This is a genomic window from Mycolicibacterium aromaticivorans JS19b1 = JCM 16368, from assembly GCF_000559085.1.
In the GTDB taxonomy this organism is placed as follows: domain Bacteria; phylum Actinomycetota; class Actinomycetes; order Mycobacteriales; family Mycobacteriaceae; genus Mycobacterium; species Mycobacterium aromaticivorans.
Genome location: NZ_JALN02000001.1, coordinates 1,316,799 through 1,778,171 on the forward strand (window position 1 = coordinate 1,316,799; position 461,373 = coordinate 1,778,171).

The 461,373-nt window shown below is 67.1% G+C and carries 430 protein-coding genes, 3 tRNA genes, 5 pseudogenes and 1 riboswitch (2 of these 439 running past the window's edge); of the genes and pseudogenes, 191 read left to right on the forward strand and 247 right to left on the reverse strand.

The window, feature by feature from the left end; genetic code table 11:
- The 3 genes in view from Y900_RS06400 to Y900_RS06410 are tightly spaced (at most 42 nt apart) and all read right to left on the reverse strand, a layout consistent with a single transcriptional unit that may run on beyond the window.
- A protein-coding gene (locus Y900_RS06400) for an acyl-CoA dehydrogenase (RefSeq protein ID WP_036340304.1) crosses the window boundary here: on the reverse strand, positions 1-1,068 show its 5' portion. It extends 93 nt beyond the left edge of the window; only the first 1,068 of its 1,161 coding nucleotides appear in the window; the start codon lies at positions 1,066-1,068; the stop codon falls past the left edge of the window.
- Positions 1,069-1,110: 42 nt separating this feature from the next.
- Positions 1,111-1,617, reverse strand: coding sequence for a 5-(carboxyamino)imidazole ribonucleotide mutase (gene purE, locus Y900_RS06405; protein ID WP_036340306.1), 507 nt, complete (start codon positions 1,615-1,617; stop codon positions 1,111-1,113).
- Positions 1,610-2,785: a 5-(carboxyamino)imidazole ribonucleotide synthase gene (locus Y900_RS06410; RefSeq protein ID WP_036346017.1), complete on the reverse strand. Its 1,176-nt coding sequence runs from the start codon at positions 2,783-2,785 to the stop codon at positions 1,610-1,612. The genes purE and Y900_RS06410 overlap by 8 nt, the downstream gene beginning before the upstream one ends.
- Before the next feature lie 99 nt (positions 2,786-2,884).
- Here Y900_RS06410 and Y900_RS06415 point away from each other — a divergent pair, with 99 nt between their 5' ends.
- Positions 2,885-3,544, forward strand: coding sequence for a GtrA family protein (locus Y900_RS06415; protein ID WP_036340307.1), 660 nt, complete (start codon positions 2,885-2,887; stop codon positions 3,542-3,544).
- Here the strand turns inward: Y900_RS06415 and Y900_RS06420 are convergent.
- Genes Y900_RS06420 through Y900_RS30185 form a run of 5 tightly spaced genes read right to left on the reverse strand, consistent with a single transcriptional unit; the run spans position 3,499 to position 8,475 of the window.
- Positions 3,499-4,017, reverse strand: a complete 519-nt coding sequence (locus Y900_RS06420) for a PH domain-containing protein (protein ID WP_036340309.1) — start codon at positions 4,015-4,017, stop codon at positions 3,499-3,501. The genes Y900_RS06415 and Y900_RS06420 overlap by 46 nt on opposite strands.
- Before the next feature lie 27 nt (positions 4,018-4,044).
- Complete coding sequence (locus tag Y900_RS06425; protein WP_036340312.1) at positions 4,045-4,788, reverse strand: DUF2510 domain-containing protein; 744 nt, start codon at positions 4,786-4,788, stop codon at positions 4,045-4,047.
- Between the two features lie 18 nt (positions 4,789-4,806).
- Positions 4,807-5,001 carry a hypothetical protein gene (locus tag Y900_RS06430; RefSeq protein ID WP_036340316.1) on the reverse strand — a complete coding sequence of 65 codons (195 nt, stop codon included), beginning with the start codon at positions 4,999-5,001 and terminating at the stop codon, positions 4,807-4,809.
- A complete protein-coding gene (locus Y900_RS06435; protein WP_051659920.1) occupies positions 4,998-7,214 on the reverse strand; it encodes a hypothetical protein in 2,217 nt (738 codons plus the stop codon). Before Y900_RS06435 ends, Y900_RS06430 begins: the two co-directional genes overlap by 4 nt.
- A 40-nt stretch (positions 7,215-7,254) precedes the next feature.
- Positions 7,255-8,475 carry a carbohydrate-binding domain-containing protein gene (locus Y900_RS30185; protein ID WP_051659921.1) on the reverse strand — a complete coding sequence of 407 codons (1,221 nt, stop codon included), beginning with the start codon at positions 8,473-8,475 and terminating at the stop codon, positions 7,255-7,257.
- A gap of 503 nt (positions 8,476-8,978) precedes the next feature.
- Between Y900_RS30185 and Y900_RS06445 the strand changes: the two genes are divergently transcribed.
- Positions 8,979-9,752: a glycoside hydrolase family 16 protein gene (locus Y900_RS06445; protein WP_036340319.1), complete on the forward strand. Its 774-nt coding sequence runs from the start codon at positions 8,979-8,981 to the stop codon at positions 9,750-9,752.
- On the opposite strand, the gene Y900_RS06450 is transcribed toward Y900_RS06445, so the two are convergent.
- The 6 genes from Y900_RS06450 to Y900_RS06475 are packed head-to-tail and all read right to left on the reverse strand — an operon-like array spanning position 9,749 to position 16,201.
- Complete coding sequence (locus tag Y900_RS06450; protein WP_237752517.1) at positions 9,749-11,071, reverse strand: lipopolysaccharide biosynthesis protein; 1,323 nt, start codon at positions 11,069-11,071, stop codon at positions 9,749-9,751. The two genes, Y900_RS06445 and Y900_RS06450, sit on opposite strands and share 4 nt — an antisense overlap.
- A complete protein-coding gene (locus Y900_RS06455; protein WP_051659922.1) occupies positions 11,017-12,345 on the reverse strand; it encodes a glycosyltransferase family 2 protein in 1,329 nt (442 codons plus the stop codon). The genes Y900_RS06450 and Y900_RS06455 overlap by 55 nt, the downstream gene beginning before the upstream one ends.
- Positions 12,342-13,286, reverse strand: a complete 945-nt coding sequence (locus tag Y900_RS06460) for a glycosyltransferase family 2 protein (RefSeq protein WP_036340322.1) — start codon at positions 13,284-13,286, stop codon at positions 12,342-12,344. The genes Y900_RS06455 and Y900_RS06460 overlap by 4 nt, the downstream gene beginning before the upstream one ends.
- Entirely contained in the window at positions 13,283-14,206 is a 924-nt protein-coding gene (locus Y900_RS06465) for a glycosyltransferase family 2 protein (RefSeq protein ID WP_051659923.1), read from the reverse strand. Before Y900_RS06465 ends, Y900_RS06460 begins: the two co-directional genes overlap by 4 nt.
- Before the next feature lies 1 nt (position 14,207).
- On the reverse strand, positions 14,208-15,071 hold the full coding sequence (locus Y900_RS06470) for a glycosyltransferase family 2 protein (protein ID WP_036340325.1): 864 nt from the start codon (positions 15,069-15,071) through the stop codon (positions 14,208-14,210).
- Positions 15,068-16,201: a class I SAM-dependent methyltransferase gene (locus Y900_RS06475; RefSeq protein WP_036340328.1), complete on the reverse strand. Its 1,134-nt coding sequence runs from the start codon at positions 16,199-16,201 to the stop codon at positions 15,068-15,070. Before Y900_RS06475 ends, Y900_RS06470 begins: the two co-directional genes overlap by 4 nt.
- Positions 16,202-16,215: 14 nt before the next feature.
- Here Y900_RS06475 and rfbC point away from each other — a divergent pair, with 14 nt between their 5' ends.
- Positions 16,216-16,782, forward strand: a complete 567-nt coding sequence (rfbC, locus tag Y900_RS06480) for a dTDP-4-dehydrorhamnose 3,5-epimerase (protein WP_036340331.1) — start codon at positions 16,216-16,218, stop codon at positions 16,780-16,782.
- Here rfbC and Y900_RS06485 read toward each other — a convergent pair.
- The 4 genes from Y900_RS06485 to Y900_RS06500 are packed head-to-tail and all read right to left on the reverse strand — an operon-like array spanning position 16,754 to position 20,473.
- Positions 16,754-17,794 carry an NAD-dependent epimerase/dehydratase family protein gene (locus tag Y900_RS06485; RefSeq protein ID WP_036340334.1) on the reverse strand — a complete coding sequence of 347 codons (1,041 nt, stop codon included), beginning with the start codon at positions 17,792-17,794 and terminating at the stop codon, positions 16,754-16,756. The two genes, rfbC and Y900_RS06485, sit on opposite strands and share 29 nt — an antisense overlap.
- On the reverse strand, positions 17,795-18,445 hold the full coding sequence (locus Y900_RS06490; RefSeq protein ID WP_036340336.1) for a PIG-L deacetylase family protein: 651 nt from the start codon (positions 18,443-18,445) through the stop codon (positions 17,795-17,797).
- Entirely contained in the window at positions 18,438-19,220 is a 783-nt protein-coding gene (locus Y900_RS06495; RefSeq protein WP_036340339.1) for a sugar phosphate nucleotidyltransferase, read from the reverse strand. Before Y900_RS06495 ends, Y900_RS06490 begins: the two co-directional genes overlap by 8 nt.
- Complete coding sequence (locus Y900_RS06500) at positions 19,217-20,473, reverse strand: class I SAM-dependent methyltransferase (RefSeq protein ID WP_036340342.1); 1,257 nt, start codon at positions 20,471-20,473, stop codon at positions 19,217-19,219. Before Y900_RS06500 ends, Y900_RS06495 begins: the two co-directional genes overlap by 4 nt.
- Before the next feature lie 523 nt (positions 20,474-20,996).
- Here Y900_RS06500 and Y900_RS06505 point away from each other — a divergent pair.
- The 7 genes from Y900_RS06505 (at position 20,997) to Y900_RS06535 (ending at position 28,053) form a co-directional block, all read left to right on the forward strand.
- Positions 20,997-22,625, forward strand: coding sequence for an acyl-CoA carboxylase subunit beta (locus tag Y900_RS06505; protein ID WP_036340345.1), 1,629 nt, complete (start codon positions 20,997-20,999; stop codon positions 22,623-22,625).
- A 13-nt stretch (positions 22,626-22,638) separates the two neighbouring features.
- Positions 22,639-22,917, forward strand: a complete 279-nt coding sequence (locus tag Y900_RS06510) for an acyl-CoA carboxylase subunit epsilon (protein ID WP_036340346.1) — start codon at positions 22,639-22,641, stop codon at positions 22,915-22,917.
- A gap of 7 nt (positions 22,918-22,924) precedes the next feature.
- Positions 22,925-23,566, forward strand: a complete 642-nt coding sequence (locus Y900_RS06515; protein WP_036340349.1) for a Maf family protein — start codon at positions 22,925-22,927, stop codon at positions 23,564-23,566.
- A gap of 20 nt (positions 23,567-23,586) precedes the next feature.
- The gene (locus Y900_RS06520) at positions 23,587-24,489 is read left to right on the forward strand and encodes a sulfurtransferase (protein ID WP_036340352.1); all 903 of its coding nucleotides are present in this window, start codon (positions 23,587-23,589) and stop codon (positions 24,487-24,489) included.
- A 2-nt stretch (positions 24,490-24,491) separates the two neighbouring features.
- Positions 24,492-24,905 carry a SufE family protein gene (locus tag Y900_RS06525; protein ID WP_036340355.1) on the forward strand — a complete coding sequence of 138 codons (414 nt, stop codon included), beginning with the start codon at positions 24,492-24,494 and terminating at the stop codon, positions 24,903-24,905.
- A gap of 52 nt (positions 24,906-24,957) precedes the next feature.
- Positions 24,958-26,151 (forward strand): hypothetical protein, encoded by a 1,194-nt coding sequence (locus tag Y900_RS06530; protein WP_131536108.1) that lies wholly within the window; start codon positions 24,958-24,960, stop codon positions 26,149-26,151.
- A gap of 114 nt (positions 26,152-26,265) precedes the next feature.
- Positions 26,266-28,053 carry an acetyl/propionyl/methylcrotonyl-CoA carboxylase subunit alpha gene (locus tag Y900_RS06535; RefSeq protein WP_036340361.1) on the forward strand — a complete coding sequence of 596 codons (1,788 nt, stop codon included), beginning with the start codon at positions 26,266-26,268 and terminating at the stop codon, positions 28,051-28,053.
- Between the two features lie 6 nt (positions 28,054-28,059).
- Here Y900_RS06535 and Y900_RS06540 read toward each other — a convergent pair whose 3' ends face one another.
- Positions 28,060-29,001 carry a phosphatase PAP2 family protein gene (locus Y900_RS06540; RefSeq protein ID WP_157838235.1) on the reverse strand — a complete coding sequence of 314 codons (942 nt, stop codon included), beginning with the start codon at positions 28,999-29,001 and terminating at the stop codon, positions 28,060-28,062.
- Here Y900_RS06540 and Y900_RS32330 point away from each other — a divergent pair.
- Positions 28,988-29,137, forward strand: coding sequence for a hypothetical protein (locus Y900_RS32330; RefSeq protein ID WP_157838236.1), 150 nt, complete (start codon positions 28,988-28,990; stop codon positions 29,135-29,137). The two genes, Y900_RS06540 and Y900_RS32330, sit on opposite strands and share 14 nt — an antisense overlap.
- A 1-nt stretch (position 29,138) precedes the next feature.
- A complete protein-coding gene (locus tag Y900_RS06545; RefSeq protein ID WP_036340365.1) occupies positions 29,139-29,459 on the forward strand; it encodes a hypothetical protein in 321 nt (106 codons plus the stop codon).
- Here the strand turns inward: Y900_RS06545 and Y900_RS06550 are convergent.
- Positions 29,456-30,001 carry a nucleotidyltransferase family protein gene (locus tag Y900_RS06550; protein ID WP_036340368.1) on the reverse strand — a complete coding sequence of 182 codons (546 nt, stop codon included), beginning with the start codon at positions 29,999-30,001 and terminating at the stop codon, positions 29,456-29,458. The two genes, Y900_RS06545 and Y900_RS06550, sit on opposite strands and share 4 nt — an antisense overlap.
- Before the next feature lie 256 nt (positions 30,002-30,257).
- On the opposite strand from Y900_RS06550, the gene Y900_RS06555 reads away from it, so the two are divergent.
- Positions 30,258-30,659 (forward strand): STAS domain-containing protein, encoded by a 402-nt coding sequence (locus tag Y900_RS06555; protein ID WP_237752518.1) that lies wholly within the window; start codon positions 30,258-30,260, stop codon positions 30,657-30,659.
- Here the strand turns inward: Y900_RS06555 and Y900_RS06560 are convergent.
- The 4 genes from Y900_RS06560 to Y900_RS06575 form a co-directional block, all read right to left on the reverse strand.
- Positions 30,630-31,355, reverse strand: a complete 726-nt coding sequence (locus Y900_RS06560) for an RNA polymerase sigma factor SigF (protein ID WP_036340373.1) — start codon at positions 31,353-31,355, stop codon at positions 30,630-30,632. The two genes, Y900_RS06555 and Y900_RS06560, sit on opposite strands and share 30 nt — an antisense overlap.
- 62 nt (positions 31,356-31,417) lie before the next feature.
- Entirely contained in the window at positions 31,418-31,855 is a 438-nt protein-coding gene (locus Y900_RS06565; RefSeq protein ID WP_036340376.1) for an ATP-binding protein, read from the reverse strand.
- Positions 31,856-32,170: 315 nt separating this feature from the next.
- Positions 32,171-33,334: a glycosyltransferase gene (locus Y900_RS06570; protein WP_036340379.1), complete on the reverse strand. Its 1,164-nt coding sequence runs from the start codon at positions 33,332-33,334 to the stop codon at positions 32,171-32,173.
- A gap of 158 nt (positions 33,335-33,492) precedes the next feature.
- Positions 33,493-34,998 carry an FAD-dependent oxidoreductase gene (locus Y900_RS06575; protein ID WP_036340382.1) on the reverse strand — a complete coding sequence of 502 codons (1,506 nt, stop codon included), beginning with the start codon at positions 34,996-34,998 and terminating at the stop codon, positions 33,493-33,495.
- Between the two features lie 65 nt (positions 34,999-35,063).
- Between Y900_RS06575 and Y900_RS06580 the strand changes: the two genes are divergently transcribed.
- Positions 35,064-35,276, forward strand: coding sequence for a hypothetical protein (locus tag Y900_RS06580; protein ID WP_036340384.1), 213 nt, complete (start codon positions 35,064-35,066; stop codon positions 35,274-35,276).
- Between the two features lie 341 nt (positions 35,277-35,617).
- Here the strand turns inward: Y900_RS06580 and Y900_RS06590 are convergent, their stop codons facing one another.
- Genes Y900_RS06590 through Y900_RS06600 form a run of 3 tightly spaced genes read right to left on the reverse strand, consistent with a single transcriptional unit; the run spans position 35,618 to position 38,158 of the window.
- The gene (locus Y900_RS06590) at positions 35,618-36,292 is read right to left on the reverse strand and encodes a sensor domain-containing protein (RefSeq protein ID WP_036340387.1); all 675 of its coding nucleotides are present in this window, start codon (positions 36,290-36,292) and stop codon (positions 35,618-35,620) included.
- Between the two features lie 12 nt (positions 36,293-36,304).
- Positions 36,305-37,636, reverse strand: a complete 1,332-nt coding sequence (lat, locus tag Y900_RS06595) for an L-lysine 6-transaminase (protein ID WP_036340391.1) — start codon at positions 37,634-37,636, stop codon at positions 36,305-36,307.
- A 51-nt stretch (positions 37,637-37,687) separates the two neighbouring features.
- Positions 37,688-38,158, reverse strand: a complete 471-nt coding sequence (locus tag Y900_RS06600) for an Lrp/AsnC family transcriptional regulator (RefSeq protein ID WP_036340392.1) — start codon at positions 38,156-38,158, stop codon at positions 37,688-37,690.
- Positions 38,159-38,188: 30 nt separating this feature from the next.
- Here Y900_RS06600 and hglS point away from each other — a divergent pair, with 30 nt between their 5' ends.
- Together hglS and amaB are read left to right on the forward strand one after the other, a co-directional pair.
- On the forward strand, positions 38,189-39,427 hold the full coding sequence (gene hglS / locus Y900_RS06605; RefSeq protein ID WP_036340395.1) for a 2-oxoadipate dioxygenase/decarboxylase: 1,239 nt from the start codon (positions 38,189-38,191) through the stop codon (positions 39,425-39,427).
- Positions 39,424-40,950, forward strand: coding sequence for an L-piperidine-6-carboxylate dehydrogenase (gene amaB, locus Y900_RS06610; RefSeq protein WP_036340398.1), 1,527 nt, complete (start codon positions 39,424-39,426; stop codon positions 40,948-40,950). The genes hglS and amaB overlap by 4 nt, the downstream gene beginning before the upstream one ends.
- Here amaB and Y900_RS06615 read toward each other — a convergent pair.
- Positions 40,947-41,393: an ester cyclase gene (locus Y900_RS06615; RefSeq protein WP_036340401.1), complete on the reverse strand. Its 447-nt coding sequence runs from the start codon at positions 41,391-41,393 to the stop codon at positions 40,947-40,949. The genes amaB and Y900_RS06615 overlap by 4 nt on opposite strands.
- A gap of 50 nt (positions 41,394-41,443) precedes the next feature.
- On the opposite strand from Y900_RS06615, the gene Y900_RS06620 reads away from it, so the two are divergent.
- On the forward strand, positions 41,444-42,094 hold the full coding sequence (locus tag Y900_RS06620; protein ID WP_036340404.1) for a TetR/AcrR family transcriptional regulator: 651 nt from the start codon (positions 41,444-41,446) through the stop codon (positions 42,092-42,094).
- A 1-nt stretch (position 42,095) separates the two neighbouring features.
- On the opposite strand, the gene Y900_RS06625 is transcribed toward Y900_RS06620, so the two are convergent.
- Complete coding sequence (locus Y900_RS06625; protein ID WP_036346033.1) at positions 42,096-43,187, reverse strand: epoxide hydrolase family protein; 1,092 nt, start codon at positions 43,185-43,187, stop codon at positions 42,096-42,098.
- A gap of 83 nt (positions 43,188-43,270) precedes the next feature.
- Between Y900_RS06625 and Y900_RS06630 the strand changes: the two genes are divergently transcribed.
- The 6 genes from Y900_RS06630 to nei2 all read left to right on the forward strand — a co-directional run bounded on the left by Y900_RS06630 (position 43,271) and on the right by nei2 (position 53,114).
- Positions 43,271-43,486 carry a ferredoxin gene (locus Y900_RS06630; protein ID WP_036346035.1) on the forward strand — a complete coding sequence of 72 codons (216 nt, stop codon included), beginning with the start codon at positions 43,271-43,273 and terminating at the stop codon, positions 43,484-43,486.
- Positions 43,483-44,883: an NAD(P)/FAD-dependent oxidoreductase gene (locus Y900_RS06635; RefSeq protein ID WP_036340407.1), complete on the forward strand. Its 1,401-nt coding sequence runs from the start codon at positions 43,483-43,485 to the stop codon at positions 44,881-44,883. The genes Y900_RS06630 and Y900_RS06635 overlap by 4 nt, the downstream gene beginning before the upstream one ends.
- Before the next feature lie 10 nt (positions 44,884-44,893).
- On the forward strand, positions 44,894-46,156 hold the full coding sequence (locus tag Y900_RS06640; protein WP_036340410.1) for a cytochrome P450: 1,263 nt from the start codon (positions 44,894-44,896) through the stop codon (positions 46,154-46,156).
- 60 nt (positions 46,157-46,216) lie between these two features.
- Positions 46,217-50,755: an ATP-dependent helicase gene (locus Y900_RS06645; RefSeq protein WP_036346036.1), complete on the forward strand. Its 4,539-nt coding sequence runs from the start codon at positions 46,217-46,219 to the stop codon at positions 50,753-50,755.
- 178 nt (positions 50,756-50,933) lie between these two features.
- Positions 50,934-52,337, forward strand: a complete 1,404-nt coding sequence (locus Y900_RS06650) for an HNH endonuclease signature motif containing protein (protein ID WP_036340413.1) — start codon at positions 50,934-50,936, stop codon at positions 52,335-52,337.
- A 9-nt stretch (positions 52,338-52,346) separates the two neighbouring features.
- Positions 52,347-53,114, forward strand: a complete 768-nt coding sequence (gene nei2 / locus Y900_RS06655) for an endonuclease VIII Nei2 (RefSeq protein ID WP_036340415.1) — start codon at positions 52,347-52,349, stop codon at positions 53,112-53,114.
- On the opposite strand, the gene Y900_RS06660 is transcribed toward nei2, so the two are convergent.
- The 4 genes from Y900_RS06660 to Y900_RS06675 form a co-directional block, all read right to left on the reverse strand.
- Positions 53,083-53,640 carry a DUF1269 domain-containing protein gene (locus Y900_RS06660; protein ID WP_036340417.1) on the reverse strand — a complete coding sequence of 186 codons (558 nt, stop codon included), beginning with the start codon at positions 53,638-53,640 and terminating at the stop codon, positions 53,083-53,085. The two genes, nei2 and Y900_RS06660, sit on opposite strands and share 32 nt — an antisense overlap.
- 70 nt (positions 53,641-53,710) lie before the next feature.
- Positions 53,711-54,574: a pseudouridine synthase gene (locus Y900_RS06665; RefSeq protein WP_036340419.1), complete on the reverse strand. Its 864-nt coding sequence runs from the start codon at positions 54,572-54,574 to the stop codon at positions 53,711-53,713.
- Positions 54,575-54,581: 7 nt separating this feature from the next.
- A complete protein-coding gene (locus Y900_RS06670) occupies positions 54,582-56,327 on the reverse strand; it encodes a glycerol-3-phosphate dehydrogenase/oxidase (RefSeq protein WP_036340422.1) in 1,746 nt (581 codons plus the stop codon).
- A 9-nt stretch (positions 56,328-56,336) separates the two neighbouring features.
- On the reverse strand, positions 56,337-57,752 hold the full coding sequence (locus Y900_RS06675; protein ID WP_036340424.1) for an NAD(P)H-quinone dehydrogenase: 1,416 nt from the start codon (positions 57,750-57,752) through the stop codon (positions 56,337-56,339).
- 63 nt (positions 57,753-57,815) lie between these two features.
- Here Y900_RS06675 and Y900_RS06680 point away from each other — a divergent pair, with 63 nt between their 5' ends.
- Positions 57,816-58,298, forward strand: a complete 483-nt coding sequence (locus tag Y900_RS06680; RefSeq protein WP_036340427.1) for a gamma-glutamylcyclotransferase family protein — start codon at positions 57,816-57,818, stop codon at positions 58,296-58,298.
- Here the strand turns inward: Y900_RS06680 and galE are convergent.
- The 3 genes from galE to Y900_RS06695 are packed head-to-tail and all read right to left on the reverse strand — an operon-like array spanning position 58,295 to position 61,601.
- Positions 58,295-59,248 carry a UDP-glucose 4-epimerase GalE gene (gene galE, locus Y900_RS06685; protein ID WP_036340430.1) on the reverse strand — a complete coding sequence of 318 codons (954 nt, stop codon included), beginning with the start codon at positions 59,246-59,248 and terminating at the stop codon, positions 58,295-58,297. The genes Y900_RS06680 and galE overlap by 4 nt on opposite strands.
- Positions 59,248-60,417 (reverse strand): amidohydrolase, encoded by a 1,170-nt coding sequence (locus Y900_RS06690; RefSeq protein ID WP_036340433.1) that lies wholly within the window; start codon positions 60,415-60,417, stop codon positions 59,248-59,250. The genes galE and Y900_RS06690 overlap by 1 nt, the downstream gene beginning before the upstream one ends.
- Complete coding sequence (locus Y900_RS06695; protein WP_036340436.1) at positions 60,414-61,601, reverse strand: M20 family metallopeptidase; 1,188 nt, start codon at positions 61,599-61,601, stop codon at positions 60,414-60,416. Before Y900_RS06695 ends, Y900_RS06690 begins: the two co-directional genes overlap by 4 nt.
- A 31-nt stretch (positions 61,602-61,632) precedes the next feature.
- On the opposite strand from Y900_RS06695, the gene Y900_RS06700 reads away from it, so the two are divergent.
- On the forward strand, positions 61,633-62,424 hold the full coding sequence (locus Y900_RS06700; RefSeq protein ID WP_109751179.1) for a purine-nucleoside phosphorylase: 792 nt from the start codon (positions 61,633-61,635) through the stop codon (positions 62,422-62,424).
- Here Y900_RS06700 and Y900_RS06705 read toward each other — a convergent pair.
- Positions 62,343-63,455, reverse strand: a complete 1,113-nt coding sequence (locus Y900_RS06705) for an AbrB family protein (RefSeq protein ID WP_036340439.1) — start codon at positions 63,453-63,455, stop codon at positions 62,343-62,345. The genes Y900_RS06700 and Y900_RS06705 overlap by 82 nt on opposite strands.
- An 87-nt stretch (positions 63,456-63,542) precedes the next feature.
- Between Y900_RS06705 and Y900_RS06710 the strand changes: the two genes are divergently transcribed.
- Complete coding sequence (locus Y900_RS06710; protein ID WP_036340442.1) at positions 63,543-63,974, forward strand: MarR family winged helix-turn-helix transcriptional regulator; 432 nt, start codon at positions 63,543-63,545, stop codon at positions 63,972-63,974.
- Entirely contained in the window at positions 63,971-65,563 is a 1,593-nt protein-coding gene (locus Y900_RS06715) for a phospho-sugar mutase (protein ID WP_036340445.1), read from the forward strand. The genes Y900_RS06710 and Y900_RS06715 overlap by 4 nt, the downstream gene beginning before the upstream one ends.
- Here Y900_RS06715 and upp read toward each other — a convergent pair whose 3' ends face one another.
- Both upp and Y900_RS06725 read right to left on the reverse strand, forming a co-directional pair.
- Complete coding sequence (gene upp / locus Y900_RS06720) at positions 65,564-66,187, reverse strand: uracil phosphoribosyltransferase (RefSeq protein ID WP_036340448.1); 624 nt, start codon at positions 66,185-66,187, stop codon at positions 65,564-65,566. It lies immediately after the preceding gene.
- A 21-nt stretch (positions 66,188-66,208) separates the two neighbouring features.
- Entirely contained in the window at positions 66,209-66,781 is a 573-nt protein-coding gene (locus Y900_RS06725; protein ID WP_036340451.1) for a YdcF family protein, read from the reverse strand.
- A gap of 44 nt (positions 66,782-66,825) precedes the next feature.
- On the opposite strand from Y900_RS06725, the gene satS reads away from it, so the two are divergent.
- On the forward strand, positions 66,826-68,091 hold the full coding sequence (gene satS, locus Y900_RS06730) for a protein export chaperone SatS (RefSeq protein WP_036340454.1): 1,266 nt from the start codon (positions 66,826-66,828) through the stop codon (positions 68,089-68,091).
- Here the strand turns inward: satS and Y900_RS06735 are convergent, their stop codons facing one another.
- The gene (locus tag Y900_RS06735) at positions 68,092-69,597 is read right to left on the reverse strand and encodes a PE-PPE domain-containing protein (protein WP_051659925.1); all 1,506 of its coding nucleotides are present in this window, start codon (positions 69,595-69,597) and stop codon (positions 68,092-68,094) included.
- A 258-nt stretch (positions 69,598-69,855) separates the two neighbouring features.
- On the opposite strand from Y900_RS06735, the gene Y900_RS06740 reads away from it, so the two are divergent.
- From Y900_RS06740 to Y900_RS06750, 3 genes are all read left to right on the forward strand, one after another.
- Positions 69,856-70,458, forward strand: a complete 603-nt coding sequence (locus Y900_RS06740) for a class I SAM-dependent methyltransferase (RefSeq protein ID WP_081845011.1) — start codon at positions 69,856-69,858, stop codon at positions 70,456-70,458.
- A gap of 78 nt (positions 70,459-70,536) precedes the next feature.
- Positions 70,537-71,382 (forward strand): phytanoyl-CoA dioxygenase family protein, encoded by an 846-nt coding sequence (locus Y900_RS06745; protein WP_036340456.1) that lies wholly within the window; start codon positions 70,537-70,539, stop codon positions 71,380-71,382.
- Complete coding sequence (locus Y900_RS06750; RefSeq protein WP_036340458.1) at positions 71,379-72,380, forward strand: Gfo/Idh/MocA family oxidoreductase; 1,002 nt, start codon at positions 71,379-71,381, stop codon at positions 72,378-72,380. The genes Y900_RS06745 and Y900_RS06750 overlap by 4 nt, the downstream gene beginning before the upstream one ends.
- On the opposite strand, the gene Y900_RS06755 is transcribed toward Y900_RS06750, so the two are convergent.
- From Y900_RS06755 to Y900_RS06770, 4 genes are all read right to left on the reverse strand, one after another.
- Positions 72,377-75,532, reverse strand: a complete 3,156-nt coding sequence (locus Y900_RS06755) for an MMPL/RND family transporter (RefSeq protein WP_051659926.1) — start codon at positions 75,530-75,532, stop codon at positions 72,377-72,379. The genes Y900_RS06750 and Y900_RS06755 overlap by 4 nt on opposite strands.
- Positions 75,533-75,697: 165 nt before the next feature.
- Complete coding sequence (locus Y900_RS06760) at positions 75,698-76,786, reverse strand: adenosine deaminase (protein ID WP_036340460.1); 1,089 nt, start codon at positions 76,784-76,786, stop codon at positions 75,698-75,700.
- Positions 76,783-78,069 (reverse strand): thymidine phosphorylase, encoded by a 1,287-nt coding sequence (locus Y900_RS06765; RefSeq protein ID WP_036340462.1) that lies wholly within the window; start codon positions 78,067-78,069, stop codon positions 76,783-76,785. Before Y900_RS06765 ends, Y900_RS06760 begins: the two co-directional genes overlap by 4 nt.
- Positions 78,066-78,479, reverse strand: coding sequence for a cytidine deaminase (locus Y900_RS06770; protein ID WP_036340463.1), 414 nt, complete (start codon positions 78,477-78,479; stop codon positions 78,066-78,068). Before Y900_RS06770 ends, Y900_RS06765 begins: the two co-directional genes overlap by 4 nt.
- A 172-nt stretch (positions 78,480-78,651) precedes the next feature.
- On the opposite strand from Y900_RS06770, the gene sdhC reads away from it, so the two are divergent.
- The 5 genes from sdhC to Y900_RS06795 all read left to right on the forward strand — a co-directional run bounded on the left by sdhC (position 78,652) and on the right by Y900_RS06795 (position 84,274).
- Positions 78,652-79,074 (forward strand): succinate dehydrogenase, cytochrome b556 subunit, encoded by a 423-nt coding sequence (gene sdhC, locus Y900_RS06775; RefSeq protein ID WP_081845012.1) that lies wholly within the window; start codon positions 78,652-78,654, stop codon positions 79,072-79,074.
- 17 nt (positions 79,075-79,091) lie between these two features.
- Positions 79,092-79,532: a succinate dehydrogenase hydrophobic membrane anchor subunit gene (locus tag Y900_RS06780; RefSeq protein ID WP_192827566.1), complete on the forward strand. Its 441-nt coding sequence runs from the start codon at positions 79,092-79,094 to the stop codon at positions 79,530-79,532.
- 18 nt (positions 79,533-79,550) lie between these two features.
- The gene (sdhA, locus tag Y900_RS06785; RefSeq protein WP_036340471.1) at positions 79,551-81,305 is read left to right on the forward strand and encodes a succinate dehydrogenase flavoprotein subunit; all 1,755 of its coding nucleotides are present in this window, start codon (positions 79,551-79,553) and stop codon (positions 81,303-81,305) included.
- Complete coding sequence (locus Y900_RS06790; RefSeq protein WP_036340473.1) at positions 81,305-82,108, forward strand: succinate dehydrogenase iron-sulfur subunit; 804 nt, start codon at positions 81,305-81,307, stop codon at positions 82,106-82,108. The genes sdhA and Y900_RS06790 overlap by 1 nt, the downstream gene beginning before the upstream one ends.
- Before the next feature lie 78 nt (positions 82,109-82,186).
- The gene (locus tag Y900_RS06795) at positions 82,187-84,274 is read left to right on the forward strand and encodes a cellulase family glycosylhydrolase (protein ID WP_051659927.1); all 2,088 of its coding nucleotides are present in this window, start codon (positions 82,187-82,189) and stop codon (positions 84,272-84,274) included.
- On the opposite strand, the gene fadD1 is transcribed toward Y900_RS06795, so the two are convergent.
- From fadD1 to Y900_RS06830, 7 genes are read right to left on the reverse strand one after another with little or no spacing between them, the layout of a single operon-like run.
- Entirely contained in the window at positions 84,271-85,845 is a 1,575-nt protein-coding gene (fadD1, locus tag Y900_RS06800; protein WP_036340476.1) for a fatty-acid--CoA ligase FadD1, read from the reverse strand. The two genes, Y900_RS06795 and fadD1, sit on opposite strands and share 4 nt — an antisense overlap.
- A complete protein-coding gene (locus tag Y900_RS06805; protein WP_036340478.1) occupies positions 85,842-86,255 on the reverse strand; it encodes a Zn-ribbon domain-containing OB-fold protein in 414 nt (137 codons plus the stop codon). The genes fadD1 and Y900_RS06805 overlap by 4 nt, the downstream gene beginning before the upstream one ends.
- A complete protein-coding gene (locus tag Y900_RS06810) occupies positions 86,255-87,454 on the reverse strand; it encodes a thiolase family protein (RefSeq protein WP_036340480.1) in 1,200 nt (399 codons plus the stop codon). The genes Y900_RS06805 and Y900_RS06810 overlap by 1 nt, the downstream gene beginning before the upstream one ends.
- Positions 87,454-87,891, reverse strand: coding sequence for a hotdog family protein (locus tag Y900_RS06815; RefSeq protein ID WP_036340483.1), 438 nt, complete (start codon positions 87,889-87,891; stop codon positions 87,454-87,456). The genes Y900_RS06810 and Y900_RS06815 overlap by 1 nt, the downstream gene beginning before the upstream one ends.
- A complete protein-coding gene (locus Y900_RS06820) occupies positions 87,888-88,385 on the reverse strand; it encodes a MaoC family dehydratase (protein ID WP_036340484.1) in 498 nt (165 codons plus the stop codon). Before Y900_RS06820 ends, Y900_RS06815 begins: the two co-directional genes overlap by 4 nt.
- Complete coding sequence (locus Y900_RS06825; protein ID WP_036340486.1) at positions 88,382-89,488, reverse strand: acyl-CoA dehydrogenase family protein; 1,107 nt, start codon at positions 89,486-89,488, stop codon at positions 88,382-88,384. The genes Y900_RS06820 and Y900_RS06825 overlap by 4 nt, the downstream gene beginning before the upstream one ends.
- 1 nt (position 89,489) lies before the next feature.
- Positions 89,490-90,668, reverse strand: a complete 1,179-nt coding sequence (locus Y900_RS06830) for an acyl-CoA dehydrogenase family protein (RefSeq protein WP_036340489.1) — start codon at positions 90,666-90,668, stop codon at positions 89,490-89,492.
- Positions 90,669-90,891: 223 nt separating this feature from the next.
- Here Y900_RS06830 and Y900_RS06835 point away from each other — a divergent pair, with 223 nt between their 5' ends.
- Positions 90,892-92,631 (forward strand): APC family permease, encoded by a 1,740-nt coding sequence (locus Y900_RS06835; RefSeq protein WP_036340492.1) that lies wholly within the window; start codon positions 90,892-90,894, stop codon positions 92,629-92,631.
- Here Y900_RS06835 and Y900_RS06840 read toward each other — a convergent pair.
- The 7 genes from Y900_RS06840 to Y900_RS06870 form a co-directional block, all read right to left on the reverse strand.
- Positions 92,628-93,308 carry a YoaK family protein gene (locus Y900_RS06840; RefSeq protein ID WP_036340495.1) on the reverse strand — a complete coding sequence of 227 codons (681 nt, stop codon included), beginning with the start codon at positions 93,306-93,308 and terminating at the stop codon, positions 92,628-92,630. The two genes, Y900_RS06835 and Y900_RS06840, sit on opposite strands and share 4 nt — an antisense overlap.
- The gene (locus Y900_RS06845) at positions 93,305-94,873 is read right to left on the reverse strand and encodes a gamma-glutamyltransferase family protein (RefSeq protein WP_237752520.1); all 1,569 of its coding nucleotides are present in this window, start codon (positions 94,871-94,873) and stop codon (positions 93,305-93,307) included. Before Y900_RS06845 ends, Y900_RS06840 begins: the two co-directional genes overlap by 4 nt.
- A 15-nt stretch (positions 94,874-94,888) precedes the next feature.
- Positions 94,889-95,596, reverse strand: coding sequence for an amino acid ABC transporter ATP-binding protein (locus tag Y900_RS06850; RefSeq protein WP_081845281.1), 708 nt, complete (start codon positions 95,594-95,596; stop codon positions 94,889-94,891).
- 77 nt (positions 95,597-95,673) lie between these two features.
- Positions 95,674-96,456, reverse strand: coding sequence for an amino acid ABC transporter permease (locus tag Y900_RS06855; protein WP_036340504.1), 783 nt, complete (start codon positions 96,454-96,456; stop codon positions 95,674-95,676).
- A gap of 15 nt (positions 96,457-96,471) precedes the next feature.
- Entirely contained in the window at positions 96,472-97,335 is an 864-nt protein-coding gene (locus tag Y900_RS06860; RefSeq protein ID WP_036340506.1) for an ABC transporter substrate-binding protein, read from the reverse strand.
- Positions 97,336-97,464: 129 nt separating this feature from the next.
- A complete protein-coding gene (locus Y900_RS06865) occupies positions 97,465-98,139 on the reverse strand; it encodes a TetR/AcrR family transcriptional regulator (protein ID WP_036340509.1) in 675 nt (224 codons plus the stop codon).
- Between the two features lie 44 nt (positions 98,140-98,183).
- The gene (locus Y900_RS06870; protein ID WP_051659929.1) at positions 98,184-99,686 is read right to left on the reverse strand and encodes a gamma-aminobutyraldehyde dehydrogenase; all 1,503 of its coding nucleotides are present in this window, start codon (positions 99,684-99,686) and stop codon (positions 98,184-98,186) included.
- A gap of 206 nt (positions 99,687-99,892) precedes the next feature.
- Between Y900_RS06870 and Y900_RS06875 the strand changes: the two genes are divergently transcribed.
- From Y900_RS06875 to Y900_RS06890, 4 genes are all read left to right on the forward strand, one after another.
- Positions 99,893-100,324: an Lrp/AsnC family transcriptional regulator gene (locus tag Y900_RS06875; protein WP_109751181.1), complete on the forward strand. Its 432-nt coding sequence runs from the start codon at positions 99,893-99,895 to the stop codon at positions 100,322-100,324.
- Entirely contained in the window at positions 100,321-101,700 is a 1,380-nt protein-coding gene (locus Y900_RS06880; RefSeq protein WP_036340512.1) for an aspartate aminotransferase family protein, read from the forward strand. Before Y900_RS06875 ends, Y900_RS06880 begins: the two co-directional genes overlap by 4 nt.
- Entirely contained in the window at positions 101,697-102,689 is a 993-nt protein-coding gene (locus Y900_RS06885; protein ID WP_036340515.1) for an SMP-30/gluconolactonase/LRE family protein, read from the forward strand. Before Y900_RS06880 ends, Y900_RS06885 begins: the two co-directional genes overlap by 4 nt.
- Positions 102,690-102,756: 67 nt before the next feature.
- Positions 102,757-103,992, forward strand: a complete 1,236-nt coding sequence (locus Y900_RS06890) for a D-alanyl-D-alanine carboxypeptidase family protein (protein WP_036340517.1) — start codon at positions 102,757-102,759, stop codon at positions 103,990-103,992.
- Between the two features lie 6 nt (positions 103,993-103,998).
- On the opposite strand, the gene yhjD is transcribed toward Y900_RS06890, so the two are convergent.
- Both yhjD and trpS read right to left on the reverse strand, forming a co-directional pair.
- Entirely contained in the window at positions 103,999-105,027 is a 1,029-nt protein-coding gene (gene yhjD / locus Y900_RS06895) for an inner membrane protein YhjD (protein ID WP_036340519.1), read from the reverse strand.
- Positions 105,028-105,046: 19 nt separating this feature from the next.
- The gene (gene trpS / locus Y900_RS06900) at positions 105,047-106,063 is read right to left on the reverse strand and encodes a tryptophan--tRNA ligase (RefSeq protein ID WP_036340522.1); all 1,017 of its coding nucleotides are present in this window, start codon (positions 106,061-106,063) and stop codon (positions 105,047-105,049) included.
- A gap of 62 nt (positions 106,064-106,125) precedes the next feature.
- On the opposite strand from trpS, the gene Y900_RS06905 reads away from it, so the two are divergent.
- The 3 genes from Y900_RS06905 (at position 106,126) to Y900_RS06915 (ending at position 108,515) form a co-directional block, all read left to right on the forward strand.
- The gene (locus Y900_RS06905; protein WP_420329743.1) at positions 106,126-107,172 is read left to right on the forward strand and encodes an alpha/beta hydrolase; all 1,047 of its coding nucleotides are present in this window, start codon (positions 106,126-106,128) and stop codon (positions 107,170-107,172) included.
- On the forward strand, positions 107,172-108,197 hold the full coding sequence (locus Y900_RS06910) for a PGAP1-like alpha/beta domain-containing protein (protein WP_036340525.1): 1,026 nt from the start codon (positions 107,172-107,174) through the stop codon (positions 108,195-108,197). The genes Y900_RS06905 and Y900_RS06910 overlap by 1 nt, the downstream gene beginning before the upstream one ends.
- Positions 108,198-108,284: 87 nt before the next feature.
- A complete protein-coding gene (locus Y900_RS06915) occupies positions 108,285-108,515 on the forward strand; it encodes a hypothetical protein (protein ID WP_036340527.1) in 231 nt (76 codons plus the stop codon).
- A 62-nt stretch (positions 108,516-108,577) separates the two neighbouring features.
- Here the strand turns inward: Y900_RS06915 and Y900_RS06920 are convergent, their stop codons facing one another.
- Entirely contained in the window at positions 108,578-109,381 is an 804-nt protein-coding gene (locus Y900_RS06920; RefSeq protein WP_036340530.1) for an exodeoxyribonuclease III, read from the reverse strand.
- 51 nt (positions 109,382-109,432) lie between these two features.
- Between Y900_RS06920 and Y900_RS06925 the strand changes: the two genes are divergently transcribed.
- On the forward strand, positions 109,433-110,272 hold the full coding sequence (locus Y900_RS06925) for an epoxide hydrolase EphH (RefSeq protein WP_036346057.1): 840 nt from the start codon (positions 109,433-109,435) through the stop codon (positions 110,270-110,272).
- Position 110,273: 1 nt separating this feature from the next.
- On the opposite strand, the gene Y900_RS06930 is transcribed toward Y900_RS06925, so the two are convergent.
- Positions 110,274-112,499 (reverse strand): NADP-dependent isocitrate dehydrogenase, encoded by a 2,226-nt coding sequence (locus Y900_RS06930; RefSeq protein WP_036340533.1) that lies wholly within the window; start codon positions 112,497-112,499, stop codon positions 110,274-110,276.
- Between the two features lie 177 nt (positions 112,500-112,676).
- Positions 112,677-112,796: riboswitch (SAM riboswitch) on the forward strand.
- A 44-nt stretch (positions 112,797-112,840) separates the two neighbouring features.
- Here Y900_RS06930 and Y900_RS06935 point away from each other — a divergent pair.
- From Y900_RS06935 to Y900_RS06955, 5 genes are read left to right on the forward strand one after another with little or no spacing between them, the layout of a single operon-like run.
- The gene (locus Y900_RS06935) at positions 112,841-114,193 is read left to right on the forward strand and encodes a bifunctional o-acetylhomoserine/o-acetylserine sulfhydrylase (protein WP_051659930.1); all 1,353 of its coding nucleotides are present in this window, start codon (positions 112,841-112,843) and stop codon (positions 114,191-114,193) included.
- Positions 114,194-114,204: 11 nt separating this feature from the next.
- On the forward strand, positions 114,205-115,344 hold the full coding sequence (gene metX / locus Y900_RS06940) for a homoserine O-acetyltransferase MetX (protein ID WP_036340536.1): 1,140 nt from the start codon (positions 114,205-114,207) through the stop codon (positions 115,342-115,344).
- Positions 115,341-116,075: a class I SAM-dependent methyltransferase gene (locus Y900_RS06945; RefSeq protein WP_036340539.1), complete on the forward strand. Its 735-nt coding sequence runs from the start codon at positions 115,341-115,343 to the stop codon at positions 116,073-116,075. Before metX ends, Y900_RS06945 begins: the two co-directional genes overlap by 4 nt.
- 11 nt (positions 116,076-116,086) lie before the next feature.
- A complete protein-coding gene (locus Y900_RS30190; RefSeq protein ID WP_051659931.1) occupies positions 116,087-117,262 on the forward strand; it encodes a sensor domain-containing diguanylate cyclase in 1,176 nt (391 codons plus the stop codon).
- On the forward strand, positions 117,252-118,394 hold the full coding sequence (locus tag Y900_RS06955) for a GGDEF domain-containing protein (RefSeq protein ID WP_036340542.1): 1,143 nt from the start codon (positions 117,252-117,254) through the stop codon (positions 118,392-118,394). Before Y900_RS30190 ends, Y900_RS06955 begins: the two co-directional genes overlap by 11 nt.
- Here the strand turns inward: Y900_RS06955 and Y900_RS06960 are convergent.
- The 12 genes from Y900_RS06960 to Y900_RS07015 form a co-directional block, all read right to left on the reverse strand.
- A complete protein-coding gene (locus Y900_RS06960; protein ID WP_036340545.1) occupies positions 118,391-119,902 on the reverse strand; it encodes an FAD-dependent monooxygenase in 1,512 nt (503 codons plus the stop codon). The genes Y900_RS06955 and Y900_RS06960 overlap by 4 nt on opposite strands.
- Positions 119,899-120,510: a TetR/AcrR family transcriptional regulator gene (locus tag Y900_RS06965; RefSeq protein ID WP_036340548.1), complete on the reverse strand. Its 612-nt coding sequence runs from the start codon at positions 120,508-120,510 to the stop codon at positions 119,899-119,901. Before Y900_RS06965 ends, Y900_RS06960 begins: the two co-directional genes overlap by 4 nt.
- A gap of 82 nt (positions 120,511-120,592) precedes the next feature.
- Positions 120,593-122,929, reverse strand: a complete 2,337-nt coding sequence (locus Y900_RS06970) for a CocE/NonD family hydrolase (protein WP_081845014.1) — start codon at positions 122,927-122,929, stop codon at positions 120,593-120,595.
- Positions 122,930-123,017: 88 nt separating this feature from the next.
- Positions 123,018-124,838 carry an AMP-dependent synthetase/ligase gene (locus Y900_RS06975; protein WP_051659934.1) on the reverse strand — a complete coding sequence of 607 codons (1,821 nt, stop codon included), beginning with the start codon at positions 124,836-124,838 and terminating at the stop codon, positions 123,018-123,020.
- Positions 124,839-124,874: 36 nt separating this feature from the next.
- Complete coding sequence (locus Y900_RS06980) at positions 124,875-126,122, reverse strand: acyl-CoA dehydrogenase family protein (protein ID WP_036340552.1); 1,248 nt, start codon at positions 126,120-126,122, stop codon at positions 124,875-124,877.
- A 15-nt stretch (positions 126,123-126,137) separates the two neighbouring features.
- The gene (locus tag Y900_RS06985; protein ID WP_036340556.1) at positions 126,138-127,016 is read right to left on the reverse strand and encodes an SDR family oxidoreductase; all 879 of its coding nucleotides are present in this window, start codon (positions 127,014-127,016) and stop codon (positions 126,138-126,140) included.
- Between the two features lie 13 nt (positions 127,017-127,029).
- The gene (locus Y900_RS06990; protein WP_036340559.1) at positions 127,030-127,899 is read right to left on the reverse strand and encodes a MaoC/PaaZ C-terminal domain-containing protein; all 870 of its coding nucleotides are present in this window, start codon (positions 127,897-127,899) and stop codon (positions 127,030-127,032) included.
- Positions 127,899-128,339, reverse strand: a complete 441-nt coding sequence (locus Y900_RS06995) for a type II toxin-antitoxin system Rv0910 family toxin (protein ID WP_036340563.1) — start codon at positions 128,337-128,339, stop codon at positions 127,899-127,901. The genes Y900_RS06990 and Y900_RS06995 overlap by 1 nt, the downstream gene beginning before the upstream one ends.
- Before the next feature lie 32 nt (positions 128,340-128,371).
- Positions 128,372-129,562 (reverse strand): lipid-transfer protein, encoded by a 1,191-nt coding sequence (locus Y900_RS07000; protein ID WP_036340566.1) that lies wholly within the window; start codon positions 129,560-129,562, stop codon positions 128,372-128,374.
- 186 nt (positions 129,563-129,748) lie between these two features.
- The gene (locus Y900_RS07005; protein WP_036340569.1) at positions 129,749-130,390 is read right to left on the reverse strand and encodes a TetR/AcrR family transcriptional regulator; all 642 of its coding nucleotides are present in this window, start codon (positions 130,388-130,390) and stop codon (positions 129,749-129,751) included.
- Positions 130,391-130,570: 180 nt separating this feature from the next.
- On the reverse strand, positions 130,571-131,575 hold the full coding sequence (locus Y900_RS07010; protein WP_036346069.1) for an amidohydrolase family protein: 1,005 nt from the start codon (positions 131,573-131,575) through the stop codon (positions 130,571-130,573).
- 29 nt (positions 131,576-131,604) lie between these two features.
- Positions 131,605-132,468 carry an NAD(P)-dependent oxidoreductase gene (locus tag Y900_RS07015; protein WP_036340572.1) on the reverse strand — a complete coding sequence of 288 codons (864 nt, stop codon included), beginning with the start codon at positions 132,466-132,468 and terminating at the stop codon, positions 131,605-131,607.
- Positions 132,469-132,568: 100 nt separating this feature from the next.
- Here Y900_RS07015 and Y900_RS07020 point away from each other — a divergent pair, with 100 nt between their 5' ends.
- Positions 132,569-133,405: a helix-turn-helix domain-containing protein gene (locus Y900_RS07020; RefSeq protein ID WP_036340575.1), complete on the forward strand. Its 837-nt coding sequence runs from the start codon at positions 132,569-132,571 to the stop codon at positions 133,403-133,405.
- A 27-nt stretch (positions 133,406-133,432) separates the two neighbouring features.
- Here Y900_RS07020 and Y900_RS07025 read toward each other — a convergent pair whose 3' ends face one another.
- From Y900_RS07025 to Y900_RS07035, 3 genes are all read right to left on the reverse strand, one after another.
- Positions 133,433-134,467, reverse strand: coding sequence for an SDR family oxidoreductase (locus Y900_RS07025; RefSeq protein WP_036340578.1), 1,035 nt, complete (start codon positions 134,465-134,467; stop codon positions 133,433-133,435).
- 161 nt (positions 134,468-134,628) lie between these two features.
- Entirely contained in the window at positions 134,629-134,958 is a 330-nt protein-coding gene (locus Y900_RS07030) for a DUF3017 domain-containing protein (RefSeq protein WP_051659935.1), read from the reverse strand.
- On the reverse strand, positions 134,955-135,803 hold the full coding sequence (locus tag Y900_RS07035; RefSeq protein WP_036346073.1) for a bifunctional methylenetetrahydrofolate dehydrogenase/methenyltetrahydrofolate cyclohydrolase: 849 nt from the start codon (positions 135,801-135,803) through the stop codon (positions 134,955-134,957). The genes Y900_RS07030 and Y900_RS07035 overlap by 4 nt, the downstream gene beginning before the upstream one ends.
- 68 nt (positions 135,804-135,871) lie before the next feature.
- Between Y900_RS07035 and Y900_RS07040 the strand changes: the two genes are divergently transcribed.
- Together Y900_RS07040 and Y900_RS07045 are read left to right on the forward strand one after the other, a co-directional pair.
- A complete protein-coding gene (locus tag Y900_RS07040; RefSeq protein ID WP_036340581.1) occupies positions 135,872-137,071 on the forward strand; it encodes an NADH:flavin oxidoreductase in 1,200 nt (399 codons plus the stop codon).
- Positions 137,072-137,108: 37 nt separating this feature from the next.
- A complete protein-coding gene (locus Y900_RS07045; RefSeq protein WP_036340584.1) occupies positions 137,109-139,685 on the forward strand; it encodes an ATP-binding cassette domain-containing protein in 2,577 nt (858 codons plus the stop codon).
- Positions 139,686-139,753: 68 nt separating this feature from the next.
- On the opposite strand, the gene Y900_RS30200 is transcribed toward Y900_RS07045, so the two are convergent.
- Positions 139,754-145,324, reverse strand: a complete 5,571-nt coding sequence (locus tag Y900_RS30200) for a beta strand repeat-containing protein (RefSeq protein WP_131536110.1) — start codon at positions 145,322-145,324, stop codon at positions 139,754-139,756.
- On the opposite strand from Y900_RS30200, the gene Y900_RS32110 reads away from it, so the two are divergent.
- Both Y900_RS32110 and Y900_RS07055 read left to right on the forward strand, forming a co-directional pair.
- Positions 145,293-145,499: a hypothetical protein gene (locus tag Y900_RS32110; protein ID WP_131536112.1), complete on the forward strand. Its 207-nt coding sequence runs from the start codon at positions 145,293-145,295 to the stop codon at positions 145,497-145,499. The genes Y900_RS30200 and Y900_RS32110 overlap by 32 nt on opposite strands.
- A gap of 906 nt (positions 145,500-146,405) precedes the next feature.
- On the forward strand, positions 146,406-146,861 hold the full coding sequence (locus Y900_RS07055; protein WP_237752521.1) for a hypothetical protein: 456 nt from the start codon (positions 146,406-146,408) through the stop codon (positions 146,859-146,861).
- A 25-nt stretch (positions 146,862-146,886) separates the two neighbouring features.
- Here Y900_RS07055 and Y900_RS07060 read toward each other — a convergent pair whose 3' ends face one another.
- From Y900_RS07060 to Y900_RS07075, 4 genes are read right to left on the reverse strand one after another with little or no spacing between them, the layout of a single operon-like run.
- The gene (locus tag Y900_RS07060) at positions 146,887-147,345 is read right to left on the reverse strand and encodes a DUF5078 domain-containing protein (RefSeq protein ID WP_420329799.1); all 459 of its coding nucleotides are present in this window, start codon (positions 147,343-147,345) and stop codon (positions 146,887-146,889) included.
- A gap of 32 nt (positions 147,346-147,377) precedes the next feature.
- Complete coding sequence (locus Y900_RS07065) at positions 147,378-147,737, reverse strand: DUF732 domain-containing protein (RefSeq protein WP_036340594.1); 360 nt, start codon at positions 147,735-147,737, stop codon at positions 147,378-147,380.
- On the reverse strand, positions 147,734-150,634 hold the full coding sequence (locus tag Y900_RS07070) for an MMPL/RND family transporter (protein WP_036340596.1): 2,901 nt from the start codon (positions 150,632-150,634) through the stop codon (positions 147,734-147,736). The genes Y900_RS07065 and Y900_RS07070 overlap by 4 nt, the downstream gene beginning before the upstream one ends.
- Positions 150,631-151,056: an MmpS family transport accessory protein gene (locus Y900_RS07075; protein ID WP_036340599.1), complete on the reverse strand. Its 426-nt coding sequence runs from the start codon at positions 151,054-151,056 to the stop codon at positions 150,631-150,633. Before Y900_RS07075 ends, Y900_RS07070 begins: the two co-directional genes overlap by 4 nt.
- A gap of 194 nt (positions 151,057-151,250) precedes the next feature.
- Between Y900_RS07075 and Y900_RS07080 the strand changes: the two genes are divergently transcribed.
- Positions 151,251-151,955 (forward strand): TetR/AcrR family transcriptional regulator, encoded by a 705-nt coding sequence (locus Y900_RS07080; protein WP_420329744.1) that lies wholly within the window; start codon positions 151,251-151,253, stop codon positions 151,953-151,955.
- Here Y900_RS07080 and Y900_RS07085 read toward each other — a convergent pair.
- The 6 genes from Y900_RS07085 to Y900_RS07110 all read right to left on the reverse strand — a co-directional run bounded on the left by Y900_RS07085 (position 151,942) and on the right by Y900_RS07110 (position 157,225).
- Positions 151,942-152,502 carry a pentapeptide repeat-containing protein gene (locus Y900_RS07085; protein WP_036340605.1) on the reverse strand — a complete coding sequence of 187 codons (561 nt, stop codon included), beginning with the start codon at positions 152,500-152,502 and terminating at the stop codon, positions 151,942-151,944. The genes Y900_RS07080 and Y900_RS07085 overlap by 14 nt on opposite strands.
- Entirely contained in the window at positions 152,502-153,077 is a 576-nt protein-coding gene (locus tag Y900_RS07090) for a GTP-binding protein (protein ID WP_036340608.1), read from the reverse strand. Before Y900_RS07090 ends, Y900_RS07085 begins: the two co-directional genes overlap by 1 nt.
- Positions 153,058-153,414, reverse strand: a complete 357-nt coding sequence (locus Y900_RS07095; RefSeq protein WP_036340611.1) for a DUF742 domain-containing protein — start codon at positions 153,412-153,414, stop codon at positions 153,058-153,060. The genes Y900_RS07090 and Y900_RS07095 overlap by 20 nt, the downstream gene beginning before the upstream one ends.
- Complete coding sequence (locus Y900_RS07100) at positions 153,411-153,824, reverse strand: roadblock/LC7 domain-containing protein (protein WP_036340614.1); 414 nt, start codon at positions 153,822-153,824, stop codon at positions 153,411-153,413. The genes Y900_RS07095 and Y900_RS07100 overlap by 4 nt, the downstream gene beginning before the upstream one ends.
- Positions 153,821-156,409, reverse strand: a complete 2,589-nt coding sequence (locus tag Y900_RS07105; RefSeq protein WP_036340617.1) for a sensor histidine kinase — start codon at positions 156,407-156,409, stop codon at positions 153,821-153,823. The genes Y900_RS07100 and Y900_RS07105 overlap by 4 nt, the downstream gene beginning before the upstream one ends.
- Positions 156,410-156,619: 210 nt before the next feature.
- On the reverse strand, positions 156,620-157,225 hold the full coding sequence (locus tag Y900_RS07110; protein ID WP_036340620.1) for a class I SAM-dependent methyltransferase: 606 nt from the start codon (positions 157,223-157,225) through the stop codon (positions 156,620-156,622).
- Positions 157,226-157,257: 32 nt separating this feature from the next.
- Between Y900_RS07110 and Y900_RS07115 the strand changes: the two genes are divergently transcribed.
- A complete protein-coding gene (locus Y900_RS07115; protein ID WP_036346078.1) occupies positions 157,258-157,722 on the forward strand; it encodes a tRNA (cytidine(34)-2'-O)-methyltransferase in 465 nt (154 codons plus the stop codon).
- Positions 157,723-157,732: 10 nt separating this feature from the next.
- Here Y900_RS07115 and Y900_RS07120 read toward each other — a convergent pair whose 3' ends face one another.
- Complete coding sequence (locus Y900_RS07120; RefSeq protein ID WP_036340623.1) at positions 157,733-158,374, reverse strand: nitroreductase family protein; 642 nt, start codon at positions 158,372-158,374, stop codon at positions 157,733-157,735.
- A gap of 23 nt (positions 158,375-158,397) precedes the next feature.
- On the opposite strand from Y900_RS07120, the gene Y900_RS07125 reads away from it, so the two are divergent.
- On the forward strand, positions 158,398-158,808 hold the full coding sequence (locus tag Y900_RS07125; protein WP_036340626.1) for a TIGR03667 family PPOX class F420-dependent oxidoreductase: 411 nt from the start codon (positions 158,398-158,400) through the stop codon (positions 158,806-158,808).
- 70 nt (positions 158,809-158,878) lie between these two features.
- Here the strand turns inward: Y900_RS07125 and Y900_RS07130 are convergent, their stop codons facing one another.
- Complete coding sequence (locus Y900_RS07130; protein ID WP_036340629.1) at positions 158,879-162,175, reverse strand: error-prone DNA polymerase; 3,297 nt, start codon at positions 162,173-162,175, stop codon at positions 158,879-158,881.
- An 88-nt stretch (positions 162,176-162,263) separates the two neighbouring features.
- Between Y900_RS07130 and helR the strand changes: the two genes are divergently transcribed.
- The 3 genes from helR to Y900_RS07145 are packed head-to-tail and all read left to right on the forward strand — an operon-like array spanning position 162,264 to position 165,925.
- The gene (helR, locus tag Y900_RS07135) at positions 162,264-164,462 is read left to right on the forward strand and encodes an RNA polymerase recycling motor ATPase HelR (RefSeq protein WP_036340632.1); all 2,199 of its coding nucleotides are present in this window, start codon (positions 162,264-162,266) and stop codon (positions 164,460-164,462) included.
- Between the two features lie 57 nt (positions 164,463-164,519).
- Entirely contained in the window at positions 164,520-165,212 is a 693-nt protein-coding gene (locus tag Y900_RS07140) for a DUF899 domain-containing protein (RefSeq protein WP_036340635.1), read from the forward strand.
- Positions 165,209-165,925 carry a VIT1/CCC1 transporter family protein gene (locus tag Y900_RS07145; protein WP_036340639.1) on the forward strand — a complete coding sequence of 239 codons (717 nt, stop codon included), beginning with the start codon at positions 165,209-165,211 and terminating at the stop codon, positions 165,923-165,925. Before Y900_RS07140 ends, Y900_RS07145 begins: the two co-directional genes overlap by 4 nt.
- A 24-nt stretch (positions 165,926-165,949) precedes the next feature.
- On the opposite strand, the gene Y900_RS07150 is transcribed toward Y900_RS07145, so the two are convergent.
- Positions 165,950-166,819, reverse strand: a complete 870-nt coding sequence (locus tag Y900_RS07150) for a MaoC family dehydratase (protein WP_036340642.1) — start codon at positions 166,817-166,819, stop codon at positions 165,950-165,952.
- A gap of 93 nt (positions 166,820-166,912) precedes the next feature.
- On the opposite strand from Y900_RS07150, the gene Y900_RS07155 reads away from it, so the two are divergent.
- The 5 genes from Y900_RS07155 to Y900_RS07175 are packed head-to-tail and all read left to right on the forward strand — an operon-like array spanning position 166,913 to position 173,722.
- Positions 166,913-167,620: a histidine phosphatase family protein gene (locus tag Y900_RS07155; RefSeq protein ID WP_036340645.1), complete on the forward strand. Its 708-nt coding sequence runs from the start codon at positions 166,913-166,915 to the stop codon at positions 167,618-167,620.
- 10 nt (positions 167,621-167,630) lie between these two features.
- A complete protein-coding gene (locus tag Y900_RS07160) occupies positions 167,631-168,029 on the forward strand; it encodes an acyl-CoA thioesterase (RefSeq protein WP_202807774.1) in 399 nt (132 codons plus the stop codon).
- Positions 168,030-168,060: 31 nt separating this feature from the next.
- A complete protein-coding gene (locus tag Y900_RS07165; RefSeq protein WP_036340651.1) occupies positions 168,061-169,950 on the forward strand; it encodes an SDR family oxidoreductase in 1,890 nt (629 codons plus the stop codon).
- A 60-nt stretch (positions 169,951-170,010) separates the two neighbouring features.
- On the forward strand, positions 170,011-172,623 hold the full coding sequence (locus Y900_RS07170) for a LuxR family transcriptional regulator (protein ID WP_036340653.1): 2,613 nt from the start codon (positions 170,011-170,013) through the stop codon (positions 172,621-172,623).
- 55 nt (positions 172,624-172,678) lie between these two features.
- Entirely contained in the window at positions 172,679-173,722 is a 1,044-nt protein-coding gene (locus tag Y900_RS07175) for a nucleoside hydrolase (protein WP_051660335.1), read from the forward strand.
- Here Y900_RS07175 and Y900_RS07180 read toward each other — a convergent pair.
- Both Y900_RS07180 and Y900_RS07185 read right to left on the reverse strand, forming a co-directional pair.
- A complete protein-coding gene (locus tag Y900_RS07180; RefSeq protein WP_036340659.1) occupies positions 173,713-175,290 on the reverse strand; it encodes a DNA polymerase Y family protein in 1,578 nt (525 codons plus the stop codon). The genes Y900_RS07175 and Y900_RS07180 overlap by 10 nt on opposite strands.
- 1 nt (position 175,291) lies before the next feature.
- Entirely contained in the window at positions 175,292-175,978 is a 687-nt protein-coding gene (locus Y900_RS07185; protein ID WP_036340662.1) for a DnaE2-dependent mutagenesis accessory factor ImuA', read from the reverse strand.
- A 154-nt stretch (positions 175,979-176,132) separates the two neighbouring features.
- Between Y900_RS07185 and Y900_RS07190 the strand changes: the two genes are divergently transcribed.
- Positions 176,133-177,032 carry a fructose bisphosphate aldolase gene (locus Y900_RS07190; protein ID WP_109751185.1) on the forward strand — a complete coding sequence of 300 codons (900 nt, stop codon included), beginning with the start codon at positions 176,133-176,135 and terminating at the stop codon, positions 177,030-177,032.
- A 63-nt stretch (positions 177,033-177,095) separates the two neighbouring features.
- Here the strand turns inward: Y900_RS07190 and Y900_RS07195 are convergent, their stop codons facing one another.
- From Y900_RS07195 to guaA, 3 genes are all read right to left on the reverse strand, one after another.
- A complete protein-coding gene (locus tag Y900_RS07195) occupies positions 177,096-177,497 on the reverse strand; it encodes a PPE domain-containing protein (RefSeq protein WP_036346083.1) in 402 nt (133 codons plus the stop codon).
- Positions 177,449-177,928, reverse strand: a complete 480-nt coding sequence (locus tag Y900_RS07200) for a hypothetical protein (protein ID WP_036340665.1) — start codon at positions 177,926-177,928, stop codon at positions 177,449-177,451. Before Y900_RS07200 ends, Y900_RS07195 begins: the two co-directional genes overlap by 49 nt.
- Positions 177,929-177,994: 66 nt before the next feature.
- Positions 177,995-179,563, reverse strand: coding sequence for a glutamine-hydrolyzing GMP synthase (guaA, locus tag Y900_RS07205; protein ID WP_036340668.1), 1,569 nt, complete (start codon positions 179,561-179,563; stop codon positions 177,995-177,997).
- Positions 179,564-179,938: 375 nt separating this feature from the next.
- On the opposite strand from guaA, the gene Y900_RS07210 reads away from it, so the two are divergent.
- The gene (locus Y900_RS07210) at positions 179,939-180,682 is read left to right on the forward strand and encodes a beta-phosphoglucomutase family hydrolase (protein WP_036340671.1); all 744 of its coding nucleotides are present in this window, start codon (positions 179,939-179,941) and stop codon (positions 180,680-180,682) included.
- Positions 180,679-183,033 carry a glycoside hydrolase family 65 protein gene (locus tag Y900_RS07215; protein WP_036340674.1) on the forward strand — a complete coding sequence of 785 codons (2,355 nt, stop codon included), beginning with the start codon at positions 180,679-180,681 and terminating at the stop codon, positions 183,031-183,033. Before Y900_RS07210 ends, Y900_RS07215 begins: the two co-directional genes overlap by 4 nt.
- 4 nt (positions 183,034-183,037) lie before the next feature.
- Here the strand turns inward: Y900_RS07215 and Y900_RS07220 are convergent, their stop codons facing one another.
- The 3 genes from Y900_RS07220 to guaB form a co-directional block, all read right to left on the reverse strand.
- The gene (locus Y900_RS07220) at positions 183,038-184,774 is read right to left on the reverse strand and encodes a GMC family oxidoreductase (RefSeq protein WP_036340676.1); all 1,737 of its coding nucleotides are present in this window, start codon (positions 184,772-184,774) and stop codon (positions 183,038-183,040) included.
- A gap of 125 nt (positions 184,775-184,899) precedes the next feature.
- Positions 184,900-186,027 carry a GuaB3 family IMP dehydrogenase-related protein gene (locus Y900_RS07225; protein WP_102809340.1) on the reverse strand — a complete coding sequence of 376 codons (1,128 nt, stop codon included), beginning with the start codon at positions 186,025-186,027 and terminating at the stop codon, positions 184,900-184,902.
- 19 nt (positions 186,028-186,046) lie between these two features.
- Positions 186,047-187,636, reverse strand: a complete 1,590-nt coding sequence (gene guaB / locus Y900_RS07230; RefSeq protein ID WP_272945543.1) for an IMP dehydrogenase — start codon at positions 187,634-187,636, stop codon at positions 186,047-186,049.
- A gap of 99 nt (positions 187,637-187,735) precedes the next feature.
- Between guaB and Y900_RS07235 the strand changes: the two genes are divergently transcribed.
- On the forward strand, positions 187,736-188,140 hold the full coding sequence (locus Y900_RS07235; RefSeq protein WP_036340680.1) for a DUF5319 domain-containing protein: 405 nt from the start codon (positions 187,736-187,738) through the stop codon (positions 188,138-188,140).
- A 38-nt stretch (positions 188,141-188,178) separates the two neighbouring features.
- On the opposite strand, the gene Y900_RS07240 is transcribed toward Y900_RS07235, so the two are convergent.
- The 3 genes from Y900_RS07240 to Y900_RS07250 form a co-directional block, all read right to left on the reverse strand.
- Complete coding sequence (locus Y900_RS07240) at positions 188,179-189,471, reverse strand: anti-sigma-D factor RsdA (protein WP_051659939.1); 1,293 nt, start codon at positions 189,469-189,471, stop codon at positions 188,179-188,181.
- A complete protein-coding gene (locus tag Y900_RS07245) occupies positions 189,464-190,042 on the reverse strand; it encodes a sigma-70 family RNA polymerase sigma factor (RefSeq protein WP_036340681.1) in 579 nt (192 codons plus the stop codon). Before Y900_RS07245 ends, Y900_RS07240 begins: the two co-directional genes overlap by 8 nt.
- Before the next feature lie 87 nt (positions 190,043-190,129).
- The gene (locus tag Y900_RS07250) at positions 190,130-190,939 is read right to left on the reverse strand and encodes a hypothetical protein (RefSeq protein ID WP_036340682.1); all 810 of its coding nucleotides are present in this window, start codon (positions 190,937-190,939) and stop codon (positions 190,130-190,132) included.
- A 378-nt stretch (positions 190,940-191,317) separates the two neighbouring features.
- On the opposite strand from Y900_RS07250, the gene Y900_RS07255 reads away from it, so the two are divergent.
- On the forward strand, positions 191,318-191,608 hold the full coding sequence (locus Y900_RS07255; protein WP_036340684.1) for a WhiB family transcriptional regulator: 291 nt from the start codon (positions 191,318-191,320) through the stop codon (positions 191,606-191,608).
- 52 nt (positions 191,609-191,660) lie between these two features.
- On the opposite strand, the gene Y900_RS07260 is transcribed toward Y900_RS07255, so the two are convergent.
- The 6 genes from Y900_RS07260 to Y900_RS07285 all read right to left on the reverse strand — a co-directional run bounded on the left by Y900_RS07260 (position 191,661) and on the right by Y900_RS07285 (position 197,700).
- Entirely contained in the window at positions 191,661-192,410 is a 750-nt protein-coding gene (locus tag Y900_RS07260; protein WP_036340686.1) for an SDR family oxidoreductase, read from the reverse strand.
- A 61-nt stretch (positions 192,411-192,471) separates the two neighbouring features.
- On the reverse strand, positions 192,472-194,109 hold the full coding sequence (locus Y900_RS07265) for a CocE/NonD family hydrolase (protein ID WP_036340688.1): 1,638 nt from the start codon (positions 194,107-194,109) through the stop codon (positions 192,472-192,474).
- A gap of 25 nt (positions 194,110-194,134) precedes the next feature.
- Entirely contained in the window at positions 194,135-194,725 is a 591-nt protein-coding gene (locus tag Y900_RS07270; protein ID WP_420329800.1) for a VldE C-terminal domain-containing protein, read from the reverse strand.
- 130 nt (positions 194,726-194,855) lie between these two features.
- A complete protein-coding gene (locus tag Y900_RS07275) occupies positions 194,856-195,890 on the reverse strand; it encodes a zinc-binding dehydrogenase (RefSeq protein ID WP_036340690.1) in 1,035 nt (344 codons plus the stop codon).
- Positions 195,891-196,067: 177 nt separating this feature from the next.
- Positions 196,068-197,045, reverse strand: coding sequence for an IS481 family transposase (locus tag Y900_RS07280; RefSeq protein WP_036338172.1), 978 nt, complete (start codon positions 197,043-197,045; stop codon positions 196,068-196,070).
- Positions 197,046-197,148: 103 nt separating this feature from the next.
- Positions 197,149-197,700 (reverse strand): TetR/AcrR family transcriptional regulator, encoded by a 552-nt coding sequence (locus Y900_RS07285; protein WP_036340693.1) that lies wholly within the window; start codon positions 197,698-197,700, stop codon positions 197,149-197,151.
- A 178-nt stretch (positions 197,701-197,878) separates the two neighbouring features.
- Between Y900_RS07285 and Y900_RS07290 the strand changes: the two genes are divergently transcribed.
- The 3 genes from Y900_RS07290 to Y900_RS07300 all read left to right on the forward strand — a co-directional run bounded on the left by Y900_RS07290 (position 197,879) and on the right by Y900_RS07300 (position 199,277).
- On the forward strand, positions 197,879-198,208 hold the full coding sequence (locus Y900_RS07290) for a hypothetical protein (protein ID WP_131536114.1): 330 nt from the start codon (positions 197,879-197,881) through the stop codon (positions 198,206-198,208).
- A gap of 10 nt (positions 198,209-198,218) precedes the next feature.
- The gene (locus tag Y900_RS07295; protein ID WP_081845017.1) at positions 198,219-198,737 is read left to right on the forward strand and encodes a hypothetical protein; all 519 of its coding nucleotides are present in this window, start codon (positions 198,219-198,221) and stop codon (positions 198,735-198,737) included.
- A 78-nt stretch (positions 198,738-198,815) separates the two neighbouring features.
- The gene (locus Y900_RS07300; protein ID WP_036340697.1) at positions 198,816-199,277 is read left to right on the forward strand and encodes an OsmC family protein; all 462 of its coding nucleotides are present in this window, start codon (positions 198,816-198,818) and stop codon (positions 199,275-199,277) included.
- A gap of 52 nt (positions 199,278-199,329) precedes the next feature.
- On the opposite strand, the gene groL is transcribed toward Y900_RS07300, so the two are convergent.
- From groL to alr, 9 genes are all read right to left on the reverse strand, one after another.
- Entirely contained in the window at positions 199,330-200,955 is a 1,626-nt protein-coding gene (groL, locus tag Y900_RS07305) for a chaperonin GroEL (RefSeq protein WP_036340700.1), read from the reverse strand.
- 85 nt (positions 200,956-201,040) lie between these two features.
- On the reverse strand, positions 201,041-201,343 hold the full coding sequence (gene groES / locus Y900_RS07310) for a co-chaperone GroES (RefSeq protein WP_036346100.1): 303 nt from the start codon (positions 201,341-201,343) through the stop codon (positions 201,041-201,043).
- A 212-nt stretch (positions 201,344-201,555) separates the two neighbouring features.
- The gene (locus Y900_RS07315) at positions 201,556-202,548 is read right to left on the reverse strand and encodes an alpha/beta fold hydrolase (RefSeq protein WP_036340703.1); all 993 of its coding nucleotides are present in this window, start codon (positions 202,546-202,548) and stop codon (positions 201,556-201,558) included.
- Positions 202,548-203,591 (reverse strand): tRNA (adenosine(37)-N6)-threonylcarbamoyltransferase complex transferase subunit TsaD, encoded by a 1,044-nt coding sequence (gene tsaD, locus Y900_RS07320; RefSeq protein WP_036340706.1) that lies wholly within the window; start codon positions 203,589-203,591, stop codon positions 202,548-202,550. Before tsaD ends, Y900_RS07315 begins: the two co-directional genes overlap by 1 nt.
- Complete coding sequence (gene rimI, locus Y900_RS07325; protein ID WP_036340709.1) at positions 203,588-204,043, reverse strand: ribosomal protein S18-alanine N-acetyltransferase; 456 nt, start codon at positions 204,041-204,043, stop codon at positions 203,588-203,590. Before rimI ends, tsaD begins: the two co-directional genes overlap by 4 nt.
- A complete protein-coding gene (gene tsaB, locus Y900_RS07330) occupies positions 204,040-204,681 on the reverse strand; it encodes a tRNA (adenosine(37)-N6)-threonylcarbamoyltransferase complex dimerization subunit type 1 TsaB (protein WP_420329801.1) in 642 nt (213 codons plus the stop codon). Before tsaB ends, rimI begins: the two co-directional genes overlap by 4 nt.
- Positions 204,681-205,154 carry a tRNA (adenosine(37)-N6)-threonylcarbamoyltransferase complex ATPase subunit type 1 TsaE gene (gene tsaE, locus Y900_RS07335; RefSeq protein WP_036340711.1) on the reverse strand — a complete coding sequence of 158 codons (474 nt, stop codon included), beginning with the start codon at positions 205,152-205,154 and terminating at the stop codon, positions 204,681-204,683. The genes tsaB and tsaE overlap by 1 nt, the downstream gene beginning before the upstream one ends.
- Entirely contained in the window at positions 205,147-206,346 is a 1,200-nt protein-coding gene (locus tag Y900_RS07340; RefSeq protein ID WP_081845018.1) for an alpha/beta fold hydrolase, read from the reverse strand. Before Y900_RS07340 ends, tsaE begins: the two co-directional genes overlap by 8 nt.
- A complete protein-coding gene (gene alr, locus Y900_RS07345) occupies positions 206,339-207,517 on the reverse strand; it encodes an alanine racemase (protein ID WP_051659942.1) in 1,179 nt (392 codons plus the stop codon). Before alr ends, Y900_RS07340 begins: the two co-directional genes overlap by 8 nt.
- Positions 207,518-207,618: 101 nt before the next feature.
- On the opposite strand from alr, the gene Y900_RS07350 reads away from it, so the two are divergent.
- Both Y900_RS07350 and Y900_RS07355 read left to right on the forward strand, forming a co-directional pair.
- Positions 207,619-208,434, forward strand: a complete 816-nt coding sequence (locus Y900_RS07350; protein ID WP_051659943.1) for a GntR family transcriptional regulator — start codon at positions 207,619-207,621, stop codon at positions 208,432-208,434.
- 43 nt (positions 208,435-208,477) lie between these two features.
- On the forward strand, positions 208,478-209,704 hold the full coding sequence (locus tag Y900_RS07355) for an HNH endonuclease signature motif containing protein (protein ID WP_036340714.1): 1,227 nt from the start codon (positions 208,478-208,480) through the stop codon (positions 209,702-209,704).
- Here the strand turns inward: Y900_RS07355 and Y900_RS07360 are convergent.
- A complete protein-coding gene (locus Y900_RS07360) occupies positions 209,701-210,453 on the reverse strand; it encodes an HAD family hydrolase (protein WP_237752522.1) in 753 nt (250 codons plus the stop codon). The two genes, Y900_RS07355 and Y900_RS07360, sit on opposite strands and share 4 nt — an antisense overlap.
- Positions 210,454-210,507: 54 nt before the next feature.
- On the opposite strand from Y900_RS07360, the gene Y900_RS07365 reads away from it, so the two are divergent.
- Both Y900_RS07365 and Y900_RS07370 read left to right on the forward strand, forming a co-directional pair.
- On the forward strand, positions 210,508-211,428 hold the full coding sequence (locus Y900_RS07365) for a choline kinase family protein (protein WP_036340717.1): 921 nt from the start codon (positions 210,508-210,510) through the stop codon (positions 211,426-211,428).
- Positions 211,429-211,444: 16 nt separating this feature from the next.
- On the forward strand, positions 211,445-213,901 hold the full coding sequence (locus Y900_RS07370; protein ID WP_036340720.1) for a GcvT family protein: 2,457 nt from the start codon (positions 211,445-211,447) through the stop codon (positions 213,899-213,901).
- Here the strand turns inward: Y900_RS07370 and Y900_RS07375 are convergent.
- Genes Y900_RS07375 through Y900_RS07385 form a run of 3 tightly spaced genes read right to left on the reverse strand, consistent with a single transcriptional unit; the run spans position 213,882 to position 217,188 of the window.
- Positions 213,882-214,373, reverse strand: coding sequence for a nitroreductase/quinone reductase family protein (locus Y900_RS07375; protein ID WP_036340722.1), 492 nt, complete (start codon positions 214,371-214,373; stop codon positions 213,882-213,884). The genes Y900_RS07370 and Y900_RS07375 overlap by 20 nt on opposite strands.
- Positions 214,373-215,752: a glutamate decarboxylase gene (gene gad, locus Y900_RS07380; RefSeq protein WP_036340726.1), complete on the reverse strand. Its 1,380-nt coding sequence runs from the start codon at positions 215,750-215,752 to the stop codon at positions 214,373-214,375. Before gad ends, Y900_RS07375 begins: the two co-directional genes overlap by 1 nt.
- 11 nt (positions 215,753-215,763) lie before the next feature.
- Positions 215,764-217,188, reverse strand: a complete 1,425-nt coding sequence (locus tag Y900_RS07385) for a bifunctional ADP-dependent NAD(P)H-hydrate dehydratase/NAD(P)H-hydrate epimerase (protein WP_036340729.1) — start codon at positions 217,186-217,188, stop codon at positions 215,764-215,766.
- Between the two features lie 199 nt (positions 217,189-217,387).
- Here Y900_RS07385 and Y900_RS07390 point away from each other — a divergent pair, with 199 nt between their 5' ends.
- Both Y900_RS07390 and Y900_RS07395 read left to right on the forward strand, forming a co-directional pair.
- The gene (locus Y900_RS07390; RefSeq protein WP_237752523.1) at positions 217,388-218,059 is read left to right on the forward strand and encodes a TetR/AcrR family transcriptional regulator; all 672 of its coding nucleotides are present in this window, start codon (positions 217,388-217,390) and stop codon (positions 218,057-218,059) included.
- A gap of 65 nt (positions 218,060-218,124) precedes the next feature.
- Positions 218,125-218,793 (forward strand): peroxiredoxin-like family protein, encoded by a 669-nt coding sequence (locus tag Y900_RS07395; protein WP_036340731.1) that lies wholly within the window; start codon positions 218,125-218,127, stop codon positions 218,791-218,793.
- Between the two features lie 9 nt (positions 218,794-218,802).
- Here Y900_RS07395 and glmS read toward each other — a convergent pair whose 3' ends face one another.
- Complete coding sequence (glmS, locus tag Y900_RS07400) at positions 218,803-220,671, reverse strand: glutamine--fructose-6-phosphate transaminase (isomerizing) (protein WP_036340734.1); 1,869 nt, start codon at positions 220,669-220,671, stop codon at positions 218,803-218,805.
- A 54-nt stretch (positions 220,672-220,725) separates the two neighbouring features.
- Here glmS and Y900_RS07405 point away from each other — a divergent pair, with 54 nt between their 5' ends.
- Together Y900_RS07405 and Y900_RS07410 are read left to right on the forward strand one after the other, a co-directional pair.
- The gene (locus tag Y900_RS07405; protein ID WP_036340737.1) at positions 220,726-221,577 is read left to right on the forward strand and encodes a dienelactone hydrolase family protein; all 852 of its coding nucleotides are present in this window, start codon (positions 220,726-220,728) and stop codon (positions 221,575-221,577) included.
- A gap of 42 nt (positions 221,578-221,619) precedes the next feature.
- Positions 221,620-222,660 carry an LLM class F420-dependent oxidoreductase gene (locus Y900_RS07410; RefSeq protein WP_036340739.1) on the forward strand — a complete coding sequence of 347 codons (1,041 nt, stop codon included), beginning with the start codon at positions 221,620-221,622 and terminating at the stop codon, positions 222,658-222,660.
- Positions 222,661-222,678: 18 nt separating this feature from the next.
- Here Y900_RS07410 and Y900_RS07415 read toward each other — a convergent pair whose 3' ends face one another.
- The 7 genes from Y900_RS07415 to Y900_RS07445 all read right to left on the reverse strand — a co-directional run bounded on the left by Y900_RS07415 (position 222,679) and on the right by Y900_RS07445 (position 228,712).
- Positions 222,679-224,028: a hypothetical protein gene (locus Y900_RS07415; RefSeq protein WP_036340741.1), complete on the reverse strand. Its 1,350-nt coding sequence runs from the start codon at positions 224,026-224,028 to the stop codon at positions 222,679-222,681.
- On the reverse strand, positions 224,025-224,315 hold the full coding sequence (locus tag Y900_RS07420; protein WP_036340744.1) for a type VII secretion target: 291 nt from the start codon (positions 224,313-224,315) through the stop codon (positions 224,025-224,027). The genes Y900_RS07415 and Y900_RS07420 overlap by 4 nt, the downstream gene beginning before the upstream one ends.
- Positions 224,316-224,362: 47 nt before the next feature.
- Positions 224,363-225,700: a phosphoglucosamine mutase gene (glmM, locus tag Y900_RS07425; protein WP_036340748.1), complete on the reverse strand. Its 1,338-nt coding sequence runs from the start codon at positions 225,698-225,700 to the stop codon at positions 224,363-224,365.
- Between the two features lie 160 nt (positions 225,701-225,860).
- Entirely contained in the window at positions 225,861-226,322 is a 462-nt protein-coding gene (locus Y900_RS07430) for a hypothetical protein (RefSeq protein WP_036340751.1), read from the reverse strand.
- 335 nt (positions 226,323-226,657) lie between these two features.
- A complete protein-coding gene (gene rpsI / locus Y900_RS07435) occupies positions 226,658-227,161 on the reverse strand; it encodes a 30S ribosomal protein S9 (RefSeq protein WP_036346115.1) in 504 nt (167 codons plus the stop codon).
- Positions 227,162-227,175: 14 nt separating this feature from the next.
- Positions 227,176-227,619: a 50S ribosomal protein L13 gene (rplM, locus tag Y900_RS07440; protein WP_036340754.1), complete on the reverse strand. Its 444-nt coding sequence runs from the start codon at positions 227,617-227,619 to the stop codon at positions 227,176-227,178.
- A 190-nt stretch (positions 227,620-227,809) separates the two neighbouring features.
- A complete protein-coding gene (locus Y900_RS07445; RefSeq protein ID WP_036340757.1) occupies positions 227,810-228,712 on the reverse strand; it encodes a PaaI family thioesterase in 903 nt (300 codons plus the stop codon).
- A 62-nt stretch (positions 228,713-228,774) separates the two neighbouring features.
- Between Y900_RS07445 and Y900_RS07450 the strand changes: the two genes are divergently transcribed.
- A complete protein-coding gene (locus Y900_RS07450) occupies positions 228,775-229,419 on the forward strand; it encodes a GNAT family N-acetyltransferase (protein ID WP_036340759.1) in 645 nt (214 codons plus the stop codon).
- On the opposite strand, the gene adhP is transcribed toward Y900_RS07450, so the two are convergent.
- The 7 genes from adhP to eccCb form a co-directional block, all read right to left on the reverse strand.
- A complete protein-coding gene (gene adhP / locus Y900_RS07455; RefSeq protein WP_036340762.1) occupies positions 229,410-230,471 on the reverse strand; it encodes an alcohol dehydrogenase AdhP in 1,062 nt (353 codons plus the stop codon). The two genes, Y900_RS07450 and adhP, sit on opposite strands and share 10 nt — an antisense overlap.
- A gap of 67 nt (positions 230,472-230,538) precedes the next feature.
- Positions 230,539-232,062 (reverse strand): acetaldehyde dehydrogenase ExaC, encoded by a 1,524-nt coding sequence (gene exaC / locus Y900_RS07460; RefSeq protein WP_036340765.1) that lies wholly within the window; start codon positions 232,060-232,062, stop codon positions 230,539-230,541.
- Between the two features lie 110 nt (positions 232,063-232,172).
- The gene (locus tag Y900_RS07465; protein ID WP_036340768.1) at positions 232,173-233,468 is read right to left on the reverse strand and encodes a GAF domain-containing protein; all 1,296 of its coding nucleotides are present in this window, start codon (positions 233,466-233,468) and stop codon (positions 232,173-232,175) included.
- A gap of 163 nt (positions 233,469-233,631) precedes the next feature.
- On the reverse strand, positions 233,632-233,925 hold the full coding sequence (locus Y900_RS07470) for a WXG100 family type VII secretion target (protein ID WP_036340772.1): 294 nt from the start codon (positions 233,923-233,925) through the stop codon (positions 233,632-233,634).
- Positions 233,926-233,940: 15 nt separating this feature from the next.
- Positions 233,941-234,249, reverse strand: coding sequence for a WXG100 family type VII secretion target (locus tag Y900_RS07475; protein WP_036340775.1), 309 nt, complete (start codon positions 234,247-234,249; stop codon positions 233,941-233,943).
- 48 nt (positions 234,250-234,297) lie between these two features.
- Positions 234,298-235,464, reverse strand: coding sequence for a type VII secretion-associated protein (locus Y900_RS07480; protein ID WP_036340778.1), 1,167 nt, complete (start codon positions 235,462-235,464; stop codon positions 234,298-234,300).
- Positions 235,461-238,976, reverse strand: coding sequence for a type VII secretion protein EccCb (eccCb, locus tag Y900_RS07485; protein ID WP_237752524.1), 3,516 nt, complete (start codon positions 238,974-238,976; stop codon positions 235,461-235,463). Before eccCb ends, Y900_RS07480 begins: the two co-directional genes overlap by 4 nt.
- 91 nt (positions 238,977-239,067) lie before the next feature.
- Between eccCb and eccD the strand changes: the two genes are divergently transcribed.
- Both eccD and mycP read left to right on the forward strand, forming a co-directional pair.
- Entirely contained in the window at positions 239,068-240,393 is a 1,326-nt protein-coding gene (gene eccD / locus Y900_RS07490) for a type VII secretion integral membrane protein EccD (RefSeq protein ID WP_036340780.1), read from the forward strand.
- A gap of 50 nt (positions 240,394-240,443) precedes the next feature.
- Positions 240,444-241,700, forward strand: coding sequence for a type VII secretion-associated serine protease mycosin (gene mycP / locus Y900_RS07495; protein ID WP_051660342.1), 1,257 nt, complete (start codon positions 240,444-240,446; stop codon positions 241,698-241,700).
- Here the strand turns inward: mycP and eccB are convergent.
- Entirely contained in the window at positions 241,665-243,014 is a 1,350-nt protein-coding gene (gene eccB, locus Y900_RS07500; RefSeq protein ID WP_036340782.1) for a type VII secretion protein EccB, read from the reverse strand. The genes mycP and eccB overlap by 36 nt on opposite strands.
- A 36-nt stretch (positions 243,015-243,050) precedes the next feature.
- Positions 243,051-243,617, reverse strand: a complete 567-nt coding sequence (locus Y900_RS07505; RefSeq protein WP_036346121.1) for a CGNR zinc finger domain-containing protein — start codon at positions 243,615-243,617, stop codon at positions 243,051-243,053.
- Positions 243,618-243,691: 74 nt separating this feature from the next.
- Between Y900_RS07505 and Y900_RS07510 the strand changes: the two genes are divergently transcribed.
- The 5 genes from Y900_RS07510 (at position 243,692) to Y900_RS07530 (ending at position 247,550) form a co-directional block, all read left to right on the forward strand.
- Positions 243,692-244,687 carry an EamA family transporter gene (locus Y900_RS07510; RefSeq protein WP_036340785.1) on the forward strand — a complete coding sequence of 332 codons (996 nt, stop codon included), beginning with the start codon at positions 243,692-243,694 and terminating at the stop codon, positions 244,685-244,687.
- 124 nt (positions 244,688-244,811) lie between these two features.
- On the forward strand, positions 244,812-245,405 hold the full coding sequence (locus tag Y900_RS07515; protein WP_051659946.1) for a cutinase family protein: 594 nt from the start codon (positions 244,812-244,814) through the stop codon (positions 245,403-245,405).
- 77 nt (positions 245,406-245,482) lie between these two features.
- Entirely contained in the window at positions 245,483-246,154 is a 672-nt protein-coding gene (locus tag Y900_RS07520; protein WP_192827481.1) for a cutinase family protein, read from the forward strand.
- A 46-nt stretch (positions 246,155-246,200) separates the two neighbouring features.
- Entirely contained in the window at positions 246,201-246,863 is a 663-nt protein-coding gene (locus Y900_RS07525) for a cutinase family protein (protein WP_036340788.1), read from the forward strand.
- Positions 246,864-246,866: 3 nt separating this feature from the next.
- Entirely contained in the window at positions 246,867-247,550 is a 684-nt protein-coding gene (locus Y900_RS07530; RefSeq protein ID WP_036340791.1) for a cutinase family protein, read from the forward strand.
- On the opposite strand, the gene truA is transcribed toward Y900_RS07530, so the two are convergent.
- The 8 genes from truA to infA all read right to left on the reverse strand — a co-directional run bounded on the left by truA (position 247,547) and on the right by infA (position 252,241).
- Positions 247,547-248,533 carry a tRNA pseudouridine(38-40) synthase TruA gene (truA, locus tag Y900_RS07535; protein ID WP_081845021.1) on the reverse strand — a complete coding sequence of 329 codons (987 nt, stop codon included), beginning with the start codon at positions 248,531-248,533 and terminating at the stop codon, positions 247,547-247,549. The genes Y900_RS07530 and truA overlap by 4 nt on opposite strands.
- Positions 248,433-249,008, reverse strand: a complete 576-nt coding sequence (gene rplQ / locus Y900_RS07540) for a 50S ribosomal protein L17 (protein WP_036340797.1) — start codon at positions 249,006-249,008, stop codon at positions 248,433-248,435. Before rplQ ends, truA begins: the two co-directional genes overlap by 101 nt.
- A gap of 74 nt (positions 249,009-249,082) precedes the next feature.
- Positions 249,083-250,135 carry a DNA-directed RNA polymerase subunit alpha gene (locus Y900_RS07545; protein WP_036340799.1) on the reverse strand — a complete coding sequence of 351 codons (1,053 nt, stop codon included), beginning with the start codon at positions 250,133-250,135 and terminating at the stop codon, positions 249,083-249,085.
- 83 nt (positions 250,136-250,218) lie between these two features.
- Entirely contained in the window at positions 250,219-250,824 is a 606-nt protein-coding gene (gene rpsD, locus Y900_RS07550; RefSeq protein ID WP_036340802.1) for a 30S ribosomal protein S4, read from the reverse strand.
- A gap of 15 nt (positions 250,825-250,839) precedes the next feature.
- Entirely contained in the window at positions 250,840-251,253 is a 414-nt protein-coding gene (gene rpsK, locus Y900_RS07555; protein ID WP_036340804.1) for a 30S ribosomal protein S11, read from the reverse strand.
- Positions 251,254-251,259: 6 nt separating this feature from the next.
- Positions 251,260-251,634 (reverse strand): 30S ribosomal protein S13, encoded by a 375-nt coding sequence (gene rpsM, locus Y900_RS07560; RefSeq protein ID WP_036340806.1) that lies wholly within the window; start codon positions 251,632-251,634, stop codon positions 251,260-251,262.
- Positions 251,635-251,804: 170 nt separating this feature from the next.
- Positions 251,805-251,918, reverse strand: a complete 114-nt coding sequence (gene rpmJ, locus Y900_RS07565; protein WP_003879483.1) for a 50S ribosomal protein L36 — start codon at positions 251,916-251,918, stop codon at positions 251,805-251,807.
- A 101-nt stretch (positions 251,919-252,019) separates the two neighbouring features.
- Positions 252,020-252,241: a translation initiation factor IF-1 gene (infA, locus tag Y900_RS07570; RefSeq protein ID WP_005140011.1), complete on the reverse strand. Its 222-nt coding sequence runs from the start codon at positions 252,239-252,241 to the stop codon at positions 252,020-252,022.
- Positions 252,242-252,525: 284 nt separating this feature from the next.
- Between infA and Y900_RS07575 the strand changes: the two genes are divergently transcribed.
- The 6 genes from Y900_RS07575 to rfbB are packed head-to-tail and all read left to right on the forward strand — an operon-like array spanning position 252,526 to position 259,388.
- Positions 252,526-254,226: an NAD(P)/FAD-dependent oxidoreductase gene (locus tag Y900_RS07575; RefSeq protein ID WP_036340819.1), complete on the forward strand. Its 1,701-nt coding sequence runs from the start codon at positions 252,526-252,528 to the stop codon at positions 254,224-254,226.
- Positions 254,227-254,240: 14 nt separating this feature from the next.
- On the forward strand, positions 254,241-255,725 hold the full coding sequence (locus tag Y900_RS07580) for an ATP-binding protein (protein ID WP_036340823.1): 1,485 nt from the start codon (positions 254,241-254,243) through the stop codon (positions 255,723-255,725).
- Between the two features lie 29 nt (positions 255,726-255,754).
- On the forward strand, positions 255,755-256,588 hold the full coding sequence (locus tag Y900_RS07585; RefSeq protein ID WP_036340826.1) for an LLM class F420-dependent oxidoreductase: 834 nt from the start codon (positions 255,755-255,757) through the stop codon (positions 256,586-256,588).
- Between the two features lie 34 nt (positions 256,589-256,622).
- The gene (locus Y900_RS07590; RefSeq protein ID WP_036340828.1) at positions 256,623-257,459 is read left to right on the forward strand and encodes an LLM class F420-dependent oxidoreductase; all 837 of its coding nucleotides are present in this window, start codon (positions 256,623-256,625) and stop codon (positions 257,457-257,459) included.
- A gap of 34 nt (positions 257,460-257,493) precedes the next feature.
- Complete coding sequence (locus Y900_RS07595; protein ID WP_036340830.1) at positions 257,494-258,363, forward strand: LLM class F420-dependent oxidoreductase; 870 nt, start codon at positions 257,494-257,496, stop codon at positions 258,361-258,363.
- A gap of 29 nt (positions 258,364-258,392) precedes the next feature.
- A complete protein-coding gene (gene rfbB / locus Y900_RS07600) occupies positions 258,393-259,388 on the forward strand; it encodes a dTDP-glucose 4,6-dehydratase (RefSeq protein WP_036340833.1) in 996 nt (331 codons plus the stop codon).
- 19 nt (positions 259,389-259,407) lie between these two features.
- On the opposite strand, the gene Y900_RS07605 is transcribed toward rfbB, so the two are convergent.
- The gene (locus Y900_RS07605; RefSeq protein WP_157838238.1) at positions 259,408-260,115 is read right to left on the reverse strand and encodes a type III PLP-dependent enzyme domain-containing protein; all 708 of its coding nucleotides are present in this window, start codon (positions 260,113-260,115) and stop codon (positions 259,408-259,410) included.
- A gap of 259 nt (positions 260,116-260,374) precedes the next feature.
- Here Y900_RS07605 and Y900_RS32975 point away from each other — a divergent pair, with 259 nt between their 5' ends.
- From Y900_RS32975 to Y900_RS07635, 6 genes are all read left to right on the forward strand, one after another.
- The gene (locus Y900_RS32975) at positions 260,375-260,464 is read left to right on the forward strand and encodes a potassium-transporting ATPase subunit F (RefSeq protein ID WP_102808100.1); all 90 of its coding nucleotides are present in this window, start codon (positions 260,375-260,377) and stop codon (positions 260,462-260,464) included.
- Positions 260,464-262,134 (forward strand): potassium-transporting ATPase subunit KdpA, encoded by a 1,671-nt coding sequence (kdpA, locus tag Y900_RS07615; protein ID WP_036340835.1) that lies wholly within the window; start codon positions 260,464-260,466, stop codon positions 262,132-262,134. The genes Y900_RS32975 and kdpA overlap by 1 nt, the downstream gene beginning before the upstream one ends.
- A gap of 2 nt (positions 262,135-262,136) precedes the next feature.
- On the forward strand, positions 262,137-264,275 hold the full coding sequence (gene kdpB, locus Y900_RS07620; RefSeq protein WP_036340839.1) for a potassium-transporting ATPase subunit KdpB: 2,139 nt from the start codon (positions 262,137-262,139) through the stop codon (positions 264,273-264,275).
- A 1-nt stretch (position 264,276) separates the two neighbouring features.
- The gene (locus Y900_RS07625; protein ID WP_036340842.1) at positions 264,277-265,182 is read left to right on the forward strand and encodes a potassium-transporting ATPase subunit C; all 906 of its coding nucleotides are present in this window, start codon (positions 264,277-264,279) and stop codon (positions 265,180-265,182) included.
- Positions 265,183-265,330: 148 nt separating this feature from the next.
- Positions 265,331-267,826: a DUF4118 domain-containing protein gene (locus Y900_RS07630; protein WP_051660343.1), complete on the forward strand. Its 2,496-nt coding sequence runs from the start codon at positions 265,331-265,333 to the stop codon at positions 267,824-267,826.
- Positions 267,823-268,509 (forward strand): response regulator, encoded by a 687-nt coding sequence (locus Y900_RS07635; RefSeq protein ID WP_036340850.1) that lies wholly within the window; start codon positions 267,823-267,825, stop codon positions 268,507-268,509. The genes Y900_RS07630 and Y900_RS07635 overlap by 4 nt, the downstream gene beginning before the upstream one ends.
- A gap of 214 nt (positions 268,510-268,723) precedes the next feature.
- Here Y900_RS07635 and Y900_RS07640 read toward each other — a convergent pair whose 3' ends face one another.
- Positions 268,724-269,008 (reverse strand): hypothetical protein, encoded by a 285-nt coding sequence (locus Y900_RS07640; protein ID WP_036340853.1) that lies wholly within the window; start codon positions 269,006-269,008, stop codon positions 268,724-268,726.
- Positions 269,009-269,209: 201 nt separating this feature from the next.
- Between Y900_RS07640 and Y900_RS07645 the strand changes: the two genes are divergently transcribed.
- Together Y900_RS07645 and Y900_RS07650 are read left to right on the forward strand one after the other, a co-directional pair.
- Positions 269,210-271,204 carry an APC family permease gene (locus Y900_RS07645; protein ID WP_081845023.1) on the forward strand — a complete coding sequence of 665 codons (1,995 nt, stop codon included), beginning with the start codon at positions 269,210-269,212 and terminating at the stop codon, positions 271,202-271,204.
- Between the two features lie 38 nt (positions 271,205-271,242).
- Positions 271,243-271,737, forward strand: a complete 495-nt coding sequence (locus Y900_RS07650) for a DUF4383 domain-containing protein (protein WP_051659949.1) — start codon at positions 271,243-271,245, stop codon at positions 271,735-271,737.
- 7 nt (positions 271,738-271,744) lie between these two features.
- On the opposite strand, the gene Y900_RS07655 is transcribed toward Y900_RS07650, so the two are convergent.
- From Y900_RS07655 to Y900_RS07675, 5 genes are all read right to left on the reverse strand, one after another.
- The gene (locus Y900_RS07655; protein ID WP_081845025.1) at positions 271,745-272,713 is read right to left on the reverse strand and encodes a Ppx/GppA phosphatase family protein; all 969 of its coding nucleotides are present in this window, start codon (positions 272,711-272,713) and stop codon (positions 271,745-271,747) included.
- Positions 272,698-273,195: a DUF501 domain-containing protein gene (locus Y900_RS07660; RefSeq protein ID WP_036340859.1), complete on the reverse strand. Its 498-nt coding sequence runs from the start codon at positions 273,193-273,195 to the stop codon at positions 272,698-272,700. The genes Y900_RS07655 and Y900_RS07660 overlap by 16 nt, the downstream gene beginning before the upstream one ends.
- The gene (locus Y900_RS07665) at positions 273,188-273,883 is read right to left on the reverse strand and encodes an FtsB family cell division protein (RefSeq protein WP_036340862.1); all 696 of its coding nucleotides are present in this window, start codon (positions 273,881-273,883) and stop codon (positions 273,188-273,190) included. Before Y900_RS07665 ends, Y900_RS07660 begins: the two co-directional genes overlap by 8 nt.
- 23 nt (positions 273,884-273,906) lie before the next feature.
- Positions 273,907-275,193, reverse strand: coding sequence for a phosphopyruvate hydratase (gene eno / locus Y900_RS07670; protein WP_036340866.1), 1,287 nt, complete (start codon positions 275,191-275,193; stop codon positions 273,907-273,909).
- Between the two features lie 65 nt (positions 275,194-275,258).
- Positions 275,259-275,990, reverse strand: a complete 732-nt coding sequence (locus Y900_RS07675) for a lytic transglycosylase domain-containing protein (protein ID WP_036340868.1) — start codon at positions 275,988-275,990, stop codon at positions 275,259-275,261.
- Positions 275,991-276,168: 178 nt separating this feature from the next.
- Here Y900_RS07675 and efeU point away from each other — a divergent pair, with 178 nt between their 5' ends.
- Genes efeU through efeB form a run of 3 tightly spaced genes read left to right on the forward strand, consistent with a single transcriptional unit; the run spans position 276,169 to position 279,585 of the window.
- Complete coding sequence (efeU, locus tag Y900_RS07680; protein WP_036340871.1) at positions 276,169-277,125, forward strand: iron uptake transporter permease EfeU; 957 nt, start codon at positions 276,169-276,171, stop codon at positions 277,123-277,125.
- Positions 277,122-278,288, forward strand: coding sequence for an iron uptake system protein EfeO (efeO, locus tag Y900_RS07685; RefSeq protein WP_036340873.1), 1,167 nt, complete (start codon positions 277,122-277,124; stop codon positions 278,286-278,288). Before efeU ends, efeO begins: the two co-directional genes overlap by 4 nt.
- Before the next feature lie 46 nt (positions 278,289-278,334).
- Positions 278,335-279,585: an iron uptake transporter deferrochelatase/peroxidase subunit gene (gene efeB / locus Y900_RS07690; RefSeq protein WP_036340875.1), complete on the forward strand. Its 1,251-nt coding sequence runs from the start codon at positions 278,335-278,337 to the stop codon at positions 279,583-279,585.
- Here the strand turns inward: efeB and Y900_RS07695 are convergent.
- The 3 genes from Y900_RS07695 to Y900_RS07705 form a co-directional block, all read right to left on the reverse strand.
- Positions 279,558-280,685, reverse strand: coding sequence for a nucleoside triphosphate pyrophosphohydrolase (locus Y900_RS07695; RefSeq protein WP_036340878.1), 1,128 nt, complete (start codon positions 280,683-280,685; stop codon positions 279,558-279,560). The genes efeB and Y900_RS07695 overlap by 28 nt on opposite strands.
- Entirely contained in the window at positions 280,682-284,344 is a 3,663-nt protein-coding gene (mfd, locus tag Y900_RS07700) for a transcription-repair coupling factor (protein WP_036340882.1), read from the reverse strand. Before mfd ends, Y900_RS07695 begins: the two co-directional genes overlap by 4 nt.
- A gap of 82 nt (positions 284,345-284,426) precedes the next feature.
- Entirely contained in the window at positions 284,427-285,020 is a 594-nt protein-coding gene (locus Y900_RS07705) for a TetR/AcrR family transcriptional regulator (protein WP_199189929.1), read from the reverse strand.
- A 204-nt stretch (positions 285,021-285,224) separates the two neighbouring features.
- Here Y900_RS07705 and Y900_RS07710 point away from each other — a divergent pair.
- The 9 genes and pseudogenes from Y900_RS07710 to Y900_RS33690 all read left to right on the forward strand — a co-directional run.
- Positions 285,225-285,296, forward strand: a tRNA-Gln gene (locus Y900_RS07710).
- 7 nt (positions 285,297-285,303) lie between these two features.
- A complete protein-coding gene (glmU, locus tag Y900_RS07715) occupies positions 285,304-286,779 on the forward strand; it encodes a bifunctional UDP-N-acetylglucosamine diphosphorylase/glucosamine-1-phosphate N-acetyltransferase GlmU (protein WP_192827482.1) in 1,476 nt (491 codons plus the stop codon).
- A gap of 94 nt (positions 286,780-286,873) precedes the next feature.
- Positions 286,874-287,854: a ribose-phosphate diphosphokinase gene (locus Y900_RS07720; protein WP_036340888.1), complete on the forward strand. Its 981-nt coding sequence runs from the start codon at positions 286,874-286,876 to the stop codon at positions 287,852-287,854.
- Positions 287,855-288,196, forward strand: coding sequence for an arsenate reductase (glutaredoxin) (arsC, locus tag Y900_RS07725; RefSeq protein WP_036340891.1), 342 nt, complete (start codon positions 287,855-287,857; stop codon positions 288,194-288,196).
- Positions 288,193-288,846 (forward strand): LpqN/LpqT family lipoprotein, encoded by a 654-nt coding sequence (locus Y900_RS07730; protein WP_036340894.1) that lies wholly within the window; start codon positions 288,193-288,195, stop codon positions 288,844-288,846. Before arsC ends, Y900_RS07730 begins: the two co-directional genes overlap by 4 nt.
- Positions 288,847-288,885: 39 nt before the next feature.
- Positions 288,886-289,752, forward strand: coding sequence for an oxidoreductase (locus tag Y900_RS07735; RefSeq protein ID WP_036340896.1), 867 nt, complete (start codon positions 288,886-288,888; stop codon positions 289,750-289,752).
- A gap of 134 nt (positions 289,753-289,886) precedes the next feature.
- Entirely contained in the window at positions 289,887-290,546 is a 660-nt protein-coding gene (locus Y900_RS07740; protein WP_036340899.1) for a 50S ribosomal protein L25/general stress protein Ctc, read from the forward strand.
- Between the two features lie 9 nt (positions 290,547-290,555).
- Positions 290,556-291,131 carry an aminoacyl-tRNA hydrolase gene (gene pth / locus Y900_RS07745; RefSeq protein ID WP_036340902.1) on the forward strand — a complete coding sequence of 192 codons (576 nt, stop codon included), beginning with the start codon at positions 290,556-290,558 and terminating at the stop codon, positions 291,129-291,131.
- A gap of 83 nt (positions 291,132-291,214) precedes the next feature.
- Positions 291,215-291,616 (forward strand): annotated as a pseudogene (locus tag Y900_RS33690) (DUF6611 family protein); the annotation flags it as partial.
- On the opposite strand, the gene Y900_RS07750 reads toward Y900_RS33690, so the two are convergent.
- Positions 291,570-292,328 carry a DUF998 domain-containing protein gene (locus tag Y900_RS07750; RefSeq protein WP_081845026.1) on the reverse strand — a complete coding sequence of 253 codons (759 nt, stop codon included), beginning with the start codon at positions 292,326-292,328 and terminating at the stop codon, positions 291,570-291,572. The pseudogene Y900_RS33690 and the gene Y900_RS07750 overlap by 47 nt on opposite strands.
- A 9-nt stretch (positions 292,329-292,337) precedes the next feature.
- The gene (locus tag Y900_RS07755) at positions 292,338-293,363 is read right to left on the reverse strand and encodes an epoxyqueuosine reductase (protein ID WP_036340903.1); all 1,026 of its coding nucleotides are present in this window, start codon (positions 293,361-293,363) and stop codon (positions 292,338-292,340) included.
- Between the two features lie 177 nt (positions 293,364-293,540).
- Here Y900_RS07755 and Y900_RS07760 point away from each other — a divergent pair, with 177 nt between their 5' ends.
- Together Y900_RS07760 and Y900_RS07765 are read left to right on the forward strand one after the other, a co-directional pair.
- Positions 293,541-295,559 (forward strand): universal stress protein, encoded by a 2,019-nt coding sequence (locus Y900_RS07760; RefSeq protein WP_036340906.1) that lies wholly within the window; start codon positions 293,541-293,543, stop codon positions 295,557-295,559.
- A gap of 41 nt (positions 295,560-295,600) precedes the next feature.
- A complete protein-coding gene (locus Y900_RS07765) occupies positions 295,601-296,206 on the forward strand; it encodes an O-methyltransferase (protein WP_051660344.1) in 606 nt (201 codons plus the stop codon).
- Positions 296,207-296,212: 6 nt separating this feature from the next.
- Here Y900_RS07765 and Y900_RS07770 read toward each other — a convergent pair whose 3' ends face one another.
- Positions 296,213-297,847 (reverse strand): fatty acyl-AMP ligase, encoded by a 1,635-nt coding sequence (locus Y900_RS07770; protein ID WP_036346139.1) that lies wholly within the window; start codon positions 297,845-297,847, stop codon positions 296,213-296,215.
- 341 nt (positions 297,848-298,188) lie between these two features.
- Positions 298,189-299,142 (reverse strand): 4-(cytidine 5'-diphospho)-2-C-methyl-D-erythritol kinase, encoded by a 954-nt coding sequence (locus Y900_RS07775; RefSeq protein WP_036340912.1) that lies wholly within the window; start codon positions 299,140-299,142, stop codon positions 298,189-298,191.
- Between the two features lie 67 nt (positions 299,143-299,209).
- Here Y900_RS07775 and Y900_RS07780 point away from each other — a divergent pair, with 67 nt between their 5' ends.
- Complete coding sequence (locus tag Y900_RS07780) at positions 299,210-300,022, forward strand: serine/threonine-protein kinase (RefSeq protein WP_036340914.1); 813 nt, start codon at positions 299,210-299,212, stop codon at positions 300,020-300,022.
- On the opposite strand, the gene rsmA is transcribed toward Y900_RS07780, so the two are convergent.
- The 3 genes from rsmA to Y900_RS07795 all read right to left on the reverse strand — a co-directional run bounded on the left by rsmA (position 300,010) and on the right by Y900_RS07795 (position 303,004).
- Positions 300,010-300,924: a 16S rRNA (adenine(1518)-N(6)/adenine(1519)-N(6))-dimethyltransferase RsmA gene (gene rsmA / locus Y900_RS07785; protein WP_036340917.1), complete on the reverse strand. Its 915-nt coding sequence runs from the start codon at positions 300,922-300,924 to the stop codon at positions 300,010-300,012. The two genes, Y900_RS07780 and rsmA, sit on opposite strands and share 13 nt — an antisense overlap.
- Entirely contained in the window at positions 300,921-302,042 is a 1,122-nt protein-coding gene (locus Y900_RS07790) for a resuscitation-promoting factor (protein ID WP_036340920.1), read from the reverse strand. The genes rsmA and Y900_RS07790 overlap by 4 nt, the downstream gene beginning before the upstream one ends.
- A 125-nt stretch (positions 302,043-302,167) precedes the next feature.
- The gene (locus Y900_RS07795; protein ID WP_036340921.1) at positions 302,168-303,004 is read right to left on the reverse strand and encodes a TatD family hydrolase; all 837 of its coding nucleotides are present in this window, start codon (positions 303,002-303,004) and stop codon (positions 302,168-302,170) included.
- Positions 303,005-303,030: 26 nt separating this feature from the next.
- On the opposite strand from Y900_RS07795, the gene metG reads away from it, so the two are divergent.
- From metG to Y900_RS07815, 4 genes are all read left to right on the forward strand, one after another.
- The gene (metG, locus tag Y900_RS07800) at positions 303,031-304,641 is read left to right on the forward strand and encodes a methionine--tRNA ligase (RefSeq protein ID WP_051659950.1); all 1,611 of its coding nucleotides are present in this window, start codon (positions 303,031-303,033) and stop codon (positions 304,639-304,641) included.
- A gap of 85 nt (positions 304,642-304,726) precedes the next feature.
- On the forward strand, positions 304,727-305,899 hold the full coding sequence (locus Y900_RS07805; RefSeq protein ID WP_036340924.1) for an NAD(P)/FAD-dependent oxidoreductase: 1,173 nt from the start codon (positions 304,727-304,729) through the stop codon (positions 305,897-305,899).
- Entirely contained in the window at positions 305,896-306,789 is an 894-nt protein-coding gene (locus Y900_RS07810) for an RNA polymerase sigma-70 factor (protein WP_036340926.1), read from the forward strand. Before Y900_RS07805 ends, Y900_RS07810 begins: the two co-directional genes overlap by 4 nt.
- 39 nt (positions 306,790-306,828) lie before the next feature.
- Positions 306,829-308,064 carry an aminodeoxychorismate synthase component I gene (locus Y900_RS07815; RefSeq protein WP_036346143.1) on the forward strand — a complete coding sequence of 412 codons (1,236 nt, stop codon included), beginning with the start codon at positions 306,829-306,831 and terminating at the stop codon, positions 308,062-308,064.
- On the opposite strand, the gene rsmI is transcribed toward Y900_RS07815, so the two are convergent.
- Positions 308,031-308,870, reverse strand: a complete 840-nt coding sequence (rsmI, locus tag Y900_RS07820) for a 16S rRNA (cytidine(1402)-2'-O)-methyltransferase (protein ID WP_036340928.1) — start codon at positions 308,868-308,870, stop codon at positions 308,031-308,033. The two genes, Y900_RS07815 and rsmI, sit on opposite strands and share 34 nt — an antisense overlap.
- Before the next feature lie 25 nt (positions 308,871-308,895).
- On the opposite strand from rsmI, the gene Y900_RS07825 reads away from it, so the two are divergent.
- Entirely contained in the window at positions 308,896-310,446 is a 1,551-nt protein-coding gene (locus tag Y900_RS07825; protein ID WP_036340930.1) for a dolichyl-phosphate-mannose--protein mannosyltransferase, read from the forward strand.
- Between the two features lie 81 nt (positions 310,447-310,527).
- Here Y900_RS07825 and Y900_RS07830 read toward each other — a convergent pair whose 3' ends face one another.
- Complete coding sequence (locus Y900_RS07830; protein WP_036340933.1) at positions 310,528-311,454, reverse strand: LLM class F420-dependent oxidoreductase; 927 nt, start codon at positions 311,452-311,454, stop codon at positions 310,528-310,530.
- 90 nt (positions 311,455-311,544) lie between these two features.
- On the opposite strand from Y900_RS07830, the gene Y900_RS07835 reads away from it, so the two are divergent.
- On the forward strand, positions 311,545-312,684 hold the full coding sequence (locus Y900_RS07835; RefSeq protein ID WP_036340935.1) for an NDMA-dependent alcohol dehydrogenase: 1,140 nt from the start codon (positions 311,545-311,547) through the stop codon (positions 312,682-312,684).
- A gap of 7 nt (positions 312,685-312,691) precedes the next feature.
- A complete protein-coding gene (locus Y900_RS07840; RefSeq protein WP_036340937.1) occupies positions 312,692-314,980 on the forward strand; it encodes a CaiB/BaiF CoA-transferase family protein in 2,289 nt (762 codons plus the stop codon).
- Here the strand turns inward: Y900_RS07840 and Y900_RS07845 are convergent.
- Genes Y900_RS07845 through arcA form a run of 4 tightly spaced genes read right to left on the reverse strand, consistent with a single transcriptional unit; the run spans position 314,932 to position 320,880 of the window.
- On the reverse strand, positions 314,932-316,485 hold the full coding sequence (locus Y900_RS07845) for a flavin-containing monooxygenase (RefSeq protein ID WP_051659951.1): 1,554 nt from the start codon (positions 316,483-316,485) through the stop codon (positions 314,932-314,934). The genes Y900_RS07840 and Y900_RS07845 overlap by 49 nt on opposite strands.
- Entirely contained in the window at positions 316,482-318,227 is a 1,746-nt protein-coding gene (locus Y900_RS07850; RefSeq protein ID WP_081845027.1) for a flavin-containing monooxygenase, read from the reverse strand. Before Y900_RS07850 ends, Y900_RS07845 begins: the two co-directional genes overlap by 4 nt.
- Complete coding sequence (locus Y900_RS07855) at positions 318,224-319,711, reverse strand: aldehyde dehydrogenase (protein ID WP_036340940.1); 1,488 nt, start codon at positions 319,709-319,711, stop codon at positions 318,224-318,226. Before Y900_RS07855 ends, Y900_RS07850 begins: the two co-directional genes overlap by 4 nt.
- Positions 319,675-320,880 (reverse strand): arginine deiminase, encoded by a 1,206-nt coding sequence (arcA, locus tag Y900_RS07860; protein WP_036340942.1) that lies wholly within the window; start codon positions 320,878-320,880, stop codon positions 319,675-319,677. Before arcA ends, Y900_RS07855 begins: the two co-directional genes overlap by 37 nt.
- 47 nt (positions 320,881-320,927) lie before the next feature.
- On the opposite strand from arcA, the gene soxR reads away from it, so the two are divergent.
- A complete protein-coding gene (gene soxR / locus Y900_RS07865; RefSeq protein ID WP_036340944.1) occupies positions 320,928-321,359 on the forward strand; it encodes a redox-sensitive transcriptional activator SoxR in 432 nt (143 codons plus the stop codon).
- A gap of 45 nt (positions 321,360-321,404) precedes the next feature.
- Positions 321,405-322,001, forward strand: coding sequence for an alpha-ketoglutarate-dependent dioxygenase AlkB (locus Y900_RS07870; protein WP_036340946.1), 597 nt, complete (start codon positions 321,405-321,407; stop codon positions 321,999-322,001).
- A 2-nt stretch (positions 322,002-322,003) separates the two neighbouring features.
- Here the strand turns inward: Y900_RS07870 and Y900_RS07875 are convergent, their stop codons facing one another.
- Positions 322,004-322,663 carry a DUF5642 family protein gene (locus Y900_RS07875; RefSeq protein ID WP_036340948.1) on the reverse strand — a complete coding sequence of 220 codons (660 nt, stop codon included), beginning with the start codon at positions 322,661-322,663 and terminating at the stop codon, positions 322,004-322,006.
- A 21-nt stretch (positions 322,664-322,684) separates the two neighbouring features.
- Complete coding sequence (locus Y900_RS07880; protein ID WP_237752526.1) at positions 322,685-323,377, reverse strand: DUF5642 family protein; 693 nt, start codon at positions 323,375-323,377, stop codon at positions 322,685-322,687.
- A 62-nt stretch (positions 323,378-323,439) separates the two neighbouring features.
- Here Y900_RS07880 and Y900_RS07885 point away from each other — a divergent pair, with 62 nt between their 5' ends.
- Together Y900_RS07885 and Y900_RS07890 are read left to right on the forward strand one after the other, a co-directional pair.
- A complete protein-coding gene (locus Y900_RS07885; RefSeq protein ID WP_036340951.1) occupies positions 323,440-324,402 on the forward strand; it encodes a bile salt hydrolase in 963 nt (320 codons plus the stop codon).
- A 117-nt stretch (positions 324,403-324,519) separates the two neighbouring features.
- The gene (locus tag Y900_RS07890; protein WP_036338172.1) at positions 324,520-325,497 is read left to right on the forward strand and encodes an IS481 family transposase; all 978 of its coding nucleotides are present in this window, start codon (positions 324,520-324,522) and stop codon (positions 325,495-325,497) included.
- 10 nt (positions 325,498-325,507) lie between these two features.
- On the opposite strand, the gene Y900_RS07895 is transcribed toward Y900_RS07890, so the two are convergent.
- Positions 325,508-325,984 (reverse strand): TspO/MBR family protein, encoded by a 477-nt coding sequence (locus Y900_RS07895; protein WP_036340954.1) that lies wholly within the window; start codon positions 325,982-325,984, stop codon positions 325,508-325,510.
- Positions 325,985-326,047: 63 nt separating this feature from the next.
- On the reverse strand, positions 326,048-327,340 hold the full coding sequence (locus Y900_RS07900) for a PE-PPE domain-containing protein (RefSeq protein WP_051659952.1): 1,293 nt from the start codon (positions 327,338-327,340) through the stop codon (positions 326,048-326,050).
- A gap of 249 nt (positions 327,341-327,589) precedes the next feature.
- Here Y900_RS07900 and lpqN point away from each other — a divergent pair, with 249 nt between their 5' ends.
- Positions 327,590-328,303 (forward strand): envelope biogenesis lipoprotein LpqN, encoded by a 714-nt coding sequence (gene lpqN, locus Y900_RS07905; RefSeq protein ID WP_036340957.1) that lies wholly within the window; start codon positions 327,590-327,592, stop codon positions 328,301-328,303.
- Between the two features lie 219 nt (positions 328,304-328,522).
- On the forward strand, positions 328,523-329,845 hold the full coding sequence (locus tag Y900_RS07910; protein ID WP_036340960.1) for an HNH endonuclease signature motif containing protein: 1,323 nt from the start codon (positions 328,523-328,525) through the stop codon (positions 329,843-329,845).
- Here Y900_RS07910 and Y900_RS07915 read toward each other — a convergent pair.
- Positions 329,842-330,663 carry a shikimate 5-dehydrogenase gene (locus tag Y900_RS07915; RefSeq protein WP_036340962.1) on the reverse strand — a complete coding sequence of 274 codons (822 nt, stop codon included), beginning with the start codon at positions 330,661-330,663 and terminating at the stop codon, positions 329,842-329,844. The genes Y900_RS07910 and Y900_RS07915 overlap by 4 nt on opposite strands.
- Position 330,664: 1 nt before the next feature.
- Positions 330,665-331,711, reverse strand: a complete 1,047-nt coding sequence (locus Y900_RS07920) for an acetyltransferase Pat (RefSeq protein ID WP_081845028.1) — start codon at positions 331,709-331,711, stop codon at positions 330,665-330,667.
- A 269-nt stretch (positions 331,712-331,980) separates the two neighbouring features.
- Between Y900_RS07920 and Y900_RS32115 the strand changes: the two genes are divergently transcribed.
- Positions 331,981-332,508 carry a hypothetical protein gene (locus tag Y900_RS32115; protein WP_131536116.1) on the forward strand — a complete coding sequence of 176 codons (528 nt, stop codon included), beginning with the start codon at positions 331,981-331,983 and terminating at the stop codon, positions 332,506-332,508.
- Positions 332,509-332,726: 218 nt separating this feature from the next.
- Here Y900_RS32115 and Y900_RS07930 read toward each other — a convergent pair whose 3' ends face one another.
- The 6 genes from Y900_RS07930 to Y900_RS07955 form a co-directional block, all read right to left on the reverse strand.
- Entirely contained in the window at positions 332,727-333,581 is an 855-nt protein-coding gene (locus tag Y900_RS07930; protein ID WP_051659953.1) for an SDR family NAD(P)-dependent oxidoreductase, read from the reverse strand.
- Between the two features lie 19 nt (positions 333,582-333,600).
- Positions 333,601-334,617, reverse strand: a complete 1,017-nt coding sequence (locus Y900_RS07935; protein ID WP_036340968.1) for an NAD(P)/FAD-dependent oxidoreductase — start codon at positions 334,615-334,617, stop codon at positions 333,601-333,603.
- Positions 334,614-335,123 (reverse strand): isoprenylcysteine carboxyl methyltransferase family protein, encoded by a 510-nt coding sequence (locus Y900_RS07940; RefSeq protein ID WP_036340971.1) that lies wholly within the window; start codon positions 335,121-335,123, stop codon positions 334,614-334,616. The genes Y900_RS07935 and Y900_RS07940 overlap by 4 nt, the downstream gene beginning before the upstream one ends.
- Positions 335,123-336,181, reverse strand: a complete 1,059-nt coding sequence (locus Y900_RS07945) for a type III polyketide synthase (RefSeq protein WP_036346161.1) — start codon at positions 336,179-336,181, stop codon at positions 335,123-335,125. The genes Y900_RS07940 and Y900_RS07945 overlap by 1 nt, the downstream gene beginning before the upstream one ends.
- 76 nt (positions 336,182-336,257) lie before the next feature.
- On the reverse strand, positions 336,258-338,495 hold the full coding sequence (locus tag Y900_RS07950) for an MMPL family transporter (protein WP_036340974.1): 2,238 nt from the start codon (positions 338,493-338,495) through the stop codon (positions 336,258-336,260).
- 16 nt (positions 338,496-338,511) lie between these two features.
- Complete coding sequence (locus Y900_RS07955) at positions 338,512-339,348, reverse strand: methyltransferase family protein (RefSeq protein ID WP_051659954.1); 837 nt, start codon at positions 339,346-339,348, stop codon at positions 338,512-338,514.
- 56 nt (positions 339,349-339,404) lie between these two features.
- Between Y900_RS07955 and Y900_RS07960 the strand changes: the two genes are divergently transcribed.
- A complete protein-coding gene (locus tag Y900_RS07960; protein WP_036340977.1) occupies positions 339,405-340,157 on the forward strand; it encodes an O-methyltransferase in 753 nt (250 codons plus the stop codon).
- A gap of 18 nt (positions 340,158-340,175) precedes the next feature.
- On the opposite strand, the gene Y900_RS07965 is transcribed toward Y900_RS07960, so the two are convergent.
- Complete coding sequence (locus tag Y900_RS07965; protein WP_157838239.1) at positions 340,176-341,342, reverse strand: histidine phosphatase family protein; 1,167 nt, start codon at positions 341,340-341,342, stop codon at positions 340,176-340,178.
- Positions 341,343-341,527: 185 nt separating this feature from the next.
- On the opposite strand from Y900_RS07965, the gene Y900_RS32335 reads away from it, so the two are divergent.
- Positions 341,528-342,103 (forward strand): hypothetical protein, encoded by a 576-nt coding sequence (locus tag Y900_RS32335; RefSeq protein WP_036346166.1) that lies wholly within the window; start codon positions 341,528-341,530, stop codon positions 342,101-342,103.
- Here Y900_RS32335 and Y900_RS07975 read toward each other — a convergent pair.
- Complete coding sequence (locus tag Y900_RS07975; RefSeq protein WP_036346167.1) at positions 342,094-342,522, reverse strand: MarR family winged helix-turn-helix transcriptional regulator; 429 nt, start codon at positions 342,520-342,522, stop codon at positions 342,094-342,096. The genes Y900_RS32335 and Y900_RS07975 overlap by 10 nt on opposite strands.
- Before the next feature lie 103 nt (positions 342,523-342,625).
- On the opposite strand from Y900_RS07975, the gene Y900_RS07980 reads away from it, so the two are divergent.
- Entirely contained in the window at positions 342,626-343,003 is a 378-nt protein-coding gene (locus tag Y900_RS07980; RefSeq protein WP_237752527.1) for a DUF1398 domain-containing protein, read from the forward strand.
- On the opposite strand, the gene Y900_RS07985 is transcribed toward Y900_RS07980, so the two are convergent.
- The gene (locus Y900_RS07985; RefSeq protein WP_036340981.1) at positions 342,996-344,216 is read right to left on the reverse strand and encodes a cytochrome P450; all 1,221 of its coding nucleotides are present in this window, start codon (positions 344,214-344,216) and stop codon (positions 342,996-342,998) included. The genes Y900_RS07980 and Y900_RS07985 overlap by 8 nt on opposite strands.
- Positions 344,217-344,379: 163 nt before the next feature.
- Here Y900_RS07985 and Y900_RS07990 point away from each other — a divergent pair, with 163 nt between their 5' ends.
- On the forward strand, positions 344,380-344,943 hold the full coding sequence (locus Y900_RS07990) for a TetR/AcrR family transcriptional regulator (RefSeq protein WP_036340983.1): 564 nt from the start codon (positions 344,380-344,382) through the stop codon (positions 344,941-344,943).
- Here the strand turns inward: Y900_RS07990 and Y900_RS07995 are convergent.
- Both Y900_RS07995 and treS read right to left on the reverse strand, forming a co-directional pair.
- The gene (locus Y900_RS07995) at positions 344,927-345,715 is read right to left on the reverse strand and encodes a bestrophin-like domain (RefSeq protein ID WP_036340985.1); all 789 of its coding nucleotides are present in this window, start codon (positions 345,713-345,715) and stop codon (positions 344,927-344,929) included. The genes Y900_RS07990 and Y900_RS07995 overlap by 17 nt on opposite strands.
- A gap of 67 nt (positions 345,716-345,782) precedes the next feature.
- Complete coding sequence (gene treS, locus Y900_RS08000; protein ID WP_036340988.1) at positions 345,783-348,059, reverse strand: maltose alpha-D-glucosyltransferase; 2,277 nt, start codon at positions 348,057-348,059, stop codon at positions 345,783-345,785.
- A 122-nt stretch (positions 348,060-348,181) separates the two neighbouring features.
- Here treS and Y900_RS08005 point away from each other — a divergent pair, with 122 nt between their 5' ends.
- Positions 348,182-348,604 (forward strand): PPOX class F420-dependent oxidoreductase, encoded by a 423-nt coding sequence (locus Y900_RS08005; RefSeq protein WP_036340990.1) that lies wholly within the window; start codon positions 348,182-348,184, stop codon positions 348,602-348,604.
- On the opposite strand, the gene Y900_RS08010 is transcribed toward Y900_RS08005, so the two are convergent.
- From Y900_RS08010 to Y900_RS08040, 7 genes are all read right to left on the reverse strand, one after another.
- Positions 348,605-349,072, reverse strand: a complete 468-nt coding sequence (locus Y900_RS08010) for a DUF5313 domain-containing protein (protein ID WP_272945566.1) — start codon at positions 349,070-349,072, stop codon at positions 348,605-348,607.
- Position 349,073: 1 nt separating this feature from the next.
- The gene (locus tag Y900_RS08015) at positions 349,074-350,363 is read right to left on the reverse strand and encodes a sensor domain-containing diguanylate cyclase (RefSeq protein WP_036340993.1); all 1,290 of its coding nucleotides are present in this window, start codon (positions 350,361-350,363) and stop codon (positions 349,074-349,076) included.
- Positions 350,364-350,547: 184 nt separating this feature from the next.
- Positions 350,548-350,620 (reverse strand) — tRNA-Ala (locus Y900_RS08020).
- A gap of 51 nt (positions 350,621-350,671) precedes the next feature.
- Positions 350,672-351,742: a divisome protein SepX/GlpR gene (gene sepX, locus Y900_RS08025; protein WP_036340996.1), complete on the reverse strand. Its 1,071-nt coding sequence runs from the start codon at positions 351,740-351,742 to the stop codon at positions 350,672-350,674.
- A 146-nt stretch (positions 351,743-351,888) separates the two neighbouring features.
- On the reverse strand, positions 351,889-352,542 hold the full coding sequence (locus Y900_RS08030) for a GNAT family N-acetyltransferase (protein WP_036340998.1): 654 nt from the start codon (positions 352,540-352,542) through the stop codon (positions 351,889-351,891).
- Between the two features lie 14 nt (positions 352,543-352,556).
- The gene (gene glp / locus Y900_RS08035) at positions 352,557-353,810 is read right to left on the reverse strand and encodes a molybdotransferase-like divisome protein Glp (RefSeq protein WP_036341001.1); all 1,254 of its coding nucleotides are present in this window, start codon (positions 353,808-353,810) and stop codon (positions 352,557-352,559) included.
- Between the two features lie 49 nt (positions 353,811-353,859).
- Positions 353,860-354,780, reverse strand: coding sequence for a UTP--glucose-1-phosphate uridylyltransferase (locus tag Y900_RS08040; protein WP_036341004.1), 921 nt, complete (start codon positions 354,778-354,780; stop codon positions 353,860-353,862).
- A 45-nt stretch (positions 354,781-354,825) separates the two neighbouring features.
- Between Y900_RS08040 and Y900_RS08045 the strand changes: the two genes are divergently transcribed.
- A complete protein-coding gene (locus Y900_RS08045) occupies positions 354,826-355,449 on the forward strand; it encodes a 5-formyltetrahydrofolate cyclo-ligase (protein WP_237752528.1) in 624 nt (207 codons plus the stop codon).
- 167 nt (positions 355,450-355,616) lie between these two features.
- Entirely contained in the window at positions 355,617-355,934 is a 318-nt protein-coding gene (locus Y900_RS08050; protein ID WP_036341007.1) for an FmdB family zinc ribbon protein, read from the forward strand.
- Between the two features lie 38 nt (positions 355,935-355,972).
- Here Y900_RS08050 and Y900_RS08055 read toward each other — a convergent pair whose 3' ends face one another.
- Entirely contained in the window at positions 355,973-357,133 is a 1,161-nt protein-coding gene (locus Y900_RS08055) for an EAL domain-containing protein (protein ID WP_051659957.1), read from the reverse strand.
- A gap of 189 nt (positions 357,134-357,322) precedes the next feature.
- Between Y900_RS08055 and Y900_RS08060 the strand changes: the two genes are divergently transcribed.
- Positions 357,323-357,976, forward strand: a complete 654-nt coding sequence (locus Y900_RS08060) for an SAF domain-containing protein (protein WP_036341010.1) — start codon at positions 357,323-357,325, stop codon at positions 357,974-357,976.
- A gap of 1 nt (position 357,977) precedes the next feature.
- Here the strand turns inward: Y900_RS08060 and Y900_RS08065 are convergent, their stop codons facing one another.
- The gene (locus tag Y900_RS08065) at positions 357,978-358,181 is read right to left on the reverse strand and encodes a hypothetical protein (protein WP_036341013.1); all 204 of its coding nucleotides are present in this window, start codon (positions 358,179-358,181) and stop codon (positions 357,978-357,980) included.
- 107 nt (positions 358,182-358,288) lie between these two features.
- Between Y900_RS08065 and mscL the strand changes: the two genes are divergently transcribed.
- On the forward strand, positions 358,289-358,744 hold the full coding sequence (mscL, locus tag Y900_RS08070; protein WP_036341016.1) for a large-conductance mechanosensitive channel protein MscL: 456 nt from the start codon (positions 358,289-358,291) through the stop codon (positions 358,742-358,744).
- Between the two features lie 65 nt (positions 358,745-358,809).
- On the opposite strand, the gene Y900_RS08075 is transcribed toward mscL, so the two are convergent.
- From Y900_RS08075 to rpmF, 7 genes are all read right to left on the reverse strand, one after another.
- Positions 358,810-359,448 carry a porin MspA gene (locus Y900_RS08075; protein WP_036341019.1) on the reverse strand — a complete coding sequence of 213 codons (639 nt, stop codon included), beginning with the start codon at positions 359,446-359,448 and terminating at the stop codon, positions 358,810-358,812.
- Positions 359,449-359,817: 369 nt separating this feature from the next.
- Positions 359,818-359,976, reverse strand: a complete 159-nt coding sequence (locus tag Y900_RS32695) for a hypothetical protein (protein WP_192827485.1) — start codon at positions 359,974-359,976, stop codon at positions 359,818-359,820.
- A gap of 153 nt (positions 359,977-360,129) precedes the next feature.
- A complete protein-coding gene (locus tag Y900_RS08080) occupies positions 360,130-360,684 on the reverse strand; it encodes a MogA/MoaB family molybdenum cofactor biosynthesis protein (RefSeq protein WP_036346175.1) in 555 nt (184 codons plus the stop codon).
- Between the two features lie 23 nt (positions 360,685-360,707).
- A complete protein-coding gene (locus Y900_RS08085) occupies positions 360,708-362,153 on the reverse strand; it encodes a S1C family serine protease (RefSeq protein ID WP_036341022.1) in 1,446 nt (481 codons plus the stop codon).
- A 62-nt stretch (positions 362,154-362,215) separates the two neighbouring features.
- On the reverse strand, positions 362,216-363,763 hold the full coding sequence (locus Y900_RS08090) for a HAMP domain-containing sensor histidine kinase (protein ID WP_036341025.1): 1,548 nt from the start codon (positions 363,761-363,763) through the stop codon (positions 362,216-362,218).
- Entirely contained in the window at positions 363,763-364,449 is a 687-nt protein-coding gene (locus Y900_RS08095; RefSeq protein WP_036346178.1) for a response regulator transcription factor, read from the reverse strand. The genes Y900_RS08090 and Y900_RS08095 overlap by 1 nt, the downstream gene beginning before the upstream one ends.
- 81 nt (positions 364,450-364,530) lie before the next feature.
- Positions 364,531-364,704 carry a 50S ribosomal protein L32 gene (rpmF, locus tag Y900_RS08100; RefSeq protein WP_005139771.1) on the reverse strand — a complete coding sequence of 58 codons (174 nt, stop codon included), beginning with the start codon at positions 364,702-364,704 and terminating at the stop codon, positions 364,531-364,533.
- A 245-nt stretch (positions 364,705-364,949) separates the two neighbouring features.
- On the opposite strand from rpmF, the gene Y900_RS08105 reads away from it, so the two are divergent.
- The 7 genes and pseudogenes from Y900_RS08105 (at position 364,950) to Y900_RS08135 (ending at position 373,992) form a co-directional block, all read left to right on the forward strand.
- Positions 364,950-366,632 carry an acyclic terpene utilization AtuA family protein gene (locus Y900_RS08105; RefSeq protein WP_051660347.1) on the forward strand — a complete coding sequence of 561 codons (1,683 nt, stop codon included), beginning with the start codon at positions 364,950-364,952 and terminating at the stop codon, positions 366,630-366,632.
- The gene (locus tag Y900_RS08110) at positions 366,629-367,786 is read left to right on the forward strand and encodes an acyl-CoA dehydrogenase family protein (RefSeq protein WP_036341031.1); all 1,158 of its coding nucleotides are present in this window, start codon (positions 366,629-366,631) and stop codon (positions 367,784-367,786) included. The genes Y900_RS08105 and Y900_RS08110 overlap by 4 nt, the downstream gene beginning before the upstream one ends.
- Positions 367,783-369,378, forward strand: a complete 1,596-nt coding sequence (locus Y900_RS08115; RefSeq protein WP_036341034.1) for an acyl-CoA carboxylase subunit beta — start codon at positions 367,783-367,785, stop codon at positions 369,376-369,378. The genes Y900_RS08110 and Y900_RS08115 overlap by 4 nt, the downstream gene beginning before the upstream one ends.
- Positions 369,379-369,383: 5 nt before the next feature.
- Positions 369,384-371,351 (forward strand): acetyl/propionyl/methylcrotonyl-CoA carboxylase subunit alpha, encoded by a 1,968-nt coding sequence (locus Y900_RS08120; RefSeq protein WP_036341036.1) that lies wholly within the window; start codon positions 369,384-369,386, stop codon positions 371,349-371,351.
- Positions 371,348-372,526, forward strand: coding sequence for an acyl-CoA dehydrogenase family protein (locus Y900_RS08125; RefSeq protein ID WP_036341040.1), 1,179 nt, complete (start codon positions 371,348-371,350; stop codon positions 372,524-372,526). Before Y900_RS08120 ends, Y900_RS08125 begins: the two co-directional genes overlap by 4 nt.
- Positions 372,527-372,565: 39 nt before the next feature.
- Complete coding sequence (locus Y900_RS08130) at positions 372,566-373,333, forward strand: enoyl-CoA hydratase family protein (protein WP_036341043.1); 768 nt, start codon at positions 372,566-372,568, stop codon at positions 373,331-373,333.
- 64 nt (positions 373,334-373,397) lie between these two features.
- A pseudogene (locus Y900_RS08135) lies at positions 373,398-373,992 on the forward strand (DUF1707 SHOCT-like domain-containing protein).
- 63 nt (positions 373,993-374,055) lie between these two features.
- Here the strand turns inward: Y900_RS08135 and Y900_RS08140 are convergent.
- The 5 genes from Y900_RS08140 to purN all read right to left on the reverse strand — a co-directional run bounded on the left by Y900_RS08140 (position 374,056) and on the right by purN (position 381,329).
- Positions 374,056-375,300 carry a hypothetical protein gene (locus Y900_RS08140; protein WP_131536118.1) on the reverse strand — a complete coding sequence of 415 codons (1,245 nt, stop codon included), beginning with the start codon at positions 375,298-375,300 and terminating at the stop codon, positions 374,056-374,058.
- 375 nt (positions 375,301-375,675) lie between these two features.
- Positions 375,676-377,664, reverse strand: coding sequence for a vWA domain-containing protein (locus tag Y900_RS08145; RefSeq protein WP_036341048.1), 1,989 nt, complete (start codon positions 377,662-377,664; stop codon positions 375,676-375,678).
- Positions 377,657-379,039 carry a sigma 54-interacting transcriptional regulator gene (locus Y900_RS08150; RefSeq protein WP_036341051.1) on the reverse strand — a complete coding sequence of 461 codons (1,383 nt, stop codon included), beginning with the start codon at positions 379,037-379,039 and terminating at the stop codon, positions 377,657-377,659. The genes Y900_RS08145 and Y900_RS08150 overlap by 8 nt, the downstream gene beginning before the upstream one ends.
- An 83-nt stretch (positions 379,040-379,122) precedes the next feature.
- Complete coding sequence (gene purH, locus Y900_RS08155; RefSeq protein ID WP_036341054.1) at positions 379,123-380,703, reverse strand: bifunctional phosphoribosylaminoimidazolecarboxamide formyltransferase/IMP cyclohydrolase; 1,581 nt, start codon at positions 380,701-380,703, stop codon at positions 379,123-379,125.
- Positions 380,700-381,329 carry a phosphoribosylglycinamide formyltransferase gene (gene purN, locus Y900_RS08160; RefSeq protein WP_051659958.1) on the reverse strand — a complete coding sequence of 210 codons (630 nt, stop codon included), beginning with the start codon at positions 381,327-381,329 and terminating at the stop codon, positions 380,700-380,702. Before purN ends, purH begins: the two co-directional genes overlap by 4 nt.
- A 242-nt stretch (positions 381,330-381,571) precedes the next feature.
- Here purN and Y900_RS30210 point away from each other — a divergent pair, with 242 nt between their 5' ends.
- Positions 381,572-382,120, forward strand: a complete 549-nt coding sequence (locus Y900_RS30210) for a hypothetical protein (protein ID WP_131536120.1) — start codon at positions 381,572-381,574, stop codon at positions 382,118-382,120.
- Between the two features lie 28 nt (positions 382,121-382,148).
- Here Y900_RS30210 and Y900_RS08170 read toward each other — a convergent pair whose 3' ends face one another.
- The 3 genes from Y900_RS08170 to sfnG form a co-directional block, all read right to left on the reverse strand.
- Positions 382,149-383,540 (reverse strand): cell division protein PerM, encoded by a 1,392-nt coding sequence (locus Y900_RS08170; RefSeq protein WP_036341058.1) that lies wholly within the window; start codon positions 383,538-383,540, stop codon positions 382,149-382,151.
- Positions 383,541-383,589: 49 nt separating this feature from the next.
- Positions 383,590-384,399, reverse strand: a complete 810-nt coding sequence (locus Y900_RS08175) for a DUF5336 domain-containing protein (RefSeq protein WP_036346184.1) — start codon at positions 384,397-384,399, stop codon at positions 383,590-383,592.
- Positions 384,400-384,568: 169 nt separating this feature from the next.
- Complete coding sequence (gene sfnG / locus Y900_RS08180; RefSeq protein ID WP_036346187.1) at positions 384,569-385,699, reverse strand: dimethylsulfone monooxygenase SfnG; 1,131 nt, start codon at positions 385,697-385,699, stop codon at positions 384,569-384,571.
- A 142-nt stretch (positions 385,700-385,841) separates the two neighbouring features.
- Here sfnG and Y900_RS08185 point away from each other — a divergent pair, with 142 nt between their 5' ends.
- Positions 385,842-386,693, forward strand: a complete 852-nt coding sequence (locus Y900_RS08185; protein ID WP_036341061.1) for an LLM class F420-dependent oxidoreductase — start codon at positions 385,842-385,844, stop codon at positions 386,691-386,693.
- On the opposite strand, the gene Y900_RS08190 is transcribed toward Y900_RS08185, so the two are convergent.
- The 3 genes from Y900_RS08190 to sucC form a co-directional block, all read right to left on the reverse strand.
- Positions 386,690-388,222, reverse strand: coding sequence for an acetyl-CoA acetyltransferase (locus Y900_RS08190; protein ID WP_036341064.1), 1,533 nt, complete (start codon positions 388,220-388,222; stop codon positions 386,690-386,692). The two genes, Y900_RS08185 and Y900_RS08190, sit on opposite strands and share 4 nt — an antisense overlap.
- A 122-nt stretch (positions 388,223-388,344) precedes the next feature.
- Entirely contained in the window at positions 388,345-389,247 is a 903-nt protein-coding gene (gene sucD, locus Y900_RS08195) for a succinate--CoA ligase subunit alpha (protein ID WP_036341066.1), read from the reverse strand.
- A 13-nt stretch (positions 389,248-389,260) separates the two neighbouring features.
- Complete coding sequence (gene sucC, locus Y900_RS08200; protein WP_036341068.1) at positions 389,261-390,424, reverse strand: ADP-forming succinate--CoA ligase subunit beta; 1,164 nt, start codon at positions 390,422-390,424, stop codon at positions 389,261-389,263.
- A 261-nt stretch (positions 390,425-390,685) separates the two neighbouring features.
- On the opposite strand from sucC, the gene Y900_RS08205 reads away from it, so the two are divergent.
- Both Y900_RS08205 and Y900_RS08210 read left to right on the forward strand, forming a co-directional pair.
- Complete coding sequence (locus Y900_RS08205; RefSeq protein WP_036341070.1) at positions 390,686-391,744, forward strand: M23 family metallopeptidase; 1,059 nt, start codon at positions 390,686-390,688, stop codon at positions 391,742-391,744.
- 4 nt (positions 391,745-391,748) lie between these two features.
- On the forward strand, positions 391,749-392,360 hold the full coding sequence (locus Y900_RS08210; protein WP_051659960.1) for a CvpA family protein: 612 nt from the start codon (positions 391,749-391,751) through the stop codon (positions 392,358-392,360).
- Here the strand turns inward: Y900_RS08210 and pcrA are convergent.
- On the reverse strand, positions 392,357-394,723 hold the full coding sequence (pcrA, locus tag Y900_RS08215) for a DNA helicase PcrA (RefSeq protein ID WP_036341073.1): 2,367 nt from the start codon (positions 394,721-394,723) through the stop codon (positions 392,357-392,359). The two genes, Y900_RS08210 and pcrA, sit on opposite strands and share 4 nt — an antisense overlap.
- A gap of 209 nt (positions 394,724-394,932) precedes the next feature.
- Between pcrA and Y900_RS08220 the strand changes: the two are divergent.
- Positions 394,933-395,246, forward strand: a pseudogene (locus Y900_RS08220) (chorismate mutase).
- 6 nt (positions 395,247-395,252) lie between these two features.
- Here the strand turns inward: Y900_RS08220 and Y900_RS08225 are convergent.
- The 3 genes from Y900_RS08225 to Y900_RS08230 all read right to left on the reverse strand — a co-directional run bounded on the left by Y900_RS08225 (position 395,253) and on the right by Y900_RS08230 (position 399,221).
- The gene (locus Y900_RS08225) at positions 395,253-397,277 is read right to left on the reverse strand and encodes an SGNH/GDSL hydrolase family protein (RefSeq protein ID WP_081845033.1); all 2,025 of its coding nucleotides are present in this window, start codon (positions 397,275-397,277) and stop codon (positions 395,253-395,255) included.
- A 265-nt stretch (positions 397,278-397,542) separates the two neighbouring features.
- Positions 397,543-397,707, reverse strand: a complete 165-nt coding sequence (locus Y900_RS32340) for a hypothetical protein (protein WP_157838240.1) — start codon at positions 397,705-397,707, stop codon at positions 397,543-397,545.
- Between the two features lie 56 nt (positions 397,708-397,763).
- Positions 397,764-399,221 carry an NAD-dependent succinate-semialdehyde dehydrogenase gene (locus Y900_RS08230; RefSeq protein ID WP_036341080.1) on the reverse strand — a complete coding sequence of 486 codons (1,458 nt, stop codon included), beginning with the start codon at positions 399,219-399,221 and terminating at the stop codon, positions 397,764-397,766.
- 50 nt (positions 399,222-399,271) lie between these two features.
- On the opposite strand from Y900_RS08230, the gene pgi reads away from it, so the two are divergent.
- On the forward strand, positions 399,272-400,921 hold the full coding sequence (gene pgi, locus Y900_RS08235) for a glucose-6-phosphate isomerase (protein WP_036341083.1): 1,650 nt from the start codon (positions 399,272-399,274) through the stop codon (positions 400,919-400,921).
- Here pgi and Y900_RS08240 read toward each other — a convergent pair.
- The 5 genes from Y900_RS08240 to Y900_RS08260 are packed head-to-tail and all read right to left on the reverse strand — an operon-like array spanning position 400,918 to position 404,887.
- Positions 400,918-401,667, reverse strand: a complete 750-nt coding sequence (locus tag Y900_RS08240; RefSeq protein ID WP_036341086.1) for an SDR family oxidoreductase — start codon at positions 401,665-401,667, stop codon at positions 400,918-400,920. The genes pgi and Y900_RS08240 overlap by 4 nt on opposite strands.
- Positions 401,668-401,680: 13 nt before the next feature.
- Positions 401,681-402,544 carry an Fpg/Nei family DNA glycosylase gene (locus tag Y900_RS08245; protein ID WP_036341089.1) on the reverse strand — a complete coding sequence of 288 codons (864 nt, stop codon included), beginning with the start codon at positions 402,542-402,544 and terminating at the stop codon, positions 401,681-401,683.
- 9 nt (positions 402,545-402,553) lie between these two features.
- The gene (locus tag Y900_RS08250) at positions 402,554-402,946 is read right to left on the reverse strand and encodes a phage holin family protein (RefSeq protein ID WP_036341092.1); all 393 of its coding nucleotides are present in this window, start codon (positions 402,944-402,946) and stop codon (positions 402,554-402,556) included.
- 33 nt (positions 402,947-402,979) lie between these two features.
- A complete protein-coding gene (gene cobF, locus Y900_RS08255) occupies positions 402,980-403,714 on the reverse strand; it encodes a precorrin-6A synthase (deacetylating) (protein WP_036341094.1) in 735 nt (244 codons plus the stop codon).
- A gap of 9 nt (positions 403,715-403,723) precedes the next feature.
- Positions 403,724-404,887, reverse strand: a complete 1,164-nt coding sequence (locus Y900_RS08260) for an MFS transporter (protein WP_036341096.1) — start codon at positions 404,885-404,887, stop codon at positions 403,724-403,726.
- Positions 404,888-404,927: 40 nt separating this feature from the next.
- Between Y900_RS08260 and Y900_RS08265 the strand changes: the two genes are divergently transcribed.
- Positions 404,928-405,386, forward strand: coding sequence for a DUF2231 domain-containing protein (locus tag Y900_RS08265; protein ID WP_036341099.1), 459 nt, complete (start codon positions 404,928-404,930; stop codon positions 405,384-405,386).
- A 32-nt stretch (positions 405,387-405,418) separates the two neighbouring features.
- Here Y900_RS08265 and Y900_RS30215 read toward each other — a convergent pair whose 3' ends face one another.
- A complete protein-coding gene (locus tag Y900_RS30215; RefSeq protein WP_051659961.1) occupies positions 405,419-406,372 on the reverse strand; it encodes a helix-turn-helix transcriptional regulator in 954 nt (317 codons plus the stop codon).
- Positions 406,373-406,596: 224 nt separating this feature from the next.
- Here Y900_RS30215 and Y900_RS08275 point away from each other — a divergent pair, with 224 nt between their 5' ends.
- Positions 406,597-407,469 carry an LLM class flavin-dependent oxidoreductase gene (locus Y900_RS08275; RefSeq protein ID WP_036341102.1) on the forward strand — a complete coding sequence of 291 codons (873 nt, stop codon included), beginning with the start codon at positions 406,597-406,599 and terminating at the stop codon, positions 407,467-407,469.
- Here Y900_RS08275 and Y900_RS08280 read toward each other — a convergent pair.
- Complete coding sequence (locus tag Y900_RS08280) at positions 407,466-408,266, reverse strand: enoyl-CoA hydratase/isomerase family protein (RefSeq protein ID WP_036341105.1); 801 nt, start codon at positions 408,264-408,266, stop codon at positions 407,466-407,468. The genes Y900_RS08275 and Y900_RS08280 overlap by 4 nt on opposite strands.
- 44 nt (positions 408,267-408,310) lie before the next feature.
- Between Y900_RS08280 and Y900_RS08285 the strand changes: the two genes are divergently transcribed.
- The 3 genes and pseudogenes from Y900_RS08285 (at position 408,311) to Y900_RS08295 (ending at position 411,103) form a co-directional block, all read left to right on the forward strand.
- On the forward strand, positions 408,311-408,739 hold the full coding sequence (locus Y900_RS08285) for a type II toxin-antitoxin system Rv0910 family toxin (RefSeq protein ID WP_036341108.1): 429 nt from the start codon (positions 408,311-408,313) through the stop codon (positions 408,737-408,739).
- A gap of 109 nt (positions 408,740-408,848) precedes the next feature.
- Positions 408,849-410,723, forward strand: a pseudogene (locus Y900_RS08290) (propionyl-CoA synthetase); the annotation flags it as partial.
- A gap of 131 nt (positions 410,724-410,854) precedes the next feature.
- Positions 410,855-411,103, forward strand: a complete 249-nt coding sequence (locus tag Y900_RS08295) for a hypothetical protein (protein ID WP_237752529.1) — start codon at positions 410,855-410,857, stop codon at positions 411,101-411,103.
- A 7-nt stretch (positions 411,104-411,110) separates the two neighbouring features.
- Here Y900_RS08295 and Y900_RS08300 read toward each other — a convergent pair whose 3' ends face one another.
- Together Y900_RS08300 and Y900_RS08305 are read right to left on the reverse strand one after the other, a co-directional pair.
- On the reverse strand, positions 411,111-412,442 hold the full coding sequence (locus tag Y900_RS08300) for a HAMP domain-containing sensor histidine kinase (RefSeq protein ID WP_051659962.1): 1,332 nt from the start codon (positions 412,440-412,442) through the stop codon (positions 411,111-411,113).
- A gap of 23 nt (positions 412,443-412,465) precedes the next feature.
- Positions 412,466-413,170: a response regulator transcription factor gene (locus Y900_RS08305; RefSeq protein WP_202807775.1), complete on the reverse strand. Its 705-nt coding sequence runs from the start codon at positions 413,168-413,170 to the stop codon at positions 412,466-412,468.
- A 90-nt stretch (positions 413,171-413,260) separates the two neighbouring features.
- On the opposite strand from Y900_RS08305, the gene Y900_RS08310 reads away from it, so the two are divergent.
- The 4 genes from Y900_RS08310 to rnhA are packed head-to-tail and all read left to right on the forward strand — an operon-like array spanning position 413,261 to position 416,901.
- Entirely contained in the window at positions 413,261-414,577 is a 1,317-nt protein-coding gene (locus Y900_RS08310; protein ID WP_420329745.1) for a DUF1800 domain-containing protein, read from the forward strand.
- A gap of 11 nt (positions 414,578-414,588) precedes the next feature.
- Positions 414,589-415,782: a DUF1501 domain-containing protein gene (locus tag Y900_RS08315; protein WP_036341120.1), complete on the forward strand. Its 1,194-nt coding sequence runs from the start codon at positions 414,589-414,591 to the stop codon at positions 415,780-415,782.
- 22 nt (positions 415,783-415,804) lie between these two features.
- A complete protein-coding gene (locus Y900_RS08320) occupies positions 415,805-416,431 on the forward strand; it encodes a VOC family protein (RefSeq protein ID WP_036341123.1) in 627 nt (208 codons plus the stop codon).
- Positions 416,428-416,901 carry a ribonuclease HI gene (gene rnhA / locus Y900_RS08325; protein ID WP_036341127.1) on the forward strand — a complete coding sequence of 158 codons (474 nt, stop codon included), beginning with the start codon at positions 416,428-416,430 and terminating at the stop codon, positions 416,899-416,901. The genes Y900_RS08320 and rnhA overlap by 4 nt, the downstream gene beginning before the upstream one ends.
- Here rnhA and Y900_RS08330 read toward each other — a convergent pair.
- Entirely contained in the window at positions 416,898-417,524 is a 627-nt protein-coding gene (locus Y900_RS08330) for a maleylpyruvate isomerase family mycothiol-dependent enzyme (RefSeq protein WP_420329802.1), read from the reverse strand. The genes rnhA and Y900_RS08330 overlap by 4 nt on opposite strands.
- Positions 417,525-417,578: 54 nt before the next feature.
- On the opposite strand from Y900_RS08330, the gene Y900_RS08335 reads away from it, so the two are divergent.
- On the forward strand, positions 417,579-418,940 hold the full coding sequence (locus Y900_RS08335; protein WP_036341131.1) for an HNH endonuclease signature motif containing protein: 1,362 nt from the start codon (positions 417,579-417,581) through the stop codon (positions 418,938-418,940).
- Here the strand turns inward: Y900_RS08335 and Y900_RS08340 are convergent.
- Entirely contained in the window at positions 418,937-421,225 is a 2,289-nt protein-coding gene (locus Y900_RS08340; RefSeq protein WP_420329746.1) for an ATP-dependent DNA ligase, read from the reverse strand. The genes Y900_RS08335 and Y900_RS08340 overlap by 4 nt on opposite strands.
- Positions 421,226-421,269: 44 nt before the next feature.
- Between Y900_RS08340 and Y900_RS08345 the strand changes: the two genes are divergently transcribed.
- The 13 genes from Y900_RS08345 (at position 421,270) to Y900_RS08405 (ending at position 432,182) form a co-directional block, all read left to right on the forward strand.
- Positions 421,270-421,485, forward strand: a complete 216-nt coding sequence (locus Y900_RS08345; protein WP_036346207.1) for a hypothetical protein — start codon at positions 421,270-421,272, stop codon at positions 421,483-421,485.
- 36 nt (positions 421,486-421,521) lie between these two features.
- Positions 421,522-422,439 carry a non-homologous end joining protein Ku gene (gene ku / locus Y900_RS08350; protein WP_036341137.1) on the forward strand — a complete coding sequence of 306 codons (918 nt, stop codon included), beginning with the start codon at positions 421,522-421,524 and terminating at the stop codon, positions 422,437-422,439.
- Positions 422,440-422,577: 138 nt separating this feature from the next.
- Complete coding sequence (locus Y900_RS08355; RefSeq protein WP_036341140.1) at positions 422,578-423,369, forward strand: SDR family oxidoreductase; 792 nt, start codon at positions 422,578-422,580, stop codon at positions 423,367-423,369.
- A 37-nt stretch (positions 423,370-423,406) separates the two neighbouring features.
- Entirely contained in the window at positions 423,407-424,480 is a 1,074-nt protein-coding gene (locus Y900_RS08360) for an NAD(P)H-dependent amine dehydrogenase family protein (protein WP_036341143.1), read from the forward strand.
- 38 nt (positions 424,481-424,518) lie between these two features.
- Positions 424,519-424,845, forward strand: a complete 327-nt coding sequence (locus tag Y900_RS32700) for a hypothetical protein (RefSeq protein WP_036346210.1) — start codon at positions 424,519-424,521, stop codon at positions 424,843-424,845.
- Between the two features lie 30 nt (positions 424,846-424,875).
- On the forward strand, positions 424,876-425,118 hold the full coding sequence (locus Y900_RS08370) for a hypothetical protein (protein ID WP_036341146.1): 243 nt from the start codon (positions 424,876-424,878) through the stop codon (positions 425,116-425,118).
- Between the two features lie 59 nt (positions 425,119-425,177).
- On the forward strand, positions 425,178-426,401 hold the full coding sequence (locus tag Y900_RS08375) for an Nramp family divalent metal transporter (protein WP_036346213.1): 1,224 nt from the start codon (positions 425,178-425,180) through the stop codon (positions 426,399-426,401).
- Positions 426,402-426,403: 2 nt separating this feature from the next.
- Positions 426,404-427,456, forward strand: coding sequence for a poly-gamma-glutamate hydrolase family protein (locus Y900_RS08380; protein WP_036341148.1), 1,053 nt, complete (start codon positions 426,404-426,406; stop codon positions 427,454-427,456).
- Between the two features lie 90 nt (positions 427,457-427,546).
- Entirely contained in the window at positions 427,547-428,638 is a 1,092-nt protein-coding gene (locus tag Y900_RS08385; RefSeq protein WP_036341150.1) for an acyl-CoA synthetase family protein, read from the forward strand.
- Between the two features lie 2 nt (positions 428,639-428,640).
- Positions 428,641-430,008, forward strand: coding sequence for an aldehyde dehydrogenase family protein (locus Y900_RS08390; protein ID WP_420329747.1), 1,368 nt, complete (start codon positions 428,641-428,643; stop codon positions 430,006-430,008).
- A 49-nt stretch (positions 430,009-430,057) separates the two neighbouring features.
- Positions 430,058-430,837: a DUF1365 family protein gene (locus Y900_RS08395; RefSeq protein ID WP_109751041.1), complete on the forward strand. Its 780-nt coding sequence runs from the start codon at positions 430,058-430,060 to the stop codon at positions 430,835-430,837.
- A gap of 47 nt (positions 430,838-430,884) precedes the next feature.
- Positions 430,885-431,454 (forward strand): sigma-70 family RNA polymerase sigma factor, encoded by a 570-nt coding sequence (locus tag Y900_RS08400; protein ID WP_420329748.1) that lies wholly within the window; start codon positions 430,885-430,887, stop codon positions 431,452-431,454.
- Positions 431,451-432,182 carry an anti-sigma factor gene (locus Y900_RS08405; RefSeq protein WP_036341155.1) on the forward strand — a complete coding sequence of 244 codons (732 nt, stop codon included), beginning with the start codon at positions 431,451-431,453 and terminating at the stop codon, positions 432,180-432,182. Before Y900_RS08400 ends, Y900_RS08405 begins: the two co-directional genes overlap by 4 nt.
- On the opposite strand, the gene Y900_RS08410 is transcribed toward Y900_RS08405, so the two are convergent.
- On the reverse strand, positions 432,179-433,285 hold the full coding sequence (locus Y900_RS08410) for a glutamate--cysteine ligase 2 (RefSeq protein WP_036341158.1): 1,107 nt from the start codon (positions 433,283-433,285) through the stop codon (positions 432,179-432,181). The genes Y900_RS08405 and Y900_RS08410 overlap by 4 nt on opposite strands.
- A gap of 96 nt (positions 433,286-433,381) precedes the next feature.
- Between Y900_RS08410 and Y900_RS08415 the strand changes: the two genes are divergently transcribed.
- The 3 genes from Y900_RS08415 (at position 433,382) to Y900_RS08425 (ending at position 434,781) form a co-directional block, all read left to right on the forward strand.
- On the forward strand, positions 433,382-434,215 hold the full coding sequence (locus Y900_RS08415; RefSeq protein ID WP_036341161.1) for an LLM class F420-dependent oxidoreductase: 834 nt from the start codon (positions 433,382-433,384) through the stop codon (positions 434,213-434,215).
- A gap of 108 nt (positions 434,216-434,323) precedes the next feature.
- Positions 434,324-434,548 (forward strand): ANTAR domain-containing protein, encoded by a 225-nt coding sequence (locus Y900_RS08420; RefSeq protein ID WP_157838241.1) that lies wholly within the window; start codon positions 434,324-434,326, stop codon positions 434,546-434,548.
- A 160-nt stretch (positions 434,549-434,708) separates the two neighbouring features.
- Positions 434,709-434,781 (forward strand) — tRNA-Arg (locus Y900_RS08425).
- A gap of 8 nt (positions 434,782-434,789) precedes the next feature.
- Here Y900_RS08425 and Y900_RS08430 read toward each other — a convergent pair.
- Together Y900_RS08430 and Y900_RS08435 are read right to left on the reverse strand one after the other, a co-directional pair.
- Complete coding sequence (locus Y900_RS08430) at positions 434,790-435,815, reverse strand: GGDEF domain-containing protein (RefSeq protein WP_337588769.1); 1,026 nt, start codon at positions 435,813-435,815, stop codon at positions 434,790-434,792.
- 174 nt (positions 435,816-435,989) lie between these two features.
- The gene (locus tag Y900_RS08435; protein WP_036341167.1) at positions 435,990-436,673 is read right to left on the reverse strand and encodes a GAF and ANTAR domain-containing protein; all 684 of its coding nucleotides are present in this window, start codon (positions 436,671-436,673) and stop codon (positions 435,990-435,992) included.
- A gap of 229 nt (positions 436,674-436,902) precedes the next feature.
- Here Y900_RS08435 and Y900_RS08440 point away from each other — a divergent pair, with 229 nt between their 5' ends.
- The 3 genes from Y900_RS08440 (at position 436,903) to Y900_RS08450 (ending at position 440,595) form a co-directional block, all read left to right on the forward strand.
- The gene (locus Y900_RS08440; protein ID WP_036341170.1) at positions 436,903-438,132 is read left to right on the forward strand and encodes an acetyl-CoA acetyltransferase; all 1,230 of its coding nucleotides are present in this window, start codon (positions 436,903-436,905) and stop codon (positions 438,130-438,132) included.
- The gene (locus Y900_RS08445) at positions 438,122-439,639 is read left to right on the forward strand and encodes a carotenoid oxygenase family protein (RefSeq protein WP_036341172.1); all 1,518 of its coding nucleotides are present in this window, start codon (positions 438,122-438,124) and stop codon (positions 439,637-439,639) included. The genes Y900_RS08440 and Y900_RS08445 overlap by 11 nt, the downstream gene beginning before the upstream one ends.
- Before the next feature lie 68 nt (positions 439,640-439,707).
- A complete protein-coding gene (locus Y900_RS08450) occupies positions 439,708-440,595 on the forward strand; it encodes a winged helix-turn-helix transcriptional regulator (protein WP_081845289.1) in 888 nt (295 codons plus the stop codon).
- Here Y900_RS08450 and Y900_RS08455 read toward each other — a convergent pair.
- Positions 440,588-441,202: an LpqN/LpqT family lipoprotein gene (locus tag Y900_RS08455; protein WP_051659966.1), complete on the reverse strand. Its 615-nt coding sequence runs from the start codon at positions 441,200-441,202 to the stop codon at positions 440,588-440,590. The genes Y900_RS08450 and Y900_RS08455 overlap by 8 nt on opposite strands.
- Positions 441,203-441,358: 156 nt before the next feature.
- Here Y900_RS08455 and Y900_RS08460 point away from each other — a divergent pair, with 156 nt between their 5' ends.
- Positions 441,359-441,808, forward strand: coding sequence for an Hsp20/alpha crystallin family protein (locus tag Y900_RS08460; protein ID WP_036341177.1), 450 nt, complete (start codon positions 441,359-441,361; stop codon positions 441,806-441,808).
- Between the two features lie 88 nt (positions 441,809-441,896).
- On the opposite strand, the gene Y900_RS08465 is transcribed toward Y900_RS08460, so the two are convergent.
- Genes Y900_RS08465 through Y900_RS08480 form a run of 4 tightly spaced genes read right to left on the reverse strand, consistent with a single transcriptional unit; the run spans position 441,897 to position 445,872 of the window.
- On the reverse strand, positions 441,897-443,237 hold the full coding sequence (locus Y900_RS08465) for a sensor domain-containing phosphodiesterase (RefSeq protein WP_192827486.1): 1,341 nt from the start codon (positions 443,235-443,237) through the stop codon (positions 441,897-441,899).
- Between the two features lie 38 nt (positions 443,238-443,275).
- The gene (locus Y900_RS08470) at positions 443,276-443,869 is read right to left on the reverse strand and encodes a GNAT family N-acetyltransferase (protein ID WP_036341183.1); all 594 of its coding nucleotides are present in this window, start codon (positions 443,867-443,869) and stop codon (positions 443,276-443,278) included.
- On the reverse strand, positions 443,866-444,288 hold the full coding sequence (locus Y900_RS08475) for a hypothetical protein (RefSeq protein WP_036341186.1): 423 nt from the start codon (positions 444,286-444,288) through the stop codon (positions 443,866-443,868). The genes Y900_RS08470 and Y900_RS08475 overlap by 4 nt, the downstream gene beginning before the upstream one ends.
- Before the next feature lie 9 nt (positions 444,289-444,297).
- On the reverse strand, positions 444,298-445,872 hold the full coding sequence (locus tag Y900_RS08480) for an ABC-F family ATP-binding cassette domain-containing protein (protein WP_036341188.1): 1,575 nt from the start codon (positions 445,870-445,872) through the stop codon (positions 444,298-444,300).
- Positions 445,873-446,018: 146 nt separating this feature from the next.
- Here Y900_RS08480 and Y900_RS08485 point away from each other — a divergent pair, with 146 nt between their 5' ends.
- Positions 446,019-446,465, forward strand: coding sequence for a cupin domain-containing protein (locus Y900_RS08485; RefSeq protein WP_036346225.1), 447 nt, complete (start codon positions 446,019-446,021; stop codon positions 446,463-446,465).
- Here the strand turns inward: Y900_RS08485 and Y900_RS08490 are convergent.
- A complete protein-coding gene (locus Y900_RS08490; RefSeq protein ID WP_036341191.1) occupies positions 446,455-447,207 on the reverse strand; it encodes a 3-keto-5-aminohexanoate cleavage protein in 753 nt (250 codons plus the stop codon). The genes Y900_RS08485 and Y900_RS08490 overlap by 11 nt on opposite strands.
- A gap of 49 nt (positions 447,208-447,256) precedes the next feature.
- Here Y900_RS08490 and Y900_RS08495 point away from each other — a divergent pair, with 49 nt between their 5' ends.
- Together Y900_RS08495 and Y900_RS08500 are read left to right on the forward strand one after the other, a co-directional pair.
- The gene (locus tag Y900_RS08495; protein WP_036341194.1) at positions 447,257-448,975 is read left to right on the forward strand and encodes an NAD-binding protein; all 1,719 of its coding nucleotides are present in this window, start codon (positions 447,257-447,259) and stop codon (positions 448,973-448,975) included.
- Between the two features lie 17 nt (positions 448,976-448,992).
- A complete protein-coding gene (locus tag Y900_RS08500; protein ID WP_036346227.1) occupies positions 448,993-449,877 on the forward strand; it encodes a hypothetical protein in 885 nt (294 codons plus the stop codon).
- Here the strand turns inward: Y900_RS08500 and Y900_RS08505 are convergent.
- Positions 449,874-450,761, reverse strand: a complete 888-nt coding sequence (locus Y900_RS08505) for an amidohydrolase family protein (protein WP_036341202.1) — start codon at positions 450,759-450,761, stop codon at positions 449,874-449,876. The genes Y900_RS08500 and Y900_RS08505 overlap by 4 nt on opposite strands.
- A gap of 90 nt (positions 450,762-450,851) precedes the next feature.
- Between Y900_RS08505 and Y900_RS08510 the strand changes: the two genes are divergently transcribed.
- A complete protein-coding gene (locus Y900_RS08510; protein ID WP_036341205.1) occupies positions 450,852-451,511 on the forward strand; it encodes a response regulator in 660 nt (219 codons plus the stop codon).
- Between the two features lies 1 nt (position 451,512).
- Here the strand turns inward: Y900_RS08510 and Y900_RS08515 are convergent, their stop codons facing one another.
- On the reverse strand, positions 451,513-451,737 hold the full coding sequence (locus tag Y900_RS08515) for a three-helix bundle dimerization domain-containing protein (RefSeq protein WP_232077486.1): 225 nt from the start codon (positions 451,735-451,737) through the stop codon (positions 451,513-451,515).
- Between the two features lie 143 nt (positions 451,738-451,880).
- Here Y900_RS08515 and Y900_RS08520 point away from each other — a divergent pair, with 143 nt between their 5' ends.
- A complete protein-coding gene (locus Y900_RS08520) occupies positions 451,881-452,261 on the forward strand; it encodes a hypothetical protein (protein WP_131536122.1) in 381 nt (126 codons plus the stop codon).
- Positions 452,262-452,284: 23 nt separating this feature from the next.
- Here the strand turns inward: Y900_RS08520 and Y900_RS08525 are convergent, their stop codons facing one another.
- The 6 genes from Y900_RS08525 to Y900_RS08550 are packed head-to-tail and all read right to left on the reverse strand — an operon-like array spanning position 452,285 to position 458,819.
- Positions 452,285-452,731 (reverse strand): type II toxin-antitoxin system Rv0910 family toxin, encoded by a 447-nt coding sequence (locus tag Y900_RS08525; protein ID WP_036341212.1) that lies wholly within the window; start codon positions 452,729-452,731, stop codon positions 452,285-452,287.
- 3 nt (positions 452,732-452,734) lie between these two features.
- Positions 452,735-452,941: an antitoxin gene (locus Y900_RS08530; protein ID WP_036341213.1), complete on the reverse strand. Its 207-nt coding sequence runs from the start codon at positions 452,939-452,941 to the stop codon at positions 452,735-452,737.
- A 3-nt stretch (positions 452,942-452,944) separates the two neighbouring features.
- Positions 452,945-455,347 (reverse strand): HAD-IC family P-type ATPase, encoded by a 2,403-nt coding sequence (locus Y900_RS08535; protein ID WP_036341215.1) that lies wholly within the window; start codon positions 455,345-455,347, stop codon positions 452,945-452,947.
- A gap of 28 nt (positions 455,348-455,375) precedes the next feature.
- Positions 455,376-456,962: a serine hydrolase gene (locus Y900_RS08540; RefSeq protein WP_036341217.1), complete on the reverse strand. Its 1,587-nt coding sequence runs from the start codon at positions 456,960-456,962 to the stop codon at positions 455,376-455,378.
- A gap of 18 nt (positions 456,963-456,980) precedes the next feature.
- Positions 456,981-458,087, reverse strand: coding sequence for an MBL fold metallo-hydrolase (locus Y900_RS08545; protein ID WP_036341220.1), 1,107 nt, complete (start codon positions 458,085-458,087; stop codon positions 456,981-456,983).
- Positions 458,088-458,819, reverse strand: coding sequence for an enoyl-CoA hydratase (locus Y900_RS08550; protein ID WP_036341224.1), 732 nt, complete (start codon positions 458,817-458,819; stop codon positions 458,088-458,090).
- Between the two features lie 34 nt (positions 458,820-458,853).
- Between Y900_RS08550 and Y900_RS08555 the strand changes: the two genes are divergently transcribed.
- Positions 458,854-460,329 carry a carboxyl transferase domain-containing protein gene (locus tag Y900_RS08555; RefSeq protein ID WP_036341227.1) on the forward strand — a complete coding sequence of 492 codons (1,476 nt, stop codon included), beginning with the start codon at positions 458,854-458,856 and terminating at the stop codon, positions 460,327-460,329.
- Between the two features lie 53 nt (positions 460,330-460,382).
- Here the strand turns inward: Y900_RS08555 and Y900_RS08560 are convergent.
- Both Y900_RS08560 and Y900_RS08565 read right to left on the reverse strand, forming a co-directional pair.
- Positions 460,383-461,018, reverse strand: a pseudogene (locus Y900_RS08560) (phosphoribosyltransferase); the annotation flags it as partial.
- A 40-nt stretch (positions 461,019-461,058) separates the two neighbouring features.
- A protein-coding gene (locus Y900_RS08565; RefSeq protein ID WP_202807776.1) for an alpha/beta hydrolase crosses the window boundary here: on the reverse strand, positions 461,059-461,373 show its 3' end. 687 nt of this gene lie beyond the right edge of the window; only the last 315 of its 1,002 coding nucleotides appear in the window; its start codon lies off the right edge, out of view; its stop codon occupies positions 461,059-461,061.

Consider the following 461,373-nt stretch of genomic DNA (forward strand, 5'->3'; position numbering starts at 1 on the left):
GACCGGGAAGTCCACGGTGTAACCGGCACCGCCGAAGAGCTGGACAGCATCGGTGGTCACCTCCATGGCGACGTCGGAGGCGAAGCACTTCGACGCTGCCGAGATGAACCCGAGGTTGGGTTCACCGCGCTCGGCGCGGGCAGCAGCGGAATACACCATCAGCCTGGCCGCTTCGACCTTCATCGCCATGTCGGCCAACATGAACTGCACGCCCTGGAAATCGGAGATCGAGGTACCGAACTGCTTGCGGTCCTTGGTGTATGCGATCGCGGCGTCCAGCGCGCCCTGCGCGATTCCGACCGCCTGCGCACCGATCGTCGGGCGGGTGTGGTCAAGGGTGGCGAGCGCGGTCTTGAAGCCGGTGCCCGGCTCGCCGACCATCCGGTCGCCCGGGATACGGCAGTTCTCGAAGTACAGCTCGGTGGTCGGCGAGCCCTTGATGCCGAGCTTGCGCTCCTTGGGCCCGATCGTGAAGCCCTCGTCGTCGACGTGCACCATGAACGCCGAGATACCGTTGGCACCCTTGTCGGGGTCGGTCACCGCCATCACGGTGTACCAGGATGACTTGCCGCCGTTGGTGATCCACGCCTTGGCGCCGTTGAGGATCCAGTCGTCACCGTCAGCCTTGGCCCGGGTGCGCATCGACGCCGCGTCGCTGCCGGCCTCGCGCTCGGAGAGGGCGTAGGAGGCCATCGCCTCGCCCGAGGCGATCGACGGCAGCACCTTCTTCTTGAGCTCCTCTGACCCACGCAGGATCAGACCCATCGTGCCCAGCTTGTTGACGGCGGGAATGAGCGACGCCGATGCGTCGACCCGGGCGACCTCTTCGATGACGATGCACGCCGCCACCGAGTCCGCTCCCTGGCCGCCGTACTCCTCGGGCACGTGGACCGCGTTGAATCCCGATGCGTTCAGCGCATCCAGCGCCTCCTGCGGGAAGCGCGAGTTCTCATCGCACTCGGCCGCGTACGGCGCGATCTCTTTCTCCGCCAGCGCGCGGATCGCGGTCCGCAGCTCGTCATGCTCCTCGGGCAACTTGAATACGTCGAAATCGGGGTTCCCAGCCATCACAGCCTCCTTGCTACTCGCCGGTAACTTTAACTCGGGACCTCACTCGCCGAGTAATCGCTCCCGCAAAGCCTTGTCCTTCTCCAGAACCATGGCCTCCAGGTCGTCCTGAAAGCTCTCCATCCGCTTGCGCAGCGCCGCATCCGACGCCGCCAGAATACGTACCGCCAGCAGCCCGGCATTGCGGGCGCCGCCGATCGACACAGTGGCCACCGGCACGCCCGCCGGCATCTGCACGATCGACAGCAGCGAATCCAGGCCGTCGAGCTTGGCCAGCGGTACCGGCACGCCGATCACCGGCAGCGCGGTGGCGGAGGCCACCATCCCGGGTAGGTGAGCCGCCCCACCGGCGCCGGCGATGATCACTTTGATGTCGCGGGCCGCCGCGCCGCGCGCGTAGTCCAGCATGCGTCCCGGGGTGCGGTGCGCCGAAACGACACCGACCTCGAACGGCACCTCGAACTCGGCCAGCGCCTCGGCGGCCGCCTCCATGACGGGCCAGTCGCTGTCCGAACCCATGATCAGCCCGACCGCCGGTTTGTCAGTCATTGGCGCTGTGCCCGTCCCATCCATCCGTCCACTCCGCGTGTGACAACCAGTGTGCCGCCCGTTCCGCGCGTTCCCGTACCCGGTCCACGTCACCAGGCGCCACTCCGACGATGTTGACGTGACCCACCTTGCGACCAGGCCGTTCAGCCTTGCCGTAGAGGTGGACCTTCGCCTCCGGAATCCGGCCGAACAAGTGGTGCAGCCGCTCGTCGACGCTCATCGCCGGAGCCGCCGGCGCGCCCAACACGTTGGCCATCACCGTCACCGGCGCGATCGGCCGGGTGTCGCCAAGCGGATAGTCCAGGACCGCCCGGACGTGCTGTTCGAACTGGCTGGTCACCGCCCCGTCCATGGTCCAGTGCCCGGAGTTGTGCGGCCGCATCGCGAGCTCGTTGACCAGCAGCGTGCCATCGGTCGTCTCGAACAATTCGACGGCCAGCACCCCGACCACGCCCAGCTCACCGGCCAGCCGCAGACCCAGCTGCTCGGCTTCGGCGGCCAGGTCCTCGGACAACCCCGGCGCGGGTGCGACGACCGTGACGCAGATGCCGTCACGCTGCACGGTTTCCACGATCGGCCACGCCGCACCCTGACCGAACGGGGAGCGCGCCACCAGCGCCGCGAGCTCGCGACGCATCGACACGCGCTCCTCGAGCAGCACCGGAACGCCGTCGGCCAGGTATCCCGCGACCGCCTCCCGGGCGTGGGCACGATCACGGGCCAACACCACGCCGCGGCCGTCGTAACCCCCGCGCACGGTCTTGATCACCACCGGACCGCCCACGGCAGCGGCGAACGCGTCGACGTCGTCGACACCAGAGACTGCGGTGAATCGCGGGATTGGTGCGCCCAGATCCGCCAGCTTGCGCCGCATCACCAGCTTGTCCTGGGCGTGCACCAGGGCTTCGGGCGGCGGCGCCACGGTGACACCCTCGGCGACCAGCGTGTCCAGCAGCTCGGTGGGCACGTGCTCGTGGTCGAACGTCAGCGCCGACGCACCTGCGGCCGCGCGACGCAGCGCCTCGAGGTCGGTGTGGGCACCGATGACGACGTCGGGGGTCACCTGAGCGGCGGGGTCGTCGGGACTGACCGCCAGGACCCGCAGACTCTGTCCGAGGGCGATCGCCGCCTGGTGGGTCATCCTGGCCAGCTGCCCGCCGCCGACCATGGCGACGACAGGGGGTGTGGGACGCTTCGACACGGCCATCATGGTGTCAGACCTGCGCGAGTACGCACACCTGCGGTGACTTCCGTAGACTTGATCCTTGTGTCTTTTGCTGATGCCACCATCGCTCGGCTGCCCCGACCGATCCGGCCCTTCGCCGAGCGGCATCACGAGCTGATCAAGTTCGCGATCGTCGGCGCAACGACGTTCATCATCGACTCCGCGATCTTCTACACGCTGAAGCTCACGATCCTCGAGCCCAAGCCGGTCACCGCCAAGGTGATCGCGGGCATCGTCGCGGTGATCGCCTCGTACGTACTGAACCGCGAGTGGAGCTTCCGCCACCGCGGCGGCCGGGAGCGTCACCACGAGGCGTTGCTGTTTTTCGGGGTCAGCGGCGTCGGCGTGCTGCTGAGCATGGCCCCGTTGTGGTTCTCCAGTTACGTGCTGGAGCTGCGGGTGCCGCACGTCTCACTGACCAACGAGAACATCGCGGACTTCGTCTCCGCCTACGTGCTGGGCAACCTGCTGCAGATGGCGTTCCGGTTCTGGGCGTTCCGACGCTGGGTCTTCCCCGACGAGTTCGGCCCCAGCCACGACAAGGGACTGGAATCCACCCTCACCGGCGGCGGTTTCGCCGAGGCGATGGAGGACGAGTACGAAGCGGGCGCCACCGTCACGCCGCTGCGACGCAGGCGCGCCAGAAATCAGGAGCGTCAGCTGGGCGACTCTTCAGAGCCCAAAGTGTCGAAGACTTCGTGATACAGCAGTGAATGCACCCGCTCGACGCGGGGAATATCGTCGAACTCCAGGGGATCTTGACTCGCCGACTCGATGATCAGCGTGCCGGTGCGCAACATCCGGTCGAGCAGACCGTGGCGGAATTCCACACTGTTGATCCGCGCCAGCGGGATGTCGATACCCGACCGGGTCAGCAGCCCGTGACGGAACATCACCCGGCGGTCCGTGATCACGAAATGCGTTGTGAGCCAATTAAAGAACTTCCACAACGTCAGCCAGCCGACCAGGATCACCCAGATAGCGGCGATCACCCCGGAAAGCACTTTCTTCGCGGTGGGGTCCCAGTTGGTGTTGTTCACCAGCGCGGCCACGAAGGCCGCCAGGATCGTGGCGATCAGCAGAACCAGGATGGGGCCGACCAGCCGCTTCCAGTGCGGGTGACGGTGCAGCACGACCTGCTCGTTCGCGGCCAGCACGTTCTCGGGATATCCCACGCGGCGAAGATTACCCAGTCGGCCCGGTCACTGGGCAGGTTGGAGATATTCGACGCAGCCGGCTTCGGTGCGGCCGGTTTGGGCCATGCAGACCCCCACGGCCGGGTCGCCACCCTGCCCGACATCGGGCATCGGGATGTCGCCCGGCGACAGCGACCACAGGTAGGTGTCGGTGCCGGCGAGGCGCTCACAGTAGGTGGGTGAACCGTCGGCGGCCACGCCGCCGCCGCTGTCGGGCCGGCAGGGGCTTGCGACCGCGGCGGGCCCCGGCGCGGGCGGTGCCGGGGCGACCGACGACGTGGTTGCTGCGGATGACGTTGTTGCGGTGGACGGTGTGGTTGCGTCGCGCGACAACTGAACCCAGATGTCGGCGCCGGCACCGGCCAGCAATGCCACCGTGATGAGCCCGGCGACGAGCGCAACCCAGGACTCGGTCCGCCTGGAGCCGCGGTCCACCCCGAGGGTTCCGCCGTCGGCGACGTGCCGGGTCCAGCGCACGCCGTCCCAGTACCGGCATTGGTGCCGGCCGGTGGGATCGACTGACCAGCGGGCCGTCGACGTCGCAGGCTCGACGCCAGGCGGTGCGACCAGCGGCGCGCCGCAATCACCGCAGAACCGCCGAGTGCCGGGGTTGGCGTGCCCGGCCAGGCAGATGACCGCCGCTGTCTCCAGCCGGTCGCCGCACTCACCGCAGAAATACTGTCCGTCGGGGTTGCCATGGCCGTTGGCGCAGGTCACCGTCGCCCTGCCGGACCGCCCTTGCTCCACCACGTGCCGATGAACCTCCCCTTACGAGACAAACGTCACCATATCGACAGTGGCGACCGCGATTGCGGCGACGGCCACGCACACCGCCTCCGCCATCAGGATGGCGGTCGTGCGGTCGGGACGGCGCGTTCCGTCACCGGGCACGGCCCGTTCTCGCCGGTAGCACGCCGCCACGTACAGCAGGCCTGCGACGACGAACAACGCGATCGCGATCATCGGGATCCTCCCAGGCTGATGGCCGGCGCGTCGGGCCGTTTGAGCACCAGGACTCCCCCGGAGTCGTACACCACCTGATAGCCCTTCTCGGTTTGCAGGATCTGCACTGCGCGCCGCAGGGTGGCCTCACTCACCCCGGCGCTCAACCGGATGAAGTTCTCGTCCTGGGCACTGTCCGAGAAATACTCGACTTCGGGCCGCGCCGTGCAGTCGGCCAGCGCCTCGGCCGAGGAGAAGCAGGTGTCCTCGAGGTCGAAGGTCCGCGGCACTCCATACAGCGCACCCTGTCCCCAGTAGCCCAGTCCGGCATCGCCGATCTTCGCGACGAGCTCGTTGCCAATTGCCAACTCGTGCGGTGTCGTTCGCTCGAAGGAGATGTTGAGCCCACGGTTCGCGGTCACCAGCAGACCGGTGAGCAGCAGCGCGCAGCCCGCCGCCACCGCGGTCAGCCGGCGGACGACACGCCGGTCGGTACGCGGCCGCATCAGCGGCAGCAGGCACAGCGCCACGAGCGGCGAAAGCACCGGCGAAGCATAGAGAAACGCGCGGATCGCCACCTCGCCGCCGTAGCTCTGCAGCACCACCAGAACGAACGGCGAAAACGCCAGCGCCGCGACCAACCACGGCCTGCTGCGGGGCAAGCGCCGGAGCCGAAGCCAGCCGACGGCCGCCATCGACATCAGCAGCAGCGCCGATACGATCCGGAGCAACTGCATGTGGCGGTACGTCGGATCGCCCGTGATCTTCTGGGAGACACTGGAATTGAGGTTCTGGTCAACACCGCCGATATCGGCGATGACCTGGCCGAGGTGCCCTTGCCAATACGCGGCGGCACCGTAACGAAACCAGGCGATGAAGATCAGGAAGGCCGCCAGCCAGAGCAGCTTGTAGCGGGTCAGGCCGGCGGCCGAGATGATCATCAGCATGCCGATGGCAGCCAGCGGCGTGAGTTGGTGCGCAACGACCATCGCGGCCAGGATGACGACCAGAACGGCCTCGACCGCCAAAGTCCAAGGCGCGTCCCGGCCTGCCACCCGCCCCGGTATCCGCCGCCACGCCGTCGCGATCCTGGTGATCCGTCCACCCGCGAGCGCGGGCACCGCGGAAGTCCGCAGCTGCCAGAGCAATACGGCCAGCAGGGTGGCATAGAACTGCATCGCGACGGCCTGCGGCGCGAAGTAGTCCTGCTGATACCAGTTGAACAGGATCAGCATGGTGACGCCCAGCCAGGCGGCCCGGCGGCTGCCGGTGATGGACAGGCCGATCGCGAACACCGGCAACGTTAGGCAGATGCCGAACACCAGTGAGGCGCTGACCACAAGGATCACGCTGTCGTGCAGGCCGGTGGTGGTGATCAGATTGGCCGCGGCGGAGAAGAAACCGGCCCAGCTGATCCGGGCATCAACCGGTGGCGGCAGCGCGCCGGACTGGATCAGCCAGTTGGTGATCATCCGGTGCACGTATGCCGTCACGAACGGCGCCGTGCCCATGGACCACGCGACCGGCATGGTGATGTAGGTGATGAGGACGACGTTGGCGGTGGCGACTGCGATCCGGTCGAGAACGGCACGGCGATATTCGATGACCAGCAGCACGCACAGCAGCACCAGGCCGGCGAAGTAGTCGACCCCGAGCACACCGATCGATCCCAGGCTGCCCGCCGCCGAGACGTCCAGTCGTCGAACGGCGCTGAAGAACAAGGCGATCGCCGCCACCAGCAGGACGGCACTGAGCCTGCGGTCACCGGTCGGCGCGACCGCGCGGCGTACCCAGAGCAGCGCGTCCCGCACTGTCACCGTCTCGCGTGAGCGATGCCACTGCCGCCCGAGCACCGCGGTGGCGGCCGCGCCGAGACCCAGCACGACGAACTGCGCCGCGTACGGCTGATGCAGGTTGCCTGCGTAATTAAGTTGCGCGACAAGCACATTGACTGCCAGCGACAGCGACACCACGACCGCGCCGAATACCCCGTTGGTGGGCAGCCGCAACAATGCCGCGATCGGGAGCCCCGGGACGAGCAGCACCGCCACAACCCCAACCACCGCACGCAGCGCGGACGGCAGCGCGCCGGCCACACCGAAGGCCGACAGCACGGTGACGCCCAGCGAGGCGGCGATCAGGATGCCGGAGATGACGACTGTCGGGGGCATCCACGGCGGCAGTGGCGCGCGGTTGCCCGGCCGTGCCGGGGAACTCTCGACGCGTTGCAGCACTGAATCAGCCTACCGTTAGCTGGTATCGCTCGCGCACGCGTCAACTGCCCGCATACGACCAGATCGAAACCCAGTCGACCAGCACATGGCCGCTATTGGTGCCGTTCCCGTCGGTCTCGATCTGCAGTTGCCAGCGCATGGGCTTGCTGGGTACGTATTTGGTGCTGTCCATCACCAGCGCGTCGTCCAGATAGAACCGGACATGGCCCGGCAACCACTCGATCGTGTAGACGTGCCAATCGGTGAATGCCGTGCCGGTGTTGACGCCGTCCTGACCACCTGCCGAGCGGGCGTAGTGGGCGTACGCATTCGACGTCGACGACAACGCGCCCTCCGGGAAGTCTTCTTCACCGTCGGCGGGCCACAGCTCGGACTGCGGCCAAAGCAGGAACGCGATGTGATATTCGCTCAGCGTGGACGTGTCGGCCTTGAGCCGGACCGAGTAGCGGCCATACGTCTGGTACTGAGTTCCGTTGGGCAAGACCGGCGACGGGTTCGCCCCCGCGGGTTGGCCTGCGACGTTGTGCAGGTAATAGTCCAGGGTTCCGTTATTGACGCTGAGCACTTGGTCGGCACGGTACGGGCGGTGTTGGTAGGTGTCGGTGAAGGTCTGCGGATAGGTCAGCCACTGTTGGCCGTCGGCGCCCACGTAGACGATCTTGGCCGGGTCCGACGGGTTGGCCCAGCTGCCCAGCGCGGCGTCCTTGGTGAAGTTGTCCGCCATGATGTGTTTCCAGCCGGGAAGGTCGGCCACCGGCGCAGTGGTCAGTCCGTCTGACGGGGTGCTTGCCGTCGCGACGATGCTGACGGTGTCGATGTACAACGCGCGGACGCAGAAGAACCACTGCGGGTTGGCGAATTTGACGCCGACAGTGTGCGTGCCGGGCGCGACAGTGGCAGTCGCCGTGTAATCGGTCCACTTGCTCGCCGTGATCGGACTGCGCGCGATCACGGCGCCGTCGACGAGCACCGCAGCGACCGGAGCACCGAAACACTGCAATCCCCTGGCGCGCACGACAACTTGAATGGATTGCGGCAGCGCGAGGGTCGTCGACACCGTCACTGCTCCGGTGAGCCCTAGCGCCGTGCCGCCGGATGCCGCCGCGTCTGTGACGACTTTGGCACCGCTGGTCGTCGAGAGGGTCATCGTCTCGGCTTCGAACGAAGCCTTGTCCGCCGCTCGTGCGGGCGGCGTCACGGCCAGCACCGCACCCCAGACAACCGAGAGGGCCACCACTGCAGCCGAGCACAACCGGAACATCGTGGCTCCATCGGGTTGAAGACGCTCGGGGAGTGAGCGAAGTCACAATAATCCGCGGCGGATCACTATTCATATTGAGCTCGCCTATCACTTTGGTAACAGTTGCATGCGAAAGGAAACGATCGCCCCCCATCGGACTGGACCGTCGAATTGGACTGAGCACCAGCGACATACCGGATCACGGCCGATTACCGCCAATCCAGTTCGGTGGCTGAGAATTCTGAGCACCAGGCCGACCGAGCCGGCCAAATGAGGCCCACGCGTCCGCTGGCGGCGTATGGTTCGGGACTTATGCGAGATCGGCTGTGTAAGTGTGGACACGACCGTTCGGCACACGAGCATTACCGGCGTGGGACCGAGTGCGGATTGTGCCCATGCCCACGTTTTCGTGGACCCGGTCCGGCCAGCAAGCTGGTGCAGTGGATCACGTCACTCGGCCGGGGCGACCAGTCCTGATAGCTGGGTAGACTGGCAGTCCCGGGGTCGACGAACCAAGGGAGCACATGCCAGTCCCCATCTCGCGGGCCGCTCGCGTGGCGATTTCACTGACCAGCGTCGCGGCGGGAACCCTCGCGCTCACTGTCGGATCGGCCGCGCTCCTGCGTCCGGTCGCCGATGCCCAGTCGGGTAACGGCAATTGCCCCAACACCGCCGCCGCGGCGCACGGCTGGGGCGAACCCAACCGCGCCGACAACTTCGACGGGCCCGGATCGCTCAACCAGTGGTCGATCTATGACGGACCGGGCCACGACGGAAACGGCCGCCGGACGCGCGACGCGATCTCGGCGACGGACGGCCAACTCACGATTACCGGTGATCCGCAAGGAAACTCGGGCGGCATGGCCTTACTGCCGGGCCAGCTGCACGGCCGCTGGGAGGCCTGCGTCAAATCCTCGCCTGCCTCCCCCGACTACCACGCGCTGCTCCTACTGTGGCCCGACGCCGAAAACTGGCCGGTCGGTGGTGAAGTCGACTTCATGGAGATCGCCGATCCTGCCCGCCAGTCCGTCGAGGGCTGGCTGCACTACGGCCCCAACGACGAGCGCGAGTCGAGCGCGGTGCGGATCGACGCCACGCAGTGGCACAGCTGGGCGGTCGAATGGACCCCGCAGCGGATCGCGATGTTCGTCGACGGCGTCCAGTGGTGGGAGGCCACCGACCCGGCGCACTTTCCTCCCGGGCCGATGCATCTGTGCATTCAGCTGGACAATTTCGGCGGCGACCTCAACAACGGAGGGTCGATGGCGGTCGACTGGGTCCGCCAGTATTCGGCCTAGAGCGCGCCGAGGGCCCGGGCGCGATGCAGCCAGCGGATCGCCGGCGGCAACAAGACCACCGCCGGAATCGCTTCGGCCGCAAGATAAGCCCACCCGACGCCGATCACGCCGACGTGAGCGGTGATCAGCACGGTGCCGGCGACCACGATCGTGGTGGACACGCACCGCATGACCACCATCAGGGTCAGCTTGCGGCGCACCCGCGCGAATCCTTCATACACCGCGCTCACCGCCGACAACGGCACGAACGCCGCCGCCAGCAGAAGCAGTCCCTGTCCCTCGGCGCGATAGTCGGAGCCGATGATGCCCAGCACCCAGGGACCGATCACGACCAGCCCGAGCGAACCGACCACGGACACGACGGCCATCATCTGCACCATCCGGGTCGACAGGGCCGCGACCTTGTCGGGGTGGGCGGCCACCTCGGCCACGAACGGGCTCATCACCAGATGCACCGCGAAGTACAGGGCGTTGATGATCGCCCAGGTCACCGCGAAGTGCGCGTTGGCGGCCGCACCGAACCTGCTGACGATGATCAGCGGCACCACGAGGGGCCCGATGATCCACAGGGTGGTGATCCCGAAGGACGACCCGACATACGACAGCAACTGGGCGCGCGCGGGCAGTTCGGACGGCTGCCGGAACTGGGCATGCGTGCGCCACCGCCGGCGCATCGCCGCCAACACCAACAGTGTCCCGGCAGCAGCAGTCGCCCCCCAGGCCAGCACGATCGAGGCGCCGCTGCCGGTCCAGACCAGGGCGAACAGAACCGCCAGTTTGATGACCGCATGGACCAGGTTCTTCACCGCCGACCACTTCGTCACCCCGAGCCCGACGGCGGTCTTGTCCAACAGGGTGAACACCGCCAGCACCATGACCAGCAAGGGGTAACCCACCATCGCCCAGCGCGAGGTGAACAGTTCGTCGCGCGGGCCGAAGGCCACCAGCGCCCACCCGGCCAGCAGCGCGGTCACCGCGACGAGCAGGTAGCCGCGTGTGATCAGCGTCCCGGCCTTCTCGCCGGCCAACGGCAGGAAGCGTTCGTAGACCGTGTCGATGCTGAGCATCGACAACATCGACAACATCAGTGCCGAGGTGATCAATGCGGCGGCCACCCCGACTTCGGCTGCGGGGTAAAGCCGGCCGGCGGCTCCCCAGAACACCAGACCCAAGATCCCGGTCAGCAGGCTGGAGGCGATCAACGAAATCGAGTTGACCGTCATGTTGCGTCCCGCGGCCGGCGGCACGACGTCGGTGGTCACCATCAGCCGGATGCCCTGCGCAGCCGGTTGCGCCAGGCCGCGACCAGATACACCCACGCCCCGGCGGCGATGAATCGCCATGTGCCATTGCCGATGTCGGACGGCAAATCGGATCGCACCGTGATCGACGGAGCGGCTCGCCGTGCCGTGGACCGCAGATGGCGAACGAGCGCCGGCCTGCGCCGCACCACCGTCTTCAGCGCGAGGAACGCCATTGCCGGATCGGACGCGAGCTTGGCCAACCAGGCCCCCAAACCCAGTCCGTAGCCGCGAGTCTGCGCCCGCAGGTCATCGACTGTCGCCCGGTGCCGGTGCCACGCGATCGCGGCGGGTTCACGGACGAGTTGTCGGCCCGACCGCAGGATGCGGAAGAACATGTCGATGTCCTCGCCGCCGCTGACTCGCGTTCCCGCACCGAGTCGTTCGTCGAATCCGCCGAGGCTCAATGCGACCTGCCGGTCGACGGCGAAGTTGGCTCCCGTTCCGTAGTACCGGACTTCGAAGGGATACAGCGGAACGTCGTGCGGTGCCTGCGACCACTCGAAGATGCGGACCTCCGCCGATTCCGTCCACCCGGCCCGATTCTCGAAGTAGGCCTGCGCGGGGGTGCGCAGTTCGCCGGCCGGCACCATCCCGGAGACACATCCGACCGAGTCGCCGTAACCGAACCCCTTGACCAGGACGCTCAACCAGTCCCGGTCGACGACGACATCGTCGTCGACGAAGGCGACGATGTCCCCGGTTGCCGCCAACAGGCCGGTGTTCCGTGCCCGGGAAAGGCCGGGCACCGGCTCGGTGATCAACCGCACCCGCGAGTCGGCGAGACTCGTGACGAACTCCCGCGTCGCGTCGCTGCGGGGTGCGTTGTCGATGATCAGAACGTCGAAATCGGGATGCTCGGCGGCAAGAACGGAGGCCACCGCCGACTTCAGCAGGGCGGTGCGATCACGCGTGCACAACACCACGGTCACGTGCGCCGACCGGGCCGATGGGCGCGCGGCTGAAGCCAGTGCTGGTCGCGCCGCGCACTGTCGTTGCGCACCGACCTGATCCCGCAATTCCGTGAACGCAACCTGGCCGTCGGTGACGGCGATGTCGACAAAGCCGACCGCCCGTTGCCGATCGCGAACCAACAGCCGTGCGCGGGAGAATCCCTCCGCATTCTGCAATAGGCACTGCGCAGGTGTACCGGAGTGCGCGCTCGCCCGGTCGGCGGATTCGACTGCGTCGAGCCACACCTCACCAATCCAGACAGCCCCGCTCCAGCTCGGCCGATCCGGGTTCGGCAGCACGGGCGCCAGAGTCAGGCAGGCGGAATCGGATGCGTTCACGGCGCCCTCCGGGACAGGGTTCGGCTGACCTTGGCCCTGGCGAAGCCCAGCGTCGTTGCGGCCAGCCCCAGGCAGATGGCCGCTGCCCGGGCCAGCCCGTCGGCAGTCATCGATCTCACCTCGCGGGCAACGGCGGTCGGCAACACCCGTCGAACGTAGGACCGCTCGCTGCTCAATCCAGCAGCCGCCCCGGTCATCTCGGTGACAACCGCCTTCGACATGCCTTCGTGATAGCACCGCCGAACGAAGTACCGCAGCGTGGTCCGATCGTCGGATACATGGTGCTCGACCCGGATGTCGGGGTCGAACAGCACCTGGTTGGTGGCGTCGACCGCACGGACCCGGATGAACAACTCGGTTTCCTCACAGCCGACCGGAGTGGCGCCCACCCGTCCCACTTCGGACCGAAACCCGCCGACCGTATCGAGGACCGAACGGCGCAGCGACATGTTGCAACCGATCGGGTTACGCACCGGGGCAAGCTGTTCCGGCTGCCCGACGTAGCTGCAACCGACCACCCAGTCGAATTCGGGCGGAATCCAATTCGGTCGGCTGTCCGGCCACACCGGGCTGGCGTACCCGCCGACGCCGGCGACGGTCTGGTCCCGATAGTGATCACGCAGGTCGTCGGCCCAGCCTGGCTGCGCCACCGCATCGTCGTCGAGGAAGGCCACCACGTCGCCGCGGGCGGCGCGGACACCGGTGTTACGCGCTCCCGACAGTCCGCGGGCCTCGTCGTTCGGAATCACCCGAACCCGGGTGTCACCGTCGAAAAGTTGCCTGGCGGCGGACAGCAACTCGTCGCAGTGGTCGATCACCATGATCAGCTCGACCGGGTTGGCGCTGCCGGTCAAGACCGACTCGGCCGCATGTCGCAGCCGCTCCCAGCGGGCGGTGGTGTAGGCACAGATCACCACGGACAGGCTCAACTCGCGTGTCATCTCACCGGGTTCCGGGATCGTCGCGACGCCCGCACACTGCTGAGCTTGAACAGCATCACCCGTTTGAACAGCACGTCGTAGCGGTTCAGCTTGCCGAGCAGCTTGTCCATGTACCGAATCTCCCACCGCGGATCGTCGATGAGCTTGCGGGTGAACGTATCCTGCTGCACCAGTTGCGATCGCGCCGAGGTCAACGCGGTGAGCGACCCGCCGCGGATGCGGTAGGCCGCCAGGGTTTCGGGCATGCCGTAGAAGTGGCCGAGACCCAGCAGCCTGGCCCACAGGTCCATGTCTAGGGTGAACACGTGCGGCCCGCTGAAGCCGCCGCATCGGTCGAAGTCGCTGCGGCGGAACATGACTGATACCGGCGCGCCGACGGGGTTCTTGGCGCTGCGAACGATCTGCCGGATCACCTGTTCGCCCGTCTTATGTCCGAGGAGCCCACGCAGCCCCCTGGCCTTGAACAGCAGCGCACCCGAGTCGTCGATGAAATCGGTGCGGCTGGCCACCACTGTCACGTCCGGATTGCTCTGCAGAACGGCGGCCTGCGCGGCGACGCAGTTGTGCTTGAGTGTGTCGTCTGCACTGATCACTTTGACGAATTCACCGCGGCTGAGCTCGACCGCCAGGTTGTGGTTCTCCGCCGCCGACAGGGTGGACTCGTTGCGGACCACCCGCACGCGATCGTCGGTGATGCTGTCGAGGATCGCCGGTGTCTCGTCGGTGCTGTGATTGTCGACGACGAGGATCTCCAGGTCCGGAAAGTCCTGCGCAAGAACGCTGTCGAGCGTGTCGCGCAGGAACTCGCCCGCCTGGTAGGCGGGTATGCAGAGCGAGACTTTGGGGCGTCTGGCCCCGCCGCCTCGCCAGGTATGTCGCTCCGACGGGATGGCCTGCCGCACGGTCGCCTGCCTCGTCATCTCACGCGTGCCGCACGTCGGGAAGGGGCTGGTCGTGTGACTCCGCGTCGAGCCGGTACCGGGATGTCACCGTGACCTGGAGATCCCCGCTGCGCACGCTGCGACGCCATCCTCGTCGGCGCGCCCGGTAGAACTCGTGAAGTATCGTCCACAGAATCCGCAGACCGTCCTTCGCCGCGTTGAGATTACTGGCGCCGTGGATGCGGTCGAGTTCATAGCTGCTGACTTCGGCGATCTGCATCCCACTGGCGGCCACGCGCACATTGATCAGTGACTCGATCTCGAAACCGTCTCCCCACTGCGGATCTCGGATCTCGGTGTCGGGCAGGTCCATCACCTCGAGGCAATCCCGCCAGAAGGCGTTGTAGCCGTAGCACAGATCGGTGTACTTGGTGGCGAACAATGTGTTGACCAACGTGTTGAGGCCCCAGTTGCCGAACCGCCGCAGACGGGTGATGTCGCTGCTGCCGCCCCCCTGCACGAAGCGTGATCCTTTGGCGAAGTCCTTGCCCGAGATCAGCGCGCCGACGAAGCGCGGGATCTCCGCGGGGTCGGTGCTGCCGTCGGCGTCGATCATCACAACGATGTCGCCCGACGCGGCGGCGAAACCACACGCCAGCGCATTGCCCTTACCCTTTCGGGTCTGCTGCAGGTGCACACCGTTCGGCCAGAGCTCCCGCGCCACCAGCGCGGTGTTGTCCACGGAGTCACCGTCCACGAACACGATCTCGTCGACGTCGTGGGGCAATCGCGACGCGATGTAGGACAGGTTGCGCTCCTCGTTCAGCGCCGGGATCACCACCGAGATCGTGGGCCGGCGTGCCGAATGCGGCATCGCTTCCCAAATTCCGACGACCTTGCTCATATACGTGTCTCCTCTCGATCAAGACGGTGCACTTGGGGCGTGTTCGCCAACTCACTGGTCATGAAGCGGTCGGCACTGATCCACCGTCCTGTGAGCTGGGGGTAGGCGACCGAGACCTCGGCGAGCAGGTCCGGCAGAGTAAGCAGGACGCAGTCTGGTTGCGCCGCAACGAGTTCATCGGGCGCGATGATCGGTACATCGGTTCCCGGCATCCGCCGTCCCTGCTTGGCGCGCGACGCGTCGGCGACCGCCGCGACAAGCCGACGGGTCACTTCCGCCAGCGCGAACAGCGCAACCGCGCGCGACGCTGCACCGTAGGCGAAGACGCGGCGGTGTTGGGCTGCCTGGTCTTCGAGCCAGTCGCGCAGCGCCCGGCAGTGGGCGTCGGCCGCGCTCTGCAACGTCGCTACCGCCGCAGTCTCGGTGAAGGTCCGTTCGGCGGCGATGATGCGACGCACCGATGCGGGCGGGGCGGTATGGCCGTGCCTTGCCGCCACCAACACCGTCCCGCCGTACAGGTCGAACTCCCAGGCTTGCACCGCGCTCATCCCGGCCTGCTCCAGCAGGCCGAGCAGCGCGGTCGTCGAGTAGTACGCAAAGTGGCCGTGGCGCAGGGCGTTCCACTGCCTCTTGCCCACGATCGTCGCCAGTGAGTGGTATTGGATCAGCAGCACACCGTCGTTCGCCGTCGCCTGTGCTCGGCGGGTGAACGCGGCCAGCTGATCCGGTTCGTGCATCAGCCCGAAGCTGTCGAGCACCACGTCGGCGACCTCGGCCGTGGCGAATCCCCGCTCGGCCAGCAACGGCAGCCAGCTGCCGCCGTGCGGACTGCCGAACTCGCGGACCGTCGACCCGCGCAGCAGATGCGCGGCGGCCACCCTGGTCACGGCATCGACGGCCTGGCGCTGCAACGCAACCGGTTCCACCCCGCGTGGCTCGTCGGTCACGGTGTCGTCATCGGCCAGCTGCGCCAGACCACAGCCGGCGCACAGGACCATCGCCAACGGATGCGACGATTCCTCGGGCGCAACGGGTTCGGCGGCAGCAGGGAAAAAGTCCTGCGCGGGAACGCGGCCCAGATCCAACACGGGCAGCAGACCCCGACCGCGGCATCCTCGGCAGCTATTCATGGCAGCATGGCCTCGTGGAGATCAGGCAAACCGACATCGCCGGCCTCGTGGTGCTCGTCCCTCAACCGTTCTTCGATGACCGTGGCTTCTTCACCCGGACGTTCGACGCGGAGATCTTCGACAGCTATCTTGGCGCGCCGGGACTCAGCGCGTCCTTCATCCAGGACTCCCAGTCGCGCTCGGTGCAGGGCACCATTCGTGGGATGCACGGTCGCGCCGGGCGCGGTGAAGCCAAACTCATCCGATGCGCCAACGGCGCCGTGCACGACGTCGTCGTCGATATCCGGCCCGACTCCCCGACCTTCGGCCGCCAGGTATCGGTTGTGCTCGACGACACGGACTTTCGTCATCTTTATGTTCCGCCCGGATTTCTGCACGGGTTCCAGGCACTCACGCCGACCGCCGACGTCTGCTATCGGATCGATCGGCCGCACGACCCGAGCGAAGACCTCGCGGTCGCCTTCGACGACCCCGATCTGGGCATAGCGTGGCCGACTGCGCCCACCGTGATCTCTGCACGAGACCGCGCGGCGGGGAGCTGGCGCGATGTGGTCAGCCAACTCGGCCACCCTGGTACATAGTTTCATCGAGCACGCCCGACTCGCGAAGCTCCTTCAGGCGGGCCAGGCGGGTGAACCGGTCGTCGAACGCGTCCTGGGTCAGGTGGTGGTTGGTGTAGGTGGCGTAGAGCTCGGCGGCGCCGGCAGCCACCGACCACTGCGCCTGGAAGCCAAGCCGGTCGCGAACCTTGGCGAAATCGACTCGGTACGAACGGGGATCGGCACCGGTCTGGCCGGTGATGCGCAATTCGGTCGCCGGGACCACCTCCACGACAGCCTGGGCGATCTCGGCGACAGTGAGGTTGTTGGCCTCGGTGCCGACATTGAAGGCCTGGCACCAGATCGTCTTCACCGGAGCGGTCAGGCACAGCAGGAACGCTTCGGCGATGTCCTGGGCGTGCACCAGCGGCCGCCACGGCGTGCCGTCGGAGAGAACCTTCACAACGCCGGTGAGGACCGCGTGCCCGACCAGATTGTTCAGCACAATGTCGGCGCGAAGCCGCGGCGAGAAGCCGAATGCGGTTGCGTTCCGCAGGAATACCGGCGCGAATCCCGAGTCGGCGATCGCCGCGAGGTCATCCTCCACCCAGACTTTGCTTTCCGCGTACGGGGTCAGGGGGCGCAGCGGTGCTTCCTCGTCGACCAGGTCGTCGCCGGCCGATCCGTACACCGAGCACGTCGATGCGTACAGGAACCTCGACACCCCAGCGGCTTTGGCGGCATGCGCGAGCCGGGTGGATGCGCGGTGGTTGATCTCATAGGTGACATCGGGGGCGAGGTTGCCCAGCGGGTCATTGGACAGGGCCGCCAGGTGAACGACGGCATCCACCCCGGTCAGATCATCGGCGGTGATATCCCGCAGATCGACCGGTCCACCCGGACGGATCTGTTCGGGATCCATCGGCGTCGGGCCCAGTACGCAGTCGGCGAAATAGCCTGCGTCGAGCCCGACTACGTCGTGACCGGCCGCACGCAACACGCCGACCATGACCGTACCGAGGTAACCCTGATGTCCGGTGACGAGAACTCGCATTCAACGACCTCCGAATCCGATGGACAACTTCTCTGCCGTGAACGCCTCCGCGTGGCGGCTGTGGCACTGCACTCCGCGCAGGCGCGCCAAGCCGAGGAAAGCCTCGTCGTCGAACCAGTCGTGCGTCGCCTGCGACGGGTAGTGCTTGCCCAGCAGTCGGGCTTTCGTCTCAGCGACACCGTGCGGCAGCGGATGGAAGAGATTCGGCCGCGGAGTGTCGGTTTCCCACTTCACGATCTCGTAGCCGAGGATCAAGTGATCGCGGAACTCGGTGGGCAGCAACTCGGCGAGCAGCCGGTGGTCCTGGTGTGCGTCGTGCCGGTGCGGACCGAAAACGACGGCGGGATCGCAGGATCGACGAAATTCATGCAGCGCCGATTTGACCTGCTGCCAATGGGCGGGGGCGCGACCGTCGGGGATGTCGAGGACCGTCACCCGCACCGATGCGCCCGGACAGAACGCGTCCAGGGCAGCCCGCTCCTCAGCCTCGCGCTCACCACCACCGCCGGACAACACCAGCGCGTGCACGCGGAGCCCAGGCCGGTCGGAACACAGTGCGAGCAGGGTGCCGCCCATCCCGATGGCGATGTCGTCGCAGTGGGCACCGAGCACAGCGATCTCGTCGACTCCGCCGGTGAACAGTTCACGCATGCGCCGGCTCCCACAATGCCCAGGGTCGGACACCGTGGCGGTAGCCCTCGTCGAGCTCGGCGCGCTCCTTGAACGTGTCGGCCGGCTTCCAGAAGCCCTCGTGCCGGTACCCGAACAACCGGCCCTTCCCGGCCAGCGCCTCGCAGGCGTCGGCCACCAGGTCCCCACCCGGCGGTAGGTAGTCGAAAACCTCTTGGGAGAGAACGAAAAAGCCGCCGTTGATCCAGATCGGGAAGTTCGCGACCGGCACGATGTCCTTGACCTCGCCGGAATCCTTGACCTCGACGCAGTGGAACGACTGTTGCGGCGGGACCAGCATCATCGACACCGCGGCGCCGGAGGCGTGGAACGTGTCCACGATGTCGTCGAGGCGGGCGTCGGTGAGCACGTCGGCATAGTTGGCCAAGAAGTACTCGTCGCCGTCGAGATGATCGCGCACGCGTCGCAGGCGCTCGCCGATCGGCGACTCCAGCCCGGTGTCGACGAACGTGATCGTCCAGTCGCTGATGTCGTTGTCGAGTAAGTGGACCTCGCCGTCGCGCATGACGAAGTCGTTGGACTCCGTTTCGCGGTACTCCAGAAAGTAATCCTTGATCCGCGACGCTCCGTAACCCAGACACAGGATGAAGTCCTTGTGCCCGAAGTGCGCGTAGTACCGCATCACATGCCACAGCAGCGGCCGCGGACCGACCATCTGCATCGGTTTGGGGATGTCGTCGCCGACAGCGTTGCGCATCCGCATGCCGTATCCACCGCAGAACAAGACCACTTTCATCTGGCTTGACTCCCAACCACTTCGGGCTTCCCAAGCGCCGTGCGCAAGGTCGGCAGCGGGTAGACCAACTGACCACCCCAGTCCGTGACGTAAGACAGTTGGGCGGTGAGCTCCGCTTCCAGATTCCACGGCAGGACGAGAACCACGTCGGGACGGTCTTCGGCGATCGCCTCCGGTTCCCTGATCGGAATGCGGGTGCCGGGCGTGAACCGGCCGTGCTTGTAGGGGTTGCGGTCGACCGTGTATTCCAGGAGATCGCTGCGGATTCCGCAGTAGTTCAGCAGGGTGTTGCCCTTGCCGGGAGCGCCGTAACCCACCACTCGCCGGTTGGACGCCTTGCAGTCGAGGAGGAAACTCAGCAGCTGGTGGCGCACCGCCTCAGTGCGGGCACGCAGTCCGAGGTAGCCGCCCACGTCATGCAGTCCGGCCTGTTGCTCGGAGTCCAGGATGTCGAAGAATCGCGAAGTGGGCTCGGCGTCAACACAATCCGGTCGGGCCCAGAGCCGGAGCGATCCGCCGTGGGTGGGAATCAGTTCGGCGTCGACGACGCGCAGGCCGGCCGCAGCCAGCGCCCGGGTCGCGGTGAGGAGTGTGTAGTACTGGAAATGCTCGTGGTAGACGGTGTCGAACTGGCCGAGGGTGACCAGGTTGTACGCATGGTGCACCTCGATGCTGAGCCAGCCGTCGTCGGCGAGCAGCGTCCGCAGCGCCCGGCCGAAGCCGGCGATGTCCGGGATGTGCGCGTAGACGTTGTTGGCCACCACCAGGTCGGCGGCGCCGCGTTCGCCGACCACCGCACGAGCCAGCTCCTCGTCGAGGAAGGCTGTCCGCGTCGGGACTCCGCGGCCGCGGGCTGCCGCGCCGACGTTGTGCGACGGTTCGATGCCCAGGCAGGGGATGCCGGCGGCCACCACATGCTGGAGTAGATAGCCGTCATTGCTGGCCACCTCCACGACGAACGAGTCCGATCCGAGGTCGAGGCGTGCCGCGGCGTCGGCCACGAAGGTCTTGGCGTGCTGCACCCAGCTGTCGGAGTACGACGAGAAGTAGGCGTACTCGGTGAAGGTGTCCTCCGGCGTGATCAGCGCGGGGATCTGCAGCAGCAGGCATTCCTCGCAGACCCGCAGGTGCAACGGGAAGGTCGGCTCGGGCGCGTCGAGTTCGTCGGCACCGAGAAACCTCTCACACGGCGGCGTGGCGCCCAGGTCGAGCACACTCACGAGCCGGTTCAGTCCACACAAACGGCAAAGCACGCAACCTCGATTCAGTCCCGCACTCCGCTCCCCGCGGCGGCGGTGCATCGATTTGGTTGACTGCCTTCCGATCACGCGATGAGGTGGTCGAAGACCCGCGTAGACAGAAACTGGCAGTTGTTCGCTCGGACGAACTGTAGCTACTAATTGTCGGAACCAGCAACCGGTAGACGGGTGTTCACCGGCAGGTGTGACGGATGCCATAACCCAACTTGTGTTGCGTTAACTGCTGTTACGTCAATATGCACGAAACACGCTTTTTACCCAGTAAATGACAGATTTATGCATGTCCGGCAGATTTGCCAAAGATTCGGCACTCCGACCAAGCAATCCCTCAGCGGTCCGGCCCGCGGCAACCGAAACTTTCCCAATCTTGGGAATTCAGCATCACCACAGGGAATTAGCGGAGAACTGACCGGAGCGTGCAGATTTCGCACAGCGGCCAGTCCCGCGTCGGCACCGGACGCAGCGCGCCGGTGGGCCCCTTAGCGCCTTCTTAAGGTGACCGATACCATCGGCACCCATGACGAGCGTTACGGAACCGGCCGCGGGCCACACGATCGACATCCACACCACCGCTGGCAAGCTGGCCGATCTTCGTCAGCGCGCTGAGGAATCGCTGCACCCCGTCGGCGAGGCCGCTGTGGAGAAGGTCCACGCCAAGGGCAAGCTCACCGCTCGCGAGCGGATCCTGGCTCTGCTCGACGAGGGTTCGTTCGTTGAACTCGACGCACTCGCCCGGCATCGCAGCACCAACTTCGGGTTGCAGGAGAACCGTCCGGTCGGCGACGGCGTCGTAACCGGTTACGGCACCATCGACGGTCGCGAGGTGTGCCTCTTCAGCCAGGACGCCACGGTGTTCGGCGGCAGCCTCGGCGAGGTCTACGGCGAGAAGATCGTGAAGGTCCAGGAACTCGCCCTCAAGACCGGTCGTCCGCTGATCGGCATCAACGACGGCGCAGGCGCGCGCATCCAGGAGGGTGTGGTCTCGCTCGGCCTCTACAGCCGGATCTTCCACAACAACATCAAGGCTTCCGGCGTGATCCCGCAGATCTCGCTGATCATGGGTGCGGCAGCCGGCGGCCACGTCTACTCCCCCGCGCTCACCGACTTCGTGATCATGGTCGACCAGACCAGCCAGATGTTCATCACCGGACCTGACGTCATCAAGACCGTCACCGGCGAGGACGTCAGCATGGAGGAGCTGGGGGGCGCCCACACCCACATGGCCAAGTCCGGCACCGTGCACTACGTCGCCTCCGGCGAGCAGGACGCCTTGGACTACGTGCGCGATCTGCTGAGCTACCTGCCGCCCAACAACTACGCCGAGCCGCCGCGCTACCCGGCGCCGCCGCACCCGGGCGCGATCGAGGACAACCTCACCGACGAGGACCTCGAGCTCGACACGCTGATCCCGGACTCGCCGAACCAGCCGTACGACATGCACGAGGTGATCACTCGCATCCTCGACGACGACGAGTTCCTGGAGGTCCAGGCGGGCTACGCCCAGAACATCGTCGTCGGCTTCGGACGGATCGACGGCCGCCCGGTCGGGATCGTGGCCAATCAGCCCACCCAGTTCGCCGGTTGCCTCGACATCAACGCCTCCGAGAAGGCCGCCCGGTTCGTGCGCACCTGCGACTGCTTCAACATCCCGATCGTGATGCTGGTCGATGTCCCGGGCTTCCTGCCGGGCACCGAGCAGGAGTACAACGGCATCATCCGCCGGGGCGCCAAGCTGCTCTACGCCTACGGCGAGGCCACCGTCGCCAAGATCACCGTCATCACCCGCAAGGCCTACGGCGGCGCCTACTGCGTCATGGGCTCCAAGGACATGGGCTGCGACGTCAACGTCGCGTGGCCGACGGCTCAGATCGCGGTCATGGGCGCCTCGGGCGCGGTCGGCTTCGTCTACCGCAAGGACCTCAAGGAAGCGGCGAACGAGGGCAAGGACGTGGACGCCCTGCGCCTCGAGTTGCAGCAGACCTACGAGGACACCCTGGTGAACCCGTACATCGCCGCCGAGCGCGGCTACGTCGACGCGGTGATCCCCCCGTCGCACACCCGCGGGTACATCTCGACCGCCCTGCGGCTGCTGGAACGCAAGATCGCCCAGGTGCCGCCGAAGAAGCACGGGAACATTCCACTGTGAGTCGAGGAGCAGCGTGAGCAAGCACGAGGACATCACCGAACTCAGTGACCCGCGGGACATCACGCTCGACAACCCGGAGTCGGTGACCCCCGAGATCCGCATCGAGAAGGGCAACCCGAGCGACGAGGACATCGCCGCTCTGGTGACCGTGCTGGCCGCGGCCAGCGGCGGCAATGCCGGCCCGGGTCCGCAGGAGCTCAACCTGTGGGGCCATCCGGTCGACAAGCTGCGCTACTCGATCCACAGCTGGAACCAGGTGACCTTGCTGGAGCGGACCCACATGCGCCGATGAGCGCCCCATGACCCGAGTAGTCCTTGGCTCGGCCTCGTCCGGCCGGCTCCGGGTGCTGCGCAACGCAGGCATCGATCCGCTGGTCGTCGTCTCCGGCGTCGACGAGGACGCGATCGTGGCGAACTTGGGCGCCTACGCCGAGCCCGGTGACGTGGTCACCGCGCTGGCCCAGGCGAAAGCCGCCGCCGTGCACACGGTTCTGGATCCCGCCGTCGCGTCGGATTGCGTTGTCATCGGCTGTGATTCGATGCTGTACCTTGACGGCGAACTCCACGGCAAGCCCGGTACCGCCGAACAGGCTGCGCTGCAATGGGATTCGATGGCCGGCCGGATCGGCCTGCTCTATACCGGGCACTGCTTGATCCGGGTACTGCGCGGCGCGGCCGCGCACACCGCGACGCAGGCGGAGGTGACCCGGGTCCGGTTCGCCACCCCGACGGCGGCCGACTTGGCGGCCTATGTGGCCAGTGGTGAACCGCTCGGTGTTGCTGGCGCGTTCACGCTCGACGGCCTCGGCGGCTGGTTCGTCGACGGCATCGAGGGCGATCCGTCGAACGTGGTCGGCCTGGGCCTGTCGGTGACGCGTCGGCTGCTGAGCGACGTCGGGCTGCCGATCGGCGATCTATGGGCGGCTAATCCGGTCCGCTGATCAGCGGTAGGCTCGTCGTCGTGCCGCTTCCCGCAGATCCCAGCCCCACCCTGAAGGACTACGCCCACCCGGAGCGCCTGGTCACCGCCGACTGGCTGTCGGCGCACCTCGGCACCCCCGGGCTGGCCATCGTGGAGTCCGACGAAGACGTGTTGCTCTACGACATCGGCCATATCCCCGGCGCGGTCAAGATCGACTGGCACACCGATCTCAACGATCCGCAGGTGCGCGACTACGTCAGCGGCGCGCAATTCGCCGAGCTGATGAACCGCAAGGGCATCTCCCGCGACGACACCGTCGTCATCTACGGCGACAAGAGCAACTGGTGGGCCGCGTACGCGCTGTGGGTCTTCACTCTGTTCGGCCACCAGGACGTCCGACTGCTCAACGGCGGCCGCGACCTGTGGATCTCCGACGGTCGCGACACCACTCTCGACGTCCCGAGCAAGGCCGGATCCGGCTACCCGGTGGTCGAGCGCAACGATGCCGCGATCCGCGCCTACAAGGACGATGTGCTTGCGTCCCTGGGTCATTCGACACTGATCGATGTGCGCTCGCCCCAGGAGTACACCGGCGAACGCACCCACATGCCCGACTATCCCGAAGAGGGTGCGCTGCGCGGCGGCCACATCCCCACCGCCGTGTCGGTGCCGTGGGCCAAGGCCGCCGAGGACAGCGGCCGCTTCCGCAACCGCGCCGAACTCGAGGACGTGTATTCGTTCGCCACGGCGGCTCCGAACATCCCGATCATCGCGTACTGCCGCATCGGCGAGCGGTCCAGCCATACCTGGTTCGTGCTCACCTACCTGCTGGGCATCCCCGGCGTTCGTAATTACGACGGGTCGTGGACCGAGTGGGGCAACACGGTACGGGTGCCGATCGTGGCCGGTGCTGAACCGGGATCAGCGCCCGGGGCATCGTGAGCATGCCCGCAGCGCTCGCCGAGGTCGTGTCCGACTTCGCCGATGTGCAGGGCCAGGACAAGCTCAAGCTGCTGCTGGAGTTCGCCGACGACCTCCCTGAACTGCCTGCCGACCTCGAGGAGGCGGCCATGGAACCGGTGCCGGAGTGCCAGTCGCCGCTGTTCCTGCATGTCGACGCCTCCGACACCGAACACGTCCGGCTGTTCTTCAGCGCCCCCGCCGAGGCGCCGACCACCCGCGGCTTCGCATCGATCCTGGCGGCCGGGCTCGACGGCCAGCCCAAAGCCGACATCCTGGCCGTACCGGACGATTTCTACGCCGAGCTGGGGTTGGCCGCGTTGATCAGTCCGCTTCGACTGCGCGGTATGTCGGCGATGCTGGCCAGGATCAAACGCCGACTGCTCACGACGACGTAGCGCAGGGCCACCATTGCTTCGCCGAACTAACGCCAGTGGTCTTGATCGGTTGATGGCGGGAACTCGGTATGTGGGCTGCCTCGAGAACGTCGTGGTGCCGCCGCGCGAGTTGGTGGCACGGGCGCTGGACACCATCACGCGATGCGGACCGCACACCCGGCTCGGGCTGAGTCCCGATCCGCGGGCGCTGAGGTGGGGCTGGCGGGCCGAGTCCGCCCCCGAGATCCGCGAGCTGCCCGCCGACATCGCGGACCGTGGATCCAGCGCGGTACTCGAGTACATCAACAAGGCCGCCGGCCCGCGGGGCTCGGCGGACGTTTACCTGTCCGACCGCCACATCGCATTCGACATCGATCACGGACTCGGCGATGCCCGCCTCTACGTCGATTGCGTCACAACGATTTTCGGCTTGATCGAGGGTGTCGACACGAGCTGGCTGCGCGACCGCGACACCGCCAACCCGATCGCGCACGCGCTGCTGAACACGTTCGCCGCGAGTCCACGACGGCTGCTCGACACATGGACCGAAGCGCGGCAACGCCCCCGACCCGTCTGGCAGCGCGCGGCCCCGCCCGCGGCACCGGCCGGGCTGCCCTCCCCGGCGGTCGAGGTGATCCACGTCGACGCCACCCTCGAACGCGAAGTCGACAGCTGGCGGACAGCCGACGCCCCGGGCGCCAGCAGAGCGGTCACGTGGCTGATGATCGTCCGCACGGCACTGGCCCGAGCGGGGCTGCCGCTGACCGACGCCGCCCGGCTGGTCGTGGACTGCCGCCGGTATCTGCCGTCCGATGACCGGGTCAACGCGAACTTCATCTCCGGGCTCAGCGTCGCCACCCCCGTCGACGGGCGCCTCAGCGCGATCGACGCCGCGGTGAAGGAAGACCTGGAGGCGGCGTTACCGTTGCTGGCCCTGGCCGCCACGTCGGCGCGCACGCTCGCCGTCCCGCTGCGCGCCACCCGCGACAACCGCCCGGCGGCCCGATCAGCGGTCCAGCTGGGCTACTCCGACGTCGGCCGGCTGTCCCCGTTCGAGGCGCTGCCCTGGCTGCCGGACCGCCCCAGGTCCATCAACGCGGCACTGCAGCCGTGGGCGCCGTCGGACATCTCGGTCTTCAGCGGCAAGATCGGCCACGAGCGCAGTATCACGGTCTCGTACCACGACAACGTCCACGACCGTCGTTTACTGCGCAAAGCAGCCGAGGCGATCGGCACCGATCCGATCGGATTGCTCGCCGGATGCTGAACTTACTCATTGGTAGGGGTACCAGCTGATTCGTGTCTAAGCAGCGGCGCTTACACTGCCGTGCGAACCTATTTTTAAAGAACGTTCTTAGAGTCACGCAAAGCAGGAGGCGCGGTGCCCAGTCAGACCATCTCCAAAGTCCTCGTAGCCAACCGTGGTGAAATCGCGGTCCGGGTGATCCGAGCGGCAAGGGATGCCGGACTGGCCAGCGTGGCGGTCTACGCCGAGCCCGATGCCGACGCACCGCACGTGCGGCTCGCCGACGAGGCGTTCGCGCTGGGCGGCCAGACGTCGGCAGAGTCCTATCTCGACTTCGGCAAGATCCTCGACGCTGCGGCCAAGTCCGGTGCCAACGCCATCCACCCCGGCTACGGCTTCTTGAGTGAGAACGCCGACTTCGCCCAGGCCGTGCTCGACGCCGGTCTGATCTGGATCGGCCCGAGCCCGCAGTCCATCCGCGACCTCGGCGACAAGGTCACCGCCCGCCATATCGCGGCCCGCGCCCAGGCGCCCCTGGTGCCCGGCACCCCCGATCCGGTCAAGGACGCCGACGAGGTGGTGGCGTTCGCCAAGGAGTACGGCGTACCGGTGGCGATCAAGGCGGCATTCGGTGGCGGCGGGCGCGGCATGAAGGTGGCCCGCACCATCGAGGAGATCCCCGAGCTGTTCGAGTCGGCAACCCGCGAGGCGATCGCGGCGTTCGGCCGCGGCGAGTGTTTCGTCGAGCGCTACCTGGACAAGCCGCGCCACGTCGAGGCTCAGGTCATCGCCGACACCTACGGCAACGTCATCGTCGCCGGTACCCGCGACTGCTCGCTGCAGCGCCGCTTCCAGAAGCTCGTCGAGGAGGCCCCCGCGCCCTTCTTGACCGACGCGCAGCGCAAGGAGATCCACGAGTCGGCCAAGCGCATCTGCAAGGAGGCCGGCTACTACGGCGCCGGAACCGTCGAGTACCTGGTCGGCCAGGACGGACTGATCTCCTTCCTCGAGGTCAACACCCGCCTGCAGGTCGAACACCCGGTCACCGAGGAGACCGCAGGCATCGACCTGGTGCTGCAGCAGTTCAAGATCGCCAACGGCGAGAAGCTCGACCTCACCGAGGACCCGACTCCCCGCGGCCACGCGATCGAGTTCCGGATCAACGGCGAGGACGCCGGCCGCGGCTTCCTGCCCGCACCCGGCCCCGTCACCCGCTACGACATCCCCACCGGCCCCGGTGTGCGCCTGGATTCGGGCGTCGAGGCCGGTTCGGTGATCGGCGGCCAGTTCGACTCGATGCTGTCCAAGCTGATCGTGTACGGCGCCACCCGCGAGGAGGCGCTGGCCCGTTCCCGTCGTGCGCTGGATGAATTCCACGTCGAAGGTCTGGCCACGGTCATCCCGTTCCACCGTGCGGTCGTCAGCGATCCGGCGTTCATCGGTGACGGCAACGGATTCACCGTCCACACCCGCTGGATCGAGACCGAGTGGGACAACACCGTCGAGCCGTTCACCGGTGGCGGCCAGGTCGATGAAGAAGAGGCTCAGCAGCGCCAGAAGGTGGTCGTCGAGGTCGGTGGCCGTCGGGTCGAGGTCTCGCTGCCCGGCGACCTGGCGTTGGGCAACGGCGGCGGGCACGCCGAATCCGGCGCCATCCGCAAGAAGCCGAAGGCACGCAAGCGTGGCTCCCAGGCCGGCGCCGCCGCCTCGGGTGACGCGGTGACTGCGCCGATGCAGGGAACCGTGGTCAAGGTCGCCGTCGAAGAAGGCCAGACGGTGGCTGCCGGTGATCTCGTCGTGGTGCTCGAGGCCATGAAGATGGAGAACCCGGTGACCGCACACAAGGACGGTGTCATCACCGGTCTGGCCGTCGAGCCGGGTGCCGCGATCACCCAGGGCACCGTGCTGGCAGAGATCAAGTAAGACCGATCAGATGCGCAGGCGCCGCCGCGCCTGATTGATGTCGTGCTGTCTGGCGGGGCTGACCCGTTGCGCTCGGGTTCTCGCACGTGCGGCGCCGTCGAGCGCGACTGCTCCGATGGTGATCATGATCGCCGCCAGGAGTGCGCCGCCGATAACGTCGCTCACCCAGTGCGCATGGATGACCACGCGGCTGATCGCGACAGCCGCGGTACCGGCGATTGCGAGGGCCGCCACTGTGTTTCGCAATGTTCGGCCGCCGCGCGCAGCGATGCCCACAGCGACGATGCCCAGCAGCGTGGCGGTGCCGGCGACATGCCCCGAGGGAAAGGGGTGCGGGTCATTGCTCAGCGTCGGGCTCACTGCCATTTCTGCTTCGCTCACCGGTCGCACGATCAGGGCCGCCATCACGTTCTTGGCCAGCACAGCGGCGCCGGTGGTCATGACCACGACGACGCCGGGCAGCACCGATCGAAATCGAACAGACAGAACCGCCCCACTGACGACGCCCGCGATCGCGATGGCCCTGGGGTTGCCGATATAGGCGATCGCCGTCCCGGCACGACGGATGCGGGGAAACCGTTGTGTCCAGTGATCGATCCACGCGGTCGTCGGAGCGTCCAAGGCGGTTACCCAACCATGGGCGTGCACGCTGATCGTCAATCCGGCGAGGGCGACGACCAACCCCGAAACGATCAGCGCCGGAGCCCAGCCTCGACTGCACTTCACAGCGCCCGCTGCCAGTAGCAACCCTGACCCTATGAGCGCGCTGGTGAGAATGTCGATGCCGGCATTGTGCCATCGCCGCGTGGCCCCGACGGTATGAGGTCTGTTCGAAACCAACTCGACGAGGTTTCGGCCGATATGTCCGCTGGCCCCGAAAACGGCAATGTTCTCGCGATCCAGCATGATGGACCCTGTGGAGGAAGACGAGGGGGTGCGGATCGGCACAGCCGAGCGCCAGGAAGCGCAGGAGTTGGCCCTCACCCCGTTGGCCGCGCTGGCGTGCACCATTTTGGTGCCGCACGGCTGGCTCGCGTGGCTGGCGTTGCCCGTGCTCGGCCTGCTGCTCTTCGGTCGCCGCTGATATGGATCCCGTCGAAATCAACGCGGGCGCTTGGTATTTGCGCGCCTTGCGGGCCGACGAGAGAATCGACGACCGCCCCGCGCTCGCCGACCTCGGCGAGACCGATGCCGAGTACGTGACGAGAAGTCTCGCCGGGTGGGAACAGGACCGGGTCTACTCCTGGGCGGTCTGCGAGCCGACGACCGGTGAACTGCTCGGCGAAGTGGTCCTCGACGTACGCACCGGGATGATCCGACTGCGGGCTCGTCGCGGTCATACCGAAGCGACCCAGACCGTGGCCGACTCGGTGCGCCGCTTCGCCGAGTCGATCGGCGCCAGCTAGCGCTCGTCGACGTCGCTTCCGGTGGCCAGGTCCGCACAGTCGACCGCCACCACATCGGTGCGGGACGCCAGAAAGCGTCGCGCGCCTTCGTCGCCGTCCAGGGTGGCCCGCAGTGCCGGCCAGTGCTCGCGGGCGATGACGACCGGGTGTCCGGGGCGCCCGTCGTAGCTGGCACGGGCCAGACCGGACGACGACCCGCGGGCGGCGCCGAGTACCCGAGCGACGACGTCGGCGCCGATGTCGGGGGTGTCGACGGTCAGGATCACGGCGTAGTCGGCGTCCGATACCGCCGCCAAGCCGGTTAGCAGGGAAACTCCCATCCCGCGCCGCCAATCCTCTGCGACCACCGGACGGGCGTCTGCCGGAACGTCGACAATTGCCGCGCCCAGCACCACCACGACATCGTCGCAGCCGCCGGCGGCCAGGGCCTCGACCGCCGAGCGCAACCATTCACCTTCGGCGGCAAGCACTTTCGGCATGCCGTACCGGGTACCCGCACCGGCCGCCAACAGGACGCCAGCTGACCGGCCCGGCTTCGACATGTACACAGTGTGACCCCAACTGCAAGAGGATCATGAGAACCCGCTGTTATTGCTGTTCGCTGGTCTGACTAGTGGCGTACAGTTCAAGTCAGGTTGAGTTCACAGCCGCCCGGAAAAACGTCAAAGACGTGCGAGGCGTGCAAACTCCCGCACTACACGGGCCTACCCACTCTGGCGTGATCCACAGTACGAATATTCGTTCGCTGATGGAGTCACTATGTCTGTCTTCAGTACAGATCAACCCGAGCGTTCGGCTGTGTCGCATTCACATGATTGCCACACCGCTCGCTTCACTACTATCTGGCCCGACGAGTCCGTCGGGATCATCACCGTCCAGGGCGAGCTCGACGCCTCCAATGCCATCGCCTTCGCTGACCATGTCGACGCGTGCGCGGGCGTGGGCGACCGCCTCGTCCTGGACCTGAGCCCGCTCAGCTTTTTCGGAACCGCGGGTTTCTCGGCGCTGCACACCATCAACGTCCGCTGCGCCAACGCCTCGGCACGATGGGTGATGGTGACCGGCGACGCGGTGTCGCGGCTATTGCGGGTCTGCGATCCCGACCACACGTTGCCGGTCGCCGACTCCGTACGGGAGGCCGTCGAAATGCTCGACGGTGAACCCCGTCGGCTACTCCAACTGGTCCCGGAGCCGAGTTAGCGACTTCGCGAGCAGGCGCGAGACGTGCATCTGTGAGATGCCGACGCGCTCGGCGATCTGAGTCTGGGTGAGCGACTCGAAGAACCGGAGCAACAGGACGGTGCGTTCCCGCTCGGGCAACTGCGCGAGCAGCGGACGCAGCGCCTCCCGGTTCTCGATCTGATCCAGGCTCAAGTCGACATCACCCAGGGTGTCGACGATCGCCGGCGCGTCCTCGTCGCTGCCGCTGCCGCCGCTGTCGATCGACAGGGTGTTGTACGAACTACCCGCGACCAGGCCCTCGACGACCTCTTCGCGCTCCATGCCGAGTTCTTCGGCGAGTTCGGAAGCGGTCGGTGCGCGCCCGAGCCGTTGGGACAGTTCCGAGGTCGCCGCGCCCAGCCGCAGGTGCAGTTCCTTGAGCCGGCGCGGCACTTTGACCGACCAGCTGTTGTCCCGGAAGTGGCGCCGGACTTCACCCATGATGGTGGGAACCGCGAAGGACACGAAGTCTGAACCGGTCTCGACGTCGTAGCGGATGACCGCATTCACCAAGCCGACGCGGGCCACCTGAACGAGGTCGTCTCGGGGTTCGCCACGACCGTCGAAGCGGCGGGCGATGTGGTCGGCCAGCGGCAGGCAGCGCTCGACGATGCGGTCGCGCTGTCGCTGGAACTGGGCGGAGTCAGGATCCACCTTCGCCAACTCCCGGAACATGTCCGGAACGTCGGCGTACTCCGAGTTCGTCCGTCTGGGCGAACTATCCGTAGCTCGGGAATTCACCGCCCGGAGCCCGCCCGCCTTGTGGTCAGGGTGATACCGAAGACCTGTCCATCGCTACTGGACTCGTGACCGTTGTGGAATGTCTGCACATCGTCGGTCAGCGAACTCAGCACATGCCAGCTGAAGCTACCGGGGGTGACCACGTCGTTGGTATCGCATGTCGTCGATGCTTCCACCACCACTACGTCGTCATGCGCGTCGACGACGACGACGAGCGTCGCTTCGGGCGACGCTGAACGAATCAGCCGGGTGCAGGCCTCGTCGACGGCCAGCCGCAGATCCGCGACCGCGTCGAAATCCAGGTCCTCGAACGTGCCGACCGCGCCGACGACGGTGCGCAGTACGGCCAAGTTCTCCAACCTGGCAGCAACCCTCAATTCGACAGCGCTCTCACCCCGCTGGTGCGCGCTGCCTTGGCTTCCGCCGTCCGTCATCTGGCCTCCTGGCAATGTCGACCCGACACTACTCCAGCCCACGGGCGTGCTAACCACGGTCGTGTGATGACCGAGTTGGCCGGGTAACCGGTGCGCATGAGGCGGGAAGCGAGCGCAGCACAACCCAGGAAGTCGTCGTCATGGTGGCACCTTCGTACCCACCCGGCCTTACAGTTCAAACCTGCGCGCCGCAAATTCTTGTTCGTCCAGCGATGAGACTTCGGCGCCGTTCCGTCGACGGACCCGGTTTCCGTCGCGTTCGACGAGGCAAGGGTTTCTCCTATTACACCCCCGAGAAGGCCACCGCGACCATGATCAGGCGGGTTGCCAAGCGCCGGTGACGGCTGAGGCCAGCGGCTCGTACACGCGTGCGCTGTCGGCAGCCGCGCGGTCCCACGTGAACCGTGCACGCGCCCGGTCCCGGCCTGCCAAGCCGAGGCTGCGCCGCAGGAACGAATCGCGCAGGATCGCCGTCACCGCTTCGGCGCACTCCCTTGGCCGGCGCGGCGTCACGAGCCGCCCGGTGACGTCGTGCACGACGGCGTCCAGCATTCCCCCGACAGCGGATGCCACCACGGGCACGCCGCAGGCCATCGCTTCGAGCGACACCAGACCGAAGGCGTCGTACCACGGCGTGCAGGTCACCACGTCAGCCGACCGCAACAACGCGGGCATGTCGCTATGCGCCACGGGGCCAACGAATCTCAGCCTGTCAGACACTCCTCGATCGGCTGCCAGCTCGCGCAACCGGCGATGCTCCTCCGCGGCACCCGCCTGTCCGTCGAGACTTCCGGCCACGACGTACTCTGCGCCGGGAATGCCGGGAAGGGCGTTGATCACGGTACTGAATCCGTTGTGCGGGAGCAGCTTTCCGACAGCGACGATACGAGGGCCTGCACCGCGATCGGCAATCGGCCCCTCGGTGGAGAACGCATCGACATCCACGCCGGACGGCACCGTGGAGATCTGTCCGCGCGGTCGGCCAAGCCGCATCAGATCGACGAGCTCGTCTGCGCACGAAGCGACGACCCGGTCAGACTGTCTGGCCAGTAGCCGTTCCATCTTCGATCGCGCATCGAATGTGTTGGCGCGCATGTCATGACGGTGTTCGGCGATGGCCAGTGAGCGAAAGGTCTGCACCGTCGGCACTCCGTGGGCGCGCGCCGCCAATCGGGTGCTCAGGCCTGATCTCCAGGAAAACGCATGCGCGACGTCGGGCCGGTCGACAGCCCACTGCGCATCCAGGTATTCCGCGAACTCTCCCGGGCCGGCCGCAACGCTGACCACCGAGTAGCCCGCGGAAGCGAGTACTCGCTCGACGCTGCCGGTTTCCCCACGGCGGGTGTACACGGTGACATCGTGGCCGCCCCGCGTCAGGGCCGCCGACAGGCCCGCGATGTGGACGCCCTGGCCGTCGGCGATATCGCTGTCCGATTCCACCAGCAGACTTGCGCCCTCGGACACCACCGCGATTTTCATGAGTTTCTCCCATTCCAGATCGGGAATCGGACTGTCCGTTCCCGCTGTACCAGGAGCAAAGGGCTATTGAGGCCAGCACAGCGCGGCTGCACATCGCCGCAACCACTGTGTGTGGGGATACCCGGGGAGATGCCCGTCAAACGGTGAGCCGCAATCGGTTAGCGCGACAGATCGCGGGTGGCCGGCCCCTCCAACACGGTTCCGTCCGGTCCGAATCGCGAACCGTGCAACGGGCAATCCCACGACTTTTCCGCGTCGTTCCACGAGAGCACGCCACCGAGATGGGTGCACACCGGCGAGACGCGGCGTTCCTCCCCGCCGACCACGCTGCGGGCAGCCATGTTCCACGGCGGTCCACTAACCGAACCCGCCCCCTCGCGCAGCGGCGTATTCCGATGGGCGATCGGACTCACCCAACCGGCCGCCATATGCCAACCGACCTCGAGGTTGTTCTTCAGCGCCGTGGTCAGACCCGTGAGTTCGTGCGGGTTCCAGCTGGCGAAGGCCGGCGCCCAGCGTGCCTGCTCGCCACCGAGAAGACGCTTGGCCAACAGCAGCGCGGCAGCCACACCGTTGGTCATTCCCCACTTCGCGAACCCCGTCGCCACCAGGAAGCGGTCAACACCGGGCAGCAGCGGCCCGACATAGGGAAGTTCGTCGACGGGCACGTAATCCTGCGCCGACCAGTAGTGAGTCGGTTCCGCGCCGGGAAAGTGCCTCCGGGTCCAGCCGACGAGTTCGTCGTAGGACGTGCGTGCGCTGTCTTTGCGCCCGACGGTGTGCCCGCCGCCGCCGACGATCAGCCGCTCGCCCCCTGCCGTCGGGGCGTAGCGCACCGAGCGGGTGGGTTGGTCGACCGAGAGCATCATCGATCGCGGAAGCGACCCGGGCACATCGAAGGCCACGCAGTAGGAGCGGCTCGGATGTAGCCGGGCGAAGAAGCCGCCGCGATCCAGAATGGGTGTGCCGGTTGCCAGTACGCAGTGGTCGGCGTGGGCGATCTGCTCACGGCCCTGCGCACTGCGCAGCTTCACGCTCACCCGGCCATCCGACGTGGATGCGGCGTAGACCCGATGACCGGTCATCAGCCGACCGCCGCGCTCATGCAACTCGGTGATCAGCGCACCCAGCAAGGGCATCGGGTCGAACTGAATCTGTTCGGCCAGTCGGACGCCACCGCGGAACTCGAACGGGACGTCCATGTGATCGACCCAGTGCACTCCGAGACCCGCAGACACGGCGGCCTCGAATTCCGCACGAGCAGTGGGCAGTCCGCGCTCGAATTGCGCGTAGCTGTAGGCATCTTCGTACTGCAGCTCGATCCCGCGCTCTGTGCAGTACTGCGCCAGCCAGGCTTGGCCTTCCCGGTTGCCTTCGACATACTGCCGAACCAGGTCCATCGAGTGCCGTCGCGAGATGGCCGAGAGCCGGCTTCCTTGCAGGAGACTGACTTTGGCCGTGGTGTTGCCGGTGGCGACCGCACCCGCGCTGCGCGCCTCGACCACGAGAACCCGCTTGCCCGCCCGGGCCAGCAGCGCCGCCACCACCAATCCGGTGATACCGGCCCCGACCACGATGACCTCCACGTTCGGAGCGTCTTTTGTTGCGCTGCCGTCAATTTGGGGTTGGTGGTCGCCGGCGCCATCGAGCCACAGGGAAGTCATGGCAAGCCGATACCCGCAGTTGGCTGACCGAAACCGCAGCGGCCCAAGGGGGTAAATTGTTCCGAATGATCGAGCACGACCCCATACCTGACGACGTCCCTGTTCCCGATGCCATCGAGCAAATCCGGCCCGCGACAGAGTCCGCCGACCTGGAGAGTCTCGACATCGACGAGCGCGTGCCGGTCGACGACGGCGCTCTTCCGCTGGAGAGCAACGAATTGGATTGGCAGGAACAACGCGAGGTCGTCGAGGATCCGGACCCGGACGAGATTCGTTAGTTAGGGAAATGTTTGACCCAGCGGGGGCTCTGGGTACAAGTTTTTCCGGGGAACAGCAACCTCAGCAAAGGGGGTAGGAGATGTCGAGCGCCTCTGCGGCGAGATCGGATGTCGACGACATCCGTTTTTTTCGGCCCAGTCGGTCCTGCGCCTATGAAGGCTGGACCGTCGCTGAGCTCAAGAAAAGGGCGAAGCAACTTGGGATCTCGGGCTACTCGGGCCTGAGCAAAGAAAAGCTGATCTCGCTCATCCGCAGTTATTGACGCCGAACCTCGATAAAGGTCCAGCCGAGTTGCTGGACCTTTCTCGTTCATCAGGGAACCAATGTCCGAGCGCGCGCTTCAGTGGCCGGACAGCTCCCACACGCTCGCCGACATCCGGTCGGTCATCGTGGTCACCGCGACCTGGCCACCGTCGTCACCCTGACACGCCATCGCCTGGACGATCGCGTTGTTACGCAGTCGCGCCTCCGCGTAGCACGTCCAGTCGAACGGGATGCCGATCTGCTGCTTGCTCCACCGGACGGTGTCGGCGTTGATATCCGGCACGCTGAACTTCCACGCGGCATCTCCGCCGGTGCTCAGCGCGCGCTGACCGTCGCAGGCCTTCGCGTACTTGGTTCCGGTGGCGAACTGCGCCGCCGCCGCGGCCCCGTCGGCATAGATCGCCACCGCCTCGGCGACGACGTGGTCGTGCTTGTCGCCATCGGTGAACAACATCACATGCATTCCCAGCCACTTGTCGCCGAGGAACGCGGCCATCCCGGCCGCGTCAAGTGCCGAACACGCCGGGACGGCCGAGGATCCGGGAATGGGCCGGGTCTGGTCGGCATCGGTCTGCAATTTCACGCCAATGATGTCGTGCAGCTGCGCCGGTCCGATCAACACCTGGTCGGTGTCACCCGCACGCAGCGGCGTGATGCCTTGAGCGGGATTGGACACCGCGCTACCAGCGACGGTCTGCGCGCACCCGGCGAGCAGCACCGCCGCCGCGCCGAGAATCGCAGCCAGCCGCATACTGCGCCAATGCTAGACCGCCGCGCGCAATACCTCTCTCAGGGCGGCCAGCGCGCGGTCGATCTCGGCGCGTGACACGGTCAGTGTCGGGCGGAACCGCACACTGTCTTCGCCGCTGCCGAGCATGATCACACCGCACTTCCACAGCGCGGCCAGCACCGCATCCCGGCGCTCGGGAGTGGGAAGACTGAACGCGCACATCAATCCGCGGCCCCGCACATCGCCGACCTCCGGCAGCTGCCCGGCGAGATCCTCGAGCCCGGCAAGCAGGTAGGCACCCATGTCGGCGGCCCGCGCGAACAATCCGTCGGCTTCGATGACCTCCAGGATCCGCCGTGAACGGACCATGTCGACGAGGTTGCCGCCCCACGTCGAGTTGATCCGGGAGCTGACGGCGAAGACGTTGTCGGCTACGTCGTCGACCCGCCGGCCTGCCATGATCCCGCACACCTGTGTCTTCTTGCCGAACGCGACGACGTCCGGGGTGAAGCCGAGCTGTTGGTAGGCCCACGCGGTGCCGGTGATGCCGCATCCGGTCTGCACTTCATCGGCGATCATCAGCGCGTCGTAGGAATCACAGAGCCGGCGCATCGCAGCCAAGAACTGCCGCCGGAAGTGCCGGTCGCCGCCCTCGCCCTGGATCGGTTCGACGATGAAGCAGGCGATGTCGTGCGGATGCGCCTCGAATGCCGCGCGAGCCTGTCGCAGCGACTCTGCCTCCAGAGCATCCATATCGGCCCCCGGCCGCACGTACGGGGCGTCGATACGCGGCCAGTCGAATTTGGGGAAGCGCGCCACCTTCACCGGGTCGGTGTTCGTCAGCGACAGGGTGTAGCCGCTGCGACCGTGAAAGGCGCCCCGCAGGTGCAGGACTCGGGTGCCGAGTGCGGGATCGATACCCCGCGCCTCGTTGTGCCTGCTCTTCCAGTCGAACGCCACCTTCAGCGCGTTCTCCACGGCCAGGGCACCGCCGTCGACGAAGAACAGGTGCGGCAGCGCGGGATCGCCGAGCACCCGGCAGAAGGCGTCGACGAAGCGCGCCATCGGGACCGTGTAGACGTCGGAGTTGGACGGCTTGTTGATCGCGGTCCGCGCCAGTTCGGCACGGAACGCCGCGTCGTCGACCAGCGCGGGGTGATTCATACCCAGCGCCGACGACGCGAAAAACGTGAACATGTCGAGGTACTCGGTGCCGTCGCGGGCGTCGACCAGCCACGACCCCGACGACCGCTCCAGGTCCAGCACGAGGTCCAGCCCGTCGGCCAGGATGCTGCGGGCCAGAACAGTACGGACATTTCCAGGGTCGACGACATCGAGATCGTCACGCGACAAGAGTTCCGCCATGACGCGATACTAACGCAATTTTTACGCTTTCTCCGCGTTCAGCCGTAACTATTACGGTAGCGAGACTTGATGACTGTAAAATGTGTTTAGAATGACGGTGCTTCGAGTGCGGACGTTCGCGGCGGTGCGGATCTGTTGCAGCAGTACCTCCAGCGCGGGCGGCGACGCGACGCGCACGAACAGGACGTAGCTCTCCTCGCCGGCTACCGAATAGCACGCCTCGATTTCGGCGATGTGTTCCAGCCGCGCGGGGGCATCATCGGGTTGGGAAGGATCGAGAGGGGTGATCGCCACGAAGGCCGACAGCATGGGCCCGAACGCGTCGGGATCCACCCGCGCGCTGTATCCGGTGATCACGCCCCGGGACTCCAGACGACGCACGCGTGACTGGACCGCGGACACCGACAGCCCGGTGACCGCAGCGAGCTCGGCCAGGGTGGCTCTGCCGTCGGCGACGAGTTCACGAACCAGTGTGCGATCGACCTCGTCGAGACCGTGGGCCGCATCCGCGCTCTCCGCCATGGCCGCACACTATCGCAGCGGTGCCATCTCGTGAGTCATGTCGAAATCTGGCAGCTGCGAGCACGCTTCGCCGCGGCACTGTCAACGATGTATGGCGCCGAAGTCCCTGCCTACACAACGCTGGTCAAGGTCAGCGAGGCCGTCAACCGCGATTACGCCGCCCGGCATCCGCACGCCGGGCGGCTGGGATCCATCGAGCGCGTCACCGCGGAGCGCCACGGCGCGATCCGCGTCGGCACCCCGACTGAATTATCCGATGTGGCAGACCTTTTCGGCGCATTCGGGATGTATCCGGTGGGCTACTACGACCTACGCGAAGCAGCATCACCTGTGCCGGTGGTGTCCACGGCATTTCGGCCGCTGGATGCTTCCGAGCTGGCGCGCAACCCGTTTCGGGTGTTCACCTCGATGCTGGCGACCCGCGACGGCCGGTTCTTCGACACCGACCTGCGCCGCCGCGTCGACGAATTCCTGGACCGACGCCAACTGTTCGATCCGCAGCTGATCGCCGATGCCCGCCGCATCGCGGCCGCCGGCGGTTGCCCCGAAGCACCGGCAGAGGATTTCGTGAGACGTGCGGTCGCGGCTTTTGCGCTGTCGCGCGAGCCGGTCGACCGGGCCTGGTACGCCGAACTGACCGCCGTGTCGGCCGTCGCCGCCGACATCGCCGGGGTGCCCACCACCCACATCAATCATCTGACGCCACGGGTGCTCGACATCGACGATCTGTACGCCCGGATGCGCGAACGCGGGATCGCGATGATCGACGCCATTCAGGGACCGCCACGCTGGGACGGCCCCGCAGTGCTCTTGCGGCAGACCTCGTTTCGCGCGCTGGCCGAGCCGCGCCGGTTCCGTGAACCCGACGGCGGCGTCACCGACGGCACGCTGCGGGTGCGCTTCGGTGAGGTGGAGGCGCGCGGTGTCGCCCTGACCCGCAAGGGCCGCGAACGGTACGACGCCGCGACGTCGCACACAGACCCCGCCGCGGTGTGGGGTGACTACTTCCCCGCCTCCGACGGCGAGATGGCCTCCGCGGGCCTGGCCTACTACCACCGCGGGGACCCCGAATCGCCGGTGGTCTACGAGGACTTCCTGCCGGCCTCAGCCGCCGGGATCTTCCGGTCCAATCTCGACACCGACACCGAAGCGGCCGCGGTGGCAGACGAATCCGGTTACGACATCGACTGGATGGCCGGCACGATCGGCCGCCCCATTCACGACCCCTACGACCTTTACGACGCGACCGCCCAGGAGGCCCCCCCATGAGCACCGCCCACGACCTGCGCGCCCGAGTGCGCGCCGCCTTCGACGCCATCGGCGCACAGGTCGACCTCGCCGAGCCGGGCGGACCAGGCCTGCCTGCGAGCACACCGGTGACCGGCGAGGTCTTGTTCACTCATCCCGAGACCACACCCGAGCAGACCCGGACCGCGATCGCCGATGCGGCGCAAGCGTTTACAACGTGGCGCACCACACCCGCCCCGGTTCGCGGCCAGCTGGTGGCCCGGCTGGGCGAGCTGCTGCGCGAGCACAAGGCCGACGTGGCCACCCTGGTGACCGTCGAGGCAGGCAAGATCACCTCCGAAGCCCTCGGCGAGGTCCAGGAGATGATCGACATCTGCGACTTCGCGGTCGGGCTGTCCCGTCAGCTCTACGGACGGACCATCGCGTCCGAACGCCCGGGGCACCGGCTGATGGAGAACTGGCATCCGCTCGGCGTGGTCGGGGTGATCACGGCCTTCAACTTCCCGGTCGCGGTGTGGGCGTGGAACACCGCGGTGGCGCTGGTCTGTGGCGACACCGTGGTGTGGAAGCCCTCGGAGCTCACCCCGCTGACCGCGATCGCCTGTCAGGCGCTCATCGAGCGGGCCGCCTCGGATGTCGGAGCGCCGGCTCACCTCAGCCGCCTGGTCCTCGGTGGCCGCGAGGTCGGCGAGGCACTGGTCGACGACCCCCGGGTGGCCCTGGTGTCGGCGACCGGTTCGGTGCGGATGGGCAGGCAGGTCGGTCCGCGGGTCGCCGAACGCTTCGGCCGGGTGCTGTTGGAGCTCGGCGGCAACAACGCCGCCGTCGTAACCCCTTCCGCCGATCTGGATTTGGCGGTGCGGGGCATCGTGTTCTCCGCGGCCGGCACCGCCGGGCAACGGTGCACGACGTTGCGCAGGCTCATCGCGCACACCTCGGTGGTCGACACCCTGGTCGAGCGGATCACGGCCGCCTATCGCAGTCTTCCGATCGGGGACCCCGCCGCCGAGGGCACACTCGTCGGACCGCTGATCCACGAGACCGCCTATCGCGACATGGTCCGCGCGCTGGAGCGGGCGCGCAATGACGGTGGCGAGGTCATCGGCGGCGAACGGGTGCACGTCGGTGATGAGGCGACGGAGGCGTTCTACGTCACGCCCGCGGTGGTGCGGATGCCCGCCCAGACCGAGATCGTGCACAACGAGACGTTCGCGCCGATCCTCTACGTGCTCACCTATACCACCCTCGATGAGGCGATCGAGCTCAACAACGCTGTCCCACAGGGACTCTCGTCGGCGATCTTCACCACCGACGTTCGCGAGGCCGAACGTTTCCTGGCGGCCGACGGCTCGGACTGCGGGATCGCCAACGTCAACATCGGAACCTCCGGAGCCGAGATCGGCGGGGCGTTCGGCGGCGAGAAGCAGACCGGCGGCGGTCGCGAGTCGGGATCGGATTCGTGGAAGGCCTATATGCGCCGCGCCACCAACACCGTCAACTACTCCTCGGAGCTACCGCTGGCCCAGGGCGTGCACTTCGGCTAACCGCCCAGCAGGCTGAGCAACTCGCTGCGGCCGATCTGGTTGACCAGAGTGGCGGCGTCGAAGTAGATCCGCTCGTTGGTGATGCGATCGCCGTCGAAGGAGAACACCGCGATCACGGGCACCCGGAAGGCCTTGCCTGTCGGCGGCAGCCCGTAGAACTCTCCGAGATTCGTTCCCAGTAGGTCGAACTCCACGATCACGCCGTCGTCGGTGACGTGGAAGCTGGCGTTCTCGTGGCGCTGGTCGGGGAATGCGGTGCGCGTGGTGCGGTAATACGTCATCACTTCGTCGTCGCCGTCGAAGACCTGTTTGGTCGGGATGATCTCGTAGCGCGGGTGTCCGTTGAAGGTTGCCAGGGTGCGGTCGAACTCCTTGGTCACCTCGGTGTCCATGTGTTCTCTGATGACGTCGAGCCGACGCCGACGCATATCGTCGCTGATCATCGTGTTCCTCCGGGCGGCTGGGGCTGTTGTACTTGTGTCAGTATGTCCGCATGCCGGAATCACCCGCCCGCCGCCGTCTGTCTCCGCAAGACCGGCGCAGCGAACTGCTCGCATTGGGCGCCGAGGTGTTCGGCCAACGTCCGTACGACGAGGTCCGCATCGACGAGATCGCCGAGCGCGCCGGGGTCTCGCGCGCGCTGATGTACCACTACTTTCCCGACAAGCGCGCGTTCTTCGCCGCGGTGGTGCGGGCCGAGACCGAGCGATTGTTCGAGGCCACCAACACCTTGGTCGCCCAGGGCGAGACCCTCTTCGAGCGGTTGCGGGCCGGCGTCGTGGCCTACATCCGCTACGACGAGCAGCATCCGCACGGCGCCTGGGCGGCCTACATCGGGATGGGGCGCACCGACCCGGTCCTGCGCGGCATCGACGACACCGACAACGAGCGGCAGATGCAGCGGATCATGGCCGCGATCACCGACGTGGTCCAGGGCGACCTGGACTCCAAGGTCGAGCGTGACCTGCGGGCGATCGTCTACGCGTGGCTGGCGTTCACCTTCGAACTGTGCCGCCAGCGTGTCCTCGACCCGTCGATCGACGCCGACCATCTCGCGGATTCCGGCGCCCACGCGCTGCTCGACGCGATCGTGCGGGTGCCGGGCATCCCGGCGGCCCTGGCCGAGGCAGCCGACCGGCGCTGAGTCAGCGCACTCCTGCGAAGAACGCCCGGACGTCGTCGACGAACAGCTCGGGCTGCTCGAAGGCGCCGAAGTGACCGCCCCGCGGCATGTCGGTCCAGCGGGTGATGTTGTAGGTGTTCTCACACCAGCTGCGCGGGGGCCGCATGATCTCCTTCGGGAACCGCGCAATGCCGGTGGGCACCTCGACTCTGCCCCGCGCGCCGAAGGACCGGAAGCTCTCCCAGTACAGCCGGGCTGACGATGCGGCGGCGTTGTTCACCCAGTACAACATCACATTGTCGAGGATCTCGTCTCTGGTGAGCGCGTTCTCGGGATGGCCGTCGCAGTCGGTCCACGCCCAGAACTTCTCGACGATCCACGCCAGCTGACCGACCGGAGAGTCGGCCAATCCGTAGCCGAGCGTCTGCGGACGGGTGGACTGCTGCTTGGAGTAGCCGGAATCCCACTTGGCGTAGTACTCCCCCGCCGCCAGTGCGTCCTTCTCCTCGTCGGTGGGGTCGGTCAGCGGACCGCTCGGGAAGGCCATCGGCATGTTCGTGTGGATCGCGATGCAGTTACCGCCGTTGCGGCCGATCTGCGTGGTCACCGCCGCACCCCAGTCGCCGCCTTGCGCCACGTAGCGCTGATAGCCCAACTTCGCCATCAGCGTGTCCCACGTCGTGGCGATCTTCTCGATACCCCAGCCGGTCGTCGTCGGCTTGCCCGAAAACCCGTAGCCCGGCAGGGACGGGCACACCACGTGGAAGTCCTCGGTGAGCGGTTCGATCACCTTGGTGAATTCGACCACCGAGCCGGGCCAGCCGTGCGTGATGATCAGCGGCAGCGCATCAGGATTCGCCGACCGCTGATGGACGAAATGAAGGTTCAGCCCGTCGATCTCGGTGGTGTGGTGGTCGAACCGGTTGAGCGCGGCCTCCCGTCTGCGCCAGTCGTAGTCGTCGGCCCAATAAGTGGCCAGCTCGCTGGTGTAGGCCAGCGGGATGCCCTGGCTCCAGTCGTCGACGCATTCCTGCTCGGGCCAGCGGGTGCGCTTGAGCCGATCCCGCAGGTCCGCGAGCACGTCGTCGGGTATCGCGATGCGGAAGGGACGGATATCGGTCACTGTCACTGCCCTGTCATCTGAAGTTGGCGCAATCCTAGCCAGCCGGGGCATGTGCCGGTCTAGTGTCTGCGCTCATGCGGTTGGTGGTCGATCTCAACAAGTGCCAGGGCTACGCGCAGTGTGTGCCGCTGGCGCCTGAGGTTCTCGAATTGGTCGGGGAAGAGGCGTTGGCCTACGACCCCAACCCGGACGATTCGCAACGCCAGCGGGTGTTGCGGGCGGCGGCATCTTGCCCGGTTCAGGCGATCATCCTCGAACTAGATCCGCCCGCCGATCGCGAGACGCCATGATCGGTACCTACAACCTGGACGAGGTGGTCGCGAAGTTCCGGGCCGAGGGCCGCATCGCGATCGTGGGCGCGTCCCTGGCGGGACTGCGCGCGGCAGAGGCGTTGCGGGAGAGAGGGTTCAACGGTTCGCTGACCATCGTCGGCGACGAGCCGCACGAACCCTACGACCGGCCGCCGCTGTCGAAGCAGGTACTCAAGGGCTGGGTGCCGGCCGACCACACCAAGCTCCCGCGGCTGCGCCGAGTGGACGCCGACTGGAAGCTGGGCGTCGCGGCGATCGGCTTGGACCGGCCCAACCACGTGGTCACACTGGCCAACGGCGAGGACGTCGGCTACGACCGGCTGTTGATCGCGACCGGAACCCGGGCACGCCCCTGGCCCAACCCCGCCGAAGGGGCGCTACGGGGTGTCTTCACCGTCCGCACCGTGGAGGACGCCGCCGGTCTGGCCGCCGCCTTGAAGGACCGCCCCAAGCGGGTTCTGATCGTGGGCTCCGGATTCGTCGGATCCGAAATCGCCTCGGTCTGCCGTGATCTCGGCCTACCCGTCACGGTGGCCGAGCGAGGCAAGGGCCCGTTGCGGGGCGCGCTGGGCGGAGTCATCAGTGACATCGCCGCGGGCATGATGCGCGACGCCGGAGTAGACCTGCGCACCGGCGTCGCGGTGGAGGGCCTGTCCGGCGACAGCACCGGAAAGGTGCGCTCGGCCCACTTCTCCGACGGCACCGACCTCGACGTCGACGTGGTGGTGGCATCGCTCGGCTCGATCCGCAACGTGGAGTGGCTCGACGGCGCCGGCCTGGCCGCCGGCCAGTGGGGGCTGGCGTGCGACGCCGGTTGCCGGGCCTTCGACATCAACGGTGTGGTGACCGACCACATCTTCGTCGCAGGCGACGTCGCACGAGCCCCGCACGTGCTCTACGGCTACGAGTTCCTGTCCCAGGAGCACTGGGACAACGCCGTATTCGGCGCGGAAGTGGCCGCCAACAACATGATTCACCTCGAGGTCGGCCGCCGTCCGCACCTGCCGCTGCCGTCGTTCTGGTCGGGCCAGTTCGGGGTGAACATCAAAAGCGTCGGGGTGTGCTCATTCGGCGACGAGATCGTGTTCACCCAGGGTTCGCCGTCGGAGCGCCGATTCGCGGCCGCCTACGGCAAGCGCGGCCGGATCGTCGGCGCGGTGACCTTCAATCACGGCAAGTGGTTGCCGTATTACGCCTCGCTGATCGAAAAATCCGCACCGTTCCCTCCCCCGCCGCCCGGCTACGACCGGCCGGTGGATGCCGAACCGATGCCGGCGCGCTTCCCTGATCCGCGGGAGCCCGCGGGCAACCCCGACGTGGTGCTGACCGGACATGACCCGACCGAACGCAGCGCCCAGTTCCGTCCGCGGGCGTAAGGAGACCGTCATGGATGCCGCTACCGCCTGGGCCGAGGCGATGAAGTTCGAGAACCGCGCCAACCCCTATCCCTACTTCGAGGAGCTGCGCCAGAATCCCGTGGCCAAGGTGTCGGAGAAGACCTACGTGGTGACCGGCTATGCCGAAGCCGTTGCGCTGGCTCATGATCCGCGGGTCAGCTCCGACATCGGCCGCAGCCCGTCGGGTCTGTTCGGCGAGAAGCAGGCCCACCTCGAACCGCAGGAGGCCGCGCAGACGCGCGATTCCAGCATGCTGGTTGCCGACCCACCCCAGCACGACAGGATGCGCAGGCAGTTCATGCGCCATTTCGGGCCGCCACATACCCCGGATCTGATCCCGGGCATGGAGGCGATGGTCGCCGATCTGGCCAACGAACTGCTGGACAAAGTAAAAGCACGCGGCGGCACCCGAATGGACGTCGTCGACGACTTCTCCTACCCGATCCCGGTGTCGGTGATCTTCCGGGTGCTGGGCGTTCCGATGGCCGACGAACCCAAATTCCACGGGTGGGTCACCGATTTCATGCAGGGCGCCGACGTCGGGCCGGAGCGCGACACCGCGGAGGGCCGGGCGGCGACCGCGAAAGCCGCGGCGAGCATGGTCGAGCTGAATTCCTACATTCACGATCTGGTCGAGCGTCTGTCCCGCGAACCGGCGCCGGGACTGTTGTCGGCCGCCCTGCACGACGACGGTCCGGACGGTCCGGTGTCCACAGCCGAAGCGGAATCCAACGCGCAGCTACTCCTGGTCGCAGGCCACGACTCCACCGTCAACACCATCAGCAACTGCGTGATGACGCTGCTGCGCAATCAGGGCTCATGGGAACTGGTCCGCAACAATCCCGAGCTGATCCCGGGCACCGTCGAAGAGGTGCAACGCCTCCAGGGGGCAGTGCAGTTCTTCCCGAGCCGCTGGGCCACCGCCGACATCGAAATCGGCGGAACGCGCATCCCGGCCGGGTCAGCGGTTTTCCTGGTCTGGGCGGCCGCCAACCGCGATCCGCGCCGCTTCGCCCACCCGGACCGGTTCGATCCGATGCGCAAGGACAACGAGCACCTCGGCTTCGGCAGCGGCATCCACACGTGTTTCGGCGGACCACTGGCGCGGCTGGAGATCAACGTCGCCCTGGAGATCTTCCTCGAACGGGTGCGATCACCGCGGCTCGTCGTCGACCCGCCGCCCTACCGGCGGAACCAGGTGTTCCGCGGGCCACGGCATCTATGGGTGGATTTCGCGTCGATCGACGATTGAGGCCGGCTGATACCTGTCGGTACCCCCTGGCACCCTGGAGTCGTGAGTTCCCCCGATCCGATGAGCCGGTTCAGTCCGCTGACGCGGCGCTGGTTCACCGGCACCTTCGCCGAGCCGACCGCGGCGCAGGCGCGGGCCTGGTCAGCGATCGCCAACGGGGACAACACCCTCGTCATCGCCCCGACGGGGTCAGGTAAGACGCTGGCGGCGTTTCTGTGGGCGATCGACCAACTGGCTCACGAACCGGAGCGGGACGGAACCCGGGTGCTGTATGTCTCCCCACTCAAAGCCCTGGCCGTCGACGTCGAACGCAACCTGCGCACCCCGCTTACCGGTATCACTCGTATCGCCGAATGCGACGGTGTGCCCGCCCCGCAGATCAGCGTCGGCGTCCGCTCCGGCGACACCCCGCCCGCCCGTAGACGCGAGCTCATCACCAAGCCGCCCGACATCCTGATCACCACCCCGGAATCGCTGTTCCTGATGCTGACCTCCGCGGCACGGGAGACGCTGACCGGTATCGAGACGGTGATCATCGACGAAGTGCACGCGGTCGCCGCCACCAAACGCGGCGCGCACCTGGCGGTGTCCCTGGAGCGCCTTGATGCGCTGCTGGAGAAACCCGCCCAGCGTATCGGGCTCTCGGCGACGGTCAGTCCACCGGAGGAAGTGGCCCGGTTCCTCTCCGGTGCCAGGCCGACGACCATCGTCGCGCCGCCGGCGGCCAAGACGTTCGAGTTGACCGTCCAGGTGCCGGTGCCCGACATGGCCAACTTGGAGAACAACACCATCTGGCCCGATGTCGAGGCGCGCATCGTCGACCTCATCGAGGCACACAACTCGACGATCGTGTTCGCCAACTCCCGTCGTCTCGCCGAGCGGCTCACCGCGCGTATCAACGAAATTCATGCCGAACGCTCCGGCGTCGAACTGGATGCGCCGCCCAACCGCCAGGTGCCCGGCGGACCACCGGCGCACATCATGGGCAGCGGCCAGACCTACGGAGCCGAGCCGCTGCTGGCCCGCGCACATCACGGCTCGGTGTCCAAGGAGCAGCGCGCCGCCGTCGAGGACGACCTCAAAAGCGGGCGGCTCAAGTCCGTGGTGGCAACATCGAGCCTGGAACTCGGAATCGACATGGGCGCAGTAGATCTGGTGATCCAGGTGGAAGCTCCGCCGTCGGTGGCCAGCGGATTGCAGCGCGTCGGGCGGGCCGGGCACCAGGTCGGAGAGATCTCCCGCGGCGTGCTGTTCCCCAAGCACCGGACCGACCTGATCGGCTGCGCGGTAAGTGTGCAGCGCATGCTCGCCGGCCAGATCGAAACCATGCGGGTCCCTACCAATCCGCTCGACGTGCTGGCCCAGCACACCGTGGCAGCATGCGCCCTCGAGCCGGTCAATGCCGACGAGTGGTTCGACGTCGTCCGGCGCAGCGCACCGTTCGCGACGTTGCCGCGCAGCGCTTTCGAGGCAACCCTGGATCTACTGTCGGGGAAGTATCCATCGACGGATTTCGCCGAGCTGCGGCCGCGACTGATCTACGACCGCGACAACGGCACACTGACCGCGCGTCCCGGCGCGCAGCGGCTCGCGGTCACTTCCGGGGGCGCCATCCCCGACCGCGGCATGTTCACCGTGTATCTGGCCACCGATTCCGAAAAGCCCTCGCGGGTCGGCGAACTCGATGAAGAGATGGTGTACGAGTCGCGGCCCGGAGACGTCATCTCGCTGGGTGCGACCAGCTGGCGGATCACCGAGATCACCCACGACCGGGTGCTGGTCATCCCGGCGCCGGGGCAACCGGCAAGGCTGCCGTTCTGGCGCGGCGACGACGCGGGCCGACCCGCCGAACTCGGCCAGGCGATCGGTAAATTCACCGGCGAGCTGGCCGGGATGGGCCGCGAAGATTTCGAAACACGATGCAATGAACTCGGTTTCGCCGACTATGCCACCGACAACCTGTGGCAGCTGCTCGACGATCAGCGCAACGCGACCGCCACCGTGCCCAGCGACACCACCCTGCTGGTCGAGCGCTTCCGCGACGAGCTCGGCGACTGGCGGGTGGTCCTGCACTCCCCCTACGGACTGAAGGTGCACGGTCCGCTGGCACTTGCGGTCAGCCGTCGGCTGCTGGAGCGGTACGGCATCGACGAGAAACCCACCGCCTCCGACGACGGCATCGTGGTGCGGCTGCCGGACACCGAGGACGCCCCGCCCGGCGCCGACCTGTTCGTCTTCGCCCCCGACGAGATCGAACCGTTGGTCACCACCGAGGTGGGCGGTTCGGCGCTGTTCGCGTCCCGGTTCCGGGAGTGCGCTGCGCGCGCGCTGCTGCTCCCCCGACGCCATCCGGGTAAGCGTTCGCCGCTGTGGCACCAGCGGCAGCGAGCGGCCCAATTGCTGGATGTGGCGCGCAAATATCCTGACTTTCCGATCGTGCTCGAGGCGGTGCGTGAATGCCTGCAGGACGTCTATGACGTTCCGACGCTGACCGACCTGATGAGCCGCATCGCCCAGCGCCGGGTGCGGCTGGTCGAAGTCGAGACTCCGATGCCGTCGCCGTTCGCGGCGTCGCTGATGTTCGGCTATGTCGGCGCGTTCATGTACGAGGGCGACAGCCCGCTGGCCGAGCGCCGCGCGGCCGCACTGTCGCTGGACAGCACTCTCCTGGCGGAGTTGCTCGGCCGTGTTGAGCTCCGGGAGCTGCTCGACCCCGACGTCATTGCCGCGACATCCCGACAGCTGCAACATCTTTCCGAAGACCGCAGGGCCCGGGACGCCGAAGGCGTGGCGGACCTGCTGCGCCTGCTCGGCCCGCTGACCGAGGCCGAGATCGCCGAGCGCTGCACCGCCAGCGATGTCGGCGCGTGGCTGGACGGACTGCATGCCGCAAGGCGGGCGCTGCCGCTGTCGTACGCCGGACAGTCCTGGTGGGCAGGCATCGAGGACATCGGCCGCCTGCGCGACGCGGTCGGCGTCGCCGTGCCCGTCGGAGTGCCGACAAGTTTCACCGAGGCGGTGCCCGACCCGCTCGGTGAGTTGATGGGCCGCTTCGCCCGTACCCGTGGGCCCTTCACCACCGCCGAGGCCGCGGCACGGTTCGGATTGGGCCTGCGGGTCGCCGCCGATGTTCTGGGCCGGATGTCGGTGGACGGCAAGCTGGTTCGCGGCGAGTTCGTCGCCGCGCCAACTCCCGCCGGATTTCCCGCCTACGCGGGGGCTGACCAGTGGTGTGACGCCGAGGTGCTGCGCATCTTGCGTCGCCGCTCACTGGCGGCGCTGCGGGCGCAGGTCGAACCGGTCAGCACGGCTGCGTATGCCCGCTTCTTGCCTGCGTGGCAGCAGGTCGGCAGCTCTGCGACGTCCGGCGTGGACGGCCTGGCAAGCGTGATCGACCAGCTGGCCGGGGTGCCGATCCCCGCATCGGCGGTCGAACCGCTGGTGTTCAGTCCGCGAGTGCGCGACTACCAACCGGCAATGCTCGACGAGCTGCTGGCCTCCGGTGAGGTCACCTGGTCAGGGGCCGGATCGATCTCGGGCAGCGACGGCTGGATCACGTTCCACCACGCGGATACCGCACCGCTGACGCTCGCGACTCCCGCCGAGATCGACGTGACCGACGCACACCGCGCGATCCTCGAGGTCCTGGGCGAGCCCGGCGAGGCGCGCGGCGCGTTCTTCTTCCGACAGCTGGTCGGCGGCTCGGAGGAAGCCGCCAAAGCCGCTCTGTGGGAGCTGATCTGGGCCGGCTGGGTCACCGGCGACACGTTCGCGCCGGTACGCGCCATGCTGGCGGGCGGCCGCAAGCCCGGTACGCGTCGACCCGCCGCACCGGCGCACCGGCAGCGCCGTGCGCCGCGATTGAGCCGCTATTCGGTGGCGCACGCCCAAGCCCGCTCGGTGGACTCGACGGTCGCGGGTCGGTGGTCGGCGGTGCCGGCGCGCGAGCCGGATTCGACTGTCCGCGCACACTTCTCAGCTGAGCTGTTGCTGAACCGCCACGGCGTGCTGACCAAGGGCGCGGCAGCTGCCGAGGGGGTGCCAGGCGGGTTCGCCACGATGTACAAGGTGCTCACCGGTTTCGAGGAAGCCGGGCGGTGTCAGCGCGGTTACTTCGTCGAGTCACTCGGCGGAGCGCAGTTCGCGGTCGCGTCGACGGTCGACCGGCTGCGGACCTATCTCGACGGCGTGGATCCGGAGCGGCCCGACTACCGCGCGGTCGTGCTGGCGGCCGCCGATCCGGCCAACCCTTATGGCGCGGCGCTGCCATGGCCGGCCCGCCCGGACGCCGACGCCAGCCATCGGCCCGGGCGCAAAGCCGGCGCACTGGTCATCCTGGTGGACGGTGCGCTGGTGTGGTTCCTCGAGCGCGGCGGGCGGTCGCTGCTGAACTTCAGCACCGACGATGAAGCGCAGCGCGCCGCGGCGGGAACGCTGGCCGAACTGGTCAGCAGTGGCCGCATCAGCGGTGTGCTGGTCGAAAAGCTGGACGGTGTACCCGTTTTGGAAGCCGGTGCATACGCCGACCGGAAAGCCACCGCCGACGCACTGGTGGACGCCGGGTTCTCCCGCACACCCCGCGGGCTGCGCTTGCGCTAGTCAGCTATAGGACATACGCGCCGATGAGCTGTCCGATGGATCGGATATCGACCTGACCGTTGAAGTCCAACCGGACCGTGCCCAGGTCCTCGCTCTGGAAATCGATCACGCCAGAGCGTATCGACACTGCCAAACTGCCGATCAAAAGTTGTCGGCACCCAGGACTAGTATAGAACACATGTTCGAACAGCGAACGGATGCCGATCTCCTCGATACGATGCGCCGCGGGCAGCGCAATGAACGCGTGGCGATCGCCGAGCGAATCCTGGCAGCAGGCCGGCTCTGTCAGCGTCGGATGCGATCGGTCGAGGCAGCCGACCGCGCCCAGTGGTGCGTCGACAATTGGGAAGCAGTCGCCGCCGAAGTGGCTGCCGAACTGGGAATCAGCCAGGGCCGAGCGTCGTCACAGATGGACTACGGCTTGCAGCTGATCGAGAGGCTGCCGAAGCTCGGCGCTGCCTTCGCCTCCGGGGCAATCGAATACCGCATCATCATCGCTGCGGTGTTCCGCACCGGATTGATCACCGATCCCGAATCGCTTGCTGCTGTCGACGCCCTGGTGGCGGAACAGGCGCCCGGGTGGAACACCTTCTCGCGGGAGAAGACCAATCAGGTCATCGACTGGTCCGTCCGCGGGCTGGATCCCGACGCGGTCCGCGTCGCGCGCACAGCCGACGACGACCGCCATATCGAGATCACCGCTGGCACAGACGGATTGGCGGAAATCTGGGGGCGGGTCCGCGCCGCCGACGCGGCGGCCTTTGACCAGCGGCTGAACCAACTCGGAGCGACCGTGTGCCGGGATGACTCCCGGACCGCGCGGCAGCGTCGAGCCGATGCTCTGGGCGCGTGGTCAGCAGGCGACCCGACGATGCAGTGCGAGTGCGGATGCGGCGACTGCCCCGCGAGCGCGGACAGCGCCAGCGAGCCGACGCAGATCGTCATCCACCTACTGGCCGAGGCCAAGACCGTCGCCGGCGAAGGGGACGCCCCGGCGCTATTGCCGGGCTATGGCGGCATTCCGGCCGAGACCGTACGAACCTTGGCCAAGCGCGCCAAGCTCCGCCCGGTCGTGGGAGGCAAGGAGTTGAGCGCCGAACCACGGTATCGGCCCTCGGCCGTGCTGGCGGAGTTCATCCGCTGCCGGGATCTGACGTGCCGATTCCCCGGGTGTGACCGTCCGGCCTCGATGACGGACATCGATCACACCGTGCCGTACCCGCTCGGGCCCACACACCCGTCGAACCTGAAATTGCTGTGTCGGCTTCATCATCTGTTGAAGACTTTCTACGCCGGCGCTGGCGGCTGGGCAGACCATCAGTTGCCCGATGGCACGGTGATCTGGACATCGCCGTCAGGCCGTACCTACACCACGAAACCTGGCGGCGCGCTGTTCTTTCCACAGTTCGTCACACCAACCGGGGAGCTGAACGTGCCCCAGGCCCCGGCGCACAATCAGCCCGGACGCGATCTGATGATGCCGGCTCGCCGCCGGACCCGCGCCCAAGATCGAGCCGATCGGATCCGCCGGGAACGTGGACTCAACGAGGCGAGAGCCGCCGCCCATCCCCCGCCCTTCTAGGCTGGAACCATGCCCGAAGGCGATACCGTCTTCCGCACCGCGGCCAACCTGCGCGAGGCGCTGGTCGGTAAAACGCTGACGCGGTGCGATATCCGCGTGCCGCGCTACGCCACCGTGGACCTCGCCGGCCAGACTGTCGACGAGGTGATCAGTCGCGGCAAGCACCTGTTCATCCGGGTGGGCCCGGCCAGCATCCACTCGCACCTGAAGATGGACGGCGCGTGGCGGGTCGGCCCGAAAGGCAAACCCATCCGCAACGCCTACAAGATCCGAATCGCTTTGGAGGCCGGGGATATTCAAGCGCTGGGTATCGACTTGGGTATCCTGGAGATCCTCGACCGGGAGCACGACGAAGATGCCGTCGCCCACCTGGGCCCGGACCTCCTCGGCGACGACTGGGATCCAAAAGCGGCGGCGGCGAACCTGGCCGAAGACCCCGACCGTCCCATCGCACCGGCCCTGCTGGATCAGCGCAACCTCGCCGGCGTCGGCAACGTGTACGCCAACGAACTCTGCTTCGTGTTCGGCCGACTCCCCACCAGTCCCGTCAGCAGCCTCCCCGATCCGCTGCGGGTGGTCACCCGAGCGCGAGACATGTTGTGGGCGAACCGAACACGGGTGAATCGCACCACGACCGGAAATCGCAGAGGCGGCCAGGACCTTTGGGTCTACGGTCGGGCCGGTGAGCCGTGCCGGCGCTGCGGCACCCCGATCCGCCGCGCCGAGTCCTCCGACGACGACCGCGTCACGTACTGGTGTCCGTCGTGCCAGCGGTGACCGGGTCGGCCGGTGGGTGAGTAATCTTCGCGATCTCATCGGCGACCAGTTCGTCGAGGCTGTTGATCGTGGCGCGGTCCATCCGGATCGACCTCATCTCGGCGGCGCGGTACAGCGTCGACTCAACCGGTCCCCGGCCGTTGGGATAGACCAGCGCAACGACCACCCCGGTACCGGCATCGAGCGCGCCACCCACTTCACGTTGCAAACCGATGCGCAGCTCGTGCTCGGCGAACGCGCCCACCAGAGCGCCTGCCGCTCCCCCAACCACGACGGCCAGGCCCACTGGTGGCAGGAACAGTCCGAACAGGATCCCCAGCCCGGCGCCCATACCGAGGGCTACCCGACCGTGCCGATTGTGCGCCTCCAAGACGTGCGGCTGTCCGTCGGCGTCCTTCGTGACCAAGACCGCAGCTCGCAATTCCAAGCCGTGCTTGATCCGCTTTTCCAGCTCATGGAAGTCGGTGGCGGCCCGCTCGACGTCAGGGTATGCGGCTACCAGCACCAACTCATGATCGTCGTCCATGTTTCGAGCGTCACGCGCTTCACAGCCAACCACCAGTGACCGAAGGTCACCACCCCGAAGGCATTGGTCCCTACAACCACAGCTGCGCCGAGCTCACGAAGGACCTCGGCTCGCCGGACAGCGGATCGACGAACTCCAGCCGCTGCGCCACCAGCTGCAGCGGGGCGGAGAAGTCGTCGGCCGCCACGTCGACGATCCGCGGGTAGAGCGGGTCGTTGTCGATCGGCAGACCGAGTGACGCCATGTGCACCCTGAGCTGATGCGTGCGCCCGGTCCGCGGACTCAGCTGGTACCAACCCTCCCCCAGTGCCTCCACCAACGTCTCGGCATTCGGCTCGCCCGGCTCCTCCACAGCCTGTAACACACCCCGCCGCTTGATGATTCGGCTGCGCAGCACCACTGGGAGCTCGACGCGCGGTGGCGCCGAGGAGCGCGCCACGTACGTCTTGGACACCAGCCCGCGCGCGAACAACGTCTGATACGCCCCGCGAACCTCACGCCGCACGGTTAACAGCAACACCCCTGCGGTCAGCCGGTCCAGCCGATGCGCCGGACTCAACTCGGGCAGATCGAGCGAACGACGCAGCCGCACCAACGCCGTCTGCGCGACATGCCCGCCGCGCGGCATCGTGGCCAGAAAGTGCGGCTTGTCGACCACCACGATGTCGTCGTCGCGATAGAGCACCGGGACGTCGAACGGCACCACCACCTCGTCGGGCAGCTCCCGATAGAGGTACACGTGCGCGCCGGCCGGTAAGACCGTCGACAACGAGATCACCGCACCATCGGCGTCGACCACCTCGCCGTCGCGCACCTTCGCCAGCCCGTCCGGCCCGAACCGGCGCACGAACTCGTCGGCCACATTGCCGCCCTGCAACCGCAGCCGCGCCGGCCCGAGTCCGTCGCGCACCGGCAAGGGAGCGGGTCGCCTCAAGGCCCGGTCAATTCAAGGGCACCGGCTCGAGGATCTCGGCCCGGGCCTCGGGTGCCGACACCCGCAGGGCATCGGCGGACTCGTCGTCGGGCTGAGCCTGCGACAGGACCTCGGCCTCCACCCGCGCCAGATAGGTGTCCACCTCGCGGTCGATATCGTCCTGACTCCAGCCGAGGATCGGCGCGACCACCTCGGCGACCTCGCGGGCACAGTCCACGCCGCGGTGCGGATACTCGATCGAGATCCGCATCCGCCGGGCCAGGATGTCCTCCAGGTGCAATGCCCCTTCGGCGGCCGCCGCGTAGGCGGCCTCCACCTTCAGATAGACCGGCGCATCGGTGATCGGATCGAGCAACTCCGGCTTGTCGGCGGCCAGCGCCAGCACATCGCCGATCAGCGAGCCATACCGGTCCAGCAGGTGCCGCACCCGGTACGGATGCAGCCCGTAGCCGGCGCCCACGCTCTGGGTCTGGTTGACCAGCGCGAAGTACCCGTCGGCGCCCATCAACGGCACCTTCTCGGTGATCGACGGCGCCACTCGCGCCGGGATGTACTCGGCGGCGGCATCCACCGCGTCCTCGGCCATCACCCGATACGTGGTGTACTTGCCGCCCGCGATGGCGACCAGGCCCGGTGACGGCACCGCGACCGCGTGCTCGCGCGACAACTTGGACGTCTCTTCGCTCTCCCCGGCCAGCAGCGGCCGCAGCCCGGCATACACCCCGTCGATGTCGTCGTGCGTGAGCGGCGTGGCGAGCACCGTGTTGACGTGCCCCAGGATGTAGTCGATGTCGGCCTTCGTCGCGGCCGGGTGCGCCAGGTCGAGGTTCCAGTCGGTGTCGGTGGTGCCGATGATCCAGTGCGTGCCCCACGGGATCACGAACAGCACCGACTTCTCGGTACGCAGGATGATCGCCACCTCGGACACGATCCGGTCCCGCGGCACCACGACGTGCACGCCCTTGGATGCCCGCACCCGAAACCGGCCGCGCTCCTTGCTCAATGCCTGGATCTCGTCGGTCCACACCCCGGTGGCGTTGATCACGACATGACCGCGGACGTCCTCGACTGCACCGTCTTCGGAGTCCCGGATCGTCACCCCGACCACCCGGTCCCCCTCGCGGAGCAGCGAGACCACCTGGGTCGAGGTGCGCACCACTGCGCCGTAGTGCGCGGCGGTGCGGGCAACCGTCATGGTGTGCCGGGCGTCGTCGACGACGGTGTCGTAGTACCGGATCCCGCCGATCAGCGAGCTGCGTTTGAGGCCCGGCGCCAGTCGCAGCGCACCGGACTTCGTCAAATGCTTTTGCGCCGGAACGGATTTCGCGCCGCCGAGCTGGTCGTAGAGGAAAATGCCCGCCGCGATGTACGGCCGCTCCCAGACCCTCTTGGTCAGCGGGAACAGGAACGGCAGCGGTTTGACGAGATGCGGCGCCAGCGTGGTCAGCGACAGCTCACGCTCATGCAGAGCCTCGCGCACCAGACCGAACTCAAGTTGCTCGAGGTAGCGCAGACCGCCGTGGAACATCTTCGAACTGCGGCTCGAGGTTCCCGAGGCGAAGTCGCGCGCCTCGACAAGTGCCACCTTGAGCCCGCGGGTCGCGGCATCCAGTGCGCAGCCCGCGCCGACCACACCGCCACCGACAACGACGACGTCGAACTGTTCGCTGCCCAGCCGTTGCCAGGCGTGCGCACGCTCGGTGGGTCCGAGATAGGTCTGACCGGTGCCCGGTCGAAGGATCGGGTCGCTCATGACCTCAGGCTAGTCGAGATCGTCGTGGGCCATCAGACGGCGCGCAGCCTCGACGATCGAGCCGGACAGCGATGGGTACACCGACAGCGTCTGCGCCAGATCGGTCACCGAGATGCGGTTTTGCACCGCCAGCGCGATCGGCAGGATCAATTCGGAGGCGATCGGCGCGACCACCACACCGCCGATGACGACGCCGGTGGCCGGCCGGCAGAAAATCTTGACGAAGCCGCGCTTGAGCAGCGACATCTTGGCGCGGGCGTTGGTCGTCAGCGGCAGCATCAGGGTCCTGGCCGGGACCGATCCGTTGTCGATCGCGGTTTGCGGCACGCCGACGGCGGCGATCTCGGGTCTGGTGAACGTGGCCGAGGCGACCGTCCGCAGCCGGATCGGGGCCACCCCTTCGCCAAGCGCGTGATACATCGCGATCCGGCCCTGCATGGCCGCGACCGAGGCCAGCAGCAGCAGGCCGGTGCAGTCGCCGGCGGCGTAGATCCCGGCCGCGGAGGTCCGCGACACCCGATCCACCGGGATGTAGTTGCCGGGACCGAGCTCGATGCCGACCCGCTCCAGTCCCAGGCCCGAGGTGTTCGGCACGGATCCGACCGTCATCAGGGCGTGGCTGCCCTCGACGACCCGGCCGTCGGCCATCGTGACGGTCACCGCGGTGCCGGTGCTGACCACAGAATCGGCCCTGGCGTTCTTGACCAGCGTCACGCCGCGCTCGGCAAAGGTCTCCTCCAGCACGGCCGCGGCGTCGCTGTCCTCGTGCGGCAGGATCTGGTCGCGGCTGGCGACGACGGTGACGTCGACGCCCAGCTCGGTGTAGGCGTTGCAGAACTCGGCGCCGGTGACGCCGGAGCCGACGATCACCAGATGTTCGGGCAGTTCCGGCAGGTCGTAGAGCTGCCGCCAGGTCAGAATCCGCTCGCCGTCGGGCACCGCATTCGGCAGCACGCGGGGGCTGGCGCCGGTGGCGATCAGCACGACATCGGCCTTGAGCACGCCGACCTGGCCGGAAGTGGTGGTGACCTTCACCCGGTGGTGCGCCATGCCGGGGACCGCGTCGATCAGCTCACCGTGGCCCTGGACGACGTTGACCTTCTCGCGCAGCAACTGGGTGCCGATGTCGGCGGACTGCGAGCGGGCCAGGGTTTTGACGCGGTTGTTGATGTCGGGCAACGAGATCTTGGCGTCGTCGATGCCGATCTCGAATCCCAGGCCCGAGGCGCGGCGCAGTTCGGTGCGGACCCCGGTCGAGGCGATGAATGTCTTGGACGGCACGCAGTCGAACAGCACGCAGGCCCCGCCGATGCCGTCGGAGTCCACCACGGTGACCTCGGCGACCTCCCGGCCGCGACCCGCGGCGACCAGTGCCGCCTCGTAGCCGGCCGGCCCCCCACCGATGATCACGATCCGCGTCGTCACCCGGACAAGGCTAGTTGACCCAGTCCCTGCGCTCTCCGCGACAGGACGCTCTAGGCTTTCCCCGTGCCGCTCTACGCCGCTTACGGATCCAACATGCATCCCGAGCAGATGCTGGAGCGTGCGCCGCACTCGCCGATGGCCGGAACCGGCTGGCTGCACGGCTGGCGGCTGACCTTCGCCGGGGAGGACATCGGCTGGGAGGGCGCGTTGGCGACCCTGGTCGAGGACCCCGACTCCAAGGTGTTCGTGGTGCTCTACGACATGACCCCGGCCGACGAGGCGAACCTGGACCGCTGGGAAGGCTCCGAGCTCGGCTTCCACAAGAAGATCAGATGTCGCATCGAATGCGAATCGACGGACACCACAACCGATCCCGTGCTCGCCTGGCTCTATGTGCTGGACGCCTGGGAGGGCGGGCTACCGTCGGCGCGCTACATCGGTGTGATGGCCGACGCCGCCGAGATCGCCGGCGCGCCGGAGGAATACGTGCACGACCTTCGCACCCGGCCCGCGAGCAACGTGGGCCCAGGGCATGGTAGCGGCTAGCCCCGCACGAATTCCCAAGCATCGGAAACGATCTCGTCGATCGATGAGTGCTGCGGCTTCCAGCCGAGTTCGGTGATGGCCTTCTCACTGGAGGCGATCAGCACGGCCGGGTCGCCGGGTCTGCGCTCGACATCGCGCGCCGCAATCGAGGTGCCGGTGATCCGCTCGCAGCTGGCGATCACCTCACGGACCGAAAAGCCGGTGCCGTTGCCCAGGTTGTAGATCTGATGTTCGCCGGGCTTCGAGTTCTGCAGCGCCAGCAGGTGCGCGTCGGCCAGATCACGAACGTGGATGTAGTCGCGGATGCAGGTGCCATCCGGCGTCGGCCAGTCGTTTCCGAACACCAGGATCTCCTGGCGCTGCCCGGTGGCAACCTGCAGCACCAGGGGAATCAGGTGCGTCTCGACGGGGTGACGCTCGCCCAATCCGGCATACGCCCCGGCGATGTTGAAGTAACGCAGGCTGGTCGCGGCCAGCCCGTGCGCGATGGCGTAGGACGTGATCGCATGGTCGATCGCGAGCTTCGTGGCGCCGTAGGCACTGGTCGGGTTGGTCGGAGCGTCCTCGGTGATCGGCACCGACTCCGGCTCGCCGTAGGTGGCCGCCGTCGAGGAGAACACCAACCGCGGCACACCGGCGAGGCGGATCGCCTCCAACAAGTGCAGCGTCTTGATGACATTGCCGTCCCAGTACCGCTCCGGCGCCTCAACCGACTCGCCGACCATGATTTTCGCGGCGAAGTGCAGGACGCCATCAAACGATCCGTCGCCGAGCAGTTCCGGTGCGACATCGACCATGTCGGCCTCGACGAACCGCGCGCCGGACGGCACCGCGTCGGCGTTGCCCGTCGACAGATCGTCGACGATGACGACCTCGTGTCCCTGCTCCACCAGCACCTGGGCACACACGCTGCCGACGTAACCCGCGCCGCCAGTGACCAAAAGCTTCATCAATACCCCGCGGACTGCTCGACGATGTTGACCAGAACTCGAACCCCTACTGCAAGTGCCCGCTCGTCGAGGTCGAACGTCGGCTGGTGCAGGTCCAGCTGCGGTCCGCGCCCGCTCCACACCCCGAGCCGTGCCATCGCGCCGGGCACCTCCTCCAGATACCAGGAGAAGTCCTCGCCGCCGCCGGACTGACGGGTGTCGGCGAGCGCGTCGGGCGCCACCGCCTCGATGGCGTGCGTCATGATCTGGGTCGAGCGCTCTTCGTTGACCACCGGCGGCACGCCGCGATGGTAATGCAGCGTGTGTTCGATGCCCAGCGGGGCTAACAACCCCGAAACAATCTCCTGCACAAGGCTTTCCATGCCGACCCAGGTTTCCCGGCTGGCAGTCCGCACCGTGCCCGCGAGCGATCCGGACTGCGGGATCGCGTTGGCCGCGACACCGGCGTTGGCCGCACCCCAGACCATGACGGTCGAGTGCCGCGGGTCGACGCGCCGGGACAGCACCCCGGGCAGCCCGGTGATCAGCGTGCCCATCCCGTAGACCAGATCCGAGGTCAGGTGCGGCCGCGACGTGTGGCCGCCCGGCGACGTCAGCGTGATCTCGATCGAGTCCGCCGCAGACGTGATCGGTCCCGGGATGATCGCAACCCGGCCCACGGCGAGGCGGGGATCGCAGTGCAGCGCGAAGATTCGCGAAACGCCCACCAGCGCACCGGCGGCGATCGCGTCGATCGCGCCACCGGGCATCAGCTCCTCGGCAGCCTGGAATATCAGACGGACACCCACCGGCAGTTCGGGCACCGAGGCCAGCGCGGTCGCGGCGCCGATCAGCATCGCGGTGTGCGCGTCGTGCCCGCACGCGTGCGCGATGTTCGGCATGGTCGAGCTGTACGGCGCGCCGGTCCGCTCGGCCATCGGCAGCGCGTCCATGTCCGCGCGCAATGCGATCCTCGGCGCATGCTCGGGCCCGAAGTCACACGTCAGCCCCGTACCGCCGGGCAGCACCTTCGGGTTGAGCCCGGCCTCGACCAGCCGGTCGGCGACGAATTGCGTGGTGGCGAACTCCTGGCGACCGAGCTCGGGATACCGGTGGATGTGGCGGCGCCACTGCACCAGATCGTCGAAATGGCTGGCCAACCAGGACTCGGTCGTATCCGCGATACTCATGCCCGCACCCCCCGACGATCCCGCAGCTCCAGCACCCGATCGCGCTCGGCGGTGGTCTGCGCCAACCGAACGACGCTGCGCGCCAACATGATTGCGCCCTCGGTGACGGCACGGTCGCCGCTCGGGCCTGCCGCCGCGACGGTGAAGCCGGGCTGGTGGATCACCGCGCCGCCGGATTCGATGCCGACCACCGGGTGGATGCCCGGAAGCAGCTGCGTCACATTGCCCATATCGGTGCTCCCCAGTGGCATGGCGGCCTCCACCTCGGCGGGCACCGGTGTGCGTCCCATCGTGATCATCTCGTCGCGGAACACCTCGGCCAGCCACCGATCCGGGGTCAGCTCGGCGTACGGCGGCGCGGCTTCAGCGATCTCGTGCTCGCATCCGGTCGCGACCGCACCGGCCGCGAAACAGCCGCGCATCCTGGCCTCCAATTCCTGCAGCGATTCGGTGGCGGGCGCCCGCATCGTGTACTGCAACCGGGCCCGGCCGGGGATGATGTTCGTCGCCGACCCGCCTTCGGTGACGATGCCGTGGGTGAGCTGACCGGGCGCCATCTGCTGGCGCAGCAAGCCGATCGCCACCTGCGCGACGGTCACCGCGTCGGCGGCGTTGACACCCAGATGCGGCGCGACGGCCGCGTGCGACTCCCGGCCGGTGTAGGTGACGATCACCTCGGAGAGCGCCAGCGAGCGCGCCGCGGCGATATCGATCGGCCCCGGATGCAACATGACGGCCGCGGCGACGTCGTCGAACACCCCGGCCTCGATCAAAAGGGCCTTGCCCCCGCCGGACTCTTCGGCGGGAGTGCCGATCAGGGCGACGGTGAGCCCGAGTTCGTCGGCCACCTCGGCCAGCGCCAGGGCGGTGCCGACCGCGGACGCCGCGATGATGTTGTGGCCACACGCGTGGCCGATACCGGGCAGCGCGTCGTACTCGGCGCAGATCCCGATCACCAGTGGTCCCGACCCGAAATCGGCGCGGAACGCGGTGTCCAATCCGCCCGCCGCCGCGGTGATCTCGAACCCGCGCTCGGCCACCAGCGCCTGCGCCTTGGCGCAACTGCGGTGCTCGTCGAAGGCGAGTTCGGGCTCGGCGTGGATGGCGTGCGAGAGCGCGATCAAATCGCCACCACGAGCCGCGACCACGTCTTCGACGCGGGTCGACGCTGTGGCTGTGGGCATCAACGCAGTATCGCATTCACGACTAGGCTCGCTGGCTGTGAGTCCAGACGCCGAGCATGCCGCAGCGGTGATCGCCGAGCACAGCGGCGTACCCCGGCACGACGTCGCCGTGGTCCTCGGATCGGGGTGGGCGCCGGCAGCTGCGGCGCTGGGAACGCCCGTCGCCGAGATCCCGATGTCGACGATCCCCGGCTTCACGCCGCCGTCGGCGCTGGGCCATCGCGGCCGGGTGCTGTCGGTGCCGTCGGGTTCACACAACGTGCTGGTGCTGCTGGGCCGCATCCACGCCTACGAGGGTCATGACCTGCGCACGATCGTCCATCCCGTGCGCACGGCACGGGCGGCGGGCGCCCAGGTCGTGGTGTTGACCAACGCCGCGGGCGGGCTGCGACCCGAGTATCAGGTCGGCCAGCCGGTGCTGATCGCCGACCATCTGAACCTCACCGCCCGTTCACCGATGGTCGGGGCGCAGTTCGTCGACCTGGTGGACGCATACTCCCCGCGGCTGCGCGCGCTGGCCCGCGAGGTCGACCCGAGCCTCGCCGAGGGCGTGTACGCCGGGGTGCCCGGTCCGCATTACGAGACGCCCGCCGAGATCCGGATGCTGCGGACGCTGGGTGCCGACCTGGTCGGGATGTCGACGGTGCACGAGACGATCGCCGCACGGGCGGCCGGCGCCGAGGTGCTGGGGCTGTCGCTGGTGACGAACCTGGCCGCCGGGATGACCGGCGAGCCGCTCAGTCACGACGACGTTCTGGCCGCCGGCCGCGCGTCGGCCACCGCGATGGGCTCGCTACTGGCATCGGTGCTGGCGCGTCTGTAGGCCAGCCGCAGGAATCCGCGGGCCAGCATCGGTGCGGCGAACAGCATCAGCAGCACCCGCAGCACCTGCGCGGCGATGATGAACGTGACGTCGGAGCCGGTCTCCACCGCGGTGGCCAGCACGGCGTAGATACCACCTGGACTGGTGGCCAGATAGCCGTCGAGCAGGCTGACGCCGGTGATCGTGGACAGCGCCACGCCGAGGCCTGCGGTGGCGACGTTGAGCAGCACGATCAATCCGAGCGCCGTGGGCAGCAGGCGTTCGATCGCCCGCAGCGATTCGCGGGTGAACGCCACCCCGGCCTGCCAGCCGATCAGCATGTAGGACACCGACACCAGCACCGCCGGTACGGCCAGCCCGAAGGACACCCCACTGAGTTCGACCACGATCGTCACCGCCATCGGACCGAGCAGCCCCGACCCGGGCAGCCGGGCCAACCGGCCCGCCAGCGCTCCGACGACAACCAGCGCGACGATCATCGCCAGGCTCAGATACCAAGGTGCTGAATGGGATTGGGTGTCCTGCGCGGCGTTGGCGGAGCGCTCGGCGTGATAGACGAGGGTGACGACGACGGGCATCGACGCGGTGATCACCGCGACGCGCAGATACTGGACGACGGCGACGACACGATCGTCGCCGCCGAGTTCGCGCGCGATCGCCACAAGTCCCGACGCTCCCCCGGCGACCAGGGCCAGCGCGCCGGTCAGAGCGCTGATGTCACGGTGCAGGCCGAGTAGTGCGCCGGCGCCGATGCTGAGAAGCAGCGTGATCACGCCGACCCCCAGGACCGCAGGCCAGTTCGGCCCAAGGGCCGACAGCGCGTCGGAGTGCACCATGGTGCCGATGTAGACCCCGAGCACGCCCTGGGCGGCCAGGCCCGCGCGGCGCGGCACGCTCGTGGGAGCCAACCGGGCGATCGCCAGCACGATGCCGACCAGCAGGGCGGCGAACAGCGCGGCGGACGGCACGCCGAAGCGGTCCAATGGCACGGTGACCCCGATCGTGACGATCACCAGCAACATCCACCGCATAATGACAAGTATGCCCTTGCATATTGTCGGACACCACCAGCGTTTCACGCGATATCACTCACTAACTAGCAAGGTATAACTTGTAATATGACCGTAAGCATCGCACCGCCGGTAGCGGCCACCGAGCTGCGGGAGGCCATGATGGCGCTGGCCCGTCAGCTTCGCAGGCATCGCCCCGACAACGGGCTGACGCTCAGCCAGCTCGAGCTTCTCGGCGACGTGAGCCGCGCGGGGGTGACCACGCCCGCCGAGATCGCCGCCCGCCTGCAGGTTCGGGTGCAGTCATTGACCGACGGCATCAACGAGCTCGAGTCGCGCGGACTGCTGTCCCGCCGCCCGGACGACGCCGACCGCCGCCGACAGCTCGTCGAGCTCACCGGGGACGGATTGGAGCTGCTGTCGCGCGACCGGGCCCAGCGCGACGCGTGGCTGCAGGACATGATGCGTAGCCAGCTCTCCGAGCTGGAGTTCAATCTGTTGATGCTCACCGCACCGGTCCTGCGCAAGCTCGCCTCGTGACTGAAGAGGACTGGATCGCCCACGACCCCGATCCGGTAACGGCCGCCGAGCTGGCCGCCCTGGATCCCGGCGAACGCGCCGCCCGGTTCGCCCGGCCGCTGACGTTCGGCACCGCGGGTCTGCGCGGCCCGGTGCGCGGGGGCCCGGACTCGATGAACCTCGCCGTCGTGGTGCGCGCCACCTGGGCGGTGAGCCGCGTGCTGACCGAGCGCGGCTTCGGCGGTTCCACCGTCGTGGTGGGCCGAGACGCCCGCCACGGATCGGCGCAGTTCGCCAGTGCGACCGCTGAAGTGTTTGCCGCTCAGGGTTTTTCGGTGATCACGTGGGAGAATCCGGTGCCGACGCCGGTCGTCGCCTTCGCGGTCCGGCACCTCGGCGCTGCCGCCGGGGTGCAGATCACCGCCTCACACAATCCGCGTACCGACAACGGCTACAAGGTCTACTTCGAGGGCGGGCTGCAGATCGTCTCCCCCGCCGACCGGGAGATCGAAGCGGCGATCACCACAGCGCCGGCCGCCGACGAGATCCCGCGGCGGCCCGTGCACACTGCCGACGACACCCTGGTCGACGCGTACGTAGCCCGTGCGGCGACGGTGCGGCGGAGCGCCAACGGCAGTCCGCGAGTAGCGCTGACGGCCATGCACGGCGTCGGCGGTGAGCTCGCTCTGCGGGCCCTGCACGCAGCCGGATTCGACGATGTGCACACGGTGGCAAGCCAATTCGCCCCGGATCCGGACTTCCCGACGGTCGCTTTCCCCAACCCCGAGGAACCGGGCACGGCCGACGCGCTGCTGCAACTCGCCGGCGACGTGGGGGCCGACATCGCCATCGCGCTGGATCCCGATGCCGACCGTTGTGCCGTCGGCATTCCCGCTCCCGACGGTTGGCGAATGCTGTCCGGCGACGAAACTGGTTGGCTGCTGGGCGATTACATCCTGTCAACCCTTGACTCCGCAGATACCGCGACCAGTGTGGTGGCCAGCAGTGTGGTGTCGTCTGCGCTGCTCGGCAAGATCGCCGCCGACCACGGCGCCCGGCACGTCGTCACGCTGACCGGGTTCAAATGGCTTGCCCGTGCCGACGCCGGGCTGACCGGGTGCAGCCTGGTCTACGCCTACGAGGAAGCCATCGGTCATTGCGTCGACCCGGCCGCCGTACGGGACAAGGATGGTATCAGTGCCGCGGTGCTCGCCTGCGATCTGGTGGCACACGTTGCCGCCCAGGGCATGTCGCTCACCGACACCCTCGACCTGTTGGCCCGGCGTCATGGCGTGCACACCACCGCAGCACTGTCGCGGCGGGTGGCCGACGCCGACGAGGCGGCGGCGATGATGAACCGCCTCCGTCAAGACCCGCCCGCCGAACTCGCGGGCTTTGCGGTCAGCGCCACGGTGGACGGCGACGCGGTGTTCCTCACCGGCGGCGATCGGCAGACCACGGTGCGGGTGGTGGTCCGCCCCTCGGGGACCGAGCCGAAAGTCAAGTGCTACACCGAAGTCGGCGAAGCCGTCGGCGCCGATCTGGCCGCTGCCCGTCGGCGCGCGGCCGCCCTGCAGCAGCGGCTGCTGGCGAGCGCACGCAGCTGGTAGTCAGCGCGGGCCGAACTGGCGGTCACCGGCATCGCCGAGACCGGGCACGATGTAGGCGACATCGTTGAGGCCGTCGTCGATGGTCGCGGTGAACAGCCGCGCCGAGGGCGCGACTTTCGCCACTGCCGCAATGCCTTCCGGTGCGCAGACCACACACACCAGGGTGATGTCACGCGCGCCGCGCTGGTGCAGCAGCCCGATGGTGTGCGCCATCGAGCCGCCGGTCGCCAGCATCGGGTCGAGCACCATGACCGGTTGGGCGCTGAGGTCATCCGGCAGCGACTCCAAATACGGCGTCGGCTGATGCGTGGTCTCGTTTCGGGCCACCCCGACGAAACCCACCTTCGCTTCGGGGATCAGTGCGTGCGCCTGGTCGACCATCCCCAGCCCGGCCCGCAGCACCGGCACCAGCAGCGGCGGGGAGGCCAGCCGTGAGCCGGCCGTTTCGGCGATGGGAGTGCGGACGGTGGTCTCGGCGCACGCCGCGTCGCGGGTGGCTTCATAGACCAGCATGTGGGTCAGGTCGCGCAGCGCGGACCGGAAGGCCGCGTTGTCGGTGCGCTCATCACGCAGGGTGGTCAGCCGTGCTCTGGCCAGCGGGTGGTCGATGACGCACACATCCATGCGCAGTGACTGTATGAGGTCTCAGACCGAATCGCAGCCAACAAGCAACGCCTTGACCAACGCGCCGTACTGGTAGGCGTACTCCTTCGCCCACCGCCACAGCATGAAGTCATAGGACCGCGGCACCGGACGCATGATCACGTCGCCGTGGAAGCACTGATGAAAGACGTAGCGGGCGCGCACCATGTGGTAGTTCCACGACACCACGATCACGTGGCTCCAGTTGTGTTGCTCGGCAAGCCGAGCCACATACATTGCCTCGCCGCGAGTGGTGAACGGGTCGGGGATGAAGCACAGAACGGTGATGCTGCCGGTACTGGCCGCACACGCCTGCCGGAAGTCGGACAGCACGGCCGGCCGGTCCGAGTAGGCGTTGGACAGCAGCACCGTGCTGGCGTAACCCTGCCTGGCCAGCTGCAGGCCGTACTCCCAGCGGCCGTCGTCGTCGCCGCCGAGTACGACAATCGCGTCGGCTTTGGACAGCGGGTCCGCGTGCGGGCGGGTGAACAAGAAGTACCCCGTGACGGCCAGGATGGCGGCAATAGATACACCGGCCGTCGCCAGAATCGCCAGTGCGCGGCGCACCCTCCCCACGGGGGGCAGGCTACCCGCCAGCAAGCGTCGTTAGGCTGTGCGGCATGGCTGAGCTCGTTCCGGTGCGCGTTGGCGTGACCGCTGGTGACCTGTACACGCTGTGGGCGCCCCGCTGGCGCGACGGCGGCGACGAGTGGGAGGCGTTTCTCGGCAAGGACGATGACCTTTTCGCCTTCGAGTCAGTGGCGGACCTGGCCGCGTTCGTGCGCACCAACACCGACAACGACCTCACCGATCACCCCGCGTGGGAGGACCTGACCCAGGCCAACGCCCACAAGCTCACGCCGGCGCCGGACCGCGAAGTCGATCTGGTGGTCGTCGAGGAGCTGCTGTCGGAGAAGCCCACCGAAGAATCAGTGACCGCACTGGCCAACACGATGGCTGTCGTGTCCTCGATCGGTTCGGTGTGTGAGCTGCCCGCCGTGACGCGGTTCTTCAACGGCAACCCCAACCTCGGCCTGCTCTCGGGCGGCTACGAGCAGTTCAGCGGCAAGTCCGGGCTCAAGCGCTGGCGCGTCGTCGGCGACATCGTCGCCCGCGGCTGGGACAGCGTGCTGTCGGCGATCGACGAAGTCATCACGGTGCCCGAGGTCGACGAGCGGGCCGCAAAGCTGGCCGCCGACGAGCTCGAGGAGCCCTACGAGGAAGAGAGCGACGAGTCGGCCGACGCCGAGGTGGACGGCGAAGACTCCGGTGACGACGATTCGACGGCGGAGGAGGCCGAGGAGCGGGCACCGCAGGACGGCGTCGTGCTCGGCAGCCAGGAGGACTTCTGGGCCGAGGTCGGCATCGACCCGGTGCGCATCCAGGCCAGCTCGGGCACGTTCTACACGCTGCGCTGCTACTTCGATGACCGGCCGATCTTCCTGGGCCGCAACGGCCGGATCAGCGTTTTCACCTCCGAGCGCGCGCTGGCCCGCTACCTCGCCGACGAGCACGACCACGACCTGTCGGATTTGAGCACCTACGACGACATCCGGACCGCGGCCACCGACGGATCGCTGCGGGTCGACGTCACCGAGGACAACATCTACGTGCTGACCGGGCTATCGGACGACATCGCCGACGGTCCCGACGCAGTCGACCACGACCAGTTGGAGCTGGCGGTCGAGCTGGTGCGCGACGTCGGCGAGTACTCCGAGGAGGAGACCGTCGACAAGCTGCTGGCCGAGGACCGGCTGCTGGGCAAGCTCGTCGACTACGTGCTCGATCCCCAGGAGAACTCCCGACCGGCCGGCCCGTACACGGCCGCGGTCAAGGAGTGGGACGAGATCGAGCGCTTCGTCGAGTCGCGGTTGCGCCGCGAGTAGCTAGCTGCTGGACCCGGCGCTCGCCTTCGCGCGCTTGGAGCCGCCGACACCGTTGTTGTGGGTGGAGTTCGACGAGCTCGGGGACTGCGAGGACTGCGAGGACTTTGTCGCTGTCGACTTCGACGATGTGTCCTTGGACGACGTGTCCTTGCCTCCGGTCGCGGCCGCAGCGGCCGCGGTCTTCAGCGTCGTCTCGATCGTCGCCGTCGCCGTCGTGGTGGCCGTGGTGTGCGGTTTGAAGCCCGCCGTCGCCTTCGTCACGGTCGGCTCGGTGGCAGCCACCGCGGTCGTCTCAGTGGCTGCCGCCGCACTCGACGAGTCGGTGGTGGTATCCGGGGTGGTGTAGGTGACGTCGGGACCGCCGACGCCGTACGGCCCGGGCCGGGTCGTCCCGAACGGGCGCTTGCCGGTGAGGTCCTGAATGCCGTTGTCCCAGCCGGTGGGGATCGACACGACCAGGTTGCGGGCGAATGTCACCGGGTTGGGGAGGTACGTGACGTTCCATGACGTCGGTACACCCGGGCTGGTGGTGCGGTCGTATGACGACTCGATGATCACCCGCAGCGGAGCGTCCAAGGTGTCGGCGAACGCATGGCCCAGCGGCCCGAGCTTCTCCAGCGGCATCAGCAGCGGAAGCACCGGGGTGGAGATCAGGTAGTAGTGCGTGTCGCCGTACTGGCCCTGATCGATCACGCCCGGGTCGGTGAGGCTGGTGTCCTGGTAGATGCCGGCGAGGTGCAGGGAGTCGACGCCCATCATCGCGTTGGCGACCGCCAAAAGGTTCAACGGGTTCACCGGGAAATCCGACCAGCCGTCGTATTGGGCGGCGATGTCGGTCGTGGCGTACTGGGTGTCGGTCGGGGTGGATCCGTTGAACGTCGACCCGCCGAACGGCAGGCCGACCGGGATCGTGACGCCCTCGGGCCCGCGGGCGAGGAATCCACCGTTCGGGCGGTTGCCGTTGGCGGTCAGCACGAAGCTGACGTCGGGGCCCGTGCCGGGTGCGTATTCGGCTGCCAGCGCCCGCTTTTCGAGCGTCGAGATCGTCGAGCTCTGCGAGAAGCCGTACACGACGAACGTGTCGCCGGCAGCCGGCGCGACGGATCCCACCTGGCCGTTGTAGCTGCAGGACGTGGCCTTGATGCAGTTGTCGAGATTCTGCCTGCCCAGCGCCACCGACTGATCGAACGTCAACGTGCCGTTGTTCGGCGTGGACTGTTCCGGGGTGATGACGGCGACCGTGTTGTACGGGCCGCCGGGGACGCCGGTGCCGAGCGTCGATGCGGGCGCGACGTAGTTGCCGACCGCGCCGGCAATGTAGTCCTGTACGTACTGATCGGTGTCCTCGGCCGGAGACAACGAGTGCCCGGTTCCGCCCATCACGAGAACCGTTGCACCACTTGCGAGAAGCTTGAGGGCCGCTGTCGATGTCGACAGGAGAATCAAGGACAAGAATGCTGCCAGGGTGGCCGCCGCCACCGCCGCGCTGCGAGCTGCCAGTCGCATACGGGTCACTCCCCTTATTTTTTCGCCCACGCCCCCCGACCAGGCCTGCAAGACTCTATCAGCAAACGCCCTCTGGGGCACCAGACTCCTGCCGTACGGGCCGCCGAGATGGGCATCAGCGTGCGCACCTGCAGAGTTTGACCGGTCGGAAATTTACTTCGGCGTCGGTTCCCCCGCAAACCACATCCGGGCACCGTCCAGTGGGGTGCTAACCTTCGGAAACCTGTCACGGCACGAACAGTTGGGGTGAAACATCCAGTGAGCCGCGTCCACATCCCGAAGTTGGGGATCATCGCCGCACTGCGGCAGAAGACCGACTACAAGCGATGGGCCGACACCCGGAACCTCTACTCGGACTGGGAACCCCGCACGAAGCGGGCCGCCGAACTGATCCCGGCAGGCAGTCGGGTGATCGAATTCGGTGCCGGCACCCGAACCCTCGAGAAGCACCTCGATCCGTCGTGCAGCTACACCCCGTCGGATCTCGTCGATCGGGGCCCCGGGACGCTGGTGTGCGACCTGAACGAACGCCCACTGCCCAACTTGGGCACCGACACCTACGACGTCGCGGTGATCATGGGCGTCCTGGAGTACCTGCGCGACGTGCCGTCGGTGCTCGACTGGCTGTCCGCTTTCGTGCCGCGGGTCGTCATTTCCTACGGCTGCCCGGACAGCAATGACCAGTTCCGTCGCACCAAGCTCGGAGCGGTCGATCGGATCAGCCGCGGCTGGCTGAACAGCTACCTGGAAGAAGACATCCGCACGCTGTTCCGGGACCGCGGCTACGTCAGCTTGCACGAAGAGAACTGGGCAAACGTCGACGGGTACCAGCACCGGCTGTTCGTCTTCGCCACGCAGTAGCGCCAGCCTGACCCCTCGCAGCCAGCGCCGATACCCTGTAGCGTGGGGGCGCGGATTTCGCTGAGGGAGGTATCACTGGTGACGTCGACACTGACTGTGACGGACCTGCTGGCAAACGAGGGCATCGCCGATGTCACCGGACTGTGGCCCGTCGATATGGTCGAAGACTGGAATCGTCGCCTCGACCCGATCTTTGCTGGAACCGACGGTGAGCGACGGTCGTACGCGAGTGCCGATGCCTTGGCCGAAACCGGGATCTTCGCCGAACTGTTCAGTGCGCCGGCGCGTCAGCTCATCGCCGGGATCCACCCGTCGGCCCTGCTGTACCACTGCCACAGCTATGAGATCGCCGCCAACCAGGGTCGGCCGCACATCCACCGCGACAAGCCGCTGGGCTGGCACCGCGACACCGAGACGATTCGGTCCTACACCCCCGACTTCCCGTCTTTCATCAGCATTTTCATCCTCCTGTCGCCGGTCGGCGCCGACGACGGCGCATTCGAGTTCTATCCGCACCGGCCCAACAACGGGATGCGCGCCGGCGGTGACGCGGTACAGCTGGTCGGCCCGGTCGGCACCGCCGCGATGTGGAACCGCTCCTACTTCCACCGCGCCTCGCCGAACCGCGGTTCGGTGCGCCGCCGCGTGCTGAAGATCTCGTTCCAGCCCGCGGGCCTGCCGAACGACCGAATCGGGCTGCCCGAGTTCACCGACGCCCGCGCGCACCTGAGCGATCCGGCGCTGCTGGCCCTGATCGACGCGAACCGGGTGGGCACCACCACCCCGCTGACCGACCGCGGTGACATCCCGGCCGGCACCCCGCTGCCCCCGACGACGAAGAACGAACTGTCCCGGACCCAGGCGGCCTACATCCGCGCCCAGACCGTCGGTTTCCGGGCACTGGCCGCCGCGGGCGTTGTGTGACCCAGCCCAGTAGCCGGCTGCGGGCGCTGGTCGTCGGTTCCGGATACCGCGTTCGAAACGCTTTCCTGCCGGCGTTGAGCCTGCTCGACTCCCACATCGAGGTCGTCGGGGTCCACTCCCGCACCTATGCGAACGCGTCTCGCGCGGCCGAACTCTGGGGCGTGCCGCCGATCGAAGATCCCACGACGTTGCGCCCCGGCGACATCGACCTGGCCCTGGTGTCGGTGACGGTGACCAACAATGTCGCCGTGCTGAAGTCGCTGGCCCACCTGGCTCCCGGCGCCGCATTGGTGGTCGACACCCCCGGCGTCGGGCGTCTCGACGACCTCGCCCGGCTGGCCCAGTTCCGCCGGTGGTCGCCGATCCGGGTCGGTGAAGACTTCATGAACATGCCGCAGTATCGACTCGTCGGCGAGGCGATCCGATCGGGTGCGCTCGGTGAGGTGAGCCGAGTCGCCATGTCGCAGATGGGTTATCGCTATCACGCGTTGGCACTGGTTCGGTCATGGCTGGGACTGCTGCCGCCGACGTCGGCCCGAAGCCGCCGCGTCCCGGGCGGCGTGGACATCGAGTACCGATTCCGCGGCGGAAAGGTCGGCGAGGTCCACGAGCCCTACCGGCAGTCCGAGGGGTCGTTCTCCGTCACCGGCAGCACGACGACGCTGACCGGCGACCCGATGGGCCACCCGATCCCGGACCCCAAGGGCGCCAGCCTCCGTCGCGTCGAGGACGACAGCGGCATCACCGGGTTCACCATCGACGGGCTGGAAAAGCCGCTGCACATCGACCTTCCGTACCAGGCGGCGCTGCGCGAGATGAGGCTCGAGGACGACTCGGAGTTCAACCTGCTGCGCATAGACGGTCTGGCTCACGTGATTTCGTCGCTGTGGACCGATGACCCGGTGAACACCCGATACCGGCTCGAAGATGCGGTCGCCGACAACCTGGTGAGTTGGTCGGCGCGCGTGCTGCCCTGGGTGCTAAACCCGCGGTTCTAGTCGTCCCGCGTCGATCCGCCTTCCGCCTCCCAGGCGGATTCACCTTCGGTGTCATCGAAATCCTGCACGTCCGTCTCATGATGTTCGAGCACCGCGACCGGGGCGGTCGCCGCCTCACTCGCGGCGGCCCGCCTGGCGGCTGCGAATTTGATGCGGGGGGGCTTCGCCGGCCACCAGTTGGCGTCACCGACCAATACGGCGGCGGCGGGCACCGTCAGCGTGCGCACCAGGAAGGTGTCCAGCAGCAGCCCGACGCCGATCACGAAGCCGATCTGCGCGGCGGTGAGCACGCTGCTGACGGTGAGCGCCATCATCGACGCCGCGAAGATCAGGCCTGCTGAGGTGATGACGCCGCCGGTTGCGCCGACAGTGCGGATGACTGCTGAGCGCACACCGTATTTCGCCTCGTCGCGGATCCGGGATATCAAAAGCAGGTTGTAGTCGGCGCCGACCGCGACTAGCACCATGAACGCGATTCCCGGTACGCCCCAAGCCAATTCCTGACCCAGAATGAACTGGAACAAGACGACCCCGATGCCCAGCGCCGCGCCGTAGGACAGCACCACCGAGAGCACCAGATACAGGGGCGCGACGATCGCGCGCAGCAACACCACGAGGATGAGGAAGACCACGATCAGGGTCATGCACAGGATGTAGACGAAGTCGGAGTCGTAGAAGTCCCGGACGTTGGCGTTGATCGACGAGAAGCCGACCATCGAAATCTGGGAACCGGCGAGCTGCGTATTGGGTGTGGCCGCGTTCGCGGTGTTGACGATCTGCTTGGTCTGGTCCATCGCCTCGGTGCTGAACGGGTTGAGTGCCGTCTGGACCAGATAGCGCGCCGAGTGACCGTCCTCGGAGACGAACAGTTTGGCGGCCTTCTTGAACTCGTCCATCGTCAACACCTGCGGCGGGATGTAGAACCCCGACATCGGCGGATCGGCCGCCTCCCGCTTCATCGCCAACAGGAACGACGACGCCTGGTCCAGCCCCTGCCCCAGGTTGCGGGTCTGGTCTACCAGGGTCTGAACACCCACTGCGAGTTGACGACTCGAGTCGGCCAGCGTGTTGACGCCGGTGACCGCGTCGTTGAGTTTCTTCTCGACTCCGCCGGGCTGGCCCACGCCGAGTGAGCGCGCGGCGGAGGTCACCTTCAGGACGTTCTGGCTGAGATCGTGGACGGCCTGGTCGAGCTGTTGCGATCCGTCGGTCTTGGAGAGTTCCCGTGCGAATTCCTCGATGGACTTGACGGCCGGGGTGTTGGCAACGTCGACGATCTTCTGCAGATCCGACCGGGAGTTGACGCAGGCGGGATCCGCGTCGCACACCGGAGAAACGTTGAGCGCGTTGAGCATCGGTGCCGCCCAATCGCCGATGCCCGTGACTCGCAGAATGGTCAGCCCCAACGAGTCGCCCAGCGAGCGCATGCTGGTCACCAACGACGCGGTCTTGTCGATCTGGTCGAGTGTCTTGGCCCCGCCGTACTTCTGCGACATGGCGTCCAGAGCGCTGGTCAACCCGCGCACGCTGGCGATGGATCCCACCACCTGGGTACGGATCTGACCGAGGACGTCGGCCATCTTGCCTGCACCGCCGGAGAGCAGATTGAGGTTGTCGTCGTTGGTGTGGATCAGGTTGGACGCGTCACCGAGCTTGGTGCCGACCTCACCGGCCTGATAGGTGGTCTTGGCCTGCTCGAGCACCTCCCCGGTGGGCCGGGTGATCCCGCGCACCAGATCGATGTCGGGTAGCTGCGCGATCCGCGCGGCCATCTGCTCCATGTCGGCCAGCGCCTTGGGCGTGCGCAGGTCGTTCGGGGACTGGATGAACAGGAACTGCTGCAGCGTGCTGCTGATCGGGAAGTGTTTGTCCATCACCTCGTAGGCATGGTTGCTCGCGGAGTCCTGCGGCAAGTTCTTACGGTCGTCGTAGTTGAACTTCATCAGCGATGTCGTGGCTGCCAGCGCGCCCAGGATCACCACGCTGGTCCCCAGCAACAGCACTGGACGCCGGACGATCATCACACCGGATCGACGCCACAGCCGGCCGGTGATGTCGCGCCGCTGCTTGATCCATCCCCGCCGGCCGGCCAGCACGATGAACGCCGGCAACAGGGTGATCGAGGCCAGGAAGCCCACCAGAATCGTCACGGTCAGGGCAGGCCCGACGGTGGAGAAGATGGCCAGTTTGGTGAACGACATCCCGAGGAACGTCAGCGCGACGGTGCCCGCCGAGCCGGCGATCACCTCACCGATGGATGCCAGAGCTTCTACCAAGGCGTTGTCGGAGGCCATCCCGGTCTTGGTGAGCTCTTGATACCGGCTGTAGAGGAAGACGCCGTAGTCGATGCCGGCACCCATGATCATGCCGGTCATCAACATCATCGTCTGCGGACCGAGCCCGAGCCCGAGTTCGCCGAGGCCGGCAACGGCCTGTTGCGCGACAACGAGTGATATGCCGATGGTGATCAACGGCATCAGCATCGCGATCAGGCTTCGATACACCAGCAGCAGGATCGTGAACACCAGCCCGACCGTGGCGATCTCGATCATGTGCTGATCGCGGGCGCCGATCGCGTTCATGTCCTCGATCGTCGAGGCACCACCGACCACGTTGACCTGCAGCGAGGAACCTTTGGCCTGCTGGTTCGCGGTATCGATGACGTGGCGGTAGGCCTCCTGCCCCTCGGGGGTGCCCATGGTTCCCGTCATGCTGACCGGCAGGTTCCAGGCCTTGCCGTCCTTGCTGGTCATCACCTCTTTCAACTCCGGGGTGCGCACGAAATCCTGAAGCGACGAGACGTTCTTGGTGTCGTCCTTGAGCTTGTCGACGATCCGCCGGTAGGCGTCCTCGTCGGCCGGGGTCAGCCCGTTGTCGTTGCTGAGGATGATCGCGGCGAAATTGCCCGCGTCCGCTTCGTGGAAGGCTTCCTGCATCTTCTTGACCGAGACGAGCACCGGCGCGTCTTTGGGCAGGAAATCCGGCGGGTTGCGGGCCGCTACAACAGCCAGCGGGGTGATGAGGGCCAGCAGAGCGCCGGCCAGAACGAGCCAAGCAGCGATCACGAGCAGAGGGTGGCGAACGATCACCCGACCCAAGCCCGTGAGGAGCTTATGTGGTGACACGCCCCTCAAAACGGCGCGCTTGGACATCACACCAAGTTACATCGCACTGGTAGGCGCAGACGTATCACGAGGTGGCAGCGCAATTCGTGGCGGCCGTCGATCCGCAAATCGGATGGTACGCCCGCGTGGCCCACTGCGCCCGGCAAGTGACGCTGCGGGCGACGGCGGAGCAAACAAAGAGCAGGCTGCGCCTCAGCCGATCAGGACCGCGTAGCGCGGTTTGATCACCTCGTCGATGATGGCCAGCCGCTCGTCGAAGTGGATGAACGCCGATTTCATCGCATTGATGGTGAACCGCTCCAGATCGCTCCACCCGTAGCCGAACGCATCGACGAGGCGGGCCATCTCCTGGCTCATCGTGGTATCGCTCATCAGACGGTTGTCGGTGTTGACGGTGACCCGGAACCGCAGGCGCGCGAGCAGGTCGAAGGGATGGCTGCCAATGCTCGTCACCGCGCCGGTCTGGACGTTGGAACTCGGGCACAGCTCGAGCGGTATTCGCTTGTCGCGCAGGATCGCGGCCAGCGGGCCCAGCCGCGCCGTGCCGTCCGGCGCCACCTCGATGTCGTCGACGATGCGCACACCGTGGCCCAGCCGGTCGGCCCCACAGTAGGCCAGCGCCTCGTGGATGGACGGCAGGCCGAATGCCTCGCCGGCGTGAATCGTGAAGCGCGCGTTGTTACTTCGCATGTACTCGAATGCGTCGAGGTGGCGGGTGGGTGGATAGCCGGCCTCCGCGCCGGCGATGTCGAACCCGACCACCCCCTTGTCGCGGAACCGGATCGCCAGTGCGGCGATCTCCCGCGATCGCGCGGCATGGCGCATTGCGGTCACGAGGCAGCGCACCACGATCGGCCGGCCGTCGGCTGCGGCGGCCTTCTCCCCGTCGGCGAAGCCGGCCAGCACCGCGTCGACCACCGCGTCCAGGGACAACCCGCCGTCGATGTGCAGCTCCGGGGCGAACCGCACCTCGGCGTAGACCACGTTGTCGGCTGCCAGGTCCTCCACGCATTCGAACGCCACCCGATGCAGGGACTCGGGGGTCTGCATGACGGCGACGGTGTGGGCGAAGGGTTCGAGGTAGCGCACCAGCGACCCGCTGTGCGCGGCGGTGCGGAAGAACTCGGCCAGCCCGGCCTCGTCGGTGGAGGGCAGCCCGTCGTACCCGATCTGCCCGGCGATGTCGAGGACGGTGGCTGGGCGCAGACCACCGTCGAGGTGGTCGTGCAGCAACGCCTTGGGTGCTCGGCCGATCATCTCCGGCGTCAGCGGTGTGGTCATCGGGCGATCCGATCGATGATGAGCGGGCGTGGGTTCGGCGGCTCGTCGACCACCGAGAAGGCACCGTCCAGTTCGCCCATCGCGGCAGGGATCCGCTCCGGGGTGTCGGTATAGAGGGTGAACAGCGGCTCGCCTGCGCTCACCGGCTCACCGGGTCTGCGGTGGATGCGCACGCCGGCGCCGAATTGCACAGGCTGACCCGGGGCGGCCCGGCCCGCGCCGAGTCGCCAGACGGCAAGCCCCATCGCCAAAGCGTCGATGTCACCCATTGTGCCGCCTCGCGGCGCCGGCACGGTCTCGGAATGGGCACCGATCGGAAGCTGTGCGTGAACGTCGCCGCCCTGTGCGGTGACCAGCGCGCGGAAATGATCCATCGCGGTGCCGTCGCGCAGGGTCTCGGCCGGATCGCGACCGTCGATACCGGCCAGAGCCAGCATCTCCCCCGCCAGTCGGACCGTCAGCTCCACGACGTCATCGGGGCCGCCGCCGGCCAGCACCTCGAGTGATTCGGCGACCTCCAGGGCGTTGCCGACCGTACGGCCGAGGGGGACGTCCATATCGGTCAGGACGGCAACGGTCGGCACTCCGTGAGCCAGACCCAGCTCGACCATGGTGGCGGCCAGTTCCCTCGACTCGTCTTCCGTTTTCAGGAACGCTCCGCGGCCGACCTTCACGTCGAGCACCAGCGCGTCGGCGCCCTCGGCCAGCTTCTTGCTCATCACCGAACTGGCGATCAACGGCAGCGACTCCACCGTGCCGGTGACATCCCGCAGTGCGTAGATCTTTCGGTCTGCGGGCGCCAGCTCCCCGGCAGCGAAGATCGCCGCACCGATCTCGGACAACTGCTGGCGCACTTGGGCTTTGGAGATCTCCGCGGTGAACCCCGGAATCGACTCCAGCTTGTCCAGGGTGCCACCGGTGTGCCCGAGGCCTCGGCCTGCGGCCTGCGGAACCGCCGCACCGCACGCGGCGACGACGGGCACCAGCGGAATGGTGATCTTGTCGCCAACGCCGCCGGTGGAATGTTTGTCCACCGTCGGCCGGCCGAGATCGCTGAACTCCAAACGCTCACCCGAGGCGATCATCGCGAAAGTCCACCGGGAGATCTCGCCGCGGTCCATCCCCCGCAGGAAGATCGCCATCAGCAGCGCCGACATCTGTTCATCGGCGACCCTGCCATGGGTGTAGGCGTCGATAACCCAATCGATGGCCTCGTCGCTCAACCGGCCACCGTCACGCTTGACCCGGATGACCGTCGGCGCATCGAATGTGAACTGCGTCACGGCTTTTCCCGTTCCACTCGGGCCAGGTCATCGGGGCCGAACGCGTCGGGTAGCAGGTCGGCCAGCAGGCGCGGGCCGTCGGCGTGATCGACGAGCAGCTGCGGGCCGCCGTGCTCGAGCAGAAGTTGACGACATCGTCCGCAGGGCATCAGGGCGGCCCCGGTGGCGTCGACAACCGCAACGGCCCGCAGTCGTCCGCCGCCGCCGGAAACCAGTGCACAGACCACCGCACACTCGGCGCAGAGACCCAGGCCATATGAGACATTCTCCACATTGCAGCCGGTGACCACGCGACCGTCATCGACCAGCGCCGCAGCCCCGACCGGGAACCCCGAATACGGTGCATAGGCGCGAGCGGCGACATCAATTGCTTTGTCGCGCAGCGATTTCCATTCGATTTCAGTGACCATGCGTCGCTCACCTCACCCGTACTGAATGCATTCACCAACCGCCTCGCCGCATTTGTCACCCCCGACCGAACAGGCCGGGAGCCGCAACTTGTCCCTGCACCGTAATTCTTTCGACCGTACAAACGGAGTTAGAGTCCAATCCATAACGCAACGATGGTGTTGGAGGCGCTGAATGAGTACAGCGGCACCGGTCGTGCCGGCCCCGCGCGACAAGTCGACGAGGCGACGGCGCACCCTTTACCGCGGTGACCCCGGAATGTGGTCGTGGGTGCTGCATCGCATCACCGGCACCACGATCTTCTTCTTCCTCTTCGTCCACGTCCTGGACACCGCGCTGGTACGGGTCAGCCCGCAGGCCTATAACGAGGTCGTCGAGACCTACAAGACGCCGATCATCGGCCTGATGGAGATCGGCCTGGTGGCCGCATTGCTGTATCACGCACTCAACGGCGTGCGGATCATCCTGATCGACTTCTGGTGGAAGGGCCCCCGCTATCAACGGCAGATGCTGTGGGGTGTGGCCGCGGTCTGGCTGCTGGTCATGGTGCCTTCCCTGGTGATCATCGGCATGCACATGGCGGAGCGGTTCCTGTGAGCGCGCCCGAGAGCCGGCTGGGACCGCCCGCTCCGATTCTGGAACGCAATCACGACCGCCCGGCCGGGCTGGACAACCCGCGCACCCCGCGCCGGCGGTCCGGCATGCCGAACTTCGAGAAGTACGCCTGGCTGTTCATGCGGTTCTCCGGCGTCGTCCTGATCTTCCTGGCGCTGGGTCACCTGTTCATCGGGCTGATGTGGGACGGCGGCGTCTACCGGATCGACTTCAACTACGTCGCCCAGCGCTGGGCCTCGCCGTTCTGGCAGACCTGGGACCTGCTGCTGCTGTGGCTGGCTCAGCTGCACGGCGGCAACGGGATCCGCACGATCATCGGCGACTACGCCCGCAAGGACTCCACCAAGTTCTGGCTGAACTCCCTGCTGGTGATCTCGATGCTCATCACGTTGGTGGTGGGCACCTACGTCCTTCTCACCTTCAATCCCAACATCTCCTAGAAGCACTTCGAGGCGAAAATGATTACCGAACACCGCTACGACGTGGTCATCGTCGGGGCAGGCGGGGCAGGCATGCGCGCCGCCGTCGAGGCCGGCCCCCGGGCGCGGACCGCGGTGCTGACCAAGCTGTATCCCACCCGATCGCACACCGGCGCCGCCCAGGGCGGCATGTGCGCGGCGCTGGCCAATGTCGAAGAGGACAACTGGGAGTGGCACACCTTCGACACGGTCAAGGGCGGCGACTACCTCGCCGACCAGGACGCCGTCGAGATCATGTGCAAGGAAGCCATCGACGCGGTGCTCGATCTCGAGAAGATGGGCATGCCGTTCAACCGCACCCCGGAAGGCCGCATCGACCAGCGCCGGTTCGGCGGGCACACCCGCGATCACGGCAAGGCTCCGGTTCGCCGGGCGTGCTACGCCGCCGACCGCACCGGCCACATGATCCTGCAGACGCTGTACCAGAACTGCGTCAAGCATGACGTCGAGTTCTTCAACGAGTTCTATGCCCTCGACCTGGTGTTGACCGAGACCCCCAGCGGCCCGGTGGCCAGCGGTGTGGTGGCGTACGAATTGGCGACAGGCGATATTCATGTCTTCCACGCCAAGGCCATCGTGTTCGCCACCGGCGGCTCCGGCCGGATGTACAAGACCACCTCCAACGCCCACACGCTGACCGGCGACGGCCTGGGCATCGTCTTCCGCAAGGGACTTCCCTTGGAGGACATGGAGTTTCACCAGTTCCATCCGACGGGCCTGGCCGGCCTGGGGATCCTCATCTCCGAAGCCGTCCGCGGCGAGGGCGGCCGGTTGCTCAATGGCGAAGGCGAGCGCTTCATGGAGCGCTATGCCCCCACCATCGTCGACCTGGCGCCCCGCGACATCGTCGCCCGCTCCATGGTCCTCGAGGTCCTGGAGGGTCGCGGCGCCGGACCGCACAAGGACTACGTCTACATCGACGTCCGCCACCTCGGCGCCGATGTGCTGGAAGCCAAGCTGCCGGACATCACCGAGTTCGCCCGCACCTATCTCGGCGTGGATCCGGTCAAGGAGCTGGTGCCGGTCTACCCCACCTGCCACTACGTGATGGGCGGCATCCCGACCACGATCACCGGACAGGTGTTGCGGGACAACAACACCACGGTGCCCGGCCTCTACGCCGCAGGCGAGTGCGCGTGCGTGTCGGTGCACGGCGCCAACCGCCTTGGCACCAACTCGCTGCTGGACATCAACGTCTTCGGCCGTCGCGCCGGGATCTCGGCTGCGAACTACGCCCTCGGCCACGATTTCGTCGACATGCCCGAGCAGCCGGCCGGCATGGTGGTGAACTGGGTCTCCGACATCCTCAGCGAGCACGGCAACGAGCGGGTGGCCGACATCCGCAGTGCGCTGCAGCAGTCGATGGACAACAACGCCGCGGTGTTCCGCACCGAGGAGACCCTCAAGCAGGCACTCACCGACATCCACGCCCTCAAGGAGCGCTACGCCCGAATCAGCGTGCACGACAAGGGAAAGCGGTACAACAGCGACCTTCTCGAGGCCATCGAGCTGGGCTTCCTGCTGGAACTGGCCGAGGTCACCGTCGTGGGTGCGCTGAACCGTAAGGAATCCCGCGGCGGTCACGCCCGGGAGGACTACCCCAACCGCGACGACACCAACTACATGCGGCACACGATGGCCTACAAGGAAGGCTCGGATCTGCTCAGCGACATCCGGCTGGACTACAAGCCCGTCGTGCAGACCCGTTACGAGCCGATGGAGCGCAAGTATTAATGACGATCGCACCGGACGTTAAAGAGCCTGCCCTGCCGCCGATTCCGGACGGGGCCGTGATGGTGACACTCAAGATCGCACGGTTCAACCCCGACGATCCCGACAGCGCCGGCTACCAGAGTTTCCGGGTGCCCTGCCTACCGAGTGACCGCCTGCTGAACCTGCTGATCTATGTGAAGAGCTACTTGGACGGCACGCTGACCTTCCGCCGCTCCTGCGCCCACGGGGTGTGCGGGTCGGATGCGATGCGGATCAACGGCGTCAACCGCCTCGCGTGCAAGGTCTTGATGCGCGACCTGCTGCCAGCCCCGCCCCGTGGTCGCTCCGCGGGCTCCGCTCCAAAGGACAAGCCGCTCACCATCACCATCGAGCCCATCCGCGGCCTGGCCGTGGAGAAGGATCTGGTGGTCAACATGGAGCCGTTCTTCGACGCCTACCGCGCGGTCAAGCCGTACCTGATCACCTCGGGCAATGCGCCCACCCGGGAACGCATTCAGAGCCCGACCGACCGGGCCCGATACGACGACACCACCAAGTGCATCCTGTGCGCGTGCTGCACCACCAGCTGCCCGGTGTACTGGAGCGAAGGGTCGTACTTCGGGCCTGCCGCGATCGTGAACGCGCACCGGTTCATCTTCGACAGCCGCGACGAGGGCTCGGCCGAACGTCTGGACATCCTCAACGACGTCGACGGCGTCTGGCGCTGCCGCACCACGTTCAACTGCACCGATGCCTGCCCCCGCGGCATCGAGGTCACGAAGGCCATCCAAGAGGTCAAGCGGGCGCTGATGTTCGCGCGCTGACCCGGAGTCGGGCCAAAGCCTTGCCTGTAGCCCCGATTCGCGCGCAGAATGGCAGTCTGCTCCGAGTCGGGGGGACTCATGCCATCGGCGATCGGGTGGTGCCGCACCGGCGGCTTGGCGGTTGCCGTGGGCGCTTGCCTTGCGCTGAGCTGCCCCGCTGTCGCGGCCGCGGACTCACACGACTCCAGCAGCTCGTCGCACAGCGTCGGCCACGCCAAACCCACAAGCGGCGTCGCCTCGCCGGCCCGCAATCGCCTATCCGGTAAGGCGCCGAGCGCCGGCAGGCCTGAGCCCGCGATCGCCGTGCGCACACCGAACCCCGTCGAATCGGTTTTCTCGGCGGTCCTTGGCGCACTGACCTTCGCGCGCCGCGAGTTCGAGCACACACTGTTCAACAAGGCGCCGACGATCAACTACGACCCGACAAACAACAGCCTCGCCACCGGCGATGCCATCACCGGCAACGTCGGCGCGACGGATCCCGAGAACGACCCGCTGGCCTACAAGATCAAGCAGCAGCCGACGTCGGGGACGGTGACCATCGACGCCCACGGCACCTTCGTCTACACGCCCGCTGCGCCGATGCAGCCCGGGGACACCGCCCAGTTCGTCGTCGCCGTCATCGACCGCGGATTGGGGCTGCACGGAATCCGCTCGCTGCTCTCGCCGCAGACCGCAGGCACCACCACCGCCACCATCACGGTGGCGGCCATCGTTGCCGAGCCACCGCAGCTGAGCATCTCCGATGCCACCGCGACGGAGCCCGGGACCCGGGTCGGTGCCGGCTACTGGCACACCAGCGGCAACCAAATCCTCGATGCCGCAGGCAATCCCGTGCAGATCGCCGGCGTCAACTGGTACGGCTTCGAAGGCTACAACGGCGTCCCCGACGGGCTGTGGACACGCAATTACAAAGACATGATGGACCAGATCGCCGCCGAGGGGTTCAACACGATTCGACTGCCCTACTCCCAGGACGTCCTGCACGGCCAGATCCCGGGCAACAGCATCGATTTCACGATCAATCCCGACCTGCAAGGTCTGACGTCGATCCAGGTGATGGACAAGATCATCGACTACGCGGGCCAGATCGGGCTCAAAGTCATTCTCGACCACCATCGCAACGACGCCGGTGTCAGCACGACGGCCAACGGCCTCTGGTACGACGACAAGTACAGCGAGACCGACTGGGTCAACGACTGGGTGACGCTGGCTGCCCGCTACGCCGGGAACCCGACCGTGATAGGCGTCGACCTGCACAATGAGCCGTACAACTGCACCTGGGGCGGCGGCGGCGCCGACGACTGGGCCCGTGCTGCCGAGCGAGCGGGAAATGCGGTCCTCGCGGTCAACCCCAACCTGTTGATCATTGTTGAGGGCATCGGCGTCTACAACAACCAATACTATTGGTACGGAGGCAATTTGATGGGCGTCAAGGATCGTCCGATCGTGCTGAACGTGCCGAACCGCGTGGTCTACTCCCCGCACGACTATGGCAATTCGCTGTTCCCCCAGGCCTGGTTCGCCGGCGACAATTTCGGCGCAGGCCTGCCCGGCGTGTTCACGAACGCCTGGGGCTACATCTACAAGGACAACATCGCGCCGATCTACCTGGGCGAGTTCGGCACCAGCCTGACCGACCCGAAGGACGTCGTCTGGTTCGGTGCCCTCACCGCCTACCTGTCCGGCGATCTCGACAACAACGGAAGCATCGACATCCCCGCCGGTACCGAACCCATGAGCTGGACGTACTGGGCGTGGAATGCGAGCTTCGACGACAACGGCGGCATCCTGGGCAGCGACTGGACCACGGTCGACCCGAACAAGATGGCCTACCTCAAGCCCATTCAATTCCACTTCAGCGACCGCACCGGTACGTCGGTGGCCACGTTCACCGTGACCCTGACCGCCCCATCAGACCAGACCGTCACGGTGCACTACGCCACCGCCGGCGGCACGGCCGTCGAGGCCAGCGACTTCGTCGGCGCCGCGGGCACCGTGACATTCTTGCCCGGTGAGACCAGCAAAACCGTTGCGGTGACGGTACTCGGCGATTCGGCGGCACAGAACAACGAGACGTTCACCGTCGTGCTGTCTGCTCCGGCCAACGCCACGTTGGCTGACGCCACGGGCGTGGGCACCATCGTGGACAACCCGGTGGTCTAGCCGAGAACCCGGTAGCTGGTCTCGCGCGGTCCGCGCTCCCACAGCACGCCGTCGCCTGCGGTCACACCCTCGGCGCTCAGTTCCCGCTTGAGGATCTTGTTGGTGGCGGTCTGCGGCAGGTCATCGTTGATGCGGACGAATCTCGGCCAGGCCTTCGGCGACAGATCCGGCTGACCGGACAGGAACTCCTCGAATTCCGCGGTTGTCAATGATTCGCCCTGGCGCAGAACAAGTGCCGCCATCACCTGATCGCCCACCCGCTCGTCGGGCACGGCGTACACCGCGACCTGGCTGAGTCTCGGGAGCCGCAGCAAGATCCGCTCGATGGGCGCGGCGGCCATGTTCTCCCCGTCAACCCGCATCCAGTCCGACGTCCGGCCTGCGAGGTAGATCCAGCCGTCGGCGTCGCGGTAGGCGAGGTCACCGGTCCAGTACATACCGTGCCGGAGCCGCTCGGAGGTCGCCGCCGGGTCGTTGTAGTAGCCGGTGAACGGCCCGGAGCCGGTGGTATTGACCAACTCCCCGACCGCGTCGTCGGCATTGAGCAGGGCGCCATTGTCGTCGAAAACGGCGGTGGCACACTCGGTCAGGGTGTCGGGATCATAGATCGACACCCCACCCCAGCCCTTGCCGATCGAGCCGGGCGGGGTACCGTCCTCGCGGACCACGACGACGGCGAACTCGCTGGAGCCGAATCCGTCGATGATGCGGCAGCCGAAACGCCGTGAGAAGTCGGCGATATCGCGTTCGGTGGCCTCGTTGCCGTACATGATGCGCAGCGGGTTGTCGGCGTCGTCGGGCTGTTCGGGGGTGGCCAGCACCAGCGCCAACGGCTTACCGACGTAGTTCATGAATGTCACGCCGTAGCGACGCAGATCGGGCAGCAACCGCGACACCGAGAACTTCACCGGCACCATGGCCGCTCCGGCGGTGACCGCCACCGAGAACCCGACGGCCACCCCGTTGGAGTGGAACAGCGGCATCGCGAGATAGCACACGTCCTCGGCGGTGATGTCCATCTGGGCCACCAGGCTCAGACCACACATCACGCTCATCGTATGGACGAAGGGCACCGCCTTGGGGTTGCCGCTGGTGCCGGAGGTGAAGATCATCATGAACGGATCGGTGCCGGTGACCTCATGCGGCACAAGCGTTTTCGCGGTCGCCACGGCTTCGGTGTAGCGCGGGCCTGCCACGTTCAGCACGGTGACGCCCGAGAGGTCCAGTCCTTCGATCAGCGGAGCGTGGTCGTCGTCGACCAGTAGCAGCTGGCAATCCGAGCGCGTGATGTCCGACCTCAGGCCCTCGCCGCGGCGGGTGGTGTTGATCCCGCACAGCACATAGCCGCCGAGCGCGGCAGCGGCCATCGACCGCACGTAGGCCGGCGAATTCGTCATCAGCGCACCGACGTGTCTCGGCCGTGCCGGATCCAGCAGAGCCAGCAGTGCGGAGGCCTCCGCTGCGGCGCCGGCCAGGTACTCACGCCACGTCCAGGTGCGTTCCGGTGAGATCACCGCGACGGAGTCATCGTCCATGCGGGTGCGCAACAGCTTCTGGACGGTGTCGATCACGCGTCCGCCGGGCGGTAGCGCAGCAGGGTCATCCCGGTGCCGGGGAGGTCACAGAACACCGGGGCGACACGCATCCCGATCCGGATGTTCTCCGGGTCGACGTCGACCAACTCTGTCGAGAATCGCGGCCCGACATCCCATTGCACGACGGCGGGAAGCTGCGGCAGTGCGTCGGCCCACGGCGGACCGGTCGGGCGGCGGGCCACCGTATAGGTGTACAACGTTGCGGCGCCGTCGATCTCGCGCCACTCCAGGTCGTCGGCCAGGGTGCCCGGCGCAAGCGTCCGCGGATAGAACACGTAGCGGCCGGCCGACGGTGAGTACTGCACCAGGATCCGGTGCTGGGCCAGCGCATCCCAGAACGGCTGCGACACCGGCGTGGGTTCGGGAACGGGCATCGGCTCGGCCATCAGTCGCCCCCCAACACCAATGCCACCTGCTCACTCATGATCCCGCCGGTCCCGGCGACGAACGCGGTGTTGGCGTCGCGAACCTGCGCCGCCGCCGAGCGGCCCATCAACTGGCGGGCGGCGTCGACCACGTGGTGCATGCCCCCGGACATCCCGGCCTGCCCGTAGGACAGCTGGCCGCCTGCGGTATTGAGGGGGAAGTCGCCGCGGAAGGTCAGGTCGCGGTCCTTGATCCAGCTCATGCCCTGGCCCTTCGGGCAGAACCCGGCGTCCTCCAGGGTCATCAGCACCGTGATCGTGTAGCAGTCGTAGACCGACGCGATGTCGACGTCGGCCGGTGTGAGCCCCGCCATCGCGAAGGCCCGGCCGGCCGAGCGGGCGATGGGGGTGTCCATCGGATCCTGGGCGTACGTGGTGGTCTTGAAGGCGATGTGCTCACCGAAACCCTTGATCCACACCGGACGATGACGGCTCCTGCGGGCCACATCGGCATTGGCGATCAGTACCCCGGTGCCACCGTGGACGGGCATGACGATCTCCAGCATGCGGATCGGGTCTGCGATCATCGGGCTGGCGAGCACGTCCGCTTCGGTGATCGGCTTGCCGTGGAACACCGCGCCGGGATGCGCACAGGCATTGGTGCGTTGATCCACCACGATCTTAGCCAAGGCCGACGGATCATAGCCGTACTGCGCGCCGTAGCGTTGGGCGATCTGGGCGAACGGGGCGTTCTGCCCGACGTTGCCGTAGGGGATCTCGTATTCGGCCTGTGGCGACCCGTAGTTGTTGCTCGACGCCCCAAACCAACTCGGCGCCAACGGCTCCCGCCGAACCGATCGGGGCAGAGCCCGGGAGCCGGGCAGCACGGCCAGCACCGCGTCGCACAGCCCGAGCTCGACGGCGACGGCCGCGCGCCACACCATGGCCGCCGAGGTCGCACCGCCCAGGTCCACCCGCTCACCGAAATCGATGGGCAACCCCAGGTATTCACTCAAGGTGGCCGGCACGAACATGTCCGATTCGGCCAGTCCGTGCGAGATCAGCCCGTTGACCACGCTTGCGTCCAACCCGGCGTCGTCGAGCACCAGCTTGGTCAGCGCCGCGTACTGGTCGAGGGTGAACAGTCCCGGACCGGTCGGCTTGCGCTCGGCGGGCAGCTCCGCGATGCCGACGATCGCCGCCGCCCCGGCCAGCTTCATCAGGAATCCTCGCGGCGGCGAGGCAGTTCCACGGTGGCGGTGCCGGGCATCAGAACCTCGGCGTCTCGCCTGCCTGCGATCTCCAGGTCCACCAACGCGCGGTCCGCCTCGATCCGCTTGGCGGTGACCGTGCCGCCGAAGGTCAGTGGCTGCCCCGGGAATGCCACCCCGCGGTTCTGCACCGAGTAGTTCACCAGCTTGCCGCGGCCACCGATCCAGTCGGTGAGCGCGCGGGCCAGCAGCGCGGCCTGCAGCGGTCCCTGCACCAGGACGTCGTCGTAACCCTCTTGGTCGCGGGCCCACTGCTTGTCGTAGTGGATCCGGTGGCCGTTGTAGGTGGCGGCGCTGAAGAAGAACATCTGCGTCTCGTCGACGGTGACGGTGAGCTCCGGTATCCGCTCACCGGGTTCGACGTCGTCGAAGAACACCTGGCTCACGGGCGCGCAATCATCGACGTGGACGCCTCGGCCACCAGCTCGCCGTGCTGGTTGCGGTAGACGGTGTGCCAGGTGACCAGAACGAATCGTCCTGAGCGGCCTTCCTTTTCCACGACGGAATCGATGGTGCGGACCATCTCGATCTCGTCGCGATGATAGGCGGGCAGATGAAAGGTGGTGCTCTCGCCGCCGGCCATCCGTCGTGGCGCCTTCGGAAAGGCCAGACTGCCCGACACGGCGCCGGACGACCCGTCCTGACGAAGGCCGGCCAGCGGGCTGACCCCGAGGATCGTGTATTGCAGGTACAGCGGCGGGCAGATCACGTCGCGGTAGCCGTTGGCGCGGGCGTAATCGGGGTCGAACCACAGCGGGTTGTCATCGCCGACGGCTGCGGCCCAGCGTTGCCAATCCCGGCGGATCACCTCGCCCGTGGCGGTGGCCGCGACGGTGCCGACACGCGCCGCCGTCTCCGGGTCGATCAGACTCTCTGTCATCGGCCGTCCTTGCGCCGCAACCGTTCACCGACGGCAGCCGAGCTGACCTCGTCCTCGTCGAGCCAGCCTGCGGCGATGTCGGCACCGCCGCCCAGCGTCGAGAGCACCCTGGCCCGTTCCGACCACAGGTAGAGGTCGGTCTCCACGACGTATCCCATCCCGCCGTGCAACTGGTGGGCGTCGAGGGTGGCCCACTTGGCCGCCGTGGCGGACTGGATGCGGGCGATCGCGGTTTCCCGAACAGCGCTGCGGCCCTGGCTGATCGCCGAGATCGCGGACTGGGCGGCCAGCCGGGCCGCCGCAAGCCCGATGTGCATGTCCGCCACGATGTGCTGGGCGGCCTGGAATGAGGCGATCGGCCTGCCGAACTGGTGGCGCACGGTGGTGTAGCGCACGGTGCGTTCGAGGACCGCCTCGCCGACGCCGACGAGATCGAGCGCGGTCAGCGCCATCGCGGCATTGGCGGTGCGACGGAGGTCGTCACGGCCCAGCGCGGCGCCGTCGTTGAGGACATCGTCGACAGGCACGTCGTCGAAGCGCACCACCGAGGCGAGGTGGCCGCCCATCAGCGCCAGCGGACGTAGCGTGACCCCGTCGTTGTGCAACCGGACGACGAAGCCGACGGTGTTGCCGGACCGGTCGAATCCGGACACGACGACGATGTCGGCGGTATCGGCGTCGTTGACGAAATCGGCTGTGCCGGTGAGTCGCCACGTGCCGTCACGATCCTGGTCGGCGCGCATGGTGGCGGTCACATCGGCTGCGTCATTCGGATTCCAGAGCGCGGTGGTGGCGGCGATCCGTCCGGCGGTCAGGTCGGGCAGCCACGTGACGCACGACTTCTCACCGCCGAGGATGTGCAGCGCGTGCGCGGCGATCGCGGTGCTGTGCACGCGCATCGGGCAGAGGGCCCGGCCGGCTTCGCGGGCGAAGATTCCGAGATCCGAAAGGGATCCGCCGGACCCGCCATAGACTTCGGGCAGCCCCAGCCCCATCACGCCGGCCGTCGCGAGGTCACCCCAGAGATCGGCGCGTCCGGCGGCCAGCAGGCCGCGCAGACTGGCTTCCAGGTCGCGATCATCTTGCGAGGGAACGAGTTTCATCTCACCGTCCGTAGGAGGGCATGCTGTTGCCGCGCTGGGCGATGACGTCGCGGAGCACCTCATTGGTACCGCCGCCGAAGCGCATGAGGGGTGCGAACCGGTACAGCTTCTCGAACCGTCCGCCGGCCGGCGCCTCCGAATTGCGATGCGCCAGTAGGCCTTCCGCGCCCAGCAGGTCGATACCGAGGTCGGCGATGCGCTGCCGCAACTCGCTGCTGAAGACCTTTTCAACACTGACCTCCACAGTGGGGATCACCCCGCCCGCCAACAACGACGACGCTTCGTAGCCCATCAGCCCGGCGACCTCGACGTCAGCCTCGGCCTGGGCCAGCCTGCGGCGGAAACCGGGATTGTCGATCGGGACGGTGCCGTCGCGGCGCGGCATCCGCGCCAGCACCTGCAACTCGTCGAGTGCACGCCGCAGGTCCCCGGCGTTGGTCAGCGCACCGCGCTCCAGATCGAGGGCTCCGGTGATGTAGGACCAGCCGCGGTTCTGCTCACCGATCAGATTGGTCACCGGTACCCGCACGTCGTCGAAGAAGACCTCGTTGGTCCGGTAGCCGGACCACGCTATCAACGGGCGGATCCGGACACCCGGGCTGTCCACCGGGACGACGATCACCGAGATCCCCCGGTGCCGCTGGGCCTGCGGATCGGTGCGCACGCACAGCCATTCGTGGGTGGATCGCTGCGCGCCGCTGTTCCAGATCTTGGATCCGTTGATCACCCATTCGTCGCCGTCACGGACTGCCTTGGTCCGCAGCGACGCCAGGTCGGTGCCGGCATCGGGCTCGGAATATCCCAGCGCACAGGTCATCTCGCCGCGCGCGATCAGCGGGAGGAACTCGCGCTTGTTCTGCTCAGTGCCGTGTCGCATGATCATCGGCGCGATCGAGGTGACGGTCAGATCCGGGCCCGGCGCACCCCAGTACTCGAACTCGGTCATCAGCAGGTGCAGGTGCACGGGACCCAACCCGAGGCCGCCGTACTCCGCAGGCCAGTTCAGGCCGAACCAGCCCTTGGCGCCGAGCTTGCGGCGAAACGCCGCCACCTCGCCACCCGGGTGCTCCAGATTGTGTTCGGCGATCTCGGCACGAAGGGCGTCAGTGACGTTCTCCCGCAGGAATTCCCGCACCTCCGCCAACCACGCGCGCTGTTCGGCGTCGAGGTCGAAATCCACAAGTCAGCACCCTAGCCGAGTAGTTAGTCCGTCAACTCAATATTGCCCGGTATCGGGGTGTCACATTTCCGGCCCGGCGCTGCAGAACGCCCCGGGGCCACCTGACCACCGATTCCATTGCTGAAGTTACCTTCAGGAAAACAATTCCGCAGAATGTCCGCGTGCTGGCGACTGAAACCGTAGTCTCGTGTCGTTTCATTCAGGCGTTTGAGCAGGAGATGCCATGAGTAAAGGTGAGCTCACCCTCGAGCCCGGCGGCCCGGCCTCGTCGACCGTCGAGAGCAAAGGCCTCAAGGGCGGGGCGCTGGGGTTGGTGTCCAGCATCGTCGTCGGAATGGCCTCGACGGCGCCGGCATATTCTCTTGCGGCGACGCTCGGGCTGATCGTCGCCAGCGGCGGAGCGCTGCTGGCCGGTGTGAAGGCCCCCGCGATCGTGCTGATCGCGTTCATCCCGATGTACATGATCGCGGTCGCCTATCAGGAACTGAACAAGGCCGAACCAGACTGCGGCACCACGTTCACCTGGGCGTCGCGGGCGTTCGGGCCGCTGATCGGCTGGCTCGGCGGCTGGGGCATCATCGCCGCCGACATCATCGTGATGGCCAACCTCGCGCAGATCGCCGGCGCCTACTCGTTCACATTCGTCGGCGATCTCGGTTGGCATTCGGCGGCCGATCTGGCCAAGAGCACACTGTGGTCGACGGTGGCCGGAGTCATCTGGATCATCGTGATGACCTGCATCTGTTACCGCGGCATCGAGGTCTCGGCGCGCATCCAGTACGGCCTGCTCGGCATCGAGCTGGTGGTGCTGGTGGTGTTCTCCATCGTGGCATTGGTCAAGGTGTACGCGGGCAAGGCGGAGACCTATTCACTGCACCCGGCGCTGTCCTGGTTCTGGCCCGGCGGCCTGGACTTCGGGACGGTGATCGCCCCAGCCATCCTCACCGCGATCTTCATCTACTGGGGCTGGGATACCGCGGTGGCGTGCAACGAGGAATCCGAAGACCCCGGTACCACGCCGGGACGCGCCGCGGTCATCTCGACCTTCCTGCTGCTGGCGACGTACGCACTCGTCAGCGTCTCGGCCATCGCATTCGCGGGCACCGGAACCGACGGCATCGGCCTGGGCAACCCGGACAACGCCGCGGACGCGTTCGCCGCGATCGGCCCGGACCTGTTCGGCGACAGCGTGCTCGGACACATCGGCCTGCTGCTGCTGTCCGCGTCGATCCTGACCTCGGCGTCGGCGTCCACCCAGACGACGATCCTGCCGACTGCCCGCACCACGCTGTCGATGGGTGTCTACCGGGCGTTGCCGCAGTCGTTCGCCAAGATCCACCGCACGTACCTGACCCCCACCACCTCGACCCTCGTCATGGGTGCGGTGTCGATCGGGTTCTACGTGTTGTTCACGTTGATCAGTTCGAACCTGCTCTCCGCGCTCATCGGTTCGGTCGGCCTGATGATCGCCTTCTACTACGGCCTCACCGGTTTCGCGTGCGTGTGGTTCTACCGCAAGGACCTGACCGCCTCGGCGCGCGACTTCGTCATGCGCGGGGTGGTGCCACTGCTGGGTGGCCTGATCCTGCTGGTGGTGTTCGCCTATGGACTGATCCAGTACGCCAAGCCGGACTGGCTGACCGACGCCGACGGCAACAACGTCACGATCTTCGGGTTCGGCGCGGTGGCGGTGGTGGGTATCGGCGCGCTCGTGCTGGGCGTGATCCTGATGGGGATCTGGTGGCTGATGTCGCCCGACTTCTTCCGCGGCCGCACCCTGTCCCGGCGCTCGAGCGCCGACCTGGTGCTCGAACCGGCCACCGCTGTCGAGGCGCACTTCGGCCTTCCCGACTCCGGGGACATGCCGACGGTCATCTCCCCGGACCTGTCGAACCTCCCGCCCGGCGAGACTGCCATCAATCCGGGGACCGGCGAGGAGTTCACCCGAGGCCCGCAGGCTTAGGGCAGCTCCGTGCGGGGCCACGTCCGGTGCCCGGCGACGGCCACCGCGGCAGTCATGACGGCCGCCAGGTAGACCGGGTAGCCGGCGTCGATCCGCAACAACGAGGCGCCGCAGAATGCGCCCGCGATGATCACCACGACGGCCCACAACCGGCGGTGCGTCAGCCACAACATGCCGGGGCCGAACAGCGTCTCGCTGGCGTAGGCAGTGAGCGTGGAGGTGACCACGACGGTGGTGATGTCGGCGACGGCGAGCATCCGCGCCGTCGCGGCCTGGGCGCCCATCAGCGTCGCCAGGGTGGCGGCGATCCCGACGCCGACCGCCGACTCGCCGTGAACCCGAACGAGTGTCAGCAGCGTGGCCGCGGCGGCGAGCACCACCGCGCTGGTGGCGAACACGCCGGTGACGACCGGCCGCCAGCCGCCGGGGTGACGTTGCAGCAGGCGGCCCACCACCGCGGCACCGACCACGTAGGCGCCGAGCGCCACCAACGGTCCGGCGACGGGCAATTCGTCCTCACCGGCCATGCCCATCCCGAGGATCACCACATTGCCGGTCATGTTGCCGGTGAACACCCGGTCCAGCGCGAGATACCCCACCGCGTCCAGCAATCCGGTGACGAAGGTCAGCGCAAGCATCAGCCACAGCTGAAGGTGCGTGCGGACGAGGGCGGTCACGGCTGCGGACGCGGGTAGTGCGCCACCACCGCGGCGCCGTCCGACCGCGGATCCGACGCTGCCGTCATCGAGCCGCCGGAATCGACGAAGACCACATTGGCCTGGCCGAGGGCTTCGGTGCGCGGCGGTACCTCGGTCGCGGTGAAGCCCGCGGCACGGATCGACGCCTGCACGGCCGGGTCCAGGTCGGCCTCGACGGTCACGCTGTCCGGGCCGCCGCCGCACTGGGTGCCGACGATGGCGCGGGGCGCGGCAACCGCCTCGACCGCCGTGGCGCCGCCCAGTGCCCGCAGGAGGATCTGGCCGAGGATCTGCGGCTGGCCCTGCCCGCCCATGGTCGACAACACGTGCGCGGTCCGGCCCTGCCGCACCGTCATAGCCGGCATCAGCGTGTGCGCCGGGCGCTTTCGCGGCGCGATCACATTCGGTGATGCCGGGTCCAGGCTGAACCCACAGCCGCGATTGTGGAACAGCACACCGGTGACCGGGTCGATCAGTCCGGACCCGAACGCGTGATAGACGCTCTGGATCAGTGACACCGCGTATCCCTCGCCGTCGGCGACGGCGATACCCACGGTGTCCCCGCGGGGCACACCCGGCGGCCGGCTCACCGGCCCGGCGCGGTCCGGAATCGCGCTGACGTCGAGGTCGACGGCGGCGTACCGCGGGTCGGCGAGTTGGCTGTCGCGAATCCCGTTGCCGCGGTGGAAGGCCCGCAGCAACTGCCCCATACCGTCGCCGACCGGGTCGTCCAGGCCGCCGGCGTGCACCAGACCGAGCGCGTGCAGCAGCAGAAAGCCCTGGCTGTTGGGCGGGCTCGTCAGAACGGTCAGGTCACCGAACTCGGCCCTCAACGGCTCGACGACCTCAACCTGGAAGTCGGCGAAATCCGCTTCGGCCAAACAGGATTGGTGGGTACGCAAGTAACCGACGGATCGTTGCGCGAGGCCCCCACTGTAGAACTCGTCCGGCCCGTCGGAGCGCAAGGTCGCCAACGTGTCGGCCAGGGCCGGCTGCCGGAACAACTCACCGATCCTCATCGGTGCGCCGTGCGGGCGAAACACCCGGTCGAAGTCGACGGTTCCGATCAGATCGCGATTCTCGGGATCGTCGAGGTGGGTGGCCAGCGACGCGGGTACCGACACACCGTCGCGGGCGGCCGTCTCAGCGGCCCACAGCGTCGAACTCCAGGAGGCCCGGGAACCCAAGCGGCGCATTGCCTCCCACCCTCGTATCCCGCCCGGCACGGTCACCGCGGCCGCACCACGCGCAGGCAGCCAGTCGCCGTGCTCGGCGCGAAGGGCGTCGGCATCTACCGTGGCACCGGCCCACCCGGAGGCGTTGAGGCAGCTCACTGAGCCATCCGGGGTTCGGATCAGAGCGAACAGATCGCCGCCGAGAGCGACGTTGTGGGGGTAGACGACAGTCAGTACGGCGGCGGCGGCGATGGCGGCGTCGATGGCAGTGCCACCGCCGCGCAGGATCGCGATCCCGGCATCGGTGGCCAGGGCGTGCGGGGTAGCCAGTGCTGCCACTACTGGCTGCCCGCCAAGGGCGGCGGACACGAGAGATTCACTCCTTCAGCGGATGGTGGAAAGAAACGCCTTGGTGCGGTCGTGCTGCGGGTCGGCGAACAGTCGCTCCGGTGGCGCGTCCTCGATGACCCGGCCGCCGTCCATGACGACGATACGGTCAGCGGCGTCCCTGGCGAACCGCATCTCGTGTGTGACGACCACCATGGTCATGTGGTCGTCGGCCAGCTCACGCATCACCGCCAGAACCTCGCCGACCATCTCGACGTCCAAAGCACTGGTGGGCTCGTCGAACAGCATGACCTTGGGCCGCATGGCCAGCGCGCGGGCGATCGCCACCCGCTGTTGCTGTCCGCCGGAGAGTTGGCTGGGACGGGCATCGGCCTTGTCCGCCAGGCCCACTCGGCTCAACAACGCGATTGCGTCGCGACGCCCCTCGTCCTTGGCCACCCCGAGCACGCGTACCGGGCCGTTCCAGACGTTCTCGGCGGCGGTCATGTGCGGGAACAGGTTGAAGTGCTGGAAGACGAACCCGATCTCGCGCCGGCGGCGCGCCAACTCGTTGATGCTCACCTTCCTGGTGCCGCCGGAGTCGCGATGGCCGATGGGCGTCCCACCGATCATGATCCGGCCGCTGTCGACGGTCTCCAGGTGATTGAGCGATCGCAGCAGGGTGGTCTTGCCCGCTCCGGAAGGACCGATGAGGACGACGACCTCACCGCGCATGACGTCCAGCGAGACGTTGTCGAGAACCATGCGGCCACCGAGGGTTCGAGAGACGTTCTGCACCGAGACGATCGGAAGTTGTTCTGCCGCTTGGTTCACCGTGGACCTCACACCTGGGCTTCGGCGGGCGCGGGGCCGCGGCGGCCACCGAGGAGCCGCTGGGTGATGCGCACGCGCTGGTTGATGCCGAGCTGGCGAGCCAGCCTGTTCTCGATCTCGGCCTGGATGACCGTCCATATCGTGGTGAGCGCGAGGTAATACAGCGCGGCGACGATGAAGATCTCGAAGGTGTGGAAGGTCGCCGAGCTGATCGACTGCGTCACAAGGAACATCTCGCTGACACCGATCACCGACAGCACCGAGGTGGTCTTCATCATGCCGTTGAAGGAATTGCCCATCGGCGGAACCATGACGCGCAGCGACTGCGGGACGATGATCCAGCGCATCACTTTCGCCGGCTTCATCCCCAGGGACTCGGCGGCCTCGAATTGCCCTTTGGGTACCGAATCCAAACCGGCGCGGATGATTTCGGCGATGTATGCGCTCTCGTTGATCGTAAGCCCGACGATCGCCGCCTGGATCGCCGCCTTGACCGACAACCCGAACAGCGATACGTCGTGGAACTGGTAGAGACCGACCGCCGCCAGACCGGTGTAGATGATGACCAACTGGACCAGTAGCGGAGTTCCCCGGACTGCCCAGATGTACAGGCTCGCGCACCAACGCAACACAGCGAACCGGGACCGGCGCAGCAGCGCTAGGACCAAGCCGACGAGGATGGCCAGCACCATCGCGACCACGGAGATGACGATGGTGAGAACCAGGCCGTCGAGGAAACGCTCACTGGGAGTGAACAGCGATTTCCAGAAGAACTGCCAATCGAAGTGCACGTCGCCGGTCTCCCGTCACTTCTGGATGTCGAGATCGGTCTGGCCCCAATCGGCCAGGATTCTGGCGTACGTGCCGTTGCCCTCGAGCTCGCCGAGCGCCTTGGCGATCGCATCGTGCAGCGCGGCATCGCCTTTCAGCGTGGCGGCACCGATCTTGATGGTTCCGAACGGCTTTCCGGCGGGCTGGATCTGGGCACCGGTCTTGGTCGAGTAGTACCCCAGCGTCTCGGCGGTGTCGAGGTACGCGTCGACCTGACCGTTCTGAACTTGTTGCAGCGCAACATCGGCGTGACTGTTGCGGGTGATGTCGATCTCCGGCTTGCCCGCGGCCGTGCACTTGCCGGACTGGTCGACCACCTGCTCCTCGGCGGTGGTGGCGATCGCCACGATGACCTTCTTGCCGCACATGCTGTCATCCATGCCGGTGATCGCCGCGGGATGCTCCTTGGACACCGCAATCCCGTTGCCGGAGTAGACATATGGCACAAAGTCGACGACCTTCTCCCGCTCCGGCTTGATGTAGAGCTGCGCCATGATCACGTCGCATTGCTCGGCCTGCAGCGTCGGGATCAGCGCGGTGAACGCTGATTCCACGAAGTCCGGTTTGAGGCCCAACTGTCCTGCCAGCGCCTTGGCGAGGTCGACTTCGCTGCCGACCAGCGCGCCGGTCTCGTCGTGGTAAACACTCGGCGGGGTGCCGTCGTTGGCGGCGCACACTTTGAGGGTGCCGGCCTGCAGGATCGCCGGAGGTGCGACTGCAGCCGGGCCGGTCGGCCCGGCGGCGTCCGTGAAGTCCGACGAGCAACCGGTCAGTGCCGCGGCCATGGCCGCGGCGAGCGCGATAGCGGCGCGAGTACGGGTCGAGAAGGGTGTAGGCACGGGAGCCTCCGAAATCTGGTGGACCTGACAGTTCGACCAGCCGTTGTCGATAGCCCGCCAGCAGCGGGATCTATCGAACGATAGGGGACTATCGATTGATAGGCAACAGCTGGCGAAGAGCCGCGTTCGCTATCCTCGCCCGCGCGGAATGGCGGTCAGTCGTGCAGTCGTGGCGGCCTGCAGATCAGGAAGAATCCCGTGGTCGACCAGCAGGGCCCGCAGCACGAAGTCGGCGGCTTCAAGCGGGCGGCGCCCGCGCACCTGCCCGCCGGGTCCCCCTTGTTCGCGCAGCGTCTCGAACAGCACGCCGTTCATCGCGCGCTGGACGAACCCGGGCTCGAAGGCCACGAACTCCCCCGCCTCGCAGCCCCCGGTGACGACCCGCTCCACCAAGTCATGAAAGTCCGCGATACCGGCGCGCTCGTCGGCGAGTTCGGCAAGGCCCAGCACGGCGTCCTGATAGAGCCCGCGCGAATCAAACGGCTGATCCAGCGCCTGGCGCACGTCGCAGGCGATGGTCAGGTGCAGTTTCGCCGCCCAGCTGATGTCCTCTGCCAGGTACTGGCGGATCCGTGCCACCGAGGGTCCGAGGTCCAATTCCACCAGCGACTGGTAGATCGCGTGCTTGGCCTCGAAGTGGTGGAACAGCGAGGGCTGCCGGATCTGCACGGCGTCGGCGATGTCGCGGGTCGACGTACCGAAGAACCCGCGCTGGGCGAAAAGGCTGGCCGCGGCCAGCAGGATGCGACCTTTGGTCGACGTCCAGTCCACCTCGGGAGGCTGCCAGTCTGGCCCGTACTTCACCGCCAGATTGTGTCATCACCGCCGAGGTGGCCGGAACCGGCGGATTACCGCTTCTTGAAAATCGTCCGGTGCCAATCTTTTTCGGCGACACCGGTGATGTCACTCATCACGTGCTTGATGGTCAGGTATTCCTCGAAGGAGTAGTCGCTCATGTCCTTGCCGAACCCGGACGCGCCGACCCCGCCGTGCGGCATCTCGCTGATGATCGGGATGTGATCGTTGATCCACACGCAGCCGGCGTTGATCTCGCGCGAAGCCCGCTGGGCGCGGTAGACGTCGCGGGTCCACGCCGAGGCGGCCAGCCCGTAGTCGGTGTCGTTGGCCTGGCGCAGCGCGTCGTCGTCGCCGTCGTGGGTGCGCACGGTCAGCACCGGACCGAAGATCTCGTCGCGATAGACCTCGCAGGTTTCGGCGACGTCGGCGATCAGCGTCGGCAGGTAGAACGATCCGGGCCGGTCCGGGGCCGCACCGCCGGTGACGATGCGACCGCCCTCGCCCGGCGCCCGGGCCACCATCGCCGCGACCTTGTCGCGGTGGGCCGCCGAGATCAGCGGACCCAGGTCGGTGTCGGGATCCTCCGGATCGCCGACGACCATCGAGCCCATCAGTTCGGCGACCCCGGCCACGAAGTCGTCGTAGAGGTCGCGGGCGACGATCGCGCGGGTCGCCGCCGTGCAGTCCTGCCCGGAGTTGATCAGCGAGCCGGCCACGGCGCCGTTGATCGCGGCGTCCAGATCGGCGTCGTCGAACACCACGAACGGTGCCTTGCCGCCGAGTTCCAGCTGGGTGCGGTGGCCGTGCACGGCCGCCGCGGCCATCACCCGCCGGCCCACCGCGGTCGAGCCGGTGAACGTGACGACGTCGACATCGCGGTGACCGGCCAGGGCCGAGCCGACGTCCGCCCCGGCGCCGGTGATGACGTTGAGCACGCCGTCGGGCAGGCCGGCCTCGGTGGCCAGCCGGGCCAGCGTGAGGGTGGTCAGCGGGGTCAGCTCGGCGGGCTTGATGACCACCGAACAGCCGGCGGCCAACGCGGGCAGCACCTTCCACACCGCCATCTGAAGCGGGTAGTTCCAGGGCGTGATCGTCGCGACCACCCCGACCGCTTCGCGCCGGATGGACGATGTGTGGTCGCCGCTGTACTCCCCGGTGGCCTTGCCTTCGAGGTGGCGGGCGGCTCCGGCGAAGAACGCGATGTTGTCGATGCTGCCCGGCACGTCGAACTCGGTGGCCAGCCGCACCGGTTTGCCGGTTTGACTGACCTCTTCGGCGGCGATCTCCTCGGCGTGGGCATCGACGAGTTCGGCCAGCTTGGCCAATACCGTGGCACGCTCGACGGGGGTGGCCCGCGACCAGCCGCCGAGAGCGGCGCGGGCCGCGGCCACCGCGGTGTCGACGTCGGCGGGCTGGGCGAGCGCCAGCTCCGCGACGACGCTGCCGTCAGCGGGGTTGACGACCTGGTGGAGGCTGCCTCCGGTCACCAGCGGGGCGCCATCGATCCAGCTACCGGGCACAATTCGAGTCTTGTCAGAGGTGAGTGCGGTCACCGCCCCACGGTAACCGACCCGCTCAGCAACTGCTACGCATTCCCGCAGTATGGGCGGGTTATAGCCACCAATTTCATCGATCTTATTGCCTTAAACAACGGATTCCGTGCACAATCATGAGCATGCGTGACTCGGGTGTACCGGCCACTCGGTTTCCCGTCCGCGCCATCGGGGCGGGTGGAAACGGGCCTGTCCAGTTGGACGAGATGTCCAAGGCCATTATCGAGAAACTTCAGCAGGACGGCCGGCGTTCCTACGCCGCGATAGGCAAGGCCGTCGGGCTGTCGGAGGCGGCGGTGCGCCAGCGGGTGCAGCGCCTGGTCGACTCCGGGGTGATGCAGATCGTCGCGGTGACCGATCCTCTGCAGCTGGGATTCAGCAGGCAGGCGATGATCGGCATCCGCTGCACAGGAGATACCACCAAGGTCGCCGAGAAGCTCGCACAGATCGACGCCGTCGACTACGTGGTGCTCACCGCGGGCACCTTCGACGCGATCGCCGAGGTCGTGTGCGAGGACGACGCCGAGCTGCTGGAGCTGCTCAACACCGAGATCCGCGCTGTGCCCGGGGTGACCTCGACAGAAACCTTGGTCTATCTCAAACTCGTTAAACAACAATACAATTGGGGAACACGATGAGTACCACCACGCTCGATCTCACGGCGGAGCTGTCGGCCAAGGCCGACCGCCACCTGTGGGGCCACTTCGCCCGGCACGGTGCGGGGCTGACGCCGCCGATCATCAGCCGCGGCGAGGGCGTGTACATCTACGACAGCCACGGCAAGCGCTACTTCGACGGCCTCTCAGGTCTGTTCGTGGTGCAGGCCGGACACGGCCGCAAGGAGCTTGCCGAGGCCGCCGCCAAGCAGGCCGAGACCCTCGAATTCTTCCCGCTGTGGTCCTACGCCACCCCGCCGGCGATCGAGCTGGCCGACCGGCTGGCGAATTACGCTCCCGGTGACCTGAATCGGGTGTTCTTCACCACCGGCGGCGGTGAAGCCGTCGAGAGCGCCTGGAAACTGGCCAAGCAGTACTTCAAGCTGACCGGCAAACCCGGCAAGTACAAGGTGATCTCGCGGGCCATCGCCTACCACGGCACCCCGCAGGGTGCGCTGGCCATCACCGGCCTGCCCGACTTCAAGAAGCCGTTCGAACCGCTGACGCCCGGCGGTTTCCGGGTGCCCAACACCAACTTCTACCGCGCGCCCGCCCCCTACGACACCGATATCAAGGCGTGGGGGCAGTACTGCGCCGACCGCATCGCCGAGGCCATCGAGTTCGAGGGTCCCGAAACGGTGTGCGCGGTGTTCCTGGAGCCGGTGCAGAATGCCGGCGGTTGCTTCCCACCGCCGCCGGGATACTTCGAACGGGTCCGCGAGATCTGCGACGAGTATGACGTGCTGCTGGTCTCCGACGAGGTGATCTGCGCGTTCGGCCGGATCGGTTCGATGTTCGCCTGTGAGGACATCGGCTACCAGCCCGACATCATCACCTGCGCCAAGGGCATGACCTCGGGCTACTCGCCGATCGGCGCGATGATCGCCAGCGACCGGCTGTTCGAGCCGTTCAACGACGGCAAGACCACCTTCGGGCACGGCTACACCTTCGGTGGGCACCCGGTGTCCTCGGCGGTGGCGCTGGCCAACCTCGACATCTTCGAGCGCGAGGGCATCAACGATCACGTCAAGACCAACGCCCCGATCTTCCGGGCCACGCTGGAGAAGCTGCTCGAGCTGCCGATCGTCGGCGACGTGCGCGGCGAAGGGTTCTTCTACGGCATCGAGCTGGTGAAGGACAAGACCACCCGGGAGACCTTCAACGACGACGAGAGCGAGCGGCTGCTGCGCGGCTTCCTGTCCTCGGCGCTGTTCGAGGCCGGCCTGTACTGCCGCGCCGACGACCGTGGCGACCCAGTCGTGCAACTGGCGCCGCCGCTGATCAGCGGGCCGAAGGAATTCGACGAGATCTACGACATCTTGCACCGGGTGCTCAGCGAGGCCAGCCGCCTGCTGTGACCGGGGCCGCCAAACCCCCGATCGATCCCGTGCGGTGGCAGCCGCCTCCCCAACGGCTGCTGCCACCGCCGGATCTGTCCGGTTCGCTGCGGGTGATCGGCGTTCCGGGGCATGCTCCCGAGGACGTCGTGGTCGACGCCGACGGCACGCTCTGGACCGGAACCGACAACGGTGCGATCGTCCGGATCCGGACAGGCCACGCCCCTGAGGTGGTGGCCAACACCGGCGGCCGACCACTCGGGCTCGCGGTGGCCCGAGACGGGCGGCTGCTGATCTGCGACAGCCACCGTGGATTACTGCGCCTCGATCCGGCCACCGGCTCATTCGAGACCCTGGTGAGCGAGGTGGCCGGACGGCCGTTGACGTTCTGCAGCAATGTCGTCGAATCATCAGACGGCACAATCTTTTTCACCGAGTCGACGTCGCGCTTTCACTACGAGTACTACAAAGGCGCCGTGCTCGAGGCCCGGCCCAGCGGGTCGCTGTACCGCCGGGGCGTCGACGGCACAGTGACGACGCTGGCCAGTGGGCTGCGCTTCGCCAACGGGGTGACGCTGACGGCCGACGAGTCGGCCCTGGTGGTCGCCGAGACGACGGCCTGCCGGGTGTCGAAGTACCCGCTGACGGGTTCGGGGATCGGCGAGCCGGTGCCGCTGATCGAACACCTGCCGGGTTATCCGGACAACATCTCGACCGCCCCCGACGGACGCATCTGGGTCGCGCTGGTCAGCGAACGCAACGCGGTCGGCGAATGGCTGGCTCCGCGCGCGCCTGTGGTGCGCCGACTGCTGTGGCGACTGCCCTACAGCTGGCTGCCCGGCCCCACGGCGGTGGTGTGGGCGATATCCATCGATCTGGGCGGCACGGTGCAGTCGCAGTTGCGAACCGCGGATCCGCGGTTCGCGCTGGCCACCGGGCTCGTGGAGCATGACGGCACACTGTGGCTGGGCTGCATCGGGTCGTCGGCCGTCGCATGTCTCGATTTGTAACACCAACCACTCCTGTCACAGCGCGGCTCCCCGATTTCGGGGCCCCGATCCCCTACTCTGCGACTCGATGGCGAGCTCGAGAATCTTCACGCGGGGTGCTGCCGCGGTGGCCGCGGCGCTGTGCGTCGTCGGCACCTCGGCGACCGCGTGGGCCGACCCGGACCCCAACACCTGCCCCTACCGGGTGACCACCCCGCCGGCCGTCGACTCCTCGGAGGTGCCGCAGGCGGGCGACCCGCCGCAGCCTTTGCCCGTTCCGGCCAAGCCGGTGGGCGGTGACGCGCTGGCGGGCTGCGGCGTGATCGTCGCGGCGGGCACACCGCCGGTCCCCGACGACATCTCGGCCGAATCGTGGGTGGTGGCCGACCTCGACACCGGCGACATCATCGCGGCGCGCGATCCCCATGCCCGGCACCGGCCCGCCAGCATCATCAAGGTGCTGATCGCGATGCAGTCCATGAACGAACTGCCGCTGAACAAGATGGTCGAGGGCACTCAGGACGACGCCAATGCCGAGGGTACCCGGGTCGGCGTGGATGAAGGCGGCAAGTACACCGTCAACGATCTGCTGCACGGCCTGCTGATGCATTCGGGCAACGACGCCGCGCACGCGCTGGCCATGCAGGTCGGTGGCTGGGACACCGCGCTGCAGAAGATCAACACCCTCGCCCGCAAGCTCGGCGGTCAGGACACCCGCGCGGCGACACCGTCCGGTCTGGACGGGCCGGGCATGAGCACGTCGGCCTACGACATCGGGCTGTTCTACCGCTACGCCTGGGAGAACCCGACTTTCGCGAACATCGTCGCCACCGAGAAGTACAACTTCCCCGGCCATCCCGCCAAGCCGGGTGAGGACGGCGATCATCCGGGCTATGAACTGGAGAACGACAACCAGCTGCTCTACAACTACCCGGGCGCGCTCGGCGGCAAGACGGGTTACACCGACGACGCCGGGCAGACGTTCGTGGGCGCCGCCAACCGCGACGGCCGCCGACTGGTGGCGGTGCTGATGCGCGGCACCCGGCAGCCGATCCCGCCGTGGCAGCAGGCCGCGCACCTGCTCGACTACGGCTTCGCCACCCCGCCCGGGACCCGGGTCGGGAACCTGATCGACCCGGATCCGTCGCTGCTGCCGCCCAAGCCGGATGAAGCCGCCGCGGTCAAAGCCAGTGGCACCCAGCTGCTCCCCGAGGCCGACGCGGCGCCGGTGCGGGTCGGCGTCGGGGTGGTCGGCACGCTGGTGGTGTTCGCGCTGATCATGATGGCGCGTGCGATCAACCGCCGCCCCGTGCGCGGACGGTGACAGGCGCTAGTCGCGCCCTCTGCGCCACAGCCGCGAAACACCCAGTGCACCAACCGCACCCACCGCGACCGCGGCGACCGTCTGCCGGGTGCTCAGACCTTCGTCCGGGCCCACCCGCGGCGAGATGACCGCCGGGCCGGGCGCCGGAACCGGGTCGGGGCGCAGGTTGTCCTTCGACGTCGCGGCCCACGCGGTGGCGAACAGCACCAGCCGCGCGGTGATGTAGGCGAACACCATCAGGCCCAGCACCGGCCCGAACGTCGCACCGGCCGGACCGTGCACCACCGACCGCAGATAGATCGACCCGACCAGCTTGAAGATCTCGAACGCCACCGCGGCCATCAGCCCGGCGCGCACACTGCTGCGGAAGCTCACCGACTCCCGCGGCAACCGCGCGATCATCCAGCTGAACAACAGCCACGACACCGCCCACGACATCACCAGCGAGACGACGCGCAGCGCGCCGCCGAGGCCGGCCATGTGCGGCACACCGAACCACTCCAGCACCCTCGTCATCAGCGACGGATCCGCCAGCGCGGTCAGCGCGACGGTCACGATGATCGCGACGAAGACCGACAGCAGCACCGTCAGATCGGACAGCTTGGTGCGCAGGAAGTTCTGTTCCTCGACGCGCTGATCCCACATCTGGCTCAGCGCCTCACGCAGATTCGCGATCCAGCCCAGCCCCGCCCACGCCGCGGTGGCCAGGCCGATCACACCCACCGATGTACGGGAGTTGATCGCCGAGTCGATCAGACCGATCAGCTGCTGGCCGAAGTCGCCGGAAACTGTTGTCCTGATCCGGTTTTCGATGTCGGCGAGCAGGTGCGGCCGGCTGGCCAACACGAAACCGCCCGCTGCGAAGCCGACCATCAGCAGAGGGAACAGCGCGAAGATCGTGAAGTAGGTGATGCCCGCGGCGTAGAAGTCGCCCTTGACCTTCTGATAGCGCGTCCCCGCCCGGATCGTGTGGTCGATCCAGTGATAGCGGGCCCGCAGCCGGTCGAGGCGACCCGGTTCGGCCGGTTCTGACATGCCCAGCCCCTTGTGATGTCTACGAACTCGTCGGCAGAAACCCTAACCGGTCGTATACCCGTGCGATGGTCTTCGCAGACACCTCGCGGGCCCGGTCGGCTCCCTTGGCCAGGATCGCCTGCAGTTCGCCCTGGTCGGCGAGGAGCTCGTGGACGCGCTGCTGCAGCGGGGTGACGTAGGAGACGACGGCGTCGGCGGTGTCCTTTTTCAGGTCGCCGTAGCCGCGGCCAGAGTAACCGGCGACCAAGGTGTCGATGTCGGTGCCGGTGACCGCCGACTGGATCGACAGGAGGTTGGACACCCCGGGCTTGGCGTCGACGTCGTAGCGGATCTCCCGCTCGCTGTCGGTGACGGCCGAGCGGATCTTCTTCGCCGTCACCGTCGGATCGTCGAGCAGGCTGATCAACCCAGCCTCGGTGGCCGCGGACTTGCTCATCTTGGCGGTCGGCTCGGCCAGGTCATAGATCTTGGCGGTGGCCTTGGCGATCATCGGTTCAGGGATGACGAAGGTGTCGGGGAAGCGCGCGTTGAACCGCTGGGCGACGTCACGGGCCAGTTCCAGGTGCTGGCGCTGATCCTCACCGACCGGCACCAGATCGGTGTCGTAGAGCAGCACGTCGGCGGCCATCAGCACCGGATAGGTGAACAGGCCTACCGTCGTCGCCTCCGCGCCCTGCTTCTGCGACTTGTCCTTGAACTGCGTCATTCTCGAGGCCTGGCCGAACCCGGTGAAGCAGCCCAGCGCCCAGGCCAGCTCGGTATGGGCGGGCACGTGGCTCTGCACGAAGATCGTCGCGCGATCCGGGTCGATTCCGAGCGCCAGGTACTGGGCGGCGGTCACCAGGGTGCGGTGGCGCAGCGTGGCGGGGTCCTGCGGCACGGTGATCGCATGCAGGTCCACCACGCAGAAGAACGCGTCGTAGTCGTCCTGCAGCCCGACCCACTGCTTGATCGCGCCGAGGGCATTGCCCAGGTGCAGCGAGTCTGAGGTCGGCTGGACGCCGGAGAAAACGACGCGACGAGATGAGCTGTTCATGGTGCGTCAATCCTGTCACGAGGCGCCGCCCCGACGACCGACTGGCATTAGCATCCTGCTTCGTGGGAGGAAGACTGGCGCTGGCCGCCATGGTGACGATGATCTGCGCGCTGGCCGGGTGCGGCAGCGACCGGGGTGACGAGAAGCGCCCGGCGTCGACGGCGGTGGTGATCGTGTCCGGCGGGGATGCGACGACGCCGTTCACCGGCCCGGAGCAGGCCTGCAAGACCGGGCTGGCCGCCGGCAACACCGACACCGCGCTGCGCGAGTATCTTCTCGGCAAGGGCTACACCGTGTACACCTCCCCCGCGATGGCGGGCCGCGGCCAGGTGGTCGACCAGACGGGATTCGGATCGTTCGGGGTTTGCCCGATCACCTTGCCGGAGAACATGACCGTCGACTCGACGGGCAGCATCGACACCGCGGGCGAACACCTGGCCCGGTTCCTCAACTGGCTGCACACCGACAAGGGCGTCACCGAGGTCGACTTCGTCGGTCATTCGATGGGCGGGCTGTACTCACGCGCCGCGATCCGGGTACTCGCGTCGACGAACTCGCCGCTGAAGGTGCGGTCGCTGACCACTATCGGGACACCGTGGCAGGGTTCCTACCTGTCCGATTTCGCCAACGGGCTGGTCCCGCTGAGCGATTGCAAGGGCGACACCTTCTGCGAGACCTCGATGAAAGGCATGTCCGACGAGGTGAAGCGGCTGATGGCGGGCTCCGGCCGTGAGGTCAATCAAGCGTTTCTGATGGGTAAGAACGGCTGGAACGAATACCAGTCCGGGGTGCTCGACAAGATCCCGGTGGTGCTGATCGGCGGCAAGAAGTTCACAAAGGACGGCCCGGTCAATCCGGCGGTGTGGCCCAATGACGGCATCGTGGCGCTGCAGAGTGCGCTGGCCCGCGACATCGGCGACCCGGTACTGCCGCATCGGCGGTGTTCGACTTTCGACGACACCCACAGCATTTTCGTCTCCAATCTGGCTGGGCTGGAACAGAAGACGGCGCTGACGTGGGACCCGCAGGTACTCGAGATCGTGCACAAGGCCATCGACGACGCACCCAAGGCGCTCGGTCGCCCCAACCGCGAAGGCTGCCCGACCTAGTGCGCCGCATCCTGGCGCTGGCGGCGGCGGTGCTGCTGGCGGGTTGCTCCCCCAGCGGGGGCGACACCCGCCCGCCGGCCCGGGCGGTGGTGCTTGTCTCCGGCCTGGCCAGCACCGCGCCCTACACCGCGCCGGACGCCGCGTGCGCGATAGGTCTGCCCGCCGGCACCGACCACACGTCGTTGCGGGAACACCTTCTGGGGAAGGGATATTCGGTATTCACCGCGCCGGCGATGGTCGGCTCAGGTCAGGTGCACGACACAACCGGCTACGGGGCGTTCGCCTCCTGCCCCGCGCCGCTGCCCGCGTCGATGACCCTGGACAGCACCGGCAGCATCGACCTCGCGGGCGAGCACCTGGCCCGGTTCATCGACTGGCTGCACACCGAGAAACAGATCGACGAGGTGGATCTGGTGGGCCATTCGATGGGCGGATTGTTCGCCCGGGCGGCGATCCGCACCCTGAAGGCCGGGCAGTCAGCGGTGACGGTCCGTTCCTTGACGACAATCGGAACACCCTGGCAGGGATCCTATCTGGCGAACTTCGTCGAGGGCACGGTCACTAGCGGCGACTGTGCAGGCGACCAGTTCTGCGAAAGCCAGATGAATGGCTATGCCAGAGATATCGCGGCCGTTCATGTTTCCGGTTCGGCACGTGAGCTCGGACAGTCGTATCTCATGGGACCCAAGGGCTGGAACACCTTTCAGGCGGGCGTCCTGGACACGGTTCCCGTCACACTGATCGGGGGCGATCGATTCGACCGCGCCGGCGGCCCGCCGGCGGTGTGGCCGAATGACGGGGTGGTGGAGTTGCGCAGCGCACTGGGCCGCGACATCGACGCCGCCGTGTTACCGCACCGGCGGTGCCGCGTCGTCGACGACACCCATAGCGACTACGTGTCGATGATCGCCCAACTGCCCCGCGATACCGCGCTGACCTGGGACCCGCGCGTGCTCGATACGGTGACCGAAGCGATCGCCGGCGCAGCCACCGCACTCGACGGACCCGACCGGCAGGGGTGCTGACGGCGATCCTGTCCCCCGATCGGTGGACACGAAAACGGGCTGGTCAGCCGATCGACCCGAGCGGGTTGAGCGCGAATGATTTGAGTCATGACCACGAACCGCATCAAGGCCCTCATCGCAGCCCCCGCCCTCGCCGCTGCCGTCATCGGTGGTGCCGCCCTCACCTTCGCCGGACCGGCCAACGCGACGACCACGCTGAACGACTACTCCCCATACACCGACAGCTCCTCGACCGGCAACTTCTACGCCCCGACCACCTATGCCACCCCCGCCACGACGTACGTCCCGTGGGGCGCCTGGATCAACGGAAGCTACTAGACCAGCAAGCCCATGGGCCGGTTGCCTCATCCCCCCGAGGCGACCGGCCCATTCTTGTGGGCTCAGGCGAATTCGACGGTCACCGGCGCATGATCGGACCACCGAAGCGCGTAGGCGGCGGGCTTTTCGACCCGCGCCGTCACCGTGCGCGCCGCCAGGCTCTCACTGGCCAGGTGGTAGTCGATGCGCCAGCCCGCATCGTTGTCGAAAGCCTTACCGCGCCACGACCACCAGCTGTACGGCCCGGCGACATCGGGGTGCAGGCGCCGCATCACGTCGACCCAGCCGGCGTCCAGCAGGTCGGTGAGCCACTGCCGCTCGCCGGGCAAGAAGCCTGCCTTCTTGACGTTGGCCTTCCAGGCCTTGATGTCGTTCTCGGTGTGGGCGATGTTCCAGTCGCCGCAGATCACCGCGTCGCGCCCGTCCGCGGTCAGCTCCGCCATCCGCTTGGCCAGCGCGGCCATGAAACGTTCCTTCTCCAGCTGGCGGTCCGTGCCGGCTTCGCCGGTGTGCACGTACACGCTGGCGACCGTCTCGCCGCCGGCCAGATCCGCCTCGACGTATCGGCCGTGTAACTCGAATTCGGTTGCCGCCAAGCCGATCCGGACCGCTGCAAACGGGGTGCGGGACAGGATCGCCACCCCGCTGCGGCCCTTGAGATGCGGGCTGGCCGAGGCCAGATGCCAGCCGTCGGCCACCGCCGGGGCAAGCGCCTCGGCGATCTGCTCGTCGTCGGAGCGGGTCTCCTGAAGGCACACCACGTCGGACGCGGTCTGTGACAGCCAGGCCAGCAGACCGAGGTTCTCGGCCGAACGCTGCCGCACCGCGGCGCGGACGCCGTTGACATTGATGGTGGTCACGATCACGGGAGAGAACCTATCTTGCGGTACCGGCGGTATCACCTTTACGGTCTGGTTGTGGCGACCCGCGAATCAATCCACCTAGGTGCCGGCGAACCGATCCTTCTCCTGCACCCGTTCATGATGTCCTCCTACGTCTGGTCCGAGGTTGCGCCCCGGCTGGCCGATACCGGCCGCTTCGAGGTGTTCGCACCGTCGATGGCCGGTCACAACGGTGGCCCGCGCAGCCGGTCGTTGATCCTGGATTCCTCCACCCTCGCCGACCACGTCGAGCGCCAGCTCGACGAGATGGGCTGGGACACCGCCCACGTCGTCGGCAACTCGCTGGGCGGCTGGGTGGCCTTCGAACTCGAACGACGTGGCCGGGCCAGGACGCTGACCGGGATCGCCCCGGCCGGCGGCTGGCACCGCTGGTCACCGGTGAAATACGAGATCGTCGGCAAGTTCGTCGCCGGTCTGCCGGTGTGGGTGACCGCCCGACTGCTGGGCGAGCGCGCGCTGCGGCTACCCGGCGTCAAAGCCGCCGCCACAGTGCCGATCAGCGCCACCCCGCGGGGCGTCACCGAAGTGCAGCTGCAGGAGATCCTCGACGACGTCACCCACTGCCCGGCCTACTACCAGCTGCTGATCAAGGCGTTGCTGATGCCGGGACTGATGGAGCTGACCGAACTGTCGGTCCCGACGCACCTGGTGGTCTGCGAACGTGACCGGGTGCTGCCACATCCCCGGTTCACCAAGCACTTCCACAAGAACATCCCGGAGATCACCAAGGTGACCCACCTCGACGGCGTCGGGCACATCCCGATGTTCGAGGCGCCGGACCGCGTCACGAACCTGATCACCGAGTGGGTCGACGCCCACATGCCGCCGGTGCGGCAGGTCAATCCCGCGGGATGAGCTAGCTGAGCGCCTCGTTGAAGGTCTTGCTCGGCCGCATCACCGAGGCGGTCTTCTCCCGGTCCGGGTAGTAGTAGCCGCCGATATCAACGGCCTGCCCCTGCACCTCGGCCAGTTCGGCGACGATGGCGTCTTCGTTCTCGGCGAGGGTCGTGGCGAGCGGCGCGAAATGCTCGGCCAGATCCTTGTCCTCGGTCTGCTCGGCCAGTGCCTGCGCCCAGTACAGCGCGAGGTAGAACTGGCTACCGCGGTTGTCCAGCTCGCCTGCCTTGCGCGACGGATTCTTGTTGGCGTCCAACAACTTTCCGACCGCCGTGTCCAGCGTGGTCGCCAGCACCTTGGCTTTGGCGTTGTCGGTCTTGTTGCCAAGATCCTCCAGGCTGGCGCCGATCGCCAGGAACTCGCCGAGCGAATCCCAGCGCAGGTGGTTCTCCTCGACCAGCTGGCTGACGTGCTTGGGGGCCGACCCACCGGCACCGGTCTCGTACAGCCCGCCGCCGGCCATCAACGGCACGATCGACAGCATTTTGGCGCTGGTGCCCAGCTCCAGGATCGGGAACAGGTCGGTGAGGTAGTCGCGCAGGATGTTGCCGGTGGCGGCGATGGTGTCCTGGCCGCGGATCACCCGCTCGAGGGTGTACCGCATGGCCCACACCTGCGGCAGGATGGTGATGTCGAGGCCCTCGGTGTCCTCCTCCTTGAGGTAGGCCTTCACCTTCTTGCGCAGCTCGTTCTCGTGCGGGCGTTCGTCGTCGAGCCAGAACACCGTCGTCATGCCGGACAGCCGGGCCCGGTTGACGGCCAGCTTGACCCAGTCCCGGATGGGCGCGTCCTTCACGATCGGCATGCGCCAGATGTCGCCCTCTTCGACGTCCCAGGACAGCAGCACCTCGCCGGTGTCGACGTCGACGATGTCGGCGACGCCGTCGACCGGGATCTCGAAGGTCTTGTCGTGGCTGCCGTACTCCTCGGCCTTCTGCGCCATCAGACCGACGTTGGGAACTGTGCCCATCGTGGTCGGATCGAACTGACCGTGGGTCTTACAGAAGTTGATCATCTCCTGGTACATCCGGGAGAACGTCGACTCCGGGTTGACGGCCTTGGTGTCCTTGGTGCGGCCATCGGCGCCGTACATCTTGCCGCCGAGCCGGATCATGGCGGGCATCGAGGCGTCGACGATCACGTCGGACGGCGAGTGGAAGTTCGAGATGCCCTTGGCCGAGTCGACCATCGCCAGCTCCGGGCGGTGCTCATGGCACTTGTGCAGGTCTTCGATGATCTCTTCGCGCTGCGAGGCCGGCAGCGATTCGATCTTGTCGTAGAGGTCGGAGAGCCCATTGTTGACGTTGACGCCGAGCTCGTCGAACAGCTTGCCGTGCTTGGCGAAAGCGTCCTTGTAGAAGACCTTCACCGCGTGGCCGAACACAATCGGGTGCGAGACCTTCATCATGGTGGCCTTGACGTGCAGCGAGAACATCACGCCCGTTTTGTAGGCGTCCTCGATCTCCTTCTCGTAGAAGTCGATCAGCGCCTTCTTGCTCATGAACATGCTGTCGATGACGTCGCCGTTGTCGAGCTTCACCTCGGGCTTGAGCACGATCGGGTCGCCAGTCTTGGGCGTCAGCACCATCTTCACGGTGCGGTCCTTGTCCAGCGTCATCGACTTCTCACCGTGGTAGAAGTCGCCGGTCTTCATGGTCGCCACGTGGGTACGGGACGCCTGCGACCACTGACCCATGCTGTGCGGGTGCTTCTTGGCGTATTCCTTGACTGCCTTGGGCGCGCGACGGTCTGAGTTACCTTCGCGCAGAACCGGATTCACCGCGCTCCCGAGGATCTTGCCGTAGCGCTGGCGGATCTCTTTTTCCTCGTCGGTCTTCGGATCGCCCGGAAAGTCGGGAAGGTCGTAGCCCTTGGACTTGAGTTCCTTGATGGCGGCGATCAGCTGCGGTACCGAAGCGCTGATGTTGGGCAGCTTGATGATGTTGGCGCTCGGGTCCTGGGTCAGCTCGCCGAGTTCGGCCAGGTTGTCGGGCACCTTCTGCTCGTCGGTCAGCCGGTCGCTGAACTCGGCGAGGATGCGCGCGGCCACCGAGATGTCGCTGGTCTTGACGTCGATGCCGGCCGCCTCGACGAACGTGCGCAACACCGGCAGGAACGCATACGTCGCCAGCAGCGGCGCCTCATCAGTCAGCGTGTAGATGATGGTCGGGTTCTCGGCGCTCATTGCTGTTGTCTCCCGGGCGGTCAGTCAGGTGCGGTGGCGGCTATCAGTATCGCGTCGCTTCTGAACCTACGTGACCGCCGTCGTCGTATCTGTTGAGAGGTCTGCGTCACAGTCGTACCCAGCGGCGCCCGATATCCCGCTGGCCTCCTGTTACGAAGGTCCGCTATGCTTTGACTCGGTCATGAGCGCCAGCGTCAAGCCCCGGCTCGCTGGCCGGCAACCCTCCAACCGCGGTGGGGTGCTCCGGGTGAAGACCAGGTTGAGCAGCTGCAGGTAGCTGCACGGCAAGCGCGGGTCCGCTCAGAACGGACCCCCAGAACAGATGGAGGTCCGTTTTTCATATGAGCACACCCACGACCGAGGATCCGACTGCTTCGTGGTCCTTCGAGACCAAGCAGATCCACGCCGGCCAAACCCCAGATGCCGCGACGCACGCCCGGGCACTGCCGATCTACGCCACCACGTCGTACACGTTCGACAACACCGACCACGCGGCCGCGCTGTTCGGGCTGGCCGAGCCGGGCAACATCTACACCCGGATCATGAATCCGACCCAGGACACCGTCGAGCAGCGCATCGCCGCCCTCGAAGGTGGCGTGGCCGCGCTGTTCCTGTCCTCCGGGCAGGCAGCGGAGACGTTCGCGATCCTGAACATCGCCGAAGCCGGCGATCACATCGTGTCCAGCCCGCGGTTGTACGGCGGCACCTATAACCTGCTGCACTACACGCTGCCGAAGCTGGGCATCGAAACGACGTTCGTGACCGACCCCGACGACCCGGAGTCCTGGCAGGCGGCTGTCCGGCCGAACACCAAGGCCTTCTTCGGCGAGACGATCTCCAACCCACAAATAGATGTGCTCGACATTCCGGCGGTGTCGAGGGTGGCGCACGATAACGGGGTTCCGCTGATCGTCGACAACACCATCGCCACGCCCTATCTGATTCAGCCGATCGCCCACGGCGCCGACATCGTCGTGCACTCGGCGACCAAGTACCTCGGCGGTCACGGCACGGCCATCGCCGGGGTGATTGTCGACAGCGGCAAGTTCGACTGGACCGCAAGCGGGCGCTTCCCTGGTTTTACAACACCGGACCCCAGCTATCACGGCGTGGTGTTCGCCGAACTCGGGCCGCCCGCCTATGCACTCAAGGCGCGCGTCCAGCTTCTGCGCGACCTCGGCTCCGCGGGGTCGCCGTTCAACGCCTTCCTGATCGCGCAAGGCCTGGAGACGCTCAGCCTGCGGATCGAGCGCCACGTGTCCAACGCGCTGAAGGTGGCCGAATACCTGGCCGGGCGCCCCGACGTGGTGTCGGTCAACTACGCCGGGTTGCCGACCTCACCGTGGTACGAACGCGCAAAGAAGTTGGCGCCCAAGGGGACTGGCGCGGTATTGGCCTTCGAGCTGGCCGGCGGCGTCGAGGCCGGTAAGGCGTTCGTCAACGCGCTCACGCTGCACAGCCACGTCGCCAACATCGGCGACGTGCGTTCGCTGGTGATCCATCCGGCGTCGACCACTCACCAGCAGCTGTCCGCCGAGGAGCAGTTGGCCACCGGCGTCACGCCGGGTCTGGTCCGACTTGCCGTCGGCCTCGAGGGCATCGACGACATCCTGGCCGACCTGGAGCGCGGCTTCGCCGCCGCCAAGTCGGTGTCGGCGGATGCCTCGGACCCGCGGGCCGTGGCGGCCCTTTGAGTGAGCCTGACATGACTATCTCGGATGAACGTGTGATGACCCTGCCCGCCGAAGGTGAGATCGGCGTCGTCGACATCGGCCCGCTGACGCTGGAAAGCGGCGAGGTGCTCGAGCATGTGTCGATCGCGGTGCAGCGCTGGGGCGAGCTCTCCGCGGACCGTGACAACGTCGTGGTCGCGCTGCATGCGCTGACCGGCGACTCGCATCTGACCGGGCCTGCCGGGCCGGGGCACCCCACCCCCGGCTGGTGGGATGGTGTCGCGGGCCCCGGCGCCCCGATCGACACCACCCGCTGGTGCGCGGTGGCCACCAATGTCCTGGGCGGTTGCCGCGGCTCGACCGGCCCCAGCTCGCTGGCCCGCGACGGCAAGCCCTGGGGTTCACGATTCCCCATCATCACCGTGCGGGACCAGGTCAATGCCGACGTGGCCGCGTTGGCCGCGCTCGGCATCACCGAGGTCGCGGCGCTGGTCGGCGGGTCGATGGGCGGCGCCAGGGCGCTGGAATGGATGGTCGGCTATCCCGACCGGGTGCGCGCGGCGCTGGTGCTGGCCGTCGGGGCCCGGGCGACCGCCGACCAGATCGGCACGCAGAGCACGCAGATCGCAGCGATCAAGGCCGATCCGAACTGGCAGGGCGGCGACTATCACGGCACCGGCCGCCGCCCCGACGTCGGGCTGCAGCTGGCCCGCCGGTTCGCCCACCTCACCTACCGCGGTGAGGTTGAGCTGGACAACCGGTTCGGCAATGCCGCCCAGGACGACGAGGACACGCTGGCCGGCGGCCGGTACGCCGTGCAGAGCTACCTGGAATACCAGGGCGCCAAGCTGGTCAACCGGTTCGATGCGGGCAGCTACGTGACGCTGACCGAGACGCTGTCCAACCACGACGTCGGGCGCGGACGCGGTGGCGTGGCGGCTGCGCTGGGCTCGTGCCCGGTGCCGACCGTGGTCGGCGGGATCACCTCGGACCGGCTCTACCCGCTGCGGCTGCAGCAGGAGCTGGCCGGATTGCTGCCGAACTGTGCGGGGCTCAACGTCGTCGAGTCGATCTACGGGCACGACGGCTTCCTCGTCGAGACGGACGCGGTGGGCGAGCTCATCCGCCAGACCCTCGACCTGGCCGACGGCAAAAGTCGCCGCACGCCGTGACGGAGTCGCAGCGCGAACGCTCGCTGTCCTTCGGGTCCGAGGCCGCCGCCTACGAGCGCGGCCGCCCGTCGTATCCGCCGGAGGCCATCGACTGGTTGCTGCCACCCGATGCGCGCGACGTGCTGGACCTGGGTGCCGGTACCGGCAAGCTGACCACCCGGCTGGTCGAGCGCGGCCTGGATGTGGTGGCCGTCGATCCGTTGGCCGAGATGCTGGAATTGCTCAGCTCCGCGCTACCCGACACCCCCGCGCTGCTGGGCACGGCCGAGCAGATCCCGTTGCCGGACAACAGTGTTGATGCGGTGCTGGTTGCACAGGCCTGGCACTGGTTCGACCCTGAGCAAGCCGTCGCCGAAGTGGCCCGGGTGCTGCGGCCGGGCGGGCGGCTCGGATTGGTGTGGAATGCCCGCGACGAACGCATGGGCTGGGTCAAGGACCTCGGACGCATCATCGGCCACGAGAACGCGCAGTTCAACGACGCCGTCACGGTGCCCGAGCCGTTCGTCGACGTCGAGCATCACCGTGTCGAGTGGACGAGTTACCTGACGCCGCAGGCACTGATCGACCTGGTGGCGTCGCGCAGCTACTGCATCACGTCACCGGCGGATGTCCGCACCCAGACCCTCGATGAGGTTCGCGAGTTGCTGACAACGCATCCGGCACTGGCGAACTCGACCGGACTGGCGTTGCCCTACATCACCGTGGGCATGCGGGCCACTCTCGGCGATTAAGGTTGGTGGACATGGGGGTGTCCGCCGAACAGTGGCTGGCAGCGCTGGGCGCCGCTGCGGTGGCGGCGTTCCACTGCCGGCGTCACCCGGACGGGATCGTCATGGTCTCGCGCACACCGGAATTCGTCGGCGTCATGCAGACTCTCAGCGGTGTGCTGGACGAACCAACCCTGCTGTCCCAACTGAATGCGCGGTGGCCGACGGTATCCGGAAGCGCACCGTTCGAGGTGGTGGACGATACCTTGACCTGGCGGTGCGTCCTACAGTCGACCGACGGCGCGGACGACGACCATCTCGCAATTCTGGTTCTGCCGCACGAGCACCGCATGCCCAACAATGCGTTCTCGACCATCGTAGAGAACCTGCCTGACATCGTCACCCGCTATACGAGCGGGTTTCGATGTCTGTACGCCAATCCCGCGTTGGGTGAGGCCACCGGCGTCCCGGCCGAGGCCCGATTCGGCAGGACCTTGGCCGAAATGGTCGCGCCGGCCGAGCTCGCAGCGGATTTCGAGGCGGCCTACCGACGAGTGGTGGACACCGGCGCGCCGGTGGAGTTTGAATTCGACTACACCGGGCCCGCCGGTCTATGTCACTACCTCGGCCGGGCGACCCCCGAGTTCGACCACAGCGGACAGGTCAGCGCCATCCTGGCCGTGATCCGCGATGTCAGCGAAGTAAGACGCCTCCAGCATCAGCTGGAACACCTCGCCCGCACCGACCCGCTGACGTCGCTGCTGAACCGCCGCAGTTTCACCGACCGACTGGACGTCGAACTGGGTCGCGTCCGCGCCGGGCAGGCCGGCCTCAGCCTGCTCATGCTGGACCTCGATCACTTCAAGCAGATCAATGACAGGTTCGGACACGTTGCCGGCGACCGGGTGTTGGAGGCCGTCGGACGAATCTTGACGGCGGAAACCCGTCCCCACGACGTGGCAGCGCGACTAGGCGGCGACGAGTTCTGCATCGCACTGATCGATACCTGTGCCGATGAGGCGCGTGCGGCGGCAGATCGGATTCGCCGACAAATCAGCACTATCGAGGGCGAGGACGGCACACCGATCGGGGTTAGTGTCAGTGTGGGTGTCGCCGTCGCCGACGACAAGGACATCACGGCGCTGGATCTGCTCGCTCGGGTCGACGCATTGATGTACCAGTCGAAGCACGGCGGCCACCGTGAGCGATGACGTGCTCGCATGGTTCGCCGCGGCGAATGTGCCCGCCTTCCTCTGTCGCCGTGACGAGGAACGGGTCGAGATCGTGGACCGCACAACCGCGTTCACGGCTGAAGTCGACACGCACGCCGGCCTGCTCGACGAACCCGGAATGCTGGCGCAGTTGCCGGCGGCGTGGCCCGCATCTCGCAGCTCACCTGCGGTGACCCCCCTTGCCGGTCTACCCGACTGGCAGTGCGTACTACAGGCATTGGACGAGCCGCCAACTCTCTGCGTGGGGATCCTGCGTTTCTCGACTGTCGCCCAGCGCGACAACGACACGTTCTTCACCACAGTGGAAGCGTTGCCCGATATCGTTGCGCGACTTGATCGCAACCATCGACACGTGTACATCAATCCGACGATCGAGCGCTTCACCGGACTGTCCACCCAGCAGTTCATCGGCAGGAGCAAACGCGAGATCGGCTTGCCTCAGCAGTTGGTCGAGGTGTGGGAACCGTTGGTCAACAAGGTATTCGACACCGCCGAGCCCGCCGAACAGGAGGACGTGCTCCCCACGGTGCACGGGCCCCGTCACTTCCTGACCCGGGTAGTGCCCGAATTCAGGCCGGACGGTGCGTTCCACACCGTGCTCAGCACATCGCACGACATCACTCATCTCAAAGAACTGCAATGGCAGCTGGAGCTGTTGGCCAGGACCGACCCCCTGACATCTGTGATGAATCGGCGCGGCTTCATCGAGCGTGTCGAGGCCGAACTGCTGCGCGTAGGTCAACGCGAAGGACGTCTGAGCCTGCTCGTGCTCGACGTCAATGATTTCAAAGCCATCAACGACTCGTTCGGACATGCCGCGGGCGACAGCGTGTTGATCGCGATCGGCGAAGTGCTTCAGGGGGAAACACGGGACGACGACTTCGCCGCTCGCCTCGGCGGTGACGAGTTCTGCGTTGGATTGGTCGACGTCGACGACACCCATGCGGCATCTGTGGTCGAGCGAATTCGATTACGCATCAACGCCATTGGCGTCGACCTGAGCATCGGACTGGCAAGCGCCGGCGAACACGACCACAGCGTGTCCGATCTGCTCAACCGGGTGGATCAGCTGATGTATCGGGAGAAATCCCGAAGGCGCGACCGGTCTTAGCCGGCCGTCCCGAACCAGCGCCCCAACGCCGCCTGCAGTTCTTTCGCGTCGATGGCTTCGAAATCGTCTGCGGCCCAAGCCACACAGCCGTCAGGCCGGATGAGAAGGGCGGCGGGGCCGCCGGTGAGTTGCGCCTCGACGATGTCGACGCGGTGGGCCCAGCCCTCCGCGGCCGCCGCGGCGGCGCCACCGCACAGCTCGAGCAGCACTGGCCTGGCGTTGTGCAGCAGGCCCGCCACCGGTCGCCCGTCGTCAAGGGTGAGGTCCGGCACGAGGTAGCCGGACAGCGGGTGGTCGTCGCCGACGTCGTAGCGCACGTCCGAGCCGGCGAGCAGCCGCCCCAGGTGCTGGCTGACCTCAGGGATCGCGATCAACTCGGTGAAAAGCGTTCGTAGCTCGGCCACTTCGGGGCCCGACGCCATCAGTGCGCTCTGAGCCATCGAATGCATCATGACCCGCCGGCCCACCGGATGACGTTCGGTTTCATAGCTGTCGAGCAGACCGGGCGGCGCCCAGCCGTTGACATCGGCGGCCAATTTCCAGCCGAGGTTCACCGCGTCCTGCAGACCGAGGTTCAGCCCGGGACCACCCATCGCCGAGTGCACATGGGCGGCGTCGCCGAGTAGCAGAACGCGTCCGGCCCGGTAATGCTCGGCCTGCCTGGTGTTCTGGCCGTCGATCCGGCGCTTCGCATGCGGGCCAGGACCGCGCGGCTCCTCCAGCGGCACATCGACGCCCAGGATCCGCTGAAGGCTGGCGCGCAATTCGACGAGTGTCAGAGGACCGTCCTCGTCGGCGCGGCCTTCCTCCCGGGTTCCGACCAGCAGCACACCCGGCTGCAGGCTGCCGGCCAGCACCATACCTCTGTCGAACCTGTTGTGCCCGAACGGGATATGCCCCACCCCGGGGATGTTCAAGCCACCGTCTGGTGCTCGAAGCTCGTCGGGCACCTCTACCTGCGCCAGCCGCGCGACGGTCTCTGACGTGGTGCCGGGGAAGTCGATGCCGACGCGCTTGCGCACCAGACTGCGGCCACCGTCGGCCCCCACGAGGTAACCCGCGCTCAGCTCATAGACACCGTCGGGGGTGGCGACACTCAGCGCGACACCGTCCTCGTCCGGCTGGAGCCCGGTCAATTCGTGTCCCCACCGCAAATCCACGCCGAGGTCGCGGGCGCGCTTCTCCAGCAGCCGCACGAGCCGGGGCTGCGGCATCATCATCGCGTACATCGGGCTGCTGGACGGGTCGGGATAGGCCAGCTGCATCCCGGAGAACATCCACCCCGGCAACGCCTGCGGCCTGTCCTGGCCGGTGAACGCCGAATAGAGCCCGCGCATGTCGAGCATCCGGACCACCTGTCCGACAAGACCGTTGGCCTTGGGCTCGTCACTGGCAGCCGGCAGCGCGTCGAGGACGACCGGGGTGATCCCGGCCAGGGCCAGCTCACAGGCCAGCATCAGGCCGTTGGGCCCGGCGCCGGAGATGACGACTTCGTGGTTCTCGGTCATGACGATGTCCTCTTCGGTTCGGGAAGGCCCGCGACCACATCGGCGAAGCCGCGGCGCATCAGGCCGACGATCGGAACGGGTGGGTCGGCGGCGATGTAGGTGTCCATTGCGGCTTCGGCGACGGCGCGGACGCTGGCGGCCACGAGGCGGGGGTACATGTCGCGCACCGGGTCGGTCCCGGTCCGCTCGGCGATCGCCTGGACCCATTCGGCCATCAGGTTGTCGGCCAACGCATTACGCACCTCGTTGGCCATGGTCAGCTCGACGAGCTGATCCAGTTGCGCGCGCGACGGCGCGAAGTCCTCGCCCATCTCGGCGAGCATGGGTTCGAGCACCGACTCGGTGATCGCCGTCCACAGCGGCTCGCCCGCAGGCCACGACCGAAAAGCAGTCAGGCTGCGGCGCATTCGCTCGATCTGACGATAGGCGATCGCCTCGTATTTGCCTGCGAAGTAGTTGTTGAACGTACGCAGGGACACCCCGGCGCGCTCCGCGATGGCCTCCCGGGTGACGTTGTCCAGCCCGCGCTCGAACACCAGATGCAGCGCGGCGTCGCTGAGCGCCCTGCGAGTGTCGGCCTTTTTGCGTTCGCGCAGTCCCTCGGTCATGTCGCCACCGTACGCGCAAAGTTGCATACCGTGCAATATTGCCTGTCAGGCAACTTTGGCTAGGGCGCACGAACCGCCGACGTTAGGCGACCGCCACCGGCTGCTCCTGATCAGCGTTCGCAGCGGTCGGCAGTTCCAATTTCACGTCGGTGATGTTGATGACGCCGTACTGGGTGAGGTTGAGCCATGCGGTTGCCGATCCGACGATTTGCAGTTCGAGATTGGAATCCGGGTTCATCGTGTAGGCCAGGTAGGACAGCGGCACCTCGACCGTGTGTTGCTGCCCGTCAAGAGTCACAGGCACGGGAGTGACTTGGTTTCCGACCACCAGGCCAGTGTCTTTGTCGACGATCTGGGCATAGACCGCATTGCCGCCCGTACCCGTGGCCAGGCCGGAGTACGTCATGGTGAGCGTCGGGGCGCCGACCACCTCAGTGGTCTGCACGGGGTTCTTGATCGCGACGTTGACAGCAATCTTGGCCGGAGCGCCGTCGGTGTAGTTGAACGGCGAGGGAGCCACGCTCGGGCCTGAACCGCCGATCAGTGGGATCATCGGCAGCAGACCACCGCTGCCCGTCGTCGTCAATGGCGTGCCGTAGAAGGCGGGGTTCGAGGGGAGTTGCGACGAGGAGAAGTAGTTGCCGTTCTGGTCGACCCATTCGAAGGCCGGTCCGGTGTCGATATCGTCGCCCTTGAGGTACTTGTTCATCCACGCCAGGGTTTCATCTCCCACCCAGTTGACATCGTCACCCGGATTGGTCAGACACGTGCCATGGCCACCGCAGAACCACAACATCTTCACCGCGACGCCGTTGGCGGCCAACATCTGCGCGTTGAGCACGGCCTGTTGCAGCGGGAAGATCGTGTCGACGGTGCCCTTGATCAGCAGGGTCGGCACGGTGACCCGTCCGGTCAACACAGCGGGGCCGTTGCTGGTCAGGAAGTTCAGCACAGGATCAAGCAGGATGTTGAATATCGGGGCGGTGACCGTACCGATATAGAGCAACGGATTGGCGCGGGTACCGGTGAGAGCGAAGTTCAGCGCGAGCAGGAGTCCATAGGTGGTTCGGACCGCTCCGGCGAACGGTGCCAGCACCTGAGGAATGTTGTTCCACGCGATTTCGGGGGCCAGCGCATCGATACGGCTATCGATCGCAGCGGCATTGAATTGAATGCCACCGCCGTATGATCCGCCGACCATACCCACCCGCGGGTCACCAGGGCCATCGAGCTGCGTTGTCGGCAGCGTGGCGATGTAGTCGAGAATCGCCGATACGTCACGGCCCTCGAACTGTGGGTTGTCGAGCTGCAGTACACCCGTCGAGGCGAATTCACCGCGGGGGTCCCACGTCACAACGTTGTAACCGGCATCGCGGAGATCCTGCATGGTCGCCGAGTCGGCCGCGATCAGCTGACTCGGATCGGTGTTGCCCGGTTCTGCTGCTCCCGGGCTGTTGAGGATGGTCGGGGCGGACTGACCGGCGGTCAGCCCGCTGGCCGGAAAATAGTTGGTACTGATCCGGGTGCCATCGAACGACGTCACAGTCACGGTGTAGGCAATCGGCTGCCCGGTCGGGTTAAGTGAACTGGGCGTAATCGTGACGGGAACCAGCGTAGAGGTGCCAATCAGGGGCGCCAACAACGTGTTCAGGACGGGCACCTGATGCAACTCGTTCAGGACCGGCTGCACCACCAAGGGCCCGAGCAGGGGTATAGCCAACAACGCTCGGTCGAATCCGGTCACCTCCGATGCAAGTACGGTGAACTGCTCGGACCCGGAGGTGAGTGCGGCGAAATTGGGCAGGAACGTGAAGTTCCCGGTTGCACCGTTCAGGGTCACTTTTGCGCCGTCCGCCGGCGTGCGCACAACGACGTAGGTCACCGGGTTGCCGTGAATTGTCGTGAGTCCGGTGTTGGTGCCGGTGATGACACCGTCGTCGACCACCACCGTCGGCGCATAGCCGATGCCGGATGTGGCCACCGTGGACTGCTCCTGCGCGGCGGCGGCGGGACCGAGTTCCCGACGGGCTGCCGCCAGCAGCGTCCACGCCGCCGGAGTGTCAGGGCTGACCGGATTTCGCCCCGGCGATGTGCCCCACGCCGCTGAGGCCGCGGCGCGCGAAACCCGGATGGGCGACGAGACGGCCGCAACCGTGGCCGCGGGTGCCGGAGTTGAGTCTGTGGTGGTGACGGGCCGGGTCGACTCGGCTTTGGTTCGCGCGGTGTAGCCGGTGGCCGGACGGTGCGCCGGTTTCGAAGACGATGCGGACCTTGCGGAAGCGCTGGACGAGGTGTGCGATGGCGTGGAGCCGGAGTCTGGTGCCGCCGAGGCCGTCCCACACCCTATGGCGAGTGCCGCCCCGACACCCAGCGCTACGGCCAGGCCGCCGACTCTGCCGACGTATTTCGCTGAATCCATGACCGCTCCTTTGCGTTGTCACACCGAACTGTTGTGAGTTTTGTTGGCATTCAGTTGTTTATGGGGTTGCTCGCCGCAGTCAAGCGACTTACTTCGAAATTTCGCGGGAAGAAGGCTTTCGAGAGTTGGCGTAGAGTCGATCGATCTCGGCGGCGTACTTGTGGGCGATCGGGGTGCGTTTGAGTTTCGCCGTAGGTGTCAGCTCGTCGCCGCCGGGCTCCCAGAATGCGGGGACCACGTGGAAAGTTTTGACCTGCTCAACTCTGGAAAGTTTGGCGTTGGCTGCGGCAATCCCCGCTTCGATTTCGGCCGCGACCGCGGGGTGTGCGGACAGAACCTCCGGGACCGGCTCGACGCCGAGCTGCTGGGCGCGCTTGGCCGCCTCGTCTGCGTCCAGGGCGATCAACGCCACCACGAACGGTCGCGCATCGCCGACGGCGACCGCCGAACCGATCAGCGGACACGCCACTTTGAGATGGTTCTCGATGTTGGCCGGCGACATGTTCTTGCCGCCGGAGTTGATGATCAGTTCCTTCTTGCGGTCGATGATCGTCACGTAGCCGTCGCGGTCGACGGTGCCCACGTCACCGGTGGCCAACCAGCCGTCGGCATCGACGACGGCGGCCGTCTTCTCCGGTTCGTTTCGATAGCCGCGCATCACACTGGGGCCACGTACGAACAACTCGCCATCCGCCGCGACTCGAATATCCACCCCCGGAACGGGTTTGCCGACGGTGCCGATGCGAATGGCATCGGGTGGGTTGACGGTCGCCACCGCAGTGAGTTCCGACATACCCCAGGCCTCGCAAACCGGCAGCCCCAGTCCCAGCACGAATTCCAAGGTCTCGCTTGCGATCGGCGCCGCACCGGAGAGCGCGATCCGGACCTCGCCCAAGCCGACCCTGCTCCGGATTCTTCTGAGCACCAGATATTCTGCAGCCGAGGCCTGTACGCGGTCGGCAATGTTCAGCGCGTCACCGCTGGCCCGCTTGCGCCAGAGCCGCGCGCCGGAGGCGATCGCCCACCGCGCCATCCGTCCGGTCACTCCACCCTGGGCGCGCAGGACTTCTTGCAGCGCGGCCTGGATTTTGTACCAGAACAGCGGGACTGCCACGAAAACCGTTGGCTTGACCTCCATCAGCGTCGGCAGCAGCAGTGTCCGGTCGGCGACCGTCGTCACGGCCGCACCGCTGACGGCGGGGCCGTAGTGCCCCACGTATCGGTTGACGATATGTGCGTCCGGTAGGTACGACACAACCCGGTCGTGTTCATCGATGGTGGCGAGGTCGTAGAGGGGTGTGAGGTTGGCCAGCAGGTTCGCATGCGTGATCTCGACCCCCTTGGGTGCACCCGTGGTGCCCGAGGTGTACACGATCGTCAGCAGGTCGTCGCGACCGACGGCCTGCCATGTCGCGTCGAAATCGAATCCCGGTTCACCCGAATGCGCCAACTCCGACAGGGCGATCGTGCCTGGCGGGCCGGCGTCGACGCAGATCACGTGCTGGACCTTGGTTCCGATCCGGGCCGCTTCGAGAACCGGCAGATACTGGTGTTCACAGATCACTACGAGGTTCTCGGCATTGGTGAACAGATAATTGATCTGCTCGGCCGAACTGGTGTTGTATACCGAGAACGGGACCGCCCCAAGGTGATAGGCCGCCGCGTCGACCACGTTGAACTCCGGCCGGTTGGTCAGCATCAACGCCACCGTGTCACCGCGCCCAACACCGAGTGCCGACAGCCCTGCGGCGACATCACGGACGCGGTTGCCGTATTGCGCCCAGGTGAGGGTGGTAGCACCGTCGGCGCTGCGCAGCGCGACGCGGTCGTGGTGCGTCACCACCGTCTCCTGGAACAACGCGCACAAACTGCGCGCATTTCGGACAGTGTCAGCGGTTCGCACGGGCATACTGACCTCTCTCGCCTTCGCTACGTCGGCTCGGGGTCATCCGGCGAGCAACCCTTTGGCGATATGGGTCACTTGGATCTCGTTGCTACCCGCGTAGATCATCAGTGACTTGGCATCGCGGGCAAGCTGTTCGACGCGGTACTCGGTCATGTACCCGTTGCCACCGAACAGCTGTACCGCCTCCATAGCCACCTCAGTTGCGGCCTCCGATGAGTAAAGCTTCATCGCCGAGGCCTCCGCGAGCGACGGCAATTTGCCGGCCCGGGCGGCCTCAATCGCAGAGAACACCATGTTCTGAACGTTGACGCGGGCGACCTCCATCTTCGCCAACTTCAGTTGGATCAATTGGAAGGCGCCGATGTCCTGCCCCCACAATCGGCGACTCTTGGCGTATTCGATGCATAGCCGGTGACATTCATTGATGATTCCCAGCGACATCACGGCGATGGCTACGCGCTCGGCGGCGAAATTCTGCCTGGCGCTGTCGCGTCCATCACCAGAACCATGAGCTTCCCGCTCGCCGAGCAGCCGGTCCGGGGACAACCGGACGTTGTCGAAGAACAGCTCCCCTGTCGGTGAGGAGTGCATGCCCATCTTGTGAAAGGGCTTGCCCTGGACCAATCCGGACATACCGGCATCGAGCACGAAGGTCAGCACCGGACGGTTGCGCCGGTCGGTGCCGGTGCCGTCGTCAAGCTTTGCGTACACCACGATGGTATCGGCGTAGGGCCCATTGGTGATGAACGTCTTCTGGCCGTTGAGCAGGTAGTCGTCACCGTCGCGTTTGACATACGTCTGCATACCGCCGAAAGCATCAGAACCCGCGTCCGGTTCGGTGATGGCCCAGGCTGCGACTTTCTCCATCGTCACCAATGGCGGCAACCAGCGTTCTTTCTGGGCCAACGTTCCGCGGGCAGCAATCGTGGCCGCCCCTAAACCGAGGCTCACCCCCGCCGCCGCGACCAACCCGAGGCATACGCCGCTCAGCTCGGCGACCAAGACGGCCACCATCGACATCTGTTCTGCCACGTTTGCGCCACCGGGCTCACGCCGATCCGAGGCCTGCGGCTCGCCTTCGCCGCGGGCCCGTTCCCGAGCAAGCATCTTCTGCACCTGTTCTGCAGCCAGCGCGTCCAACCCGAACTGGGCGAACAGCTTTCGGATGATCGGGTACGGGGCAAGCTCGCCGCTCTCCAAGGCGTCGGTGTGCGGTCGGATCTCCTTGTCGATGAAACTCCGCACCGCGTCTCGGACCATGAGGTCAGCTTCTGACCACTCCATCATCGGGAAATCCCCTATCTAGCGATGCATCTCGGGCAGCCGGGTGGCGATGTCGTCGATCTCCCAGGCGCCATCGGTCTCGATGGTGGCGACGTCGTGCCAGCCGCGAAGCCGTGATATCGCCCCGCCCTGGACCGCGTACACCGCTCCCGTGATGGGGCATTTCTCCGTCGCCAGGTAGGCGACCAGTGGTGCGATGTTGGCGGGACTGAACAGGTCGTGCTCGCCCTCTTCCGGCTCGCCCATGAGTGTCCCCATGCCCGGCGTGGCCAGCGTCAGCCTGGTGCGGGCGATCGGTGCGATGGCGTTCACCCGCACGCCGTAACGTTCCAGCTCTTCGGCCGCGATCTGGGTCAGAGCAGCAATCGCGGCTTTGGCCGCACCGTAGTTGGCCTGGCCGGCATTGGCCAGTGTCACACCGGAACCCGACGCGGTGTTGACCACCGCCGCAAGGGGCTGGTTGCCCGCTTTGGATTGATCCTTCCAGTACGCGGCCGCGTGGCGCAGCATGGCGAAGTGGCCCTTCAGGTGCACTGCGATCACCGAGTCCCACTGCGACTCATCCATCCCCGCGATGAAGGCATCGCGCAGGATTCCGGCGTTGTTGATAAGCACATCCAGTCGCCCGAACTCGTCGATCGCCTGCTGTACCAGCGCTCGCGCGCCATCCCAGTCCGCGACGTTGTCGGTGTTGGCGACGGCGCGACCACCTGCGGCGGTGATCTCGGCGACGACGTCGTGCGCTGGCCCTTCGTCAGCGCCCTCGCCGGAGTTGGTGCCGCCGAGATCGTTGACCACGACCGAGGCTCCCTCTCGCGCGAAGAGCAATGCATGCTCACGGCCGATGCCGCGGCCCGCACCGGTGATGATGGCGACGCGCCCGTCCAAGACTCCCATGACGTTCTCCTTCTCAGCTCTCGTCAATGACTTCGGCCAGACCGTCAGTGATCACGAGATCCTCACCGCGTGCGGTCTGGAATGCGTAGGTGGCGACGCCCGCCGACGATCCGGACTTCCAGATCTGGGTCTCCAGGTCGTCACGGGGTAGTACCGGCTTGGCGAATCGGACCGCTAACCGCTTGAGCCGCTTGACATCAGAGCCCGCCACCTCGGCGAGCAGACCCCACGATGTCATTGCCATCGTGCATAGACCGTGCGCGATGATCCCGGGCAGCCCGGCACTGCGGGCTATTTCGTCGTCGAGGTGGATCGGCATCGGATCGCCCGAGGCGACCGAGTACCGAAAGGTCTGATCCGCGTCTACGTGTGCGACAGCCTTGGCCAGCATCGGTTCTGCGAGCAGCCGTTCGTCGAACTTGTGATTCGGGCTCAGTTCTCCCAGCTTCTTACCGGCATCGTAGTTGCGCACGAACACCGTCACGTACTGCTCGTTGACCAGTTCACCGGCCTCGGTGCGGCACTCGAGGTAGACGGCGGCCCGGGTGCCGTTGGACAATCCTTCATATCCGATCATCTTGCCGCGCGAGACGAGCTTGTCCCCGGGCACAATCGGGCGATGGAAGTGGAAGTCCTGCTCGCCGTGGACTACTCGCGGAACCAGTTCTACCGGCATGACATCGACGGTGGGCGACATCATCGAGTCGAAGACCGGCACGATCGCGAACACCGGCGGCGCAATATCACCGTTCAGGTGCGCCTCGATGGGGTCATTGGTGGCTCGAGCGTATTCCGAGATCTTCTCGGCAGTGACCTCGAAGAGTTCGGGGTCGGTCCAGAGGCCGACATTCGCATCGTCGAATTCTGAGTCGGGACCTGGCATCAGATAGCCGCCGTGGCAAGGGATTGCAACTGATCCAGCGACAGATCGAGCTGCTTGATCCCGTCCTTCTCCACGGCCTTGCCCAGCGCACCTTTGATCAGCGCGCCCTCGAAGTCTCCGTTGACCGATATCGTGGAGCCATCGCCGTCGGGGCTGACCTCGAAGCGAAAGCTGCACTGCACGCCCGCCATTCCCGTTCCGGTCAGCGCAACGACACGGGGTGCCTGATATTCGGTGACTGTCCAGTCGATCTTGTTCGCCATGCCCAGCATCACGATCTTGGCCAACAGCTTGCTACCCGCCGACGGTGCCGATGGCGGCGTTTCCAACCACTTCTCGTGGACGCTGAACCATTTGTCCCAGTCGCTGAAGTTGCCGATGACGGAAAAGACGGCGTCCGGACTGGCGTCGAGGTGCCGGGTTGCTTCGATGTGACCCATGAGTTCTCCTTGCTCGGATTTGTTTGGTTGTTTCAGCGCTCGGCGCGCTGGTACGCGGTGACCACGGCGGCGCCGCCGAGGCCGATGTTGTGCTGCAACACGGCGGTGACGCCGTCGACTTGGCGCTTGTCGGCATCTCCGCGCAATTGCCAGGTGAGTTCGGCGCACTGGGCCAAGCCTGTTGCACCCAGCGGATGACCTTTGGAGATGAGCCCGCCGGACGGGTTGACCACCCACCGGCCGCCGTACGTGGTGTCGCCGACGTCGATCAGCTTGGCCGCCTCCCCCTCGGCGCACAGACCGAGCGCCTCGTACAGCAACAGTTCGTTGGCCGAAAAGCAGTCGTGCAATTCGATCACCTGGAAGTCCTCGGGACCGAGAGCCGATTGCTCGTAAACACTCTGCGCAGCAGCAACATTCATGTGGTATCCGATCAGCGCCTTGCATGTGCCGTCGAACGTATTCTGATAATCGGTGGTCATGGCCTGGCCGACGATCTCCACCGCCTGCTCGGCGAGGCCGTGCTTGTCCACGAATTCTTCACTGGCCAGGATCGCCGCACCTGACCCGTCCGACGTCGGTGAACACTGCAGCTTGGTCAGGGGGTCGTAGATCATCCGCGCGGAGAGGATGTCCTCGAGGCTGTAGGACTCCTGGAATTGCGCATAAGGGTTGTTCACCGAGTGCAGATGATTCTTGTAGCCGATCTTGGCGAAATGCTCAGGGGTGGAACCATACTGCTGCATGTGCTCACGCCCGGCAGCTCCGAACATCCACGGCGCGGGCGGAAAGAGCACCTCGGAGATCTCCGCCATCGCCTCCATGTGCGCGGCCATCGGGTGCGCTCGGTCGTCGAAGGTGGACCCCAGCGATCCGGGCTGCATCTTCTCGAATCCGAGTGCGAGCGCACACTGCGCCAAGCCACCTTTGATGGACTGGGCTGCCAAGTAGAGGGCCGTTGAACCGGTGGAGCAGTTGTTGTTGACATTGACGACCGGGATCCCGGTCAAACCCAACTCGTAAACTGCACGCTGGCCCGAAGTCGACTCGCCGTACACGTATCCGACAAAGGCCTGTTCGATCAAGTCGTAAGAAATTCCGGCGTCCTGCAGAGCCTTGGTTCCCGACTCGCGGGCCATATCCGGGTAGTCCCAGCCATCCCGACGTCCCGGCTTCTCGAATTTGGTCATTCCGACGCCGATTACGAACACCCGATTCCGCACTGCTGATCTCCTCTGGTCTAGGGCGAAGCCAAGCTAACATACAGTCCAGACGGAATGCAATCGAGGATGTTGAGTCTGCTCGACATGGATAATGCGCAGGTAAATGCGCTCAGGAGACGTGTGGCCACATCGGCCGGAGCGGAAAAGTAGCTGAATAAACAGGCCGGTTAGCCTGTCTAGCTGCAGCTAGGCTGTTGGGTGATTTCTCAAGGCGGCGGCCATGATCTGGCGCAAGTCGACGCAGGCGCGATCCCAGCGGCGCCGAGTGACCGTCGGATCCTGGTCGACCATGGCCAACAGCATGATTCCATGCAGGGCATCCATGGCCGTAAACACGGCGTTACGCAGCGCCTTCCGGTGAGTGTGGTCCGGTAGCAGTTGCGCGACCGCCGCTGCCAGCGTGTCGGTGACGAGGGGTTCAACTCGCTTGATCTCGTGCACCAGAGCGGGGTTGGTGCGAGCAGCAACCCAGAGTTCGACCGTCGCAACGAACATCGGCCCCTGATGCGATTCCCAGAGAAACTCCAAGACAGCCGAGGCTGGATCTTCGCTGGTCCGAACACGACTGATCTTGCCAATCACCGCCTGTGCCCGCTGCCGGGCCAGATGATCGATGGCTGCGATCACCAGCCCCTCTTTGGAGGGGAAGTGATGCAGCTGAGCCCCTTTGGTGACACCGGCCTTCTCCACCACACGCGCAGTCGTCGTCGCGGCATAGCCGTACTCGATGAGACAGGCGACCGTGGCGTCCAGTAACCGCTCTCGCATCTCGGCACTGCGCTGAGCCTGGGTGCGTCGAGGGGAACGGGAAGTCGCATTGACCCCCATGTGCGTCCTCCTCGCGGGCATTTGAACGCCATTTTACATGCCGTCCCGAACGTAAGTTGCACAGCTCAGCTCAGAAGCAGTCGAGCCACCAAGTCAATTCCAGCGCCTGCCATGGGGGCTTCCCGGCGACGGCCCCGGCGCCGCCATGCCGAGGCCGACTGATCTCCCGGCCCGCGCACCCTAGAGCGGCGAGATCCTCAGCAGGGCTTCAGCATTCCGATGGGCGATGGCCTCACGTTCATGGTCGGCGATGTCCGCGTTCAGCAGAAAATCCGCCACATTGGTGCGCACGACATAGGGAAAGTCCTCTGAGTGGATGATGCGGTCGGCTCCGACCTCGGCCAGGAAGAATTTGAGTTGGTTGTGGCTGTACATCCCCGACGGGGTGATCCACACCTGCGTGCGGTAGTAGTCGCTGACCGGTCGATCGAGATAGTGCCCCCAGCCGATCGCCTCGTCGAGCCGGTCCAGCCAGCCGGCGACCATCTCGCCCCAATGGCCGCTCAACAGCTTCAGACCGGGATGGCGATCCAGGGCTCCGGACAGAATCAGGCGCAGGATGTGGATGCCGGCTTCGGCGTGCCACCCGAATGCCGGCGACGAGAGCAGAAATTCCACCGACGCGGGCCAGTTGCCGGAATAGTACGCACGCAACACCGATGCCGGCGGGATACCCGGGTGGACGTACAGCGGCGAATTCAGTTCCTCGGCGGCCGCCAGCACCGGTTCGAATCGCGGGTCGTCCAGAAAAAGCCCGGCGAAAGTGCCTTGCGTCAAGGTACCGACGAAGCCCAGTTCATCGATGCACCTGCGCATCTCGTCGGCGGCGGCCTTTGGGTCGTACAGCGGAACGGTGGCGAATCCTCGGAACCGGGTCGGATACTGCGAGATCTGTTCGGCCAGCCAGTCGTTGACCTGGCGGCAGAGGCCGGTGGCGTCGGGGTGATCGAGGCTTCCGGGGGTCATTGCACCATGGGATAGCACCTGGATGTTGATGCCCGCTGCGTCCATGTGCTCGAGTCGGCCACCGGCCAACTGCTCCGCCAACTCCCGATCAGGGGTGAAGTTGCGCCAGAAAGTACTGAAGTCGGCGTCAAGGTCGATCGGCGGCGGACCCGACAAGTCCATGACCCGGGGACCGACCTCGGGATGATGGAAGTGTTCTTCGACAGTGATGACTCGCAACGAATTCTCCTTTCGCATAGTGACTTCGGTCATGGCCGCGGGTTGAGCGCCGAGATGACGACGCCCAGACGTCGTGTCCCGCTGACGGCCCGCGCAGTGGCAGAGGCGGCATCGACGGCGAGGTCGGCCATCGAGGTGGCGAAGAGATCCGCATCCATCAGTTCGACATCGGTGAGGTGCGCGATGATCGCCGTCATGTCGGCCTCATTCAGATCCTTGCCGCTCCGGGTCGGCAACATCTGCAGAGCGGTGCTGGACCCGCTACCCAGCTTCACCGCTTCCACGACGGGGATGGGATCGATGCCCCCGGCTGACAACAGGTCGATGACGTCCGCGACGTTGGCGCGGTTCATCATCAGCAGCGTGTTGTTCACCAGCTTGGTCAGCTGTCCCATGCCATGCGGGCCGAGGTGAAGCACATGCGCGGAGAACGAGTCGAACACCGGCTCACAAAGCTGCACCGCCTCGGCAGGACCACCGACGAAGGTGGTCAGGCTCCGGGTCTGCGCACCGCCGCGGGCGCCCGTCACCGGTGCGTCGAGAAAATGCAGTCGCTGTTCTTTGCAATAGGCCCCGAGCTCCCGAGCGACCGCGGGAGTGCCGGTTCCGTGGTTCACGATCACCGCACCCGGTCGCATGTGTGGCGCCAGGGCGGTGACCAATTCTCGAACGTCATCGTCGGTGCTCACGCACAGGCCGACGATGTCACATGCAGCGGCCATGTCGGCGAGGTCCTGGTGCCCGGTATGAGCGACGTGGGACAGCACGTCCAGCGAGTCAGGCGGCCGCACCCACGCGTGCAGCGAATAGCCTGCCTCGGCGATGGCTTCCGCCATCGGCAGACCCAGGTCCCCCAGACCGATGAACCTGACAGCCGGATCGTGATGTGCCATAAGAACAACATGTGCCGATCGCGGCGACACCGCCAGTCCCGTAGCGATACTGGTAGTGCAAAGGCCACCCAGGCCGCCGCGGTGCGACCTACCGTGAGGTATGGCCGATTCGTCGAACGTACTGGGCGAGTTCCTGCGGGCGCGCCGCGAGTTGGTGACACCGGAACAGGTGGGCATCACAAACCTCGGCACCCGGCGGGTTCCTGGATTGCGCCGGGAGGAAGTCGCCATGCTCGCCGGTGTCAGCGCCGAGTACTACCTGAGACTCGAGCAAGGGCGACACCGTAATCCGTCTGCGCACGTTCTGGAAGCCATCGGTCGTGTTCTGAGGCTCGACGGCGAGAGCATCACGTATCTGCTCGACCTTGTCGCGAACAACAGCCGCCAAAAGCGTCGCCGAGTCCAACACGAAACCATCCCGGCGGGGGTCGAGAAACTCATCGCTGCGCTGCCCATGCCCGCCTTCGTGGAAGGCCGTTACCTCGATATCTTGGCCGCGAACGCGTTGGCGGCCAGCGTGTCACCCCGATTAGTGGTGGGCGGCAACAGGATTATCGACGTCTTCCTCGATCCGGACGAGCGCGAGCTTCTCCTGGACTGGGACAGCGCGACGGAGACGCTCGTCGCAGCATTCCGGCAGTCCGTCGGAACCCACCTCGATGATCCACGGCTGATCGAACTCGTCGGGCAGTTGTCGCTGGCAAGTCCACGATTCCGCCGACTGTGGGCACGCCACGACATCGGTGGCCGGCGCGGGGCCGTCATGCGGCTTAGACACCCCGTCGTCGGTGACCTGAATCTCAACTGGGAGAAACTGATAGTGGCCGAGGCTCAACACCTCTCCATCGCGGTGGGCCACGCCGATTCGGGTACCGAAGATGCCGAGAAGCTTGCCTTCCTCGCCGCGACGGTTCCAGCCGAGGTCGAAGGCCAGTAAGGGCGCGGGCCTAGCAGGCCGCGCCGGCTACGCGCCGGCCAAACCCTTGTCGATCATGCTCTCGGCCGCCGCGACTATCGCGTCCTCGGGGTCGCGTGGCGCCCAGCCCAGAATCTTTCGTGCCTTCTCGTTGGAGCTGTTCTTCCGGTAACCCAGCTCCGGCACGAGGGATTTCAACTCGGGGTTAAACAGCGCGCCGACGCGCACCACGACGTCGGGCAAGGTGCGCCGCGGTACTTTCTTCGCGGCCGGGCCGAACCGGGATCTGATCAACGCCCCGATATCCTTCATCTCGACTGCCGGGCCATTGGAGAGTAGGAACCGCTCGCCCCCTACCGCGGGATTGGTCATGGCCAAGATGTGCGCCTTCGCCACGTCGCGCACATCGACGATCGGGAAGAACAAGTGCGGAAAGCCGGGCATGTCACCGTTGAGGATCCGCTGGATGAGGTGGTTGGAACCCGAGAGTTTGTGTCCCAGAACCGGTCCCATGACGGCCACCGGTAGCATTGTGGTCAGCTCCATCCGCCCGCCCGACGTCTGGACGAACTCCCAGGCGGAGCGTTCGGCCAAGGTCTTGCTCTTGCCGTAGGCGTCCACCCCCGACCCGTCGACGATGGTCCAGTCACGTTCCGTGAAGACGTGGTCATCATGCGGGTGTCCCCAACTGACGGCGTGGAACGCCGAAGTCAACACCACCCGCGTCACGCCGGCGTCGCGCGCGGCGCGCAACACCCGAAGCGTTCCCTCGCGAGCAGGCACGATCAGGTCGTTCTCGTCGGCTACATGCCCCGGTTGCACGGGTGAGGCCACGTGCAACACATATTCGATACCAGCGGTAGCTTCGGCCCAGCCGGCATCACCGGTCAGATCTGCTTCGGTGAATGCGAGATTCTGACCATTCACCATTCCGGCTTCACCGAGCACGGACCGCACGTTCGCCTCACCGGTGAGGGAACGCAGTGTTGTCCGGACCTCATAACCCGCCTCTAGCAACTGCAGGATGCAATGCCCGGCGATGAAACCGGACCCTCCGGTAACCAGAACGCGGCCTCTGGGCATGTCCGTCTCCGAATCGTCGCAGTGTTGTACCGACCAAATATCGGTGCTTGCAGACGCCCCAACCAGTGCCGGGCGAATACTGGTACTCGGACTACCTCCGTGAACCTTCGGCGGCCCGGATGTCGCAACCTGTTCCCTGGGACCGAGCCACTCGGGTGGCGCTACGACGTCCCCAGCGGGTCGATCGTCGACGCGACGTACACCATCGTCACGCACACCGTGGTCATCGTCGCGAAGTCGACGCCCCGCGAGCGCACCACCAACAGGCCCGCGCGCTCCTCGGTCAGCACCAACCGCAGCGCGGCCGCTACCCCCACCGCGATGCCGATCAGCAACGAGCCCCGACGCCAGAATCCGGCCGCCACCAGCACGAAGGCGACCACGAAGATCAGCCCGACACCGAGGATCGGCCACTGCGAGCGTACGAGGCGACCCGTGAAGGCGACCACCTCCGCACGGGTCGGCAGCCGTCGCTGCGCGCGAGCCGTCATCGGGCCGCTTCGGCCAGTTCGACGACGTTGGTCAGCAGAAACGCCCGGGTCAACGGACCGACTCCGCCGGGATTGGGCGACACATGGCCGGCCACCCCCCAGACGTCGGGATGCACGTCGCCGGTGAGCTTGCCGTCGACCCGGCTCACACCCACGTCGACGACGGCCGCGCCGGGGCGCACCATGTCGGCGCTCAGCATGTGCGGCACACCGACGGCGGCGACGATGATGTCGGCCTGCCGGGTCAGCTCGGGCAGATCACGCGTCCCGGTGTGGCACAACGTCACTGTCGCGTTCTCGCTACGACGGGTGAGCAGCAGGCCCAGCGGGCGACCGACCGTCACACCACGGCCGATGACCACCACGTGCGCGCCGGCGATCGGCACGTCGAAGCGGCGCAGCAGGTGCACGATGCCGCGCGGCGTGCACGGCAGCGGTGCCGCCTTGCCGAGCACCAGGCGGCCCAGGTTGGTCGGGTGCAGGCCGTCGGCGTCCTTGTCCGGGTCGACCCGTTCGAGCGCGGCGTTCTCGTCAAGATGGCGCGGTAGCGGCAGCTGCACGATGTAGCCGGTGCATTCGGGGTTGGCGTTGAGCTCGTCGAGGGTGTCGTCGAGCTGCGCCTGGCTCACATCGGCGGGCAGATCCCGGCGGATCGAGGTGATCCCTACCTTGGCGCAGTCCGAGTGCTTGCCTTTCACGTACGCGTGCGAACCGGGGTCGTCGCCGACCAGGACGGTGCCTAGTCCCGGGGTACGTCCCGCGGCGGTCAGCGCCGCCACACGGTCTGTGAGATCGACGAAGATCTCGTCACGGGTGAGCTTGCCGTCCAGGCTGATAGCGACCACGACCGTATTGTTCCATTGACCGAACGCCATCGTTGACAGCACTGTTCAGAGCGTGGTCAGCTGCGGTTATGAACAACGCGCCCGATGTGTTCAGCCCGGCCAAACTCGGCCCCATCACTCTGCGCAACCGCACCATCAAGTCGGCCACCTTCGAGGCGCGAACCCCCGACGACGTGGTGTCCGATGACCTGATCGCGTTCCACCGGGCGATCGCCGCCGGTGGCATCGGCATGACGACCGTCGCCTACACCGCGGTCAGCCAGGGTGGCCGGACCAACGGCGGGCAGATCTGGATGCGTCCGGAAGCGGTGCCCGGCCTGCGCCGGCTCGCCGACGCCGTGCACGCCGAGGGTGCGGCCATCAGCGCGCAGATCGGTCACGCCGGCCCGGTCGCGAATGCCCGCTCGAACAAGGCGGCTGCGCTCGCCCCGGTCCGTTTCTTCAACCCGCTGTCGATGAAGTTCGCCAAGCACGCCACCCGCGACGACATCAACAACGTCATCGCCGCGCACGCCTCGGCGGCCCGGTTCGCCATCGATTCCGGCTTCGACGCCGTCGAGATCCACCTCGGCCACAACTACCTGGCCAGCTCGTTTCTCTCTCCGATGATCAACCGGCGCACCGACGAGTTCGGCGGAACGCTGGAGAACCGGGCCAAGGTGGCCCGCGGCATCGTGATGGCCGTACGACGCGAGGTCGAGCGGCTGGGCCCGGCCCCGATCGCGGTGACCGCGAAGCTCAACATGGCCGACGGAGTGCGCGGCTCGATCCAGATCGAGGAGTCGCTGCAGACCGCCAAGTGGTTGGAGGAAGACGGCGGCCTGGACGCGATCGAACTCACCGCGGGCAGCTCGCTGCTCAACCCGATGTACCTGTTCCGCGGCGACGCCCCGGTCAAGGAGTTCGCCGCGGCGCAGAAATGGCCGCTGAACTGGGGCATGCGGATGACCGGCAAGAAGTTCATGCGGGAATATCCCTATCGGGAGACCTACCTGCTGCGCGACGCCGAGCAGTTCCGCAAAGAGCTGACCATGCCGCTGATCCTGCTCGGCGGTATCACCAACCGCGAGAGCATGGACCGCGCGATGGCCGAGGGTTTCGAGTTCGTGGCGATGGGCCGCGCGCTGCTGGCCGAACCTGACCTGCTCAATCGCATTCAGGCCGACGGCGACGCACACTCGGTGAAGTCGCTGTGCACGCACTGCAACAAATGCATGCCGACGATCTACTCGCGAACCCTGTGCGTGGTGACGGGCGGTCCCGCCTGACGGGCCGACGGGGCCGTTACCGATAGAGTTGGTCCCGATGACTCGACCAGCCGCGCCCGATCTGACAGTTCGGTACGACGGGTCGGAGCGTACTTTCGCCGCTGGACACGACGTCGTGGTCGGCCGCGACCTCCGTGCCGACGTGCGAATCGCCCACCCCTTGATCTCCCGCGCCCATCTGGTGCTCCGTTTCGACCACGGCCGGTGGATGGCCATCGACAACGGCTCACTCAACGGCATGTTCGTCAACGGCCGCCGGGTGCCGTCCGTCGACATCAGCGACGGCTTGACCGTCAACGTCGGCAATCCCGACGGGCCGCCGATGAGCTTCGGCCTCGGCCGCCATCAGGGCTCGGTGGGACGCCCGCCGCAGACCTCGTCGGTGCGCATGTCGGCGCCGCCGTCGTCGCCGTCGTGGCCGGCCAACCCGAGCCGGGGCGCGCCGACGGCCGGGCAGTGGCAGCCCCCGCCGTCGCAAGCCGAGCCGACCCACCAGCCGCCGGTGTATCCGACCAGCGGCTCGCGAGCACAGCCCACCTACCACCCGCCTGCCGCGACGGGCCCGATGGGCCACCCGCCCGCGGCGGCGCCCACCCAGATGCGTCCCGCCGTGGGCAAGCCTGCGCAGTCGTCGTCGAATCTCGCGACGTCGATGTTGAAGATCCTGCGCCCCGGCGCACCCGGCGACGTGCCGCCAGGCGGGATCAAGATCGGCCGCGCGACCGACAACGACATCGTCATCCCCGACGTACTGGCCTCGCGTCACCACGCCACGCTGATCCCGACGCCGGGCGGCACGGAGATCGTCGACAACCGCAGCATCAACGGCACGTTCGTCAACGGCAGCCGGGTCGACACCGCGATGCTGAACGAGGGCGACACCGTCACGATCGGCAACATCGACCTCATCTTCGCCGGCGGCACCCTGGTGCGGCGCACCGAGACGTCGGCGGCCACCGCCACCGGCGGTCTGGACGTGCGTGCGGTGACCTGGACGATCGAGCACAACAAGACGCTGCTGGACAACATCTCGCTGACCGCGCGCCCCGGCACGCTGACCGCAGTGATCGGCCCGTCCGGTGCGGGCAAATCGACGTTCGCGCGACTGGTCGCCGGCTACACCCATCCGACAAGTGGCACAGTCACTTTCGAGGGTCACAACATCCACGCCGAGTACGCCTCCCTGCGATCCCGGATCGGCATGGTGCCGCAGGACGACGTGGTTCACGGCCAGCTGACCGTGAACCAGGCGCTGATGTACGCCGCGGAACTGCGGCTGCCGCCCGACACCACCAAGGAAGACCGCCAACAGGTGGTGGCCCAGGTGCTCGCCGAGCTGGAGATGACCCAGCACCAGAACACCCGGGTGGACAAGCTCTCCGGCGGTCAGCGCAAGCGCGCTTCGGTGGCGCTCGAGCTGCTGACCGGTCCGTCGCTGTTGATCCTCGACGAGCCGACGTCCGGTCTGGACCCGGCGCTGGACCGCCAGGTCATGACGATGCTGCGCCAGCTGGCCGACGCCGGCCGGGTGGTGTTGGTGGTCACTCACTCGCTGACTTACCTCGACGTGTGCGACCAGGTGCTGCTGTTGGCGCCCGGCGGCAAGACGGCGTTCTGTGGTCCGCCCAGCCAGATCGGGGCGGCGATGGGCACCACCAACTGGGCCGACATCTTCAGCTCGGTCGCCGGTGATCCCGACGGCGCCTATCAGCGCTACCTGCAGCAGACCGGACCTGCTCCCCCACCGCCGCCGGTGGAGACGCCGTCGAACATGGGCGAGCCGACGCACACCAGCTTGCTCCGGCAGTTCTCCACGATCGCGCGTCGCCAGATGCGGCTGATCATCTCCGACCGCGGTTACTTCGCGTTCCTGGCACTGCTGCCGTTCATCATGGGTGTGCTGTCGCTGTCGGTGCCCGGCACCGTCGGCTTCGGCGTACCGAATCCGATGGGTGATGCGCCCAACGAACCGGGTCAGATCCTGGTGCTGCTCAACGTCGGCGCGATCTTCATGGGTACGGCGCTGACCGTGCGAGATCTGATCGGTGAGCGGCCGATCTTCCGAAGAGAACAAGCCGTCGGGTTGTCGACGACGGCGTACCTGCTGGCGAAGGTCTGTATCTACGCGGTGTTCGCGATCGTGCAGTCGACGATCGTCACGGCGATCACGATTGCCGGCAAGGGCGGTCCGACGCAGGGATCGCTGACGTTCCTGAGCCCGACGCTGGAGCTGTTCGTGGTGATGGCGGCGACGACGGTGACCGCTGCAATGGTGGGTCTGGCGCTCTCGGCACTGGCCAAGTCCAACGAGCAGATCATGCCGCTGCTGGTGGTCGCCGTGATGAGCCAGCTGGTCTTCTCCGGCGGAATGATCCCGGTGACCGGACGGCTGGTGCTCGATCAGCTGTCCTGGATCACCCCGGCGCGGTGGGGCTTCGCGGCGTCAGCCTCGACCATCGACCTCATCAAGTTGGTGCCTGGGCCGCTGACGCCGAAGGACCGGCACTGGGAGCACACCGCGTCGGCATGGTGGTTCAACATGGGCATGCTCGGCGCCCTGTGCATCGGGTATCTGTCGCTGGTGCGGTGGAAGATCCGGCTCAAGGGCGCCTGACGTTCGGTACGCCTGCTTCCGGTCTACAACAACGGGGCCGAGAACCTGCTGTTCTGGCAGTAGTCGACTCAGGCTGACGCAGGCATCCCCAGCAGCGACTCCAGCCGGAAGTCGAAACCCACCGAAACCGCCTGAGCCGCCGCCGGCTCGACTCGCACGCCCAGGTTGACCGTTGTCGTCCGACCCGGCCCGCCGATGGTCATATGTGTGAGCGCCACGCGGCCCGGATCGGCACTGGCGACGCTCATCGCGGAGGTGTGCTGGCGGCCCGACCGGGCGAATCCACCAGGGCCGACGCCGGTGGCACCGTGCTGATTCATGAACAGTCCGGACAGTCCGCCGATCACTCCCAGCATGACCGAGAGGGTGATCCCCGTCGTGGTGCCGATGACGGCACCGAAGATGTTGTCCCCGAACAATGATCCGACACCTTGACCCACGGACATGCCTACCGCGATCTGGACGTCGGGCTCGCGCAGCAGCGCGTGAATCGCCACGTCCTTGACCTGACTCAACGGCATTCCACCCAGCAGGCCGACGGTGATCTGGTATGCCAGCTTCACGATGGCCGCGCGTGCCAGCACGGACATCACCGCCACCTTGGTCACCTGACCCGCGGCTCCGGTCAGGAACGCGTTGGTGATGCCGTTGTCTCGCAACAGGTTCACCACGACGATCTGCGCCGCCACCCCGGCTGCCAGGCGGACCGACACATCGCCCAGAATCGACCGAATCGACGTCGGGATGATCGCGTTCACCGCCGCGGTGAACGCGGGGTTGGCCTGCAGGGCCGCCACAGCGCTCTGCAGTGCGGCAGACAGGTCGGTGCCGTCGAGCACCGCGTCGGCGAACTGATCGGCGGCGCCGACCACCGCAGCGGTGAATCCAGAATAGGCCAGGAAGTCGGTGACCGTGGCGCCCAGGACGGTAGCGATGGCGGTGACGGCCGCGGTGTTCGACAGCAGGGCAACCACTGCGCTGCCGAACGTCGGGCCGAGTTCACCGCCGATGAACGCCCGCACGATCGGACTGCCGGCGAGCTCGACGATCATCGTGGTGATCGTGGAGCCCAGCGCCTGCTGAATGGACGGGATGCTCAATACCGTCGCATCGACCAGGTCGAGGACGTCGGCGATGGTTGCCTTCAACCCGCTGATGACAGCCACGTTCAGCTTCAGCTGGTCGAGCACCAGGGGCCAGACGGTCGAAAGAGCCTGCCCGGCAACGAGTGCCTTCGCGATCTCACCCGTCACCACAGCCAAGGAGCCCGGCACTCCGATCTGACTGAAGAACGTCGGCAGCACGGCGCCGATCACGACAGCCAGTCCGCTACTCATTCCCGGAGCTGCCAGCAGGGTCTGCACCGCGTGACCGAGCGCCACACTCACCGGACCCGCAATCGGATTGCCCGCCAACGCCTGCGCCACCAACACCGTCACCTGCTGGGCGGCGTACGCCTGCACCACCGCGTCGCTGAGAAGCTGATTGACCATGGTGGTGACTGTTGATCCGACCGCCTGCCACACCGCGGCATCAGCCAGCGCGGCCTGCACCGCTATGAAGACCGTCGACTGCGCGGCGAACTGAATCTGGATGTTGGCCCGCAATTGGGCGAGCACCGTCGCCAGGGTGGACGAAAGGTCCTGTCCGGCAACCACAGCCGCGGCGACCGTCCCCGCCGCCTGAGCCAACGCCGCCGGCACCCCCGGCTGAGCCAGGATCGTCGGCAACGCCTGCCCCAACAGCGACGCCAAACCACCAGAGACCGCCGGCACCCCCAACAACGCCTGCACCGCCTGACCGAGCGCCACACTCACCGGACCCGCAATCGGATTGCCCGCCAACGCCTGCGCCACCAACACCGACACCTGCTGACCCGCATACACCTGCACAGCAGTATCGGTCAACAAATGATTGACCATGGTGGTCACCGTCGACCCGACCGCCTGCCACACCGCGGCATCAGCCAGCGCGGCCTGCACCGCCATCGTCGTGACGACCTTGGCCGCCGCCTGAATCTGGCTGTTCGCCTGCAACTGCGCCAACACCGATGGCAGCACCGTCGACAGCTCTTGACCGGCAACCACAGCCGCGGCGACCGTCCCCGCCGCCTGAGCCAACGCCGCCGGCACCCCCGGCTGAGCCAGGATCGTCGGCAACGCCTGCCCCAACAGCGACGCCAAACCACCAGAGACCGCCGGCACCCCCAACAACGCCTGCACCGCCTGACCGAGCGCCACACTCACCGGACCCGCAATCGGATTGCCCGCCAACGCCTGCGCCACCAACACCGACACCTGCTGACCCGCGTACGCCTGCACCACCGCGTCGCTGAGAAGCTGATTGACCATCGTGGTCACCGTCGACCCGACCGCCTGCCACACCGCGGCATCAGCCAGCGCGGCCTGCACCGCCATCGTCGTGACGACCTTGGCCGCCGCCTGAATCTGGCTGTTCGCCTGCAACTGCGCCAACACCGATGGCAGCACCGTCGACAGCTCTTGACCGGCAACCACAGCCGCGGCGACCGTCCCCGCCGCCTGAGCCAACGCCGCCGGCACCCCCGGCTGAGCCAGGATCGTCGGCAACGCCTGCCCCAACAGCGACGCCAAACCACCAGAGACCGCCGGCACCCCCAACAACGCCTGCACCGCCTGACCGAGCGCCACACTCACCGGACCCGCAATCGGATTGCCCGCCAACGCCTGCGCCACCAACACCGACACCTGCTGACCCGCATACTGCCGCACCACCGACTGATCAACCAGGTCGGTGAGCACCGTCGACAACGCTGAACCGACCGCCTGCCACACCGCCAGATTGCTCAGTAGTGCGTTCACGGTCGTTGACGTGGTGGCGCCCACGGCATTCCGGATGACCGGATTGGCCTGCAGCGCAGCCAAAGCAGCACTGAGCGCCGTCGACGGATCCGTACCGGAGAAGATGGCGTTCGCGAGCGTGCCCGCAGTGCTCGACAGTGCGCCGACCACTCCAGCCTGACTCAACAACCCCGGCACCAATCCACCGAGCAGCGTGGATATCTCGCCACTGAAGGCCGGGTTGGCGAGCAACGTCTGCACCGCCTGACCGACCGCCACACTCACCGGACCCGCAATCGGATTACCCGCCAACGCCTGCGCCACCAACACCGACACCTGCTGACCCGCATACTGCCGCACCACCGACTGATCAACCAGGTCGGTGAGCACCGTCGACAACGCTGAACCGACCGCCTGCCACACCGCCAGATTGCTCAGTAGTGCGTTCACGGTCGTTGACGTGGTGGCGCCCACGGCATTCCGGATGACCGGATTGGCCTGCAGCGCAGCCAAAGCAGCACTGAGCGCCGTCGACGGATCCGTACCGGAGAAGATGGCGTTCGCGAGCGTGCCCGCAGTGCTCGACAGTGCGCCGACCACTCCAGCCTGACTCAACAACCCCGGCACCAATCCACCGAGCAGCGTGGATATCTCGCCACTGAAGGCCGGGTTGGCGAGCAACGTCTGCACCGCCTGACCGACCGCCACACTCACCGGACCCGCAATCGGATTACCCGCCAACGCCTGCGCCACCAACACCGACACCTGCTGGCCGGCGAGCTGCTGCACGATCGGAGAAACAGTCAGTCCGGACACCACGCTGTTGATCAGCGTCCCCACGGCGGACGGCACCGATCCGGACAACAGGGACGTCACCAACGCGCTGAACGTCACCTGCGCCGCGGACGGCAAGGTGTTGGTGGGCGCGGGCAACGGCGTACCGTCCACGACGCTCAACAGATAGTTGGCGACGTAGTTGGCCAGCGTGTTGTTGACTCCGGGCTGTGACATGAAAGTCGTGTAGGCGGTGCCCAATTGGACCGCCATGCTGCCGCCGACCGATGCCAGCAGCGCGGCGACGGCCGCGCTGACCACCGAGCTGACAACGGGTGCGGCGGCGCTCATGTCGGCCGGCAGGGAACCGGCAGCAAGCTGGCCGAGATAATCCGCGAGGGCGGTCGAGCTGACCGGAGTGGCCCAGGAAGGGGACGTCGAACCGATCAGCACGTTGACCGCACCGGTGAACGCGGCACCGAACTGCTGCTGGACAGCCGAATCGGCGAGGAACGTGGCGAGCGAATCCTCTACCGGTGTACCGATCAGCTCCTGCAGCGTCTGCTTGAAATCGAACCCGCTCAAGATGAAGTGCGCCAGCCAGGTCCCCAGCCCCACGAAGCTCGTCGGTAGAGGCACCGACGAGAAGACCGGCGTGAGCGCATCCGCCACGGTCGAATTGCCCAGCGATTCCTGCAGGAAGTAGCCGACGGCATTGCCGATGGTGACTCGGAGGTCCGGCGGGAGCGCCGCCAGCGCCGAGTTACCTGCGACCGTGGAGGATATCCAGGTCAGCATCGCCGGGTCGGTGACCAGGTTCTGCACCGTCGACGGCAGCAGTCCCAGGTCGTTGAACATCAACGCGTCGAGAATTGTGAAGAACGCCGACCCGACAAGTTTGGCAATCGGACCGGCTGATGGATCGAAAGCCGTTACCAGAGCCGCGATTCCGTCGATGATCAGCGGCTGCGCCGCCTCCATCGCCAGTTTCAGCGCGTAACACGCCGGGTCGATGCCGCAGCCGCCAAGCGACACATCCGCTGCCGCCAGTGCCATGGTCACCGCGTGTGCCGATGCCGTGCCCGCCGGGGTCGCCATTCCACCGTCGTGGCCGAACAGCAGCCCACCCGCGCCGCCCATGCCGCCACTGCCGACGGTGCCCGCGGGCAGAGATGCTTGCCCGCCCGCGCCACCGTCTCCACCGTTACCCGCTAGCCGCGCAGCGCGTCCGCCATCCCCGCCCGCGCCGCCCGCGTCTGCACCTGCGCCACCCTGGCCGCCCATTCCACCGTTGCCGAAGACCAGGCCGCCGTTGCCGCCACGGCCACCTCGACCGCCGGATCCGCTGTCGGTGCCGCCGCTTCCGCCGTCGCCACCGGCACCGCCGGATCCCCGGATCGAGAGCATTCCGGCGTCTCCGCCGTTGCCCCCCGCGCCGCCGTTGCCGGTGGCACCCGCGGCAGCGCCGGTTCCCCCCTTGCCGCCGTCACCGAAGAACAGTCCGCCCCGGCCGCCGTTACCGCCCGAACCGTTGTTGATGCCGATGACTCCGGCGCCGCCGTCACCGCCGTCACCGAACAAGCCCGCGGCACCGCCGTTGCCGCCGTTGAACCCGTCGCCGCCGTTCCCGCCGAAGAGCCCGGCGCTACCGCCGTTGCAGGCCCCACTGGTACAGGCACCCGCGTAGCCGGTGTAGCTGTAGCCGTTGCCGAACAGGATTCCCGCGTTGGGGTGAGCGGCGGTTCCGTCGCCGACGAAGATACGGATGAAGTCGGCGATCGGGTTCGTCGCCACCGCCGATGCGCGCGCCACAGGGTCGGACGGTTCGCCGGTGGGCACCGCCGACGACGGTGGTGATGTGCGGGCCGGGCGGCGCGACAGTTCCCGCCTACTGGCGGCCAACGCCGCCCACGCCAGCGGAGCACCGATCGGGGCGTCGTCTCGGGTGCCGCCGCCGAGGCGGTCGAGCAGGCTGCCTCCGGTTCCCGTTACCGAACCCTGGGACGGCGCCGTGATGACCGCCACCTCGGCTTCCGGCGCGGTCACAGTCTGCGAGTCAACGGAAATCGACGAAAGATCCGCAGCCGCGGACATGCTGCGCGCACTGCTCGCGCTGCTCGCGCTGCTCGCCGACGGTGACGGATCCGGCCCGACAGCGGGCTCAGGGGCAGCGGCAGAAACCGCCGTGGCCGGGCTGGGGGTACCGGCCACGCTCTTCTGATCGGCGGGGACGGAAGACGTGCGTGCACTGCGCTTCGATGACGGACCCGCCCCGTCCCCCGCGCGCGCGGTGGAGTTCGAACCACGGCCGGTCTTTGCGGCGCCCGATGATGGGGCCGCCGGGCCTGTAATGGAGCCGGCCGAGGGTGCAGCGTCGTTGCCAGGTGGCCGGTTCGGGTTTCCGACGGACTTTCCCGACCCCGGAGGCGAGGTAGATCCCGCCTGATTCCCCGAACCGGTGTCGGCGGTCGCCACGGCGGGGAAACCTGCGACCACGACACCCACACCGAGGGCTACCGCCAGTGCGCCGACGCGGCCGATGGACTGCGCCGAACGAGCGACCGGCACCAGCGACCATTCGCCCGCGGCATCCTCTACCGGGCGCACCATGCCTGTCGAAATTCGATGACGGCCGGCGGCGGACCCGGTCCGTCGTGTCTGCCGCGAGGGCTCGCCGCAGCCGTCGGCCGCGGTCACCGACGGTGTCCGATGACCATGCGATCCAGGGATGACCGTCCGTGATTGCCCGTGTGCACCAACGAGTGCTCTGTCATCGCATCGCCCCTCCGACAGCCATGCAGCAAATGTTTGCCTGACCTATATCACATAATCAGGCCGTTGGTGCAGGATCGCGGGGCGCCGTCACCGGCGAGGGCCCCAGAATGCTCCGCTTGGTCAAATCGCTTGGGTTGCAGTATCGGACGAGCGGGTCGAACGAACGGCGTATCTCAGATGAATATTATTTGATCAATCAACAATCGCCATCGCTTCCTGAGGCTTCGCAGAGGCCGTCAGGTACGGCAAACAGCAGCCCACGCTGCGTCATTGCCGTGACCGTGCGGCTCGCCGGTTTCGCTCAGTGCCTACACAGCGCTTTCCGAGTCTTGCCGGGTTCAGTGGATCCCAGATGACGAAAGGATTGACGCCGATGGACACCGACACCGTGGACCGCCAGTTCGCCACGCTGCAGGCTCAGGGGCAGCAGACGGCATCCCTCATCCAGGCGTTGGCCGACAAGCTGTCCGCCGCGACGGCGGCCGGTGATCCCAACGCGCGTGAGTGGGCGCTGGACCTCAAGGAGATCGCCCTCGCGATCCGCGATGAACAAACCACCACCACCGAGCTGCTGCAGGCCATCCACACCGTCATCGACACTCACGTCTCCACGGTGGCACCGCCGCCGCAGCCGGCTTACTACGCTCCTGCCCCGCAATACGCCCCGCCGCTGCAAGGACCTCCACCGTCACCCCCGGGCGGGACACTTCAGCGGTTCCTCGGCGGCCGCTTCGGTCAGGCGATGGTGACCGGTGCGGGCATCGGCATCGGCGACGACTTGGTGAACTCGATCTTCGACCGGTTCTGACTGGAAGCGACTGCCGGACAACAACTCAGCCTGCCGGCCGCTCATTGGGTCCCCAGTTCCACACCGCCGGATCGGCCTGCGGGTACTGCATGCAGACATCCGTGGCTTTGGCGACCACACCCTTGTTGTTGAAGAACAACTTCGCCCAGTTGCCCCAGTGGGTGGCCATCTGCTCGTAGTAGACGTTGGTCGCGGTGTCTTCGGAATACTGCCGGCGGCCGACGGCGTCGAGGGAGAAGAACCAGTAGATGCGGTCACGGGCCGCGTTCTCGACGTCGACGGGCCGATTGTTGTAGTCGATCATGTACCGCTGGTAGTACACCGGGGACGTATCGCGGGCCGCGGCCATGTATTGGTCGACGGTGCAGGTGGTTTCGATGATTCGCTTCGGAACCGGATAGTCATCGCTGGCATCTGCCGCGGCCTTTCCCGGCAGGACAACCACGCCGGCGATCATGGCGGTCACGATCAGACCCGTCCACATCGGACCCCGAAGTCGTTCTCGCATCGTGTGCCTCACCCTCTGCTGGTCTCGACGACCTGCTGCAACAGGACCTCTTTGTCCGGGCAGTAGACCGGATAGGCCATGCCCAGGAACTGCCAGGCCTGCGCTGTCGTGGCGTCCGCGGGAAGTTGTCGCGAGATGAACCGGGCGGAGTCGGCCGCGTTGCGGTCGACACCGCGATCGAGGCGCTCACAGGCGATCTTGGCGATCCAGGCGTTGTAGTCCTTGGGCCCGTAGACCCCCACAGTATGAAGCTGATTCGCGAAATCGGTGTCCGGGTCGGCGTGGGCCGCGGCCGGTGCCGCGATCATCAGCGCGGCGCAGGCAGCCGTGACGATCCTGATCGCCCGCCACCGCCCGACCGTCGTCATGCCAGCACCTCTTCACGGACGGGGTCGGTCTGCTGCGCAGGCCAGGCCTGGGGGCGGGGGCGGGGGCGGACCCGTTGCGGCCACCAGAACCAGCGTCCGAGCAATGTCGCGATGGAGGGCGTCAACAGGGATCGCACGACCAGGGTGTCGAACAGCAGACCCAGTCCGATGGTGGTGCCGACCTGTCCGATGACGACCATCTTGCTCACCGCCATCGAGGCCATCGTGAAGGCGAAGACCAGCCCGGCGGCGGTGACGACGGAGCCGGTCCCCACCATCGCCCTGATGATCCCGGTCTTCACGCCCGCGTGGATCTCTTCCTTCATGCGCGACACCAGAAGCAGGTTGTAGTCCGCGCCGACGGCCAATAGGACGATCACCGACATCGGCATCACCATCCAGTGCAACGGCAGCCCGATGAGGTGCTGCCAGAGCAGAACGGACAGGCCGAACGACGCGGCGAGACTGAGCACCACGGTGCCCACGATGACCGCCGCGGCCGCGAGGGCTCTGGTGAGAATCACCATGATGACGAAGATCAGGATCAGCGCTGCGATCGCGGCGATGATCAGATCCCAGTTGGCCCCCTGTTGCATGTCCGCGTACATGGCCGCACTGCCGCCGAGGTAGATGCTGGACCCCTCCAACGGGGTTCCCTTGATCGCGTCCGCGGCGGCGATCTTGAGCGGTTCGATCCGTGAGGTGCCTTCCTCGGTCAGCGGATCGCCCTGGTGAATGATGGTGAAGCGGACGGCGTGTCCGTCAGGTGAGAGGAACAGCTTGATGCCGCGCTTGAAATCGTCGTTGTCGAAGGCTTCCGGCGGCAGGTAGAACGAGTCGTCGTTCTTGGCCGCGTCGAAGGCCTGGCCCATCGCGGTGTTGTCCTTGAGCTGGGCCATGTTCTGGTCCTGCTGAGCTTTCTGCGCCTGATACTGGTTGAGCATCAGCTGCTTCTGGCTCTTCATCGACTCGATCATCGACGGCATGATCGTGACCATCTGTCCGGTCAGGTCGGACATCCGGTGAAGATCGGGCACGATGTCTTGGAAATCGTCCGACATTGTCGAGATGCCGTCGAGCGAGTCGAACACCGAGCGCAGCGACCAGCACATCGGAATGTCGAAACAGTGTGGCTCCCAATAGAAATAGTTGCGGATCGGCCGGAACTGATCGTCGAAGTCGGCAAGGTGGTCACGCACGGTCGCGATGTCGGCGGAGGTGACGTCCATCTTGGCTGCCATACTTCGGGTGACATCGGACAGCTGCTGGGTGATGCCCTCCATCTTGGTCATCGAGTCGATACTGACCTGCATGTCGTCAGCTTGTTTGAGAGTGTTGGCGATAATGGTCTGCTGGTAGTCGTTGTTCATGATCTGACCAGTACCGTTCTGGCTCAACGAATACGGAATGGTCGAGTGCTCGATCGGCTTACCCTCGGGCCGGGTGATGGTCTGCACCTGGGCGATCCCGTGCACTCGGGCCAGCGCCTTGGCGATCTTGTCGATGACGAGAAAGTCGGCCGGATTACGCAGATCGTGGTCGGACTCGACCATCAGGAGATCAGGATTCATCTTTGCCCGGGAGAAGTGCCGCTCCGCCGCGGTGTAACCGACATTGGCAGAAACGTTGTCGGGCAGATAGATGCGGTCGTTGTAGGTCGTGTGATAGCCGGGCAGCGCCACCAGACCGACTAGCGAAACGGCTATGGCGCAGACCAGGATCGCACCTGGCCAGCGGACGGTGGCAGTTCCCACTCGGTGCCACAGTTTGTGTCTCCCATTGCCTTTGGGCTCCAGGACGCGGCCGAACCGACTCGCCAGCGAGATGAGCGCCGGACCCAGGGTCAGCGCCATGGCGACCACGATCACCATGCCGCAGGCCAGTGGGATACCCATCGTCTGGAAGTAGGGCAGCCGGGTGAAGTGCAGGCACAGCGTCGCGCCGGCGATCGTCAGGCCCGACGCGAGTACAACATGAGCGGTGCCGTGGAACATGGTGTAGTAGGCCGATTCCCGGTCTTCACCCGCTCGGCGCGCCTCCTGATATCTGCCGATCAGGAAGATCGCGTAGTCCGTCGCCGCCGCGATGGCCAGCGTGACAACCATATTGGTCGCGAACGTCGTCAACCCGAAAACGTTGTGGTAGCCCAGAAACGCGACCACTCCCCTGGCGCCGGACAACCCGAGACCCATCATCACCATCACGATCAGCGTGGTGATGATCGAACGGTAGACAATCAGCAGCATGATCGCGATGACACCGAACGTGACGAGTTCGATCGTCTGCATGCTCTTGTCGCCGATGATGTTCTGGTCGGTCGTGGTGGCAGCAGGTCCGGTGACGTAACCCTTCACCCCGGGCGGGGCGGGTGTGTCCGCGATGACCTTTCGGACCGCCTCCACCGATTCATTGGCGAGCGTCTCACCCTGGTCGCCGCCGATGTACACCTGAACGTACGCAGCTTTGTTATCGGTACTCTGTGCAGCCGCCGCAGTGAACGAGTCGCCCCAGAAGTCCTGCACATGCTGGACGTGCTTGGTGTCAGCGCGCAGTTCGGCGACGATCTTGTCGTAGTAGGCATGCGCTTCTGCACCCAGCGGCTGATCGCCTTCGAGGACCACCATCACCGAACTGCTGGTGTCGTATTCCTTGAACACCTGGCCGACCCGTTTGGTGGCGATCAGTGAGGGCGCGTCGTTGGGGCTCATCGAGACCGCGCGGAGCTTTCCGACATCCTCGAGTGTCGGCACCACGGTGCTGAGCACCACGATCAGTGCGACCCAGCCAAGAAGGATCGGCACGGCCAACGTTCGGATCAGCCGGGGAATTCGGGGGCGGGCCCGGTGACGGGCCGCAGGGATGGCGTCGGTGGGCGTGTCGTCGACGTCGAGGCTCATGCGGATTTCACCAAGCAGAAGGTCGCGGCACTCATTCCCGTAGCGGTCCTTTCCTCCTTGACCACGTCATCGACGGTGATCCGGCATCCGATTTCGCTCCCGTCGCCCTGCGCGACGATGTTCGGCGAGGCCGACGGATTCGTCGTCCGCAGCGTCAAAGTCCATGGCAGCGAGACACTTCCGGTCCGCTGGGGTATACCGTCGAGGTCCACATAGTTGACCTGCGCGACGGCACCCGAACCGAACACCTCGTAGGTCACCACTTTGGGATTGAAGTCCTCGGCACCGTCGGACGTGATCGGCGTCACGACCACCGGGTTCGAGCCGAAGATCTCGCGGGCGCTCTTCACAGCGGCGACTCCCGCGGCGGCGACCACAACGACGAGCACCGGGATCCACAACCGGCCAAGCACCCGGGTCATCGGAGCGCTTCCGTGAACGCTATGACGGGCGATTGACCCTGGTGCGCAACGGTTGTCGTGAGCGGAGGGTCGCCAGCAGTTCTCATGGCCCCGGCCTTTCTGCGTGGACGACCGCGGCTCGTGCAGCCGGGAGTACTGATCAGTACCGAGAGATAAGCTAACTATAAAAACGGATAGAGTCAATCCACTTATTTGTGGCGGTCGTTACACTCGGTCACGTGAAGCCCGATTCGGCCAAGGAGCGTCCGCTGCGCAAGGACGCGCAGCGCAACCGGCAACGCATCATCGACGCGGCACGCGACCTTTTTGCGCAGAAGGGCATCGAACCCAGCCTCAACGACGTGGCTCACCACGCCCGGGTGGGAGTCGGCACCGTGTACCGGCGCTTTGCCACCAAAGAAGAACTGCTGGAAGCGATCTTCTCGGACGGGATCAATCAGCTGAGCACCTTTGCCGAACTGGCGGCGCGCCAGGAGGATTCGTGGCAGGGCTTCGCGTGGTTCGTCGAGCAGATGTGTCAGCTGACCGCAACCGACCGAGGTCTGCGAGAAATCGCCTTCAGCAAGAGCTGCGCAGGCGACCGGGTCAGCGCCGCCCAGGAGCGCCTGGTTCCCGCACTGAACAAGCTGGTCGAGCGAGCACAGGCGGACGGCCACCTACGGCCGGAGATCGCCGCTCCGGACATGCCCGTCCTCGGGTTGCTCGCCGGAACCGTCAGTGAGTTCGCGGGCACGGTCAATACCGAGTTGTGGCGCCGTTACGTCGCATTGTTCATCGACGGACTGCACAGCCGGACCGGCCAGACGCGGCTGCCGGTGGAGGCACTCAGCGAAACCGAACTCGACCTCGCCATGCACACCTGGGAGCCGGCGGGCCCACCCGCGGTCACTCCCCGCTGACGTCGAGACCGTGCGCGGCGGAGAACGCCAGCGCCTGAGCGACGTCGATGCGCGCGCCCCGGCACGCGGCGGTGGTCCACAGCGTGGGATCGATGCGCGCGCCCCGCAGGTCGGCCTGCTCGAGTCGCAGCCCGTTGGTGCGCGCACCGGTCAGATCGGCGCCGCGCAAAACGGCCTTCCGCAGATCGGCCTGCACCAGACTCGCTTCTCGCAGCCGGCACCCGGACAAGTCCACCCCGCGAAGGTCGGCGCCGCCGAGCACCGCGAGGGTGAAATCGACTTCATCGCAGACGAGCGGGCGCAGGCGGCAGTTCTCGAAGGTCGACCCGAGCATGCTGCAGTTCCGGAACGTGCTGTGCCACAAGGTGGTCCGTAGGAATCGACAGTTTCGGAACGCCGACCCCCGGTGCACCGATTCGGACAGGTTGGCGCCACCGAAATCGCATTCGGTGAACACCACCTGATCGGTCTGCAGGCCGGAGAGATCCTCGTCGCGAAAGTCGTGGCCGACGAATTCGCGATCGGTCCAGTGGTGCTCCGCCTCCACTAGTTCGGCGCCAGGCTCGCCAGTGCGTACTCGCTGATCGCGATCAGCGCGTCGGTGGCCGATTTGCGGTCCCTGGCATCGACGGTGAGCACCGGAGTGGTGTCGGGCAGGGTGAGCGCCCGCCGCACCTCGTCGGTGGGATACTTTGGCGCGCCGTCGAATTCGTTGACCGCGATCAGGAACGGCATTTTGCGGTGCTCGAAGAAGTCGACGGCGGCGAAGCTGTCCTGCAGGCGGCGCACATCGACCAGGATGATCGCCCCGATTGCGCCGCGCACCAGATCGTCCCACATGAACCAGAACCGGCGCTGGCCCGGAGTGCCGAACAGGTAGAGCACCAGATCCTGGTCGAGGGTGATGCGCCCGAAGTCCATCGCGACCGTCGTCGTCGACTTACCCGGTGTGGCGTCAAGCACATCCACCGCGGTGGACGCATCGGTCACCATCGCCTCGGTGCGCAACGGCATGATCTCCGACACCGCACCCACGAAAGTGGTTTTGCCTGCGCCGAACCCACCTGCGACGACGATCTTCGTCGAGGCGGATGATCGCCCCTCAGAGGGCTCGTAGGCCACGGAGGGTCCTTCCTATCAGGTCGCGGCGCTCGTCCGGTGTCGAGCGGTCGGTCAAAGTTGTCCGTACCCGAAGATAGCCCGCCGTGACGAGGTCACCGACCAGGACGCGCGCGACGCCGAGCGGAAGATCCAGCGAGGCCGAGATCTCGGCCACCGACGGGCTGTCGGCGCACAGGTCACAGATGCGCCCGCGGACATCCCCTGACGGCCAGTGGTGTTGTTTCGCCGACGGCACGGCCTGGATCGGCGCTTCGACGGGAAGCTCCACGGAGGTGTCGGTGCGCCCCGCGGTCAGCGTGTAGGGGCGTACCAGGTTCGCCTCGGCGTCACCGGTCACGACGGACGGGTGGCCCGCCGCGACGATGAGACGACGTTGCCCACCCGTTCCACCAGAACCGCCATCTCATAACCGATTTGGCCGATGTCGCAGCTGGGCGCGGCCAGTGTGGCCAGGTGCGATCCGTCACCCACACGCATCACCAACAGATAGCCCCCGGCCATCTCGACGACTGATTGCAGTACCTGACCTGCCTCGAAGAGCTGTGCGGCCCCCGCGGCCAGGCTGGCCAGCCCGGAGGTCACCGCGGCCAGCTGTTCGGCGCGATCACGAGGCAGTTGCTCGTTCGCCGCGATGAGCAGGCCGTCGACCGAGACGAGCACCGCGTGCGAGACTCCGGGTACGTCGCGGGCAAAGTTGGACACCAGCCAGTCGAGTGAATTGTGCTGCGGCCGCTGCGGCAAGGTCATGAGTGGTCTTGTCCGTTCTCTGCGGAACCGGCCTGAAGATCCGAACGCGCCGCGGTCACGCCACCGAAGTGGCTGCTGAACGAGGCGCGCACGGCGTCGGGATCGCGTTGCGGGAGCGCTGGGGCCGTTGTCTCCGCGGCGCCGGGCACCAATCGGGCGCCGGGATCGCGCACCGGCAGGCCGTGTTCGGTGTGGTCCTGCACGGGCACGTTGTCCACCTGCGCCGCGGTCTCCCAGCCGTTGTCCCACACCGATTTCCAGTCCTGGGGCACGGCGATGGTGTGCGGGTCGACCATCAGCTCGTTGAGCATCTTCTGATAGATGAAATCGGTGTCGGTGTCCTCGAAATCGGGTGCAGACAGCCCTGCCGCCAGCACGTCCATATCGCTGATGTCGAGGTGCTCGTCGCGCGTCTCCTCGGCGCGCACGCGAGCCGCGAAGAACCCTGAGGTGTCCGACGCGTGCGCGTTCTCGGCAGCCGACTGCTCAGTCCCGGCGAACCACAGCGACGGCTGCGGCTCGGGCTCGGGCTCGGGCTGAGGCTTGGTCTGGGGCTGGCGCGGCGCGCCGGTGATTCCGCTGGAGCCTGGGGATCGTCGCGGCAACCCGTTCGGATCGACCGCGTTCGGCTCGGCGGTAACCGGGGCCGGTGCTTCGTGGATGTCTTGCCCGGCAGCCTTTCCGGAGGGGGCGTCGTATCGCTGCTCGTCGGTGCCGACCGGCTCGCCATGCTCCAGGAGTTTGGCCGGGATGTAGAGTTCGGCCGTCGTTCCCGACGACGGCTCACCCTCGACGGCGTTGCGCAGCCGCACCTCCATGCCGTGCATGTGCGCCAGTCGCCCGACCACGAACAACCCCATGTGCCGGGTGTTGTCGGGGCTGACCTCGCCGCCGGAGTGCAGGCGCATGTTGGCGATCCGCAGGTCGCTGTCCGTCATGCCGATGCCGTCGTCGTGCACCTCGATCACGACTCCGGCATTGCCTGCGTGAACCGCCGTGACCCGCACCGGCGAGATCGGCGGCGAATACCGCAGCGCGTTGTCGATCAGCTCGGCGAGCATGTGCACCGCGTCGGCGGAGACGCGCCCGATCAGGGCCGAGTCGGACACCTCGCCGATCTCCACCCGCTTGTAGTCCTCGACCTCGGAGACCGCGCCGTTGACCGCGCTGGCCAACGGCAACGACTCGCGGTGGTCGCGCGACACCTGCGCACCGGCGAGCACGAGCAGGTTGGAGCCGATACGACGCATCCTGGTCGCCAGATGGTCGAGCCGGAAGAGGTTGTCGAGCCGTTCGGGGTCTTTCTCGTTGCGTTCCAGTTGGTCGATGAGCGAGAGCTGCTGATCGACGAGCGATCGGTTGCGCCGCGACATCGTTTCGAACATCTCGTTGATCACCAGCCGCAGCCGCGCCTCGTCGCCGGCCAACAACAGCGCCTGGGTGTGCAACTCGTCGACCGCGTGGGCGACCTGGCCGATCTCCTCGGTGGTGTAGACCGGCAGCGGCTCTGGTTCGCGTTCGTCGCCGGCCCGGACCCGGGCGATGCCCTGCTCCAGGTCGGTATGCGCGACGCGCAGGGCGCCGTCGCGCAGGATGCGCAGCGGCCGGACCAGGGACCGGGCGACTACGAACACCACGACCAGCGCGACGATGAAGGCGGCCAGCGCCAGCAACCCGTCGCGGATGACGGCGTGCCTGCGGTCGCCGGCCAGCCGCTGCACCGAGGTGGTGACCTCGTCGGTGGTGCTCGCGACGACCCTCTCCGCGATGGCATCGGTGGCCTGCAACGATTGGAGCAGCTCGGCGTTACCCGCCAGCGTGGCGTCCGGGCTGGACATGATGCCCATCCGGCGAACCATCTCGCTCTGCAGCGTCTTGGCCTCGGGCGAGCCGACGCCGAGGACCTGGCTCATGCCGAACAACGTCGACGGCTCGGTTCCGGCGAGCGTGATCATCGACGTGCGCAGTTCCGGCTCGGGCAGGTCGCCGCCCTGCTCGACGAGCAGCTCCTGCATCAACATCTGCCCGCGGGCGCCGATCGCGCGACTCAGACCCTGGGTCTGGGCGCGCAGTCTCTCGTCGTCGAGGCGCACCGAACCGTTGATCGCGTCCTCGGCGGTCAACAGGATCGGCGCGTAGGTGGTGATGCGGTCACGCAGCCCCATCGTGTTCGCCGACACCGCCGCCACCAGTTGCCGGCCACCGGTGAGCAGGTTGGTCACCCCGGTACGGACGTCGGGAGCGACGTCGGTGGAATTGAGCTTGTTCTGCAGGGTGGCTGTGCTTTTGTCGAATGTGTTTGCCGCGGACTGGGTGTCCCCGTTCGACGAGTACGCCAACAGCACACCCTGCAGGGCGCCGACGTAGCTTTCGATCACCGGAATCAGCTGGGCGCGATCGGCGGCGACCTGCAGGTCCCGTGCCGACTCGACGCCGTCCCAGATGCGGGCTCCGGCGAAGGCGAGCGCGAGCGCCAGTGGAACGGCGACGATCGCAAACACTTTGCCCCGCACCGGCCAGTTGCGCAGCGACCACCGCGACGGCCGCTTCGGCGGCACGGCTGTCGGCTGTTGAATCTGATTCATCGGTGACTTCCTGGTCATCGCTGCCCGTGTTGACCACAACGGAGCTGCGCATAACCCCTGGCAATTCGTCGAGTATGACAGCGATTGCCCAGCACTTCCAGAGTCGTTACTGAACAGAGAGATACTGGTGACGCCCACCCATTTCCCGTATGGGGGTGTCGAGCAAATTGCGCTGCGGCACAACTGAGATCATCAACTCATACGAATTACCTACGCTGGTTTGAGCAGCGCGACGAGAAAGTCGGAGTCATCGGAAAAGGGCCGCACATCCCATGTGGACAGCAGCAGATCGGGCGTGAGTCCGGCGTGAGCGGCGTCGTCGAGGAACTGGCTGTACTCGTAGTCACGCCCGGCGCCGAAGCCGATCACCGCACGGCCGTCGGGTTTGAGATGGGCACGCAGCCGGGTGAGCACCTGTACGCGCGTGCTGGGTGCGACGAACGTCATGACGTTGCCTGCCGAGACGATGATGTCGAACTGGTCGGTGATACCGCGCGCCGACAGGTCGAGTTCGGCGAGGTCGTCGACGAGCCAGCGTGGGCCGGGATGGTCCTGTTCGGCCGCCTCGATCAGTGTCGGGTCGACGTCGACGCCGACCACGTGATGGCCGACCGACGCCAGATATCCGCCCACCCGGCCGGGGCCACAGCCGGCGTCGAGAATGTGGGAGCCGCGCGCAGCCATCGCATCCACGAAGCGGGCCTCGCCGACCAGGTCGTCACCGGCGCGGGCCATCGCACGGAACCGCTCGATGTACCACCGGGAATGGCCGGGATCGGCCGCGACTTTCTGCATCCAGAGACTGGTCTCGACCATGCCGCCATTATCCCCGTGCCTGGACGGTGGCCATGTTCAGGCTGATGTTCTATTCGCCGCGGATCGCACCGAACACCGGTAACGCCATCCGCATGGTCGCCGCGACCGGATGCGAATTGCATCTGGTGGAGCCGCTGGGCTTCGACCTGTCCGAACCGAAGCTGCGCCGGGCCGGACTCGACTACCACGACCTGGCGTCGGTGACGGTGCACGCCAGCCTGGACCAGGCGTGGGCGGCGGTGACCGGCGCGCGGGTGTTCGCGTTCACGGCGCACGCCACGCGGTCGTCGTTCGATATCGCCTATCGGCCCGGCGACGTGATGCTCTTCGGTCCGGAACCGACAGGTCTGGACGAAGCGACGCTGGGCGACCCGCACATCACCGAGCAGGTGCGGATCCCGATGTTGTCCGGGCGGCGATCACTGAATCTGTCCAACGCCGCCGCGGTGGTGGCCTATGAGGCGTGGCGGCAACACGGCTTCGCGGGTGGCATCTAGACCCGCCGGGTCACCAGGTGTCCCAGTGGGTCAGCTGCTCGGCGGGCAACCGCTTGGCGGGCTTGAAATCGGTGCCCTTGGTATAGGCGATCGGCCACAGGCCGCCCTGGGTGTAGCGATCGAATGGGATGCCGAGCAGTTCGGCGGCCTGCTTTTCGCCGTCCCCGATCAGATGCAGCGTGGTGTAGGCCGAGCCCAGCCCGCGCGAACGCAGGGCCAGCATGAAACTCCAGACGGCGGGAATGAGGGAACCCCAGTAGGACGCCTGCATTCCGGCGGGGGCGCCGTCCGGGCGGCCCTCCAGACACGGGATCAGGAACACCGGAGCCTTCTCGAGGTTCTCGTTGAGATACTTGGCCGAGCTGAGCACCGAGTCCATCTGCGCATCGCGCATGTCGCCGCGGACCGGGGCGGGCATGTCGAGGTAGGGCGTGCCGGTGGCCCGGTAGATATCGGCCAGCGCCTTCTTCTTGGCGGGGTCCTCGACGAACAGGAATTGCCAGCCTTGGGCATTGGAGCCCGTCGGCGCCTGCAGGGCCAGATCCAGACACTCCATCAGCACCTCGCGCGGCACGGGCTTGTCGAAGTCGAGCCGCTTGCGCACCGATCGGGTGGAAGTGAGGAGTTCATCAACGGTCAGATCGAGTGTCATGAGCTGAGACTACATTCGGCCCCATGGCAACTGAACTGACTTCAGAGGTGGTCGATCGGCTCACCGGCGACAGGTACGGCTGGCTCACGACGGTGGCCAAGTCCGGCCAGCCGGTGCCCAAGCTGGTGTGGTTCTTCTTCGACGGCACCGACATCCTCGTGTACACCCAGCCGAGTGCGGCCAAGGTCCGCCACATCGGCTCCCATCCGCGGGTCAGCCTGAACCTGGACTCCGACGGCAACGGCGGCGGCATCGTCGTCGTGGGAGGCACGGCCACCGTCGACAGCGAGGACGCCGATCCCCGCGACGACGGGCCGTATTGGGCGAAATACGGTGCGCTGTCAGATCAATTCGGCCTCACCGAGTCGATGGGCGGCTACAACCTGCGGCTGCGGATCAGCATCGACAAGGTGTGGACGACGCCGACGGAGTGATGCTCGACTGTGCGTACTCATACGGCAATCGCGGCGTGTCGCGGATGAAATCGCACACTGGAGGTTTCGACTACCTGAAATCCCGGGAGCGCGAACTCACTGTCAACGTGATGCGACCCATCCGCTCGGCCATCACGGTCACCGCACCGGTGGCGTTCTGGACCTGCCCGCGGATCAGCAGCGCCGAAGCGGTCTGGGCCAGTTTGCGATGCCGATTCCACACCCCCGGCGTGCACAGCACGTTGACCATGCCGGTCTCGTCCTCGATGTTCATGAACGTCACGCCCTGGGCGGTGGCCGGCCGTTGCCGATGTGTCACCGCACCGGCGATCAGCACCCGGCTGCCGTCCGGCACGTCCAACAGTCGGTCGGCAGTGACCACACCCATCGCGTCGAGGTCCTCGCGCAGGAACTGGGTGGGATAGCTGTCCGGTGAGATGCCGGTAGCCCACACATCGGAAGCGGCCAACTCCACCTCGGTCATACCGGGCAACGCAGGCACATGCGATGACGAGCCGACGCCGGGCAGCCGGTCCGGGCGCTGGGACGCCGCCGCCCCGGCCGCCCACAGCCCCTCCCGTCGGGTGACCGCGAAACAGCCCAGCGCGCCGGCGGTTGCCAGCGCCTCGGTTTGCGGCACCGAAAGCTGCACCCGCCCAGTGAGATCCAGCAGTGAGGCGAACGGTCCGCCGGTGGCACGCTCCTCGACGATCCGCTGAGCCAGCTCGTCACCGATATGGCGCACGGCGCCCAATCCCAGCCGCACTTCCATCCCGGAGTTCTCCAATGTGGGATGCGCCAAGCTAGCGTTTACGTCGGGCCCGTGCACCGTCACGCCGTGCCTGCGGGCGTCGGCGACCAGAGACTGCGGCGAATAGAAACCCATCGGCTGAGCACGCAGCAGCGCGGCGCAGAACGCAGCCGGGTGGTGCAGCTTGAACCATGAGGAGTAGTACACCAGCGAGGCGAAGCTCAGCGAATGACTCTCCGGGAAACCGAAATTGGCGAAGGCTTCCAGCTTGTCGTAGATCCGGTCGGCGACCTCGCCGGTGATGCCGTGGCGCTGCGCCATCCCGGCATAAAACCGGTCCCGCAGCCGCCGCATCTTCTCGGTGGAACGTTTGGAACCCATGGCCCGGCGCAGTTGGTCGGCCTCGGCGGCCGAGAATCCCGCGCAATCCACCGCCAGCTGCATGAGCTGCTCCTGGAACAGCGGCACTCCCAATGTCTTTCGCAGCGCAGGTTCCATCGACGGGTGGTCGTAGGTGACCTCCTCGAGACCGTTGCGCCGTTTGATGTAGGGATGCACCGAGCCGCCCTGGATGGGTCCGGGACGGATCAGTGCCACCTCCACCACCAGGTCGTAGAACACCCGCGGCTTCAGCCGCGGGAGGGTGGCCATCTGGGCGCGCGACTCCACCTGGAACACCCCGACGGAGTCCGCTTTCTGCAGCATCTCGTATACCGCCGGTTCGGACAGATCCAGGCGAGCCAGGTCGACCTCGATGCCTTTGTGTTCGGCCACCAGATCGATGCAGTAATGCAGCGCCGAGAGCATACCCAGACCCAGCATGTCGAACTTGACCAATCCGATTGCCGCACAGTCGTCTTTGTCCCACTGCAGCACGCTGCGGTTCTCCATGCGCGCCCACTCCACCGGGCAGACGTCGGCGATCGGGCGGTCGCAGATCACCATGCCGCCGGAGTGGATGCCCATGTGCCGGGGCAGGTTCTTGATCTGGACCGCCAGGTCGACCACCGGCTCGGGGATGCCCTCGAGGTCAGCCGAGTCGGCCTCGGAATGCCAGTGACTGATCTGCTTACTCCAGGCATCCTGCTGTCCCTGCGAAAACCCGAGAGCACGGGCCATGTCGCGCACCGCACTCTTGCCCCGGTAGGTGATGACGTTGGCGACCTGTGCGGCATAGTCACGTCCATAGCGGTCGTAGACGTACTGGATGGCCTTCTCCCGAAGATCCGACTCGATGTCGATGTCGATGTCGGGTGGACCGTCGCGGGCCGGGGACAGAAACCGCTCGAAGAGCAATTCGTTGGCGATCGGGTCGACGGCGGTGACACCCAGCGCGTAACACACAGCGGAGTTGGCTGCCGATCCCCTTCCCTGACAGAGGATTTTGTTGTCCCGGCAGAACCGGGTGATGTCGTGGACCACCAGGAAGTACCCCGGGAACTTCAGCGCGGCGATGATCTCGAGTTCGCGTTCGAGCTGGGCGTAGGCCTCCGACGCACCGGCGCGCGGTCCATAGCGCCGCGCGGCGCCGATCATCACCAACTCGCGCAACCAGCTGTCCTCGCTTTGACCGGACGGTACGTCCGGGTACGGGGGCAGCTGCGGAGCGATCAGCGCCAGCCCGAAAGCGCACTGCTCACCGAGATCAGCTGCGGCGCTGACAGCTTCGGGATGCTGGGCAAAGAGCCGGGCCATCTCATCGCCGGACCGCAGGTGCGCACCGCCCAGCGGGGCCAGCCAGCCGGCGGCCTCGTCCAGCGACTGGCGTGCCCGAATCGCCCCCATCGCCATGGCGAGCCTGCCGCGGCTCGGTTCGGCGAAGTGCGCGCCGGTGGTGGCGACGATCCCCACCCCGAACCGGGGAGCCAGCGCGGCCAGCGCGGCATTGCGCTCGTCGTCGAAGGGATCGCCGTGATGACTGAGTTCGATGCTGACCCGGTCGCTGCCGAAGCGGTCCACCAGGTCGGCAAGCGCGGCGGCAGCCGCATCCGGTCCACCTTGTGAAAGCGCCTGCCGGACATGACCTTTGCGACAGCCGGTGAGAATGTGCCAATGTCCGCCTGCCGCCTCGGTGAGCGAGTCGTAGTCGTAGCGCGGTTTGCCCTTTTCGCCGCCGGCCAGATGCGCGGCGGACAACTGACGAGACAGCCGACGGTAGCCTTCCGGCCCGCGGGCCAGCACCAGCAGGTGCGGACCCGGCGGGTCGGGCACCTCGGTGCGAGCGGTATTGTCCAGCGACAGTTCGGCACCGAAGACGGTGCGCATGTCGAGTTCCTTCGCGGCCTCGGCGAATCGCACAACGCCATAGAGACCGTCGTGGTCGGTCAGCGCGATGGCCCGCAAGTCCAGCCGCGACGCCTCCTCCACGAGTTCCTCGGGGGTGCTGGCCCCGTCGAGAAAGCTGTAGGCCGAATGCGCATGCAGCTCGGCGTAGGGCACCGTCGAGCGCAGCGGGCGATCGCCGATCGGTTCGTAGGGTTCCCGTCGACGTGACCACGCCGGACTGTCTCCACCGTCGGCGTGCGGTTCACCCAGGGACAGGCCAGGGCGGCGGGGCTTGCCGTTGAGCACCCGCTCCATCTCGCCCCAACTCGGCGGCCCGTTGAACCAGCGCACCCGCCCAGTCTAATCGAACATGTGTTCTATGTCCGAATTGCCGGGAAAAGTAGACGAGGATGGTTGTCGAACCAAAGAAATGAGGGGCATGACGACGCAGGCACACAACCATGAGCTGGAGTCGGAGCGCGATTACCTGGCCGATCTCTATGACCGGCTCGACGCCAAGCGCAGATGGGTCAAAGCCCAGTACCGCGCCGCACTCTCCGGCCCGATCGACATCCAGGACGGCGGCACCCTGGTTGCCCGCGATGCCGAGGTGCGGACCCTGGCGCAATCCGCGGCGCGGTTGGACATCGCCGACCAGGGGCTGTGTTTCGGGCGACTGGACGCCATTGCGGGCGAGCGTCTCTACGTCGGCCGAATCGGCATCTTCGACGAGGACAACGAGCTACTCCTGCTCGACTGGCGAGCGCCGGCCGCCCGCGCGTTCTACATCGCCACCGCCGCCAACCCCGAGGGCATGCGTCGGCGTCGCCAGTTCCACTCTCTCGGGCGGCGACTGATCGACTTCACCGACGAGGTCTTCGGCCGTCCCGACCCGAACGCCGGTGACGACAGCCCGTTCAGCAGTGACGCGGCACTGCTCGCGGCCGTCAACGCGCCCCGTGGCCCGGGCATGCGCGACATCGTGGCGACCATCCAGGCCGAGCAGGACGAGATCATCCGGCTCGATCACCCGGGCGTGCTGGTGATCGAGGGCGGCCCCGGCACCGGAAAGACCGTCGTGGCTCTGCATCGGGTGGCGTACCTGCTCTACACCCAGCGGGCGCGGATCGAACGCCACGGGGTCCTCGTCGTCGGGCCCAACCAGGCGTTCATGAATCACATCGGGCGCGTGCTGCCGTCGCTGGGCGAGTCGGAAGTGGTGTTCTCCACGGTCGGCGATCTCCTGCCCGGTCTGCACGTCACAACCGAGGACACCCCGGATGTCGCCCGCATCAAGGGTTCTCGCGCGATGCTGGATGTCCTCGCGGCGGCGATCGCCGACCGCCAACGTGTGCCCGAGCAGCCGTTGGAGATCCCGCTGGGCGATGTCACGATGCAGATCGCCGCCGACACCGCTCAGTGGGCCATCGACGAGGCGCGCGCAAGCCGACTGCCGCACAACGCGGCTCGTGCGGTGTTCCGCGACATCGTCACCTACGTACTGACCGAGCGCGGGATCGCCCGGATCGGTCGCGGCTGGCTGACCCGCGACAATCGTGATGCCTGGGAGAAGGTGCGCGCGGACCTGCTCGCCGACCTCGAAGACAATGAAAAGTTCCTCGCGGCGCTCGACCAACTCTGGCCGGTCCTCGAGCCGCATGAGCTGCTGGCCGAGCTGTATACCTCGCCGGAACGGCTACGCACCGCCGGCGCCGACCCGGCGCTGCTGCGGGAAGTCGGTGACGCCTGGACGGTGTCGGACGTGCCGTTGCTCGACGAATTGATCGACCTGCTGGGCCGCGACAAGGCCGCCGACGATGCGGCCGCGCAGGCGCTCAAGGAAGAAACCGACTACGCCAGAGGCGTTTTGGAGAACATGGTCGCCCACGAGGATCTGATGGACGACGAAGACCACCTGCTCGCGCAGGACCTGATCGACGCCGAGGAACTCGCCGAGCGCTTCACCGAGCGCGACTACCGGGATCTCGCCGAACGCGCGTCCGCCGACCGGGACTGGACCTACCGGCACGTGGTGGTCGACGAGGCCCAGGAGCTCTCCGAGATGGACTGGCGGGTGCTGATGCGGCGCTGCCCGAGCAGGTCGTTCACGGTGGTCGGCGATCTCGCGCAGCGCCGCTCGATGGCCGGTGCGACGTCGTGGGCCGACATGCTGGAGCCGTACGTACCCGGCCGGTGGGTGTACCGGTCGTTGTCGGTGAACTACCGCACCCCCGCCGAGATCATGACCGTCGCCGCTGCGGTGTTGGCCGATTTCGCGCCGGATGTCCGGCCCCCGGAGTCGGTACGGGCATGCGGTGTGCGCCCCTGGTCCCGACAGGTCACCGCGGAGCAGATGCCTGGCGCCATTGACGAATTCGTCGCGGCGGAGGCCGGTCCCGACGGGACCAGCATCGTGATCGGACCGCCGGGCACGCCGGGGGTGGTCGCGCCGTCGGAAACCAAGGGCCTCGAGTTCGACGCGGTGCTGGTTGTCGAGCCGGAACTCATCCTCGCCGACGGTCCGCGCGGGGCGGCCGAGCTCTACGTCGCGCTCACCCGTGCCACCCAGCGGTTGGGTGTGCTGCATCAGCACCCGCTGCCGCCGGCGCTGGCCGGGCTTGTCGAAGACAACCGATGACTTTCGGGGGCGGGGCGAGTCCATCCTCGTGACGGAACCCGACACAAAGGAGTCCCCATGCCCGCCCTGCCCCCGGTGGTCGATCAGCAAACCTGGCGCGCCGCACTCGACGAACTCCGCGCGCGCGAGAAGGCCGCCACCCGTGAACTCGACGCGATCGCCGCGCAACGCCGGCGGCTGCCCATGGTCGAGCTGCCGGACTACATCCTCACCGGACCACACGGCCCAGTCGCGCTCGCCGAAGTGTTCAACGGATGTTCACAGCTGATCGTCTACAACCACATGTGGAACGACGGCGCGGACTGGCAGTGCCCCGGCTGCACCGGGTTCACCTCTCAGTTCACCCGCCTGGAATTCCTGGAGAACTACGACGCCCGCTTCGTCATCGTCACCAATGGGCCGATCAGCGAAGCCTTGGCTTACAAGGCCAAGGTCGGCAACAAGATGGACTGGTACTCGTCGTCGGACAGTTCGTTCGGTGCCGACGTCGACGCCGCCCCCAGCGCGGGGTTCGGCGTCAATGTCTTTCTGCGCGACGGCGATACGGTGTACCGGACCTGGCACACCAACGGCCGCGGCACCGAGCAACTCAGCCACTCCTTCGCCCTCATCGACCTGCTGCCCTGGGGACGCCAGGAGGAGTGGCAGGACTCCCCAGCTGGCTGGCCGCAGCGCCCGACATATTCCGGTTGGGCCGGCTCGGAGGACATTGCGCATGCCTACGGCGAAAGTCCTACGCTGCATACGTGACATCACCTCAGCTTCACCCGTCCGAACCGCACCACGATGCGTTCGGCAGTCGACTGAACTGGTTGCGCGCGGGAGTTCTCGGCGCCAACGACGGCATCGTGTCGACCGCCGGCATCGTGGTCGGCGTCGCCGCCGCGACTATCGACCGCGGGCCGATCTTCACCGCGGGCATCGCGGCGCTGGCAGCCGGCGCCCTGTCGATGGCGGTCGGTGAATATGTTTCGGTCAGCACGCAGCGCGATTCCGAGAAGGCGATGCTGAAAAAGGAACGCCGCGAACTGGACACCGAGCCTGCCGCCGAGCTGGAAGAGCTGGCTGCGCTCTACGAAGCCAAGGGCTTGTCCCCCGCGACCGCGCGCACGGTGGCCGAAGAGCTCACCGATCACGACGCGTTCGCAGCGCACGTCGACATCGAACTGCGGATCGACCCCGATGAACTGACCAACCCGTGGCAGGCCGCGTTCTCCTCGGCCGTGTCGTTCACGGTCGGCGCGGTGCTCCCACTGCTGGCAATCCTGTTGCCGCCGTCGTCGATTCGCGTGCCGATCACCTTCGTCGCCGTGCTGATCGCGCTGGGGGTCACCGGCTGGGTCAGCGCCCGCCTGGGCGGCGCCAATCCGCGGCGGGCGATCTACCGGGTGGTCATCGGAGGGGCGCTTGCCATGGCCATCACGTTCGGCATCGGCCACCTCGTCGGCGGCGCGGTCGGTTGACCGTCGGCGCGACGCCCGCCGCGATCAGTCGCGGTATTCGGCCGAGCCGTCGTCGAGCACGACCCGCGTGTTGGAACCGTCCGGCCCACCGGCCTCGGTGCGATACACCGCCCGGCCTGCCTCGGTGCGCCAGATCGAGGTGGTCAACGTCTCACCCGGGAAGACCGGCGAGGTGAACCGTGCGCTGACCGCGGTCAGCTTCGCCGCGTCGTTGCCTGCGAGTTCGGCCAGCAGCGCCCTTCCGGCGAACCCATACGTGCACAGCCCGTGCAGGATCGGCCTGTCGAAGCCGGCCATCTCACGTGCGAACCAGGGGTCGCTGTGCAGCGGATTTCGGTCGCCGGACAGCCGGTAGATCAACGCCTGATCGCCGCGGGTCGGCATCGCGACGCGGGCGTCCGGTTCGCGGTCGGGGAATTCGGGGGCCTGTGGACGTTGCCCGGGCTGGCCGCCGAACCCGCCCTCGCCGCGGATGACCGCGGTCGACAAGGTTTCGGCGATCAGCTCGCCGGTGGCCGGATCGGTACCCTTGCCCCGCATCACGATGATGGCGTTCTTGCCCTCGCCCTTGTCCTGGATGTCGGCCACCTCGGAGACCACCGAGAGCTGACCGGAGGCGGGCAGCGGTGCGTGCAGGCGGATCTCCTGCGAGCCGTGCAGCAGCATGCCCCAGTTGAACGACCCGACCTTGGTGGCCGCTCCGAACGCCGGGCAGCAGATCACCGCGAACGTCGGCAAGACCTGCTGTGTGATGTCGTGACTGTTGTCGGTGGTGAAGGCCAAGTCATCGGTGCCCGCACCGACGCCGAGCGCATAGAGCATCGTGTCGCGATCGGTCCACTGGTAGGGCTGAGGGTCGGTGACCGCTCCGATTGCCGTGGGGTCGATGGCCATTGCCGCACTCCTGAGGTCGTGGATGGAGAAACTCCATAGTCGCACTGGCTGCAATCGCGCCCACCACAGCGGTGGACAAGGCACGCTAGGAGCATGCATCTTCCGCGCGCCCGGACCCTCGTCTCGCTGATCGCTGCATTCCTGGCAGCCGTCCTCCTCGCCAGCTGCAGTTCCGATACCCCGCACGATCGCACGATCACCCTGACGTTCATCAGGCACGCCGAGTCGGAAGCCAACGCGGCCGGCGTGATCGACACGTCGGTGCCCGGACCGTCGCTGACAGAGGCCGGCGAGCAGCAGGCAACCGCAACGGCCAACCGGTTGAAGAGCAATGGGTACGACGGTGTCTACGCCTCGGACATGGTGCGTACCCAGCAGACCGCCGCGCCGATGGCCAAGGCCCTGGGCAAGCAGGTCACCGTGCTGCCGGGTCTCAACGAAATCTCGGCCGGGTGGTTCGACGGCCGCAGCGTGAAGAACGCCGCCGCGACGTACATGGTCGCCCCGGCCGACTGGCTGCGCGGGGACACCGACTTCAGCATCCCCGGTTCGGTCAGCGGGGCGGAGTTCAACGGCAAGTTCACCGGGGCGGTGCAGCGCATCTACGAGAGCGGCAACAACAAGCCCGTCGCGTTCTCCAGCGCCGCGTCAATCATGTTGTGGACATTGATGAATGCGCGTAACGCCAAGGACAGCCTTGCGACGGATCATCCGCTGCCCAACACCGGCCGGGTGGTGGTGACCGGCAATCCAGTGATCGGCTGGACGCTGGTGGACTGGGACGGCATCACCTCGTTCTGAGATGACGCAGATGAGCTTCGGCATGCCGCTGCGCGTGCGGTACGTCGAATGCGACATGCAGGGCCGGGTTTTCAACGGCCACTATCTGACCTGGTTCGACATGGCCATCAACGAGGCCGTCCGCGACATCTTCGGCGACTACCAGGTGTTGCTCGACGGCGGCATCGACTTCGTGGTGGCCGCGGCAGAGTTGCAGTTCCGCCAGCCTGCGCGGTTCGATGACGAGCTGGTGGTCGGCGTCGGCTTCGAACCCGTCGGCCGGACCTCGTTGAGCAGCCGCTTCGCCATCCGCCGCGGTGAGGAGGTGATCGCCGAGGCGACCATGATCCACGTCTGCGTCGACGCGGTGACGTTCGAGAAGCGGCCGTGGCCGGACTGGTTCCGGGAGCGGATGTCGTCAACGTGTTGACCGCGGCGTGATCGGCGATCAATGATGGCCCATGCGCTATGTCGTTACCGGCGGTACCGGGTTCATCGGACGTCGGGTCGTAGCCCGGCTCCTCGACAGTCACGATGACGCTCAGGTGTGGCTGACCGCCGACGATCCGTCAGCGCAGGCCCGAGTGGCACTGCTCGCGGCACAGTGGGGTGAGCGGGCGCAGCCCCTGACAGGCGATTCCCCGGCGGTCGCCGACCACATCGTCAACCTGCGGGCGGCCGACACCGAATCGGCCCTGAGGCTCAGCCGCGAGTCGGACGCGACGCTGCATCAACTGTCCTCGGTCGCGGTGGCCGGCGACTTCCGGGGCGAGTTCACCGAGGACGATGTCGACGTCGGCCAGCAGCTGCCCACCCGCCGTCACCGGGCGGCATTCGAGGCGGAGCAACGGGTACGGTCCTCGAATACCCGGTTCCGCATCTACCGAGCGGGGGTGGTCGTCGGTGACTCACGCACCGGCGAAACCGATCGGATCACCGGCCCGTATCACCTCTTCGGGCTGTTGGCGCGACTGGCCGCACTGCCGCCGTTCACGCCGATACTGCTGCCGGACCTCGGCCGGATCAATATCGTCCCGGTCGACTATGTCGCCGCGGCGATGGTGGAACTCATCCATGCCGAGGGCCTCGACGGGCAGACCTTCCACCTGACCGCGGCCGAGTCGGTGAGCCTGCGCCAGATCTACCGGAGCGTGGCCCGATGCGCCGGTCTGCCGCCATTGCGCGGCGGCCTGCCCCGCCAGGTGGCCCAGCCGCTGCTCGCCGCGCACGGACGGGCGAAAGTGTTGCGCGACATGGCGGCAACGCAACTCGGCGTACCGCCCGAGGCCATCGACACTCTGCAGACCACCGCCGTGTTCGGTTCGGACACCACCCGAAAGGCATTGCTCCCCAGCGGAATCGAGCCGCCGGCGTTCTCCGCCTACGCCCCCGTGTTGTGGCGGTACTGGGCCCAGCACCTCGACCCCGAGCGCACCGGCTCCGATTCCGGGCGACCGCTGGCCGGCAGGCACGTGATCATCACCGGTGCGTCCAGTGGCATCGGTCGCGCCTCGGCCGTGGCGGTGGCAGCCCGCGGCGCCACCGTGTTCGCGTTGGCGCGCAACGGTGAAGCGCTCCACGAGTTGGTCGACGAGATCACCGCCGACGGCGGCCGAGCCTTCGCATTCAGCTGCGACGTCACCGACACCGAATCGGTCGACACGGCGATCGCCGAGATACTCGGCCGGTTCGGCCACGTCGACTATCTGGTGAACAACGCGGGCCGCTCGATCCGCCGATCGGTGACCGCCTCGACCGACCGGCTGCACGACTACGAACGGGTGATGGCGGTCAACTATTTCGGCGCGGTGCGCATGGTGCTGGCGCTGCTGCCGCACTGGCAGGCGCGCCGGTTCGGCCACGTGGTCAACGTGTCCAGCGCCGGTGTGCAGGCCCGCAACCCCAAGTACAGCTCGTACCTGCCGACCAAAGCGGCGCTCGATGCTTTCACCGACGTGGTGGCCTCGGAGACGTTGTCGGACAACATCACCTTCACGACGATCCACATGCCGCTGGTGAAGACGCCGATGATCGCGCCGTCGGGCCGGCTGAACCCGGTGCCGCCGATCAGCGCCGAACACGCGGCAGCGATGGTGGTGCGCGCACTGGTGGACAAGCCGGTCCGGATCGACACCCCGCTGGGGACGCTGGCCGACGCCGGCCAGTATTTCACTCCGAAGCTGGCCCGCCGGGTCCTGCACCAGCTTTATCTGGGCTATCCCGACTCGCCCGCCGCCCGCGGCGAGGGTCGGCGCCCGTCTGCCCACGGTCCGCGCCTGCCGGTGATCCGGCTTCGCGCTCCGCGCCCGGTCAAACAAGTCGTGCGCCTGGTACCCGGCGTGCATTGGTGAACTCAGCCAGTTCATAGCGACAATCCAACAGCGGGCCCGGTGGGCCCTTAGGCTGACCGCATGCGGACGGGCTGGCAGCTATTGGAGCGGCCGGCCAAGCACGAGGTCATCAAGGCCGCGCTGGCAGACAGCGAAGCTTCCGGGGTGGTGATCACCGGTGCGGCCGGGGTCGGCAAGACGACGTTGGCCCGGTCGGTCACCTCCGCCCTGCCGGGCCGCGCCCGATGGGCCGCCTGCACGACATCGTCGAGCAGCATCCCGCTTGGCGCGTTCGCGCAATGGGTCACGCCCACCGAAGCGCGGGATCCGATCGAACTGCTGTTCTCGGCGCGCCGGTCCCTGCTGGCCGACGGTCCGGCGGTGATCGGTGTGGACGACGCACACCTACTCGACCAGCTGTCGGCCACGCTGCTGCACCAGATCGCCGTCGAACGCACCGGATCGATCGTCGCGACGGTCCGCAGCGGGGAACCCGTCCCCGATTCGGTGATGACCCTGTGGAAAGACGGCTACCTGCACCGCATCGACCTGGAGCCGTTCAGCAGGGAGGAATGCATCGCCCTCGTCGAGTCGGTGCTCGGCGGCACCCTGGAGGAGCTCAGCGCCAACGTCATCTGGTCACAGTCGGGCGGCAACCCGCTGTTCCTGCGGCACATGGTGGAAACGGCGCTGGAGACCGGCACCCTGAGCGAGGTCAAAGGCGTGTGGCAGTTGCGCGGGGCGACGACGGTGTCGTCCGGTCTCGCGACCCTGTTGGAAAGCCGCTTCGACCACGCCGACCCCGACGCGGTGACCGCGCTGCGACTGCTGTCGCTGTGCGAGCCGCTGGACCTCGACGCACTGGTGGAACTCGCCGGTGAGCAGGCGATCGACGCTGCCGAAAAGGCCCAGCTGATCCGGATCGACCGGGACGGCCCTACGCTGGCCGCACGCATCAGCCATCCGCTCTACGGGGATGTCATCCGGCGGCAGATCGGAACGGCATCGGCGCGGATGCTGCGCGGCCGGATCGTCACCGTGCTCAACCGGCGGAAACCGACATCGGTGGCCGGGCGGATCAGGCTCGCGGAGCTGTATCTGGACAGCGACCAGACCGCCGACACCGGGCTGCTGGTCGCCGCGGCCAAGGACGCCGTGTCGCTGGCCAACGCACCGCTGGGAGAACGGTTGGCGCGCACCGCATTCGAACGCGAAATCGGTATGCGACCCGCGCACCTGCTGTCACGCGCGCTGATGTGGCAGGGCCGGCCGGTCGAGGCCGACGAGATCTTGGCCCGGTTCGACCCCGACGACCTCGACGAGGGTCAGCTGCTGCTGTGGGGTGTTCCGCGGGCCTCGATCGTGTTCTGGTCACTCGGTGAGGTCACGCGCGCCTACGAGGTGATGGAGTTGCTGCGGAGCCGGGTCACCCATCCGGTCCTGCGGCCAATGGTCGACGCGGCCGACGCCGCGTTCACAATCTTCGAGAACAAGCTGCCCGAAGGTCTGGCCAAGGCCCAGGCGGTGTTGTCCGATCCCGCGGCACCCGAACAGGCGGTCGAGACCGCCGCCTTCGCGGCCGGGATGGCGATGCCGCTGGCCGGACGCGGCGATGAGTTCACCGCGATCATGGCGCGCTGCTTCGACACCCAGAAGTCGACCGACGGTCTGATCCGCATGCTCGCCCGGTATGGCGAGGTGCTCGCGCTGGTGCACACCGGCGAACTCGACAAAGCCGAGATGCACGCCGCGAACTACGCCGAGTTCTCCTCGTCAGGAGAGTTTCTCGGCTGGGCGATCGCCAAGACGATGTCAGGTTTGGTGGCGACCTACCGGGGCCGGTTCGCCGACGCGATTCCGACACTCGAGCAGGCGATGGCGGCATTCAACGCGGAGAACTCGCTGCCGTGGCGGTTGCCCGGCCGGCTGTTGCTGGCCCGCGCCTATGCCGGCCTGGGCAGAGCCGATGACGCCGAGCGGGTACTGGCCGAGGCCGCCGAGCACGTCGGCCCCTCGGTCGCACTGTTCGACCCTCAGGTGTTGGTCAGCAAGGCGTGGATCGCCGCGGCTCGCGGCGGGGGGCGCCGCGCGGTCGAGCTGTCCCGCGCGGCTGCCGACGTCGCGCACCGCAGCGGGCAGCTGGCGGTGGAGGCCGAGGCATTGCACGATGCGGCCCGCTTCGGCGACCGCAGGCTCGCGAATCGGCTGCAGTCGCTGGTGGCGGGTGTCGATGGTCCGCTGCCGCAGCTGTATGCCCGTCACGCCGCAGCGGTGGCGGACTCCGACGGCGACGCGCTGGACGCGGTCAGCCTCGAGTTCGAACGCGCCGGACTGCTGCTGTCGGCCGCCGACGCCGCCGCCCAGGCGGCCGCGAGCCATAAGCAGCGCCATGACCGCCGCAGGGAGATCGAATCCGTAACGCGGGCAATGTGTTTGGTCGCCACATGCGGAGGCGCCTCCTCCCCCGCCATCCGGGCCGCGGCGCGACCGCTGCCGGTGACCGCGCGTGAACTCGAGGTCGCCGAGCTGGTTGCGGCCGGGCTGTCGAACCGCGAAATCGCCCATCAGCTGTCAGTTTCGGTGCGCACCGTGGAGGGACACGTGTACCGGGCATGCCTGAAACTCGGTGTGTCCGATCGCGATGGGCTCGCCGCCATCATCCGACCACGCGGTACGCGCGATCCGCAGAGTTGACGCTCGGGCAGGTATCGTTACCGCGGTGAGCGTCGGGGATGACCAGCCTACGGCCCTGCCCGTTTTCGCCGATGTGGACACCGGCGTCGACGATGCGATGGCACTGGTGTACCTGCTGGCAAGCGCCGATGCCGACCTCGTCGGCATCGGCGCCACCGGGGGCAATGTCGACGTGGATCAGGTGTGCCGCAACAACCTCGGGTTACTCGAGCTGTGCGGAGCACCCGAGATCCCGGTGTCCCGGGGCGCCGACCAACCGCTGAGCGCCGCTATGCGCACCGCCGAAGACACCCATGGCCCGGCCGGGTTGGGTTATGCCGAATTGCCGCTGCATCACCGCGAACTCACCAGCTATGACTCGGCCGAGGCCTGGGTCCGCGCCGCGCACGCCCTACCCGGGGAGCTCATCGGTCTGGTCACCGGGCCGATGACCAATCTCGCACTGGCTGTGCGTGATGAACCGAACCTTCCGTCGCTGTTGCGCCGGCTGGTGATCATGGGCGGGTCGTTCGACTACCGAGGCAACACCACTCCTGTTGCCGAGTGGAACATCAGCGTCGATCCGGAGGCCGCGGCAGAGGTGTTCGATGCGTGGGGGCGGGCCGCGGATGCCGATGCGATTGCCCCGCATCAGCTTCCGATCGTGTGCGGGCTGAACCTGACCGAGAACATCGCGCTGACACCGAAGGTCCTGAGCCGCCTTGCCACCGCGGCAGACACCGCCACCACCGCGATGAGCGTGCTCGACGCGCGGGGCACCCGGTCGACGGCCGACAACCATGTAATCCGCGCGCTCGAGGATGCGATGCGGTTCTATTTCGAGTTCCACTTCGACCAGGGCGAGGGCTATCTGGCGCATCTGCACGACCCGCTGGCGGCGGCGGTGGCACTCGATCCCGGGCTGATCCAAACACGCGCGACGACCGTGGACGTAGAGCTCACCGGAACGCTGACCCGCGGCATGACCATCGCGGACTGGAGCCGGCGGTGGGGCAGGGAATCCAACGCGCACGTCGGCGTCGGGGTCGATCCGGAGGCGTTCTTCGACCGGTTCATCGAACGGGTGGGTCCGTTCGCACGGCGGCTGGCTCATTCGTAGACGCCCTCCAGGTACCACCGGCGCTGCCGATAACACAGCAGCAGCGCGGCGCCGGGTTGGCCGTCCACCAGCACCTGAGCGCGTGCCGTGCGGCCGGCCCTGGGCTGTTGGCTCTGATCCCACCACCGCTCGTCCACCGACCACGGTCCGGCCCACCAGCTCAGCGCACCCTGGTAGTGGTGGCCCGTACCGTCCAATCGTGCAGGCTCGGCCGTGAACATCCCGCGAGCGGTGATCCGGACCGGATTGCCCTGAGCGTCAAGTAATTCCACCGGATCATCCAGGATCACCACCGGCGCGGGCTCGGGGAGCCTGCCGGGCCACGGCCGGTCGGGGTCGGCTCTGGGCACCAGCTCGTCACCGAGCGGGGTCAACGTGATGCGCTCGGCGGGACCACGGCCACCGGACAACACCGGCAGCTGGACGGCCTCCTGCCCCAGCAAGCCCTGCACCCGAACCAGCGCCCGGCGCGCCCGCAACCGGTCCTCTTCTCCGACGCCACCCCACAGGGGTAGCTGAAGCGCTTCTGCGGAAACAACTTCCACCGGCTGCAGTCGAAGCATGGTCACCGGCGAGTTCGGGCGATCCTCAGGCCGGCGTCTGTTGAGCCAGCCGTCTAGCTGCCAGCGCACCCGGTCGGCGGTGGCATCCTCGGTCAGCGGTTCGGCGCAGCGCCATACCCGGGTCAGCTCACCGCCGTTCGCGGTGACGGCATGGATGGCCAGCCTGGTGCATCCCACACCGGCAGCCTCCAGGCTGCGATGCAGGGCGCCGGCCAGCGTCCGGCCGGCGAATGCCGCTGCGTCGACCCGGTCGACCGGCGGGTCGCAATTCAGTACCGCATCCAGGTCGGCAGCCGGCTCACGGCCGGACGGCCCGCGTACCGGTTCCCCGCGGGCGAAGCGGTGCGCGGCCATCCCGTCGGCCCCGAACCGGGAAGCGACATCGCTGCGCGACAATTCCGCGAACTGACCGAGGTTGCGAATACCCATGCGCCACAACAAGTCAGCTAGTTCCTCCCGGCCAGGACCGGACAGGCTGGGCTCGCCGGACAGCTGACGGATGGACAGCGCCGACAGAAATCTGGCATCCCCACCGGGCTCGAGCACCCTACCTGCGCGGGCCGCGAAGACCGCCGTCGGCAGCTGATCGGCGATCCCCACCTGACATTCCGCACCGGCCGCGGCAACGGCGTCGACCAAGCGCTCAGCGGCGGCGGGTTCCGAGCCGAAGTAGCGGGCCGCGCCGCGAACTCCCAACACCAGCAGTCCCGGCCGCAGCACCTCGGCGCGGGGTACCACCTCGTCGACCGCAGCGGTCACCCCTTCGAAGTAGCGGGCGTCGCGGGCCGGGTCGGCGGTGACCACGTGCAGCTGCGGGCAGCGGGCTTGCGCCTCGCGCCGGCGCAGCGTGCGACGCACCCCGGCGGCGCGGGCGGCAGCCGAACAGGCGATGACGCGGTTGGCCAGGGTGACCGCGACCGGGGCCGTCGCCGGCAGTCCGGCTGCCGCGGTCGCCGCGACCGCCGGCCAATCCATGCACCAGATCGCCAGCACCCGGCCGGTCATGTCAGCTCACCCTGGACCGGGCGGCGCGACCGTGCGCCCTGACCGACAGCCGGACCCGACTGATACGACCACAGCCCGACACCGGGGCATCGCCACGACCCGCGGTGATCTCATAACCGCGCACCCGCGCGTCAAGACGCATCGTCGCGCCTTGCCAGTCCCCCCGGGCAACCAGCAGGGTGCAACCCTTCTGCCGAGCCCGGGCCACCACCGCCCGCGCCCGGGTGGCGGTCACCGTCCGGCCGGCCAGCCCGAGCACAACCAGATCCATCCCGTCCATCAACACCGCGGCCACCTCGACGGGGTCGGTGCCCGGGTCCGGGATCATCGCCAGCCTGCTCAGGTCCGCACCCATCTCCACCGCGGCCAGCAGACCGAAATCCGGCAGTCCGACCACGGCCACATGTCCCCCGCCTGCCGTGACCGCCGCCGCCATACTCACCGGAAGCGAGAGCGCTCCTGATGCCACTGCGACTGCGCCGCGCGGCAACCCCGCAGGCAGATGTTCGGCCAGCGATTCAGGGACCGGCAGCAAACTTTCAGAGGCAGGAATGACCTCATCCGCCACATCCGTAACAGGTCGGGTGACGCCTACCTTCCCGGATACCGCCGCCATCTTGCGTCGCAGCTGTTCTAGCTGCTCAGCACGGTTGAGCTGACGTTCATCCAGGGCAATCGCCGCCGTCATCGGCCACCTCCAACCACGATCCCGATTCACTGTGTTCGAATGTATGTTCGATAAGCCGAGTAAACACCCACCCACCGACAGCGTCAAGCGCGAAATCTCCCGGCTGTGCACCCAAGCTGACGGTGGTGACGCGGCCGAAATCGCACCTGGCACGATGCAGGGCATGACGATCAACCGCGAACAAGCTGACAAGGTGGCCAAGGGAGCCGGCTTCATTGCCGCGCTCGACCAGAGCGGCGGTAGCACCCCCAAGGCGCTGAAGCTCTACGGCATCGCCGAGGACGCCTACTCCGGTGACGAGCAGATGTTCGACCTCGTGCACGAGATGCGCACCCGGATCATCACCAGCCCGAGCTTCAACGGCGACCGGATCATCGCGGCCATCCTGTTCGAAATGACGATGGACCGCGAGGTCGACGGTCGTCCCACGGCCGACTATCTGTGGAACGTCAAGAACGTCGTGCCGATCCTCAAGGTCGACAAGGGTCTGGCCGCCGAGGAGGACGGCGCCCAGGTGATGAAGCCCATCGACGGCCTGGACGCGCTGCTGGCCCGCGCGAGAGACAAGGGCATCTTCGGCACCAAGATGCGTTCGGTCATCAAGCTGCCCGGCGGTGGCCTGGACGCCGTCGTCGAGCAGCAGTTCGCGATCGCTCACCAGATCCTCGGCGCCGGACTCGTGCCGATCATCGAACCCGAGGTCGACATCCACAGCCCGGAGAAGGCCGCCGCCGAAAAGCAGCTCAAGTCCGCGATCATCAGTCACCTCGGCGCCCTCGGTGACGACCAGCAGGTGATGCTCAAGCTCACCCTGCCCGACACCGACGACCTCTACCACGAGCTGGTCGAGCACCCCAAGGTGATGCGGGTTGTCGCATTGTCCGGCGGCTACAACCGAACCGATGCCTGCGAGCGCCTGGCCCGTAACCACGGTGTCATCGCCAGCTTCTCCCGGGCGCTGACCGAGGGATTGACCGCCCAGCAGAGCGACGACGAATTCGACAAGACCCTGGATGAGGCGATCGCCGAAATCGCCGCCGCCTCAGCGACTTAGATTTCCCGTTGAAATAGCGCTGAGAGCGACGGCCCAGTCCGGACGACTGCTCTCAGCGCTTTTTCAATGTCCGTTCACCATGCGCGAGACGTCGTGCGCCCACATCTCCGCGTACAACGTCTCGGTGGCCACGATCGCGGGTGCATTGAAGCCCAGGATGTTCGCGGCCGTCAGCTGGACCAGCGTCGCCCGGTTGGCCGCGATCGTCGCCGGCGATGTTCCTGCGGCGAACGCCGACTCATAGGCCGCAGCCGCGGCCGCCGCCTGCGTGGCGGCACTCTCGGCTTGTGTCGCGGCGGCGGACAACCACCCGACATAGGGTGATGCCACCGTGGCCACGGCATGGGACGCCGGGCCCGCCAACGTGGTTGAGCCGAAAGTCGTGAACACCCGGTCGATGCCCTGCGCCGCCGCGTTCAGTTCGTCGGCGAGTCCGTTCCAGGCCGCCGCCGCCGACAGAAGCAGCGGGAACCCGCTCCGCTGTAGAGCCGGTTGGAGTTCACCTCGGGGGAAACAGAGGTGAAATCGAAGACCGCTAGCCGCGCTTCATGGGAGAAGGTTTTAGCCTGCTCTTCGATCGCCTTGTGTTGCGCGGCGATTTCCGAGTCCTGCTCGGTCAAGGAAGTGTCGCCCACGACGTTCGCGCGAACGCCTGCAACGGCGCTGCGGCTCTTCGGCTTCGAGCCGGCCGTCGGCAGCGTGGTCACCGTGACCCCAGTCGAACGCGACGCCGGGCCCGCAGAGTGCTTCTGGTGATGGGCCGCGCCGGACGAGCCCGTCCCGGCGCTGTCCGCGTGCGCGGTACCCGACCCGAAAGCCAGTACGGCGCCGGCGCTCAGGGCGAATAGCCCGGCACCGATCCAGAGGTACAACTCCCGACGCGATTCGCTCACCATGGAAACCTCCCGACCTGCGCCGACATCTGACACAGCAAACCGCACGCTAGCACAGGCGGGGCGCAATCACTCCCACTCGATGGTGCCGGGAGGCTTGCTCGTCACATCGAGCACCACCCGGTTCACCTCGGGCACCTCGTTGGTGATGCGCGTCGAGATGCGCTCCAGCACCTCGTAGGGCACCCGGGTCCAGTCCGCGGTCATCGCGTCCTCGCTGGACACCGGCCGCAGCACGATCGGATGACCGTAGGTACGTCCGTCGCCCTGCACGCCGACCGAGTGGACATCGGCCAGCAACACCACCGGGCACTGCCAGATCTGGCCGTCCAGACCGGCCGACGTCAGCTCCTCGCGGGCGATCAGGTCGGCCCGGCGCAGGGTGTCCAGCCGGGACGCCGTCACCTCACCGACGATCCGGATGCCCAGCCCCGGACCCGGGAAAGGTTGGCGGCCAACGATGTCTTCCGGCAGTCCGAGCTCGCGTCCCACCGCCCGCACCTCGTCCTTGAACAGCAGGCGCAACGGCTCGACGAGCTTGAACTTCAGATCGGCGGGCAGGCCACCAACGTTGTGGTGGCTCTTGATGTTTGCCGTCCCCGTTCCGCCACCGGACTCGACGACGTCGGGATACAGCGTGCCCTGCACCAAAAATTCCACCGGATGACCGTCGGAGTCGTTCTCGGCGAGCAGGTCTCGCACCGAACCCTCGAACGCGCGGATGAACTCCCGGCCGATGATCTTGCGCTTGCCTTCCGGGTCATGCACACCCGACAACGCCTGCAGGAAGCGCCCCTCGGCGTCCACCGTAACCAGGCGGGCGCCGGTGGCGGCCACGAAATCCCTTTGCACCTGCTCCCGTTCACCGGAACGCAGCAATCCGTGGTCGACGAACACACACGTCAGCCGGTCACCGATGGCGCGTTGGACCAGTGCGGCGGCCACCGCGGAATCCACCCCACCGGACAGACCGCAGATGGCCTTGCCGTCGCCGATCTGCTCGCGTACCTGCTCGATCAGGCTCTCGGCGATGTTGGCCGGGGTCCAGCTCGCACCGATGCCGGCGAAGTCGTGCAGGAACCGGCTGAGCACCTGCTGGCCGTGGGGGGTGTGCATGACTTCCGGGTGGTATTGCACCCCGGCCAGCCGACGGGCACGGTCCTCGAACGCCGCGACCGGCGCACCGGAGCTGGCGGCCACCACCTCGAACCCCTCCGGGGCCGAGGTGACCGCGTCGCCGTGGCTCATCCACACCGGCTGCGAACCGGGCAGACCCGAATGCAGTTCCCCGCCAAGCACTTCCAGTTCGGTGCGACCGTACTCACTGGTGCCGGTGTGAGCGACGGTGCCGCCGAGCACCTGGGCCATGGCCTGAAAGCCGTAGCAGATCCCGAATACCGGCACATCGAGGTCGAAGACAGCCGGATCGAGTTGCGGGGCGCCATCGGCATACACACTGGCCGGTCCGCCCGAGAGCACGATGGCCTGCGGATCCTTGGCCTTGATCTCCTCGACAGTCGTGGTGTGCGGGATGACCTCGGAGAAGACCCGGGCTTCCCGGACCCGACGGGCAATCAGCTGGGCGTACTGGGCGCCGAAATCGATCACCAACACAGGACGAGGCGAGGGGGACGTCACGCATAGAGTCTAGTGCGCGCAGATCGCCCGGCCCGCTCGGCGGGCGCGGGTAGCGTTCCGCTGATGAAAGCCCTGCCGGCGGTGGCCGTCGTCGCCGGCGTGCCGGCGCGGCACCCCTCCAGCACCACCGCACGGCCGCTGACGGCCACCAGGCTGCCCTCCGCGTCGCCATTCCCCCCCGGGTCACGGGGTGACGCCGGCCAAACGCCAGGTCGAGGGGCGGCTGGTGCGCGCTCCGGCACCGCCGAGTCGCGGCACCGCGGCGGAGCTGTATGTCCACGGCGGGGGCGACGGACCGGCCGCCACAGCCGGGCCAGGAATGTTCTCGGGTAAGAACGGGAATGGACAGCGGGGGATCGACAAAGGAGACCGCGGGTGCTGGGACTGCCAGACGAGGTACATGCTTGCCTGTTCGACCTCGACGGCGTCTTGACCGACACAGCCCGAGTGCACACCCGTGCCTGGAAGTCGATGTTCGACAGTTACCTCGAGCGACGCGCGCAACGCGCCCACACCGCCTTCGTCCCGTTCGACCCGGTGCAGGACTACCGCACTTACATCGACGGCAAGAAACGCCAGGACGGCGTGCGCTCCTTCTTGGCGAGTCGCAATATCGATCTGCCCGACGGCGACGAGTCCGACCCGACCACCGCCGAGACCATCAATGGGTTGGGCAACCGCAAGAACGCGCTGTTCCAGCAGATCCTGCAGAAGCAGGGTGTGGAGGTGTTCGACGGATCGCGGCGCTATCTTGAGGCCGTGCACGCCGCCGGAGTTCCGGCGGCGGTGGTGTCGTCGAGCGCCAACACCGAACAGGTCCTCCGGATCACCGGCCTGGACCGTTTTGTCCAACAGCGCGTCGACGGAATCACGATCCGTGACGAGAACCTGCGCGGCAAGCCTGCGCCCGATTCGTTCCTGCGCGGGGCTGAGCTTCTCGACGTCAAGCCGGCGAACGCTGCGGTGTTCGAAGACGCCCAGGCCGGCGTCGCGGCCGGCCGGGCCGGGAACTTCGGGTTCGTCGTCGGCGTCGACCGTCTGGGGCAGGCCGATGCGTTGCGGCGCAACGGCGCCGACATCGTCGTCACCGATCTCGCACAGTTGCTCGACTCCAAATGATCAGCGGCGAAGCGTTCCCCATCGAGCCCTGGCAGGTGCGGGAAACCCATCTGGATCTCGACCAATTGGCACAATCGGAGTCGTTGTTCGCGTTGTCGAACGGACACATCGGCTTTCGCGGCAATCTCGACGAAGGGGAACCGTTCGGGATCCCGGGGACGTATCTGAACTCCTTCTACGAGACCCGGCCGCTGCCCTACGCCGAATCCGGCTTCGGTTACCCCGAGGACGGCCAGACGATCGTCGACGTCACCAACGGCAAGATTCTGCGACTCCTCGTCGACGACGAGCCCCTCGACGTGCGATACGGCGACCTCGACGAGCACGTGCGGATCCTCGATCTGCGCGCGGGAACGCTGACTCGCCGCGTGCTCTGGCGATCACCAGCGGGCAAGCAGATCCGAATCGTGTCGACGCGACTGGTGTCGCTGGTCCAGCGCTCGGTCGCGGCGATCGAGTATGTGGTCGAGGCGATCGACGAATTCACCCGTGTGACTGTGCAATCCGAACTGGTGGCCAACGAGGACCAACCGGAACAGTCCGGCGATCCGCGGGTGTCGGCGGTACTGAAGCATCCGTTGGAGGCAATTCAGCACGAGGTCTCCGAAGAGGGTTCGCTACTGGTGCACCGCACCAAAGCGAGCAAGCTGATGATGGCTGCCGCGATGGACCATCTGGTCGAGGTCCCCGGCCGGGTGGAGATCGACGCCATCGCTCACCAGGACATCGCGCGCACCACCGTCATCTGCGGGCTCCGACCCGGCCAGAAACTACGGATCGTCAAATTCTTGGCCTACGGCTGGTCGAGCCTGCGGTCACGCCCTGCGCTGCGAGACCAGGTGGCCGGCGCGCTCGCCGGGGCGCGCTACACCGGCTGGGAAGGTCTGGTGCAGACGCAGCGGGACTACCTCGACGAGTTCTGGGACTGCGCCGACGTCGAAGTCGAGGGCGATCCGGACGTGCAGCAGGCAGTACGGTTCGGCCTGTTCCACGTGGTCCAGGCCAGTGTCCGCGCCGAACGCCGGGCGATCCCCGGCAAGGGCTTGACCGGGCCGGGCTACGACGGCCACGCATTCTGGGACACAGAGGGTTTCGTGCTGCCCGTGCTGACCTACACCAAACCCGAGGCGGCCGCCGACGCGCTGCGCTGGCGTTCCTCGATCCTCGATCTGGCCAAGAAGCGTGCCGAGCAGTTGGACCTGCAGGGTGCGGCGTTCCCGTGGCGGACGATTCGCGGCGAAGAGTGTTCGGCCTACTGGCCGGCGGGGACCGCGGCGTGGCACGTCAACGCCGACATCGCCATGGCGTTCGAACGCTATCGGACGGTCACCGGCGACCACTCACTGGAAAGCGATTGCGGACTGGCGGTTCTCGTCGAGACCGCCCGGCTCTGGATGTCGCTGGGACACCACGACCGCGACGGCGTCTGGCACCTCGACGGGGTCACCGGACCCGATGAGTACACCGCGGTGGTGCGCGACAACGTGTTCACCAATCTCATGGCCGCACACAACCTTCGGACGGCCGCCGACGCCTGCAACCGCAATGCCGAAACGGCCTACGAGATGGGCGTCAGCACCGAGGAGACGGCAGCATGGCGCAATGCCGCCGACAGCGCCCATATCCCATACGACGACCAGCTCGGCGTACACCAGCAATGCGAAGGTTTCACCCGGCTGCGGGAGTGGGACTTCACCGACGACACCGTCTACCCGCTGCTGCTGCACCAACCCTACGTCCGGCTGTACCCATCCCAGGTGATCAAGCAGGCCGACCTGGTGCTGGCGATGCAGTGGCAGAGTCATGCGTTCACCGACGAGCAGAAGGCCCGCAACGTCGACTACTACGAGCGCCGCACGGTGCGCGACTCGTCACTGTCGGCCTGTACCCAGGCCGTCATGTGCGCCGACGTCGGGCATCTGGAGCTGGCCCACGACTACACCCAGGAAGCGGCGCTGATCGATCTCCGGGATCTGCACCACAACACCCGCGACGGTCTCCACATGGCGTCGCTTGCCGGAACCTGGACCGCACTGGTCGCCGGCTTCGGTGGCCTTCGCGACGACGAACACATCCTGTCGCTGGATCCTGCTCTGCCCGAAGAGATCACCCGGCTGAAATTCGGGCTGCACTGGCGCAAGTACCGGCTCACCGCCGATGTCAGCCACGAGGAGGTCACCTACACGCTGCGCGACGGGCCCGACGGGCAGCTCATGATCCGGCACGCCGGCGACGAGCTGACCTTGACCACCCGCAACACCACAACGGTGCCGCTGCGGCCTCGCAAAGCCCTGCTCCCCACTCCTGAGCAGCCGCCGGGACGTGCGCCGCGCAGGCACATCACGCAGTGAGCCGCTAGGCCCCGGTGTTGATCGGCTCGATCGGCAGGTTGCGCAGACCGCCGGGCGCGTGGATCGGCACCACCGGATTCTTGGGCGCGATCGGCGCGAGGCGCCGGTAAGGCTGCCCCTGCGCGGGACGCAGATCCTCTTCACCCTTGTTGGGCCACAATGACGTTGCCCGCTCGGCCTGGGCGGTGATGGACAGCGACGGATTGACACCGAGGTTGGCCGACACCGATGCGCCGTCCATGACGTGCAGCGTCGGGTAGTTGTACACCCGCTGGTAGGGGTCGATGACGCCGTTCTCGGGGCTCTCGCTGATTGCCGCACCGCCGAGGAAGTGTGCAGTCAGCGGAATGTTGAACAATTCGCCCCAGGTGCCGCCGGCCACTCCGTCGATCTTCTCCGCGACACGGCGAGTCACTTTGTTGCCCACCGGAATCCAGGTCGGGTTGGGTTCGCCGTGACCCTGCTTGCTGGTCATCCGCCGTCTGCCGAACGCACCGCGCTTGGTGTAGGTGGTGATCGAATTGTCCAAGTGCTGCATGACCAACGAGATCATGGTGCGCTCACTCCAGCGGCGCGGGCTGAGCATCCGGATCATGCCCTTCGGGTCCTCGCCGGCGTTCTCGAGCAACTGCTTCCAGCGCGGCACGTCGCTGCCCTCGGGTCCCGGCCCGTCGGTCATCAGGGTCTGCAGCAGGCCCATCGCGTTCGAGCCCTTGCCGTACCGGCACGGCTCGACGTGGGTGTCGGGGCTGGGATGGATCGAGGACGTGATCGCCACCCCGTGAGTGAGGTCGAGATCGGGCCGGGCCTCCAAACGTCCTGCGCCGACGATTGATTCAGAGTTGGTCCGGGTCAGCACCCCGAGCTTGTCCGACAGTTTGGGCAGCGTGCCGGTGTCGCGCATCTTGAACAGCAGCTTCTGGGTGCCCCAGGTGCCTGCCGCCAGGATGACCTGGTTGGCGGTGAACGTGCGGCGGTCCTTGCGGGCCACCCGTCCGGTGCGCACGGTCTTGATCTCCCAGACACCGTCGGGCCGCTGAGCGAATCCGGTGACGGTGGTCATCGGGAAGACCTGGGCGCCAGCCTTTTCCGCCAAGCCGAGGTAATTCTTGACCAAAGTGTTCTTGGCGCCGTGGCGGCAGCCCGTCATGCATTCGCCGCATTCGATACACCCGGTGCGCGCCGGCCCGACACCACCGAAGTACGGGTCGGGCACGGTCTTGCCGGGGGTCTTCTCGCCGTCGACCCCGAAGAACACGCCGACCGGGGTGGGCGTGAAGGTGTCGCCGACCCCCATCTCGTCGGCCACTTCCTTCATGATGCGGTCGGCGTCGGTGAAGGTCGGGTTCTTGACGACGCCCAGCATCCGCTGCGCCTGGTCGTAGTGCGGCATCAGCTCGGCGCGCCAGTCGGTGATGTTCTTCCACTGCGGGTCGTTGAAGAACGGGTCCGGCGGCACGTACAGGGTGTTGGCGTAGTTCAGCGATCCGCCGCCGACGCCGGCGCCGGCCAGGATCATCACGTTGCGCAACAGGTGGATGCGCTGGATGCCGTAGCAGCCCAGCCGCGGCGCCCACAGAAATTCCCGCAGTCGCCACGAGGTCTTGGCGAACTCATGGTCGGCGTAGCGGCGGCCCGCTTCCAGAACGCCGACCTTGTAGCCCTTCTCGGTGAGGCGCAGCGCGCTGACGCTGCCGCCAAAACCCGAGCCGATGATGAGGATGTCGAAATCCGGCGCCATACGAACCAGTATGAACTTACCGGCGGGTAACAAGCTAGCGAGGTGCGCCTAAATCTTCGACCGTCACCCTCGCGTCACGTTCGGCGCCGAACGCGTCACTGGTGTGACGCTCGGCGCGAGGACGCTCAGCGGCCGACGGTGAGTCCGACCTTCTGGAACTCCTTGAGGTCGCAATACCCGGCCTTGGCCATCGACCGGCGCAGGCCGCCGACCAGGTTGAGCGAGCCGAACGGGTCATCGGAAGGCCCGTTGAGCACCCGGTCCAGCGACGGCCGCTCCCCCGCGGCGATCTGCAGCAGGGCGCCGCGCGGCAGCGACGGGTGCGCCGCGGCCACCGGCCAGAACCAGCCATCGCCCAGGGCCTCGGCGGATTCGGCCAGCGGAGTGCCGAGCACGACGGCATCGGCGCCGCAGGCGATCGCCTTGGCGAGGTCACCGGAGGTGTGAATGTCGCCGTCGGCCAGCACGTGGACGTAACGCCCACCGGTCTCGTCGAGGTACTCCCGCCGAGCCGCGGCCGCATCGGCGATGGCCGTCGCCATCGGCACGCTGATGCCCAGCACCTCGTCGCTGGTGGTCACCCCGAACGTCGAGCCGTAGCCCACGATCACGCCGGCGGCGCCAGTACGCATCAGATGCAGCGCCGTGCGGTGATCCAGCACGCCGCCGGCCACCACGGGGATGTCCAGCTCGGAGATGAACGTCTTCAAATTAAGTGGCTCACCATCGGACGCCACCCGCTCGGCGGAAATGATCGTGCCCTGGATGACCAGGAGGTCGATGCCGGCCTGCACCAGTGCGGGCGTCAGCGCCTGCGCGTTCTGCGGGCTCACCCGGACCGCGGTGGTGACGCCGGCGTCGCGGATTCGGGACACCGCCGCACCGAGGAGCTCGGGGTCGAGCGGCGCGGCGTGCAACTGTTGGAGCAGGCGGATCGCCGCGGACGGCTCGGGCTCCTTGTCGGCAGCCTCGATCACCTCCCTGATCTTGGCCTCGACGTCGGCGTGGCGGCCGATCAGTCCTTCACCGTTGAGCACACCCAGGCCGCCGAGGCGGCCGAGTTCGATGGCGAATTCCACCGACACCAACGCGTCGGTGGGATGAGCCACGACGGGGATCTCGAATCGGTAGGCATCGAGCTGCCACGCCGTGGAGACGTCCTTCGACGACCGCGTCCGCCGGGACGGAACGATGTTGATCTCGTCGAGTTCGTACGTGCGGCGGGCAGTTCTGCCCATGCCGATTTCAACCATGTCGCGCACAGCTTGACCCCTAGCGGGCGTAGTAGTTGGGGGCTTCGACCGTCATGGTGACGTCGTGCGGGTGGCTCTCCTTGAGACCCGCAGCGGTGATCCGGACGAACTGCGCGTGCTGCAGTCCCTCGATGCCGGAGGCGCCCGTGTAACCCATGGCGGCGCGAAGGCCACCGGTGAGTTGGTGAATGACGGTGGCCAGCGGACCGCGGAACGGCACCCGGCCCTCGATGCCTTCCGGCACCAGCTTGTCCTCACTCAACACGTCGTCCTGGAAATAGCGGTCCTTGGAATAGCTGCGCCCGGTGGATCCGGCAGCGCCTCGACCCTGCATCGCGCCCAGCGAGCCCATGCCGCGGTAGCTCTTGAACTGCTTGCCGTTGACGAAGATCAGGTCGCCGGGAGCCTCGGCGGTGCCGGCCAGCAGGGAGCCCAGCATCGCCGTCGACGCGCCCGCCGCCAGCGCTTTGGCGATGTCCCCCGAATACTGCAGACCGCCGTCGGCGATCACGGGGACGCCGGCCGGCCTGCACACCGCCGTGGCTTCGAGGATCGCCGTGATTTGTGGCGCTCCGACGCCGGCGACCACCCGGGTGGTGCAGATCGATCCGGGGCCCACCCCGACCTTGACCGCGTCGGCGCCGGCCTCGACCAGAGCCGCGGCGCCGCTGCGGGTGGCGACGTTGCCGCCGACGATCTCGACCCGATGGCCCACCTCGGCCTTGAGCTTGCCGACGGTGTCGAGCACCCGGCGGTTGTGGGCATGCGCGGTGTCGACGATCAGCACGTCCACTCCGGCGTCGACCAAGGCCATCGCCCGGTCCCACGCGTCGTCGCCGACGCCGACGGCCGCACCGACCAGCAGTCGGCCGTCACTGTCCTTGGTGGCCAGCGGGTGCTGCTCGGTCTTGACGAAGTCCTTGACGGTGATCAGACCGGTGAGCCGGCCATGCCCGTCGACAATGGGCAGCTTCTCAATCTTGTTGCGCCGCAACAGACCCAGTGCGGCGTCGGCGGTCACGCCCTCCTGGGCGGTGATCAGCGGAGCCTTGGTCATCACTTCGGCGACCGGCTTGTTCATGTCGACTTCGAAGCGCATGTCCCGGTTGGTGATGATGCCGACAAGTGAGCCCTTCTCGTCGACGACCGGCAGGCCCGAGATATGGAATCGGGCGCACATCGCGTCGACTTCGGCCAGCGTGTTGTCCGGCGAGCACGTCACGGGGTCGGTCACCATGCCGGCCTCGGAGCGCTTGACCATCTCCACCTGTCCGGCCTGCTCGGTGATGGACAGGTTGCGGTGCAGTACGCCCATACCGCCCTGGCGCGCCATCGCGATCGCCATCCGGGCCTCGGTCACGGTGTCCATCGCCGAGCTGACCAGCGGCACCTTGAGCCGGATCTTCTTCGTCAGCTGGCTCGACGTGTCGGCGGTGGCAGGCACCACGTCGGAGGCGGCGGGCAGCAGCAGCACATCGTCGAATGTCAGACCCAGCATCGCGATCTTGTTGGGGTCGTCACCGCCGGTGGGAACCGATTCCCCCAGCAGGGCATTCAGATGCGCGGTCAAGCCGTCGATGCGGCCGGTGCTGCCTTCGGCAATGGTCATCGGTGAGGCCCCCATCAGTGGCGGAATGTGGACACCATCCTATCGGCTCACGGTCACGTTCCCTGGCGCGATACCCGCCGCGTTACGTAGTGTGGAGCCGTGCGCGACCACCTCCCACCAGGCCTGCCACCAGATCCGTTCGCCGACGACCCCGCCGACCCGTCGGCCGCGTTGGATGCGCTGGAACCGGGTCAACCCCTGGATCCCCAGGAGCGCGCCGCGGTCGAGGCCGATCTGGCAGATCTGGCTGTGTACGAGGCCCTGCTGGCGCACCGCGGCATCCGCGGCCTGGTTGTCTGCTGTGACGAATGCCAGCAAGACCACTACCACGACTGGGATATGTTGCGCGCCAACCTACTTCAGTTGTTGGTCGACGGGACGGTCCGCCCGCACGAGCCCGCGTACGATCCCGAGCCGGACGCCTACGTCACGTGGGATTACTGCCGCGGATATGCCGACGCCTCACTCAACGAAGCCACCTCGGACTACGACGGCTTCCGCTGAGCCCGGCATTCAATTCCGCCGAGCGCGAAACCTCTGATCTACCCGCCGAAGCTGGGCAGCTTCGGCAATTGCGGTAACGCGGGCGCCTGCGGCATCGGGAACATCATCGTGGTGGTCATCACACCACCCGGCGACTGCATCCGCGGGGTCTGGATCGCCGTCGACGGAATCGACGCAATGGTCTGAGGCGCCGTCGCCGTGGCGGTCGCGGTAGCCGCCGCTGACGGTGCCACCGGCGCCGAGGACTGTTCGACCACGGCCGACGATGTCGCCGCCGCGGCAGGGGATTGCGGGGCCGGCGCGGTGGTTGTCGCCGCGGCCGGCGACTGGGCAGCCGAACTGGGGCTCGAGGTGGTACCGGCCAGCGTGGTGGTGGTGGTGGTCGTCGTCGTCAACCTGGTCGTGGTCGTGGTCGGCGTCGCGCTCGTCGGCGTCGTGGGCGCCGTCGTGGTCGGCTGTGTCGTCGTGGTCGGCGCGGCGGTCGTCGTCGAGGGAGCCGTCGTGGTGGTCGACGGATCAGTCTGCCCGACCGACGAGGTCGGAGTGTCCGACGTCGACGGGCCCAACGTGCCGGTCCCGTCGGGTGTCGTCGAGATCGTGATCGACGGCTGACCCGGAACGGTGGTCGGCGGCACCTCGGGTCCGGTGGTCGGCGTGATCACGGCCGGGACGAGCTCAGCGGCAGACGCCGGCACGGTGTAGGTGATGCCGGGCGGCACCGTCGCCTCCGGATCCTTCTGCACGACCTTCGCCGACAGCTGGTTCCACTGCTCGAGGACCTGCTGCTTCTCCGGCTGGTCGGCCACCGCGCTCACCTGGTTGTTGACCTCCACGAGCTTGGCCTGGGCCTGCTGCCAGTCGCCCTGGGCGACCAACTGCTGCACTTGCTGGAGCTGCTCCTTGGCCGAAGCCAGAGCCACCTGGTCGTCGCGGACCTGGGTGGGCGCACCGAACAGCCACGACCGCAGTCCGTAGAGCGCATCTCCCGGTCCGGCACCGGCCACGACCGCACCGAAACCGCCGAGGGCAAGCACACCGGCGGCTGCCGCGCCGACGATGCTCAACCCGCGCCGGCTGCGTCCGCTGCTCTGCTTCTCCGCCAGCCCGGCGCGCAGTGCGGTGACGGCGTCACGCTCGGTGATGAGGCCGGTCGCCGGCGGCCAGCGCATTTCGTCGCGCCATCCACCCAGCAGGTCGGCCAGCTCGGCGTCGGCCCGATCTTGCGGCGCCACCGGATGCCCCGACGCCAAGGCGTCGATGAACCGCTCGCTGGCCAGAATGGCGTCCAGCGACGGCTCGTCGTTGCGGGAGGAACGTCCGAAGTCAGGCATAGCCGTTACCTGCCGCGGTGATCTCGTTCTTGAGCTTCGCCAACGCGCGGTGCTGGGCGACGCGTACCGCCCCGGGTGTGCTGCCGACCGCGTCGGCGGTCTCCTCGGCGGACAACCCGACCACGATGCGCAGCATGAGGATCTCACGCTGCTTCTCGGGCAGGATCTGCAGCAACTTGGTCATCCGCGCGGCGGAATCCGACTGCATCGCCATCTGCTCGGGCCCTGCGTCGAGCGAGAACCGCTCCGGCACCACATCGGTGGGATCGGATCGGTTACGGGCCGAAGCGCGATGCGCGTCGGCGACCTTATGGGCAGCGATGCCGTACACGAAGGCCAGGAAGGGGCGACCCTGATCCTGGTAGCGCGGCAGCGCCTGGATGGCGGCCAAGCAAACCTCCTGAGCGACGTCGTCGGCGGAGAGACCGACCCGCTCCGTGGCCCCGAGGCGAGCCCGGACATAACGGACCACGATGGGGCGGATGGTCTCCACAACTTCCCGGAGGGCATCCCGGCTGCCGGCCACTGCCTCAGCAACGGCGGCGTCGAGACGTTCTCCTGGAATTGTCATCGACGGCGATATCTCCAACGTTACGTACGGGACGCTTCCCGGCAGCCATTCAGCTAGACAATATCGGCCCGGCCTGTCGATCGGGCGTTAGCCGCGGCTCCATCGGCCACCGCGCCGCGTGATAAGGCCAGCACAGTCGTCTCGGATGGTCGAGACCTGCTGTGACGTAAGCGATGCACTACCGATATCGATCAGCAGACACGCCAGCGCCCACCGCAGCGGAACCAGACCATGGGTCTCGGTGTCGCTCAACGCCGCATCAGCGACCGCACGCGCGGACTCGAGCGCTCCGGCACAACACAGCGCCGCGGCGAGCACCACATCGCTTTTGACCCGATGCCGTAGCAAGGCGGGCGACGCCTGCTCGGCAATCTCGATCCCGCACCGCGCGTGCGCCACGGCCTCCTCGCCGTATCCACCGGCCATCGCCAGTTCAGCGCGAACCCACTGCAGACGAACAGCCAGCCGCGGCACCCCGGACCCAGCCGTCAGCTCACCGGCCCGCTCGAGTAGCCGTGCCGCGGCCGCGAGCCGACCCACTCCCAGAGCGTCGGCGGCCAAACCGACGATCGCGTCGGCACAGGCCTGCACAAACATCGGATGATCCGCGGCGGTCGGCGCCAGCGCCAGCGCGCGGCCGTCCCAGCCAGCCGCCAACCGGTGCCCCCCGAGCTGGCGCAGCAACGACGCCTCGGTACTCAACGACAGCGATGCGAACGCCCCGGCGGCGTCCCGGCGGCGCAGCTCGGCGAGATCCGCGCGCGCACTGCTGTAGCGGCCCTGGCCGGCGGCGGCGACCGCCCGCTGCCACAGCTGTTCGGGTGTGTCCCCGGCGGGCAGCGGCCAGCAGTCGGGGTGGTCGCCGAAAGCGGCGGCGGTCAGCGCGGAGACGTCCATCTGCCTCGGCACGCTATCAACCGCGGACGGAAAAGATCTCAGTTAACAGTTCATGGTCGCTGTGTTACAGCCGTGTTTACTGCCTATTGAGCACCAGGAATTCAGCTGCCGATGCGGAGGGCGCCGTACTGCGCAAATCACGAAACCATCACGATCGACGTGCATCGAATAGCACGCCGCCCGGCGACGGTGGGTCGCAATGATGAACGTGATGTAAATTCTCGAGCTGCGATTATGTGATTGCGCACATGGCATGGCTATTGACGCGCTTTGCGACGCGCCCCTAATTTGTGATCACGAGTAGTCACCGGCGACAGTGCTCAGATCGGTTCCACAACTCACGCATATTGAAAGATGTGCGGAGAGAGGGGTTTTCCAATGCCACAGCCGCAGCAGCTACCTGGCCCGAACGCAGACATCTGGGATTGGCAGATGCAGGGCGTCTGCCGAGGTGTCGATTCGTCGATGTTCTTCCACCCCGACGGGGAACGTGGCCGCGCCCGCGCCCAGCGTGAGATGCGCGCCAAGGAAATGTGCCGGAGTTGCCCGGTGATTGCCCAATGCCGTTCACATGCGCTGGCTGTCGCCGAGCCGTACGGCATCTGGGGAGGATTGAGCGAAGCGGAACGCGAGTTGTTGCTCAAGCGCGGAATTCGCCGGACCGCCTGATTTCCAGCAAACATGTGAAGAGGCCCATCCCCATCCGGGGTGGGCCTCTTTCTCACTGAGCGCCTGCCGCCAGCCACTGTTCGAACGTCGTCGGGGCGATCCGCGCGCCGTCGCCGGGCAGAAGCACATTGCCGGCGAACTCGACCCCCTGCGGACCCTCCCAGGTCGGAACCAGCTTCACCGACTTGCCGTGCACGGCATGGGTCCGTCGGGCCATATCCACCAGATCCTGAGTTTCCGGGCCGGCGACGTCGACGTGTCTGCCCTGTGGCTCGCCGCCCGCGATCTCGGCGAGCACGGCGGCGATGTCGTCCGGTGCGATGGGCTGCACGAGCAGCGGCGGGATGAACGCGACGCCGTCGTGCTCGCTCCAGCCGGCGACCATCGCCGCGAAGTCGTGGAACTGGGTCGCCGGGACGATCGTCCAGGGAACCGAGCCGGCCTCGATCAACTGTTCCTGCGCCACCTTGCCCATGTGATGGGCGGTTCCGGCTTCTTGCCGGTGGATCCCGACGATCGACAGAAGCACGTGATGACGCACGCCGGCGCGTTGCTCGGCTGCGAGCAGGTTTGTCGTCGTGGTTGCGAAATACTCACGGGTCTCGTCCACACCCATTGGCGGCGCGCTGATGGCGTCGACCACAGCGTCGACCCCCTTCAGCGCCGCATCCAGGCCCTCGCCGGTGATCAGGTCGACACCATCGGACCGGCTGATCCGCACGACGTCATGCCCGTCGCGCTCCAGGGCCGCGACGGTGCGAGCACCGATGTTGCCGGTTGCGCCTGCTACCGCGATACGCATCGAAGACCTCCAGTGTCGAGAACGGATACCTGTTGGGTCGAACGCCGCCGTATTTGCATTCTCATCCCGGTATCACCGGGATCGTGAGCGCCGAGGCGCCCGGCCCCCAGTGCACGACCGCATTCCCGCGCCGGCTGGGTGTGTATCGCGCGGGTAGGTGGCCGAACAGAGGGTTGAACGGTTCGAGGTACCGCCCGGCGATCAGCAACCGCAGCTCGTCGCCGGCCCGAAACAACGTCGACGAGGCGCTCAGCGCGATGTCGGCGTCGACAACCTCTCCCGGTTGCAGCGGCGTGAGCGCGTCCAGAGAGTCCCGCAGCGCCAGCCGCAGCCGCCCGTCTGCGATCCGGTCCCTGCCGTAGCCGTACGACCCCTCGAACGGTACGTACTGCCCGTCGCTCCACTTTTCGACGCCGACGAACAGATGCGCGTCGTCATTGCCGTCCAGCGAGATCCGCAGCCGCAGGCTCATCGGGCCGGTGAGCTCCACGTCGCGGTCGAAGTGGTGCGAGAACGCGATCGCTTGCCGCCTCAGCCGAAACGTCGCGGCGCCGACAGCCGTTGGCGCCGACTCGCCCAGCTTTCCATCGTTGCCGAGATGCATTGTGGTCCAGCGTGTCCGGCTCAATGGCCACTCGTTCTCGGTGCGCACGGCGACCACGGTGTCGCCGCGTTCGCGGACTTCCAGACGCACCCGCGGAAGCGCGGGCGCGTCGAGGTTGCGCAGGTGACGGTCGAAGAACGCCGTCTGCGCACGCTGGGCATCGTCGCTGTAGAACACAGCCCATTTCCCGCCGCGGTGCGTGTATGCGCTGCGTTCGGCCGAGCCCGCCTGTTCGATCAGTCGCCATGAGCCCTGGCTGTGCAGGTTGTGGTCGGAGAAGCTGGCGCAGGCCAGGATTGGCACCTCGATGCGCGCGAGGTCGGGGGTGATGGACTGCCACCACTCGTCGCGCAGCGGATGCCGGCGCCGCTGCTCGCCGATGTCGACCGACAGGCGGGCGACCCGGCGCGTCAGGGTCTGCCAGATCACCGAGAAACCGCGCTCGGGGACGCCGCCCGGTGTCATGAAGTCGCGGTAGGCGTCGGTGAACCCCTCCCATGGGCAGATCGCCGCGAGATGCGGCGGGTGCAAGGCAGCCGACTTATATTGTGAGAGAGCCAGATACGAAACACCCAGCATTCCCACCCGACCGTTGGACCAGGGCTGCGTTCCGGCCCACTCGATCAGGTCATAGGTGTCGCGGGCCTCGTCGTCGGACAGCAGTGAACCGGTCCCGTCGGAGGTGCCTGCGCCGCGCGCGTCGGCATTGATCACGACGTAGCCGCGTGCGACCCATGCCACCGGATCCGGTGCCTCCCAACCGGTTTCGCTGGAAATCTGTATCGGTGCAGGCTGATTCATGATCCGGAATTGAAAGTTGAGCCGCCATCCTCGGCGAGTTCGGCGCGGCAGGGCATCTTTGCCATAGGGGTGCACCGAGAGGATGACCGGGAAGGGACCCCGCCCGGGTGGGCGATAAACGTTGACGCGCAACGCCACCCCGTCACGCATCCGGACAGCCACGTCGTGGTCTTTGAGCAGATCGACCGGCGCGGGCACCACAGTCACCGGGGGATGCAGGAACGCCCGGATCCGACGGCGGGCGTACGCCGCGGCGCCGGGCCGTCGCCAGGGCTTGTCGTATCGAGGCGCCATCTCAGCCGTGCGGGGTGAGCACCAGCTAGGCCGGCTCTGATTGCATCGATCCGAGGAAGTACGTCTCACGCCCGGTCGGGTAGCCGCCGCCGTCGGTGGCGATATGAACGTGGTCGAAGTGGTTGGCGGTTTCGTTGCCGTAGTCCGCCGTCCAGCTCGGCGCCCCGATCCCCGGGTAGAAGCCTTGCCGCCAGATCACGTGCAGCACACCCCATCGCTTGGCGTTCGCCAGGGCGAAGCCGGCGATCTGGTTGCCGAGTTCGATCCCTTCCGGGGTGTGATAGTTCGGGATCATGACGTCAATGGCCAAGCCGTTGGGATGCCACTTCAGTGCATCCTGCCGGTAACCGCCGATCGTCTTGATCTCCAGGAACATCACGCTGATCGCGCGGGCCACCCAGATGGTGTGGATCTGGAGGCCTTGCTCGGGGGCGATTCCACGCGGCAACGCCATCTGGAAGTTGCCGCCGGCGACGGGTGCGCCGGCGGCCAGCAGCTCCGCTTCAGTGGCCTGCGCGATGCGCGGTACGTCGGCTGCGACGGCGGTCTGGGCGGCGGGCGAAACCGTCGGCGCCGCAACACAACACTTGGTTTCGGTGCTTTGGGCGTAGAACATCGCCCCGGCAACGGTCACCGAAGCCGCGACCGCCAGCCAGCGACCTCCTGCACCGGCGAACACGTTGACCACGAGCAGCACTTTACTGCGACGGACGTTGCGATGCGGCAACCTTCGCCGAGCCGTTATGTCAGGGTCTGATCAGCACCTTGAGCGCTTCGCGGTCGGCCATCGCGCGGTAGCCGTCGGGCGTCTCGTCGAGCCCGATCAACCGGTCGAAAACCCGGCCGGGTTCGATGACGCCGTCCAGGATGTCGGGCATGAGTTCCTCGATGTAAGCGCGGGCGGGTGCGGCACCACCGGTGAGGGTGATGTTGCGCATCATGGTGTCGAATCCGAGTGGGACGTTGCGGTATTGGGAGACACCGAGCCTGCTGACCGCGCCACCGGCGCGGACGGCGCCGAGCGCGGTGACGAGCGACTGCTCGGTGCCGACGCATTCGATGACAGCGTTGGTGCCGTCACCACCGGTCAGTTCCCGGATCTTCTCGACGGCTTCGTCGCCGCGCTCGGCCACGACATCGGTGGCACCGAAATCGCGGCCCAGATCGGTCCGGCTGGTGTGACGGCCGTTGAGGATGATCTGGTCGGCGCCGAGTCGCTTGGCGGCCAGCACCGCGCACAGGCCGACCGCACCGTCGCCGACGACGGTCACCGACGATCCGGGCCGCACACGAGCGGTGACCACGCCGTGGTGACCGGTGCAGAACACATCGGACAACGTCAGCAGCGACGGCATCAGTGCCGAGTCTTCGGCAACGGGAAGCTTCACCAGCGTGCCTTGCGCCTGGGGAACGCGCACCGCCTCGCCCTGCCCGGCATCGACCCCGCGAGCGCCCCAACCGCCACCGTGCCGACACGACGTCTGCAAGCCCTCGCGGCAGAAGTCGCAGGTGTTGTCCGCCCAGACGAACGGCGCGACGACCAGATCACCGCGCTGAAGGCCCCCGACGTCGGCGCCGATGTCCTCGACGACGCCGATGAATTCGTGGCCCATCCGGCGGCCGTCGTCCTTGTGCGGCATGGATTTGTACGGCCACAGGTCGCTGCCGCAGATGCAGGAGCGGGTGACCCGCACGATGGCGTCGGTGGGATCTTTCAATACAGGATCCGGTACATCCTCGACGCGGACGTCGCCGGCCTCGTACATCAGGGTTGCGCGCATGGTTCGACAGTAGATCGCCGGTGATCGCCCTGGCCCGGCGCGTCCTGGGTCAATCTGCTGGCGATGACCAGACTGCACATGACGCACCACCGCGACGAACTGAGCACCAGGGCCTTGGCCTGATGTTCTTCAACGACCACGCGCTAGTTGTCGGCGGTCGCGACTAGCTGTACTCGGCTAGGACGTTGGCGTCAGTCTGCTAATCGGGGGTTGGCCTCCGAGGGCTGAGTGGCGTCGTCGATTGTTGTAGTCCTCGAGCCAGGGTGCAAGGGCAGCGCTGCGAGCGTCGTTGGTGGTGAATATCTGCTGGTAGGCCCACTCGGTCTGCAGGGTGCGGTTGTAGCGCTCCACTTTCCCGTTCTGCCAGGGGCAATGCGGCTTGATGAAGACGTGCTTGGCGCCCAGGCCTGCGATGACAGCCGCGACATCGGCGGAGCGTCGATAACTCCAGTGGTTGTCGGTGATGAGTCTCTCGATGGTCGGGATGCCGTGGGCGCGGAAGTACTCGGCGGCCCTGGCTAAAAACTCACCGCACGTCGCTCCCTTTTCATCGGGCAGGATCTCTGAGTAGGCCAGCCGCGAATGGTCGTCAACGACGGAGTGCACGTAGTCGAACCCGATGCGCGCGTTCCTCTGTGCAGCAGATCTGCTCTTGGCTCGGCCGTGAGCCTTCCATCCGCCTCCGTCAGGGATGCGGCCAATCTTCTTGACATCCATATGAATTAGTTCTCCGGGGCGTGCCCGTTCGTAGCGGACCGCGGTCGCTTTCGATGACCGGATCACGTCACCGGTCAGCGGGTCGCAGTCCCTCAGATACGGCAGCTGGTGGCGGCGCAAGATCGCCGAGATCGTGCGGGCCGGCAGACCGAGTTCGGCGCCGATCCAGTCCTGGCCCCGCCTACTGGCGCGGCGCAGTTCGAGGACCGCATCTTCAATGACAGCTGATGTGCGGCGCGGGCAGCGGTGTGGTCGTGAGGAGCGATCCGACAACCCGGCAACGCCTTCATCGCGAAACCGGCGCACCCATCGGTGAGCGCACTGGCGCGACACTCCTAATTCGGCAGCGACATGAGACACCGGTCGGTGTCCCTTAACGATCCGCTCAACGAGCAGCAGACGACCATGAACGGTCAAACGGGCATTAGCGTGGGACACGAGGACCTCCGTGGACTGGTGAAGACGTCAGACATCTCCACTAAGCCCGGAGGTCCTCCCTACAGCAATAGCGATCCGTCACCAATGTCTAAGCCGAGTACAACTAGCGGCCGGCCTCGACCGCCGGCCAAACCAGGTCGAAGACGCGCTCATCCCATCCGGCGGCCACCTGCCCGGTGCGTGCGCGCTCGGCAATGTACGCGCCGACGATCGCGTCGATCAGCGTCGCGTTGTCGATGTCGGCCCGCATCGAGCCGCTGGCTTTTGCGCTGTCGATGACGCCCGATAGTTCCGCCCGCTGGCCGGCAAGAATGCTCCGGAATACCTCGGTGAATTCCGGGTCGTCATCGGTCATCATCGCCGCAAGACCGCCGAAACCGATGCCGCTATCGATGGTTTCGACTGCGTGGTGGATGAGCCACCGAAGCTGGTCCGCGGCTTCGGTGTCCGGGTTCAGCGGCTCCGGTGACGCAACGGCCGACAACGCGCTCGAGAGCATGTCGCGACGATTGGGGTGCCTGCGATAAATCGTGGTTTTCGCGATACCGGAGTGGGCGGCGACGGCCTCGACAGTGACGGCGCGGGGTCCGCCGGTGCGCAGCAGGTGCAACGTCGACTCCGCGATGCCGTCTTCAACTCGATGACGTAACGCCATCGCACCTCCTCTCAGCAGCACGGGAATCTACGTGCCGGGAATTACGCTACGTTATACGTATCGATCGCTACGCTACGCGTAGCGTTCTGAACGCAATACGATTGGAGTGAGATCGATGAACATTGACCGACGCATGTCCGCGTCGACTGCCTCTGCCCTGGCGTATGTGCTGCTAGTGATGGGGTTCGCCGCGCTCGGGCTGCTGGTCGGCGCCCTGGCGACCGGCAGTGCTGTGGCCGTGGCCTTCTTCGTCGGCTTGGTGGCCTGCCTTGCCGGTTCGGTGATGGGTTTCCGCACAGCGTCTCGAAAGCTGTCAAAGTCGGAGGCTTTCGACGAGGCGACGAGCCCGGTGAGCATCTTCTCGGCGCCGCTTCCGCAGGAACAGATCGACCGCTACCTCGAGAACTATCGTCCTCAGCGGCGGGTGACCCACTCGTCGAACACGCGCAGCAACCGCGACGTAGTAACTGTTACCCCCCTTCAACCGAAATACCGTGCAGTGGCGTAAAGGAGGGCCCATGCCGATCAATTGCCGCGGTGCCATCGTCGGCGCCGGCGCGGCCCTTGCCGCCGTTGCCGCGCCCGGCGCTGCGGCGCACGCCGACCCGTTGCCCGTTGCCTGCACACCGGCCAACGTCATCGACAACGTATGCACCACCCGTCTGACGTCAGTCACGGCCGACGCCGTCAATGGCACCATTACCGGCATACCGCTCGGCGGGCGTACGGCGATAACGCTTGCGGGACAGGGTGATGCGTATCTGAAGTCGACCGGGTTCGGCGATTCGGCACCCGAGCCTGTTGAACGCTGGGACTCCACCATCGACAGCGTCAGCCAACTCAGCGTCGACCAGTTCGATCCCAGTTGGCACGCCAATGCGAAGACCCGCGTGTTCATGCCCAGGACACTGAATGACCTTGCCACGCAGTTCCCGCCGGATGTGCTGGTGGTCCGGTTCACGCCCGACGACGCTCAGCCCGGCGCGTTCCGCCTGGTGTCGATTCAGCCGACACCACCGGGCAATCCGATTAGTTGAGTCTCGGACCGCCTCCGAGTTCACCATCGAGGAGCGGATGCGACACCACTCGTGCAGTGATGGTGTTCTATTGCAGCCATGACGGCATCGAGCACCGGTAGTGAACCCGCTTCACTCGAGGGCACTGTGACGGTGACAGAAGCAGGCACCGGCACCTACACACAGAAGATCACCGCCGGTAAGCACCAGCTGTTCGCGGACGAACCGCTGCCGATCGGCGGCGATGCCGGGCCGACGCCCTATGACTTGTTACTGGCAGGCCTAGGGGCATGCACGTCGATGACGGTGCGGTTGTATGCGAACAAGAAGGGCTGGCCGCTAGATCAGGTGGAGGTGTCCCTGCGGCACAAGCGGATTCACGCCGAAGACTGCGCCGAGTGTGAGACCAAGAAAGGTTGGGTCAGCCACATCGACCGGACCATCACCTTGGTCGGCGACCTTGACGATAGCCAACGCGAGCGGCTGTTGGCGATCGCCGAGCGTTGCCCGGTGCACCAAACACTGACCTCGGAAGTCGACATCGTGACATCGCTGACCTGACAACGAAAACACCCCCGGCCCAACAGGACCGGGGGTGTCTCGCAGAGAACTACTAGTGCGCGTGCCCGTGGTGATGACCATGGCCGGCATGCTCGTCGGCATCGACCGGCTTCTCCACGATCGCGGTCTCGGTGGTGAGCACCATGCGTGCCACCGACGCGGCGTTGAGCACCGCGGAGCGGGTCACCTTCACCGGATCGATCACACCGTCGGCGATCAGATCACCATAGGTCAGCGTCGCGGCATTGAAGCCGTGCCCGGTGGGCAGCTCGCCGACCTTGTTGACCACGACCGCCCCGTCGAAACCGGCGTTGGTGGCGATCCAGAACAGCGGGGCCGACAGCGACGAGGCGAACACCTCGACGCCGAGTGCCTCGTCACCGGACACCTCCGCACGCAGCGCATCGAGCGCCTTGTTGGCCTGAACCAGAGCACTGCCACCACCGGCGACGATGCCCTCCTCGACCGCAGCCTTGGCCGCCGATACGGCGTCCTCGACCCGGTGCTTGCGCTCCTTGAGCGCGGTCTCGGTGGCCGCACCGACCTTGATCACCGCAACGCCGCCGGCCAGCTTCGCCAGCCGCTCCTGCAGCTTCTCGCGGTCCCAGTCGGATTCGCTCGCCTCGATCTCGCTCTTGAGCTGCTTGACGCGGGCCGCGATGTCGTCGGCAGATCCGCCGCCATCGACGATGACGGTGGAATCCTTGCTGACCACCACGCGGCGCGCGGTGCCCAGCACCTCCAGACCGACCTCACGCAACAGCAGGCCGACGTCGGGGTTGACCACCTGGCCACCGGTCACGACCGCCAGGTCATCGAGGAACGCCTTGCGGCGGTCACCGAAGAACGGCGCCTTGACCGCAACGGCCTTCAACGTCTTGCGAATTGCGTTGACGACCAGAGTCGACAGCGCCTCACCCTCGACGTCCTCGGCCACGATCAGCAGCGGCTTCCCGTCCTGGGCCACCTTCTCCAGCAGCGGCAGCAGGTCGGGCAGTGAGCTGATCTTGTCGCGGTGCAGCAGTATCAGCGCATCCTCGAGGACGGCCTCCTGCAGATCGAAATCGGTGACGAAGTAGGCCGAGATGAAGCCCTTGTCGAAACCGACACCGTCGGTGATCTCCAGCTCGGTGTTCATCGTCGAGGACTCCTCGACGCTGACCACACCGTCGGTGCCGACCTTGGTCATCGCCTCGCCGACCAGCTCGCCAACTTCTTCGTCGCGCGAGGAGACGGTGGCAATCTGGGCGATACCGGTCTTGCCGGCCACCGGCGTGGCCGAAGCCAGCAGCGCCTCCGACACGGCATCAGCCGCCCGGCCGATGCCCGAGCCCAGGGCGATCGGGTTCGCGCCGGCGGCCACATTGCGCAGGCCGTTCTTGATGATGGCCTGGGCCAGTACGGTGGCCGTCGTAGTTCCGTCGCCGGCCACGTCGTTGGTCTTGGTGGCCACCGACTTCACCAGCTGCGCGCCAAGATTCTCGAAGGGATCTTCCAGCTCGATCTCACGCGCGATGGTCACGCCGTCGTTGGTGACCGTCGGGCCACCGAACGCCTTGGCGAGCACTACATGGCGACCGCGTGGACCCAGGGTCACCTTCACGGCGTCGGCGAGCTTGTCGACGCCGATCTCCATGGCCCGGCGTGCGGTCTCGTCGAACTCAATCAATTTGCTCATATGTCAGTCCTGATTTCGCTTAAGCGCGTTCCGCCCCGGAAACCACCCGCATGACAACGGGGATCTCCGGGGCGGTTCACGGTTGCTACTTGTTGACGACCGCCAGCACGTCGCGGGCCGACAGGATCAGGTACTCCTCGCCGTTGTACTTGATCTCGGTGCCGCCGTACTTGCTGTAGATGACAGTGTCGCCCTCAGCGACGTCCAGCGGAATCCGCTTCTCGCCGTCCTCGTCCCAGCGGCCGGGGCCGACGGCAACGACAGTGCCTTCCTGCGGCTTCTCCTTGGCGGTGTCCGGGATGACCAGACCCGACGCGGTGGTCGTCTCGGCCTCATTGGCCTGTACGAGGATCTTGTCCTCGAGCGGCTTGATGTTCACGGCCACGATGGAGTCCTCCACTTAGTTAACTTGTTGCCGGGGCGAGTGCGCCCGGACCAGTCGGAATTACCAGGTGTTCGGCATACGTCCGTGTCCTCGCGTCGTCGTCGCGGGTGCCGACGAGAGGGGTGTTGTCCGTAAGCCACCTAGCACTCTATACATGCGAGTGCTAGCACTCAAGGGTGGCATGCTGCCTATTCGCCCAGAGCGGACGCCGCAGGTCAGTCAGATAGCTCGTGACGGACGCGTAAGTCCCCAAAAAATGCGCTGACCAGGGCATTAAACAAATCGGCCCGCTCCCACTGCAGGAAGTGCCCGGCGCCGGGCAGCACGACGGGTCCGGTCCGGTCGGTGAAGGCGACCTCGCAGAAGTGCATGAACTCCGGGCCGACGACGTGATCGTCCATGCCGTAGAGGACCAGCGTCGGCACATCGACCTTGCGGTCCATGATCGGCGGCTCGCTGACCGGGCGGCCATGAGCTAACTGATACACCGCCCACCCGGCCCGCAGCCGCTCCTCGCTGCCGAACGGCTCGGTCATGAAGTCGACGTCGTGCGAGCTGAACGTCCCCGGCGAGGCCCACAGCCGGTGGCCGTACATCTCCCCGATGTAGCGCCGCCTCTTGTCGACCGTATCGAGGTCGGCAGCCAGTTCGTCCGGGGTGGCGCCCTGCCGCTCGCGGTAGTCCCCGGTCGGGCCGTCACTCAGGATGCTCATCGGGTCCAGGCCCGCCGCGACATAGTCGTCGAACACCAGCGGCGGCACGGTGTCGAAGAACACCAGCTTGTCGACGAAGCCCGGATACCGGTGCAGCAGATCCACCGCGACCACCCCACCGACGTCCCCGCCGACAACGCCGCAGCGTTCGTGACTCAGGACGTCGTGCACCAACAGATACACATCACGGCTGTAGGCCGCGATGTCGTACACGTCGTCCTGCGACACATCGGAGTCGCCGTGCCCGCGCAGGTCTGGGGCGATCACCTCGTAACCGGCGTCCACGAACGCGGCGATGTTGCGCCACCAGATCCGCTTGGTCTCGGGGTAGCCGTGCAACAGGAGCAGCGGATACCCGCCGATACCTTCGTGAATGTAGGCCAGCGACAATCCGTCCCGGCCCGGGCTTGCCGGTACCTCGCGGCGGTGGATGGTGAACGCATCCGGGGCTGGGGTCTCGGGCTGCGCCGGACGCAGCCGTAGGTCGTAGTGCATCAACGACCGGCCCGGCCGGCGGTGACCTGGCCCGCGATGACCGGCAGACCCGGATCGCTGGGCACATCCAGCGGCGACGGGGCAGCGCCGGCCGCGATGAGGTGCGCTGCGAACGAGGCGATCATCGCCCCATTGTCGGTGCACAACCGCGGTCGCGGAATACGAAGCGTCAAACCTGCAGCGGCGCAGCGTTCTTCGGCCAGTTCACGTAATCTCGAGTTGGCCGCGACCCCGCCGGCGATCAGCAGTGTCGACACTCCGAGCTCGGCAGCGGCCCGCACCGCCTTGGCGGTGAGCACATCTGCGACGGCTTCCTGGAATCCGGCGGCGACATCGGCGGTCGGCGCATCGGGATGGCGTTCGACATAGCGGGCCACGGCGGTCTTGAGTCCGGAGAACGAGAATGCGAACGGTTCGTCGCGGGGGCCGGTCATGCCGCGCGGGAAAGCGATTGCGGTGCGATCCCCGGTGCGTGCCAGCTCGTCCAGTGGCCGGCCGCCGGGATAGCCCAGGCCGAGCAACCGGGCCACCTTGTCGTAGGCCTCACCCGCCGCATCGTCGACGGTGCTGCCCAGCTCGACGATCGGCTCGCCCAGCGAGCGCACGTGCAGCAGATGGGTGTGCCCACCGGATACCAGCAGCCCAACACATTCCGGAAGCGGGCCGTGGTCGTAGACATCAGCTGCGAGATGCCCGCCCAGGTGGTTGACGGCATAGAACGGCACACCCCACGCGGCTGCGTACGCCTTGGCGGCGGCCACCCCGACCAGCAGGGCACCGGCCAGCCCGGGCCCGATCGTGGCCGCGACGACGTCGGGCTTGTCGATTCCGGCGGTTTGCAGTGCCCGGCGCATGGTGGGCCCGAGCGCTTCGAGGTGGGCCCGGGACGCGATCTCGGGGACGACTCCACCGAACCGGGCGTGCTCGTCGACACTGGAGGCCACCTCGTCGGCCAGCAACGTGACCGTGCCGTCGACATTCAGGCGCGCGATACCGACTCCTGTTTCGTCACAGGAGCTTTCCATGGCGAGGATGATTTTCATTGCGGGTCCCGTCGCATGGTGTAGGCGTCGGCACCGCTGACCCGGTAGTAGCGCTTGCGCACACCCACGCGTGCGAAGCCGAGGCTGGTGTACAGCGCGATCGCCGGCTCGTTGTCGGTGCGCACCTCCAGGAACACCGTCGACTTCGGGCCGACCTCGCTGAGCAGCTCGACCATCATCTGCCGACCGATCCCCTGCCCCTGGTACGCGGGATCGACGCCTACGGTGTGGATCTCGTATTCGAACGGCGGGATCCGACCCAACCGGGAGATGCCGGCGTACCCGACCAGCTTGTCGTCGACACGGGCCGCGACGTACCGATTGTGCGGGGCCGCCAGTTCACGCACGAACGCGAAATCCGGCCATGGATCGTCACCGTCGAAGAGCAGGTTCTCCAACTCGGCGCAGCGAGCGGCGTCGGCCTTCTGCAATGTGCCGTAACGAATGTTCATCGCAGGACACCGCGTTCGACGAGCGTCTTCGCATCCGGGCGGCGCAGGTACAGCGGAACCAGCGGCGCCGGCGCCGCGTCCCAATCCACAACGGCAGCAACCAGTCCCGTAGCCGTTGGATAAGCAGGCCCAATCGCCGGCAGGCCGAACAGCGCGGCATGATCAGGCGATCCCGCCACGCCCGCGACATCACCGACCGGTACGTCGGCGGCGGCGGCGACGTCAGGACCCTCGACCCTGACACCGTCGGCGTACTGCGCCCAGTACACCTCCCGGCGGCGGGCATCGGTAACCACCAGGACCGCCCCGGAAGTCTGCGTGCCGATGCCGTCCAGGCTGCACACCCCGAACACCGGCCGGTCCAGCGCATGCCCGTAGGCGGCGGCGGTGGCCATCCCGACCCGCAGACCGGTGAAAGGGCCTGGGCCGCAACCCACCACGACGGCATCGAGATCGGACATGGCCAAGCCGGCGTCCGACACCGCCGCTACCACATTGGGGGTCAGCGTCTCGGCGTGGGCGCGAGCGTCGAGGGTGATCCGCTCAGCGGCCACTGTCGGGCTGCCGGAGCCGTGGCGAACCAGCACCGCCGCGGTGACCGCGGGCGTGGCGGTGTCGATGACCAGGACGGTGCGCATCATCGGCAGTTCCACCGCCATGTCGCGGTGCGCACGTCGTTCTCGGCGCTGCGCTCCAGCCTGACGTCGAGATGGTTCTCCGACAGCCGCTCGGCCAGACCCTCGCCCCATTCGACCACCACGACGGCGTCCTCGAGGTCAGCGTCGAGATCCAGCGAATCGAGTTCGGCCAGCAGATCGGCACCGGTGTGTTCGAGGAGCCGGTAGATGTCGACATGCACCAGTTCCGGGGTTCCCGGCCGACGTGCCCGATGTACGCGGGCCAGCACGAACGTCGGTGAGGTCACCGGACCCTCCACATTCATGCCGAGCGCGATTCCCTTGGTTAGTGCGGTCTTTCCAGCGCCCAGCGGGCCGGACAGGACAACGACGTCACCGGCCCGCAGTTGCCGGCCGAACTGTTCGCCGAGCGCGATGGTGTCCTCGACGGTGGCCAGTTCGCGGGTGCCGTCCTGCACCTTCGTGCTATCCACGGTTGCGGTCCTTGAGTCGTCGTGCGAAGGCCACCAATTTCGACGGGGTCGCACGCTCGACCAGGCTCACCAGCGCGTCATTGATCAGCTCGGGCTGCTCCAGCTGCACGAGGTGTCCGGCACCGGCCACGATCAGCAATTCACTGTTGGGCAGCACCGCCGCCATCTCCTCGGAATGCACCATCGGCGTGAGCACGTCGTGGTCACCACAGGCGATCAACGTCGGGATTCGGGCCAGCACGGGCAGCGCGGCGCTCTCGTCGTGGACTTCCAGAGCGTGCAGGAACTCCACCAGAGTCGCGATCGGCGTGTCGTGAATCATCTTCTCGGAGAACGCGACCACGCTCGGGCTCATATGGTCGTCGCCGTAGGAGGCGGCCCGCAGGATGGGACGGATCACCGAGCGCGCCGCACCCCGGGTGCGGTGGACCAGTTTGGGCGCGTACCGCGCGGCGAAGCGCACCGCCTCGAGCGCCGGGTTCTGCAGGATCTCGCCCAGCGGTGAGCGGGACAACCCCTCGGCGGCCGACGAGATCAGCGCCGCGCCGACGATCCGGCTGCCGTAATGCTTGGGGAACTGCCGGGCGTGCGACAGCACCGTCATACCGCCCATCGAGTGCCCGACGAGAACCACCGGTCCGCGCGGAACCATCACTTGCAGAATGGTTTCCAAGTCCTTGCCCAGTTGATCCACCGTGTAGGTGTCGACAGGTGCGGCGCTGGACTGGCCGTGCCCGCGCTGGTCGTAGAACACCATCCGGACCTGATCGCCCCACCGGGATGCCAGTGCCGCGCGCTGGAAGTGGAACGATCCCATCTGCAAGCAGAATCCGTGCGCGAACACCACGGTCAAGGGGGCCGTGGTGGGTCCGACCTCGCGCACCACCAGCGGGATACCGTCCGGGGTGGTCACCACACAGCCGCGGTCGGCATCGAGCAGCCCGAAATCCTCGCGCTGATAGACGTCTTCGATGTCCGACCGGTGCCCGAACGAACGAGCGGCCGAAACGCCTGCGACCGTGCCGACGGCGCCGAGGCCGGCTACACCGGCCAGCAGGCCGGCGCGCTTACCGACACCGAGACCCGGGTGGTCTGCCTTGCGCGCCAACCGCTCGGCGCTCTTCTCGGCGCGGCGGGCCAGCCGCTGATCAATGCCGCGCGGCTTGGGGCTCTTCTGGCCGTCACTAGCCATCGGCGCCGGGCTCCCGGTACGTGCGCACCACGCGTCCGCGCGGGCTGGTGACCACCTCGTAGTGGATGGTGCCGAGCAGCTCGGCCCAATCCTGGGCGGTCTGTTCACCAGATGTGCCCGGGCCGAACAGGATCGCCTCGTCCCCGGCGGCGGCTCCGGGATCGCCCGGACCGAGATCGACGACGAACTGATCCATGCAGACCCGCCCGACGCTTCGCCGCAGCCGCCCGTTGATCAGGATGTCGATGCGTCCGCCGAGTGTGCGGTACAGGCCGTCGGCGTACCCGATGGGCAGCAAGGCCAGATTCGTGTCCCGCTCCGCGATCCAGGTGTGGCCGTACGACACGCCGTCACCGGCCTTGACCGGCTTGACCATCGCGACGGTGCAGCGAAGCGTCATCGCCGGGCGCAAGCCCATGTCGCCACGCTCAGGGATGGGGCTCAGCCCGTAGACCGCGATGCCGGGGCGGACCATGTCGAAACCCAGATCCGGGCGGGTCATCGCCGACGGCGAGTTGGACAGGTGTGCGACGTCGAATTCGATTCCACGAGAACGCGCTTCGGCGATCATCGCGGTAAAGCGCTGCGCTTGAAGGTCGTTGAGCGGATCGTCGGGGACATCACCATTGGCAAGATGCGACATGATGCCCCGCAACCGGATCGCGTCTGCGGCCGCAGCGCGCTGGAGTTCGGCCAGCAGCGCCGGATAGTCGGCGGCGCTCACCCCGTTACGGTTGAGTCCGGTGTCGACCTTGACCGTGATCTCCGCCGTGCGCCCGGTGCGTTCGACGGCGTCGAGAACCGCACCGACCTGATGCACCGATGACACCGCGACTCCGACGTCGGCCGTCAGCGCCGGGGCGAAGTCGGTGCCCGGCGGGTGCAGCCACGCCAGAACCGGCGCCGTGATGCCACCGTGGCGCAGCGCCAGCGCCTCGTCGATCGTGGCCACTCCCAACTCAGCGGCGCCGGCGTCCACCGCCGCGCGGCCGGCCGCAACAGCGCCATGGCCATAGGCGTCGGCTTTGACCACCGCCATCACCTGGGCGGAGCCCGCGTGCTCACGCAGAACGCCCACATTGTGGGCGATCGCCCCCAGATCGACGATCGCTTCGGCGCCGGGGCGCCAAACCTGGGTGTGCGTCGACGGGGTCAACGAAGTCGTGTGCATGGTCTCCTCACCGTCGCCAATTGTCCCAGAAACCGACACGGGAGCCCGCATAGGGCGCTGACCTGTCATTTCGTGCCGGTAGGAGCGGTAGAGTCGGCCGAATGCGGGTGCTGTCGATGGACGACGCCGTCCTGGCCGAACGTCCCGACCTGAGCGGGCCGTCCGAGCAGCCGGCCCACGCCCGGATCGCCATCTGGCTGGAGAAACTGATCGTTTCCGGGGTGCTGGCGCCCGGCGACAAGTTGCCTGCCGAGGTCGAGATCGCCGGCGCGCTCGGCGTGAGCCGGATGACGCTGCGCCAGGCGCTGGCGGCCATCGAAGCCAAAGGGCTCATCCGGCGCAGCCGGGGGCGTTTCGGGGGGAACTTCGTCGAGACCCCGCGGCTGGAATTCGACCACATCGGCCTGCCCGGGTTCACCGAGCAGTTGCGCAGGCTGGACATGGCCGCCGGCGCACGGGTGATCGGCGCGGCGACCCGCCCGGCGACCGGCGTGGTGCGCCAGGCCCTGCGGCTCAAGCGCGGCGCCCAGGTACACAAGATCGTCCGGATGCGCTCGGCCAACAACACGCCGGTGCTGATCGAGGAGACGTACCTCCCTGCGGCCCGGTTTCCCGGACTGCTGTCCGCAGACCTGACCGGCTCGATGTACGCATTGATGGCCGACGAATTCGACACTCCGCTGCGTTCGGCGGACGAGCACATCGAGGCGGTACCGGCCGGCGAGTCGTCGGCCGGGCTGCTGGGGGTTGCGATCGGCGATCCGTTGCTTCTGGTGACGCGAACGGCCTACGACCGCAACGATGTTCCCGTTGAATTCTCCTACGACTTTTTCCGCTCGGATCGCACTCGGATCCGGGTCAAATCCGGCGTCGACCGCGGACCCGACGCCGCGGTGGAGACCTCGCCCGCGTCTTAACGTCGCAGCGATTTTTGTCGGACCCTGCTGTCATCATGGAGTTATGTCCTCGACCACCGTGCTCAGCCCGAAGGAGCGTCTGGAGGTGGTGTTTGAGGAGTTGGCGGAGCTGGCCGGCCAGCGCAACGCGATCGACGGCCGCATCGTGGAGCTTGTCGCCGAATTGGATCGCGACGACCTCTGCGGTATGACCGGGGCGCGGTCCGTCGCCGCCGTGGTGGCCTGGAAGCTGGGCACCTCACCCTCCAACGCCAACACCATTTCAGCTGTCGCACATCGACTTTCTGAATTTCCGCGATGCACACAAGGCATGCTGGAAGGCCGGTTGTCCCTGGATCAGGTCGGCGTCATCGCCCAACGAGCCGCCGACGGCTCCGACGAGCACTACGCGCAACTGGCCACGGTTGCGACAGTCGGCCAGCTGCGCACCGCGATCAAGCTGGAACCCAGGCCCGACGGCGCGTCCCGTCCAGAACCGCAACGCGCGATCACCAATACCTCCGGTGAGGACACCACCACCTGGAAGATCACCCTTCCGCACAGCGAAGCAGCCACGTTCGACGCCGCGCTGCAGTCCCATCATGATGCGTTGGTCGCAGACTGGAAACGCGATCACGACGCCGACTCTGCAGACAACGCGCCACCATTGCCCAACACCGTGGACGCGTTCATGAGCCTGGTCGAGGCCGGCTGGGACACCGACGTCGCCCGCCGCCCCCACGGGCAACGCACCACCGTGGTGGTCCACCTCGACGTCGAAAAGCACACCGGGCAACTACATCTGGGTCCGCTGCTCTCCGATGGCGATCGCCAATACCTGACGTGCGATGCCACCTGCGAAGCATGGTTCGAACGCGACGGCCAGCCCATCGGCGCCAGCCGCACCACCCGCACCATCAACCGGCGGCTCCGCCGCGCCCTCGAACACCGCGACACCACCTGCGCAGTCCCCGGCTGCAGCGCCACCCGTGGACTGCACGCCCACCACATCCAACACTGGGAAAACGGCGGCCCCACCGAACTGCACAACCTCGTGCTGCTGTGCCCTTATCACCACCGAGCACACCACCACGGCGACATCACCATCACCGGACCCGCCCACCAACTCACCGTCACCGACAGCGACGGCGACCCACTCAGCTCGCGCTCACTCGCCCGCCCACCACACCATCCACCACCGACGGTTCCACCCTGCCCCGGACCCACCGGCGAACGCGCAGACTGGAAGTGGTACCAACCCTTTCAGCCGAAAGCACCACCGGAGAACTAGCGGCCGCGCAGCGACGGCAGCGCATGCTCGACTACATCGGCCGATAGCCGATCGACGACCGCCGGGGCCACCGCCAGCAGCTCGTCACTGGGCTCGACCGCGACCGCGACGCACCGCATTCCGGCGGCGAGCGCACCGCGAACGCCGGGTACCGAGTCTTCGAAGACGACGATGTGCTCTGGTGCACAACCGATGTGGGCAGCGCCGGAGAGGAAGCCCTCCGGGTCCGGCTTGCCTCGGATGACATCCTCCTCGGCGACGACCACCCGGATCAGTTCACCGACCGGGCTGGTCGACAACACCGCCTCGACGTCGTCGCGCTGCGCTCCGGTGACGATGGCCATAGGCACCTCGTGCTCGGCCAACAGCTGCACCAGCCGCACCGTGTGGGCGCGGATCGGGTTGTCGCCGGCAACGAGTTCGCGGTAACGGCGCTTGCGTAGTTCGAGCAGCGTGTCGACGTCGTGGCCGACGGCGCCGCTGATCTCCAGTGCCTTCTCGACGATCTCGCGGTCACTGTGGCCCAGCAGGTGCCGGTCATAGTCCTGCTGGGTCAAGCCCCAGTTCAGATGCTCACCGAACAGCTCGCTGAAGATGCGGAACAGGATCGGCTCGTCATCGGACAACGTGCCGTTGAAGTCGAAGATCGCTGCGGGCTGCGGGGCGGCCGCCCAGCCGGTGATTATCTCGCGGGCCAGACGGGCATCCGGATAGATCGGCACGGCCGAGTCAAGCACTGGCACAGTCACAAGTCAATAGTCTAGTCTTTTAGCGCGACACACTTTCTGCGCAAGGATCCCCTCATGCCGTTCATTTCCGATCCGGAACTGGATGCGCTGCTGGATCAGCTGCCGGCGCTGGCCGGACAACCGCGCCAGATCGAAGAACTCCACGGTGGCCTCACCAACCGCAACATCAAGATCACCACGCCGGCAGCGACTTACGTCGCCCGCTGCAGCGTCACGTCCACCGATCTGCTCGGCATCGACCGGGACAACGAGTACCACAACAGCGCCGCGGCCGAGAAGGCCGGCGTCGGGGCGCCGGTGATCGATTATCGGCCCGACCTCGGCATCCTTCTGGTCGGCTTTCTCGAGGGTGTCACGCTGACCAACGCGGACTTTCAGCGGCCCGACGTCCTGGCCAGGGTCGCGCAGGGATGTCGCACACTGCACGCCGGTCCGCGCTTCCGCGACCGCTTCGACATGTTCGAACTGCAGCCTGGCTACTTGAAAGTCGTCCTGGAGCGCGGGTTCCGGATACCGACCGACTATCTGTACTTCACCCGCGAGTTCCAGGCGATGAAGCGCATCCTCGGCATCGGCGAACACGCGACCGTTCCGTGTAACAACGATCTGCTCGCCGGGAACTTCGTGGACGACGGCAGCAAGGTGTGGCTGATCGACTACGAGTACTCCGGCAACAACGATCCCTGTTTCGAACTCGGCAACATCTGGGCCGAGTGCGGATTGTCCACCGACCAGCTCGACGAACTGGTCAGCGCGTACTACGGCCGTCGGCTACGACACAAGACAGCGCGAGCCCGCCTGCAGGGAATCGTCGGCAAGTACGGCTGGACACTGTGGGGATGTATCCAGAATGCCACCAGCACACTGGATTTCGACTTCTGGGAATGGGCGATGGAACGCTACGAGTCGGCGGTCGCCGAGTTCCGCGGTCCCGATTTCCCGCGCCTGCTCGCCGATGCCCAGGCACCCGACTGACAACCGATAGGAACCCATGTCGACCCCATCATTGCCCGACCGTGCCCACGTCGTCATCATCGGCGGCGGCGTCATCGGCACCAGCGTCGCCTACCACCTGACCAAACTGGGGCACACCGACGTGGTGCTGCTCGAACAAGGCCAGCTGTCGTGCGGAACCACCTGGCACGCAGCCGGTCTGGTCGGCCAGCTGCGCGCATCGGAGAGTGGCACCAGGCTGGTCCAATACTCCACCGAGCTGTACGCCGAGCTGGAGGCGGAGACCGGGCTGAGTGCCGGATACAAGCAATGCGGCGGAGTGACGTTGGCGCGCAGCGAAGATCGGATGATCCAGCTTCGCCGCACCGCGGCCAATGCGGCTGCCTATCAGCTCGATTGCGAACTCCTCAGCCCGGAGGAGGCTTTCGAACGCTACCCGGTGATGCGGGTCGACGACCTGGTGGGCGCGATCTGGCTGCCCGCCGACGGAAAGGCCAATCCGACCGACCTGACGATGGCTTTGGCCAAGGGTGCGCGGCAGCGGGGCGCCAAGGTGTTGGAGCACGTTCGCGTGCTCGACGTGCTCACCGCCGATGGCGGCGTGACGGGAGTTCGCACCGACGCCGGCGACATCGAAGCCGAAATCGTGGTCAACTGCGCCGGTCAGTGGGCCAAGGCCATCGGCGCATTGGCCGGGGTCAACGTGCCGCTGCATTCTGCCGAACACTTCTACGTGGTCACCGAAACCATTGCCGGCGTCCATCCCGATCTGCCGATCCTGCGCGATCCCGACGGCTACACCTACTTCAAGGAGGAAGTCGGCGGGCTGGTCATCGGTGGGTTCGAGCCGGAAGCCAAGCCGTGGGTGGCCCCCGACAAGATTCCCTACCCCTTCGAGTTTCAGCTGCTCGACGAGGATTGGGAGCACTTCGAGATCCTGATGGACAATGCGCTGTTGCGGATTCCCGCACTCGAACACACCGGCCTGAAGAAGCTGTACAACGGCCCGGAGAGTTTCACCCCGGACAACCAATTCATCCTCGGCGAGGCTCCCGAGTGCGCCAATTTCTTCGTCGGCGCGGGATTCAACTCGGTGGGCATCGCCTCGGCCGGCGGTGCCGGGCGCGCACTGGCGGAGTGGATCGTCAACGGCTCCCCCACCACCGACCTCACCGGCGTCGACATCCGCCGCTTCGCACCGTTCAACGGCAACGTGTCCTGGTTGCACGACCGGGTGGCCGAGATCCTCGGTGTGCACTACGAAATCCCCTGGCCGAACCGGGAACTGGCGACAGCACGCCCGTTCCGCCGTTCCCCGGTGCATCACCTGCTGGTGGCGGCGGGGGCCAACTTCGGTAGTCGGATGGGCTGGGAGCGGGCGAACTTCTTCGCACCACCGGGCAGCGAGCCGGTCATCGAATACTCCTGGGGTAAGCAGAACTGGCTGCCGTGGTCGGTGGCCGAACAGGTCAGCACCCGCACCGGCGTCACCGTCTTCGACCAGACGTCGTTCTCCAAATACGTGCTCGCCGGACCCGGAGCCGTGGCAGGTCTGCAGTGGCTGTGCACCGCCGACGTGGCTGTGCCGGTGGGCAAGTCGGTGTACACCGGGATGCTCAACGAACGCGGCACCTACGAATCGGACGTCACCGTCACCCGCACCGGGCCGCAGGAGTTCCTGATCGTCAGCAGCGCGGCGACCACCGAACGGGACAAGGACCACATTCGCAAGAACCTGCCTGCCGGGGCGCACGCCGAACTCGTCGACGTCACATCCTCGATGGCGGTCTTCGGCGTGATGGGCCCGAAGTCACGCGAGCTCCTGCGCGAGCTCACCGACGCCGACCTCTCCGACGCCGCATTCCCGTTCGCCACCAGCCAGGTAATCTCGCTGGGCTACGCCACGGTACGTGCCACCCGCATCACCTACGTCGGCGAATTGGGTTGGGAACTCTACGTTCCCACCGAATTCGCGGTCGGCGTCTACGAAGACCTGCTGTCGGCCGGTGAGAAATACGGTATCGCCCGCGGCGGCTACTACGCGATCGAGTCCCTGCGCTTGGAGAAAGGCTACCGGGCTTTCGGCCGCGAACTGACGCCGAACGACAATCCGGCGGAGGCCGGGCTGCTGTTCGCCTGCAAACTGACCTCCGATGTCGACTTCCTCGGCCGGGTAGCCGTGGAGAAGGCCAAGGCTGAAGGTCCCCGCAGGCGGGTGGTCAGCTTCTCCGTCGACTCGCCCGACCCGATGCTCTGGGGCGGCGAACTGATCCTGCGCGACGGCGCCGTCGCCGGACAGGTCAGCTCGGCGGCATGGGGGGCTACGACCGGTTCGTGCGTCGGGCTGGGTTACCTCCGCTCGACCGACGACGCCGTCGTCACACCCGACTGGGTGCGCTCAGGTTCGTACACGGTCAACGTCGGCGGTCAGGTCTATCCGATCACCGTGTCGCTCAAGGCCATCTACGATCCCGCTAACGAACGGGTGCGCTGAAGGGCTCGATCGGCCGTAGCGGGCTCAACATGACGAGCGGGATCCGTCGGCTCGTGGACTGCTGATAGGCGATATACGGCGGATACAGGTGGCACATGTACTCCCACACCTGATGCCGTTCGTCGCCCTGCGGCTCGCGCCACGTGGCCTCGAAGGCCTGCGTGGCGATCTGCACCCCGAGCGTCTGCTGGGAGAGAACGTTCAGATACCACGCCGGATGGCTGTCGGCGCCACCCTTGGACGCGACGACCACGATCTCACCACCGGCGTTCCCGTAGATCAACGGAGTGATGTACGACTGACCCGACTTGCGCCCCGTGTAGCGGATCAGGCAGTGGGTGGTGAACGACCGCCCGCCGACGTCACTCAGGTCGAGGACGTGTCCCTGCGCGCCACCGCTTTCCAGGTACGTCGCACGGTGTTGCGCTGTCCAGTCGGCACGGTCGGCGCGTAGTGCTTCGGCGTCGGTCATCAGTGCGCGAAGTGTTCTTGGGTGAAGTGGCCCTCGGGCTGGATCGCGTCGAGATGGCCCAGCACGGCGTTGAGGTCCGCCCACAGCGAGCGGGCCAGGTCGGCGGAGAACCCTTCTCGCACAACCACCCGCAGCACCGAGACGTTCTCCGCACCGTCGGGCATCGTGTACGCCGGCACCTGCCAGCCGTAGGAGCGCAGGGCGGCCGACACGTCGAACTCGGTATAGCCGAGGTCACCCTTGAGCCGGAACGCCACCACCGGTATCGCCGATCCGTCGGAGATCACCTCGAAGTGCTGACAGTCCTCCAGTTGGTCGGAGAGCCAGCGGGCTGTGGCCGAGAGGCACTGCATCACGTGGGTGTAGCCGGCCCGGCCCAGCCGCAGGAAGTTGTAGTACTGGCCGACCACCTGATTGCCCGGCCGGGAGAAGTTCAGCGTGAACGTCGGCATGTCCCCGCCGAGATAGTTCACCCGGAACACCAGCTCCTCGGGTAGGCAATCGGCGTTGCGCCACACCACGAATCCGATACCCGGATAGGTCAGCCCGTACTTGTGGCCGCTGACGTTGATCGACGCCACCCGCGGCAGCCGGAAGTCCCACTTGAGGTCGGTGTGCAGGAAGGGCACCACGAATCCGCCGCTGGCGGCGTCGACGTGCACGGGGATGTCGAGTCCCTTGTCGGCCTGCAACGTGTCCAGTGCCGCGCAGATCTCGGCGATCGGTTCCAGTTCACCGGTGTAGGTGGTGCCCAGAATGCCCACCACGCCGATGGTGTCCTCGTCGACGGCGTCCAGCACCTGCTCGGGGGTGATGACGTAGCGGCCCTCGGCCATCGGGAGGTAGCGCGGCTCGACTTCGAAGTAGCGGCAGAACTTTTCCCACACCACCTGCACGTTGGCACCCATCACCAGGTTGGGGGTGCGGGTCTTCCACGTGTCGCCGACGCGAGCCTTCCAGCGCCACTTCAGCGCCAGACCGCCGAGCATCACGGCCTCCGAGGACCCGATCGTGGAGACCCCGACCGCGGTGGAGGCGTCGTCGTCGCGCAGGTTCTCGGCGTGGAAGAGATCGGCGACCATTGCCACACAGCGGGATTCGATGGCAGCGGTGGCCGGGTACTCGTCCTTGTCGATCATGTTCTTGTCGAACGTCTCCGACATCAGCTTCTCGGCCTCGGGGTCCATCCAGGTGGTGACGAACGTGGCGAGGTTGAGCCGTGAACTGCCGTCGAGCATCAGCTCGTCGTGGATGAACCGGTATGCCGCAGTGGGTTCCATCGCCTCATCGGGCAGCCGCAGGGACGGGATGGGGTCGGTCGACAGGCGTCCGGTGTAGGCCGGCGCGATCGAAGGGGAACGGTACTTGACGTGGGGCACGGGTGTCCTTTCTACAGTTCTGCGATGGCTTGACGAATGTGGGCGAGGATGCGCGAGGCCGATGTCGGCGCCGGAGCCGGGCCGGGATCGGCGGCCGAGGCGTTGGCGGCGCGCGCGTGCACGAATGCTGCCGCCGCAGCTGCCTCGGCCGGCGGCATACCCGAGGCCAGTAGCGCACCGATCATCCCCGACAACACGTCCCCGGAGCCGGCGGTCGCCGCCCAGGAACCACCTGCGGGGTTCAGGTAGACGATGCCGCCGGCAGGCTCGGCGACGACGGTGACGTTGCCCTTGAGCAGCACCGTCGCGCCGAAGGCGTCGGCAAGCCGACGGGTGGCGGCCACCCGGTCCTCCCCCGGCGGGCCGCCGGCCAATCGGGCGAACTCGCCTGCGTGCGGGGTGAGCACCGTTGGGGCCGTTCGGCCCGCCACCAGATCCGGCTGGGTGGACAGGATGGTGAGGGCGTCAGCATCGACCACCACCGGGAGATCAGAACTGAGTGCGAAATGCAAAGCGGCGAAGCCTTTTTCATCAGTACCCAGGCCCGGACCGACGACCCACGACTGCACCCGCCCGGCTGCGTGCGGGTTGGGCGCAGCCACCACCTCCGGCCAGTGCGACACGACCTCGGCTGCAGCGGACCCGGCGTAGCGCTTCATACCCGATGTCGTCGCCACCGCGGCCCCGGTGCACAGGATTGCCGCGCCGGGATACGTCGACGATCCGGCCAGGATGCCGGTGACACCCTGACTGTACTTGTCGTCGTGCACTCCGGGCAGCGGCCAACGGGCCTTGACATCAGCGGCTTCCATACCCAGCACGGAGGTGGGCGGAAGGTCTAAACCGATGTCGATCAGTTCGACCCGGCCGCAGTCAGCCAGGGCGTGAACGGGTTTGAGGCCACCGAAGGTGACAGTGAGTGCTGCGCGCACGGCGGGTCCGGTGATCGCGCCGGTCTGGACGTCTACGCCGCTGGGGATGTCGACGGCCACCACCGGAATCTCGGCGTCCTCGGCAGCGGCGAACACCTCGGCCGCCGCCGGACGTAGAGGGCCGCTGCCGGAGATGCCGACCACCCCGTCGATCACGAGATCGGTCAACGGCGGTACAGCCGGAACCACCCGGCCGCCGGCAGATCGAAACGCGGCCAGCGCCTTGGCGTGAGTGCGGTCGGGGTTGAGCAGCACCGCGGTCGCGGCAGCCCCGCGGCGACGCAGGAGGGTGGCCGCCCACAGCGCATCACCGCCGTTGTCGCCCGAGCCGACCACCGCGCAGAGCCGGCGACCGGCCACGCCGCCGGCACGGATTCGCAGCTCGCGGGCGATCGCGGTGGCCAATCCATAGGCGGCACGACGCATCAGTACACCATCAGGCAGGCCGGCCAGCAGGGGCGCCTCGGCGGCGCGAATCGCGTCGGCGGTGAAGTAGTGCCGCATCGGCACCAAGGTTACGTGCTGAACCCCGGATAACGGCCGAGTCCGCGTGGCTGGTCACTGTCTCGAGCGAACGCGCGGGGTGGGAGGCGTTCTGCGAGTCCACCGATGAGCGCGTCATCTCCGCCGGATCGCTCCGCGCGGCGCTGGTCGCTGTATCAGCAGACCGCCAAGACCACGTGGCGCTCGGTACGATTTTGGAGTGAACGATCCAGCACAGAGTGCGGCAACCGTAGCGGTGAACGGCCGGAGACTGACCCGTAAAGGCGTGCAGACTCGGGATCGAATCGTGGCGGTCGCCGCGGACCTGATGCAGCAGCGCGGCGTGGCCCGGACGACCGTGGAGGACATCCAGGAGGCGGCCGGGATCAGCTCGTCGCAGCTATACCACTACTTCGCCGACAAGGGCGCCCTGGTGGCAGCGGTCATCGAGCTTCAGGGGCAACGAGTTCTCGGCGTCCAGCACCTCGGCCTGGACCGGGTGACGTGCCTGGCCGATCTGTGGCGCTGGCGCGATCTGGTGGTCGGTATTCGGACAGCTCAAAACTGTGTTGGCGGATGTCCGCTGGGATCGTTGGCCGCGGATCTGGCAGAGACCGACGCCGTCGCACGCGCACAACTGGCACGCTGGTTCGCCGAGTGGGAGCGGATACTGCGCACCGGACTCGCATCCATGGCGTCCGCGGGTCAATTCGCCGACGGCACCGATACCGACCGTCTCGCACTGGCGCTGCTGGCCGCGACCCAGGGAGGCCTCCTGCTGAGCCAGGTCAACCGGGACACCGCCGCGTTGACCGCAGCAATGGACACCGTGATCACTCACATCGGCACGCTCCTGACCGAGGCACCGTCCGACACCGTTCGGCGGCATTGATTTTGATGTTGACACTCCATTTTTTCCGGGACACCATCGGCGGCAGTCCTACGAAAGGAGTCTCCGTGTCCACCACTGAGCCGGCCACGATCGCCACCCAGGTCGCGCAGATGCAGCAGGGCCTGGCGGGTCACCTGCCCGCCGGCGCCATCGAAGTGTTCACCGCAGACCAGAAACGCATGGTCGAGGAAGGCGTACCGCTCGGTGCGGCGCAGCCGGGGACTGCCCTGCCAGACCCTGAAGTTGTTGATGCACACGGGAAATCGACCACGATAAGTGCACTGCGCGCACACCGTCCGGCGGTTGTGGTCTTCTACCGCGGCACGTGGTGTCCATACTGCAATCTCGCGCTGAAGACTTACCAGGATCAGTTGGTTCCGGAACTCTCGTCGCGCGGAATACCACTGATCGCCGTCAGCCCCCAGAAGCCCGACGGGTCACTATCCACTACAGAAGCCAACGCCTTGACCTTCGACGTGGTCTCCGACCCCGGCAACCAGATCGCCTCGGCGCTCGGCATCGTCGTCACGCCCTCTGCGGCGTCACGTGCGGTCAGTCAGCAGCTCGGCGTCGACCTGCGAGAAGCCAATGCTGACGGTGGCTACGAGCTGCCGATGCCTACCGTCCTGATCGTCGACGGTGACGGCGTTATCGCATGGAGCGACATCCACCCCGACTACACCACCCGCACCGAGGTCGCGGAGATCCTGGCCGCCGTCGCACAGCTGGGCTGAGCGCCGTCGTCACTCCACCGTGACGGACTTGGCCAGGTTGCGCGGCTTGTCCACGTCGAAACCGCGGGCCCTGGCCACCGCGGCGGCGAACACCTGCAGCGGCACCGTGGACAGCAACGGCTGGAAAAGCGTTGATACCGCTGGCAACTCGAAGATGTGGTCGGCATAGGGCCGCACTGTGTCGTCGCCCTCCTCGGCGAGGACGATGGTGACCGCACCGCGGGCCTGGATCTCGCGGATATTGCTCAGCAGCTTGGCGTGCAACGTGGCCGCATTCTTCGGTGACGGCATGACCACGATGACGGGCAGGCCGTCTTCGATGAGCGCGATGGGGCCGTGCTTGAGCTCACCGGCGGCAAAGCCCTCGGCGTGCATGTAGGCCAGTTCCTTCAGTTTGAGCGCACCCTCGAGAGCCACCGGGTACCCGACGTGGCGGCCCAGGAACAGCACCGTCGGCGATGACGCGAACTGCTGACCCAATTTCGTGATCGGCTCCATGTGCTCGAGCACGCGGGTGACCTGCTCAGGCATCGACTCCAGTTCGTGGTACTCGCGTTCGACCTCGTCGGGGTACTTGGTACCGCGAGCCTGGGCCAACGCCAGGCCGACCAGGTAGTTGGCCGCGATCTGGGCGAGGAACGTCTTGGTGGCCGCCACCCCGATCTCGGGTCCGGCGCGGGTGTAGAGCACCGCGTCGGCTTCCCGCGGGATCTGGCTGCCGTTTGTGTTGCAGATCGCCAGCACCTTGGCCTTCTGGCTCTTGGCGTGGCGGACGGCTTCCAGGGTGTCGGCAGTCTCACCGGACTGCGAGATCGCGATCACCAGGGTGCCGCGATCCAGTACCGGGTCGCGATAGCGAAACTCGCTGGCCAGCTCCACTTCCACCGGCAAACGCGTCCAGTGTTCGATCGCGTATTTCGCGAGCAGCCCGGAATGGAATGCGGTGCCGCAGGCGACGATGAAGACCTTGTCGACCTCGCGGAGCTCCTGATCACTCAGCCGCTGTTCGTCGAGCACGATGCGGCCGTCGACGAAATGCCCGAGCAGGGTGTCGGAAACCGCCGCCGGCTGCTCGGCGATCTCCTTGAGCATGAAGTAGTCGTAGCCGCCTTTTTCCGCGGCGGACAGGTCCCAGTCGATGTGGAAAACACGCGCGTTCGCGGTGTCGTCGGCGCCGTCGAAATCGGTGATCGAGTACCCGTCGGCGGTTATCACCACCGCCTGGTCCTGACCCAACTCGACGGCATCCCTGGTGAATTCGATGAATGCCGCGACGTCGGAGCCGATGAACATCTCGCCGTCGCCGATGCCGACCACCAGTGGCGTCGACCGGCGCGCGGCGATGATCGTGCCCGGGTCGTCGGCGTGGGCGAACACCAGCGTGAAGTGCCCTTCCAGCCGGCGCAGCACCGAGAGCACCGATGCCTCGAAATCGTCCGCGGTCGGACCTTGGCGGTACGCCTGGGCGACCAGATGGACAGCCACCTCGCTGTCGGTGTCGCTGGCGAACTCGACGCCCTCGGCCTCCAGTTCAGCGCGCAGTGTGGCGAAGTTCTCGATGATCCCGTTGTGGACGACGGCGAACTTGCCTGTGGCGTCGCGGTGCGGGTGAGCATTGCGGTCGGTGGGGCGACCGTGGGTGGCCCACCGGGTGTGGCCCATCCCGGCGGTGCCGGCGAGCGCGTCGCCGCCGGTTTCGGTCAGCGCCTCTTCGAGATTGGCCAGCCGGCCGGCACGGCGACGCACCGTCAGGCCGCCGTCGCCGTCGAGCAGGGCGACCCCGGACGAGTCGTAACCGCGATACTCCATCCGCCGCAGTGCGTCGACCACGACACCTCGGGCGGGACGATGCCCGACGTAGGCCACGATTCCGCACATGTTTACCCAGGGTAGTGCAGCACCCTGGTTACGCCCGTCCGCTAGGTTCATGGGGTGGCCCGGACACGCAAGCTCTTCGCGGCGCTGACGCGCCGCGGTCCACATCACGTTCTACGCGGTGACCTGGCCTTTGCCGGGTTACCCGGCATCGTCTTCACCCCTGCGACGGGCTTCAACCTGCCCGGGGTGGCCTTCGGCCACGATTGGCTCACAGATGTCGATCACTACGTGAAAACGCTCGAGCACCTCGCGTCCTGGGGCATCGTGGCGGCCGCGCCCGGCACCGAACGCGGGCTCGCCCCGTCGGTGCTGAACCTGTCGGTCGACCTGGGCACGACCCTCGACATCATCGCCGGCGTGCGGCTGGGCCCCGGCGAGATCAGCGTGCATCCGACCAAATTGGGCCTGGCCGGACACGGCTTCGGCGGCTCGGCGGCGGTGTTCGCCGCGGCGGGCCTGGCCGGTGCGGCCTCGGGCGCGCCCAAGGCGGTCGCGGCGCTGTTTCCGTCGGTGACCCGGCCCCCCGCCCAGGAACCGGCGGCATCGCTCACGGTGCCCGGTCTGGTGCTCAGCGCGCCCGACGATCCGCAATCGCTGCGCACCGACGCCCTGCACCTGGCCGAAGCCTGGAAGGGGTCGGTGTTGCACATCGTCAGCAAGGCCGAGTCGTCCGGGCTGGCCGAGAAGCGCCGGTTCGCCAAGGTCCTCGGCATACCGGGTTCCGACAAGCGCACCCAGAAGACGGTGCGCGCCCTGCTGACCGGCTTCCTGCTGTTTCACCTGACCGGCGACAAGGCCTACCACGAATTCGCCGACCCCGAAGCGGTGCTGCCGAAGACCGAGGCGCTCGATCCCGAGGCGCCGCCGGTGACAACAGAGGGCCAGATCGCCGCGCTGCTGAAGTAGCCCGCCGTCGCCCAACCAACTGGTTGGTGTTTTACTTTCCAGATGCGTACCGGGATCTTTCTGGACTATTCGGGCGGCTTTCGTGAGGCGGTCGAGCACATCGTGGCGGTGGAAAAGGCCGGGGTCGACATCGCGCTGGTCGCCGAGGCCTACTCCTATGACGCTGTCAGCCAGCTCGGTTACCTGGCCGCCAAGACCTCGACGATCGAGCTGGGATCGGGCGTCTTTCCGATCTACACCCGGACGCCGTCGCTGCTGGCGATGACGGCGGCCGGCCTGGACTTCGTATCCGACGGGCGCTTCCGGCTCGGCATCGGCACGTCCGGCCCGCAGGTGGTGGAGGGGTTTCACGGGGTGCCGTTCGACGCCCCGCTCGGCCGTACCCGCGAAGTCGTCGACATCTGCCGGCAGGTATGGCGCCGCGAGCGGGTCCAGCATCAGGGTCGCAGTTACCAGATCCCGTTGCCCGCCGACCAGGGCACCGGACTGGGCAAGCCACTGCAGCTCATCAATCACCCAGTCCGCGAACGGATTCCGATCACCATCGCCGCACTGGGCCCGAAGAACGTCGAGTTGACCGCTGAGATCGCCGAAGGCTGGCAGCCGGTGTTCTTCTACCCGGAGAAGGCCGACGACGTGTGGGGCGATGCGTTGCGCGCCGGAAAAGCCAAGCGTGACAGTACGCTTGGCGATCTCGATGTGATGGTCGGAGTGTCACTGGCCATCGGCGACGACGTGGAGGAACGGCTGAATTGGGCCAAGCCGCACCTTGCGCTGTATATCGGTGGGATGGGCGCGAAGGGACAGAATTTCTACCACAAGCTGGCGACGCGGTACGGGTACGGCGAGGTGGCCGATCACATCCAAGAGCTGTTCCTGTCCGGTCGCAAGGCCGAGGCGATCGCCGCCGTGCCCGACGAGCTCGTACGAAACGTGAACCTGATCGGCCCGCGCGGCTTCGTCAAGGAACGCATCGCCGCCTTCGCCGAGTCCGGGGTGACCACACTGCTCGCCACGCCGACCACCACTGACGCAGGCGAATACATCAGTTGGGTCGAGGAGTTGCAGCAGCTGCTGCCCTGATCGCACGGCGACATTCGGTCACTGGCCGACCTGCGGTAGCTCGTCGGCGGCGATCTCACACGGTGTCTTGTCGCCGGACTCCTCGACGACAGGCGGTGCCGGCGCCTCGGGTGCCGGCGCCTCGGGTTGGGATGACGGCTCGGCCTGCCCTGCTTCCACCGCCGCGGCTGTCGGCGGCACCTCGGCCGGTTGCCCTGCCGACTCAGACTCCTCGACGGTCGAATCATCCTCGGGTCCAGCCTCGTTCACGCTGGCCAGGTCTTCGGGATCGCCCTGGGCAGCGGGATCATCCTCGGTGTCGGGACCATCCAGACCCGGGGGAACGTCGTCCACCGCGTTCTCCGGCATGCCGTCGAGCAGCCCTCCGAGCGCGTCGGCGATCTGTCCGACCAGGCTGGACAAGCCGCCCCCGACATCGGGCATGCTCGGCATCGCGGCCGAGGCAGGGATGCCCGGGGCGGACGGCGCCGGCGCCTCGACAGGCAGCTGCGTGGGAAGCGGCTGAGCTGGAAGTGATTGCGCTGCCGGGATATCCGCTGGCGGTGAGAACGCGGACGGGGCGGGTGGCCCGGATTCTCCGACGGAGGGTGAGACCGGCAGGGCCTCCGGCGGTACGACCGGTACTGCGGCGGCGGGCGCGGTACGCGGTGATGCAGGTGGCGCCGATCCGGGCGGCGGCCCACCGAATACTCCTGGCACCTCGAAATGCGTTGTCGGAACTAAATCCAACTGCCGCACCGCGTCCTCGTAGGCGGCCGTCGCCGATGACGTCGCCGCGCGCATGGCGCGGAGCCAATCGGTGCGGATGTCGGCGTCGACGTACGGGGTGATCTGGTGAGCGACGACATCGATAGCCTGCTCGCGTGCCGCTCCCCCGCCCACCACGGTGGCCGCCGCGGTCAACCACGCGGGCCGCTCACCGGCGCGGCGGTCGTCGATCGACACGACGGCTCCGACCTTGTCGTCGACCGCCCGCGACAGCCGGTCGCGCAGCGCCTCGCAGCTCTGCGCCGCAGCCCGCAACGAGTCGGCCACCGCCGCGCCCGCCGCACAGTGCCGGCGGATGAATTCGTCAGCCGCCGAACCGGATTCACCGTCCCACGCCACCGCCATGGCGGCCAGCCCGTCGCGAGACACACGCACCGCCTGGTCGGCGGCGGCCGATGCCGCCCGTAGAGCTACGCAGTCGGCGTCGAGCACGGCCAGGTCCAAGCCGTCGTCCCGGCCGTACCACTCGAAGATCTGCGCGGCGTGCGCAGTCAGGTCCGGATGCTGGTAACCGACGGCGTGGCAGGCTGCCACGTAGGCCGCAGTGTTGGCCACCGAGGATTGCCCGACCGCAAGCCGCGACGCCACGTCCAGCGTCACAGCGCGGCCGCACGCAGTTCGGCGTCACCGTAGCGGTCAGCGGTGACCCGCAGCGCGACGGCCGTCTCCTCGGCAGCCCGCGACCACTGCGCCACTGTGGCTGTCAGCCGGTCCAGCGCTGCCCGCACCACATCCCCGTGGGCGACGTGCGCACGACCGGCCACGGCGCCGCCGAAGTGCAGGCGGCTCAGCTGCCCATGTAGTGCCTCGTCGAGCAGCTCGGCGGTGGCGTCGAAATGTTGCGCGGCAGCGCGCAACCCGGCGCAGTCCACGCGCGTGTTACCCATATCCTTCTAAGACGCAGGCCGCACCGGACCGGTTCCCGGAATTTGTGTCAGCCTTCGGCGCTGACGGACTCGGCGACACGGATCGCCAGCAGCCGGGCGGTGTCTTCGTCGGCAGCTTCCACCATGACCCGCACCATCTGTTCAGTTCCCGATGGGCGCAACAAGATTCGCCCGGTGTCACCGAGTTCAGCCTCGGCTTCGCGTACCGCGCTCTGTACCGCAGGCGCCTCGGCGACCGTTGCCTTGTCCGCCACCGTGACATTGATGAGCACCTGCGGCAGCGTTTGCATCGGCGCTGCCAGCTCCGCAAGCGACAAGCCGGTCTGGGCCATCCGCGCCATCAACCGCAAGCCGGTGGCGACGCCGTCGCCGGTGGTTCCCAACGCGGGCATCACGATGTGGCCGGACTGTTCCCCGCCGAGCGAGTATTCGCCTGCGCGCAGTTCCTCCAGGACATACCGATCACCAACACCGGTGGTGCGCACCGCGATACCGGCTTCCCGCATGGCGATATGCAACCCGAGATTGCTCATCACGGTGGCGACCAGCGTCTCGGACGCGAGCTCACCGGCCTCGCGCAAGGCAAGGGCGAGGATCACCATGATGGCGTCACCGTCGACCACCCGGCCGTCGGCGTCTACCGCCAGGCAGCGGTCGGCGTCGCCATCATGTGCCAACCCCAGGTCGGCACCATGGGCCAGCACCGCAGCCTGCACCTGCTCCAGATGCGTTGAACCGCAGCCGTCGTTGATGTTCAGGCCGTCCGGTTCGGCGTTGATCGCGATCACGGTTGCGCCCGCAGCGTGGTAAGCGCGCGGCGCGGCCTGGAACGCGGCGCCGTTGGCACAGTCGACGACGACCGTCAGCCCGTCCAATCGCACCGGTGCCGCCCCACGGATGTGGTGCAGGTAGCGCTCCAGCGCATCGCGGGCATCGAGCACACGCCCGATCTCGGCACCGACCGGACGCAGCCCGGGACCCTGCGCGACGAGCTCTTCGATGCGATCCTCGGCGTCGTCGTCGAGCTTGTGTCCGCCAGGGCCGAAGATCTTGATGCCGTTGTCCGGCATCGCGTTGTGGGATGCCGAGATCATCACACCGAAGTCGGCGCCGTAGGCCGCGGTCAGAAAGGCCACCGCCGGTGTCGGCAACACTGCGACCCGCAGCGCGTCCACACCCTCACTGGTCACACCGGCGATCACCGCCGCCTCGAGCATCTCGCCGCTGGCGCGCGGATCACGGCCCACGACTGCGAGGCGCCTGCCGGAACTTCGGGTGGTCGCGAGCCGGCGCGCCGCCGCCGCGCCCAACGCCAGGCCCAGCTCGGCAGTCAGTTCTCGGTTGGCGACGCCGCGGACACCATCGGTCCCGAACAGTCGACCCATGTGGACAAATTTCTCACAACTAGCCGCTCAGAACACAACCAACGAGGTTAACGGCCGTGTCGCCGTCAAACTGACATTGCACCGAGACACCGAGAACGAACACTGCCCGCACCCGGTGCGGGTGCGGGCAGTGCGCCGCTGGTATCCAGCTGACTGACGATTACCGGCTGCCGGTCATCGGCGCCTCGGCAGGCGCCGGGGCGGCGGGCACGGCGGTCGCGCCGATACCCGCATTTGCGTGTCCGCTCTGGCCAGGAGCCAGTTCGGAGTTACCCGGCCCGGCCTGGGTGAACGTGTAGCTCACGCCCGTGGCGCTGCTGGCGCACACCGGAACTGTCGAGATCTCCTTGCTGGCGAGCTGCGGCAGCTTCGACGAGAGGTCGTCGCCCGGGCACACGCTGGTGGCCAGGGTCTGCGCGCTGCTGACCGACACGTTCTGGATCGTGCCGAGTTGCTCACCGTTGACGGTCAGGCCCACATTGAGCTGATCGCCGGCCGCCTGCGGCGCCTGGGGCTGCGGCGCCGGGGCCTCGGGAGCGGCATTCGCCAGTCCGAAACCACTCGCTACGAGCAGCGAGCCGCCAAGAACCGCACCAGCGGCCGTCTTAGTGAACGTGTTCATTTTCGCTCCTTTTCTTCTGCGTGATAGGCAGGGAATCAGAGCTGCGGGAGCACTCAGCTCACCTCACAGCCCCGAAGGAGAACACCGACCCCCCGAAGGGTCCCGCCTCCTACCTCGGGCAGCCGACGTTGCCGTCGGCCTCTAGAAGGCTTGCCGAAGAGCGGTTCGCTCAAACCACAACGTGAGAATCGACCTGGACACGCCCGCTGAGCAGGCAGCACGTGGTGTGACTCAGGACACAAACGACGCAGCTGGGCCACAAACGACGCACCGGGCGCCGCCAGCCGAAAGACTGGCGACGCCCGGTGGGCCGTTGCGTAGATGTACGCGGCAGATCAGCGCTTGCTGTACTGCGGCGCCTTGCGGGCCTTCTTGAGGCCGTACTTCTTGCGCTCGATGGCACGCGGGTCACGCGTGAGGAAGCCGGCCTTCTTCAGCGCCGGGCGGTCCTCGGGCTGCACCAGGATCAGCGCGCGGGCGATCGCGAGGCGAAGCGCACCGGCCTGACCCGAGGGGCCGCCGCCGTCGAGGTGGGCGTAGATATCGAAGCTGTCCACCCGGTCAACGGTCACCAGCGGGGCCTTGATCAGCTGCTGGTGCACCTTGTTCGGGAAATACGCCTCCAGGGTGCGGCCGTCGAGATTGAACTGGCCGGTGCCCGGCACCAGCCGAACCCGCACCACAGCCTCCTTGCGGCGGCCGACGGTCTGGATGGGACGGTCGATGATCACCGGAGCACGCGGCGTGCTCTCAGCAGCGGCCTCAGGGGTCTCGGGAGCCTCAGGCGCCTCGGCCACGTCGGCGGTCTCGGTCACTTCGGTCTCCACGACCTCGGTCACGTCTGTCGTTTCGCTCACTGGGCCACCTGCTTGATCTCGAACGGAATCGGCTGCTGGGCGGCATGCGGATGATCCGGGCCCGCGTAGACCTTGAGCTTCTTCTGGATCTGCCGGCTCAGCTTGTTGTGCGGCAGCATCCCGACGATGGCTTTCTCGACCACGCGATCGGCGTGCTTTTCCATCTCGTCGCCGAGGGTGCGCGCCCGCAGACCGCCGGGGTAACCCGAGTGACGGTAGGCCATCTTGGACTGGAGCTTGTCGCCGCTGACGGCGATCTTGTCGGCGTTGATGACGATGACGAAATCGCCACCGTCGACATTCGGCGTGAATGTCGGCTTGTGCTTGCCGCGCAACAGGTTTGCTGCCGCGACGGCGAGCCGGCCGAGCACCACGTCGGTGGCGTCGATGACGTACCACGAACGCGTGGTGTCACCCGCCTTCGGCGTGTACGTAGGCACAGCGCTACCTTCTTTTCTTCTCGGGTGTGTCCCGGTGTGAGCCGGGTGTCGGTCGGAACGCGACGGTGGGGTTGCATCTCGGCGACCAACACTGACCCGAGAACCCGGCTTACTCCCGCGGTCCGAAACCGCGGCGTACCGCACGCCAACGTGGCAGCTTACCTGCGACGATCCGGGCAGGTCAAAACGCTCATCCCCGCTCGTAGGCGATGTTGGCGACGGCCCGGACGTAGTGGGTGCCCGCGACGTCGGTCATGGTGGCCGAGACCGTCCCCATCCGGCGCCCGACCCGCTCGGTGGCGGTGGCCAGCGTGAGGGACCGCCCGTCGACCGGCGGCGACCGGAAGTAGTAAACGGACAGGTCAGCCAGGGTGTAGCGATCCCGCGCGCCGGTGTGCGCCTGGCCGGCCAGCGAGCAGGCTTGGCCGATGATCGAGGCGATCACCCCACCCTGGATGGCGCCGAGGGGGTTGGCCATCCACGGCTGCGGGTCGAGCATCAGGACCGGCTCGTCCGCGCTTTCGACCGTCATGGCCAGCAGCTCGCACAAGGGTCCGCGGGCGATCTCCCCGCGACTGATCGCGGTCAGGATGCGCCGGCCGTCCCATCCCGGGTCGATGGCCGACACGGCTGTGTCGATGTCGGGCGGGGTGGGCAGCGTCTCGACGGGTTCGGCGATCGCATCCTTGTCGAGGGTGCGCAGCGCCTCGGTGCTGCGGCCCACCCGGACGGCGCGGGCCACACCCGAGCAGACGACGTCGTGTGCGCCGTTGGTGATCGTCATGGTGGCGGTGCCGTGGGTGTCGTCGCGGTGAGCCATCGCCGAGACGGCGTGCAGCCGATCCCCCACCATGGGGCGGGCGCCTGCAGTCAGCGCCAGCCAGGACTGCACGGTGGCGACCGGCTCGGCGAACGTGTACCAGTAGGCGCCGCTGGTGACGGATTCGGCCATCACCGCGTAGGCGGGCATCTCCACCAGACCGCGGTGGTCGACGAGCGTGTTATTCACCTGTTGATCCAGCGAGATGCCGGCCTCACTGACTCCGGTGTTGCCGACGCAGAAGACCGACTGGGGTCCGTTGGGTGTGCTCATTTCCTGGCATCTTGCCGTAATTCGGTTTCGCAGCCGACACCACCTGTGGTCGGATCGCGGGCATGGGGCAGATCTGGCCGCTGTTCGACCTCGAGGTGGTGACACCGCGCATCGTGCTGCGCTATGTCACCGACGAGCTCGGCGCGACGCTGGCAACGTTGGCGGCCAAGGGTATCCACGATCCGGCGACCATGCCGTTCAGCGAGCCGTGGACCGATGTGCCCTCGCTGGAGCTCGAGCGCAACAGCCTGCGGTACTACTGGCGCAACCGCGCCGAGACATCCGTCCAACGGTGGAACCTCGACCTGGCGGTAGTGGTCGACGGGTCGGTGGTCGGCATGTGTTCGATTCACGCCGAAGACTTTCCGGGCAACCGCCGCCTGACCACCGGCTCGTGGCTGGGCCTGGCTCATCAGGGCCGGGGCCTCGGAAAGGAGATCCGCCAGGCGGCTCTGCATCTGATCTTCGCCGGCTTCGACGCCGATCTCGCGGTCACCAGGGCCTGGCATGACAACGCCGCGTCGCTGGCGGTGACGCGGTCGCTGCCCTACCTCGAGACCTTCAGAACCGTCGAGCTGCGACGCGACCGCCCCGACACCATGGTGGCTTTCGCCATGACACCGGGGCGGTGGGCGACGATCCGACGCGACGACATTCATCTGGTCGGCATCGACGCCGTTCGCGGGCAGCTGGGGACTCAGCGGTAGTCGATGACGACGCGGCCGTCGATCTGGCCGCGCTCCATCCGGCCGAACACCTCGTTGATGTCGTCGAGCTTGGCGGCTTCGACGGTGGGGTGGATCAACCCGCGGGCGTAGAAATCGAGCGCCTCGGCCATGTCCTGGCGGGTGCCGACGATCGAGCCGCGAATCGTCAAGCCCTTCAACACGATATCGAAGATCGGCGCGGGGAAGTCGCCCGGCGGCAGGCCGTTGAAGACGATGGTGCCACCGCGCCGGGTCAAGCCGATCGCCTGGCCGAACGCCTGCGGGTGCACCGCGGTGACGAGCACGCCGTGCACACCACCGGTGGCCTTCTGCACTTCGTCGACGACATCGGAGGTTCTGGCGTTGACGGTCAACTCGGCACCGAGCCGCTGCGCCAGTGCAAGTTTCGCGTCGTCGATGTCGACGGCGACCACGCGCAGCCCCATCGCGCGCGCGTACTGCACAGCGATGTGCCCCAGGCCGCCGATACCCGAGATCGCGACCCATTGGCCGGGCCGGGTGTCGGTGACCTTGAGGCCTTTGTAGACCGTGACGCCTGCGCACAGGATGGGTGCCACCTCGAGCGGGTCGATGCCATCCGGAATCCTGGCGGCGTAGGCCGCATTCACCAGCGTGTAGGTACCGAAGCTGCCGTTGACGCTGTAGCCGCCGTTCTGCTGGCTCTCGCACAACGTCTCCCAGCCGGTGCGGCAGTATTCGCAGCTACCGCAGGCCGACCACAGCCACGCGTTGCCGACCTTGTCGCCGAGTTTCAGGTCGGAGACGCCCTCGCCGAGCGCGACGACAGTGCCGTAACCCTCGTGGCCCGGGATGAACGGGGGTGCTGGTTTGACCGGCCAATCACCATGGGCGGCATGTAAATCGGTGTGGCAGACCCCAGAGGTCTCCAGTTTCACCAGCGCTTCCCCGGGACCGGGAGTGGGCAGGTCGAGGTCGGTGACGTGCAGCGGTGCACCGAATTCGGAGACGACTGCAGCGCGCATGGTGTCGGTGTCGGTCGATGTGACGGGTGCGCCAAGTGTCTGTGTCATGGTGGTGTTCCTTTCGCGAAAGTGGTTGTCGGGCCTCAACGGTGTCTTCGCTTCTTCGCGCAAGCGCTCAGAAGAAGCCTTGGGCTGTGTTGGAGTAGGAGACGAGCAGGTTCTTGGTCTGCTGGTAGTGGTCGAGCATCATCAGATGGTTTTCCCGTCCGATGCCGGACTGCTTGTAGCCGCCGAACGCCGCGTGGGCGGGGTATTGGTGGTAGCAGTTGGTCCAGACGCGTCCGGCTTTGATGTCGCGGCCGGCGCGGTAGGTGGTGTTGCCGTTGCGACTCCAGACTCCGGCGCCGAGGCCGTAGAGGGTGTCGTTGGCGATGCGGATGGCGTCGTCGTAGTCGGTGAAGGAAGTGACGGCGACGACGGGTCCGAAGATCTCTTCCTGGAAGACTCGCATCGCGTTGTCACCGGTGAAGATCGTCGGCTGCACGTAGTAGCCGCCGTTGAGGTCGCCACCGAGGTCGGCGCGTTCACCGCCGGTGACGATCTGAGCACCTTCGCTTTTGCCGATCTCGATGTAGGACAGGATCTTTTCGAGCTGGTCGTTGGAGGCCTGCGCCCCGATCATGGTTTCGGTGTCCAGTGGATCGCCCTGACGGACCGCTTTGGTGCGGATGGCGGCCATGGCCAGGAACTCGTCGTAGATGTCGGCCTGGATCAGGCTGCGGGACGGGCAGGTGCAGACTTCGCCCTGGTTGAGGGCGAACATCGTGAAACCCTCCAACGCCTTGTCCTGGTAGTCGTCGTTGGCGGCGAGTACGTCGGAGAAGAAGATGTTGGGGCTCTTGCCGCCGAGCTCGAGGGTGACCGGGATCAGGTTCTGGGAGGCGTACTGCATGATGAGCCGGCCGGTGGTGGTCTCGCCGGTGAACGCGATCTTGGCGATCCGGTTGCTCGACGCCAACGGCTTACCCGCCTCGACACCAAAGCCGTTGACCACGTTGAGGACTCCGGCGGGCAACAGGTCGGCGATCAGCGAGATCAGATAGAGCACCGAGGCCGGGGTCTGCTCGGCGGGCTTGAGCACAATCGCGTTGCCCGCGGCCAGCGCCGGCGCCAGCTTCCACACCGCCATCAGGATCGGGAAGTTCCACGGGATGATCTGCCCGACCACACCGAGCGGCTCGTGGAAGTGGTAGGCGACAGTGTCCTCGTCGATCTGACTCAGTGAGCCTTCCTGGGCGCGGATCGCCCCGGCGTAATAGCGGAAGTGGTCCACCGCCAACGGAATATCGGCATTCAGGGTTTCCCGGATCGGCTTGCCGTTGTCCCACGACTCGGCCAGCGCGATCGACTCCAGATTCGCCTCGATGCGGTCGGCGATCTTGTTCAGGACCAGGGCCCGTTCGGCTGCGGAGGTCTTCCCCCAGCCGGGTGCCGCGGCGTGGGCGGCGTCCAGGGCCAGCTCGATATCGGCATCGGTGGACCGCGCCACCTCGCAGAACACCTCACCGGTCACCGGCGTGCGATTCTCGAAGTACTGGCCGCCCACCGGCGCCGCCCACTCACCACCGATGAAGTTCTCGTAGCGGGCCGCAAAGGACATCAGCGAGCCCTCTGTACCGGGCCTCATGTATACGGTCATGGTGTTCTCCTGCCTGGTCAAGACGACGAAATGTGTCGGTCGTCACTGAAGGTAGGCAGTGCGGGGTTGCAGCACGGTTGCACTGGTTCGCGCACCGTTGCGTGCGGGGCTCAGGCCAGGTCGAAGTCCAGTCCAGCCAGCTTGCCGCGGGCCTGGGCCTGCTGCACGGAGCCTGGCAGCGTCCCGTCGTGCAACGCGCGCCACCCGTCGCGGTCGTCGCGCCCATCCGGGCTGTCCAGCCAACGGCGCAGCACCGCGGGGTCACCGGTGGACAACACAGCGCCCCGCAACGTCATCGCCAACTCGGTGCGCAATCTCCCGACTGCCGGTGAGATGGACTGCGGCAGAAGCGGTCCCGGATACCGATCGAGCGCGCCGGCCACGTCCCCGGCATCGAGCGCCTCATACACCTCACCGATGTCGGTGGTGATCGGCACCATCAGCCGATACGGCCGCGACTCGATGGCATCGGCGCCGACAACCTTGCGCAGCCGCGACATCTCGGCACGCACCGTCACGACGTCCAGGTCCTTGTCGTCGAGCAGCATCGCCAGGTGGTCGGCGCTCAGCCCCTCGGGGTGACGGCTCAGCAGCACCAGGATGTCGGCGTGCCTACCGGTCAGCGTGGTGGCACGCAGGTGCCCGAATTCGTCGGTGACCAGCCACCGCGGACGTTCAGAACCGAGCACGGCCAGCCGCGGTCGTGGTTGCGCGGCTTCGACCGGTCCGCCGGTCAGCCGCAGCAGCGCCAGATGCGTTTCGACGGCGACGACGGTGGCGCGCACCAGAGCCAGGGCCTGCGGCGTGGCGACCCGTGATCCGCCGGTCAGGTCCAGTGCGCCGAGCAGGGCACCGGTGGCGGGGTCATGCACTGGCACCGCCGTGCAGCTCCACGGTTGCACCACGCGGGAGAAGTGCTCGGAACCGTGAATTTGCAGCTCAGCGTCCACAGCCAGCGCGGTACCGGGCGCGTTCGTCCCGGCGCCGCGCTCACTCCAGTCCGCCCCCGGCACAAAGTTCATCGCCTCCGCGCGCCGGCAGGCGTTGGGGTCGCCCTCCACCCACAGCAGCGTGCCGTCGGCGCCGCTGACGGCGACGACCACCCCGGATCCGGCGGCATCGTCGACGAGCAACCGGCGGATCACCGGCAGTGCGGGTGCCAACGGATGCGCCTCGCGCAGCCGCGCCAATTTCTCGCCGACCGGAGACGGCTGCGCGGCGCCGTCCGGGTCGACGCCCTTGGCCAGGCTGCGCTGCCAGCTCTTGGCGACGATCGGTCGCAGCGAGCTCGATTCCAGATAGCTCGCGTCGACCTCACCGGCGACGAACAGCTCGTGGACCGCGCGCAACAGCGCCGACGGCCGGGCGCCACCGGCCCCGGATCGCGTCGTTCTGGATATGCCCATCGGCGATCACACTCCTGCGTGCGGTCACCTCAACCGGCGCGCGTGCGGCCACGATACGCCAGATCTCAACGGACATGTGGGCATCGGATGCGATCGGGCCGGGATGACTGTGCGGCCCCGTTGGCTCTCCTCCGCGGGGCCGCACAGAGATCGAGGGACGCCGTCAGCCCCACATCCCGGCGGCGCGACGGTCAGCATCGGCCACGTCGGCTGCCCCGTCGCGCACCGCAACCCCCAGTCGGACCAGGATGTCGCGCAGTGCCGATGCTGATTGCTGCCACTGTGCCTGTTCGGCCTGATATGCCGCCGCGGCGTCACGGGTCCAGACCTGCTGGAGCGGAGCGATCTGACGACTCAGATCGTCCAACGCCGCGCCGAGTCGCGCCGACGTGCCCTGGATGTCAGCGAGTACCGCCGCGTCGATCTCGGCGAAATCGTAAGAGAGGACGGGGTCCACGGGGGTGCTCCTTGTCTAGAGGTGTGCGGTCACGGCGGCGATGCGCTGGGCGTGCAGTTGCGCGGCCTCACGCAATTGGTGTTCGTTGTTTCTGATTGTGTCCGCGATCCCGGCCAGTGCCTGCGACAGCTTGGTGGACTCGTTGTTCCAGTGCGCGACAACAGTCTGGAATCGCGCGGCAGCCAATCCGCCCCACACTGTGGGCGGCACAGATTCCATCCGGGTGATGAAGCCGTGCAACAAAACCCGTATCTCGTCGTTGCGGGTGTCGGTAGCCGCAGCAACGGAACGCATCAGGTCGAAGTCAGTGCTCAAATTCGTCACGCGGGGTCCTTCCGGTCGAGTTGTGCAGGCTTACAGTGGTTTCGACGTTCACGAGCCGGTTGCGGTTCCACTGAATTCATGGGCTGATTCAATGGCCTCTTCGCAGGGCTCGGCGATCGAATCGGGCCGGCCCTGCGCAGACTGGCAGCCGATGCTGATGCGCGTCGACCCGTCGAGGACCACCGCCCAACGGATCTCGCGGGCCATGCGGACTTCCCGGTACGTGACCGCTGGGCGCCCGCCACGCCGGTCCGCGGGGTTGAAGTCGACGAACACACCGCGGGGCTGCTCGCCGATCGCCCGAAGAAGGGTCGCGGCGGTCCGATCCAAAGTCTCTTCGGGCGAATAGGATTGGGTGATATGCAAGGCCGTATTCGAATCGGTCGGCGGCCTGGCCTGAACGCGGCGTGAACCAGGGCCTGCCGTGACGCGGGTGAGCATCCAATCCGGTGGGATCAGAAATGTGACGCGGCCCTCGACGACGGAGATGCCGTGGGGAGTCGGTGCCGCCGGCGTGCCGACCGCGGCCACTCCCATCAGGCACAGTGTCAACGCCATGCCGGCTGTCGCAGCCGCCGGCCCACGCCACTGTCGCCGTGGGACGGGTCCTGGATCCGCCGTCGACTCCGGCTCGGACGGGTCCTGGGCGGCGACGGGCATCCGTACCATCCGCGCATCCGTACCGCGCCGGCGCAGCGCGTCTCGCAGACCGTCGGCGTATTCGGCCGAGCCGGCTACACCCGGCGGGCAATCGATGAGAATAGCTGTGGGAGACGGTGTCTCGATCATCTCGGCGAGGTCTGTTGGATCGTGCGGCCGACTGCGCATCACCGGAGAACGGCCATCGGCAATGACGGCCACCAGTTCGGCGGCGATCTCGATGACGGTGGCGGCTTCGCCGGCGGCGAGCACTGCGGACCTGGGCTGCGCGAGAACCTCGGTGGCGACTGCTGCCGCAGCATCGACGAGTCGCGAGACACGGTGATGTGCCCACCACGACGGATGCACGATAGTCAGTGTTTCGCAGCGCTTTCCGGCGCAGTCCGTGATGACCTTCCGCCACAGGTCGTCGGCGGCGATCGGCCGTTCGCGAAACAGCACCACCGTGTCGTCGATGCCGGCCAGAGCGGCCGTGACCATCTCCTGCTCTCCCGTTCGCTGCGGGTGGGGGGTCAGCCGGGTGACCATTGCGGGACCGACTTCCAGCACTGTCATGTTGGGATCCAACCGACCTGCACCAGCTCGGCGCCGGCCCGAGTCACCAGCAGTCCGCGTCCGGGCGGGCGCTCGGTCGCGCGGTGGTGGCCGATCAGCGGACCCTCATCGGAGCTGCCGCTCATCAGCAGCGCGCCGCACCCGCTGTCCCGGATGTGCGCCAGCAGGGGTTCGAACATCGCCCGCGCCGATCCGGCGCAGCGTCGGGCGACGACCACGTGCAGCCCGATGTCGGCGGCGTGCGGCAGTAGTGCGACCAGCGGACTCAGCGCATCCGGTGAGGTGGCGGCGACCACGTCGTAGTCGTCGACCACGACATAGATCTCCGGTCCGGTCCACCACGATCTCGCCCTGAGCTGTTCGATCGTGGTGTCGGCGGTAGGCAGTCTGTTCTGCAACAACGAGATCAGGCCGGGAAGTCGTTGTGCGAGGCCGTGTTCGGAGAACACGTAGTCGAGCGCATGGTCCGCATCAGCGACATCGAGCAGTCCACGGCGGTAGTCGACCACGAACAGCAGCCCGGGTTGCGTTGTCGCAACACGTGGTATCTCGCGGCACAGCGTCCGCAGTGCGGAGGTCTTCCCGCATTCCCGGTCGCCGAGCACCAGCAGGTGTGCCTGGCGACGGAAGTCCACAGCCACCGGCGCGAACTGGTCGTCGCCCAGACCGAGCAGGACGCCGTCCATGTCGGGAGCCGTCTCGACGACCGCGGAGTAGTCGACGAGTCCCGGCAGCAGTCGGACGGGCGGCGCCTGCCACGAGCCGTCGTAGAGAACGTCTGCGCCGTCCGGCACGGCGATCAGGAAGTGGTTGCCTTCACGGGTGATGCCGCGCCCCGGCACATCGATCGGAACGAGTGCCGCCTGCTTGCGATCCATCTCGGAGTCGATCGGATCCCCAAGGCGCAGTTCGATCCTGGTGCCGATATGGTCCTTGAGCGCGGGCCGGATGTCGGCCCATCGACCGGCGGTCAGGATCAGGTGGATGCCGAACGACAGTCCGCGGGAGGCGATGCCGGCGATTGCCGGCTCGAGATCGGGAAACTCCTCGCGCACGCTCGACCAACCGTCCACGACAAGAAAGACCTCACCGTACGGGTCGACATCGTCGCGGTTCTCGCGAGCCGACAGAACGGCGCCGACGTGGCTGATCGTCCGGCGCACCAACTCGGTCTCGCCCCGGCCTGCGACCGATCCCACGTGCGGTAACCGCCGCAGCGAATCGAGGGTGCCGCCGCCGAGGTCGATGCAGTAGAACTGGACCCGCCGCGCGTCGTGCCCGGCGGACATCGCGGTGATCAGCGACCGCACCGCGGTGGACTTTCCGCTTTGTGCCGTTCCGACCACCGCGACGTTGCCGCGGGTGCCGGTGGGGTCGACGGTCATGGGTGCCTGGCGCTGCTCGAACGGTAGGTCGACCACCCCGATCGCCACCGCACGATCGCGCCCGGTACCCCGTGGCAGGTCAGCGAGGTTCACCGATCTGGTGAGCGGTGGGAGCCACATCTGGTGCGCCGGCGTTCCTCGGCCACTGAACCGGTCGACCATCGCGTCGAACGCCGTCCGCTGCGGCCCGGCGGCTTCGCCGGTCGCCGGCGGCGCGGCGGACTCCCGGGTGAACAGCTCCACGGTGGCGACTTTCGCTGTTGTGGCACTCGCCGGAGCCGGTCCCCCGAGATAGGCCGCCTGAAATCGCACCAGCTGCCCGTCGCCGGTCCGCAGCAGCGCGGCGCCCGGGGTGGCCGCAAGCTCGGCAGCGTCCGTGACACCCAGTACCGCTCGCGATTCCGCGGCCGTCGCTGTCTTGAGACAGATGCGGTAGGACAGATGCGATTCGAGACCGCGCAGGCGCCCCTCGTCGAGGCGCTGACTCGCCAGCAGCAGATGCACGCCCAGCGAGCGCCCGACCCGTCCGATCATCGCGAACAGATCGGCGAAATCGGGTTGGTGAGTCAGCAATTCGGCGAACTCGTCGACGATGACGAACAGCGTCGGCAGCGCGGGCAACCTGGGGTCTGCGCCTCGATGGCGCCGGTACGCGGCGAGGTTGACCGCATTGCCTGCCCGCCGTAGCAATTCCTGCCGACGGTGAACCTCACCGCCGAGCGCATCCCGTGCGCGCGCCACCATCGGCGCGGCGTCGGCAAGGTTGGTGATGACCGCGGCGACATGGTGCAGACCTTCCAGGCCGAGAAACGTCGCGCCGCCTTTGAAGTCGATGAGCACGAGGTTGACGTCATCCGGCGAGTGCCGGGCGATGATCCCGGCCGCGATCGTGCGCAACAGTTCGGATTTTCCCGAACCGGTCGCACCCACACACAGCCCGTGCGGACCGTGGCCACCGTCGGCCGGCTCCTTGATGTCCAGAACAACCGCTTCGCCGCTCACCCCTGAACCGAGCTCAACCCGGAGTTGCTCGGACGAGGGCAGCGGTGGCCAGAGAGCTTCCGGCTCCGGGCAGCTCACGCCCGGCCCGCTGTCCTGGTGGCGGTACCGCGCCAGTCGGCGGGCACACGTCCGCGCCTGGATGATCGTCATGGTGTCGGCGGCGGCGAAGTCCTCGATGCCCGCACCGCTGCGCACGGCGAGGTGGTCCCCGTCGACCCACAGGCGTCGTGGTTCTGAGTCGTGTTCCACCTGCCCGACGGCGATGACGGTGGTGTCGGGCCCCGCGTGCGTTCGGTGATCCGCTCCGTCGACGACGGCGACCCGATACCTGCCCCGGTGGTCGCGACCATCGTTGTGCGGCAACCACTTCAACCAGTCCCACTGCTGCCGGTGCTCTGCGGTGACGTCCGCCGTGATCACCAGGTTCGCCGGGCTGTGCAGCACGGCGAGCTGGCAGAGCATCGCACGCACCAGGGCACGCGCACTCGACGGATCGCCCTCGACGACCAGCACACCGACCCTCGGCAGCGCGATCGTTACGGGCGCACCGTCGACCGTCGCGTGGTGGTGGACGAAGCGCCGCAACGCATCGGCGGTCACCGGGTCCAGCTCGTCCACGAATCCAACCGGCGGCACGACTATCCGTCGCGCCAGCCGGTGTCGGCCGACACCGACACGGACGTGGCAGAAGTCCGGATCCTGATCGCGGCGCTCCCACATCTGCGGGCCGCCGACCAACGTCCACAGCGCGGACGGCTCTGGATGTCGCTGCTGCAGTGCTGAGTGTTGCCGCTGCGACGCGTCCCGCAGCTGCTCGCTGAGCCGGTCGAGATGATTCAGATAGCGTCTGCGTTGGTGGTCCAGCCCGCGGCCTGATCGCCTGGCACCGGCCTGCAGCGCCATTCCCACCGCCGACACCACCATCATGGCCGGCAGCATCACCGCGGTCGGTCCGCGCGAGCCAACTCCCGACCCCCACATCACGGCACCGACGGCCACCACCGCACCAACCGCGACGAACGGCATGAACCGCGACAGGCCCGACGTCGGCTCGGTACGGGGCAACTCACCGACGACCAGATCGTCGGTCGCGATGTCCATCGCCAACCGGGCAGACCGATTCATGCACGGACGGTAGACACCGTCGGGTCGGACCGGCAATTCACCTGTGGACAGCGGAGTTCGATTCACCGCGAGATCGCTACCGTCCGCTGTCATGGCTGCCACCGACCAGATCTGCCAGGTGTCGATCCGTACCGCAGACCGGGAAACAGACGTCACCCTGCCCGCCGGCATACCGATCGCCGAGCTGATGCCCGCCGTGGTCGACGTGATCGGAGCGCCGGAGTTCAGCGGCCGCGATCCGCATCTCATCCGGGTCTGTGGACAACGGCTCGACCCGGAGAAGTCACTCGTGCAATCCGCCGTCCATGACGGTGAACTTCTGATCCTTACCACAGCGGCACGGCCCGCGCCGATCACCCGGTTCGATGTGAACGGCACCGTAATCGATGCGATTGCGGCGCTGCCGGAACCGACGCGTCGGCTCATCCCACCGGGCGCGGGTCACTGCGTGCTGGGATGGGCGGCCGTGGCACTGCTGGTGTTACTGGGACGCGCGATTGCCGACCCGGGGGCAAGCCGTCATCCCGTAGTCGGCGCGGCCGCAGCACTTCTGGCGATGACCGGTGCGGTCACCGCGCGCCGGACGACCACCGGCCAGGTGACGGCGGTGAGCCTCGGTGTCCTGGCTGTTGTCTTCTCGGGTTTGACCGCCGCCCTGCTTCCGCTGGGCCCACCGGCGATGCCGACCTTCCTGGTGGCCATGGCCGCAACCGCGTCGGCGTCGCTGCTGGTTTGGCGCCTGTTGGGTTGTGCGACTGAGGTTTTCCTTCCACTGGCGGTTGTTGCGATGGCGGCGGCGATGACGACGATGGGGGCGGTGGCGGGGTGCTGGCCGGCTGAAACCTGCGGGCCGATACTGGCATGTGGGTCAGTGGCCGCGCTTGCGGCATCGGCGCGGCTGTCGATCCTCAGCTCCGGGCTGGCGAGGGCCCGGCTCGCCGACACTGACCTCGAAACCCTGGCACGACGGGTTCATCACCGGCTGAACCTGATCGTGGCGACGGCGGCCGTGTCCGCGGCTCTCGGAGCTGCCGTCACGGCGGCGACCACCTCGCATCCCCTTCTCGCGGCGACCTTCCTCGCGATCATCGCAGCGCTGCTGAGTCTCCGGATCGTCCGGGAGAGAGATCTGTGTCGGATTGTCGCGCAGAGCATTTCATCCGCGATCACGGTGACGGCGCTCGGCGGCTTGTGCGCCGTCACCGCACCGCAGAGCATCCCGTGGCTGTGCGGGGCATGCGCGCTCATCGCTGCCGGGGCGGTGCGGGTCACGCAACGCGGACCTGTCCCCATCTCCCCGGCGGTGCGCCAGGTGCTCTCGACAGTGGAGCTGATGCTCGGCGCCTCGGTCGTACCCGGCGCCTGCGCGGCAGGAGGCATGTTCGGCGGGCTCGCTCAGATCGGTTCGGCCTGGTGAGGATCACCGCGCGGATCGCATCCGCTTTCGCGGCGGCGCTGATCACGGTGATGCACTGTGCACCAATCGCGTCCGCGGTGATTCCGCCCCCGATCGACAATTCATTGCTGCCGCCAGCGGCTCCCCCTGCCCCACCCCAGCCGACCGAACAACGCCTGCCCTGCACCGTGTCGCTTCCCGCCGAGTCCGGGGTATCAGCGGCGCAGTTCGCCGGTTTCGACGTGACGGCGATGTGGCGGCTCACGCGCGGAGCAGGTCAACGCGTAGCGGTGATCGACACCGGGATCGCCGCACATCGCCGGCTGCCCGATGTCGTTGCAGGCGGCGACTACGTGTCGACCGGCGACGGCAGACAGGACTGCGATGGACACGGGACGGTCGTCGCGGGCATCATCGCGGCTGCCCCAGATCAGACCGATGGGACGGGGTTCTCCGGGATCGCTCCGGAGGTCAGCCTGATAGGGATTCGGCAGTCCAGCAACAAGTTCGGTCCGTTGGCCGATCCCGGTGAGCACGGCTTCGGGGATGTGAGCACACTGGCCATGGCGGTGCGGACGGCTGCGGACATGGGCGCGTCGGTGATCAACATCTCGTCGGTGGCCTGTGCCGAGTCGAGTCTGGACGACCGTGCGCTCGGCGCGGCACTGTCGTACGCAGTCGATGTCAAGGATTCCGTGGTGGTCGTCGCCGCGGGAAATGTCGGTGGCGACGGCCAGTGCCCCGGCCAGAACACCACGGCACAGCCCCGTGTGATCGCCAGCCCGGCGTGGTACGACGACTATGTCCTGACAGTCGGCTCGGTGGGTTCCGACGGCGCGCCATCGGAATTCAGCCTCAACGGCCCGTGGGTCGACGTCGCCGCCCCTGGCGAGAATGTCGTGTCGGTGGATCCCGACGGCGACGGCGTCATCAACACCCTGCCGACGGCGGCTGGACAAGCGTCGATGTCGGGCACGAGCTACGCCGCGCCGGTGGTCTCCGGCGTGGTGGCCCTGGTTCGGTCCCGCTTTCCGAGGCTCTCGGCCCGCCAGGTGATGACGCGCATCGAAGCCACCTCGCGTCATCCCGCGCAAGGGTGGAACTCCGCGGTGGGAAACGGTGTCATCGATCCTCTGGCAGCGCTCAGCGATCACACCAACGAGCCTCTGCCGCAACAGACAACGCGGTCTTCGACGCCAATACCGACCCAGCCCGAGAAGAACCACCGCTACGCGGTGGTGGGAGGTTCGGCCGCGCTGTGTGTGGCCGCCGTGATGGCGGCGTCGGTGCGGCTACGGCGCCGCACCGAGGACGTCCCGACCGACTAGGGCGGCGTCCCGGTTCAATGCAGGACCGGCGGGAAGCACGCCGACGATCGCCCATGGCGCAGCAGCAGGAGCGCCACTGAGTCCGAGTGCGGCGCTCACCGAATCATCAACGGGGAAGCGCACTCCCGCGCTCGTCACAAGGTAGCGTTCTGTTCCCGGTCCGCCGGTGACGTCCAGGCTGGCGCCGGGGATCATCCGCACACTGTCGACGGCGGGCCCGTCCCCGTCGGACCCGGCCAGGGCGACCGTGCCGGGACGATCGCCGGGGTGTGGTGTGACGGCAATACCACTGTGTCCGGATAACCATGTCGCACAGACGTCGACGCCGGCGCCGACGAGTGCGGGCGGTTCGTCGGGATAGCTTCCGACCGGCAGGGTGTCGACGAGCGGGCTGCGCGTGATCAGCTCCGGCGGGACATCGGTGATCTCGGCCTGCGCGGCCGGGTCGCTGAACCGGATGAGTTCGGCGGCCAGCCGGCCGATGCGCTGAAGGCCACCCGGCAGCGCGACGTAGTACTCGGGTGACTCGGTCCGCACGACGCGCAGGACGGTTCCGACCGCGATCCCGGTCACCCCGGACGGTTGTCCCATTCCGGCGATCCGCGGTGCACTGATCGCCGGCACCTCGGGGATCGTGTTCAGCACCGTCGAGGACACCGTGCGTAGTGTCGCCTCCGTGATCCGCAAGGCGCGCGCCGTGGCCGGGTCGCCGGGGTCGAGCATGGCGCGTGTGCCGTCGTACAGCAGGTAGGCCGACCCGTCACCGCGCGCCACCGTGGCGACGACGGCGGTGCGAGGGTCCAAGTCGAGCGGCATGGAGTCGTCGCCAACGGCGACGGTGGTGTTCCCCTCGACGTCATCGCACACCGCCCACCTGACGTCGCGGGGCACCATCACGCGTCCGAATGATGCAGGCGCGCCGGGGATACCCAGAATCGGACCGGTGGCTGTATCGCCGAGTGCGGCGTCGTCGACCAGTCGCGGTGTGGCCGGTGAACCCAGGATCAGGCGGGCCGACGTCAGGTTTGCCACCGGGCGGAGACGGTCGTCGATCCTGACGAACAGGGCGCCGGACTGTCGCACCATCACGACTGTCGCATCGCTGGGGATGACACGGCCGGCCGCCGATCCCAGGATCGTGTCGAGGACCACGGCAATCCCCGCCACACCGCAACCGACCAGGAACGCGATCTTCCGCGCCCGAACGGGATCACGCCGGGTCGGCATCTGCCGGGCCAGGATCGCATACTCCAGGCGGCGCAGGAGGAATCGCTGTGCACTCAACTGAGCCCGAAGTGGTGGGCGGCCCGCCATCTGCGTGACGCTAGAACACCCGCTTACCAGGCGATGTCACTCATCAACAGCCCCCTCTTTCGAGCGGCGCTCGCGGTAGGCGGCGACGTGCTGACGGTTGCCGCAGTTACCGGTGTCGCAGAACATCCGGGAGCGGTTGCGGGACAGGTCGATCAACACCGCATCGCAATCGGGGGCCGCACAGATCTTGAGCCTGCGCAGTTCACCGGCGCGCACCAGGTCGGCCAGCGACATCGCCATCTCGGCACCCATCCGCTGGGCCAGTGGATCGTGGATGGACGCCAGGTGCAGGTGCCACTCCGGCATCTCCGGGTGGCGGGTCAGCCACGGGGCGGCGCGGGTATCGGAGAGCAACGCGTTGATCTGACCGACGGCGCGTTCCTCGTCGGCGGCGGCCGCCCAGATCCGGCCGAGCCGGCCGCGCAGCGTGTGCACCGCCGACACCTCGGCGTCGTCGCGATCGCGCCGGCCGGTCCAGCCGTAGCTGTCCAGATAGTCGTCCAGGGCCGGCTGGTCGCCCAGCTGCTCGCCGTCGACGCGGTCGCTGTTGATCAGCGCACAGGCAGCACGCAACGTGAGCTCTGTGTCATGACTGAAAAGCATTTGACTCATGACTTCCTCCGGACGTAGTGTCATGACCAACATCTATTTTACTCATTACATCCGGGGAGTGCCTCATGTCGACGCTGGTCCGCACCCAAGACCACTTCCGGCTTGGGCTGATGTTCGCCATCGGATCGGCGTTCACGTTCGGCATGTCCGGGCCCTTCGCCAAATCGCTGATGGGCGCCGGCTGGTCGCCGACCGCCGCCGTCACCGCCCGACTCGCCGGCGGTGCGCTGGTGATGGCGATCTTCGCCACCATCGTCAAGCCCGGCTGGGTCCGAGAAGCCCGCGCGCACGCCCGCGTCGTCGTGGCCTACGGGCTCGTCCCGATCGCCGGCGCCCAACTCTGCTACTACAACGCTGTCTCTCACCTGTCGGTCGGCGTGGCACTGCTGCTCGAATACACCGCACCCATCCTGGTCGTGGGCTGGATCTGGGGAACCACCCGGCGTCGCCCCCGCGCCATGACACTGGCCGGAGTGGCGCTCGCCGTGGCCGGAATCATGCTGGTGCTCAACGTCTTCGAAGGCGCGCACATCAACACGGCGGGCGTCCTGTGGGGATTGGGTGCAGCGATCTGCGCGGCCTGCTACTTCATGATGTCCGATGAGGTCAGCGCCGACGGCAACGGACTGAATTCGATCACCCTGGCCGCCGGCGGGCTCGTGGTCGGCACGATCGCGGTGGTGCTGCTGGGCCTGACCGGTGTGATGCCGCTGATCTTCACCGCCAACAACGCCGTTGTCGCCGGCCTGACGGTGCCGTGGTGGGTTCCGGTGGTGATGCTGGCCGTGGTGGCCACCGCGATCGCCTACACGCTGGGCATCAGCGGGGTGGCGCGGTTGCGCCCGAGTTTCGCCTCACTGGTCGGCCTCGGCGAGGTGCTGTTCGCCGTGCTGTCGGCGTGGGTGTTGCTCGGTGAAGCGGTCACCGCCGTGCAGGCCGTGGGCGGCGTGGTGGTGCTTATGGGCCTCGCGCTGGCCCGTCAGGGCGACCGCAGTGCCGAGGTCACCGCAGCGACGTGGCCCGACGCGGGACCCATCGAGGAAGTCGCCGCGCGACACTGATCGGCGGCACGCCAGGCAAACGCCGGGAATGAAACTCCGCTCCCATCTGTAACATCCAGATGTGATATCAACCGCTGCGCCGAAGCGTTTCCTGCTGGCCGCGTCCGCTACCGTCCTCGCCGCAATGTCGGTGCTGGTCAGCCCGGCCACCTTGCCGAGAGCTGCGGCCGCCTGCAATGACGTGCAGGTGGTGTTCGCCCGCGGCACCGACGAGCCGCCGGGCATCGGGCGCGTCGGGCAGGCATTCGTCAACGCGCTGCGACCCAAGATCGGCAACCGCTCGATGGGTGTCTACGCGGTGAACTATCCCGCCAGTTACGACTTCCTGGCTGCCGCCGACGGTGCCAACGACGCCAGCGCCTTCATCCAGGGGGTGGTCAACGACTGCCCGAACACCCGGTTGGTACTCGGCGGGTATTCGCAGGGCGCGGCGATCATCGACATCATCACCTCGGTCCCCTTCCCGGCGGTGGGCTTCAACAACCCGCTACCGCCGAACGTTCCGGACCACGTCGCCGCGCTGGCCGTCTTCGGCAACCCCACCACCAAAGTTGGCCTGCCGCTGACCAGCAGCGCCGTCTACGGTGGCCGGGCTATCGACCTGTGCAACGCCGGGGACCCGATCTGCAGCAGCGGTGACGACGTCCAGGCTCACCGCATCTACAACAGTGACGGGTCAGCGGTTCAAGCCGCCTCGTTCGTCGCCGGACTGCTGTAGGTCGCGGACGGTTTGGGCCTCCCAGCCTGGTGTGTGACTATTAGCCGAATGCTCGCGACCAAGGGGGCCTCATCAGCATGGCGACGCCGACCATGACATCACTGCGCAAACTCGGTGTTGCCTCGATCGCGGCGCTGGCGATCCTGCCGCCGATCGTCGTCGCCCCGGCAGCCCAGGCCGCGCCGTGCCCGGACGTCGAGGTCGTCTTCGCCCGCGGCACCAGCGAGCCGGCCGGTATCGGCCGTGTCGGGCAGGCCCTGGCCGACTCACTTCAGTCTCAGCTCGGCGGCCGCACGGTAAGCACCTACGGGGTCGACTACCCGGCCAGCTATGACTTCCTGGCCGCGGCCGACGGTGCCACGGACGCGACCAATCACATCGCGGCCACCGCTGCCGCATGCCCGTCGACCCGCTTCGTTCTCGGTGGCTACTCGCAGGGCGCCGCGGTGGTGGACATGCTCGTCGGGATCCCGCCGCTGGGCAACAAGGTCGGTGAAATCGGCTCGGCGCCTCCGCTGCCGGGCAATCTGGCCAACCGGGTCGCCGGGCTGGCGGTATTCGGAAATCCGTCGACGAAGTTCGGCATCCCCATCACGTCGGCCGGGGGGACGTTCGCCGGCAAGGGCGTCGACTTCTGCAACGACGGCGACCCGATCTGCTCGCGGGGACGCAATCCGTTCGCGCACACCGATTACGAGCAGGGGCCGGCGCCCGCGCAGGCGGCCGGTTTCCTGGCAGGCTTGCTGTAGTCTCGCAATTTCATTTGCTGCCAGCATTTTCCCAGGCTCGTCTACCATGGCTGGCATGCGCGCGAAAACGGTACTGAGCGCGGCGGCGGCGGTTATGTCCGTGGCCGCATCCCTGTTGCCGTCGGCGGTGGCGTCCGCCGCGGACTGCCCCGACGCGGAGGTGATGTTCGCCCGCGGACGGTTCGAGCCGCCCGGCATCGGCCGCATCGGTCAGGCGTTCGTCGATTCGCTGCGCGGTAAAACCCCCAAGAGCGTCGGGGTGTACGGGGTCAACTACATCGCCGACTGGGACATCGTGCCGGGCGCGAACGACCTGAGCCGGCACATGCAATACATGGCGACGAACTGCCCCAACACCCGCCAGGTGCCAGGCGGCTACTCGCTGGGTGCCGCGGTGGTCGACGTCGTGGTCGGTTCGAACAAGGCGCAATTCGGCTTCAACTCACCGCTGCCCGCCTCCGTCGCCGATCACGTCGCGGCGGTGGTGTTGTTCGGCAATGGCACCCGCAGCATCTTCGGACCGGTGTCGGCGGCCAACAGTCCCGTCTACGGCCCCAAGACCATCGACCAGTGCAACGTGGACGACCCGATCTGCAACGGCATCGATCCGAGCACCCTCGCCGACAACTGGAACTCGCACCTGCAGGACGCGTACATCGGCTCGGGTCTGGTTGACCAGGCGGCCCAATTCACTGCAGACAGGCTCTGACACATGCGGATTCGGGGGACACTGACCCGTGCGGTCACGGTGGTCGTCGCGGCCGCGGCGATGGCCCTCGGCCCGACTCCTCTGCCCGGCGGTGGCCTGATGACGGCGCCGCAGGCTTCCGCTGCGGGCTGCCCCGACGTGGAGGTGATCTTCGCGCGCGGCCGCCTTGAACCCCCCGGCGCGGGAATCATCGGCAACCAGTTCGTCAGCGCACTGCGCTCCCGCGTCCACCGCAACATCGGCCTCTATGCGGTGAAATACCCCGCCGACAACCAGGTCGACGTCGGCGCCAACGACATCAGCCAGCGGATCATCTACAACATCAACAATTGCCCGAATACGCGGTTGGTTCTCGGTGGGTACTCGCTGGGCGCAGCAGCCACCGATATGGTGCTGGCACTTCCGATCCCCATCCTGGGCTTCAAGACACTGCTCCCACCGGACGCCGGAAACCACATCGCGGCGGTCGCCTTATTCGGCAACGGAACCCAATGGTTGGGCCCAATCACGAATTTCAGCCCCGAGTATCAGGACCGGACCATCGAGCTGTGCCACGGCGCCGACCCGATCTGCAATCCCGCCGACCCGGACACCTGGGAAGCCAATTGGCCCGACCATCTCGCCGCCGCCTATCAGAAGGCCGGAATGATCGATCAGGCAGCCGATTTCGTAGCGGGCAAGCTCTAAGGCTTATCCAGCGTTCGCAGATCGCGGGTGATCATGATGCGTGCGGCGAGCTCGTCATCCGGCGGGTAGTCCACCCCGGTGAGGGTCAGGCCACGAGCCGGTGCTGCGGCGAAGTCACTGGAACGCGAGTGCGCGGTCAACAGCGTTGCACACCAGGATGGTTCGCGACGACCCTCCCCGACCGCGAGAAGCGCACCGACCAGTGACCGCACCATCGACCAGCAGAACGCGTCAGCGGTGACGTAGACCGTCACCGCATCGCCGTCGCGTACCCAGTCCAGGCGCTGCAGGTCGCGGATGGTCGTCGCACCGGGCCGGTGGCGACAGAAAGCGGCGAAATCGTGCAATCCCACCAGATGCCGCGACGCCGAATTCATGGCGTCGACGTCCAACGGCTTCGGCCAGGGTGTCACATACCGCGCGGACTGCGGCTCGACTCCGTAGGGGGCCAGCGACAGCCGGTATTCGTAGTGCCGACGCAACGCCGAGAAGCGGGCGTCGAATCCGGCTGCGGCGCGCTTGATTCCACGCACCCGAACATCCTGAGGCAGGAAGCGGGCCAGCCGGCGCACCAGCGGCAGGAACTCGGGCTCGCCGGGCCTGGCATGGCGCGGATACGCATGAGCCAGGGCGTCGGCCGGGACGTCGAGATGGGCCACCTGGCCGGTGGCGTGTACTCCGGTGTCGGTGCGGCCGGCCCCGAAGACCCGGACCGGCTCCCGGAAGACCGTCGTGAGAGCGTCCTCGAGGACGCCCGCGACCGTGCGGTGGCCTTCCTGCGCCGCCCAGCCGGTGAATTCAGTGCCATCGTAGGCGATGTCGAGCCGCAGACGAACGAGCCCGCCACCGCTGTCGGTGACGGGCTCGTTCGTACTCACGGCGTCAGGACTTGTCAGCGTCCGAATCCTCGGCGGATTCTTCGGCCTTCTCCTCGGCGACCTCGGCGGCAGCCTCGGCGGTCTGCGCGTCGGCGATGCCGGCATCCTCGGCCTCGACAGCTTCCATCGGCTCCTCTGCGGGGGCCTCGTCGGCAGCGGCAGCCACCGGCGCAGCCGTGGCGGCCGAGCTCTTACGAGCCCGGTTGGCTTCCGAGGTCACCGTCTTCTCCCGTACCAGTTCGATGACCGCCATCGGGGCGTTGTCGCCCTTGCGCGGCTCGACCTTGATGATGCGGGTGTAGCCGCCGTTGCGGTCCGCGAAGAACGGCGCGATCTCGGCGAACAGGGCGTGCACCACGTCCTTGTCGCGGATCTTCTTCATCACCTCACGCCGGTTGTGCAACGCGCCCTTCTTGGCGTGGGTGATGAGCTTCTCCGCGTAGGGCCGCAACGCCCGCGCCTTGGGCTCGGTGGTCTTGATCCGGCCGTGCTCGAACAGCGAGGTGGCCAGGTTGGCCAGAATCGCCTTCTGGTGTGAGGACGACCCGCCGAGGCGAGGACCCTTGGTGGGCTTGGGCATTGCGACTTCTCCTAAATGGGGCCGGTCCCCGTATCAGGTAGGACCGGGACGGTTCTCTTGCGAGGTTGGGTGGTTTAGAGCTCTTCGGTTTCGGTGTAGTCCTGCTCGGCGTCCAGGTCGTAACCCGCATCGCTGTTCCAGGTGCCGGTGGCGACGTCGTAGCCGGCGACCTCCGACGGATCGAAGCTGGCCGGGCTGTCCTTGAGCGACAGACCCAGCTGGTGCAGCTTGATCTTGACCTCGTCGATCGACTTCTGGCCGAAGTTACGGATGTCCAGCAGATCGGACTCCGTGCGGGCCACCAGCTCGCCGACGGTGTGCACACCTTCGCGCTTGAGGCAGTTGTACGACCGGACGGTCAGGTCCAGATCGTCGATCGGCAGCGCGAACGCCGCGATGTGATCGGCCTCGGCAGGCGACGGGCCGATCTCGATGCCCTCGGCCTCGATGTTGAGTTCCCGTGCCAGACCGAACAATTCGACCAGGGTCTTGCCAGCTGAGGCCAGGGCGTCACGCGGGCTGATCGAGTTCTTGGTCTCGACATCGAGGATCAGCTTGTCGAAGTCGGTGCGCTGCTCGACGCGGGTGGCCTCCACCTTGTAGGTGACCTTCAGCACCGGCGAGTAGATGGAATCGACCGGGATACGGCCGATTTCGGCACCCGAGGCCTTGTTCTGCACGGCAGGCACGTAGCCACGGCCGCGCTCGACGACCAGCTCGACCTCGAGCTTGCCCTTGTCGTTCAGCGTCGCGATGTGCATGTCCGGGTTGTGCACGGTCACGCCGGCCGGCGGGACGATGTCACCGGCGGTGACCTCACCCGGGCCCTGCTTGCGCAGGTACATGGTGACCGGCTCATCCTCCTCGGAGGAGACGACGAGGCCCTTCAGGTTCAGGATGATGTCGGTGACGTCTTCCTTCACACCGGGCACGGTGGTGAACTCGTGCAGCACACCGTCGATGCGGATGCTCGTGACGGCCGCGCCGGGGATCGACGACAGCAGCGTACGCCGCAGCGAATTGCCAAGGGTGTAACCGAATCCCGGCTCCAGCGGTTCGATGACGAACTGCGACCGGTTCTCGGCGATGACCTCTTCGCTCAGTGTGGGGCGCTGAGAAATCAGCATGGGTTTCTTCTATCTCCCTCTCGGCAACCGCTATTTGATGCCGTTAAGTGATCCGCGGAACGGTCGCCCCGCAGACGTCTTCTTTACTTCGAGTAGAACTCGACGATCAGCTGCTCGGCGAGCGGAACCTGGATCTGCTCACGAGTCGGCAACTGGTGGACGAGGATTCGCTGACGCTCCCCCACGACCTGCAGCCAGGACGGGATCGGGCGCTCACCGGCGGTCTGCCGGGACAGCTCGAACGGGAAGGTGTTCAGCGACTTGTCCTTGATGTCGATGATGTCGTACTGCGACACCCGGTAGCTCGGGATGTTCACCTTGACACCATTGACGGTGAAGTGGCCGTGGCTGACCAGCTGGCGAGCCATCCGGCGGGTACGCGCCAGGCCGGCGCGGTACACGACGTTGTCCAGCCGGGTCTCCAGGATCTGGAGCAGGTTCTCACCGGTCTTGCCGGTGGACCGATTGGCCTCTTCGTAGTACTTGCGGAACTGCTTCTCCATCACGCCGTAGGTGAAGCGAGCCTTCTGCTTCTCCTGCAGCTGCTGACGGTATTCGCTCTCCTTGATCCGCGCGCGGCCGTGCTGGCCGGGCGGGTAGGGGCGCTTCTCGAACGACTGATCACCACCGACCAGGTCGACGCCGAGGCGGCGCGACTTGCGGGTAGCGGGTCCGGTATAACGAGCCATATTTCTTTATCCTCCCTAGACCCGGCGCCGCTTGGGCGGACGGCAGCCGTTGTGCGGCTGCGGAGTGACGTCGGAGATGGCGCCGACCTCGAGGCCGGCAGCCTGCAGCGAGCGAATCGCCGTTTCGCGGCCCGAACCCGGGCCCTTCACGAATACGTCGACCTTCTTCACACCGTGCTCCTGCGCCTTGCGGGCCGCATTCTCGGCGGCGAGCTGCGCGGCGAACGGGGTCGACTTACGCGACCCCTTGAAGCCGACGTGACCTGACGAAGCCCAGGCGATGACGTTGCCCTGGGGATCGGTGATCGAGACGATCGTGTTGTTGAACGTGCTCTTGATGTGAGCGGCGCCGTGCGGGATGTTCTTCTTTTCCCTGCGACGGGTCTTCTGACCCTTCTTGGCGCCGGTGCCCTTCTTTGCCTGTGCCATCCGGGGTTACCTGGCCTTCTTCTTGCCGGCGATGGTGCGCTTGGGGCCCTTGCGGGTGCGCGCATTGGTCTTGGTTCGCTGGCCACGCACCGGAAGGCCACGGCGGTGCCGCAGGCCCTGGTAGCAGCCGATCTCGATCTTGCGGCGAATGTCGGCCTGAACCTCGCGGCGCAGGTCACCCTCGACCTTGAGGTTGCCTTCGATGTAGTCGCGCAGCTGGGTCACCTGATCGTCGGTGAGGTCCTTGGTGCGCAGGTCCCGGTCGATGCCGGTGCCGTCCAGGATTTCCTGGCTGCGGGTACGGCCGATGCCGTAGATATAGGTCAGCGCGATCTCCATGCGCTTGTCGCGCGGGAGATCAACGCCCATGAGACGTGCCATCAGGCAGTGATTCCTTCTCTATGCGGAGGTCTGATCCCAGTCCGTTCCCCGTCTGTCGGGGTCCGGCCTCCGTGCCGGACGTGGATGAGGCGCTTCATCTCTAAAGATGCCGGGCCCTCAGTGGTACTGGGAGGTCTGCATTCAGTTGTGGGTAGTGCTCGCGCCGGGTGTTAGCCCTGCCGCTGCTTGTGGCGCGGATCAGAGCAGATCACCATGACCCGCCCATGCCGGCGGATCACCCTGCACTTGTCGCAGATCGGCTTGACGCTCGGGTTCACCTTCACGGCTGTTCGATCCTTCGTAGTTCTCGGTGGTTGTCTTGAATGCTGGCGATCGGGTCGGTTGGGGCACGTAGGTTGTCGGTAGCGACTCGCTGCGCTCTTCGCTACTTGTACCGGTACACAATGCGCCCGCGGGTCAGGTCGTAGGGAGACAACTCCACCACCACCCGGTCCTCGGGAAGGATGCGGATGTAGTGCTGCCGCATCTTGCCGCTGATGTGAGCGAGTACCTTGTGTCCGTTCTCCAGCTCAATGCGAAACATCGCGTTGGGCAGGGGCTCGACCACGCGGCCCTCGACCTCGATGGCACCGTCTTTCTTGGCCATGTCCTCTTCGATCCTGCTTTCTCGGTTTGGGGCAGCATTCGCCCCGACTGCAAAACGTGAGCCGGGAGCGGGAAATTCCAGGATTTCCTCAGACAGGGCACGCAAGAGTCGGCGCGGAATCCGCACCGTTGGTCAACGATACCCGCTCGGGCGCGCTACTCCAAAACGCGCCGAAGCCGCGCTGACCTCCGCTTCATCTGCTGGCGAACACGGCGCGGCGGCAACTGCGGGCCCGCAAAGCCCACCCTAATAAGCACTGGACAACGAGCGCATACTTGACGGTGATGACTGGACCCGCCCCCCAGCCCCGCAAACCCGTGATTCTCACCGTGGACGACGACCCCGCCGTCTCGCGTGCCGTGGCACGTGACCTCCGCCGCCACTACGGCGAGCGGTATCGGATCGTCCGCGCCGAATCCGGGCTCGACGCGCTGGAAACGATCAACGAACTGAAGCTGCGCGGCGAAACCGTGGCAGTGTTCGTCGCCGACTACCGGATGCCGCAGATGAGCGGCATCCAATTCCTCGAAGAGGCGATGGACGTCTACCCGATGGCCCGTCGAGTTCTGCTGACGGCCTACGCCGACACCCACGCCGCGATCGACGCGATCAACGTCGTCGACCTGGACCACTACCTGCTCAAGCCGTGGGATCCGCCGGAGGAAAAGCTCTACCCGGTGATCGACGCGCTGCTGGAGGCCTGGCATGCCACCGGCGACCGGGCCATCCCGCACACCAAGGTGATCGGGCACCGCTGGAGCGAACGTTCGTGGGAGGTGCGCCAGTTCCTGGCCCGCAACCTACATTCGTTCCGGGCGTTCAACGCCGACGAGCCCAAGGGCAAGCAACTGCTCGATGCGGGCGGCCTCGACGAGTTCCAGCTGCCGGTGGTGATCAGCGAACAGGGTCAGATCCTGGTCGACCCGACCGATGCCGAGCTGGCCGCGATGCTGGGGCTGTCCACCAGCCCGTCGCTGGAGATGTACGACCTGGCGGTCATCGGCGGCGGCCCGGCCGGGCTGGCGGCGGCGGTCTACGGCGCCTCCGAAGGGCTCAAGACCGTGCTGATCGAGGAGACCACCACCGGCGGTCAGGCCGGCCGCAGCTCCCGGATCGAGAACTATCTCGGCTTCCCCACCGGCGTCTCCGGCGCCGAACTCACCACGTCGGCCCGCAGGCAGGCCGAGCGCTTCGGCGCCGAGGTGATCACCACGCGCAAGGCGATCAAGCTGTCCGCCGGCGAGGCGGGCACCGCACGCACCATCGAGTTCGAGGACGGCAGCACCATCGCCGCCCGCGCCGTCATCCTGGCCACCGGCGTGGCGTACCGCCAGCTGCAGGTCACCGGTTGTTGGGACAACCCGGACGATCCCGCTTGCAACTACGTCGGGCGCGGGGTCTACTACGGCGCCTCGGTGTCCGACGCCTCGGAGTGCCGCGGCGAGGACGTCTACATCGTGGGCGGCGCCAACTCGGCCGGGCAGGCGGCCATGTACATGTCCCGCGAGGCCCGCTCGGTCACCATGCTGGTGCGCGGACCGTCGCTCGAGGCGTCGATGTCGCATTACCTGATCCAGCAGATCGAGAAGAACCCGACGATCTCGGTCCGCAAGTGCACCGAAGTGGTGGACACCCTCGGCGCGGACGACCACCTGACCGGCCTGATCCTGGAGAACCGGCAGACCGGCCAGCGCGAAACCGTCGAAGCCAGCCGGATGTGCTGCTTCATCGGCGCCGAGCCCCGCACCGACTGGCTCAAGGAGGTCGTCGCGGTCGACGACCACGGTTTCGTACTCGCCGGCCCCGACCTGCTGAACGTGGCCGGGTGGACTCTGGACCGCCCGCCGCATCACCTGGAAACAAGTGTGCCCGGTGTGTTTGTTGCAGGAGACGTGCGCTCCGAGTCCGCAAAACGGGTGGCGGCCGCCGTCGGCGAAGGGTCGATGGCGGTGATGCTGGTGCACCGGTATTTGGCGGAGGCCTAGAAAGGGCGAGCGACATGGGCCAGAACTGCATGCCCGACGAACTCAGGACGCTGTTCCTGTTCGAAAAGCTGTCGGGAGAACAACTCCAGACGTTGTGCGACAACGGGCACATCGCGACGTTCGAAGCCGGCCCGGTGGTCGTCGAAGGCGAACCGGCCACGTGCTTCTACGTCCTGCTCGACGGCGAGCTGGTGATGTCGAAACGCTCCGGCGGCGTAGACGTCGAGACCACACGCACCTCGCAGCGTGGCGTGTATTGCGGCGCGTGGTCGGCCTACATCCCCAATGAGGAGCAGGTCTATCAGGCCTCGGTGCGCGTCACGAAGCCGTCGCGGTTCTTCGTCCTCGACGCCGAAGCCTTCGCGGAGTTCATGAAGTCGGAATTCCCGATGGCCGTGCATCTGCTCGAGGGCCACATGGTCGGCGGCCGGCGACAGAGCCAGATCCTCGGTCAGCGGCAGAAGCTGCTGGCGCTCGGCACCATCACGGCGGGGTTGACCCACCAGCTGAACAACCCGGCGGCGGCGACCGCGCGCGCCGTGGCCGACCTCCGCGAAGGGGTCGGCAAGATGCGTCACAAGCTCTCCATGCTCGCCGACGGCAAGTTCAGCCCCGAGGCGCTGCGCACGCTGGTGCGGATCCAGGACGAGGTGGCCGAGCAGGTCGCCAAGTCCAAGGTTCAGGAATTGTCCGCGCTAGAGACCTCTGATCGCGAAGACCAGGTCGGCGATTGGCTCGAAGACCACGGCATCGCCAGTGCGTGGGATTACGCCCCGACGTTCGTCGAAGCCGGCCTCGACGTGGACTGGCTGGAACGCATCGAGGCATCGATCGACTCGGTGGACTGCTCGGCGACACTGCAGAGCGCCATCGGCTGGCTCAAGTACACGATCGACACCGAACTGCGGATGAACGAGATCGCCGACGCGAGCGAACGCATCTCGGGTCTGCTCGCCGGGGCCAAGAAATACTCCCAGATGGACCGGGCCGAATACCAGGTCGCCAACGTCCACGAACTGCTGCACAGCACGCTCAAGACGCTGTTCGGCGACAAGGTCGGAGCCGACAAACCCATCAAACTGGTCAAGGAATGGGATAAGTCGATTCCCGAAATCGCTTGTTACCCAGGCGGTTTGAATGAGGTCTGGGACGTCATCATCAACAACGCCATCCAGGCGATGAAGGGCCGCGGCACCCTGACGATCCGGACCGCCCGCCAGGGCGACGACCGGATCCGGGTCGAGATCTGTGACGACGGCCCGGGCATCCCCGAAGAGATCATCGACCGGATCTTCACCGCGTTCTTCACCACCAAGCCCTTCGGTGAGGGCGACGGCCTGGGCCTGGATCTGGCCCGCCGGATCATCGTCGAGAAGCATCAGGGCGATATCCGGGTCGAATCCGAACCGGGCAACACCCGCTTCATCATCCTGCTGCCGCTGGTGGCATCCGCGCCCGTCGCGGTAACTCCGGGTGAACTTTCCACCGCAGCGGAATAGCTCATGCTCGAGCCCGGGTTGTAGCCGCCATGAGCGCCAAACCCGATCTCGGTAAGTTCGCGTCCTTCGGCATGGGCATCACCGGCGAAGATGCCTCGGCGATAGAGGCGCTCGGTTACGGCGCGGTGTGGGTGGCGGGCTCGCCACCCGCCGAGCTGGACTGGGTGGACCCGACCCTCGCCGCGACCAGAACTCTGAAGCTGGCCACCGGCATCGTGAACATCTGGACCGCCAAGCCCGAGGCCGTCGCCGCCTCGTTCCACCGCATCGAGAATGCGCACCCGGGCCGCTTCCTGCTCGGCCTCGGTGTCGGCCATCCCGAGGCGGACGCCGAGTTCACCAAGCCGATCACCGCACTCAACGCCTACCTCGACGTGCTGGACGAGCACGGCGTACCGCCGCAGCGCCGCGTTCTGGCCGCGCTCGGTCCGCAGGTCCTGAAACTGTCGGCCCGCCGCAGCGCCGGCGCCCACCCGGTGCTCGTCACCCCCGAGCACACCGCGCAGGCGCGCGAACTGATCGGTCCCGACGCGTTCCTGGCGCCCGCGGTACCCGTCGTCCCCACCACCGACGTTGCGCACGCCCGAGCCGTCGGCCGAAAGACCCTCGAGCTTTATCTCGGGCTGAGCAATTACCTCAACAACTGGAAGCGGCTGGGCTTCACCGATGAGGACATCACCCGCCCCGGCAGCGATCGGCTGGTGGATACCCTGATCGTCCACGGAACCGCCGACACGATCGCGTCGCGGCTCACCGAGCACCTCGAGGCCGGCGCCGACCACGTCCCGATCCAGCTGCTCACGTCGCAGGACAAGGTCATACCCACCTTGGCCGATCTCGCAGGCCCGCTCGGGCTGGGCTGACCGGAAGGCTGGGTCGATGGAAGTAGGAAGGTCGATGACAGACACCAAGCCGGATCTGGGCAAGTTCGGGTCGTTCGGGCGCGGGGTCACCCCGCAACAGGCCGGAGAAATCGAGGCACTCGGTTATGGCGCGGTATGGGTGGGCGGTTCGCCGCCTGCCGAACTGGATTGGGTGGAGCCGATTCTGGAGAACACCACCACACTGAAGGTGGCCACCGGCATCGTCAACATCTGGACCGCGGCCGCCGGCCCGGTGGCCGAATCGTTCCACCGCATCGAGAAGGCGTACCCCGGCAGGTTCATCCTCGGCATCGGCGTCGGACATCCCGAGGCGCATCAGCAATACCAGAAGCCGATCGACGCGCTGCGCGGCTACCTCGACAAACTCGACGAGTACGGCGTCCCCAAGAATCGGCGCGTTGTCGCTGCGCTCGGCCCACAGGTACTGAAGCTGTCGGCCACCAGGGCGGCCGGTGCGCACCCCTACCTGACCACGCCGGAGCACACCGCCGAAGCGCGGCGGCTGATCGGACCCGAGGCCTTCCTGGCGCCCGAGCACAAGGCGGTGCTGACCACCGACTCCGGTGAGGCGCGCGACGTCGGCAGGCAGGCCCTGGACATGTATTTCAACCTGCAGAACTACCTCAACAGCTGGAAACGGTTGGGATTCACCGACACCGACGTGGCCAAGCCCGGCAGCGACCGACTGGTCGACGCCGTCGTGGCCTACGGCACCCCCGAGGCGATCGCAGCCCGACTGACCCAGCATCTCGAGGCGGGCGCCGACCACGTGCCCGTCCAGGTGCTCACCTCGTCTGACAAGCTGGTGGATGCACTGGCCGCGCTGGTCGGCCCGCTGGGTCTTCACTAATTTGGGACTCAACCAACCGTAACGAGGGGGACTCGTGACCAATCCGTCGCTGCTCAAACCAGATCTCGGCCGCTACGGGGTGTGGACCGGTGGACCGGTCACACCGGAGCAGGCAGTCGAGATCGAGCGGCTCGGCTACGGCGCGGTGTGGGTCGGCGGTTCACCGGCGGCCGACCTGTCGTTCGTCGAGCCGATCCTCTCCCAGACCGAGACCCTGTCGATCGCCACCGGAATCGTCAACATCTGGAGCGCGCCGGCCGACGAGGTCGCCGAGTCCTACCACCGCATCGAAAACGCTTATCCCGGTCGGTTTCTGCTCGGAGTCGGCGTCGGGCACCCGGAGAAGACTCAGGAGTACACCAAGCCCTACGCGGCGCTGGTGAACTATCTGGACAAGCTGGACGACAAGCATGTACCGACCAGTCGCCGGGTGATCGCCGCCCTCGGTCCGAAGGTGCTGCACCTCGCCGCGCAACGCAGTGCCGGTGCGCATCCCTACCTGACCACGCCCGAACACACCGGGCAGGCGCGCAATCTGGTCGGCCCGACGGTGTTCCTGGCACCCGAACACAAGGTGGTGCTGAGCAGCCCGGACGCACAAGGGGCCGAGGAAGCCCGCGCACTCGGCCGTGACAGCGTCGGCTTCTATCTGGGGTTGAGCAACTACGTGAACAACTGGAAGCGGCTGGGATTCACCGACGCCGACGTAGCGCCGCCGGCCAGCGACAAGCTGATCGACGCCGTGGTCGCCCACGGAACGGCCGACGCCATCGCCGCGCGGCTTGCCGAACACCTCGACAACGGCGCCGACCACGTGACCATCCAGGTGCTCGGCGGCTGGGACAAGCTGCTGCCGACCCTGACCGAGCTGGCCGGACCGTTGGGGCTGACGGCGAAAGGGTGAGCATTCCGACCGCCCGTTAGGGTGGCGTCATGCGGCTGTTGGTGACCGGCGGCGCCGGTTTCATCGGCGCCAATTTCGTCCACAGCACCGTGCAGGAACGGCCCGGGGTGTCGGTGACCGTCCTGGACGCCCTCACCTATGCAGGCAGCCGCGAGTCGCTGCGCTCCGTCGACGATCACATCCGGTTGGTCGAAGGCGACCTGGTCGACGAGTCGCTGGTCGACGCGTTGGTCGCCGAGTCCGATGCCGTGGTGCATTTCGCCGCCGAAACCCATGTGGACAACGCGCTGGCCGGTCCGGCACCGTTCGTCCGGAGCAACGTTGTCGGCACATTCTCGGTGTTGGAAGCCGTTCGGCGACACGGAGTGCGGCTGCACCATGTCTCCACCGACGAGGTGTACGGCGATCTGCCCCTGCACGGCGGCGAGCGGTTCACCGCGCAGACCCCGTTCAACCCGTCGAGCCCGTATTCGGCGACCAAGGCCTCCGCCGACCTGTTGGTGCGCGCGTGGGTGCGCTCTTATCGCGTGCGCGCGACAATCTCCAACTGCTCCAACAACTATGGGCCATACCAGCACATCGAGAAGTTCATCCCGCGCCAGATCACCAACGTCCTGACCGGCCGCAGGCCCAAGCTCTACGGGGCGGGCGCCAACGTGCGCGACTGGATCCATGTCGAGGACCACAACAGCGCGGTGTGGCGGATCCTGGAAGCCGGCTTGAGCGGCTCGACCTACCTGATCGGCGCCGACGGCGAACGGGACAACCTGGCGGTGTTGCGGCTCATCCTGCAGTTGATGGGCTGCGACGCCGACGATTTCGACCATGTACCGGACCGCGCCGGCCACGATCTGCGCTATGCGATCGACGCGAGTGCGCTGCGTGCCGAACTCGGCTGGACGCCGGCGCACACCGACCTGACCGAAGGACTGACGAGCACCATCGCGTGGTATCGCGACAACGAGTGGTGGTGGGGTCCACTCAAAGAACAGGTCGAGGCCGGCTACGCCGAACGTGGCCAATGACAATCGTTTTCACGTCCGATCACGCTGCCATGACAACAGCGGGACGTGGGAACCGCAACGCTGCGCAGGCGTCGTCGACAGACTCACCGATCTCCTCGGCAAGGTCACGGCGCACCACTGAACTGCCCGCCGCATCCGGGAGGGCATCGCCGAGCCCGACGAGGAGTCGAGTGAGAACGACATTGTGCCGGCGGCGGATGCGAGCCATCTCGGCGAGTGTGTCGCCGACCGCGGCCGAACAGCCGCCGGCCGTACCGACCTCGCACAGCAGTCCGACCAAAACCGTTGACCGGCAGCCGATCACCGCATCCACCGCGTTGTGGGAGACGCGCATTGTGGCGTCGGTCATGCGCAACAGGACATGGTGGGTGCGGCTGGCCCGCAACGTCGCGATCTGCTCGCGACGGCTGAGCACCAGCCCGCCCACACCGGCGGCACTCGCCCGGCGGATCCCACCGCTACCCAACTGGTCGGCGTGAACGGTCATCCGCACCGGATGGATGCCAACCGAGATGGCCGAATGCAACTCCGCGACAGTGCGGACATCGACAGCCCAGCTGTGCTCACGCACCCAGCGCGCCACCAGCGCGTCGCGCAGAACCCCGGCCGGGAAGGACACCTCCGCGGGCGCGCACGCGTCCCGGCAGCCGATCATCCGTCGTATCTCCGGATGCTCGACGGGCGGACAGGCTCGGACCCAGGAACGAAAACTTGTCGACAATGTCACCGCAGCACCTCTTTCCTTCCCCATCGACGGTGCGCGCCCAAGCCTCGGGGCCGCTCTGATGCCGCTGTGGGCTCGCTGAATCAGCGGGCGGCCGGACTTTCGTCAAGACGGCCCGTTCCGGCGTAAAGAAACCGTCAACGCCGGTGCTAGCGGGGGTTTTCGGGATCTAGCGTCGCCGTATGAGTGTCCTCATATTCGTGCTGCTGACAGTGGCGACCTTCGCCCTGCTCGGCTTGGTTCAGAAGCTGGTCGAGCGACTGTGAGCTACGAGAACGTCGTCGGCTTGATCTTGTCGGTGCTGCTGGCCCTGTTCGTGGCCGCGGCCCTGTTGTTCCCGGAGAGGTTCTAGTGACCACCACATCGGCGGGGATCGTGTTTCTCGGACTGCTGATCCTCGCGCTGGCCGCCGTGCATGTGCCGCTGGGCGATTACATGTACCGGGTCTACGCGGCGGAGAACCATAACCACGTCGAGCGCGGCATCTATCGCCTCATCGGCGCCGACCCGAAAGCCGAGCAGACCTGGGGCGCGTACGCGCGCAGTGTGCTGGCGTTCTCGGCGGTCAGCATCCTGTTCCTCTTCGTCTTCCAGTTGGTGCAGGGCACACTGCCGCTCCACCTCAACAACCCCGGCACCCCGATGACGCCCGCGCTGGCGTGGAACACCGCGGTCAGCTTCGTCACCAACACCAACTGGCAGGCGTACTCGGGTGAATCCACCCAGGGCCACCTCGTTCAGATGGCCGGCCTTGCGGTGCAGAACTTCGCCTCCGCCGCGGTCGGCATGGCCGTCGCGGTCGCGCTGGTACGGGGGTTCGCCCGCCGCAACACCACCGAACTGGGCAACTTCTGGGTGGACCTGGTTCGTGGCGCACTGCGGATCCTGCTGCCGATCTCGGTTCTGGCCGCGATCATCCTGATCGCCGGCGGCGCGATCCAGAACTTCCACCTGCACGACCAGGTGGTCAACACCCTGGCCGGTGCGCAGCAGACCATCACCGGCGGCCCCGTGGCCAGCCAGGAGGCCATCAAAGAGCTGGGCACCAACGGCGGCGGCTTCTACAACGCCAACTCGGCACATCCGTTCGAGAACCCCACCACATGGACCAACTGGGTGGAGATCTTTCTGCTGCTGGTGATCAGCTTCTCGCTGCCGCGCACGTTCGGACGCATGGTCGACAGCCGTAAGCAGGGATACGCGATCGCCGCGGTGATGGGTGTGCTCGCGCTCATCAGCGTCACGCTGATGCTTCAATTCCAGTTGCAGGGCCACGGCACCGTCCCCACCGCGGTCGGATCGGCGATGGAAGGAGTGGAGCAACGGTTCGGGATAGCCGACTCGGCGGTCTTCGCCGACGCCACCACGCTGACCTCGACCGGCGCTGTGGACTCGTTCCACGACTCCTACACCAGCCTCGGCGGCATGATGACGATGTTCAACATGCAGCTCGGCGAGGTCGCACCCGGCGGAACAGGATCTGGCCTCTACGGCATGCTGATCCTGGCCGTCATCACAGTCTTCGTCGCCGGCCTGATGGTCGGACGCACGCCGGAGTACCTGGGCAAGAAGATCACTCCCCGCGAAATCAAGCTGGCCGCAAGCTATTTCCTCGTCACGCCGCTGATCGTGCTGACCGGTACCGCCATCGCGATGGCCATGCCCGGCCAGCGAGCGGGCATGCTCAACACCGGACCGCACGGATTATCAGAAGTGTTGTACGCCTTCACTTCCGCGGCCAACAACAACGGCTCGGCGTTCGCCGGCATCAGCGTCAACACCGAGTGGTACAACACTGCGCTGGGCTTGGCGATGGTGTTCGGCCGTTTCCTGCCGATCATCCTGGTGCTCGCACTCGCCGGGGCGTTGGCCAAACAGGGCCACACCCCCGAATCGATCGGCACCCTGCCAACGCACCGGCCCCAGTTCGTCGGCATGGTGGCCGGCGTGACGCTCATCCTGGTGGCCTTGACCTTCCTGCCCATGCTCGCGCTCGGGCCCCTTGCCGAAGGAATTCACTGACCATGACTGTTACCTCAGTAGAGCGCCGTCCCGAAACGGGCGCCAAGAAGAAACAGGTGCAGGGCGGCCTTCTGGACCCCAGAATGCTCATGACCTCGCTGCCCGACGCATTACGCAAGCTCGACCCGCGCACGCTGTGGCGGAATCCGGTCATGCTGATCGTCGAGATCGGCGCGGTCTGGAGCACCGTCCTCGCGATCGTCGACCCGAACTGGTTCGGCTGGCTGATCGTCTTTTGGCTGTGGCTGACCGTGGTGTTCGCGAACCTGGCCGAGGCGGTGGCTGAGGGGCGTGGTAAGGCACAGGCCGAGTCGCTGCGAAAGACCAAGGCCGACACCATGGCTCGCCGACTCGTCGGATGGGAGCCGGGTCAGCCCGGGCGTGAAGAGGAAATCGCCGCGCCGTTGCTTCGACAGGGCGACACCGTCGTCGTCGAGGCCGGACAGGTGATACCCGGCGACGGCGATGTGATCGAAGGCATTGCCTCGGTGGACGAGTCGGCCATCACCGGCGAATCAGCCCCGGTCATCCGCGAGTCCGGCGGCGACCGCTCGGCGGTCACCGGCGGAACCACAGTCCTGAGCGATCGCATCGTGGTCCGCATCACCCAGAAGCCGGGAGAAAGCTTCATCGACCGGATGATCGCCCTCGTCGAGGGCGCCAATCGGCAGAAGACACCCAACGAGATCGCGCTGAACATCCTGCTCGCCGCACTCACGATGATCTTCATTTTCGCGGTGGCGACCTTGCAGCCGTTGGCGATCTTCTCCAAGGCCAACAATCCCGGTGTGCCGGACTCGCTGTCACTGACCGCAGACGGCGTTTCCGGCATCGTCATGGTCTCACTGCTGGTGTGCCTGATCCCGACGACCATCGGCGCGCTGCTGTCGGCAATCGGTATCGCGGGCATGGACCGGCTGGTGCAGCGCAACGTCCTGGCCATGTCCGGCCGCGCGGTCGAAGCCGCAGGCGACGTCAACACCCTGCTGCTGGACAAGACCGGCACGATCACGCTGGGTAACCGCCAGGCATCGGACTTCGTTCCGCTGGAAGGTGTTTCACCGGAGCAGCTCGCCGACGCGGCGCAGTTGTCCAGCCTGGCCGACGAAACCCCCGAAGGCCGCTCCATCGTGGTGTTCGCCAAGTCGAACTTCGGCCTGCGGGCCCGCACCCCGGGCGAGCTCGTCAACGCGCACTGGGTCGAATTCTCGGCCGCCACAAGGATGTCCGGTGTCGACCTGGAGAACGGGCACCTGCTGCGCAAGGGCGCGGCCAGCACCGTCGCGCAGTGGGTACGCGACCAGGGCGGTTCCGTACCCGCGCAGCTCGGCGACATCGTCGACGGCATCTCCGCTGCCGGTGGTACGCCGTTGGTCGTCGGACAGGTGGTCGACAAACGAGCGGAGGTCCTGGGCGTCATCCATCTCAAGGATGTCGTCAAGCAGGGTATGCGAGAGCGCTTCGACGAGATGCGCAAGATGGGCATCCGCACGGTGATGATCACCGGCGACAATCCGTTGACCGCCAAGGCGATCGCCGACGAAGCCGGGGTGGACGACTTCCTTGCCGAGGCCACCCCGGAGGACAAGCTCGCGCTGATCAAGCAAGAGCAGGCGGGCGGCAAGCTCGTCGCGATGACCGGCGACGGCACCAATGACGCGCCCGCGCTCGCGCAGGCAGACGTAGGGGTGGCGATGAACACCGGCACCTCGGCGGCCAAAGAGGCCGGCAACATGGTCGATTTGGACTCCGACCCGACGAAGCTCATCGAGATCGTCGAGATCGGCAAGCAGCTGTTGATCACCCGTGGCGCTCTGACCACCTTCTCGATCGCCAACGACATCGCCAAGTACTTCGCGATCATCCCGGCGATGTTCGTCGCGTTGTTCCCCGGCCTGGACCTGCTCAACATCATGCGGCTGCACAGCCCGCAATCGGCCATCCTCTCCGCGGTCATCTTCAACGCGCTCGTCATCATCGCGCTGATTCCGTTGTCGCTGCGGGGCGTTCAATACACCCCGAGCAGCGCCTCGAAGCTACTGAGCCGAAACCTCTATATCTACGGCCTCGGCGGGATCATCGCCCCCTTCATCGGGATCAAACTGATCGACCTCGTCGTCCAATTCTTGCCAGGGATGTGACATGAACTTCTCCAGTCTCGTTCGTCAACACTGGGCAGCGCTGCGGGCGCTGCTGGTGCTCACCGTCATCGTCGGAGTCGGCTATCCGGTGTTCATCTGGCTGGTGGCTCAGATTCCCGGGCTCAAGGACAAGGCCGACGGTTCGATCATCGAGGTGAACGGAAAGCTGTTGGGCTCCAGCCTGATCGGCCAGTCCTTCACTGACGACAGGGGCAACCCGCTGCCGCAGTACTTCCAGAGCCGCCCGTCGGCGGCCGGCAACGGATACGACCCGCTGGCCACCGGCGCGTCGAACCTGGGCCCGGAGAGCATCGTGGACACCCTTGGTGATCCCGCTGCCCCCGCGGATACCAACGGCTACAAGGCCAGCCTGCTATCCCTGGTCTGCTCGCGCAGCAAGGCGATCGGCGATATCGACGGCGTCGACGGCAAGCGCCCATTCTGCACCGGCGACGGTGTGGGTGCGGTGCTGTCCGTGATCGGTCCGCGGGATGCTCGCGGCAACGTCGCGGCCCCCACCAAGGTCGTCAGCGTCAACGAGCCGTGCCAGACCACCAAGACCCCGTTCCTCGCAACATACGAGGGTGTGCGGGTGGAATGCGCCAAATTCGGCGACGACTACTCGGCAGGCCAGATCGTCCCGATCAAGGGCGCGGTTGGTGAGCCGGCGGTACCCGCGGACGCGGTGACCGCCAGCGGCAGCGGACTCGACCCGAACATCTCCCCCGCCTACGCCGACCTGCAGATCGCGCGGGTCGCCAAGGCCCGCGGTGCCAGCGCCGATCAGATTCGGGATCTTGTCGCCGACCACACCGACGGCCGCACGCTGGGCGTCTTCGGTGAACCGCGGGTCAACGTCCTCGAACTCAACATCGCGCTGGACGAGAAGTTCGGTGTGAAGAGCTGATCTCACGGTGGATCGATCTGCGAATAATAGAGACGTGGACACCGTGCAGCCGCCGCGCGTGACGTCCGGCGGCGACCCGCCGCCGGACACGTCGTCCGAGAGCGACTCGCAGCCCGCCTCCTGGAGCCCCCGGCCGAAGCGAGGCGAGTTGCGCATCTACCTCGGCGCCGCGCCGGGCGTGGGCAAGACGTTCGCGATGCTCGGCGAGGCGCATCGCCGTCTGGAGCGCGGCACAGATCTGGTGGCCGCCGTGGTCGAGACGCACGGCCGGAAGAAGACGGCTGACCTGCTCAGTGGCATCGAGGTCATCGCCCCCCGCTACATCGACTATCGGGGCACCAGCTTCCCTGAACTCGACGTGCCTGCCGTGCTGGCCCGCAAGCCGCAGGTCGTGCTCGTCGACGAACTGGCCCACACCAACACACCCGGCAGCAAGAACCCCAAACGCTGGCAGGACGTCGAAGAGCTGCTCGAGGCCGGCATCGCGGTGATCTCGACGGTCAATGTCCAACACCTGGAGAGCCTCAACGACGTTGTCGCACAGATCACCGGCATCGAGCAGCAGGAGACGGTGCCCGACGAGATAGTCCGCAGCGCCGCACAGATCGAATTGGTCGACATCACTCCAGAGGCGCTGCGGCGCAGGCTTTCTCATGGCAATGTCTATGCCCCGGAGAAGGTCGACGCGGCGCTGTCGAATTACTTCCGCCGGGGGAATCTGACCGCGCTTCGAGAGCTTGCGCTGCTCTGGCTGGCCGACCAGGTGGACGCCGCACTGGCCAAGTATCGCGCCGACAACAAGATCACCGCGACCTGGGAAGCCCGTGAACGCGTCGTCGTCGCCGTCACCGGTGGCGCGGAGTCGGAAACGTTGGTGCGCCGGGCATCTCGGATCGCATCGAAGGCCAGCGCCGAACTGATGGTCGTGCACGTGGCGCGCGGTGACGGGCTGTCCGGGGTGTCGGCGCCGCAGATGGGGAAAGTCCGGGAGCTGGCCGCCAGCGTGGGCGCCACCGTCCACACCGTCGTCGGCGACGACGTGGGCAAGGCTCTGTTGGACTTCGCCCGCGAGATGAACGCCACCCAGCTGGTGATCGGCACATCACGACGGTCCCGGTGGGCCCGTGTGTTCGACGAAGGCATCGGCGCGGCGATCGTCCAGGACTCCGGCAAGATCGACGTGCACATGGTGACCCATGAGGAGGCCAAGCGGGGCTTCTCGGTGCGGGCGGCGTCGCCGCGCGAACGCCGGGTGATCTCCTGGCTGGCCGCCGTCATCGTGCCGTCGGTCATCTGCGCGCTGACCGCACTGTTCCTCGACAAGTACCTGACCATCGGCGGCGAGAGCGCGCTGTTCGTGGTCGGCGTGCTGATCGTCGCCCTGCTCGGCGGGGTGGCGCCAGCGGTGCTCTCGGCCATGCTGTCCGGTCTGCTGCTCAACTACTTCCTGACCGAACCGCGATACACGTTCACGATCGCCGAACCCGACGCCGCGATCACCGAACTCGTGCTGTTGATGCTGGCGGTCGCCGTTGCCGTCCTGGTCGACCGTGCGGCCAGCCGCCAACGTGAGGCCAGGCACGCCTCCCAGGAGGCCGAGCTGCTGACCCTGTTCGCCGGCTCGGTGCTGCGCGGCGCGGACCTGGCGACGCTGCTCGAACGGGTGAGGGAAACCTACTCGCAGCGGGCAGTGAGCATCTTGCGGGTTCGCGGTGAAGACGAACAGATCGTCGCGTGTGTCGGCAAGGACCCCTGCGTGACAGTCGATTCCGCCGACACCGCGATCGAGGTCGGGGACGACGAGTTCTGGATGCTGATGTCCGGGCGCAGCCTGCCCGCCCGCGACCGACGGGTACTGACCGCCGTCGCCAAGCAGGCCGCCGGGCTGGTCCGCCAGCGCGAACTCACCGAGGAAGCCAGCAAGGCCGAGGCGATCGAGAAGGCCGACGAACTGCGCCGCTCGCTGCTGTCGGCGGTCAGCCACGACCTGCGCACCCCGCTGGCCGGGGCCAAGGCCGCGGTGTCGAGCCTGCGCTCCGACGACATCGGCTTCTCCGAGGAGGACACCGCGGAACTGCTTGCCACCGTCGAGGAGTCGGTGGACCAGCTGACCGCACTGGTGGACAACCTGCTCGATTCGTCCCGGCTGGCCGCCGGGGTGGTGCGTCCCGAACTCAAGCGGGTGTATCTCGAAGAAGTGGTACAGCGCGCGCTTCTGAGCATCGGCCGAGGCTCGACAGGGTTCGGCGCCAGAGGCCTTGACCGGGTGAAGGTCGATGTCGGAGACGCGGTGGCGCTGGCCGATGCCGGACTATTGGAGCGTGTGCTGGCGAACCTGGTCGACAACGCGCTGCGGTACGCCCCCGAATCCACCGTGCGGATCAACGCCGGCCGAGTCGGGGACCGCATGCTGATCAACATCGTCGACGAGGGCCCCGGCGTGCCCCGCGGCACCGAGGAGCAGCTGTTCGAACCGTTCCAGCGCCTCGGCGATCGGAACAACAAATACGGTGTCGGACTGGGCCTTTCGGTTGCCCGCGGATTCGTCGAGGCGATGGGCGGAACGATATCGGCCACCGATACCCCGGGCGGTGGCCTTACCGTGATCGTCGACCTGGCCGCACCGCCGGGAGGGCGGCTGTGAGCAAGATCAAGGTGCTGGTGATCGACGACGAGCCGCAGATCCTGCGGGCGTTGCGGATCAATCTGAGCGTGCGCGGCTACGAGGTGATCACCGCCGCCACCGGCGCGGCGGCACTGAAGGCTGCCGCCGAGCAGCGGCCCGATGTGATCGTGCTCGACCTCGGGCTGCCCGATATGGACGGCATCGAGGTGCTCGGCGGCCTACGCGGCTGGCTCACCGCACCGGTCATCGTGCTGTCGGCCCGCACCGACTCCACGGAAAAGGTGGACGCGCTCGACGCCGGCGCCGACGACTACGTGACCAAGCCGTTCGGGATGGACGAGTTCCTGGCCCGGCTGCGCGCGGCGGTGCGCCGGGGCGCGGCGGCGTCCGAGACCGACGAGCCGGTGATCGAAACCGATTCGTTCACAGTCGATCTGGCCGCCAAGAAGGTGATCAAGAACGGCGCCGAGATTCACCTGACCCCCACCGAGTGGGGCATGCTCGAGATGCTGGTGCGCAACCGCGGCAAGCTGGTGGGCCGTGAGGAACTGCTCAAAGAGGTATGGGGCCAGGCGTACGCGAAGGAGACCCATTATCTGCGGGTGTACCTGGCGCAGCTGCGCCGCAAGCTAGAGGACGACCCGTCACATCCGCGGCACCTGCTGACCGAAGCGGGAATGGGCTACCGGTTCGAGCAGTGACGCCGAGCCGCGACGGCAGCGCGGCAAGCCACGAATTCACTGACGTACAACTGGGCCGCGAACTAGGGTGAGCACCATCCGGGCGAAGGAGATGATCTGCCATGAACGAGCCCAAACATACCGGTGGCTGCACCTGTCGCTGTAATGCCTGCGACGGCGGCCATCACTGTCACAACATCGGCAGCGGCTGCAAGGTCAAGCTCTAGCTTCCGCGCTACCGGTCGTAGAGCGACGTCCAGACCGAAAATCTCGACAGCAGGTCGACGACGGCACGCCCGCGGGCCGTGTAGTCATATGGTTCGTCGAGCGAGCCCATGCTGTCGCGGCTGCCGGGTGTGCCGCCGGCCACCAATCCGGTGACCACCAGGTCCCGCAATGCCGGAACAAGATCCCACCGCGCCCCGGGGAGCGCGGACCGCATCTGTTCGAGTGTCATCGGTCCGGCCGCCAGCGCGTCGAGCACCTCGACCAGATAGCGGCGGCTGACGAGCTCACGCAAGTGCTCTCTGCTACCCCATCGGTCCAGACCACAATCGGACATAACGCGCCAACATAGGTAATCACAGGCCACGACACACTCGCCCTTACGGAATTACCCACAGCGCCAACGTCAATCTTTACGAAATCCCTACGGCTCGCGCTGCGCCCCGCGGGCCGGTGGAAACTAGGCTCGCTTCTCGTGTCTTCGCCGACGTCGCTGATGAAGCGCTTGGTACTGGGTCGGCCGTTTCGCAGCGACAGCCTCGGTCACACCCTGCTGTCCAAGCGAATCGCGTTACCCGTCTTCGCCAGCGACCCGTTGTCGTCGGTCGCCTACGCGACCCAGGAAATCCTGCTCATCCTGACCCTCGGGGGCCTCGCCTACATCCACCTGACGCCCTACGTGGGTGCCGCCGTAGTGGTCCTTCTGGCCGTAGTTGTGCTCTCCTACCGCCAGGTCGTTCGGGCCTACCCCAGTGGAGGTGGGTCCTACGAAGTGGTGTCCAAGAATCTCGGTCCGCTGGCCGGGCTGGTGGTGGCCGCCGCGCTCTTGGTGGACTACGTGATGACCGTTGCGGTCTCAGTGGCCGCGGGCGTGGACAACATCATCTCAGCCTTCCCGGATCTCAACGCCTACCGAGTAGGCATCAACATCGGATTTGTCATCCTGCTGACCGCGATGAACCTTCGCGGCGTACGAGAATCCGGTCGAGCCTTCGCCATTCCGACCTATGCCTTCATCGTGGGCGTCTACCTGATGGTCGGGCTCGGTCTGCTACGCGCCCTGCTGGGACATCCGCCGGTGGCCGAGAGCGCCGGCTACGGAATACGGGCAGAGCAAGTCGGACTGACCACTGTTGCGCTCATCTTGCTTGTGCTCCGCGCCTTCTCCTCGGGCTGCACCGCGCTGACCGGCGTCGAGGCCATCTCCAACGGGGTTCCAGCGTTCCGTAAACCCAAGGCGCTCAACGCAGCCCGGACCATGGCCGCAATGGGGTTGCTGGCTGTCACCATGTTCGCCGGTGTCACCGTGCTGGCGCTGATCGCCAAGACTCGAGTAGTGGAGAACACCTGCGACCTCGTCGGCTTCCACGGCGACTGCACAACCGAACCGCAACGCACCGTCATCGCGCAACTTGCGGCCGCCGTGTTCGGCAACAACAGCGTCATGTTCTTTTACATCCAGGCCGCCACAGCACTGATCCTGGTACTCGCGGCCAACACCGCCTACAACGGATTTCCCCTGCTGGCATCGATTCTCGCCCAGGATCGCTATCTGCCCCGGCAACTTCAGAATCGGGGTGACCGACTGGCCTACTCCAACGGCATCATCCTGCTCGCCGTCGTCGCAGGCGGACTGATCTACGCCTTCGACGGGTCGGTCACCCGGCTGATCCAGCTGTACATCATGGGTGTCTTCACGTCGTTCACGCTCTGCCAGGCAGGCATGGTGCGGCACTGGAATTCAGAGCTGAGGCATGCGACCACACCGGCTCTACGCCGAAAGATAAACAGCGGCAGAGCAGTCAATGCGTTCGGGGCACTCCTGACCGGCTTGGTGCTCGTGGTGGTCATGATTACGAAGTTCACCCACGGTGCCTATCTCGTGGTCATCGCGATCCCCGTGCTATGTGCGCTGATGCACGCCATCCACCGCCACTACGCCTCGGTTCGCGACGAATTGCGGCTCGCTCCCGACGATGAAGCGACCCTCCCGAGCCGGGTACACGCAGTCGTGCTGGTCTCGGGGTGGAACAAAGCCACTCAGCGCGCGATCCTGTATGCGCGCGCGACCAGGCCCCACACGTTGACCGCCCTGACCGTGAACATCAACGACGACGACACCCGGGCGCTGCACCGCGAATGGGAAGCCTTGGACATCGACGTACCCCTGAAGGTGGTGGAGTCGCCGTACCGCGAGATAACCCGGCCGGTCTTGCAATACGTGAAGCGCGCGCGACAGCGGCCTCGCGATGTGGTGTGCGTGTACATACCGGAAACCGTGGTGGGGCGATGGTGGGAAAACCTGTTGCACAACCAAAGCTCACTGCGACTCAAAGCACGCCTGCTGTTCGAACCCGACGTGATGGTGACCAGCGTTCCATACCAACTCCACACCGCCGCGCGCCGCGACGTCACCAAGGCCGAACACAGCCCCGGCGACGTCCGCAGCGGCGTTGACCGATCGGTGCGCTACGACAGAAACCTCGACTGAGCGATTGACGGCCCGTATTGACGGGTATGCAGCACCCCATGGAAACGGCCCGTTCGGGCAGGCTGCAGCGGGCGAGGGTAGGCCTGCTGGCGGTACAGGGAGCCGCGATCCTGGTCGCCGGGGCGTTCGTCGTTGTCGCGATCGCCGGCTTCATTCCCGGTCTGACCACTCATCTGGACCAGCTGCATTGGGCTCATGGCTCGCGCTCCGAACTGTTCGGTGTCTTCGAGGTGTCGGTGGTGCACAACCTGGTGCACCTGTGCTTCGGTGTGGCCGGCCTGGTGCTGGCGGGCACGTTCGCCCGAGCGCGGGCGTACCTGATCGGCGGCGGGCTGATCTTCCTCGGTCTCTGGGTCTACGGTCTGCTCATCAACCTGTCTGGTCCGCGAAACATCTTGCCTATCAACAACGCCGACAACTGGCTTCACTTCGCGATCGGCGTGGTCATGACGCTGCTCGGTGTCACGCTGGCAGGCACCAAGATACCGACCGGGGCCGACGGGGAACCGTTGGTGCTGCCCGAGGACGAGTGAGAGACGCTCAGGCCAGGGACAGCGCGATCCCGTCGAGGATGTCGTGCTCGCTGACCACCAACTCGTCGATCCCCGCCCGCTGACCGAGCGCATAGGCGAGTTCCTCCACGACAATCGAACCACCGCCGATGACGTCGACGCGACCCTCGTGCATAGGACCGAGCGCGGCACGCTGCTTACGGGTCATCCCGACGAGTTGTTCGCACACCGCCAGCAAGTCCGGAAACCCGATCCGCGACAGGTGAATCGCAGCGGGATCGTACGTCGTCATCCGTTGGGCCAGCGCGGCGATCGTGGTGAACGTCCCCGCCACCCCCACCCAGGTCTTGGCCTGGTCCACGGGTACCGCACGCAGAGCCTCGCCGAGACGTTCCCGCACCACCTCGCGGGCAGCGGCGATCTCGGTCGCGGTCGGCGGATCGGAGTGCAGGCAGCGTTCGGTCAGCCGCACGCATCCGATGTCGGCGGAGAAGCTGGCCTGCACGCCGCCGTCACGGACCCCGCTGCCCACCACCACCTCGGTCGAACCGCCGCCGAGGTCAACAACCACGAACGGCACTGCGGCGTGAGCGAGTTCGCCCACCGCGCCGTTGAACGACAGCTCGGCTTCCTCGTGCCCGCTGATCACCTCGGCGATCGCACCGGACACGACCGGGTCCAACACTTCGGCCGTCATCGCGAAGAACACGTCACGATTGGCCGCATCCCGAGTCGCCGACGTCGCCACCATCCGCACCTTGCCGACGTCGAACTGCTTGAGCAGCGCGGCGTAGTCGACCAGCGCGGCATGTGTGCGGGCCAGTGCTTCAGGGACGAATTGCCCTGTGGCGTCGACACCTTCGCCCAGCCGCACGATGCGCATCTCCCGGTGCACATCGTGCAGGCGCCCCCCGGCCAGATCTGCGATCAGCAGCCGGATCGAGTTGGTGCCGCAGTCGATGGCCGCAACCCGGTTCGTCTCTACGATGATGTCCACTCCTCGTTGTCCAGGATTCCCGCCATCCCCGGCTCGACGGCCAGCACGGCCAACGCCTCGTCGCCAAATGGGTTGATGCCCCTGCCTTTCGCCAATGAATGCGCGATCACCACGTGCAGACACTTGACCCGATCGGGCATGCCACCGCCGGTGAAAGTGGTGCCCAGCGGCTCGATCGCGTCACGCTCGGCCAGGTACGACTCGTGAGCCCGCCGATAGGCCGCGGCCAGGTCCGGGTCCTGGGCCAACCGCTCACTCATACCGCGCATGAGCCCGTCGGACTCCAGGCGGCTCGCCGCTGCGGTCAGCACCGGATGGGTCAGGTAGTACAGCGTCGGGAACGGAGTACCGTCCGGCAGGCGGGGGGCGGTCTTGACCACGGCCGGTTCACCGTTCGGGCAGCGATAGGCGATCTCCAGTACGCCGCGCGGCTCGCGCCCGAGCTGTCGCGCCACCGCGTCGAGATCGGCGGGATCAACCACCGGGCGCCGGGGGTGGTGCGGGACCGGGTTCCGGTGGCGGCGCAGTATCGGCGGCCGGGACCGGTGGCGGCCCGTGCGGGGTGTCGGCGATGGTGTGCCACAACGAGGTGTACCAGGGGTCGTTGCTGCGCACCGGCGCGGCCTGGGGGCCGTTATCGGTTGTGACGACGGCTCCCGGCGGCAGCTGCACCTGGTAGGGAATGTCGCCCGGCATCACGAAGCCGAGTCGCTCACGAGCCTGCGCCGCGATGTACACCGGATCACCCAGCTTGGCCTTCTGCGACTCCAGATCGGCGATCTGCTTTCGCAGCGCGGCCTCTGCCGCGGCGAGCTGCTTCATCTCGGTGCGCTGCGCGAAATAGGTGCGCACCGGACCGGCGATGGTCAGCGTGAGCACGCAGACCACCGCCGCCAGGATGGCCGCGCGGCGCGCGGTGAAGCCCAGCCGCTGTTCGCTCTGACGCTCCGCCGACGCCGCGATTGCACGGCGGACCGGTTCGGTGACCGTGTGCCCGGTCTCGGATGCGCCAGGCCCGGTAACTCCGACCGCCTCCGGTTTGGCTCTGGTCTCGGCGGGACGGGGGTCTTTCTTGGCCGACGGCGACGTGCGCGAGCGGACACGACCCGAGCCCCCCGGCCGGGAGGCCGGTGAGCGTCGCTTCGAGTCAGGCCGCTTGCTTTCCGCCACAGTCTCTTTCGGATCTCTGGAGGCTATTCGCCGAACACGAACCGCGGGAACGCCAGGTCGCCGGCGTAGCGCGCGGCGTCGCCGAGCGCTTCCTCGATGCGCAGCAACTGGTTGTACTTGGCGACCCGCTCGCTGCGGGCAGGCGCACCGGTCTTGATCTGACCGCTGCTGACGGCCACGGCCAGGTCGGCGATGGTGGTGTCCTCGGTCTCGCCGCTCCGGTGGCTCATCATCGTCCGGTAACCGCTGTTGTGTGCCAGCGCGACCGCGTCGAGGGTCTCGGTGAGCGTGCCGATCTGGTTGACCTTCACCAACAACGCGTTGGCCGCGCCCCGCTCGATACCGTCCTCGAGCCGTTCCGGGTTGGTGACGAACAGGTCGTCGCCGACCAGCTGCACCCGGTCGCCGATGGCGGTGGTGAGCTCGACCCAGCCGTCCCAGTCATCCTCGGACAGCGGATCCTCGATCGACACCAGCGCGTAGGAATCGAGGAGGTCGGCGTAGAAATGCCCCATCTGCTCGGCGGTGCGAACCTCTTTCTCGAAGGCGTAACCCTTGCCGGCGGTGAAGAATTCGGTTGCCGCCACGTCGAGTGCGAGCGCGACGTCGGTGCCGAGGGTGAAGCCGGCCGCCTCGATCGCCGTGCCGATCAAATCGAGCGCCGCCTTGGTGCCCGCGACGTCCGGCGCGAAACCGCCCTCGTCACCGAGCCCGGTGGACAGACCCTGCTTCTTGAGCACCGACTTCAGCGAGTGGTACACCTCGGCGCCCCAGCGCAGCGCCTCTTTGAAACTGGGCGCGCCGATCGGGGCGACCATGAACTCCTGGACGTCGACACCGGTGTCGGCGTGCGCGCCGCCGTTGAGGATGTTCATCATCGGCACCGGAAGAATGTGCGCGTTGGGTCCACCGAGGTAGCGGAACAACGGCAGAGCCGCGCTGTCAGCCGCGGCCTTGGCCACGGCCAGCGAGACGCCGAGGATGGCGTTGGCGCCCAGCCGCGACTTGTCGGGGGTGCCGTCCAGATCCAGCAGCGCCTGGTCGACCAGACGCTGATCGTCGGCCGACAAGCCGATGACAGCAGGCGCGATCTCGTCGAGCACGGCCTCGACGGCCTTCTCGACACCCTTGCCGCCGTACCGGGCCGCGCCGTCGCGGAGCTCGACGGCCTCGTGCTCGCCGGTCGACGCGCCAGACGGGACGGCGGCGCGGGCGAAGGTGCCGTCGATCAGGGCCACCTCGACCTCGACCGTCGGGTTGCCGCGGGAGTCGAGGATCTCGCGGGCCGCAACCTGCTCGATGATGGGCACTGGCTCTCTCCTTGCGTCGTGGTCTGCGACGAACAGCCTAGATGGTCCCAAGCGCGGCAGCGCTGTTAGAGCGCGTGCCCTTGGGCATATGCCGTCGCCCAGTCCCGCACAGTGCGGGCGTACTGGTCGGAGTGGTTGTAGGCGTGCAGCGCGTTCATCCACCCGCGCGGCGAGGCCAGATCCTTGCCCCGGAAGCACAGATAGCCCGCCGCCGACAGCGCCGCGTCGTCGATGTTGTCCGGACTGATCACCCCATCGTTGTTGGCGTCGACGCCGTAGAGCCGCCAGGTCTCCGGGATGAACTGCATCGGTCCCATCGCCCGCGCGTAGATCGGCTCGTCATTGCTCACCGTTTTCTCGTCGTCGATGATCTCGAGGTTGCCGTTGGTGCCGTCGAGATGCACGCCGCGGATCGGCGGGCTGACGTCCCCGTTCGGCGCGACGACCGCGTCGCGGTAGGTGCCGTGGTGGCTCTCGACCATGCCGATCCCGGCCAGCGTCGTCCAGGCCAGATGGCAGTTGGGGTTCTCCACCTCCGCCACCCGCGCGGCGTAGGCGTAGGCCTCCAGCGCGGTGGTCGGGATGCCGAGTGCCGGCGCGCGCTGTGCCGCCCAGTCGTGCAGCTGATCGGCAGGCCGGCCCTTCGCGTGGGTGTCCACGGCGGGCACGGGATCCCCGGGCGGCGGCGGAACCCCGTCCGGAATCGGCGTGCCCAGCTGCCAGGAACAGCTAGCCGCCAGCAACATTGCCGCGGCCGCAATGACGGCGGCAGCACGCAGCCAGCGCGTTGATGACACAGCACTCCTCGGGCCCAACCAAACATGTTCATCGTCCCACGGCTCCCGGGTCGTTAGTCCCTACCGGCGGGCCCGAACGGCCGGTAACTTCGTTACCTATCGTCTGTTAAGGTGAGCCGATCCTTCGTTTGGTAAGCCTTGCTTGACCGGCATTGTCTGAAGTTAGTTAGGACGCACGATGACCCACCTGGCGGAAGTCTCGAGCGGCATCCAGACGACATTCAGCGCGGCCGCCCCCAATGTCAGCGCGCAGCTGTTCGGCAGCGGCCTGATCGGCGTCCGCGAGGGTCTGGAGGCCGGGATCATCGTCATGGTCCTGATCGCCTTCCTGGTGAAATCCGATCGCCGCGACGCCCTGAAGTGGGTCTGGCTGGGCGTGGGCGCCGCGGTGCTGATGACCGTCGTCGTGTTTCTGACGATCCAGTACGGCACCTACACGATCACCGGCCTGGCTGCCGAAGCCATCGCCGGGGTCGCCTCCCTGGTGGCCGTCGTGATCGTCACCTCGATGGTGCTGTGGATGCGCAAGGCGTCCGCCGGCATGTCCGGTGAGCTGCGAGCCGGGATGTCGAAGGCACTCGAGACGGGTGCGTTCGCCGTATTCGCCCTGGCGTTCCTGGCCGTGGGCCGGGAGGGCGTCGAAACCGCACTGTTCATGGTCGGCTTCGCCGAAGCCGAGACTGCCTGGCCGCTGCTCGGGCTGCTGATCGGCGTCCTGGTCGCCGCCGCCATCGCCTGGGGTATGTACGCCGGGGCGGTGCGGATCAACCTGGCAAAGTTCTTCTCCTACACCGGCGTGTTCCTGATTCTGGTGGCCGCGGGCGTCCTGTCCTACGGCATCGGGGCGCTGCAGACCGTGGGCTGGCTGCCCGGCCTGGGCTCCAAGGCCTTCGACATCAGCTCCGAACACTGGTCGGCCTGGTACGGCGAGATCGTCCAGGGCGTCTTCAACATCACGCCCACCCCGACAGTGCTGCAGCTCATCTGCTGGCTGGCCTACATCGTCGTCGTGCTCGCCCTGTTCCTGCGGCCCACCCATTCCGCGCCGAAGCCCGCTCCGGCCACCGACGTCTCCCCCGACACCGGCTCCGAAGACCCGGAGCGCTCTCCCCTTACCGAAAGGTCCCATAAGTGACGCTGCCCCACGGCATCAAGACGTCTACCGCCGCCGTCGCCGCGATCCTCGCCGGAGTCTCCCTGGCCGGATGCGCCGCCAAGGAAACGAAGTCTGCGGACTCGAGCAGCAAGGCAGCGTCCGAGATCACCGTGAACGCCACCGACACCGACTGCACGCTGTCGGGCACCCAGGCCGCCACCGGGCCGAGCACGTTCGTGGTCACCAACAACGGGACCAAGGTGACCGAGTTCTACGTGTACGGCGCGGGCGAGCGGGTGATGGGTGAGGTCGAGAACATCTCCCCCGGCCTGCAGCGCAAGCTCGTCGTGCAACTCGCCGAGCCGGGCACGTACCAGACCGCGTGCAAGCCGGGGATGATCGGCGACGGCATCCGCGCCGACTTCACCGTCACCGGCAACGCCGTCGCAGTCGACACCCAGGGCGAATTCAAGGAAGCCGGTGAGAGTTACAAACGCTACGTCGACAGCCAGACAGATGCCCTGATCCCGGCCACCCAGCTGTTCGTCGACGCGATCAAGAAGGGTGACGTCGCGGCGGCCAAGGCGCAGTACCCGGTTGCGCGTACGTACTACGAGCGCGTCGAGCCGGTGGCCGAGTCGTTCCCCAACGATCTCGACCCGCGCATCGACCTTCGCGAGGCCGACCTGGAACCCGGCCAGAAGTGGACCGGCTTCCACGCGCTCGAGAAACAGCTGTGGGTCACGGGTCTGCAGCCCGACGCCGGTGCGCTGGCCGACCAGCTGATGGCCGACGTCAAGGAGCTCAACGACGGTGTGAAGGCACCCGGCTGGACCATCGACTCCACCCAGATCGCCGGTGGCGCACAGGGTCTGCTCGACGAGATCGCGGCCAGCAAGATCAGCGGCGAAGAGGACATCTTCAGCCATACCGACCTGTGGGACTTCAACGCCAACGTCCAGGGCAGCCAGACCGCGGTGGCCTCGGTCCGGCCGATCCTCGACAGCCGCAACGCCGATCTGGGCAAGCGGGTCGACAAGGGCTTCGCCGATGTCGAGGCGCTGCTGGCCAAGTACCGCAAGGGTGACGGCTTCGTGCTCTACGACACCGTGACCGAGCCCCAGCGACAGGAACTCTCGCGTGCGATCGACGCACTGAGCAAAGAGGTAAGCCAGGTGCAGGGTGTCATCGCTCCCCAGTAGCGAGGACAAGCCGGCAACGACCTCTCCCGGGCCGGCACCGTCGGGAATGTCGCGGCGCAAGCTGTTCGGCGCGGCAGGCGTCACCGCCGCGGTGGTCGGTGCGGCGGGCGCCGGGGCGCTGGCCGGCCGGGCGTCCGCAGCCGGTGCGGTCACCGGCGGGCTGGACAAGCCGGTGCCGTTCCGAGGCGAGCACCAGGCCGGGATCGTCACTCCCGCCCAGGATCGGATGCACTTCGCCACCTTCGATGTGACTACCGAGTCCAGGGCTGATCTCGTCGCGATGCTCAAGGAGTGGACCGGCATGGCCGAGCGGATGACCGCCGGCCAGGAAGCCGTCCACGACGGTGCTGTCGGGCTCAATCCCTATGCCCCACCGGCGGATACGGGTGAGGCGTTGGGTCTGACGCCGTCGCAGTTGACGTTGACCATCGGGTTCGGTCCATCGCTTTTCCTCAAGGACGGCAAGGACCGCTTCGGGTTGGCCGGCCAGAAGCCGCAGCTGCTGGAGGACCTGCCCAAGTTCCCGAACGAGACCATGGACCCGGCCCGCTGCGGCGGGGACATCGTCGTACAGGCCTGCGCCAACGACCCCCAGGTCGCAGTGCACGCGATCCGCAATCTGGCCCGGGTCGGCTTCGGCACCGTCGCGGTGCGGTACTCCCAGCTGGGGTTCGGCCGTACCTCCTCGACCACCCGGGAACAGTCCACACCGCGAAATCTCTTCGGGTTCAAGGACGGGACCGCGAACATCAAGGCCGAAGACACCGACACGCTGAACCAGCAGGTGTGGGTGGCCAAGGGCGACGGACCGGACTGGATGACCGGCGGCAGCTACATGATCAGCCGTCGCATCCGAATGCGGATCGAATCATGGGACCGCACAACGCTTCTCGAGCAGGAGCGGGTGATCGGCCGACAGAAGGGCAGCGGTGCCCCCAATGGACTCAAGCAGGAGTTCGAGGAGCTGAACTTCGACATCGTCGACAACAAGAACGAGCCGTTGATCGACCGTTACGCCCACGTGCGGCTGGCATCCCAGCAGCACCTGAACGGTATCCAGATCCTGCGCCGCGGTTACAACTTCACCGACGGCTCCGACGGATTCGGGCACCTGGACGCCGGACTGTTCTTCATCGCATTCGTGCGCAACCCGGCGACCCAATTCATCCCGATGCAGATGGAGCTGGCCCGCCGCGATCTGCTCAACGAGTACATCACCCACACCGGCAGCGCGATCTTCGCGATCCCGCCGGGCCTGCGTGACGGCGACTACTGGGGTTCGACGCTGCTGGGCTGATCGGCCTCGAGCAGCTCACTGCCCGCAAGGTCGTCGGCCAGCTCGGGCAAATCCAGATCGTCGTCGACACGCAGGAAGTCGACATCGTCGAGCACGTCGTCGTCGGTGACCACCTCGGGCACCAGCGGTAGCTCAAACGGCTCGGCATCCGGCGCCGGCCAGTGCCTGCGCCACTCGTCGGCGCTGACCGCGCCCAACGCCGCGACGGCGTCGAGTTCCGTTGCGGCGTCGGTATCGCGGCGGTTCGCCGCGATCGCGCGCTCGACGGCTCGTACGGTGTCCATGAATTCCAGCACGTCGGTGCGCAGCTCGTTCTCGGCATCGCGCTCCGCCGCTACCGTCACCGTGACGATCGATGCCGGGATCAGCTCCGGCGGCAGCCCGGCGGTCGTCACCCGGGCAATCACCTTCTGCGCCAGCGCCAGTGCCGGCTGAGCGGTCGGCACGTCGTCGACACAGGAGACCCGGTTGCTCTTCCCCAGATTCTCCGCGGCCTTGCGCTGTTCCCACTGGGCCAGTTGGTCTTCCAGCGAGATCGACTCTCCGGCCAGCACCGCGGGCACCCGGTTGCCGAGCTTGCGCACCAGCGCGTCGGCGACGTCGTCGATGGTGAACCCGTGCAACGCCTCCTCGGCGATCCGGGCGTGAAATAGGACCTGCAGCAACACATCTCCGAGTTCCTCTCGCAGTTCGTCGGCGTTGCCGCCGCGAACCGCGTCGAAGAGCTCGTAGGTTTCCTCCAACAGGTAGCGCCGCAGCGAGTCGTGGGTCTGTTCGCTCTCCCACGGCCCGGCCGTGCGCAGCTTGTCCATGATCGCGACCGCGTCGACCAGCCGCTCGCCGGACTGCGGGGCGGGTGCGGCGATCAGCCGCTCACCGGCGGACAGCCGGGCCCGCACCCCGGGGTGCTGCCGATCGGAGGAGAGGAGAACCGGGGCTGGGTCTTCAGAGTCGCCGGTGAACCACGGCCGCGCCGACGGCAGCGACCACGGCACCTTGACCGGCATCTCCTCGGTGTACTGCACGTCACCGCCCAGCAGCTCAACGGCGTCGACGGGGACGAGCGACGGACGACGCGGATCGACCAGGATGACGGTCACCGCTCTCCCCTCGCCGCGCCTGCCGGTGTGAACGTCGTTATATCAAGCTCGCCGTGGGGTTGTCCGTCAAGTGCGCGAAGCAGATCGGCCACCATCTGCACCAGTTCCAGGTCACGGATCCGCGGGGCGCCGACACCGCTGCCCGCCCGCGGAATCGGCACCGTCACCGTCGAGGTCGTCGCCCGATAGTTCGCGCCGGGATAGACCCGCTTCAGCCGCAGCTGCGCCGAGTCGGGCAGCGTCAGCGGCGAGACACGAATCGTTGTGGCCGAACCACTTCCGGTCGCGGCGACCTCTGTCACCCCGTACCCGCGGCACACCAGCCGCAATCGGGCCATCGCGACCAGCCGCTGCGCGGGTTCGGGCAGCGGCCCGTAGCGGTCGGTGAGTTCCTCGACCACGGCGACGATGCCCGCGTCGTCGCCGGCGCCGGCCAGCCGGCGATAGGCCTCCAGCCGCAGCCGGTCACTGCCGATGTAGTCGGGCGGCAGGTTGGCGTCGACCGGCAGATCGATGCGCACATCCTTGGGCTCTTCGGAGGTGGTGACCGTCTTGCCGTCTGCCGCGGCCCGGTACGCCTCGACGGCCTCGCCCACCAGCCGGACGTAGAGGTCGAATCCCACCCCGGCGACGTGGCCGGACTGTTCGGCACCCAGCACATTGCCCGCGCCGCGAATCTCCAAGTCCTTCATCGCAACTGCCATGCCCGCGCCGAGTTCGTTGTTCTGCGCGATGGTGGCCAGCCGGTCGTAGGCGGTCTCGGTGAGCGGCATCTCCTTCGGGTACAGGAAGTAGGCGTAGCCGCGCTCGCGGCTGCGTCCCACCCGACCGCGCAGCTGATGCAGCTGAGACAGGCCGAAGGTGTCGGCGCGCTCGACGATGAGGGTGTTGGCGTTCGAGATGTCCAGCCCCGTCTCGACGATCGTCGTGCAGACCAGGATGTCGTACTCGCGGTTCCAGAAGCCCTCGACTGTGCGCTCCAACAGCTCTTCGGGCATCTGGCCGTGCGCGACCACCACCCGCGCCTCAGGCACCAGCTGCCGGACCCGGGCGGCCGCGGCGTCGATACTGCTGACCCGGTTGTGGATGTAGAAAACCTGCCCGTCACGCAGCAACTCGCGCCGCAGCGCCGCGGCGACCTGCTTGTCGTCATGGCCGCCGACATAGGTCAGCACCGGGTAGCGCTCCTCCGGCGGGGTGAGGATCGTCGACATCTCCCGGATACCGGCCAGGCTCATCTCCAGCGTGCGCGGGATCGGCGTGGCGCTCATCGTCAAGACGTCGACGTGCGTGCGCAGGCTCTTGATGTGCTCTTTGTGCTCGACGCCGAAGCGCTGTTCCTCGTCGACGATCACCAGGCCGAGGTCTTTCCACCGCACGGCGGTCTGCAGCAGCCGGTGCGTGCCGATCACGACGTCGACGCTGCCGTCGGCCATTCCCTCGAGCACGGCGCGCGACTCGGCCGGGTCGGTGAACCGCGACAGGCCCTTCACGGTCACCGGGAAACCGGCCATCCGCGCACTGAACGTCTGCAGATGCTGATCGGCCAGCAGCGTGGTCGGGACCAGCACCGCGACCTGCTTGCCGTCCTGCACGGCCTTGAACGCCGCGCGCACCGCGATCTCGGTCTTGCCGTAACCGACATCGCCACAGATGACCCGGTCCATCGGGACCGGCTTCTCCATGTCGGACTTGACCTCCTGGATGGCGGTCAACTGGTCGATCGTCTCGGTGAAGCCGAACGCGTCCTCCATCTCGGCCTGCCACGGGGTGTCCGGGCCGAACGCGTGGCCGGGCGCAGCCTGCCGCTTGGCGTAGAGCGCCACCAGTTCGCTGGCGATCTCCCGAACAGCCTTGCGCGCCTTGGTCTTTGTGTTGGTCCAATCGCTCCCGCCCAGCCGGCTCAGGCTGGGTTCCTGACCACCGACGTAACGGGACAGCTGGTCCAGGGAATCCATCGGCACGAACAGTTTGTCGGCAGACTGCCCCCGCTTGCTGGACGCGTACTCCAGCACCAGGTACTCGCGCCGCGCGCCGCCGACGGTCCGCTCGACCATCTCGACGAACCGCCCGATGCCGTGCTGGTCGTGCACCACCAGGTCGCCCGCGGTCAACGCCAGCGGGTCAACGGTGTTGCGGCGCTTGGCCGCCAGCCGCTTGCCCTCGGTGCCGGTCACCCGGTTGCCGGTCAGGTCGGTTTCGGTGATCACCACCAGGTTGGCGCCGGGCACGATGATGCCGTCATGCAGCGGGCCCTTGAGCACACCGACCACGCCGGCTTTGGGAGCCTCGCCGGATTCCAGCATCGCGGCCGGGGTGTCGCGCTCGCCGAGTTGCTCGACGACCCGGTGTGCGGTGCCGGTACCCGGCGCGACGACGGCGGCGAATCCTCCGGTCAGCACATGGGCGCGCAGCATCGCGAAGATTTCGTCGACGTTGCTCTGCTGGCCGCGGGCCGACGGGGCGGCCCGCACGTCGAGTTCGGTGGCGTCCTCGGCGGCCAGCTGGCTCACCGTCCACCACGGGTGACCGGACGCACGCGCCGCGGCCCGCACCTCCTCGAGTTCGCGGAACCCGGACCCACCGAGTTCTTCGATGTCGATCGGGGCGTCACCGCCGAGAGCGGCCACCGACCAGGACGCTTCGAGGAACTCCCGGCCGGTCTTGATCAGGTCGGCCGCGCGGGTGCGCACCTTCTCCGGATCGCACACCAGAACCGGGGTGCGAGCCGGCAGGTGGTCGACGAGCAGCGTCAGGTCGTCGGGTCGCAGCACCGGCTGCAACGCCTCCATCCCGTCGACCGGGATGCCCTCGGCCAGCTTGGCCAGCATATCGGCGACGCTGCCGCTGACCTGGTTGTTATCGCCTCGCGGCCGGCCGGCAAGTAACTTCGCGGCGTGGGCGCGCACCTCATCGGTGAGAAGCAGCTCGCGGCACGGCACCGCCACCACGCTGTCCACCTCGATCTCGGGGATGGACCGCTGATCGGCCACCGAGAACATCCGCATCTCGCTGACCTCGTCACCCCAGAACTCCACCCGCACCGGGTGCTCGGCCGTCGGCGGGAAAAGATCCAAAATGCCGCCGCGGACCGCGAATTCGCCACGCTTGCCGACCATGTCGACGCGGGTGTACGCCAGCTCGACCAGGCGTGCGATCAACGCGTCGAAATCGAACTCGGCCCCCGGACAGAGCGTCACCGGTTCGACGGTGCCGACGTCGGGAGCCATCGGCTGCAGCAACGAACGCACCGTGGTGACCACCACGCACAGCGGCGGGCCGAGGCGCTCGTCATCGGGGTGGGCCAGTCGGCGCAGCAGCATCAGCCGCGCTCCCACGGTGTCGACCCCCGGCGAGAGGCGCTCGTGCGGCAGGGTCTCCCAGGACGGGAACATCGCCGCCGCGGCGCCGAATACCCCCCGCAGCTCGGCGGTGAGGTCGTCGGCGTCGCGGCCCGTCGCGGTGACCACCAACAGCGGGCCCTTGCGGGCGACCGCGCAGGCGGCATACAGCTGTGAACTGGCCGGCCCGGCCAGCGCGAGTTCTTCGGGACGCTCGGCGGCCCGCTGCGCGAGTTCGACGAATTCCGGCGCGGTCAGCGCCAAGTCCACCAGCCCGGCGATCGGGGTGTTCACATACTCCTGCCCCGGTGCGGTCATGATGACCCCATCCTAGGCGGCAGTGCCGAAGACGTTGCGGCGGGCCGCGATTCGCTCGCGCGCTGTGACGCAGGTCGCGGAATCACTCACCTTCCAATTGCGGATCGGCTTCCAGATGCGTCAGCCCGTTCCACATCAGGTTCACCAGATGCGCGGCGACCACTTCCTTCTTCGGCTCGCGGGTGTCGAGCCACCATTGGGCGGTCATCGACACCGAACCGACCAGGGCTTGGGCGTACAGCGGCGCCAGCACGGGGTCCAGGCCGCGGCGAGCGAAATCCCCGGCCAGGATCGAGGACACCTGGCTGACCGCGTCGTTGAGCAGGCTGGAGTAGGTGCCGGTGCTGATCGCCGCTGGTGAGTCACGGATCAGGATGCGGAACCCGTCGGTCCGCTCCTCGACATAGGTCAGCAGGGCCAGCGCCACCCGTTCGACCCGGACCCGGGAACGGTTGTTGGTCAGCGACGACGAGATCCCGTCGAGCAGGGCCGACATCTCGCGGTCGACGACCACCGCGTACAGGCCTTCCTTGCCGCCGAAGTGCTCGTAGACGACGGGCTTGGAGACGTTCGCGCGTTGGGCGATCTCCTCGATGGAGGTGCCCTCGTAACCGCGCTCGGCGAACAGGGTCCGCGCCACGTCGATGAGCTGGCGGCGGCGTTCGGTGCCGGTCATCCGGGCGCGCGGTGCCCGCGGCTCCTTCTCCGGTGCTGCCACTCTGTACCTTTCCCCGGTCGCTGCGCTCCTGCCCTCCGGTGGACCTTTCCCCGGTCGCTGCGCTCCTGCCCTCCGGTGGACCTTTCCCCGGTCGCTGCGCTCCTGCCCTCAGGTGTGAGACTAACGGTTTGCACTAGAGTCTCAGGCGGACATTTCGGCCAGTCCGTCGTGGTGTAATCGGCAGCACCTCTGATTTTGGTTCAGATAGTTCAGGTTCGAGTCCTGGCGACGGAGCATATTGATGGAGGTCCAGGTGACCACGCAGACCGATGCCGCCGTCCTGGTGCTGGCGGCCGGGGCCGGAACCCGCATGCGCTCCGATACGCCCAAGGTGTTGCACACCCTCGGCGGGCGCAGCATGCTCTCGCACGCCCTGCACGCAGTCGCCAGGGTCGCTCCCCGGCACCTGGTCGCCGTGCTGGGCAAGGACCGCGAACGCATCGGCCCGGTGGTGGCCGGGCTCGCGCAGGAACTGGGCCGCACCATCGAGGTGGCCGTGCAGGAGCAGCAACTCGGCACCGGTCACGCCGTGCTGTGCGGACTGTCCGGGCTGCCCGACGATTTCGCCGGCACCGTAGTCGTGACCTCGGGTGATGTGCCGCTGCTGGACGCCGACACCCTGGCCGAGCTGATCGCCAACCACTGCGCTGCGCGTGCGGCGGCGACCGTCGTGACGACGACCCTGCCGAACGGAGGCGGCTACGGCCGGATCTTGCGCACCCAGGACGGCGAGGTCATCGCGATCGTCGAGGAGGCCGACGCCACCCCGCAGCAGCGCGCCATCCGCGAGGTCAACGCCGGCGTGTACGCGTTCGACATCGCCGAACTGCGCTCCGCGCTGAGCCGGCTGTCGTCCGACAACGCCCAGCACGAGCTCTATCTGACCGACGTGATCTCGATCCTGCGCGCCGACCACCGGGTGGTGCACGCCAAGCATGTCGACGACGCCGCGCTGGTCGCCGGGGTCAACGACCGGGTGCAGCTCGCCGACCTGGCCAGGGAGCTCAACCGGCGGGTGGTGGCCGCCCATCAGCGCGCCGGAGTCACCGTCGTCGACCCTCTGAGCACCTGGATCGACGTCGACGTCACCATCGGCCGTGACACCGTCATCCGGCCGGGAACCCAGCTGCTGGGCGCCACCCGGATCGGCGCACGCTGCGAGATCGGCCCCGACACCACGCTCACCGGCGTGAGCGTGGGCGTTGAGGCCTCGGTGGTGCGCACCCACGGCAGCGAATCGGTGATCGGCGACGGGGCGACGGTCGGACCGTTCACGTTCCTGCGGCCCGGCACCGAGCTCGGCGCCCGCGGCAAGCTCGGCACCTTCGTCGAGACCAAGAACGCGGTCATCGGCGCGGGCACCAAGGTCCCGCACCTGACCTACGTGGGCGACGCCGACATCGGCGAGCACAGCAACATCGGCGCATCCAGCGTGTTCGTGAACTATGACGGCGAGAACAAGAGCCGCACCACCATCGGTTCGCACGTACGCACCGGCTCGGACACCATGTTCGTCGCACCGGTCACCGTCGGTGACGGCGCCTACACCGGGGCGGGCACGGTGCTGCGTGACGACGTGCCCCCGGGCGCGCTGGCGGTGTCGGCTGGGCCGCAGCGCAACATCGAGGACTGGGTGCAGCACAAGCGGCCCGGGAGCGCATCAGCGCAGGCCGCGGCCAAGGCCAAGCACGCCGACGCAGGTGACGCACACGACTGATCGTCGTCGCCAGATGTTGCCTTTTTGGTAACCCGGGGAGGTAGCACCGTACGATTGGCCCGTATCGATCCCCGACCGGCAAGGGCAGCACACAGTGGGCACGGACTGGACCGACAACCGCAAAAATCTGATGCTCTTCTCGGGCCGCGCGCACCCGGAGCTGGCGGATCAGGTCGCCAAAGAGCTCGACGTCCAGGTCACTGCGCAGACCGCACGAGATTTCGCCAACGGTGAGATCTTCGTCCGCTTCGACGAATCGGTGCGTGGCTGCGACGCGTTCGTCCTGCAGTCCCATCCCGCGCCGCTGAACAAGTGGCTGATGGAACAGCTGATCATGATCGACGCGCTCAAGCGCGGCAGCGCCAAGCGGATCACCGCGATCCTGCCGTTCTATCCCTACGCCCGCCAGGACAAGAAGCACCGCGGCCGTGAACCCATCTCCGCCCGGCTGGTCGCCGACCTCTACAAGACGGCGGGCGCCGACCGCATCGTCACCGTGGACCTGCACACCGATCAGATCCAAGGCTTCTTCGACGGCCCGGTCGATCACATGCGGGCACAGCCGCTGCTGACCGGCTACATCCGGGACAACTACAACTGCGAGAACATTGTCGTGGTGTCGCCCGACTCGGGTCGCGTGCGCGTGGCCGAGAAGTGGGCCGACGCCCTCGGCGGCACACCGCTGGCGTTCATCCACAAGACCCGCGACCCGAAGGTGCCCAACCAGGTGAAGTCCAACCGGGTCGTGGGTGACGTGGCCGGCAAGACCTGTGTACTCACCGACGACATGATCGACACCGGTGGGACCATCGCCGGTGCGGTCAGGCTGCTGCACGACGACGGCGCCAAGGACGTCATCATCGCCGCCACCCACGGCGTGCTGTCCGATCCGGCCCGCGAGCGACTGGCTGACAGCGGTGCCCGCGAGGTTATCGTCACCAACACCCTGCCGATCGACGAGTCCAAGCGATTCCCGCAGCTGACGGTGCTCTCGATCGCCCCGCTGCTGGCGAGCACAATCCGCGCGGTCTTCGAAAATGGTTCGGTGACAGGTCTTTTCGACGGGGACGCGTAGTTGGCAAGCACCATCTACCACAATCCGCGCTGCAGCACCTCCCGCAAGACATTGGACCTGCTGCGCGACAACGGACTTGCGCCGGAGGTCGTCGAATATCTCAAGACACCGCCGTCGCGCGCCGAGATCGCCACGCTGATCGCCGACGCCGGCATCGATGTACGCGCCGCGGTCCGCAAGCGTGAATCCCTGTACAGCGAACTGAATCTCGCCGACGCCAGCAATGACGAGTTGCTGGATGCCATGGCGGCCAACCCGATCCTCATCGAGCGCCCGTTCGTGGTGACCGACAAGGGCACCCGGCTGGCCCGGCCGATCGAATCGGTGCACGACATTCTGTGAGGGTGGGTAGCGCAGTCCTGTGCATCGCGCTGGCCACGACCGTGGCGGCGTGCGGGTCGAAGCCGCCGGACTACTCCTCGATCTGGAGCACACCGGCGACCACCACCACGGCCGCCCCCACCACCTCGGGCAAGCCGCAACCGATCGCCGAGTACCTCTACGGCGTCGGCGTCGTCGGCGAGCAGATTCCGCTGGACAAGCTCACCGACATCACCGTCACGCTGCCGCGGCCACCGGGCTGGACAAAATACGACAACTCGAACTTCTCGCCGGGCACCGAAGTCATCGCCAAGAACAACACCTATCCGACGGCGATGGTGATCGTGTTCAAGCTGACCGGCAACTTCGACGTGGGCGAGGCGCTCAAGCACGCCAGCGCCGATGCCGAGATGTCGCAGAACTTCACCAAGCTCAACGCGTCCTCCGCCGACTTCAAGGGGTTCCCGTCGTCGATGATCGAGGGCAGCTACGACCTCAACGGCAAGCGACTGCACTCCTACAACCGCGTGGTGATCCCGGTGACTCCGGCGCCCGCGTTCCAGCGCTACCTGGTGCAGCTGACGGTGACCACCCTGGCCGATCAGGCCGCCGCGGCGTCCACCGATGTCGAGGCGATCATCTCCGGGTTCAACGTCGCCCTGAAGAAGTAGCCTCTGCCCGCTGCGCCGGGTCCCCCTAGAGTGACTCACATGAGTTGGACCGCCGCAGATTTGCCGTCGTTCGCCGGACGCACCGTCATCGTCACCGGAGCCAACAGCGGGTTGGGGCTGATCACCGCGCGCGAGTTGGCGCGCGTCGGCGCACACACCATTCTGGCCTGCCGCAGCGCGGCCAAGGGTGCGGAAGCCGCCGCCACCATGACCGGCGACGTCGAGGTGCGCAGCCTCGACCTCCAGGACCTGAGCTCGATCAGCGACTTCGCCGCAGGCGTCCAGAGCGTCGACATCCTGATCAACAACGCCGGGATCATGGCGGTCCCCTACGCCGTCACCAAGGACGGATTCGAGAGCCAGATCGGCACCAACCACCTGGGCCACTTCGCGCTGACCAACCTGCTGCTGCCCAAAGTGACCGACCGGGTCGTCACGGTCTCGTCGTTCATGCACCTGCTCGGCAAGATCAGCCTGAAGGACCTGAACTGGAAGGCCCGGCCGTATTCTGCGTGGCTGGCCTACGGCCAGTCCAAGCTGGCCAACCTGCTGTTCACCAGTGAGCTGCAGAAACGCCTCGACGCCGCCGGGTCATCGCTGATGTCGCACGCCGCCCATCCCGGCTACTCGGCGACCAACCTGCAGGGCCATACCGGCAACCGGATGGGCACCCGGATCTGGGACGCCGGCAACGCGGTGTTCGCCACCAGCGCCGACTTCGGCGCCCGCCAGACCCTGTACGCCGCTGCCGAGGATCTGCCCGGTAACAGCTTCATCGGGCCCAAGTTCGCCATGCGCGGGCCGACCGGCCAGTCACCGCGCAGCCCGCTGGCCCGCAACCAGACCACCGCCGCCGGGCTCTGGCGGCTGTCCGAGCAGCTCACCGGCATCGAATTTCCGCTCTGAACCCCTGATCGGTTACCCTGGGGGCCGCGTCACGGCGAGGGTGGTCCAGCCACCGTTATCGACGAGGCTTCCTTTCATTGGTGCCTTGCCTCAGCCGTGCGGATGACCCACGACAGGCAACAGGAGCACCCCTCATGGCCAAGAACGCCACCAACAACCTCACCGCCGGCGTGCGGGACAAGACCGGCAAGGGCGCCTCGCGCCAGGCCCGCCGCGACGGCAAAGTTCCCGTCGTCCTGTACGGCCACGGCACCGAGCCCCAGCACCTCGAGCTCGACGCCCACGACTTCGCCGCCGTTCTGCGCAAGGCCGGCACCAATGCGGTGCTGACCCTCGACATCGACGGCAAGGAGCAGCTGGCACTGACCAAGGCCCTCTCCGTGCACCCGATCCGCCGGAGCATCCAGCACGCAGACCTCATCGTGGTTCGCCGCGGCGAGAAGGTTACCGTCGAGGTCAACGTCACCCTCGAGGGCGACGCCGCACCGGGCGCCCTGGTCACCCAGGATGCCAATACCATCGAGATCGAGGCCGACGCCATGTCGATCCCGCAGCAGCTGGTCGTGTCGATCGAGGGCGCCGAGGAGGGCACCCAGATCACCGCAGGCCAGGTCGAGCTGCCCGCAGGCGTGACGCTGATCAGCGATCCCGAACTGCTGGTCGTCAACATCGTGACCGCCCCGACCGCCGAGGAGCTCGAGGCCGAGGGTGGCGGCGAGTCGATCGAGGAGCAGGCCGCCGACGCTGCCGAGGCAGCCGAAGCCCCCGAGGGCGAGTCGGCCGAGGCCGAGTAAGACTGCTCGGTGGCCGATCCCCTGCTGGTTGTCGGTCTGGGCAACCCGGGCTCGCAGTACGCCAAAACCAGGCACAACCTCGGTTTCATGGTGGCCGACGTGCTGGCCGGGCGCATCGGCGCACAGTTCAAGGTGCACAAGCGCTCCGGCGCGGAGGTCGTGACCGGCCGGCTGGCGCATCGTCCCGTGGTGCTGGCCAAGCCGCGCACCTACATGAACGAGTCGGGGCGCCAGGTCGGTCCGTTGGCGAAGTTCTACTCGGTCATGCCGGCCGACATCATCGTCATCCACGATGAGCTCGACATCGACTTCGGCCGCATCCGCCTGAAACTGGGCGGCGGCGAGGGCGGCCACAACGGCTTGCGATCTGTGGCCAATGCGTTGGGGACCAAGAACTTTCAACGGGTCCGCATCGGGGTCGGCCGGCCGCCGGGACGCAAGGACCCGGCGGCGTACGTACTGGAGCCGTTCACTGCGGCCGAGCGCGCGGAGGTCCCGTCGATCTGCGAGCAGGCCGCCGACGCGACCGAGTTGCTGATCGAGGCCGGGCTGGAGCCAGCCCAGAATCAAGTGCACGCCTGGTGAATCCGTAAGGGTTCGCCGGGCGGGCGTCAGGATTCCGTATAGACCGAGGACGGGGATACGCCCGCGGGCGTAGACCTGACTGCGTGACCACTTCTGTCTGGGGTTCTTTCGACGCCTACCCGGCGCGCTACGGCGTCGCCCGCTATCGCCTTGTGGTGTTCCCACCCGGCATCACCGCGTGGGAACGACGCAGGGTGCGGGCGTGGCGCACCTGGCCGCTGTGGGGAGCCACACTGTGGCTGGTCCTGCAGATCGGCGGCGAGGCCGTCGGAATGTCGGCAACCGCGCTGATCGCCGGGACGATGATCTATATCGCCGCTGGGGCAATCACATTCGCGTTAACGGGCGAGACGCGGATGCGGGTGCGCACCTTGTGGGCCATCAAAGTAGCGGGCGTGCACCACCACGAGACCGAGCGACGGTATGAACAGCTGCGCGTCATGGCGCGGGCCCTGGATCATGCGGATCTCGATCTTGCGGAGGGACGGATCTCCCCGCTGGAACACGAGGCCCGCTGGTGGAGTGTCTATGACGTTCTCGACGCGATGACGCCTGCCGCTCGCGAGGAGGATCGGCGCGCTCCCCACGCACGAGCCACAGGCCCAGCGCAATCAGCGCAGCCACCTCGAACCCGGCGATCCCTCGTTCCACCACGCCGAGCGGGATCAGTTTCCACCACGGTCGACCAGTCGCCACACCGACCGCGATCGCCCCGAACAGCACTGCCAGCCAACCGATTCCGACTGCAGTAAACCATCTGGCGGCTCGAACGGTGACGTCCCGGCCACGGGCGATCAGCAACACCGCAAGTGGCAGCGCGACGAAGGCGAGGAGCGTCGCGAGCCGGTGCACGGTGCCCGACGCACTCGGACCGGTGACCCAGTTGTGCTTGGGGAATGCCACGACGCCCAGCAGGCCGACCACCCACAGCATCATCAGCACCGAACCTGCCGAGCGCAGCCGAACCCGTCCGGCACGGATCAGGCCGTGCAGCAATGCCGCTGACGCGACCGCCAGGATGAGCACGGCCGCGACGAAAGCCGCGCCGCCCGAGGTGTACACGTACTCGGAGATGGTGGCGGCACGCAATCGTCCGCCGCGAATGTGTTGCCCGCCGAGCGTGGCGTCGAGAGCGAGCACCGCGACGATCGCGAACGCGGAACCGAAAACACCCATCCAGCCGAGCGCCCGCTCCATCGCACCAGCCTACGCGCGCCCCCGCACCCCGGAGTCGACGACTTTGACCGGCTTGTGCGGGTAGCGTCGCTCGGCATGTGCCTTCGCCGCTGAATTGGGCAGCACGTAAAGGGTTTCCACCTTCTCCTGCAACGGCCGCAACACCAGGTCCATAAAGGCTTTGCGGTCATCCAGATAGGGTTCGATGACATCCTCGCCGGCCGGGCAGACCGCCAGGCAGTAGGCCGCTTTGTAGTTGGCCTTGAACGACAGGCTCTGCCACATCGAGGCGTTCTCCGAATCGGTTACCCGCGAACGAAAGTCGGCCGCATCCTCGCTGTCGGCGATGGTCTGCGCCCAGTCGGTGAATCCACCCATGAACTCGCGGTAGTTGTGCACCGAGCAGGCCAGGAAGTCGAACTCGCCGTCTTTCTTGATGGCACCGACGGGGCAGGCTGCCACACAGAGCTTGCATTCCAGGCAGGGTGAATAGTCCAGTGGTGCACCGTAACTACTGACCGGTGCGTCAACGAGAATTGTGGCAAGCAAAACGAAGTTGCCGAATTTGGGGTGGATGACATTGCGGTGGATGCCCATCACACCCAGTCCCGCGGCCACCGCGACGGGCTTGTGGGCGACCACCCAGATCCGGCCCGGGTAGCGGTCCATCTCCATCGGGAACGTGGCCGAGGGGTTGAGCGCCCGGTGGCCGGCATCCTCGAGGGCGCGGGTGATCCGGTGCGCGGCCTCGTTGATGATCTCCCCGCTGCGGTGGAACTCCTGATTGGCCACACTGCGCGCGACCGAGCGCACGTTGTCCCGATTCATCCGGACCACCAGCGATATGTAACTTCGCGTGCCGGGCAGGGCAGCCTCGACGTGCTCGCGTTCGCCCGCGAGGTCGGGGTTGTCGACAGCGGCGAATGCCACGTCGTCGGCGCCGGCGGCCAGACAGATCTCACGGAGCCACTCGGCGTCGATCAGCGGCGCCGGCGTTGTGCGCTGCCTGGCCCGCACCGCCTGCACAGTCGGATGGTCGGAGAGTTGAGGACGCATACCTAGGTATAGTACTACATACCCAGATGGGTGGTGATGCGGAGCACGTCATCGCGCGAAATGCGGAATATTTGTTACCTATGTAAAGTTGTTTCACGCCATGCCCTGTCTTCTCGCGTCCCCACATCCGGTGTCGGCGCATCGCGCTCACGCAGCAGCGACCGTAGGACCGAGCTGATGCGCCAGGGCCCGCTCGCGGGGCGCTATCCGGCGGTGGCCGCCATGGTCACCCTCGCCCTGATCCCCTACCTTGCGCTGTCGGCCGCGCTGGATCCGCTCGTGCCGATCATCACCGAGCAATTGCACATGACGACCCAGGCGATGGCACTGAGTTCAGGTCTGGGTAACGCGGCCTACGCCGTCGGTACGGTGCTCGCGGTGCAATTCGCGCAACATCTTCCGCAGCGGCGAATGCTGCTCCTGTACGCCGTGGTCCTCGTCATCGGATCGGTCATCGCCGCGGCCGCGCCGAATGCCACCGCCTTCATCGCCGGCCACGTCCTGCAGGGACTTGCGACCAGCATGCTGCTGATCGCCGCCGCCCCGCCGCTGACGATCGGATTTCCGCGGGACAAGCTCCGCAACACCGCGGTCATCATGAACATGTGCGTGTTCGGGGCCGTCGCACTCGGGCCGTTCCTCGGCGGTGTGCAGGCCGAGGCGCACGCCTGGCGGCCGCTGTTCTGGATCGTCGCCGCCGTCGCACTGGCGGCTCTCGTCCTGGCGGCGCTGACGTTCGACGACGCACCTCCTGCCGACCCGGAGGCGCCGCGCGATCTGAAGGCGATCGGGCTGGCGACCGTCGGATGTACGGCCGCGTTCGTCGGCGCGGCGCAGCTGAGCACCCACGAGATCTCCGACTTCGCCGTCACCGCACCGATGTTCGGCGGCCTGGCCCTCATCGTGGCGCTGATCGTGTACCAGTTCCGCGCGCACCGACCGCTGCTGACCATCCGCACGATGTTGACCAGTGCGATCCCGGTGGCGGGCGTCGGCGTCGCATTGTTCGCCGCGGCCGCATCGATCGCCGCAACCACTCTCACCGCGGCCGTGTTCATGCAGCACTTCAGCCCGGTTCAGGTGGGCCTGCTCTACCTACCGGAGCTGGGCGGCGCGATCGTCATGGCCGTGGTGTTCGGCGTCGTCATCAGCCGCCGTGCCATGCACTTCCTGCCGCTCGTCGGTATGGGCTTGCTGGCGGCCGGTATCGCGGTGTTCCGGGCATCGCTGCCGGCGAATGTGCCCCTGGCACTTGTCGGTTCCGCGCTGACGGGCTTGGCATTGGGCGCCACCGTCGCGCCCGCTCTGTTCGTCGCCGGGTTCTCCCTGCGGTCCAACAGCCTCCAGCGCGTGTTCGCGATCATCGAATTGCTGCGCGCCGTCGCAGCATTCATGGTGGCCCCGATCTTCGCGCACCTCGCGACGCGCTACTCCGGTGACCTGCTGGAAGGCACCAACGTCGCCCTGTGGGTGGGATTCGCACTCGCGATCGGCGGCGCGATGTTCGGCGTCGCCGTCTACGCGCTCAGCGGCGCCCGCCCGCAGACACCGGATCTCGACGAGTTCCTCGACGGCGACTCCCCTGCGTGGTACTCACCTCCGCTGCTGGCGCGTCTGCGTGGCCTGCCGCCCGCACCCCCCGCCATCGCCGCGCAGCCTTCCACACCGCCCGTCGCGCATCGTCACCCGTCGCACGCGGCAGGCCCGATACTCTTCGCCTACGACGGTTCCGATTTGGCCCGGTATGCGATTACCCAAGCTGCGCAACAGCTTTCACCCTATCGTGACGCTGTGGTGGTCTGCGTCTGGCAGCCGGTCGACGTGGGCTTCGCGCCGAGCGACAACCGGCCATTCGACGCCGACTGCGCCGGCGAGGTCCGCCGGGCCGCCGAACAGACCGCCGCGCACGGCGCCACCCTGGCGCGTGCGGCGGGATTCGAGTCGTGCAGCCTCGCGATCGAGGCGGCACCGACCTGGAAGGGCATCGTCGACGCCGCCGATCAGCACGACGCCGGCCTGATCGTTCTCGGTCCGCACCGTCGCAGCGGTCTGTTCGGACACCTACAGGGCAGCGTCGCGGCGGCGGTTCTGTCCCACACCACCATTCCGGTCCTTCTGGTCCCCCAGCCGTCAGGCGACCGGGAGCCGGCGGCGCCGCCGATTCGTCAGAAAGCGGGAGTAGCCTCGGCGCGGTGAACACCCTGCGCGATCCTAAGGTGGCCGCGGCCATCGACCGTATGTATGCCGAAGCAAGCGGGCAGATGGCCCAACTCCACGAGCGCGGCGCCCAATTGCGGGCGGCGAAGACCGCACAGGAACGCGCCGACGCGTTCAGCGACTTCTATCTTCCGGTGACCCCCGAGTCGGGCCTGCTGCTCTACACCCTGGTCCGCGCGACCCGGCCTGCACTCGTGGTGGAGTTCGGAACGTCGTTGGGGCTCTCCACAATTCATCTGGCCAGCGCGGTCCGGGACAACGGCAGCGGGCGGGTGGTGACCACCGAGCTCAGCGCCGCCAAGGTCGCCGCCGCCCGGAAGACCTTCGCCGGGGTCGGTCTGGACGATCTGATCACCGTGCTTGCCGGCGATGCCACGCAGACGCTCGCCACCATCGACGAGACGGTGGGGTTCGTTCTACTGGACGGTTGGAAGGATCTGTACGTCCCGGTCGTCCAGGTGCTGGAGCCTCGGCTGAGCGACGGGGCCCTGGTGGTCGCCGACAACACCGGACTGGCCGACGCGCAGCCGTATGTCGAGTACGTCCGCGACCCCGCGAACGGTTTTGTCGGCGTGAGCTTTCCGGTGCGGGACTCCGATGCGATGGAGATCAGCTGCCGGGTCTGAACAGGGCTAGGTGACCAGCGCGACCGAGTTGGCGCGACGCAGCTTGCCCGACGGCGTCTTCGGAATGGTGCCCGGCCCGAGGACGACAACGTTGCGCGGGCGCACGTCGACCTCGGCGACCACCTCGTGTGCCACTTCGTGCTCGATGCGCCGCACCGCGGCGGGATCCTGCCAGGCGTTGGATTCGACGGCCACCGCGAAGGTCTCGCGGGAGTGGCCGGCATCCAGGCGCACCGCGACCGCACAGCCGGGGCGCACCCCTTCCACACGTCCGGCGGCCCGCTCGATGTCGGTCGGGTAGATGTTGCGGCCGGCCATGATGATGACGTCCTTGACCCGGCCGCACACCACGACGTGACCGTTCTCCAGCAGGTAGCCGAGGTCACCGGTGTCGTACCAGCCGCATTCGTCCTGCGCGGGCACGAAGCCACCCATGGTGATGTAGCCGGGCGTCAGCGACTCACCGCGCAGCTCAATGATGCCCACACCGCGGGCCGGCAACACGTTGCCGTCCTCGTCGACGATGCGCGCCTCGAGGTCCTTGAGCAGCGGGCCGAGCGTGGCAAGCCGGCGGGTGTTGCCCTTCGATGCGGGAACGGCGCGGCGCAGTGCGGCCAGCAGATCGGCGTCGACCTCGTCGACGACCAGGCCCGCGCCGCACTCGGAGAACGAGACCGCCAGAGTGGTCTCGGCCATGCCGTAGGCCGGCAGGATCGCCTCGGGCTGGAGGCCGAACGGCTTGCCGGCGTCCAGCAGGTCCTCAACGTCTGCGGGATCCACGGGCTCGGCACCGGACAGAGCGAAGCGGAGCGTGGACAGGTCGAACTCGCCGGGCTTGGCCTGGCGGCGAAGGCGCTTGGCGAACAACGCGTACGCGAAGTTCGGCGCCGCGGTCATGGTGCCCTTGTACTTGTCGATCAGCTTGGCCCACAGCAGGGTGTCGCGCAGGAAGTCCATCGGCGTGACCTTGACCAACTCGGCACCGAAGTACATCGGGATGGTCAGGAACCCGACCATGCCCATGTCGTGGAAGCAGGGCAGCCAGCTGACCATGACATCTTTCTCGATGTCGTATTTGGCCCCGATGAACATCGCCTCGGCGTTGGAGTGGATGTTGCGGTGCGTGATGATGACGGCCTTCGGCGAGCCGGTCGACCCGGAGGTCAACTGCATCAGCGCGACATCGTCTTCGGAGGTCTCGACCGGGTCGACGGGCTCGGCGGCAAGCAGCGCCTCCACCGTGAGCACCTTCACGCCGCGCTCTTCCAGTACCGGCACCGCGACGAGAAACGGGTCGGAGACGATGACGGCCTTGGCCTCGATCATGTCGATGACGGTGGCGGTGTCCTTGGCCCACTGCTCCAAGTCGGTCCGCGGAGTGGGCTGATGCAGCATGGTCAGGCTGGCGCCGCGCATCCAGAGCGCCTGGGCGGTCGGCGCGATCTCCACCGGAGCGCCGGCCAGCACACCGACTGCGTCACCGAGGCCGATCCCGGCCTGCGCCAAGCCGCCCGCGATGCGACGCGCCCGCTCGTGCACCTCACGCCACGTGTGCCGAACCGGCTCGTGCGGTTCCCCGGTGACCATGCCCTTACTGCTGGTCAAGGCACTGTGGAACATCTTGTCGGTGAAACGGCTCACGACGACCTCCTCGGCATCCGGAGCTGGCTGATCAGCGACGTTGGGGATGAAGCGAACGCCCTGTATTTCATGCTCCACCGGCCAGAACGCCCTGCATAGGAGGCACGCCAGTACGACTGGGGAGCGGTTCGATATCGAAATGGTGATGATGTGCCGGTACCGCCTGGCGACCGCCCGCCCCGGACCGGGGTGGGCGATGCATATGTGTGCAGTACCGAGCCGCTAGTTGTCACCGTCGATCATCTTAAACTCCCCTTAAGTTACCGCCAAGTTTTACGGCCTAATGAGAAGCGCGTCACATATTCCCGAGGGCTGGGGCGCAGCGACCAGGGACGATCTGGTCAGGCCGGCTGGCCCGGCACCATCCGGGCGCCCTGAACCGGCCCGTTGGCCACCCGAACGGTGCGGCACACGTCGGCGCCGGCCAGTTCCGTGCCCACGTCGACCGCGGCGGACGCCGACTCACACAGGAACGCACACGTCGGCCCGGATCCTGAGACGATGCCGGCCAGCGCACCCGCTTCGGCACCGGCGCGCAGGGTCCGGCGCAGCCCCGGGGCCAGGCTCAGCGCCGCGGCCTGCAGATCGTTGCCCAGCAGGGGGGCCAGGTCACGCGGGTTGCCGCCGGCCAGTGCTCCCAGCAGCGGCTCGGGATCGGTCAGCCGTGGTGGATCGCCCGCTTCGCGGAGCCGGTCGATCTCGCGATAGACCTCCGCCGTGGACAGTCCATCCTGACCGAAGGCCAGCACCCAGTGAAATGTGTTGCGGGCCAAAACCGTAGCCAGCTCTTCGCCTCGACCGGTGCCCAGCGCCGTGCCGCCGTGCAGAGCGAACGGGACGTCGCTTCCCAGCTCGGCGGCCAGCGCGTGCAGGTCGCGGCGCGGCACGCCCAGCTCCCACAGATTGTTCATCGCAACCAGAACCGCCGCCGCGTCGGCGCTGCCGCCGGCCATTCCACCGGCCACCGGTATCGACTTGTCGATGGTGATCTCCACGTCGGGCGCACGCCCGATGTGATCGGCCATCAGCTCGGCGGCCTGCCAGGCGATGTTGGTCTCGTCGACGGGGAGCCGATCAGCGCCCTCCCCGACGACTCGCAAGGACAAGACGTCGGCGTTGCGCACCGTCACCTCGTCGACCAGCGACACGGCGTGGAAGACCGTAGCGAGCTCGTGATAGCCGTCGACGCGGCGGTCACCGACCTCCAGGTACAGATTCACCTTGCCCGGTACGCGCACGGTCACCGATCCGGTCGGCACCCATTCGGCAGCGATAGAACCGTTGGACGAGGACACCGGTCGAGACTATCGCGCCGTGGCCAATTCCCCCGGCCGTCACCGACCCGCGCTCTAGGGTCGAACCGTGACGAAACCCGGGCAGTCGTTCGCGGGCTACGTCGTCGAAAACGAGCTGGGCCGCGGCGGCGAGGCGATGGTCTACCTGGCCCGCGGGGCCGGCCGGACACCGGAACTGGTCGCAGTGAAAGTACTCGACGACGACCACCGCACCCCGGCAAGCATCGCCCGGCTGGCCCGGGAATACCGCATCGCCGACCGGCTGCGCCACCGCCACATCGTGACCGTCTACGACCATGGCCGGCACTGGATGGCCATGCAATACGTCGACGGCGGCGACGCCACCCGGCTGAGCTCGCTGGCGACCCGGCTGGCGGCGCTCGACCAGATCGCCGCGGCCCTCGACCACGCCCACCATGACGGTATCGTGCACAGTGACGTCAAACCCACGAATATTCTTGTGCACCAGAACTTTTCCGAATTCGGCGCGGTTCTCATCGACTTCGGCGTCGCGCACATCCTCGCCGAGGACGTCTGGCACCGTCCTGCGCAGGTGCTGACCTCGCTGCCCTACGCCGCACCCGAACTGCTGCAGGGCCGCCTCCCCCAAGCAGCGACAGACGAGTACGCGCTGGCTTGCACCGCCCTGGAATTGCTCATCGGCGCACCGCCGTTCGCGTACGACAATCCGCTGGCGCTGATGGACGCCCACGTGCACAGTCCGCCGCCGGAGGTGTCGACACGGATCCCCTGGCTGACGAGGTCGTTCGACCTGGTTCTGGCCAGGGCGATCGCAAAGGATCCAGACCGGCGATACCCGTCATGCACCGAGTTGGTGCATCACCTCGCCGAAGCGGTGCGAAGCGCTCAGAACACCTGAGCCGGTCGCGACGGTCCTTCGGAGGAGTCCGTCGACGCAGTGAAGTCACCCGAGCGCTGCAGCAGCCGCACGAAGTCGGCGACCGTCAGCGTCTCCCCGCGCCGGGCGGGATCGATGCTGGCGGCCAGCAGGCGTTCGGCGGACTCGTTGCCGGAGCCGGCCCACTCCAGGAACGCGTTGCGGGCCGTCTTGCGGCGCTGCGCGAAGGCGATGTCGATCAGATCGAACACGCTCTCACGGAAGTCGTCCTCGGTCGGCCACGGCGAGGTCTCGTGGCGATCGATGCGCACCAGACCGGAGTAGACCCGCGGAATCGGCCAGAACACCGTCGGCGACACCATGCCGTAGCGGCGGACCTTGCCGAAGAACCGGACCTTGACGCTGGGCACGCCATAGTCCTTACCGCCGGGTTCGGCGGCCAGGCGCTCGGCCACCTCGGCCTGGACCATCACCATCACGGTCCGGATCGACGGGAATTCGGCCAGCAGATGCAGCAGCGCCGGGACGGCGATGTTGTACGGGAGGTTGGCCACCACGGCGGTGGGCGGCTCGACCAGGTCGGAGCGCTCGATGCCGAGGATGTCGCGGTTGAGCACGGTCAGCCGGTGGATCTCGCTGTGCGAATGCTCCGCAACCGTCTTGGGCAGACGCTGGGCCAGCACCGGGTCGATTTCGATCGCGCTCACCGTCGCGCCGCGGTCCAGCAACGCCAGCGTCAGAGAGCCGAGGCCGGGGCCGACTTCCAGGACATGATCGTGCTTGTTTATCCCCGAGGCGGAGACAATACGACGCACGGTATTTGCATCGTGTACGAAATTCTGTCCCAAAGACTTACGCGGCTTGAAGTCGAGTTCTTTGGCCAGATTTCTGATCTCTGTCCGCCCGAGTAAACGAATTGTCACGATGCACCCCTACCACACACGGGCCACGCTCCCCAGCCTTGTCGCGATCTTGTTACTTCAGCAATCGCAATTTGTTCTTCTCTGGTTGCCAAATCGGCTCGCTCAGCATAGCGCAGTCCGCCGTTTCTTTCCCAGGTGTTTTGATCAAATTGCACACCCCCGAAGTAACCGTTACCGGTATTGATCGCCCAGTTACCGCCCGCTTCGCACCTGGCAATGGCATCCCAAATGGGTCCATTCAACACCTGCGGCACCTCGGTGCCGGGCTTGGCGCCGACCCGCAAGACCGAATCACGCGCCGGCACAACAACGGTGTTGGCAACGGGAAGCCGACCCGTTTCCACCCCGTTGACCTTGGCGACAGCAAAAGTTACGTCTTGCAAGCCGGGCGTCCCGGGATCCTCCACGACCTGGCGGCTCATGTTCAGCGTCGGGTCCTCGATCCGCTGAGCGTTCGGTGCCAGCGGCATCTGCTGAGTGACCTTCTCCACGCGGATCCGGGTGACCTGGATCTGCATACCGGCGATCACCGGCGAGGACGGCGCCGGCACCACCGAGTCGGCTTGCTCCAGCGGCACGCCCGCGGCCGCCAGCAGGGCTGCCACATTCGGCGCGGCCAGGTGCACGGTGTTGACCACTCCGCCGTCGTTGATCTGGACCGTCTTGGCGCTCACCACGGGAAGGGCCATGCCCTCCAGCGGCAACCGGCTGCCACGCGAGGCCGCAGCCGGGGCGGTATCGGTCATCCGCAGCTGGGCCAGCGCCTCGTCCACGGTCGACGCCGTGGTCCACACCTGCTTGGCGTCCTGGCCGTCCAGCGAGATCTGCAGGGGGCGGCTGCGGCGCAGCACGATCGTCTCGGCATTGGCGACCGGCTGGTTGGCGCCGGGGAAGAGGTCGTCGCGCTCGCCGACGGAGTAGCCGTTCTCCTGGACGACGTCGATGACCCTCGACTTCATCGTGCTGACCTTCAGCTGGGCACCGTCGACGTTGAGGATCACGGTCTTGTGGGAGCTCACCGCGAACGCCCCGGCACCGGCCAGCGTCAGCAGCACTGCGGCGACGACGAGACGAAGGATCGGTGACGGCGACTGATGCAGCTTGGTCAACGCATTCAAGAGTTTCGGTCCTGCCTAAGCACTAAAAAGCAACAGGGGCGCCAATGTGGCTCCCCTTTGATCACAAGACGGTAACGAACCATCCCGGCCCGGAGCAACCCGGGCCCGCCGCTCTCAACAGACCCTTAGAGACCGTAGACCCGCCGTGCGGTGTCCGAAGACTGTTCAGCCAGCAACTCCGCCGGGCGCCCGACGACCTCGGCCAGCGCACGCACCGTGTACGGCAGGCAATACGGCTCGTTGGGTGCCCCGCGGTAGGGGTGCGGGGTCAGGAACGGGGCGTCGGTCTCGACCAGCAGCTGCCCTGGCGGGATCAGCGCCGCCGCCTCGCGCAGGTCACGGGCGTTGCGGAAGCTGACCGTGCCGGACAGGCTGAGCACCCACCCGGCGGCGACGCAGGTCCGGGCCATCTCGGGGCCCGAGGAGAAGCAGTGGAAGATCACCGTCTCGGGGGCGCCCTCGGCGCGCAGCACGTCGAGCACCTCGGTGTCGGCGTCGCGGTTGTGGATCATCAGCGGCTTACCCGTGCGCTTGGCCAGATCGATGTGCCAGGCGAAGGACTCTCGCTGAGCCGAAGGGTCGGCACAGCCGTCGAGCTTGCCGGGCCAGTACAGGTCCATGCCGGTCTCGCCGACCGCCACCACCCGCTCGGTGGACGCCAGCTGTTCCAGCGCGCTGCGGGCGTCGTCGGTGAGCGTGTCGGCGCGGGTCGGATGCAGCGCCACCGCGGCGTAGACGCGCGGGTCCCAGGTGGCTGCCTCGGCGGCCCAGCGGGCTGCGTCGAGGTCGTCGGCGATCGTCACCGCCGCCAGCACCCCGGCTGCCTGCGCGCGGTCCATGATCGCGCGGACGTCGGCGGCGTCATGGGCGCCACAGGCGTCGAGGTGGGTGTGTGCGTCGATCAGCGGCGTCAACGGTAGAGGTGGCGGAGGTGGCTCCCTCCTCTTCTGATGGTTCCCCACGCCAACACCTTAAGGTTGAGTTCGCCATGACCAAGCCGCCGTACTACCTGACCACCGCGATCGCCTACCCCAACGGTGCGCCGCACATCGGGCACGCCTACGAGTACATCGCGACTGATGCGATCGCCCGCTTCAAGCGGCTCGACGGCTTCGACGTGCGATACCTGACCGGAACCGACGAGCACGGGCTGAAGATGGCGCAGACCGCCGCCGCCGAGGGCATCCCGACCGCGGAGCTGGCCCGCCGCAACTCCGATGCGTTCCAGGCGATGCAAGAAAAACTCGGGGCGTCCTTCGACCGCTTCATCCGGACCACCGACGCAGACCACATCGACGCCTCGATCGAGATCTGGAAGCGGATGGACGCCGCAGGCGACATCTATCTGGACTCGTACTCGGGCTGGTATTCGGTGCGCGACGAACGCTTCTATACCGAGGACGAGCTCGAAACCCGCGCCGACGGCAACAAGTACTCCATCGAGACCGGCACGCCCGTGACGTGGACCGAAGAGCAGACCTACTTCTTCCGGTTGTCGAACTACGCGCAGCGCCTGCTGGCCCATTACGAGGCGCACCCGGAGTTCATCGGTCCCGATGTCCGCCGCAACGAGGTCGTCAGCTTCGTCTCGGGTGGCCTGCGCGACCTGTCGATCTCGCGGACGACCTTCGACTGGGGGGTTCCGGTGCCGGGCCATCCCGATCACGTCATGTACGTGTGGGTCGACGCGCTGACCAACTACCTGACCGGTGCCGGCTTCCCCGACACCGACTCCGAGTCGTTCCGCAAGTACTGGCCCGCCGATCTGCACATGATCGGCAAGGACATCATCCGGTTCCACACCGTGTACTGGCCCGCGTTTCTGATGTCGGCCGGAATCGAGTTGCCCAGAAGGGTTTTCGTGCACGGCTTCCTGCTCAACAGCGGCGAGAAGATGAGTAAGTCGGTGGGCAACGTCGTCGACCCGTTCGCGCTCGTCGACGCCTTCGGCCTGGACCAGGTGCGGTATTTCCTGCTGCGCGAGGTGCCGTTCGGTCAGGACGGCAGCTACAGCGAGGACGCCATCATCGGCCGGATCAACGCCGACCTGGCCAACGAGTTCGGCAACCTGGCGCAGCGCTCGCTGTCGATGGTCAACAAGAACCTCGGCGCGCGAGTGCCGGAGCCTGGTGAGTTCAGCGACGCCGACCGGGAGCTGCTGGCGCTCGCCGACGAACTTCTCCCCACGGTGCGCGCGCACTTCGACGTGCCGGCCATGCACCTGGCACTGGAAGCGATCTGGGCGACGCTGGGCGCCGCCAACCGGTACTTCTCCGCTCAGGAACCATGGGTGCTGCGCAAGTCAGAGGCCGCCGCCGATCAGGAGCGGTTCCGCACGGTGCTCTACGTGACGCTGGAGGTGGTTCGGATCGCCGCGCTGCTGATGCAGCCCGTCGTCCCGACATCGGCAGCCGCCCTTCTCGATCTGCTCGGGCAGCCGGAGTCCGCGCGTGACTTCGGCGCCGTCGCGGTGCGCATCGCGCCCGGCACTCCGCTGCCGGCGCCAGCCGGCGTCTTCCCGCGGTATGTCGCACCCACTAGTGCGGAGATCACGCTCACAGGCGGCACGCCGACCATCACCAGCGACCAGCCGACATAGTGAGCTGCGTCACGTAGCGTCACATCCACCGGCCCACTGGTGTCTCGAGGTCAGCACGCTCAAGCGACCTCAAAGGAGAGATGTGATGACCGAGCAACGCGCCAGAGTTGTGGTGATCGGCGGCGGCTACGCCGGAGTGATCGCAGCCAACCATCTGCGGCAGCGACCCGATGTCGAGATCACCCTGGTGAACCCGCGCCCCGATTTCGTCGAACGCATCCGGCTGCATCAGCTGATCACCGGTTCCGACGACGGAGTCGTCGACTACGCCGAGATCCTCGGTCCCGGTATCGAGTTGGTGGTCGACGCCGCCACCCGAATCGACACGCAGACGCGGCAGGTCGAACTGTTCAGCGGGCCGCCGCTCTCCTATGACTACCTGATCTACGCGGTGGGCAGCGGCTCTGCCCGACCGGCGGTGCCGGGTGCGGACGAATTCGCCTATCCCATCGCCGATCTCGAAGAAGCGCAGCGGCTGACCACCGCGCTGGCCGACCTGCACTACGGCGCCCCGGTGTGTGTGGTCGGCGCCGGCCCGACCGGCATCGAGACCGCTGCCGAACTGGCCGAGCAGGGCCGTACGGTCACGCTGGTGTGCGGTCCGGTCCTCGGGCCCTACCTGAGCACGCCTGGGCGCCGGTCGGTGGCCAAGCAGCTGCGCAAGCTCGGCGTCGAGATCGTCGACGGACCGCAGGCCGTGGTGACCGCGGTGGCTGCCGATGCGGTCACCCTGGCCGACGGGCGCAGGCTGGCGAGCACGGTGACGATCTGGACCGCGGGGTTCGGGGTCCCTGATCTCGCGACACGCTCTGGCCTGCGTACCGACGCGATCGGACGACTCCTCACCGACGAGACCCTGACCAGTGTGGACAGCAACCGCATCGTGGCGGCCGGCGATGCCGCCGCCCCGTCGGGGCAGCCGCTGCGGATGAGCTGCCAGGCCGCGATCCCGCTGGGCGCCCAGGCCGCCAACACCGTGCTTGCCCGCCTCGCCGGGGATCAGCCCGCTGTGATCAGCCAGGCGTTCACCGGTCAGTGCGTCAGTCTCGGCCGGGGTGGCGCGACCATTCAGCTCGCCCGCACCAACGACGTTCCGCTACCGCTGTACATCGGCGGCCGTGCGGCGGCGACGATCAAGGAGGCGGTGTGCAAAGGCACCATCGGCTTCCTGCGCCGCGAGGCCCGCAAGCCGGGCTCCTATTTCTGGATCAAGGGCGGCGGCAAGCGCCCCGCCCCCGAGCCGGTGGCGACCCGGTGACAGCGGCCGACGAGCACGCCGACCGGTTCACCCTGCTGCGGCCGCTGCTGTTCACCATCGCCTATGAGATCACCGGGTCGGCCACTGAGGCCGACGACGTGTTGCAGGACAGCTATTTACGTTGGGCGACAGTCGATCTGGATGCGGTTCAGGACACCAAGGCGTATCTGGCCCAGCTGGTCACCCGGCAGGCGCTGAACACGCTGCGCTCGCAGTCCCGCCGCCGGGAGGACTACGTCGGGCCGTGGCTGCCTGAACCGCTGCTGCTCGACGAGCACGACGGGGCCGCCGACGTCGTGCTGGCCGAGTCGGTGTCGATGGCGATGCTCGTGGTGCTCGAGACGCTGACTCCCGACGAGCGCGCGGTGTTCGTGCTGCGCGAGGTGTTCGGCTTCAGCCACGACGAAATCGCCGATGCGATAGGTAAATCCACGGCCGCGGTGCGGCAGATGGCGCATCGCGCCCGCGAGCATGTGCACTCGCGGCGGCGCCGGTTTTCCCCCTCGGACCCGCAACAGTCCGAGCAGATCACCGCGCAATTCCTGATGGCGGCGGCGACCGGCGACCTGGACGGGCTGATGGGCATGCTGGCGCCCGACGTGGTATTCACCTCCGACAGTGACGGCAAGGTCAGTGCCGCCCGCCGTCCGGTGCTGGGGCCGGCCAAGGTCGCCAGGCTCATCATCGGGCTGTTCCGCCAGGCGACGCCGGAGTACCGGATCGAGGGGGCGAACTACAACGGGGCGCCCGCGATCGTCGTCTTCCGCGGTGAGCAGGCCGAGTCTGTGATGCTGGTGGAGATCACCGAGGGGACGATCACCAACTTCTACGCGATGCGCAACCCGGACAAGCTGGCCGCCGTCACCGTGCGCAGGGAGATCAGCCGCTGATCCTTTGCGTCTGCCGACCGCAGGCGTCAGGCTATGGCGATGCGCATCGACCGGCTCGGGGACCTCGGCACCGCCGCCGAAGTCCTGCGCGCCGTGGCCGCCGGCGCGCGTCTGCGCGGACTGGCGCCACCCGCCGCTCTGGCCGGTGAATGGTTCGGCGCCGGCGCGGTGATCGCCCCCACCCTCTCGGTGCGGGCGGTCGAGCCCACAGCGGTGTTCCCGGTGCCGCCCGGTCACCGCGGTGACGCGGTCGGTGGCGGCTGGATCGGCTACCTGTCCTATCCCGACGCAACGGCCGACGGTGCGCCGCCGCGAATCCCCGAGGCGGCCGGCGGCTGGACCGACAACGTGCTGCGATTGGACCGCGACGGCTGCTGGTGGCACGAAAGCCTCTCCGCCGCACCGATCGCGGGATGGGTGGCCGACGCCTTGTCGTCCCCGGCCCCGCCGCTGACTTACGACATCGACTGGAAAAAACCCGATTTCGCGCGCCACCAAGACGGCGTGCTGGCCTGCCTGGCGGCGATCGAGGCCGGCGAGGTGTATCAGGCCTGCGTGTGCACACAGTTCACCGGCACGCTGCGCGGCTCGTCGTTGGAGTTCTTCGCCGACGCCGTCACCCGGACCACACCGGCGCGGGCCGCCTACCTGGCCGGCGATTGGGGCGCGGTGGCATCGCTGTCACCGGAACTGTTCCTGCGGCGTACCGGCGACGACGTGGCGTCCAGTCCGATCAAGGGGACGCTGCCCTTGCACCGGTCGCCGGACGAACTGCGGGCGTCGGTCAAGGACGTCGCCGAGAACATCATGATCGTGGATCTGGTGCGCAACGACCTCGGCCGGGCCGCCGACACCGGCACCGTCACCGTCGCCGAACTGCTCACGGTCCGGGCCGCACCCGGGGTGTGGCACCTGGTGTCGACGGTGGCGGCCAAAGTCCGCCCCGAGATCCCCAACGGCGCACTGCTGGCCGCGACCTTCCCCCCGGCTTCGGTGACCGGAACTCCGAAAACCCGTGCCCGGCAACTACTTTCACAGTGGGAACCACGGCTTCGCGGCGTGTACTGCGGGACGTTGGGAATGGCCTCCCCGATCGCGGGCACCGAACTGAACGTCGCAATCCGCACCGTCGAGTTCGATGCGGCCGGCGGGGCGGTGCTCGGCGTAGGCGGCGGCATCACGGCCGACTCCGATGCGATGGCCGAATGGCAGGAATGCCTCGACAAGGCCGCGCCGGTTCTCTACGCGTCGCGGGCTCGCAGCACCGCGTCGTAGAGCTCCCGTTTCGCCGGTGCACCCGGATGGGTGTCGACCACCTGGGTACAGGCGTCCTTGACCCGCATGCCGTCGGCGACCAGCAGTTCGACCTCGGCGACCAGCGTCGGCAGGTCGGTGGTCGGAACCGCGGGGGCGAGCACCACGGTGATCTCGCCGAGCACTGTGTCGTCCGCCCACTGCGCAAGCTCGGCCAGCGAGCCGCGAAGGATCTCCTCGTGCACCTTCGTCAGCTCACGGCACACGACCACCCGCCGGTCCGGGCCGAGTTCGTCGACCGCGTCGCGCAGGCAGTCGGCCAGCCGGCGGGGTGATTCGAAGAACACGCAGGTGCGTTGCTCAGCGGCCAAGCCGGCCAGCCAGGTCCGTCGCGCGAACTGCTTGCGAGGCGCGAATCCCTCGAAGCAGAACCGGTCCGACGGCAGGCCGGAGACCGCCAGTGCGGTGGTGACCGCCGACGGGCCGGGCAGACAGCTGACGGTTAGGTCAGCCTCGATACACGCGGTCACCATCCGATAGCCGGGATCGTTGATCAGCGGCATCCCGGCGTCACTGACCACCAACACGGTGGCGCCCGCCTTGATGTCGTCGAGCAGCGCCGGCACCCGGGCCGCCTCGTTCTGGTCGAACAGGCTGACCACCCGCCCGGCGATCCGCACGTCCAGTGATTGGGCCAGCGAGCGCACCCGCCGGGTGTCCTCGGCGGCCACCACGTCGGCGGTCGCGAGGGCGTCGACCAGTCGTTTCGACGCGTCCCCCGGCTGACCCAGCGGCGTGGCGCCGAGGATCAGTCGCCCAGTCGTCACGCCCGACAGCCTACGATCGCAGGCGATGTCCACGACAGCCGATGACCTCGCCGTGCACGAACGCCATGTGCCCGTCATCAGTCCGGGACCGTTGGTGCCGGTCGCCGACTTCGGCCCGGTCGATCGCATCGAGGGCTGGGTGGCCACGGCGATCATCACCGCGCTGGCCGCGCTGACCCGGTTGATGAACCTGGGTTCGCCCACCGACGCGGGCACCCCGATCTTCGACGAGAAGCACTACGCGCCGCAGGCCTGGCAGATGCTGTCGAACTACGGCGTCGAGGACAACCCCGGCTTCGGGCTGGTGGTGCACCCGCCGGTGGGCAAGCAGATGATCGCGTTGGGCGAGGCGATCTTCGGCTACAACGGGGTGGGCTGGCGGTTCACCAGCGCCGTGTTGGGCGTGCTGCTGGTCCTGCTGGTGGTTCGGATCGTGCGGCGGATCAGTCGCTCCACGCTGGTCGGGTCGATGGCCGGGCTGCTGCTGATCGCCGACGGGGTGAGCTTCGTCGCGGCACGCACCGCGCTGCTCGACGGCATCCAGACCTTCTTCGTGGTCGCGGCGTTCGGGGCGCTGATCGTCGACCGCGACCAGGTCCGCGAGCGAATGCACAACGCGCTGCTCGAGGGCCGCATCGCCGAGACGCCGTGGGGTCCCCGTCTCGGGGTTCGGTGGTGGCGCTTCGGCGCGGGCGTGCTGCTGGGCGTGGCAACGGCGACGAAGTGGTCGGGGCTGTACTACATCGTGTTCTTCGGCGCGATGTCGCTGGCGTTCGACATCGCGGCCCGGCGCGCATACCGGGTGCCGCGGCCGTGGTTCGGCGCGATCCGCCGCGACATCGGGCCGACGGCCTATGTATTCCTGGCGATTCCGTTCGCGGTGTACCTCGCGTCGTACGCGTGGTGGTTCTCCTCCGAGACCGGCGTCAACCGGTATGAGGTGGGCCAGTCGATCGGTGAGCGGCAGTGGTATCAGCCGCCGGATGCGATCCGGTCGCTGTGGCACTACACGTACAAGGCGTTTCACTTCCATGCGACGCTGACGAACGCGAACGGCAACCATCACCCGTGGGAGTCCAAACCGTGGACGTGGCCGATGTCGTTGCGGCCGGTGCTGTATGCGATCGACAACCAGAACGTTCCGGGCTGCGGCGCCGCCTCCTGCGTGAAGGCCGTGATGCTGGTCGGCACCCCCGCGATGTGGTGGCTGGCGGTGCCGGTCCTGTTCTACGCGGTGTGGCGCGCGTTCGTTCGTCGCGACTGGCGCTACGCCGTCGTGCTCACCGGTTACGGCGCCGGGTTCCTGCCCTGGTTCGCCGACATCGACCGGCAGATGTACTTCTTCTACGCCGTGCCGATGGCGCCGTTCCTGGTGATGGCGATCGCGCTGATCCTCGGCGACATCTTGCATGCGCGCAATCAGAGTGCCGAACGACGAACGCTCGGGCTGATCGCGGTGAGCTGCTACATCGCGCTGGTGATCACCAACTTCGCCTGGCTGTACCCGGTGCTGACCGGAGTGCCGATCTCGCAGGCGACGTGGAACATGGAGATCTGGCTGCCCAGCTGGCGCTAGAGCGACCGCGAGCCTGTAGTCACCGCACAGAAGTCCGAGTGACTCGCGCGATAACTACAGGCTCGGCAAGGTGGCTGTCGGTTAGAGCCCCAGCATCGGCTTCAGCAGTTCACCGACCGCGGCGACCCCACCCGGCTTGTACCCGTTGATCGTCGCTGCGGACAGGATGACGCCGTCGACACCCGCGTCGAGCACCTTGGTCTTGATCTGGTCGGCGATCTGCTCCGGGTTGCCGAAGACGGCCTGCTGCTTGAAGTCGTCCGGGATCATGTCGGCGGTGATGTTCTCGTCGATGAGAGCGATCGCGAGCACACTGGTCTCCAATGTGGCGGGGTCGCGGCCGATCTTCTCGCACGCGTCCTTGACCACCTGGACCTTGCGCGGCAGCTCGTCGAAGCCGGCGATGATGTTCAGGTGATCGAAGTGCTTGGCGGCCAACGGAATTGTCTTCTTCTCGCCGCTGCCGCCGATCATCAGCGGAATGTGGTCGCGGAAGCGGGGATTGGCGAACGCCTCTTTGGTTTGGTAGTGCTTGCCGTCCACCGTCACTCGCTCGCCCTTGAGCATCGGCAAGATGATGTCCAACGCCTCGTGCAGCTTGTTGAACCGGTCGGTGAAGGTGCCGAACTCATAACCCAGCGAGTCGTGCTCGAGCTCGAACCAGCCGGTGCCGATGCCCAGGATCGCCCGGCCCTGGCTGATCACGTCGAGGGTGGTGATCTCCTTGGCCAGCAGGGCCGGGTTGCGATAGGTGTTGCCGGTGACCAGCGTGCCCAACTGCACCCGCTGCGTGGCGTTCGCCAGCGCACCCAGCGCGGTGTAGGCCTCCAGCATCGGCTCCTCGGGCGCACCGAGCCCGGGCAACTGATAGAGATGGTCCATCAGGAACACCGAGTCGAACCCGGCGGCCTCGGCCTCTTCGGCCTGCGCGATCACGGTCGGAAACAACTCGGCTACGCCGGTGCCGTAGGAGAAGTTCGGGATCTGAAGTCCAAGTTTGATTGCCACGTCTGCGAACCTAACCCCGACTAAGCGGAGCGTGCGCCCCGTTTCACTCTCCGCGAACCCGGGAATAGAGCGCGCCGTAATGTCAGTGCCATGAAAAGCCGCGCCGCGATCGTCCGCGAGGTCGGCGGCTCCTGGTCGGTGGAGGATTTCGAACTCGACCCCCCGCGTTCCGGCGAGGTGCTGGTGCAGATGGCCGCCGCCGGGCTGTGCCATTCCGACGACCACATCCGCAACGGCTTCATGTCGCCGCCTGGCGCTTCGACGTCACGTCCCCCGACCATTGGCGGCCACGAGGGTTCGGGGGTGGTCGTCGAGGTCGGTCCCGGCGTCAACGGACTGGGTCCCGGCGACCATGTGGTGACCTCCTTCGTCGCGGTGTGCGGGCATTGCCGCTGGTGCGCGTCGGGCATGGAGTACCTGTGCGACAAGGGCGCCGGGGTGCTGACGCCGGGCATGCCGACCGACGGTACCTTTCGCCACCACACCCTCGACGGGCACGACATCGGCCACACGTCCAAGATCGGCGCCTTCGCCGAACACACTGTCGTCGCAGCGGATTCGCTGGTGAAGATCGACCCGGACATCCCGCTCGTGCCCGCCGCGCTACTGGCGTGTGCGATCCCGACCGGGTACGGCTCGGCCGCAAACCGCGGCAATGTCCGCGGCGGAGACACCGTCGTGGTGGTCGGCGCCGGCGGCATCGGCACCGCCGCCATCCAGGGCGCCCGCATCAACGGTGCGACGACGATCGTCGCGGTGGACCCCCTTGAGAACAAACGTAAGTCGGCCGTCGACTTCGGGGCGACCCACACGGCGACCTGGGCGGCCGACGCGAAAGACCTGGTTCGAGATCTGACGCGTGGGGTGATGGCGGACTGCGTGGTCGTCGCGCCGTCGGACATCACCGGTGACGATGTGCGCGACGCGCTGGCGCTCACCCGCAAGGGGGGCACCTGTGTGCTGACCGGCATGGCCCCGTCCGGGCCGCTGCCGGTCCACCTGGATATCCAGGACCTGGTCTTGATGAACAAGACGCTGTGCGGAACCGTGTTCGGCTCGTGCAATCCGCGTTCCGAGATCCCGCTGCTGGCAGGCATGTACAGCGCGGGTCAGCTGCGCCTCGACGAGATGATCACCACCCGCTACCGCCTCGACGACATCAACGATGCCTTCGACGACCTGATGCGGGGCCGGTTGATTCGCGGTGTCATCGACTTCGGGATCATCTGAGCGCCGCATGACGGCTCTCCTGTCGGGTATCCGGGTGCTCGAGATCGGCGACCGGATCGCCACCGCCTACTGCGGCAAGCTGCTGCGCGACGCCGGCGCCGAGGTGGTGATGGTCGAACCCCCCACCGGTCATCGGCTGCGCCGTTACCGGCCCACAGGTGTCACGGCATCCGACGGCGACAGCCCGTTCTTCTCGTTCCTGGCCGGCGGCAAACACAGCATCGCTGCACACACGGTCACCGCCGCGCTGCTGGACTCCGCAGATATCGTGATCCTCGGCGCCACCCCGGAGCAGGCCGCCGAAATTGGCCTGACGGCGAACGAGATCGCCTGCTGCACAACACCGGTGGTCACGGTGTCGAATTTCGGCTGGAGTGGTCCCTGGACGGAGCTGCCCGCCACCGAATTCACCATGCAAGCCTGGTGTGGCTCGACCGGGTCACGGGGAGAGCCGGACCGGCCGCCGATCGCCGTCGGCGGCGACCTGGGTGAGTTCATCGCCGGTAGTTACGCCGCATTCTTCGCGGTCGCCGCGCACCGCTCTGGCGGCAGCTTCGACATGTCGGTGCTGGAGGCGATGACCACGTCGATGCAGGTGTTCTCCTGGCTGCGTAAAGAATTGATGCTTCTCGAGGTCGTCGGCCGCTCGACCGAGGTGCCGTCGGTGGAGCGCGCCAAGGACGGTTACGTCGGAATCTCGATGGCCACCGGTCAGCAGTGGCAGGACTTCTGCGCGATGGTCGACTGCCCCGACCTGGCCGACGTTCCCGAATTGCGTTTCCAGGTGGGCCGCTGGGAACAGCGCGACCTCATCCGGGCCCGCATCGGCGACTGGTTCGCCACGCACACCGTCGCGGAGATCGTCGACCTGGCCGAGTTGTTCCGCATCCCGATGGCGGCCATCGGCAACGGTGAAACACTATCCGGGATGGATCATTTCGTCGCACGGAAGTCGTTCGTCGATCATCCCGCCGGGTTCCGCGCGCCGGGGCCGCCGTGGCGGATGAGTCGCACGCCGCCACTGCCGCCTGCGTTGCCTCCCGCTGTCGGTGACACCGTGGCCGACTGGACGCCACGGGAGAAGCCGGACCGCGCGGGCCTGCCGCTCGACGGTGTCCGGATCGTGGACCTGACCGCGTTCTGGGCCGGCCCGGCCGCTACCCATCTGCTCGCGATGCTGGGTGCCGACGTGGTCAAGGTCGAGTCCGTGCAGCGCCCGGACGGGATGCGCTTCGCCGGCGGGTTCCGCGCGGACGTCGAACGGTGGTGGGAATACAGCTGGGTCTTCCACGGCGTCAACTCCGGCAAGCGCTCGGTGACCCTGGATCTGGAATCTGATTATGGCAGAGCACTTTTCGGCCGGATGGTCGCTCAGGCTGACGTGGTGATCGAGAATTTCACGCCCAGGGTGATGGAGAACTTCGGGCTGGGGTACGAGGCGCTGCGCGGATTCAACGAGCAGATCATCGAGGTCCGCATGCCCGGGTTCGGCCTCGACGGCCCGTGGCGCGACCGGGTGGGCTTCGCGATGACGATGGAGCAGCTTGCGGGACTGGCCTGGATCACCGGCTATCCCGACGGCCTGCCGACCGCCCCGCGCGGTGCGTGCGACCCGCTGGCCGGAGTGCACGCCGCGTTCCTCACGCTGGCCGCCTTGGAGTACCGCCGGCGTACCGGGCACGGGCAGCTGATCGAGGTGCCGATGATCGACGTGGTGCTCAACGCCAGTGCGCTGCAGGTGATCGAGCGCGACGCCGCCGGTGTGCTGCTGACCCGGCGGGGCAACCGCGGGCACGAGTTCGCCGTGCAGAACGTGTACGCCTGCACTGGGACTGACCAGTGGGCGGCGGTCAGTATCCGCCACGACGCCGACTGGGCCGCGCTGACAGTAGTTCTCGGTCAACCGGATTGGGCTGACGGCGTGAGCTACACCGCCGATACGGCAGACCTCATCGACGGCCATCTCGCCGAGTGGCTTGCGACCCGGCCGCGCGACGGGGCCGTCGCAGCATTGCTCGCCGCCGGGATACCCGCGGCACCCGTTCTGCAGCCGCCCGACGTGATCGACAACCCCTCGCTGAAGGCACGTGGGTTCTTCCAGACGGTGTCACACCCGCTGTGCGGACAGCTACCCTACCCCCGGCCGCCGGTCACCGGGCACTTCGTCTCTGCGGCGGCTCCGCTGCTGGGACAGCACAACGCGGACATCCTCGCCGATGCACTGGGATTGACAGATCAGGACCTGGGTCACCTGGAGGACGAGGACGTGATCGGGTCCTGGCCGCTGGGACTGTGACCGCCCGTCCGGTGAATCCAGTCGCCGGGCTTCAATCGCCAGGTGCGGCGGGCGTATTCGATTTCGGTGTAGGGCCATTGCGTGACGATGCGACCATCGGGTGAGCGGAAGTAGCTGCCGCACTGCGTCCACACCGTCTGTTCGAGTTCGGCGGAGATTTCATCGTTGAACCGCCGCTCGGCTTCCGGGTCCACCTCCAGCGTGCCGCCCTTGCGGCGGAGCCGCGCCACCGCGTCGGCGGCCAGCCGGGCCCCTGCCTCCAGGATGTACACGATCGAGTTGCCGCCCTGATTGGTGTTGGGCCCGTACAGCATCAAGAAATTCGGGAACCCGCTCACCGCAACACCGAGGTACGCGCTGGGGTCCTCGCCCCAACGGTCGTGCAGCGACTGCCCTCCGAGGCCGATGACCTCGATGCCTGCGAGGTAGCGACTGGTCTGGAACCCGGTCGCGAGCACGATGACGTCGGCCTCGGTGGTCGACGAGGATGTGCACACAGCGTCCTCGGTGACCTTCTCGATGGGTTCGGTCACCAATGACACGTTGTCCTGCTGCAGTGCGGCGTAGTAGTCGCCGCCGAGCAGCACCCGCTTGCAGCGGAACGGGTAGTCCGGTGTGAGCGCCTCGCGGAGGTGTTCGTCGGTGACGTTGCGGCGCAGGAACTCTTCGGCGATACCCTGCCGCCCGGTCACCCGGGGGTCATCGAGTCGCAGCGCGGTGTTGTCGTGCTGCTCCTTCCACAGCCGCCACCGCTCGCGACGTCCGGCCCAGGGGATGCGATGGAAGCGATGGAGCTCATCGGAGGTGAATGCGCGATCGTCCTTGGGCACCATCCACGGCGGTGTGCGCTGGAAGACCGTCACTGCGTCGGCGTCCCTCGCGAGTTCCGGAACGACCTGCACCGCACTGGCTCCCGTGCCGATGACCGCCACCCGGCAGCCGGTGACGTCGGCGCGCGGATCCCAGCGCGCGGTGTGCATGATCGACCCACCGAAATCCATCAACCCGTCGATATCGGGCAGCTTGGGCTCCCCGAACAGACCAACGGCACTGATCACCACGTCGGCGGAGAACGCGAATTCGCTTCCGGTACCTACCGATTGAAGGTCGAGATGCCACTGTTGCGCTCGTTCGTTCCAGCGCATGCTCCGCGCCACGGTGCCGGTCAGCAGGTGCCGTTCCAGATCGAAGTCCTTGGCCACCGACTCCAGGTAGGCCAGGATCTCCGGCTGCCGGGCGTAGGTGCGGCTCCAGTTCCGGTTGGGCGCGAACGAGAACGAGTAGAGGTGGCTCTGGATGTCGCACGCCGCACCGGGGTAGGTGTTCAGCCGCCAGGTGCCCCCGACACCGTCGCAGCGTTCGATGATCGCGATGTCGTCGATGCCGATGCGCCGCAACGCGACCGCAGCGGCCAGCCCGCCGAACCCGGCGCCGATGATCGCCACCCGGGGTGACCGGTGCCGCACCGCTGCCCGCAGTCGGCCCGTCAGGTACCGAACTCTCATCTCCTGCCACCACGAGAGATCTCGAGCCCGTCGAGCGTGCCGTCCTGCCGCCACGCGGCCAAGATGTCGGCGTATTCGGTTGGGGTGCCGTAGAAGAAGCTGCCCTGCCGTGTGGTGGCGTTGGCCATGCCCTCCCGGTTGTAGTACCCCGGGGTGCAGTTCCGGGCGCGGTCAGCGGTCCCCGCGGATCTGCCCACCACGATGTTCACCCAGCCGTCCTCGGCCGCCGCAGTCGATTCGACGCGGGTCACGTTGCTCGCCAAGCTCTCGGCGATGATCCACGCGACATGGGTGGCCTGGACGTCGAGCAGGTAGGGGAAGTTCACCGTGAAGCCCGACTGCGCGATGCTTTCGACGAAGAGGTTGGGAAAGCCTGCCACCATCAGGCCGTGCAGCGTCCGGACGCCGTCACGCCACTTGTCGGTCAACGTGCGCCCGTCGCGGCCGACCACCTCGAACCCGGTGCGCCGCGAATAGTCGGTACCCACCTCGAATCCGGTCGCGAAGATCAGGCAGTCGAGCTCGTGCTCGACGCCGTCGACAACGACACCGCGCTCGGTGATGAGCTCGACGCCGTGGCCGTGGGTGTCGACCAGAGTCACGTCGGGGCGGTTGAATGTTGCCAGGTAGTCGTCGTGGAAGCACGGGCGTTTGCAGAAGTAGCCGTACCACGGTTTGAGCGCCTCGGCGGTGGCCGGATCGGCGACGGTCGCGTCGACCCGCGCGCGGACCTCCTCCATCTTCGCGAAGTCGGCCAGCTCGCCATCCTGCATCACCAGCAGCGTCTTGACGGTGCTGGTCCAGGCGTCGGCCACCAGGTCCTCGCCGGCTTCGCCGCCGGCGGTGAGCTGCTGGAAGTTCTCGATCCGACGCCGCTGCCAGCCGGGTGTCAGCGTGGCGGCCCACTGTGCGTCGGTGGGCCGGTTGGCACGGACGTCGACCGATGACGGCGTGCGCTGGAACACCGAGAGATGACCGGCGGCGCGGGCCAGGTGCGGGACGCACTGCACAGCCGTCGCGCCGGTGCCGATGATCCCGATTCGCTTGTCGGCCAAAAGTTCCAGGTCTTGTCCGGTGTACCCGTAGTCCCACCGGCTGGTGTGGAAGGTATGCCCGGCGAACGACGTGATGCCGGGGATGCCGGGCAGTTTCGGCTTCTGCAGGTAGCCGTTGGCCATCGAGACGAACCGGGCGCGGACTGCATCACCGCGATCGGTCTCCACGATCCATCGTTCGCTCGGCTCGTCCCACCGGATCTGCCGGACCTCGGTGTGCAGCAGGGCATTGCGATAAAGATCGTAGTGCTCGGCGATGCGCCGGCAGTGCGCGAAGATCTCCGGGCCCTTGGCGTACTTCTCGGTCGGCAGATAGCCGACTTCCTCCAACAGCGGCATGTAGACGTAGGACTCGACATCGCAGGCGATGCCGGGATATCGGTTCCAGTACCAGGTGCCGCCGACGTCGGCAGCCTTGTCGATCAGTCTGATGTCGGCGACGCCGAGTTCCCGCAGCCGGGCACCGGTCAGCAGACCGCCGAACCCGGCGCCGATGATCGCGACGTCGACCTCGTCGGTGACCGGCTCGCGGGGTTCGGGTGCACCGGACCATGGGTCGGATGCGAACCCGGCGAAGTCGCCGGCCACCTCGACGTACTGACCGATACCATCGGGGCGCAACCGGATCTCGCGCTCCCGGGCATAACGGGCGCGTAGCGCGTCGGGATCGAACGGCAGTCCGGTCACGCCGTGCCCACCGCCGTGGCGATCACTTTGGTCTCGAGGTATTCGGCGAAGCCGGCCACCCCCATCTCGCGGCCGTTGCCCGACTGCTTATAGCCGCCGAACGGCGTGTCGGCCGAATACCACACTCCCCCATTGACACTGACCGTTCCGGTCCGCAGCCGCGCCGCCGCCGAGGCCGCACGCTGTGGGTCCGAACTCCACACCGCGGCGGACAGCCCATAGCGCGAGTCGTTGGCGATGGCGACCGCGTCGTCGTCACCATCATGCGCCAGCACCACCAGCACCGGCCCGAAGATCTCCTCCCGCGCCGTCCGGGCCGTATTGTCAAGACCGCGAATCACCGTGGGCGCGATGAAGTATCCGCGGTCCAGCGTGCCTGGACGACCCCCTCCACAGGCGAACGACCCGCCCTCAACCAACGCCAGATCCAGATAGCCCTGCACGCGGTCACGCTGGCGCGCCGAGATCAGCGGGCCGCACACCGTCGCGGGATCGGTCGGATCGCCGACCGCGATACCGCCCATCGCCGCGGCGGTGGCATCCACGGCCTCGTCGTACCGGTGGCGCGGCACCAGCAACCGGGTGGTGAACGCGCAGCCCTGGCCGGCGTGCCGGGACACCGCGACGGCCGCCGCGCCACATGCCCGACCCAGGTCGGCGTCGTCGAGCACGACGAACGCCGACTTACCGCCGAGTTCGAGGAGAACCTTGCTGATGTTGCCGGCCGCAGCGGCCGTCACCGCGGCGCCGGTGGCCGTCGACCCGGTGAACGAGACCACGTCCACCCGGGCGTCCCGGCACAACTGCGCACCCAGACCGGGATCGCCGGCGGTCACGATGTTGACCACACCCGGCGGAAAGTCGGTGTGCTCGGCGATGATCCGGCCGATGTGGGCGGCGCACCACGGGGTCTCGGGAGCCGGCTTGAGCACCACGGTGTCGCCGGCCGCCAGCGCCGGTCCCAGCTTGGCCAAGTTGATCTGATGCGGGAAGTTGAACGGTGTGATCGCGCCGACGACCCCGTACGGCTCACGCACCAGCCAACGCTGCGTCGCGATACCCATCGGGGACGCCACCCCGAGATCGGTTTTCCACGAATAGCTCTCGGCGGTGTCGGCCGGGAATGCCAGATCGTTGACCGGGCCTTCGAGGTGTGAGCCGTACGTGAAGGTCACCGGGGCGCCCACCTCGGCGACGGTGACCGAGCGCAGTTCCTCGATCTCGGCGATCAGAGCCGTACGCAATTGACGCAGGCAATGCACCCGCAGCGCCACGTCGCGGGCCCAGTCGCCGTGGTCGAACGCGGCGCGCGCGGCGCCGATCGCGCGGTCCATGTCCGCGTTGTCCGCGTCGGCCGCCAGCCCGATCCGCTCCTCGGTGGCGGGATTGACGGTGCCGAACGTGCCCGCCCCGCCGGGGAGCAGCTTGCCGTCGATCAGCAGATCGGTCACAGCGGGTCCCGAGCCACCGGACATGACATGCATCGCGGACCGCCGCGACCGGTGCCGAGCTCGGAAGCGGCGATCGGTAGGACTTCGATACCTGAATCCTGCAGCCGGGCATTGGTTTCGGTGTTGCGCTCGTAGGCGACGACGACGCCGGGGGCCACCGCCAGGGTGTTATTTCCGTCGTCCCATTGCTCGCGTTCGGCGGTCACCGGGTCCAGCCCGGTGTCGATGACCCGCAACGCCGTGCCCATCGCGTCGGCAGCCGCCTTCACGAACGGCGCCTCGTCGAGGATCTTCACCCCGTCGGGCGTGCGCTTGATGGTGAACGCCGACAGCGAGTCACTGATCGCCGGATACATCACCAGTGCGTCGACGTCCACCATCGTGCATACGGTGTCCAGGTGCATCTGGGCCCGTTCCTGGGCGATCGGGACGGCCAGCACCGTGTGGGCCAGCCCGTCGTCGAACAGGCTGCGCGCCAATGCTTCCGCACCTGCCGGGGTGGTGCGCTCCCCGACTCCGACGGCCACCACGCCGGGCGAGAGCAGCAGCACGTCACCACCTTCCACCGGCGCCGTGTGCGATTCGTAGGCGCGGCGCACACCGAGGAAACGCGGGTGATGGGCGTAGATGAGGTCGGTGAGTGAGGTTTCGCGCATCCGCGCGGGCAGCGCCAGCGAGGTGATCGCCACCCGAGGGCCGATCCAGAACGACGAGTCGCGGGTGAACAAGAGGTTGGGCAGCGGCTCTATGACGAAGTCGCCGCCGTGATGCATCAGCCGGACTAGCGACATGTCCGACGTTGCGCCCGAGGGCAATTCGGTGAAGGTCATACCCGCCATCAGGACATGCGCCAGCGCCGCCGGCTCCAGGCCGCGCAGGTAGGCCGAAAGTTCCTGCGCCAGAGGCAATCCCAGACGGCGCGCATCGACGGCCGCAGAGATGCCCTGCATCCTGGCCGCCCCGCTGCCCAGCGCCTCGGTCAGCAATTCGGACAGCAGCAGCACTTCCACGCCCCGCGACCGCAGCAGATCGGCGAACGCGTCGTGCTCCTGCTGTGCCCGCGCCACCCACGGCAGACCGTCGAACAGCAGTTTGTCGTTGTTGCGTGGGGTCAACCGCTGCAGTTCGGCACCGGGACGGTGCAGGATCACGACCCGCAGCGTCCCGACCTCGGAGTTGGAGCCAAGTACGGCGGCAGTCACAAATAGCACCGTAACAACACCTCAGCCGGCTGATCTATCGTCGAGGAGTGACCGAGCACGAACTGGGGCCCGGCGAGCTCGCGGCGCGAGCCGGAGTGGCGATCTCGGCACTGCACTTCTACGAGCGCGAGGGCCTGATCAGCAGCCGCCGAACCTCCGGCAACCAGCGGCGTTACCCTCGCGACACGCTGCGGCGGGTGGCTTTCATCCGCATGTCCCAGCGTCTCGGCATCCCTCTGGCCAGGGTCCGCGAAGCACTGGCCACACTGCCGATCGACCGGGTTCCCACCAGCCGGGACTGGGCCCGGCTGTCGGCGGGCTGGCGCGACGACCTCGATGAGCGGATCGGCCATCTGCAGCGGTTGCGCGACAACCTCGCCGACTGCATCGGCTGCGGTTGCCTCAGCTTGCGCAGCTGCGCGCTGTCCAACCCCGAAGACGTCCTCGCCGGACACGGTCCCGGGGCGGCGAAACTCTAGCTTCTAAGCTTCAGCATCGAACAAACGTGCGATATCCTCGAGCTTGTGTCTGTCCCGGTTCAGGGCGCGCTGTTCGAGCACAGTGAGCGCCGCGAGCTCGGAGCCGGCGCGTGGATCGACATGCGCTCGGCCTGGGTCGACGACGCCGACGCGTTGTTCGGCGCCCTGCTCGACGACGTCTCCTGGCGCGCCGAACGGCGGCAGATGTATGACCGGGTCCTCGACGTTCCGCGCCTGGTGAGCTTCCACGATCTGCTGACCGAGCCGCCTCCGAACCCTGCCATCACGAAGCTGCGCCGTCGCCTCAACGACGTCTACGCCGGCGAATTGGGTGAGCCGTTCACCAGTGCCGGGCTGTGCCTCTACCGCGACGGCGCCGACAGCGTTGCCTGGCACGGCGACACGATCGGCCGCAGCAGCACCGAGGACACCATGGTGGCGATCGTCAGCCTCGGCGCCACCCGGGTGTTCGCGCTGCGACCCCGCGGCGGCGGTCAGTCGCTTCGGCTTCCCCAACACCACGGCGACCTTCTGGTGATGGGTGGTTCGTGCCAACGCACCTGGGAGCACGCCGTTCCCAAGACCGCGCTGCCCAAAGGACCGCGGATCAGCATCCAGTTCCGCCCGCGCGACGTGCGCTGAGGTCAGCCCCGGATCGCGTTGACGCCGGCGACCAGGAGATCGCGGGCCCGTCCGGTGTTCACCGGCACGATCGGCTTGTCGGGCAGGACCAGCGGGTTGGCGCTCACGATCACCTGATAGACCCCGAAATGGGCGGAGTAGTTGTACGTCTCGCCGGTGCGCGCCTGGTTGTTGACCACGGCTTGTAGCACCCGGTGCACCCCCAATGTTGTGGTGCCGTCGATCGCCGGCGCCTCGACCGACTCAACCAAACCGCGCATCGCGCTGCCACTGAAGGTGACCTTGCGGCAGTCCGGCCCGGGTTCGGTCACCGGCACCGCCGCATCGGTTTCGACGGCGATCACGATGAACCGGTTGCCCTGACCCTCGGCCGACACAGCCGCCATGTTGCCCTGGGTGCCCTGCGGCACGAGTTGTCCGGTGGCGTACTTCGCACAGGACGGCGGATCGAAGGTCAGGCCGTCGGGCAGTTTCTGGCCGGCCAGCACATGCGGGTCGATTCCGGTCTTGGCGACCTCGGAGACCGTGAAGTCCGGGCCGAAGCTCGACTTCACCGTCGTCACCTTGGCGATATCGGCCTTCGGTTCAGCCGGTGCGCCCGATGAACACGCCACCGCCAGTCCGGCGCACAGCACTGCTACGACCGCGCCGGGTTTCACCATCGTGGCCAATGTACCTGCCACTCAGCCGCGCAGGGCAGCGACCGTCGCGACCAGAAGACCGTCGACGAAATGAGAATCCAGTGCCGGATGCGGTGATCCGGGATCGGTGACCAGGGTGACGTACACGACGTGGCCGTCCAGGTAGGCCTGCGCGGTGACGGCCTGCCCGTCGGTCTCGGTGCCGGACTCGACGACCGTGCGGGTGATGACTGTCATCGCGACGGTCCGGGCACCGTCGATGCCGGGCGCTTCAGACGGCGGCGCCAGGGTCACGTCACCGGTCGTGTGCGCGAACGTCATCGTCCACCTGGCGCAGTCACCGATCACAGCGTCATCCGGCGCCGGCTGGGCGGGCATCGCGACGACGACATAGACGGTCCCGCCCGCCCCCGATGCCGAGTAGCCACGGGCGCCGGGATCGGCGGGCGCCGGGTCCGCCAGCGCCGCGCACTGCGGTGGGGCCGCCGTCCACCCGGATCCGAAGCCCCACAAGCCCGCAGCGCTCACCGGCCCGGCCAGGTCGGCGATCTCGTAGCCGGCCGGAAGCGACGACCGGATGCGTTTGATGTTGGCCGGGTTGATCGCACCCGCGCCGGTCGCCGCCGTCGACGAGGACGACGTCGGCGGAGCCGGAGTGCGCTGCGCGCACGCCGCCAGACCGAGGCCCGTCGCCAGGCACAGTGTCGTCGTCAGGCAGACGATCAGCCGCCGCACGGGGCTTTGATACCACTGATCGTCCGGCTGATGCGCGTGCCTCGCGGGCTAATCTGTCAGCCATGTGTACTCGGGTGCTGTGGAACACCAATGACCTAGCGGTCCTCACCGGGCGCTCGATGGACTGGCCGGAGTCGACGCAACCGTTGATCGTCGGGTTTCCCAGCGGCCGGGACCGCGACGGCAGCCGGCCGACCGGAATCGTCGCCGACCCGAATCCGCTGCGCTGGACGAGCCGCTACGCCAGCCTGGTGACGACCGTCTACGGACTGGGCACCGTGGACGGCCTCAACGAGGCGGGTCTCGCCGGCCACGGGCTGTACCTGAACGAAACGGACTTCGGCCCGCGCGACCCGGCGAAACCCGGGGTGCAGGCCGGACTGTGGTTGCAGTATCTGCTGGATCAGGCGGACACGGTCGCCGAGGCACTGCGGCTGATGGACGAGATCCAGCCGGTGAAGGTGTCGGCCCACGGACGTGACGCCAACCTGCACGTCGCGCTCGAGGACGCCGGTGGCGACTCGGCGATCATCGAGTTCGCCCAAGGCCGGGCGGTGGTCCACCACGGCCGCCAGTTCACGTTGATGACCAACGATCCCACCTACGACGAGCAGCTGAATCTGCTTTCCCTGCAAGACTTTTCCCATCCGAGCCGGGAGATGCCGTTGCCAGGGAACGTGAACCCGGTCGATCGGTTCCAGCGCGCGGCGTACTACAGCGCCTTGCTGCCCACCCCGGGTTCACAGCGCGAGGCGATCGCGAGCGTGATGGCGATCATGCGTAATGTGTCGGTTCCGTTCGGCGCGCCGTACGGCGACTTCGGCGTCTACAACACCGAATACCGAACGGTGACCGACCTGACCAACCGGATGTACTTCTTCGAGTTGACCACCAGCCCCAACGTCGTGTGGGTCGACATGGACCGGTTGAAGCTCGATGACACGCCGGTCGCCGTCGACCCCTACGACCAATCGCTGATCGGCGACATCACCGACCGCTTCGCGCCGCGTGAGATGGCGTTCTAGCCGAGTACATCTAGCTGTACTCGGCTTAGACATTGGTGACGGATCGCTATTGCTGTAGGGAGGACCTCCGGGCTTAGTGGAGATGTCTGACGTCTTCACCAGTCCACGGAGGTCCTCGTGTCCCACGCTAATGCCCGTTTGACCGTTCATGGTCGTCTGCTGCTCGTTGAGCGGATCGTTAAGGGACACCGACCGGTGTCTCATGTCGCTGCCGAATTAGGAGTGTCGCGCCAGTGCGCTCACCGATGGGTGCGCCGGTTTCGCGATGAAGGCGTTGCCGGGTTGTCGGATCGCTCCTCACGACCACACCGCTGCCCGCGCCGCACATCAGCTGTCATTGAAGATGCGGTCCTCGAACTGCGCCGCGCCAGTAGGCGGGGCCAGGACTGGATCGGCGCCGAACTCGGTCTGCCGGCCCGCACGATCTCGGCGATCTTGCGCCGCCACCAGCTGCCGTATCTGAGGGACTGCGACCCGCTGACCGGTGACGTGATCCGGTCATCGAAAGCGACCGCGGTCCGCTACGAACGGGCACGCCCCGGAGAACTAATTCATATGGATGTCAAGAAGATTGGCCGCATCCCTGACGGAGGCGGATGGAAGGCTCACGGCCGAGCCAAGAGCAGATCTGCTGCACAGAGGAACGCGCGCATCGGGTTCGACTACGTGCACTCCGTCGTTGACGACCATTCGCGGCTGGCCTACTCAGAGATCCTGCCCGATGAAAAGGGAGCGACGTGCGGTGAGTTTTTAGCCAGGGCCGCCGAGTACTTCCGCGCCCACGGCATCCCGACCATCGAGAGACTCATCACCGACAACCACTGGAGTTATCGACGCTCCGCCGATGTCGCGGCTGTCATCGCAGGCCTGGGCGCCAAGCACGTCTTCATCAAGCCGCATTGCCCCTGGCAGAACGGGAAAGTGGAGCGCTACAACCGCACCCTGCAGACCGAGTGGGCCTACCAGCAGATATTCACCACCAACGACGCTCGCAGCGCTGCCCTTGCACCCTGGCTCGAGGACTACAACAATCGACGACGCCACTCAGCCCTCGGAGGCCAACCCCCGATTAGCAGACTGACGCCAACGTCCTAGCCGAGTACATCTAGCGGTTGAGGCGCCAGATGTCCGTCGACATCAGCGTCGCGAACGAACACCACAACGGGTAGGGCGCCAGCGCCGCGCCGAACTTCGGGTCCGCGGCGGCGGACCGGCGCGCCAGGTCGGCGCTGCTGACGGCAAGCGCGCCGGCCGCCACCGCTGACGGTCCGAGCTTGTGAGACTTGAAGAACAGCCAACTCCAGCCGGCATTGAGCACCAGGTTGACCCCAAGCGCGCCGATGTAGCTGCGGGCCTTGGCGTCCTCGCCGTTGGCTCTCAGCTTGTCGATCGTTGCCGCCGACGTGACGGCGATATCGGCGTACAGCGTCGTCCACGCCACCGGGAACACGGCGTTCGGCGGAACGTAGCGGGGTTTCCGAATGCGGGGATACCAGGTCTCGACACCGCTGCGACTGGCAATGCTGCCGGTCACGGCGGCCGCGGCGGTGGCCAATGAAGTTGCGACGATGGACTTTCCCATGGCGCCAACTTACCCATGCGCAAGATCTGCAAACGCGCGCCTGCACCGGTCGTCACACAGTGGTCAGAACCGGGTCCGCTGGCGACCGACGCCGGCGTGCGCCGGCATGGTGCCTCCGGGCTGTGGTCGCGCTGATCGGGCCGGCAGCGCGCGGGGCTTGGGGCCCGCGGCGCCGTGTGGTCGCACCGTGGCGCCCCGCGCGGCGGGCGCCGGACTGCTCGGGGGCGGCCCGGCGAGAAGCGTTGCGCCGCCGACTCCGAACGGTCCTGCAGGCGTCGTTCCGAGCGGGCGCCCCAAATCCGCCTCCTGCAGACCGTCGTCCAGCCCGACGGGGATCGCCGTGAGGAGATCCCGGACCATGGTCGCCGGGTTTGTCGGATTCGCCAGCGTCGCCCGGGTCGGCTCACCCGGGCTGGTGGTGCGGTCGTAGGCCCATTCGACGATCACCCGCAGGGGCGCGTCGAGGACGTCGAGGATCGGCGCCGGTACGCCGATCTGGGCGAGCGGCATGAGCAGCGGCAGGCGCTGTGTGGGCAGCAGGTAGTACGTCGTGTCACCGGTGGTGCCCTGATTCAACGCACCTGCGACGGAGACGGTGTAGTGCTCGTGCAGGTAGACGATTCCGGCCAGTGCATTGAGGTCGGCCACCAGGTTCAGCGGACGCAGGGGGAAGTCGGCCCAGCCGTCGTACTGCTGCGCGATGTCGGCGGTCGGAAATCGGCAGTCGGTGCCGCCGGCATCGCAGCTGTCAGTGGGTGTCGCACCATCGAACGTGACCCCGAGGAAAGGGATGGAGAGGCCCGCGAAACGTTCGAGAAAGCCTCCGTTAGGCCGGTTCGGGTTACTGACGACCACGAACGAGACGGCCGGTGTCGTGCCGACGGAGTCGCGATACTGCGCGATGAGGTCGCGCTTGACGATCGAGGCGATCCTCGCGCTCTGCGAATACCCGAAGACTACGTAATCCAATGCAGGGCCTTCAGCACCGAGATGCCTTGCCTCGCAGGATGTTCGGCCCTGCAGACAGTTGCCCAGATTGTCGGCGCCTGCCGCGACAGACTCGTCGAAGCGGTCCGCGCCGGCCACCGGCCAAAACTGTTCGGGGGTGCCGACGGCCACCCGGTTATAGGTGCCGGGCACGGTCGAATCGGCCCGCACGGCGCCGGTGGGGGCGATGAACAGGTCGAGCGCGCTCTGCGTGTACTGCTCGACGAACGCCGGGGACTCGCCCACCAGAGGGTGTCCGGTGCCGCCCATGATCAGTGCGGTGGTGGCCGCCAGTTGAACAGTGATTGTCACCGACGCCGCCGCGGCGGCCGACACGGCCAGGCATAGCAAGCGCACAAAGGTGCCCATGGTGCCCACGGCGCCCCCCACACGCCACGCGCAACGCCCATGGTGGCTTCACCCGACCCACCACCGCGACCACGCTGCGCCATTGCAATTTCGCGGCCTCAGCCCATGGTGCGCCTGTTTCTCCAGTGCCGTGGCAAAAGCGGTTTCACAGAGATCCACATGGTTTCGCTGTGAAGGGCACTAAGCTGCTCAATCGAATTTGGTTGGCCGCCGGCAACGGCGCGCCACAACAAAAGGAGACCTCGTTCGATGAACAAGATGACGGCGGTAGCCGCGGCGGGCCTGGCCGCCGTTTCCTTGAGTTTCGCGCTCGTCGGGTGCGGTTCCGACAGCAAGAACGACAGCAAGACGTCCACCTCCACCTCCACCTCGACGTCCACTGAGACGTCGACGTCGAAATCCACTGAGACGTCGGCAAGTCCGGCGCCAGCCGCCGGCACGAACAAGACCATCCAGGATTACCTGAAGGAGAACCAGATCACCGAGACGCCGGTCAAGCGTGGCGATCCCGGTTCTCCCAACATCGATCTGGCAATGCCGCCAGGGTGGTCGGACGCCGGCCAGCAGACCCCGGACTGGGCGTACGGGGCGATCGTCTTCGACAGCCCGCAGGACAAGAATGATCCGCCGAGCATCATCGCGATCGTCTCCAAGTTGACCGGCAACGTCGACCCCGCGAAGGTTCTCGAATTCGCACCGGGTGAGCTGCAGAACCTGCCGGGGTGGACGCCGCTCGGCGATGGCGCCACCAAGAGCACGCTGAGCGGATTCGACGCCGTCCAGCTCGGTGGCAACTACACCAAAGACGGCAAGAAACGAATCATCGCCCAGAAGACGGTCGTGATTCCCGGCAAGGACGGTCTGTACGTCCTGCAGATGAACGCCGACGCGCTTGACGGGCAGGAGGGTCCGCTGATGGACGCGACCAACGTCATCGACGAGAAGACGACGATCACTCCCTGATCGGTGTCGTGGGGGCGGCTGTCGGTGCGTGCTTCGCGCGCCGGCAGCCGCTTTTTTCATTGGGAGTAGGTGCCAATTCGATTGCGGATGAAGAAGAATCGGCCCAACGAATACGCGGCCAGCCAGCTCACGTAGTGGGGTAGTCCACAGTTCCGCGTTCATCCACAGATCGGTTTTGGGCGTCGGTCGTTGTCGGTGGTTCGAACTAGTGTTCTAATCATGGGTTCGATCGATGCGGTGTTGGAGGCGCTCGACGATGTTGTCGAGGCGTTGGCCGCAGTCGATCTCGATGTGCTGGATCCACCGCAGCGATTCGCGGTGTTGGCGCGGTTGGAGACCGCGCGCCGCCGCCAGGTCGCGGTCTCGCACGCGGTGGTGGGGCGGTTGGAGCAGTTCGAGGGTTGCCCGCCGGTGCCGATCACGCTGGCCGATGTGTTGCGGATCAGTCCGCGCGAGGCCAAACGCCGGATCCGTGATGCCGAGCAGCTGGCGCCGCGGCGGGCGTTGACCGGCGAGCCACTACCCCCGCTGTTGCCGGAGACCGCGGCGGCCTGGCACGCCGGACTGCTCGACGGTGAGCATCTGCGAGTGATCCAGAGGTTCTTCCGCGACCTGCCCGACCATGTCCCCGCAGTGGAGGTGGAGAAGGCCGAACGCACCCTCGCCGAGCACGCGGCGATGCTGCGGCCCGATCAGGTGGACAAGATCGCCCACCGGCTGGCGTTGCACCTCAACCCCGACGGGGTGTTCTCCGAGGACGACCGGGCCCGCAAACGCGGATTCACCTGGTGCGGTGGACAACAGGTCGACGGCATGAGTGTCGGGCGGCTGATCGCCGACCCCGAGTTGCGGGCGCTGCTCGACGGCTGGTTCACCAAATTCGCCAGCCCCGGAGCGTGCAACCCCGCCGACCAAACCCCCACCCTGGCCCCGTCGACCGACGTGGCCGAGCGTGACCTGCGTAGCCACGCCCAACGCCAGCACGACGCGCTCACCGCCCTGGTCCGCGGTCAGCTCGGTGACCCGACACTCGGGCAGCACAACGGATTACCGGTCACGATGATCGTCTCAGCCACCCTGCAGGACATTCAGGCCAAGACCGGACACGCGGTCACCGCCACCGGCACCGGCACCCTGCTGCCGATCCCCGACGTCATCCGGATGGCCAGCCACGCCTACCACTACCTGGCCCTCTTCGACGGGGTCCGAGGCCAAGCGCTGTGGCTGGGCCGCACCAAACGCGTCGCGTCCGCTGATCAAAGGATCATGCTGCACAACAAGGAACGCGGCTGCACCCGCCCCGGATGCGACAAACCCGGATACCTCACCGAGGTCCACCACGTCGACGAATGGGCCCACGGCGGCCTGACCAACATCGACAAACTCACATTGGCCTGCCCCGCCGACCACCGTCTGCTCGACCACGGCTGGAAAACCCGAAAACTCCCCAACGGCGACACCGAATGGATCCCACCGCCACAACTCCCACTCGCAGCAGGCACCAACACCTACCACCACCCAGAACGACTACTCGGGAACTAGGCCCGCGAGAATGCCGACGCCTCGGCGACCTGCTGCGGGGTGGGCCGAACTCCGGTGTACCGCTCGAACTGCTCGGCCGCCTGCAGCGCGATCACCTCGGCGCCGGTGATCACCTGCTTGCCCGCCGCCCGCGCGGCGGCGATCAGTGGCGTCTCCGACGGCAGCGCCACGACGTCGAAAATCGAACGCGCGGCGGCGATCACGTCGTCGGCGTAGGCGGGCTCGTATTCCTCGGGGCCGCCGGCCATTCCGATCGGCGTCACGTTGACGATCACCGCAGCGCGGAGTTCGCCGACCTCGCTGCGCCAGTCGTAGCCCAGCCGTTGCGCCAAGTCCGGACCGCTGTCGGAGTTCCTGGCCACGATCGTTCCGTCGCCGAATCCGCTGTCCCGGAACGCCGTTGCCACGGCGCTCGCCATCCCGCCGCTGCCGCGGATCACCACCGCCGAGTCGGGGTCCAGGCCGTGTTCGGCGATCAACCGCTGCACAGCGGTGTAATCGGTGTTGGCCGCGGTCAGCACACCGTCGTCGTTGACGATCGTGTTCACCGCGTTGATCGCCCGCGCGGAATCCTCCACACGATCGACCAGCTCCAGCACATCCTGCTTGAACGGCATCGACACGGAACAGCCGCGAATCCCCAGCGCCCGCACGCCACCGATCGCGGACGCGATATCGGTTGTGGTGAAAGCCTTGTAGATGAAATCCAGGCTCAGCTGCTCGTAGAGATAGTTGTGGAACCGGGTGCCGATGTTGCTGGGTCGCGCAGCCAGCGAGATGCACAACCGGGTGTCCTTGTTCAGCGCAGGCTTAACCATGTCACCCGATCGCCCGCAACACCTGGCGCGCCATACTGCGGATCTCGGTGGCGAGCTCCGGATCAATATGTATCCCATTGCCTTTCGGGACGTCGAACTCGGTGGTCACCACTCCGGGCTCCTCGCGCTCCCAGTGCGCGCCGAAGCGATCGAGGATTGTCCGCATCGGCAGGTTGTCGCCGAGCACCCGCGCCGTGAATCGCTTCACTCCTCCGACCCGAGCCGCGATGATCAACGCGTCCATCAGGAAGTTGCCGATGCCGCGGCCCTGATACGCGTCGCCGACGATGAACGCGATCTCGGCCACCGACGGATCGGCCTCATCCCGGACGAACCGCACGTCGGCGACTACCGGGCCGTCCGCACCGTCGACGAGGACCCACACGAAGTGATCGACGTAGTCGACCTGGAACAGGTAGTTCATCAGCGCCATACTCGGTGCCCGCATCGACATGAACCGGCGATAGAGCGTCTCGGAGGAGAACTCGACAGGGCCGTTCGACGTCCGCGCGCTGTCACCGGGCAAGACCGGACGCAGCCACAGCTCGGTGCCGTCCTTGAGAATCACCGGGATCGGAGTGACGAAAGCGGCCAGCCGCTGCCGGGCCGTGCGGACCAGCCGCTCGCTGATCCCCGGCAGCTCGGCCATGGTCTCGAACGCCGCATGATCGCCGATGTAGCCGGTGAGCGGCTCGGTGGTGGTGATGGTCGCGGTGCGAGGCTTGTCACGCAGGAGTGCGATCTCGCCGACGATCACACCGGCGGAGACCGAATCCAGGACGATTTCACCGTCGTCGCCGACGTGGCGCACCTCGGCCCGGCCGGTATCGATGAGCAGGAAAGACACCGCCTGCTCGCCCTGCCGCATCAGGACCCGGCCCGGCGGCGCCTGCAACGGCCGCAGCCGTTCGGCCAGCGGGCGCAGCAGCTCGGGCCGGCACCCCGCGAACACCTCCATCTGCGCCAATCCCTCGGCGCGCACGGTGATCAACTCCGGTGCCGCCCCCAGTGCCGACGCCAGGCCGCTCTCGCCGCCCTCCGTCGTCATGCGACCTCCCTAGCCATCGACTTCGAGGCTACCGATGGCCCGCAACCCGGCGGACCGAATCGGCACACCGGGCCCGAGCTAGTGTTTGCCGACACAGGGCGCAAACGTCGGGGGTGCTGCGTATGCCTGCTGATCCTGCCGCTTCGCGGCGGCCACGCGAGCCCTGACGACGGTGACCTGCTCACAGCCGCGTACCCCGCGATCAAGGCCGTCGACCCGAACGCCACCGTCATCGGCGGCGTGTGGGGGCGGTGGGCAACATCCCGGGTGTGTCGACCAGCCCGGTGAAGTTCGTCAACCAGATGTATGCCGATGGGGCACATGGCTTTTTCGACGCGCTGTCCTTTCACCCCTACCACTATGTGACCCCGTTCTCCAAGGGCACGATGCCCGGCGAACCCATCGAACAGGTCGCGGCCATCCGCCTTGATGGCGGCCAACGGCGACGCCGACCGCACACTGTGGGCCACCGAATACGGTCTGCCGACCAGCGTGGTCGCCTGGCAGCAGGTAACCGGCTCCGGCCCGATGTTCATCTGCACCACGCGCGACACCGCAACCGGTGCCTTCGACGACGAGGCCAACGTCGGCATCTTCACAACCAACTGGACCCCAAACTGGCGGCCGAGACCGTCGCCGCGTTGATCGCCGATCTGGCGGACGGCACTGCCGCGCCCTTCGACGTGACGCCATACATGCCGGCAAATCCGTTCCTGCAGGGCGTACAGGTGTTTCATCCGTCAGCTGATCGATCAGGCCCTCGTTGTGCCGAAATTCGTTGTACAGCAGGTGAGTAGCGTGGTCAACGCAGTGGTGAAGACCATCGCAGGGGCTCTTGGCGTCCCGACCGCCGGACACGCAGCTGGGCCAGGCCTTCCGTCCCGGCCAGCCCCGACGGTCGCGTCCACACCGAGCGCGCAACGCCGTAGCAAGGCCGCTCAGCAGCGCGCCGATCGGACGGCATCCGGCGGAACCGCCGGACACTGCTCCACGGGGCACTCCGCGCGCCGAGACCCTACAAGTGCTTGGACCGGTTGACGAAACGGCCGGCGCGCGGCGAAAACAGCCATCCACCACCGGCTTTCGTCCCGCCGTCGACCGGGATGTTGTGACCGGTGACGAAACCTGACAGCTCTGAGGCCAGAAACAGCGCCACCCGCGCCTGATCTTCCGGCCACCCGACCCGACCGACCGGCGCCCACGACTGCCACAGGTGCTCGACGTCCTCGTAACCGGTGAGATAGTCCACCTGCGGCGTCTGGGTGAGATCGGTGCCAATGCCGTTGACGCGGATTCCGTGGCGGCCCAGATCGACCGCCAGACACGTCGTGAAATGTGCGACAGCAGCTTTCATCGCGCCATAGACCGGATCGCGCGGAAAGCCGCGCATGCCTTCCACCGAGTGGACGTTGACGACGTTGCCGCTGCCCGCCGCGATCATCGCCCCGACGAAGGCACGGGTGACCGCGAAGACATGGCGCAGGTTGACGTCGTACATCCGTTGCCAGGTCTGGGGTGTCGACTCCTCGAAGCCCACCAGCGGCCGGTAGTCACCGACGTTGTTGACCACGACGTCCACCCGCCCGTGTGTGCCCAGCACCGCATCGGCAAGACGGGTGACATCGTCGTCGATGGTCACGTCCACGACGTGACTGCGGATCACCCCGCCGACCGCCGTCACCTCGCGGCTGATGCGTTCGGCGCGGACCGGGTCGATCTCGGCGACCTCGACGACGGCGCCGTGTGCGGCGAACAGCGCCGAAATCGCTCCGCCGATACCGTCGCCGCCGCCCGTCACGACCGCAACGCGGCCCTCCAGCAAGCGATTCCAGTCCGCGATATCCGCGATTCCATGCGGGCCGTTGCTCATAGCGGCGCAGCCTACGCCGTCAGTAGGCCAGCAGGTTCACAATCTTGCCGAACGCGCTCGGCAGCGCTGCCGCCGCAGGCACCACCGCGGAGCGGGTGGGACCGAACTCGACGGCCTGCAGCAGGCCCGCCGTCAGCAGCCGGTAGCGCCGCGACATCCGCCGCCATTGCCGGTCGTAGTTGCCCGGCCGTTCCGCCAGAACACAATTCACCAACAGCTCGGCGCCGCCGAAGGCGATGCCGAGCCCTTCACCGGTCAACGCGTCGACGTAGCCTGCGGCGTCGCCCACCAGAAGGACACGGCCTGCTCGGCGCCCGGCCACCCGCTGCCGCAGCGGACCCGCTGCCCGCTCTGGGCCGTGCGAACATCCGTTGACCCGCTCGCGCAGCGCACCGAATTCGGCCAGCCTGCTCTCGAACGAACCCTGCTGCGCGGTCAGGATCGCAATGCCCACACAGTCGTCGGCCACCGGCGTGACGTAGGCCTCGGCGCCGTCACCCCAGTACACCTCGACACGGTCACTCCACGGTGCGATGCGCACGTGCCGCCGCAGGCCCCACCGCCGTGACCCGCCGCTGGGGCGAGAAAGGCCCAGCGACCGCCGGATCGGCGAATGCAAGCCGTCGGCGGCGGCGAGGTAGCGAGCACGAAAAGGCCCGCACTGCACCGATTCCGCGTCCTGGGTGATCGAGCCGATGCGAGCGTCCACCACGTCGACACCTGCGGCCTGCACCGCATCTGTCAACGCGGTGTGCAGAGCGGTTCGGCGCACTCCCATACCCGGACCGGAGCGAAACGGGGCATCCACCCGCCGCGCGGCATCGAAATAGGTGATGCCCCGAAACGGCTTGCCGGGCAGAACTATTCCGAGTTTGTCGAGCTGACCCACGGCGTAGGGCATCATTCCCTCGCCGCAGGCCTTGTCGATCGGTGCGCGGCGGCGTTCGACGACGGTGACTTTCAGCCCGGCCCGGGCGGCATGCAATGCGGTGACCAGACCGGCCGGGCCGCCGCCTGCCACCAGGAGATCGATCACGACAGGCTTGCCAGCGCGGCGTTTTCGGTGCGGATGCGCGTGCGCAGCAGCGCCGCGTTGAGCACGGTGAAGACCAGTGCGGTGATCCACCCGGTGTGCACCAACGGCAGGGCGATGCCCTCGGCGACGACGGCGACATAGTTGGGGTGGGAGAAGAACCGGTACGGACCGCCGTCGACGCGCGCAGCACCGGGGATGACCACGACCCTGGTGTTCCACTGCCGGCCGAGCGTGGTGATACACCACCACCGCAAGGCTTGCGCGCCGACAACTATCGCCAGCATCGGCCAGCCGAGGGCGGGCAGGAACGGCCGGTGCAGGCCGATCACCTCTGCCAGGGCGCCGGCCAGAAATCCGGTGTGCAGCACCACCATCAGCGGGTAGTGACTCGCCCCGAACTCGACACCACCCTGAGCGCGACTCCAGGCCAGATTGCGCCTCGCGACGACCAATTCGGCCAGGCGTTCGGCCGCCACCGCTGCGACCAGCAGCACATACCAGGTCATCAGTGCCAGCGCAGCAGCACCAGTTCCGAGCAGAACCCGGGACCCATGGCCATCATCACACTCGGACCTGCTGACGGACGCTTGGCGATGGTGTCGCGCAGCACGTGCAGCACCGACGACGACGAGATGTTGCCGATGTCGGCCAGCGAGCGCCAGGTGAGCTCGAGCGCCTCCTCGGGCAGCTTCAGGCTGTTGACGATCGCCTCGATGATCTTGGGACCGCCGGGATGACAGACCCAGGTGCCGATGTCGTCGAGCTCGAGGTCATGTGCGCCAAGGAATTCGGTGACGTCGTCAGGCAGGTAACGCTCGATGACGTCGGGCAGATCGGCCGACAGCACAAGCTCCAGACCATCCGCTCCTACGTCCCAGCCCATGGTGCGCAACGAATCCGGATACAAATGGCTACGTGAATCGATCACATCGGGCCCGCTGGCGTTGATCTTCTCCGCCCGGCGTTCACCGACGGCCACAACGGCCGCGGCACCGTCGGCGAACAGCGCGCTGCCGACCAGTCCGGGCAACGTCGGCTTGTTCGCCGTGTAGGTCATCGAGCACAACTCGACGGACACCAGCACCGCGACACCATCGGGATCACCGCGCAGATAGTCGTGCAGCCGAGCCACACCCGCCGCACCGGCCACGCAGCCCAGGCCGAACATCGGCACCCGGCGGACGTCGGGCCGCATCCCCAACCGGCCCGCGATCCGGGCCTCGATGGATGGGGCCGCGACTCCGGTGACGGTGGTCGACACGATCAGATCGACGTCCTCCGGCCGCAGCCCGGCCTCCTCGAGCGCACCCGCGATCGCTGCCGAGCCGAGTTCGACGGCGTTCTCGATGAACAGGTCGTTGGCTTCGCCGAAATCCTTCAGCGCGGGATACTGATCCAGCGGCAGGACGAAGTGCCGATTGTCGACTTTGGCACTGCGATGCAGCTTGCGAAGGATTTCTTCATACTCGCCATAGCCGCCGATGGTGAGGAACGCTTCGGTGACCTCGGCTTGGGTGTACCGGTGCGGCGGCAACTCCCCGCGCACTCCGGCGATGACACTGATCGGACGCATGTCATTGACACGAACGTCGCCCGACGCCGGTTCACCGATATTTGCCCGCGGTCCCATGTTCGACACGTCACCCAGTATGCCTCGCCGGGCCTCCTTCGCGAATGCCCACCCGTTGGTGCATCCAGGCCAGCGGCTTGGGCGCCCACCAGTTCCACCGCCCCATGATGTGCATGAACGCCGGAACCAGGACCAGGCGAACCAGGGTGGCGTCGGCCAGTACAGCCAACGCGAGACCCAGCCCGAACATCCGCATGAACGACACATGAGCCGCGGTCAGCGCGGCGAAAGAGATTGCCATGATCAACGCCGCGGCGGTGATGACACGGCCGGTGTGGGCCACACCAAGAGCAACGCTCTCGTCGTTGTCCGCGGCACCGCGCTGCGGTGATGCCAGCCAGAACTCCCGGATCCGCGACACGAGGAACACCTCGTAGTCCATCGAGAGGCCGAACGCGATGCAGAACAGCAGCACCGGGATGTTTGCCACCAGGGTGCCGGTGGAGGTGGTGCCCAGCGCGCCGAGATGGCCGTCCTGGAAAATCCACACCATCGCGCCGAATGCCGCCGTCAGCGACAGCACATTGAGCACCAGCGCCTTCAGCGGTAGCACCACACTGCCGGTCAGCAGGAACAGCAGCACCAGCATGATCGCCGCGATCAGACCGAGTACGGCGGGCAGCCGCGAGGTGATCGCATCCACGCTGTCCCGATTGGTCTGCGCCGTGCCCGCAAACTCGACCGTCGTGTTGCCCGGCGTCGGAACGTCGTGCAGCCGGGCTAGTTGATCCTCGGAGCGGTCCGAGAACAACGGGGCGGTGCTCTCCACCGTGAGAAGTGCGCTGCCAGAGGCTGATCCGGTCGCGGCGGTCGGCGGGCCGACGAGATTCCCTCGGACGAACGATCCCATCGGCGCCGACACCGACGGTACGTCCGCGACCCGCGACAGGTCCGCCGCGTACCGGGCGATCTGGGGGTCCGACAGGCCCGATGCATCCGGGATGACCACCGGGATCGCGGTCTCGGAGTTGTTGGTGAACTCACCACGCAGCAGGTCTCCAACCTGATGAGCCGACGCCGAGGTGGGCAGCACCCGATCGTCGGGAAATCCCGGCCGCACACCCAGGAAGGGCGCGCCGAGTATCACCAGCACCACGACACCGGCCAACCCGATCGGCACCGCCCGCTTCATCACGAATTTCGTTGCGCGATACCAGAACTGCTCTTCGACCGGGCGCTGCACGGGCTCGGCCCGGCTCAGGCTGCGCCGGACCAGGCGGCGCGCGTCGAGCGAGTCGAGCCGATCACCGAGCAGGCTGATCGCGGCGGGTGTGATCACGATGGCGGCCAGCGCGGCGAGCGCGACGGTGGCCACGCCGGCGTAGGCGAACGACTTCAGGAAGTGCATCGGGAACAGCACCATGGCGCCCATCGACAGCGCGACGGTGGTCCCGGAGAACAGCACGGTGCGGCCCGCCGACTCCATCGTTCGCATCAGCGCGGTCTCCCGAGCCGCCCCGTGCGCCAATTCGTCGCGATAGCGGCTGATCATCAGCAACGTGTAGTCGATCGCGAGGGCAAGGCCCATGGCGGTGGTCAGGTTCAGCGCGAAGATCGAGACGTCGGTGAAGAACGTCGTCACCCGAAGCACGGCCAGCGCGCCGAGAATCGCCACCAGCCCCACGGCCACCGGCAGCGCGGCGGCGAACACGCCGCCGAACACCCAGACCAGCACCAGGAAGCTCAGCGGAATGGCGATGGACTCCATGAGGAGCAGGTCGTGCTGCGACTGCTCGGTCACCTGCAGATTGACCATCGCCACCCCGCCGGTCCGCACCACGATGCCCTCGCGGTCTCGGCTGACCTGCGCGGACAACTCTTTGGCGTAGGTCTGCTGGTTGGCTTCAGTTCCGGTGATGCCGGCGGTGATCAGGCCCGACTTCTGATCCCGGCTCACCAGCGCAGCCGCGGCCTGCGGTGGCGATGTCCACGCCGACGAGATGCCGGTGACGTGGCCGGACCGTTTCAGCTGGTCGACGACGCCGGTTGCGGCCGCTCGCGCCGCCGGACTGTCGAAGCGGTCAGCCGCGGTGACGACGACCAGGAACTGCACGTCGCCCTGGTCGAACTTGTCGGTGAGCAGCTGCGTGGCGCGCGACGACTGCGAGTTGGGGTCGGCGAAGCCGCTGGGAGAGAGGCTCTTGGCGACCGGTACGCCGAAAACGCCGATCGCCACCATGACGAGGATCGCGACGGCGACCACCTGACGCGGTGCTGCAATAGCTAGCCGGGCAATCGCTCGCAGCAATGGTCCGTCCTTAGGTTCAGCCCTGCCTTCTGCTGATACGAACACGACCAGCAGGAGGTTCACAACGCCTCCCCGAACGGCCTCGCAACCTACCGGGCCACGGTAACCAATAGGGCACTCCCCGCGCATAGTTGTCGAACTCGGCACCGAACACGCGACGGAAGCGGGCCTCTTTGAACAGCGGCCCTACCAGGCAGTATGTGGTGAACACCACGGCGAGAACCAACTGATCGGGAGTCCAGGTCGGCACCGTCCAGACCGTGAGCGCGAACGCGACGTAGATCGGCTGCCGGGTGAGCCGGAACAGACCGGTCGTCGGCATCTTCGGGAAGACCGGCTTGCGGTCGCGCAGAAGGGCGACCCAGCCGAGGCTGCCGGTCTGCAGTGACAGGCCGGCGTCGAACATCGACTTCCCCAGCAGGACCCAGGCGACCGCATAGAGCGCGACGACGGCGGTCAGCGCCGCGCCCTGCGCCTGCCACCAGATCGTTCCGCTGGGCGTCCACAACGCGAACAGCGCGATCAGCTGAAGCGAGCCCGCGATGACATAGGTCGTCGGCGCAAGGGTGGCGCCGGTGCCGCGCGGCGCCAGCTTGGCCAGGAGGGCCCGGCCCCGGCCGGTGAGCAGCATGGAGTGGATGAGCGGGAACTGAAGGAGAAGCGCCGCGTTGGCGACCCAACTCCACGGGGCAGCCACCCTGCCGAACGAGCGGCTCATCCCGAAGTACATTGCGACGACCATCGAACCGACGGCCAGGACGAACAGCGCATGACAAACGATGCCGTAGCTCACGGCCAGGACTGCCCGGCCGCCGCCTTTCCGGGCGACGGCTGACGACACTATTGCCCGCACACACACCTCTCGCAAGCCCGTCACTGGCACCCGCGAGCACAACGTAGCGTGAGTCCATGAATCTTCGCCAGCATTTGCCGTTGCTGCGATGGTCGGTGCTGCGCACCGGCATCGGGATCCGGAACTTCAACAGGACGGGCCAGATCGGCGACGGCCGGGAGGCCGCGGCGGCCGACTACGTCGAGGCCAACGCCCGTCGCGGCGATATCGACAGCGTGCTGGCCACCATCGACGAGTACGCCTACGCCAAGTCATTTCTGGTCAACATCGGCGACGAAAAGGGCGCGCTACTCGATGCCGCGGTGCGCCGCGCCGATCCAGGACTAGCGCTCGAATTGGGCACCTACTGCGGGTATGGCGCGTTGCGGATCGCGCGGGCAGCGCCGTCGGCGCGGGTGTACTCGGTCGAGCTCGCATCGGCGAATGCCGCAGTGGCCCGGCGGATCTGGGCGCACGCGGGTGTGGCGGACCGCGTCACCTGCGTGGTCGGGACAGTCGGCGATGGCGGGCGCACGCTCGACGCGCTGCATGACGAGCACGGATTCGACTCAGGCACAGTCGATTTCCTGTTCATCGACCACGACAAGAACGCTTACCTGTCGGACTTGCTCAGCATCGTCGAGCGGGGCTGGCTACGCAGCGGGGCCGTCGTCGTCGCCGACAATGTCGGCTTCCCCGGCTCCCCGAAGTACCGTGCCTTCATGCACGACCACGAGGGCGACGGCTGGACTACGGTAGAACACCGCACTCACATGGAGTACCAGAAACTGGTGCCCGACCTGGTGCTCGAGTCGCAGTATCGCCGCTGAGCGAAACCAAACCCTTTGTCAGGCAGCCGCTTTGTGGGCGACTCTCCGACTGGAGCCGGTGCCCTTCCTGGCTCCCCCGTCCGCCTTGCCACTGCTCGCCCCCGGACCGGCCGCATCGGCCTTCGCGGAGGCCTTGCGGCTGGATCCGGTGTTGACCTTGCCCGGCTCCGCCATGACCGCCGCCGCGACGGGCGACTTCACCGTGGCGGCAAGGGTACTGGCGACCGGAGCCGCCGAGCCGGGCAGCGCGCCGCGGATCGCCTGCGCGATATCGGTGACCGAGTTCGTGACGAAGTCGACGCCGGCCTTGGCGACGAGGGTGACGCCGTCACGCACGGCGGCCGCCACCGTGCTGATATCGCCGGTCTTGACAGCCTGGACGACGTCGTAGACCGCGGTCTGCGGCGCCACGATCAGGCTGCGGGCATTGACGAACAACTTGCCTGCGAGCGACGGATTCTGGCTGACGGCAACACCATCCCAGCTTTGCAGCGTCCAGCCGTCATCCGGATTGCCGGTCACGACCACCACAGCGGTGTTGCCCAGCGGATGGGTGAGCATGAGCATGACGTCGGGATTGTCGACGTTCATCATCGTCCAGACCATGATCGTCGCGCCGTGCGAGAAGATCACCGGTTTGGTGTCACCATTGGCGATCACCGAGGCGATGGCACCATTGACCCGGGACTCGAAGCCGTTGCCGGTCTCGCCGAGCGGGATGGGCAGGCTGCGCAGCCCGAGGGTCCAGCCCACCGGGATCAGGAAGTAGCCGATGCGGCCGAGCCCGCTGTCGATCGGTGATCCCTCGAAGATGCCTGCGCTGATCTCCCGGAAGCCACCCTCCTGGATGGGCGTGAGACCGGTTTCCGTCGCTAGCGGGGCTGCCGTCTGGTGGGTGCGGATCATGTCGGAGACGTAGATGCTGTCGTATCCGCCGTCTTTGAGCTGCTGGGCGATGGCTTCGGCCTGCTGTTCGCCGAGATCGGTGAGCTGCGGTCCGGGCACCTTGGTGTCGATCCCGGCTCCGGCGATGTTGCCGTAAGACTCGCCGTGCCGCACCCAGGTCAGGGTGATCGAGTCGGCGGCCCATGCGGGCAGCACCGACATCACGAGGAAGGCGACGGCCGAGACCATCGTCGCCAGCACTTTCAATGCTCGGTGCCGAACGCCCGCGTGATTTCGCATCCCGAACTCCATCTGATCCCCGACAGTGATACGCGCTCAGACCCTATCGATTGTGCGCCCGGTCACAGTACACAATCGGAAATCTGTCTACAAGCGACGTGCGGGGTCTCGGCGAACTAACGATCGCATGGAGAGTCGGCATCGTCGGTCGCCCGCCCGGCGCGCGCATGGTGTCGTGGAAGTCGATGTCTTCTTCTGCGATCCGCGCCGCAGGCGCAGCGGCGGCCGCGGCATGCGCCGCTCTGCTGATGACCGCCCTGCCACACGCCGCCGCGGCCCCCGACTTCGACACGTACGGCTATCTCGACTCGACGGCCCGCTGTTCCGGCGCCACGATGCTCTTCGGCAGCACGGACAGCTCCCGGGTGGCGATCTGCAAGACGACGGCCGGCGGATACGAGTACCGCGGCGTGCGAGTCCGCGACGGCGCCAAGCTGGTGCTGTCCGCGTCCAGCTCCGGCGACGGCTCCTACAGCGCGGTCAATGACGGAATCACCTACACGGTGAGCTCGAGTGCGCTGGTGGTCAGCTCCGGCACGACGGTGGTCCGCAAGGAATCGTGGGTGGACTTCCACGGTCCGCAGACGTCGACCTCGACCTCGACCTCGACCTCGACCTCGACCTCGACCTCGACATCGACTGCACCCTCCACGTCGACGTCACCGACCACGTCGTCGGTACCCACCAGCACCACGCCCACGTCGACGACGCCGTTGCCCCCGCCATTGCCCGCCGAGGTCGGCGGCAGCGGTCACCGCTGACCCCGCAGCGCCGACGTCACACTCCGCACGCCCCGATCCGCGGCCCTGAGCACGTCGACGCCGACCGTCTGCGCAACCCGACTGTTCTCCACCTCGGCGATCTTGTTGATGCGAGCGAGGATACGGCGGCCGTCGCCGGTCAGCCGGCACAACGGTGAGGTGCGGTGATCGGGATTCGAGCCCAGTTCGACAAGCTGATCGTCGACGAGCTCGTTCGCGACCCGTTGGACCGCCTGCCGAGTCACGCCCAGACGACGAGCCGCTTGGGGCACGGTCAGGGGTTCGTCGGAGATGACGCTGAGGAACTGCCAGCGGGCCTGGGTCTGACCTTCGTGAGCCGCAATCGCCTCCCCCGAACGCCGCAACAGACCCGCGAGCTCGTAGACGTCGGCCACCAGCGCGGCCATCTCGTCGGACATCACACCTCCGATATTTGACAAAATGTTGTCATTACGATTCGATGTTGTCATGCTATCCGCGAGCCCGGCGGTAACGAATCTGAACAGCGCGCTATGCAGCGCGATGGCCAACCGTCCTGCCACCCAGGGATTTCCGTATCTCGCCGAGACGCTACGACGGGCCGGCGTGCGGACCAACACCTGGTGGCTACCGTCGATGCAGAGCTATTACGACACCGAACTCGGCTCCGTGGTCGTTCAGTCGCCCGCCCTGCTCGACGGCATGGCCGACGTGCCGGCCTTCGACCGCTCCGCGCTGATCGCGGCTCTGCGCGCCGACCAGGCCGGACACACGACGTTTCCACAGTTCGCCCAGCGGGCGTGGCGCGCCGGTGTAGTGCGTTGGGTTGTGGACCTCGAGCAGCGCACGTGCACGTACTTCGGCTCAGGCGAGCAGACCTACGTCGAACAGTATGCGGCCGTGGATGTTCCGGTCAGTTGACGGTCAACTGCAGCCTCTCGAGGCGGCGCACCAGAAGGCTCGGCAGCCACCGACCGACTTCGGCGGCGTCGACGTTCGCGGTGCGCTCCAGCAGCCGGCCGATGACGATCTGAGCCTCCAACCGAGCAAGGGCCGCCCCGACACAGAAGTGTGCACCCTTACCAAAGGTGATGTGCCCCTTGCCCGCCGGTCGATCGAGCCGGAACTCGGCGGGATCGTCGAAGTGGGACGGGTCCCGGTTGGCAGCTCCCCACAACAGCAGCAACCGCGAACCCGCCCCGAGTTCGACGCCGAACAGTTCGGTGTCGTTGACGACATGGCGATAGTGCCCACGGAACGGCGGCTCGTAACGAAGCACTTCCTCCAGGAACGCCCCGAGTAGGTCCGGCCTCTCGCGCAGTCGATGCTGCACATCGGGCAGGGTTGCGAGAAGGTAAGCGGCAGAACCGATCAGCGACGCGGTCGATTCTCCTCCGGCGCTGAACAGTGTGATCATCATCGCGAGCGCCGCAATGTCGCTGAGGTCACCGGCGGCACATGCCGAGGCCAGATCACCCAACAGGTTGTCACGAGGCTCAGTCGCCGCCCGTCCGAATTGGTCGGCGATGTATCCGCTGAGCTCCATCACGGCGACGCCGGCGGATTCCATCTGGACCGGCGTCACCAAACCTTCGACCACCTGGGTGGCCGCATATCCCCACTGGATGATCCTGTCGATGTCGCTGTCGGGCACTCCGATGATCCGGCCGACGATCATCATCGGCAGCCGATTGGCCATCGCACTCATCCACTCGATGCCGTCGTCATCGGCACTCGTCTGCCACACCGCCCTTTCGGTGTCGACGATGAACGGTTCGGCGGCTCGGATGCGTTTCGCGGCGAGTTGGGGCAACAGGAGTTTCCGGTGGATCGAATGCACAGGTTCGTCCGCTGTCGCCAAAGCCTGCATCTCGCCGCCGAGTTCGCCGATCGGGAACGCGGTGACGGTGTGAGGAGCCTCGTACATCATCGTGGCCGTCAGGTTCGAGGAGAAGTCACCGACACGGGCGACCGCCTCGTTGACGGCACCCCAGCTGCTCACGGCGTAGAAACCCGAGTCTCCGATGCGGTGGACGTCGCCGGTCTGATGCATGCTCGCGTACAGCGGGTGCGGATCCTGGATGTACCGGTCTTCGAAGAGCGCCAGCCCCAAGCGGGTATCGGCCGATGTCATCTCTTCACGCTGAGCGGGGCGAGGCGCCGCGTCAATCGTGACCGGGCAAGTCGATACCAAGCTTGCGGTCAGGGTGGTAGCGGTGTCTCAATCGGGAGCTCTCAGCAGGGTGAACAGCCCATTGCGGCGAGGTTGTTGTCTCAATGTTGAGAAGATGGCTGCCATGACTCGCAACGACTGGGTGTTGGGCGGCGACCGCGCCGCGGCGGCGGCGGAGCGCATCTACACCGCCGCGACCGAGCTCGTCATCCGCGACGGGTTGGATTCCTTGGATATCGACACCCTGGCCGCGAGGGTCCACTGCTCACGGGCCACGGTGTACCGCCACGCCGGCGGCAAGGGTCAGATCCGCGACGCCGTGCTCATGCGCCTGGCGGCTGGCATCATCGACACGGTTCGGCAGTCGGTGGACGGCCTCACCGGCGCGGAGCGGGTGATCACCGCAATTACCGTGGCGCTCCGCGAGATCCGATCCGATCGGCTGCGGCGCCTGATGTTCAGCACCGGCAATTTACCGGATCTGAGGGATTTGCATTCCTCGCCGGTGCTCGCCCACCTGGCGGCCGAGCTCACCGGCATCACCGATGACGATCCGCAGGCCGCGCAATGGATTGTGCGCGTTGTCGTCTCGTTTGCCTACTCACCAATCGCCGATATCCGCGAGGAACGGCGGGTCCTGGAGCGGTTCGTGGCGCCGGCCTACCGTCCCGTCACCGTTGGCCGGTGATGACCGACACCGCCTCGTAGAGCGGGTCGGGCGTCGTCGATATACCACCGATGTACGGGTGCGACGCCTCCACAAGCAGGAACAGATTGGTCGCCACGATCAGGCCGACGATGGCCACCATCGGGTAGTGCAGCCCAGCCTTGTCCACCCCGTAGATCACGACGGTGCCCAGGACCAGTGCACTGGTCAAGAAGATCACCGCCCACAGCGGCCACGGCGGCCCGGTGTCTTCGCGGGCCGTGAGCAGGCGGACGGTGCGGGCCTGGCTCATCTTGTCGAGGTTGGCGTATGACGTTGAAAGAACGGTCTTCTGGCTGTCGGTCGTCGCGGTGACCTGCCGGTAGGCCGACATCAACTGCGCCAGCGCATCGTCGGTCCCGGGTGAGCGAGTACCTGGGCCTCGTTCCCACTCCGCGATCGCGGACTTCTCGTAATCGAGCAGGCTGCGCCGCAGACGATCAGCGTCGGACTTGTCGAAAGCGACTAGATCCCTTGCCATTTCGATGGCAGCCGCACCTTCGGCGCGCGCGTTCGCGTCGGCGGCGCTGATCTGACCCCACATCGACGACGACATGAACCCGATCAGGAAGGCGTAGATGAAGCCGATGAATGTGTAGGTGAATTTGGTGACGTCGTTGTGCTCGTCACGCGTCAACGCGGGGAACCGTCGCCGAATCACCCTGGCGATCAGCATCGCTCCCCCGGCGATGACCACGATCAGACCGACGAGGAGCAGCCCCGGTGGGACATTGCTCACCAGCCATCCACTCATCGACGACTCCCCCAGACAACACCCGGCAGCTGGAGTCTAGTGCGCATCCCCCGCCGAACGGGCCCGCTCAGGCTCGCGCGCCCTCGTAGGCAGGTTCGACTTCGACAAGAAGCGCCATGCCGTGATGCGGAATCATCTCGACCGCAAAGCTGTGCAGATCGTCGACGACCGCGATGTGCGCTCCGGTGAACATATCGCGCACGGTCGCACCCGGCGGCAGAGTCTTGGATCGGACAGTGCCCGCGATGTCCTCGTTGGCGAAGTTGAGGACGGTCAGCTGATACTGCTCGGGCGCGTCGAGCTGGTGCACCATCACCAACATGCCGCGATGCGACACCTCGGGAATGTCGACCTGCCGACTGGTCGCAATGCCGTAGTGCGCCCGCACCCGCAGTATCGCCTGAAGTTGACGCAGGAAGCTGGTGTCGTCGGCGAGCTGTTCGGGAATCGACCCGTACAGGCTTCGGCCACGCGGCATCCCCGCGTTCGACTTCGTCGCTGCCGGGTTGACGCCCATCAGGTCGTGTGCGGCGCGGTGGATCCAGCGCGTGTCGCCGCCGTGCAGCAGATCGGCGACCTCGGCCGACGGCAACGTGAGCATGCCGCACAGGTCCCAGCCGGACAGCGCGAACACCCCTGGCTGAAGTGCGTTGAACATCGCCAGCAGCAGGTGTGCCCGGCGAATGCGGTCGATGTCGTCGTCGATGTCGTCGAGGTCGCGGTATCCCAGCGTTGCGGCGATCACTGTCGCTGTGGTGCAGGCGATTCCGTTCGTCGTGAAGACGCGGTTGTACGGCGCGGCCGGTCCGGTGAGCGCGTCGGTGAGATCGGCGCGAACACGTTCGCCGAGGGTCTCTCCGGTGATCTCCTGGCCTTTGTAGGTGTAGATGTCGTCCTTGTGACCGTTCGACCAATGCACCAGTTCGTAGGTCAGCTCATCGTGGTTCTGCAGTGCGTGCACCAGTGATGCCGGGTCGACGCCCAGTTCGATGGCTGTGCGCAGCGTCAGGCGCAGAAACTCGGTGTCGGCGGTCGCCAGGGCGTGGTGATAGGCGGGCCGGTTGACGAAGTCGTAGGACAGGTCGGCGCCGGTGCCGCTGGTCTCCTTGATGTCATCGATCGTCAGGTTCAGTTCCTGGAAGGTGAACCCGCCGAGCTTGCGCACCATGCTTCCGATGAACTGGTTGGCTGCCTGCGAAAGCGGGTGACCTTCCGACCATCCCACACCGTCTTCCCCGGACGTCTTCTCGGCGCCGAGGAAGCCGTTGGCGTCGAGGCGCAATCCGCCCGACCCCAGATCGGTCAGTGAGTGCAGTGCGTCGCCGATCACCAGGCGCATCCCGGCGAAGGACGGGTCGAGCCAGTTGATCGAGGGCTGCCCCTCCTTGAAGTAGTGCAGATACACCCACCGCCGCTCGATACCGTCGATGCCGACGACGGGGCGGGTCACACTCCAGTTGGTCTCCTTGATGCCCTCGGCGTAGAAGATCACGCGTTGCAACCGCCCGATGATGTAGCCGGCCTTGTCCAGCCATTCCTCGGTCGCGGCGTCGACGTTGACCGAGTCCCGGCCGTGCGGAACGTCGGGCAGGTGCTCCCAGTCCAGCGGATCGATGTCGATCATGTGGTAAATGCCGGGGTAGTCGGCGTATTTCATCTCCGCCAGCCGAAAATCGGCGCCCTTGCCGGTGTGCCCGGGCACGATGTCGTCGAGAATGGTGCCGCCGTACCAGTTCGCGGTGCCGCACATCTGGCGGAACTCGTCTTCGGTGCCGAACGCCGGGTCGATCTGGGTGCTGATCCGGTCGAAGTGGCCGTCCACGCTGGGGGTCAGTTGCCAGCCGGCGATGCCACCGGCACGTTTGACGGGGCCGGTGTGGATTCCCTCGATACCGATCTCTGCGAAGGCCTTCCACATCGCCTCATCGGCCATGGCCTTGAGGAATGACTCTTCGGGCCGGGTGATGAGCGACAGCGGATACGCGGTGAACCACACCGACGCGGCGTCGACCGCACTGCGCGGGCTGGGCGTGGCATACGGGTTCTGCCACATCGAACCCTGGCCGGAGAATTGCTGGCTGATCTCGTTGGCGTCGGCGAGCATCGATTGTGACAAAAGCCACGACACGTAGGCCTGGTTGTCCGCCGTCGGCGAGCCGTCCTGCGCAATCGATCTGCGCACGAACGGATTTCGCACACGAGGACGGAACCGCAACGTGCGAGGTCGGGCGGGGTGCAGATGCTCGTCGTAGGTGATCTCGGCAGGCGCATTGCCGGTTTCACCCTCGTCGGGCGGTCCATCGTCGGGCAGCCCATCAGATGTGGACTCCACCGTCTGCGACATGAGACTCCTGACTTTGTCTTGCTTCAACCTTGCCTGCCAAACCCGACGACGCGCCACTCGAGTATTGCCACCGCCGGCCGGGGTCGAAACGCCTCGCGGGTCATGCGCCTAGCCTCGACGGTATGGACGAACTCTCCGATGAAGCGGCCGCGTTCCTCTCCGAGGGCACCCGCACGGCAAAACTCGCGTATGTCGCGGCGGACGGCAGGCCGCTCGTCGCGCCGGTATGGTTCATCGTCGACGGTGGCCAACTCGTTTTCAACACCGGCAAGACGACAGCCAAAGGGCATGCGCTGAGCCGCGACCCACGGGTCGCGATCTGCGTCGACGACCAGGATCCGCCGTTCTCATTCGTCCAGGTTCAGGGCACCGCATCGCTCAGCGAGGATCCCGATGAGCTGCTCGAGCTGGCGACCCGCATCGCGGCCCGCTACATGGGAGCTGAGCGCGCCGAGGAATTCGGTAGGCGCAACGGCGTGCCGGGTGAGCTGGTCGTGCGGGTGACCCCGACGAAGGTGATCACGGCGTTCAACGTCGCCGACTGATCAGAAGAACGGGTTGCTGTTCTTCTGGTGCTCGGCTTCCTGAGGGCGCGGGCCGAATCGGGCGATGTAATCCTCTTCGACGCGGGCGTTCTTCTGACGCTTGACCACGTCCACCAGATTCGGGTCCAAACCGTGCACGGCGAGCCGATGACGCCGCCAAACCTTGTTCAGCGCAAGTGAAATCGCCAGCGTCCACAGATAGAGCGGCACCGTCATCTCGGCGTGAACGTACACCGAGTTGTTCTCCACGGGCAGCAGCCAGAACGGCGCCAGAAGGAAGAACGGCGGGATCGCCGCTTTCAGCATGAACCGCTTGACGGCGCCGGGTCCCGCGAGATCGTTCGCGACCCATTCCCGCATGGAATCGGGCAGCCGTCGGAACCCGTACGAGTACATGATGAGTTGGCCCAGATTGGGCCGATCGGCGGACGTGGCATCCTCCTCGGGTCGCGGTTTCCTAACCCGCAGCCTACTCGCCGTCGCGCGCGACAATTTCGGTTGAGCTGAGGCGTTGATCACCCTGCTGCCGCCGTGCTTTGTGCCGGTACATGTCGATATCGGCCTCGCGGATGAGTTCGGCGGCGTCCGCTGTCGGGCTGGATGCCCACCCCACTGATGCTGTGAGTGTCACCTCGCTGCCATCCACGGGATACACGCCGCTGACCGCAGCCCACACGTCCTGCGCCAGTTGCTCGACGGCGGACGTGCTGACGTCGTCGACGGCCAGGACGACGAACTCGTCGCCGCCGAGACGGTAGACCGCATTGGGTGATGCCACCGCTCCGGCAAGCCGCCCCGCGGCCGCTTCCAGAACGGCATCGCCTGCGGCGTGGCCGTGCGCATCGTTGACTTTCTTGAACCCATCGAGGTCGATGAACAAGGCGGCCACGCAGTCACCGGGGCGAGCGGTGCGGTGCTCGGCGATCCGAGCGACGAGCGAGTGCCGGTTGTGCAGGCCGGTGAGCGGGTCGGTCACAGCGCGATGGGCTAGTTCGGCTTCGGCGTCCTTGCGGGCGGTGACGTCCTGAAGCTGGGTGATCACGACGTCGGCGCCGCCGTGTGCGCCGGGCGCCACCACCGCGGCGCGATGAACCCAGATGACGGCGCCGTCGCTGCGGACGTAACGAACCTCGGTGGCGATCCGATCCACCGAGCCGGACAGCAACTCGCGCCAATCCTGTTCCGCCACAGCGACATCGTCGGGGTGGACGCCGTCGTAGTAGTGAATCACCGCTTCGTCGTTCGGCCGGATCCCCAGCAGCTCGCGCAGGGCCGAGTTGATGTAGAGCGCCTGTCCGTCGGTAGTGAACACGGCCTTCCCGAACGGCGCATTGTCCATGCTGATCTCGAACAGCCGCTGAGCGTCGTCGCGGGCCCGCTCAGCCTCGACCCGCGCTGTGACATCAGCCACCTGCACATACAACCCACGTACCTGCCCGTCGACCACGTCGGGCAGGTACGACGCCTGCACATGACGAACGACGCCGTTGTGGTCGGTCAGAGTTTTCTCGAAGATCTGATCCTCGCCCGCTATCGCGGCGTAGACGTACGGCATGCTCGCCTCACCGAGGTCGCCTACCAGCAGCTCGGTGATGTGCATGCCGCGGATCTCGGCGGGCGCCTTGCCGAAGAATTGCCGGTGGGCCTCGTTGGCGACCACGTTTCGGAGATCGCCGTCCCAGTACGCCACCATGGCCGGCAATTTGTCGATGAGCTGCCGCAGTCGATCGTGGTCACCGAACGCATCGGTGTCCGACATGACACATCCCTCCGGCATCCACCGCGGAACCTCACCCGAGACTCTGTCGCCAGCATCCACTCCAGCCCAAACAGGCTACGGGCACCATCGGCATGCCCGCGAGATTTGGTGGACTTCGGCGTCGGAACCAGCTGTCGCCGGGCAGATTCCGCCCGTACCAACGCCCTGAACTGCTCAAACTCTGTGGAGCTAAGGGGAATCGAACCCCTGACCTTCTCGATGCGAACGAGACGCGCTACCAACTGCGCTATAGCCCCTTGGTCGCTAGCAGGCTACCAGTCGCAGCCCGCCTAGTTGAAACCGGCGACCTACTGGCCGGCCGCCCGCGGCAGGTCGAAGTGCCGGGCGAACGCGACCTCGTCGAGGTGCTCGAAGATCGGGTCCTCGTCGTCGATGTCCAGTACCGCGGCACCGGGACGACGCAGCCGGGACGGCACGACATCGAATTCACGGTCCTCGGTGTTCTCGACCCCGAGCCGCGAGCGCGCCATCCGCTGCTGGCGACGCCGGCGCACCTGCTCCTCGATCCTGGTCTGACGACGCAGGTAGCCCAGGTACAGCACCGTCACGGCACCGGCCGCGCCGGTGACCCACCACAGGTCGGAGCTGACGGTGAACGACAGCGTTGCAGTGATGACCATGATCGCGGCCATCGCCACCAGCATCCGCTTGCGGAAGCGGTACTTGCGCGCGCTGACCGCCGCGGCCGTCGTCGACTCCGAACGACGCGGCCGGCTCGCCCGGGGCGTCACGGTCGTCGCAGGCTCGTCCTCGGCCTCCAGACCCGAAGTGTCCTCGACGTATTCGTATTCGTCGTCGGTGCCGTCCTGCGGCTGATCCTCAGTGACCGCCTGGAACTGATCGGTGTCGTCGCTCGCCGGCACGGTGTCGGCGTGCTCGTCCGGGGTCTCGTCGCTGGTCTCCTCGACCTCCGCCACGGGTTCGGCGACCACCGGCGCCGGTGCTTCGTCGAACAGGCTCGGCTGGACCTGGGCGCTGCGCGCGGTGCCGCCGACGGGCAACGCGCCGGAGTCCTCGTCGACCACGTCGACGTCCAGGTAATCCGACTCGGCCTCCTCGGTGACCGCAGCCACCACGACGACTGTGCGGGTTCGCGACGGCGTCGCCTCCGCGTCGGAGTCCAGCTCGTCGAACTGGTCCCCTTCGGGCTGCCAGTCCGGGTCGTGCCGATGACCGGCCGAGGGGCCGCTGCGCTTGAACCGGCGCGACTTCGCACCGCCGTTGAGCACTCGGGTGGCAAGCGCGACGTCACTGATCCGGCGGACGTTGTCACGCTTGCTGATGAGCATCGGGACCAACACGAACAACCACAGCACCACAAGCGAGATCCAGAGCAATGATTGGGGGATGCTTGGCATGGTGGCCTGCTCCTTTCGCGTCCAGGCTAGGTCCGTGACCTTGGCAACCCGGGACGGCGCGCCGGAGTCAATTACACACTTGTAATTTGCCCTTGACAAGCACCAACAGCCACAAATGTCACATTAGTAACAAGTCGCCTCGGCAATCATGCCCAGTGCGCCAGCCCGCGGTGCACCAGCCGACCCACCACGGAGCCCTCGACCTCTTCCACCGTCATCCCCACCAGCAAGTGGTCGCGCCACGCTCCGTCGACGTCGAGGTACCGCTGCAGCAGGCCCTCCTCGCGAAAGCCGACCTTGGCCAGCACCGCGCGACTCGCCGCATTCTCCGGGCGCACCGTCGCCTCCACCCGATGCAGACCGACCGGCCCGAAACAGTGGTCGAGCCCCAGCGCGAGCGCACCCGTGGCCACCCCCGCGCCGGTGACGGCGCTGGACACCCAATAGCCGATCCAGGCTGAGCGCAACGCCCCGTGCGTCACATTGCCGATCGTGAGCTGACCGCTCAACTGCCCGTCGAGTTCGATCACGTACGGCAGCATCCGGCCCTTGCGCGCCTCGCCCCGAAGACCCGAGCACACCGGCGGCCAGGACGAAACTGCATGCCGCACAGCCCAATCCATCTCAGCAGTCGGTTCCCACGGCTCGAGGTAGCGACGGTCGGCCAAGCGGATGCGGCTCCACATCGCCGCGTCGCGCATCCGCACCGGGCGCAACCGGATGACCCCGGCGCCGACCCGCAGCGGACCTACGGAAGCAGGCCAGCCCGGGTGCAGGGAACTGTTGCGCCACAAATTCACTTCTGCTCCGCGGGTCAGCCGCGTTGAGCCAGGAAGGCGACGTCGACGACCTCGCCGGTCCGGACCTGATCGAGCTCGGTGGGCACCACGACCAAGCAGTTGGCCTCGGCCAGCGTCGCCAACAGATGCGACGACGCTCCCGGGGCGCCGCCGAGCGCCTGCACCAGATACTCGCCGGTGTCCTGGTCGCGCATCAGCTGTCCACGCAGGAAACCCTTGCGCCCTGGCACCGACGAAATCGGCGACAACGCCCGGGCCTGTACGACACGCCGAAGTGACTGGCGCTTACCCAGTGAGAGCCGGATCAGCGGGCGAACCATGACTTCGAAAACGACCAGTGCGCTGACCGGGTTCGCCGGCAACAGGAACGTCGGGACCCGTTCGCGGCCGAGCTGCCCGAAGCCCTGAACCGATCCGGGATGCATGGCGATCCTGGTGACTTCCATCTCGCCGAGCTTCGACAGGACGGCTCGCACACCTTCGGCCGCAGCCCCGCCGACCGCACCGGCGATCACCACCAGCTCGGCACGGTTGAGCTGACCCTCGACGGCCTCGCGCAGCGCCTTCGGCTCGGTGCTGACGATGCCCACCCGATTCACCTCGGCGCCGGCATCGCGCGCCGCGGCGGCGATGGCATACGAGTTGACGTCGTACACCTGGCCATTGCCGGGCGTCCGGGAAATGTCGACCAGCTCGCCGCCCACACTCATCACGGTCACCCGGGGACGCGGATGCACCAGCACACGCTCGCGGCCGACCGCGGCAAGCAATCCCACCTGCGCGGCGCCGATCGTCGCACCGGCACGCACCGCGACGTCGCCGGGCTGCACGTCGTCACCGGCCCGCCGGACATAGGCACCCGACCGAACCCCGCGCAGCACTCGCACCCGCGCCTGACCGCCGTCGGTCCAGCGCAATGGCAGCACCGCGTCGGCCAATGTCGGCATCGGCGCACCGGTCTGCACCCGGGCGGCCTGCTTGGGCTGCAGCCGGCTGGGGGTCCGCGCGCCGGCCTCGATGACACCCATCACCGGCAGGCTGATCTCGCCACCCTGCTCATCGTCGGAATCGCCGCCGAGACCCTGGACATCCACGCTGCGGACCGCATAGCCGTCGATGGCGGCCTGGTCGAAACCGGGCAGGGGATATTCGGTGATCACTTCCTCGGCGCACATCAGGCCCTGGGACTCGGCGATCGGCACGCGAACCGGGCGTGGTGCCACCGCCGCGGCCGCCACTCTGGCCTGCTGTTCTTCTACCGAACGCACCGCGCGCCTTTCTGCCTCGAGCTCCGGTCGCGCGGACCCGCCGCAGCTCCTACTGTTCGGTCTTATCGGTCAGGCCCAGGCGTGCCGTCAACCATCGCCGCAAATCCGGGCCATAGTCGTCACGATCCAACGCAAAGTCAACCGCAGCCTTCAGGTAGCCGCCGGGATTTCCCAAGTCGTGTCGAGAGCCGCGGTGCACCACCACGTGGACCGGGTGCCCCTCCTTGATCAACAACTCGATGGCGTCGGTCAGCTGGATCTCGCCGCCGACACCCCGGTCGACACGACGCAGCGCGTCGAAGATCGCCCGATCCAAGATGTACCGGCCGGCGGCGGCGAACAGCGAGGGCGCGTCCTCCGCTTTGGGCTTTTCCACCATGCCTTTGACTTTGAGCACATTCGGATTCGCCGCATCGGGGACCGGCTCGACATCGAACACGCCGTACGCGCTGACCTCGTCCTCGGACACCTCGATGGCGCACAGCACCGTGCCGCCCCGCTTGGCCCGCACCTTCGCCATGGTCTCGAGCACACCGGTCGGCAGCACCAGGTCGTCAGGCAGCAGAACCGAGACCGCGTCCTCGTCCGGCGACAGCACCGGTTCCACACAGCCGACGGCGTGGCCCAGACCCAGCGGCTGGTGCTGCACCACGGACTCGACCTTGATCAGCGCCGGAGCCCGGCGCACCTTCTCGAGCATCGCCTTCTTGCCGCGGGCCTCCAACGTGCCTTCCAGCACCAGATCCTCGACGAAGTGGGCGACCACGCTGTCTTTGCCTTCGGAGGTGACGATCACCAGCCGCTCGGCTCCCGCCTCCGCGGCTTCCTCTGCGACGAGCTCGATACCCGGCGTGTCGACCACCGGCAGCAATTCCTTGGGCACAGTCTTGGTTGCGGGCAGGAATCGCGTTCCCAAGCCGGCCGCGGGAACGATCGCTGTGCGCGGAATCGGGACCTCTGGCGGCCTCATCGTTCACACCCTAACGGCAACATGTTGGTCCTTCACTATGGCGCAATGCAGTTGCGCGCTGACAAGGTGGACGGCGTGCTCGCCGGTACTAAAGCCCAACACCGGGCTGCCCTGTTGGCGGCGCGCCGGACAGTGCCTCACGAGGTGCGGGCGGCAGAGGCGCTGGCGCTCTGTGCGCACCTCGACGAGTTCGTGGCTCCGGATGACACCGTGTGCGCCTACCTGCCGGTGGGCACCGAGCCGGGTTCGCTGCAGGTGGTGGACCGGCTGCACGACGTGTGCGCCCGGGTGCTGCTGCCGGTGACGCGCACCGGAGCCGACGGTGAACCGGTGGCCCTGCTCTGGAGTGTCTACGTCCCCGGCGAGCTGGTCGCCGCGCGATACGGGCTGCTCGAGCCTGCCGGGCCGGTGATGGCGAGCTCGGCCTTGGGAGACGCCGACCTCGTCCTCGTGCCGGCGCTGGCGGTGGACCGTCGAGGGGTGCGGCTGGGTCGCGGCGGCGGCTTCTACGATCGCTCGCTGCCGTTGCGCCAACCCAGCGCCAAACTGGTCGCGGTGGTCCGAGACTCGGAGCTTGTCGACGAACTGCCCAGCGAACCTCATGACATCCGGATGACCCATGTCCTCACCCCCAAACACGGCCTGTGCGCGCTGGCCAACACAGAGTGAGGCCGCTCGGCATACCTTGCACCCGGACGCGCCCCCTCGAAGGGCTTTTTCCCATTTCGTCGCGCCGTTCCCCCTGCGCGGCGTGGGGAATGATACGTGCCGCTTGGCGGTTCTAGCACTTGGCACGGTAGAGTGCTAACAGATCAAGTCTCGTTCCGGAGGTTCATGTGCCGACCTACAGCTACGCGTGTACCGAGTGCGACAACCGCTTCGACGCGGTGCAGGCGTTCAGTGATGACGCGCTGACCACTTGCCCCGAGTGCTCAGGTCGGCTGCGCAAGCTGTTCAACTCGGTGGGCGTGGTGTTCAAGGGCAGCGGCTTCTACCGCACCGACAGCCGTGAAGCAGGCAAGAGCAGCAGCAAGTCGGAGTCGCCCTCGTCGTCAAGCTCGGAGAAATCGTCGAGCTCCAGCGATTCGTCGAGTTCGTCCAGTTCGTCGAGTTCGTCGACATCCTCCGCGCCGGCCGCCGCAGCATCGAGCTAGTACACCGAGTTCAATTGGAGCGCAAGGCTTTCCCGCGCTCAGGAGGCCATGCCCGCCGGATTCGGGTTGTCTCCGAATTCCACCGAATAGCCGACCAATTCACTGCTCTCGTCCTTGACCGGGCGGATATGAACCTGCTCGACCGAGCCGTCGGCCGCCTTCTCGTCGAATGCCGGGAACGGCTCGTCGAGCAGATCGGAGGCGCGCAGCTCTGCCATGGTGTCCGGGGTGACACCGATCAGGTCCCAGATGTGACGTCCGGCCACCTCTCCCCCGTTGGAATCCAACGTCGTGTCGAAGGCGGTGCTCGACGCGACGACGGTGCCTGCCGGGTCCATGAACGCGACAGCGGCGTCGGGGGCGTAACTCTCGGAGAGCCGGTGGGCGCGCAATTCCAGGGACATCGGCACCAACAGACCCTCGACGGCCGTTGCGGAAGTCAGCTTTACCAACGCATCCGGCACCTGCTGTGCCGGCATCGGTCGTCCGAAGAGATAGCCTTGCGCCAGCTTGCACCCCATGGTCCGCAACAGCTCGGCCTGAGCGGGAGTCTCGACCCCTTCCGCCACCACAGCCAGGCCCAGACTGTGGCCCAGACTCACCACCGCGTGCACGATCTTGCGGCTCTGCCGGTGCTCCTCCATCGCCATCACGAAGCTGGCATCGATCTTCAGCTTGGAGAACGGCAGCGTGCTGAGCCACGTCAGGCTTGAGTAGCCGGTGCCGAAATCGTCCATGGCGATCATGCAACCGAGGTTGATCAGCCGGTCGAGCGTGCGTCGCGGCTGAGTCAGATCGTCGATGAAGCCCGACTCGGTGACTTCGATGTGCACGCGGCTCAACGGGAATGACGAATCCATCGCAGCTTTGGCGATCCTGGTCGCCAGCTCGGGGTTGCGCAGCTGGGTCGGCGACACGTTGAAGCCGAGGAACAGGTGGTGCGGCCAGTCCTCGGCGGCCGAAAATGCCGTGCGCATCAGCTGATCCAGCAGGCGATCGAGCAAGCCGAACCGGTCCGCGATCGGAATGAACCGGTCGGGGGCGATGAAACCCTGTTCCGGATCATTCCAGCGGGCGAGGACTTCGAAGCCGAGTACATGCCCGTCGTCCAAGGACACGATCGGTTGAAAGAACGGTTCCACCCCGCCGGTCGCGAGAGCCGTCAAGAGTGTGCGCGCGAGAAGCTGATCAGCGTTCACCTCTGCGCCTCCTCTCCCCAGCACAGGCGCCGAACTACAGCTGGATACAGTACAAGCAAACGTTACTTAGGGCGTCCAGAAAGCAAAAGACGCCCGCCTGCAAACAATGCTCCGCCCGTAGCGGCGGTTGTCAACAGGCCAGTGCGCGACACGCAACCACCATTGCCGCCCGCGCTCTACGGTTGCGCCATGGGCGAGTCGCTCAACCCCACACTGCCGAACCGCATTCGGCACATGCTCCGGCCCGACTTCACCCGCACCGTCCTGGCGCGCCGGGTCGTCGCCGGTGCGCTGGTCGTTCTCGCGGGCATTGCCGCGCTGCGACCCGACCCCGACCGCCATCGAACCGACGTGGTGGTCGCCACCCATGACCTCAGCCCGGGGCTGGCCCTGTCGGCCGACGACGTGACGGTGGAGAAGCGTTCTGCCGCAACGATTCCCGACGGTGCAAAGGTGACAGCCGACGATGTGATCGGGGCGACGCTGGCCGGACCGACGCGACGCGGAGAAGTGCTCACCGACGTCAGGGTGCTCGGCTCACGGTTGACCGGGCTCAGCGCCGGACCTGACGCCCGGGTGGTGCCGCTGCACCTCGCCGACGCGGCGGTACTCGACATGATCCGGCCCGGCGACGTCGTCGACGTCATGGGCGCCGCGGACGCGGGCGGCGACACGAAGCCGACGCTCGCGGCCACCAACGCCGTCGTCGTGCTGGTGTCGCCCAAGCAGAAGGCGGCAGGAGCGGGCGATGACCGGGTCGTGTTGGTGGCGTTGCCCGCGGCGGGCGCGCACGCCTTGGCGGCGGCGACGCTGGTGCAGACCGTCACGCTGACGATCCACTGAGCTAACCGGCGGGCGGTGCCGGCGGCGGGGTGGTGGGCGGCGGCGTCTGCTGGATCGCGTCCATCACCATGTCGGCGATCTCGTCAGACGACGAGCTGCTCACCGGGCCGGGCGCCGGGGCGGGACTCGGCGCCCCGGCAGCGATGCCGCCGGCCACGGCGAGCGCACCGAACGACGTCGCGACCGCCAATGCGCGCATCCACATGGTTTTCCCCTCCCACAACGTCTGCAGCCAAGCTAACAGCACTCCGTGTCCGCTGCCTGGCAGTACTACCCTTCGAGATCTCGGGACAGAGCGAAAGGGGCAATACCATGCTGAAGGGATTCAAGGAGTTTCTCTCCCGCGGCAACATCGTCGACCTGTCGGTCGCGGTGGTGATCGGCACCGCGTTCACCGCGCTGGTCACCAAGTTCACCGAAAGCATCATCCAGCCACTGATCAGCCGGATCGGTGCGGGCAAGGACACGAGTTACGGCCTACTGCGCATCGGGATCGGCGGAGGGCAGGCCATCGACCTGAACATCCTGCTGTCGGCGTTGATCAACTTCGTCCTGGTGGCGGCAGTCGTGTATTTCTTCGTCGTCGTGCCCTACAACAGGCTTCGGAAGAAGGGCGAGATCGAGCAGGCCGGCGACACCGAGTTGAGCCTGCTGACCGAGATTCGGGACCTGCTGGCCGATGCGGAGGGCGCACCGAAGAAGACCACCGGCCCGGGCACCGGCCCGAGCCCCGACACCGCTGCGATGACGAGCGCCGACAAAGACTGACCACGCGCGAAACACAAATGGCCCCCGGCGTGAGCCGGGGGCCATTGTGTTGACGTGCCAAGGAGTTAGTTCATGTTCCAGGGTTCGCCGTAGGTGGTGACGCTGTCACCGGCCTTGGAGATCAGGCGGGCGAAGGGGCGCAGCAGCACACCGCCGGCAGCACCGGTGACGGTGCCGTGGGCGTTGGCCACCGCGACCGAGCCGTTGGGGCCCGAGACGTCGACGGAGAACGTGGCGACTTCCTGGATACCGGGACCGTTGCCCAGGTCGGCGGAGATCGACACACCCGGGAACAGGTTCGGGGTGATCACCGAACCCAGCGGGTTGAAGCCCGTCGGGGAGATGTTGGCGTCGTCGAGCAGGATGTTGGGGGTGGTGTAGCTGAAGTTGATGCCCACACCCAGCGACCACGGGAAGCCCACCTGATAGCCCAGCTCCAAGGTGCCCGCGAACTCATCGGCACCCGGGCCGACCACGCTGTAGACAGCCTTGCCGGAGTGGAACCACTCCCGAGTCAGCCGGTTGCGGTCCAACGGGAACACACCGTTGAGGAAGGTGTCCCACTGCTGCACCGTCATCGTCCGGCCACCGCCGTCGACCAGACTCAGCTCATTATCCAAACCTGCGTGCGAGGTACCTGTCCCGACGAACAACGCCGCGACGGCAGCGATCATCGCCACCAGTACCCGACCGATTACCTTCATGTTCTCCCTAGCTATGTCGACGGCTGACCCGAGGGCTAACCGAGTGTGTTTTCGTGCTCGGGTCAACACATGCTGACACCGCCCACGGCGCACAGCAGTTCAATGAGAGTCCCTCACACACCGCTCTTACGCTCTGCTCATCGTTGACACGAGGAACATAACGGGATGACATCGGGGCGGCAACGCATAGCGATGCCGGGGCGTCAAACCGGTATTTGCGCGGGGAAGTTTGCTGGAAAGATAGCTCCAGTTAACCGGGAACTGATTCCGTCGAGCGGAAACGGGCGCGAACCGGGCGCTTCGGTCATCTGTCCGGATCCGCCGGCCAACGTCGCGGCATACCCGGACCTGCCGATCACCACCTGCTGATCATCCGCCGTGGTGGGGCGGGACGTTGTCCCGCAACCACTCGTCCCGGTCGTCGCGGTCGCGATTTGGCTCCGGATCGCGCTCGTCGGAGGACTCCTGGGGCAACTCGGAACCGAAAATCTTGTTAACTGCGATCCGGTTCTCGCGCGGACTGCCCATCACAGGAACCACAGATTGTGATAAAGATCACAATCTTGATATTTGTGCAGTTCACAGGGTGTTAACACAACGCCTCCGACCCCGGTAGTGATGCCGATAATTGACGTTACGCCGCGGTAATAATCGCTCGCGGGCGCGCCGGGTGAAGCTTGCTTAGATCTCGAGGCTGGACAGCTCGCCGATGACATGGGTCGCCAGCGGGTTCAGCGTCGCCATACCGTCACGAACCGCGTACCGCGAGCCGGCGATGTTGACGACCAACGTGCTGCCGGAGATCCCGGCCAGACCGCGGGACAACCCCGCGTCGGTGATTCCCGCGGACAGCCCGGAGGCGCGCAACGCCTCCGAGATACCCAGCAGTTCACGGTCGAGGATCGTCCTGGTGGCTTCCGGCGTCACGTCGCGCGGAGTCACACCCGTACCGCCCACCGACACCACGAGGTCGACACCACCGATCACTGCTGTGTTCAGCGCGTTCCGGATCTCGACTTCGTCGGCAGAGACCGCCACAACGCCGTCCACCACGAAACCCGCCTCGGCGAGCAGCTCGGTGACCAACGGTCCGCTGTGGTCCTCCTCATCGCCGTGGGCCGTGCGGTCGTCGACGACGACGACGAGCGCGCGCCCCACCAGCTCCCCTGGCTGTTCCATGGATGTCACCGTATATCTGCCCTGCGACAGCCCGGCAGCCGCACCACTGGCTGTCATGGGATGTTCACCCACCACCCGGATCATTGGGCGGCCTTTCCGAGCGTGACCTGCACGGTGCGATCCGCACCCGACGGGTCCTTGAACGTCAGCGTCACCTGATCGCCGGGCGCCCGTGACCGGACCGCGGCCACCAGCGCGTCGGCGCTGCCGATCACCCGGTCGTCGACCTTGGTGACCACGACGCCGTTGGGCAGGCCGGCGGCCGCGGCAGCGCCACCCTTGGTGACATCGACGATCTTCGCTCCATGTGTCGTGGTGTCATTGCTGACCTGGACACCCAGCGACGCGTGGGTGGCGGTGCCGGTGCTGATCAGCTCGTCGGCGATCCGTTTGGCCTGGTCGACCGGGATCGCGAAGCCCAGGCCGATCGAACCGCTCTGGGCGTCAGGGGAATCGCCGCCCATCGTCGCGATCGCGGAGTTCACTCCCACGAGCTCGCCGCTCATGTTCACCAGCGCACCACCCGAGTTACCCGGGTTGATCGCGGCGTCGGTCTGGATGGCGTCGAGCACCGTGTTCTGGTTGTTGGTGTCGCCGCCGGTGGCGACCGGGCGGTTCAGTGCGCTGACGATGCCGGTGGTGACGGTGCCCTCGAGGCCGAGCGGCGAACCGACCGCCACCACGTCCTGGCCGACCCGCAGGTTGGCCGACGAACCCAGACTGATGGGCGTCAGGCCGGACACTCCCTGAGCCCGAACCACGGCGATGTCACTGGCCGGGTCGGTACCCACCACGGTGAAGGGTGCGGTGCGACCGTCGGCGAAGGTCACCGTGGTCGTCGGTGCCCCGCCCGCACCGGCGCTGGGGCCGCCGGACGGCGGAGCGCCCGGGCCACCCGGCGCGAGGGGGATTCCCGGCAGGCCAGGGATGGACGGCGCCGCCGGGGCGGGCGCCGGCCCGCCACCCTTGGCCGCGGCGACGACGTGGTTGTTGGTCAGGATGAGCCCGTCGGAGGACAGGATGATGCCCGACCCCTCCTCGGACTGGCGCCCGAACTCGGTCTCGAGCTTGACGACGCTGGGTACCACCTTGGCCGCCACCTGCTCTACCGATCCGACCGGCACGTTCGCCGCGGGCACGTTGGCTCCCCCGATGGGCGAACCCCCGAGTCCGGAGCCCACCGCCTGATGGTCCGGATGTGCGAGCAGCGCCACACCGCCACCGATTCCTGCCGAAACGACGGCGATCGCCAGCGCGCCCGCCACCAACGCGCCTGCGCGCGAGCGAGGGCGCGGCGGCATCGGTGCGTAGCCGACCGTCGTCGGCGGATTCCCTTGGCGCGCAGCCTGATACGGGTCGTACGATTGCCGGTATTGCTGCTGGTGCGGTTGGGTGGCATAGCGCCAGTCATAGGGCTGCTGATAACCGGCTGTCCTCGGCTGGGGTGAATACCCCGGCGCCGCAGGCTGATTCGGCCCGGGGGGCCCGGGCTGCTGCGGCGGCGAGTACCTCGAGTGGTCGGTCATGTCGTCAGGTCGCTCTTCCTGTTCACAAATGCCTAAAACTGCTGACCACAGCATGCCTTGCACTACTGAGAATCGACTGAGATAACACTCGGTCCAACGTTGGGTTTTTTCTCATGAAATCGGCGATCACCATTGGTCCTGGCGATTGTGGCCGTGTTTTCGCTTTCGGCTGAATCGTCGTCTGGGTAGTCGTCGGCGGAGATCGGCAGGCCCGGCAGCAGGACGAAGAACGACGTGCCCGGCGGCTGCCCGCCGGGGATCGTTTCTCCGATGCGGATCATGCCACCGTGCTTGACAACGACCTGCTTGACGATCGCCAGGCCCAGCCCGGACCCGGGCATCGCCCGCGCCGACGCTGACCGGTAGAACCGTTCGAAGACCAGACCGCGCTCCTGCGGGGGGATTCCGGGCCCGTAATCGGACACCACGAGTTCGGCGTGGGCGGCGTCCACCTGGCGCAGCCGCACCCCGACGTGCGCGCCCGACGGGCTCCACTTCGCCGCGTTGTCAAGCAGATTGACAACCGCCCGGGACAATCCGGCCGGATCGCCGTAGACCTGCCATCCGACGACGTCGACGTCGAACTGGACATCGTTGCGGCGCCTGCGCGCGCGCTCCAGGCTGCGGTCGACGATGTCGCTGAGATCGACCGCCTCGTGGACGAGTCCGCCGGCATCCTCACGGGTCAGGTCGACGAGATCGCCTACCAGAGTGGACAATTCCTCGATCTGCCCGATCACATCGGTGCGCAGGTCGGCCATCTCGCTGTCCGGAAGCCGCGGGGCGCCCGGCTTCATCGACGCCATCAGCAGCTCGACGTTGGTCCGCAGTGAGGTCAGCGGCGTGCGAAGCTCGTGTCCGGCGTCCGCAACCAGCCGGGCCTGCCGCTCCCGCGATTCGGTCAGCGCGCGCAGCATCGTGTTGAAGGTCTCGGTGAGCCTGGCGAGTTCGTCACTACCGAAGACCGGAATGGGACGCAGGTCATCGGTACGCGCCACCCGTTCGGCGGCCTCGGTGAGCCGGGCCACCGGCCGCAGACCGGTGCGCGCCACCATCCCGCCGGCGATCGCCGCGACCACGACACCGATGCCGCCCACCGCCAGCAGGACCCATTTCAGTTTGGTCATCACCGCATTGGTGGGCGCCAGGCTCTTGGATATCAGCAGTGATCTGTTGTCGGGCAGGTGAACCGCCAGCACCCGCTGGTTGCCGACAGTGCGGCGAGACATCAACAGCTCGCCGTTGATGACGGATTTCTCCGGCTCACCGACAGGCAACTTCTGACCCTGCTGATTGGCGGTGTACGTCGACCGGCCCGGGTTTACCAGCATCGCGTTGACATCGGAATAGGCGGTGCCCTCGATGGCCTTACCGGGGTCGGCGGCCAGCGAGCCGCTGGCGATCAGCAGGCTCGCGCGGCTCTGCAGTTGGTTGTCGATGTCGGTGTAGAGCGCGGCCGACACCACGGCGTACACCGCAACCGCCATGAGCACCACGACCATGGCCACCATGGACATGGCCAGCAGCATCACCCGCCATCGCAATGACAACGATGACGTCGGCTCTTCCGGCGCCCGCTCAGCCCGCGCGCGCCGCCTCAGTGGTGACATCAGGGCGGTGTCTCACGCAGCACATAGCCCACACCCCGCACGGTGTGGATCAGCCGCGGCTCTCCTTCCGCTTCAGTCTTTCGGCGCAGGTACCCGACGTAAACCTCCAGCGCATTGCCCGAGGTCGGGAAGTCGAAACCCCACACCTCCTCGAGAATGCGGCTGCGCGTGAGCACCCGGCGCGGATTGGCGATCAGCATCTCCAGCAACGCGAACTCGGTGCGGGTCAAGCTGATCGCGCGTTTGCCGCGATGCACCTCGCGGGTCACCGGATCGAGCGTCAGATCGCCGAACGTCATCACCGCGGAATCGGACTGCTCCTCGGGGCCGGTCCGGCGCAGCAGCGCGCGCATCCGGGCCAGCAACTCTTCGAGGGCGAACGGCTTGGGCAGATAGTCGTCGGCACCGGCATCCAGACCGGCGACCCGCTCGGACACCGAGTCACGAGCGGTCAGAACCAGGATCGGAAGATCGTCGCCCGTGCTGCGCAGCTGGCGACAAACCTCGAGGCCGTCCAGCCGCGGCATCATCACATCTAGCACGAGCGCATCAGGCCGGTCATTGGCGATCGCGTCGAGTGCTTCGACCCCGTCCTGCGCCAGGTCTACGGAATATCCGTTGAACGACAGCGACCGGCGGAGCGACTCGCGCACAGCGCGATCATCATCGACGACAAGTATTCGCACAGCCACAGTCTCAACCCAACGCCTGAGATTGGCCTGAGAGGCACGCCGCGCGAGCAGGCAATTCGCGGCCGGCGAACGGCGTCAGCGTTTGTCGAGATCGATCAATCCGAGGCGCGCGGCCTTGAGCAACCGGCGGGGAACCTTGTGCTGGCGACCGCCGACGGAAACGTTGACCAGACCGGTGGCCTCGGCCTTCCACTGCGCGCGCCGACTGCGGGTGTTCGCGCGCGACATTCTGCGCTTGGGCACAGCCATGACGTGCTTCTCCTTGATCAGGGGTGCCGCCGCGCAGAGACTCTGACATGCCGGCGGCCAACAATTGCATCTCAGGATAGCCGCTCACCTGCGTCGGCTCCAAAACACCCGGGAGGAGTGACCTCAACCCTTGACGGGGAACCGCCGGTCCCAAGTAACCTACCGGTTGGTTGGTTCGGGGAACGGGGCGGAGCGACCCGGGATCGAGTGCCAGTGAAGGGAACACAGCGCGCGTGGCAGATGCGGTGCGGATCGGTAACTGTTCGGGCTTCTATGGTGACCGCATCGGCGCCATGCGCGAGATGCTCACCGGCGGCGACCTCGATTACCTGACCGGCGACTACCTGGCTGAGCTCACGATGCTCATTCTTGGCCGGGACAAGATGAAGAATCCCGACCGTGGCTACGCCAAGACCTTCCTGACCCAGCTCGAAGAATGCCTCGGACTCGCCAACGAACGCGGGGTCCGGATCGTTGCCAACGCCGGCGGCCTCAACCCGTCCGCACTGGCCGACGCAGTTCGCGGGCTGGCCGAGCGGCTGGGCATTCCGGCAAAGGTCGCCCACGTCGAAGGCGACGATCTTCTCCCCCGCGCAGCCGAACTCGGTTTGGGCTCGCCACTGACCGCCAACGCCTATCTGGGCGCCTGGGGCATCGTCGACTGCCTGCAGGCGGGAGCCGACATCGTGGTCACCGGCCGGGTCACCGACGCGTCGGTGGTGGTCGGTCCGGCCGCGGCACACTTCGGCTGGGACCGCACCGACTACGACCGGCTGGCTGGCGCGGTGGCGGCCGGCCACGTCATCGAATGCGGAGCGCAGGCCACCGGCGGTAACTACTCCTTCTTCACCGAGATCGCCGACCTGGGCCACGCCGGCTTCCCGCTGGCCGAGGTCCACTCCGACGGTTCCTCGGTGATCACCAAGCACTCCGGAACCGGCGGGCAGGTCAGCGTCGGCACCGTCACCGCGCAGCTGCTCTACGAGATCGGCGGCGCCCGCTACGCCAATCCCGACGTCACCGCCCGGTTCGACACGATCGCGCTGTCCCCCGACGGCCCCGACCGCGTCCGCATCAGCGGCGTGCGCGGTGAGCCGCCGCCCCCGTCGCTGAAGGTCTCGCTGAACAGCATCGGCGGGTTCCGCAACGCGGTGACGTTCGTGCTCACCGGTCTGGACATCGAGGCCAAAGCCGCCCTGGTGCGCAGCCAACTGGAGTCGGCCCTGCGCGTGAAGCCCGCCGAGATCAACTGGACGCTGGCCCGCACCGACCACGTCGACGCCGACACCGAAGAGGCGGCCAGCGCACTGCTGAGCTGTGTCGTGCGCGATCCGGATACCAAAACTGTAGGCCGCCAATTCTCCTCGGCCGCAGTCGAACTCGCGCTCGCATCCTACCCGGGCTTCACCTCGACTGCGCCGCCGGGCGACGGGCAGGTCTACGGCGTGTTCACCGCCGGCTACGTGCCCGCGAGCGACGTCGCGCAGGTTGCGGTGCGACCGGACGGCAGCCGCACCGACATCACCCCCGCCGCGACCACCGTGGAACTGGCCGCCGTCGAGGCCCCGCCGCTGCCCGAGCCACCGGCGCCGGGACCGACCCGGCGGGTGCCGCTGGGCACGATCGCCGGAGCGCGCAGCGGCGACAAGGGCGGGGCGGCCAATGTGGGTGTGTGGGTACGCACCGACGAGCAGTGGCGCTGGCTGGCGCACACGCTGACCGTCGACAGGCTGCGCGAACTACTCCCGGAGACAAGGGATCTGCCGGTCACCCGCCATCTGCTGCCGAACCTGCGGGCGGTCAACTTCGTCATCGACGGCATCCTCGGGCAGGGCGTCGCCTATCAGGCACGATTCGACCCGCAGGCCAAAGGTCTCGGCGAGTGGCTGCGAAGCCGGCACATCGACATCCCGGAAGAGCTTCTGTGAACATTTGGAACACCCCCGAACGTCAGCAGCTGCGGAAAACGGTTCGTAGCTTCACCGAACGCGAGATCCTGCCGCATGTCGAGGAGTGGGAACGCGCCGGGGAACTCCCCCGCGACCTGCACCGCCGCGCCGCAGCCGCGGGCCTGCTGGGCGCCGATCTCCCCGAGTCGGTCGGCGGTGGCGGCGGAGACGCCGCGGACTCGCTGATCATCTGCGAGCAACTGCACGAATCCGGCACTCCCGGAGGCGTTTTCGCCTCGCTGTTCACCTGCGGTATCGCAGTGCCGCACATGGCCGCCACCGGCGACGAGCGGCTGCTCGAGACGTTCGTGCGCCCGACCCTGCGCGGCGAGTTGATCGGATCGCTGGCGATCACCGAACCCGGCGGCGGCTCCGACGTCGGCCACTTGCGGACAACGGCCACTCGGACCGGCGACGAATACGTGGTCAACGGCGCGAAGACCTACATCACCTCCGGGGTGCGCGCCGATTACGTCGTCACCGCCGTACGCACCGGCGGCCCCGAACTTCCCGGAGCAGCGGGTGTTTCGCTTCTCGTCGTCGAAAAAGGCACACCGGGTTTCGACGTAACCCGACGGCTGGACAAGATGGGCTGGCGCTCCTCGGACACCGCCGAGCTGTCCTACACCGAGGCCCGGGTTCCGGCGGACAACCTCGTCGGCGCCGAGCACACCGGCTTCGCTCAGATCGCGCAAGCCTTCGTCTCCGAACGCATCGGCCTTGCGGCTCAGGCCTATTCATCGGCGCAGCGCTGCCTGGACCTGACGCTGCAATGGTGCCGGGACCGGGAGACGTTCGGCAGGCCGCTGATCTCCCGGCAGGCTGTACAGAACACACTGGCCGAGATGGCGCGGCGCATCGACGTGGCGCGGGTGTATTCGCGGCATGTCGTGGAACGGCAGCTCGCCGGCGAGACCAACCTGATCGCCGAAGTGTGCTTCGCCAAGAACACCGCGGTAGAAGCCGGCGAATGGGTGGCGCACCAAGCTGTTCAGCTCTTCGGAGGGATGGGGTACATGACCGAGTGCGAGGTCGAACGCCAATACCGGGACATGCGGATCCTGGGTATCGGCGGCGGAACCACCGAAATCCTCACCGGCCTGGCCGCCAAGGCACTTGGATACCAGGCATGACCGTCTTGAATTCCACCCTCGACCCGACTGCACCCACGTACCTTGAGGCGGCCGAGGCGATGACCGCGAAACTCGCCGAAATCGACGGCGAGCTGGCGAAAGCACTGGGCGGCGGCGGTCCCAAGTACGTCGACCGGCACCACGCGCGCGGCAAGCTCACGGCCCGCGAGCGCATCGAGTTACTTGTCGACGCCGATTCGCCGTTCCTCGAACTGTGCCCACTGGCCGCATACGGCAGCGACTTTCAGGTCGGCGCCAGCCTGGTGACCGGTATCGGCGTGGTGGAGGGCGTCGAGTGTCTGCTGGTCGCCAACGACCCCACGGTCAAAGGCGGCACCAGTAACCCCTGGACGCTGAAGAAGATTCTGCGGGCCAACCAGGTCGCCTTCGAGAACCGGCTGCCGGTGATCTCGCTGGTGGAGTCCGGCGGTGCGGATCTGCCCACCCAGAAAGAGATCTTCATCCCCGGCGGTCAGATGTTCCGCGACCTCACCCGGCTGTCCGCGGCAGGCATCCCCACGATCGCGCTGGTGTTCGGCAACTCCACCGCAGGCGGCGCCTACATCCCCGGCATGTCCGATCATGTGGTGATGATCAAGGAACGCTCGAAGGTGTTCCTGGCCGGGCCGCCGCTGGTCAAGATGGCCACCGGCGAGGAGTCCGACGACGAGTCGCTCGGTGGGGCCGAAATGCACGCCAGGGTCTCGGGTCTGGGTGATTACCTCGCCGTCGACGAAGTCGATGCCATCCGGATCGGCCGCCGCATCGTCGCCCGGCTGAACTGGACCAAACAGGGCCCGGCACCGCGCCCCTTCAGACCGCCGCTCGCCGACCCCGACGAACTGCTGGGCATCGTGTCCGCTGATCTGCGAATCCCGTTCGATCCCCGCGAGGTGATCGCGCGCGTCGTCGACGGCTCGGACTTCGACGAGTTCAAAGCCATGTACGGACCGTCGCTGGTGACCGGGTGGGCGACCCTGCACGGCTACCCGGTGGGCATCCTGGCCAATGCCCGTGGCGTGCTGTTCAGCGAGGAATCGCAGAAAGCAACCCAGTTCATCCAGCTGGCCAATCGATCCAACACGCCACTTCTGTTCCTGCACAACACAACCGGCTACATGGTCGGCAAGGCCTACGAGGAAGGCGGGATGATCAAGCACGGCTCGATGATGATCAACGCCGTGTCAAACTCGCGCGTCCCGCACATCTCGCTGCTGATCGGCGCGTCTTACGGGGCCGGCCACTACGGCATGTGCGGCCGCGCCTACGACCCTCGCTTCCTGTTCGCCTGGCCCAGCGCCAAATCCGCGGTGATGGGCGGCGCCCAGCTGGCCGGCGTCCTGTCCATCGTGAACCGCGCGGCCACCGAAGCCCGCGGCGGCGTCGTTGACGAGCAGGCCGATGCGGCGTTGCGCGCTGCGGTCGAGGCCCAGATCGAAGCCGAGTCACTGCCGATGTTCCTGTCCGGGCGCATCTACGACGACGGGGTGATCGATCCGCGGGACACCCGCACCGTCTTGGGAATGTGCCTGTCCGCCATAGCCAATGCACCGATCGAGGGGACGTCGAACTTCGGCGTCTTCCGGATGTGAGCCCCATGATCACACGAGTTCTCGTTGCCAACCGCGGCGAAATCGCCCGCCGCGTGTTCGCCACCTGTCGCCGGCTCGGCATCGCGACGGTGGCCGTCTACACCGACCCGGACGCCGACGCGCCCCACGTCGCCGAAGCCGACGCCCGGGTGCGACTCGACGGTTACCTTCACGCCGCGCAGATCATCGCCGCCGCGCAGGCCTCGGGCGCCGACGCGATCCACCCCGGATACGGATTCCTTTCCGAGAACGCCGATTTCGCGAATGCCGTCATTGACGCCGGGTTGACGTGGATCGGCCCTCCGGTTGCCGCCGTCGCGTCAATGGGCTCGAAGATCGAAGCGAAGAAGATGATGGCGGCGGCCGGAGTGCCCGTCCTCGACGAGCTCGATCCGGCGACCGTCACCGCAGCACAACTGCCCGTGCTGGTGAAGGCGTCGGCAGGCGGCGGCGGGCGCGGCATGCGGGTGGTTATCGATCTCGGCGAACTACCAGGTCAGGTGGAAGCGGCCCAGCGCGAGGCCCAGTCGGCATTCGGCGATCCGACGGTGTTCTGCGAGCGGTATCTGGCAGGAGGCCACCATGTCGAAGTACAGGTCCTCGCCGATCAGCACGGCACGGTCTGGGCCGTCGGCGAGCGGGAATGTTCCATCCAGCGCAGGCACCAGAAGATCATCGAAGAAGCACCCTCCCCGCTGGTCGAGCGCGTTGCGGTTATGCGGGAGAGGCTGTTTGACGCTGCCCGACTGGCGGCCGGCGCGATCGGCTACACCGGCGCCGGCACCGTGGAGTTCCTGGCCGACGACGACGGCGAGTTCTACTTCCTGGAGATGAACACCCGGCTGCAGGTCGAACATCCCGTCACCGAACTCACCACCGGCCTGGACCTCGTCGAGCTGCAGCTGGCGGTGGCCGACGGCGATCAGCTCGGCGCACAGCCCCCGGCCGCCCGCGGCCACTCGATCGAGGCCCGTATCTATGCCGAAGATCCCGCCAAGAACTGGCAACCCCAGGCAGGGCGCGTTCACCAATTCGAGGTGCCCGGCGTGACAACCACTTTCGGCCTCATCGCCGAGACCGGTATTCGGCTGGACTCCGGCATCGACGACCAGGCGACGGTGTCGATCCACTACGACCCCATGCTGGCCAAGGTGATCTCGTACGCCCCCACCCGACGACGTGCCGCCCAGGTGCTCGCCGCCGCACTGGCCTCGACCCGGCTGCACGGCATCCGCACCAACCGGGACCTGCTCGTCAATGTCCTTCGCCACCAGGGCTTCCTGGACGGTGCCACCGACACCGCGTTCTTCGACACCCACGGCCTGGCCGACCTGTCCCGGCCGCTGGCCGACGACTGTACGACGCGGCTCTCGGCTGTCGCCGCCGCGCTGGCCGATGCCGCAAGCAACCGTGCCGGCACGGCGGTACTTGGCGAGATTCCCAGCGGCTGGCGCAACGTGGTGTCGGGAAATCAGCTCAAGAGCTACTCGGCCGGCGAGCAGGAACACCACATCAGCTATCGATTCACCCGCGCCGGGGTGGTCCTGCCCGACGATCCCGGTGTGACTGTGTTGTCGGCGCAGCCCGGCCAGGTCGTACTGGCCGACAACGCGGGGGTCGCCACCGCGTTCAGTGTGAGCCGTTATGACACTGAGGTATTCGTCGACTCGCCACTGGGCCCGGTCGCGTTGACCGCCGTCCCCAGATTCCCCGAACCGGGTTCGAGCGTCGAGAAGGGATCGTTGCTGGCGCCCATGCCCGGCGCGGTGATCCGGCTCGGCGCGGCCCTGGGTGACACCGTCACGCTGGGCCAGCCGCTGGTCTGGCTGGAGGCAATGAAGATGGAACACACGATCACCGCGCCTGCCGATGGTGTGGTGACCCAACTGGAGGTCAGCGTCGGCCAGCAGGTCGACGTGGGGACCGTCCTCGCCCGGGTGGAGAGCCCGGACACCGGAGAAGGAGAGCAATGACCGCGTCGACGACCGACACCGGCTTCATCGAGAGCGCCGAACGCCAGGAACTGCGCAAAGCGGTCGGCGCGATGGCGGCGAGCTACGGCTCGGACTATTACCTGGCCAAGGCCCGCGCCGGTGAGCACACCGACGAATTGTGGTCCGAGGCAGCAAAACTCGGCTTCGTCGGGGTGAACCTTCCCGAGGAGTACGGCGGTGGCGGCGCAGGCATGTACGAGCTGTCCCTGGTCATGGAGGAGATGGCCGCCCACGGCTGCGCGCTGCTGATGCTGGTGGTGTCACCGGCGATCAACGGGACCATCATCAGTAAGTTCGGTACCGACGACCAGAAAAAGCGCTGGCTGCCCGGTATCGCCGACGGTTCGATCACCATGGCGTTCGCCATCACCGAACCCGACGCCGGCTCGAACTCGCACAAGATCACCACCACCGCCCGCCGCGACGGCGGCGACTGGGTCCTGTCCGGCCAGAAGGTCTACATCTCCGGCGTCGACCAGGCCCAGGCGGTGCTGGTCGTCGGCCGGACGGAGGAGGCCAAGACCGGCAACCTCAAGCCGGCGTTGTTCATCGTGCCGACCGACACCCCGGGCTTCAGCTTCACCAGGATCGACATGGAGATCGTCAGTCCGGAGAGCCAGTTCCAGGTGTTCATCGACGATGTCCGGTTGCCCGCCGACGCGCTGGTCGGTTCGGAGGACGCCGCGATCGCCCAGCTGTTCGCCGGTCTGAACCCGGAACGAATCATGGGTGCGGCCAATGCGATCGGTGCGGGACGCCACGTGCTCGGCAAGGCGGCCGAGTACGTCAAAACCCGCCAGGTGTGGAAGACGCCGATCGGTGCGCACCAAGGTATCGCCCACCCGTTGGCGCAGAACTACATCGAGATCGAACTCGCCAAGCTGATGATGCAGAAAGCGGCCGCCCTCTACGACGCCGGCGACGACTTCGGCGCCGCCGAAGCAGCCAACATGGCCAAGTACGCCGCGGGCGAGGCGTCCACCAAGGCCGTCGACCAGGCTGTGCAATCCCTCGGCGGCAACGGACTCACCAAGGAGTACGGCGTCGCGTCGATGCTCACCGCGTCCCGGCTGGCGCGTATCGCTCCGGTCAGCCGGGAGATGATCCTCAACTTCGTCGCTCAGACGTCGCTCGGCCTGCCCCGGTCGTACTGATGACGCGGCGGGCAGGAGCGAAGCGACATGGGGAGTGAGATGAACCGGCTCGTCACCTACGCCGTCGACGGTCACGTCGCCCGGCTGACGCTCGACTCCCCGCACAACCGCAACGCGCTGTCCACTCGATTGGTGGAGCAGTTGCATGCTGGACTGCGGGCGGCCGCGGCCGACCCGGCGGTCCGGACCGTGGTGCTGGGTCACACCGGTGGGACGTTCTGTGCCGGTGCCGACCTGAGCGAAGCGTCGGACGGCGACCCGTTCGACATGACCGCCGCGCGGGGTCGCGAGATGGCGGCGCTGCTGCGGGCGATCGTCCAATCACCGATGCCTGTGGTCGCGGCCATCGACGGTCACGTCCGGGCCGGCGGTCTCGGGCTGGTGGGGGCGTGCGACATCGCGGTCGCGGGACCGCGCAGCACGTTCGCGCTGACCGAGGCGCGCATCGGGGTGGCTCCTGCGGTCATTTCTCTGACATTGCTGCCGAAGATGACGGCGCGCGCGGCTGCCCGCTACTACCTCACGGGTGAGACGTTCACCGCACCGACAGCCGCCGAGATCGGCGTCATCACCCTGGCCGCCGACGATGTGGACGAGGCGATCGCGGGCATCGTGACCGACCTGGGGCGTGGCTCGCCGCAGGGGCTGGCGGCATCGAAAGCACTCACCACAGCCGATGTTCTGGCCCGCTTCGACCGCGACGCCGAGGACTTGGCAACGGAATCGGCCCGGCTGTTCGTCTCCGAGGAAGCCCACGAAGGAATGCTCGCGTTTCTGCAGAAACGCCCGCCGCGCTGGGTGCGATAACACAGGTGTGAGAGAACAGCGAACACTCTTGCGGTTGCCGACCAGAGTCGTACCCTCGTAAGCGATGAGCAACTTGACACCGCGGGACGCATCGACGCGGGCTGCTGACACAGACCGTATCCAGGTCGCCCAATTGCTCACCGAGGCTGCCTCTCGGGGCCGCCTGGCGCTCACCGAATACGAGCAACGGTTGACAAAGGCGTATGCCGCGCAAACCTATGAGGACCTCGATCGGCTCACCGAGGACCTGCCGGAGGCCGCCGACGCCTCGAATCGGCGCGGCGCTTCGAAGCCCGCACCCAAGACGCTCTTGTTGGCGATCCTCAGCGGGTTCGAACGCCGCGGCCGGTGGAACGTTCCCGGCCGCATCACGACGTTCACCCTGTTCGGCGGTGGCGTCGTCGACCTGCGCTACGCCGACTTCACGTCGGCGAGCGTGGAGATTCACGCGTATTCGATCATGGGTGGCCAGACCATCCTGCTGCCGCCGGAGATCAATGTGGAGGTCCACGGCGTGGGCGTGATGGGTGGTCGACCACGACGTGGACGGCCCGGGTACACCGGGGGCGCCGAAAGTCACCATCCGCGGCTTCTCGTTGTGGGGCGGTGTCGGCATCAAACGCAAGAACCGCAAGCCCAACACACCCGAATCACGCTGACCGGTCCGCAAACAACCTCGGCCCCTTCCGATCGGAAGGGGCCGAAGTGTTGGTGCAGGTGCGTTACTTCGAGCTGGTGCCCGAGCCCGAGCTGCTCGACGACGAGGACGAGGACGAGCCCGACGACGAGGAGGAGTCGCTCGACGAGGTGGAACCCGACTTGGCCTTCTTGCCACCGCCGAGCGCGTCCGAGATCTGCTTGCCGATCTTGGCGAGTGGGTTCTGCGGCTTGGCCGGCTTGGTGGTGGGCTTGGCCGACGACGTCGGAGCCTTGGGCGACACGGCGCCGGTCGACTTCGCGGGCGTGGTGTCGGTCGACGGCGCGGTGCCGGTCGAGGACGTGGTGTCGGTCGAGGACGTGGTGTCGGTCGACGACGCGGTGTCGGTCGACGACGTGGTGCCCGTCGACGACGTGGTGTCGGTCGACGGGGTGCCACTGTTGGTCGTGCCCTCGGACACCGTCTTGACCTCGGCGGCCGTCGCCTTGGCGGTCGACTTCGACGCCGCGGACGACGCTGTGGTGCTGATGCCGGCCGCGGACTTGACGGCGGTCTCGAGACCCTTGATGTCGTTCTGGATGGTCGTGGCTGCCGCGGTGATGGCGCCGCTGATCGCTGCCCCCGAGGGTGCACCGGGCAGGTTGTCTGAGATCGATGTCGCCACGTAGGCCAGGATCGCCGACAGGCCGTTGGTGCTGTAGCTGAACCCGGTGCCGGTGGTGGAGTTGTAGTCCGGCGTCTGTCCGTAGAAGAACAGGCTGGCGAGGATGCCGCCACCGAGCTTGACCGGGCCGATGTTGAAGGTCGGGACCAGCGTCGCGGCGTTCGACACGATCGAGTTGATGACGTTCGGAATGCCGTAGTAGAACGTCGCCTGCGCGGCCTGGAAGATCGGCGAGCTGGTGCCGAAGAGCTCACCGGCGGCCACGTAGGGGATCGAGGAAGCGCCGACCTCGAAGAAGTAGTTGTCGAGGTCGAAGCCGGGCACGAACGTCTCGGCGGCGTTGTCGACCAGGTAGTACAGCACACCCGAGGCGCCGCTGACGTAGACGTTGCTCACGTTGGGGTAGTAGGTGTTGCCGGTCTGGATGTAGCCGCCCCAGCCGAACCAGTAGGCGTCGTTGATGCCCTGAAGGGTGATGTCGGTAATCGCGGTCAGCGCGACCTGAGCCGTCGACAGCGGCAGCGGGGTGGGCGCACCCAGCGCGATGTCGTGAGTCGGAAGGTACGCCGGTGAGGCGGCGACGATGGCAGCTGCACTGGCCAGTGCAGCGCCGGTCACCAGGAAGGGCCGAGTCCGTGACGCCATTGCTAATTCCCCTTGTTGGTGCGGTTCGCCAGGGTCGTGACGAACTCGGTGCTTTGCTGATACGAATCTTAGAAGATCCTGATAGATACTAAGGGGCTGTTTGCCCCTCGGCAAGCGGTACCACGGAATTCAGGGACCTAAGTACTTCGCTTTTTTCACACCAATCACGCAGGAGGGGCGGCCGTCCGGTAGCCAATTGACGGTGGAGAAACATTCGGGTTACCGACGTGTTGCACGTGTTCGCTAACTCCCTACGCCGGAGAACGTTGACGTCAATAACAAACTCGTTTGCCACGCGCTTTGCTGAGCACACCATCGACCGGGCCACTGTGCAGGGGTGCCCCGGATTTGCTGAATACCTGAGAGCTTCTCAGCTCAGCGCCGGCGCCGGCGCGACCGCAGGTAGTCGCCCACGACCGCGGCGCCCAGACCGTCCAGGTCGGGAACCACTACCCGGCCCTCGACCCGGCGAGCGACCTGATCGATGAATCGGGCCAGGCCGGGGTCGTTGCCGAGTCGGAAGATCGTCACCTGCGCTCCCAGGCGCGCGACCTCGTCGAACCCGCGCACAGTGTGCGCGATGGTCAGCGGATGCGGCGGGTAGTCAAAAAACACCGACGAACCCTGGCCGTCGAAATCCTCCAGGTGCGCCGTGGGCTCACCGTCGGTGACCACCAAGACCACCGGTTGGGCGTTGGGGTGGCGGCGCAGATGCCGGACCGCCAGCGCCAGTGCGTGGTGCAGGTTGGTGCCCTGCTCGTAGACACCCTCGAGCCCGGTCAGCTCGGCCGCGGTCACGGTGCGGGCGTAGCGGCCGAAGGCGATGATCTGCAGCGCATCCGAGCGGAACCTCGTGCTCACCAGATGGTTGAGCGCCAGCGCGGTCTGCTTCATCGGCAGCCACCGGTTCTCCATCACCATCGAGAACGATGTGTCGACCAGCAGCGCCACCGCCGACTGCGTGCGAGTCTCGGTTTCCGACACCTCGACGTCGTCGACACTGATCCGCAACGGGCCTTCGGCAGGCCCGCCGGCCCGCCGCAGCACCGCGTTGGTCAGGGTGCGGGTGACGTTCCAGGGCTCGGTGTCGCCGAACGCCCACGGCCGGGTGGCGCCGGTGAGTTCGCCAGCCGCGCCGGCACGACGAGTGTCACGCTCACCGTGGCGGCCCGAAAGCTGTTGGGCGACATCGCGAAGCGCGGTCTGCCCGAGCTGGCGCATGGCCTTGGGCGACAGCCGCCACTGGCCGTCGGAACCGCGGTCCAGAAAGCCCTGGTTCATCAGCGCACGTTCCAGTTCGGCCAGCGTCCGCGCATCGATGGCGGCCTGATCACCGAGCTGACGGGCCAATGCGTCGAGATCGACGTCGTCCATGGTTGCGCCGGCGTAGCTCTGCGACAGCTGCTCGGCGAGCTGCTCGAGTTCGGCGATGTCGGCCATTGCCTGGGCGCCCTCCCCCATACCGAGCGGGTTGTCGCCGGAGAATTCCGATGAACCGGTCCAGTCCTCGCCCGGTCGGGCAGCCTGCAGGTGCGAGTCGAGCCGATTCAGCGCGTTCATCAGTTGCGGCGAACCGAACGCCTGCTGCGCCAACGCATCCAGCTCGGCGCGCTGGTCCGGGGTGAGGCTGTTGCGGAAGCGCTGCGCGGCCGCGGCCCGCTGGGCCAGCGAATCGAGTAGTTCCTCGACGTTCTTCGGATTCTCCGGAAAGTACTGGCCGTGCTTGCGCATGAAGTCGTCGAAATCTTGCGCGCTGTCCTCGCCTCGAGAATGCTTGTCCAGCAGGTCGTTCAGGTCGTCGAGCATCTCGTTGACCGCTTGCCGGTCCTCGTCGGTGGCGTTCTCCAGCGCCTGCTTCATGCCGGCGAACCGCTGATCGAGCATCTCCCGACCGAGTAGATCTTTGATCTGCTCGTACTTTTGGCGCGCCTCGGGACTGCGCCAGTTGTAGTCCGACAGCTCTTGCACGGCCTTGCCCGGCGACGGTGAGAGCGATTCGATTTGCAGCTCCTGGAATCGGGCGTCGTCGTCCAGCGCGCGCGCCAGTTCCTTGCGCTCGGAGAGCACCGCGTCGTCGAGCAGCTTCTTGATCTCTTGCAGGGTGCCGTCAAGGTTGTTGCGGTTCAACAGCTCTCGGCGACGACGATTCACCTCCGCGGCGAGTCTGTCGGCGCCCTTGGTGTTCTTGGTTCCGCGGCGCAACAGCTCGGACAAAGCGCGCCGCGGCGATGTGCCCTCCATGACGTCCTGCCCGATCTGCTCGAGCGCGTCGCGAAGATCCACCGGCGGGGCAAGCGGATCAGGGCCCCCGGTATAGGCCGAATACCGGGAGTCGTGTGAGTGTCCCCGATCCGCTCTAGCCATAGACGGTTTCGCCTTCTCCTGTCACCTTGTCGATCCGCTTCGCGAGATACAGTGCCTCCAGGGCCAATTCGAGCGCGGCGGCGCGTTCTCCTTCGGTTTCGGCGTCCAGCCGCTTGGCGATCTCGTCGATCACCGGCAGGTCCGGCAATGCCGCGAGCACGTCCTTGGCCGCGACCTGCTCACCCGTGGTCACCGCCGAGCCACCCTCGACGGCCGCCACCAGCGTGCCGACATCGATGCCGCCCAGCGCCCGCTGTGCGGTGTCTGCGGTGGCGCGGCGCAGCAGATGCTCGAGCACCGCCTGCTCGCGCCCCTCCTCGCCGGATTCGAACTCCAGCTTCCCGCGCAGGACGTCGATGATCGTGCCGAGGTCGACCACGCGGGCGACCGGCTCCTCCTCGCCGAGGATCGCGCCGCGGTGGCGGGCCGATGCGGCGACGGTCTCGGCGGCGGCGATCGCGAAGCGCGCCGACACACCGGACCGCTGGTCGACCGAATTCGACTCGCGCAGGTAGCGGGCGAATCGGGCGATGATCTGCATCAGGTAGGCCGGAACCTGCGCCGACAGGTGTGCCTCCTGGGTGATCACACCGACCTCGGCATCCAGTTCACGCGGGTAGTGCGTGCGGATCTCCGCGCCGAAGCGGTCCTTCAGCGGAGTGATGATGCGCCCGCGGTTGGTGTAGTCCTCGGGGTTGGCGCTGGCGACCACCAGCACGTCCAGCGGCAGCCGAAGCGTGTAGCCGCGCACCTGGATGTCGCGCTCCTCCATGACATTGAGCATCGAGACCTGGATGCGCTCGGCCAGATCGGGCAGCTCGTTGACCGCGACGATGCCGCGATGCGCCCGCGGGATCAGGCCGTAGGCGATGGTCTCCGGGTCGCCGAGACTGCGACCCTCGGCGACCTTGATCGGGTCGATGTCACCGACCAGGTCCGCCACGCTGGTATCCGGGGTGGCCAGCTTCTCGGTATAGCGCTCACTGCGGTGGCGCCACTCGATCGGCAGATCGTCACCTGACTCTCCCACCCGCCGGATCGACTCCGGCGTGATCGGCGTGTAGGGATGCTCGGCGAGCTCGGACCCGGCGATCACCGGCGTCCACTCGTCGAGCAGATTCTGCAGCGAGCGCAGCAGCCGGGTCTTGCCCTGCCCGCGCTCACCGAGCAGAACGAAGTCGTGCCCGGCGATCAGGGCCCGCTCCAGCTGCGGCAAGACGGTGTCCTCGAAGCCGAAAATGCCAGGCCAAACCTCATCTCCGTCAGCCAGCGCGGTCAGGAGGTTCTCCCGGATCTCCTGCTTGACGCTGCGCTCCCGATGCCCGGAAGCGCGCAGTTCGCCAAGAGTGCGGGGAAGGTTGTCAGGTGAAGTCACCTCTCCACGCTACGACTGCCACGCCACCGGGGCATTACGCGGTCAGCGCAAAGTCATATTTGGCCCCGCCGGAATACCCGCGGTCAGTGCGCGAAGTGCCGGGCCCCGGTGAGGTAGAGCGCGATCCCGGCCTTCGCCGCGGCTTCGGTGACCAGTTCGTCGCGCATCGATCCGCCGGGGTGCACGACGGCCTTGACGCCGGCCGCCGTCAGCGTCTCCAGCCCGTCCGGGAACGGGAAGAACGCATCGCTGGCCGCCACCGCACCGCGGACCCGCTCGCCACCACGCTCCACCGCCAGCCGCGCCGCGTCGACACGGTTGACCTGGCCCATGCCCACCCCGACCGTCGCGCCGTCGGCGGCCACCACGATCGCGTTGGACTTGACCGCGCGGCAGGTGCGCCAGGCGAACCGCAGATCGGTCAGCGTCGCCGCGTCCGCCGGGGTTCCGGTCGCCAGAGTCCAGTTCGCCGGGTCGTCGCCGGGCGCGTCCAGCGCATCGCGCTCCTGGATCAGCAGACCTCCGCTGATCTGGCGCAACTCCGCTCCGCCGACCGGCGGCTGGGCGGCCACGAGCACGCGAATGTTCTTCTTACGGGCCAAGATCTCCACCGCGCCGGGCTGGTATGCCGGCGCGATGATGACCTCGGTGAAGATCTCCGAGACGAACTCGGCCATCTCCACCGTCACCTCGGTGTTGGCCGCGATCACCCCGCCGAACGCGCTCAGCGGATCGCATTCGTGGGCCTTGCGGTGCGCATCGGCCACCGACACCGACGAGATCGCGATGCCGCACGGGTTGGCGTGCTTGATGATGGCGACGCAGATCTCCTCATGGTCGAACGCGGCCCGCCACGCCGCATCGGCATCGGTGAAGTTGTTGTAGGACATCTCTTTTCCGTGCAGCTGCTCGGCCTGGGCCAGACCCGGCCAGCCGGACTCGTCGCTGTAGAGCGCGGCCTGCTGATGCGGGTTCTCGCCGTAGCGCAGCTGCGAAGTGCGCCGCCAGGTGCGGCCGAACCACGGCGGCAGGAGTGTCGCCGCATCTTCTTCTGCCGATGCCAGCACCGAGCCCATCCAGCTTGCCACCGCGACGTCGTACTCGGCGGTGTGCCGAAAAGCCAGCGCCGCCAGCTTCTGTCGCTCGGCGAGGGTGAAACCGCCGGACCGGACCGCGGCCAGAACGCCGTCGTATCCGAGTGGGTCGACGACGACAGCCACGCTGGCATGGTTCTTGGCCGAGGCGCGCACCATCGAGGGACCGCCGATGTCGATCTGTTCGACGCACTCCTCCACTTCGGCGCCCGAATCGACCGTCTCGGTGAACGGATAGAGGTTGACCACGACGAGGTCGAACGGCTCGATTTTCAGCTCGCCGAGAGCCGCGAGGTGTTCCGGCTTGCGCGTGTCGGCAAGCAGGCCCGCGTGGATGTGCGGGTGCAGTGTCTTGACCCGGCCGTCGAGCACCTCGGGAAAGCCGGTGACGAACTCCACCGGGGTGACCGGAATGCCTTTGTCAGCAATGGTTTTGGCGGTTGAGCCGGTGGAGACGATGGCCACGCCCGCCTCATGCAGACCCTGCGCGAGCGGGATCAGCCCGCTCTTGTCGTACACGCTGATAAGTGCGCGCCGAATCTGCCTCTTGCCTACAGTCCCCGCGGTCATCCTATGGTCGCCTTTCTGCCACTCCAGGTCACGCCGCGCTGAGCCAGCGCGGCCAGCACATCCACCAACAGCCGCCGTTCGGTGACCTTGATGCGTTCGTGCAACGTGTCTTCGTCGTCATCGTCGAGAATCTCGATGGGTTCCTGAGCCAGGATCGGGCCGGTGTCCACCCCGGCGTCCACCAGATGCACCGTGCAGCCGGTGACCTTGACCCCGTAGGCCAGCGCGTCGGGCACCGCGTGAGCGCCCGGAAACGCCGGGAGCAGCGCCGGATGAGTGTTGACGACTCGGCCCAGGAATCGCGAAAGAAATTCCGGCCCAAGTATTTTCATGAACCCGGCCGACACGATCAGGTCGGGCCGGTGCGCTTCGGTGGCATCGGCCATCGCGGTGTCCCAGTCGGCGCGGCTCGGGTGGTCCTTCAGACGCACGCAAAACGTGGGGATCGACGCGGCCTGAGCTATCTCGACGGCGCGGCAGTCCCGGTCCACCCCGACCGCGGCGACCCGCGCGGGATAGTCGCCGACGGCCGCGTTCAGCAGCGACTGGAGCAGCGATCCGGTTCCCGAGGCCAGGACGACGAGCCGCGCCGGCGCACTCGGCGGGATGTGGATCGGATGCTGCACGGCGATGAGCCTAGCGGGAACGCCGCTGTGCGCACGCGGCACCGACCGGGCCTCGCGAGCCCATGGCATCACTTGCAGGAAGCTGCTAGTTTGCTGTGAGCCCACGGGTCACAGCGTCTGTGGGTGAGCAACGCCGGGCAGCTAAAACGGCTGCGGTGTATCGGATAGCACGACTCGGTGTTCGCGATGACCGATTTTCGGACTCAGGGCAACGCCGCCCGGGAAGTTGCGACGTGATCAACATGCGAGCCGCAGTAGCGGCGCCCCTGCTCGCCATTGCGATGGCCACTGCCACCTCTGCGGTGAGCAACGCGGCTCCCGATATCGTCGGCAGGACGTTCGATGAGGCGAGCTCGATACTGCGATCGGCCGGGTACACCGCGGTCGTCGTTGCCACGTTCGGTGGACGAACGGCGCGTGCCGATTGCGTTGTGACCCAACAGGGGAACCGCCAGTCATCCAACGGGCAAGAGGCCTTGCTGGCGCTGAACTGCAACGCTCCCCTCGCGGGCCCCGGTGTACCGGGAAACTCCGCCGCCAGTCCCGCCGGCCGAGCGGCGGCAGCCGCGGTGGTCCGGGTATCCAAGGCCAACGTAGAAAAATCGCTGGTGAGCGGACTCGCAACCGGCCCCGGCCCGTCGTGGGCGCAGTGCTCCGGCGATCTTGTCGGAATCGTGGACAGCAGCATCGACTGCACGGTGCTGGCCGATAGCGACAAGCAGACGTACACCTTGACGGTCACCGACATCGAGGACGGCCGGATCAGCTACAACATCGGCCCGAAGGAATAGCAGCTCGTCGCCCGCGGGTCCACGGCGCTTAGCGCTCGTTGGGACCGGTCTCGATGTCATCGTCGACGACCATCAGGTCCTCGACGTCTTCGAGATCAGGTGCCGGCCGTACCGGCTTCGGCGGCGGGACGGGTTCGCGCTCGGGTTCCGGTTCGACCTCGGGAGCCGGGTCCGGCTCGGCTGCCATGTCCGGGATGGGCGTGGTGAGCGCCTCGTCGTCCGCGAGGTCGTCGTCGAAGGGCGGTTCCTCGACCGGTGCCGCCGGAGCCGGCCGCTTCACCCGTTTCGGACGGCGGCGGACGCCGCCGGTCAGCACCACGGTCAGCGCACCGATGGCAAAGAACCAGAAGAACACCGCCGGGCCCAAGGTGCTCTGGTCCACCCCGACGTCGCCGAAATTGCCGAGCTGCCCACCGCCGGCGTAACCCAGGACGGCCATCGTGACGGCCGCGAGCAGCGACGCGACTGCCACCTTCGCCAGAGCCGTCGGCCAGGGCAGCGGTCTGCGCGCGCACTGCTGCCCGACCGCGACCCCGGACGCAGCACCGATGATCAGCAGCGCGACCCAGACCGGCCCGAGCGGTGGCGTCGGCACCGCGGCCAGGATCGGCACCGCGGGGATGTCACCGCCGAAGACGGTGAACGAGCTGAATGTGGCGAATCCGATGTGGGCACTCGATCCGACCGCCATCGCCGAAGTCCCGACGATCACGTTGGGCACATACAGCGCGGACAGCAACGTGAGACTGAGCTGCCCGAACAATGAATCGGTCACCGCGTACAGCTCGTGCATGGTGCCCCAATGCACGACCAGCGACACCGTGGTGACCGCACCGGACAGTCCCAGCAGCGCCAGCAGGCCGGCCATCGCGGCCCGCACCGTGTCGCCGAGCCACAGGGGTAATCGCAGAGCCGTCAGCGCCCGCCACCCCACCTGCGAGCCGACCCCGATCAGCGCTCCGATGCCGTGCACGGCCAGCACGCCGGAGAATGCGCGCAGCGCGCTCGGGGTCTGTAGCTCGGTGATCACCGAGGAGGCGTCGTGGATAACCGCCAGTGCGATCGCCGCGAACAGCAGCGGGCCGCCGATGGCCGACGCCACGATCCACCGGGTCACGAACCACGAGGCGCGCGGTGAGGTCGCGTGCGCGCAGGTGCGTGCGGTGCCCGCGACCATCAACAGCACCGGCACCAGCGGCAACACGGCGAGCTGGTGGCCGGCGATCGAGATCGGCACCTGGTGCACGGCCAGCCACATGCTGGCGATCGCACCCAGGGTGCCCGTCATATCGCTGTTGGCGATGACGAGTTGCAGCAGGGCCACCGCGGCGATCACCACGAGGGCGACCACCGACGGGCCGAACGCAACCCGGACCAGGTCTCGCGCCTGGCGCGCGCCGACTGGCCGCTTGTCCTCCATCCGTGTCACTCGACGCGCCGGTCAGGCGTGCTGCGCGAAGAGCGCCCGGTTAGGACGGGCTCTGACCCGACGGCGACGATGACGGCGCCTGGGGCTGCTGCTGTTCCGGCTGTCCGGCGGGCTGTTGCTGGCCCGAGCCGCTCGACGGCGGCGGGCTGAAGCTCGGGAAACCGGTCGGCGGCGTCGGCGGGCCGCTCTGCGCGCCGCCGAAGTTCGACGGACCGGACGTGTAGCCGCCGCCGTACTGGGACGGGTAATTCGGCCGCGGCGGGAGTCCCTGCGGTGGGCCCTGCGGACCGGGCTGGCCGTAGTAGCCGCCGGGAGGCGGGCCGTACTGACCGAACTGTTCGTATCGGGGCCGGGGCGCCGGCGCAGTGATGATGCCGGCCTCCAGCAGCAGCGCCGCCACCGCGGCGATGGCCTGCAGCAGGGTGAACGCGAGCAGCAGCCACAGCCCCCAACCGACGGAGAAGCCGGTCGGCTTGCTGATGACCTGAGCGATCGCCGTCAGCACCGCGATCACCGATGCGGTGGCGATGACGCCGCCGTAATCGCGGGCCTTCGGCAGCAGCGCGGCCGCCGCGAGCAGCGCGGCAATCAGCGTCGCGACCACCGGGTAGCCGCCGCCACCGCCGGTCAGCTCGGCGCCCCCGAAGGGCCCGAGGTCGGCGTGGACGGTGAGGATCGGCCCGAAGCTGGCGAGGTACGCCGCCAGGCCCAGCACGATGGCGGCGACGTTCAGGTACTGCGGCAGCTTGCTCGGTCCGGCCTCGGCCGGCGCGAACGACGACGTGGGCGCACCGTAGGGACCGGTCGGCTGCGACGGTTGGTAGCCCGGATTCGTGGGCGGGTAAGTCATGGCCTCTCCTTCAGCCTTGTCACGCCGCGCATCCCCCGCGGCGCTGCGTCGGTTGTGGCTCGCGAACGGACCCGCAGGTCGGCGTTCGCACCCCACGCTATCGCACAGCGCCGTGGCCGCCGCGACCATCGGCGTGTCACACAGGCAGTTGGTAACCGGCCGCCGGGACTCAGGCAGAGGCCTGAAGGGGCGCGGCGATCGAATCGCTCTCGGCCGCTTCGATTTCGCGCACCAGCGGCAGCACCCGCGCGCCGAAGTACTCGATCTCCTCCTGGAAGTGCAGGAAGCCACCGAGGATGAGGTCCACGCCGCGCTTGCGGTAGGCGGAAATTCGCTCGGCGATCTGCTCGGGGGTTCCGATCAACCCGGTGCGGAAGCCGTCGTTGTATTGGACGAGGTCTTCATAGGTCGAGTCGGCCCACATCCCGCGCTTGTCTGCGGTCGAGGCGCCGGCTTGCTGCACGGCTCCGTGAAACCCTTCGACCGCCGGTTTGTTGGCCTTGGCGATGATCTCTCTGAGGACCTCTTTTGCTTCTTTCTCTGTGTCCCTGGCGATGATGAAGCCGTTGAGTCCGAAGTTGACTTCCCGGTTGGCGTCGCGGGCGTGGTCGCGAACGTCGACGAGCTGCTCGGTGACGCCGTCGAAATCCTTGCCGTTGGAGAAGTACCAGTCGGCGTAGTGGCCGCCGTTGCGCCGCGCGGCGGAGGAGTTGCCGCCCTGGAAGATCTCCGGGTTGGGCCGTTGCGGTGTGTTGAGCGGCTTGGGCTTCAGGGTGAAGTCGTGGATGCGGTAGAAGTCACCGCGGAATTCCACGCCGTCTTCGGTCCAGATCTTGCGCAGCACCTGCAGGAATTCGGCGGTCCTGCGGTAGCGCTCGTCGTGCTCGAGCCAAGGTTCGCCCAGGTGGGTGAATTCGTCTTTGAACCAGCCGGACACCACGTTGACGGCGAACCGCCCACCGGACAGGTGGTCGGCGGTTGCGCCGAGCTTGGCCAGCACCCCGGGTTGCCACAGGCCGGGGTGGACGGCGGCGATGAGCTTGAGCCGCTCGGTGGCCAGCAGCAGCGCCAGCGAGAAGCTGGTCGATTCGTGCTGGAATTCAGCGCCGTAGCTGGCCTCGTAGCGGACCTGCGACAGCGCGTACTCGAAGCCGTTGTTCTCGGCGGTCTGTGCGAGCTTGACGTTGTAGTCGTAGTTCCAGTCGGTGCGTTGCTCGATGGTGCTGGTGACCAGGCCGCCACTCACATTGGGCACCCAGTAGGCGAATGTCACGTGCTCGGCGATGCGTTCTGTCGTCATGCTTTGCATGGTCGCGACGAGGTCCGGCGCGGTCACCCCTTTTACTCGCCGAGAGTGCAGAGGTAACTCGCCGAGACTGCAGATGTCGCCCACTGAGACGCCACCTTGCCCGGGGGTTGGGCAACTCGTTCTAATGCAGCCCATGGATTACGGGCTCGTTCTGTTCACCAGTGACCGCGGCATCGCCCCTGCGGCTGCAGCCAAGCTCGCCGATGAGCACGGCTTCACGACGTTCTACGTGCCCGAGCACACGCACATCCCGGTCAAGCGCGAGGCCGCGCACCCCACCACCGGCGATGAGTCGCTGCCCGACGACCGCTATATGCGCACGCTGGATCCGTGGGTGAGCCTCGGCACCGCGGCCGCGGTGACCTCCACGGTGCGGCTGTCCACCGCGGTGGCGCTGCCGGTCGAGCACGATTGCATCACCTTGGCGAAATCGATTGCCACCCTTGATCATTTGTCCGGCGGCCGGGTCAGCCTGGGGGTCGGGTTCGGCTGGAACACCGACGAGCTGATGGACCACAACGTGCCACCGGGTCGGCGTCGCACGATGCTGCGTGAGTACATCGAGGCCATGCGCGAGCTCTGGACCAAGGAAGAAGCCGAATACGACGGCGAGTTCGTCAAATTCGGCCCGAGCTGGGCCTGGCCCAAGCCCGTTCAGTCGCACATCCCGGTGCTCGTGGGCGCGGCAGGCACCGAGAAGAACTTCAAGTGGATCGCCCGCAGCGCCGACGGCTGGATCACGACGCCGCGCGACTTCGACATCGACGAGCCGGTGAAGCTGCTTCAGGACACCTGGGCCGCGGCCGGCCGCGACGGTGCTCCGCAGATCGTGGCTCTCGACTTCAAGCCGGTACCCGAGAAGTTGGCGCACTGGAGGGACATTGGCGTCACCGAGGTGCTGTTCGGCCTACCGGACAAGTCGGGCGACGAGGTCGCCGCCTACGTGGAGCGACTGGCAGGCAAACTCAGCGCACTGGAGCTCTAAGCCAGCGTCGCGCGGTTTTTGCCGTCCTCGCCCGCGGTGACGTTGATCGCGGCGCCCAGCGGATCGCCGTCGCTCATCAACGCCACCAGGGCCGGGTCGGTGGTGATGGCCATGAACCGGCTGAGGTCGGCATCGAGGCGGCCGATGATGACCCCGGTGCGCTCAGGCCAGTCGTATCGCACCGAGTACGTCTCGATCACACCGCTTCCGTTGGCGTTACGGGTGACCGGCACCTGCGGCAGGGCGGCGATGTCTGCCTGCAGTTCCTTGCTGCGGTCAGGCGCCCACTCGACCGGGGTGGTGGAGTAGATCCCCACCGAGTACTTGCTCATCACGCCGCCGTTGGCGCCCACCAGGCCGAAATCACCTGGCTTGTCGCGCATCGCGGCGACGGTCTCGGCGATGCCGTGCAGCGAGTAGCTGTTGCCCGGTCCGCCGAAGTACGGCAGGCCGCCGGTGAGGGTGAGCCCGCGCGGGTCGTCAGCGGCCAGCCCGAAGTCGTCGCACACCGCGAAGACCGGGAACGGGAAGCAGCTGTAGAGATCGAAGGTGGCTACGTCGTCGATGCCGATGCCAGCCACCCGAAGCGCCTCTGTCACAGCCTGTTTCGACGAGTAACTGACTCCGACATCGGCCCGGTCCAGCAGGTCCTGCTCGCGTTGATCGGCGTGACCGTGCAGGTACACCCAGTTCTCCTCGGGCACACCGAGTTCGCGAGCGGCGGACACCGACATGAGCAGCGCGGCCGCGCCCTGGTTCACCGTGTCGCGGGCCACCATCAGCCGGGGATACGGGTCGCAGATCATCCGGTTCTCGGCGGTGACCGTCGCAATCTCGTCGACCGAGCGTTCGACCGGTGACGATGAAAAGGGGTTCTTGGCAGCGACTTTCGAGAACGGCGAGAACAGTTCGGCCATCTTGCGGCGGTAGGAGTCGACATCGAGACCCAGTCGGGCACGACGCGCGTTGTCCAGCAACCCGTACTGCACCGGCGCGCCGGTCAGCCCATGATTGGCGGTGTACTCGCTCATGTACTGCTCGAAGCCGTACCCGCGGTCCTCGAGCTGGCCGCCCACGGTTTCGCTGTGGTCGGGTTTGTCGTCTCTCCCCGCGAACGTCTTCAGCGTCGAACCGTTCTCCGAGCCGAGGATCAACGCCACCTCGATCTCGCCGGCCGCGATGGCGCCGGCGAACTCGGTGACCAGCTTCTGAGGGCCGTTGCCGCCGATGGATTCCAGCACGGCGCGCTTCGGGTCGGCGCCGACGCGACGGGCGACCGAGCGGATGTAGTTGTCCGAGCACCCCAGCGGAGCGGTCGCGTACGGCGTGCAGATCTCGAACTGCCGCAGGCCCGCGAACACCTCGATGGACGTGGCGACGGCAGCGACATCCGCGCCGGTGTCGGCGAGTGCGGCGCGAACCGCCTCGGTGGCCAGCTCGACCGCCGACATACCCCGGTAGTCCGGGTCGTCGATGCGCTCGGTGAACTGCCCGACGCCGACAATGACGGGGGTACGCGGATCGACCATAGTTCGACAGGCTAATAGAACACGTTACCGTTTTGCCAACCGGGGCCCTACCTGCGCCGAGATGGACATCAGGGCTGCGATCCGATGTGGATCACAGCCCTGACGTCGAACTCTATGACGAATTACAGCCCCTGCAGGATCTCTCTGGCCAGGTTGGCGGTCTCCGAAGGCGTCTTGCCGACCTTGACCCCGGCGGCCTCGAGGGCCTCCTTCTTGCCCTGAGCCGTGCCTGCGCCGTCCGAGACGATCGCACCGGCGTGTCCCATGGTCTTACCCTCGGGCGCGGTGAACCCGGCGACGTAGCCGACGACCGGCTTGGAGACGTTGGCCTTGATGTACGCGCCGGCCTTCTCCTCGGCGTCGCCGCCGATCTCGCCGATCATCACGATGATCTTGGTCTCGGGATCCTTCTCGAACGCCTCGATGGCGTCGATGTGGGTGGTGCCGATGACCGGGTCGCCGCCGATGCCGATAGCGGTCGAGAAGCCGAGATCGCGCAGCTCGTACATCATCTGGTAGGTCAGCGTGCCGGACTTGGACACCAGGCCGATCGGGCCCTTGCCGGTGATGTTGTTCGGCGTGATGCCGACCAGCGCCTCACCAGGGGTGATGATGCCGGGGCAGTTCGGGCCGATGATGCGGGTCTTCTCGCCTTTTTCCAGGTTGTATGCCCACGCATATGCGCTGTCCTGCACCGGGATTCCCTCGGTGATGACCACCAGAAGGGGGATCTCGGCGTCGATCGCCTCGATGATGGCGTCCTTGGAGAACGCCGGCGGGACGAAGGCGATCGACACGTCGGCGCCGGTCTCCTTCATGGCCTCGGCCACCGAGCCGAACACCGGCAGCTCGATGTCGTTTCCGTCCTTATCCTTATGGGCGACGGTGGTGCCGGCCTTGCGCGCGTTGACGCCGCCGACCACCTGGGTGCCCGCCTTGAGCATCAGCGCGGTGTGCTTGGTGCCCTCGCCGCCGGTGATGCCCTGGACGATGACCTTGTTGTCCTTGTTCAGGAAGATAGACATTGGTTCTAGTCCCTTACTTGTTGGCCAGCTCGGCGGCCTTGTCGGCGCCGGCGTCCATGGTGTCGGCCTGGATCACCAGGGGGTGGTTGGCTTCGTTGAGGATGCGGCGGCCCTCTTCGACGTTGTTGCCGTCGAGACGCACGACGAGGGGCTTGTTCGCACTGTCGCCGAGCTTCTTCAACGCGCCGACGATGCCGTTGGCCACCGCGTCGCACGCGGTGATGCCGCCGAACACGTTGACGAACACACTCTTGACCTGGCTGTCGCCCAGGATGACGTCGAGACCGTTGGCCATCACCTCAGCCGAGGCGCCACCGCCGATGTCGAGGAAGTTGGCGGGCTTCACGCCGCCGTGCTTCTCACCGGCGTACGCGACGACGTCCAGGGTTGACATGACCAGACCCGCGCCGTTGCCGATGATGCCGACCTCGCCGTCGAGCTTGACGTAGTTGAGGTCGTTTTCCTTCGCCTTGAGCTCGAGCGGATCGGTGGCGTCCTTGTCCTCGAACTCGGCGTGGCCGGGCTGGCGGAAGTCGGCGTTCGCGTCCAGGGTGACCTTGCCGTCCAGCGCCAGGATCTGATCGTCGGGCGTGCGCACCAGCGGGTTGACCTCGACCAGGGTGGCGTCCTCGCCGGTGAAGACCTCCCACAGCTTCTGGATGGTCACCGCTGCGGCGTCGAGCACCTCGGCGGGCAGGTGCCCCTTCTCGGCGATCTCGCGCGCGAAGGCCAGATCGACACCTTTGACGGCGTCGACCGGCACCTTGGCCAGCCGCTCCGGCTTGGTGGCGGCGACCTCTTCGATCTCCATGCCGCCTTCGACCGAGCACATGGCCAGGTAGGTGCGGTTGGAACGATCGAGCAGGAAGGAGATGTAGTACTCCTCGGCGATGTCGCTGGCCTCGGCGACCAGCAGCTTCTTCACGATGTGGCCCTTGATGTCCAGGCCGAGGATGTTCTTGGCGTGGGTGTAGGCGTCATCAGGGGTCGCGGCGTACTTGACGCCACCAGCCTTTCCGCGGCCGCCCACCTTCACCTGGGCCTTGACCATGACGGGCTTGCCGATTTCCTCGGCGATGGCCTTGGCGTCCTCCGGGGAGTCGGTGACCCGGCCCGGGGTGGTGGGAACGTTGTGCTTGGCGAACAGTTCTTTCGCCTGATATTCGAAAAGATCCATGAGCTCACTGTCTGGTCGGCGCTGACTGTTTTGTTGACGAAGTGGTGTTGAGGAAGTCGCTCCGGGGGGAACTGTATCTAGACCCTCTGAGGACTCCGTCCTCGCGTACCGCTCATGTGGTACATCTCACCGCGGAGTTGAAGTGATTCAACTCACAATCCTCCGCGGAATATCCCCTTGGGTTGCGGCCCGTGTCGGATCTTCGTTAACGTCGTCGGGGTCTGAGATAACGCTTTGGTCACGACTAAGGGACTTCGAGTTTTGACGCAGCATCGGCCGGCACCGACCTCTATCGGAGCTTCTTCGGCCTCGCAGCCTTCGACCAGGACTTTTGATCGCCAAGCGCCAGCCAAGCGAGCCCTTGATCCGGAGCGGGTCGACGTCACCGACATCATTCCGTTCAACGAATTCGGCGATCTCTGCGATATCGATTTCCGCGAGAGCACCGCTTTCGCCAGCCTCCAGGTGGCACGCTGCCCTGAACTCGACGATCTGCACGACGCCGACGACGCCCGGCCGCTGCGGCTGGCGGTGCCCACCGAGTTCGCCGCGCCGCGCGATGGCGGCGCCGAAGTGCCGCGCTTCATCAACAACGACAACACCGACGTGCTCCCCCGCACGCCGCAGCACCGCAGGCAGCCGACCGGCGCCGTCAAGGGCCGCGTGATGATCGCGGCGATGGCCGCGGGTGCCGCCGCCGCCGCGGCTTACACCGCGGTCAAGCCCGCCACCGACACCACCACCCAAACCGTGCTGGCCGCCGAGAAGACCCCGCTGGACGGCTCGGTCATCACCCCGCGCGGCGTGCAGCTGATCGCGGTGAAGCCGGTCGCCGACGCCGCCGTGCACGGCGAGGAACTGGCCAATGGACAGGCCTTCGCCCAAGAGCGCGCCGAGCGCGAAGCCCGGTTGCAGCGGCCGCTGTTCGTCATGCCGACCAAGGGCGTGTTCACCTCCGGCTTCGGTTACCGCTGGGGTGCTTTGCACGCCGGCGTCGACCTGGCGGCTCCGATCGGGACGCCGATCGTCGCTGTCTCCGACGGTGTCGTTGTCGACGCCGGGCCGACAGCCGGCTACGGCGCCTGGGTCAAGATCCGCCATTCCGATGGCACGGTCACCCTGTACGGCCATGTCAACACCTGGACGGTCCAGATCGGCCAGCGAGTGTTCGCCGGCGACCAGATCGCCACGGTCGGCAACCGGGGCAATTCGACCGGACCGCACCTGCACTTCAGCGTGCTGCAGAACGGCGTCAACTTCATCGACCCGGTGCCGTGGCTGGCGAAGCGGGGCCTCTCGGTCGGCCCCTACGTCGGCTGACCTGGTGTCTGAGCCGGACGACCCGCACACCCGCATCATCCGGCGCCAGCCGTCCGGACCCATTCCCCAGCCCGAAGAGCCGTGCACCGGCATCATCCGGCGCGCACCCACCGGGCCGATGCCCGCGGTGCCCGACGATCGCACCGTCAACATTCCTCGCCCGCCGGTCGACGAGGCGCCGACCAGCCTGATCCGGCGCGCCACCCCGGTCGCGGTTCCGGCCCGGCCGGGCGCGGTCGACGTCTCCACCGGGGGAACCGCGATCGCGGCCAGCGCGGTCAGCATCGTCAGCGGATGGGCGACCGGCGTCGTCGCCACCGACCTGATCACCGGATGGTGGGGCACCGATCGGCTGTTCTGCGTTGCGGTCGGATTCCTCACCCTGCTGTTCGCGGTCACCAGCATCGCCGGGGTGATCGCAGTACTGCTGCGCCGCTCCGTCGGCCGCTACCTGATCGCGTTCGGCGCCGTCATCGCGCTGCTGACATTCGGCAGTGTGTTCGTCGCCGGAGCGCGAATCCCGTTGGCGGTGTATCTGATTCCGGCGTTACCGCTGGCGAGTCTGATCCTGGCATTGCACCCGTCGACCCGGCGCTGGTGCCGCGTCCGAAGCTAGAGCTTCTGGATGGGTGCATGGTTGTGCATCAGCTTCACCCGGCCGGCGCTGCCGAAGTCGATCAGCGACATCGCCGACTCCCCCATGCCGGACACCTCCTCGACGCGGCCGAGACCGTACTTGTCGTGGTTGACCCGGTCACCGGGTGCGAGGACCACCAGCGCACGCTTACCGCCGCCGGCAGGACGCGCCGGTGACGGTCGCGGGGTGCCGACCAACCCACCCGCTCCGGGAGAAAATCGGCCCGGCGCACTGTAGGACGGCGCCGGATCGGTGCGGCGCCAGTCGAGCAGATGCTCCGGAATCTCGCGTAGGAACCGGGATTCGGGGTTCAGCATCGGCTGCCCCCACGAGGAGCGAACCTTCGCGCGGCTGAGGTAAAGCCGTTGGCGCGCACGGGTTATGCCCACATATGCCAGCCGGCGTTCTTCGGAGAGCTCGGCCGGATCCCCGAGCGCCCGCATGTGCGGGAACATGCCGTCCTCCCAGCCGGTGACGAAGACGACCGGGAACTCCAGACCTTTGGCAGTGTGCAAGGTCATCATCGTGACCACCCCGGAGCCGTGCTCGGGCAACTCGTCGGAGTCGGCCACCAGCGACACCCGTTCCAGGAACTCGGCGAGTATGCCGGTCTGCGGCACGTCCTCATCGGCGTCGGTGCCGGCGTCCCCCTCCTCTGCCGCCAGCGCGGCGGCATTGGCCCGATCGATGCTGAATTCGTGTGCGACGCTGACCAATTCGTTCAGGTTGTCCAGCCGGGCCAGGTCCTGCGGGTCGCTGGAGGATTCCAGCTCGCTGCGGTAGCCGGTGCGGTCCAGCACCGCCTCGACCAAATCCCCGAGCTCGTCATCGAGCTTGCCGCGCAGGTCGTCGATCAGGTTGACGAAGCTCGCGATCGCCTTCTCCGAGCGAGTGTTCAGCATCGGTACCTTGCCGGCCGCCGCGGCGGTCAGGGCGTCGGCGAAGGTGCTGCCGGTGTTCTCGGCGTACACCGCGACGCAGGCCTCGGCGCGGTCGCCGATGCCGCGGCGCGGGGTGTTCAGGATGCGTCGCAAGCTGACGGCGTCACCGGGGTTGTCCAGCACACGCAGGTAGGCGACGATGTCGCGAATCTCCTTGCGCTCGTAGAACCGAACGCCGCCGACGACCTTGTACGGGATGCCGGCCCGGATGAACACCTCTTCCAGCGAGCGCGACGAGTTGTTGGTCCGGTAGAACACCGCGAAGTCGTTGTACGAGAAACCGCCGGCCCCATGAGCACGGTCGGCGAGCGCGTCGATCTCGCTCGCGACGAACCTGGCCTCATCGTGCTCGTTGTCGGCGACATAGCCGACGATCAGCTCTCCGTCACCCTCGTCGGTCCAGAGTCGTTTCTCGCGGCGGTTGGCGTTGCGGGAGATGACGGAGTTGGCCGCCGTCAGGATGTTCTGGGTCGACCGGTAGTTCTGCTCGAGCAGGATCGTGGTGGCGTTGGGGAAGTCACGCTCGAAGTCCTCGATGTTGCGGATCGTCGCGCCGCGGAACGCGTATATCGACTGGTCGGCATCGCCGACCACGCACAGCTCGCTGGGCGGCACGGTGTCGGTATCGGGGGCACCGACACCGACAAGTTCGCGCACCAGCACGTACTGGGCGTGGTTGGTGTCCTGGTACTCGTCGACCAGGACGTGCCGGAACCGCCTGCGGTAGTACTGGGCGATCTGCGGGAAGTTCTGCAGCACCGCGACGGTCTCGCCGATCAGGTCGTCGAAGTCCAGCGCGTTGGCCGCGCGCAGCCGCCGCTGGTATTCGCCGTAGACGCTGGCCACGGTGCGGGCCAGGTCGTCGGACCCGGGCTCGAGTGCGGCGACCGCATCTTCGGGCACGATCAATTCGTTCTTCAGGTTCGAGATCGCGTTGGACAGCAGTCGCGGGGTGTACCGCTTGGTGTCCAGGCCCATGTCCTTGGCGATCATCAGCAGCAGGCGTCGCGAATCGTCGGCGTCGTAGATCGAGAAGTTCGAATTCAGTCCCGGCAGCAGCGAGGCCTGGTTGCGCAGGATCCGCACGCACGAAGAGTGGAAGGTGGAAATCCACATATTCCTGGCCCGGGGACCGACGAGCGAAACCACCCGCTCGCGCATCTCGGCGGCGGCCTTGTTGGTGAACGTGATCGCCAGCACCTGGCCCGGCCCGACATCGCGGGCGGCCAGCAGGTACGCGATCCGGCGGGTGAGGACCGCCGTCTTGCCCGACCCGGCGCCGGCCACGATCAGCAACGGGGGCCCCTCGTGCAGCACCGCCTGGCGCTGCTGGGGGTTGAGGCCCTCGAGGAGTTCGGCCGCATCGGCCGGGGGTTTGAAATCTGTCACGTGCACACTCATGTCCGACCCAACTTACCGCTGTATGGCGACAGTTTTTTTGCGAAGCCGGGCTTCGGAGTGGCACACTCGACAACGTGCTTTCTCCGCAGCGTCGATTTTTCTACGGGTACCGGTCCGCGGTGCCCGTGGGTATCTAGCTGCTCAACCCGAGAGCCCCGCGGTCCGCATCCGGACCCGGGGCTCGTCTCTTGTGTGAGGCCCGGGATCGAATGAGACCAGACCCACACACGAGGAGAACGAAGCGATGACTCTGGAAATGGTTCCTGAAGCCGAGAACAACATCGACATCGACAGCCTGCGCGGCGAGATCGACCGCCTCGACGCCGAGATCCTGGCGGCGGTCAAGCGTCGTACCGAGGTGTCCCAGGCCATCGGTCGGGCCCGGATGGCCTCCGGCGGCACGCGACTGGTGCACAGCCGTGAGATGAAGGTCATCGAGCGCTACAGCGAGCTGGGCCAGGACGGCAAGGATCTGGCGATGCTGCTGCTGCGCATGGGTCGCGGCCGGCTCGGGCACTCCTGAGCGCAGCTAGCGCACTGCGTCAAGCAGCCACGGGGTCATCCACTTGACCGCGTTCGGCGTGGGGTGCACGCCGTCGATGCGGACCTGAACACCGTTGATCTTGTTGGTGTAGCCGCCGTTCGGCGCGAGCTTCTTGTTCAGATCGAGCACGGTCACATTCTTGCGATCGGCTACGACCCTGCGCAGCAAGGCATTCCACTGGTCGACCCGGCTTGGCTGATCCTCGGGGTATAGGTTGCCGTTCGTCTGCTCACCGTGCCGGCTGTATGGCTCGGTCGACACCACCACCAGTGCCCCGGTGGAGCCGAGGATGTCCAGCGCGTGCCGCAGTTCGCTCTCCAGGTACTTGTCGAAATCGGGCTGACCGATGTGGGCCCAGTTGCCATTCCACTTGCGGTCCACCACCTCCCAGCGCCCGACCATCATCAGCACCACATCGGGCCGGTCGTGGCTGATCCGCTGCGCCCAGCGTTCCGGCCAGGCGTCGCATTCCGGCTTCTGTTCCAGGATCTGCCCGGAGTAGCGGTACGGGCCGCCCCGGACCAGGCCGCAGCCGATCGTGGTGCGGTCCAGGAAGTTGATGCCGGGGGTCGGCGGCAGGTAGCGCATCATCGTCCACCCGATGGAGTCACCGAACACCGACACGGTGTGCGGGCGCGGCCCGACCTGCACCGGCGCGGCCAGTCGCACCGTCTCCACCGGGGAGACCAGCGCGGCCTGGGTGATATCTGGGCTCGCCGGATCGATGCGGGTTCCGACCGGCACGACGACGACTGCGACGGCGACGGCCGTGGCCATCGTCGCGGCCGCCAGCCGGAGCTGGGGAACGTGCACGGGTCGCCAGCGCCGAACGGGACGTTCGATGAGCCACCAGGATCCGACCGCCGCGAGCAGCGTGATCGCGCAGCGGGCGGCGAACAGCGGGTAACCGGTCCACCCGGTGCGCTCCCCGGTGAGCACCAGGAACACCGGCCAGTGCCAGAGGTACACGCCGTAGGAGACGGCGCCGAGCGCCACCAGCGGCGGGGTGGCCAGCACCCACGCCACCGGGCCGTTCTGTTCGAGCGCGACGCCCGCGATCACCGCGACGGCGGCCACCGCGACGACGATCAGCAGGCCGTTGCGGAATTCGGCGGCGCTGCCGGTCGCGACGTGCGTGATCGCGGCCAGGACGGCCACTCCGGCCACCGGGATTCCCCCGGCCAGCCAGCGGCCCCACCGCGACCGGATCAGCGGCCAGGCCGCCATCATCGCCGGCCAGTCCCGCACCAGCAGTGCGGCGGCCGCGGCCCCGATCAGCAGCGCTTGCGCGCGGGTGTCGGTGCCGAAGTACACCCGGTTGAGCGAGTCGTCGTCGGCCATCAGGATCGCCTCGGTGGCTGACGCAGCCGTTCCGACGAGGGCGAGGACCAGCACAGCCCAGCGAACCGCGGTGATGGTCGGCATCTTCTTGCGGCGGCGGGCGATCACGGCCAGCAGCACCGCCACCGCCGCGATGAGCACCGGCCAGATCAGGTAGTACTGCTCCTCGACGCCCAGCGACCAGGTGTGTTGCAGCGGTGAGGGCGGAGCGCCCTGGCTGAAGTAGTCGGTCTGATGCGACACGAACGCCCAGTTCGCCATCCACAGGAACGCGGCGACCGCATCGTTGCGCAAGCCGCTGACGGCGTCGGGCGGGAACAGCAGCCGCGCGGCGATCACCGCCAGCACCATCATCAGCAGCGCGGGCAGCAGCCTGCGGGCCCGTCGTACCCAGAACGCGCCGAGGTCGAGCCGGCCGGTTCGGCCGATCTCGTCGAGCAGCAGCGATGTGATGAGGAAGCCGCTGAGCACGAAGAAGACGTCGACGCCGATGAATCCGCCTGCGACACCAGGGATTCCGCTGTGCCCGATCAGAACGAGGGCGACGGCGACCCCGCGGATCCCGTTCAGCGCGGGAATGCCCGAGCCGCGGGGCCGTGGCCTGCGCAGTTGGCTCGGTTGCGAGACGGGATCAACCCAGGGACTTTGCGCAAAGACGCGCGCCGTCACACCATGCCCTCCTAGTTCTTCGGTGCTGTGAAATCTAGTTCGCAGGCACCGTCGATCAGCGCAGGCGCGCGGTCGTTTACGTCAATTCCTTGCGGCGCTCGGCATCCTCGTCGGCGAGGGCGACATGGCCGATGTGGCGAGCGGGCTGGCCGGCGCATTTCGCCATGTGGAGGGTCGGCGACAACGACCGCGGCGGCATCACCGGCGGCTACGCCACCCCGTGGGTTCGCGGTTGTCGGCGCACTGCCGCCCGGTCAGCTGAGATTCAGCAGCGCGTCAGGTCCCGGTCGACGATCTTGGGGCGCTGCGGCGCCTCGGGGAGCAGCTGGTCGAGGGCCAGCATCAGGCCGGCGACCGCGCCGGAGAGCTGCGCGGTGACGAGTTCAGACACCCCTCGACGCGCAGGAGCCTGAGGAATGCTGATCTTCATGGCGCTTGGTTACCCCGTGCTTGCAATTGCAAGCGTGAAGCGCGCCACAGTTAGCACTACTTGGTCAGCGCGATGTACTTGGTGTCCAGATATTCGTCGATGCCTTCGATGCCGCCCTCGCGACCGAAGCCGGATTCCTTGACGCCACCGAACGGCGCCGCCGGATCGGAGATCACGCCCCGGTTCACCCCGACCATGCCGGATTCGATCTCCTCGGCGACCCGCAGCGCCCGGTCCAGCGACTCGGTGTAGATGTAGGCCGCCAGCCCGTATTCGGTGTTGTTGGCCGCGGCGACGCCGTCCTCCTCGCTGTCGAAGCCGATGATCGGCGCGACGGGCCCGAACACCTCCTCGGTGAGGATGCGCGCGGTCGGCGGGATGTCGGTCAGAACGGTGGCCGGGTAGAAGTTGCCCGGTCCGCCGGGGGCCTCGCCACCGAGGGCGACTTTCGCCCCCTTCTCGACGGCGTCGTTGACGAGTTCCTGAACTTTGTTCAGCTGCTTGGTGTTGATCAGCGGACCCAGCTTGCTCGACGGGTCCAGCCCGTTGCCCAGATTCACCTCGGCCATGCGCTTGACGAATTTGTCGGTGAATTCGTCGATCACCGCGTTGGCGACGTGGATGCGGTTGGCCGCGGTGCACGCCTCGCCGCCGTTGCGCATCTTGGCGAGCATCGCGCCCTCGACCGCGGCATCGACGTCGGCGTCGTCGAAGACCACGAACGGCGCGTTACCGCCCAGCTCCATCGAGGTGCGCAGCAGCTTGTCCGCCGACTGCGCGACCAACGCTTTACCGACGCCGGTTGAGCCGGTGAAGGTCAGCTTCCGTAACCGGCCGTCGTCGATCAGCGCCTTGGTGACCTCACCCGGCCGGCTCGTGGGCAGGATCGACAGCACACCCTTGGGCAGTCCCGCTTCGGCCATCAGCTTGGCCAGCAGCAGCATGGTCAGCGGGGTCTCCTGGGCCGGCTTGATGATCATGGTGCAGCCGGCCGCGAACGCGGGCCCGATCTTGCGGGTCCCCATGGCCAGCGGAAAGTTCCACGGCGTGATCGCGTAACAGGGGCCGACGGGCTGCTTGGTGACGATGATCCGACCGGTGCCGGCCGGCGACGGGGTGTACCGGCCCCCGATGCGCACCGCCTCCTCGGCGAACCAGCGGAAGAATTCGGCGCCGTACTTGACCTCGCCCATGCTCTCGGCGACGACCTTGCCCATCTCCAGGGTCATCAGCGCGGCCAGATCGTCGGCGCGGTCGATGATCGTCTCGAACACCGAACGCAGGATCTCCCCACGATCCCGCGCCGGGGTGGCCGCCCACTGCGCCTGCACCGCGCACGCGGCGTCGAGGGCGGCGACCGCGTCCTCGGCGGTGGCATCGGCCACCGTCGCGATGACCTCGTCGTTCGACGGGTCGAAGACCTCGAACGTGGACGACCCCGGCCGCTCTTCTCCGCCAATCCACAAACCCGTGGGAACCGACGACAACAGCCGTTCAATGTCTGGGGTGCTCATCCCTCCATCATGTACACCTTTGGTCACCTCGTCACACTAGGGTCGAACGAATGACTGGAGACATTTCCGCTACGCCTGAATGGAACGCGCTGAGTCGCCACCACGACCAGATCGCCGGGAAACACCTCCGCGAGTTTTTCGACGAAGATCCCGCCCGTGGCCGCGAGCTCACGCTGACCGTCGGCGACCTGTACATCGACTACAGCAAGCACCGCGTCACCCGGGAGACGCTGTCTCTGCTTGTCGATCTCGCCCGCGCCGCCAACCTCGAACAGCACCGCGACGCCATGCTGTCCGGCCAGCACATCAACACCTCTGAGGACCGCGCGGTGTTGCACACCGCGCTGCGTCTGCCGCGTGACGCCACGCTGGAGGTCGACGGTCAGAACGTGGTCGCCGATGTGCACGAGGTGCTCGACGCGATGGGCGACTTCACCGACCGGCTGCGCAGCGGTGAGTGGACCGGCGCCACCGGCGAGCGGATCAAGACCGTCGTCAACATCGGCATCGGTGGCTCGGATCTGGGGCCGGTGATGGTGTACCAGGCGCTGCGGCACTATGCCGATGCCGGCATCTCGGCGCGGTTCGTCTCCAACGTCGACCCGGCCGACCTGGTCGCGAAGCTCGACGGACTCGACCCTGCCACAACGCTTTTCATCATCGCCTCCAAGACGTTCTCGACGCTGGAGACACTGACCAACGCGACCGCCGCCCGGCGCTGGCTCACCGACGCACTCGGTGACGCCGCGGTGTCGAAGCACTTCGTGGCGGTGTCGACGAACAAGAAGCTGGTGGACAGCTTCGGCATCAACACCGCCAACATGTTCGGCTTCTGGGACTGGGTGGGCGGCCGCTACTCGGTGGATTCGGCGATCGGCCTGTCAGTGATGGCGGTGATCGGCCGCGAGGCATTCGCCGACTTCCTGTCCGGATTCCACATCGTTGACCGTCACTTCGCCACTGCCCCTTTGGAATCCAACGCACCGGCATTACTCGGGCTGATCGGCCTGTGGTACTCCGACTTCTTCGGCGCCGAGACCCGCGCGGTGCTGCCCTACTCCAATGACCTGTCCCGCTTCGCGGCGTACCTGCAGCAGCTGACGATGGAGTCCAACGGTAAATCCGTGAAATCGGACGGGACCCCTGTAACGACCCCGACCGGCGAGATCTTCTGGGGCGAGCCGGGAACCAACGGCCAGCACGCGTTCTACCAACTGCTACATCAAGGCACCCGGCTGGTACCAGCCGACTTCATCGGGTTCTCCCAGCCCACCGACGACCTGCCGACCGCCGACGGGTCGGGCAGCATGCACGACCTGCTGATGAGCAACTTCTTCGCCCAGACCCAGGTGCTGGCGTTCGGCAAGACCGCCGAGGAGATCGCGGCGGAGGGCACTCCTGCCAATGTCGTTCCGCACAAGGTGATGCCGGGCAACCGGCCGAGCACGTCGATCCTGGCAGACCGGTTGACTCCGTCGGTGGTCGGCCAGCTGATCGCGCTCTACGAACATCAGGTGTTCACCGAAGGCGTGATCTGGGGTATCGACTCGTTCGACCAGTGGGGCGTCGAGCTGGGCAAGACGCAGGCGAAGGCACTGCTCGGGGTGATCACCAGTGATGGCTCGCCGCCCAAGCAGACCGACAGCTCGACCGACGAGCTGGTGCGCCGCTACCGGACCGAAAGGGGCCGGGTCCGCTAGGCGAACAGCTTGGTGAACCGGGTCGGCACGACCTTCATCAGCGCCACCAGCGGAATCCACGGCCACCCGGGCACGATCGCCCGTCCGGCTTCCCGCTCGATGGCGGCGACGATCTGGCGCACGCCGGTGTCGGTGTCGACCATCAGCATGGTGGTCTTCGATTTCGCGGTCATCTCCGACTCGATGTAACCGGGTTCGATGACGGTGACTGTGATTGGGCCAGAGGCATATTCGGCCCGCAAAGACTCACCCAGTGAGCTCAGCCCAGCCTTGCTCGCCGCATAGGCGGCCTTGACGCCGGGAACCCCGCGGTTGCCCATCACACTCGACATCAGCACCAGATGCCCTGAGCCCGTCGCCGTGAACATCGCCAGCGCCGCTTCGATCTGCACCAGCGCCGAGACCAGGTTGGTCTCGATGGTGGCCTTGTTGGCCCACACCTTGCCGGAGCCGAGCCGGGCACCCTTGCCGATCCCGGCATTGACGACGACCCGGTCGATGCCGCCGAGTTGATCGGAGAGGTCGGCGAACACGTCGGGCACCCGGTCGTGGTCGTCGACGTCGAGGGCCGCGACGGCAACCGTGATGTTCGGGTGTCGCCCGACCAGTTCGGCCTTCAGCTCGTCGAGGCGGTCCAGGCGGCGCGCGCACAACGCCAGATCGCGACCCTTGGCCGCGAACGCGCGGGCCATCCCGGCCCCGAGTCCGGAACTCGCCCCGGTGATGAGGATCTTCTGGCGTCTCACCGGGGCAGCTTATCTATTTGAGCAGCTTCGACATCCGCCGGTCGGCCAGCACCTTGCCCCCGGTCTGACACGTCGGGCAGTACTGAAACGACTTGTCGACGAAGGACACCTCGCGCACGGTGTCACCGCACACCGGGCAGGGCAACCCGGTGCGGGCATGCACCCGCAGTCCAGATCGCTTCTCCCCCTTCAGGGTTGCCGCCTGCTGCCCCACCGAGCGCTGCACGGCGTCGGTCAGCACGGTGATCATCGCGCTGTGCAGGGCGCCGAGTTGTGCGGCGGTGAGCTTGTTGGCCGTCGCGAACGGCGACAGTTTCGCGACATGCAGTATCTCGTCGCTGTAGGCGTTGCCGATTCCGGCGATCACCTTTTGGTCGGTGATCACCGTCTTGATCCGCCCACCGTGCGGCTTGAGAATGTCCGCCAGCTGTTCTGGGCCGATCTCCAGCGCGTCGGGGCCAAGCGTTGCGATGCCGGGCACCGTGGCCGGGTCGTCGACGATCCACACCGCGAGCCGCTTCTGGGTGCCGGCCTCGGTCAGGTCGAAACCGGGCGCTTCCCCGGGTGTTCCGAGGTGCACCCGCAGGCCGATCGGGCCCTTACCCGGCTTGAGCGGGGCGGCCGCGAGCTTGTCGCTCCACTTCAGCCAGCCTGCCCTCGACAGATGGGTGATCAACCACAGCCCACCGGCCTGCATCCCGAGGTACTTGCCCCAGCGGGCCGCGCCCGTCACGGGTTGTCCGTGCAGCGCCGTCGGCGGCGGGTCGAACGTCTTGAGCACCGACAGCGCGGAGACATCGATGCGGCCGACCGTCCGGCCGACCGCGTGCCGACGCAGGTGGTCGGCCAGGGCCTCGACTTCGGGCAGCTCAGGCATACGTTCAGGTTAGCGGCGGTCTGCGTCACGCAACGGCAGCGAGAACAGCCAGCCCACGATCGACAGCGCGATCGCCGCCCAGATGGCGGTCCACCAGAACTGGTCGATCTGCAGTCCCCAGTGCGTGGTGTGGTCGGTGATCCAGGCGGTGATCCACAACATCAGCGCATTGATCACGACGTGAAACAGCCCGAGCGTGACGATGTACAGGGGTATCGACACGATCTGCACGACGGGTTTGATGATCGCGTTCACCACGCCGAAGACGATCGCGACGACCAGAACGATGCCGATCCGCTGCAGCGCGGTGTCCCCGCCGACGAAGCGGATGCCGGGCACGATCAGCGTCACAACCCACAGCGCAAGCCCGGTCACCGCGGCGCGGAGGAGAAACGATCCCATGCGGGGATTCTCCCAGAAGCCGGTCAATCGGGACTAGGCCCGCAAGAGATAGATGTCCATGATCCAGCCGTGTTGCGCGCGAGCCTCGGCGCGCAACGTGGCGATGCGCTCGCCGACATCGCCGACGGTGCCCGACATCAACAGTTCATCTGTGGTGCCGAGGTAAGCGCCCCACCAGATGCTGGTCTGCGGCGGGCAGCCGAGGAAGGCGCAGTCGCCGTCGAGCATCACCACCGCCGAGCCGGTCAGACCGGTCTTACGCAATCGCCGCCCGGTGGTGATCAACACGGCTTCGCCCACGTCGTTGAGCGGGATCCGATGCCGCGCGGTCAGCGCCTGGATCGCGGTGATGCCGGGGATGACGTCGTAGTCGAATTCGATGTGCCGGCCGACCTGGTCGAGGATCCGCAGTGTGCTGTCGTACAGCGACGGGTCTCCCCACGCCAGGAAGGCGCCGACGCCGTCGGGCCCGAGCTCGGTGTCGATGGCCCGGGCCCACAGCTCGGCGCGGGCGGCATGCCAGTCGGCGACGGCCTGGGTGTAGTCACCGTCGGCCGCGCGTTTCGGGTCGGGCAGTTCGACGAAACGGTAGCCCGGCTCGTCGATGAACCTCGCGCAGATCTCGCGCCGCAGGGCTACCAGGTCGCTCTTGGCCTCACCCTTGTCCATCGCGAAGAACACGTCGGTGTCGTTGAGCGCACGGATCGCCTGAGACGTCACGTAGTCGGGGTCGCCGGCTCCGACACCGATGACGTGGATGGTGCGCACCGAGGCAGCCTAACGAAGGCGCCGCACTGCCAGCGGCACCAGCAGCACAGTCGCAAAGCAGGCGCCGACCGCGCCCGAGATCAGCAGGGGCAGCCGGCCGTCGCCGCCCCACAGAAACCCGGCCCACAGCCCCGCGGCCAGCACCGCGAATCCGGTGGCACCCTGAAACACTCCCTGCGCACTGGCCTGCCGGTCCCCGGCGACGAGCGAGGAGATCCAGGCCTTGCCGACGCCGTCGGTGCATGCGGTGAACATCCCGTACGACGCGATCAGCAGCCACGCCGCAGTGGAATTGGTGGTCAACCCGAGCCCGATGTAGCCGACGGCGAAGAAGACCAGCCCGAAACCGAACACCGCCGACCGCGGCAGCCGGTCGGCCAGCACGCCCGCCGGGAAGCTGCCCAGCGCGTACACCAGGTTGTAGCCGACATAGGCAAGGATTACCTGCACCACACCGAAGCCGATCTCGTTGAGCCGCAACAGCAGTAACGCGTCGGGGAAGTTGACCACCCCGAAGCCGACCAGCAGCGCGGTCACCCGCCAGTACCTGCGCGGCAGTTCCCGCAACCCCGCGAAGATCGGCGGCCGTGCGACTCGGGGCTCGGTGCGCCGGGGTTCGCGGACCAGCACGACCAACAGCACGGACAGCACCGCGGGCACGATCGCGATGTACAGCAGCGGCGCGATGTGGTGATCGAGTAGCTCGTAGCCCGCCAGCCCGAGCAGCGGCCCGACCACCGCACCCAGGGTGTCCATCGTGCGGTGGAAGCCGAATACCCTGCCGCGCAATGGTTTATCGATTCCTTCGACCAGGAGTGCATCGCGCGGCGCGCCTCGGATCCCTTTACCGAGCCGGTCGACGACACGGCCGGCAAGCACGCCGGGCCAGGCCCCGGCGACGGCGATGATCACCTTGCCGAGCGCGGCCATCCCGTATCCCGTTGCGATCAAAGGCCGTTTGGCGAACCGGTCACCGAGCGGGCCCACCGCGAGCTTGGTCATCGAGGCGGCACCCTCCGCGGCCCCCTCGATGGCACCCACGACCGAAGGCGGCGCACCCAGCACCGCAGTCAGATAGATCGGAAGCAGCGGATAGAGCAGTTCACTCGCGGCGTCCTGCAGAAACGACACCGCCGAGAGCACCCGCACATTGCGGGTCAGCCACGCAGTCATTACGGCCGATTATGTACCACCCGCGCAGTAGTATTCGCCCGTGTCGACGTTCAACGGCCTGCCTGCTCACGTCCTACTCGTCCATTTCATCGTGGTTCTCGCGCCGCTGACCGCGGTCTTGGCCATCCTGTGCGCGGTGTGGCCCGCGGCCCGGCAGCGCCTGGTGTGGCTGGTGCTCACGCTGTCGCTGATCGTCACGGTGTTGACCCCGTTGACCACCGACGCCGGCGAGTGGCTCGAGCACAAAGTCGGCCGGTCGCCCATTGTGCACACACACGCCGAGCTGGGCGACACGATGATCTTCTTCTCGCTGGCGCTGTTGGTCGCGGCGGTGCTGCTGGCGGTCGCGCATGTCAGCGCCGCCCGTGGCCGGTCGCTGTCGACGGTCTTCACAGCCGGCATCGCGGTGTTCGTGGTGGTGGTCGGTGTCGCGACGATCGTGCAGGTCTACCGGATCGGCGACTCAGGGGCGCAGGCCACCTGGAGCCAAAGAGCCTGACTCACAGCGATTTCAGCGGCGCCCGACACTGGTCAGCCGTGCAGAGTGATGCTGGGCGCCTCTCCGAACTCGGCACGGTAGACCTGGCTGAACCGCCCGGTGTGGGCGAAGCCCCAGCGGGTTGCGATGGCCGAGACGGTGTCGTGGGATGGGTCCGCGGCCAGAAGATCCCGGTGCGCGTGGTCTAGGCGGACCCGGCGCAGATATGCCATCGGGGTGGTGTCGAGGTGCCGCCGGAACATGTATTGCACGGCTCTGGGGGTGACGTTGATGGCGGAGGCGATATCGGCCATCGAGATGTCCCGTGCGCAGTTGACCTGGATGAAGTCAATCGCCTGGCGCACCAGCGGAGCGCCGACCTGCGGGTACTCGACGTGTGTTGCGTCGGCGAAGGTGTTCGGGAAGACATGCAACAGCGTCGACGCAAGCAGCGAGACGGCACCGCCGACCACAAGCGAGGCGTCCTCCGGGCACCGGACACTCGTCAGAGTCGACGTCACGTAGTCGACGGTCGTTTCCCATTGCGCGGCTGCCGCATCCGATCGAGGCCGGTTGGAGGTGAAGCGAACCCCGGGTGCCCCATGGATCGCGGGGTCGCCGATGATCCGCTGCAGCGCCGCCGGCGGCAGCGCCGTCAGGGACACCTCGGCGTCCTCGGTCTTCGCCGAGCACGATCGACCTGGACGCACCGCGAGCGCCACGTCACCGGCGGCGCATCGCTCACCCCGGGCCGCAGAGCCGATCTGCACGGCGCCCCCCTTCACCTCGGTGACGAGATAGCAGGGCCACTGGTCGGTTTCGAAGTTCAGCATTCCCGGAAACTCTGCCTCGGTGACGCTGACGTGGTCGATCTCCAACCGCGCTATCCGGATCGGACGATCGGGATCGAGCCCGTCGACGCGGCCGTGGGCGCCCCACGCGCTCGCGATGAACGCGGCGGCCGTATCGGGATCGCCGGTGGTACAGGTGCTGTGCTGCGGGAGCACCGTGATACGAGCTGTGATCGTTCTTCCTGACTTCACATGAACGCTTGAGCCACCAAGACGGTAACCGCAGTTCGCGGGGTTCACTCTGTGGATGACCATGAAGGAGCGTGGGCTCAGCTCGTGGAATCGAGAGTACTCCGAGCACGCTCGAAATCGACGGCGTTGAGCTCCCGTCCATCAGGATCTCCGACCACGACAGGTAGAACCCGTTCTACTATCGCCGCATGCGATTCACCTACGCCGAAGCGATGATCGATCCGTCCTTCTACATCCCGCTCGCGAAGGCCGTCGAGGCCGCCGGCTACGACGGGATGACGATTCCGGACAGCGTGGCCTATCCGTACGAGTCGGACTCCACCTATCCGTACACCCCGGACGGCAACCGGGAGTTTCTGGACGGCAAGCCGTTCATCGAGACGTTCCTGCTCACCGCGGCGCTGGGCGCCGTGACCGAACGGCTCAAGTTCAATTTCTTCGTGCTCAAACTGCCGATCCGCCCGCCGGCCCTGGTGGCCAAGCAGGCCGGCTCGCTGGCCGCGCTGATCGGGAACCGCGTCGGACTCGGGGTCGGGACGAGTCCGTGGCCGGAGGACTACGAACTGATGGGGGTGCCGTTCGCCAAGCGGGGCAAGCGGATGGACGAATGCATCGAGATCATCCGCGGCCTCACCAGCGGTGACTACTTCGAATTCCACGGCGAGTTCTACGACATTCCCAAGACCAAGATGACCCCGGCGCCGTCCGAACCGCTGCCCATCCTGATCGGCGGGCATGCCGACGCCGCGCTGCGGCGGGCCGCCCGCAATGACGGCTGGATGCACGGTGGCGGCACCGACGATCTCGACGACCTGCTGGTCAAGCTCAACCGGTACCGGGAAGAAGAAGGCACGACTGACCGGCCTTTCGAAATCCACGTGATCTCACTCGACGCGTTCACGGTCGACGGTGTGAAACGCTTGGAGGACAAGGGAATCACCGACGTGATGGTCGGGTTCCGGCTTCCCTACATCAAGGGACCCGACACCGAGCCGCTGGACGACAAGATCCGCAATCTCGAGATGTTCGCCGAGCGGGTGATCGCGAAGGTCAACGGCTAGAGCGCATCCCAGTTCGGGGCTCGCTTCTCGCGGTGCGCCATTGCGGCCTCGCGCGGGTTGTTGGTGAACCCGGTCAGGATTTGCGTCCGGTTCTCGATCTCCTTGGCGTGCCGCAGACTTGGCGCGTCCAGGGCCGCATTCAACCCGGTCTTGGTCTGCCAGACGCCGAACGCGTTGTTGGCAGCGATGCTGCGGGCCATCGCCAGGGCTGCGTCGGTCAGTGCGTCGTCGGCGACCACCGCGTGCGCCAGCCCGATCCGGTAGGCCTCGTCCGCGTCGATGATCCGCCCGGTGAGCATCATCTCCCGAGCCGCACCCGCGCCGACGATCTTCGGCAACAGGTAACTGGTGCCCATGTCCAGCGACGAAAATCCAGCCTTGATGAACACCGAACCGAAGCGCGCGGTCTGCGACGCGATCCGGATGTCGCAGTGCAGCGCATAGGCCAGTCCCCCACCGACGGCCACCCCGTTGACCGCCGCGACCACGGGGATGGGCAGTTCGTAGAGCCGGGTCAGTTGGTCGGCCAGCCGCACTTGGGCGTCGTAGGTCGTCTTGAATTCGGCAGCGGCCGGCTCGGTCCACGGCTTGCCGGTGCCGCTGAGGTCGGCGCCCGCGCAGAATCCCCGGCCCGCCCCGGTGAGGATGGCAACCCGGTACTTCCACGAACTCAGCCGGTCCAGGGCGTCGTCCACCCCGTCCATCAGTGCACCGTCGATCGCGTTGAGCAGAGTCGGCCGGTTCAGCGTGACCTGAGCAATTCCGTCTTCGAGCTCGTCGAATTCCACCGCAGACATGTGCTGCACGTTAGCGGTGCCGCAGGAGCGGGTACAGAGCGCCCATGGCAACTGTTGACGTATCCGTGCCCTCTGACGTGGCACCGCAGCAGGCCTGGAAGCTGGCCTCTGATCTGAACCGCTTCGGCGAGTGGATGACTATCTTCGCGGGTTGGCGCGGGTCGGTCCCGGAACAGATCGGTAAGGGTACCGAGGTCTCGTCACTGATCAAGGTCAAGGGGTTTCGCAACACCATTCACTGGCGGGTCACGAAATACGACGAGCCGCGCACGATCGAGCTGCGTGGCACCGGCTGGCCCGCCGTCCGGATCTGCATCACGATGAACGTGGCCGAGATCGATCAGCGCACCTGCTTCCACCTGATCGCCGACATCTCCGGCGGCGTCCTCAACGGGGCGGTCGGGCGTCTGGTGGCGCGCGTGCTGGAGTCTGACGTGCGCAAATCGGTATCGAATCTGGCCGCGCTGGCCTGACTGCGTACCGCTCGGCGCAGATGCGGGTGCGTTCGGCGACGGAGACGTGGTAGATGACGTCTGCGTCACATGATCGCGCTACCGTGCTTACACCCAACGACGGGAGGAAGCCGGGATGGGCGGGTATCGCCAACTGTTCGACGCCAGCGTGGCTGACGCGGGAGAGTTCTGGGCGCAGGCCGCGGATGCGGTCACGTGGACTCGTGCGCCGCAGCGCATTCTCGATGACAGCAACCCGCCGTTCTACCGGTGGTTCCCCGACGCCGAGCTGAACACGTGCGCGAACGCGCTCGACCGGCACATCGCCGAGCGCGGCGACCAGGCCGCACTGATCTACGATTCGCCGGTCACCGGCAGTCAGCGGGTCTACACCTACCGCGAATTGCTCGACGAGACAGCACGATTCGCGGGTGCACTGCGCAACCTCGGGGTCGGTAAGGGTGACCGCGTGGTGCTGTACATGCCGATGATCCCCGAAGCGGTGGTCGCGATGCTGGCGTGCGCCCGCCTGGGTGCGGTGCACTCGGTGGTATTCGGTGGGTTCGCCGCGCACGAGTTGGCCACCCGGATCGACGACGCAGAGCCAATCGTGGTCGTCTCGGCGTCGTGCGGCGTCGAGCCGACCCGGGTGGTGCAGTACAAGCCGATGCTCGACCATGCGTTGGAGCTTGCGTCCCACAAGCCTGATGCATGCGTGATCGTGCAGCGGGACAAGCGCGCCTGCGATCTGGTCGACGGCCGTGACATCGACTGGTCTGCCGCGATGGCGGACGCTGTCCCCGCCGATCCCGTGCCGGTGGCCGCGACCGATCCGTTGTATGTGCTCTACACCTCCGGCACGACGGGCAAGCCCAAGGGGATCGTCCGCGACAACGGCGGTCACGCCGTCGCACTGCTCTGGAGCATGCGGCACATCTACGACATCGACCCCGGCGACGTGTTCTGGGCGGCCTCCGACGTCGGGTGGGTGGTCGGCCACTCCTACATCGTGTACGGCCCGCTGCTGGCCGGCTCCACCACGGTGCTCTATGAGGGAAAGCCCATCGGCACACCGGATCCCGGCGCGTTCTGGCGGGTGGTGTCCGAGCACGGGGTGAAAGCCTTGTTCACCGCACCGACCGCGATCCGCGCGATCCGCAAGGAGGATCCGCAGGCCTTGCACGCCGATCGCTACGACCTGTCGTCTCTGAAGTATCTGTTCCAGGCCGGTGAACGGCTGGACCCGGACACCTACGCCTGGGCATCGGCGAAACTCGGTGTGCCCGTTGTCGATCACTGGTGGCAGACCGAAACGGGTTGGGCGATCGCCGCCAATCCCATGGGGGTGGAGCATCTTCCGCTCAAGGCGGGCTCACCGACCGTACCGATGCCGGGCTACGACGTGCAGATCCTGCGGGTGGACGGCAGCCGCTGCGAGCCGAATGAGGAGGGTGCGATCTGCATCAGCCTGCCGCTGCCGCCGGGAACGCTGCCGACGCTGTGGGGTGACGACGCGCGCTACGAGGCGTCGTATCTGTGCGAGCACCCGGGCTACTACCTGACCGGCGACGGCGGGTACCTCGACGAGGACGGCTACCTGTTCGTGATGGGCCGCATCGACGATGTGATAAATGTTGCGGGACACCGGTTGTCGACCGGATCGATTGAAGCGGTGCTGGCCGGACATCCCGCGGTGGCCGAATGCGCGGTGATCGGCGTGGCCGACGAGATCAAGGGTCAGGTGCCGCGCGGCTTCGTGGTGCTGAAGTCGGGGGCGTCGGCCGAGGGTCTGGCCGAGGAGTTGGTGGCCGCGGTCCGGGAGGAGATCGGTGCCGTGGCCTGCTTCCGGTTGGTCGATGTGGTTCCGGCGCTGCCGAAAACACGATCCGGCAAGATCCTGCGCAAGACGATGCGCGGCATCGCGCACGGCAAAGACGAGCCGGTGCCGTCGACCATCGAAGACCCGGCCGTGCTGGACACCCTGCGCCCGATCCTGCAGGGGTAGGGCGGTGGCCAGGTTGAAGATTGCCTGAAGATCGCGCGCGATACCCCGTCCGCCGCCGCCTGAGCCGCTAGCGTCGAACCCCGGTACTCCCCTTGGAATACCGAATTCTCGGGGAAGAAAGGATTGCGATCATGTACATCTCCCGACTCCGAATGATCGTCGGTGCGACCGCCGCGGCGATAGGGTTCAGCCTGCTGGGGGCCGGTACCGCATTCGCGGTGCAGACCCACATGCTCAACGCACGCGACGATCTACAGTCCGCACAGAACCAGTTGCAGCAGGCCATCCCCGACAAGGACGGCCACCGCGTCGATGCCATCAACCTGGTCCAGCAAGCTATCGACCAGGTCAACCTCGGCATCCAGGCCGGCGCACAGTAGAGGATCGTCAGCCGGCGCCGGATGTCGCGGCCGAATACGCGGGCAACGTCAGCTCGAACGCCGCACCGGCCACGCCAGGGTCAGGGCGTCTGCAGGTGAGGTCGCCGCCATGCGCGCGGGCGATGCCGCGCGCGATCGTCAGGCCCAGTCCGCTGCCACCGCTCGGGTTGCGGCCGCCGTCCAACCGGACCAGACGCTCGAAGATCCGCTCCCGATCCACGGCAGGAACGCCGGGACCTTCGTCGTACACAACGACAGTGATGATGTCGCCCAGGCCGGATATCAACGTGTGCACGGCCTTTCCCGGTGGCGTGACAGCGCACGCATTGTTGAACAGGTTCGCCATCACTTGACCAATTCGCGCCGGGTCGGCCCAGGCGACCGCGCTGGGACCGTCCACCAGGACTGGCACGCGAAGCGAAATCGCCGCTCGCTCGGCTTGCTGGAGGCAGATCTGCCGCACATCCGTGGGCTCGCACGCCAGCCGCAAACCGGTGTCGATGCGGGCTACGTCGAGCAGATCCTCGACGAGACGCCCGGCGTGGCGCGCCTCGCGGCCCAGGGCGAGCAGCAGCCGGTGCCGATGCGGGTCGGGGTTGTCGTCGGGCTGCGCCAGCACGGCTTCGGTCGCCGCCGCGATTCCCGCAATCGGCGTACGCAGCTCGTGTGCCGCGTCGCCGATGAACTGGCGTAACGCCAACTCGGAGTCCGTGGCCCGTTTTTCGGCCCCTTCCAGAGCGTCGAGCATTTCGTCGAAAGCCTCTGCGGCGCGCCCTAATTCACTGCCGCGGTCCAGTTGGAGTCGCTCGCCGCGACGTCCGGCGGTGATGCTGCGCGCGAGCCCGACCAGCCGGTCCAGTGGCGCCAAGGCTATGCGCGCCGTCAGCGGCACGATGATCAAGACGACCACCACAGCGACCATGGCGACAATGAGCAGGATCTGGATGACACGGGATCGCACCTGTGCCATCAACGGGGCATCCACCTGCAGGGTCAGCCGGGCGCCGTTGACCGCCGAGTGCGGTGCGGTGAGGGTGATTGTCCGAGTACGGGCGGTGCTGTCGCGCAACGGACGGTCGTCGAGTGCGCCGAACACGCGCCCGTCGCCGAGCTCCAGTCGGGTACGCACCGATGCGGACTGCAACCGCGACACCAATTGCTGGGGCGGGGTGTCATGAGCTGCCAGCTGCTTGGCGAACTGGGCATGCTCGGTGAGGATCGCACCCACCGAGCGATCCACCACGACCGACATCGCCGAATAGACGATCCCGACCACCGCGGCCAGAACCACGACAAACACCAGAAGCGTCGCCAGCGTGACCCGCCGGCTGAGCGACACCGATGACCGAAACCCCGTCGCTTTCACGGTGGGCCGTCCCGCAAGACGTATCCGATCCCGCGGACGGTATACAGCAGTCGAGGACCGTGAGCGTCAAGCTTGCGCCGCACGGCGCTGATGTTCACCTCGACCAGATTCGGATCGTAGGCATCGAATCCCCATATTGCGGTGAGGATCTGGGTCTTGCTCAGCACTGTTCCGCGATTTTCGGCGAAGTAATGCAGCAGCCGAAACTCGGTCGCGGTGAGCGCGATGTCGGTGTCACCGCGGCGCGCCACGACGGCCTGCGGATCGATGACCAGGTCGGCCACTGTGATCACAGTGGGGAGCTTCCCCAAGCGGCGTAGCAGTGCGTTCACTCTGGCGACCAACTCTGCAAGTACGAAGGGCTTCACCACGTAGTCGTCGGCTCCGGAGGTCAACCCGCGCAATCTGTCGTCGACTCCGTCACGAGCGGTCATGATGACCAAGCCGGCCTTGGAACGCGAGCGCACGACATTCAGCAGGAAGAATCCATCGCGACCGGGCAGCATCACGTCGAGTATCACCACGTCCGGCCGAAAGCTTGCGAGGTCGCGTTCGAGACTGCTGCCGTCGGGTCGGCCCAGAACCCGATGCCCAGCAGCGATCAGCGCCGATTCCACGGCAACACGAATCGTCTCGGCGTCTTCCACGAGCAGGATTCGCGCGGTGCCGACCGCCATCGCGCGAGCGGTTCCGCCGCTCATGACATGTGTCTACCAAGGATTCATGGGAGGAAGCTGTGCACTCGGTCGCGACTCGCGAACTTCAGCCCACCTTCAGGTTGGGCGGCCAACGTGGCTTCTATGTCGGATGAGTGGAGTACCGCGGCACGCCTGCTGCGCCGGGTCGGGTTCGGCACGACGGGGCCGCAGGTGGACGCCCTTGTCCGAGGTGACTGGAGCACCTATGTCCGGGACGCGTTGGATGCCGATCCGGAAGCGGACGCCGGGGCGCGAAATACACCCGCACCGACCTTCGCCACCCTCGAACCGGTCGGCAAAAGTGCGACGATGGCCCAGCGCAAGCAATTTCGGCAGGCGCTCGGCGAGCAGAAGGAGCAACTGTCGCAGTGGTGGATACGACGCATGCTGGCGGTGCAGAATCCCATCCACGAAAAGTTGACCCTGCTGTGGCACAACCATTTCGCAACCTCGGCGATCAAAGTACGCAACGCGCAATGGATGCTCGCGCAGAATCAGACACTCCGCGCACTCAAGCTCGGCGACTTCCGGACCCTGGCCTACGCAATGCTGACCGACCCGGCGATGATGGATTGGCTGGACGCACAAAGCAATACAGCCAAATCCGCGAACGAGAACCTCGCTCGCGAATTCATGGAGTTGTTCACTCTCGGGCACGGCAACGGCTACACCGAGGAAGATGTGCGTCAAGGTGCGCGCGCTCTCACCGGCTGGACGCTGCACGCGGGCGCGGCCCCCACATTCGTTCCGAAACGTCACGACTCGGGTCTCAAGACGATCCTCGGCCGCACCGCAGCCTTTGACGCTGTCGGCTTCTGCGACGCGGTCCTGGCTCAACCCGCGTCACCAGGCTACGTGTCGGGAAGGCTGTGGGGGCAGCTCGCCGGCGAAACTGCGCCGTCACCCCCGGCTCTTGCCCGGTTCGTCGATGCCTACGGGCCCCGCCGAGATCTACGGGCGCTGACCCACTCGATCCTGACCGACGAGGAATTCGTCGGCGCCGCACCCGCCATGGTCAACACTCCGGTGGAATGGCTGATCGGCGTCGCCCGATCGCTGCACGTCCCCGTCGGTGACGATCGCGAGGTCCGGACACTGCAGCAGGCGCTCCAAAGCTTGGGCCAACAACCGTTTTATCCGCCGGATGTCGGCGGCTGGCCGCACGGCGCAGTATGGCTGTCGACAGCGAGCGCCGGGATACGGTTTGCCGTGGCGATTGCGATGGCCAGCCGCGGCGACGTGTCCACCGTGGAGCACAGCGCTGTGGGTGACCGCATCGACGCCGCCGGTTATCTCATCGGCATCGGCCGGTGGAGCGATCGGACAGTCACTGCGCTCAAACCGCTCACCGCCCATCCCCCGACTCTGATCGCCGCCGCGGTCAACACGCCCGAATATCTGACATCGTAAGGAATGATGTGATGCCGGAGCTCAATCGACGCAAGTTTCTGCTCGCCAGTGCCGGCGCCGGTGTAGGTGTGCTTGCCGGCGCCACCGCCCTGAGCTGGCCTGAATTGATGCGTGCCGCCGACCAGCGCCCGCTCGCCATCGGCTCCGGGATCGCCGTCATCGTCACACTGTACGGCGGAAACGACGGCATCAACACCGTCATCCCGCACGGCGACAACGCATATCACGATGCGCGGCCTGAATTGGCCTACGCTCCACACGAAGTGCTCGACATCGACGGCAAGCTTGGGCTGAATCCCGCGCTCACTGGACTGTCGGCGCAGTGGCGGGACGGCCATCTGGCGATCGTGCGCGGCGTCGGCTATCCGAATCCCGACCACAGCCACTTCCGATCCATGGACATCTGGCAGACCGCCTCGCCCGCGGAACCGGTCAATACCGGGTGGGTGGGCCGTTGGCTCGATGCAACCGGTGACGACCCGCTGCGTGCGGTCAACATCGGAGCAGTGCTCCCGCCGATGGCGGTCGGGGCCAAGACCACCGCGGCCGCCTTGAGCACCACCCGAACACGCTCCACGACTGCACAATTCGGTCCGCTGGTGCACGCACTTGGCACACCGGATGCGAAGGATACCCCCGCGATGGCGGCGGTGTGTGCCTCATACCGGGCGGCGCAGACGGCGGACACCGCTTTCCACGGTGTGACCGCGCCGGCCCAGAAACAGACTAATTCGCTGGCAGGGCAGCTCGAGGTGATATCGGAGGCGATCACCTCGGGTGCACCCACCCGGTTGTACATGGCATCGTTGGGCGGCTTCGACACTCATGCCAACGAGCGGGGCACCCAGCAGCGTCTGTTGCAGACATTCGACGCTGCAGTGACACCGTTTCTGCAGAAGATGGCCGGTGATGAGCGCGGCAAGGGCGTGGTGTGCGTGGCGTATTCAGAATTCGGGCGACGAGTACACGCCAATGCCTCGCAAGGCACCGATCACGGCACCGCGGGCCCGGTCTTCGTGGCAGGCGTACCGGTGCGCGGAGGCTTCTACGGCGACGAACCCAGCTTGACCGATCTCGACAACGGCGACCTCAAATCCACGACCGACTTCCGTGATGTCTACTACGACGTCCTGGCGCACACGCTGGGGGCAGACCCCGCTCCATCGGTGGGGCCCGGCCGCAGAGGCATCGGGATGCTGGCCTGATACCTCGACGTAGGGTGAGCCGATGACCGTCGCGATCGAGGAGCTCCAGGTCGCCGATTCCAGTGATTCCTGGCGCAGCGCAGGTTTCACCGTGGACGACGACGCCGTCTGCCGGATCGGCAGCCTCCGGGTGCGCCTACTCGGGCAGGGATCCGGCATCGTCGGTTGGTCATTGCGGGGTGTGCCGGCGGACGGTCACATCGACGGCATCCCGACGTCGGCGACCGAAATCCCTGCCCCCGAGCCGGCCGCGCATCCCAACGGCGTGACCGAGATCGACCACGTCGTGCTGTTGTCTCCCAACCTTTCCCGAACCGTCTCGTCCTTGTCTGACATCGGGCTCCAGCCACGCCGAGAGCGCGACGCCGAGCTCGGCGGTCAGCCGATGCGGCAGATCTTCTTCCGGCTGGGACCGGTGATCCTCGAGGTCGTCGGCTCCCCCAGTGCGACCGCGGGCGGTCCGTCATCGTTGTGGGGCATCACGTACGTCGTCACGGACATCGACGCGACGGCGGCGTTCTTCGGAGATCACGCGCTGCGGGTGAAAGATGCCGTGCAGCCGGGGCGCCGGATCACCACACTGAAGCATCGCGATCTGGGCATGTCGGTGCGCACGGCGATGATCTCGCCGCCTATTCTCGGCGCATGAGCTCGGAAGTCAGCGAGACGGTTGTCATCCACACCGACGGCGGCTGCCGGCCCAACCCGGGCCCCGGCGGCTGGGGTGCGGTGCTGCGCATGCGCGAACACGTCCGCGAGATGTGCGGCGGCGAGCCCGGCGCGACGAGCAACAACCGCATGGAGCTGACCGCGCCGATCATGGCGCTGGAGGCCTTGACCCGGCCGGTGACGGTCCACCTGTACACCGACAGCACGTATGTCCGGAACGGCATCACCAAGTGGGTGCTCGGCTGGGAGCGCAACGGCTGGATGACGTCGGCGAAGCAGCCGGTGAAGAACGTTGACCTGTGGCAGCGGCTGCAGCTCGCCTGTTCGCAGCACCGAGTCGAATGGTTCTGGGTGAAGGGCCATTCGGGCGTCGCCGACAACGAGCTGGCGGACCAGTTGGCGACGCGGGGCTTGGAAGAGGCGGTCGCTGCGGCGGCGTTGGCGATCTAGGGCTCGAGTCGTCGGGCCAGGGCGACGACACCGGGTCCGTCCAGTTCCGTCAGGGCGCTGCGGCGACGGGCCATGGTCATGAGTAGGGCTTCACCGGGGCCGCGGACTTCGGGGCCGCGTCCGCTGGACCAGTCAAGGTCGGTCGCAACCAGCCGAACTCCGCGGGTGTACCAGCCACCACGGATCAGCGGCGCGATCTTGGTGAAGTCAAGCGCAGCGCGGAGGCGTTCGGTCGGGATGACACGAGGCAGGCCAAGTGGAAGGCGAATGTCTTGCTGATGGATCATGCACTCCACCAGCGCGATTCGCCCTCCAAAGCCGGATCCGACGCCTCGTGGTGCGGCATGCTCTCGCATGACATCGGCAATTTGCGCCCTTGAGCCGGCCGCGTAACTGCACACATCGGCGTTGTTGAGCAGGTCCAACTGGAGTCGATGTTCAGTCAACGCCTTGGCGAACTCGACCCGGCCGCGATCGAGGTAGGCGATCACGTGCGCGGCAACCTCCCGGACCCGCCAGCTCCCGCACAGGCTGGGGGTGTCCCACTGCTCGCTGGTAAGGCCGCGGAGCAGATTGGCGAACTCATCGCGCTCCTGGGTGGCCAGGCTCGTCACGTCCATCAGTGCCACCTTCGCATCGGCCAAAACTTGTCGGTGCGCCGGAGTAGTCTTTCGAACATGAGTTCGATCGCTCTGGTATTAGAGGCTCTCGACAATGCTGTCGAAGCCTTGGCCGCGGTCGATCTCGAGATGCTCGAAGCGCCGGAACGGTTTGTGGTGCTGGAGCGGTTGGAGACCGCGGGTCGGCGTCAGGTAGCGCTGTCGCATGCGCTCGTCGCCCGGCTGGAGCGGTTCGAGGGCTGCCCGCCGGTACCGATCACGCTGGCCGATGTGCTGCGGATCAGTCCTCGGGAAGCCAAGCGCCGCATCCGCGACGCCGAGCAGTTGGCGCCGCGGCGAGCGTTGACCGGTGAGCCGTTGCCACCCATGCTGCCCGAGACGTCGAAGGCCTGGCATGCCGGCGAGTTGGCTGGCGAGCATGTGCAGGTGATTCAGAAGTTCTTCCGCGATCTGCCTGAGCATGTGCCGGCGATCGAGCGGGAGAAGGCCGAACGCACACTGGCGCAGAAGGCTACGGCGTTGCGGCCCGATCAGTTGGACAAGGTCGCGCACCGGTTGGCTCTGCACCTCAATCCCGACGGGACGTTCTCGGATGAGGACCGTGCCCGCAAGCGCGGGTTTGTCTGGTGCGGCGGTCAAGGCGTGGACGGCATGAGCGTCGGCCGGCTGATCGCCGACCCGGAGCTGCGATCCGAACTCGACGCGTGGCTTGCGAAATTCGCCGCGCCCGGAACGTGCAATCCCGCAGAGGAACGTCCTACGACGACTCCGACCGAGGAGGTGGCTGAACGGGATGCCCGCAGTTATGCCCAGCGCCAACACGACGCGCTCAAAGCCCTGGTACGCGGGCAGCTCGGAGACCCGAAATTCGGGCAGCACAACGGTTTACCGGTAACGGTGATTGCGACGGCCACCGTGCACGAGCTTCAGGCCAAGACCGGGCACGCGGTAACCGCAGGAGGAACGCTGCTGCCGATCCCCGACCTGATCCGGATGGCCAGCCATGCCTATCACTACCTCGCCCTGTTCGACGGCGTCGATGGCCGCGCGCTGTGGCTCGGCCGCACCAAACGGATCGCCACCGGCGACCAGCGAATCATCCTGCACGCCAAGTGCCGTGGCTGCACCAGGCCCGGCTGCGACGCCCCCGGCTATCACAGCGGGGTGCACCACGCCGCCAAGGACTGGGCCAAAGGCGGCCTCACCGACATCGACGACCTCACCCTGGCCTGCCCGCCCGACAACCAACTCGTCGAGACCGGCGGCTGGACCACTCGGCAACTGGCAGGCGGAGACACCGAGTGGATACCGCCGCCGGGGTTACCTATGCTGCGCGGCGGCGTCAACGACTACCACCATCCCGAGCGGCTGCTGGGCGATGATCGACCGCCCGACGGAGCGGATGACGACGCGGCCTAACTCGGCGACTCGAGTTCCACGTCGCCCGGTTCCTTGTCGGGTCGCAGGCCACGCCAGCTCGGGTGACGCAACCGACCGTCGGACGTCCACTCGCCGAAGCGCACCTCACCGACCAGTTCGGGCCGAACATAGGTCACGCCCTTGGCGTCCATTCTGGAAAGTGCTGCAGTGAAGGGTGATTCGTCGGTGTGCAGCGGCGCCAGGATCTTCTTGAGCCGAGTCAGCTCCTTGTCGGAGAACCCGGTGCCCACCCGGCCGATGAATCGCAACCCACCCTCGGCGGGGATGCCCAGCAGCAGCGCACCGATGCCGCTGGAGCGTCCGCCGTTGCCCTCGCGCCATCCGCCGATGACGGCCTCCTGCGTGTTCCAGTTCTTGTCCTTGATCCACGCCGCCGACCGCCGGCCCGGTTGATACGTCGAATCCCACTTCTTGGCGACCACACCCTCCCACTTCTTCGAGCGGGAGAACTCCAGTGCCTCCGGACCGTCACCGTCGAGCAAAGGTGGCACGATGAGATCGGTTCCCTCGGCGAAGGTTTCGAGTATCTTCCGGCGGTCGCGGTACTTGGCCTTCAGCAGTGAGCGCCCGTCGAGCCGCAGAATGTCGAACGCCCAGAATTCGATCCGAGTGGCGCGCACCCGGTTCTGCATCTCGCCGAAGTTCGGCACCCCGTCGGCATCGAGTGCCACCACCTCCCCGTCGAGGATGACGTCGTGGTCGGCGAGATCCTTCGCCAGCGAGCGTAATTGGGGATAGTCAGCGGTCAGGTCTCGTCCGCTGCGTGACTGCGCCCGCAGCTGTCCGTCAGAAATCTCGACCAGCAACCGATACCCGTCGAACTTGCCCTCGAAGGCGTACTCCGCCGCGGTCAGCTTCTCCACCGACCCCAGCGTGGCCAGCATCGGCGAGTAGTCCTGCAACCGGGGTGTCGGCTGTTCCTTCATCCGGTGCGCCAGCCACTGGTCGCCCTTGGTCTGAATCAGGGCGTAGCGTCCGGAGATTCGTTGGCCGTGGAGGTCGACGATCACCTCACCGCCCTTCTCCGCGCCGGAGTCCCGGAACTTCTCGGCGTCATAGGTGCCGGAATCCCAGATGATCACCTTGCCGCCGCCGTACTCCCCTTTCGGAATGTCACCCTCGAACGTCCCGTACTCCAGCGGGTGATCCTCGGTATGCACCGCGAGACGGTTGACGGCCGGGGTGTCCGGCAGATTCTTCGGCACCGCCCACGACACCAGCACGCCGTCGTGCTCCAGCCGGAAGTCGTAGTGCAGCCGCCGCGCATGGTGTTCCTGGATGACGAACGTGTTGTTCTGCCCGACCGCAGGCGTCGCCTTGGGCACCGGCTCCGGCGTCTTGGTCGCATCGCGCATGCTGCGGTATGTGGTCAGCCGATCATGCTTGGGCACGTCGTCGTCCAGCCCGGCCAGCAGATCGCCCTGCTCGGCGACCCGCGCCAGCACCTCGTGGTACTCCAGGTGCCGCAGCGCAGGATCGCCGATCTCATCCCACGTCCGCGGGGCGGCAACCGTCGGCGTATCCCGGCCGCGAAGCGAATACGGCGCGATCGTGGTCTTGGAGCCGTTGTTCTGACTCCAGTCCAGAAAGATCTTTCCGGCCCGAAGGCTCTTGGTCATCGTCGCGGTGACGAGCTTGGGCATACTCTTCTCGAGCTGTTCAGCCACCCGGCGGGCCACCACCACCGCCCCGCTGCTACTGACCGGATCGGCCAGCGGCGCATACAGATGCAGCCCCTTGCTGCCGCTGGTGAGTGGGTAGACCGTCAGCCCGATGTCGTCCATCAGCTCGCGCACGGCGTTAGCCACCTCGCACAGCTGCGGCATGGTCACGCCTTCGCCCGGGTCGAGGTCGAACACCAAACGTGTTGCCGGGCCGATCTTTCCGTTCGCGGTGAACCGCCACTGCGGCACATGGACTTCCAGCGACGCCTGCTGCGCAATCCACGCCAATCCCGTCGGGGTCTCGATGATCGGGTAGGTGGTGCTACCCGACCGGTGGTCCACCGTCGCGCGCTCCAGCCACCCCGGCGCCGAACTGGCCAGCTGCTTTTCGAAGAATGCGGGTTCGCCGACGCCGTTGGGCCAGCGTTTCCGGGTGACGGGCCGCCCTGCGATATGCGGCAGCATCACGTCGGCGATGGTCGTGTAGTAAGAGAACACGTCGGCCTTGGTGGTGCCGGTCGACGGGTAGAGCACCTTGTCCGCGTTGGTGAGCACCACGCGCGGTCCTCGCGTCGCCCCCGGCGGCCACACGTCGTTCACCATCTCACGGTATTACCCGCTGTTACCGTGGACTAGTGGTCAAAATGCTGGCGGTGGCGCTTCTGGTGCTGCCCGCATTGATCGGTGTTCCGCAGGCGGCCGCGGATCCGGAGGATCACGTGCCGTACTGCTCGGGTGATCAGACCCCGATGAACAACAACTGCCAGTACGCCCCCGAGCAGGGCTACATGAGCGGCGCGCCGGGCGCCAACCCGGATACCCCGCTTGGGCTGAATCCGGGCGTCGAGGCTGCCATCTAGCCTCGGTAAGTCCGATCGCCCCTGCATACTGGACAGATGCGTTCCATCTGGAAAGGCTCGATCGCATTCGGTCTGGTGAACGTCCCTGTCAAGGTGTACAGCGCCACCGAAGACCACGATCTGAAATTCCATCAGGTGCACGCCAAGGACAACGGCCGCATCCGCTACAAGCGCGTCTGCGAAGTGTGCGGTGAGGTCGTCGAATACCGCGACATCGCCAAGGCCTTCGAATCCGACGACGGGCAGACCGTGGTGATCACCGACGAGGACATCGCGACACTGCCCGAGGAACGCAGCCACGAGATCGAAGTGGTGGAGTTCGTGCCCGCCAGTGAGATCGACCCGCTGATGTACGACCGCAGTTATTTCCTGGAGCCCGATGGGAAATCGTCGAAGTCGTATGTGCTGCTGGCCAAAACGCTTGCCGATACCGACCGGGTCGCCATCGTGCATTTCGCGCTGCGCAGCAAGACTCGGCTGGCGGCGCTGCGGGTCAAGGACTTCTCCAAGCGCGACGTGATGGTCATCCACACGCTGCTCTGGCCCGACGAGATCCGCGACCCCGACTTCCCCGGGCTCGACAAGGAAGTCGAGATCAAACCGGCCGAACTGAAGATGGCCGGCCAGGTCGTCGAGTCGATGGCCGACGACTTCCGCCCCGACGAGTTCCGCGACACCTATCAGGAGCAGCTCCGCGAACTCGTCGCCGCCAAGCTCGAAGGTGGAGAGGCGTTCACCACCGAGGACCAGCCCGCCGAGCTCGACGAGACCGAGGACGTCTCCGACCTGCTGGCCAAGCTGGAGGCCAGCGTCAAACGTCGCCGCGGCGGATCAGGTGATAGCGACGGCGAGGCCAAGAAGGCACCGGCGAAAAAGGCGGCCGCGAAGAAGGCGCCCGCCAAGAAGACCGTTGCGAAGAAGGCGCCGGCCAAAAAGACCGCGAAGAAGTCCTGAGCCGTTCGGGATGTGAATTTTCTGGCGATTCTCCGAACTCGCCACCAAAGTAGAACGTGTTTCAGTTACGTTCCGAAAGGAGCGTCATCAACCGCAGCGGTCTTGTTACGGTGTTCGCCGACAAGGGAAGAGAGACACGTGATACTCGATAAGTTCAGACTTGACGGTCAAGTTGCAGTGGTCACCGGCGCGGGCCGCGGCTTGGGAGCGGCGATCGCCGTCGCATTCGCCGAAGTCGGCGCCGACGTCGTCATCGGCTCGCGCACCCAGTCCGAATTGGAGTCGGTGGCCAAGCAGATCGAGGCGGTGGGCCGCCGCGCCCACATCGTCGTCGGCGACCTAGCCCACCCCGAGACCACGGCCGAGTTGGCCGGCAAGGCCGTCGAAGCATTCGGCAAGCTCGACATCGTCGTCAACAACGTCGGCGGCACCATGCCCAACGCGCTGCTCAACACCAGCGTCAAGGACATGAAGGACGCGTTCACGTTCAACGTCCTCACCGCGCACGCCCTCACGCTGGCCGCCGTACCGCTGATGATCGAGCACGCCGGCGGCGGCAACATCATCAACATAACCTCGACGATGGGCCGACTGGCCGGCCGCGGATTCGCCGCCTACAGCACGGCTAAGGCCGCCCTCGCGCACTACACCCGGCTCACATCGCTGGACCTCTCTCCGAAGATCCGGGTCAACGCGATCGCACCGGGCTCGATCCTGACATCGGCGCTGGAGATCGTCGCCTCCAACGACGCGCTGCGCGACCCGATGGAGAAGGCGACGCCGATGAAACGACTCGGCGATCCGCTCGACATCGCCGCGGCCGCGGTCTATCTCGCGTCGCCCGCCGCCAGTTATCTGACCGGCAAGATCATCGAGGTCGACGGCGGCCTCATCGTGCCGAACCTCGATCTTCCCATCCCAGACCTGTAGACCCACATCTTTACGGCTGAGACCTGTGAGGAGCACCATGCCCATCCGCGTCGCGCAAGTCGGCACCGGCAATGTCGGTGTCCACGCACTCAGGGGATTGATCACCAACCCCGAGTTCGAACTCACCGGGGTCTGGGTTTCCTCGGACTCCAAGGCCGGTAAGGACGCCGCCGAACTGGCCGGGCTCTCCGAGGCCACCGGCGTCACCGCCACCACCGATCTCGACGAGATCCTGGCCGCCAAGCCGGATTGTGTGGTCTACAACGCGCTGGCCGACAACCGGCTGCCCGAGGCGCTCGAGGACTACCGCCGCATCCTGGCAGCCGGCGTCAACGTGGTCGGCAGCGGGCCGGTGTTCCTGCAGTGGCCGTGGGAGGTGATTCCCGAGGAGATGATCAAGCCACTGGAAGATGCTGCCCAGCAAGGTAATTCGAGCTTGTTCGTCAACGGCATCGACCCCGGCTTCGCGAACGACCTGCTGCCGCTGGCGCTGGCGGGCACCTGCCAGAGCATCGAGCAGATCCGGTGCATGGAGATCCTCGACTACGCCACCTACGACAGCGCCACCGTGATGTTCGACGTGATGGGCTTCGGCAAGCCGCTCGACGACATCCCGATGCTCCTGCAGCCCGGCGTACTGAGCCTGGCCTGGGGTTCGGTGATTCGCCAGATCGCTGCCGGACTCGGCCTCGAACTCGACGGCATCGAGGACATGTACGTGCGCGAACCCGCGCCGGAGGACATCGAGATCTCTGCGGGCACGATCGCGAAAGGCACCGCGGCGGGACTGCGCTTCGAGGTGATCGGCTTGGTCGGCGGCGCTCCGGTGATCGTCGTCGAACACGTCACCCGACTGCGCGAGGACCTGTATCCGGAGTGGCCGCAGCCGGCCCAGCCCGGCGGCAACTACCGCATCGAGATCACCGGCGAACCGTCGTATGCGGTGGACGTGTGCCTGGGATCGCCGAACGGCGACCACAATCACGCCGGACTGGTGGCCACCGCGATGCGACTCGTCAACGCCATTCCCGCAGTGGTGGCCGCACCGGCAGGCATCCGCACCACGATCGACTTGCCGCTCGTCACTGGCAAAGGGCTGTACGCTCCCTAGGTAGGGAAAATGCCACGAAGGGTCAGGAGGAGATGTCCATGCGGCAAAGGCTCCGCTATGTGTTTCCGGTCATCATGGCGGCCGGAGCGGCCGCCGGTGCGCTCGCGCCAATCGCGGTTGCCGACACGACGCTGATCAACCCGACGCTCCCCAGCTGTGTCGACACCGGCGGCAGCACCGTCATCGGCGGCCAGAACACCGAGTGCGCCACACCCGGCAACGTCGAGCTCAACTCCACCCCGGAAGTTCCGGAGGATTTCGCCTACCCCTGGGGTGACGAGTTCTACGGTCCCGCACTGATCTTCGGTGGCCCCGGCCCCGCCGACAACGGCGGCGGAGGAGGCCACGGCGGCGGAGGCCGCTGACTTCGAAGCACGGCCACGAAGGAGGCCACCATGCGAACCAAGATCGTTCTTGGCGCTCCCCTACTGATTGCGGTCGCGAGCGTGGTGCTGGCCGTCCCGGCGGCTGCCCGCCCGGCTCAGTGCACCGACACCGGCCCGAGCACGACGGTCTGCGAGACGCCGGGCCATACCGCGATCGTCACCTCACCCAACCCAGCCCTGCAGAACCCGCTGGCCGGCTGGGGCTACGGCGGCTTCGGTATCGGGCTGGGCGGGATTTTCATCGGTTTGTGACCAACCTTTTCGGTTACCCTAACTTTTCAGTTTGAGTGACCGGAGAGAAAGCTCGGCGGTTGGCACAGGTGACGGGGGCCCGCACTGCGGGCTGGTATCTGCTCGGCCCTGCCTTTGTCGCGGCGATCGCCTACGTCGATCCGGGCAATGTCGCGGCCAACATCAGCGCCGGCGCCCAGTTCGGATATCTGCTGGTGTGGGTGATCGTCGTGGCCAACGTGATGGCCGGATTGGTCCAGTATCTGTCGGCCAAACTCGGTCTGGTCACCGGGCGCACCCTCCCTGAAGCCGTTCGTGACCACACCCGCACACCGACCCGGGTCGGGTACTGGCTGCAAGCTGAGTTGGTGGCCATCGCCACCGACGTCGCCGAAGTGGTCGGCGGTGCCATCGCGCTGCGGCTGCTGTTCGGCTTGCCGCTCCTGGTCGGCGGGGTTATCACCGGCGTGGTGTCACTGGCGCTGCTGGCCGTGCAGGACCGCCGGGGCCAGCGGGTGTTCGAGCGGGTGATCACCGGCCTGCTGCTGGTGATCGCGATCGGCTTCCTGTCCAGCCTCTTCGTCCGGACGCCGCCGGCCGCCGAGGTGGTGGGCGGCCTGCTGCCCCGCTTCGATGGCCCGGAGAGCGTGCTGCTGGCCACCGCGATGCTCGGCGCCACCGTGATGCCGCACGCCGTCTACCTGCATTCCGGCCTCGCCCGCGACCGGCACGGACACCCCGAGGCCGGTGCCCCGCGCGCCCGGTTGCTGCGGATCACGCGGTGGGACGTCAGCATCGCCATGCTGGTCGCGGGTGCGGTCAACATGTCGATGCTGTTGATCGCGGCGACCAACCTGCAGGGCCGCGATGACACCGACTCGATCGAGGGGGCGCACGCGGCCGTCCGCGACGCGCTGGGGCCAGGAGTCGCATTGCTTTTCGCGATCGGACTACTGGCCTCGGGGCTGGCCTCGACGTCGGTCGGCGCGTACGCCGGGGCGATGATCATGCAGGGGTTGCTGCGCAAGACGTTCCCGTTGTTGGTGCGCAGGCTCGTAACACTGATCCCGGCACTGGTGGTGCTGGGCACGGGCATCGATCCCAGCCGCGCGCTGGTGATTTCTCAGGTGGTGCTGTCGTTCGGGATCCCGTTCGCGCTGGTGCCGCTGATCCGACTGACCAGCAAGGCCACCCTGATGGGAGCCGACGTGAACAGTCGGGTGACCACGGCATTCGGCTGGGCGGTTGCGGCGGTGATTACGCTGCTGAACGTGGTACTGATCTATCTGACCCTCGCCCACTGACGATGAGGCACCCGTACTTCGCCTACGGGTCCAATCTCTGCGTGCAGCAGATGGCCCGGCGCTGTCCCGAGGCCGCCGACCCCCGGCCGGCGACCCTGGCCGACCACGACTGGTTGATCAACGAGCGCGGCGTCGCGACCGTCGAACCCTTCGCGGGCAGCGAAGTGCACGGAGTGCTGTGGTGGCTGACCGACCATGACCTGGCCACCCTGGACAGCGCCGAAGGGGTGCCGGTGCGCTACCGCCGCGACCGGCTGACCGTGCAGACCGCCGACGGCCCCGCCCCGGCCTGGGTGTACATCGATCACCGCACCGAGCCCGGCCCGCCCCGGCCGGGCTATCTGGAACGCATCATCGACGGCGCCCAGCACCACGGCCTACCGCAGCGCTGGGTCGACTTTCTGCGCCGCTGGGACCCCGCGCACTGGCCGCGACCCCTGGCGTCGAACAAGACTGGACCACAATCGCTTTCGGAACTGCTCGCCGATCCGGCGGTGGTCGAGGTGAGCCGCCTGCGCTCACGGTTCGGGTTCCTGGCCATCCACGGCGGCGGCCTGGAGCAGATGACCGACGTGATCGCCGAACGAGCCGCCGACGCGGCCGGGGCGTCGCTGTATCTGCTGCGGCACCCCAAGGACTACCCGCATCACCTGCCGTCAGCGCGCTACCTCGGTACCGAATCAGACCGCCTCGCTGCGTTTCTCGATCACGTCGACGTGGCGGTCTCCCTGCACGGGTACGGGCGCATCGGCCGCAGCACCGAGCTGCTCGCCGGTGGCGGGAACCGGGAACTGGCCGACCACCTGGCCGCCCACATCGAGCTGCCGGGCTACCGCATCGTCACCGACCTCGACGCGATCCCCGCCGAACTGCGCGGTCTGCATCCGAACAACCCGGTCAACAAGGTGAGCTGCGGCGGAACGCAGCTGGAATTGCCGACGCGGGTGCGCGGCATCAGCCCGCGCAGTCAACCGCCGAATGCCGATGGCCTGTCCCCTGTCACCTCCGCACTGGTGCAGGGCCTGGTGACCGCAGCGCACTCCTGGACGCTATAACCGTCTGGAATGCGAACTCCAGCAGTCGAATCGGTTAACGACGACCTCGTCTGACGCTTCTCGGCCCGGCGTTGCGACAGGATCCACCGTGTGACCGACGTCGACTTCTCGCTGCTGGACCTGCCCCGCGAGACCCCACCACCGGATCCGGACGCGTATCTGCACGCGGCGATGGCCTGGCACTTCGGCACCGACACCGGCTCCCCGTACTGGCTGCGGACAGCCAACCGCCTGGACTTCGATCCGCTCACCGACGTCCGGACGTTCGCCGACCTGTGCCGGTTCCCGAATCTGGTCAACGAGTTACGTGACGTCCCCGCGCACGACCTGATCCCACGGGGTTACGGCACACCAGCGCCGGTCCCGCTGATCTTCGAATCCGGTGGCACGACAGGTGCGCCCAAGCGGACAGCGCAGCTACCCGACTGGGTGGCGCAGGTGGTCGACTGGCAGACCGACGATTTCTCGTCCGCCGGGTTCGTGCCCGGCGGCGGCTTCCTGTGCCTCATGCCCAGCGGCCCGCACGGGGTCGGTTACTTCTCCCGGGCGGTGTCCGCCCGGCTCGGTTCGATCTGTCACACGGTCGATCTCGACCCCCGCTGGGTCAAGAAACTCGTCGCACGTGGCGCCGCGGCCGAAATGTCGGCCTACCTGAACCACCTTCTCGAACAAGCCGGATACGTTCTGCGCAGCCAGCACATCGTCAACCTGCACACCACTCCCCCGCTGCTGGACGCGATCGCGCGTGACGACACCCTCACCCGACTGCTCGGTGACACGGTTCGCTTCATCATGCTCAGCGGTGCGCATGTGGATCCCGACACCCTCGACGTGCTGCGGGACGTGTTCCCGGACACCGTGATCTCGATGGTGTTCGGCAGCACGATGATCCTGTCGCAGGCCCAAACCCGTACCACCGGTGATCAATTCGTGTTCGACCCGCGCAGCCCCTACGTCATGTTCCGGGTGGTCGACCCCGACACCGGCGAACAGGTCGGCTACGGCGATCGCGGCCAGGTGGTGATGAATCACATCAGCAAGGGCATGTTCATCCCCAACAACCTCGAGCGGGACACGGCAATCAGGTTGCCCGGCCCCGACGAGCACATCGGGGACTCGGTCGCCGAGGTCGCACCCGTCGCCACCCTCGACGGCGAGGCCGTGATCGAGGGCGTGTACTGATCGTGATCGACCTACCCGGCCTGGTACCGAACGGCGAATACCGTTCCCGCAGGCGCGAAGTCATCACCGACACCGCCGGCGTCCCGGTGGCCGAACTGAGCGTGGCCCCGCCGCTGTACATCGCGCGGACCATCGCCGCGCAGCGCAAGGCCACGGCACTGCCCGTCGATCAGCGACGTATCGCGCTGGCCAGGGCCGGCGCGGCTTTCGTCGACTCGACGGTTGCCGGGCTGGACTTCGAGTCGTATGTGCAACTGGCAAGCCGGGTTTCGGGGCTACCGATCGCGGTGGCGCGTACCCAGGCCATCGAGGTGAGCGAGGCCGTCGGCGTCGCGTTCGACTCGGTGCAGCCGGCCCGGCCGGTCGGTGCGGTTCCGGATTGGGCGGCGGTCCCACCCGGGCAGGCCGGCGCGATCTGGTCTCGGCGCGGTGAGGTGTTCGGGGTGCACGCCTCCGGCAATGCGCCCGGCGTCCACGGGCTGTGGCCGCAGGCCCTCGCGTTGGGGTACCGGGTGGCGATCCGGCCGTCGCGGCGTGAGCCGTTCACCGCGCACCGGCTCGTCACCGCGTTGCGGAACAACGGATTCCGCGACGACGACGTGACCTACCTACCCACCGACCACGCCGGAGCCGACGAGATCATTCGCTCGGCCGACCTCGCCCTGGTGTACGGCGGCGATGACGTGGTCGCCAAGTACGGCGGCAACCCGAACGTCTTCGTCAACGGTCCGGGTCGCACCAAGATCGTGCTGACGGCTGATCAGGACTGGCGCGCACACCTTGACGTCATCGTCGACTCGATCGCCCGGCTGGGCGGCATGGCCTGTGTCAACACCACCGCCGTGCTGGTCGAGGCTGACGCGGCGGGGCTGGCCGCAGCGATCGCGCAGCGGCTGCGCACCATCGAGGCGCTGCCCGCCGACGACGAGCGCGCGGTGCTGCCCACCCAGCCGCTGGCGAATGCCGAGGCCATCGCGAGACGCGTCGCCGCGCGGGCCGCGGGCACCACCGCGCTGCTCGGCGCCGAGCAGATCGTGGCCGACCTCGGTGACGGCCGGGCAGCGCTGCGCCCGGCCGTGCACCTGCTTGCCGGCCCGGATCCCGAGAAGCTCGGCACCGAGTTGCCGTTCCCCTGCGTGTGGATCGCCCCATGGGCACGTGCTGCCGGCGTCGCAGTGCTGCGCAACTCACTGGTGGTCGGCGCGTTCACCGAGGACGACAGCCTGGTGACCGCACTGCTCGAGGAGCCCACGATCGCCAACGTCTACCGCGGCCCGGTGCCCACTTACTACACGGCGACCGGGCTGCCCCACGACGGTTTCCTGGCCGATTTCCTGATGCGCACGAAGGGGTTCGTCCGCCGCGGATGATCACCGGGGCCGCACCCATCCAAGCCTTCGGGTGCTCCGAATACCGGATGTGGAACCGACAAGCACCCTCACAGGCCGCCCGACGACCGCGCTGTACCGGACCCGCATCACGCAACTACGCAGGTCACCGGTGCACCACCACACCGAGCGCTGCAGCTACAGCTGGTACGTCGACATCGACGACCTGCCGCGGCTGCCCCGGTGGCTGCAGCCTTTCGCCCGCTTCGAGGGTGCCGATCACTTCCACGGGGCGCCCGACGACACCCTGCGTCAGCGGGTCGACGCAGTTCTGGCCGACCACGGCGTCCACCTGCCGGGTGGCCGGATCACCGCACTGCTGCTGCCGCGCGTGCTGGGCCGGGCCTGCAACCCGCTGAGCCTGTTCTGGTGTCACGACGCCCAGGGCGTCCTGCGCTGTGTGCTCGCCGAGATGCAGCACGGCGGGCGTCGACATGCCTACCTGTTGCCACCGGGTGAGTACGCCACCCCTTTCGACGGGTCGGGCGGCCAGTACGTGATCCGCGCGCCCTTGCCCGACGAGGAAGTGGACCTGCGGATGTCGCTGTTCCGCGACCACGAGGCCGCCGTGGTCGCCACCGTCCGTGGCACTCGTCGGCCCGCCACCGTCGCCCACATCCTGCGACTGCAGGTGACGGCGCCGCTGGCTCCGCAGATGACCGCGCTGAGTATGCGGATCCACGACTCCGTGCTGCGGCTGCGCGGTGTCCCGGCGATGCCGCGACCGGCCGAGCAGCTGGAACGCTCGCCGCACACCGTGGCCGTCCGTCCGGGTTGGACCGCGCAGAAATGTTCGTGGATGCCATCGTGACATGTGCGGCCGGAGGGGCCGTTAGGCTACGCGACGATGCCAGCAACATGTGGATGGCCGCGTTGACAACCGCGGCCGCTGAACTCGACGCACTTCTGCGCCGAGTGGCTCAGCGCGACGCCGATGCCTTTGCCTCTTTTTACGACGCCACCCGCGCGCGGGTGTACGGACTGGTCACCCGCGTACTGCGGGACCAGGGCTACAGCGAAGAGACGACCCAGGACGTCTACCTGCAGGTGTGGCGGACCGCGGAAAGCTACGACCCTGCCTCGGGCAGCGCGGTCGCATGGCTGCTGACACTGGCGCACCGCCGCGCCGTGGACCGGGTGCGCTCCGAGCAGGCCGCCACGCAGCGCGAGTCCCGGTATGGCGCGTCCAGTGTCGAGCCGCCGCTGGACCACGTGGCCGACGCGGTGATCACCGATGACGAGCGGCGACAGGTGACCGCCTGCCTGGACGGGCTCACCGACGTACAGCGCGAGTGCATCGAACTGGCCTATTACCAAGGAATGACTTACGTGCAGGTGGCGGAGCGGTTGGCCGCCAACCTGGCTACGGTGAAGTCCCGAATGCGCGATGCGCTTCGTGGCCTGCGTAATTGTTTGGGTGTGCGATGACTGAACCACACGAAACCGACCTGCTGGAGCTGGCGGTGCCGTATGCGCTGCATGCGGTGTCCAACGCTGAGCGTGACGAGATCGAGGACCGCCTGGCACAGCTGGCGCGGCCTGAAGCCGACGCCTTCTACGACGAGGTGCGGGCCGTCCGCGAGACCATGGCCGTCGTTTCGGCGGTCAGCGCCAGCGAACCGCCCGCCGACCTGCGGCGCAGGTTGTTGTCCGCGGTGGCCGATGACAACGTGCGCAGTCTGCCTGTGGCTCAACCTGATTCGACGGGCAATCGCTGGCGCGGCCCGGTGCTGGCGGTGGCGGCGGCACTGGTGATCGGCCTGGGCGCCGTCGGCCTCGGCATCGCGCTGCGCCCGGCACCGGCGAAAGTGTCGACCGCTCAGCAGGTCTTCGGCGCGCCCGACGTGCACACCGTCTCCGGTGCGATCCCGGGTGGTGGCACCGCGACGGTGGTGTTCTCCCGCGAGAAGAACGCCGGCGTGCTGGTGATGAACGACGTGCCGAAACCGGCGCCAGGCACGGTGTATCAGATGTGGCTGGTCGGCAACAGCGGCGCCACATCCGCCGGGACGATGGACGACAACGCCGTCACGCCGTCGACGACGGCAGTGCTGCCGGATCTCGGCGGCTCCACGGCACTGAAATTCACCGTCGAACCCGGCACCGGCTCCACCCAGCCGACGGGCCAGGTCGTGGCCGAACTTCCGCTGGTCTAACGTTCCAGCGTCGCTTCGGCGGCGACGGCGATGACGTCGGCGATCTCGTGCCGTTCCCGCCACGCGGCGCGCTGCCGCATCGCCCCGTTACCGTCCCGCAGCAGGCGGCCCAGCTCGGCGTGCACCCACTCGCTGTCACCGAGTTCGTCCAGTGCCGGCTGGAGCAGGCCCAGCCACTCGCCCAGCACCCGTGACGTAGGGGCGGTAGCCCACCCCTCGATCACGTCGATGGTCTGGCCGTCCAACCCGTCGTGCGCGGCCTTCCAATAGGCGGCACGCAGGATGTGGTCGTCGACCTTGGGCGCCTTCTCGCCGCCGCGGTCGGCCGCGAGCGCCGTCATCACCGCGGCCCGGCTCAGTGTCGCCAGCAGCACGGTCTCGGCCGAGGTGGCCGGGACGTCGGCGACCCGGATCTCGACCGTCGGGAACTTCTCGGACGGCCGCACATCCCAATAGACCATGCCCTCGTCGAGCATGGCGCCCGAGTCATTCATCAGCGCGACGATCGCGTCGTAGTGCTCGGCGGAATCGAAGTGCGGCGGCGGCCCTGCGCTGGGCCAGCGGCCCCACAGCACGCTGCGCCAACTGGCATGGCCACTGTCGGCGTTGCGGTAGATCGCCGAATTGGCGGTCAGGGCCAGCAGCATCGGCAGCCATGGACGCAGCCAGTTGCTGACGGCAATCGCCGCATCGCGGTTGGGCACCTCGACATGGACATGGCATCCGCAGATGCCCTGCTCGTGGGCGATCATCCCGAACCGCTCACCGATCTCCCGGTACCGCGGGGTGTCGGTCAGCGGAAAGCTGTGCGGCACCGTAGGCGGCAGGCCGACGGCCAGCAGTCGTGCGCCCGCCTTCTCGGCGGACTCGGCGGCAACCGCCCGGAGCTCGTTGATCTGTTGGCGCAGTTGCGAACTCGTCCGCGAAACCTCGGTGGCGGTCTCGACCTGACACGACGTCAGCTCCAGTTGAAGGTCGACCCCGCGTGCGGCCGCGTACTCGGCGACCTCGATGTTGCGGGCGACGGGTTCACCGGTGCTGGGATCGACGAGGAGGAATTCCTCCTCCACGCCGACGCTGGGCGGTTTCACGGTCCACGACATGCCCGCGCCGGGGTGGGGTCAAACCCAAAGGTCAGCCGTGCCACATACCGAGACCGACGCTGTCGATCACAGTGAGCCCGCCCATAGCATGCCGGGATGGTCAAAGACTTTCGCTTCGGCATCGGTGTGCGGTCGGTCAAATCGGCACAGCGGCTGCGCGAAACCGTGCGCAGGTTTGAAGATCTGGGCTTCGACGTCCTGCATGTGCCGGACCATCTCGGCCGCTTCGGGGTGCCCGCGCCGTTCCCCACCATGGTGGCCGCGGCCGAGGCAGCCAAGACGATGCGGGTGGGGACGTTCGTGATCAATGCGGCGTTCTACAAGCCGGCGCTACTGGCCCGGGATGCCGTCGCCGTCGACGTTCTCAGTGAGGGCCGGCTCGACCTCGGCTTGGGTACCGGGTACGTGCGCGAAGAGTTCGAGGCCGCCGAGATGCCGTATCCGAGCGCCGGGGAGCGGGTCGACCACCTGCGGCACACCACGCAATACCTCAAACAGACCGCGCCGACGATCCCGATCCTGATCGCGGGTAACGGCGACCGGGTGCTGCGCATCGCCGCCCAGCACGCCGACATCATCGGCCTGACCGGGGGCGGTGTACCGGAGTACCCCGGCCACGACCCGCTGGCCGAGCGCATCGAATTCGTGCGGGCCGCGGCCGGCGAACGGTTCGCCGACCTCGAGTTGAACATCGCGATCACCGGTGTGCCGACGGATTCGTCGGGCATCCCGGATCTGGCGCTGACGCGCGGCTACGCCCCGGACGCCACCGAGGAGCAACTGCTGGCGCTGCCGACCGTGCTGACGGGAACGCCGCGGGACATCGCTGACACCCTGCGAGCGCGGCGCGATGACTACGGCATCACTTACTTCACCGTGCAGGACTACCACGCGGAGTACTTCGCGAAAGTCATAGAGGAACTGCGCTAACGGGTTTGCGAGGCCGTCGGACTGGCTATGGCTCCACGATTGGAGGCGTACAGCATGGCGGTTTTACCGGGGTATTCGATGGAACACGACGGGTTTGACGACGGAAGAATGCAGCACGCGGAGGGCGTTCTGGTGGGTTTGAGGCGCTGCTCGGTGGATGCGGCCTGCGGGGAGATCGACCAGGTATCGCAGCGCCACCGGCTGGACGGTAGACGGGTGGCCAAGGCTCTGGTCCGGTTGGCCCAAGACGTCGAACCCGAGGCCGACAGCAATGCAACCGCCGTTGCCCGCTTCGAGTGGGGTGCGCTGCTGGCGGGAGGCCAACGATCATGATTCGCCGGTTCGTCGCCTGGGTTCGCCAGGACTACCCCAAGGCCGCCCCGACCCACGGCCACAACTACCTGCTTGCGCTGTACTCGCCCCGCGGTGCGGTGCGCTGACCCGCTGGTATGACGGGTGCGCTGTCGGCAGGCGGTAAGCTCCCAGCCGTTGCGCCCCCGTAGCTCAGGGGATAGAGCACGGCTCTCCTAAAGCCGGTGTCGCAGGTTCGAATCCTGCCGGGGGCACTTTTTCGCTAGGCGATCGACTGGCTGGCGTCACCGCCGACGTCCGGTCGACGCCGGTCGATCGGGTCGGTGTTCTGGTGCCGGCAGCCGTTGCCGCCGGCGCGCTTGGCGCGGTACATCGCCCAGTCGGCGTTGCCCACCAGCCGGTCGACGAGCACCTTGTGGTCTCCGTGGGTGTCGGACAACCGGACCGCGGTGGTCCCGACGCTGGCGGTGACTCCGGCCGGCGACTCCGCGATCGCGGAGCAGATACGTTGCGCCAACTCATTGCAGTCCGCGCTGGGCAACGCGGTCGCCACCAGGAATTCCTCACCGCCGCTGCGGCCGACCACCGCCTCGGTACCGGCAGCATCCTCGATGGCGCGGGCGACGTGCACCAGTGCCTCGTCACCGGCGGCGTGCCCGTAGCGGTCGTTGACCGACTTGAACTTGTCCAGGTCGATCAGAGCCACCGCGAGGTGAGCGTCGGCATGACGTCCCGACTCGATCAGCCCGAACGTCTGAGTGTGGAACAGTCGCCGGTTGAGCAATCCGGTCAGCGGATCACGTTCGGCGCGAAGAAGATCGACGCCGAGCGCGTTCACCAGAATCTGGATGGCCAGCGGCAGCGCGATGTTGACCTGGATGATCAACCACCAGTCCACGCCGGCGATGATCAACTGCCCGTGGGCGGCCATGCGCACCGCACCCCAGGTGGCCACGGTGGCCGCGACAAAGAAGTTGTACAGCACCAGAGCAGTGGTGTGGAAGAACGCAATGTAGGCGCCGATCGTCGCGAACGAGATGCAGCCGACCAGGGCGTGCAGTGGACTCGGATTGGCCAGGCAAGCCAACGCCATAGATGCGTTGGTGATCAACACAAAAACCAGCGACTCACGCCGGGTCGGCCACTTGACCGTGAACAGCGCGGCCCCGATCACACCGCCGGCAATGGCCAGCCACGTCATCGCTCTGGGGACGGTTCCGATCGGCCCGTCCGGCGAATGCAGCATGCCCAGCAGGCACGCGATCATCGAGACGGCGAGAAATGCCATGAGCGCGCGCGCCGGACCACGCATGCCACGGTCAGCGAGGTAGCCGCTCAACCATTCGTAATGAGTGGATTGCTGCCACCAACGCCTGAGCGCATCCCTCACCATTGAGCGACCCCCACGAGCACCAGCAACTTCTGACCAACGATACCGCCGGTTCGGGGACGCTCGTGCCGACTACGTGCCCCTGGTCGCGATTACCCGATTCGCGATGTCGACCAACCTGGTGTTAGAGGTCTGCGACAGCTCGCGCAGCATCTCGAACGCGCGCATGGCGTCGACGTTGAACCGTTCCATGATCACGCCCTTGGCCTGCCCGATGACATCGCGGGTGGTCAGCGCGGACTCGAGTTGCTCTCCGTGCTTGCTGGCCAGGACTGCCGACGCGGCGTGAGCGGCCAGCACCGACCCGATCGCCTCGGACTGCCCGTCGAAGGCGTGCGGTTGCATGCCGAACAGATTCAGTGCGCCCGCGGTGGTTTTTCCGGTGTACAGCTTGAACGACAAGCCGCTGCGCACCCCGAGTTCGGTGACCGCGGCGCTGTACTTCGGCCAGCGCCGCTCGGTGGTGAAGTCGTCGGTGCGCACGATCAGCTCGTCGACGGCGGCCTGGATGCACGGTCCTTCCCCGCAGGCCTCCTGCAGTGCGTCGAGTTGGTAGATCAATTCCGAGGTCCCGAACAGGGACTCGAACTTGCCGCCCTTGCCGATCAGCAGCACGCCACAGGTGTCCGTCCCGGGAATCATCTCCGTCGCCGCGGCGGTCACCCCTGCCAGTACCTCGTCGACGTTGCGGGGCGGCGCCGTCGCTCGGGCCAACTCCGCCATCCGCAGCGCCAGATCGTGGTTGGGCACAGACATGGGGCAAGTCTTACTCACGATTGCCGGAATGACGAACGCGGCTCCTCAATCGAGACGTTTGCGGATTTTCTACACGGGCATGCTGCGCTGCAAGCGGGCGCGGTGGTCGACACCCACGCCCGCGAGGTCCTGTCGGTTCAGACCGTGAGCCGACGGGGCCGCCCCTAAGTTGTTGCGGGCTCTCCACAAACCGGCCCGACACTCTCTTAGCTGTAGTAATTTCGGCGCTGTGGCGAGCAATGTCTGGATTCTTGGCGGCTATCAGAGCGACTTCGCCCGCAACCTCACCCGGGAGAGCCGCGATTTCGCCGATCTCACCACCGAGGTCGTCGACCTGACCCTCAGCGCATCGATGATCGACGCCGCCGACATCGATGTCGTACACGTCGCCAATGCGTTCGGCGAGATGTTCGCCCGCCAGGGTCACCTCGGCGCGATGCCCGCCACCGTCCACGACGGTCTGTGGGACACCCCGGCAACCCGGCACGAGGCGGCGTGCGCCTCCGGTAGCGTCGCCGCGCTGGCGGCGATCGCCGATCTGCGAGCCGGAAACTACCGCACCGCGCTGGTGGTCGGCGTGGAGCTGGAGAAGACGGTGCCGGGCGACGTCGCGGCTGCCCACCTGGGTGCCGCCGCATGGACCGGCCACGAGGCCGAGGACGCCACGTACGTGTGGCCGTCGATGTTCTCCCGGGTCGCCGACGAATACGACCGTCGCTTCGGCCTCGACGACGCCCACTTGCACGCGATCGCGGCGCTGAATTTCGCCAACGCCAAACGCAACCCCAACGCCCAGACCCGTGACTGGGCGGTCCCCGATCTGGCCACCCAGGGCAGCGACGACGCGGTCAACCCGCCCACCGAGGGCCGGATCCGCCGCTATGACTGCAGCCAGATGACCGACGGCGGCGCGGGCGTCGTCCTGGTCAACGAAGACTTCCTGCGCGATCACCCCGGCGTGCGCCCGATCGGGCTGATCGAGGGCTGGGGTCACCGCACCGTCGGCTTGGGGCTGCAACAGAAACTCGACCGCGACGCGGCCGGCCCCTATGTGCTGCCCCACGTCCGAGGTGCCGTGTACGACGCGTTCGGCCGCGCCGGCGTACGGCTCGACGATCTCGACGGGATCGAGGTGCACGACTGCTTCACCCCCAGTGAGTACCTCGCCATCGACCACATCGGCCTGACCGGGCCGGGCGAGTCCTGGAAGGCGATCGAGAACGGTGAGATCGAGATCGGCGGCCGGCTTCCGATCAACCCCAGCGGCGGCCTGATCGGTGGCGGCCACCCGGTGGGCGCGTCCGGTATCCGAATGATGCTCGACGCCGCCAAACAGGTGAGCGATCTCGCCGGCGATTACCAGGTCGATGGCGCGCGCCGCTTCGGCACGCTCAATTTCGGCGGAAGTACCGCAACCACAGTCAGTTTCGTGATCAGATCGGCAGACGATGGATACTGAGATCGTCGGCAAGTTCCTGTCGACGCTACCCGAGGACGACGACCACCCCTACCGCACCGGCCCCTGGCGGCCACAGACCTCGGAGTGGTCCGCCGACGACCTCACCGTCGTCGACGGCGAGATCCCCGCCGACCTCGACGGGGTGTACCTGCGCAACACCGAGAACCCGCTGCACCCGGCACTGAAGGCGTATCACCCCTTCGACGGTGACGGCATGCTGCACATCGTCGGCTTCCGCGACGGAAACGCGTTCTACCGCAACCGTTTCATCCGGACCGACGGATTCGAGGCGGAGAACGCCGCAGGCGGTCCGCTCTGGCCCGGCCTGGCCGAACCGTTGTCGCTGGCGAAGGTCGACTACGGCTGGGGCGCGCGCACCCTGATGAAGGACGCCTCCAGCACCGACGTGGTGGTGCACCGCGGCACCGCGCTGACGAGCTTCTATCAGTGCGGAGACCTGTACCGGGTGGACCCGTACTCCGCCGAGACGCTCGGCAAGGAGACCTTCAACGGTGGGTTCCCCGTCGACTGGGGTGTCTCGGCCCATCCGAAGGTCGACGACCGCACCGACGAGATGCTGTTCTTCAACTACTCCAAGAACGCGCCGTACATGCACTACGGCGTGGTCGACGCCAACAATGACCTGGTGCACTACACCGACGTGCCGCTGCCCGGCCCGCGGCTACCGCACGACATGGCGTTCACCCGAAACTATGTGATCCTCAACGACTTCCCGCTGTTCTGGGATCCCGAACTGTTGCAGCGCGATGTGCACATGGCCCGGTTTCACCGCGACATACCGTCGCGGTTCGCGGTGCTGCCCCGGCGGGGCACCACCGATCAGATCCGGTGGTTCGAGGCCGACCCGACCTTCGTGCTGCACTTCGTCAACGCCTACGAGGACGGCGACGAGATCGTGCTGGACGGCTTCTTCCAGGGCGATCCCGAACCGACCGACAACGGCACCGGCACCAAGTGGCAACGGGCCTTCCGGTTCCTCGCGCTGGATCGTATGCAGGCCCGGCTGCACCGCTGGCGGCTCAACCTCGTCACCGGCGGACTCACCGAAGAACCGTTGTCGGACAGCATCACCGAGTTCGGCATGATCAACACCGGCCACTTGGGCGAGCCGTATCGCTACACCTGGGCGGCCTCGGGCAAACCGGGCTGGTTCCTGTTCGACGGACTGGTCCGTCACGACGTGCGCACCGGCGCCGAGGAACGCTATTCCTTCGATGACGGGGTCTACGGCAGCGAGACCGCGATGGCACCCCGCGTCGGCAGCCGAGCCGAGGACGACGGCTACCTTGTCACCCTGACCACCGACATGACCGAAGACGCGTCTTACTGCCTGATTTTCGATGCGGCTCGGCTGGCCGATGGCCCGGCGTGCAAACTCAAACTGCCCGAACGAATCTCGAGTGGAACCCACTCCACCTGGGTGGCTGGCTCCGCGTTGCGCCGGTGGCATACCGCCGACTCGGCGGCTGACGCGATCGGTTTGTAGTGACCGCAGTGCACTCCGCCGAGACGCCCACCGTCTTGGCGCCTGACAGTCCCAACGCCATCGGGCGGATGCTGGGGTTGCTCGGCGACGAGTGGAACCTGTTGATCATCCAGCAGGCGCTGCTCGGCGCCAGCCGCTACAGCCAGTTCATGTCGCGGCTGCCGATCTCGAACTCGGTGCTGACCAACCGGCTCCGCACACTGGTCGGCGACTGCCTGCTGACCCGCAAGGTGCATGCCTCGACCCGGGCGCGCACCGAGTACCGGATCACCGGCCGCGGTCGCTCACTGTGGCCGACGATGCTGGCGATCTGGGAGTGGGAACGCAACTGGGTCACCGAACACCGGGAGACCTTGCCCGCGATGCGCCACCTGGCGTGCGGATCGGATTTCGCACCGTTGTTGCGCTGCAACACCTGTCACACCGTCGTCACCGGCTCCGAGGTGGAGTTGACCCTGGGACCCAGTGGCGACTGGGCCCGGTCGGCGCCGGCCGCCTCGACGCGGCGCCGCTCGGAATCGGACGGCAGCGCGCGCCAGGCCGGCCTGTTCCCCGAGACGATGAGTGTCTTCGGTAATCGCTGGGCTGCAGCGCTTTTGGTGGCGGCATTTCTTGGAACCTCACGCTTCACCGATTTCCAGACCCAGCTCGGGGCACCGCCCAGCCTGCTCGCCGAACGACTCCAAACGTTCTGTGCCCTTGGGGTGTTCACCACGTCGCCGGCGGAACGGTCCGGACCGGAGCGGGCCGCCTACCTGCTGACCGACAAGGGCCGGGCGTTCTTCCCGGTGTTGACCGCCGCACTGCAGTGGGCGCAATGGTGGTTCCAGGCGCCGGAGGGCCCGGCTGTGGTGATGACCCACCACGAGTGCCGAGCCGAGTTCACCGGCGAACTGGCCTGCGACCGGTGCACCGAACGGCTCACCGGCGCCGAGGTCGGCAGCATCGCTATTTAGCCGGAATTATCTGAAATCCCTTGAGTATCACGGCCGAATCGGCTGCGTACGTGGGGTTGTCGGGCTTGATCGTCTGCACGGTCAATGTGCTGACGTAGTTCACGTCACCGTCGGTGAAAACCACCGCCAGCGAGGTCGCGGTGCGGGCCGGGATCTTGCCCATCGCCGGGGCGGTGTACGTCGTGGACTGGGCCGTGGACCCGCAGACCGTCGCCGAACTGGTCTTCAGGTCTGTCACCTTCAACCGCGCCACCAGCTGTTTGTTCTGGATGTCGAGGATCTGCTGGGCGTTGCCCTCCTTGGCGGCCACCTTCTGCAGGGTGACGACCGCGTTGGGGGTGAATCCATCCTCGACCAGCGCCGGGTTGCGGATGGCGTACCGGATGGATTCGGAGTCCAATTTGTCGGTGCGTTCCCAGCCCTGCGGCTGCGGCAGGCGAAGCCTCGGTTCCTGGTCGGTTCGAGTGGGGACGTCGACCAGCGGCGCCGACACCTCGTCGCATTTGGCCGCGACCGGCTTGTTGTCGTCCGAACAGCCCGTGATCGTCACCGCCAGTGCGGCCGTCAGTACGGCCGACACGATTCCCGTCGCCTTGCGCAAAGTCATCCCTTCGAAAAGCCCGGCCCAGCCTACCGGTGACGGGAAAAAAATCGGTCGAAAAGTATTAGCACTCGCCACCGTCGAGTGCTAATCTGGCCGTGCACAGTAAAGCTGCCCGCCAGGGTGGTGGGCTTGCGTTCAGCGATGCAGGAGGTGAGTACTGTGCTCCGCTTCGATCCGTTCAATGAAATTGAAGCCATGACCCGAGGACTGCTGACCAGTCAAACCGGAACCGATCGCAGCCCCCGATTCATGCCGATGGACCTCTACAAGGTCGAGGATCACTACGTGCTGACCGCCGACCTTCCCGGTGTGGATCCTGGTTCGATCGACGTCAACGTCGACAACGGCACCCTCACGCTGACGGCGCACCGCTCGGCCCGCTCCGAGGACTCGGTGCAATGGCTGACCAGCGAGAGGTTCTTCGGCACCTACCGTCGCCAACTGGCACTCGGCGAAGGTATCGACACCGCCAAGATCTCGGCCACCTACGAGAACGGTGTTCTGACGGTGACGATCCCGCTGGCGGAGCGGGCCAAGCCACGCCGCATCGAAGTCACCCGCTCCGGCGAGAGCAAGCCGATCGAGCCGACGACCATCGAAGCAGGCTGAGGCCCAATCGATTCCGTGACGTTCCGCGCTCAGCCGCCATCTTCGGCGGCTGAGCACGGAAACGTCGTAGCCTGGCGCACATCATGGTTCAGCCGACGAGATGGACGACATCCGAGGGTCGGCCGAGGTGGAACCCCTGGCCGTATTCGATGCCGAGGCCGATCAGCGTCCGGAGTTGGCTGGGTGTCTCGATCGCCTCGGCCACCGTCTTCGCCCGCAGTTCGGCGGCAAGGGATTTCAGGGCCGTCGCCATCGCCCGCTTGACCGGGTCGTCGTCGATACCGGCGATCAACTCTCCGTCGATCTTGATGATGTCGGGACGTAGCCGCAACAACTGGGTGAAGTTGGCGTATCCGGCGCCGGCATCGTCGACGGCGATCGATACGCCGCGGTCCCGCAACGGTTTCAAACCGGACCCGAGATCAGTAGGAAATGGCTCGTGCTCAGTGATCTCGACGATCAACGCCCGGTCCTGGGCAGCAAGCGTGTCGTGAATCGCCGGCTCCAGCGCAGCGCTCGGACTCAGGTTGACGGCTACGGGACAGTCATCGGGGATCGGCTGCGCCGCCCTCAAGATGGTGCACAACGCGGCATATTCCAGGTCGACGCCGCGACCGAGTCGTCGGGCAGCACCGAACCAGTGCATCGGCGTCACATCCGACGATTCTGGAAACCTCATCAGCCCCTCATAGGCGGCGGTGCTGCCGTCTTCCAGGCGGACGATGGGCTGGAAGACCGCCCTGAGCGCATCCGGGTGAGCCAGCACTACATCGAGTCGTTCTTGCAGACTCTCGGTCTCCACCGCTTCGGGCACCATCACCGACGCCACGAACCGCGCCGTCAGTGCGCGCTGTCCTCGGTCGTCGCCGTCGGTCATCACCTGAGTCAACAGCGCCGACAGTTGCAGCTGGGCGCCAACCAGGGCCGAGACGAACTCGCTGATCGCCAGTAGCGCGTCGACATCCGATTCGGAGAACGCACCGACGGTGGTGGCCGCCAGCAGCAGAGAGCCGATCGGATCGCCGTTGTACCTCAGCGGAATCACCGCCCACGACCGGGTGCCCCACTGCTTGTTGATCGCGCGGACACGCTCCGACAGCCGTTCGTCGATCAGCGCATTGTGGATCAGCATCGGGCGGTCTTCCCGCGCCGCGAGGCCCTGGAAACTGCTGTCCTTGGGCACCACGAACCCCGTCGTCGCCGCAATCACACCGTGGGCGGAGACGGTCACGTACGCGTTATCGGAGCCGCGAAGCAGCGTGACGGCCGCCCCGCCAGCGGCATGCATGAAGGCGCACACCTGTTCGGCGACGCGACCGACCAACGACGCCGGGTCCATCGACGCTGTCAGTGCCCGAACCAGCCGCTCCACAGCACCCCCATCTCCGCGCCACGACAGGACCGTGACGCCGTGAGGCGTATCTCTCACTTCAGGGATGACAGTACTGGGTGAGTCGGTGGCATCCGTCAAGAATGGCGGCGGAGCCGGAACGTCAGGTTGTTGCGCACCGCAGGCCATTCGATGTCCAGGATGGAATAGACCACGGTATCGCGGCGGGACCCGTCGGGCAGCAGTTGATGGCTGCGCAGCACGCCGTCGAGCTTGGCACCGAGGCGCTCGATCGCCGCCCTGCTGACCTGATTGAAAAAATGGGTACGGAATTCCACAGCGACACAACCGAGTTCGTCGAACGCATGGGTTAGCAGCACCAATTTCGCCTCGGTGTTGACCCCGGTGCGCCGCGCTGCCGCCGCGTGCCAGGTGTGGCCGATCTCGAGCCTGCGGTTGGCGGCGTCGACGTGGAACAGGCTCGACGAGCCGACGACCAGGCCGTCAGCGCGCCTGCGGATCACATAGGTCACGCCTTCGTCGGCGTCCTGCATCGCCTGCATCCGACTCACCCACGCTGCGGCGGTCTCCGGCGTCGGCGCACTGGTGAACCACAACTCGCCGACGTCGGCCGCGGCGGCGGCGATCTCGGGGACGTGGGATCGGTGCAGCGGCTCGAGGGAAACCCATTGCGCGCCGGTCAAAGTGACCGGTTCGACGAATCGGCTCATCTTCGGCGCACCAATGCGGTGATCAACGCCCACACCGAGCAGATCACGGCACCGGCCGCACACACCGCCCCGATATAGAAGCCGTACGCCGCCGACACCGACCCGCTGACGTTGAGGTGGTAGTACCAGTAGGTCAGCACACCGAGCAGCATCGAGATCACCAACGCCGCCGTGGCGGCCAGGCGCGGGGACAGGTTGCGCGCCACCATTGCACCGGTGACGATCAGCGCCGAGGCCAGCAGCACGATCAACTGACCGGCGCCGAACCGTGGCGGCAGCACGATGCTTCCGTCGGTACCGCCGATGGCGCTGGCCCGGCCACCCCCCGCGACCGAGGTCGTCAACCATGGCAGCCACGCGCTGACGGCCAGGACCGCCGCGCACAGCGCGACGAACCAGCCCGCGCGCAGGTGTGCCATGGTCCGACCCTAACCCGCCGCATCCACCACGCCGGGGTGCCGCATCGACAACGTCCGGTCCAGATCCAGCCGGGACAGGAACTCGTCGTCGTGGCTGACCACGATCACCGCGCCACGGTAGGCGCGCAGCGCGTCGACCAGCTGGTCGACGCTGGCCAGGTCGAGATTGTTGGTCGGCTCATCGAGCACGATCAGCTGCGGCGGCGGATCGGCCAGCAGCAGCCGCGCCAGCGCCACCCGGAAGCGCTCTCCGCCGGACAGCGCCGCCACCGCCCGGTACACCGAGTCACCGCGCAGCAGGAACCTGGCCAACCGAGTGCGCACCAGGGCGGTGTCGGCATCGGGCGCCCCGGCACGCACGTTGTCAAGGACGCTGGCCTGCTCGTCCAGGCCGTCGATGCGCTGCGGCAGGTAGCCGATCCGGTCGGTCAGCAAGCGACCCGCGGTTCCGGCGATCAGACCCTCCAGAAGCCGGGTCTTGCCGATGCCGTTGCGGCCGACGACGGCGATCCGTTCCGGACCCATCACCACCAATGGTCCGCCCACACCGGGTAATTCGGCGATTCTGCGACTGGCCGGCACATCGGGATCGGGTACGTCGACACGAATGTGCTCGTCGCTGCGAAGCCTCGCTTCGGCCGCCTGCAGCGCGTCCGCGGCCTCGGCCGCCGAGGCCTCGAGCCCGGTGCGCAGTTTGCCCGCCGCCACCTCCGCGGACGAGGCCCAATTGTTCATCACGATCTTCGGCGCACGTTTGTTGGCGTAGTCCTTGCGCGCCTTACGGTTACGGCGAGCCAGCTTGGTCTCGGCGGCAGCGCGCTGACGCTTCTGCATCCGCACGGTCTGTTCTGCCGACGACACCGCCTGCGCCGCTGCGGCCTGTTCACTGTCCAGGTGAGCCCGGAATTCGCGGTACGGACCTCCGAAGGAGGTGAGCCGGTGGTCGTGCAGCTCGGCGGTGTGGTCCATCCGGTTCAGCAGCGCGACATCGTGACTGACGATCACCAGCGTTCCCGGCCAGTCCGCGATCAGATCGAACAACCTGGCTCTGGCTTCGCGGTCGAGGTTGTTCGTCGGCTCGTCGAGAAGCGTGATTGCCGCGGCCCGAAGCCGAAGGGCGGTGACCGCCAACAACATCGCCTCCCCTCCGGAGACCTGCCCGACGGTCCGGTCCAGGTCCGCGGGCACCATGCCGATGATGCGCAGCGCCTCGGCGGCCCGATCGGCGACGTCCCAGTCCTCGCCGATCACCTCGAAGTCGTGTTCGGTCGCCGAACCGGATTCGATCGCGCGCAGAGCGGCCAGCGCCGCACCCACCCCGAGCACGTCGGCGATCGACACGTCGACCTCGAGCGTCAGCGTCTGCGGCAGGTAGGCGACGTCACCGCGGGTGAGGATCCGGCCGGATGTCGGAGTGAGGTCACCGGCGAGCAGGCGCAGCAGGGTCGACTTGCCGCTGCCGTTGGCACCGACAAGGCCGGTGCGGCCGGCAGGCAGAGTGGCGCTCAGGCCGTCAACCGCGACGGTTCCGTCCGGCCAGGCGAAGTCGAGGTCTATCAGTGTGATGGCTGAGTCGGTAGGCATGGGTCTCCCAGGAGTGGTCGGCGAGCAGGTGAGCTGCGCTGTGATCCACGACGGGGACCCTCCTCACTGGTCGGAAGACTTGAACGGGCGCCACGGTAATGGCCCAACGTCGGCGCAGGCAACCGATTTATCCCTACGCTGTGGCCATGACGAATCTCCCCGACTGGGTTCGCGAGCTGGAGCTGGGGCCTCATCCCGAGGGTGGCTTCTTCAGCGAGACCTGGCGCAGTGACCTGATGTTGGGCGAATCCGCCCTGCCGCCGGACTACAACGGCCCGCGTAACGCCGGCACCGCGATCTACTTCGTGTTGCTGCCCGGCCAGCAGTCCGCCTGGCACACGGTGCGCAGCGCCGAGCTGTGGCTCTATCACCGCGGCAGCCCGCTGCTACTCGACATCGGTGCGGAAAAAGACAGCGCCACAACGGTTCTGCTGGGTCCCGATATCGTCGCCGGTGAACAGCCGCAGGTGCTGGTACCGCCCGGTCATTGGCAGCGTGCCCGTCCCCGCGACGACGAGCCGACGTTGGTCAGTTGCGTGGTGGTGCCGGGCTTCGACTTCGCCGACTTCGCGTTGGCCCCACCTACAGACTGACTGTCCGCAGGACGTCGAACGCGGCGGCGACGAGTTCGGCGTTACCCGGGGCCGGTGACCCGTCCGGCAGCAGCACGGTGTCCTCGAGCCCGATGCGGGTCTGCACGCCGCGCAGTCCCGCGTGGGCCAGCAGTGGCCAGCAGCTGTCGTCCAGGCCGTGCAGCAGCACCGGCGCCGGCGACTCGGCCCGGCGGATCCGCGCCAGCAGGTCGTCGGCGGTCGCGGTGTCCCCGTCGGGCGGGAGTTCGATCATCACCCGCAGGCAGTGCGGGGCCAGGGGCGAACTCGCCCAGGATTCGGCGGCGTCGGCATGAAAGATGCCCGCCTCCACGCCGATGCCCCGGCTCAGCAGCAGCTCCGCCAGATCCTGCGCGCCGGGCTCATGCCAGTTGACGGAGGCGAAGTCGGGCAGCACGGTCCAGGACTCGACGGCGCGTAACCGCCGCTGCGGATCGGGCAGCGCCCAGAATCCTGTCGTCACGCCCAGCGGCAGGCCCGGCAGGGCGTGCCGGACGGCGCTGACCGCCGCGCCCACCGTCTCCGGTTCGAGCGAGTCGACGCCGGCGGCGGTCTTGGGGTGCAGATGCACCGCCATGGCTCCGGCAGCGTGCGCGGCAACGGCGGCGGCGGCCAGTTGCTCCGGTGACACCGGGAGTCCGGCGTGCTGGTCGGGGGTGCGAGCACCGTTGATGCAGGCTTTGACATATGGGGCAGGGGGAAGGGGAGGTACCGGAGAGGGCATGTGCCATTCTCACCCGCCGCGGCGAGAGTTTCCGAAGTAGCGTTCCCCTATGCGTGGCCACACCATCGTCTGCGGCGACGACGCGCTCGGGTTGCGGATCATCGACGAACTCAACAACGCCGGGGTCAGTGTCGCGATCTCGCAGGCGCCCGAGGATCTCGAGGGAGCCGGGATCGCCACCGCCGACGCGGTGATCTGCGCCGACGACGACGATGCGCTCAATCTGGAGATCGCACTGCTCGCACGGCAGGCCAACCCGAGGGCGCGAATCGTGGCTCGACTGTCCAACGCGGTGCTGCGCGAGGCCATGGCCGACGGCAACGGGCCGGGAGCCATCCTCGACGTCGCGGACCTGGCGGCGCCGTCCGTGGTCGAAGCGCTTTTGAAGCGGACCACCCACACCATCTCGGTGGCCGGGGTGGACTTCGTCGTCACCGGCACCACCGCGCGGCGGGACGGCAGCTTGAGGGAGATCTTCGGCGACCTCGCCCCGGTCGCGGTGATCCGCGGCGACGGGTCGGACAATCCCGGCGAGGTCATCGCGTGTCCCGGCCGCGACGTGCAGGTGCGCGAAGGTGACTGGACGGCGATGATCGGCACCGCCGACGAACTCGCCGAGCGGGGTATCGAGGTCGCCAAGCCGATACCCGCATCGCCGCGGGCACGCCCGCTGTCCGTCCGGATATCGGATGCGGTTCGAGCGTTTGCCGACGACCTGAACCCGATGTTCTACCGCGCGCTGGCGGCATCGGCCGCATTGCTGGCCGGTTCGACGATCATGCTCCGCCTGGCCTACGCCAAGCCGGGGATGAGCTGGGTGGACGCGCTGTACTTCTCCGCCGAGACCATCGCAACCGTCGGGTACGGGGATTTCAACTTTCTCCAGCAGCCCACCTGGCTGCGGCTGTGGGGTGTCGTGATGATGTTCGCCGGGGTCGCCACCACGGCAATTGTCGTCGCGTTCGTCGCCGATGTGCTTCTGTCGCACCGCATTTCGCAGGCTGCCAACAAGCAGAAAGTGCGTCATCTCCAGCGTCACGTCGTGGTGGTGGGCCTCGGGTCGTTCGGGATCGGGGTGGTGGCGGTGCTCAAGGCCGCCGGGCACGACGTCGCTGTGATCGAACGTGACGAGGACAACCGCTATCTGTCGGCGGCGGCCGAACTGGGTGTCCCGGTGATCTTCGGTGACGCCACTCTGCGCCAAACACTGGAGGCCGCCCGCATCGGCGACGCCCGCGCGGTCGCGGTGCTCACCCAGGACGACGTGGTCAACATCGAAACCGGCATCGTGGTGCGCGAGATGCTCGGTCCGCGAGCACTTCCCGAGATCCAGCGCCCTGACGTTCCGATCGTGCTGCGGATCTACGACCGGGCGCTCGGATCGGCGGTCGGCACGCGGTTCAAGTTCGAGTACGTCCGCTCGACCGTCGACCTGGCCACTCCGTGGTTCATCGGCGAGGCGATGGGTCTCGATGTGCTGGGGACGTTCTCGGTCGGTCAACGATCGTTCATGGTGGGTGCGGTGCAGGTACAGCCCGGCAGCGAGCTGGATGGAATCAGGATGTTCGAGTTGTCGACGCACACCCGGGTCATCTCCATCGACCGGGCGGGGGCCCCGCTGCGGTTGCATCCGCGCCGCGACACCCAGCTGATCGCCGGCGACACCGCCTACCTCGTCGGCCCGTACCGGGAACTGCTCGCCACCCTCCGCAAGGGGCAACAGGCGTCACGCCCGGAGACGATCAACGGGCCGATATCGACAGGTTGATCACCTACCCTCTGCTCATGACGCAGTCGGGTGAGCAGGTGACGAGGCGCGACGACATCCGTCGCCGCCTCGAGGAGCGCTACCGGCGCCTCGCGGAGTCCCGCCGGCTGAGCCCGGTCACGGCGCTGGTCACGCGGTACAACGAGATCGACGGCGGCACTCAGGGAGCCGTGGTGTCGACCCAGCTGTTCACCACGGTCATCCCGTTGATGATCATCGGCTTCAGCTACATGCAGGGGTTCGCCGACAACGCCAGCCCGGGCACGATCTTCACCCGCCAGTTCGGCCTCGCACATCCGCTGTCCGACCGGTTGCGGGAAGCCTTCGGCAATTCGGCGGGCCTGCGGGCGGATTGGACGCTGATCGGGGTCGCGAGCTTCCTCGTCTGGGGCATCCCGATGGCGGCCTCGGTCGCGACGATCTTCGCCAAGGCCTGGCGCCGCGAGCAGTACAGCTTGGTGACCCGGTTGCTGCGCGGCACAGCATGGTTCACGTTGTACCTCGTCACCATCGCCGTGCGGGAGCGGATCATGTTCGGCCATCACCACCACGGTCTCTCCCGCGGACTGTTGTTCGTCGTGGGCATGTTGCCGGTGTGGGTGTTCTGGTCGCTCACCCCCGCCCTGCTGGTCCGCGACGGCGGCCGAGGCTTACGTCCGCTGGCCCTGGCCGGCCTGGCCGGCGTGGCGATCGACGGCATCGTCATCCCGCTGGGCTCCCGCCTGGTGTTCCCCTCGCTGCTGCACGACTGGGATGGGTTCGGCCCGATCGGCGTGGCGATGGCCCTGCTCATCTGGTGCGGCGCGGTGGGCACCGGCTGGGTGCTGACGGCCTGCGTGGGCGCGGTGCTGTGGGAACGCAACGCGCCATCGAAGATGGTGGTCGACTCCCAGATCGCCTAGGCCAGTCGCAGCACGCGTAGGGCGTTCTCCTTCAGGATCTTGCGCGCCACCGAGGGGTCGATGCCGAGCGCCTCGAAGTCCTGCCGCCAGCGGTCCAGCGCGATGTAGGGGTGATCGGTGCCGAACAGCGCCTTGGTTCCGAGCTGCCGCTTCAGGGCCGAAACGAGCTGCGGCGGGAAATATTTGGGCGACCACCCGGACAGGTCGATATACACGTTGGCTTTGTGCGACGCGATCGCGATCTGCGAGTCGACCCAGGGCACCGCCGGGTGGGCCATCACGACCGTGAGATCAGGGAAGTCGGCGGCGACATCGTCGAGCAGCATCGGGTCGGAGTAGCGCAGCTTGATTCCGTGCCCGCCGGGCAGCGCCGACCCCAGTCCGGTCTGGCCGGTGTGAAACAGCGCGGGCACGCCCGCGGCGGCGATCGACTCGTAGATCGGATAGAACCGGCGATCGTTGGGTTCGAAGCCCTGCAGGCTGGGGTGGAACTTGAAGCCCTTGACCCCATAATCGCCGGTCAGCTCCTGCACCCGCCGCACCGCGTCGGAATCCCACGGATCCACCGACCCGAACGGGATCAGGACGTCGTTGTTGCGCACCGTCCCCTCGATCAGTTCCTCGACCGAGTTGGGCCGGCGCCCCGACACCGTGTGGGCGTCGATGGTGAACACCACCGCGGCGGTGTTGTGCTGCCGGTAGTGCGCGGCGAGGTCGTCGACGCGGGTGAAGTAGTCGGCACCGAGCTTGAAGTACCGCCCGGTGGCCTCGGCCAGCTCGTCGTCGTAGGCACAGTGGCCGCTCGCGTCGACCTCGACATGGGTGTGGAAGTCGATGGCGTCGACCGCCGTGCAGTCGATCGCGGCTTCGTACCTGACGGTCACCGACGCAGTCTAGGAGAGCTCGGCGCTCCTCCGCGGATTTCAGGACCAAAGTCCCTACCGACCGGTAACCCTCCCGGGCTTCACTGCTGTGTGCTCAAGGTGTTCCTGGTCGACGACCACGAAGTCGTGCGCCGCGGTTTGGCGGACCTTCTCGGCGCCGATCCCGAACTGACGGTGGTCGGCGAGGCTGCGACCGTGGCCGAGGCACTGACCCGCATTCCAGCCGCCGCGCCCGACGTCGCGGTGCTCGACGTCCGGTTGCCCGACGGCAGCGGGATCGACCTGTGCCGGGATCTGCTGGCCGCCGACGACGACCTGCGCTGCCTCATCCTGACGGCATTCACCGACGAGCAGTCCATGCTCGACGCGATCCTGGCCGGCGCCAGCGGCTACGTGGTCAAAGACATCCGCGGGATGGCTCTGGCCGAAGCGATCAAGACCGTCGGAAGCGGAAAGTCGTTGTTGGACAACCGCGCCGCAGCCGCCCTGATGTCACGTCTGCGCCGGGCCACCGAGCAGGACGAGCGATTACGGGACTTGTCGTCCACCGAACGCACACTGCTGCAACTGTTGGGCGAAGGCCTGACCAACCGGGAGATCGGCCAGCGGATGTTCCTGGCCGAGAAGACGGTGAAGAACTACGTGTCGCGGCTGCTGCTCAAGCTGGGCTTCGCCGGGCGCACCCAGGCCGCGCTGTTCGCTGCCGAGAATCTGGGCCGCCACGAGGCCGGCCCGGTGGTCGCGCCGTAGATCAGACGGAGATCTCGACGGCGGGCTGCAGGACGAATGTCGCTCGGCAGGAGCGTTCGACGAACAGCGGCACGAACTCGCGGATCCTGGCGTCGTCGAACCGGCGGTAGGTACTGTCCACCGTCTCGGTGATGATGTGGTCCGGTACATACGGGAACGATTCGGTCAGGCGGCTGACCACCTGATCGATCTGGCGCTGCTCTTCAGCACGTTCCACGCCGGACATCATCGGACGAAATACGCGGTTTGCGCAACTATCGGCACCACGGCGGATGACGGCTTGGTAGCGGGTTGATGAACAGCGAGCGGTGGCCGATGCGTCGTTCCACCCGGTGCGCGCGCAGCCATCCGGTCGGATACAGTTCGGCCGTGACCTCACCGAGCAATGTGGACGCAGGCGACCAGACGCCCGAGTCCGCGAATCGCCTTCAGGCCGAACATCTCCGGGAGATGCTGCTGGCCCAGTGCGAGCAACTCGACGCTGACCTGGCCACCTACGGCTCGGCGCTCGAGCGTTACCAGCGGCGCGGTGAGCAGACGCAGGCGCGGCGGATTCGTGGCATGATCCGCGCCGCCGAACGCGAGCGTCGCTCGGTGCAGGATCTGATCACCGGGCTGGAGTGCCGGTTCCTGGTCACGGAGACCGCACGCAGCGAGCAGGCCCGCCGCCTTCCCGGCCTGGGCGCCGCCCGCCAGAGCGCGCCTCGCGTGCATCCCTACCCGACCCCGCACCGGGTCATCAGGAACTGACCCGCGTCAGGACGGCGCGAGAGCTAGGACGGAGCAAAGACGTCCACAAAGCGGTCCAGCGACTCCTTGATGTCGCCCTTCAGCGCGCCGGCCACGACCATGCCGATCGGGCCGAACAGTGCAGCGCCGCCCAGGTGGACGTCCATGGTCACCACCGATTTGTTGGCGTCTTTAGCGTTCGCCCGCACCTTGCCGATCAGCTTGACCTTGACCCCGCCCACACCGGCGCCGTTGAGCGTCATGGCCTCCGGGGCCTTGACGTGCACGATCTCCCACTTGACCCGGTTGGGCATGCCCTTGACCTCGACGATGGATTCCACGACGGTGCCTTTTTCCAGGGTCTCGGGCAGCTTGGAGCGCCACACCCGGTGGATCGTCAGCCAGTCCTTGTAGCGCGAGAGGTCGGAGGCGTGCTCCCACGCCTGCTCGGGCGGTAACGGAACGTCTACGGATACAGAGAGTTTCGCCATAGGTCAGCTTGGTTCGTCGCCCTTGTCGGTGCGGTTGGACTCGACGTAGTTCTTGGCGGCATCCTGCACCTTGTCGACGGTGCTGGAGTACTTGCCCTGCGTCTTCTGGTCGATCATGTCGCCGGCTTTGTCGATTGCCTGGCCCACCTTGTCGGCATTCTCACCCAAGACTTCCTTGGTCTTGCCGAGGGCTTTGTCGAGGAATCCCATCGGTCAATCTTGCACCGCGGGCTCGGTCCGCCACAACATCCGCGGTTCACCCAGCACCCTGCCCTGCACCCACCAGGCCACCTCGACCAGACCGGCGGCGAGCAAACCCATCGCCAGGCCGGTCGAGGTGATCTCCAGGTTGGAGGGATCGAGCATGAACGCCTTACGTGCCGCTGGTATGGCGAAGATCACCACGTAGGCCAGCCCAGAGGCGACCACCAGCGCCACCCGCCACCACTGGTAGGGCCGGGCTACCACCGCGAGCACCCAGACCGCCCCCATCAGCAGGGTGATCAGCGCGGCGGTCGAGGCCTGGGTTTGCTCGGTCATAGTCGCGTCGGTCTTGTGATTGGCGATCAGGTAGGACGCGTAGGTCATCACGCCGATCACCACCCCAGACGGCAGTGCCGAGGTCATCACGCGCCGCACGAACCCGGTGTGAGCGCGTTCGTTGTTGGGCGCCAGAGAAAGGATGAAGGCCGGGATGCCGATGGTGAACCACGCCGCGATCGTCACGTGGATCGGCTGAAACGGGTAGAGCAGCGAGGGCGTGCCGAACAGCTTGTGGGACAACCCGGCCAACCCCACCAGCAGGGCGAGCAGGACCGAGTAGACGGTCTTGGTGAGGAACAGGTTGGAGACCCGCTCGATGTTTCCGATGACGCGCCTACCCTCGCCGACCACATATGGCAGGGTCGCGAACTTGTTGTCCAGCAGCACGATCTGCGCCACCGCGCGCGAAGCCGGGGAGCCCGAGCCCATCGCCACCCCGATGTCGGCATCCTTGAGCGCCAGCACGTCGTTGACGCCGTCGCCGGTCATCGCGACGGTGTGGTCGCGCGACTGCAGGGCGTGCACCATGGCCCGTTTCTGGTCGGGACGCACCCGGCCGAACGTGGTGTAGGTGGCCATCGCATCGGCCAAGGCGCCGATGTCCGTCGGCAGCCGGCGGGCGTCCAGGGTCTCGCCGTGCAGGCCCAGCGTCCCAGCCACCGCCCCGACCGACACGGCATTGTCACCCGAGATCACCTTGACCGAGACATGTTGCGAGGCAAAATATTCCAGGGTATCCCGGGCGTCGGGCCTGACCCGCTGCTCGAGCACCACCAGCGCCACCGGGGTGACCTGTCCGGGCGCATCCGGACTGTCCACCGGCAGATCACTGGCGCCCAGCAGTAATACCCGCATGCCGCGGGCGCCGATCTCCTCGGCCTGCGCGGCGGTCGGCGAGTCGGGGTCCAACAGGACGTCGGGGGCACCGATCAGCCAGTTCCCCTGCTCGCCGTAGGAGACCCCGCTCCACTTCGTGGCGGACTTGAACGGTGCTGCGGCCGTCGCGGTCCAGCCCGGCGGGTGCGGATAGGCCTCGGCGATCGCCTGCATGCTGGCGTTGGGCTTGGGGTCGTCGGCGGCCAGTGCGGCCAGCACGTCGGCCACCCGGTGGTCGTCCTCGCCCAGCGCCGTGACCTCAGCCAGCCGCATGCCGTTCTCGGTCAGGGTGCCGGTCTTGTCTGCGCAGACCACGTCGACGCGGGCCAGCCCTTCGATGGCGGGCAGTTCCTGCACCAGACATTGCCTGCGCCCCAACCGGATCACCCCGACCGCGAACGCGATCGACGTCATCAACACCAGGCCCTCGGGAACCATCGGCACCAGGGCACCGACCATCCGCAGCACCGACTCCCGCCAGCCCACGTCCGTCGTGAACAGCTGGGTGTAGATGACCAGCAGCCCGGTGGGCCACAGCAGGTAGGTGATGAACTGCAGGATCTTGTTGATGCCGCTGCGCAATTCGGATTTGACCAGGGTGAACTTGCTGGCCTCCTCGGCGAGCTTGGCGGCGTAGGCTTCCCGGCCAACCTTGGTGGCGCGATAGGCGCCCGTGCCGGCGACCACGAAGCTGCCCGACATGACGGTGTCGCCGGCGTGTTTGGCGATCGGGTCCGCCTCGCCGGTGAGCAGCGACTCGTCGACCTCGAGGTTGGCGGCCTCGAGCAGTTCGCCGTCGACGACGATCTGGTCTCCCGGGCCGAGCTCGATGATGTCGTCGAGCACCACCTCGTTGGGCGGCAACGGTTTTGTGCCCGTCCGGCGGCGCACGGTGGGTCTGGCCTGCCCGACGATAGCGAGGTTGTCCAGCGTTTTCTTGGCGCGTAGTTCCTGGATGATGCCGATGCCGCTGTTGGCGATGATGAGCAGCCCGAACATCCCGTTGATCAGCGACCCGGTGGACAGCACGATCAGCAGCAGCACCCCGAGGATGGCGTTGATGCGGGTGAACACGTTGGCCCGCACCACCTCCGCGACACTGCGCGAGGCGCGGGTTGGGACGTCGTTGGTTTGGCCGGCGGCGATCCGGGCAGCGACGTCGTCTGCGGACAGGCCTGTTGCGACAGCGGCGGTCATCGTGACCAACTCTCTTCCCGCAAGCGGATCATCGGAAGAACGTTCCCATCTTGTCCTCGTCGTAGTACTCGAGGGTCAGCTTGTCGCCGTCGAAGGTCGCCGTGGAAATGCTTCCGGGCGGGAAGTTCTCAGAGGGGAACGCGAACGTGAAGACGTCGCCGTCCCAGTGGCTGAGTTCAAGGGTGTCCGGCCGCGGCCCCAACGACAGCGTGAGCTTGCCATCCTTCTCGGCGACCACGGCCGCGCCCCAGTAGTCGTTGCGATAGGTGCCGACATACCTGGCGGCCGGTTGGGCCGGGGCCGGGTTGGCCGGCGGTGTCTTGCCTGCCAGCGTGCCGAACGGCTTGTCCATGTCGGCGAACGCGTGCGCGTACAGCGCGCGCCAGTCCTGGCGCACCTCGCCGAACTGGACGAGGTCGGCGAATTCGGCGGTCAGCGTCTCCGGGATGCCCGTCGGGGTGGCGTTGGTCAGTGCGACGATCGCGACGTCGGCTGATGGGATGATCACGAAGTTGGTTGCGGCGCCGAGGTCGAACGCCCCGGAATGGCTCAGCTGCACTCGCGCCGCTGACGTGGTGCCGACGTTGAACCCGTACCCGTAGAAGCCGGAGCGCATCGCCGGCTCCGTCGGCGGGTTCGACACGATCTGCGGGGACACCGCGGGCAGCAGCGCGGCGGGGTCGACGATCTGCCGACCGTTGTATTTTCCTCCCGCCAGCATCATCGTCAGCCAGTGGGTGAGGTCGTTCACCGAGGAACTCACCCCACCGGCGGGCGCTTCGGGGTCGGCGTCACGCTTGTAGAGCGGCTTGTAGGCCCCGTCGATGCGGATGTGCCCGACCGCCTTGTCCGTCCTGGCCTCGTAGTCGGCGAACCGGGAGCTGGTCGACGCCATGCCCAGCGGCCGGTAGAGCACCTCGTCGCTGAGGTCCTCCCAGGACTTGCCGGCCGCCACTGCCACCGCCTCGGCGGCTGCGGTCAACCCGAAGTTTGTGTATGCGTAGGAGATTCGGAACGGCGCGAGTGGAAGCTGACGCAGGCGTTCCAGGATGTAGCGCCGGTCGTAGCCGAGGTCCTCCAGCTGATCCCCGGCGTGGTCAGGCAATCCGGAGCGGTGCGAATACAGGTCACCGACGGTGACCATCCTGGTCGCGGCCGGGTCCGACAGCGCGAACCACGGCAACTTGTCGATCACCGGGGTGTTCCAGCCGACGGCGTTCTGGCTGACCTGATGGGCGACGACGGTGGCGCCGATCGGTTTGGACACCGACGCGAGCTGGAACACCGTGTCCGGGTCGACCTTGTTCGAGGGGTCGTCAGCGGAACGGGTAGCGTCCTTGACGCCAAAGCCTTTGGCGTACACGGTCTTACCGCCGTGCACCACCGCAACCGCCATCCCGGGGATGCCGGCGGACTTCATCAGGTCGGCGGCGATGCCGTCGAGTTTGGCTACGGCGTTGTCAACGGCGTTGTCCGGCAGCGCCATGGCGGGCACCAGCGGCGGTGGCTGGTCGGACAGCGACGGGCGCGTCTCGGGCTTGGATGCCGTGCCGCTACACGCGGTGAGCGCGGCGACCAGGGCGACGATCGCGGCGCGTGCTGCCAGAGCGGTCATGGCTTGCACCGTAGTGGCTCACAGTTGCCACCACTTGTCTATTGCTTCCGCCGCGCCCGCGACGACCCGGCCACCGGGCCTCGGCACCGCTGCCTGCACGCCGGCATCGTCGGCGGCCGCCAGCATCCGCTCGACCGGCTCGGCCCACGGATGGGGAGCCAGCCGGAACGTGCACCAGTGGATCGGGACCAGTAGCCCGGCATCGGTGACATCGCGGTGGGCGCGCACCGCCTCCTCCGGGTTCATGTGGATGTCCGGCCAGGACTTGTTGTACGCCCCGATGGGCATCAACGTGAGGTCGAAGGGGCCGTGCTCGGCGCCGATGTCGCAGAAGCTGCGGGTGTAGCCGGTGTCGCCGCCGAAGTAGGCGCGGTGCTGCGGGCCGATGATCGCCCATGACGCCCACAGCGTGGTGTTGCGGGACAGGAACCGGCCGGAGAAGTGCCGCGCGGGCGTGCACACCAGGGTGAGGTCCCCGATGCGGACGTCGGCGTTCCAGTCGAGTTCGATGATGCGCTCCGGCGGGACACGCCACTGCCGCAGGTGGGCGCCGACGCCGAGCGGCACGACGAACGGCGCCCGCTGGGTGCGGACCAGTCCGAGCACGGTGTCCATGTCGAGATGGTCGTAGTGGTCGTGGCTGATCACGACCGCATCCAGCGCGGGGAGCGCCTCCAGCGGGGCGGGCACCGGATGCAGCCGCTGGGGCCCGACGGTGCGCGAGGGCGAGCACCGCTCACTCCACACCGGATCGGTGAGCACCCGGTAGCCGTCGATCTCCAGCAGTGCCGTCGAATGGCCCAGCCAGCTGACCGCCAGCGGTTCGGACTCGGTGGCCGCCGGCGCGACCAGCGGCACGGTGCCGGCGGGGCGGCTGGCCGAGCGGGAGGACAACATGTCGAACAGGACGAGGCGGCTCTCCTCGGAGTCCAGCCGCAGCGCGGAGGCCGGCTCCAGATTGTGGAACACCCCTTCGCGGTAGTTAGGCGAGGCGTCGGCGACCGGCCGGATCTCGGCGGGCCCGGCCCCCAGCGACGCGGGGGCGTCGTTCAGGGCGCGCAGCAGCCACCCGCCGCCTGCCAGCGATGCGGTCCCGGCGGCCAGCCGAAGAGCGGCCCTCAGCACCTACGCGCCCTTGAACTTGGCGGCGCGCTTCTCGATGCGCGCGACCTGGGCCTCGATGACGTCCTGGCTGCCCCACGCCTTGTCGAACAGTTCCTTGTGGGTGGGCCACTGCTCCTCGAACGCCCCGTCGTCGTTGAGCACCCGCTTGGACGCCTGCAGGGACAGCGGCGCCAGCCCGGCGATCTCGTCGGCCCACGCCTGGGCGTCGGCCAAATCACCGAGGCGGTTGGCCATCCCGGTCATCAGCGCGGTGTCGGCGTCGAGGCGCTCGGCGCCCAGCAGCATGCCGCGCGCCCGCCCGTACCCGACCAGCGACGACAACCGTCGGACGCTCCAGTTATCAAGCGCCAGGCCATATTTCGCGATCGGGAACTGGAAGTAGGCTCCGGGAGCCACCACTCGCAGGTCGCAGACCATGGCCAGCTGCACTCCCGCGCCGATCGCGGGCCCGTTGATCGCCGCGATCACGGGCATCGGCGCGGCGTCTATCGCCTTGTTCAGCGCGATGGCCTTGTCGGGGAAATCGGCGGCGAAGACGTCTCCGGACAGATCGGCGCCCGCACAAAATACGGTGCCCTGGCCGGTCAGCACGATCACACGGACATCCTCGGCTGCGGCCTTCTCGACCGTTTCCCGCAGCGTGTCGACAAGTTCGGAGTTGAGCGCGTTGCGTCGTTCCGGACGCTGCAGCTCGATGGTGGTCACATCCCCCACGCGGTTGATACCGATCATGGTTCGAGGGTACTGGCTCCGATAATGTCGTCGCGTGAGCCGGATCGGGGCTGCCGAACTACGCGACGCCGCACTGGACCATGGTTCCTTCCGGAGCTGGGACAGCGCGCCGCTGGATGTCGGCGCCGACGACGCGTACGCCGGTGAGCTCGAACGGGCTCGCGCCAAGACCGGCTTCGACGAGGCGGTGCTGACCGGCGAAGGCACAGTCCACGGCCGCCGGGTCGCGGTCGTGGCCTGCGAATTCGACTTCCTTGCCGGGTCCATCGGGGTGGCCGCCGCCGAACGCGTCACCGCGGCGATCGAACGGGCGACCGCCGAGAAGTTGCCGCTGCTGGCGTCGCCGAGTTCGGGTGGCACCCGCATGCAGGAGGGCACCGTCGCGTTCCTGCAGATGGTGAAGATCGCCGCGGCCGTCACCCAGCACAAGCGGGCACACCTGCCGTATCTGGTGTACCTGCGGCATCCGACGACCGGCGGGGTGTTCGCATCCTGGGGCTCGCTGGGCCACATCACCGCCGCGCAGCCCGGTGCGCTCATCGGATTTCTCGGGCCGCGGGTGTACGAGCAGCTCTACGCCGAACCGTTCCCCGCCGGCGTGCAGACCGCGGAGAACCTGTTGCGGCACGGCATAATTGACGCGGTCGTCGGCATCGAAGCACTGCGCGCGACGTTGAACCGCGCCCTGAAGGTCATCACCGATGCCCCGGGTCCCCCGCCGGCGGCGCTACCCGACGAGCCGATCCCCGACGTCCCGGCGTGGGAGTCCGTCGTCGCATCGCGGCGTCCGGACCGGCCGGGGGTGAGCTGGCTACTGCGCGAAGGCGCGACGGACCGAGTAGCGCTGTCCGGCACGCACGGCGATGCGGCCACCACGGCGCTGGCACTGGCCCGGTTCGGCGATCAGCCTGCCGTCGTCGTCGGTCAGCAACGCGTTGTCGGCGGGGTGGTGGGGCCCGCGGCTTTGCGTGAAGCCCGCCGCGGCATGGCGCTTGCCGCCGGGCTGAAGCTGCCCCTGGTGCTGGTGATCGACACCGCCGGCCCCGCGCTGTCGGCGGAGGCCGAACAGGGCGGGCTGGCCGGCGAGATCGCCCGTTGTGTCTCGGATTTGGTCACGCTGGACACCCCGACGGTGTCGGTGCTCCTGGGCCAGGGCAGCGGCGGCCCCGCGCTGGCGATGGTTCCGGCCGACCGGGTACTGGCCGCCCAGCACGGTTGGCTGGCGCCGCTGCCGCCGGAAGGCGCGAGCGCCATCGTATTCCGCGACACCGACCACGCCCCGGAACTGGCTGCGGCACAAGGTGTCCGGTCGCTGGACCTGCTGCGCAACGGCATCGTCGACACGATCGTGCCCGAGCATCCAGATGCCGCGGACGAGCCGGTGGAGTTCGCGCACCGACTGTCCGTGGCGATCGCGCGCGAGATCCATGATCTGCGCGAGACCTCCGCGGAGCAGCGGTACACCGCCCGGCTGGCGCGCTACCGGCGAATCGGCCTCGAGTCGCGCTGACACCGCACTGAGAGCGAACTTCTCGCCAAATCATCGCTCTCGGTGCGATCTCAGCGTTCGGCGCAGTCCAACAACGCAGTCACCTGCTCGTCGGAGGTCTGCCGGAAATCGTCGTAGCCCTGCCCGACCGCACTGAAATACCTTGGCGCGCAAGGGCATACCACGTCGTCGGCGCAGGAGTGCAGCTCGGCGACGGTGTCCGGCGCGCCGATCGGGGCGGCCAGCACCACCTTCGCCGCGCCTCGCGCGCGAGCAACCAGGCACGCCGCGCGCGCGGTGGAGCCGGTGGCGAAGCCGTCGTCGACGATCAGCACCGTCCGGCCGGCCAGCGGCTGCGGGGTCCGGCCGCGGCGGTAGCGCGCGACGCGGCGGGCCAGCTCGGTGCGCTGCTCGGCCTCCACCTCGCCGATCTCGGCGTCGCTGATCACCACGTGCCGCAGCACCGCCTCGTTGATCACCCGCACGCCGTCCTCACCGATCGCACCGAAGGCCAGCTCGGGCTGCCCGGGTACGCCGAGCTTGCGCACGACGAGCACATCGAGCGGGGCGGCCAGCGCCTTGGCGACCTCGAAGGCCACCGGCACGCCGCCGCGGGGCAGACCGAGGACCAGCGGGCTGTCGTCTCGATAGCAGTCGAGACACTCGGCGAGCCGCCGGCCCGCGTCCGCCCGGTCGGCGTAGCGCTGCATACCGTCGAGTATTCACCGAACCGGCGAGTTCAGCCCCGCATCAGAGGTTGTTGCTGCGGAGCCAGGAACGAATGGCCTCGACGAGCTCGCCTTTGCATTCCACCGGCAGCCAGTGTCCGCCTGCCAGCCGGGTCACCGCGAGGCGCGCACACGCCGCGCGCATCGGCTCGCCTTGGCGATTGCCGGTGATGCTGCAGATGGGATCCCACTCGCCGTTGACGAACAGCACCGGTTGCGACAGTCGGCCGCCGTCGGGCGCCCCACGGGCATAGGCGATGTTGGCCTCGTCGTTCGTGTACCAGGCGCAGGAGCCTCGAAACCCGCGGGTCTCGAACGCCTGGACCAGCATCGCGAA

Excerpts from the sequence above, each read along its gene's own strand:
- Y900_RS06505 (WP_036340345.1), top strand. The coding sequence starts at position 20,997 with ATGACGAGCGTTACGGAACCGGCCGCGGGCCACACGATCGACATCCAC.
- Y900_RS07220 (WP_036340676.1), bottom strand. The coding sequence starts at position 184,774 with ATGGCGCCGGATTTCGACATCCTCATCATCGGCTCGGGTTTTGGCGGC.
- Y900_RS06445 (WP_036340319.1), top strand. The coding sequence starts at position 8,979 with ATGCCAGTCCCCATCTCGCGGGCCGCTCGCGTGGCGATTTCACTGACC.
- Y900_RS07340 (WP_081845018.1), bottom strand. The coding sequence starts at position 206,346 with ATGGCTAGTGACGGCCAGAAGAGCCCCAAGCCGCGCGGCATTGATCAG.
- rpmF (WP_005139771.1), bottom strand. The coding sequence starts at position 364,704 with ATGGCTGTGCCCAAGCGCAGAATGTCGCGCGCGAACACCCGCAGTCGG.
- Y900_RS08450 (WP_081845289.1), top strand. The coding sequence starts at position 439,708 with ATGCTGGGGTTGCTCGGCGACGAGTGGAACCTGTTGATCATCCAGCAG.
- Y900_RS07735 (WP_036340896.1), top strand. The coding sequence starts at position 288,886 with ATGAGTTGGACCGCCGCAGATTTGCCGTCGTTCGCCGGACGCACCGTC.
- Y900_RS32700 (WP_036346210.1), top strand. The coding sequence starts at position 424,519 with ATGCGGCAAAGGCTCCGCTATGTGTTTCCGGTCATCATGGCGGCCGGA.
- Y900_RS30185 (WP_051659921.1), bottom strand. The coding sequence starts at position 8,475 with ATGTTCCGGTTGTGCTCGGCTGCAGTGGTGGCCCTCTCGGTTGTCTGG.
- truA (WP_081845021.1), bottom strand. The coding sequence starts at position 248,533 with ATGCCGGCATCGCCGACGCGCAGACCGCCGAGGCTGCCGCCGAGGTCG.
- Y900_RS07075 (WP_036340599.1), bottom strand. The coding sequence starts at position 151,056 with ATGACCCGGGTGCTTGGCCGGTTGTGGATCCCGGTGCTCGTCGTTGTG.
- sucC (WP_036341068.1), bottom strand. The coding sequence starts at position 390,424 with ATGGATCTTTTCGAATATCAGGCGAAAGAACTGTTCGCCAAGCACAAC.
- Y900_RS07650 (WP_051659949.1), top strand. The coding sequence starts at position 271,243 with ATGGAAACGGCCCGTTCGGGCAGGCTGCAGCGGGCGAGGGTAGGCCTG.
- Y900_RS07300 (WP_036340697.1), top strand. The coding sequence starts at position 198,816 with ATGACGGCATCGAGCACCGGTAGTGAACCCGCTTCACTCGAGGGCACT.
- Y900_RS07765 (WP_051660344.1), top strand. The coding sequence starts at position 295,601 with ATGTATGCCGAAGCAAGCGGGCAGATGGCCCAACTCCACGAGCGCGGC.
- Y900_RS06670 (WP_036340422.1), bottom strand. The coding sequence starts at position 56,327 with ATGAGCGACCCGATCCTTCGACCGGGCACCGGTCAGACCTATCTCGGA.
- Y900_RS06550 (WP_036340368.1), bottom strand. The coding sequence starts at position 30,001 with ATGTCGAAGCCGGGCCGGTCAGCTGGCGTCCTGTTGGCGGCCGGTGCG.
- Y900_RS06975 (WP_051659934.1), bottom strand. The coding sequence starts at position 124,838 with ATGCCCGTGCGAACCGCTGACACTGTCCGAAATGCGCGCAGTTTGTGC.
- Y900_RS06660 (WP_036340417.1), bottom strand. The coding sequence starts at position 53,640 with ATGGACGACGATCATGAGTTGGTGCTGGTAGCCGCATACCCTGACGTC.
- Y900_RS06530 (WP_131536108.1), top strand. The coding sequence starts at position 24,958 with ATGGCGGGAACTCGGTATGTGGGCTGCCTCGAGAACGTCGTGGTGCCG.
- Y900_RS07285 (WP_036340693.1), bottom strand. The coding sequence starts at position 197,700 with ATGGCGTTACGTCATCGAGTTGAAGACGGCATCGCGGAGTCGACGTTG.
- Y900_RS06875 (WP_109751181.1), top strand. The coding sequence starts at position 99,893 with ATGTCCAAGGCCATTATCGAGAAACTTCAGCAGGACGGCCGGCGTTCC.
- Y900_RS07030 (WP_051659935.1), bottom strand. The coding sequence starts at position 134,958 with ATGACGGCTCGCGCGCAGCGACGGCTGCCGACCCGTGCGGAGGTGGTC.
- Y900_RS08480 (WP_036341188.1), bottom strand. The coding sequence starts at position 445,872 with ATGCCTACCGACTCAGCCATCACACTGATAGACCTCGACTTCGCCTGG.
- Y900_RS07985 (WP_036340981.1), bottom strand. The coding sequence starts at position 344,216 with ATGACATCGGCCGATACCCGCTTGGGGCTGGCGCTCTTCGAAGACCGG.
- Y900_RS07385 (WP_036340729.1), bottom strand. The coding sequence starts at position 217,188 with ATGCGGCACTACTTCACCGCCGACGCGATTCGCGCCGCCGAGGCGCCC.
- sfnG (WP_036346187.1), bottom strand. The coding sequence starts at position 385,699 with ATGACGACAGAACGCATCGCCGAGCACGTGACATTCGCCTACTGGGTG.
- Y900_RS08015 (WP_036340993.1), bottom strand. The coding sequence starts at position 350,363 with ATGTCGGACACCGATGCGTTCGGTGACCACGATCGACTGCGGCAGCTC.
- Y900_RS06515 (WP_036340349.1), top strand. The coding sequence starts at position 22,925 with ATGACCCGAGTAGTCCTTGGCTCGGCCTCGTCCGGCCGGCTCCGGGTG.
- Y900_RS07185 (WP_036340662.1), bottom strand. The coding sequence starts at position 175,978 with ATGACGGCGGCGATTGCCCTGGATGAACGTCAGCTCAACCGTGCTGAG.
- Y900_RS07900 (WP_051659952.1), bottom strand. The coding sequence starts at position 327,340 with ATGGGCACCTTTGTGCGCTTGCTATGCCTGGCCGTGTCGGCCGCCGCG.
- Y900_RS08525 (WP_036341212.1), bottom strand. The coding sequence starts at position 452,731 with ATGGCGAAACTCTCTGTATCCGTAGACGTTCCGTTACCGCCCGAGCAG.
- Y900_RS06560 (WP_036340373.1), bottom strand. The coding sequence starts at position 31,355 with ATGTTCCGGGAGTTGGCGAAGGTGGATCCTGACTCCGCCCAGTTCCAG.
- Y900_RS08360 (WP_036341143.1), top strand. The coding sequence starts at position 423,407 with ATGCCCATCCGCGTCGCGCAAGTCGGCACCGGCAATGTCGGTGTCCAC.
- Y900_RS08005 (WP_036340990.1), top strand. The coding sequence starts at position 348,182 with ATGGACGAACTCTCCGATGAAGCGGCCGCGTTCCTCTCCGAGGGCACC.
- Y900_RS06525 (WP_036340355.1), top strand. The coding sequence starts at position 24,492 with ATGCCCGCAGCGCTCGCCGAGGTCGTGTCCGACTTCGCCGATGTGCAG.
- Y900_RS07965 (WP_157838239.1), bottom strand. The coding sequence starts at position 341,342 with ATGCGAAATCACGCGGGCGTTCGGCACCGAGCATTGAAAGTGCTGGCG.
- Y900_RS08285 (WP_036341108.1), top strand. The coding sequence starts at position 408,311 with ATGGCAACTGTTGACGTATCCGTGCCCTCTGACGTGGCACCGCAGCAG.
- Y900_RS08305 (WP_202807775.1), bottom strand. The coding sequence starts at position 413,170 with ATGAGCGGCGGAACCGCTCGCGCGATGGCGGTCGGCACCGCGCGAATC.
- eccB (WP_036340782.1), bottom strand. The coding sequence starts at position 243,014 with ATGGCGGGCCGCCCACCACTTCGGGCTCAGTTGAGTGCACAGCGATTC.
- Y900_RS06460 (WP_036340322.1), bottom strand. The coding sequence starts at position 13,286 with ATGACACGCGAGTTGAGCCTGTCCGTGGTGATCTGTGCCTACACCACC.
- Y900_RS07895 (WP_036340954.1), bottom strand. The coding sequence starts at position 325,984 with ATGGGAAAGTCCATCGTCGCAACTTCATTGGCCACCGCCGCGGCCGCC.
- Y900_RS08430 (WP_337588769.1), bottom strand. The coding sequence starts at position 435,815 with ATGGCATTTCTCGCCGTCTCGATGATCGCGTGCCTGCTGGGCATGCTG.
- Y900_RS06600 (WP_036340392.1), bottom strand. The coding sequence starts at position 38,158 with ATGGCGGAGAGCGCGGATGCGGCCCACGGTCTCGACGAGGTCGATCGC.
- Y900_RS08550 (WP_036341224.1), bottom strand. The coding sequence starts at position 458,819 with ATGATCGGTATCAACCGCGTGGGGGATGTGACCACCATCGAGCTGCAG.
- Y900_RS06735 (WP_051659925.1), bottom strand. The coding sequence starts at position 69,597 with ATGCGACTGGCAGCTCGCAGCGCGGCGGTGGCGGCGGCCACCCTGGCA.
- Y900_RS06430 (WP_036340316.1), bottom strand. The coding sequence starts at position 5,001 with ATGATCGCGATCGCGTTGTTCGTCGTCGCAGGCCTGCTGTACGTGGCG.
- Y900_RS06990 (WP_036340559.1), bottom strand. The coding sequence starts at position 127,899 with ATGCCAGGTCCCGACTCAGAATTCGACGATGCGAATGTCGGCCTCTGG.
- sepX (WP_036340996.1), bottom strand. The coding sequence starts at position 351,742 with ATGCCAAGCATCCCCCAATCATTGCTCTGGATCTCGCTTGTGGTGCTG.
- Y900_RS07915 (WP_036340962.1), bottom strand. The coding sequence starts at position 330,663 with ATGGTTAAGCCTGCGCTGAACAAGGACACCCGGTTGTGCATCTCGCTG.
- Y900_RS32695 (WP_192827485.1), bottom strand. The coding sequence starts at position 359,976 with ATGGGCAGTCCGCGCGAGAACCGGATCGCAGTTAACAAGATTTTCGGT.
- Y900_RS08515 (WP_232077486.1), bottom strand. The coding sequence starts at position 451,737 with ATGTCCGGCGTGGAACGTGCTGAAGAGCAGCGCCAGATCGATCAGGTG.
- Y900_RS08380 (WP_036341148.1), top strand. The coding sequence starts at position 426,404 with ATGAGGCACCCGTACTTCGCCTACGGGTCCAATCTCTGCGTGCAGCAG.
- Y900_RS06985 (WP_036340556.1), bottom strand. The coding sequence starts at position 127,016 with ATGGGAGTCTTGGACGGGCGCGTCGCCATCATCACCGGTGCGGGCCGC.
- Y900_RS07835 (WP_036340935.1), top strand. The coding sequence starts at position 311,545 with ATGAAAAGCCGCGCCGCGATCGTCCGCGAGGTCGGCGGCTCCTGGTCG.
- Y900_RS07645 (WP_081845023.1), top strand. The coding sequence starts at position 269,210 with ATGAAGCGCTTGGTACTGGGTCGGCCGTTTCGCAGCGACAGCCTCGGT.
- Y900_RS08190 (WP_036341064.1), bottom strand. The coding sequence starts at position 388,222 with ATGGTCGATCCGCGTACCCCCGTCATTGTCGGCGTCGGGCAGTTCACC.
- Y900_RS08335 (WP_036341131.1), top strand. The coding sequence starts at position 417,579 with ATGAGTTCGATCGCTCTGGTATTAGAGGCTCTCGACAATGCTGTCGAA.
- Y900_RS06915 (WP_036340527.1), top strand. The coding sequence starts at position 108,285 with ATGACCACGAACCGCATCAAGGCCCTCATCGCAGCCCCCGCCCTCGCC.
- Y900_RS07430 (WP_036340751.1), bottom strand. The coding sequence starts at position 226,322 with ATGAACACGTTCACTAAGACGGCCGCTGGTGCGGTTCTTGGCGGCTCG.
- Y900_RS08410 (WP_036341158.1), bottom strand. The coding sequence starts at position 433,285 with ATGTCGTGGACCGTGAAACCGCCCAGCGTCGGCGTGGAGGAGGAATTC.
- Y900_RS07875 (WP_036340948.1), bottom strand. The coding sequence starts at position 322,663 with ATGGTGAAACCCGGCGCGGTCGTAGCAGTGCTGTGCGCCGGACTGGCG.
- Y900_RS06710 (WP_036340442.1), top strand. The coding sequence starts at position 63,543 with ATGACCGTAAGCATCGCACCGCCGGTAGCGGCCACCGAGCTGCGGGAG.
- lat (WP_036340391.1), bottom strand. The coding sequence starts at position 37,636 with ATGGCGGAACTCTTGTCGCGTGACGATCTCGATGTCGTCGACCCTGGA.
- Y900_RS08470 (WP_036341183.1), bottom strand. The coding sequence starts at position 443,869 with ATGAGCCGATTCGTCGAACCGGTCACTTTGACCGGCGCGCAATGGGTT.
- Y900_RS07015 (WP_036340572.1), bottom strand. The coding sequence starts at position 132,468 with ATGGCACATCACGATCCGGCTGTCAGGTTCATCGGTCTGGGGGACCTG.
- Y900_RS08475 (WP_036341186.1), bottom strand. The coding sequence starts at position 444,288 with ATGGCACACCTGCGCGCGGGCTGGTTCGTCGCGCTGTGCGCGGCGGTC.
- Y900_RS06755 (WP_051659926.1), bottom strand. The coding sequence starts at position 75,532 with ATGTCCAAGCGCGCCGTTTTGAGGGGCGTGTCACCACATAAGCTCCTC.
- Y900_RS08245 (WP_036341089.1), bottom strand. The coding sequence starts at position 402,544 with ATGCCTGAGCTGCCCGAAGTCGAGGCCCTGGCCGACCACCTGCGTCGG.
- Y900_RS06960 (WP_036340545.1), bottom strand. The coding sequence starts at position 119,902 with ATGACCGAGAACCACGAAGTCGTCATCTCCGGCGCCGGGCCCAACGGC.
- Y900_RS08435 (WP_036341167.1), bottom strand. The coding sequence starts at position 436,673 with ATGTCTGTGCCCAACCACGATCTGGCGCTGCGGATGGCGGAGTTGGCC.
- Y900_RS08405 (WP_036341155.1), top strand. The coding sequence starts at position 431,451 with ATGACTGAACCACACGAAACCGACCTGCTGGAGCTGGCGGTGCCGTAT.
- Y900_RS08540 (WP_036341217.1), bottom strand. The coding sequence starts at position 456,962 with ATGACCGCTCTGGCAGCACGCGCCGCGATCGTCGCCCTGGTCGCCGCG.
- Y900_RS06995 (WP_036340563.1), bottom strand. The coding sequence starts at position 128,339 with ATGGGTCACATCGAAGCAACCCGGCACCTCGACGCCAGTCCGGACGCC.
- Y900_RS08230 (WP_036341080.1), bottom strand. The coding sequence starts at position 399,221 with ATGAGCACCCCAGACATTGAACGGCTGTTGTCGTCGGTTCCCACGGGT.
- exaC (WP_036340765.1), bottom strand. The coding sequence starts at position 232,062 with ATGACCGTATACATGAGGCCCGGTACAGAGGGCTCGCTGATGTCCTTT.
- Y900_RS06690 (WP_036340433.1), bottom strand. The coding sequence starts at position 60,417 with ATGAGTATCGCGGATACGACCGAGTCCTGGTTGGCCAGCCATTTCGAC.
- yhjD (WP_036340519.1), bottom strand. The coding sequence starts at position 105,027 with ATGTCAGAACCGGCCGAACCGGGTCGCCTCGACCGGCTGCGGGCCCGC.
- Y900_RS08400 (WP_420329748.1), top strand. The coding sequence starts at position 430,885 with ATGTGGATGGCCGCGTTGACAACCGCGGCCGCTGAACTCGACGCACTT.
- Y900_RS07930 (WP_051659953.1), bottom strand. The coding sequence starts at position 333,581 with ATGAGCAACGGCCCGCATGGAATCGCGGATATCGCGGACTGGAATCGC.
- rplQ (WP_036340797.1), bottom strand. The coding sequence starts at position 249,008 with ATGCCCAAGCCCACCAAGGGTCCTCGCCTCGGCGGGTCGTCCTCACAC.
- Y900_RS07125 (WP_036340626.1), top strand. The coding sequence starts at position 158,398 with ATGGCAACTGAACTGACTTCAGAGGTGGTCGATCGGCTCACCGGCGAC.
- Y900_RS06645 (WP_036346036.1), top strand. The coding sequence starts at position 46,217 with ATGAGCCGGTTCAGTCCGCTGACGCGGCGCTGGTTCACCGGCACCTTC.
- Y900_RS08495 (WP_036341194.1), top strand. The coding sequence starts at position 447,257 with ATGCGTGGCCACACCATCGTCTGCGGCGACGACGCGCTCGGGTTGCGG.
- Y900_RS06495 (WP_036340339.1), bottom strand. The coding sequence starts at position 19,220 with ATGAAAGTGGTCTTGTTCTGCGGTGGATACGGCATGCGGATGCGCAAC.
- Y900_RS07150 (WP_036340642.1), bottom strand. The coding sequence starts at position 166,819 with ATGGCCATCGACCCCACGGCAATCGGAGCGGTCACCGACCCTCAGCCC.
- Y900_RS07845 (WP_051659951.1), bottom strand. The coding sequence starts at position 316,485 with ATGAGAGTTCGGTACCTGACGGGCCGACTGCGGGCAGCGGTGCGGCAC.
- eccD (WP_036340780.1), top strand. The coding sequence starts at position 239,068 with ATGGCTGCCACCGACCAGATCTGCCAGGTGTCGATCCGTACCGCAGAC.
- rfbB (WP_036340833.1), top strand. The coding sequence starts at position 258,393 with ATGCGGCTGTTGGTGACCGGCGGCGCCGGTTTCATCGGCGCCAATTTC.
- glmM (WP_036340748.1), bottom strand. The coding sequence starts at position 225,700 with ATGGGTCGACTGTTCGGGACCGATGGTGTCCGCGGCGTCGCCAACCGA.
- mfd (WP_036340882.1), bottom strand. The coding sequence starts at position 284,344 with ATGACCGCACCGGGGCAGGAGTATGTGAACACCCCGATCGCCGGGCTG.
- Y900_RS07200 (WP_036340665.1), bottom strand. The coding sequence starts at position 177,928 with ATGGTGAGCGAATCGCGTCGGGAGTTGTACCTCTGGATCGGTGCCGGG.
- Y900_RS08065 (WP_036341013.1), bottom strand. The coding sequence starts at position 358,181 with ATGTGGATGCGCGCATTGGCGGTCGCGACGTCGTTCGGTGCGCTCGCC.
- Y900_RS08485 (WP_036346225.1), top strand. The coding sequence starts at position 446,019 with ATGACGAATCTCCCCGACTGGGTTCGCGAGCTGGAGCTGGGGCCTCAT.
- Y900_RS08040 (WP_036341004.1), bottom strand. The coding sequence starts at position 354,780 with ATGAGGCCGCCAGAGGTCCCGATTCCGCGCACAGCGATCGTTCCCGCG.
- Y900_RS07365 (WP_036340717.1), top strand. The coding sequence starts at position 210,508 with ATGCCGTTCATTTCCGATCCGGAACTGGATGCGCTGCTGGATCAGCTG.
- Y900_RS07255 (WP_036340684.1), top strand. The coding sequence starts at position 191,318 with ATGCCACAGCCGCAGCAGCTACCTGGCCCGAACGCAGACATCTGGGAT.
- Y900_RS06410 (WP_036346017.1), bottom strand. The coding sequence starts at position 2,785 with ATGGTCGGCGGCGGGCAGCTGGCCAGGATGACCCACCAGGCGGCGATC.
- rpsD (WP_036340802.1), bottom strand. The coding sequence starts at position 250,824 with ATGGCTCGTTATACCGGACCCGCTACCCGCAAGTCGCGCCGCCTCGGC.
- Y900_RS07580 (WP_036340823.1), top strand. The coding sequence starts at position 254,241 with ATGGGCCAGAACTGCATGCCCGACGAACTCAGGACGCTGTTCCTGTTC.
- Y900_RS07225 (WP_102809340.1), bottom strand. The coding sequence starts at position 186,027 with ATGGTTGAAATCGGCATGGGCAGAACTGCCCGCCGCACGTACGAACTC.
- Y900_RS08090 (WP_036341025.1), bottom strand. The coding sequence starts at position 363,763 with ATGTCACCACTGAGGCGGCGCGCGCGGGCTGAGCGGGCGCCGGAAGAG.
- Y900_RS07750 (WP_081845026.1), bottom strand. The coding sequence starts at position 292,328 with ATGGAGCGGGCGCTCGGCTGGATGGGTGTTTTCGGTTCCGCGTTCGCG.
- Y900_RS06795 (WP_051659927.1), top strand. The coding sequence starts at position 82,187 with ATGCCATCGGCGATCGGGTGGTGCCGCACCGGCGGCTTGGCGGTTGCC.
- Y900_RS07920 (WP_081845028.1), bottom strand. The coding sequence starts at position 331,711 with ATGACGACGGAGGGCGGCGAGAGCGGCCTGGCGTCGGCACTGGGGGCG.
- mscL (WP_036341016.1), top strand. The coding sequence starts at position 358,289 with ATGCTGAAGGGATTCAAGGAGTTTCTCTCCCGCGGCAACATCGTCGAC.
- Y900_RS07295 (WP_081845017.1), top strand. The coding sequence starts at position 198,219 with ATGCCGATCAATTGCCGCGGTGCCATCGTCGGCGCCGGCGCGGCCCTT.
- nei2 (WP_036340415.1), top strand. The coding sequence starts at position 52,347 with ATGCCCGAAGGCGATACCGTCTTCCGCACCGCGGCCAACCTGCGCGAG.
- Y900_RS07740 (WP_036340899.1), top strand. The coding sequence starts at position 289,887 with ATGGCCAAGAACGCCACCAACAACCTCACCGCCGGCGTGCGGGACAAG.
- Y900_RS07355 (WP_036340714.1), top strand. The coding sequence starts at position 208,478 with ATGTCCTCGACCACCGTGCTCAGCCCGAAGGAGCGTCTGGAGGTGGTG.
- Y900_RS07155 (WP_036340645.1), top strand. The coding sequence starts at position 166,913 with ATGCATCTTCCGCGCGCCCGGACCCTCGTCTCGCTGATCGCTGCATTC.
- Y900_RS07465 (WP_036340768.1), bottom strand. The coding sequence starts at position 233,468 with ATGGGCATATCCAGAACGACGCGATCCGGGGCCGGTGGCGCCCGGCCG.
- Y900_RS07160 (WP_202807774.1), top strand. The coding sequence starts at position 167,631 with ATGAGCTTCGGCATGCCGCTGCGCGTGCGGTACGTCGAATGCGACATG.
- Y900_RS06695 (WP_036340436.1), bottom strand. The coding sequence starts at position 61,601 with ATGCCCACAGCCACAGCGTCGACCCGCGTCGAAGACGTGGTCGCGGCT.
- Y900_RS07115 (WP_036346078.1), top strand. The coding sequence starts at position 157,258 with ATGTTCAGGCTGATGTTCTATTCGCCGCGGATCGCACCGAACACCGGT.
- Y900_RS08280 (WP_036341105.1), bottom strand. The coding sequence starts at position 408,266 with ATGTCTGCGGTGGAATTCGACGAGCTCGAAGACGGAATTGCTCAGGTC.
- Y900_RS08175 (WP_036346184.1), bottom strand. The coding sequence starts at position 384,399 with ATGACTTACCCGCCCACGAATCCGGGCTACCAACCGTCGCAGCCGACC.
- Y900_RS08345 (WP_036346207.1), top strand. The coding sequence starts at position 421,270 with ATGCTGGCGGTGGCGCTTCTGGTGCTGCCCGCATTGATCGGTGTTCCG.
- Y900_RS08120 (WP_036341036.1), top strand. The coding sequence starts at position 369,384 with ATGATCACACGAGTTCTCGTTGCCAACCGCGGCGAAATCGCCCGCCGC.
- Y900_RS06760 (WP_036340460.1), bottom strand. The coding sequence starts at position 76,786 with ATGACCACACCGCTGACGCCGGAGATGATCGGCCGAGCACCCAAGGCG.
- Y900_RS08490 (WP_036341191.1), bottom strand. The coding sequence starts at position 447,207 with ATGCCCTCTCCGGTACCTCCCCTTCCCCCTGCCCCATATGTCAAAGCC.
- mycP (WP_051660342.1), top strand. The coding sequence starts at position 240,444 with ATGCACTGTGCACCAATCGCGTCCGCGGTGATTCCGCCCCCGATCGAC.
- Y900_RS08455 (WP_051659966.1), bottom strand. The coding sequence starts at position 441,202 with ATGACTTTGCGCAAGGCGACGGGAATCGTGTCGGCCGTACTGACGGCC.
- Y900_RS07530 (WP_036340791.1), top strand. The coding sequence starts at position 246,867 with ATGCGGATTCGGGGGACACTGACCCGTGCGGTCACGGTGGTCGTCGCG.
- Y900_RS07290 (WP_131536114.1), top strand. The coding sequence starts at position 197,879 with ATGGGGTTCGCCGCGCTCGGGCTGCTGGTCGGCGCCCTGGCGACCGGC.
- alr (WP_051659942.1), bottom strand. The coding sequence starts at position 207,517 with ATGCACACGACTTCGTTGACCCCGTCGACGCACACCCAGGTTTGGCGC.
- Y900_RS07590 (WP_036340828.1), top strand. The coding sequence starts at position 256,623 with ATGACAGACACCAAGCCGGATCTGGGCAAGTTCGGGTCGTTCGGGCGC.
- Y900_RS07815 (WP_036346143.1), top strand. The coding sequence starts at position 306,829 with ATGCGCATCGACCGGCTCGGGGACCTCGGCACCGCCGCCGAAGTCCTG.
- Y900_RS07995 (WP_036340985.1), bottom strand. The coding sequence starts at position 345,715 with ATGAGTGGATGGCTGGTGAGCAATGTCCCACCGGGGCTGCTCCTCGTC.
- Y900_RS30190 (WP_051659931.1), top strand. The coding sequence starts at position 116,087 with ATGGGGGTGTCCGCCGAACAGTGGCTGGCAGCGCTGGGCGCCGCTGCG.
- adhP (WP_036340762.1), bottom strand. The coding sequence starts at position 230,471 with ATGACACAGACACTTGGCGCACCCGTCACATCGACCGACACCGACACC.
- rimI (WP_036340709.1), bottom strand. The coding sequence starts at position 204,043 with ATGAACATTCGTTACGGCACATTGCAGAAGGCCGACGCCGCTCGCTGC.
- Y900_RS07140 (WP_036340635.1), top strand. The coding sequence starts at position 164,520 with ATGCCCGCCCTGCCCCCGGTGGTCGATCAGCAAACCTGGCGCGCCGCA.
- Y900_RS06590 (WP_036340387.1), bottom strand. The coding sequence starts at position 36,292 with ATGCGGCTGGCTGCGATTCTCGGCGCGGCGGCGGTGCTGCTCGCCGGG.
- Y900_RS08080 (WP_036346175.1), bottom strand. The coding sequence starts at position 360,684 with ATGACAGCCAGTGGTGCGGCTGCCGGGCTGTCGCAGGGCAGATATACG.
- Y900_RS08125 (WP_036341040.1), top strand. The coding sequence starts at position 371,348 with ATGACCGCGTCGACGACCGACACCGGCTTCATCGAGAGCGCCGAACGC.
- Y900_RS06970 (WP_081845014.1), bottom strand. The coding sequence starts at position 122,929 with ATGGATTCAGCGAAATACGTCGGCAGAGTCGGCGGCCTGGCCGTAGCG.
- upp (WP_036340448.1), bottom strand. The coding sequence starts at position 66,187 with ATGGATGTGTGCGTCATCGACCACCCGCTGGCCAGAGCACGGCTGACC.
- Y900_RS07375 (WP_036340722.1), bottom strand. The coding sequence starts at position 214,373 with ATGACCGACGCCGAAGCACTACGCGCCGACCGTGCCGACTGGACAGCG.
- Y900_RS06850 (WP_081845281.1), bottom strand. The coding sequence starts at position 95,596 with ATGGTTCTCGACAACGTCTCGCTGGACGTCATGCGCGGTGAGGTCGTC.
- rpsM (WP_036340806.1), bottom strand. The coding sequence starts at position 251,634 with ATGGCACGTCTCATGGGCGTTGATCTCCCGCGCGACAAGCGCATGGAG.
- Y900_RS07070 (WP_036340596.1), bottom strand. The coding sequence starts at position 150,634 with ATGAGCCTCGACGTCGACGACACGCCCACCGACGCCATCCCTGCGGCC.
- Y900_RS06475 (WP_036340328.1), bottom strand. The coding sequence starts at position 16,201 with ATGAATAGCTGCCGAGGATGCCGCGGTCGGGGTCTGCTGCCCGTGTTG.
- Y900_RS07045 (WP_036340584.1), top strand. The coding sequence starts at position 137,109 with ATGACTCGACCAGCCGCGCCCGATCTGACAGTTCGGTACGACGGGTCG.
- Y900_RS07165 (WP_036340651.1), top strand. The coding sequence starts at position 168,061 with ATGCGCTATGTCGTTACCGGCGGTACCGGGTTCATCGGACGTCGGGTC.
- Y900_RS07575 (WP_036340819.1), top strand. The coding sequence starts at position 252,526 with ATGACTGGACCCGCCCCCCAGCCCCGCAAACCCGTGATTCTCACCGTG.
- Y900_RS08275 (WP_036341102.1), top strand. The coding sequence starts at position 406,597 with ATGCGATTCACCTACGCCGAAGCGATGATCGATCCGTCCTTCTACATC.
- Y900_RS07250 (WP_036340682.1), bottom strand. The coding sequence starts at position 190,939 with ATGGACGTCTCCGCGCTGACCGCCGCCGCTTTCGGCGACCACCCCGAC.
- treS (WP_036340988.1), bottom strand. The coding sequence starts at position 348,059 with ATGTCGCAGACGGTGGAGTCCACATCTGATGGGCTGCCCGACGATGGA.
- Y900_RS07110 (WP_036340620.1), bottom strand. The coding sequence starts at position 157,225 with ATGGTCGAGACCAGTCTCTGGATGCAGAAAGTCGCGGCCGATCCCGGC.
- Y900_RS07275 (WP_036340690.1), bottom strand. The coding sequence starts at position 195,890 with ATGCGCGCAACCCTGATGTACGAGGCCGGCGACGTCCGCGTCGAGGAT.
- Y900_RS08115 (WP_036341034.1), top strand. The coding sequence starts at position 367,783 with ATGACCGTCTTGAATTCCACCCTCGACCCGACTGCACCCACGTACCTT.
- Y900_RS07240 (WP_051659939.1), bottom strand. The coding sequence starts at position 189,471 with ATGCCTGACTTCGGACGTTCCTCCCGCAACGACGAGCCGTCGCTGGAC.
- Y900_RS07020 (WP_036340575.1), top strand. The coding sequence starts at position 132,569 with ATGGCCGATTCGTCGAACGTACTGGGCGAGTTCCTGCGGGCGCGCCGC.
- Y900_RS32110 (WP_131536112.1), top strand. The coding sequence starts at position 145,293 with ATGACCGCCACCTCGGCTTCCGGCGCGGTCACAGTCTGCGAGTCAACG.
- Y900_RS07520 (WP_192827481.1), top strand. The coding sequence starts at position 245,483 with ATGGCGACGCCGACCATGACATCACTGCGCAAACTCGGTGTTGCCTCG.
- Y900_RS06545 (WP_036340365.1), top strand. The coding sequence starts at position 29,139 with ATGGATCCCGTCGAAATCAACGCGGGCGCTTGGTATTTGCGCGCCTTG.
- Y900_RS07910 (WP_036340960.1), top strand. The coding sequence starts at position 328,523 with ATGGGTTCGATCGATGCGGTGTTGGAGGCGCTCGACGATGTTGTCGAG.
- infA (WP_005140011.1), bottom strand. The coding sequence starts at position 252,241 with ATGGCCAAGAAAGACGGTGCCATCGAGGTCGAGGGCCGCGTGGTCGAG.
- Y900_RS06810 (WP_036340480.1), bottom strand. The coding sequence starts at position 87,454 with ATGAAGCTGGCCGGGGCGGCGGCGATCGTCGGCATCGCGGAGCTGCCC.
- Y900_RS07625 (WP_036340842.1), top strand. The coding sequence starts at position 264,277 with ATGAACTTCTCCAGTCTCGTTCGTCAACACTGGGCAGCGCTGCGGGCG.
- Y900_RS06580 (WP_036340384.1), top strand. The coding sequence starts at position 35,064 with ATGATCGAGCACGACCCCATACCTGACGACGTCCCTGTTCCCGATGCC.
- Y900_RS08535 (WP_036341215.1), bottom strand. The coding sequence starts at position 455,347 with ATGACCGCCGCTGTCGCAACAGGCCTGTCCGCAGACGACGTCGCTGCC.
- Y900_RS07450 (WP_036340759.1), top strand. The coding sequence starts at position 228,775 with ATGGGGCAGATCTGGCCGCTGTTCGACCTCGAGGTGGTGACACCGCGC.
- glmU (WP_192827482.1), top strand. The coding sequence starts at position 285,304 with ATGGAGGTCCAGGTGACCACGCAGACCGATGCCGCCGTCCTGGTGCTG.
- Y900_RS07055 (WP_237752521.1), top strand. The coding sequence starts at position 146,406 with ATGACGAAAGGATTGACGCCGATGGACACCGACACCGTGGACCGCCAG.
- pgi (WP_036341083.1), top strand. The coding sequence starts at position 399,272 with ATGACTGGAGACATTTCCGCTACGCCTGAATGGAACGCGCTGAGTCGC.
- Y900_RS06490 (WP_036340336.1), bottom strand. The coding sequence starts at position 18,445 with ATGCGTGAACTGTTCACCGGCGGAGTCGACGAGATCGCTGTGCTCGGT.
- tsaD (WP_036340706.1), bottom strand. The coding sequence starts at position 203,591 with ATGAAAATCATCCTCGCCATGGAAAGCTCCTGTGACGAAACAGGAGTC.
- satS (WP_036340454.1), top strand. The coding sequence starts at position 66,826 with ATGGCTGAGCTCGTTCCGGTGCGCGTTGGCGTGACCGCTGGTGACCTG.
- Y900_RS07025 (WP_036340578.1), bottom strand. The coding sequence starts at position 134,467 with ATGCCCAGAGGCCGCGTTCTGGTTACCGGAGGGTCCGGTTTCATCGCC.
- Y900_RS07005 (WP_036340569.1), bottom strand. The coding sequence starts at position 130,390 with ATGGGGGTCAATGCGACTTCCCGTTCCCCTCGACGCACCCAGGCTCAG.
- lpqN (WP_036340957.1), top strand. The coding sequence starts at position 327,590 with ATGAACAAGATGACGGCGGTAGCCGCGGCGGGCCTGGCCGCCGTTTCC.
- Y900_RS07170 (WP_036340653.1), top strand. The coding sequence starts at position 170,011 with ATGCGGACGGGCTGGCAGCTATTGGAGCGGCCGGCCAAGCACGAGGTC.
- pcrA (WP_036341073.1), bottom strand. The coding sequence starts at position 394,723 with ATGAGTGTGCACGTGACAGATTTCAAACCCCCGGCCGATGCGGCCGAA.
- Y900_RS07445 (WP_036340757.1), bottom strand. The coding sequence starts at position 228,712 with ATGAGCACACCCAACGGACCCCAGTCGGTCTTCTGCGTCGGCAACACC.
- Y900_RS07105 (WP_036340617.1), bottom strand. The coding sequence starts at position 156,409 with ATGAATCAGATTCAACAGCCGACAGCCGTGCCGCCGAAGCGGCCGTCG.
- Y900_RS07480 (WP_036340778.1), bottom strand. The coding sequence starts at position 235,464 with ATGACAGTGCTGGAAGTCGGTCCCGCAATGGTCACCCGGCTGACCCCC.
- Y900_RS07940 (WP_036340971.1), bottom strand. The coding sequence starts at position 335,123 with ATGACCTGGTATGTGCTGCTGGTCGCAGCGGTGGCGGCCGAACGCCTG.
- Y900_RS07975 (WP_036346167.1), bottom strand. The coding sequence starts at position 342,522 with ATGTCCGACGAGATGGCCGCGCTGGTGGCCGACGTCTACGAGCTCGCG.
- galE (WP_036340430.1), bottom strand. The coding sequence starts at position 59,248 with ATGAAGCTTTTGGTCACTGGCGGCGCGGGTTACGTCGGCAGCGTGTGT.
- Y900_RS06705 (WP_036340439.1), bottom strand. The coding sequence starts at position 63,455 with ATGCGGTGGATGTTGCTGGTGATCGTCACGATCGGGGTCACCGTGCCA.
- Y900_RS07245 (WP_036340681.1), bottom strand. The coding sequence starts at position 190,042 with ATGACAATTCCAGGAGAACGTCTCGACGCCGCCGTTGCTGAGGCAGTG.
- Y900_RS06620 (WP_036340404.1), top strand. The coding sequence starts at position 41,444 with ATGCCGGAATCACCCGCCCGCCGCCGTCTGTCTCCGCAAGACCGGCGC.
- Y900_RS07885 (WP_036340951.1), top strand. The coding sequence starts at position 323,440 with ATGTGTACTCGGGTGCTGTGGAACACCAATGACCTAGCGGTCCTCACC.
- Y900_RS07760 (WP_036340906.1), top strand. The coding sequence starts at position 293,541 with ATGCGCCAGGGCCCGCTCGCGGGGCGCTATCCGGCGGTGGCCGCCATG.
- trpS (WP_036340522.1), bottom strand. The coding sequence starts at position 106,063 with ATGAACAGCTCATCTCGTCGCGTCGTTTTCTCCGGCGTCCAGCCGACC.
- Y900_RS06485 (WP_036340334.1), bottom strand. The coding sequence starts at position 17,794 with ATGCGAGTTCTCGTCACCGGACATCAGGGTTACCTCGGTACGGTCATG.
- tsaB (WP_420329801.1), bottom strand. The coding sequence starts at position 204,681 with ATGCGCACCGTCCTGGTCATCGACACCGCCACGCCCGCGGTCACCGCG.
- efeU (WP_036340871.1), top strand. The coding sequence starts at position 276,169 with ATGACCCACCTGGCGGAAGTCTCGAGCGGCATCCAGACGACATTCAGC.
- Y900_RS07100 (WP_036340614.1), bottom strand. The coding sequence starts at position 153,824 with ATGACCTTGCCGCAGCGGCCGCAGCACAATTCACTCGACTGGCTGGTG.
- Y900_RS08250 (WP_036341092.1), bottom strand. The coding sequence starts at position 402,946 with ATGGGATCGTTTCTCCTCCGCGCCGCGGTGACCGGGCTTGCGCTGTGG.
- Y900_RS07825 (WP_036340930.1), top strand. The coding sequence starts at position 308,896 with ATGTCCACGACAGCCGATGACCTCGCCGTGCACGAACGCCATGTGCCC.
- Y900_RS08130 (WP_036341043.1), top strand. The coding sequence starts at position 372,566 with ATGAACCGGCTCGTCACCTACGCCGTCGACGGTCACGTCGCCCGGCTG.
- Y900_RS32335 (WP_036346166.1), top strand. The coding sequence starts at position 341,528 with ATGTCTTCTTCTGCGATCCGCGCCGCAGGCGCAGCGGCGGCCGCGGCA.
- sucD (WP_036341066.1), bottom strand. The coding sequence starts at position 389,247 with ATGTCTATCTTCCTGAACAAGGACAACAAGGTCATCGTCCAGGGCATC.
- Y900_RS06930 (WP_036340533.1), bottom strand. The coding sequence starts at position 112,499 with ATGAGCGCCGAGAACCCGACCATCATCTACACGCTGACTGATGAGGCG.
- Y900_RS06935 (WP_051659930.1), top strand. The coding sequence starts at position 112,841 with ATGAGCACACCCACGACCGAGGATCCGACTGCTTCGTGGTCCTTCGAG.
- Y900_RS06635 (WP_036340407.1), top strand. The coding sequence starts at position 43,483 with ATGATCGGTACCTACAACCTGGACGAGGTGGTCGCGAAGTTCCGGGCC.
- Y900_RS06965 (WP_036340548.1), bottom strand. The coding sequence starts at position 120,510 with ATGACCGAGGGACTGCGCGAACGCAAAAAGGCCGACACTCGCAGGGCG.
- Y900_RS07545 (WP_036340799.1), bottom strand. The coding sequence starts at position 250,135 with ATGCTGATTTCTCAGCGCCCCACACTGAGCGAAGAGGTCATCGCCGAG.
- Y900_RS08295 (WP_237752529.1), top strand. The coding sequence starts at position 410,855 with ATGTACATCTCCCGACTCCGAATGATCGTCGGTGCGACCGCCGCGGCG.
- Y900_RS07040 (WP_036340581.1), top strand. The coding sequence starts at position 135,872 with ATGAACAACGCGCCCGATGTGTTCAGCCCGGCCAAACTCGGCCCCATC.
- Y900_RS30210 (WP_131536120.1), top strand. The coding sequence starts at position 381,572 with ATGCGAGCCGCAGTAGCGGCGCCCCTGCTCGCCATTGCGATGGCCACT.
- Y900_RS06835 (WP_036340492.1), top strand. The coding sequence starts at position 90,892 with ATGAGTAAAGGTGAGCTCACCCTCGAGCCCGGCGGCCCGGCCTCGTCG.
- Y900_RS06470 (WP_036340325.1), bottom strand. The coding sequence starts at position 15,071 with ATGAGCAAGGTCGTCGGAATTTGGGAAGCGATGCCGCATTCGGCACGC.
- helR (WP_036340632.1), top strand. The coding sequence starts at position 162,264 with ATGACGACGCAGGCACACAACCATGAGCTGGAGTCGGAGCGCGATTAC.
- Y900_RS07190 (WP_109751185.1), top strand. The coding sequence starts at position 176,133 with ATGCAGGGCATGACGATCAACCGCGAACAAGCTGACAAGGTGGCCAAG.
- glmS (WP_036340734.1), bottom strand. The coding sequence starts at position 220,671 with ATGTGCGGAATCGTGGCCTACGTCGGGCATCGTCCCGCCCGAGGTGTC.
- Y900_RS06465 (WP_051659923.1), bottom strand. The coding sequence starts at position 14,206 with ATGACGAGGCAGGCGACCGTGCGGCAGGCCATCCCGTCGGAGCGACAT.
- Y900_RS06640 (WP_036340410.1), top strand. The coding sequence starts at position 44,894 with ATGGATGCCGCTACCGCCTGGGCCGAGGCGATGAAGTTCGAGAACCGC.
- Y900_RS07585 (WP_036340826.1), top strand. The coding sequence starts at position 255,755 with ATGAGCGCCAAACCCGATCTCGGTAAGTTCGCGTCCTTCGGCATGGGC.
- kdpB (WP_036340839.1), top strand. The coding sequence starts at position 262,137 with ATGACTGTTACCTCAGTAGAGCGCCGTCCCGAAACGGGCGCCAAGAAG.
- rpsK (WP_036340804.1), bottom strand. The coding sequence starts at position 251,253 with ATGGCACAGGCAAAGAAGGGCACCGGCGCCAAGAAGGGTCAGAAGACC.
- Y900_RS06805 (WP_036340478.1), bottom strand. The coding sequence starts at position 86,255 with ATGGCCGAGCCGATGCCCGTTCCCGAACCCACGCCGGTGTCGCAGCCG.
- Y900_RS06980 (WP_036340552.1), bottom strand. The coding sequence starts at position 126,122 with ATGATGGAGTGGTCAGAAGCTGACCTCATGGTCCGAGACGCGGTGCGG.
- Y900_RS07270 (WP_420329800.1), bottom strand. The coding sequence starts at position 194,725 with ATGTTCTACGCCCAAAGCACCGAAACCAAGTGTTGTGTTGCGGCGCCG.
- Y900_RS08075 (WP_036341019.1), bottom strand. The coding sequence starts at position 359,448 with ATGAAGGTAATCGGTCGGGTACTGGTGGCGATGATCGCTGCCGTCGCG.
- sdhA (WP_036340471.1), top strand. The coding sequence starts at position 79,551 with ATGATTACCGAACACCGCTACGACGTGGTCATCGTCGGGGCAGGCGGG.
- Y900_RS06650 (WP_036340413.1), top strand. The coding sequence starts at position 50,934 with ATGTTCGAACAGCGAACGGATGCCGATCTCCTCGATACGATGCGCCGC.
- amaB (WP_036340398.1), top strand. The coding sequence starts at position 39,424 with ATGAGCACCGCCCACGACCTGCGCGCCCGAGTGCGCGCCGCCTTCGAC.
- ku (WP_036341137.1), top strand. The coding sequence starts at position 421,522 with ATGCGTTCCATCTGGAAAGGCTCGATCGCATTCGGTCTGGTGAACGTC.
- Y900_RS06575 (WP_036340382.1), bottom strand. The coding sequence starts at position 34,998 with ATGACTTCCCTGTGGCTCGATGGCGCCGGCGACCACCAACCCCAAATT.
- Y900_RS07315 (WP_036340703.1), bottom strand. The coding sequence starts at position 202,548 with ATGCACTACGACCTACGGCTGCGTCCGGCGCAGCCCGAGACCCCAGCC.
- Y900_RS07990 (WP_036340983.1), top strand. The coding sequence starts at position 344,380 with ATGACTCGCAACGACTGGGTGTTGGGCGGCGACCGCGCCGCGGCGGCG.
- Y900_RS08260 (WP_036341096.1), bottom strand. The coding sequence starts at position 404,887 with ATGACTGCGTGGCTGACCCGCAATGTGCGGGTGCTCTCGGCGGTGTCG.
- Y900_RS08140 (WP_131536118.1), bottom strand. The coding sequence starts at position 375,300 with ATGGCGTCACGGACTCGGCCCTTCCTGGTGACCGGCGCTGCACTGGCC.
- Y900_RS07855 (WP_036340940.1), bottom strand. The coding sequence starts at position 319,711 with ATGCATGTCATGTCCGGTGGCTCGGGACCCGCTGTGACCGATCTGCTG.
- Y900_RS07180 (WP_036340659.1), bottom strand. The coding sequence starts at position 175,290 with ATGACCGGCCGGGTGCTGGCGATCTGGTGCATGGATTGGCCGGCGGTC.
- metG (WP_051659950.1), top strand. The coding sequence starts at position 303,031 with ATGACCAAGCCGCCGTACTACCTGACCACCGCGATCGCCTACCCCAAC.
- sdhC (WP_081845012.1), top strand. The coding sequence starts at position 78,652 with ATGAGTACAGCGGCACCGGTCGTGCCGGCCCCGCGCGACAAGTCGACG.
- Y900_RS06630 (WP_036346035.1), top strand. The coding sequence starts at position 43,271 with ATGCGGTTGGTGGTCGATCTCAACAAGTGCCAGGGCTACGCGCAGTGT.
- Y900_RS07525 (WP_036340788.1), top strand. The coding sequence starts at position 246,201 with ATGGCTGGCATGCGCGCGAAAACGGTACTGAGCGCGGCGGCGGCGGTT.
- purH (WP_036341054.1), bottom strand. The coding sequence starts at position 380,703 with ATGACCGCGGGGACTGTAGGCAAGAGGCAGATTCGGCGCGCACTTATC.
- Y900_RS06615 (WP_036340401.1), bottom strand. The coding sequence starts at position 41,393 with ATGATCAGCGACGATATGCGTCGGCGTCGGCTCGACGTCATCAGAGAA.
- Y900_RS08445 (WP_036341172.1), top strand. The coding sequence starts at position 438,122 with ATGGATACTGAGATCGTCGGCAAGTTCCTGTCGACGCTACCCGAGGAC.
- Y900_RS08530 (WP_036341213.1), bottom strand. The coding sequence starts at position 452,941 with ATGGGATTCCTCGACAAAGCCCTCGGCAAGACCAAGGAAGTCTTGGGT.
- Y900_RS07980 (WP_237752527.1), top strand. The coding sequence starts at position 342,626 with ATGGCCAACCGTCCTGCCACCCAGGGATTTCCGTATCTCGCCGAGACG.
- Y900_RS07840 (WP_036340937.1), top strand. The coding sequence starts at position 312,692 with ATGACGGCTCTCCTGTCGGGTATCCGGGTGCTCGAGATCGGCGACCGG.
- Y900_RS07350 (WP_051659943.1), top strand. The coding sequence starts at position 207,619 with ATGCGGGTGCTGTCGATGGACGACGCCGTCCTGGCCGAACGTCCCGAC.
- Y900_RS06570 (WP_036340379.1), bottom strand. The coding sequence starts at position 33,334 with ATGAAAATCGCGGTGGTGTCCGAGGGCGCAAGTCTGCTGGTGGAATCG.
- Y900_RS32340 (WP_157838240.1), bottom strand. The coding sequence starts at position 397,707 with ATGAAGATCAGCATTCCTCAGGCTCCTGCGCGTCGAGGGGTGTCTGAA.
- Y900_RS08085 (WP_036341022.1), bottom strand. The coding sequence starts at position 362,153 with ATGACCGACCACTCGAGGTACTCGCCGCCGCAGCAGCCCGGGCCCCCC.
- Y900_RS07705 (WP_199189929.1), bottom strand. The coding sequence starts at position 285,020 with ATGACCGGCACCGAACGCCGCCGCCAGCTCATCGACGTGGCGCGGACC.
- Y900_RS07215 (WP_036340674.1), top strand. The coding sequence starts at position 180,679 with ATGATCAGCGGCGAAGCGTTCCCCATCGAGCCCTGGCAGGTGCGGGAA.
- Y900_RS07265 (WP_036340688.1), bottom strand. The coding sequence starts at position 194,109 with ATGGCGCCTCGATACGACAAGCCCTGGCGACGGCCCGGCGCCGCGGCG.
- purE (WP_036340306.1), bottom strand. The coding sequence starts at position 1,617 with ATGACTGACAAACCGGCGGTCGGGCTGATCATGGGTTCGGACAGCGAC.
- Y900_RS07420 (WP_036340744.1), bottom strand. The coding sequence starts at position 224,315 with ATGGGTAACACGCGCGTGGACTGCGCCGGGTTGCGCGCTGCCGCGCAA.
- Y900_RS07960 (WP_036340977.1), top strand. The coding sequence starts at position 339,405 with ATGAATCTTCGCCAGCATTTGCCGTTGCTGCGATGGTCGGTGCTGCGC.
- Y900_RS06890 (WP_036340517.1), top strand. The coding sequence starts at position 102,757 with ATGGCGAGCTCGAGAATCTTCACGCGGGGTGCTGCCGCGGTGGCCGCG.
- Y900_RS08145 (WP_036341048.1), bottom strand. The coding sequence starts at position 377,664 with ATGGCTAGAGCGGATCGGGGACACTCACACGACTCCCGGTATTCGGCC.
- Y900_RS08370 (WP_036341146.1), top strand. The coding sequence starts at position 424,876 with ATGCGAACCAAGATCGTTCTTGGCGCTCCCCTACTGATTGCGGTCGCG.
- Y900_RS07515 (WP_051659946.1), top strand. The coding sequence starts at position 244,812 with ATGTCGGTGCTGGTCAGCCCGGCCACCTTGCCGAGAGCTGCGGCCGCC.
- rnhA (WP_036341127.1), top strand. The coding sequence starts at position 416,428 with ATGAGCTCGGAAGTCAGCGAGACGGTTGTCATCCACACCGACGGCGGC.
- Y900_RS06820 (WP_036340484.1), bottom strand. The coding sequence starts at position 88,385 with ATGACAGAGAGTCTGATCGACCCGGAGACGGCGGCGCGTGTCGGCACC.
- Y900_RS07410 (WP_036340739.1), top strand. The coding sequence starts at position 221,620 with ATGCGTACCGGGATCTTTCTGGACTATTCGGGCGGCTTTCGTGAGGCG.
- Y900_RS08415 (WP_036341161.1), top strand. The coding sequence starts at position 433,382 with ATGGTCAAAGACTTTCGCTTCGGCATCGGTGTGCGGTCGGTCAAATCG.
- guaB (WP_272945543.1), bottom strand. The coding sequence starts at position 187,636 with ATGACCATTGCCGAAGGCAGCACCGGCCGCATCGACGGCTTGACCGCG.
- eccCb (WP_237752524.1), bottom strand. The coding sequence starts at position 238,976 with ATGAATCGGTCTGCCCGGTTGGCGATGGACATCGCGACCGACGATCTG.
- Y900_RS08185 (WP_036341061.1), top strand. The coding sequence starts at position 385,842 with ATGGATTACGGGCTCGTTCTGTTCACCAGTGACCGCGGCATCGCCCCT.
- Y900_RS08060 (WP_036341010.1), top strand. The coding sequence starts at position 357,323 with ATGGGCGAGTCGCTCAACCCCACACTGCCGAACCGCATTCGGCACATG.
- Y900_RS07060 (WP_420329799.1), bottom strand. The coding sequence starts at position 147,345 with ATGTGGACGGGTCTGATCGTGACCGCCATGATCGCCGGCGTGGTTGTC.
- Y900_RS06825 (WP_036340486.1), bottom strand. The coding sequence starts at position 89,488 with ATGAAACTCGTTCCCTCGCAAGATGATCGCGACCTGGAAGCCAGTCTG.
- Y900_RS06770 (WP_036340463.1), bottom strand. The coding sequence starts at position 78,479 with ATGGTCACTGAAATCGAATGGAAATCGCTGCGCGACAAAGCAATTGAT.
- Y900_RS07510 (WP_036340785.1), top strand. The coding sequence starts at position 243,692 with ATGTCGACGCTGGTCCGCACCCAAGACCACTTCCGGCTTGGGCTGATG.
- Y900_RS08420 (WP_157838241.1), top strand. The coding sequence starts at position 434,324 with ATGCAGCACGCGGAGGGCGTTCTGGTGGGTTTGAGGCGCTGCTCGGTG.
- Y900_RS07505 (WP_036346121.1), bottom strand. The coding sequence starts at position 243,617 with ATGCTTTTCAGTCATGACACAGAGCTCACGTTGCGTGCTGCCTGTGCG.
- Y900_RS07805 (WP_036340924.1), top strand. The coding sequence starts at position 304,727 with ATGACCGAGCAACGCGCCAGAGTTGTGGTGATCGGCGGCGGCTACGCC.
- Y900_RS08500 (WP_036346227.1), top strand. The coding sequence starts at position 448,993 with ATGACGCAGTCGGGTGAGCAGGTGACGAGGCGCGACGACATCCGTCGC.
- Y900_RS07755 (WP_036340903.1), bottom strand. The coding sequence starts at position 293,363 with ATGCGTCCTCAACTCTCCGACCATCCGACTGTGCAGGCGGTGCGGGCC.
- metX (WP_036340536.1), top strand. The coding sequence starts at position 114,205 with ATGACTATCTCGGATGAACGTGTGATGACCCTGCCCGCCGAAGGTGAG.
- Y900_RS07260 (WP_036340686.1), bottom strand. The coding sequence starts at position 192,410 with ATGCGTATCGCGGTAGCAGGCGCAACCGGCAACATCGGTGCTCGCACC.
- groL (WP_036340700.1), bottom strand. The coding sequence starts at position 200,955 with ATGAGCAAATTGATTGAGTTCGACGAGACCGCACGCCGGGCCATGGAG.
- Y900_RS07120 (WP_036340623.1), bottom strand. The coding sequence starts at position 158,374 with ATGACACTCGATCTGACCGTTGATGAACTCCTCACTTCCACCCGATCG.
- Y900_RS06880 (WP_036340512.1), top strand. The coding sequence starts at position 100,321 with ATGAGTACCACCACGCTCGATCTCACGGCGGAGCTGTCGGCCAAGGCC.
- Y900_RS08320 (WP_036341123.1), top strand. The coding sequence starts at position 415,805 with ATGACCGTCGCGATCGAGGAGCTCCAGGTCGCCGATTCCAGTGATTCC.
- Y900_RS08045 (WP_237752528.1), top strand. The coding sequence starts at position 354,826 with ATGCAGTTGCGCGCTGACAAGGTGGACGGCGTGCTCGCCGGTACTAAA.
- Y900_RS07065 (WP_036340594.1), bottom strand. The coding sequence starts at position 147,737 with ATGACGACGGTCGGGCGGTGGCGGGCGATCAGGATCGTCACGGCTGCC.
- efeB (WP_036340875.1), top strand. The coding sequence starts at position 278,335 with ATGTCGCGGCGCAAGCTGTTCGGCGCGGCAGGCGTCACCGCCGCGGTG.
- Y900_RS06565 (WP_036340376.1), bottom strand. The coding sequence starts at position 31,855 with ATGACGGACGGCGGAAGCCAAGGCAGCGCGCACCAGCGGGGTGAGAGC.
- Y900_RS07370 (WP_036340720.1), top strand. The coding sequence starts at position 211,445 with ATGTCGACCCCATCATTGCCCGACCGTGCCCACGTCGTCATCATCGGC.
- Y900_RS08170 (WP_036341058.1), bottom strand. The coding sequence starts at position 383,540 with ATGGAGGACAAGCGGCCAGTCGGCGCGCGCCAGGCGCGAGACCTGGTC.
- Y900_RS06790 (WP_036340473.1), top strand. The coding sequence starts at position 81,305 with ATGACGATCGCACCGGACGTTAAAGAGCCTGCCCTGCCGCCGATTCCG.
- Y900_RS08315 (WP_036341120.1), top strand. The coding sequence starts at position 414,589 with ATGCCGGAGCTCAATCGACGCAAGTTTCTGCTCGCCAGTGCCGGCGCC.